This window comes from Acidobacteriota bacterium (assembly GCA_016700075.1).
GTDB lineage: Bacteria > Acidobacteriota > Blastocatellia > Pyrinomonadales > Pyrinomonadaceae > OLB17.
This window is the reverse complement of record CP065000.1, coordinates 2,649,851-3,111,223: the sequence shown is the minus strand read 5'-3', so window position 1 is coordinate 3,111,223 and position 461,373 is coordinate 2,649,851. Positions and strand designations below refer to the sequence as shown.

The following is a 461,373-nucleotide window of genomic DNA, read 5'->3' as shown; positions in this document are numbered from 1 at the left end:
AGCGAACCGAAATTCGCTCCTTATTATTGAGTGGATAGCCCCTTCGCAAAGATCATTAACCGGCGGCCTTCACAGCCTCTTCGGGTTCGACTCGCGGTGCGGCCAAACCGAGATCGTGTGAACGCCAGAGATTAGAAACGAGCAGTTCACGAATGAACGTCATTTCCTTCGGCAGACGGTCATAAAGCTGGAAAAAGAGTTCGTCGTGCATCGCTATCTCCTGGAGCCACATATCCCGATCGAGGTTCATCACCTTGTTAAATTGTTCCTCGGTGAAGTCCAGTCCGCGCCAGTCAATATCCTCATACCGCGGCATCCAGCCTAGCGGCGTTTCCTTGCCGATGGACTTGCCGCGGGCACGCTCCACGATCCATTTGAGTACGCGCATATTCTCGCCGTATCCGGGCCAAGCGAACTTGCCGTCTTCATCCTTGAGGAACCAATTGACCGAGAAGATACGCGGCGGTTCGGGTATCTGACGGCCGAAATTGAGCCAATGCGAGAAGTAATCACCCATGTGATAGCCGGCAAACGGCAGCATCGCGAACGGATCGCGGCGAACCTCGCCGATATTGCCGAAGGCTGCGGCGGTCATTTCAGAACCCATCGTCGCGGCCTGATAAACGCCGAACGCCCAATTGAACGACTGAAGTACAAGCGGGACGACGCTGTTGCGGCGGCCGCCGAAAATAAATGCCGAAACGGGCACGCCTTTGGGATCGTTGAAACTCTCATCCGCGACAGGGCACTGAGTGATCGGTGCGGTGAAACGGGCGTTCGGATGAGCGGCTTTGGCTTCCGATGCGGGGGTCCAATCGTTGCCCTGCCAGTCGATCGCGTGTGCCGGCGGTTCGCCGTCCATGCCTTCCCACCACACGTCACCGTCGTCAGTGAGAGCAACATTTGTGAAAATCGTGTTCTCGCGGATCGATTCCATCGCGTTCGAGTTGGTGGAATAATTCGTTCCCGGGGCGACGCCGAAGAAACCGTTTTCGGGGTTGATCGCACGCAGTTTGCCAGTTTCGTCGGGCTTGATCCAAGCAATATCGTCTCCGACCGTCGTGATCTTCCAGCCCTCTTCCTGGAAAGGCTTCGGCGGGATGAGCATCGCGAAATTCGTCTTGCCGCACGCCGATGGGAACGCTGCACACACGTAATCTTTCTGGCCGTCAGGCGATTCGACGCCGACGATCAGCATATGTTCCGCAAGCCAGCCCTGGGCACGGCCGAGCGTCGAAGCGATACGCAGAGCAAGACATTTCTTCCCAAGCAGAGCGTTGCCGCCGTAGCCGGATCCGTAGGAAACAATTGAGTTTTCTTCAGGAAAATGAACGATGTACTTATCTTTCGGATCGGGCGAGCACGGCCATGATACACCGGCCTGGCCTCCTTCGAGCGGCATTCCGACCGAATGCAGACATTTGGTGAATTCACCGTCACCCATCGCGTCGAGTGCCTGATTGCCCATGCGGGTCATTATGCGCATATTGACCGCAACATATGGCGAATCCGAGATCTCAACGCCGAACTGCGAGATCGGTGATCCGATCGGGCCCATGCAGAATGGGATAACGTACATCGTACGGCCTTTCATGGCTCCATCGAACTTCTTCTTCAAGATCAGCTTCATCTCGTGCGGAGCCATCCAATTGTTGGTCGGGCCGGCATCGCCTTTGGCACGCGAGCAAATATACGTGCGGTCCTCAACGCGGGCTACGTCAGACGGATGCGAACGGGCAAGGAACGAATTAGGCCGTTTTTCAGGGTTTAGCTTGATGAACGTGCCAGAATCAACCATCTCCTGGCAGAGGCGGTCGTATTCTTCCTGCGAGCCGTCGCACCAATAGACACTATCGGGCTTGCACAGCTCCACTGCTTCTGAAACGAATTTGATAAGTTCCTCGTTGGTGATGTTCGAAGGGATATTAAGGTCGGTCATAAAATTGGTCTCCTGCCAAAAAAGCAAAATTGTAAAACGCCGCCGGGCCGATCACTGAACAAACGAGTAATTAGCCTCCGTTTTCGGAGTTATTCGCATAGCTTATCACGGCGTTGCAAAATTGTTAATGCATACTATCGGCCGCCAAAAAAGTGCTCTTGCGGAGCAGTAAGCAAAATAGCACCAAAAATCGCCAAAAAGTGATGCGAAATTGCCAAAAACGTGCCCGAAAACGCCCCAAAACACCGCGGCGACACGCGGCGGCGGGTAAGAAGTGCCCGTCGCCATTTGCCGTTTGCACGTCAGGATCACGTAACAAGGTCAGATAATAGACGGGCCGCTGTGCAGAATGGCAGCAGGCGCGTGTTTTGAGGCGTGATACACACGCGGCGGCGCCGGACACAATGCCGTCGATAATGCCGCCCATTCTGCCATTGCTGCCTCCGCCGCTGCAGCCGTGTATTCCACTTCTTGCAGCCGTGCATTAGCAAATTCCAATCATGGATCGATCGCTAACGACCGCAGTTGTCGAATCATAATTTTTTTCATTTTTTCATATTTTTTTGACGGGTTCTACTGCGGTCTTCGGCGTTAGTAGATAGAGGGTTAGATTTCGGTTTGAATTCGCGGCCTGTGGTAGGCAGCAAGGCCGAAGGAAGAAGCCCGAGAAACGGAGGAAAATCGATGAGGAAAACACGGTATATATTCGGAACGGTAATGGTATTGTTGGCGGTGATGACGGCTGCCGGCATGATCTTTCTGGACGGCATCCTGCCGGCGGGAATTGCATCGGTTGAAAGTAGAGGTAGGATCGAGCAGCGTAGCTCTGTCGGAGTGTATTTCGAAGAGAACCGCGGCCAGCATCATCCGGAAGTCACATATTTTGTTCGGGGTTCGGCAGGAAACAGCATTTTCCTGACCCGGCTGGATGCTGTTTTTGTTGCAGTCGAGAACACCCGGCAAAAAGTATCTGATTCTGACGAGCCTAATCCGGATCTCGCCCCAGGGCGAAACGTCGAGCGGCCGAAATCGGCTGCCGCGGTCTATATGACGCTTTCGGGAGCCACGACGGCAGGCGAACAAGCGGGCGCAGGCAAGCTCGAACACCGCACGAATTACTTCATCGGTGAGGCCGCAAACCATCGCATCGATGTCGAAAACTTTCGAGAGGTTCGCTCATCGGGCATCTATCTCGGCGTCGACCTCACATGGCGTGGAAGGGCCGACGGCATCCTCGAGCCGGTGATAACCGCAGAATCTGAAGCAGCATTGGAGCAGGTCGAATGGACTTTCAGTGGAGCTGACAGCGTATCGCTAGCTGACGACGGCGGTGTGATTTTCGATACCGGTTCCGGAGCGATCAAGGTCGCAAATCCGGTTGTCGTAGTTCTGACCGAAGATGTCTCCGGCGAAAGGCGAATGAGTTTTGCGGTTGATGCTTCAGACCGGATCCGGCTTTCCGCCAACCCCATCAAGGAGAAGCAGGCAATTGCCGAAAACGAACCGGACGCTCCGGGCCTAAATTATTCGACATTTCTCGGAACGAACATGCGCGACGACGGACTTGGGATGACGATCGATGCGACCGGAAACGCATATATCACCGGTTCTACTTTCTCTGCCGCGTTCCCGACGACGCCCGGAACATTCGATCCATCGATCAACGGTTCGTGGGATATGTTCGTGACAAAGTTCAATACCACGGGATCAGCCCTAGTGTATTCCACATATTTGGGCGGAGCTTCGGATGATTATGGTGCAAGTGTCGTGGTCGATGCGGACGGCAATGCCTACGTTGGCGGGCAAGGCAGATCAGTGGACTATCCCACGACCGCCGGTGCATTTGATACGACCGCGAACGGCGACTATGACATTTTGTTCACAAAACTCAATTCCGTAGGAAACGCTCTCGTCTATTCAACCTACATTGGCGGATCTATGGTCGATTTTGTCCATCCAAATTCGATCTCAGTCAATGCAGCAGGAAATGCTTACCTGACCGGTGAAACATTTTCATCAAACTTTCCGACGACGCCCGGCGCTTTCGATACTACTATCAGCGGCAAAGACGCATTCGTCTTGAAGCTGAATACTTCCGGCAGTGCGCTCGATTATTCAACTTTCCTTGGCGGGACCTCTGACGATATCGGATACGGGATCACCGTTGACGCGGACGGCAATGCCCACGTCACCAGCATTGCCGGCGGTAGCTCATATCCGACAACAGCCGGGGCTTTTCAAACGACGTTTGGCGGATCGAACGACGCATTTGTCACAAAGCTCAATCCCACAGGGACTGCCCTTGTTTATTCAACATTCCTCGGCGGAGGTAATAATGAGGCAGGCGTTGACATAGTTTTGAGGCCGGCCGGTAATGCTGTCGTTACGGGTCGTGTCAACGCCGGATCTACCACGTTCCCGAGGACGACCGGCGCGTATCAAACCACGTTTAGTTTGAACAATCACGCTTTCATCACCGAGTTTGACCTGGCCGGAAGTGCCGTTGTTTATTCGACCGTTTTCGGAAGCACAGCCAACGACACCGGCGAAGCGATCGCGCTTCTCTCGGATGGCTCGGTCGTGATCGCCGGCAGTACCGGTTCTTCGACGCTGCCGACAACCACGGGTGCATATGACACCACCTATAACGGAAATGCGGATGTATTTATCGCACGTTTCAGACTTGACGGAAACGGAGCATCAGACCTCACCTACTCAACATTTCTCGGCGGCGTTAATAACGACGGTGTTCGAGGTTTGGCTGTTGATGCCGTGGGTGATGTCTATGTCAGCGGCACGACGCAATCAGGTTTCCCGACGACTGCCGGGGCATTTAGTACCGTTTACAACGGTGGCGACTGGGACGCATTCGCGTCCAAACTCGAACTGACCGCCGCCCCAACGCCAACACCGATGCCGACGCCGACGCCGACACCGACACCGACACCCAGCCCGACGCCCACTCCAATCCCTTGTCCAGGTGTTGGGAGCTGGGGGGAAGAATCCAACCTAGTTGCAGCCGACGGCGAGGCTAACGACAGGTTCGCATGGTCTGTTGATGTCAGCGGCGATACTGCGGTTATCGGAGCGCCGTTTCACGGCACATCGATGCCGTCAAGCGGAGCGGCATACATTTATAGACGGATCGGTGGCGTGTGGTCTCTGGAACAGAAGATCGTAGCCTCAGACGCTGAAGCGGGTGATCAGTTTGGCATCAGTGTCTCGATCAGCGGCGACACCATTGCAGTAGGTGCCCACCTCGCTAGAACTGCACCACTTTCTGAGAATGGTGCGGCGTATATATTTACACGTTCAGGGAGCGTTTGGACTCAACAAAGTAAATTGACCGCCTCGGACGCCGACAGTTTTGAGGCGTTTGGTTCCTCTGTTGCGGTTGATGGAAACAAGCTGGTAGTGGGTGCCGTGAATGATACGGTGTCTAATGTTGGCCAAGGTTCTGCGTATGTGTTCACACGAAGCGGCAGCATTTGGAGCGAGCAGCAAAAGCTCGTTACATTCGATGGAGCACCGTATGATTATTTCGGGTCGAGTGTCGATATCAGTGGAGATACCGTCGTTGTCGGGGCGCCATCTGATGACGAACCGCAACTAGATCGCGGCTCGGCGTATGTGTTTACGGAAAGCAGCGGAATCTGGACATTGCAGCAGAAATTGGTTGCATCCGTGGGAGCCGCAAATGACTACTTCGGCGTCAGCGTCGCGATCGACGGTGATGTGATAACGGTCGGTGCACCAGGTAGTGACACTCAATACACAGATCAGGGATCAGCTTTTGTATTCTCACGCTCCGGCATCAGCTGGAGCGAGGTTGATCGATTGTTAGCCAGCGACGGAGCACCTTCGGATAGGTTCGGAAACAGTGTGGCCATACAGGGCGGCACGATCGTAGTAGCGGCATCCGAAGAAAACGCTAATAGCGTCAATCAAGGCTCCGCTTATGTTTTCGACTTAATAGGAATAGATTGGACCGAACAACAGAAGCTCGTGGCCTCGGGTGGATCTGCCTCGGATCTATTTGGGAATGCCGTCGCTGTATTCGGCGATATCATCTTGATCGGATCTAATAGTGATGATTCACCGCTAACAGACAAGGGTTCCGCGTATATCTTTGAGAAGGACTGTCAAGGGTCACCCACGCCCGTGCCTTCGCCCACGCCGGGCCCGCTCGCCTATGAGCTGATCTACGGAATTACCTCCTTCGACCTTTTCAGCGATGAACGAGGCCTTCAGCTTGTTAGATTCACTACTGATCTTCCTGAATATATAGCGACTGTCGGTCAAATCACCGGTGTGATTGCAGGACACAGTATACGTAGTATTGACTTCCGGCCCTCAACGGGGCAACTCTACGGGATCAGTACTAATTTCTCCGGTTCTCAAGCCCAGATCTATACAATTGACATAAACACCGCGCTTTGTACGCCCGTCGGTCCAACATTTGGCCTCGGGTCAAATAATAGCGCCAGTGTCGATATGGACTTTGACCCGGTAGCAGACATGATCAGAGTAATTACTCGATCGTCATTCGCGTTCAATAAGAACTTTCGAATTAACCCAAACACCGGAGCTGTCCTGGCGACAGACTCAAATCTCGAATTTGACTCGGCCGATCCGCAAAACGGGATAACTAATTTCTCCATAGTCGGGATAGCTCATTCGAACAATATTGCGGGGTCGACCTCGACAACGCTATACGGCTGGGACTATCGCAACGACGGCCTTGTCACCATCGGAGGTTCGGGCGGAACGCCAAGTCCGACAACCGGAAAGATGTTTACGGTATCGATCCCACCTGCGACACTAACTATTAACAGCGGGATCGGCATCGATATCAGCGGTGCGACGGGCAAACTGTATGCCGCACATAACTCGTTTTTGTTTGGCAGCCAGGGCATCTTCGTTAGAGATCTGACGACGGGATCCGAAATCTTTGGCGGATATTTTGCCGATGATTTTTCGATTCCGGACATATCGGTGTTTATAGCACCGCCAGCTACGCCGACACCAACACCGACGCCAACGCCAACGCCGACACCGACGCCGACGCCGACACCGACGCCTACAACCGAGGTGCAGTTCGCGGCTTCGACGTTCATGGATGATGAGTCGCAGAGTGCGGTGATCACGGTGACGAGGACGGGCAGTTTGTCGGGCACGTCGAGCGTAGATGTGGTGCTGACAGACGGGACGGCGACAGGCGGTGCTGATTGCACGACTTCGGGTGTGGATTATGTTTACACGGGGCCGGTGACGCTGAACTTTGCGATAAATGACGATTCCGAATCTTTCAGCGTACCTCTGTGCGGTGATGTGATCAATGAAGGCGCCGAGACGGTCAACCTGTCTTTGACCAACAACGTCAATGCCGACATAGGATCGCCGAATACCGCCGTGCTGAACATAAACGACACCGCATCGCAGTTCCGCAATGCGACGGCGATAGATATGTTCTTGGGAACGGCAGGATCACCGAACCCTTCGACCATCAACGTTACGGGAGGACCGACGGTCATCGGGTCCATGAGAGTTACTCTGTATGACCTGTCGCACGATATCCCGGACAACATAGACATACTGCTCGTAGGGCCGAACGGTGCCAAGTATGTGCTGATGGGCGATACCGGCGGGCCTTTCACTATAGATGTGAATTCGCCTGTAACGCTGAGCTTTACTGACAGTGCTGCGGCGGTGCTGCCTGATTCGAATGTGCTGACGACAGGCACATACCTGCCCACGACCTGCGAGACGCCTGTGACGAACTTTGCGGGAGCTCCTGCAGGGCCGTACATCGAACCGGGCTGTGTCGTATCAAGGCCCGTCACGCAGACGATGTTCGGGGCATTCGGGCTGACAAGCCCTATGGGCAACTGGAACCTCTATGTCCGAGACGACAACGGCTCACCGCTCACAATGACGGCAATCGGAAGCATCGCAGGCGGTTGGGGACTGGAGTTCCTGCCTCCGACCGCAGCAGGTGTTGAAGTGTCAGGCCGCGTCCTCACGCCGGACGGGCGCGGATTGCGTAACGCCACGGTGACGATGACCGACGCGGCAGGTGTCACACGCGGTGCGGTCACATCTTCGTTCGGTTACTACCGTTTCGAGGGCGTGCCTGTGGGCGATTCGTTCGTGATGACGGTCAACTCACGCAGCTACCGCTTCGTTCCCCGTGTTGTAACAGTCACCGATACGCTGACCGATGTCGATTTCGTGGGACTGGAGTGACACGTCGGACCGCAGGCTGCCAGCATGCATCTTGTCAGAACCACCTGCGGTAGCGGGTGGTTGTTCGCCGGCCCGCAACCAAGCTGCCTGCGGTCCGACAGAATTGCCCCGCTCTTAACGAGCGGGGTATTTTGTTAAAGAACGAAGTTGCAGAGGCCCGCGCGTAAGCAAGGGCGATAGCGAACGACCAAAGCATACAAGATGATCACAGGCATCTTCCGGCAAAGCCGCTCCCGTATGATGACGCTCCGGATATCGCCCTTGCTTACGCGCGGGCTTCTGCAACCTCTGCAGGCTGGCAGCATGCGGTCCGAAATTTAACGTTTCCAGTAGTTGCGGATCTTTAGGTCGAGAAGCGGGAAAGCGCAGTATTCGACAGTGCGGCCGGTCTCGCGAAGTGTGGTGACCATGTCGATGGCGGCATCGGCGTTTCGAGTGTGGACGACGATGGTCGCGGCACGCTGTATCTCGGGATTATCGCGAAGGTATCGCGCGACCGCGAGGCCCGTATTTGCCCAGTCGTCGTGGTCGTTCGATTCGTAATGATGCGGCAGCAGATCGTGATCGAGAAAGATGGCGTCATAGGCACGCTCAGCCAGCAATTCGACCGCTTCCTGCACGTTCTCGGCAATGTCGAGGTCGTCACCAACAAAGCGTTTTCGAAACCATCGGTGGCGGCGTTCGTCGTCGTCGAGCAGCATTACGGCGATCGGCGTGCGGTCCACGCTGAGGTCGGCAAGGCCAAATCGGATCATCAAGCTGCGAAGCATTCCCATAAACTTTTATAATGTTACAACATCGGCCGCGGGCGTTTCACGTTCGTGTTGAAAACAAACGCCCCGATGATATAATCCATTCCCGATGCCGCGAGAAAAGGACAAACGCCCCGACCTGAAAGCCGTACCGCCGCCGCCGGCTATCGAAATGCCGGAACCTGCTGACAACGTCTATTACGCGTGTGAAAAGTGCTTTGATACGGGTATGGAGGTCGTTCCCGGCTCAGGTGCCCGCAAATGCGAATGCCGCATTCGCGAGGCCGCGAAGAACGGCTTTCGCAATGTACGCCTGCCGAAACGCTACGACGGCTTTCATTTTCACAGTTACAAACCGCAGACCGTCTCGCAACAGGCTGCGTTCAAACTAGCGACGTCTTTTGCGATGGAATATCCGGCTGTTGATCGCGGGCTGCTATTTATGGGCAGCGTCGGGGTCGGAAAGACTCACCTTGCCGTATCCATACTAAAGGGGCTGACCGAACGTGGCTTTAAGTGTCTATTCTACGACCTCGGTTCCCTGCTCAAGGAAATTCAGGATTCGTATAATCCGGACACGCATGCCTCAGAGATGAGCGTGCTGTCGCCGGTGCTGAATATCGACGTGCTGGTACTGGACGAACTGGGAGCGACCAAGCCGACCGACTGGGTACGCGACACTCTGTCGAACATCATCACCAGCCGCTACAACGACAAAAAGACGACCATCATAACAACGAATTATCTGGATCAACGCCGCAGCGAACGCGACGAAACTCTGGAGGACCGCATCGGCACGCGGCTACGTTCGAGGCTGTTTGAGATGTGTAAGACGGTTGCGATGGACGGCCGCGACTACCGAAGGACTTTTGATCAGCCGAAAACGGCCGCTCAGTAGGACGTAGCGACAGAGGTCGTTTCGATGCCGCTGGCTTCCTGTGCGATCTTTACGCCGACCGAGGCACCGATCCTTGTCGCACCTGCCTCGAACATCGCACGGGCATCCTCAATTCCCTTCACGCCGCCCGAAGCTTTTACTCCCAAAGCCTTGCCGACCGTTCGCCGCATCAGAGCGACGTCGTTCGCAGTGGCTCCGCCTTTTGCAAAGCCGGTAGATGTTTTGACGAAATCCGCACCGGCGTTCTTAGCGGCGACGCAAGCACGGACCTTTTCGTCGTCGGTCAGCAACGCGGTTTCGATGATGACCTTGCAGAGTATGTGATTCTCGTGTGCGGCTTCGACGACGGCACGAATGTCGTCCTCGACCGCACAGTCGTCATTTGATTTCAGAGCACCGATGTTGATGACCATATCGACCTCGCGAGCTCCGTTAAAGATCGCACGGCGTGCCTCGTATGCCTTCACGTCAGGCAGCGTTGCGCCAAGCGGAAAACCGATCACGGTGCAGACCGGCACGCCGGAGCCCTGCAGGAACTCAGACGCACGTTTGACCCACGTCGGATTTACGCACACCGATGCGAAGCCGAATTGGCGGGCCTCGTCGCAAAGTTTGCGTATGTCGGCCTCGGCGGCCTCCGGCTTCAATAATGTATGGTCGATCAGCGAAGCCCAGTCGTGCGCCGTCGCGGTCTCGCCAAGCACGATGCCGATGCGTTCCGCACCCGCGTCAACGATCCGCTCCACATCAGCACGGCAAAACGTCGGGCAATATTCCTCGCCCGACAGCTTAGCCATCACCATATCGGTGATCTGCTCGATCAGTTGGTCGTAGTTTCCGTTTTGCATTTTAGGAAATCTCTTGTGATCTAAGCTTTCTGATTCATTACGTAAAGATCAAGCAACCGCCGTATCATTTTTTGATACTGAGTTCGATTCTTTGCTGCCTGTTCCTTGAAAAAATCTACGCTTTCGCGACTGAGTGACAAAGTAACTTTTACATTGTCCTCGCGAAAAACCAGATCTTCGGGCGGCGGCAAAAAATCCTTTATCACACGTATCTTGCCGATCGGCTCATTCGTGTATCCGTTGTTCCTTTTCATAGACCTTTTTTCCTTTCCGCCAATACCCTGCACCAATGATCCGGATCGAATTCTTCCGGTAGGTGAACCTGACGGTCATTATTCGTCCGGCAACATTACCAAAGCAATAGAACCGCGCCTCTTCGACGCTATGCTCCAAATCTTCGGCAATCACACGAAACGGATCGGAAAATGCAAACTGTGCCAGTCGGATCGAGACGCCGTGCTTTTCAATATTCTCATGCTCTTTTAGATCGTCCCATTCGAATGTCATTATAACCCAACGGCCAGCCTGATGGCAATATTTTTATCAATATAATAATATTGCTGTCCCGAGCGTTTTAACGTCTATATTCCCTGTCAATGTTATCAATTTTCGCGACGCGTTTCTGATGGCGTTCCTCGCCGATGCCGGTCGAGAGGAACGCTTCGACGATGGCTTTCATCTCTTCGAGCGAATTCTGCCCCGCGCCGAGCGTGAGGACGTTGGCGCCGTTGTGTTCGCGGGAATTGCGTGCGAGGGCTGTGTTGTAACACGCGGCAGCACGCACGCCGGGAACCTTGTTCGCTGTCATCGCACTGCCTATTCCGGCTCCGTCGATGATGATGCCGACCTCAGCCTGTCGGCCCGAGACGCATTTCGCGACCGCGTGTGCGATGTCGGGATAATCGACGGCGTCCTCGCTGTCAGTGCCGAAATCGCGGACGTTCAGCCCCAGATCCGCAAGGAACGCTTTGATCGCCTCTTTCGACCTGAAGCCGCCGTGGTCGGCGCCGACGGCGACCGAACGCACCTTCACTTCCGACCTTCGGGCAGCTTTTCGGATCAGCTCGATGCCGCGTTCCGCAATGATGTCGCTGGCGAGCGGCGTGAATTTGACGTTCTCGGCGACACGCACACGCGAGCCCGGTTCCAGGCCGCGGAGGTCATCTTCCGTAAGCAGCGATTTCGCAGATTCGTCGCGATCCCATTCGCGTTCCATCTTGTCACGCAGCGAATTGACGATAACGTGTTCGGTCACGGCCGCGGGTGCGGGCGTTGCCGTCTGCTCAGCAGGAACAGCGTCGAGGACCTGCCGGACGAGTTCGCGAATGCGGGCGCGGGTTTCGGTAGAAATATCTGCCATCAAAATTTGAGCGGAGTGCCGGCCGACTGCCATGCCGCAACCTTGAATTCCCGCCGTTAATCGAATAGTATTGCGAAAATCTCGATTCATCAAATCCGGTAAATACAATGCAGGCTGAAACAACGAAAATGGTGTCAGAATTTGCCAATCCGAACCTCGAAGTTCTCTATTCCGAGGAAGAGATACGCGACCGCGTCCGCGAAATGGGACGGCAGATCACAGAGGAATATTCGGGCAAAGAGCTTGTTCTTGTGGGCGTTCTGAAAGGCTCGTGCATTTTCCTCGCCGACCTGATGCGCGAGATAGACCTGCCGCTGTCGATCGACTTTATGTCGGTTTCCAGCTACAAGGACGGCACCGTTTCGACCGGCGACGTCGAGATATTGAAAGATCTGAGCAATCCCATCCGCGACAAACACGTCATCATTGTCGAAGACATCATCGACACGGGGCTAACGCTTTCGCGGCTGCTCGAGATCCTCGGCTCTCGCGGTGCTGCGTCGATACGGCTCGCGAGCTTCCTGGATAAACCCGAACCGCGTATCAAGAAGGAACTCAAGATCGACTACACAGGTTTTGTGATACCGAACCGCTTCGTCGTGGGCTATGGCCTGGACGCCGCGGGCCGCTACCGCAATCTGCCATTCATCGGCGTGGTCATCGATCCTTCGAAAGCTTGATACTGCCGCGATCACTCATTTGTTCTGTATCATCCGATCTTTCGGATTGACTGCCTTCGGCAGAATACTTTATAATCTGAGGTTTTCGACTGCGTCCCGTTTTGACGCGAGTTGATAGGAGCTAAGAATGAGCTACACAATCATCAGGACCGGCGGCAAGCAGTTCCCCGTCACTTCGGGCGATACGCTTCGCGTTCCGTCGATAGACGCCGAGGTAGGCAAATCAGTTGACGTCGAGACGCTTGTAAGCGGAGACAGTTTGGAAGCCGGCACGGTCAAGGCGACCGTCGTTTCGCACGGACGCGGCGAAAAGATCATCGTGTTCAAGAAAAAACGCCGTAAGCAGTACAAGCGTAAGCAGGGACACAGGCAAGGATTTACTGAAATAAGGATCGACTAGAGAAATGGCACATAAGAAAGGTGTAGGATCATCACGAAACGGCCGCGATTCAGCGGCACAGCGATTGGGGTTGAAGAAATTCGGCGGCCAACACGTACTCGGCGGCAATATTCTCGCTCGTCAACGCGGAACGAAGTGGAAGCCCGGCAACAACGTCGGCCGCGGCAAGGACGATACGCTGTTCTCGCTGATCGAAGGCATCGTTAAGTTCGAGGACAAAGGCCGCAGAGGTAAATTCATCAGCGTTTATGCTGAAGGAGCTCCGGAGCTCGCACCAAAGGCTGCGGCGTAACGGAAATTTCTGTTATCAGTTTTCTAAAGGGGCTTCAGATGAAGCCTCTTTTCTTTTTTTGTGTCGATAATGGCATCGGTTTTTGGAAGAGCGAGGGGTATTTTCGGCAGGTCATAAAATTTTTTTCACAAATTTTTCGTGCGCAAATGAATGGATGTTTCAGAGCCTAAACTTGAGGCGAACGCGTAAATATATGTGACAAAAGGGTTAACAAATTCGCTCGAATTTTTATCCACAGATCGGCTCAAAGTTATCCACAGATTTTGCACAAAAGCCCGTAAATAAAGGGCAATAGTTAAAGTACTTTCTACTTGACATAGTATTTTGGGGGTGTATTATGGTTATACAGTCAAGAACGCTTACGGGCATCTTGACCGGCACCGAGAGGTGGAGCAGATGCGGTGACGCATTGCTCGAGGGCAGAAGGAGCGGAAAGCCGCTGTCTGGTACGCTCGGAGCTGAAGCCGAAAGGCTTGCTAAGGACACCCGTTAGGGTGACCGAGTCGGTCGGATAAAAACGATCGACGCCAACAGAAGCTGATCACTCTGTAGGTGCAAAAGTCGCTCTTTTCTTCGGAAATGAGCCTCGTTGCCGGGAACGTAACCGGCGGTGGAGGAAAAGCCACCAAAACAAAAACCTAACGGCACCACGGCGTGAGAACGCCCGCAGCATGAGTAATCAAGTTGGGTGCTGACCGGTGAAGGCTCCCCGCAGAGCATCGTCGGGATACAAAATTCGCGGCAGCAGCGTGTACATGATGTTGCCGCAACCCTTTCTAAAGGTGTTTCGGCACCTGACGAGAGAAAAATGAAAGCGTCGAGATGAGCAATCGTTTCGACGCTTTCGTTCTTTTGCCTTCTGCATTGCCTCACCATTTCCTTTACACTTAAAAACAGAGTCAGCGATGTTCATCGACCGCGTAAAGATCAAAGTAAAGGCCGGCGACGGCGGAAACGGCGTCACGGCGTTTCGCCGTGAAAAATTCGTCCCCCGCGGCGGACCTTCGGGCGGCGACGGCGGCGTGGGAGGCAGTGTATGGATCGAAGCCGACGAAGGCCTGAACACGCTCCTGCATCTTCGCTACAATCCCGAGCACAAAGCAGAACGCGGCCGCCACGGCGAAGGTTCCAACCGATACGGCAAGGACGGATCCGACGCAGTTGTGAAAGTGCCGGTCGGGACGCAGGTTTTCGATGCGGAAAGCGGCGAACTGATCTTTGATATGGTCGAGGCCGGCCAACGCGAACTCGCGGCGAAAGGCGGCAAAGGCGGTTGGGGCAACGCACATTTTGCCACATCGACGCGGCAGGCACCGAAATTTCATTACAACGGACGCCCCGGCGAGGAAAAGGAACTGCAGCTGGAGCTGAAGCTGCTTGCAGACGTCGGGCTGGTCGGCTTTCCGAATGCAGGAAAATCCACACTTATCTCGGTGATCTCTGCGGCAAAACCGAAGATCGCAGATTATCCTTTTACAACACTGGAACCGAATCTTGGCGTTGTGGATATGGGCGACTATAAAACGTTCGTCGTCGCCGACATTCCGGGCCTGATCGAAGGTGCGAGCGAAGGCAGCGGACTCGGGCATCGATTTTTGCGGCATATCGAACGAACGAAATTGATACTGCATCTGGTTGACGTGTCGTCGTTCTCGGGCCGCGATCCGGTGAAGGATTATCGGATAATTAACAGCGAGTTGAAAAAATACGATGCGGAGTTAGCTGCCCGGCCGCAGATCGTGGTCGCGACAAAGATCGATTCGCTTGACGATCCCGAAAGGCTCGAGAGTTTGAAAAAGGCGGCCGCAAATGAAAAGCGGAGGTTTTTTGCGATCTCGTCAGCGACAGGAGAAGGTGTGAAGGAGTTGGTCCGTGCTGTTGGAAATTTGCTTTCAGCAGAGGAAGAGTAGCAATAGAAGCATGAAAAAACGGGCATTTTTCGGCGGAACGTTCGATCCTGTTCACAACGGGCACATTGCGATAGCGCACACTCTTTTGGATCAGTTCGATCTGGACGAGTTCGTTTTCATCCCTGCTTTTCACGCACCGCACAAGTCGCGCCTAAAGCCCACATCGGCGTATGACCGGTATGCGATGCTTTGCCTCGCGACCGAAGATGACGAACGCATCAGGGTCTCACAATTGGAATATGAAACGCCCGATGAACCCTATTCCGTCCAGACGCTGCCAAAGCTGAACGCGATGTATCCGGACGACCGCATCTTTTTTATCATGGGGGCTGACTCGTGGATGGACATCCTGACATGGCGCGAGTGGGAGAAAGTGCTCTCGCTGACAGATCATATCGTGGTAACCCGGCCCGGCCGCGAGATCGCTGCGGATCATGTCACCGAAGAGATACGCTCTCGCATCGTTGACCTGACAGGACCAGGCGGAAAGCAGTTCGCAGACATCGGCAACCCTGCAAAACACATCTATCTAACCGACCGCGTGAATATCGACATCTCGGCGACGGACATTCGGCATCGTGCCCGAAACGGTGATGACTCCTGGAAGAACGACGTCCCGCCGGGAGTTGCAAAATTCATAGAAAAATATCAGATTTATAAATAATGGAAAAAACCCAGGAGCAATCACTCACCCGCGAGACCGTTTCCCTGCAGATATCGCAAAAGCCCGTACAATTTGACGAACTTGACGATGCTCTTAGGCTCGCCATTCGGTGTGCGGCCGACAAGAAGGCAACGGACGTCGTTGTCCTCGACCTTCGCGGTATTGCAAGCTTTACAGAGTTCTTTGTCATAGCGAGCGGAAATAATCAGCGGCAAGTGCAGGCCATCGCGGACGAAATAAACGAAAAACTCAAGAAAGAACTCCAGGTGAGGGTCATCCGCGTCGAAGGCTACAATTCTGCGGAATGGGTGCTGCTGGATTACGGCGATTTCATTGTCCACCTTTTCAACGGCGAATCACGCGAGCACTATGACCTGGCCCGATTGTGGCGCGACGCCGCACGGGTCGAGCTGTCGCCGGAACTCGCCGGCAACTCCTGATGAGATTCACCTTCGTCTGGGTCGGCAAGACCCGAAACAAACACCTGCTGGCACTTCAGGAAGATTACCTCGCCCGTTTATCCAAATTCGCTGATTGCTCGATAGGTGAGGTCCGTGAATTCGCGTCGGCGAAACTGCGCGAGGACGAGGGCAAGCGCATTCTGGAAAAGCTGAGGCCGGGAACTTTCGTCTGCGTTCTGGACGAAAAGGGCAAGCAAGAGACATCGAAAGAGCTTGCCGGCCGGATTCAAGGTTGGCAGGAACGCTCGGTCCGGGACATCGTCTTCGTGATCGGAGGGGCAGAAGGCGTATCTGCGGCAGTTGCCGAAAGGGCTGATCATAGGCTATCCTTATCGTTTCTGACTTTTACCCACGAGATGGCTCGTGTGTTCTTGTTGGAGCAGCTCTACAGAGCATTTACGATACTAAAGGGGTTTCCGTACCAAAAATGAGTAAATTGAACCTAAAAGACATTAAACAAAGGCTGATCGAAGAACGAGAACTCCTCATACAAAAGCTGAACGACAATGACCTGTCGATAGACGATTCAGAAACGCCGGATCCGGTGGACCTGGCGGTACGCAATTATTCCAAGAACGTCATGCTTGCGGTTTCCGAGAATGAGAGCCGCCAATTGGCGATGATCGATCAGGCTCTCCGAAGGATCGAGGACGATGAATACGGCCCTTGCCAAAACTGCGGTGAGGCGATCAATCCAAAGCGGCTTGCGGCGATACCTTGGGCCCGTTTTTGCCTAAACTGTCAGGAATTGCAGGAACGCGGAGAGCTCGACGAAGAATAGTCAGCCACTCGGATGCTCTCCTCCCTTACCGACCCGATCCTTTCCTTTATATACCCTGCCAATTGCCTTTCCTGCGGACTTCGTGTGGAAAGATATTCAGACACGCCCGCGTGCAGAACGTGTTGGCAGGAAACTCACATAATTTCCGGCAGCGACCTGCTCTGTGCTCGCTGCGGCGTTCATTATGGGCCGCGTGAAACTGCGGACGAGGTATATTGCCGTAAGTGCGATGATCATCACTACGACCGGGCGTTCGCTGTCGGGCTCTACGAAAAGGCCCTAGCGGTGTCGGTCGTGCATCTGAAGGAAATACCGAAAGTTTTCTCAACGCTAAGTAGAGAGATAGAGAATGCCTTGGGCCGCACACCGCTGAGAGACATTGACCTGATCGTTCCGGTGCCTTTATCGCAGAAGCGGCGGCACGAACGCGGTTTTAATCAGGCGGAGCTGATCGCCGGCGTTTGCTCGAAGTTTTTGAGGATGCCTGTTGACGCTGTGAGCTTGCAGCGGATCATAGATACTCCGATGCACCGTTCGGGAATGGACGCAAAAGCCCGAGCCGCGAGTGTGGAAGGAGCCTTCGGCGTTGCAAGGCCAAAGCTGATATCTGGTGCGAAGATACTGCTTGTTGATGATGTGCTTACCAGCGGAGCAACGGCGTCCGGCTGTGCGGAAGTATTAAAGAATAACGGCGCGTGCTCGGTGACGGTATTCACCTTGGCACGCGCCGTCTTGTCTGATTTATAAACTACGGCCTGTCGAGCATCGGCACGGGAATGTCGCCCGGCAATCCCCACGATGCAGAAAAGGCGGTCGAGTTTGAGCTTCGAATGACCCACCAACTTCCGTTCGAAGGACGGTAGATAGCGACATCGTCGCGGCCGTCGCCGTCATAGTCGCCGACGGTCGGGATATCTCCGGCTGTTCCCCAACCTGCGTATTGGATCGTCGAATTGGAGCTTCTGAAAATGTACCAAACGCCGTTCGAAGGCCTGAAGACCGCAAGGTCCGTCTTGCCGTCGCCGTCGAAATCGCCCGGAGCCGGCACGTCGCCATCGGTTCCCCAGCCGTTTATCACGACCTGGCCGTTGGAACTGTTGATGCGGTACCAGGCACCGTTGGACGGACGCCAGACAGAAATGTCGAACTTCCCGTCGCCGTCATAATCCGCCGCAACGGGCACGTCGGTTGAAAGGCCGAATGAAGCGATCTTAACATCGTTGGTCTTCGACTGGTATATGTACCAGACGCCGTTGGACGGCCTGAAAAGCGCCAGATCGTCAATGGCATCTCCGTCGTAATCGCCCGGAACCGGAATGTCTTCGGCAAGACCCCAAATGGAGATGCCGACCGTGCCGTCGCTGCTCTTTATGTAATACCAATAACCTGTGGACGGACGGTAAACCGCGATGTCCACGATATTGTCGCCGTCAAAGTCGCCCGGGATCGGTATGTCCCCGGCAAATCCGAACTGCTGTGTCTTGACCGTACTGTTCGAGCTGTTGGCGATATACCAAACCCCATTCGAGGGGCGATAGACCGCGAGGTCCGTCTTTAGGTCGCCGTCCATGTCGGCTGACGCGCGTGCCCGGACGAGTTTGTCCACGATTCCTGAGCCCGACGTGACATAGACCTCGCCGTCCTCGTCCTGGCCGAACGAAGTGACCGTTCGGGGCAGATCGTGCAGCAGGGTTGTCGTCCCGCCGGTGGACCTCATCCAGATCTCGCCTGTGCAGTAATCGCCGTACGAATAAGCTCCGTCCGGAAAACTTCCCTGAGATCCGCGGTAAACATAGCCGCCCGTGATCGAGCAGCGGCCGCCTGTGTGAGTGTAGTCAAAGAGCGGTGCGATATAGTTCGAAGCGACACAAGGATCAGGGCCCAAGTTCGTACAGATCGAGCCTTCATAAATACGCCAACCGTAGTTGCCGCCTGCCACGTCGATGACGTTCACCTCTTCGCGGGAACCCTGGCCGACATCTGCTACCCAAATGATCGGCTGCGAAGCACGCGAGGCCGAGTCAAACGACCAACGCCACGGATTACGCAGGCCGATCGAATAGATCTCCTGACAGGTGGTGCCCGCCGTCGTACTGCCGTTGTCGCAGCGTGCCGTGCCGGCGCCCTGAAACGGATTTGTCGGCGGGATCAGATACGCAGGCGACGTGCTGTTCACATCGATACGGAGCATCTTTCCAAGCAGGAGCGAGCGGTTCTGTGCTCGGTTTCCGGGATCATTCGCAGAACCGCCGTCACCCATTCCGATGTACAAATAACCGTCCGGACCGAATTCGACCATCCCGCCGTTGTGGTTCGAGAAAGGCTGCGGGATGGTCATCAGTATGCGTTCGCTGTTTATGTTCCCTGTGTTCGAATTACCGTTGCCTGTCGTCGTCGTATATTCGGCGATGACCGTGGTAGTAGTGCCGACCTGGTTGTAATTTACGTAGAACTTGCCGTTAGTGGCGAAATTCGGGTGAAAGGTGAGGCCGAGAAGCCCGCGTTCATCACCTGTCGAGCCCGGCTGCACGCACTTGGAGCTCAGATTGATGAAATCGGTCGGAGTACTCGCACCGGGCTGGTACACGCGGATAAGGCCCGCCTGTTGGACGACGAAAATGCGCTTTGAGCCGTCGCCAGCACCGCGGACAAGGATGGGACGGCTGAGGCCCGTGGCGAAATTCTGAATACGCGAGGTATACGGAGCGGGCACACCCTGCCCGAACGCGGTCGCGGCGAAAAGCGTCAGTGCCGCGATCATCAGGATCGAAAGTTTTTTCATTACACAAATACTCCTAACCGAAATGCCATTGTAGATGGCGGAGAAACAAACAGAAAACAACTCAACTTGCGGAGGGTTGAAAGCGTTTTAACCTACTCCGCAATTTTAACGGCGCGCATGAGGAAATTGCAAGAACTTTACACTCTGTAACGAACCTTTCCTGCCGGCCGGACATCGCCCGAATTCTGCAGCCTCATTGTGACGTCTGCAGCCATATCGAGTTTGCCCTGTTCGCCTCGGGAAAGGTGAAAATGTCCTGCAGCGGCGATCATCGCGGCGTTGTCTGTCGAAAGATGTTTAGAGGGCAGATAAACAGGACAGCCGAGTTTGTTGCCCAAAGCCGCCGCGGCATCGCGAAGAACCGTATTACACGCCACACCGCCGGCAACGATGATGGTCTTTGGAGAGACCAGTTCCGAAACCTGCTCTAGTCGGGCGATCAGTGCTCCGACGACCGCCTTTTGAAAGCCCGCAGCGACGTCCTTGATCTCCTGCGAAACACTTGCCGGATCATCGGCGGGCTCAATTCCCTGCTCACGCACATAACGGACAACTGCGGTTTTCAGCCCGCTGAAACTGAGGTCAAGCGAGCCGTCAGAGATCTTTGCACGCGGGAATCTCGCTTTTGCTGCGTCTCCTTCGCGTGCGAGTTTTTCGATCACAGGCCCGCCGGGATAGCCGAGCCCGAGCATCTTTGCGACCTTGTCGAAAGCCTCGCCCGCCGCGTCGTCGCGAGTGCGCGACATCAATATATATTCGCCTTCTTCAGGCAGATGAAAAATATTCGTGTGGCCGCCCGAGACGATCAGCGCGACAGCGGGATATTCCACGGGCGGATTTTCGAAGTTGACGGAATAGACGTGGCCTTCGATGTGGTTCACGCCGACGAACGGAATACCGCGCGCGAATGCGAGCGCTTTTGCATAACAAACGCCGACCATCAGCGAGCCGATCAGTCCGGGACCTTGCGTAACGGCGACGGCATCGATGTCGTCGAGTGTCACGCCTGCGGCATCGAGAGCTTCATTAACAATGGGATCGATCTTGTTGAGATGTTCGCGGGACGCAAGCTCGGGGACGACGCCGCCCCACGGTTTGTGGAGTTCTATCTGCGAGGAGATTATCGACGACAGCATTTCCCGCCCGTCGCGAACGACAGCGGCGGCGGTTTCATCGCAAGAACTTTCTATCCCGAGCACCAGCACACTTTAATTCTATCAAACTGTGCTCACGGTGCGTCGAATCGCACGACCGCGTCCCAGATCTCGCGTGTGGCGACGACGCCGTCGGGAAAGTGTTCGGCGAAATCGGTGCGGAGCCGCTCGGAGTCGTTCGCAAGATAGTTTTCGAGAGCTTCGCGATCGAAAGCCTCGTAGATCGTCCTGCGGCGTTCACCGTCGCTATAGAATGTCGCACCCGCGAAATAGCCCGTCGCGATCACCTCGGCGATATGCTTGTCGAGCATATACGCCTCAAAACGCTCCATCGCGTCGGCAGGAACCATCACTGAAACTTCGTAGCTCACCATATTCGCCTCCGGAAAATGCGAAATTCCCGCATCGGGCGTAGAATAACTCTGTTCGCTATGGAAACGCACGCCGTGACAGGTCTTTTGGTGGAATTGTCGAAGGGCAACCGCGACGTCCTGGACGAACTCCTGCCGCTCATCTACAACGAACTCAAACGCATCGCCGCCGGCTACTTACGCAACGAACGCTCCGGCCACACGCTGCAGCCGACGGCGTTGGTCAACGAAGCCTATCTGAAAATGATCGACATCACGCAGGTGTCGTGGCAGAACAAGGCACACTTCATCGGCGTCGCCGCGAATCAGATGCGGCGCATACTCGTCGATCACGCACGCCGCCACAACGCCGAAAAACGCGGCGGCGAATTCCACATCCTCACGCTCAACGAAGAGATCGACAAGGCCGACGAAGAAGCAGCGGAACTTGTCGAACTCGACGACGCCCTCAACGAACTCGCAAAGATGGATCCCGTCAAAGCCCAGATTGTCGAACTCCGCTATTTCGGCGGCCTGACGATGGAAGAAGCCGCCGAGGTCCTCGGCGTGTCCGTGATCACAGTAAAACGCCACTGGAAAATGACAAAAGCGTGGCTGTACGGACGACTTGTTAAACAGTAGCAGTAGCAGGAGCAGGAGCAGGGGCAGACGCAGGGGCAGACGCAGGGGCAGGAGCAGGGGCAGACGAAGGGGCAGGAGCAGGAGCAGGGGCAGGAGCAGGAGCAGGAGCAGGAGCAGGGGCAGACGCAGGGGCAGGGGCAGACGCAGGGGCAGGGGCAGGGGCAGGAGCAGAAATTGAATTATGGAGAATCAGGCAGGGCATCGAGGGTTAAAGGTATATCAGTTGTCGTATCAGCTTGCGATGGAGATCTTTTTCCTTTCGCGTTCGTTTCCTAAGGAAGAAACCTACTCTCTAACCGATCAGATCCGACGTTCGTCTCGCTCCGTCCCTGCAAATATTGCTGAGGCGTATCGAAAACGCCTTTACCCCAAACATTTTGTCAGCAAGCTCAGCGACGCTGACGGCGAAGGCTCCGAAACACAAGTTTGGCTCGAGACGTCTCGGGACTGCGGCTATATCACCAAAGAAAAATGCTCAGAACTGATAACCCGCTACGAAGAGGTCGGCAGAATGCTAGGAGGAATGATCGCCAACCCCGAGCGCTTTCTACCAAAATACTAACCTGCTTCTACTCCTACTCTCGCTCCTGCTCCTGCTCCTGCTACTGCCACTGCTCCTGCCACTGCCACTGCTCCTGCCACTGCCACTGCTCCTGCCACTGCCACTGCTCCTGCCACTGCCACTGCTCCTGCCACTGCCACTGCTCCTGCCACTGCCACTGCTCCTGCTACTGCCACTGCTACTGCCACTGCTCCTGCCACTGCCACTGCTCCTGCCACTGCCACTGCTCCTGCTACTGCCACTGCTCCTGCTACTGCCACTGCTCCTGCCACTGCTCCTGATACTTTTTCTGGTCGATTCTCGCCTTACGTGTGACGGACAGCTTGGTCCGCACTTCATACAAAAGGAGAGACCGTAATGATAAATCACATTTCAATAGGCGTTAACGAACCTGAAAAGGTCGCGAATATTTTGGCAGAACTTTGGGGCGGTGTTGCGATGCCGTTTCCGCCGAGCCCCGGCGGATGGCTGGCGTTCGCTGACGACGGCCGCGGGACGATGGTGGAGGTGATACCGAACGGAACTCAGCTTGTTCCGGGCGAAGGCCTGCCGGACGAAGCAACATTCAGCCGTGACACCATCACCGACGATCACGAAGCGATGTTCGTGCCGACCGAGGAATCCACGCTTTTCGGTTCGGTTCACCTGAACATCAATTCCCCGCTCGACGAGGCGTCCATCAAAGCCATCGCCGAACGCGAAGGCTGGCGATGTTTCACGGCGAATCGCGGCCGCGGGCTGTTTCAGCTGATCGAGCTTTGGATCGAGAACCGCTTCATGGTCGAGGTGAACACGCCCGAAATGACGCAGGTTTATGTCGAGACCGTCACACCGGAAAACTGGGCCGCGTTCCTGAATATGCCGCTGCCGCCGAAATATGCGGACAATTATGCAGGCGTGATCGGCTAAACGCACTTCACAATTCCTGTCGAGAGCACCCCAAATACAGCCGGAGCCGAGTCGATCTCGCTCCGGCTCTTCGATTTTGCAACTTCATAAGCTGGTCTCAAATGAATAATTTGATGATATTATCTAAGAAGGAGAATTTTGCTATGCAGGTCACAATTGATTTTGATCCGAGAACAATTTCGCTTATCAACAGAGCGAAAGAATTAGGCATTTCGGTCGACGAGGTCATTCAAAAAGCTCTCGATGAGACCACCTTGAAGAGCCTAACTCAACATCAACTTTCACCACAAGCATGGACAGAATCGCTCAGAAACTGGACCAAGCAGAGCAAAATTACGACCAGTTTGCCCGATGGATCGCTCCGCCGTGAGAATATTTACGAAGATCGAAATTGATGCGGGTCTTGGTTGATACAAACATTCTTGTCCGCATTCTCGAACCCTCCAACCGGCTTCACAGTGCCGCAGTTGAGTCGCTGGCTAAACTTCGTAACGATGGCGACCTCTTATATATTGTGCCCCAGAACTTGGTTGAGTTTTGGGCGATCGCGACCCGTCCGCTCGAGGCAAATGGGCTAGGCCTCGACACCTCTACTGCTAAGGTTCAAATTGACATGATCAAGCTGCACTTTCCCCTACTTAATGAGAACGAAACTCTTTATGATAAGTGGGAAGAGTTGGTTGTTGCTCATCAAGTGAAGGGAAAGGCCACTCACGATGCACGGATCGTGGCGGCAATGCTCGCGAATAGCCTCGATACCATCCTGACATTCAACGTAGCCGATTTTCATCGCTACGCATCAGCGATCACGATCATTTCACCATTGGATATGGTCGAACCAATCTGATCCTACGCCGCTGATACCAAGCTCACCACGTCGTTTCCCTTCCTCGTTGTCGGTCCATTGATACTTTTCTTGGCTTCTCATCGCCTTACAATGTGACGGCTTACGGCCGCGAGTTTATACGAAAGGAGAGTTCATAATGAAACGCAATATTATTTTGACGACTATGTTGATTTTGGTAGCGGCGAGCGTGGCGTTTGCTGACGTTAAGATCAAAACTAGGCAGACCATGAGAGGGCAAACGTCCGAAAGCACGGTCTATTTCAAAGGCAAACGCCAGCGGACGGAATCGTTCGGAGGCATCGTTTCGCTGACGATGTGCGATCTGGGCCGCGACGTGCAGATGAATCCGTCGGCAAAGACCTACACGATCTCGCATTACGAAAGCAGCGGCGTGCCGACGGCGAATGTTTCGGGCACCGCAGCTCCGGCGACGAAAGGCGGGACGATGTTCGTTACAACAACGACACGCGACACCGGCGAGCGGCAGGAAATGTTCGGCTATACGGCTCGGCATATCATTCAGACGATTGAAATGGAATCGTCCCCGGACGCCTGCAACCCGACGAAAACAAAAATGGAAATGGATATGTGGGTGATCGACGCCGAGTTCGGCATCGCGTGCACACAGGACGTGCAATATCGCAATTTCGCCCGCGGAAAGAACGGCGGCTGCACCGATAAGGTCGTTTCGAAGAGTAACGGAAGCGGCAAGACAGGCTATCCGCTGCTGCAGAAGATGACATTCTACGGCGACGACGGAAAACCCGGCAATACAATGACCAGCGAGGTCGTCGAGCTTTCACGAGGGACGCTGAACGCTTCGCTTTTTGAGGTGCCTTCGGACTATCGCGAGGTGAACGACGCATCGCAGCTTTACGCCGGCGTAGTTTCCGGTATGCCGTCCGTCGATCTAACGAAGCAGACGAAAACCTCGGCACCTGCTATGACCGTTTCCGATCCGCCGTCTGATAATTCCATCGGCGAAAAGAAACCCGGCACCGTCCGCATCGGGCTTGTCGTAAAGACCGGCTCGGTCGGCGAGAATATCACTTCCGCTGACCTCGCCGCGGCCGTAAAACACACATTCACGGGCATATTTGCCGGCACAAAGGTCGAAATTGTGCCGCTGCAGGCTCAGCTTGCCGCCGCCGTTTCCGGCGAAGCACGCGAGAAAGAGTGCGACCTCGTGCTGACAGCGACCGCCTCGCACAAGAAAGGCGGCGGAGGTTTCGGGTTTGGGAAAATGCTCGGCTCGGTCGTCAGCCAAACCGGCATCGGACATACCGGTTCAGTTGTCGGAAACATTGCGGGTCAGATGGCGACCGCGGCGATCGTTTCCGCGGCGTCGATGTCGGGAAATGTAAAAGCGAAGGACGAACTGACGATGGATGTTTCGCTGCTGACGCTGTCGGACGGCCGCACGGCTCTGGCAAAACAATTCAAGGCGAAAGCATCGTCAGACGGCCAGGACATCATCTCGGCGGTGATCGAACAGGCAGCCAACGCTATCCTTTCTGTCGTCGAAAAATAGAGTTTGAGCGGGCTAGCGTTCGATCGCGATAGCCCGCTCAATTACTTCCATCAGTTTGATCACGATCCTGTCAGAATCGCTGCGAAATTGTTCCTGCTTGTCAGCATAGGTCATGCTCATCATGCTCTTTCTGTCGGCGACACGGGTCACTTCTGTCCGCAGGACGAGCTCGTTCCCGTCGCGTGTCAGCGTCGTGCTGCAGACGAAAGACGCACCGAGGTCCTTGCCCTCCTGCACCAAAGATACGCTTTTGCCGTCGATGACCGCGGGGGCAACATTGGGAACCACCACGCCGTTCGCGGTGTGAGATAGCCGCTCGACGACCGCGGCCTGAACGATCCGCAGCACTTCGTCATTTGCCGCATCGCCGGTGAGGTTTGCGAAAGGCAGCACGGCGATCTTGCCGCTTTGTTCGGCAACAGGAACCATGCGGCGGTCAGAGAACGAAACAGAAAGGATGCCGCTGAAGTAAGCCGCCGCTATGAAAGCACTGAGCATAGTGGCAGCAACAGCGCGTTTGAACCAGCTCTTCCTGTGTATAGGAACGGGAACGCCGCCGGTGGCCGGATCTTCAGCCAGCAGAGTAACCGCGGCGTCGAAAGGGACGGACGTTCGAGCCGCCGAACCGCCTGTCGCGACGGAGTAGTCGATCGGCAGGCCCATTCTGTTTAGAAGATCGGTGTATCGAGGATCGTCGGCCAACCGCCGCAGCTTCGGCTCGGTCTGCCACCAGATCATCCACGGATCGTGCTCTTCGAAAGCCTTTTCGAAATTCGCAAATGCCTCGTCATACTCGCCCAATGCTGCGTGGGCGATGCCGAGAAAGTAGGGCTTTATATGGCCCACCTTTGCGGCCTCGTGCATTTTGTCCAGGACACCTCTCGATTCATCGCGATGTCCGGCCTCAGCGTAAACGACTGCCTGATTGAACCAGACAAGCGGAGAATCCGGCATCAGCTCGGCCGCACGGTCGATATTTGCGATGGCTTCTTCGGCTCGGCCGAATTCGCACAGCACGAACGCACGCTGAATGTGCCCCTGCGGATAATTCGGGTCGATACGTATGATCTCTTCGGCCTTTTCGAGCGCGCGATGAAAGTCATGTGCCTGATAGTGCAGCCACGTGCCGAGCGTTTTCGCACGCAGCGAAAGCGGATCAAGCTCCTCCGCACGGTCGCTCATCTCGATGCCTTCGCGCGTCCTGCCGACGCCGATCAGAACTGATCCGTACCATTCCCAACCTTGAGAGTAATGCGGCCGGAGTTCGAGCGAGCGTTTGAAGAGCTTTTCCGATGCGGCGAATTCGAAGCGGTTCTTTACGAGCAACGCCATGGTCGCATACGCTTCGCCGAGTTCGGGATCGATCTCGAGAGCACGGCGTGCCGCTGCCTCGGCAAGAACCTCAGCCTCCGCCGAAGGCACGATGCCGTAGATCGCCGCCCAAATATAGAAATCCGCAATGCCGACGTGAGCAAGGGCATAATTCGGATCGATCTCGATGGCCCGGTTGTAGGATTCAATGACCTTTTCAAACGACTGTGCCGTGAATTGATTCCAGTAGAAACGGCCTTTCAGATACGCCTCAAATGCACGCGGGTCGTCGGTGCCGCGTTTGGAAAAGGTTTTTCGCTCGGCACCTGTCAAATGCGGCAGGAGCGACGCGACGACCTGAGCCGAAATGGCATCCTCTAGGTCGAGAACGTCATTCATTTCCTCATCAAAATGCCCGGCCCAGATAGCGGTTCGCGTCTTGACGTCGAGAAGCTGCAGCGAGACACGCAGCCGTTCCGAAAAATGCCGTATGCGGCCATCGACCACGAAATCGACACCAAGTTCCTCGCCCGCACGCAGCGGGTTAACGGGCTCGTCGCCGTAACGCGTGATGGAACTTGTGGGCCTCACCGTGAGCTGCTTCATTCCGGCAAGCCGCGTAATGATAGCGTCGGCAAGTCCGATGGTCAGATACGCGTCATCGGTAGAACTGAGGTGTGACGGGCCGAGGAAACTGAGCGGCAAAACTGCGACGAGCTTGCCCCCGGCGGCGGAATTATCGACACGAGAGGCCGGCCGCACCTGAGCAGGAGCCCCAACCGAAACCTTCTCGCCGACCAAATACCTCTCAATATCGGCGCGTAATTCCGCGACCGACGTATAACGTTCGCTGGGAGCTTTTCCTAATGCCTTTGCGATGATGTTATCCGGATCGTCTGTGAGTTTTTGCGGCAACGACTGCTCGGTCTCACCTCGAACTGCTGCGATCTCCTCAGGTTTTGAAGCGGCTGCATTGGGCCGGCGCACAGCCGGAAAACCCGAGTTGGGCGAGACGGCCTCGCTGGCCAGCGGGATATGCTCGTCGCAGATCGCCTTTGCAATATCGTGCGGGTTTCGGCTCAGCGTTCGATAAGGCCGCCGGCCTGTCAGTAGTTCAAACAGCAGAACACCGAGGCTGTAAACGTCGGTCGCGTATGTCACTTTGTCGCCGCGAACCTGCTCGGGACTTGCGTAATCGACCGTCATCATACGCAACGCCGTCGCGGTCGGCTGCAGTGTATCTGACGCCATTTCGGGATCTAGGAGTTTTGCAATTCCGAAATCAAGAAGCCGCGGATTCCCGTCACCTGCGATGAGGATATTCGATGGCTTCAGGTCGCGATGGATGACCAGTTTGCTGTGGGCGTATTCGACCGTCTCGCAGATCTTTGCGAATAGCCGCAGACGGTCATCGATGGAGAGTTTTTCGGCGTCAGCGTATTCATGCAGCGGCTGGCCTTCGATGTATTCCATCACGAAATACGGCCTGCCGTCGTCTGTCGTACCGCCGTCGATGAGCCGCGTGATGAACGGATGATCGAGAGCGGCAAGGATCTGGCGTTCGTTGCGAAAACGCCGCAGGACGAAATCGGTATCGACGCCGCGTTTGACCACCTTGACTGCGACACGCTGACGATACTCGCCGTCGGCCCGCGACGCCTCATAGACCGCGCCCATGCCGCCGCGGCCGATCTCGCGTTCGATGCGGTAACGTCCAACGACCTTGCCGGTCAGCGGATCTTCGTCACTGTCGTCCATCAGCGACGCAAGTACGCTGCCGCGCGTGCTGCCCGCAAGCGGCTGCGAGATAAAGCTGTCGGATTCTTCGTATTGCCGCAGCAGCTTTTCAACTTCGGAACGCACGCCGTCGTCCGGGCACGCTCGGTCGAGATAACCGCGGCGAACCTCGCCCTCAAGCTCGGAAGCCTCGAGGAAGATAGCTTCGATCTGCTGCCAACGTTCGGGATCCATATGTCGCCTGCGGCAAAATCAGTGTTACGTCGTGCAATTCTATATTGTTCGCTCTGCTAAATCCAAGATAAATTCTGATGCACCTTGACAGAGGGCCAAAATGGTAATAAAACGGGGACATTCTCTTTTTCAGGCGGGACTTTCTTCTTTAGGAGGCAGACAATATGGGACGTAAGTTTCTTGCGGTCATCGTAGCTATGATCGTGGCTTGGGCGATCATCATGATCTCTCAAATGCTCAATGTGGTATTTGTTAAACCGCCAGGCACTGAGGTGATGGCCGACCCGGCAAAATTGAACGAATTCATCTCGGCAATGCCTGCGTCGGCCTTCGCGGTCGTGCTGATAGGCTATGCAGTGGCGGCATTCGCTGGCGGGTTCATCGCGACCAAGATGGCGCGGAATGTCGGCGGCGGATTTGTCGAATCCATCGTAGTAGCAGCCCTGCTGGAACTCGGCGCGATACTGAATTTCTTCGTGATGATGCCGGGACAGCCGATGTGGTTCGTCATCGCATCGCTCCTGTGCTTTTTCCCGCTGGCACTGTTGGGGCACAGGCTGGCGAGGTAGATTGGCAGCTACGGCTTCATTCCATCGTTCCAGGCCGGGCGGAAGTCGCTGTTTACGAGCCAGTTGATGGGCGCGACCATCGAATTTATCGACTTGGTCATATGAGCGAAATCAATGGTTTTGTTTTCGTCGGTCACCTTATGATAATCGGTGTGCAAGCCAAAGCTCGAGACCGTGTGGGCGACGATGCCCTGCCGAGCGAGCGTGAAATTGTCGGACCGCTGGAAGAAATTCTGGTCAGGATGTGGGTCAGCGACGAGTTTGGCACCGCGTTTTGCGAGTTCCGGGCCGAGATTTGACCTCTCATATCCAGTCAACCACAGCTCGTCGGGCTTCACTTTGGCGTCAGGCCGTCCGATCATCTCGAACTGCAGGTTCGCGATCAACTTATCTTTCGCGAACGGCAGGTTATCGACGAAATGCCGCGACCCGAAACCGCCCGCTTCCTCGCTGCCGTATGCGACGAAATAGACCGTGCGTTTCGGCCGTTTACCGACCGCCATCACACGTGCCAGCTCGATCACCGCAACCGTACCCGACGCGTCATCGTCCGCACCATTAAATATCTTGTCGTCGCCCGGCGTGTTCTCCCGCACGCCCAAATGATCGAGGTGCGAGCTCAAAACGACGACCTCCGAGGCAAGCCTGGCGTCCGTTCCGGTGATCTTCCCGATCGCGTTCCATGTGAATTGGTCGTTCGGCGGTGCAAGCTGGCCGCCAAACTCAACAGGCGTGCCGTCCGGCATCGCCGCGATCGCGTCCGCCGTCGCTTTGCTGACGACGATCATCACCGCAGGTTTGGCGTTTGACGCAGTGAACACAGGCATTCGCGAACCCATCGCCGCCCAATTTGCACGCCACTGCGGCGTCTCTTCGAGCAGAACGATCGCGACGCCCGAGCCCGTCAGGGTCATTGCACGCTGCATCATCGCCCGTTGGTCCTCGCCCTCTCGCGGCCGCATCAAATACGCCGAACCCGCGTTCGGCACGCCGTGATTGAGCGGTGCTCTCGCCGCCCCGACGTTCGTCCGCCAAACCAACATCTCACCGCCGTGCGTCAGCGTCGTATCACCGATCTTCACCGTCGGGCTCGCCGCAAACGACCGCCGTGCGATCGTGATCGTCTGCACAAAGCTCGGCTTGCCGCCCCAACCGTTGTCGCCAGCCGGTTCAAGCCCGAATTGCATGAATTGCGACCCGACATACTCCGCCGCGATGCGCTCAAACGCCGTCCCGCTGCCGCGTCCCTGCATCGCGTCACCCGCCAGAAACTCCATTCCGGCACGAACGTGACGCTCAAGCACGGAGTTGGTTTTCGCCGTCTGTCCAAAGGCCGAGAAGGTGAAAACTATGATTAGAACCGCCGCGACCAGCGGCTGCCGAAATTTATAATTCATATTGAGTTTGTAAACGTAGGCGAGGCGAAAAAGGTTCTCAGATCGCCGTTGCATTTTTGAATTGCCGTTGGCTTCAGCCAACGGTACAGTCATCGACAACATCTCGGGCTTTTGCCCAACAAACCGTCGGCCAAAGCCGGCGTCGATCTGGTCCATTCAACCGTTGCGTAAAGGCAACGGCAATAAGACACCCTCTAATCCACCTTGTAATACCGCCAGTTCGTCTTGAACTCGCGGCTGAGCGGCTGCTTTGTAAGGATCGCCCGCACCATCTCAACAGGTATCGAGCCTTCTTTCAAGATCGCGTCGTGGAACTGCTTGTCGGTCATCTTCTTAGTGCCAACGAGGTCTTTGTGCAGTTGATAGAACTGCAGTCCGCCCATCATGTACGCCATCTGATACAGCGGCCCGTAATCGCCGCTGAACGACCGCCGCACCTCAGCGAGAGCGTTGTCGCGTTCGTGGCCGACCTTGTTGACGAGTAGGTCCACGCACTCCTGCGGCGTCCATTTGCCGAGGTGAAAATTCAGCGAAAATATGATGCGAGCCGCACGGTGCGACCGCCAAAACATCGCCCCGATCTTGTCCTCCGGCGTTTTCACAAAGCCGCGGTCCCACAACAGAAACTCCCAATACAACGCCCAGCCTTCGCCCCAGAACGGCGTGCGAAACGGCGAACGATACGTCCTGTAACGGCGGTTCATGAACTGCTGCATATGATGCCCCGGAATTAGCTCGTGATGCGTGACCGCTCGTGCAAAATGTGGATTGTTGCCGCGGAGCGACATCATTTTCTGCTCGTGCGTCATCGTGTCGGTCGGATACGCGACAAGGATCGTCTCGCCGCCGAGGAAGAACGGCGCAACCAATTGCCGCTCGGGCGACATCATCTCCATCCGCCAGGTTTCTTCCATCTCACGCGGCACGGTCACGAGGTCGTTCTTTTTGACGTATTCGATCGCCTCGCGAGCCTGATCGCGGATCATCGCGGGCTGTTTGCCCGGCTCGACGTATTTCCGCTTGACGGCCTCGATGGCCTGCATATAGTCGTCGCCAAAGCCCATCTCACGCGACGCCTTTTTAAGTTCCGCAACGCACCATTCGAACTCGCGGTTCGCGATCTCGACGAGTTCCTCAGGCGAGTACGGGATCATCTCGAACTCAAGCTCGCGAATGAGCGCTTCCCTGCCGATCGGGTCGCCAATGATCGTCGTCTTGTCATCCGCCGCCACCCCAACGAGCCGCGTCGTGACGTAGTTCGTGTATTTCAGCAACGCGTCATCTGCCGCCTCGTAAGGCTTTTTGTTCCACCAAGAGAACTTCGGGTCGTAGCCGTTGTGAAAGTTGTACCAACCCCGCAACGTCGCCCGTAAGCCCTGCAGCGTCCGCACCGCACGATACGCGACCGTCTGTTTGGGCTTCTGATATCTGCCGTCCTCAAAAGCCCGCTGCGTGTCCTTGATCTTCTCCGCCAGAGCGTCAAGCGTCGCCGCCGTCTGCTCTGCATCGATCGTCTCCAGCCGCCGCCGAGCGTCCTCGAGGTCGCTGATGACCTGCGCAAATTGCACGATCTGCAGCATCTCCGTGAACTGCTCGAGGTTGCGGTCAAGCTCCGCCAGCTCACGTCTCAAATGATTCTGAAACAACAGATAGTCAACCTGTTCGTGGTGCTCAAGCCTTGCGAAATCCATCCGCTGCAATTCCGCCAAACGGTCGTTGTACAGCCGCCGAAACCGCTCTCGCCTCGCCCCGGACGTCTCCGCCGTGTACCAACGCCCAAACGCCCCGCGGTCCTGATCGTAATTCTCTATCACCTGCCGCAGCCGCGACGGCGTCTCGCCCGTTTGAGCAAACATCGATTGAACAACGAACGACGCGAAGACAAAAATGACGATGACTCTGTTAATGATTTTCATGATGTGGATCCGAAATTGAGTTGCCGATTTATTTGAGATTGTAAATTGTCAATTGATCGATTGTAAATTGGAGATACCGATCTCCGGTTCCCGCCAAAACATCTCGCGGCTATGCCGCAGCACTCGACTCGATGGAGTTGCCAAAGTTGAAATCGCCCATATTTTGATACATTCTTGAACGACGATGGCAAAGTCCATGCGGCTCTGCCGCTCTATTTGCGGAAAAGCTCTGCCTTTCCGATTGAGGGCTAAATCTCCCCCGCGGCTCTGCCGCTCTATTTTCGGAAAAGTTCTACTTTTCCGATTGATGTATAAATCTCCCACGCGGCTCTGCCGCTCTATTTGCGGAAAAGCTCTGCTTTTCCGATCGGAGCCCAACCTCACTAAGCGGCTATGCCGCCGATCTGTTTCAGATGAGCGAAAAATTTCAAATATCGAGGGACACTCCGGCTTATTATCTGACGTCTGTTACGCACAACAGGATCCCGATCTTCCAAACCAACAAGATAAAAGAGATCGTTGCAAAAGCATTCGACGAAGCACGAAGGTCGGCGGGAATACGGATCTTTGCATTTGTGGTAATGCCCGACCATACGCACGTGTTGACAGATAATGCTCGTGAAATTAAAGATGTGCTGCGTTATTTGAACGGGATCTCAGCGAAACGGATCATTGATCACCTAAAAGAGAACGGATTTGAAAGCTCTCTGCAAAAACTCCGCATCCAAGAACGAGAGAGCAAACATAAACATTCAGTTTATGAACACCACCCAAATGCCATCCGGATCACCGGCGAAGATGCCTTCTTGCAGAAAGTGAATTACATTCACCTGAATCCGGTCCGAGCGGGATTGGTCGAGCATCCTGACGACTATCTTTATTCAAGCTCAAGACAATGGCATCGACGCGAGATCGAGAACGAGCCGTTGCTAACCGATCATCGCGATATTTCGTGGCGATCAGCGGCATAGCCGCGAGAATTGGGGGCAAATATGACGGAAAAGCAGAGCTTTTCCGAGGTCTGCCCAAACTCGATCTAGCGGCTCTGCCGGCGATCCATGCGGCTATGCCAAAGTCCACGCGGCTCTGCCGATTTCCATGCGGCTCTGCCGCCCTATTTGCGGAAAAGTTCTACTTTTCCGAACCGTCATACCATAATATTGCGGCTCTGCCGCCGCATTCGGAGGCATAGCCTCGAATCCAATTAATGATCACGCCGGTGAAGTAGAACTTCACCGCAAATAGAGCGGCACAGCCGCACAAACACCATCACCAACTGACGATCACCGGCCGACACCCGCACCAACCGCCGCCTCCCACCTGCGTTTTACACCATGAATTGCCGCTAGCCTCAGCCACCGAACAACCCATCAAACCCCAACCGGGCCTTAGCCCCAGATCACCGTAGGCCGCCAAAAAGTATCTTGACAGCCACAAAAAAGCGCGTATTATCCATTTATCACCGGTTTTCCACGAAAATCACCAAAGTTTTAGAGGTTCGCCGGCTCTTTTTTTGGAGGTTCGTTGAGTTTTATGAATGTTATCGCTCTTCGTCATCACGGGGCCGGAATCACCGAGGCCACCACCACCCGAAACTCCACCACCCACGTCGAAGAACCACCCAAAAACCACACCAGGACCAAACTAAGGCTTATTTTCTGTGGTGAGTAAGTTTTGGTTTGGAACTCGAAGGCAAACAAGTTGCATTCCATCTGAAAACAGAATGCAAACTCGTCAGTGGTCATAATCCCTAAGAATCCTTATGCCCTTACCCAATTTCAGACAGGACGGTTGGTTGCCTGATGGTCACCACTCTGCAACGTGGCAAGAAATCGAAGAGACGTTTGCTGGCATTCCCGATTCCCCGAGGCGGCGGGTGTACGACCGCCTGATACTGTGGCGTGACAGTGCCCGTCAAGTTGGTTTGTCAGGGAAACTGGTACTAAACGGGAGTTTTATCTCAAATAAACCTGATCCTAGCGACTTTGACACGCTTTTTGTCTATGATGAAGAATGTGAAGATATTTTAGCGAATGATCCCGCAGCAAAGCATCTAATTGATCATGCAGCTTGTAAGGCGGCTGGTTATGATTTATTCGTGTTTGCTAAGCAAAATACAATTGTCTTTCCATCTTTTGCAAGTTTGGAGTTGTTTGATCGAGACAAGAAGACTGGAATAACGAAAGGTGTTTTGGAGGTAAACATATGATTACCAACTCAGTTCAACTTGATGCTTCTCAAAAACAGTTGGGGCTGCTCCGAGACATGCTCGACGCAATGCGCGAGCAAACCGCTAAGCGCAATCCAAGTCTTTTCCATTCAGTTTCTCAAGGATATTTGACAAAAATCAAAGAACTCGAGGACGACATTATTAGCTATCTTCGAGAACGCCCCGTTGACGCGCCCCTAAGAGTTAAAGTACAAGGTCCCGGAATCCGATATGGAATCATAAAAGCGAATCTAGCTTCAAAGCTTATTTCAGGATTTCAGTCCGCGGTTTATGCTCTTGGTGCAAGTGCCTTTAGGGAAAATCCTGACGGAGAGGAGATGGCACTTCCGAGAGGATTCAGGTCTGATCTTAGTTTGGATTTGGTTGCAACCGCTCCTGGTAGTTTCATTCTCGCTATGGATCTACGTTCAGAAAAGCGTCCTCTACTTCCTCGTCTTGACCCTGCAGGTATCGCTATTGAAAAGCTTATTAATCATGTAAATGAGATTCGTGATTCGCCAGATGCTTTTAGCGGTGATCGGGAAGCTTTGCGCGGTTTAAAAAAGATGTCTGAATTGATCCGACCAGGAATTGAATCGATAACTGTGGATTTTAATCTGGCAGACATACATGTGGAAACATCTTTTAATCCCACCGTAAGAGATCGAATCAATCTTCTATTGGGAGCCCCTAAAGAAGGTGAGAAGACGATAATCGGTCAACTAATTGCAATAGACATAGAAACCAAAGTTTGTGTTGTTCATCCAGAGAATCAGCCCCGGGTAGATTGCACCTATGAAGAGAACATTGAAAGCGACTTGATTGCAGCCCTTCGCAAACAAATTGAGATGGCAGGTCAGTTTGTTCCCCTTGAGTGGCCAAGGGGTCACTTTAAAATAACCGTTATCGAACGGTTTAGGGTAATTGAGAATGACGATGATTAATTGATCAAAACGTTTGGTGGGCCATGAGTTAGCGGTGCGCGATACAGGAATGATATTTTTCGGCCTGAATTCGAGCGAGAAATCTTGTTAGGAAAGCATCGGCGGTGTGGAATGGTGGGAGCAAGGACGGCGAGGGCATGGTGCTTGAGTAGAACGCGCCGAGGGTTGCCGATGCCATCAAGAAAATTCTGCTCTATAAGCTGAAAGATGCCCGCGATCTCCTGGCAAGGCTTCGGAACATTCATTAGCGGCCGATCGAATTTCCCTTGGCTTCACCAAGTAGATAAAAAGACAAACTAGAATATTTATCCGGCTCTGTGGTTGTATGTTCTGCGGGTCGGGTTTTATGTTTTTAGTAGATGGTGGTATGTTTCTTACAGTTAGTAGCACATAATGCACTGTTGATTGTATATTATTAACACTTTGTCGCATCTTATTAATATCTAGTGGTATATTGTTAACATCTAGTGGTATGTTATTGACTATTGGTTTTATATTACGGATGGTTGGTTATGCTAAAGGTTGATCTGGGGCGTATTTTTGGGGTTCGGGGCGTGAAGAATCCGTTCAAAGAGCTTCGTAAGTTGGGGATATCGCACAGTACGGCGTGGAATCTTTTGAATGGACGCGTGCGGTCGATCAGTTATCGGCATATGGAGTTGATATGTGAGCGGCTGAATTGCACGCCAAACGACCTGTATGCTTGGAAGCCCGACCGCGACGGCGTTGACGTCGAGCGGCATCCTCTCAAAGGGCTGATGCGTGACGAAAACGCCGCCGATATCGGCAATATTTTGCACGAGGTCCCGCTAGATAAGCTAAACGAGGCCCGCGAAATGCTTGCGAGCCTCAAAAATGGCGAGTAGATCGGTCTAAGCGAACAACGCGACGGGTACTGAACGCGGTGACGCGTATGTTGTTCGATCCTGTTTTATCTTTTCGATCTCTCGAAGCGTCGTGGCGGTGAGATAGCTTTCGCCACAATGAGGGCAGGACACGACAGGGACATTCTCGATCACCAATAGATCAACACCGGAACCATAGCTTCGAGCTACATGTATCACTCTCGCTCCCTGCTCTCCGCACATGTCACAATTTACTTGTTCAATTTCCATAGCTTTCCACCTTACGAAAGACCGTAACTATAATAAGTTTGCCTGTAATGCTGATCTTTGTCACGACAATTATTTCGTCGTCGTCGATCGTCCTGCCGGCGATCAAGTATTTTGATTCACGCGTTCCTTCTTCTCATTGGCGTTCGAAGACTTCTCCGTTCAACAAGGCATGTTCGACATCAAAGATCGAGAGATCGTCATTGCTCATCTCCTCCTCACCGTGGATCGTCATGACATAGTCTAACGACCGCACCAGGTTTCGGATCTTATCTCTAATGTCTTCAAACACTAGCTCACCTCATTCAAAAAACTCACACCGTCTTCTATTTTGAGGCCGAAGTTCTCTGCGATGGTCTGGCCGATGTCGGAAAGCGATTGACGCGTGCCTAAATTGACGCCGGCGCGTGCGTTTTTGCCGAAAACGAGCAGCGGGACGTATTCACGCGTGTGGTCAGAGCCGGGATAGGCGGGGTCATTGCCGTGATCGGCGGTCATTACGAGCAGGTCGTCGTCGTTTAGAGCGTCAATTATCTCCGTCAGGCGTCCGTCGAAATGCTCAAGGGCTTTCGCGTAGCCCTCAACGTCGCGTCGATGGCCGTAAAGCATATCAAAATCGACCAGATTGCTAAATATAAGTCCCGTCGTGTCAGCATTTAACGCATTTATCGTCTGATCGATCGTCTGATCGTTGTTCTTTGCGGTCAATTCCTCGGTCACGCCCATATTGTCGTAGATCGAGGCGATCTTTCCGATACAAACGACGTCCAAACCCGCGTCCTTCAACACCGGAAGCAAGTTCCCCGCCGGCGGAGGCACCGCATAATCGTGCCTATTTTCGGTCCGTTTGAACGTATCCGCCGTCTCGCCGACAAATGGCCTCGCGATCACGCGTGCGACCTCGTCCGGCCCGTGCAAAATGTTCCTCGCGATCTCGCACATCTCGTAAAGGCGTTCCAAAGGCACGACCTCTTCGTGTGCGGCGATCTGAAACACGCTGTCAGCCGATGTATAAACGATCGGTTTGCCGGTCGCGACGTGCTCTTCGCCGAGCTCTTTTATAATTTCGGTGCCGCTCGCGGGAATATTGCCGAGAATGCCCGGCACATTCGCCTCGCGGACGAATTCATCAATGATCCGCGGCGGAAAACCGTCGGGAAACTTGGGAAAACCTTGCTTCAGGATGATCCCGGCCATCTCCCAATGGCCCGTAGTCGTGTCTTTGCCGTCGGATTTGAGCGTGCATTTGCCATAACTGCCCGTCGGATCGGATGTAGGTTCGACATGCGCGAGAGGAGCGATGTTCCCCAGGCCCAAAGCCTGTAAATTTGGCACATTTACAACTCGCGACGCGAACACGCTGCCGAGCGTGTTCGACCCGGCGTCGCCCCACGCGGCCGCATCCGGCATCTCGCCGATCCCTGCGGAATCAAGTACAACCAAACAAATTCTTCGAAACCTGCTCATACTAAGATGTTAAAGGGAAAACGCGGAAAAGTGAAAAGTTAAGAAGGTGTGAAAGTGAACGATTGAAAAGGTGAAAAAGCGGCAACTCCCATTTTACGCGTCGACCGCTGTTTAATGTGCGTCATCGCCAATGCGACCAGACCGTTCATCGCGGATCCGCACTTTTCCACCTTTTCACTCTTTAACTTTTTCAGTTCCTCGGTGCGCTGTAGCCTTCGCGGGCCTTAATAGTAGCTCCGGCGGGCATGCCTTTCAGTTCGACGGTGATCTTTCGGAAAGTGCCGTCCTTTTTGTCGTTCGAAGGATAATACCCGAGTGAAAATGTCGTGCCGATTACGTCCGCCACCTTTTTGAAAGCCATACGCGCATCGGCAATATCAGCAAGCTCCATCACCATTCCGCCCGACGCCTTTGCGAGCTGATCCATTTCGCGGTCGGCAACCTCGTAAAGGCGCTTGCTGACGGCGAGGCGTTCAAAATCGCCAAGCTGGCAAAACGATGTCGCACGCTCGGTCCGCTGACTGTTTTGAATGGTGCGGTAGTAGCGGCGGATCTGGGCACCGGAAAATCTTGTCGCGGTCTGGCAATCGCCCAACAGATTCTCTTCAAAGAAATCACGCGTGTCGGCTTTGATAAAGAATACGGTAATTCCGTGTTCGAGCAGCTTTTCCTTTGCAAGCTCGAAATCAGTACCGCTGGCTGAATCAACGCCGTCGGTCAACGCAACAACCGCACGCCGTCCTCTGCGTTCTGTTCCGTCAGGGACGTTGAAAACCTCATCAGCGATCTGGATCAGCGAATCATAATACGGCGTCGAATTGCTGGTCGAAACCCTGTCGATCGCTGCACGAAGCCTCGCTCGATCAGAGGTCAGGCCCGACAGCACCACACTCGCCGAACGCACCTCCGAGATATCGCGAATGGAATTATATGCGATCAGTGCGACCTTGTCGCCGGGACGCAGCGAATCAATGAATGCATGAGCGGCACGCCGGATCAAAGGCAGTTCGCCGCGGGCCGAGCCGGAAGTGTCGAGCAGCAATGCGATCTCGAACGGCGTCTGTGCGGCAAAAAATTCAGCGATCTCCTGCTTTTTCCCGTCCTCGTAAAGGACGAAGTTCTCGCGCTTCAGGCCTGAGACAATCCCGCCGTTCCGGTCATAAACGGCGACCGGTACTTCGATCAGGTTGGTCTCGACGCGGATGGTTTCGCCGTCGTCGGGCGGCCTGACCTGTGAAAGGACAACGGCAGCAAATAGTGCCGTCATCAGTAAAAGGCCAAAACTTCTGAGCCCATAGATCATCACGCTTTTATATTGTTGAAATTGTAACAGATAATTGAGGCTTTCGCCGACAAAAAATCCGCGTACCGGCTAGCATTTTCAATTATTTATGCTATGATTCTGCCAAGTCTTAATTGAACCGCCAACTATATTTGCGGTTGCCGCCGGGAGATGCGGCGACAAACCGATAAGGCTATTTTCTTTGCACGGCTCGAGGAGTTTATATGAAAGCGAGATCTATATTCGGCAGTCTTTTTGCTGCTGCGGCAGTTTTTGCAGTATGCGCGGCAGTTCCTTCCATGGTTTCAGCACAGGAAGCGAAACGCGTGAAATTTGACATCACGAGGCCCGACGCGGCCATGGTCAGCACAACCATCACTATTAGCCAGGTATATGGCGGCGGCGGCGGTGCGACCGGCGTCTACAATAATGACTACGTCGAATTGCGGAACATCTCGGCAACGGCTCAGTCATTAAACGGCCTTTCGCTTTATTACGGTTCCGCGACCGGGCAATTTGCAAGCACTGCAACAAATGCGTTCGCATTGCCGAATGTTACGCTGCAGCCGGGACAATATTTTCTGGTGCAGACCGGAGGTGCAGGAGCAGGCGGCGTTCCGGTCCCGAATCCCGACGCGACCACGACGAATCTTTCAATGTCGGGAGCCAGCGGCAAGGTAGCTCTCGTAGTCGCGGCGAACTTCCCGATAAACACATGCGGAGCCACTGCGACGCCGTGTCCGCTTCCGGACCCGAACATCATTGATCTCATCTCCTACGGTGCCGCGAACAACGCTGAGGGCGGTGTAACAGCTAACAACGGTGTGGCTCTGGCAGCTACGCAAGGCGTGATCAGGAAACTCGGCGGCTGCCGCGACACGGACAATAACAACAACGACACGTATATCGTTACGGGCCCCATCCCCAAGAATACTGCTTCGGGCTACACACGCTGTGGACAGGCTCAGAAGCCAAATGTTGATTTCAACGCAGACGGACTTACCGACTTTGCTCTGGTAAGGCCGGGGCCCGGCGGACTCGGCGGACAGTTGACGTTCTACAATCGGACCAACGAGACATTCATCGATACCGTTCAGTCATGGGGTCTGAACAGCGATTTCGTTACACCGGGCGATTTTGACGGCGACGGCAAAGCTGATCACACGGTTTGGCGTCAGGCGGCGGGTCGCAACTCCGGTTTCTATATTCTAAGAAGCACGGATGCGACGGCTCAGTTCATCCCCTTCGGCCAGGCGGGCGACGATCCTTTCATCGTTCGCGACTATGACGGCGACGGCAAATCGGACCCTGCTATATATCGTCAAGGTTCAAGTCCTACCGACCCGAGCACGTTCTGGTATTTCTCGAGCCTGAATCAGGTGCAGACCGCAGTTTCGTGGGGCCTCGGCAGCGACAGTGCTGTTCCCGGAGACTATGACGGCGACGGAAAGGCTGATTTCGGCGTGATCCGCGACATCGGTGCCGGACAGATGGTATTTATCGCTCTGCTTTCCGGTTCCGGGACTGCCCAATATGTCTCTTGGGGATTAGCAACGGATAATTTCGTCCCCGGCGACTACGACGGTGACGGCATTACCGACCTGGCGGTAACACGCAACAATGGCGGCAACATCCTATGGATCATCCGGCCGAGTTCCGGTGAGCCGGTCATTTGGTCCAATTGGGGCGTCTTTGGAACTGATTACGAAGTTCAGGGCGATTATGACGGCGACGGACGTACGGATATCGGCATTTGGAGGCCGAGCACGACACCGAACGCTTCGGCGTTCTACTTCCTCAGATCGACGGGCGGCTTCGGCTTCAAGGATTGGGGTACATCCGAAGATATCCCGACCGGCTACGACGTACACTGATACGGCGTCAGAAACAAGAAAAGGCAGGGCCGATAAAGCCCTGCCTTTTTTATTTTCGCTGCTCCGCCTTATGCGTACTTTTCGACGAGCTTCGAGAGGCCGTCGAGGCTGACCATGCCAACAACTCGTTCCTGTTCCTGGCCGCCTTTGAACAGTATGAGCGTCGGGATCGCCCGAACGCCGAAATTGTTCGGCGTGACGGGATTCTCATCGACGTTCATTTTGTAAACGTCTGCCTTGCCCTGATACTTTTCGGCCAACTCCTCAAGGGTCGGGGCGATCATGCGGCAAGGACCGCACCATTCTGCCCAAAAATCCACCAGGACCGGCTTGTCCGAATTCAGGACATCTGCCTGAAAGTTATTCTCGTTTGCCTCTTTTGTAAAATGTGCCATTTTTTCTCCTAAAAATTTAACTGTCTTAATAAAATAAACGAAATCTCGCGCAAAATTTCAAATCACGGCGTCGCCGCTATCGCCGCAGCAGCTTGAACGCCTGGCTCCAACTTCCCTCTTTCAACGCGTAATTGACCCACAGCATCGCGAGTGCTTCTAAGTAGAAGGACTGCTCGATACCGCCTACGTCAACGACGTCCCAACCAAATTCCGATATCAGATCAGCCACTGCTGATTTCGCAGTTTCACTGTTCCCCGCTATGAAATGTGTGGCCGCCTGCCCGTCAAACATAGGATCTGTCATCACGGCAATGCCGATGGTATTGAATGCTTTGACGACATCAGAATCGGGCAATGCCCGCTGAATCCGCTCGCCCAGCGATCCGCCGACCTCGGCAGTGAACTTCGGCGGCATCCCTCCGGAAAAATCCATCGGATTCGTAAGATCAACAACGGTCTTACCCGATAAACTGCCGCCGCCCGCCATGCCGATCGCATCGAATACCACATCGTTGCGGACGGAGAGGAAAATGATCTCGCCGAAAGCCGCAGCCTCGGCGAAAGTGCCGACATGGGCATTCTTGCCTGCCTCTTCGGACCATGCCGCGAGTTTGCTGATGTCCCGCGAACTCAGCATTACCTCATGCCCACGCTCCGCATATGCTTTTCCAAGCACCTGCGAGACCGGCCCAGAACCTATAAATCCTAATTTCACTGCAGCCCTCCTTTGCTGTAGTCAATGACGATCTTTCCGAAATGGCTTCCCTGTTTCATATGGTTCAGTGCGGCCGCGACTTCGTCGATCGAAAACACCGAATCAACGATGGGATCCAACTGATTGACGGCGGCCGCCTGTACCATTTCTTCAAACATCCTTCGGTTGCCGACGTAAATTCCCTGAACCCGCACTGCTTTCATGAAAACCGATGTAGGGTTGAACGATGCGGCACCGGTCAACGCACCTATCATCGCGATATGTCCGCCAAAACGGGTCGCGTTGATCGACCGCGGCAGCGTGTTAGCACCGCCGACCTCAACAACGTGGTCAGCACCGCGGCCCGCTGTGAACTCAAGTACCGCTTTGTCCCAGTCCTCGCTTTCACGATAGTTTATTGTCTCGTCGGCCCCCACCGCACTTAGCCTTGCGAGCTTTTGATCGCTGCTTGACGTCGCGATAACCCTGGCTCCCGCCAATTTCGCAAACTGCAGAGCGAAGATCGAAACACCTCCGGTCCCGAGCGTAACTACAGTATCGCCGGGTTTGATGCCGCCGGAAACTACCAATGCATTCCACGCCGTCAATGCAGCACACGGAAGCGTTGCAGCCTTGCCGTAATCCAGAAATGATGGGATCGCTACAAGTCCGTTCTCGTTAAAAACCGCATATTCGCGCAGCGTACCGTCCCAAGGACTGCCGGCACCGAGCGACGACCTGCGTATTTCCGCATTTGGGTCGCCGTCCATCCAAAGCTGAGCGAAGATCGGCATCACGCGGTCGCCCGTCTGCCATTTGGACACTTTTTCCCCGACCGATACGACCTCGCCGGCACCGTCCGAAAACGGAATCGCGGGAAGTTTCATCCGAGGGTTATAAGTTCCCTCAACGACCATAAGGTCTCGAAAATTCAGCGACGTGGCGTGGAGCTTGACGACGACCTCGCCCGCACCGGGCACAGGATCGGGCTGCTCCGTCTTTCGGAGGCCGTCGATCCCGAATTTCTGTAATTCGTAAGCCCACATAGTTACTTACACCGACCAAGCGTCCTTAAAACTGTTGTGCTCGACCATTGTCAGAATATCAGCAAGCGAATATTCGCCGAGCCGCTCGACGACCGACCTGTCGATCGCAGACTGCAGTTCGGAAAGCACCGACTCAATATTTCGCCCGATGGGACAATCGGGATTCGGCGTTCGTGCGTGCAGGGCAAACACCTTTCCGTCGCAGACTGCCTTGTATATATCGCAAAGCTGCAGCTCCTGTGGAGGCCGCGAAAGCCGAGTACCGCCTGCAGCTCCTGTTTGCGACCGAACCAGACCTGCCTCACGAAGCTGTCCAAGCAAACGCCGTATGACAACGGCATTCGTATTGACGCTCGCCGCGATACAATCGGACTTGACGTTCTCGTCGCCCGTCATCGCAAGATACGCGAGAACATGCAAAGCCATAGAAAATTGACTGTTTGCGGCCATCTGTAACAAGTATAGTTACATTTCAATATTCCGTCAAATCAAACAAAAAGGCCGATGCAGAGGCATCGGCCAAAATTGCTCAATTATTCGCCTGATCATTTAGCAGGTATTTTGATCTCGCGTCCGGCCGGAAGCACGGAGTTGGGCAGCAGGCCGTTGAATTTCGCAAGCTCGGTCGCATCAACGCCGTTGCGTTCGGCAACCTTACGAACGGTGTCGCCCGCCCTTGCTTTGACGGTCCTAACGCCCGGTGCCGCAGCAGGAGCCGGGGCATTGGTGGGACGCGTGAAGCTGGTCGCTGCGACGTTATTTCCGCGGACCGGAACGAATACCTTGCCCTGCGGCGTCCTCATTCCGGGATTGGCTGCCATCAACTCGGCAACGGGAACACCCGTCTTGTTGGAAATGGTCTGCCAAGTTTCGCCTGAAGCGGCATTCGCAAGGTTATTGTTATTAATGTTCGTCGCCGGCATTCTGCGGAAAACCGCTACGACCTCGTTGCCTTTGTTCAGCGGCACATTGATCACATAGGGCTCAGGCGGCGTCTGATTGGTCCGCAGATGCGGATTCAGATATCGAAGATACTGAACGGTGGTGTCGGACGCCTGCGCAATGATCGCGAGGTTAGTAGAAGGCGGAACGCGAACGCGGTCATAAACAAGCGGAGCCGCGGGACGAATATGTCCAAAGCCGTACTGCTGCGGATTATTCGCGATCAGGATCGTGGCGAGGATATTCGGAACGTAGTTGCGGGTTTCCTGCGGCAGAAAAGGATATGCCGCCCAGAAGTTAGCTACGCCTGCCCGTCTGATCGCTCGGTCAACGTTTCCTTCGCCGCAGTTGTAACCTGCCATGGCGAGTTCCCAATTGCCGCCGTAGCGGTTCGCGAGAAATTTAAGATAACGTGCCGAAGCTCGAGTTGCCTCTTCAAAGCTGTTGCGTTCGTCAACATATGCGGTCCTGCGAAGACCGTAGCGAGCTCCGGTTCCGGGGATGAACTGCCACAGCCCCGAAGCCGCCATGTGCGACATCGCGCTCGGCTTCCAAGCACTTTCAACCTGTCCGAGCCATGCGACGTTCTCAGGAACACCCTCTTCGCGAAAGATCCTGCGTGCCATACGCATGAACATCCCCGAACGGTACAGCCCGACTTCCATCGTTTTGCGGCCCCGGCCCTGATAGTAGTTGATGTACTGCTGGATCATCGGGTGGACCTGAAAGGAGAAGCCGAGTGAACGGTTAGCAACGGCCTGCTGGATGTAAACATACTGCTGCTGGGCAACAGGGTTGTTAACGTCCAATTCTTCAGGCGTCAGCTGAAGTTTCGAGAGCTCATCCAAAGGCGAGGGTTCAAATTCCTGTGTGTTGAATCCGACCCGTGCCTGCAGATCGCGAGGAACGGCTGTGCCGTTAGCTGCAACCGCTGTATTCGGCGTCTTGGAAAGAGCCGAACGAACAAGGCTGACCAGACGGTCGGCCTTTTCATTGCTAATATTCCAACCGCATGTCGCAACAAGGTTGCGGATCTGAGGAAGTTTGGTTTCAGACGGAAATTCGATTAGGTAAACGGTCTCGATCAGTTGGTTGTAGCAGCCCTGCAGGCGAGCCTCTTTTTGAATATTTATTGTAGAGTAAAGGAATGTTTCAACCGACTTGTTGAACTTCGCACCTGCCTCTGCAAAGTTGCCGTCCTCATATGCGAGCATACCTTCGTTGAAGGAACGTCCCGCATCTTCCAAGAGCTTGCGGATGTTGCTTTCCGCATTTCGCACCTCATTTGTGCGGGTTTCGCCGGTCACCTGTGCGAAGAGCGAAACGCTCAAAATACAGTAAACGGAGAGAAATGTAAGACTTGTCTTAAAAAAGCTTTTTATCATTATTTGACGTCAATTGGGCCGACGCAACTATATGCCCGGCATCCCGATGAGTAAGTTGGATGCCGTTATATTTCAACGAGCATGCATTGTTTTTGTTGCAAAAAACGAACGCATGCCGCTCCTATATTTCTAAAAGTTAGCACTTTCTTCTATACCAAGTCAAAACTTGAACTCAACGCGAAATCCGTAACCCCTTATTTTTTGGACGCTTTTGCCCTTTCGGACGGTCTTTTGCTGCTTAACAAAGCCGTTTCAAAGACCCGGACCACGTTGTCCACAAAAATAAAGTTCAAATCGTCGCGAACTTCCTGCGGAAGGTCGTCCAGATCGCGTCTGTTAGGCTCGGGCAATATCACGGTTTTGATCTTTGCACGCCTCGCAGCAAGCAGCTTTTCCTTGATGCCGCCGACTGGCAGGACATTCCCTCGAAGTGTGATCTCGCCGGTCATCGCCACGTCCTTTCGAACAGGCTTTTGCGACAACACAGATACCAAAGCGGTCGCCATCGTGATACCGGCACTCGGCCCGTCTTTTGGAATAGCACCTTCGGGAAGGTGAATATGAATGTCCGTCGTCTCAAAAACCTCAGGGTCGATACCCAGCGATTCCGCACGTGCCTTCGCATATGAAAAGGCTGCCTGAGCTGATTCCTGCATCACCTCGCCAAGCTGGCCGGTCAGTGTAAGCTTGCCCTTACCTTTTGTGCGGATCGCTTCGATGAACAGTATGTCGCCGCCGACGGCGGTCCACGCGAGTCCCGTCGCGGTGCCGATCTCGTCCTTTTTCAAGGCCTCTTCGTTGAAGACCTTTGGCGTACGCAGGTATTTCTTGAGATTTTCAACGGATATTCTGACGGGTTTGAACTTTTCCTCAAGTTCTGCACGTTCGCGTGCGACCTTGCGGCAGACCTTGCCGATCTCGCGTTCCAAATGACGCAGTCCTGCCTCGCGTGTATATTCGCTGACGATACGGGCGATCGCCTTCTGGTCGAATCGGATATCACGCTTTCTGAGGCCGTTTTCCTCGATCTGCTTCGGTATCAGATGACGCCGGGCGATCTGGACCTTTTCTTCTTCCGTATATCCGGAAAGAGTGATGATCTCCATTCGGTCGCGAAGTGCGGGCTGAATGGTGTCTAGCATATTCGCGGTCGTCATGAACATCACATTCGACAGATCGAACGTCACGCCGAGGTAATTGTCGCGAAAGGCGAAATTCTGTTCGGGATCGAGCACTTCCAGCAGGGCGCTCGACGGGTCGCCTCGAAAATCCGCTCCGACCTTGTCGATCTCGTCGAGCATTATCAAGGGATTATTCGTACCTGCCTGCTGAACCGCCTGAATGATGCGTCCGGGCATCGCACCGACGTATGTACGCCGATGGCCGCGTATTTCGGCTTCATCATGCAGTCCGCCCAGGCTCAAACGGACAAACTTCCGGTCGAGTGCCCTCGCGACAGAACGCCCCAGCGACGTTTTGCCCACGCCCGGCGGGCCGACCAGACAAAGTATCGATCCTCGCGGCTTCTTTCTGAGTTTTCTGACCGCGAGTGCCTCGATAATACGTTCTTTGACCCTTTCCAACCCGTAATGGTCCTCGTCAAGGATCTCCTGTGCCTTCATGAGGTCGAGATTGTCCTCGCTTGCCTCATCCCAAGGCAGATCGGCCATGATGTCGAGCCAATTTCGTAAGGTCGCGGTCTCAGCAGTATCGGGATGCATACGCTCGAGTTTTTTGAGCTGACGCAGTGCTTCCTGCTCTGCCGATTCGGGCATTCGGGCCTTTGCGATCTTTTCGCGGTACTGATCGATCTCTTCGGAAAGCTCATTTCCTTCGCCGAGTTCGTTCTGTATGGCGCGAAGCTGCTGCCGGAGGAAATATTCACGCTGTGACCGGTCTATGTCTGCCCGAGCCTGAGTGTTGATCTCCTGCTGGACGGTCAAAACGTCGATCTCCTTGTTAAGCAGATCGTTCACCCTATGCAGCCGGGCGATCGGGTCTTCGATGTCCAGAACGCTCTGAGCACTTTCGACCTTCAATTCCAGATTTGACGCGGCCAGGTCCGCAACACGTCCCGCGTCATCCAGGTTAGCAATGATCGCGAGAACTTCCGGCGAGATATTCTTCCCGAGCGAAGCGGCACGATCCATTGCACCGCGGACGTTCCTTATAAGCGCCTCCACCTCAAGCGTGTTATCAGGTGCGAGCGGTTCCGAAATTGGTGTAACTTTGGCTCGGATGTGGTCGCCGCCGGTCGAGACAGAATCGATTCGGCAGCGTGAAAGCCCTTGAATGAGAATTCGGATACGTCCGTCGGGCAGCTTGAGCATCCGCATGATTATAGCTACCGTGCCCACCTCGTAAAGGTCCTTTTTCTCTGGCTCTTCCTTGTTTACGTCACGCTGCGATACGAGTAGTATCATCCGGTCCTGACCGAGAGCCTTTTCGACGGCACCGATCGACCTGTCCCGCGAAACGAACAGCGGCACGATCATAAATGGGTAGATAACGATATCGCGAAGAGGCAGAACGGGCAGTTCCTCAGGGATCTGCATCATCGGCTCGATCGCGTCATTGTCAGCGAGTGTTACGGAAAAATCGTCCATCTCGACCATAAACTTTTATGGTATGGGAAAGGGCGGGAAAGGGCAAAGAAGCGAAAATCTCGCCTGCTACTTTTTCTTCTTCTTTTTTTCGGCAGCGGCAGCGGTGCGGGCACCGACGAGGGCTTTGAGTTCGCTCATGAATTCGGATACGTCTGCAAACTCAAGGTAAACCGAGGCAAAACGAACATAAGCGACCTTGTCCAGCGTTTTGAGACGGCGCATTATGATCTTTCCGATGTCAGTGGTGGGCAATTCGCGGTCGAGTGAATCGACCACATTGCGTTCGACCTCGTCGCAGATCTTTTCGAGCTGGCCGGTCGAGATGGGGCGTTTTTCTGATGCACGGAGCAATCCGGCCAGCACTTTGTCGCGGTCAAAAGGCTCGCGCTTCCCGTCCTTTTTGATGACCATGAACGGTATCTCGTCGATGCGTTCGTACGATGTGAAGCGGCGTCCGCAGCCGAGGCATTCGCGGCGGCGGCGGATAGAACCGCCGTCCTTCGCCTCGCGCGAATCAACGACCTTGTCTTCGATATGTGAACAGAAAGGACAACGCATAAGCAGTGGTCGGCGGTCAGTAAGCCTAAGACCAAAGAACAAATATCAATACCCTAATTTTCCGGAACAAAATCCGGCGAATCCGTCTCTATTTCGCGTTCGGCGTTCTCGCTGGAAAGCAGACTGCGGAAACGTTCAACGCTGATATCCCCGTGGAAGAAATAATATAACCCAAAAACTATAGCCGGCGCGAAGTAGACAAGGTGCATTACCAGCGCGACCGCTGCCGCGGTTTCGGTCGGAATGTCATTCTTCAAAAACAAAAGACTCGCACCGGTCGCCGCATGAAACGCTCCGGCGGCTCCGCCCGGCGTCGGGACGACCGAGCTGACCGTAGCAAATCCCATAATGAACAGCGAATCGCTGAACGTGAACGGAAGATCGAAAGCGAGCAGCACCAGCCAAGTCGGTATCGATATAGCGAACCAAAGGGCAAGCGTCCAGAACGTGACCCAAAAGAACTCGCGCCAGTCGCGCAGAATTCCCAGTGCAGATGCGAGCTGGCGCAGCAGGCTCAGAAAGATCTTCCTAATTCTGCCGGGGACCCAACGCCTGTCCGAGACGCGCTCGAACCATGAAATGACGCGGCCTGATATGCGCTGAAATATGAAAAGTGCGACGAACCCGCCGACCACGCCGGCCAACATTACGGCTCCCGCGACCTCTACGTACAAAAATTCCTCTTCGCGGCCGGGTTGCGGAACGAACCAAAGCAGATTTATGGAGAACAAAAAGACAAGCGCGGCAAAATCGAATATCCGTTCAAGCCCCAGCGTGACCACCGCCGCACTTGGCCTAACGCGTCTGTCCCGCATCGGCAGCCACATCGGCCGCACGATCTCGCCCATTCGTCCGATCAAAAAGATCGCGGTGAAACCGACCGTCGTTGTTGCGAACAGCTCACGCAGGCTCGAATCGGTGATCGGCTGCAGCAGCACTTTCCATCGGATGGCGCGGAGCAAATAGCCGAGACAAATGATCGCCGTCGCCACTCCTATATAAAAAAGATCGGCACGGCGAAGGCTCTGGCGAACCTCGGCCCAATCGAGGCCGCGGCCGAAGAACCAAAACAGAAACGCTGTGAACAGCAGCAGGAGTGTGAATTTTACGTATTTGCGCAAACCTATTTCATTGCGTGCAGAACGAACCGCATCGCCTCACTTCACAGAGTAAAGACGATACAGCATTTCGCAAGCTTTTTCTAAACGCGTCTGCGTCCGAACTATACGCTCGCGGCAAATTGGCGCAGCTTTTCTGCTATCTCATCGCGAATGCGGCGAAATTTGGCGAGTATTTCTTCGTCAGTTCCTGTCGCCGCGGCGGGGTCGTCGAAACTCCAATGCGTGCGTTTTGCGGTTCCCGGAAACATCGGACACGTTTCATTCGCATTGTCGCAGACGGTGATGACGTGATCGAACGGTGTGTCAAGAAACTCGTCGAGGCATTTCGAACGATGCCCTGAAATATCGATCCCAATTTCCCGCATCGCTTCGATCGCTTGTGGCCGGACAAAACTGGCTACGGTGCCGGCACTTTCCACCTCAAACCTGTTGCCGGCGATGTACCGCAACAGCCCTTCTGCCATTTGACTGCGCGCCGAGTTTCCTGTGCAGAGGATCAGTACCTTTGTTTTATCGCCCATAAGCTCCAACCTGTGTAACCATTTCACGATGCGATGCCGCCCGCTGACGCAGGCGGTTCTGACTCGGCACCAAAGTATTTTCGCCGGAAATAAAGTGCAACGTTGACCAGCCCGATCAGCACCGGAACCTCGACGAGCGGGCCGATCACGGCGGCGAATGCGACCCCTGAATTAATGCCGAAAACTGCCACCGCCACAGCAATGGCGAGTTCGAAATTATTGCTCGCCGCGGTGAACGAAAGAGTCGTGGTTTTTGAGTAATCCGCACCGACCTTGTGCCCCATATAAAAGCTGATGAGGAACATCACCACGAAATAGATAAGCAACGGTATCGCAATACGTACGACGTCGAACGGCAGTTCGACGATCAGATTGCCCTTCAGGCTGAACATCACGACGATGGTGAACAGCAATGCGATCAGCGTGATGGGGCTGATGCGCGGAATGAACTCTCGTTCGTACCATTCGCGGCCTTTTGTCTTTAGGAAAACAAGCCGAGTTACCATTCCCGCAAAGAACGGAATGCCCAGATAGATCAGGACGCTCTCAGCGATCTGCCATATCGAAATATCGACCTCGACGCCCTTCATGCCGAAATACGGCGGCAATACCGTAATGAAAACCCACGCGTAAACGCTATAAAAGAGCACCTGAAAAATACTGTTGAAAGCAACCAGACCTGCTACGTATTCGCTGTCGCCTTTCGCCAGTTCGTTCCAGACTATGACCATCGCAATGCAGCGTGCCAATCCGATCATGATCAGCCCGACCATGTATTCCGGCTGGTCGCGCAGGAAAATGATCGCCAGGGCGAACATCAATATCGGGCCGATGACCCAATTCTGTACGAGCGACAGGCCAAGTATCTTTGTGTTTCGAAAAACCTTCCCAAGTTCTTCGTAACGCACCTTTGCGAGCGGAGGGTACATCATCAGTATCAGGCCGATCGCGATCGGGATGTTCGTTGTGCCGACGTTGAAACGATTGATGACGCCCTCGACGCCCGGATAAAAATACCCCGCCGCGACGCCCAACAGCATCGCAGCGAGGATCCAAAGCGTCAGAAAGCGGTCGAGGAAAGACAGCCTTCCGACGGGTTTGCATTCAGTTGCCTGCATAGTCTCTCAAGGCGGTCATGCCGCGGCCTCGTCACAGCAATAAACCTCGCTTCGGTATTTGCCGGTCTTCGGGTCGCGTCTGAACACAACGACGCCCCATTCCCTTTCGAACAAGTTCTCACCCTCGCGGATGCATTCCATCGCGGCGGAACAGGCCCGATCGATGAGCATTTCACCGAAGCTTCGGCCTGAGAGCATATCACTCATCTTCGCTCCTCCTATCAGCAGCATGCCGCCGCCGGCTGTCCGGACGCTGACGGTGTCGTGACGCAGCACGCCGAATCCTCACTTTTCGCGACGGCGAGGTTGTCTTCGAGCACCGCGAAAACTTCCCATTCGTTTCCGTCGGGATCGCGGACCCACGATTTATCCTGCAATGCATAGCAGCACGTCGTCTGCATTTCATCAACCGGCGTGAGGCCGCGTTCCTTCCAGGTCTCGCGCATCGCGATCACGTCCTCGGTCGTGGCGACCTGAATGCCCATGTGCGACAGGGCGCCTTTGCCGGCGACGCTCACCTGATTCAGCGTGAAGTTCAGCGGCGGCTGATGTACGTCGAACTTTGCGTAGCCTTCGCGGACCTTGCTCGGTTCGATGCCGAACATCTTCTTGTAGAATTCGATGCTTGCAGGGACGTCGCTGACGTTGATTCCGACATGTGCTTTTAAGGTATTTATTGCGGTCATTTTAGTGTCTCCTTTTTAGAACTCAATTACGCATATCCGTAATTGTAAGTCTGAGCATAATGCGGAATAACATTTATGTCAAGCCATAAATGATATTGTGGTATAATTTTTTTCGCAATGGCCGGAAAGAATGTTTTTAAACTGGATGAGATATTCGCCGCACTGGCGGACAGGACGCGGCTTCGGCTTCTGAATCTGATGCGCGACGGCGAGGTTTGCGTGTGTTTTTTTGCCGAGACGCTGGGGACGAACAATCCTAAGATCTCGCGGCATCTCGCCTACTTGAAGCGCGCGGGACTTGTAAATAGCCGCCGCGAAGGAAAATGGGTGCATTACAGCCTTCGTAAACCTGAAAATGAAGGAGCCGCTGCCATCGTTGAGACCGCCCTGAAGGCGTTCGAGGCAGATGCGGAAATGCTTTCGGACCGCGAGAAGCTGACCTCGGTCTGCTGTGAACTGATGCCGACGCCCGTCGCGATCAGCCGTGCGGGCCGAAAATGACTTGAAAATGCCGAAAAAACGGCGGAACTTTTGTAATTTGGCTCTCGTAACAAGCTATTGACAAGGCGAAGTTTCGTGCTTTGTTGCTTTTGCTGCAGGCAAAAAAACGTTTCGGGAGATCAACTGATTTGGAAGCCATAAGAGCTGTGACCGAAATAGAAGGTGCGGAACTCGTCAGGCGTGCACGGGCAGGTGACGGCGCGGCGTGGGAGGACATTGTCTCGTCGTTCTCGCGGCGAATATTCAACCTCGCTTACCGTTTCACCTCGAATGTCGAAGCTGCCGAAGACCTGACACAGGACGTCTTCATCCGCGTTTACAGGTCACTCGAACAGTACGATGCAAAACAGGGCGATCTGGCTAATTGGCTGATGCGGCTTGCACGCAATTTGATAATCGACGATTACCGCCACCGCCAGCGCAATCCGCAGAATTCAATGGCAGATGCCGTTGACGATCATGAGTATCACCTGCGATCCGCCGGAACGACAGCACATCGAGAGATCGAGCGGAGAGAATTGGCAAATCAGGTGCAGGAAGGCATCAACAAGCTGCCGGTCGATCTGAGAACGTGTGTGATACTCCGCGATATTGAGGAACTGAGTTATCAAGAGATCGTTGATGTACTGAAAATACCGGAAGGTACGGTGAAATCGCGTATCAATCGCGGACGTATCGAATTGGCGAAAATATTGAAAAGGATGAGGGTCGTTAGTTTATAGGCAAGGGGTTTTGTAATGATAAATGAGCAGGCAAACATTTTTAATTGCTCGCAGTTCGAGGAGCTTTTGACCGATTATCTCGACAGGACGCTTGACGCCGGAGTTAATGGTCAGATCGCGTCTCACGCTATGAGCTGTCCGCTTTGCCACTCTCTACTCAATGACGTAAAGGACGCAATGCAGGAATGCCGCAGCATGCCGGTGCCTGCGATGCCGATGACCCGCCTCGAAGCTCGCATCCTGTCGATGACAGTGCCTAAGACCGCAATGAGCTGCGATGATTTTGAGAGTCATCTGACGGATTATTTGGACGGATTTCTGCCGGCAGCAGCATTTCACCGCTGGGAACGCCACGCGGCATTGTGCTCGAATTGCGAGGATCTGCCGGGCACGGTGGTGCGTTCGATCGCTGCGTGTTACACGTTCAAGGCGGAGGAACTTGAGGTTCCTGCGGGGCTGCATTCCAGAATTTTAGAAGCGACGATCGGAACCGCAGAAGCGGCTGAGGTCGTGCCTTCGTGGGGATCGAGAGCTGCTGAATGGGTTCGCGGACTGCGTTTCCCCGTCAGCATTCCCCAGCTCGCTCCGGTAGCGATGTTGATGGCGATCGCATTCTTGGTTTTTAGCCAGACCGTCTCGGCTGACGGCTCTATCGCGGGCGTCTATCAAAAGAGTTTTCAATTGGCGGAACAGACCTTTACCCAAACAGCGGATGTCTGGGGCGGCAACACACAAGTTGCATCGCCGTCCGGCGAGCCGATCTCAGGGACGACAACTATCAGCAACGACGGCGACAAATAAATGAATTGCACCTACCACACAAGCAATCCCGCGACCGTCAGCTGCAATTGCTGCGGCACACCGCTTTGCCCTGCTTGCGATCATAGGATCCGCGGCTTTCCTTTTTGCCAGGACTGCATCGTGTCCGGAGTTGAACTGCTTCGTTCGCAGAGGCCTTCGGAAAGCACGCCGTTCGTCGCAAAGAAGACCTCGCCCGCGGCCGCGACGCTCCTTTCGATGCTTTGCCCCGGCCTCGGAGCGGCTTACAACGGGCAAACGGTCAAGGCCGTCGTCCACTTTGCTGTATTCGTAGGTCTCTTTCAGATGGCGGTTTTAACGAGCGGAACGCCGCTCTTTGTGTTGGGCTTTATCGGGATGTGGTTCTTTGCCGCCCTTGACGCCTGGCGAACCGCACAGATGATACGTTCGGGCCTGACGCCGGACGTCGCGGACGACATCCTTGTGAAAAGATTCTCCGGCAATCCGAAACTCTGGGGCGGTGCTTTGGTAGTTTTGGGCTCGGCGTTCCTGCTGCAGCGGGTGATCGACCTGTCGTTCCTGATCCGCGGGATCTTGCCGGTAGCGTTGATATTCCTAGGAGTTTACGTTTTGAAGGGGCTGATCTTCAAGCCTTCGGCAAAAAATGATCCTATCAATGTCGGCAACACCGGCGGACTCACTTACGGGGCGGCCCCATTCAATGAGCCGACTGTATCGCATGCAAGTTTTGCCGACCGCACGCGTTCCGGCAGTTGGAAAGATGTATAATATCGGAGTAGTAGTATGTTAAACGCAGCATCAGTCGGCGGCAGTATCTTGGTTCTGATCGCCCTTTTCATCGCCCTCCTAAAGGCTCTCATCTCGTTCGTCGGCCTCGTTTCGTTCGCTATCAAGGCGATCATCGTCCTCGCATTCCTTTTGCTTTTCATATTCGTAGCAATGCAGGTATGGAAAGGAATGAAGGAAAAGAGCGGGAAATCTAAATAGACATTTCTTTTGTGAAACATTCGCCGGTCTTTGCCGGTTTGCTAATAACTCCGTTTTATGGTGTTATTTAGTATCCGCTTCATTTTGCATTATCGAATGAACGGAAGCTGAAGGGGAACTTTCTTTTCTCTTAGGCGAGAGTTTTTTCTCACAAATTTATAACTCTTGTCTGTTGGTTTCGCGTTAGTCGCTAGCGGCTTATCCATACGTGATTCCCCTCATCACAGCGCTGGAACTGTGGTGTGAGATCATTGCTAGGAGCTTTAAAGCATAATGCAGAAGAACGACAAGGCATACGCTTTTCTTTTAACACGCAAAAATAAGAACAGAATATTTATTAAACGGGTCGAGGTGTCTAAGAGCCTCGTCCATTTTGGCACTTTTGGAATAATTTTATCGTTGGTATTCACCTCCGCTGCACTTGCTCTCGGTACGGCTGCGGCAATTCCTGTTTTCGCGAAGGTCGTGAACGAGGGCCCCGCGGCAATGCAAATAGCGTTGATGAACGGCAAGGAATCTACAGAGTCCGTCGGGGCCGCGATCGAGGTTGGCGAGCTTGCTATCAACAGCGGCGGGCCGTTTGACGAGAATACGAACGATAACGAGTCTGATATCGAGGCTGGCATTCGCGAGGCAACGGAAATGCTGGAAGAAGCTTTCCTTCCCAATGCCTGGCCTGCGAATGGAAAGGTGAACAACGAGTTCGGTTTCCGCAGGAATCCTTTTGGCGGGCGCTCGTATGAGTTTCACGCAGGGCTGGACGTTGACGGCGAACGAGGCGATCCGATCTTAGCTCCCGGCGGCGGAACTGTTGTAAAGGCAGGCTATAGCGGCGGCTACGGTAATGTCATCGACATCGACCACGGCAATGGCGTTGTCACGCGTTACGGGCATCTTTCCAAGATCGAGGTCGCCGTGGGCGACACCGTCACTCGCGGCCAACAGATCGGACAGATCGGCTCGACGGGACGTTCTACGGGACCGCATCTGCATTACGAACTCCGAATAAACGACCGACCGACCGATCCGCGACGGCTTCTGCCGCCCGAGACGACCATTGTTGCAAATTAATTTACCATCGAACCTTTTTCGCACACGAGCCTTCTATTGAACGGCTCGTTTTTTTCTTGAACCTCATTGCTGATATCATCGTGATTTGCACTTCCAAATAAAATTCCTTGTAGGTCTAACAAATATGCATAATCGATCTAATCGCCTTATCACAGCGTTCGCCGTTTTCGCGATCGCTTTAACATCAATTTCTTCCGTCTTCGCCCGGTTCGACGAAGGAATGTTCGCCCCGGGACAGATCGGCTCGCTGCCGCTCAAAGCCAAGGGTCTGAAGATCAAACCGACAGATATTTACAATCCCGCAGGCGGCGGCCTGACGGATGCAGTTATCCGTCTCAGCATCGGCTGCAGTGCTGAGTTCGTTTCGCCTCAAGGGCTGATACTGACAAATCACCACTGTGCTTTTGACGCTCTGGTTTCGGCATCCACGCCCGAGAACGACCTCGTCGAAAACGGCTTTCGCACGGACAGCCGTGCGGGCGAGATACCCGCGAAAGGCTATTCGATATTCATCACCGAACGCAGCGAGGACGTCACGGCAAAGATCAAGGCGGGCACCGCGAATCTGAGCGGCGAAGCTCTTGCCGCGGCACTCAAAAAGAACACCGACGACCTGCTTGCAGCCGAGCAGGCAAAGGCTCCCGCCGGCTCGAATGTCCGCATCCAAATGCTGAACAGCGGTTTCTTTTATTTCCTCTATCAGACAAAGCAGATCAAGGACATCCGCGTCGTTTACGCACCGCCCAGGAACATCGGCGTATTCGGCGGCGATCCTGACAATTTCGAATGGACGCGTCACACCGGCGATTTCACGTTCCTGCGTGCGTACACTGCACCGGACGGCACTTCCGCCGACTATTCGGTGAACAACGTCCCGTACAAGCCGAAAAAACACCTCACCACGAGCATCGCGGGCGTGAAGGACGGTGATTTCGTTTTCGTGCTCGGCTATCCCGGCTCGACGACTCGCTATCGCGAAAGCTGGTCGATGAAGTATGCCCGCGACGCCAACTTCCCTTTCCTCGAACGCTGGCTTGACGCTCTGGGCAACAGCCTTCGCAAGGTCGGCGAATCTGACGAAGAAAAGCGTATCGCTCTGCAGTCCGACATCGCGAGTTTTGACAATTCGCGTAAGGCGTTCGGCGGCGGCCACTTGAGGCTGAAGCGTTCGCGTGTCGTTGAGATGCGTGAAGCTGAGGAAGCAAAGCTTGCTGCGTGGATCGCGGCAAATCCCGCTCGCCAGCAGAAATATGGGACGCTGCTTTCTGAATTGAAAGCCCTTTCCGAAGAATCCAACGCCGCTCAGATGCGTGACGTTATTATCCGGCGATTTCCGGACCCGAACTCGATGACGGTTCTCGGACTTGTGTTTCAGGGTATTGCAGCCAATCAGGTGCTTGACAACGAGAAGCGTGCCGCAAAGCTTGAAGAGGTCAAAAAGGCTTTCGAAGGCCGTGAGGCCGCTCACGAGTTGGAGATGCTGAAGTTCTTCTTCCGCGAATTCGACAATCTGCCTGCGGGTCAGAAGTTCAAGGCCGCAGAGGACCTTTTCGGCACGCTCAAAGGCAAAGCCCGCCGCGATGCTGAGGCTGAATTCGCGAATTCGATCGCTAACGGCTATTACGCCAATCCGGAACGCATCGCCGGGCTTTACGGCCCGCAGACGATGGACTTCAATCCGGAACGCGAGAAGATCAAGGATTTTGTCCGAGGCATCATCGCCGAGAGAAATGCGGTAAATGCCCGTTCGCAGAAGTTCGCTTCGCAGATCGACCGTCTGCGACTGCTTTATATGCAGGCATTGACGGAGATGAAAGGCGTAGCCACGGTTTACCCGGACGCGAACTCGACGCTGCGTTTCACGTACGGCCATGTGAAAGGCTATCAGTCGCGTGAGGCGGAATTCCGCTCGCCGCTGACAACAATGAAGGGAATGTTCGAAAAGGAGACGGGCATCAATCCGTGGGACGTTCCTGAAAAACTGCGTCAGCTCCACAATGCCCGCGATTTCGGTGCATACGGAACCGGTGATTCGGTTGTCGTGAATTTCATCTCAACCACCGACATCATCGGCGGAAACAGCGGCAGTCCGATCCTGGACGCGAACGGCCATCTTGTCGGCGTCTGCTTTGACGGGAACTATGAAGGACTCGGCAACGATTTCTACTATGACCCCGAAAAGAACCGCACGATCTCTGTCGATATCCGCTATGTGCTTTTCGTTACTGAGAAATTCGGCAACGCGAAGTGGGTGGTTGATGAGATGACGATCGTCGGAGGCAAGAAGAAGTAGTAGTTCGCTTTTTCTGTCATCACATTAAAAAAGAGCGTCGCAAATGTTTCGCGACGCTCTTTTTCTTCTACTCCTCTACTCCCTTCCTCCTCTGTAGGCCTAAGTTCCTTTCTTATGGCACATGACGCACTGCATCGCGGTCGGTGCTTTAGACTGAGGATGTGTCTTTTTGTATTCGGTATGGCAGCCGGCACACGCTCGATGCATCGCCTGCTGATTGTTCAGAGATATCATCGCAGCGCTCGATTCATGCTTGATCTCGGGTATCTTTTCAAGCAGTTTCGGCTTTTCGCCCGCGGGAGCATGACAGTCGGCACATTTAGCAACGCCGGCTGCTGCGGGCTCTTTGGCGAAAAGGTCTGCCGTCAATGTGGTCGTCCGGTCGGCAGGCCAGGCTGTCTTTAGCGGAGGATGTTTGGCAATTTCAGAAGCCGGACGTGCCGCGTGATGACATTCCGTACAGCCGATCGGTCCCGTGCCCGAAATGCTGTAGGTGCCGCCGTTGTGGCTGACATGGTCAAAACGAACGCCGCCGAGCTTCGAGCCTTTACCAAGTATAACGACGCCCGGCATCTTAACGTCGTCCTGAACATCAGGCCAGACGTTCGAATTATGCCGGGTCACGTCAAAAAGGGACGTTGACAGGCCGACCGTTGCAACGCAGACCATTACTGCAAATAGGGCTATTACTTTCATTTATCGTTCTCTTCTAATTCAATTATGCACCACTTGTCAATACGCAAGTTTGACGGAATTCATATATTTCATCAGCACACGCTGCCGGCGGACGACACGTTTGCGGTTCTTTTGCGGGTTGAACACGTTCAACGGGCTAGGAACCATCGCGGCGAGGAACGCCGCTTCGTCGCGGGTCAGATTCGACGCGCTCTTGTTAAAATACGTCCGAGCAGCCGCCTCGGCACCATAAACGCCGTCGCCCCATTCGATGACGTTAAGGTACAGTTCTAAGATGCGCTTTTTCGAGAGATTTCGTTCCAAAAAGTAGGTGTAGACCGCTTCGCGGCCTTTTCGGAGGAAGTTGCGGTCTTCTGAAAGGAAGAGATTCTTCGCCAGCTGCTGTGTTATTGTCGAAGCCCCGCGTCTGAATGACGGCATTGTAGGTATCCAGCTGTTCGGGTCAAAGTCGCCCTCGGTCTTTGCCTCGCGTTCGCCTTCTTTCACTGCCTCGTCCCACGCCTTTTGTATCGCATCCCAGTCAAAACCGTTATGTTCGAAAAACCTCGCATCCTCGCCCGCGATCACGGCACGCTGCAGGTTCGGGCTGATCTGCTCCATCGGCATCCAGATCATGAACTTACGTGGTTCGCGGCCTTCGGCGGCGGCCTCTTGAAGGCGGTTTTCGATGAATGAGGTCGTCGTCGGATTGTCCGCCCGAAGAGAAGAGATCGATGGAAATGTGATCACCTCGAACAGCAGCCAGATCGCAATGCCGCCGACAAAGATCAATGAAAGAGTTCTGACGAATTTCCACATTCGGTTAGTAAATCGTGAATTGTAAGCCGCGATTAGTCAAGGCCTACCTGCTTTCCTTGACTATTCACTTGCCACTATTCACTATTCACTATTATGGGGCGATACGACAACGTTGTAACGGTGATATTGGGCGGCGGAGCCGGCTCACGTTTGTTTCCGCTGACGCGGGAAAGGTCAAAGCCGGCGGTTCCGCTTGGCGGGACGTATCGCCTGATCGACGTTCCTGTTTCGAACTGCATCAACTCCGATCTGACGCAGATATTCGTCCTCACACAGTTCAATTCGGCGTCGTTAAATCGTCATATTTCTAGAACTTACAGATTTTCGCGTTTTTCGACCGGTTTTGTTGAGGTGCTTGCGGCCGAGCAAACCAAGGAACATCCCGATTGGTTTCAGGGCACCGCCGACGCCGTCAGGCAGATGCTGCCGCACATTCAGGATCTGAAGGTCGATACACTCCTGATCCTCTCAGGCGACCACCTTTACAGGATGGACTATCGCAAATTCCTAAAGCGGCACACCGAATCCGGTGCGGACGTTACAATCTCGGTAGTTCCATGCCGTGAAGAAGAGGCGGAAGGCTTTGGTCTGCTGAAAACCAATGCTGATGGCGAGATCGTCGAGTTTCGCGAAAAGCCGACCGGCGATGCCCTTCGCGAGATGCGGGTTGACACAACAAATTTCGGCCTTTCAGCCGCCGAAGCCATCAACCGGCCATATCTGGCGTCGATGGGCATATATGTTTTTGACGTGAAGAAGCTCGTCGATCTGTTGAAAACCGACAACTCGTGGGTCGATTTCGGGCGGGAGATCATTCCCGCGGCAATAGACCAATACCGCGTTGTCGCGAATTTATTCAAGGACTATTGGGAAGACATCGGAACGATCAAGGCATTCTACGAGGCGAATCTCGATCTGGCGACGCCGCTGCCGCGATTCAACTTCTTTGACACTACCGCACCGATCTATACACGCAGCCGTTATCTACCGCCGTCAAAGCTTCACGACTGTGATATCGACGATTCGATGGTCTCAGAAGGCTGTATCCTGAACGGCGTAAAGGTTCGACGTTCGATCATTGGGCTTAGAAGCCGAATCGACAACGGCGTCGAAGTGGACAGCTCGATCGTCATGGGCTCTGATCTTTTTGAATCGCTGGGCGAGATCGAAACCAATATGCGGCTGAAACGTCCGCACATCGGCATTGGGACGAACTGCGTGATTCAAAAGGCGATACTCGACAAGAACGTCCGTATCGGCAGCAACGTTAAGCTGATAAATCGAGAGAATATTGAGAACTACGATGCACCTGACGGCTCTATCTATATTCGCGACGGCATCATCATAGTGCCTAAAAATGCCGTCATCGCTGACGGCACTGAGATCTGAGTTCGCTGCGATCCTATTTTGACGCGCTGTTTCCGTGACGTCCCACGATATAGCTGTTCTTTGCACGAACGCTCACGCCGGGACGCATAACACGAATGCGGATCTGCTTCCGTTCGCCGGGCTGGCCGACGTTCTCAGGATAATAGCCGATCGAATACTGGCGTCTGAGCTCCTCTGCAATGCCCGTGAACGCTGCGTCCACATTAATCAGTGAATCTGCCTCAAACTTTCTGCCGCCGCTGTTTTGAGAGATCGCTTCCAGGTATTCGCGGCCTTTTTCATATTCAGCACGCGTATTTCCGCGGCCGCCGCCTCCCGTACCGATATTAACGCCGCCGCCAAGGATGATAGATGCCAGAATATCGCCCATTGAGACCCTTCCGCTCGGGCGGCGGGTCGTTGGCGGTGGATATCCTCCGCCTCCTCCTCGGCCGGCCATATAGTCAGATGTGTCGTAACGAACGGTGTAAAAAAGAGCGTCGATCTCTTCGGTTGCTCGGATCGTGCTCTCGTAGGTCGCCCTTCGCGACGTAGTATCGACACCATCGCTGAATATGACCACAGCTTTTCGCCCCTCAACCTGGCTGAGGTGACGGTTGATGACCTGATCGACCGCTTCGTACAGACTGGTCCCGTCGCCGAACCTTGCCTGCCTGATCGCGTTCCTGAGAACGTTGCGGTCGTTCGTGAATGGTGTCAGAACCCTGACGTTCTGATCGAACGAGACCACCATGATGCGGTCGCCGGGGCGGAGTTTCTCTACGAATGTGATCGCTGAGCTCTGGATCTCTTCGATCCGGAATTGCGTCGAAGGCGACGTATCGATCATCAGGACAACCGAAAATGGCTGCTCTACCGACTGAAAATACTCGATCTTCTGTTCAACTCCGTTCTCGAAGATCTTAAAATCACGCTGCTGCAGCCCGCTGATAAAACGCCCGTCCTTATCCAGCACCGAGACAGGCATCGCGACCAGATTCGTTTCGACGCGGATCACGCCATCGTCATCATCTTCAACCGGCTCGACCGTAGGAGCAGGCGATGGATTTCCGCTGCGCCCGCCAAGCACGGGCGGAGCGGACGGCTGTCTGCTGTCATTGGTATCGTTCTGGAGAACCGGAGGCGGCGGCGTAATGACTACACGCGGACGCGTTGTGCGGTCGTTCTGAGCCATCAACGCCACTGCCGCGAACGCGAACAGGGCAATTCCTGTGAAATATCTCTTCATGTGTACACACTCACTACGCCTGAACTCAGATCTCGAGCGAAATCTGTCGTTAAGATGCCTGGTAGTAGCGCGAGTTGCCATTTTATTTAGCCTACAAAAAGATGTTTCAGCAGTCTGATCGCTCCGCCTGCGATCACGACGATAACAACATCGACCTTAAAAAAGAACAATGCAACAAAAGCAGCTACAGCGGCGGCGGCCGCAAAGAAGTTCAACTGATGATCCTGCCAGACCACGGCTGCACCAAAAACCACTGAAAGGTTCAGTATAACGCCGACAACCGCCGCCGTCACAAACCCGAGCGCACCGCTCAAACGTGAATTCCGGCTTATCTTTTCAAGATACGGCCCTGCACCGAATATAAAAAGGAACGACGGCAGAAAGGTAGCGAACGTAACCAGAAGAGCGCAGGCCACGGCAAAGAACGTTTGATCGAAATTGCCCGCGTTTTGCCAACCGGTCATAAACCCGACGAATTGCAGCACCATTATCAGCGGCCCGGGCGTTGTTTCTGCCAAGGCAAGTCCATCGACCGCCTGGACCGAGGTTATCCAACCGGCACCGACCGCTGCCTGATTAACATACGCCAAAACAGCATATGCTCCGCCAAACGTCACAAATGCAGCCTGTGTGAAGAACAAATACAGCTTCGTCGCGACGCTCTCGCGGCCAAATATAACTAGCGATGCCGCAAGCGGAATAAGCCAGCAGAGAAAGCAGGCGAGCGCGACCCTAATGAAGTGAAAGCGGCCTGTCGGCATTGCTGGTTCGCCCACAGTCTCGGCTACCTTGGCGGAATTCCGGCTTGCGAAAAGGCCGAATAGTAATGCCGCTAAGACAATAAGCGGGAACGGCACGTTCAAGAATTGAACGCCGACAAACGCAAAGATCGCGATGGCAAAATGCATCGCCGTTATCAGCGATCTATTGCCGATCTTTATGACGGCCTCAACGACAATGGCGACGACGACCGGTTTGAAACCGTCAAGCACTGCGGCGACCTCGCTGACTGTTCCATACCGTGCATACACGAATGAAAGGATCAGAAGCAGGAAGGCCGAGGGAACAACGAACATCGCACCCGCCGCGATCCCGCCCTTTATCTTGTGCAGCCGCCACCCGATATAGGTCGCAAGCTGTTGTGCCTCCGGTCCCGGAAGCAGCATGCAGAAATTCAGCGCGTTCAGAAAGCTCTTGTCGTCGATCCAGCCGCGGCGTTCGACCAGCTCTTTGTGCATTATCGCGATCTGGCCGGCCGGCCCGCCGAAAGAGATGAAGCCGAGTTTTATCCAGAACCTGAGAGCGTCCCTGAATGACACGTCGAGCTTGTGATCGCCAACTTCCATTTCGTCAGTTTTCGTTGTCGAGCAATTCTATCGCAATGTCGTGAAATGTGCGCCTGACGCCGTTAATGTTCTCGAACGGCAGCGGATGAGCGTGCGTGCGGTTCGTCAGCAGCACGAAAATGCGATCCTTGACCGGATCGATCCATAAGCTCGTGCCGGTAAACCCATTGTGTCCAAAGCTGTCCGGCGACATCTTAGTCCCGGCTGTCGAATCTCTTGTTGAGGCAAGCTGGAATGCGAACGCGCGGTCCTCGTTCATCCCATTAGTAAAATTGGTTCGGAAAAGTTCACAGGTTTCGGGCTTCAATAGCTGCGAGTATTTCGGTAAAAACTGCAACGCTATTTTGAGAACGTCTTCCGCGGTCGAAAAAAGCCCCGCGTGTCCTGCAACACCGCCCATGAAAAAGGCGTTTCCGTCGTGAACCTCGCCCCAGATCACCTGAGCCCGAAAACTGCGGCCGCCGACGCCTTCAGCCGTCGGAGGAAGGAATTCAGAATGAATACACATCAGGCGTTCGTACTCATTTCCCTTTTCGCTTGCAGCAATTCGGCCCCTCAGGTCGGCAGGCGGACGAAACAAAGTGTCCGCGAGGCCGAGCGGTTCGGCGATCATTCTGTGAAACAGCACATCGAGTTCCTCGTCATATATGCGTTCCAGTATCGCGGCCAGCGTTATGAAATTCAGATCGCTGTAAATGACGCCGCCGGTATTTTCAACCGGCAATGTCCTCGCGATCTCGTCGAGAACCTCGTCCGCGTGATCGACAAGAAGATAGAAAGGCTTCCATGCGGGCAGCCGCGAAGTGTGCATCGCAAGAAGATTTACGGTCACATCGGCGTGCACAGAAATGTGAAATTCGCTAAGAATGGTTCCGATGGGCTGATTTGGATCCAGATCACCGCGTTCGATCGCGATCGCAACCAATAGTCCCGTTGCGAGCACTTTTGTGAGGCTGGCAGCATCGTAGATTGTGTCGAAGCCGGCGGGAATGACTCGGGGTTCGACCACAGCATTTCCCAGAGCGTCCTGAAAGACGATCTCGCCGTGTTCCGCGATAAGATAAACCGCCGACGGAAAATCACCCTCCGCGATACGCTCAACAAGAAATTCGGAAATTCGTTCGTTTTTCATTGTGCGAACACACGCTTGGCATGCCGGTCGATCTTCTCAAGAACGCCGACTGCGAGTGCTAGAGCGCGCCGGCCGTCTTGGCCCGTAACGGCAGGTTCGGTGTCGTTGCGGATCGAATCCAGAAAAGCGGTGATCTCGGCACGCAGCGGCTCAATATCGTTGATCTCAAGCCTGTTGATCGAAATACCCAGCAGCGGATGCGACGCCGTCGGGTCCATCGAGGTCAGCGACGCGAATTTCGTGACGTAGTCCAGAACGACGTAGGCGTTCGTTTGGTAGAAACGCGTCTTGCGGATCTTCTCGGTGCCGATACGCGAGGCCGTGATGTTCGCGACGGCCCCGTTCTCAAATTCGATGCGGGCGTTGGCTGCGTCAACTTTATCGGAAATGACCGGAATTCCCACGGCTCTGATCTCGCTGACCTTAACGTCCTCGCCGACCATCCACTGGACCGCATCCAGGTCGTGGATCATCACATCGAGAACCACATCCACATCTAGCGAGCGGTTCGGAAAAGGCGAAACTCGGTGTATTTCGAAATAAAGCGGCTTGGTGACGTGCGGCCGCAATGCCACCATCGCGGGATTGAAACGCTCGAGTTGGCCGACCATCAGCTTCGCCCCCGACGACTCGGCGGCGGCGATCATCGCGTCCGCTTCGTCTAGCGTGATGGCGATCGGCTTTTCAACGAGAACGTGGATTCCCTTTTCCAGAAAAGCACACGCGATGTCGCGATGCGTTTCGGTCGGCGTGGCGATCGATACGGCATCAACACGGTCGAGAAGCTCCCGCCAATCGGTGAATTTCCCGCAAGAATGAGTACGCGAGATCTCGTCCGCGGTCGTGGAATCCGTATCGCAGACGCCGATAAATTCGACATCGCCCGCTGCGGCGAGTTCTGCATAATTTCGAGCATGATGGCGGCCGAGGCTCCCGACCCCGATGGCGGCAACTCGCAGCTTATCTTCAGAAGACATAATTTGATAACAAGTCCCTTTTCAGCAATACTTTACATTCTTATCGATGTCGGGCGAAACCGAAAATCAAAATAACTCAGCAGTGCCGGGCGTGCCGAATTTTGTTTGGTATGCGTTCGGTATCGCGGTCGTTATCTTTTATTTTTTCGGGCTCGGTGTGCCGCTGCTCGGGCCTGACGAACCGCGGTATGCACAGGTCGCCAGAGAGATGTGGCAAACCGGAGATTGGATAACGACCACGCTCGGCGGGTTTCATTGGTTCGAGAAGCCGGCACTTCTCTACTGGTCGCAGATCGCGGCATTCAGTATATTCGGCGTTTCAGAATGGGCGGCAAGGCTTGGGCCGGCATTGTTCGGACTCGGTACCATCGCAAGTATTTGGCTGATCGGCCGCACAGAGGAAACTGTAACCGGTAGAAAGCAGCTCGCATTCTTTGCGACGCTGATAGCCGCAACGACGCTTGGCATAGTGGTTTTCGCCCGCGGTGCGAGTTTCGACATAACGGTAACCTTCCCCATTACGGCGTCGCTTGCCTGCTTTTACGCCTATGACCGCGGCGGCAAAAAGTCGGGACTCGTCGGATTCTATTTCTTCATTGGCGTCGCGTTGCTCGCAAAAGGTCTGATCGGCATCGTCTTCCCTTTTGCGATAGTCGGAGCGTATTTCGTTCTCTCGTGGCGATGGCCATCGCGTGGGCTTTTGCTAAGTTTGTTTTGGGGCTCATTTCTCGCAGCTGCGGTTGCCGCGACATGGTATCTGCCAATGTACATGCTGCACGGCTGGGAATTCATCGACGAATTCTTCGTGCAGCATCATTTCGCGCGTTTTACGTCGAATAAATATCAGCACCCGCAGCCCTTTCATTTCTATTTTTGGGTGCTGCCGCTGATGACGATACCGTGGATGCCGGTGTTTTTCGCCGGTTTGTGGAAGGCACCTAAAGCGATCTTTCGCCGCCGAGACGCAGAGACTCAAGAAGCAAATTCCGGAAATTCGAATACTCCCGATCTCCTTGCCTCCTCTTCTCCTCTACTCCTCTTCTCGCTGTCTTGGCTAGCGGTTCCGCTCTTCTTTTTCTCATTTTCCGGCTCAAAGTTGCCGGGATACATTCTTCCCGCCGTCCCCGCAACGGTGCTGATGACATCGCTGTATACGTACGGGAAAGCTGCTGAAAGCCCGCAATGGCGAAATGCCATCTTAGGACTCGCCGGATCTACTCTCGTCGTTGTCTTTTTGATCGTGGCGTTCGCACTGCCGAAATTTGCCGATCATGATTCTGTGAGATCGCTGATAACTGCCGCCGCGGAGCGCGGTCATACGTCGGAGCTTGTGGTTGGGTTTGATACGCTGCAGCACAATGCGGAGTTTTATGCCGCGGGACGCCTGCTAAGGACTGAAGACGGACGGCAGCGGCGTTTTGACAAAGACACTGAGATCGCCCAATATCTGGAAGACAGTCAGACAGGACAAATACTTATCATCGCTCCGCTGAAGCGAACGGAGACGCTCATAAATTCTGAGGTAATAACGGGTGAACTTCTGGGCGACAACACCAGATACGGCATTTTCCTGGTCCGCAGACGCTGATCACCGCTCGGCAGCACGCCGCAGACGGTCCATCAACGCCTCGCCGATGCCTGCCGATCCGACGCTCTGGCAGTAGACCGTCGCGATGCCGCGTCGGTCGCATTCACGAAAGAATTCGAAAACTTCCCTTGCGTATTCTTCGATGTCTCGACAATAACGCGAGTGTCCCCAGCCGTCGTTCTTCGTTGATAGTCCGATAAATGCTGCATCAGAACGCGGTTCCGGAGGAGTTTTGACCAGTTCAACGACCGCACGCGGTGCGTAGTGTTTGTGCCGTATGCCGGGACTTCGGCGGAGTTCTTCGCTGCCCGCGGCCGCAGTGATGTCGGGCACTATGCGGCGCAGCATTTCCATTGTCACAGAACCGCGACGCAAAATGACAGGAATGTCATCGCTGCAGTCAACTACGGTCGATTCCAGTCCGATCTCAGTCGGATCGCCGCGGAGAATGCAGTCAATTCTGCCATCGAGATCTTCTCGGACAGCTTGCCAAGTTGTCGGACTCGGGCGGCCCGAAACGTTTGCGGACGGAGCCGCTACGGGCGTTTCGCATTTGAGCAGAAACTCATGCGCACGCGGAAACGACGGCATTCTGATACCGACTGTGTCGAGTCCGGCAGTGGCAAGTTTCGACACTCTCTCGCACTTTTTCACGACGACAGTCAGCGGCCCGGGAAAGAAGGCTTCGATTAGTTTACGGGCTTTGTCGGTGACATGTTCGGCAAGTTCTCCGATCTGCGAAATATCAGCGATGTGAATGATCAGCGGATTGTCCGGCGGCCGTTGTTTCGCTTCAAAGATGCGGCGAAGGGCCGATTCATTGAAAACGTCCGCGCCTAGCCCGTAAACGGTCTCGGTCGGGAACGCAACGAGCCCGCCGCGGCGAACTATCTCTGCGGCCTCGTCCGTAGAATCTGTGATCAGCGTCCGCACGAAAATGAGTTTATCGCAATTCGCGTCGAATGTGTGCCGCGGCGTGCGCAAAGGTTAGAATAGGTCTGTGACGATCGCCGAAAAGCTCAAAACACTCCCGACCGCTGCGGGCATCTACATTCACAAGAACGAAGCGGGGCGGATCATCTACATCGGCAAGGCGAAGAACCTGCGCAACCGCGTGCGGTCGTACTTTCAGGCGAGCCGCAATCTCGATCCAAAGACGCGGCAACTCGTAAAATACATTTCCGATTTTGAATTCATCGTCGTTGATAACGAGGTCGAAGCTCTCATTCTGGAATCGAATCTCATCAAGAAACATAAGCCGCGATTCAATATCTTTCTTAAAGACGATAAGTCGTATCCGCATTTGAAGCTGACCAACGAGGAGTTTCCGAAGGTGGTCATCACACGTCGTCTGGTAAAGGACGGCTCGACGTATTACGGGCCGTTCCTGCCGGCGACGCTCGCACGCAACACGCTGAATCTGATAAATCGTGCTTTTCAGCTTCGCACCTGCGACATCGAGATCGACGGCAAACTTCCCCGCCCGTGTCTGGAATATCATCTGAAACGCTGCCTCGGCCCGTGCGTGAAAGGGCTGTGCACGCCGCAAGAATACGCCGAGGCCGCCGCGGACGTCAGAACGCTGCTGGACGGCAAGAACAAGGAGCTTGCGAAGTCGCTTGAGCAGCGAATGTGGCAGTTTGCAGAGCAGGACAAATTTGAGCTTGCCGCACGCTACCGAGATCTGCACAAGACCGTGATCGCTCTCGGCGAAACGCAGAAAATGGCGACGACCGCCGACCGAGACGTCGATATCGTAGGGTTTTACCGCGAACGACAGCGAGTCGCTCTGCAGCTTTTTACGATGCGTGAAGGCCGCATCGTCGGACGCCGGGAGTTCTTTTGGGAGGACCTTCCAGAAGACAATACGTTCGATGCCGCCGAATTTTTGGGCGAGGTTTTGGCTCAATATTATTCGACGGATTACGTACCGCTGGAGATACACGTACCCATCGATTTTGCGGATCGTGATGTCCTGGAGCGAGCATTGACCGAACGACGCGGGCGTCGAGTGAAGATATTGGATCCGAAACGCGGGACAAAACGAGAGATGGTCGAACTTGTAGAAACCAACGCAAAGATCGCATTCGAGCAGCGTTTCCGCGTGCTCAAGCCCGATTCGCAGAAGGTGCTCGAGGAGCTTCAGGAACTGTTGGAGCTATCGTATTTTCCGGAACGCATCGAATCTTTCGACATCTCCAATATTTCCGGTGCTGAGAACGTGGCCGGCATCGTCGTTTTTGAGAACGGCAAGCCCGCACGCCGTGATTACAGGCGATTTATCATAAAGACGGTCGAAGGAGCGAATGATTTTGCTTCGATGCACGAGGCCGTCCTTCGGCGTTATCGGCGGCTAATTGACGAACAAAAACCGCTGCCGCAGCTTGTTTTTATTGACGGCGGCAAAGGGCAATTGTCGGCGGCCGCCGCGGCGATGCGTGAACTAGACCTTGAACAAATTAAACTTGTCGGCCTCGTCAAACCGCCGAAACGCCACAAAGACATCTCACATCTTCTCGTTCAGGGCAGCGAGGACCGTCCTATACCGTTTGACCGCAATTCGCTCGCGTTTCGCCTGATCTTGCAGATCCGCGAGGAGACACACAAGACGGCCGTCGAATTTCACCGCAAACGCCGTGAGAAACGGGATTTCTCATCTGAATTGTCCGAAATTCCCGGCGTCGGCGAAAAACGCAAGATGAAACTGCTCCGCAATTTCGGCTCGATTGAGAGAATAGCGAAGGCCCCAGTTGATGAACTGAAGCCCTTTGTCGGACAAAAGGCCGCCGCCGAAATAGCTGAACATTTCGAAAGGCAGAGGCAGACTACGGCAAAGTGATCACGGGCCGTCGCACCCGAGGTCGCGAACGCGAGTAAACAGTTTGCGGAATTCTTTTTCGGCGGTTCCGTCGCTCTCGACGCGAAAGACCGTCTCGTTGACGCAGTTCCACCATCCAAAACCCATCACCTCGACCAGAGCAAATTTCATTTTGTCGGGCGATGCCACCTGTTCTTCGAAATCTCGGCGAAGCCTTTCGGGCTCTGAATTGACCGAACGCGAACGCTCGTTCACCTCTCGCCATGTCCGCAAAAGTGCATCGCCGCCGGCTATCAGAGGCTCGGCATATTTTGCCTTGCATGCGTCTGCGCCACGGTAAGTACGAAGGACGGACGGCTCGCTGTGTGCTGCGATCGTAACGCGTGAAAGTTCATATACCTGACGCATCTCTTCGAGCTTCTTCTCCCGAAGGCGTTGAAAATACGGCACATTGACGATCTGGAGTGCATTGATAGCAGCCTGCTGTTCGCGGAAATCATCGTTGAGCTTATCGAGCGACAGCAGCGGCAGATCACGCGGATGAAAAACAGTGGCCCACACGGAAATGCTGTAACTGCCGGGCTCGATGAGCTTTACGGTATCCGACAACTGCTTTGCGGTGTATTTTTGCGAGTTATAGGTTCCTTGATAATCGCACATCATATCCGACCATCGGAACGTGCGTGTCTGCCCGGAAACTTCAGCGATCAGAACGAAACAGAATAGTGCAGAAAGTAAAACTAGAGATCTCATAATTTCCAATTATAACTTCAACAGTAGTTCAGTGCCGACCGAAGAACTACGGATTGAAGCCGCCGATATCTCCATCAGGCCGTATCATCTCGATCGCTTTTTCGATCTTGGCTGCGGAGCCGGATATCAGAAGTGTATCGCCTTCGCACAGAGTGTAGTTTGCTCCCGGACTGACATTTGTGTCGTCCTCGTGGACGACCGCAAGAACCGTTGCTCCTGTCTTCCCTCTCAGGTCCAGCACGCCAAGGCTCTTGCCGACAACAGGCGATCCAGCTTCGACCCGGACGGTCTCCGTTACGAGCTGCTGCAGCACCGTTTCAAGCGATGCCGCTGCCGGCTGCGGTATCGACGGGCTGCGGAGCATCTGATATTTTTGGCGCCTGACACGTGCGATCTGGTCTTCGATGGTCGGCCGGGGCATTCCGAACCGGTGGAGTACGCGCGCGAAGATCTCGATACTTGTCTCAAATTCTTCGGGTATTACCTCGTTCGCACCGAGGCCCGTCAGTTCAGTGATCTCCGAGGTGTAGCGTGTTCGGACGATTATGTGCACATTGGGATTGCACTGCCTTGCTTGAGTAACGGCACGGCGGGCCGCGGGCGGATCTGAAAGGGCAAGTACGAGTACCCATGCCGTGTCTATGCCTGCGTGGATAAGGACGTCGCGCCTCGTAGCATCGCCAAAATTGATCTTTTCACCATCTGCCTTAGCCTTTTTTACCACGTCAGCCTGCAGGTCTAAGATGGTGTAAGGCACGCCGACGGTGCGAAGAACGCGAGCCAAATTGCGACCGTTAAGGCCGTAGCCGACTATGATCACATGCTGCGTTAGGCCGCCGCTCGACGTCATGTGAATGTCGTCCTCGCAGTTCTCGATCTCGCCGCGGCTGCCGTCGCTGAGCACTTTTTGCATGGCAAAGCCGATATTCGGTGCCCACGCGATCAGGAACGGCGTTGCGAGCATCGATATTACTGATGCCGCCAGGAAGCTCTGATAATCGGCGTCGGGCAACAGGCCCGCACCTTGCCCGGCCTTTGCCAATACGAACGAAAACTCACCGATCTGTGCCAGACCGAGGGCAGCGACGACCGCGACACGCTGCGGATTGCCTAAAATTCGCACGACCATCCAGACGATCAGTGCTTTCATCATCATCAGTGTCACGACGAGGACAGCGACGAATCCGATGTTCTCAAACAACGTCGCCAACGACAGCAGCAGTCCGATCGAAACAAAGAAAATGCTGTTGAAGACGTCGCGAAACGGGAGCACTTCGGTTTCTGACTGATGGCTGTAATCAGAATTCGCGATCACAACACCCGCAATGAAAGCTCCAAGTGCGAGCGACATTCCGAAATGCGATGTCGCCCACGAAAAGGCCATCAGAAGAAATACGACGGTCAGCAAGAAAACTTCCGGGCTGCGGAGGCTGACTATCTTCGAGAGCAGCGGCTGTATCAGAAACCACGACGCGACAACGATAGCTGCCATTGCTACGACCGAGATAGCGAGCTGTTTCAATGCCTCGGCAAGCGTCATCTCGCCGGCGTTGCCTATCAGCGGTATCAGCAGCAGCATGACCAGAATACTGAGATCCTGAAAGATCAGGATGCCGATGCTGACGCGGCCATGAGGCGAATCGACCTCGTTGCGCTCAACGTACGATTTCAGGACTATCGCCGTGCTGGAAAGTGCGATCAGGAAACCGAAAAAGAGTGCCTGATTCCAAGCCCTGCCGAGCAAGAACGCGATAAGGGTCACTGCCGCGATGGTTATCGTCACCTGGAGCCCGCCGCCGATCAGGACGTTCCGCCGCATCTCCTTGAGCCGCGTTGGCGAGAACTCAAGCCCGATGGTGAACAGCAGCAGCATGACGCCGATCTCAGCCAAAACCTCAATAGCACTGGTATCTTTTATGAGGCCGAGGCCGTAGGGCCCTATTGCCATGCCGGCGACCATAAAGCCTGCGATGAGCGGCAGTTTCAACCGCACGCAGATAAACGCCACCGGTACAGAGGCCAGCAAAATGATCAGCAGGTCGGTAAAAAGCTGTGGCGTGTGCATCGCGAATTGAAATCAGATTATAGCGTAAAGCAGTGCTTCAGTTCCCTATTGAATATGCACATAAGCTTTTATCGCCGGTCCATTTTTGCAATTTACGTCGTTTGAAATCAGAATTGACGTTGATTCAGAAGTAGTAGGAGGAAAATATGTTCAGATCTTTTTGGCCTTTGGGCCTGTTGGTTCTTATATTGGCATTTTGCGGACTTGGCGATCGGCTCAAAGAAATGTCGGGCGGATCAAATGCGAGTTCCAACACCGCGACAGCACCCGCAAAAGATAAGAAGGACGATGTAGAGGTCGAAAAAGCGACACTTAGCGGCGCACAGCAAGCGATAAAGGACGGCGGAACCGAGGTAAAATGGGAAGATCAGAACATCTCCTTCACCATGCCGGGATCGTGGAAGAAAATGAACGTCAGCAAGCAGAGCTTCAATTACGGCTCGCCTGACAACGCTTTCCTGATCGCGACGATCTCAGACCTGCCATCGTCGGTACCGGCTGATGTCAGCCTGAAAGCGACCTACGAATCGGCTCTCGAGAATCTGAAACAGGGCAAGTACGAGAAGGTTCGCTGGGTCGAGATCGACGGCATCAAGGGTGTCGAATGGTGGGAATCCATGCCGCAGGACAAAGGCGACCCTCGGCGGCATCAGTGGATCGCGTTTCGCAATTATCAAGGCCAGAATCAGCAGCTTAATATAATGCTGTCAACAAAAGGCTCCAATTTCGACAAGCATCGCGACGATTTCCCGGCAGTGATGTACTCGATGAAGATCGCGAAATGATCGCGGTCAGATCATCGTCGGCGTATCAGCATGGGGCACGAAGCAGCGTCTGCAGCGTGCCTCATATTTGTCTGCGGCACCAACCTCGACCAGAGCGTCGGAATCCATCGTCCGCTGCGAATAGTTCGCCGTCGAGCCGCATTTGACGCAGATGGCATGAGTTTTCGTAATGAACTCGGCGATCGACAGAAGATGCGGCATCGGGTGAAACGGCTTTCCGGTGTAGTCCTGATCGAGCCCTGCAACTATGACGCGTCGGCCTGAAGCGGCAAGCTGATTTACGGCGTCAATGATCGCATCATCAAAGAACTGACCTTCGTCGATGCCGACGACCTCCGTCTCATCTTTCACTAATGCCAGCATTTCCGCGGTCGATGATACCGGTATCGACATGTGGGTCTGGCCGGAGTGCGACGCGATCTCTTCCACAGAATAACGGGCGTCGATCTTCGGCTTGAAGACCTGTACGGTCTGCCTTGCGATGCGGGCACGAGTAAGGCGGCGGATCAGCTCTTCAGATTTCCCCGAGAACATCGAGCCTGCGATAACCTCGACCCAGCCTGTTCCGTTCTGACGCACCTTTCTCCGCTCCTCCGAATTATCGAAAGCAAATTCTTCTATCATCATCGGTCAAAGGTTAAAGATTATCACCGGCGGACGCCGTTGTCATTCAGACTCCGCTATCACGGCACAACTGTGCGAACGCAGCATGAACATCATCGACCGTGATGCCACCGATCTCCGCATTGTTGACGACGGCGAGCTTGTCTGCCAGCGGAAGATATGTCGACGGGGCTCTCTCATCCAGCACAAGCACGATCGGGCATCCGGAACATGCCGCAAGATGCATCGGCCCCGTGTCATTGGTGACAAAAGCTCTTAGTTCTCGGGCCGCCGTGACCATTTCAGCGAGGGTAAGTCCGGGAACCGGCACTACCTCAGCCGGGAAATAGCGCAGTATCTCGCTGCTATTTGCCTCTTCTTCCGGACCCAGATAAACGCGGCATTCGTAACCGTCGCCGATCAAACGGCGGCTGAGTTCACCGAAATGCCCGTAAGGCCAGCAACGGCTCGGGTGGCCGGCTCCCGGAAACAGGCCGACGGCCATTTTACGTCCGTCCTTCTCTGCACCCGGAAAGCGGAATGAGGGCTTCTCAACCTCGATCCCAAGCGGCGTTAAAGCATCAAGATATCGGCGTGTCAGGTGGGCAGCAGGATCTTCTTTCGGCGGCGGCGGCCGGAAATTGCAGAGGTAATTCAGCGATCTGCCGCGGCGGTCCGCCAGAAGGCGATGCTTTGCACGAGAAACGAATGCAAGCAAGTTCGTCTCTGAAAGGCTGTGCAGATCGATCGCGAGGTCTACATCGAGCCGACGTATCTGCCGGACAAGTGAGAAGATCTTTGCAATAGAGCGAAGTTTCGGCCCGTCGCGGAGTTCCACACGGTCAACGGCGATAATGTCGTCTGCGACGCGTGCCATCTCGATCACCTGCGCAGGCGATCTGCCGCAGACGGCGGTAATTTGAGCGTTGGGAAAGCGTTCGCGGATGGCGGCAAGTGCAGGCAAACCGAGTATCACATCGCCAAGCTGGCCGAAATGCAGTACAAGAATGTTCTTTGGTTCCAACGGTGTGAATTGATCAGATCAAACGCAGATCCGAGCCTGTCATATCTATCGGTTTATCGATGCCGAGCATCGAGAGGATCGTCGGCGCTATATCGGCAAGCGTTCGCCCCTCGGCAAGCTGAGCGCCCGACGCGTCACCGGAAACCAAATGAAAAGGAACCGGATTCATTGTCGGTTTGTGTCTCTGTTCGTCCCTTTCCGCAGCCATTTCCTCACAAATGCCATAAGAAGACGTGACGAGCAGTGTTCCGCCGAGTTCCTCGGTCTTTTCCCAAATGCCGCCAAGACACGTATCGACGAACTGGATCGCCGCGACCGTCGTTCCTACATCGCCGGACTCGGCGGCAAGTCCTGCCGCCGGAAGATTTACGATATAGACCCCTTTCTTCTCCGTCTCGATCTCGCGTCGGAATCGATCGACGATCTTAAAGCTCTGCGATTCGGGGTATGTTTCGCGGCCTCCGTTCCCGAGGACGATCAGCTCCTGTTCAAGTCTGTCAGAAAAGTCATTGCGGCCGTCAAAAATGCCGGCGAGATGTTCCTGACGGGCCGGTTCGGTGATCTTTTTGATAGGAATATGCTCTTCTGTCAATATCTCGGAAAGTGAGCGTTTGAAAGGCTCCTGACGAAATGCTGAGGGCAGATTGAATGAACTTTCATAGTCGGTCAGGCAAACAGTCTCGACGATAGGCTTTGCAGTATTCGCACCGCCCGGCATACAGAGCGAACGGACGAGCTGCTTCATACCGTCGCCGCGGTGATTAAAGAAGATGACGAGATCGCCATTCTTGACCCGTGCCACAGGGATGTCGGGTGCCCTTTCCATGACTATCGGAGCGATGAATTCGTCAGAAATACCCCGAAGGAACGAGTTACGCACGGCAGCGACGGCATCTGTCGCACGTTCGCCCTCGCCGTGGACGAGCATCGTGAATGCACGAGCCGTTCGCTCCCAATTCTCGCCCGTGTCCATACCGAAAAACCGTCCGCACATCGACGCGATCTTTCCGACACCGATATCGGCGAGCTTGATCTCAAGAGCTTCGAGGTAGATGTCGGCGGTACGCGGAGCAACGTCGAGGCCGTCGAGGATGCAGTGAATGTTCACGTCATCGAGGCCGAATGACTTCGCCATCCGCAGCAATGCAAAGAGATTTTCAGGACTTGAATGCACTCCGCTGTCGCTCAGCAGGCCGATCAGATGAACCGAATTCCTGCCTTCTTTCGCCTTGGCGAACATGCGGGTCAGGACAGCGTTTTTCTCGAATTCTCCCGAAACGATGGCGTCGTGGATCATCGCGGCCTCGGTTCGTACTTCGCGTCCCGTGCCGATCTTCAAATGTCCAAGTTCCGGATCGCCTGCGGCAGAGTCGCCCGATTCGCCGTCAACGGCTGAAAGCGTTGTCATAGGAAAACGCCGGCATATCTCATCGTAATAAGGTGTGTGGGCTCCTGCGATGGCGTTGGCACCTGTTCGCGGGGCATAGCCCCAACCATCAAGGATGGCCAGAACTATCGGGCGTTTTTCGGCAGTTGTCATACTCCGCACCTACGAGATCTGATAAAAGGCCGCACGGCCGGGATAGCGTGCGTAGTCGCCGAGGTCTTCCTCGATACGCAGCAGTTGATTATATTTCGCAATGCGGTCACTGCGGCAAAGGCTGCCGGTCTTTATCTGGCCGGCGTTCGTCGCGACCGCAAGGTCTGCGATGAAAGAATCTTCCGTCTCGCCGCTTCGGTGCGAAATAACCGCGGTCATGTTGTTCGTTCTTGCAAGTTCAATGGCGTCAAGCGTTTCTGTGAGCGTCCCGATCTGATTTACCTTGATCAGGATCGAGTTCGCTGCACCTTCGTCGATCCCTTTTTGCAGGAACTTGACGTTGGTCACAAAAAGGTCGTCGCCGACGAGCTGCACCCTGTCGCCTACCAGCCGCGTAAGCTCTTTCCAGCCGTCCCAATCGTTCTCTGCCATGCCGTCCTCGATCGAGATTATCGGATACTTGTCGCACCAATCTGCCCAATATGCTGCCATTTCGGCCGACGAAAGCTCGCGGTTGTCGCTTTTGTGAAAGACGTATTTCCCGTCGCGGTAGAATTCACTTGACGCCGGATCGAGTGCGATCATTACGTCGTCGCCGGCGGTATATCCGGACTCTTCGATGGCCTCCAAGATCGTTTCGACGGCCTCGTCGTTCGATTTGAGGTTCGGTGCAAAACCGCCTTCGTCGCCGACGGCGGTCGAATAGCCGCGGCTTTTCAGCACTCCTTTCAGATTGTGAAAAATCTCGGCACCGCACCGCAGTGCCTCTCCGAAACTTTCCGCTCCGACCGGCATTACCATGAATTCCTGAAAATCCACGTTGTTGTCCGCGTGTGCTCCGCCGTTCAGGATGTTCATCATCGGCACCGGAAGCGTTTTCGCGTTCGCACCGCCGATGTAGCGATAGAGCGGCATTCCCTGATACGTCGCTGCGGCGCGTGCATTAGCGAGCGATACGGCGAGAATAGCATTCGCTCCAAGTTTCGACTTGTTTTCCGTGCCGTCAAGCTCGATCATTGTCCCGTCAACCTCGGTCTGATCGAGCGAATCGAGGCCTTCGAGTTCGCGGCCGATCACCTCGTTCACGTTGTTTACGGCGTTCAGCACGCCTTTGCCCAAATAGCGGGCTTTGTCGCCGTCGCGGAGCTCAACCGCCTCATTCTCGCCTGTCGAAGCACCGCTCGGCACCGCTGCGCGTCCCGACGTGCCGTCCTCAAGTATCACCTCGGCCTCGATGGTCGGATTGCCGCGGCTGTCCATTATCTCTCTTGCCCAAACCTGATCGATATAGCTCATTATTAAAATTGTTCCTTAATTTACTTGTTCTTTGCGATCCTGAAAATATCGTCGAGCGTAACGACGTAAATGTGCGTGGCCGACAGTGCGATCTCGCCGTTAGTATAACCCGTATCCATCTTAACGGGCTCACCGCCGGACATTGAAATGCGGAAAAGGCTGTAAAGCGCCATTCCCTCGTTTGCAAAATAATAGACGTTCGCGCCGTCCGCGGCGAACGGAAGGTTCGCTATGCTCTCAACCATCGTGACGGGTTCGCTACCCTCTTTACCGACGCTCCGCAGCTGCCAATTCGCGTTGTCGCCCGCACGATGGCTAAAATAAATGCGTCCTCCGCTGATGATTAGGTGGTCAAAACCCTCATTTTCAGCCGCTTTCAAAATTATCGTGATACCGCCGCCTTTGAGCGGCTTTCGCGCGATCCCGGACCTTGACGTCCAATAGAGGTATTCGCCGTCAGACGCCGCATTTGCGGCGAGCAGTTGTTTCGCGGCAAAGATCTCGGGCTTGCCGCCTTCGATGGGAGCGGAAAATATATCCGACGGGCGAACAGGTTCGTCGGGCGTATAGTAGCCGTGATTCACCCAATAAATTCGGTTGTTTGCCAACACCTTGTCAGCCCCAAGTCCGATATTTGACGTAACTATCTCGTCACGCACCGATCCATCGACCGCGTATCGCTGCATCGCACCGCCGGCGTTCCAATAGATGAATTTGTCATCGTGAATAAGCGCACCTGCATCGGTCTGCGGGAACTTTTCGCCGTCGTCGATCTTGGTTATTTCCCTTGTTCTAAGATCGATCCGCCGGACACCGTTAGTGCCGTCCATCTTGTCCGCGATCGTCCCGCCCATGGTCAGAAATATCGCGTCATCGAACAATGCAATGCCCGAAACACGCGAAAGCCCTTCGCTTTTGCCGGCCACCTTTTCAGAATTCGGCCAATTATCCTTTTCGATCTTCGGCTGTTCCGCCGGGCTGCCGCAGCCCGCCGCCCAAAGCATTACAACGCCAAGAATGGCCGATCTCAGCCCCGTAAATGAAAATTTGAACGCCCCCGCGATCTTTATCATTCTTTTGAAAATGCCGAAACGGCAACAGAAACCACACCAAAGATTATCATCAAACCGCCTAAGGGAGCGAGGAACACGCCCGGCCCCGGATCGCTGTCAGAGTGCCAGACGCCGCCCAACAGGAACCCGACCGGCATCAGTACAACGCCCAACCGAAGTGCGAGCATAGCGGCCTTCGGGAACTTCGGAGAATAGATCCGTATATAAAATGCAGCGGCAAGCAGGAGAAGATTGAGAACGCCGCCGTGCGAATGTGCGAGCCGGAACATCTCGCGACGGACCTCGTCCTGCAGGTATGCCGGCGAGCGAAACGCCAACAGCCCTTCGAGCAGCAGGCCGAGCGTCATCCATACAGCAATGCTGATCCACGCCTGTTTCAGGGCGGAGGTTTCATTGATCGGCGGGGCTTCTACTCTTTCTTTCGCCATTATTCCCCGACCTCCAGATCGACGTTTTTTCGTACCGCACGCAATGCCGCCGCAGCTTGTTCTGTCTCGCGAACTCGTTCTGCGCTAAAACGCCGCCGCCATTCCTCGACGACCGGCTTTCGGTCATCAGCAAATAGCAGGTAATCCGGCCGCGTCACCGCGGGAAACCAAGCCGAGAGCCCGTTCGCCGCGAAATAGCGGACTATCGGATAATTGTCGGTCGAGAACGACTCCAGCAGAAAAGGAGCCGCAATATCGCTGTTCCCATGACGCAGCAGTGCGTCTGCCATCATCGCCCTTGTCAGCGCATCGCCGGCAAAAAGGCCTCGGATCGTTTCGGGGCGGTCGAATTCTCCGTTTGACGATGGCTTCGCGTCTTTGAAATACTCCGGCCACATTTCCTTCGAGCTGTTGATCGCCCAGTTCAGCGACTTATCCACGTGGCATTGACTGCACGCGTTCGGGACGCCTTTCTCAGCGGTCATCTCGGGCCGCGGGACCGATATCTGATGCGTCGGGTGAAAAGTCTGGACACCGTAAACGACCTTTGGCATATGGCAGGCATAGCAGCTGCTGCCCGCGGAATCGGCTTCGTGTTTTGTATGTTTCGCGACCGCTTCCGGAGCCTTGTATTCGGTGTGGCACTGTGTGCATGCAAGATTCGTCCGCATCTCGTCCGTGATCTGGCCTTTCACGTCGCCGCCGTGCATCGTATGGCATGAGAGGCAATTGATGCGTGCACCGGCTTTTCCTTTTGTAAAGCAGGGCGATGCCTTCAGCCCCTGATATTCGTACGCTGTCAGCCGCGGCGAACCGTCCGGCCAAAAGCGGGTCTCAAAGGTCATTTCGCCCAATTTCGAATCTGCGTGAATTGGTTTGTAGTATTTCGAGAGGTCGTCGCCCGCGTCGAAAGGATCTCCTTTGGTCAAGATCTCGCGAATGCGAGTCTGCGGTTCGGGCATTCGCTGGCCGTGGCAATGCCCGCAGATCATCATCGATCGGTCGGTATCAATTCCGAGCGGATCGACGATCTTTTTCTCGTCGCCGCCGCCAAAACGCCATAGATTGCGCCGCAGCGGATTGGCGGCGAGTTCCGCATGTTCGGCACCCTGTGCATGACAAGCACCGCATGCGATGCCGAGTTCGGAAACCTCAGTTTTTGCCAGACGGGTCCGAAAATCGAAATTCGGCTGTGCTTTGACGTTGTGGCAAAAAACGCAGTTCACGTCCCATTGCGCGAGGTGCTGATCGAAATTGTCGCTGTCGGGATAAAAGAACGATCCGTTCAGGCTCATCCAGCGGCGGTTCATCAGGTCGTAGGCGATGGGAAAGCGATAATACTGTCCGTTGTTCTTTATCAGGTACTGTTCGATGCGGCGTGAGCCGACCGTGCGCTCGATCTTGTGTTTTTCACGGCTGCCGTCGGGATTCGTGAGTTCAAAATAGAATCCCTCCGCATCGCGTGTCATCTTTGCTTTGACGCCTAAATACTCCAAAGTATTCTCTCTTTCAAAATCGCCCTGCACCGTTTCGCCGCCGGCCTCCTGCGTCATGCGGCTGTGGTGCGTCCGGCGCCAGCTCGTATAGTGTTCCTCGTGACAGACGCGGCAATCCGTTGACTGCAGATAATTCTCGTCAGCCTTTCCTTCGCGAGTTCCGACGTATTTTCCCCGCATTCCGAAAACGGCGAACGCAACGACCAACACCGCGGCGGCCGTGATCGCGATCGAGCGTAATACGTCCGAATTCGTCATTTGAACGAGGATATCAGTTTTTCCGCAAACGGACCTTCTTGATGCGTCGTCTATCTACCGTCTCTATGTGAAATGTATGGCCGTTAAAAGGCACCGCCTCTCCCTCGTCCAAAATTCGCCCCGATTCGGACATCAGAAAGCCCGCGATGGTCGTATATGCCTCAGAGATCGGAATGCTCAGGCCCAACCGTTTGTTCAGGTCGCGAACGGCGAGCCCGCCGTCCAGAAGGTAACTTCCGTCCTTTTGTTCGTCGATCTGTTCGTTGACCTCTTCATCATGTTCATCGGAAATATCGCCGACGATCTCTTCCAGCAGATCCTCGAGAGTAATGATGCCCTCGACGCCGCCATGTTCGTCAACAACAAAACCGAAATGGAATTTTTCTTCCTGCATCTGCCGCAAAACGTCCTCAAGCCGGGCCGTGTCGACGACATAATGCGGCTTTTTCATCAGCTTTTCGATCTTGAATGACTTCGCGTTACGCAGGAACGCGACAACATCCTTGCTGTGAATGTATCCTGCGATGTCGTCGAGCGATCCGCGATATACCGGAAGCCTCGAATAGCCGCTCGCTGCGAACTTTTCAAGTATCTCGTCGAGAGTGCTTTTGACAGAGATCGCGACTATCTCTGTCCGAGGGATCATAGCTTCTTTTACGGTCGTATCGGAGAATTCGAAGATCTGGTCGATCAGCTTGTGCTCCTCTTTGTTGAGGTGGCCGCTCGCGAGCGACGCGGAAAGCAATTGCTTGATCTCCTCTTCTGTATAGCCGATCTGATCCGTGTTCATTTTGCCGAGCCCCAAAAGCCTTACGGTCTGTTTGCCGCTCCATTCCAGCAAACGGATCGGATAAATGAATATCCGATAAAATAACCGAAGTACAGGAGCCGTCAGATAGGCGATCTTCTCTGTTTTTTCAAGCGCTATCGTCTTGGGAGCAAGCTCGCCGAAAACAATGAGAAAGAACGTGACCAGCGAGAACGAGATGACCAGCGAGAATGTGTGCAGAACGACACCAGAGGCTATTACGGCGAGTCCGCTTTGTTCTGCCAGCCAGAGAAAGAGGGGCTGGATAAATGCGGCTACGGCCGGCTCGCCGAACCATCCGAGTGCTAGAGAGAACAGCGTGATGCCCAACTGTGTGGCGGATATGTAGCCGTTGATGTTGTTGAGCATCTCGAGCAGCTTTTGGGCTGCCGGATCACCCTCTGCCGCGGCGGCCTCGACCCGCGAACGCCTTACCGCCACAAGTGCGAATTCACTCGCCACAAAAAATCCGTTAGCGGCGACCAGGACCGCGACGAGTAAAAAGTTCCACGCGGTCGAAACAGCATCGAACGGAAGAGCCGAAGTCGTTTCAGTAACAAATAATAATAAACTGGCGGGGTCGTCCATCGTCGGTCAGGCGGGAAATGTGGAGATCGATCGGGTCATCTCTTAAGGGAGAAAGTATATCACAAACGAACTATTCGAATATAAACATCGTGTTTTCCCGGTCGATGATCTCTTGGATCAGCATACGGCACGAACCGCAGCCGCCGCCCGCACGGCATTCCGCCTGAACTTTCTCCAAGGTGTCCGCACCTTTTGCCGCTGCGGCCTCGATGGTGTCAATAGTAATGCTGAAACAGGTACAGGCAAGAGCTTTATCGCCGGAGGCCGCGATGGCCTTCTCACGATACTCGGCAAGTGCTTTTCGCAGGGCCGAAAGAGCGGCATCCGAACACGCCGGCCTGTCAGAGGCTGTGCCTTTGCCGTCTTCGGTCCGGACCGGAACAGCGTCCAAACCGTGAAGTTCCGATAGAGCACAGCCGTCAATACGCCGCGACAGCGTTTCGGCCGCAGCGATCATGAAACCGCATCCGTTGGAGGTGTATCCGATCGCGGAGATGTTGCCGTCCTCGATCCGCAGAGCGAACCGCAACCATGACCCGCAGCGGATGTTCGCATCGACACCAACGGCATCAAAACGGTCGGGCTCACCGCTGTGAATACACGACGCGATGATGTCTTCGATGTCCTGCGGATAGATACCCATTAACTTCGCGGCCGGATCGACCGCTCAGATGATTTTTACAAAAAAGCGGCCGCAAACTAAAATCTAACTATATGCGGAGTTTCCTGATATTTGTTTTCGCGATGTTCATACTGTCGGCTTGCAGGCCATCGGCCGCCCCGGTCGCTGTTTCGGACGCACCCAGCTCGATCAACGACAGGCCGACGACGAACCTTCCGGTCGTGCCGACCAAGCCGATTAGGGACATGTCCTGGACCGACCTCGATGAAAAGGTCCATAAGCTCGGCGATTTCCAGGGCAAAGCAGTGATCCTGGATTTTTGGGCAACCTACTGCGAACCTTGCAAACGTGCGATCCCGCATTTGAATTCCCTTGTAGAAAAGCACGGTGCCGACAACCTTTATATCGTCGGCCTGAACGTCGGCGGCGAGGAGGACAGCGGCAAGATACCGAAGTTCCTCGAAACGACGAAGATCGATTATTTGATAGCATTTCCGGAGGACGCCCTGACGCGATTCGTTTTCGCGGAACGCAGCGACATCCCGCAGACGATCGTATTCGACCGAAAAGGAAATCAGGTAACAAAGCTGATCGGCTTCAGCCCGCCGATCCAGAAGCAGCTCGACGAAGCAGTGGAAATGGCCGTCAATTCCCAACCGTAAGGGGCGAATATGAGGGATATTCCCGTCGGAAACGGCAGCCTGCTGATAAATTTCGACGATAAATATCAGATACGCGACGTGTATTTCCCGCACGTCGGGCAGGAAAATCATAGCGAAGGATTCCCTTTTCGCAGCGGCATTTGGATTGACGGCGAGTTCTCGTGGCTGCACGAGGACGGATGGGATCGAAGCCTGAATTATCGCCCAGATTCGCTCGTAACCGACGTCACTCTTGGGCATGCTGCCTTGGATATCCGCATTAACTGCTCGGATGCGGTTCATCCCTATAAGAACATCTTCGTGCGGAGGCTTTCGTTGACGAACCTCTCAGATCATATGCGGGAGGTCCGTTTTTTTCTTCACCATGACTTTCGCATCTATGAGAACAAGGTCGGCGATACCGCATTCTTTGACCCTGAGACCCATTCGCTGATCCACTACAAAAAGCATCGGTATTTCCTGATCGACACTGATCCGCATTTTGACGAGTTCGCGACCGGCCGCAAGGCTTTCCGCCATCAGGAAGGCACGTGGCGCGACGCGGAAGACGGCCGCCTGCACGGCGGGGCGATAACCGAAGGCTCGGTTGATTCTACGATAGCGATCCATTTTGAACTTGAACCATACGGGACACATCAGTTTTATTATTGGATCGCAGCGGCCGCTTCATACGCCGACGCCGCTGAGTTGAACGGATCCGTTCTGTCTCAAGGTCCCGAGTCGCTGCTTGCTTCGACCGAGAAGCACTGGATCGATTGGCTCAAGGATGGAAATTCAGTTTCCGATGATCTGTCGGGTGCTGTCCGAGATCTGTATTCAAGAAGCCTTTTGATCGTTCGCAGCCAGATCGATAACGGCGGAGCCATCATTGCCGCGAACGACCACGATGTGACCGACCGTGCGACGGACCATTACAGTTATCTGTGGCCTCGGGACGGTGCGTTCGTAGCAAATGCGGCCGACATTGCGGGATTTCCCGACATCGGCCGGAGATTTTTCGAACTGTGTGCGCGGATAGTTCACCCGCGAGGCTACTTTTTGCAGAAATACAATCCGGACGGTTCGGTTGGTTCCGGCTGGCATGCGTATTGGGATCCATACCGCAAGCGCGAACTGCTGCCGATACAGGAGGACGAAACGGCACTCGTGATCTGGGCTCTTGGCGAGCATCTTCGACTGTATCCGGACGCGTCGTTCGCCGGCGAAATGTACAGCAAACTGGTACTGCGGTGCGCAAGGTTCATGGCCGAATATCGCGATGCCGAAACAGGCCTGCCAAGGCCGAGTTGGAACCTTTGGGAAGATCGCCGCGGCGTGCACACGTTCACGTGTGCAGCGGTCGTCGCCGGATTGCGATCCGCAGCCGATATCGCGACAGGCCTCGGCAGAGCGGATGATTCCGGTGAATTTTCCGCCGCCGCAGACGAGATCGTCCGCGGAATGCGAGAACATTTGTATTCAGCAGAACACGGCCGTTTTTTGCGGTCGCTGCAGGCAAACGGTGACGATGAACTGACGCCTGACCCGACCGTAGATTCGTCGCTTTTCGGTGTGTTTTATTTTGATTGTTTCGACGCGGACGACGCGATGACAGCAGGGACCTTGGCAGCGGTAGAAAGCTCGCTGATCAATCGTGAGGCCTTTGGCGGCGTGGCTCGCTTCGAGGGCGATGGCTATATGCTTGAATCCGAAGGCATTACCGGGAATTCGTGGATCATCTGCACGCTGTGGCTGGCAGAATATTACATAGCAAACGCAAAGACGCCCGATGACCTCGCGCCTGCATTGGCGGCGCTCGAATGGGTCGCCGAGCGTGCACTTCCGTCCGGCGTGCTTCCCGAACAGATCGATCCTGTCACGGGAAAACACCTCTCCGTTTCTCCGCTGACATGGTCGCATTCTACGTTCGTCGCAACGGTTCACAGCTATTCGAAAAAGCTTGGCGTGTTGCGTTCATCTTAAGTTATCGCATCGACGTTGTTGGGCGAACAGCCTACTGAGCTAAAATCGAACCAATGAGAAAAGCAAAGATATTGGCGACCATCGGCCCCGCCTCGAATGAGCCCGCGGTGCTCGACGCAATGATCGCGGCGGGAATGAACGCGGTTCGCATAAACATGTCGCACGGAAGCCGCGAACAGCATCAGCAGACGCTTGAGAACGTCCGTGCAGCGGCTCTGCGGGCAGGCAAGCCCATCGCGGAGCTTATAGATCTTTCGGGGCCGAAGATAAGAACCCGCACGTTGACTGACGGCAAGCCGGTCCTGTTGACGACCGGCGAGCGTTTTGTGATTACCACGCGCGACATCGCCGGTGATGCTCATCAGATCTCTACGAATTTCGCCGGTTTGCCGCAGGCGGTTAACGCAGGGTCACGCATACTGCTTGACGACGGAGCGATAGAACTCTTGGTAGAAGAGGTCGCGGACAGCGATGTTATTTGCCGTGTAGTGACGGGCGGCATATTGAGCGAACGCAAAGGCATTAACCTGCCGAACACGGCATTGCCGATCCCATCATTGACCGAAAAGGATCGAGCGGACCTCGAATGGGCAGTCGAGCAGAATGTTGATTACATCGCATTGTCATTCGTCAGGACCGCGGAAGATTGCCGCGAGGTCAAAGATCTGATCAAAAAGCTGAACAAGCGGAAACTTGGCCGTGCCCTGCTCGTCGCAAAGATAGAAAAAAGCGAAGCGGTCGATAACTTGCTTGAGATCATCGATGCGACTGACGGGCTGATGGTCGCCCGCGGCGACCTCGGCGTCGAGACCAGCGTCGAACTCGTTCCCGTCTATCAGAAGCGCATCATCGAACTCGCCGTGGCGAATGATCGTTTTGTCATCACTGCTACGCAGATGCTCCAGTCGATGATCGAGAATCCGTTCCCGACACGTGCCGAGGCGTCCGATGTTGCAAATGCGGTGTGGGACGGCACCGACGCTGTGATGCTCTCTGCTGAGACCGCAAGCGGCAATTATCCCGTCGAGGCCATTGAAACAATGGCCCGCATTATCGACTCGGCAGAAACGATACGCCCGGAACAGCTGAAGAAACCCGTAAAATTCTCGCAGCCGCCATCGGCCCGGACGAGCCAGGCACTTTGCAAGGCCGCAGCCGCAGCCGCAAAGGAGATGCAGACCGACAAGATCGCGGTCTTCACGGAATCGGGACTGATGGCTCGGCGGCTGTCGTCATTCCGCTCGGGGCTCGCGACGTTCGCTCTGACAACGTCCGGCGATTCGTGCGGCCAGCTTGCATTGATCTGGGGCGTCACACCGTTGTTCGACGAGGGCCTTGTCGTCGCCGGGCAGGAAAACAAGATCGGCGAAGGCACTATGCTCGACCTGATGGCGTCGGGATCCGATGCGACGGTTGATATGCTGAAAACAGGCGAAAACACTCTCCTCGACGCAGGTGTCGTCGAGAACGGAGAAACAATAGTCATGCTCGCGGGAAGGCTGTCAGGTTTGGGTTTGTCCAGTTCGGTGAACGTCTGGACGATCGGCGAAGACGTTGCCCGCCGCTAGCCGACCGTTGTGCCGAATACGTAGCCGACGGCAGCGGTTGCAAGCATTGCGGCGGCACCCCAAAACATTACACGCCAAGCGCCTTTTAGAACGCTCGCACCGCCCATATTCGCCGCGACGCCGCCAAGCAACGCCAGGAATATCAGTGAACTGACCGCAACGGCTAAGATGAGCATCCCGCCCGCGAAAACTGCCGCGACCGCGAGCGGCAATGCAGCTCCGATGGCAAAACTGACCGCAGAATAGACCGCGGCCTGCAGTGGCCTGGCACTCATGACCGTCGAGATACCCAGTTCATCGCGTGCATGAGCCCCAAGCGCATCGTGCTTTGTAAGCTGTGCGGCGACCTCGCGGGCGAGTTCGGGCTCCAGCCCGCGGTCCTCGTAAATGCCGGCAAGTTCCGCCAGCTCGTGCTCGGGGCTCGTATCGAGCTCTTTCCGCTCACGTTCGAGGTCCGCCCGCTCCGTGTCCGCCTGAGAGAAGACCGACACATATTCGCCTGCGGCCATAGACATCGATCCCGCAACAAGGCCTGCCATGCCCGCGAGCATGATGGCCCCGAATTCCGCCTGGGCCGCAGCTACGCCGATTATCAGGCTGGCGGTAGAGACGATGCCGTCATTCGCGCCGAGCACTGCGGCTCGGAGCCATCCAATACGGTCAGTGCGATGATATTCGCGGTGCCTCATTTTGGATCGGCTATTTGAAGGTTATTTAGAATCGCGCCGAGCCTGATTACGCTTGTTGGTTGACGCAAGGTGCGAACGCTTCTGTGTTATCCCGCTGCGGGCTATCCGTGTCTGCTCGACCTTCGCTTTGGTCGAACGCGTCCTCGCAGCGGTCTGCGGTTTCTGAACCGTATCGACCGCAGGGTTCTTGGCAGCTTTCGAAGCTGTCGTCGCTTTAGCCGATCGGGCAGGCTTTGCGGCCGCTTTCGGAGCTTTGGACTTTGCAGCTGAAGCAAGAAGTTTTTTCGATGCTTCGCGTTCTTTCTCCTTCGCAACACGCTTTTCCAACGCTTCGAGCCTTGCGACAAATATATCGTGCACCTCAGCGAACATCTCCGCTTTTTCCCTGCTGCGGTCGGGGGCCGCCAGGCCGCGTGCTTTGGTCTTTTTCTGAGCTCCGCGAACCTGAGACTTCTTCACATCGCGCAGCTTGTCCCTCAATGTTCTGCTACGCTTTACAAGCCGCTTCAGATCCGCGACGGAATGTTTGGTCAGCCGCGGTGCACGAGCATCGTCGTAGAGTTCAAGTTCCTTTTCGCTTGTGAGTGCTTTTGCCTGTTTTCTGTCGAATTTCATATACCTTTAGGATACAGAACGGCTCTGAGCCGGGCAAAGGCAGGCGTTCGACTAACGCCAATCGGGCGGATGGCGGAACGAATGGTCAGGCTCGTTTTCGGATCTGTTAAAACCGGGATCGCTGTCTGTAAAGGAATAGGGCCCGGGCGGCGCCAACATTTCAGGCTGCCGGGAATAAACCTTTTTCCACTCTTCTCCTACGAAAAACCATAAAGAATAAACAGCTGCCGCGGTCCCGATCGGTGCATTCATCGCTGCGAGAGCGGCGGCAATTATGGCAGCGACCCTGGCCCATGACTTCTTGCCGCGTATCGCGTACCAAGCTATGAATGACGGAGCGGTCATGAGAGTGTGGATCAGCAAGACGAATGCGAAAACGACGGCCATCAGCGGCGCCGGAAAGTCAGGATCTTCCGCACCCATTAGAACGGCTAACAAGAATATTGCCCCGATGAAGAGAATTATGAATGACTGAAAAAGAGCGTAGCCCAAAAAGGTCCAAGAAACGTAGGTATTGTGCTGCTCTCCGCTCATTCGGCGTTAAGTATTTGCGAGACCGTTTCCTTCTTGATGCCGCCGCCGTTCCGTTTGTTGTATTCCGCGAGCGAAATTTGCGGGTCGCGCCACGCGTCGAGATGACCGACCTGATGAACGCACTGAATGGTGCAATTGGGGGCACACCATTTTTCTGTTATGTACTCACGCCGCATGTCTTCGTGAGTGTATTCCAGCAACGGAATTCCCGGCGTGCCTCGCTGCTGAGAGCACCAGCTAACGATCCCGGCCTCATCCACATAAAGATATCGGGCACCTGCACGGCAGCGCCATTCATATTCTCCGCCGTCAACAAGGGCATCCTGAAACCAATTCCAGCGTGCGTATGAACGAGCACCCTTTGCCTTGATCTCTTTGTAAACTTCCTTCTCACGCGGCGTCAGGCCCTTCAGCAATCCGTCACCGTCGTGGATCACGCCGACCGTTGACGAAAATCCAAGTTCTCTTGCGCGGTTTGCAATCTGGAGAGCCTCTTCCGGATTAGCGACGCCGCCGCCGACCACGGAATTGATGTTCACCTTGAATTTCGCGTGTTCGCTCAGGTTGACAAGTTTGGCATCGAGGACCTTTAGGCTCTTCTTTGAGACGTCATCAGGCGTAACGTTGTCGATAGATATCTGAAGATAGTCGAGCCCTGCCTCATTCAGTTTCTTGATCTTATCGACCTGAAAGTAGTAGCCGTTGGAGATGAGCCCCGCGATCATGCCGTGATGTCGAATGCGGGCAATGATGTCGTAAATTTCGGGATGCATCATCGGTTCGCCGCCCGAGATCGTTATCACCGACGTGCGAAACTCCGCGAGCTTGTCGATGCGCTCGAGCATCGTATCGATAGGCACCGGATCGCTCGTCTTGTCGTATTCATTGCAGTAAGTGCATGAAAGATTGCACCGCCGCATTGGCACTATATGCACCAAAACGGGATGCTTGGTCGAGGCAAAAGCCCGCACTGTATGGCGGACGCCTCGTGTGAATCTGCTCAACGCACTTGCCTGTGGCATCTAAACTCCAAACAACCGACAAATCCTAGATTATAGAATTCGCGAAATACTATTTCAAACCAAACAAAAAGCCTCGGCCGGCCGTTCATGCCGTCGAGGCCCGAATTTTTTATACCTACCGGACTACGCCTTGATCTTTTTCACGTTCGCCGGATACTTCAGCTTAAAGATGTCGCCTTTTAGAGTGAGGTTCTTTTGAATACCCGTCAAAAGCACCGTCGTCGAATCGTTGTTGTGTTCCACGATCTTTGCCTGACGAGGCATTCCGTCACCGTCAACCCAAAGTTCAGCCATTTTATAGCTGGTTTCCGTCTTGGGCGTCAGTTCCAGACGCCATGTCGGCGTGCCGCCGCGGATCTGCTCCTCACCGATGTAACGAACATCGTAGTTCGCACGCAGTTGGTCCCGCGTCATGCTCATGAACGCCAAGGCACCGCCGACCGAAGCGTTGTTCTTTGCCTTTTGGACCTTGCCGACGATCACCTGATTCAGACGCGGCCGATAAAGCTCATAATCGTCACCGATGACCGATATCTGCTCCTCGACCGGCTTTGTCCAGTCGATGCGGACGTACATTCCACGCTTGGCTGTTTTCGGCAAATAGCTCGTCGTTCCCGATGTGGTGTCCGAAACGTTCAACTGCGGATTATGTTTGACCATCGTCACTTCCGCACGCAGCGACTGCAGAGACTTGTTGTGCGTGTCCAGCCTTCGCAAAATCTCTCCCAAAATGCTTTGTCCGTTCGCTTCCGCCGCAAAAACCGCGGTGAAAATTACAAGTGACGCAATACTTGCGATCTTATGGCCATTAAGTAGCCTCATAAAAATACAATTCTATAAAAATGCCTGACATCAGGTGAACCGAAGCAGGGCAGGTCTTGAATAGGACGCTCGGAAGGCCGCATTGGTTTGCCGCAAGCGGCCTAGTTGAAACAGGCCTTCGGCGTTGCGAAGATGAAAATAAGGATCAGGATGCACAGAATATCCCAGGGCAAAGACCCGCGCTCGTAATTCCAATCGAGTATTCTCTTCATATCAATTCACCACGTGACCGTCGCGCATCTGAATGGTCCGGGAACATACGGCAGCGGCCTCAGGGTTATGCGTGATCATCACGATCGTCTGATCGAACCGCTCGTTCAGCTGACGGAACATATTCAGCACGATCTCGGAATTCTCGGTATCAAGATTTCCTGTAGGCTCATCCGCCAAAATAATGGCAGGGCCGTTGACGATCGCTCGGGCCAAAGCAACCCGCTGCTGTTCACCGCCCGACAACTCAAGCGGCTTATGGTGCATTTTGTCCTCAAGTTTCAACAGACGCAATATCTCGCGGCGTTTTTCCGCGTCCGGCGCCTTCTTGCCGAGATGTATCTTTTCAGCAAGCTTCAGGTTCCCTTCTGCCGACAGAGTCGGGAAAAGATTGAACCGCTGGAAAACGAAACCGATCTTTCGCCGGCGAATATCGGTGCGGCGTGCATCGGAAACCATTGCAAGGTCTTCGCCGTCGATTATTATATTGCCGCTCGTCGGGCTCAGCAGACCGCCGAGAAGATGCAGCAGCGTCGATTTGCCGCAACCGGAAGGCCCCATTATCGCGACGAATTCGCCGCGATCGACCTCAAGATCGATCCCGCGAAGTGCAGGCACCTCGATCTTTCCTATCTTGTAGGATTTACGCAGGTCTGTCGTTTTAAGGATATGGGTCTCCATCGGGATAACTATTGAGCACGCGGCGGCGGCGTCGCAAAAGCGGCAGGTTTAGTGTTGCCGCTCTTTTGGTCGGCAAGCCTCACGTCCAGGTCGACCTCTTCCAGCCGCCACGAATTCTGCAGTACGAAAGCCGTGACCGGGAACGAATTGCCGATCGTTACTGCCTCGGGGCTCTGATATGTCAGACGCATGGAATATTTCTCTTTCGGCCGCGTTACCTGGATCTCGAGCGGCAGATTTCGAAAATTGCCAGTATCGGTCAAATTGCCCTCACGGCCGTAAACAATGTCGGACTCGATCTCGCCTTTGGCGTCAAATATTTGCTGGCGTGCCAGCCTGATGCCGCCGACGCGGTCAAACCAAAAACGGCGAACGACCTTCAATGTGCCGTCATCAAGCCGCGTAAACTCATCAAGCAGATAATAACCGCGCATCACCTTTCGAAGCGGCGACTTCTGATCGACCTTTTCATCCTCTTCGAGCTGAAAGATCGTGCTCTGGGCATAGACGAACTCACCGTTGATCGGGCGTACCAGCATGGCATCCGTGAAATGCTGCGGCCGCAGATTGGCAAAGGCGTTCACCTTGCCCACGTCACCGTCGCCCGGTTCATTCTGCAGTTGACGCTGCAGCCCCGAATAGTCGGCAGCGTTCGTACCCTTCACAAATTTCTTGTACTTTCCGCTGCCGCCGTCCTGAAGTATAGCTACCCTGAAGGTTTCGCCGTCAGAGGTCATCTGTGCCACGTCACTCTTGATGATCGGTACCTGCACCTTCAACATGATCATCGCCGGCCGCTGAACCACGATCTCTCCATCGGCCTGACGATAGACCTCTTTGTTGCCGAATTCGGCAAAAGAATTATCCTCGAACTTCAGGTCCATCTTTGCCCGCAGCGAATTAACAGCGGCAAAGCGGTTCACCTCGTTTTTCAGTTCCGCCGCGGTCGCGTCCTCTACTTTCAGCAAACGGGCCGTTGGCCGCTCCTGCTTGACGCGGATACACGCCGAACCGGCCGCCGCAATTAGCAGCAGAATGCTGAGGCGATAAAGGTTCATGCTGCGAAACAATGACAACATTCGAGTCAGATGTTATGAATGAGCCTGCCGTTTACCGGCATGTTGCTCTTGCAGATGAGCAGAGCAGGCCAAAACTGAAATCATAGCATCCGCAATTTTGATTTCCTAGCCAATAAAATACGCGGCAACAGGAAGAAAACGACCCGTTCCGCGTATTTGTTCGAAAGATTATACGCTCTGTCAGTACGAAAAAACGCCCTGACCGCGCGTGAGGTAATCCTGCATCGTATATGCGAACATTATCGCCAGCCAAAAGAAGCTTGCGACAGCCGAAAGCCAAATGAGGCGGCCGCTCCAGCGTACATGCATGAAATAGAGCATGACGAACGCCATTTTCGTGAATGCGATGAGCAGTGCGACCAGCGTATTTGCTCCGGCGAATATGAAATCGAGGTCAAACGTTGCGACATAATACGTCAGTATCGTGCCGACGACCAAGATCGCAAAGACCCCCAAATACCCCGGAATTCCGATGTGTGCCCCTTCTGTGTGATCGTGTGACATATGCGAATACAGTTAGTGAATAAAGTGCCGTCCCAGCAGATAAAGCAGCGGGAACAGGAAGATCCAGACAATGTCGACAAAGTGCCAGTAGAGGCCCGACATCTCGACCGGAGCAAAATATTCCGCAGAGAAAGTGCCTATCCATGCCTTCCACAGCAACCATGCCATCAGACCGAGCCCGACGATCATGTGCAGAGCGTGAAGGGCGGTCATGACAAAATATATGAAATAGAACAATCGGATCTTGTCCCGATATTTGTCAGGATCAAACACGCCGTTTGAAAAATAGCCGACCTTTTCGGCGTCAGTAAGGAACTGCTTTCCTGTGGTCTTTTCCTTATTCAGGCCGTAATCGACCAATGCAGCTCCGTAATTCCACTGAAACTCGCCCTTGGGATTCGGCTTTTTAGCATGAGCCGGATCGGCTGCGGCCGCTTCGGTGCGGGTCTCGATTAACGGAATCGCGAACGCCTTTTCCTTTTTGCCCGCCTCGCCCTTAAGATCGGCCTCGGTGGTCTTTTTGTTCCAACCGGTCACAGGGACGAGGCCGCTGTTGTATTTGTCCGTGTATTCGATGACCTTGACGCCGAGAAAGACGGAGCCAAAGACCATCGTAAGCACGATCATGATCACCTGGAGGTTGCGGTTGCCTTTTTGAGCATAATAGACCGCCAGAGCCATCGTAAGGCTGCTGACGATAAGTACGAGCGTATTCAGGCCGCCCCAGAATGCGTCGAGGTGATTACTGCCTTCGGCGAACGCCAAAGGATATCGAGACCTGAAGACCAGATACGCGGTGAACAGGCCGCCGAAGAACATTATTTCCTGCACCAGGAACATCCACATCCCGATCGAGACGCTTTCTTCCTGCTGCTTCATGTCCTCGAACTGGTGCTGCAGCCCCGGAGCATGATGTTCGTGATCGTGTGTTGACATTGTTTCTCTAAAAGCCAATGGCTACAAAATTAAAGACGGCAAGTTGCTTACGCCTGAACGGGAACAGAGGGCCCGCTTGCCTTTCTCGCACTTTCTATATCGAGGCCGTTCTCCTCACCGAATTCGTATGCTTCCCATGTGACGACGGGCATTTCTTCAAAATTTTCCGTCGGCGGCGGGGATGCAGTTCTCCACTCGAGGCCCGGCAGCATCCAAGGATTGTCCCCGGCCCTCTTTCCGGCCACAAGCGAATGGGTCAGATATACAACAGGCATCATCAAGCCGATGCCGAGAACCGATGCTCCCGCTGTCGAGAAGATGTTCAACACCTGAAGCTCTTCGGGATATGCCGCGTAACGCCGAGGCATACCCTGATACCCGAGTATGAACTGCGGGAAGAACGTGAGGTTGAACCCGACGAAAACCAGCATCGCGGAGATCTTGCCCCAAAATTCCGAATACATGCGGCCCGTCATCTTCGGCCACCAATAGTGGATGCCGGCGAGATACGCGATGACCTGTCCGCCCACCATCACGTAATGGAAGTGAGCGACGACGAAATATGTATCCGTAAGGTGGACCGTCAGGCCGACCGAACCGAGGAACAGACCGGTGAGTCCGCCGACAAGGAACAGGCCCAGGAAGCCGATGGCATAAAGCATCGGCGTGTCGTATGAGATCGAGCCTTTGTACATCGTCGCGGTCCAGTTAAAGACCTTGATAGCGGACGGGACAGCAACGACCATCGTCAGGAACGAGAAAACAAGCCCTGCATAGATCGACTGGCCGCTGACGAACATGTGGTGTCCCCAAACGAGGAAACCGAAGACCGCGATGGCGATGGACGAGAACGCGATGAATTCGTATCCGAAGATCTTCTTTCGCGAGAAGTTAGAGATCACCTCGCTGATAACGCCCATGCCCGGCAGGATCATGATGTAAACCGCCGGATGCGAATAGAACCAGAAAAGGTGCTGGAAAAGAATGGGATCGCCGCCTATCGCCGGGTCGAAAATACCGACGCGGGTCACGCGTTCGATGGCGAGCAAAAGCACGGTGATCGCAACAACGGGCGTTCCGAGGATCATTACCAGGCTCGTCGCGTAATGTGCCCAAACGAACAGCGGCAGACGGAACCATGTCATTCCGGGAGCACGCATCGTGTGGATCGTGACGATAAAATTGAGGCCTGTCAAAATCGACGAAAATCCATTGATGAAGATGCCCAGCCCGACCGCCATCACGAACGAATTCGAGAACGTCGTACTGTACGGCGTGTAGAACGTCCAGCCGGTATCCACGCCGCCCTGCATTAATGCGTAAAGCGTCAAGATGCCGCCTACCCAATAAATATAAAGGCTCAGCAAATTGATGCGGGGCAGAGCGAGGTCTTTGGCGCCGATCATCAGCGGCAGCAGGAAATTCCCCAAGATCGCGGGTATGGCCGGGATCAGGAAGAAGAAGATCATCAGAATGCCGTGCTGCGTGAAGACCTTGTTGTACGTCGCCGTCTGGAGAAGGTCGCTTGCGGGCGTCAGGAGCTCCAGACGAATGAACGCGGCGTAAATACCGCCCATGAAAAAGAACACTGATACCGAGATCAAATACATGATCGCGATACGCTTGTGGTCTTTTGTCAGCAGCCACGATTTCAGAGTGGAACCGTTGGTCAAATAGCTCGGCTTATCACCGCCGTAACCTGCTGATATTGCATCTTGCGTTTGCATATTCTTACTTACTGCCTATCAGAAACTCAATCTGCCTTAATTTCCCATCGGAGCCGGTGCCGCCGGTGCCCCGGTTGTCGTCGCCGCATTCGGTGTCAGGGACTTGATGTACGCCACCAATGCATTCAGCTGTTCTTCGGTGACCTGTCCTTTGAACGTCGGCATGATCGGCTGAAACCCTTCTACTACCTGCGACGCGGGATTAAGAATAGAATTCCTCAAATAATCGTCGTTAACTATGGTCGATCCGCCGCCTACGAATTTGACCTCTTTACCAAAGATGCCTTCGAGCTTTGCACCGCGTTGGTTTGCTCCGCCCGCATGACACGAGGCACAACCCAGCTTGTTCTCAAACAGGTCCTTGCCCATCTCAACAGGTGTCTGAGATGAGGTATTTCCCGCAAGCCAGTTGTCGAAATCACGCTGCTCCATCACATTGATCCAGCCGACCATTCCCGAGTGGTTCAGGCCGCAATATTCGGCACAGTACAGGTGATAGCGTCCCGGTTTTGTCGCCTCGAACCAGAGGTAGGTATATCGGCCCGGAACTACGTCGGCCTTGGTCCTGAACGCGGGTATCGAGAAATCGTGGAGAACGTCCTCGGTGGTCATCGTCAGCTTTATCTTTCGTCCCACAGGAACGTGCAGTTCATTTATTTCCCGCTGGCCCGTGCCGTGCTGTGCCTTCCACATCCATTGCTTGCCGACGACATAGATCTCCATAGCGTCGTTCGGCATCGTATATTGATTGAAGTAGACGATGGCTCCGCCGATGAATATCGTCATCGAAATGATGAACGGGATAATGGACCACACCGTCTCAAGCACCATCGAACCGTGGATCTCTTCGGGCGTCGCAAATTTTTCGACCTCGCGGTATTTGACGATGAAGAAAAAGATTGCCGCAACGATCGGAATGGCAAACGCCACACTCACCGCGATGAGATAAAAATAGAGCAGATCCACCTGCCACGCGAAGGTCGAGGCCTGTTCAGGAAAAAATGGGATCCACGAAGAGTTTTGCATAAATCTATAAAGCTAAAGGGTCAGGCGAGGTTCGCTTCGCCCTCCTTTTTCTTTCCACGTCTCCAAAATACGAATAACATTGCGCCAAGACCCAACAATGTCGCGATGCCGCCGAGCCGCATCACGTTCATGACCGCCAGGCCGTATTTTCCGGTTGACGGATCGTAGTGATAGCAATAAAGCATCAGTTTCTCGGCCACGTTCCCTATCTTGCTGTCGGCGGATTCCATGATGCCGAATTTAAGGTCTTTGGGTGAATAGTCAATGCCGAATAGATAGCGTGACAGCTTGCCCTCGGGCGTGGCGACGATAATGGCCGCAGCGTGTGCGAACTGCTGGCTCTTTTCGTCCCATTTAAAACTGAAACCTGCCGCTGACGTGACGGCTTTTATCGATTCCTCGCTGCCGGTAAGGAAATGCCAGCCGGCCTCAGTTCCCGGCCTGCCGTAACGTTCCATGTAGGCGGCCTTTTTCGCCTTAGCAAGTTCCGGCTTGTCGAACTCGGCGGCGTCAAAGCTAATGGCGACAACGTCGAATTCCTTGCCTGCGTCGAACGACATGCCTTTCAAAGAGCCTGTCAGGCCGTTCAGGACCTGGCTGCAGAGCATCGGGCATTCGTAATAAACGAAAGCGATCAACACGGGGCGGCCTTTATTGAAATAGTCGCCTAGACGGACGATCTTACCGTCCTCATCCTTCATTTCTATATCAAGTGGAAGCTGTTCATTCAGCTTTTGCTCAATGCCGATCTCTTTCAAGGGGCCGGGCAACCCGGTCGTAGAATCGACATTCGGATCATAGACACGCGGCGAATATAGCGGCGAGTTGTAATGTTCGTTCTTTTGAGCGAGCGTCAGCGGCGCGGCGATCGAGATCGCCGTCATAACGGTCAGTACGAACGACAATGTCCTTGATCGCCTCATCCCTTACAACTACCTGACCGTGTGTGCCGCAACGCGGCCGGCACTTGCCTCCGTTATTACCTGCTGCGATGCCTTTAACAGCTGCTGAGCGGCATCGTCGCTTTTTGCCTTTACGCCCTGCTGAAGCATTTCCGCCTTAGCCTGTTCCATCGGCATCGCGATAACTGCCCCTGTTTTCGGGTCCTTCGCTCCCTCGGCGATCAACTTGTCCCACTGCCGCTTGAGTTCCCACCATTCGGCCTGCGGAGGGCCGAGTTCCATGTTCACCCAGCCTTTTTCGCCTTCGACACCAAAGCCCGGAGCACCCTGCAAACGCGGCTCGGGTGGCAGGCGTTCCTTGTCCTTCAATGCGAGCGGATTTGCCGGCGGCGCATTTTCCTCGGCAAAGACCTCAAGCTGCCTCTGAAATGCCCACATAAGAGCAAAAGTAATAACGATAAGCAGCAACAGGCCAACGCCGAAATACAATATTCCCTTTAGTTGAATATCGTTCTCTTCGTACGGCTTGTTCAGGTCAACGACCGTGTCCTTATGCTTTGTAGACATAACAAAAACTCAGATCAATGTCCGCGGCCGTGCTCGACCGCTCCTTCAAAATAAGGATCCTTCGCGGGCACCAGCGGCCGCTTCATCAATTCACCAAAGAACCACCACAGCCAGATGCCGCCAACTGCCAACGGGGCGACAAAGTCCATCCAGCTGATGTAGAAAACCCCGCTCTCGACTATCGATTCATCCACACGCGGATTCGGAGCGATGAGGTAGAACATATCGACGATACGCATCACCAGAATGAAAACCGCGAGAGTGGCGAGCCATTTTGCACGCCGTTTGAAGTCCTGCTGCAGAAGGATCAGGAACGGGAAAGCGAAATGGAACACGATCAGTACCATTCCAATAAAGCCCCACCCGCCTGCCATTCGAGTAATGTACCAGCCGGTCTCCTCGGGAATGTTGCCCGACCAAATGATCAGGAACTGCGAGAAATTGAAGTATGCCCACACCATCACCAAGGCAAGCATCAGCTTGCCCAGATCGTGGAAATGACGTTTTCCGAGTATGCCGTTCATCGGGGCACGGTCTGACAAATTTGCCATGATCGCCACCGTGAAGCACAGGCAGCTCAGCGCCCATCCGACAATGAACAGGAATCCCCAAATGGTCGAGAACCAATGCGGGTCGAGCGTCATCACCCAATCAACCGAAGCGAAGGTAACAACAAGGCTGTAAATAACCAGCGTCGGGCCTGAAAAACGCGATGCTTTTTCAAGTACGAGCCGCGATTCCTCGACGGTGCTCGTCTGGTCCTGTTTGACCGACCAGCCGTTCAGCAGCCGCATCATGATCAGGAACAGCACAAAATAGATGACCGACCTGGCGATCCATGACCAAGGAAGCAAATAGATCCAGCGGTCCTTAATGAAATGGTCGTCAGCCGGCAGATGCGTCCATTCGTAGATCGAATGAGTATAAACCCCGATCGCCAACGGAATGAACATCAGCGCTATCAGCGGTAATGTCCGAGTAGCGGCCTCCAACGTCCGGCGGATAACGACGCCCCATGCACCGCCCGTAAGATACTGCAGCATCAGCAGTCCGAGCGCCCCGATGCCGATACCGCTCCAAAAAACATATCCGAGCAGCCAGGAACGGAGAGCCTGCTCCGTATTCATGTACGCTCCAACCGCCCACGCAAGAAGGGCTATGCCGCCGACGCCTAGAGCGAGCGCCCGCCATTTGGCGATATCGGCAGGTGCCTTGTATTGGTCGAGGTTCTGCATTATTGCGTCTTACCTCCCTCGGTGGTCGCCGGCTTGTCTGCCGTCGGTTTTGGAGCTTCGGCTCCGGGAGTAGTATTCATTTTCAAAGCCCTATCGGGATTCTGGCTGACCTGCAAAGCCCTGATGTAGGCGACAATTGCCCAACGGTCAACAGGCTGGATCTTTGCAGCGTAACCGTTCATTCTGCCCCAGCCGTTAGAGATGACGTCGTAAAAATGGCCAACGGGAGCATTTCTGAGACGGTCGTCATGATATGTCGGCGGCTTGACAAATCCGCGGCGTACGATCATACCGTCTCCGGCACCGACCGGGCCGTGACAGACGATACAGTAAATGTTGTAGCGATCCTGTCCGCGGTCAATAAGTTCTTTCGAGACCGGTATCGGGAATTCATCGATCGCGTTCGGAAAACTCGAAACTAGTGTATTTCCGCTCGGGTCGGTCGTGGTCTGCACCACGGCGTTAGGATTCGGATTCTCGATCTGGCCGGTAAAGAATGCCTTGTTGTCCCGAAGCTGGCCGCGAGGCACCGTTCCTTCCGGGAAATCCCTCGAAGCCCGCTTGTCCGCAAAGAACTCCGACTTTTTGTAAGCCTTGTAACGCGGCTGGTCCTGCATATCAAAACGAACGCCGCACGCCGTCAACAAAAGACATACAGCGACCAGCAGGAAACCGGACCTGTTTCGTTTACTCAGGTACATCGAACACCTCCTGAGCTCCCAATGTTTCCATGAACTTCCTGGTCTCCGTGTGATCAAACTTTTCATCAGCAGCCTCAACGACCAAGAAGAACTTCTCGCGTGTTGCAAGGGCAAATCTCGGCACATTAAAAACAGGATGATACGGCGAAGGCAGCCCGTTAAGGAACAGCATCCCGAAAACAGCCACGAACGCCGAGAATAGGATCGTCAGCTCGTATGCCGGCGGGACAAAGGCCGGAAGGCTCAAATGCGGCCTGCCGCCGACAATGATCGGCCAGTCGATCACGTGGACGAAATACTGCAGGCCGAAACCTGCAAGCAGGCCCGTTATGCCGCCGGCGAAGATCAGGTAGGGCAATATGCTCCGCTTGATGCCCAATGCCTCATCGATCTCGTGCAGCGGAAAAGGCGAGAACGCGTCGGTCTTTCTGTAACCGGCGTCGCGCACCTTTCGAGCCGCATCGACCAACTGGGTCGCGGTATCGAATTCAGCTAATATGCCATAGATGTTTTTGGCCATATCGTCTTAAAAGCAAAGTCACCTGCCGGATCAGCTGTTCGGCGGATCCGTGCGGTCGTAAGTAGATTCAACCTCGAGAACACTCTCGTCAAAATCCTGCTGATGTCCGTGAACGTTTGCGTCAGGCAGCAGCGTCCTGACCTCGAATATCGAGATGATCGGCACAAATCTAACGAACAGATAGATCAGCGTAAAGAAGAAGCCGATGGTGCCGATGAACATCGTCCAGTCCCAGATCTGCGGGCTGTACATCGCCCATGAGGACGGGAGGAAATCCCTGTGCAGGCTGGTCACGATGATCACGAAACGTTCCAGCCACATACCGACGCTCACGACAACCGAGATCGTGAAAAGCCAGAATTCCGATTCGCGGAAACGTTTGAACCAAAGCAGCTGGATCGACATGCCGTTGCACAGGATCAGCAGCCAATATGACCACCAATACGGGCCTTCCCATATGCGGTTCTTCACCATGAAGACCTCATATTCCGCGACGCTGTACCAACCGAAAAACGCCTCCATCGCATAGCCGTAACAGACGATCAGCCCGGTCGCGAGCATGACCTTGCCCATATAAACAAGGTGCGTATGCGTTATGAAATCCTGCATACGATACCAATGCCTCAGCGGAATGCAAAGTATCAGCACCATTGCGAAACCGGCAAAGATAGCACCGGCGACGAAATAGGGCGGAAAGATGGTAGCGTGCCAGCCCGGGATCTGTGACACCGCGAAGTCGAATGAAACGATCGAGTGTACCGAAAGAACTAGCGGCGTAGAAAGCCCGGCTAGTATAAGATACGTGATCTCATAACGATGCCAGTGCCTGGCGCTCCCGCGCCAGCCCCAAGCGAGAATGGCGTAAACGAAGCGGTAATACTTGTTTTTTGCCCGATCGCGAAGCGTTGCGAAATCGGGGATCAGGCCCACATACCAGAACAGCAGCGAAACAGTCGCGTAGGTCGATACCGCAAAAACGTCCCAAATGAGCGGGCTGCGGAACTGCGGCCAAATGCCCATTGTGTTCGGATACGGGAAAAGCCAGTATGCCGCCAACCACGGGCGGCCGGTGTGCAGCAGCGGGAACATGGCCGCGCAGGCAACCGCGAACAGCGTCATCGCCTCAGCAAATCGGTTGATGGACGTGCGCCATTTCTGATTCAAAAGCAAAAGAATGGCGGAAATTAGAGTACCTGCGTGGCCGATACCGATCCACCAAACGAAGTTGATGATGTCGAACGCCCATCCCACCGGCTGGTTATTTCCCCAAACGCCGATACCGTTCGCAAGCAGCCAAACCACCGAAAAGAGCAGTAACTGAGCGACCAGGAACGAGATGCCGAAGCCGATGAACCAGTGGAAAGGCGTACGCTTCTTCAGCGTAACGTCGGAGATCTTGTCCGTAACGCTGGCGAATGTGTGTTCGCCTTCGACCATCGCGGGCCTTAATTTTTGCTGGAGTTCTTTATCAACCTGCATATTTTCGGTCTTAAAGCGTCGCCGGCGAACTCGACATCGTCGCATCCGCCTCGAGGTGCCCGATGAGGCTTAGTGAGCTTCGCCTCCTTTTTCAGCTTTCTTCTTGCCGATAACGTGGGGCTTTCGCTGTTCACGCTTAAGATAATCCGGCATTTCCTTGTTCGGATTCTTCAGAGCTGCCAAATATGTCGTCCGCGGCTGCGTGTTGAGCTCGTTAAGGAGCTTGTAGTCGCGGTGGTCCTTTTTGGCCTTGTAGATCTTGCTTTCTTTATCGTGCAGATCGCCAAAGGTGATCGCCTCGGCCGGACATGCCGACTGACATGCCGTGGTGACCTCGCCGTCGCGGATCTTGCGGCCGTCCTTCTCTGCTTCGATACGGGCCATCGAAATGCGCTGCGTACAGAATGTACATTTTTCCATCACACCGCGGCTGCGGATGCTAACCTCAGGGTTACGCATCAGCTTGTACTGCGGCGTATTCCAATCCTGATACAGCAGGAAGTTGAATCTGCGCACCTTGTAGGGACAGTTGTTCGAGCAGTAACGCGTTCCGACACAGCGGTTGTAAACCATATCGTTCAGGCCCTCGGCACTGTGAACCGTGGCATGGACCGGGCATACGACCTCGCAGGGTGCCTGTTCGCACTGCATGCACAGAACGGGCTGGAAATGCGGGCCGTCGGGGGCATTGATGTCGTCGCCGCCGTAATAGGTGTCGATACGAAGCCAGTGCATTTCACGGCTGCGCTCGACCTGCTCTTTGCCTACGACCGGAATATTGTTCTCGCTCTGACAGGCAACCACACAAGCGTTGCAGCCTACGCACGAATTCAGGTCGATCGACATCGCCCATTTGTAATTCTGTTCGTAGAGCTTTTGATGCTCTTCGTAGGGGTACATCGACTTAGGATATTCGTCATGCTGATGCCCCATATCGGGATTCGCTTTGTAATCCTCGATATTCCAGACACGCAGCAGGTCGCGGCCTTCCATATTGAAATGGATCTGCGTTGACGCGATGTTCGTCTGCTCGCCCGTCTTTGCAAGCTCGCCCATACCGTAGCTCATGGCGTCAGAGCGGCGAACGTCGAACGCATTGTAGCCGAGTCCGGTTCCGACCTTGCCCGCACGCGTACGGCCATAGCCCATGTAGATCGTGACCACGTCATCGGGCTGTCCCGGCGTGACCCACATGGGAACAGGCTTTTTGATCTCGGCTCCCTGATACTTAACTGTTACGAGATCAGAAAGAAGGTTACCGCCCTTTGTCGTCACGAAACTGATGCCTAGCCCGCCGCCGGCCATTTCACGCGGGTCATTGGCGGAGTTGATGCCGAGCTTTGCCGCGGTCTTCGGACTAATGAGGCCGACATTCTCCCAAGTGACCTTGTTGAGCGGATTCGGAAGCTCCTGCAGCCATCCGTTGTTGGCAAAACGGCCATCATAAACGCACGGATCGGGACAGATCTGTATCTCAAGTGCACCGCCGCCGGCAGGTTTCGTATCGGGTTGCGAAAGAAAACCGGTTGACGCAGTGACCGACTTAACGGGCGATGCCGTATTCGCGATCACGCCGTCGTGAACGGCCTTGCGCCAATTCGCCTCAAAGCCCGCGGGAGCTGTCGTCGCTGCTGCCGGAGCAGCCGCTGCAGGCGTAGCCGCAGGCGCGGGAGCGGATCCATTCGCCGGAGCCGTGCCGTTGGCCGGGGCCGGAGCGGATGCAGTATTCGCAGGGACAGCAGCAACGGCAGGCGTAGCGGCGGGCCGCGGAGCAGCACCGCTCAATCCCGTCTTTTGCCAATATTCTTTGACTATATCGAGATCTTTTTTCTCAAAATTTTCTTTGAACGCTAATTGGACGACCTCGTGGATGCTCTTTCCGCCGTAAAGCGGCTCGATGAGCGGCTGAACGATCGACGCGGTGCCGTCATACGCACGGGCATCGCTCCACATTTCCAAAAAGTGTTTTTCGGGAACATGCCATTGGCAAAACTCCGCGGTCTCGTCGGCATAGAGGCCTAGATGGACCCGCGTATTCACCTTCATCAGCTTCTCGCCATCGATCCGAAGATCAATGGGAGTGTTGTAAACCGGATTTCCCCCGAGAATGAACAAGAGCCGGACCTTGCCTGCCTCGATATCGCCGAAGAGTTCCTTCAGCTGATCCAGCTGAGACACTTCCGCGTTAGGTGACAGCGGCTCAATGAATGTTACCGATTTGCCGACCGCTCCGAGTTTGTCGTTGATCGCGTTCGCGATAGCGTGAACCATCGGCGGCTGATCTTTACCGGCGATGACCACACTCATTCCCGGATTGGCGACGAGGTCCTTGGCCATTGCGGCGATCCAATCTGCGTTCTCTGTATAGTCGGATTCTGCCCCGGCGACACCGACAGCCTTCGCGACCGCCTTTGCGAACGCCGTCATTTGGCTCGGCTTCACAGCGATCGCATGGTCCGCTTTTGCTCCGGTCAGCGTCGGAGTGGTCTCGACCGCGTACAGACGGTTCATTTCCGAACCTTCTTCGGAAACAGACCGGCCCTTAGCAAATTCCTTTATATTCGCAACGCTGAACGACGAGAAAATGTCAGCGCCGAGGGTCAAAATGCGTTTGGCTCCTGATAGGTTGTAAACGGGCTGTGCCGGCGAGCCGAATGCCATTTTCGCACCGGCCAGAACGTTATCGTTGTTGACCGGTTCGTATTGAACCAATTTTGCGTTCGGAAGTTCCGCTTTCAGCCGCGTGAATTGGTCAATTAAAGTCCGCGATGTGACCGTTTCGGCCAGAAATCTGACGCCGGCTCCACCGTCCGCCCGATTTTCTTCGATCGCGGTCCTGACTGCGGTCATAAAAGTTGCCCAGTTGCTGGGGCTTCCGCGGAAGGTGATCTGCTGCGAACGGTCGGGATCGTACATCCCTAGTATGGACGCTTGGGCGATAGCGTCGGTTCCGCCGCGGCTTCCGGGGTGTTCCGGGTTCCCTTCTACCTTAACGGGACGACCCTCGTATGATTTTGCCAAAAGCCCGACGCCTACCCCTCCAAGAGAGATCGTCGTCGCAAAATAGTTCGCCACGCCCGGCAAAAGGCCTTCCTGCGGCCTGACATATGGCACGATCTGCTCGGGCGGCTGAATAACGCAGCCGCTCAAGCCGGCGAGCGCAAGTGATGCTCCCATCACTTTCACGAAATTGCGGCGGCTGAGCGAATTGTCCCAGTCCTCGATAGCGTGCGGATATTCTTCCTTAACGGCCGCTTCGAACTCAGGAGCGTCAACAAATTCTTCGATGCTTCGCCAGTACTGCTTGCCATCTTGGGCGAGGACCTTGTCCCTCAATGCGGCGAAACTGTTATTGCTTACCTTATTGGGCATTGTATTCAACGGGTACTTGCGTTCTCGCTATCTGTGACAAACTGAACAGCTTGTCAGCATTTCCTTACTCCTGATCTTGTAATCGGCCTTCAGCTTGTCACGGTCGGCAGGCGAAAGATCCGAATCCTGCCACTGCATGTTGAAGATCTCAGATTTGGGACGAATGAACTTCTCCGGCTCGCGGTGACACGCCAGGCACCACTCCATCTGGAGCGTGTTCTCCTGATATACCGCAGGCATATTGTCGATGGCTCCATGGCACGAGGAACAGCCTATGCCTTTTGCCACGTGGATGCTGTGATTAAAATATGTATATTCCGGCAGGTCGTGAACACGCTCCCACTGTATGGGCTTGTTCTCGCGAAAACTCTTTTGAACGAGCTCAAGATAAGGGCTGTCCGCCCAGATCTGGCTGTGGCAGTTCATACACGTCTGAGTTGAAGGCATACCGGCAGAAGCCGTAGTCTCCACAGTGGTATGGCAATACCGGCAGTCGATGCCGTCATCACCTACGTGGTGCTTGTGGCTGAACTGCACGGGCTGCTGCTTCTCTACGTATCTTCCCGTCAGATATGACGACCGGGCGATCTGCGTGTAGGCGTAGAACGCCGTTCCTGCCAAGACCGCCACCATCACCATACTTATACGGGCGATGTTGTTCGCGCTTTTATTAAAGACTTGAGCCATTTAAGGTTTTTTGTTGTTCCGCTGAGGCTCTGTATTCAACTTCAGCCCAGCCTCTTTCCCTTATTTTGGGGCCGACCAGGGAAACAGGCCTCAGAACTATTTGACCGAATTACGTAAAACTCTCAAGGATTTTACTAAAAGTTGCAAAATCCGCAAATCGCACAATAACGAAAGTAACCAAAAGTAACGATTTAACCTATCCGCTTACTAATTAGTAACGTTAATAAGACGGATAATAAGCGTGCATCTCAACGCCGGCCGGATCATCTGTCTGCCCTGCAGAGCAACGCTGCACCAAGAGCCGACGCATTGTCCCCGAGTTCACCGACCGCAAAACGGGTGGTCTCGAACGCCGGCTCAAATGACAGTTCCCTAGCTCTTTCCTTCAAGGCTTCAAGCAATAGCCCGCCTGCCCGCATTGTGCTGCCCCCAACAATGATCGACTCAATATTCAGCAGATTGATCACACTGGCGGCCGCGACACCGACATAGGTGCCTGTCCGTTCGATCATCATGCGGGCAAATTCATCGCCTTGGTCAGCGGCGAGAATTATGTCGTCAAGTTCGATATTGTCCTCGCCTTTCTGAGCAAGCGAGGTGGTGTTGTCAGTATGTAGACGGCTGCGTGTCCTCCGGACAATATTAGCGGCAGATGCCATGTCCTCGAGCCTATTTCCGTCGGCGTCGATCGGTACATAACCGAACTCACCGGCGAATCCTGCCGTACCCCGCCAGATCTTGCCGCCGAAAATGAACGCGCCGCCTACGCCCTCGCCGAGAGTGATGTAGAAGATGTCGCTGCTGCCCCGGCCCGCACCCAATTGAAGTTCACCATAGGCGGCACAGTTGGCATCGTTCTCCAACAGCACTTCTTTCCCCGTTCGTTCGGAGATGGCCTTCGCTAATTCAAGGCCGGAATGCTCTGGGATCAACGCAGAGTGCGTAATTCGGCCTTTTGCGGTAACAAGTCCGGGGACGGCGATACCAAGACGATCGCAGCCCTCAAGAGCTTTCTGCCGTTTTGAGAGCGTTTCTTTTACGCGTTCGACAGGGTCCAGTGACTGGTCGAGATCTTCGACAAAAGAGTCGATCAGCGAACCGGAATCGCCAATGCAAACGCCCCGCAGCTTTTGTGACTCAATTGACAGACCACAATATTTCATCTCGACAAGACCCATTACTTAACCCCGCTTTTGCACAGATTCTAACACCATGAAGTTGACAGTCAACCACTCGGATACGTTGCACGCCTGCCATCATCAAAGGAGAGACTGGATGCCTGCTATGACTGTTCCTACCGGAACATCCTTGACGCAGGGCGTCGGTTCGTCAGCAGGGCGTTCAGAGTATATGCAGTTCCAACAGCAGCCAAAACACTCCATTTCGTGCAATGCAGAAAACTGCATGATGGTTCTGCCGTCCATTTCGTCGGGATACGGAAAAAACCGGCCGACATGGTTACCCGGCGTGATCACGACGACCGGTATATCCTCTGCTACCGCAATATGTGCCGCACTCGTATCATTTGTGATAACGATCCGTGCATCACCGATAAGCCGCGTCAGTTCAAGCAGGCCCGTTTTCCCTGTCAGGTCCAACGGCTTTGATCTGCACAATGCTCCGATAGCTGCGGCACGATCCGTATCATCGCTTCCGCCGGCGATCACACACCTTAATCCGTATACATCATTCAGGTGGTCTATAACTGACGCAAACTTTTCCGAAGGCCAACGCTTGTCAGCCAAATGAGCACCCGGGAATATGACCGCAAAACTCTTCGGTTCGAGTCCATGGCCGAAATGAGCCGGAATACCGATATTCGGCGGGCGGTGAACACCCGGTTCGGGCTTTTCCGAAGCGAACGCAAGAAATTTGTCGTTCGATATGCATTCGTGCTCGCCCGGTACCGGCTCGGGCGTAAGTATGTCGTACCAACGGTCAGATATCCTTTTCTGCACCGGCGTCATCCTGTTCGAGATGCCATGCGTACCGATACGCCTCGCTGCACCGCTGACCCTTATAACGGAATCGTTCCACAGAAATTCGCGTGAAAGCCTCGGATTCACCGCAACATCCGCACCGAATCCGCTGACCTGACGCATGACGGAAAATCGATACCGAGGGTTCGTGACAAATTTCTGCTGATCTACAAAAACGGCCTGTTCGAACATTTCAGGATCTACCAGATCCTTCATTGACCTGTTCGCGACAAGAATGCGTTCATATGCTGCGGCCGGATAGAGAGATCTGATCAGGTCGAAACTCGACGTCCAAATAACGTAGTCGCCTATGCCGTCGAACCTGACGAACAATACACGCTTTCTGCCGTCTGACGGCGTAGTTTTCGGAAAGGCCCGCGCGAGCACGTCCACCTGATTCAATACCGCGGCCCAGTAAAGGAACCGCGTACTGTTGCTGCGCGTAAAATGTGAGGCCCTATGAAATCTCGACATCGAAATACCGAAAATGAAGCCTAGATGATAACGCATCACGTCCACAACGGCACGAGCCATGGGTCGGGTCTTATCTTTGACTGCTAATCGATTGAAAGCTACTCTCTAGAGTTAAGGCACAGTGAACTTTACGAAGGCTTAGCCGCTGAATGGAACATCCGGTTTTCGAGATCATCGCTCAATACGGCATATATGCCGTATTTGTGCTTTGCACGGTCGAAGGCGACATCACGCTGCTCATCTCGGGTGTTCTAGCTCATTCGGGCTTTTTCGGCGATTACAGCCTGCTCAAGGTAATGATATTCGGCACGGCCGGCGGCGTGACAGGCGATTCGATCGGTTACCTGATCGGCCGGATATTTCACCAGAACGCAAAACATTACCGTTTCTATCAGGTCGCTCAACCACGTGTTGAGAAACTGATGTCGAAATTCGGCGGCTCTGCCATCATCATTTCCAAGTATATCTATGGGATACGGATGGCGGTTTGCCTTTCCTATGGTGTTGCGAGAATGCCTTTTATCCGCTTCCTGATGCTCAGCACCATAAGCTGTTTTCTCTGGGTGCTGCTGCTCGCCGGAACCGGATATTTCTTTAGCGGGGCCATCACGTCGATCATCGGTGATTTTCATCAGATCGGCATTGCCCTCTTCTTCATCGTCATCATAGGCATAGCTGCGTTCTATGTACTCGAGAGGTATTGGCTGTCTGAACGCGTCGAAGACGCCAATCCTGAGACGCTGCATAAGATCGAAGAGACCATCATCGCCGTAGAAGAGGCCGCACAGGAAAAATTCCACGACCTCAGCGAAAAGCTGCACCTTACCCGCGAGCCCAGTATAGATGAGACAGAGGAAACGCCGCTTCCGCAGCCGGCCGACCTAAAAAGCACCGAATCCAGATCTGCACAAAAATCTAACTAGGACCATTAAACCGAGATCCGTGATCATCAGAACTTCAGCACCCACACGCGTTGACCTTGCAGGCGGGACGATCGACATTCCGCCTTTGTTCCTTTTTCACGAAGGTGCCGCAACGGTCAATTTCGCCATCGGCCCGCGTGCATATTGCACCATCGAGACACGCGATGATGACCGGATCATCATCGAGAGCATCGACCAGAAGGACTCACTGGAGCTGACCGCGGGCGACATCGCCCGGCTTAAAGACGAACCGAGATTGCAGCTGCTTGCAAAGCTGGTTTACTTTTTTCGCCCTGCACGCGGTTTTCGCATGATCACGGAATCGAAGGCTCCCGCGGGCGCAGGCCTTGCGGGCTCATCGACGCTGAACATCGCCTGCATCGCAGCGTTGAACGAACTAGTGGGCGGCAGATATTCGCGTGACCGCTTTATTCCGATCGCTGCCGCCGTGGAATGTCAGGTCATAAAAGTGCCGACCGGTTACCAGGATTATTACTCGGCACAGTACGGCGGGCTGTCGTGCATACATTTCGGCCCGGCGGGAATGGAACGTGAGGGGTTGTCAGCGGACGTTTCACTGATCGAGGAGAGATTTGCGATCTGCTACACCGGCGAGCCGCGTAATTCCGGTACAAACAACTGGGAGCTGACAAAACGCCACATCGACGGCGACCGCGAACTATTTGAACTGTTCGACGGCATTCGCGACACAACGCTATCGGTCCGGTCCGCGATCATTGCAAACGACTGGGACGCGGTTGGCAGCATTTTGGCGGCGGCTCACCCGCAGCGGCAAAAGCTGTCTCCAAACATCACGACTCCTTATATGGATCATCTGATCGACACCGCTATGGCGAACGGAGCCATCGCCCCAAAGGTCTGCGGTGCCGGCGGCGGCGGCTGCATTGCGTTTTTCTGCGAGGAAGGCCGCAGAGGCGACGTAGAAGCCGCACTGGACGGTGAGGAAGGCTGCGAAGTGCTCGATTGGAGCTTTTCTGCGGCGGGGCTTGAGGTCGAGGTCGAGAACTGATCTTACAGCGACATTTTGCCGATCGTATTCGCGAGAGAGCGGAAGATATCGCGGCCATCGTTCGAACCGAGCAGCTCTTCACACGCCCGCTCAGGGTGCGGCATCATTCCCAATACATTCCTTTCACGATTGCAGATGCCGGCAATGTTCGAACGAGCACCGTTCGGATTCGCTTCATCAGTAACCTCGCCTTCGGGAGTGCAATATCGGAACACGATCTGGCCGTTCTCCTCTAGCTCGTTAAATGTTGCGTCGTCACAAGTGTAATTCCCTTCCGCATGAGCGACAGGGATCGACAGCACACGATCGCTGTCAACCAGGTTCGTAAAAGGCGTGTTCGAATTTTCGACACGCAGATCTACATGGCGGCAGATGAAATGCAGCCCGCTGTTTCGCATCAGAACGCCCGGCAGCAGCCCCGCCTCGCACAATATCTGAAAACCGTTGCAGATGCCGAAGACGAACTTCCCTGACGCGGCAAACTCCTTGACGGACCCCATCACGGGTGAGAACCTCGCAAGTGCTCCGGCACGCAGATAATCTCCGTAAGAAAAACCGCCGGGAATTATCACAGCGTCAAAGCCGCTCAGGTCGGTCTCTTTGTGCCAGATGAAATCGACAGGTTGGCCGACATGCTTTGATATCACATGATAAGCATCGTGATCGCAGTTCGATCCGGGAAAGACCACTACACCGAATTTCATTTCACGATCTCCACTCGGTAGTCTTCGATCACCGGATTTGACAATATCTCTGAAGCCAGCCGCGTTGCCTCTGCCTCGGCAGAAGCTGCATCTACGGCCGGATCGATCTCGATCTCAAAGTACTTCCCTTGACGAATGTCAGTTATTCCTTCGAAACCGAGGCTTTCGGCAGAATGGTGGATCGCCTTCCCTTGAGGGTCAAGCACGCCGGATTTGAGTGTTACGTATACTAAGGCTTTCATTTGCAGCAATAAAATAAATTGTAGATTCTGACGGACTTTCTTGTTTTTATCAAAGTCTTGTGCTAAATTTCCCGTGATTTCTAACGCAATTTTGGTTTCCACTCAAGAAAAAAGGAGAACTTTATAGTTATGCAATATAACCCTGGCAGCAAAACCGCTTTGGGATTGGACGCAAACATCGGTGCATTATTGTGCTACCTGCCAGTTTGCCTGATCAGCCTCATTTACAGCATCATCGTGATCGCTACGGACAAAGAGAACACCTTTGTTCGGTTCCACGCCTTTCAGTCCCTGCTTCTGACGGTCCTGTATATTGTGCTCGTCGTTGCGATATCACTGGTTGGCGGGGTCATTTCGGCGGCAGTTGATTCTACTATCGGCTCGCTTTTCAGCCTTTTGTCGCTCGTCGTGATCGTCGGCTTTTTGGGCGCGATGATCTTCGGGATGATCAAGGGCTTTCAGGGGCAGATAATGAAGCTTCCCGTGATCGGCGATATGGCCGAAAAATGGGCTAACAGCTAAATACTCTTTCAAACACTCTATCTACATTTCGCAGATAGTGTTTTAGGTCAAAGACGCGGGCGATCTCTTCAGCCGAAAGGTGACCAGAGATGTCCGCGTCTTTCATTACAAGTTCCTTGTAATCACCGCCTTCGTCCCAGACCTTCATTGCGTTTCGCTGAGTGTAAACATAGGCGTCTTCGCGAGTCACGCCTTTTTGCGTAAGTGCAAGCATCAACTGTCCGCTGAACACCAGCCCGCGCGTCAGGTTCAGATTCGCGAGCATATTCTCAGGATAAACGACCAGCGTATCCAGCAGGGACGTCGTTTTTGCAAGAAGATAATCGAGCGTCGCGCTTGAGTCCGGCAGCACAATTCGCTCTGCCGACGAATGCGAAATGTCGCGTTCGTGCCACAAAGCGACGTTCTCCAGCCCGACGATCGCGTTCGCACGAACGGTCCTCGCCATCCCGCAGATACGCTCCGACAGTATCGGATTTCGCTTGTGCGGCATCGCCGACGAGCCCTTCTGTCCCTTCTTGAACGCCTCTTGAGCTTCCCTCACTTCGGTCCGCTGCCAATGACGCACTTGTAGCGCGATCTTCTCCAGACTCGAAGCGATGATCGCGAGCGTGCACATATATTCGGCGTAACTCTCGCGTTGAATGACCTGCGTCGAAGCCTTCGCCGCCTCGATGCCTAGCTTTTCGCAAACACGTCGTTCAACGTCCGGCGACAAATGGGCGAACGCACCGACGGCGCCTGAGATCTTGCCTTTCGAGACCGCAGACCGTGCCGCGACGAGCCGCGAACGGTTCGCTTTCATGTCCTCGAACCACAACGCCCACGTTAGCCCGAACGACGTCGGCTCGGCGTGAATTCCATGCGTACGCCCGATCTGCGGCGTGTCCTTAAACTCGAACGCCCGCCGTTTCAACACTTCCATCAGCGCATCGACCTTCGCGAGCAGAATGTCGCACGATTCTTTCAGCAGCAGCGCATTTGCCGTGTCCACAACGTCGCTCGACGTCAGCCCGTAATGCACAAACCGCGATGCCGGCCCGATGTTCTCAGCCAGATTCGTCGTAAAAGCGATCACATCGTGGTCGGTCGTCTTCTCGATCTCGGCAATTCGCTCGACCGTGAACGCCGCCTTCGTCTTGATCTCCGCCAAAGCGTCCTGCGGTATCGTCCCGTCCTCAGCATGCACCTCGCACACCGCGGCCTCCACGTCCAGCCACTTCTGAAACTTATTCTCCAGCGACCAAACCGCACCCATCTCGGGCAATGTATATCTTTCGATCATAAGTTAATCAGCCTCGGCCGCGACCAACTCGGGCGTGTCGCCGAGAATGTCTTCGATATAGACCTTTTTCACCAGCACGACGATCATCGCGAGCAGCGGCGTTGCAAGTATCAATCCCAATCCGCCGGTCGAACCGCCCAGGACGATCTGGAAAACGACTGTCAGAGCGGGCGGCAGTTCGACGGTCTCGCGTTCTATCAGCGGCGTGACGATGTTCGATTCTACGACCTGAATTCCAACATATAATGCCAACACATACAACGCACTGATCGGTGAATCAATGAACGCCAAGAGAAATGCCGGTATCGCAGAAATTATCGGCCCAAAATTTGGAATGAAAGACAGCAAACCTGCGATCAAACCGAGCGTAAGAGCAAGCGGCACACTGAGTATCGATAGGCCGATCCACGTCAGTATCCCGATGAACAGCATCGACGCAAATTTGCCGATCAGCCACCATCGAAGAGTTTCATAGGTCGCGTGAACGACCTCAGCTGCCCGCTCGCGGCGACGGATCGGAAACAGTTTGACGATCCCGTCAGAGTAAAGCCGCGGCTCGCTTGCAAAATAGAGCCCCAACAGGGCGATGATCGCGATATTGCCGATCACACCGACAGTCGAAGAAAAATAGCCGCTTACGTTCGAGACGACGTCCGCAACAGACACATTTATCGAATTGAGCAGATCGTCCGGATGCAGAATATTGTCGATGATAGTCCGGCCCCAAGAATACTGCGACAGAAATTCGCTCGCTTTTTGGGCCGATTCCGGTATTTTCGTCCGCAGCAGCTTTCCCTGTTCAGCAACGCTTGGCGCTAGCATAGCAACGCCGGCTGCGATCGATCCCAAAAGCAGGGCCGTCAAGATCAATACCCGCCATCCATCAGCGACATTGATATACGGCTTAATCAGCTCAGCAAGGCCGCTTAAAAAGATCGCGACGAGCGCCGCTGCAAAGATCAGCAAGAGTACGTCCGAAACGAAGTAGATGAACGCAAGAAAAAGAAGCGTCGCAACAAATATTGCGACGCCTGTTGAAACTCGCCGCAAAAACAGTCTTTCATCTGGTGATTTCTCAGACATCGAGATCAGGTCATATGACGCCGCGGTCGATCAAAAGCTCGGCGTTCAAAATAGCCGAACCTGCCGCTCCGCGTACCGTATTGTGGCTGAGGGCTATGAACCGGTAATCAAAAACATTGTCCGGGAACACGCGGCCGACCGTGATCGTCATTCCCCTGCCCGCATCGCGGTCGAGGCGAGGCTGCGGACGTGTCGGTTCGTCGGTCACCTCCATGAAATTCGCCGGTGATGAATGCAGCCTCAATGACCTGAATTCCCTCATTGAAGCGACAACCTCCTCCAGCGTCCCCACATCGCGGAGCTTTACACGAACTGACGCCGTGTGGCCGTCGATCACGTTTACACGAAAACACTGCGCCGATATGGTAAAATCGGCTTTTTGGACGCCGATGCCTGTGAACGTGCCGATCAGTTTCTGTGCCTCGGTCTCGACCTTAGGCTCTTCACCGGCGATATATGGAAACACATTATCGGTTATATCAAGCGACGCGACGCCGGGATAGCCCGCACCGGAAATCGCCTGAAGCGTGGTGACGATAGCGGCTTCGACGCCGAAACGCCGGTGCAGAGCGGCAAGCGGCGGAGCAAAACTGGCGACCGCACAGTTCGGGTTCGTCACGATAAATCCTTTGCCGAATCCGCGTTTTTCCCGCTGAATGTCGATCAGGCCGAGATGATCGGCATTTATTTCCGGCATCAGCAGCGGAATATCCTCATCCATTCGATAGCTGGATGAATTTGAAATGACCGGATAGCCGGCACGTGCAAAGGCCTCTTCTGCCTCGCGGGCAGCCGACGAGGGCAAACTGGAAAATACGATGTCGCAGTCGAGCGGCGGTTCGATCGGCCGCACGATCAGATCCCGCACACTTTCAGACATCGCACCCGGCAGCTTCCACGCGCATGCCTCTGCGTAAGGCTTGCCCGCAGAGCGATCTGAAGCCGCCATCGCCGTTATCTCAAATTGCGGGTGGCCTTCCAGCAGCTGTACGAAGCGCTGTCCCACCGTGCCCGTGGCGCCCAAAATGCCGACCCTGTATCTTTTGCTCATAAAGATTCGATTTGAGTTTAACTTCTGTCGGGTCAAATTAAAAGAACACCGCAGGGCGATGACGAAAAAGCGGGCGGCGATTAGCACGCCGCCCGCAAGAGTTTGCACTCTAGGTGAAGGGTATCGTTATTCCAAACCGACCAGATCAAGGTCCGAAATTGAGTCAAACACTTGAACGACCCTCGGCTTGAAACGGAAAGAACGCGAATTTGCAGAGATGACCACGGACTCGCCCGCCTCTATGCCGTCAAATCGGTAATACCCGAACGTACTGCTGACTGCAGTTCGCGTCGAACCGTCCGGCCTCGTTATGGTAACCGTCGCGTTCCTGATGCCGCGGCCGTCGGACGTCAGAACGCGTCCCGATATCTCGACACCGGCAGACGTTGGCGGCAGGAACTCTAGTCCCCAGCCTCCGGCAATCACGCCGTTGACATTCATCATAATAGGTAGGCCCGCGTCATCTCGGACGAATAGCTGCCACGTGCCGTTCGGATTGGTCAGTCCGAAGGCACCGAACATCGACTGTTCGACAGGACGTGCTAACACACAGCCCGGCTCAACATACGGCCCCAGAGGAGCAGGAGCAGCAAAGTTGAGTACAGGCGTTTCACAACTTGTCGGCTTGAATGCGTCTGTGAAAAGCGTTGCTGAATCAGGCAGTGTCTGCGTTGCGATATCAGAGAATGTCAGCGTTACGGTCGGCGGATCGGTTATAGCGAAAGGCCCGCCCGTATCAGCCATCAGCACATATTTCGCACCTGTCGGGCCGACCAGCAGCACATCGATGTTGTCAGGGAAGACATGCGACACATCATACAGACTTACACGCATCGAACCGATCACCGTCGGACCGCCGACGACGTTTATCGCCGAAGGATTCGGTGCAGAGGGTGAACCGAGGAGGATGTCGATCGGAACCGTACTGCGAAACTGATTCGCGGTATCGTTGATAGTGAGTACCGCTGACGTTGGCGATCCGATACCCGCACCCGATATGTTTGTCAAAGACAGGTTGACCGTCTCGAAAGCATCCGTCAGCAGGTCGCCGCACAGTGGAACCGAGACGGTTTTTGCAGTTTCGCCAATGCCAAAGCTCAGCGGCGTAACGGGCGTGTTGATATAATCCACGCCCGAAGTACAAGCCGGCCCACCCGTCGCTGTACCGTCCGACATATTCAGATCAACCGACGCCGTTCCGGAAGAGTCGCCTGTTCGAACGACCCTTATAGTTGCTGACTGCGACTCGTCGTCGATATACGATGACGACGAGAATTGGATCTGGGGAGCAACGTTAATAGTGATCAACCCATCAACAGTCAGATCCTGAGGTATCTGCTCGTTAAATTGAAACGATACCCAAGTGATCGGCGACGAACTGCCAATAGGCCCCACCGCGTTGAACTTGAAGTTGAACAGCACGCCTGAACCGGTTAGCGGAGGTGCGGCTGTAAATGCAGATACCAATAGCTGGCCCGGGGCAATTGGATTAAAGAAAAGTGCCATGCCGCTGCTCAGTGTGCCGGCAAAACTGACGGGCGGGTTCTGCAAGGTGACGACAGTTGGATCATAGTTCATGACGAACTGATACGACAAGATATTAAGCCCGGTCGTATCCGATACCATTACTGGTGCGTCAAAACTCGTCGCAGGCGATGCGGTCATGATCGGTGCGGTCACAACCACGGGCACCTGCTGTGCGCTTACAGAACTCCTGTCAGCCGCGATCAAGGCCGCAGCAACGAGTAACACGGGAACGACGAAAGCCGCGATAGACGTCGCGGCCCCGCGATTTCGGGTCGGATATAGCTTTGTTGCCAGCCGGTAAAACAAGCCCGGCCGTCTCTGAGTACGGTTCATGAAACCTCCGTAAATTGGGAAAATTTGGGGGCGGATAAACTCCGCCCCCGTTTTTTTGCCGACTATTGTTCAGCGACAATGTCAAGGCCGATGGCCCTGTCACTGATGCTGATCGTGATCGGCAAGAATGTGTAACGGGTGTTAGCTACCGTCACGTTGTACGTCTGGCCGTATTCAACGTTCGGGATGGTGAACACACCCGACCTGTCCGTATAGACAACAATGCTGTTGCCGGAAAGGTCGGTTATCGTTACCGCTGCTTTTGCGATGCGCTCGCCCGTCGCGGTCATCACTCGGCCCGAAAGCTCCGTCTCGACCTCGTCGGCGTGCGGCGATTTGATCCGAGTGCTGCCGTCAACACCCGTCGCTCCGTTCATGTCCTCGTTCAGGAACACCTTGTCCCAACTGAGGTGTGTCGAGGAGCCCGGTGTGCCTACTGCACGGAAACGCACCTTGATGAGAACGCCGTCCTGATCGATAGGTGCCACACCGAACGCTGCCACGCGGAGAACTCCGCCCTCGGCGTTCGACACGACCGTGAGGCCGCCCGAGACGGTGTCATCCACGGTTACAGGGTTCTCCAGCGGACGAACGACATTCGGGTCGTAGGACAACTCGAAGTTGTAAGCAACCACGCCTCTGCCCACAGCACCTCGGATCGTCACCGGAACCTCGAACGTCGAGTCCGGATTCGCCGTGATCACGGGTGCCTTGACCATTGCTCGTCTGGCTTCGTCATTTCGTGCTCCCTGCGGGTCCCACAGGCCGCCCGGCTCTGACGCGAGTTGGTTCCAATTGCCTGAAACGTCACCCATGAGCAGCCCGACGTAGTCCTCGGTCAGGTTGGTATACACCGTGGACGGGCCGTAGCTTGTCGGTGAGAATATCCAGTTTCCGGTATTACCGAAATCAGGAAGCAGCACCGTATAACGAGCGATCAACGCGGCGTCGAACGACGTTATGCCGCCGGCTCCGCTGACGTCAGCTACGATCTGCTGATTTGCCGACAATGTGATCAGCATAACCACATGCTGTGCTATCAGCGATGAGTCATACGCACTGATCGAGCCTGACGGGATACCGCCGGTCTTCGATGCAGAACGCGTATAGCTGCCCGGGCCGAAGCCGCTCAGCGAGTAGTTGCCGTTCGTGTCCGTCGTGGTGAACACAGGCGGAGCACCGGCACCGCTGATGGTCACGTTATTGATATAACGCGGCGGTGCGGGACCGACGAGTGCGTTGCCGTATGTGACATTGCCCGTGATGGTACCGCCGATGACCGTTACGCTGCCGTTGGTGGTGGTGCTACACGGTGTGCCTTCGTTGTACATGAACGATGAGAAGTTCATCGGACTGACGTCGAACGGCAGGCCCGGAACATTGGTGAAGTTCAGATTGACCAAGGCTCCGTTGCCCGTAAATGGCTCCGGGCCGAATACTGAGATGATCAGCGTGCCAAGAAAAGGCTGATTGACCGTCAGTACGCGTCCGGCACCTACCGGCCCGAGGGTCACACCGAAGTCGGGCCCGCCGGGCAGCGTAAGCACCGCGGGATCATACGTGATCGTAAAGTCAGCCGAAATGGCGTCGCGTCCCGTCATTAGATCGGTTTCGATCGGAACGGTGATCGGTACGCCCGTTAACGTGGTATCGGTAGGCATTGATACCTGAGCACACGTTGCATTGTAGATCGGGATATTGACGGTCGTTGTCTGCCCATCGACGGTCGTCGATGCACTTCCAACGCCTTCGGTCATACCGGCAGTGAATACCGTCGAGGTAACGCCGCTCGACGTAGTGCTGCTTGTGGGAAGAACGGTTCCGAGCGTTGCACCGAACGATGCAGGCGTGCCGTCAGGAATGTTTCCGCCGCCCGAGGTGTCAACGTTGTTCGAATTGATCGTCAATGGTGACGTTACCGTCGCGTTTCCGCCAACTGTAACAAAACTCGGCGCCGCCGATGTTGTCAGCGTCAGCCACGGATCCGCATCAACAGCACCGGTCACACCGTTGGTCGTGCCTGAGCAGCCGGCTCCCGTCGCTCCCGGGCCGTAGTTACATCCCCACCAGTTGTTTTCGGCATCCATCGCATCCGGTAAGGTATTGTTAATTCCGGTGCCGTTTCCAACTATGCGGTTGTAATTTACTGTCGAGACACCGCTAAATACACCATTCGGCCTGCGCCACACCGCGATACCCGCGTTGTTTGTTATCCGATTTCCAATTACGGTTGTGCTGCTGCCGAATAGGTTTAGGGCCGCTCCACCGCCATCAATAACGTTGTTGCCGTCAAATGTATTTCCCTCAACCAAAGTGGTCATTACGGCATTTTGAAAATCGACTATTCCCGATCTCAAATTGTTCACGATCAGATTGCCTCGTACTATCGTCCCGTCGGCTCTGTCAACATAAACACCGTTTCGATTATTTGTAACCTCATTGTTCTCAATCAGGGTATTGGTAGTTGGATTGGTTGGAGGCCCGCCGATATTCATACCGTGACCAGAGGAATTTGTAAAATCTCTTACGAGATTACTTAGTACCTGATTACCGTCAGCAGGGTCCAGAGCAGATGTGCCTTGAATAGCGACCCCATAGGACGGTCCAGTTGCTGTTGCTGATGTATTAACAACAACGTTGTTTTGAGCGACGGAGTTGTCGCTGAAGATCCGTATTCCGTTTCGTGCGTTAGACAACACAGGCGGCGTGATCACCTCAACCCTGAAGCCGTCTATGGTCGTATTGTCGCCTCTGATCGTGAAAACACCGGCGAATGGCGAGCTAGAAACACCGTTGCCCTGTACGATCGACTCAGGCCCGCGAACGCCATTTCCTTGAATTCCCGCATTCGCACCAACTATATTCAGGTTGTTTTTGCCTGAGGGCACTGCGATCTGTTCGACATACGTTCCCTGGCAGACCTTGATCGTGTCGCCCGCAGAAGCCGCTGTAACGGCATCTTGGATCGATGAGTATGTTGGATCGGCAGCATCGCAGTCTGTAGAGCTCGCCATACCATCGTCATCTACCACAGTCGTGGCGTGGCCCATCTGGATATTGTCAAAAAAGAATCCGTTCCCGGAATGAGCCGGAGCTGCAGTGCCGCTGGAACGAAACAGCGTTGTTCTGACCGTTCTCGGGCTGTTTTCCGGTGATGACTCTGTGCAATAGCGGTAATAGTCTTCCCAACTCGTGCCTGTATGAGCAAGAACACCATTGACATAAACTCTAACGACATCATTTCGAGGGCCATCGACAAAATCGATCACTAACTTGATCGTGTGAGCGAGTGTCCTATTTAGTGTGGCAATATTCGAGCCAACAAAATTATCCCCGGTTCCACAGCCATTGGGATCGGGCGTACTCACGCCAAATGGAGCCACGTCCTGATAATCAAAAAAGATGACATGTATGCCGTCGGCCTGATCCTCGAATCTGAGAAAACTCATTCGCGAGCCGTCTCCTCGGTCCGGCGAAACCGTCATATTTAGCCCGGCTTGCTGAGATCCGGGTATAACTGACGCAATACTGAATTGAACCGAGAACCGGTTCTGTTTTACGCCGATCGGAAAAACACCATTTGTTGACGAGGTCTCCCCCGAACCGTTTGGTATCGCCGGTGCAAATGTCTGATCACCAAAACTTCCGGATGTAATAGCATTCGACATCCTAAGGCTCTGGGTCCCAAAACCAACTACAGACGACGGAGCGACAGCCGCGTCATATGGCCCTGTTTTCATCCAGCCATCTTGGCCGTTGATATTTCCCACCGAATATGTCGGCGGTTCAAAATTGATCACCTGAGCCGACGCGGTAAAAGCGGCACAAAACACAAAAACTGCCAGTACAAATAAACTAACAATTCTGTTAGAAATCGATGTCATCATTCTTCTCCTTTTCCAAGACAAATTTGCTCGCAACGAACTTGCTTCGGGAAAGGCCGAACCGAGCTTTGGTCATCGAACTCATGCATCCCGGCACAGACCTATCGAGGAGAGTGTCAGCCTCGTTTTCGAGGCATCGACGGGGATGCGAAATTCGCTTCAATAAATTGTTTCTCAAACTGATAAAGGTGATGTGAGACTGTCTAAAACCAAGACAAATCCCGTCATCGTTGTTCCTCCGTATCTTCAAAACATTGTCCCGTCGAATCGAAACGCAAGGACAATCCTTAAAGGGTGAAATCGGCAGGGGACACGTGGTCCCCTGCCTGGTTGCCGATGGTCGTCTACGGTTCGGCAACAATGTCAAGGCCGATGGCCCTGTCACTGATGCTGATCGTGATCGGCAAGAATGTGTAACGGGTGTTAGCTACCGTCACGTTGTACGTCTGGCCGTATTCAACGTTCGGGATGGTAAACACACCCGACCTGTCCGTATAGACAACAATGCTGTTGCCGGAAAGGTCGGTTATCGTTACCGCTGCTTTTGCTATGCGCTCGCCTGTCGCGGTCATCACTCGGCCCGAAAGCTCCGTCTCGACCTCGTCGGCGTGCGGCGATTTGATCCGAATGCTGCCGTCAACACCCGTTGCTCCGTTCATGTCCTCGTTCAGGAACACATTGTCCCAACTGAGGTGTGTCGAGGAGCCCGGTGTGCCTACTGCACGGAAACGCACCTTGATCAGAACACCGTCCTGATCGATAGGTGCCACACCGAACGCTGCCACGCGGAGAACTCCGCCCTCGGCGTTCGATACGACCGTCAGGCCGCCCGAGACCGTGTCATCCACAGTTACGGGATTCTCCAGCGGACGAACGACGTTCGGGTCGTAGGACAACTCGAAGTTGTAAGCAACTACGCCTCTGCCCACAGCACCGCGGATCGTCACCGGAACCTCGAACGTCGAGTCCGGATTCGCAGTGATGACGGGTGCCTTGACCATCGCAGGCCGTGCCTCATCCTGACGCGAGCCCGGTGCGGGCAGGCCGAACGAATACGGGCCCAACGGTCCCCAGTTTCCTGTGACGTCGCCCATTAGCAGGCCGACATAGTCCTCGTCCGTGATGTTCGAGTACACCGTGGACGGGCCGTAGCTGGTCGGCGTAAAGATCCAGTTGCCGGTGTTGCCGGTTCCCGGTAGCAGCGCAGAGTAGCGAGCGATCAGCGCAGCGTCGAACGACGTGATGCCGCCCGCTCCGCTGACGTCCGCGACCGTCTGCTGGTTGCCCGAGAGTGAGATCAGGCCAACGACGTATTGCGATACCGCTGCCGCGTCGAATGCACTGATGGCTCCTGCAACACCGCCGGTCTTCGATGCAGAACGCGTATATGATCCCGGTCCGAAGCCGCTGAGCGTATACTCGCCCGACGTGTCGGAGTTCGCGGTTACGATCGGCGAGCCTGAGCCCGTGATGACCGTATCCGGAATGTAACGCGGCGGTGTGGGGCCGACGAGAGCGTTACCGTATGTGACTTTGCCCGTAATGGTTCCGCCGATGACGGTTACAAGGCCGTTCGACGTCGAGATGCAAGGCGTGCCTTCGTTGAACTTAAAGCTCGTGAAAGCAACCGCACTTGACGATCCCGGCAGGCCGACCGCGTTGAACGTGATCGACGCCAGCGAACCGGCTCCTGACCACGGCGTTCCGCTGTAGATCGACACCACAAGGACGCCCGGTATTGACGAGTTCACGTAAGTGCCGCTGCCTGCGGTAACGGTGCCGAGGCTGAACGCATTGAACGTGATCACCGACGGATCGTAGTTCAGCGTGAAGTCCGTGGATATCAGGCCGTTGCCGGTCGTATCGTCCACATTCACATCTACCACGACAGTGTTGCCGGTCAGCACTTCATACGTCGTCGGTATCGAGACCGCGTTGCACAGGCTGACAGCCGTCAGTGTGATGTCATTGCCGGTCCCGCCGACGTAGCTGATCCTCAGCGGTGTCGGACCGACATAGAACACGGTTCCCTCAGGCATCTCAAAGAACGTGCCGCTGACAGGGTCCGCACCGTCGTTGTTGACGATGGTGAAGACGGTCCCGATGGTCGGCGTATAGCCTGTGGTCACGTTCAGGTTCACATTCGAAGCGATGCTGACGGTTCCCGTGACGTTGAGCTGGTCATACTGCGTTCCGACCGTCGGGCCGTTCAGCTCAATATTGACCGTTGTGTCAGAACCGAGCGAGAGGTTGCCGGTATTGATGATGCCCGGGCTTGTTCCTGGGCTCACCTGAACGCCTGCGGCGCTCGTGGTGAACGATCCCGTCACAGTGAACGTGCCCTTGATATGCAGGGCCTTGTTCACATTGACATTGCCGGCATAGGTTCCAGAACCGATATTCAGCGTGCCGCCCGACGAAACCGCGTCGATGCCTTCCTGAATATTGCTCGCGCCGCCCGGAGCTGCCTGCGGGCTGACCGCCGAGATATTCAGAGCACTAAAGCTGCCCTGGAAGCCGTATGCGGCACTCGTGTCAGTGTTCGAGTTGAGGAACGGGCTGAAATCGAGGTTCGCAGAGGCTTCGCCTGCCAGCGTCGGCTGCGGGGCAACGGGAGGAACTGCACTACCGCCGAATGCTAAGGGAATCTGTGCCGAGTAGCCCGGCTCTGTGCTGTTCACCGCAACTATCGTCGGTGTTGTAGTTCCGATCCAGTTGCCGCTGAAATTCTTCAGATTAGCTCCGGGTGCGGGCAGCGAGCCGCCCGTCTGACGATCAACGATCTGACCGTACCAGTTACCGCTTATGTTGTTGTTAGTAAACGTCGAATCCAGAGCGGTCTGAACAGGTACGTTCGTTCCGCCGCTTGCATCCAAGAACAGTACGCCAACCGTCCAGTTATTAGTGATCTCGTTCTCAGTGACCGTCAGATTGTCCGTCTGATTACGGAAAAACAAGCCGGTTCGGTTGTTCGTGATCACATTTCGGTGGAACGTATGTCCGCTCGTGTTGTTAAAATCGATACCGGTCCTGTTACCGGTAATGCGGTTGTCGTGAATGTTCGCTCCGGTAATAGCCGGACCTATGGCTGCGATTCCCGCGAAATTGAGGCCGGCGTTGTTCCAGTCGGTCGTATTGTTTCCCGCTCGGGTGATCGTGAAACCGGCAAGCTCAACATTGTTTGCAGAGATCCTTACTGTAGCACCGTCGCCACCGATCGGACCGGTGATGGTCGTAGATGCCTGTCCGGCTCCGAGAACCTTGACCGATTTGTTGATCAAAACATCTTCGTTGTATCCGCCGGCACCGACCTGGACCGTTCCGCCGATCAGTGTGCCCGGTATCGCAGCGTTGATGCTCTGATAGTTCTCCGCTGCACTGCCGTTGCCGCCCGGCCCTGCCGAACTACTTACATGAGCGATAGCACGGCCGTCCTCGCCGCCTCCATACTGCATGCAAAGAAACGCGTTGTTGTTTGCGGTGCTCAGAGCCAGATGAGGCTGATAAAACGCTGGATTGATCCAAACTGTGCCTAACACAGCGATATCACAACCCTGATTCTGAGGGGCTCCCCATGAGTTGCCGGAGAATGTAATGTTGCCGCCTTCAACGACCCATCCGCGGGTTCCTGATACGTCGTTGTTCGTGATCGACCCGATCGCGACGTCAAACGCTCCGCTGAAATAGCCAGGCTGTCTGAGGTGAGAGATCGTGTTGTTGTTGATGTTGAAGCCGGTAATGCCCGCCTGGCCAACAAAGGCTCGGCTCGTAATACCGTTGACGCTCCAAGGTGATCCCGGGTTCGGGCCGTAGATGTTGCTGTTTTGGATCGTGAAATTGTTCGCACCGATGTAAACAACTGTCTGATTCGGCAGGTCGGTCTTTTCTATCTCTAAATTGTCGATCGTGACGCCGTTCGCCGATATATTCAGGCCGTTCCCGATCGCGCTGGCTACTTGTACCTTTGGCTTGCCCGGACCAACGCCGAGGATGGTTACGCCGGGGACATTTATATTGAGTGTTGATGCCTGAGCATACGTTCCGGGGCAAACGCGGATCGTATCGCCCGGATTGGCTACAGATAGGGCACCGGCCAAAGTCGTGCTTGCCGGTGTCGGGGCGTCGCAATCGGTGATCGATCCTGCACCATCGTCGTCAACCACGATGTACTGGCTCGGCTCGAAATCCCATGTCGTTTCATTGCCGCTAATGCCCAGCGTGAACGAATCAACGTTGCCATCGAATCCACCCCAACCACTTCCGGCTTTGAAGCCAACCGCCCCAAAGGTCGGATGAATACCTGCGTTTGGATATGCTGTGAGAACCTGAGCCCATGTGCAAGGCGCAGCCATCGGACAAACTGCGTTGCCCGGGGCTTGCGAAAATACCCACTTTCCGGCCATTGGATTCCAGGTTTGCCAGGCTCCGGTCGTTACTGTTTCCGTGAAGTAAGGTTCATAGGTCAATCGTCCCTGCCAACCGGTATTTAAATCTGTCAAGTCAAAGTCGACATTAAAACTGAATGCTGCCGCATACGCGGGATCGGTACCGGATGTGCGATATGTGCTGTAAGAGATCGATGTGATCGCGGTCAACGGCGTGCCAAGAAAGCCTGCTCGACCTAGATATCGGCCGTCGGCGCCTGCGCTAAGTCCAAATTGTGCACTGCCAATCCCAAGCGGAGGCGTTCCGGGACCCGTTACGAGGCTGCCGGTCGGACTGCCACTCTCGGTGACATATGTCCAACCGTCTGGCGATTCCGGACGGACGACCACAGTCGTAGCCATCGCGGCGGGCGGTGCCGAGTTGAACAGACCGAATCCGCCGGTCAGTTTGCCGACCAATTCCGAAGTGAACCCGCCGGCGTTGGTGGTGCCTGCGACGACGAACGACGCGGCGACCGAAACGGCGAGAATGGCGGCGACCGCCATTACACGGCGGGCACCCGTGCGTGTTGCAGCACGTGTGTGCCCGGCAAAAAGCTTCCTATATGAACCAAATATCTTCTCCAATGACATACCTTTAGCTCCTCTTTCGTAGCAAGATCAGATCACCTTTTTTCACCATCTGCGCCGACCCGTAGGCCGCCAGTCCGGCGGTGATCCCGCTTCGAATTCACACATCCCGGCACTGACCTGTCGAGGAGAGTGTCAGCCTTTATGACGAGGCATCGACGGGGATGCGAATTCGCGTTAAATTGTTGTTGCTTTATGAAACGGTATGCCCTAAGGTTAGCTTTGTCGGAAGCACGCTTGGGACGGACCGTTTCGAGTCGTGAACCGCGGCCCGGCAGGTGCCTGATACCACCTGCCGGGTTTTTAGTTCCCGCTCAACTTTTCCCCCTGTCAAACTTTCCAATTCATCGGCAACCCCGCCGACGGCGATGCCGCAACGGGCGTTGAACCGCCCGAGCATCGCATTTTAACCTTTCGCCCCTTCACCGCTTGGTGGAGGCGGGCCGGCGTTCCCCCCTAATGTTCCGTTATCAAAATTGATAACGACGCCGGCCCGAGATCGTTCGGTTATATTGGTTGAACCGAGAAATTATTACATTAACAGCGTCTGCTGTCGTCACCCATATGGGGTATTTTTCAAACTTTTCTTTCGCCGTCGAACCTCAGCGACGCCGGTCCGAGCAAAACGAGCTTGGCAAGCTCACTCTGCCGCCGCGTATCTGTTTTTGAAAATATTCGCTTTAGGTGCGTTTTGACGGTACTTTCCGCAATGCACAATTCGTCGGATATATCAGCCATTGACATACCGTCCGCGATCATTCCCGCGATCCTTGCCTCGGACCTGGTCAGGCCGTAAAGCCGGCAAAGCACATCTGCCACCGATACGCGTTTCGATTCGGGGTCCGAGACAAATATGATCGCCTTTTCACCGGTACCGAATTGGTCGCAATCGCCCTTTGTGCATTTTGCTAACAGCAGTTCAAGCGGACGCTTGCCCGTTCCGCGGTTCAGCCTGATCGTTGCCGCCCAGCCGCTATTGATACCGGGTGACGTAAAAACACCGGCAAGTGCCGCCTTGAACCGTTTGTGGTCCGAGTTGTTTCGGACTGAAATGCCGCCGCGGCGATTTATATAGATGCCGTCGCCGTCCGTCAATATTGAGTTGCCGCTGGTGTTCGAATAGAGCACCTTTCTTGCCTCGTTAACGACAAAGACCCCGCGCGGCATTCTGTCGAGCACCTCTGCAAGTATCGACCGCTCCTGCTTTGCTTTGAGGAAATTGAAATGGATCCCGAATGCCCTGCCGAGATGCGGCATCAGCAGATCCATCAATTCCAGGTCTTTCTTTGCAAAATTCCCGCGTCCGCGCGGTCGGCTGAACTGGATCGCCGCATGCAGATCATCCGGGGCTGCGATCACACGATATTCGAAATGAAATATCCTGCCTTTTGAAAAGAATTCGTTGGTGATCTCCAGCTTTTCAAAATCTTCGTCAGCTATTGCTTCCGCCCGATTAAAGCGTCCCCCGCTTCTTAATCCGGCAATGCGGTCCTGAATTGGATTTCTATATTGGTAGTGCTCGACATATTGGGCTAAGAGCTCCGGGTCCATACGGCTCCCGACCACAGAGATCTCCTTTTGCACCGTATCGAGAACGGTAACACCGCCGTTCTCGGCATCTAGGAGGCCGTCGATCTTTTCGCACACTATCACCCACGAATCCGGCGTTTCATCGTACGCCGCATCGTATATCGCGCTGATCGTTTTTACGATCTCGTTTTCCATAAGATCCGCTGCTTATTTGCAGCCAACTGCCTCAAGATCGGGATAGGTCAACTATATCACTTTGATTGACGACAGAACGTATGCGTATTTCGCCCCTCGTATTAATAACGCAGGAGATCGAACCAATTTGTGTCAGATTTTTTTCATCTTCTTCATTTTTTTCACCTGTCGACATTTCCTGACTGTGAAAAGAATTTTCAATTCCGAATTTTCGCAGTTGGTGCTACACTCTTTTCTGCTGATATCGCTACTTGTTTTCCGATGGTGCAGGCTCGGGAAATATCGTGCTTTCAGCCTATACCAACGACGCGGATAGTCAATGAATTTAAAATGTATTTAATATGAATTTTATGTGACCTGCAGTTTTCCCTCTAATGGAGCCTCTCACCGATAAGCTCTACTCATTTGGACGGTTTGTTTTCGACGCCGACAGGCTGGTTCTGTATCACGACGGGGCGATCGTCAAAGAAGCCGAGAAGAGATCGCTGCAGGTTTTAGCGGTTCTCCTTTCCCGCGCCGGCGATCCGGTCAGTCACGAAGAAATAATTGATATCGTTTGGTCCGACAACCCGCACGGAGCGACATCGACACGTGTAAATCAGTATGTCAGCAGACTCAGGAAGACACTCGCTGCTTTCGACGCCGAAAATGCCTACATTGAAACTCTAAAGGGCCGCGGATATAGATTTGTCTATGAAGTAGTAACGGCTCCTGAAACAACAACCTTTGCACTCTCGTCGGGAATCGTCCCTGAAACTCCCCGTACAATTGACGACCATAGTCGGTTCTCAACCGCCAGTTCAAAGAAGAGATACGTGTGGACATATCTGGTGTTGGCGGTCATCGCAGTTGCTGCGGTAACCGCATCATTCTGGAATTTCAGCCGAACGGACGACGTTGAGGACGTAAAACGTGTGGTGAAAGATTCGCAGATGTTCGAATCGTTGGTGATGTATCGCGACCCCAGCGATTTTACCGAAGAGATGCTTGACCGATACTGGCTTTCCGAAAGCGAAGGCCAGGCAAATTTTGACCGCAGCCGGATCAGGCAAACCGTGAAAAAACTATTGGCGGAAGGCCGCTATTACGGTGAACAGACCGAGTGTTTGACGTTCGAATTTGACAAGGTCGAGTTAAACAACGGCCGTGATGCAGCAACAGTAAGAACCTTCGAAAAATGGTCGCTCGACGACATAACTAAGGACGGAAATATCTCAAGAAAGAAGACCGTAGGCCCGTACTTTGTTGATTATGTGCTAAGAAAGGTGAATGGCCGATGGCTGATCGAAAGATCGACCACCGCAAGAACGGTCCGGCCTGTCCCTCAATTGACATCCATTGAGATCGCACCGAACAAGAACGGCGGCTGGCTGGCTAGCGTCGTCGGCTCCGATTTTGAGCCGTTGACGATCTATTTTGATATATTCGGCCCTGATTGCACACTGACCCGGCCGTGTCGCGTCGAGAACTTCACACTCAGGGACAGGGCGTCGATGACCTCGGAAGCGATCTGGAATATCCCGATCGAACTAGCACCCGGCGAATACGAGATCACAGCAAAGAACGGTGATTCCTCACCCTCCAAGCCATTGACGTTCAAAATACCTTAGCTCACAAAAGAGCCTGCTTCATACGGGCGACGCCTTCGGTCATACGTTCTTGGGTGTTACAGAAAGAGATGCGCAGGAAGCCTTTCGCCTCATTACCGAATGCGACTCCCGGTACCGTGATGACGCGGTTTTGCAGGCACTTTTCGGCGACCTCCAGATCATCTCCTATGGGGCGAACGTCAAGCATCGTGTAAAACGCACCCTCAGGCGAAGTGGCGTGCAGCCCCAATTCCTTTTCAAACAGATCGACAAGAAAACGGCCGCGTTCGCGATAGACATCGCGGGCATGTTCCTTGGCCTGCTCCGCCTCGTCCGTCCACGCGATGAGTGACGCTTTTTGCGTGATCGTCGATGTGCAAACGGTCAAAAAACCGTGCAGCACCTGAATAGCGTTGATCAGGTCCGCGTCCTTGCACGCCGCCCAACCCAGCCGCCAGCCGGTCATCGAGAGCGATTTTGAGAGGCCGCTGACAATGATCGTGCGGTCGTAAAACTCGCTCGCCGAATGCGGCCGCTCGTTGAAATAAAGATCGCTGTAGATCTCATCAGAGATCAGCCAAATTCCCGTCCCTTCAAGAGCCTCTGCGATGTCGCGAAAATTCTGCTCGGTGAGTATCTTGCCTGTCGGATTTGACGGCGAAATGACGACCGCGGCCTTTGTTTTCGGCGTGATGCGGGCACGAAATTCGTCTAAATCGAAAGCGAAATCCTTTTCAGCGGGCATTCTGTAATAGATCGGCTCGCCCTGCGAGATCCGCACGCACGCATCATAGGCCGGAAAACTCGGATCGGGCAGCAGCACCTCGTCGCCGGCGTCAACAGTACACAGGAACGCCGCCGTCATCGCCTCTTGGGAGCCGCAAGTTACGACGACGCCGGTTCGCGGCAGGCTGAGATGCGGATATTGCTCGGCTATCTTGTCGCGAAGCTCCGGAATTCCCGGATGCGATGTGTAGCCGTTCTGTTCCTCGAGCGTAACGCGGGAGGCCTCTCTTCTTAGGAATTCAGGTGTCGGCAGGTCGGGCTCACCAAGCCCGAAATTTATGCTGCCGGGCAGTGCACGCTCGAAAAACTGACGAATCAGCGTCGGCTGAAGGCCGCGCATACGCTGAGGAAGTTCAAAGTCCATCTTTTCGCTCACCGCGCTCATTTATCAGCCTCTTCGTCTTCGTGTTCCATCTCGTCACGGATATCACCGACCTCGACGTTGAGTTCGCCCTCGGCGATCGTCAGCGGATCGCCCGTCAGGGCTCCGCCGATCTCTTCTATCTCACCGACGATCTTCTGACCTAGGCCACTGATCTTTTCCTTTATGCTGTGCTCGGGCTTGTTCTCAGGAGTCTCATTTTGTCCCATAATTTTAATTTTACCCCTCTCAGGCTCGGCGGCAAAGAGCGTCACTAACGAAGGTAATCTTCCAGCTTTGTTGCCGCATCGGTTCGCTCGTCGCGGTACTTGACGATGATCGGGCAATAGATAGACAGGCCGTTCTCGCGGCCGAAATCGTTGGTCACGGCACGCGAACCTTGCACGACGACGGCTCCCGCAGGTATCACCAGCGAACCGCCGTCTTCAGCTTTGATGACGCGGTTATTCGGCAGGTCGAATACAGGTGTTGAGCGCGTCAATATAACACCGCTTGCCAAAACTGCACCTTCTCGAACGATGGTTCCTTCGTAAACTCCGGTGTTCCCGCCGACAAGAACATCATCTTCAATGATCACCGGCGTTGCATTCACAGGCTCGAGCACGCCGCCTATCTGAGCCGCTGCAGAAAGGTGAACGCGTTTTCCGATCTGAGCGCACGAGCCGACAAGTGCGTGGCTGTCAACCATCGTCCCTTCGTCAACGTATGCTCCGACATTGATGTAGCACGGCGGCATAAGTACAACATTTTCAGCAACATACGAGCCATCACGGATCGTTGAGCCGCCCGGAACGATGCGGATCTTGTCTTCCAGCGAAGTTGGCCTGAGCGGAAATGTGTCTTTATCAAAAAATTGCAGCGTCTCGGTCGGCTTCGAGATCTCGACCATCTTGCCCATCCGAAACCCGAGCAGAATTCCCTGTTTTACCCATGAATTCGCTCGCCAAACTCCGTCGTCGCCTCTTTCCGCAGAACGTATATCGCCGATTCGCAACGCCGTCTTGAATTCTTCGAAGACCGCGCGGTCGTCCGAGGTGAATTCAGATCTGGAAAAAAGTTGTTCGATCTGGCTGCGTAATTGCATTCTTTTTATTCTCTTCCATTGTCTTGCTGCCGCCCGCTATGCGAGCTGATATTGTTAATGTTCCTCCCATCCCACACCGAAACGGTGTGGGCTACATGCTTGGCGGCCGTTACACGGCCTATGTGGCCGGCCTTATTGATTGGGCATGGCCCCGCGCAACGTCTTTCTGGCGGCCTCACTTACAGGAACGAGCGGAAGCCTTAGATTCTCTTCGAGCAGGCCCATTTCTTTCATCACGAATTTGCACGGGGCGGGCGAGGATTCGATGAAATTCGCCTCCATCAGCGGCAGCAGTTTGTAATGGATCTTGCGTGCGAAATGAAATGACCCGTTCAGAGCGTGCTCGACCATTTTCGTGGTCTCTTTAGGCATTTCGTTGGAAATCACCGAAACAAGGCCGTCGGCGCCAAGCGCTATCAGCGGTATCGTCGTCGCATCATCGCCGGAAAACACTTTGAAATTCCGGGGCCGTTTCGCCAATATTTCCATCACCTGGGAAAAATTCCCGGACGCCTCTTTTGTCGCGACGATGTTCTCGTGTGCATCGGCAAGCCGAAGTGTCGTTTCTGCAGAGATATTTGAAGACGTTCGCGAAGGCACGTTGTAGAGCATGATCGGAAAACCCTTTACGCTCTTTGCAATCTCCGAGAAATGGGCGAACATTCCCGCCTGCGTCGGCTTGTTGTAATACGGAGCGACGATCAACGCCGCATCGGCACCAGTTTCGCGAGCCTTGCGCGTGAATTCGATGGCCGCAGCAGTGTTGTTGCCGCCAGTGCCGGCGATGACCTTTGCTCCGCGTTTATGTGCGGTCGAAACCGTCAATTTGATGATCTGAATCCGTTCGGCTTCGCTCATCGTAACGCTTTCGCCCGTTGTTCCGCACGGCACGAGCAGCTTTACGCCGTTCTTTATCTGCCGCTCGACCAGCGAGACGAAGCACTCCTCGTCGATAGAACCGTCCTTTCTAAACGGCGTCACTAAAGCCGTCCCCACACCTCGTATCCAATCTCTTGGTAGCGTCATAATTTAGAATTTAACCACAGATGAACACAGATAAACACGGATACAAACATAAGAGAGGGCATTTCATCGTGCAATTCGTTTTATCTGTATCCTGGGTGTCGCAAAGTTGATAAGTAAACAGATCCTCAGTCCACTAGCCCGCAGATAGTTCATGCACTGTGCCCTGTGTACCTCATCAAGAGATCTCACGGCCTTCAATTCAACCAGCACTTTTCCCTCGACGACGATGTCAGCCTCATAGTATCCGACCTCAACATTGTCATAAAGCACGCGAAAGGACTGTTGCTGGGTCACTTTAAGTCCGCCTTTTCGCATTTCGTGGGCGAGTGCATTCTCATAAACTTTCTCAAGAAAGCCAGCCCCCAACCCGTTACTCACCGTATAAGCGCAGCCAATGATCTTTTCAGTTACCGGGTTCAGCTCTCCCAATGTCGCAACATGAGGATCCGCGTTTCCGGTCAAAACTAAGCTGTCTTCATCTGTGTCCATTTGTGTTTATCTGTGGTTATATTTTTGACGCAATGATCTCGTCGATGACCTCGTCAAAGTCAAAAACTCCTTTCTTACCAATGATCCACTCCGCGGCCATGACGGCGCCTAAAGCAAAGCCTTCGCGGCCGCGAGCGGTGTGGGTGAGAGTGATCTGATCGGCTTTGCCGTCGAATCCAAGCGTGTGAGTTCCCGGAATATTCCCCGCACGTGTCGCCGCTATGTCCCCAATTTCGACGTGTTTTGCAGCTAGCTCTTTGATCTTGAGGGCCGTGCCGCTCGGGCTGTCAAGTTTGCGGGAATGGTGTTGCTCTTCGATAAAAGCTTCGTATTCCGGAAATTTTGCGAACATCGCCGCCGCGTGTTCGACGATGCGGTAGAAGAGGTTAACGCCGATGGAAAAATTCGCCGCAAAAACAAAGGCACCGCGGCCATCCGCTACGAGCTTTTCGATGTCTTCCTTTTCGGTGTTCCAGCCGGTCGTGCCCTCGACAAGCGGCAGCCCCGCCAGCATGCAGGCCTCCACGTTCCGCCGAACGGCCGAAGCCGCAGAAAAATCGATGGCAACATCAGCGATCTTGAGAGTTTCTGCGAGCTGCTCCGGATCTAGGCCTCTGTGGCTTTCGTTCACGATGACGACCTTTTCATGGCCGCGTTCGATGGCGATCCGCTCGATGCATTTGCCCATCGCCCCATAACCGATAAGTGCAAGCTTCATACATGAAGTTTTACCACAGAGCCCACAGCGGGCACAGAGAGGCCTGTTTTTTATTGCTCTGTTTCGTCTGTGGGCTCTGTGGTGAGAAGTTGTCTGGCAAGAGAAATGTAAAGCCCGACCGCCGTTTCGAGGTCCTTCTTCAACACGAACTCATCCTTCGTGTGCGCGACGAGTATCGAGCCCGGGCCGAGGAGGAGCGGTTTGCCCCAGTTCGGCAAATGCGGGATGTCGGTCGTGAACCGCACGACCTTTTGCGTGAAACCCTCGACCGGCGTCAGCTTTACCGGCTCACTGCATGACAGCACTTCGATCTCGCCGCGTCCGCGGACGACAGATTCGAGAGCTTTTTCGATAGGCTCGCGGTCTGTCGTCAGGCGTATCAAAAGCCCCGCCTCAGCATGCGGCGGGATAACGTTCAGTGCCAAACCGCCGTCAATGGTGCCGATATTTACGGTCGTTTCGCCAAAGAAATCGTCGTGCGGAAAATGCGTATGCCGGATATCCTCAAGTATGTCAAGCAATGCCTCGATGGCGGATTCGCCTTCTTCGGGATAGGCCGAATGTGCGGCCTTGCCCTTGGTTTTGATCATAAGACGGAAAGAGCCTTTGGAACCGATGGCCAGATCGTTGTCTGTCGGTTCGCCGTTGATCATGTACTCACATGTCGCGGCAAGCGGGTGGGCATTCGCGACCTTTGCACCCGCAGACGAACGCTCTTCTTCGACCGTGTAGAGCAGGCCGATGTTCTCAATTCCCTCTTTTCGCAATTGCTCGGCGGCGGTAATTTGAGCTGCGATGATTCCCTTCGCATCGCAAGCCCCGCGGCCGTAGATCTTTTCGTCATCCTCGGTCGGCGGGATGAACGGCGGCACGGTGTCCATGTGCGTTGAGAACCACACACGCGGCGCGTCATTCAGATAAGCGATAACGTTATTTTGATTCTCAGAAACCGGCTGCAGATCGACTGTCCATCCCAACGACCCGAGATGATCGCGGAGCCATAGCCCGACCGCTTCCTCATCGCCGGAGACGGACGGGATCGACATCAGTTTTTTCGTTAGATTGAAAAGGTCCATTTTTTAAAAGAATTCGCCATGCAGCTTCTTGATAACGTCAGGGGCGACGTCCTCTTTAACAACGAACGTCAGATTAACGCTCGATGCACCGTGCGAAACGAGGGCTATGTTCACGTCTTTAATGGTCGAGAAAACTTTTGATGCAAGTCCCGTCGAGGCTCGCAGGCCTTCGCCGACGACGCAGATAACGGCGTAGCCGTGTTCGGCCTCGACATCGCCGAGCCGTGCGAGTTCTTCAGTTATCTTCTCGAGCGATGCCGTGTCATCGAGCGTCAAAGCTATCGAGACTTCGGAGGTCGAAATAACGTCGATAACGGTTCGATAACGGTCAAATATCTGAAAGACGGCGCTCATGAAACCGTAGCTGCCGAGCATCCGAGCAGACGTGACTCGAAGTATCGTAATGCCCTTTTTGTGGGCGATCGACTTGATCTTGTTCGGCGTTTCGCCTGATTCGGCGACGACCATCGTGCCGACGGCATCGGGCTCGAAAGTATTGCAGACTCGCACCGGAATTCCGTGATCAACCGCCGGCTTGATCGTTTTCGGATGCAGAACTTTGGCACCGAAATACGCAAGCTCTGCCGCTTCTTCGTACGACAGGACAGGTATCGTCCGAGCATCGCTGCAAATACGCGGGTCGCAGGTCATCACGCCTGTAACGTCGGTCCAGATCTGCAGCTCTTCGGCGTCAACCGCAGCTGCGACCAGTGCCGCTGTATAATCCGAACCGCCGCGTCCGAGCGTCGTCGTCTCGCCGGCACGATTTGCCGCGATAAAGCCGCCCATTATCGGCACTTCCTCAGCGTCGGTTCGCGATGCGAATTCGAGTTTCAACAGATCACGCGTTTCGTCCCAAAGAGCTTCCGCTGCGCCGAATTCGTCGTCAGTTACGATCAGCCGACGCGAATCAACGTGCCTTGCCGGAACGCCGTTGTTCCGCAAAACCTCAGTTAGAAGCCGTGATGAAAGTTGTTCGCCATAGCTGACTATGGCGTCCTTCAGCATCGAAAGCGGCAGGCTGCGGCGCGATGTTCGCAACAGAAGATCAGACAACTCACCGTGGGCGAGCTCAAGCTCCGTATCGAAAACGTCCGACCTGCCATCACTCAAAAAATCTCCCGCGACCACCACATGGCGTGCAAAATGCGGCTCGAGCGATGCCTTCGCATCGTCCAAATTGCCGTTTCGTGCCAGTTCGAACGCCGCGAGCAAAGCATCTGTTACCTTCGTCATCGCAGACACGACGACGATCGGCTTTCGGCCGGCCAGCGAACCGACGATGCCGCGAACGCGCTCGAAAGCCGCGACGTCGCCGACCGACGTGCCGCCGAATTTCATTACTATCGGCTTTTCCTGCGAACTCACTGACAAGGATTTTGCCACGAAACGCGATTCCCTGCCACGAATGCGGGAAATTTATTGCTGCGATTCATCGGGGCTGACGCGGCCGATGGTCTGGTAACCGAACAGCCGGACGTCGGGTGAGAGGTAGCCGTCTTTCACGAGCTCTTCGCGAACGAGATCGGTGCTGAGGTACTTCTTGTTGTCGTCACAGAGAACTGTGGCAACAACGGCGTCCGGGCCAAGCTTCTCGAGAGCTATCAACGCGCCGAGAAAGTTAGCACCTGATGAGATGCCGACCGCGAGCCCAAGGTCGCGGGCCAGTTTCTGCGCCATCAGGATCGAGTCGCCGTCCGAGACGCTGATCACCTCATCGAGCTTCGCAAGGTCGCATATCGCCGGGATGAATTCGTCCGAGATACCCTGGATACGGTGGCTGCCGACCTTGTGGCCGGTCGAAAGCGTGGGCGATTCGGCGGGTTCCAGCGGGTAGAACTTCATATCGGGGTTTCGCTCGCGAAAGTACGCCGCGCAGCCCATTATCGTTCCGCCGGTGCCAACGCCGGCCACGATGGCATCGGCCTCGAATCCGACCTTGGCAAGCTGTGCACGTATCTCAGGAGCGGTCGTCGTGCAATGTGCCTCCGCGTTAGCAAGATTTGAGAACTGATGCGGCAGAAAGACCCTGCCGTGTTCGTAGCGAAAGGCATCTGCCATCTCAATACTGCCCAGAAATCCGCCCTGCTCGTGGGAAACGAGAGTGATGTCCGCACCGTAGCTTTTCATCAGCGAGATGCGTTCTTTGCTCATCCAGTCGGGCATGAATATGTGGACCGGATTGCCGAACGCGTGGCCGATGGCGGCGAATGCGATCCCTGTGTTGCCGCTCGTCGCCTCGGCGATGATGTCACCTTTCCGGATCAGGCCGTCGCGATAGGCGCATTTTAGGATGTGAAACGCCATGCGGTCCTTGATGCTGCCCGAAAGGTTAAGATGCTCCGCTTTTGCAAAAACGGTCCGACGCTGGCCCTTGAAATGACAATGGATCGCGAGCAGCGGCGTATTGCCGATCAGATTTTCTACGTAGTTGGAACTGGTCGGCAGTGCTGCGAAATGGCTCTGGAAATCGGAAAGGCTGTTGGTGTTCATCGTCTTGTTGGAATTGCATTTCCGAACCTAGCACAATCGCCGACTCTGAAATGTGCGTTCGGTCACAAGTTGTGAACCTAGCCGCATAGCACCGCACCGCCGTTGGTATTCAATATCTCGCCCGTAATATGCTGCGCCCACGGTCCTGTCAGAACCGCCTGCGGTAGCGGGCGGTTGAAGTTTAGCCGCACAAAACGGCACCGCAGTTGATATTCAATATCTCGCCCGTAATATGCTGCGCCCACGGTCTTGTCAGAACCGCCTGCGGTAGCGGGCGGTTGAAGTTTAGCCGCACAAAACGGCACCGCCGTTGATATTCAATATCTCGCCCGTAATATGCTGCGCCCACGGTCTTGTCAGAACCGCCTGCGGTAGCGGGCGGTTGAAGTTTAGCCGCACAAAACGGCACCGCCGTTGATATTCAATATCTCGCCCGTAATATGCTGCGCCCACGGCGAGAGCAAAAAACATATCGAGAGCGCAACATCGTCGGTCGTCGCGATGCGTTTCAGCGGTATAGAATTTATGACGCTCGTCTCGTAGTCTTTGTCCTCGAACGCAGGCCGCACCATTGCGGTCTCTATCCAGCCGGGAGCGACGCAGTTTACGCGAATATTCGGTGCGAGCTCGGTCGCGAGGGCTTTTGTGAAAGATATCATCCCGCCCTTCGACGCCGCGTAGTTGGAATAATTGGCCTCGCCGCGTTGTCCGGCGGTTGACGAAACCAGAACAATCGCACCTGATTCGCGTTTTTTCATCGCCGGAACGCATGCCTTGGACATCGCCCAGGCAGATTTAAGATTGGTATTGAGCACGCGGTTCCAGGTCTCTTCGGACATCTCCTCGATCGGAGCGCCTTCCCAGATGCCGGCGTTCAATACCAGCAGATCTATTCCGCCGAACTCCTCGACCGTCTTTGCCGCGACACGCTTCGCCTGCAGTTGATCCGACGTGTCACCGTTAATGGGAAAGCTCTCAACACCGCGTTCCTGACAAAGCCGCGAAGTCTCGTAACCTTCGGTCATATTATTGAGATAGTTGACGACAACATTCGCACCGGCCTCGGCCAGCCGCAACGCTGTCGCCCGCCCGACGCCGCGTGAAGCACCGGTAACGATCGCGGTCTTTCCGGCGAAAAGTCCACTGGGCAAATTTAAGTGTGATGCGTTATCAGCCATTTTGGACATTTTGCCACGAATTGCACGATCGACACGAATGTAAGAGAATTTTTACACCGTATCTCGGCTTTTCATTCGCGTTTTTCGCGTAATTCGCGGGCAGAACCAAATATGAACGACCAAAACCTCCTCGAAGACCAACCCATCGCCTGGACGCCGACGCCCGACGTCATCGAACGCGCTCAGCTTACGAAATTTATGAAGCAGGTAGGCGTTTCGACGTGGGACGAGCTATACGAATTCTCGATCCGCGATGTGGAGAAGTTTACCGAGCAGGTCCTGAAGTTTCTCGACATCAGATTCGACTCGCCCTACGAAAAGCTGCTTGATACCTCAAACGGCGTCGAATTTCCGACCTGGCTGACCGCAAAGTCAGAACCGGGAGCGATAGCGACTGGGTTCCCCGCTCACGCCGGCCTCAACATCACCGAAATGTGCCTCGACCGCTGGCAAACGGATGAGATGAAAGACCAGCCTGCGGTGATTTGCGAGCGTGAGGACGGTAAAACGACGTACACGAGCTACGCAGTTCTTCTGCGTGAGGTCAAGTGCGCGGCTGATGGGTTGAGAAATCTTGGGTTTGTAAAGGGCGATGCGATTGGCATTCACCTGCCGATGATCGTTGAAACGATAATCGCATTGCTTGCTATCAATCGAATCGGCGGCATCGCAGTTCCCGTTTTCTCAGGCTACGGCGTTGACGCGATTGCCAGCAGACTAAATGCCGTTGGCGCTAAAGGTTTGTTTACATGCGATGGCTTCGCACGACGCGGAAAACTCTTCGATGCGTTCGACGTGGCAAAGGAAGCGATTAAGGCATGTCCCTCTATTCAAAGAGTGTTTGTTGCAAATGCTGGCGACTCAATAGACTATCTGCCGAGCAGAATTAACGACGACCGATTTATGGAGTTCGAAGATATCATCAGTTGGGGCGAAAATCCCATTGATGATGTGTCTCTTGAACCCACTTCCGCCGAAGACCCGCTCATCATCCTCTACACCTCGGGCACTACTGGCAAGCCGAAAGGCATCGCTCATACGCATGCGAGTTTTCCGATAAAGGCGGCGCAGGATATGGCGTTTGGCACGGACGTCGGGCGCGGCACGCGGATATGTTGGTACACGGACATCGGCTGGATGATGGGCCCGTGGCTGATCTACGGAGCGCTCATCAACGGAGCGACGATCTGCATTTACGACGGCGCACCCGATTATCCGGCGCCCGATCGAATGTGGGAATTCTGCGCAAAGCACAAGGTCGAGGTGCTGGGAATTTCGCCGACGCTTGTTCGTTCGCTTGCCACGCACGGCGACGATCTACCAAAGAAACACGATCTTTCGTCCTTAAGAGCGTTCGCGTCAACCGGCGAGCCGTGGAACCCGGCGCCGTGGTGGTGGCTGTTTGAAAAGGTCGGGAATTCAAAGCTGCCGATCATCAATTACAGCGGCGGGACTGAGATCGCCGGCGGAATCTTGATGGGAAACCCGCTGCTGCCGATAAAGCCATGTTCATTTCCCGCTCCTTGTCCCGGCATGGATGTCGATATTCTTGACGACGAAGGCAATCCTGTCGAAGCAGGAAAAGTCGGCGAGCTTGTCATAAAACAGCCGTGGATCGGCATGGCACGCGGATTTTGGAAGGAAAAGGAGCGATATCTCGACACATATTGGCGGCGTTTCAAAGACATCTGGGTCCACGGCGATTTTGCGATGCGTGACAGGGATAACCATTGGTTCATCCTCGGCCGCAGCGACGATACGCTAAAGGTCGCCGGCAAACGCGTCGGGCCCGCCGAGGTCGAATCGCTGCTCGTCGCACATCCGCTCGTCACGGAAGCCGCCGTTATCGGCGTTCCTGACGAAGTGAAAGGCACGGCGATGGTTGCTTTCGTAGTGACGAGTGACGAGGGACAAGGGCAAAGTGAAGAAACTTCTTCTGACTCATCGCTTATCACTCATTACTCATCACTGCAACAAGAGCTAAAAGCTCTTGTTGCTAAAGACATGGGCAAGCCGCTCGCCCCGTCAAATATCCACTTCGTCTCGGCATTGCCAAAAACCCGTAACGCGAAAGTGATGCGCCGAGTCATCCGCGCAGCATATTTGGGCGAAGATCCCGGCGATCTGTCGGCTCTTGAGGACCCGAAAGCCGTCGAAGCGATAGCCGCTGCTGCTAAAGAATGACGATATGGACCATCGGACACGGGCGGCATGAGTTCAAGTATTTTCTTGAGCTATTGCGGCTGTACGAGATCGAGTTCGTTATCGATGTGCGTTCGTTTGCCAAGTCCCGATGGCCGCAATACAACGGGCTCGTTCTGGCGGAATTGTTGCGGACGCACGGCATCGGCTACGAGCATCTGCCGGAAACGGGCGGCAAGACGCGGCCAAAGCCCGAAGACCTAGAATGGGGCATAAACAGGATCATCGAAATAGCCGCTGATGCCCGCGTTTGCCTGATGTGTTCGGAATCGCATCCTTTATCCGGCCACAAGATCCCGCGGGCAAACTGCCACCGCATCGGCCTGCTCGCACCATTACTGCGCAGCAAAGGCGTCGAGCGGATCGTTCATATCCTGCCTGACGGCGAGCCGCTTGAACTCGACGAATCCGCGGTTCAGTCGATCTGGCCATAGTAAATTGTGAATTGGCGAATTGTTAACTGGCAGGCCAAACCCGATATCAGCTCCCAATTTACGATCTCCCAATTTAAAATTAACAATTAAAAATGGAGCTGCTGAATGAGATCAATTTGCATTCCCGTGTAAGGGAATTATGCGGCAGGCACGAAGAATTCGAGCGGGTATTCGGGTCCTACGGCACGCCGCCCCTGTGGGATCGAGAGCCGGGCTTTGCAACGCTTATTCAGATCATTTTGGAACAGCAGGTCTCGCTTGCATCGGCAAAGGCGTGTTTCGACAAGCTTGCTTTGCATTTAAGCGAGGTTACGCCGAGCGGCCTGCTGTCGCTTGATGACGCTGAGCTGAAGCGGATCGGTTTTTCGCGGCAGAAAACAAGCTATGCGAGGCATTTGGCCGAGGCGGTCTTGGAGGAACGCATCGACCTCGACAGTCTGACCAGTATGCCCGATGCTGAGGTCAAAGCAGAACTGATAAAACTAAAAGGCATCGGCGAATGGACGAGCGATATTTATCTATTGATGGCGTTGTTGCGGCCCGATGTGATGCCAAAAGGCGATATTGCACTTCACACTGCGTGGCACCGACTGAGCGGCGAGCCGCGGCCGGAATCGGACGAATTTCTCATCATCGCCGAACGCTGGCGGCCGTTCCGCTCGGTCGCGGCGAGATTGCTGTGGCATTTCTACCTGAGCGAAAAGACACCAAAGCCCGCGCGTTAGCGAGGGCGAAATCTACAACCGAGTCGTCATCGGAGCGTGCATCGCTTGTTTTCTTCGTGTTGTGTGTATCGCCCTTGCTAATGCGCGGGCTTCTGCAACATGCGGGCATTTGCAATAATAGCGTCAATGAAAATTCTCGACGTCGGATGCGGTGTTAACAAGACCGAAGGTGCCATCGGCCTCGACAATAACCCGCGCACGGGTGCGGACGTGATCCACGATCTAGGCGAATTTCCCTATCCGTTCCCAGATGACGAATTTGACGTCGTCATTGCCAATCATGTTGTCGAGCACGTTCCGGATGTGATGGTTTTCGTCAGCGAACTGCATCGCATCACAAAACCGGGCGGCAAGATCAAGATGCTGACACCGCATTATACGAACCCCGACTGGGCGAACGACCCTACGCACCGCAATCACATAAACAGCTATACTTTCAACACTTTCCAGCCGGGAAAGCAGGTCTTTGATTTTTATACGGACGTTCAGCTTCGGGCCGTGAAGGTCTATGTTTCGCTGCTGAATCTGTGGCGTGCGTTCGGCATTGAGTTTTTCGTTAACCTGGACAACCGCTGGCCGTCGATGCGTTGGACGCGGAAGTTTTGGGAGCAATATTTGAGCTATATTTTCCGCGGAAAAGAACTCAAATTCGAGTTCGAGGTGGTCAAACCCCAAAGTTCGGTCGAATAATTATTGAAACGGCGAACCGCCGAACACCGTATCTGCATCAGAATAGGTTGCATAGCCTGTTATAATCTTTGCTCAGAGGTTTTCTAATGAAGTTTCGTTTTATTGCTCTTTTCTCGATCTTTGCGATCGCCATTACGTCCGTAGCGACTGTTTCTGCCGATGCTCGCAGAGCTGCGGCCAAAAAGCGTGCTGCGGTGAAGCTCGCGGCGATGCTGCCGGCGTCCGACGCGGTGGCCTATTTTGACGCAAAGCGTTTCTTTACGGATTCGATGCCGCGTATTTTGGCTTCCGATCCGAAGTCGCTAGCTTCGATCAACACCAAACTGACAGACATTGAGAACCGCACGGGCATCGACCTTCGCCGTTTTGACCAGATGACCGTCGGAGTGGCGTTCAAGAAAGTTTCAGCAACTGAAACCGATTATGAAACCGTTGCTGTCGCCAGCGGCGAAATCGACGCCGGAGCGATGGTCGCCGTCGCGAAGCTTGCCGCAAAAGGAAAGTACCGCGAGGAATCGGTGAACGGGAAGACCATCTATATCTTTAACTCGAAGGAATTGATCGAAGAAAATGCCCCGAAAGCCGCGAATTCGAAGGTCGCAGAGTTCATCGAGAAGGCACTGAATTCAATGACTAAGGATGTCGCGGTCGCAACTTCTGCCCCGAACACCATCGTGCTTGGCACGCCCAGCCGCGTACGCGAAGCCGTAGAAATGACGGCACCGTCAAAGATCGACCCGATGGGTTCAATGACGATAACGGATTCAACTGTGATGGCGTTCACGATCAAGAACGCGGGCATGTTGAGCAATTTGCTTCCGGCGGATAATGACGAACTCGGAAAGAATGTTTCGTCCATTCGGCAATTGAACGGCAATCTCGATATGGTCCTGATAGGAGCGAAACTGAACCTATCCGCGACGACCGCAAAAGCCGAACAGGCACTCGCACTTAAAGACATGCTCGCAGGACTGCAATTTGTTGGAAACGCCATCTTCGGCAATTCCAAACGCCAAGATCAGCAGGTTTACGGCCGCATTCTAAAGGGAGCGCAAATGTCGTCGAAAGGTAATGTCGTGAACGTTTCTGTTCCGGTTCAGCAGACCGACATTGATATTCTGCTCGGCGGCCTGAAGTAGCAGCACAAGATCATTTTTGGATCAGAAGGCGGTTTTCGGAAAGTCCCGAGACCGCCTTTTAGTATTTTTTTCGGCGGCGGAAACCATTTGAGGGCTTTTTTGAGAACTTGTCGATCCCGCGGTCAAATTTGCCGGTCTCGTCGAGCAGCGGGTAAAGGTTGAGTTCGGGAGAAAGGTACGCCGCACGCAGTTCGACAGGCCGAGGCCCTGCCGAAACAACGCGGACCTTTGATCCGCGGACCTCCGCGATCCACGCCGCGAATTCATCGGCGCCGCCGACGGTTGCAGACAACAGCAAAAGCCGTATTCGCGGCGGCGACAGCATGATCGCCTCTTCCCAAACGTGGCCGCGGCTCTCGTCGCCGAGGTAATGAGCTTCATCCAGAATTACGAAATCCGCCCGCACATCAAAGCCCTCCCGCAAAGCGTCGAAAAGCTGGTTTCTGTAGATCTCCGTCGTGCCGACGATCAGCGGGGCGTCTGAGTTCTCCTTGCGGTCGCCTGTCAGAATGCCGACGTTCTCAGCACCGAATTCGTCCGAGAATTCGGTATATTTCGAGTTCGTTAGGGCTTTTAAAGGCGTCGTGTACCAAGCGCGCCGGCCCGATTCGAGAATTCTGCGTATTTCCTCACGGGCGATCCAGGTCTTTCCGCTGCCGGTCGGCGCCGTAACGAGCACGTCCTCGTGTTCGATCGCCGCAAGAGCCTCTATTTGAAACGGATCGGGCTTAAAAGGCTGCGGTTCAGGAACACCGATCCCATCAAGTAGGCGTTCGACCGCCTGCATATGCTTCAAGGTGAAATTTTCGCTGCGTTCCTGCGGCGAACTTTCGCGTGCAATATTTCGTTTGTTTCTTCGTTCAATATCCGGACGCCGAGACGGGCGTTTCGGTCTGTTGTCGCGGGAACGTCGGCGGGGCATTAACGGAATGTTATTTGTTTGTGAACGGAAAGTCTAATCTTTCCAAATGGCTGTCTGAGGTGCTAGTATCAAAGTTTGCTTCGCAACGTTTTGCGGGGCATCTGCGTCTAACTTAGGTCAGCCGTTTTGTTTGGTTTTTTGCGGCAAAACCCGATCGGACGAAAGTTATGTTTGAGCAATCGATCTATGAGCCCGAACCGGTCGTCTCTCCTCAGGAAGAAGGCGACCTGTTCTATAAGTACGAAATCAGGAGCTGGGAATTTTCCCCGCGTATCGCGAAGATACTGGCGGCGTCCTTTGTCGTCAATGTACTGGCGATAGCCATCGCGGCGCAAACCTCGCTTCTCACGATGAAAGGCTGTGACAGCCCGTTGGTTGGCCGTGTTTGCCAGGCCCTGGACGTCGTGTACGTAAGCTCACTGCTCTTCGGCACCGAACGTGATTATGTGGATGTCGCCTATGAACGCACCAAGCTGGGCGATGACGTTGAAGTGACCTTTGTTGACGTTACGGGGGCAACACCGCCGATCTCGTACCCGGAAGGCTACTTCCAGATCTCAAATCCTGAGATGTTCGCAGAATCCGTCGATGATACTGAAGGAGGCAGCCTTGCCGGCAATTTTCCGAATTTCAGCAATACTCCGTATTTGCCGCCGCCTTCGGGCCGCAGCCTGATCGACACGCCGCCGACGCCTCCGCGATCAAATCCCAACGTAATTGAAGGCGATCTGCCGACATTCGGCAATTCAGGCAACACACCGCCGCCCGCTACGACGGGCCGCAAACGAACGCCCGGCGGACGGGTCACACGCCCACAGCCGCTGCCTTCGCCTGTTGAGAATGGCGAGGAAGACGAGAACGGCACCGTTGCCGTGAACCCGAGCCCGGATCCGACGCCGCTATCGACCGATGCTCTTACTTCGATCGAGATAAACCGAAAGCCGCTGACGGATTTTGCGGACGATATAGCGTCGAAATGGGCCGCGAAGGAGATCGACCTCAACGAGCCTTTTGTCGTTGTTTTGAACGGAGTGCTGACAAAGGACGGCAAACTTGACCGCGAAAAGTCAAAGTTTGACGTTACCAAACAGCAAGGCAACCCGGAAATGATAGACGTTGCCAAGTTGGCGATCGAAGCGGTCGGCGACAGCGGATTCTTGACGTATCTGAGAAGCCTCGACGTCGAAAAGCTCACGTTAACGCTGGTACAGAACGACGAACAGATCATCGCGAGGATCGTCGCCGAGCAGAAGACCGTTGAAAGGGCCCGCCTCGTTCAGAGCGGCCTCAACGGCTATATAATGTTCGGTAAGGGTGCAGTGAAGAATCCCAGCGACGAGAAGACGCTGCTCGACGGTGCGCAGGTCGTGGCCGAGGGCAAGAACTTTGTACTCAATTTCGCCTTGCCAAAACCCGTCGCACAAGAGATGATTAATCGCCGGCTTACAGAAGCCCAAGCGAAAAAGCTGCAGGAAAAGCAGCCGAGTTCGAACGTAGAGACACGCGAAGAATCGAACGACGCCCGCAAATAAGAGAAAACTTGCTCAGATAGGCTTTGACGAAACAGTCCTCGCAAAATTCAATTATTTTTCTCGCCGCACTCGGCGTGTACCTTGGACTGATCGTTTCGGGAGCTTCGCCCGGCGTCATTTCACAGCAGGCCGCTCTTACCCGTAGCTTCGACATCTCTGAGGAGATCGAGACCACCGACGACCTTGACAAAGATCCCGAGGTAACAGAATCTGTCGAGTCGCCTGGATCAGAGGACCGGTCTGTCCTTTTCACGTTCGACAGTTTTTTCAGCAGCCTTTATACCGCTGCAGCCAACTCCATACAGCTGCCGGATACCGTTGAGTTTGCGCTGAATGCGCCGAATCATACTTCGACGCGGCATACGGCAGCAGAATCGCTGACGGCAAAGATCACTGTCCTGAAACTCGCCCGAGCGGGCATCTAGCCCTTTCTTCCTTTACTGCACCATCAATGCGGCCCGGCCGATGCCCGCCGCGCAACTAAATCAAACATTTCACGCGGTTTCCCTTTGCGGAACGATCAGGCAAGTTAGGTCATCAAGCCTCATTTGCCTTGAACGAGCAGAGAGCGGCCGCACCATAGAGGAATCATGGCAGTTAACAGTTTTGCAGATAAGTTAGTTAAGAAGATCTTCGGAACGAGCAGTGACCTGTTCCTGAAGAACGTAAAACCCACGATCCAGGCGATAAACGATTGGGAAGCCCGCATTGAAAAGCTTTCAGACGCCGAGCTTGCGGCACAGACCGCGAAGTTCAAACAGATCGTCGCCGACGCCGTAGACGGCATCGACGACAAGACCGAACGCCGCAAGGCAGAGCAAGAAGCCCTGAACCGGATACTTCCCGAAGCATTCGCGACGGTCCGCGAAGGTTCGCGCCGATCCACCGGAATGCGGCATTTCGACGTGCAGATGATCGGCGGCGTCGCCCTGCATCAGGGCCGTATTTCGGAGATGCGAACGGGTGAAGGTAAAACGCTCGTCGCGACTCTTCCGTCGTATCTGAACGCACTCACGGGCCGCGGCGTCCACGTCATCACGGTCAACGACTACCTCGCCTCTCGCGACGCCGAGTGGATGGGCAAGATCCATCGATTTCTCGGGCTCAAGGTCGGCTGCATCCAGAACGACATGGATGATGTCGAACGCAAAGAGGCTTATGCGTGTGACATCACTTACGGTACGAACAACGAATTCGGATTCGATTATCTTCGCGACAATATGAAGTTCGACGTCGAGTCGCTCGTCCAACGCGATCATTACTTCGCGATCGTTGACGAGGTTGACTCGATCCTGATCGACGAGGCTCGTACGCCGCTCATCATTTCAGGTGCTTCGGACGAGGCAACGGACAAATACTACACCGCGAACGAGATCATTCCGCGGCTGGAAAAAGGCCATAAGGACGAAGAGACAAAGGTCACGACGGGCGACTACCTCGTTGATGAAAAGAATCACTCTGCAGTATTGACCGAACAGGGCGTTGCAAAGGCCGAGCGTCTGCTGGGCGTGTCCAATCTTTACGATCCGTCGAACATGGACCTGCTGCACTGCGTCGAGCAGGCTCTCAAAGCACACACGCTCTACAAACGCGACCATCATTACGTCGTGCAGGAAGGTGAGGTCATCATCGTTGACGATTTCACCGGCCGCCTGATGCAGGGCCGCCGCTGGTCCGACGGCCTCCATCAGGCAGTCGAGGCGAAAGAGGGCGTTAAGATCGAACGCGAAAATCAGACGCTCGCAACCATCACACTGCAGAATTATTTCCGCATGTACGAAAAGCTTGCGGGCATGACCGGTACAGCAGAGACCGAGGCAGAAGAATTTCAGACGGTTTACGGCCTCGATGTCGTGCAGATACCGACCAACATGCCGATGATCCGAAAGGACACATCGGACGTCATTTACCGCACGCTGCCGGAAAAATGGGATGCCGTGGTCGAAGAGATCAAAGAACTTCACGGACGTGGCCAGCCGGTGCTAGTCGGTACGGTTTCGGTCGAGAATTCCGAACTGGTCGCGGCAAAGCTCAAAGCCATAGGCGTACCGCACAACGTCCTCAACGCAAAGTATCACGAACGCGAGGCCGAGATCATCGCTCAGGCGGGCCGCAAAGGCTCCGTCACGATCGCGACGAACATGGCCGGCCGCGGTACGGACATCTTGCTCGGCGGCAACCCGGAATTCCTTGCCCGCGAATATCTGAAACGGATGGAGATCAATCCGGACGAGGCTTCGGAAGAACAGTTCGCGGAGCAGCTCCGCAAGGCGAAAGCCGTCGTCGCTGAAGAGGCGAAGGCGGTGCAGGCTGTCGGCGGGCTGCACATTTTGGGTACGGAACGCCACGAATCCCGCCGCATCGACAATCAGCTTCGCGGACGTGCGGGACGTCAAGGCGATCCGGGCTCGTCGCGGTTCGTACTTTCGCTGGAAGACGATCTGATGCGTATCTTTGCTGGGGACAAGGTCCGCTCGATGATGGAATGGCTGGGCATGGAAAAAGGCGTCGCCATCGAATCAAAGACCGTTTCGAAGCAGATCGAACGTGCCCAAAAAGCCGTCGAGGCACGCAACTTTGAAACGCGTAAGCACGTCCTCAAATATGACGATGTGATGAACAAACAGCGTGAGACCATTTACGGCCTCAGGCGGCAGCTGATGTTCGAGCCCGAGCACCGCGAATACCTGCTCGGCGACAACGGCGTAGCACGCGACCTGCTTCACGACCTGACGGATTCGATGCTGAGCCTGACCATTTCGCCGGATCAGTGGGACATCAATACCTACGCCGCTGAGATCGAGAGCATTTACGATATCGATCCGGCACGCGATGCGGGCGTCGATTTCAAGAGGATGAACCCGGACGAGATCCAGGAGCTTATCTGGGAGAAAGCGAAGAAGAAATACGAAGAGAAAGAAAAGCTGGCCGGTGCCGAAAGTCTGCGTGCGTATGAACGCTACATCATGCTCAACATTATCGACAGCCAGTGGAAAGACCACCTGCTGTCGATCGACCACGTAAAACAGGGTATCGGGCTCGTCGGTTACGGTCAAAAAGATCCGTTGGTCGAATACAAGAAGATGTCGTTCGATATGTTCCAGGACATGCTCGACCGCATCGACACGAACACGACAAAAGCACTGTTCAATCTGCAGGTCGTCTCGCAGGACGAACAGGAAGAACGCGAACGCCTCGCACGCCTCGAAATGCAGCGTGCACGCCGACAGGCCGCCGGAATGGCTTTCACCGGTGCGATGGGAACCGCCGAAGCCGCCGGTGCCGAGGCCGCACGCCACACACCGTTCGTCCGCGATACACCAAAGGTAAAACCGAACGAACCCTGCTACTGCGGCTCCGGCAAAAAATTCAAAAAATGCCACGGCGCCGGCGCCTAGGCCAGAACCGTCTGCGTAAGCGGGCGGCCGTCATCATAACTTAGGCAGGCATTACAAAAATGTCGAAACGAACTTAAAAAGGCGGCCATCGGGCCGCCTTTTCATTCAACCTTGGAGTTGGTTTATTTCTTGAACTTCACCAAACTGCCGTCGGCTGAGACTCGCGTGCCGCGGGCAAGTCGTTCGGCTTGTTCCATCGCGCGGAGCATATTACCGCCGAGAACCATCAGAATTTCCTTTTCAGTGTAGCCGCGGCGCAGCATCTCGTAGGTCACAAGCGGCAGGTCCTCGACGCCTTTCATCGGCGGATTGAGGTACGGCACGCCGTCGTAATCCGAGCCAAGCCCGACGTGTTCGATGCCCGCGACGCGTTTTATGTGGTCGATGTGATCGACGATGCGTTTATAGTCGGCGATGTAGATCGGATTTTCCGCGTACAGCTTGTCACGGGCGGCGAAAAACGCCGCGTCGTCATTCTTGTATTGTTCGCGCAATGCAGCGAGCTGATCGCGCAGACGTGCCGAGCGTTCGCTCTGCTCCTTTGCCGTGCGTTCGTCTAGGAAAGCGGGATAGAAAACCACCATGATCACGCCGCCGTTCTTCGGAAGGCGTTTAAGAACGTCGTCCGGGACATTTCGCGTATGATTCGCAACGCCGCGAGCCCCCGAATGCGACGCGATCAGCGGTGCTTTGGAAACGTCGAGCACATCATGCATCACCTTTTCGGAAACGTGCGAGATATCGACGAGAATTCCGAGCCGGTTCATCTCACGAACGACCTCCTTTCCGAAATCGGACAGACCGTTATTTCGTTTTTCGTCGTTGTGAGCGTCCGCCCAATCATGCGTGACGTTGTGAGTCAGCGTCATATAGCGGATGCCGAGGCGGTAGAAATTGCGGAGAGCATACAGCGAGTTTTCGATCGCATAACCGCCCTCAATGCCCATCAGCAGACAGATCTTGTTCTGCTTTTTTGCCTGACGGATCTCGGCGGCGGTCGTACATTTGACCAGATCGCCGTGACGCTCGATCTCACGGTTGGTTACGTCGATCAGCTCCATTGCACGCCGCATCGATCCACCCGTACGAAGCGTGTTGCCGGAAACATAGATCGACATGAACTGCCCGGTCATGCCGCCTCTTTTCCAGCGTGCGATATCGGTATGCATCGGATCGCCGCCGGACTGCAGCCGCCCGGTCGAATCATCGGCAAGGTTGAAGTCCATATCCATCATCGGGCCGGTGATGTCGTTGTGGCCGTCAATGATTATGGCTTTTTTGTGGATCTTCAGCGCCTGAGCCCACAGTTTCGAGTCTCCGTCCGGCGGCATCGTCTGAGCCCCGACTGAAATGGAGTAGCAAAGACAGATAAATAGTGCGATCGTTCTTTTCATTCGTATTTCCTATTTGGTGTCACGCGGCTTCGCGTTCTTAACGTATTTGTCGAACCAATTCAGCATCTCGTAAAGCGTGTGTTCTGTTGATTCGCGTGCGACATAGCCGTGCGATTCGAGCGGTAGCATCACTAGGCGTGCCGTGCCGCCGTTGCCGGCGATCGCCGCGTACATACGTTCAGACTGCATCGGGAATGTGCCCGTGTTGTTGTCCGCATCGCCATGGATGAACAGTATGGGATCCTTTATCTTGTTGGCATAAAAGAACGGCGAAAGCTTCGAATAAACCTCCGGAGCTTCCCAGAAAGTTCGGCGTTCGGATTGGAATCCGAAAGGCGTGAGAGTCCTGTTGTAGGCACCGCTGCGAGCGAGGCCGGCACGGAAAATACGGCTGTGTGCCATCAGGTTTGCGGTCATGAACGCACCATAGCTGTGTCCGCCGACGCCGACACGGTCGGGATCGACCACGCCGAGTTCAACGCCTTTATCGACGGCTGCCTGTGCCGAATCGACGATCTGTTTCACGAAAGTGTCGTTAACCGTCAGCGGGTCGCCGACGATCGGCATAGTTGCATTGTCGAGTACGGCATAACCCTGCAAAAGGAAAAACAGATGGGACGTGCCGCCAAACTGCGTAAAACGATTTGTCGATCCGGAAACCTGCCCTGCGGTCGAGCCGTCTGTAAATTCGAGCGGATATGCCCAAACGAGCGTCGGCAGCCGAGTTCCCTCTTTGTAACCCGGCGGCAGATACAACGTGAACGAAAGATCGACGCCGTCAGCCCGTTTGTATGTGACGAGCCGTTTTGTGATGCCGCGAAGCTGCGGTGAAGGGTCTTTGAACTCTGTGATCTGGCGATATGCCAACGCGGTACAGGTCTTTCCAGGCGGGCAGACCTGGCGAAGGTAAAGATTCGACGGTTCGGTCAGCGACTCCTTTCGAGTAAAGAACTGAAAGCCCTCGTCATCGATCATTCCGGCAAAGGACTCGTATTCTTCCGTTCCCGAACGCCAGATCTCCGTGACTTCCCTGGTCTTCAGGTTCATTTTGCGAAAGAACGGCCGGTCGCCCTGCGGAGAGGCACCGATACCGCTCCAAAAGATCTCATCGCCGTTCTGACGAACAACGGTCGTTCCGTCAATTCGGGTCTTCGTAACGGGCTGTCCGGGATCATTGTAGCGGTCGTTTACGTTAAGGTCGGACAGCATCGTGATGTTCGCCGGGTCGCGATAGTCAGTCATGAACATACGGCGGCGACGCGTATCGCGGTCAAAATCGTAAAAGAACATCGTTCCCTGCTTTTCGCCGAACGCTCGGCCCTGAAGCCGTTTTTCGACCTTCAGCATCTCCGCCGGCGAACCCGAAAACGGCGAAGCGTGCTTCATCAGCTTGTCGCGGTGTGCGGCTTTGGTATTCGGGTCGCCCCCATCCAATGCCTCGGCCCAAACAAGCGTTGCCGGCTCGGTCGGGATCCAGTTGACCTGACGCGGGCCGGTCGGAACGCCTTGTGCAGGCAGATTGTCCTGAAGCGGGATGTTTGCCACACGGCTGACCACACGGCCTTCAAGGTCCCAGACCTCGACCACTTTTGGAAATCGCGAGAACGGGAACTGATACGAAAAAGGACGCTGGATACGCGAAACAAGGATATATTTGGCGTCAGGCGACATTCCCATACTGTCATAAAGCCCGACCGGCCCAACCTCTTTGACCTTTCCGTTAGCCTCGATCAGAGCGATCTGCGACGAGCAGTAATATTCGAACAAACGCTCGTCATTCGGGCTCTTGAGCAGGTCTTGAAACGTCTGGATAACGCCGGTCCGCCCGGAAGTCTCCTGAATGTTCGGCTCGGTCGGTGTAATGTCGCGGTAAGGCGGGGCAGGCCCGCGTTTCTTCGGGACCAAATTTGCGGAAAGCGTGTTTGCGTCTTCCCAGCTAAAGCCGCCGAATGCGGTGTTTATGAAAACGTCCTTGACCTTGTTGGCTCTAGCGGTCGCAGTGTCGATGATCCAAAGTTCGACGCCGGCAGGCGTAATGTTTCCCGCAGCAATGTACTTGCCGTCAGGCGACCACGCCGGCGATACGATCTGTGCTCCCGCCGGCAATGCGACAGGCGTTTCCTTGCCGTCTGCGACGTTCTTGAGCGTCACCTTAACAGAATACGGCTGCCTGTGCTGTGCGTTTGTGAGCGGATTGATCCTCAAACCCGCGATACGCAGCATCGGCTGGGCCAATTCAGATATCGGCGGATAACGCAGCGGTTCAAGCAGAACGATCCTGTCCCTCGCCGGCGAAATGCTGGAAGCCGGTATTGCCGGAGCATTCAGAAGATCCAGCACCTCTTTGGGAGGCTTTTGATAACTGCCTTGGGCAGTCACCAGGAAAGGCAATAGGAGAACCCACGAAACGACAAGAGCCTTAGTTTTCATACTGTATTGATACGGAGATCCAGTGAATTTGTTTTGATGATAGCTTTTGGGGCCGCTTCGCCGCAAGCCTGCCGGAGAATGAACACAAACCATCATTTAATAGCGTAAAAAACGATGGCAATCAGAGCACAACTATGTTAATCTTTTATTGCGTTCGTATATCGAGCGCCCATTTCCTAAGCCGTTCGATGATGTAAATCGCTCAACATTTCGCGGCGTATCCCTACGATCATAGTCATTCAAGTCCCGTAAAATAGGGCGTTTGGTTCAAAGCATATTCCCTTCCGACAGTCGGCCTATGTCCTTTTCCGATCAGATCAAGATCCCGGCAAACGGAGTTCCGGTAACTCCGTCGGATCCGCTTTTTCGCATTTTCGTCGAAAATCTGCCCGTGATGTTCTATGCGATCAAGCCGACACCGCCGCACAAGCCGCTGTACATAAGCCCGTCATTCGAAAGATTCGGGTATCCGATCGAAGAGTGGCTGACCGATGCTAACATCTGGGACCGCGTGATCCACGAGGACGACAAAGAGAGGGTCCTGACCGCTACCCGAAGCGCGATGCGCGAGGGCAGGAGCATCGATTTCGAATACCGCGTTCACTGCAAGAATGGATCCGTGATGTGGGTCCGCGACCGCAGCTGTCTTATCGCGAACAGGGATGGCTCCCCACTCTGCTGGCAGGGCGTCATTCTGGACATCACCGAAAGAAAGAAGGCGGAACACGAACTTGCAATACGTGAAAAGCTCTACCGCACTCTCGCACGTTCAATCCCAAAGACGGCGGTACTTCTGTTTGATCGTGAGCACAGATACACTCTCGCCGAAGGAGAACAGCTTGCCAAGCACGATTGGAAGACCGCGATGTTCGAAGACAGAACACTTGAGGATGTTTTTCCGGAAGAGATCGTTGCTGAATGGAGTGGATACTACGACCGTGCCTTGGCCGGAGAGGATATTACCTTTGAGACCGAAGACGACGGCAATTACTATCTGATCAATATCCGTCCTGTCCGCGACGAGAAGGGCGAGATCTTTGCCGGCATGGTGATGTGGAAAGACATCTCCGAACGCCGACGAGCTGAACTTGCTGTCGCCGAAAGCGAGGCAAGATTCAGAGAACTGTTCGACAACGCCAACGACATCATTTACGTTCACGACCTGGAAGGAAATTACATATCGATAAACAAAGCAGGCGAACGCATATTCGGCTATACGAGTGAAGAGGCCCTGGCCCTCAATATGTCGGAGGTAGTGGCTCCGGAACATTTGAATCGTGTTCGCAAATATCTGCGGGACAAGATCGATGGCAAGAAGACGCAAACGACCTATGAGGTCGAATGTATCAAGAAAGACGGCTCGCGTGCGGTATTGGAGATCAACAGCAGCGTCATCAGAAGCGACGGCAAGCCTATCGCAGTTCAGGGGATCGCCCGCGACATTACCGATCGCAAGCTCGCCGAGGACGCCATCAGCAAGAGCGAAGAACGCTATCGAGACCTTTTCGAGAATGCGAACGACCTGATCTACACGCATGATATGAGCGGCAATTTTACGTCGCTGAACCGCGCAGGCGAGATAATTACGGGCTATTCCCGCGAGGAAGCTCTAAAGATGAACATCGGTCAGGTCGTGGCACCGGAATTCCTCGAACTCGCACAAACGATGACCGCCCGAAAGGTCGAGGAGGAGCTTCCTACGACCTATGAGCTTGAGATCATTGCCAGATCCGGCAAACGCGTGACATTGGAACTCAGCACTCGGCTGATCGTGTCGCCCGGCGGATCGCCGATAGGCGTCCAAGGCATCGCACGCGACATAACCGACCGGCGACGGACCGAGATAGATCTGCATAACACGATTTCGCTCTTTGCATCGACCTTTGAATCCACGGCTGACGGCATTGTCGTGATGAGCCTTGACCGCGAGATAGTTACCTGCAACCGAAAATTCCGTGAGATGTGGGACGTCCATCCTCAGATAATCGAGAAGAAGGACGGCGCGAAATTGGTTGACCTTGTACTGAGCAAGATCAAGAATCCGGAAGAATTTAATCGCAGTTTGGACCGCGTCTATGCAGATCCGCTGGCAACGGCATCGGACATCATCGAGCTGACCGACGGACGGGTTTTCGAGCGGTATTCGCAGCCGCAGATGATGGAAGGCCGGCCGGTCGGCCGGGTCGCCTGCTTTCGCGACATAACCGAACGGACGCGGGCCGAAGAAAAGATCCGCTACTACGCCGTTCACGACACGCTGACAAACCTGCCGAATCGTGTTGAATTCATGAACCAGCTCCGCCAAGCCGTGAAGCGTGGCGAGGGCAATGAATTCGCAAAATTTGCAGTTCTTTTCCTCGATCTCGACAGGTTCAAAGTCATAAACGACAGCCTCGGCCATGCTGTCGGCGATAAATTGCTCATTGCGATCGCCGAGCGGCTGACCGAATGCGTTCGTCCGGGCGACATCGTCGCGAGGCTGGGCGGCGATGAGTTCACTATTCTCCTAAATCGCAGCGGCGACGCCCACGATGTTGCGCGTGTCGCTGAGCGTTTGCAGGCAAAGATCTCCGAGCCCTTCAAGATCGACAACTACGAGGTCTTTACGACGGCGAGCATCGGCATAGTGATCGCAAGTCCCATGAAGCGAAGCGCCGAGGACTTTTTACGCGATGCGGATGCCGCGATGTATCGAGCCAAAGAGGCCGGCAAGGCACGTTACGAGATCTTTGACCAGGAAATGCATGTTCGAAATATGAACTTGCTTCAGGTCGAGAACGATCTGCGGCGGGCGGTCGAGCGGCATGAATTCGAGGTGCTTTATCAGCCGATAGTTGAGTTGGCGACAGGCCGCGTGTGCGAATTCGAAGCTCTGATAAGGTGGCGGCATCCTGTACACGGCCTGGTCGCGCCGAACGAATTTGTCCACGTTGCCGAGGAAACAGGATTGATAATCCCGATCGGCCGATGGATCCTAGAGGAATCGTGCCGGCAGATCGGCGATTGGCAGAGGCGATTCAAGGTCCCGCTTGCCGTGAGCGTGAACCTTTCGGCAAAACAGTTGATGCATCCTAACCTGACGACACAGGTTCAGCTCATTCTCGAAGACTCAGCGATCAAGGCCGAGCAGTTGAAGTTGGAAGTGACTGAAAGCACCGTCATGGAACACAGCGAAAAGTCGCTAAAGGTCCTGCAGGAACTCGACAGGCTCGGCGTCGCACTTTCCACTGATGACTTTGGGACCGGCTACTCAAGCCTCAGTTATCTGCAGAAATTCCCGTTTGAACGCCTGAAGATCGACCGTTCATTCATACATCTGATGGACAAGGATGAGAAGAGCGGTGCCATCGTCAAGACGATCCTGATGCTAGGGGAAAATCTGGGTATTGAAGTCGTGGCTGAGGGTGTCGAAACTGCGTCGCAACTTGAAAAACTTCGTTCGCTCGGATGCAAGGCCGGCCAAGGGTACCTTTTCTCTCGCCCGGTCGACCGTGAAACAGCAGAACAGTTCCTTTTGTCCGGGGCAAACGCCTACAAGGACAATCCGGCACTCACATTTCGCCCCGAAAATTCAGTTATCGAAGTTGCAGACGTTCAATAGCTGCTATTTTTTGAGTTCCTGAAATATTCTCCAAGCTATCGCGGGAACGAGTTCCCGATCTTTGGCAACACCTTCCGTGAATATCGCGATGGCATATTGCCGGCCGTTCTCTGTTCGCAGGAATGCGGCATCATGTCTGGCACGGCTCGTCCAGCCTGCCTTGGACCAAATGCTCAAATCGTGCAGGTGGTTGTCCGCAAGCATTTTACCTATGAATCCGTGATCCTGACTGTCCGGATCTTTGACAGCTGAGAATGGGTCCCGCTGCAGCAGTTTCATCATTCGTGTAGTGCGTTCGGGCGTGTTGAGGCGTCCAAGAACTATCTCGGCAATGGCTCGTGCCGTGGCATTGGTCGTGAGCATGTTGCGGTTCTGGCCGGCGTAATTGCGCGATTGCTGCTCGATCCCGTAGGCATCTTCGCAATAGATCTTTTGATTGATATTGATATTCTTATAACCCATCGCGGCAAAATAGCGGTTCATCCTATTTCGCTTGTATTGCCATTTCTCGAACTCCTTCTGCGGCAGTTCCGAACCACTCGCCGTGTCGGTCAGGACATCGACGATATATTGTGTGGCGTCATTCGATGAATCGACGATCATGTCCTTCATTCCGCGATCCAGTTCTTTCGTCAAAGCGACCTTGCCGTCCTCAAGCTGCCGCTCGACCGCGGCCATGTAGAACATCTTCGGAACGGATGCAGGATAATATTTCTCTTCGCCCCGAAATGCACCCCATTTCCAGCTATTAGCGTCAGTAACGTCGATCACCGTCGCCGAGACCTGCTCCTGCTTTACCTCGCCCTTTCGCGCATCGAGTTCGGCCATTACTGCCGCACGCACGATCTCATTCATCGAAGTCACCTCGCTCATGACAGGCGGCTTGTATCCTTTTTGAGGTAAGATCTCGCCGCCTTTGGACTTTTGAGCCGCTAGCGGCATTGTGAATAAAACTGCGATCAGGAACTTTGCGGCAAGTTTGTGAGTTAAGTTCATAGCATTCAATGTGATATCGTTTTAGCGAATTATATCCGATTCGACCATTTAAGAAATAATGAGTGAAGAAAAACTCGTTCGAGGCATCGGCCGTTGGGACCTGGCAGCGATCTTTATCAATACCGTCATCGGCGCGGGTATCTTTGGCCTGCCCGCCAAAGTTCACGGGTTGATCGGCACGTGGAGCCTTGTCGCGTTTGCTGCATGTGCGGTCGTTGTCGGCTTTATAGTGCTTTGCTACGCAGAGGTGGCAAGCCGTTTCACAGGTACAGGCGGGCCGTACCTTTACGCACGTGAAGCGTTCGGGCCTGTCGTCGGGTTCGAGGTCGGCTGGCTGTACTGGATCGTTCGTGTCACGTCGTTTGCAGCAAACTGCAATCTGTTGATCACTTATTTCGGGTTTTTCGTTCCTGATGCGGGTGAGGGCAGTTTTCGGATAATGGTGATCAGCCTGATCATTCTTACGATATTTGCAGTAAATCTGGTCGGTGTAAAACAGACGACGATCCTGACAAATATATTCACCGCGGGCAAACTGATCCCTCTGATCATCTTTGTCGCGGTCGGAATATTTTTCATACAGCCCGGAAATTTCACTATCGATGCGGTGCCCGAATACGGAGCGTTCTCAAGCGCGGTTCTGCTGCTGATATATGCTTTCGTAGGCTTCGAGGTCGGCGTGATCATGGGCGGAGAAACGAAGGACCCGCAGCGAAATATACCAATTGCGCTTTTCGTTGCTCTTTCGGTCATAGCTGTTCTTTACATTCTGATACAGGTAGTCAGCATCGGGACGCTGCCCGGACTCGCGGCCTCCGAACGTCCGCTCGCTGACGCCGGTGCAGTATTCCTGGGAACATACGGCGCCGCGTTCATCACGGTCGGAGCGCTTGTTTCGATACTCGGCAATTTAAACGTCGGCTTTCTCGGCAGCACGCGGCTGCTTTTTGCGATGTCCGACAACGGCGAGCTGCCCGCAAAGCTGTCCGAAACGCACGACAAATTCAAAACACCGTGGCTTTCGATCACGCTGACCGCTTTAGTGATATTTGTCTTGACCGTTTATTCAACGTTCCTGACCGCTCTCGCTATCGCAACGATCACACGTCTCTTGGTTTACGCGACAACCTGCCTGGCACTTCCCGTCTTTCGCCGCAGAGGCGACGCCCCTGAGGCGAAATTCAGTGCTCCGCTCGGCGTGGTCGCGGCGGTTCTGTCGCTGATCCTGATCGGCTGGCTGCTGACGCGTGTAGATCTGGTAAAGGAAGGCTTGCCTATACTGATCGCCGCCGGAGTTGGGCTGGTGATACTCGGACTGAATCGAGCTCTAAGCAAGCGGAATGAAGTTTCTACCTAAAAACGCCGCCGCCCAACATATTCTCGCGAATATAGCTGATGGTGTCGTTAAGCGTTTCCTGCGGATCGCGCGGCGAGAAACCCAGCTCTTCTTCGGCTTTAGCTGACGAGAAATACCAGAAATGCTCTGCCTGCTCGACCTCACTGGTTGCTACGGGCGAAGTGCGTCCCCAATTTTTGAATACCGATTCGACCATCGCCGAGCCGGCCATAGCGAGCTTTTTCGGGACCTTCAACGCCGGTGCCCGCACACCCGAGAGCCTTTCGAGACGCCCGAAAAACTCCTCGAATGTCAGGTTCACTGCACCAAGCAGATACTTTTCCTGATGCCGCCCTTTTTCCACAGAATTGATGAATGCGGCAGCGACGTCGCGAGTATCGACGATATTCAGGCCGCCCGAAGGGCAATACGGGACCTTGCGTCCGAGGAAATCAAGTACGACCTTTGTCGAGCTCAGGCGTTCGTCGCCGGGGCCGAGAAGCAGCGTCGGGTTGAGTATCACAAGCTTGCGGCCTTTGCCGTCGAATTCGGCGAGAGCGGTGCGTTCCTGAAAATATTTCGACGCGTAATACGCCCATTGCGAAATTATCTCGACCGGCGGCGGATAGGTCTCGTCGAGAACTTCCTCATCTCTACTGACAGCGATCGTACCGCTGGACGAAGCAAGGATCATGGTCGAAACGCCGGCGACTGCGGCGGCCTGTGACAATATTCGCGTGCCCTCTACGTGGACCCTGTTCATCGACGCAGCGTCATCATTGTCACGCGACACCTTCCCCGCGAGATGAAATACCGCCGAGACGCCTTTCAGGGCCTTGGCGACCGCAGCGGTGTCGGTCACGGAACCGATGAACGGCTCCACGCCGGAGTCGGTCATCCACGCAGGAACGCTCGACGCCATTACACGGAGGTTCTTTTCGCCTGCATCAATGAACTGCCGTACGATCTCAGCACCGAGGAAGCCGGTCCCTCCGGTGATGAGTATCTTCTTTTCGACCTTTGCTAACGCTTTCTTCTTTGCCATAACAGGGCCTGATCGCAACAATCGCTAGTTCTTTGGGTTCAGCAAGATCGGATCACCAAAGCCGAGATCCTTGAGACGCGGCATCTGCGTGGCGGCATCGCCCACGACCAGCCAGTACATGCGCCCGCTGTTCAGGTATTTGCCTGAAAGCTCGCGGATGCGGTCGACCGTCATCGCCTTCACGATCTGCTCGCGTTGTCGCACATAATCCGGACGCCAGCCGTAAGTGCTGATGTTGCTCAGCATATTCAGCTTTGCTCCGGATGTTTCGAACGCGCGTGCGTTGCTCTTGATCAAAAAGCTCTTTGTCGTCGCCAGGTCGTCGTTGGTGAACGTCCTGCCGTAATCATCGACAATACTCTTGATAAGCTGAAGCGATTCGAGCGTTACGTTCGCGCGCACACCGCTGAAAATGCCGAATTGCCCCGACGTGCGCGTACCGGAAAATGACGAGTTTATGCCGTAGGTGTAGCCCTTGGTCTCGCGAAGCTCCTGCGTCAGCCTCGACGCAAAACCGCCTCCGCCGAGAATGTAGTTCATCACGACAGCCGGATATTGGTCGGGGTCGTTCATTCCCATGGCCGGATAGCCGACGCGAACGACCGATTGAACGGCATTGGGCACGTTGTAGAAATAAACCTGCGACCGTTCAGGCTTTGCCGGGGCGCGTAGAACAGGAAGCTGGACCGGTTTTGCCTTCCACTTTGAATTGAGGCTCTTTAAAGTATCCATCGTCGTCTTCTTGTCGATGCTGCCGACGATGTGCATTCGGGCGACAGAAGGCGATAAGTTCTTTGCGTAGTATGCTTTGAGGTCGTCCATCGTGATGGCATTGACCGATTCGATGGTGCCGAGCGGGTTCTTTGATCGGATGTCGTTGTCGCCGTAGATGAGTTTGTTGAACTCGTTCTGAGCGATCGAATTCGGCAGAGCCTCCTGCTGTCGTATAGACGCGACAGTTCGCTGCTTGATCAGTTCGAATTCTTTGGCGTCCCACCTAGGTTCGAGCAGCATTTCCTCGACAAGTGCGACGGTCGGGGCAAAGTTCCTTGCGAGCGTGTTGACCGAAACGATGAACCGGTCGCTTGCGGAGCCGATCCTGATAGAGGCACCAAGCTGTTGGATCGCCTCCTCGAGCTCAGCCGGCGTCCGCTTGGCGGTTCCCTGCGTCATCATCTGCCCTAGAAAATTGGCGACCCCGACCTTGTTGATGTCATCAAGCAGCTGCCCGCCGTCCATAACGATCTCAAAATCGACGAGCGGCACTTCATCATGACGGATGCCGTAAACTTGAATGCCGTTCTTTAGCCTGTCCTGCCAAACTGCCGGTATCTTTACCATCGGCTCAGGGCCGTAGGGCGGTTCGACCGAGCGGTCAAAGCTGGACGGCGTACGTTCATATTTCGCTTCGATGTTCGGATCTACGTCATCCTCGGCACCTTGAACGATCGGTTCTTCGACCACCTCCGCTTTCTTTGATCCTGACAAAGCGAGTTCCGCTTTGCCCTTCGGCACGAATGATGTCGCGACGAAATTTTTGCCTTTCAGATATTTCTCATATACCCGAACTACGTCAGCGGTGGTCACAGCCTGAATTCCTTCGATCTCCTTCGAGACGAATCCCGGATCGCCGGCAAAGATATTGCCTTGAGCGAGTTCGACGCCCTTGCCCAAAACGCTCGACAGCGAATTGTAGAACGATGTCTCCTGGCCCGCCTTGATACGGTTCAGGTCGCGTTCAGAAATGCCATCCTTTTCAAACTTTGCAAACGCTTCGGTGATGGCCGCTGCGACGTCGTCCAGCTTTTTGTCAGCAAATGCACGAACCGAAAGCTGCATCTGCCCTGCAACTTCGGACTGATAATTGAACATCCTCAGATTCGCCGCAAGTTTCTTGTCCTCAACAATTACCGTATAAAGCGGAGCCTTTTTTCCGGACGCAAGATAAGAAGTCAGTACATCGAGCGCGTACGAATCCGGATGGTACTGCTCAACGGTCGGCCATGCCATTGTAAGTTCGGGCAGGCGTGCAAAATTATCTTCGTGGAAGAGTTTGACGGTCTCCCTGACAACGCCGGGACGTTTGGGAAGACGCTCTACATTTTCTCCGCGTTTTATCTCGGCAAAATATCTTTCAACCCACTTTTTCGCCTGAACCGGATCAAAATCACCTGCGACGACAAGCGTCACATTGTTCGGTACATACCAACGGCGGAAGAAGTCTTTCACATCGTCGAGCGTCGCCGACTGCAGATCTTCTAGTGAGCCGATCACCTGCCAGTTATACGGATGATCCGCGGGATAGAGAGCTTTGTCGATCACGTACTGCGTGTGTCCATAAGGATTGTTGTCAACGCTCTGCCGCTTCTCATTCTTTACGACCTGCTTTTCCTTTTCGAGAACCTGCTCGGTAACGGTGTTGATGAACCAGCCGAGTTTGTCGGCCTCTGCCCAGAGCATTTTCTCAAGAGCATCGTTCGGAACCGTCTGCAAATAATTTGTACGGTCGCGGCTGGTCGAACCGTTCGCTCCCGATCCGCCGATGCGGGCGCTGAGCTTATCGAGCCCGCCTTTTCCCAGGTTTTCCGATTCCAGAAAAAGAAGATGCTCGAACATATGAGCAAAGCCCGTACGTCCCGGCTTTTCACGAGCAGAACCCACATGTGCCGTCAGCGACACGGCCACGACCGGATCTGACCGGTCGATATGAAAGATCACGTCAAGCCCATTCGGCAGCGTGAATTTTTCGTACGAGATCGTGAACTTCTGCTGCGAACCGGCACGCTGTGCTGCCATCGGCAGGAAAAGCGCAAAAACAAGTGATGTTACGGCAATTGCTCTAAATAATTTCATAGATATTTTTACGGTCAGGCCGCCCCTACGGTTTCGTTAATCGTCGATCACAGGCTCCTGTTTTCGGGTCTTTCGACGCTCGGCTTTCCACTGTTTTCGTACTGCGGCGACATCGAACGCATCTCGCTTGCCGTCGCGCATATTCTCTACCTCGTGCTGCACACGGGCCGCGATAAGCCTGTATGCTTCGGTATTCGGAACGCCCGCGGTCATGTCGCGAAGCTCTTCATACGAAAGGAATCTGCCGATCTTTGCTCCGATCTTTGCCCCGATGCTGTCGCGTTTCGGGATGGTCATTCCCTTCGGATATGCCTCGAAGGTGCCCCACAAACATATCGGCAAAATTCCGACCTTTTGGTTCAGCGCAAGATAGCCGATTACGGGCTTGAACTCGGCGATCTCCCCTGTCAGCGAACGCGTGCCTTCAGGGAAGATCAAGGCGTTGTAGCCCTCGTTTAAGATGCGTGTGACGTGGCGTAGCGATTGCCGCAAACTGCCCGTCCGCTCGATCGGAACGAGCGTCGTAAAGTTGTTCATATACGCCCGCTTGTATTTCGTATCGAACCAGTAATCCGCGGCTGCGACGGCAACGGTCTGTTCGGCAACATCTTTGCCAAGTGCCTGTTTTACGAGGCCGGTGTCTATATGAGAGGCGTGATTCGGCGCGACGATAAAATTGACGTGCATCGGAACATTCGACTGGCCCTCGATGGTCGTTTTCAAAACCTTTGAATAAAGCGTTTCCTGGGCAAGGTCGACCGCGGCATTGCCGATCCGCCTGACCAGAGACGGTATGAAGATGTCCTCGTCGTCCTTCTTTTCCTCGGCCTTAGGCTCGTCAACGAGACGTTTCGATCTATCGACACGCTGTACGGCGGTCAGCAGCTCGCGAACGGTCTGAACCTCATTAAGAGTGTCCGGCGACAATACGCGTCCTCCGGCGTCCTCGACAGCCGCCTGCAGTTCGACGAACATCAGCGAATCAAACCCGAGATCGGCAAGCTTGTCCTCCACGGCGACGTCCGACAACGGCCTGTTCGAAACACTCGCGACGACCTTTCGGATCCAGAGCATGTTGTCGTCGCCTTTTGATTCCACAATGGTACGCGTCTTGGTTTTAGCACGGTCTTCCAGGTCGCGAAGCAATTCGACGACCTCAGGCCGCTTGACCTTCCGCGTAGCGGTACGCGGCAATTCGAATGGCGTTACGTGCATCAGTTTGACGCGTTTGAAGAACGGCAGCCCCGCCGAAACCTCTCGAAAATGCTCCTCGATCTTCCTGTTCACGTCCGAACGCGAGAGTGCGATGTCATATTCGTAATCGGGAACAACGAGGGCAGCGATCTTTTCGCCGCCATCGTCGTCGGGCAATCCGACCACACTTAACTCTTTGATAAAAGACGACTTGCTGTAATGGTCCTCGATCTCGTCCGGATAGATATTTTTGCCGTTCGAATCGATGATGACGTCCTTTGAACGCCCGACGATATAGAGATTGCCGTCATCGTCTATTCGGCCGAGGTCACCCGTGCGCAGCCAGCGGTCGTGCATTACAGCTTCGGTGGCTTCCTCGTTGTTATAGTAGCCGAGCATCACGTTCTGGCCGCGCGCAAGCACCTCGCCGACGCCGTTCTCATCAGGCGATTCGATCTTGACCTCGACGCCCGGCAGCGGCTTGCCGACGCTTCCCTTTAGCAGCTTGTTGCCGGGCCGCGCGACCGTGAGAACGGGCGACGATTCGGTAAGGCCGTAGCCTTCGAGCACGGTGAAGCCGAGCCCGTGAAGGTCTTTTTGCACTTTTTCTGACAACGCCGAACCGCCTGAAATGAGATATCGCATCTTGCCGCCCATTCCCTGATGTATCGGGAAAAAGACGATCGGACCCAGGTTGAAAGGCGTATTGTCGCGGAGCCATGCATTAAATTCGATCATGCTCTCGGCCGCATCCGCGATCCAATCACCGCGTTCGCGCAAGCGGGTCTTGATACGGCGATGCAGCATCTCCCACAATGCCGGCACGCCGACCATGCCCGTAACATGGCCCTTTTCGATAGCACGAGCGAGCTCTTCGGAGTTCAACTCGTCGAGATAGGTGATCTGCGTTCCGTTCGAGAAAGGTGTCAGGAATCCGGCGGAAAATTCGAACGTATGATGCATGGGCAGCACTGAAAGAACGCCATCCGTCAGGTCCATCTCGAGCACAGAAGTGAGCATCGAGATCATGTTCGTAAAATTCTTGTGCGAGAGCATTACTGCCTTTGGAATGCCGGTCGTGCCTGAGGTGAAGATAAGAGAAGCAACGGCATTGCCGAGGACTTTCGGCGGCAGCAGAGCGAGCCGCTTTGCCTCTTCCACCTCATCGGGCATTTCAAAGACCTCATCGAATGTCCATACCGTGGGCACACGCAACTCATTCTCAGTCTTAGATCTAGTCGATCGCTTTCCTTTCTTGGGCGGGCCGAAAGCCTCTTTCAAGCGCTCTCTCAGTCCGGGATTTTCGGCGTCGAGTTTCGGCGAGATCATTATCCCTGAGACCTCGGCGGCTTTCGCAAAATTGACGATCTCGTCGATCGAACTAGCGGGGTCGATCGGCACGGCGGTCGCTCCGGCTTTGAGAATGCCGAAATACGATATGCCCCATTCGGGCATGTTGTTCGAGAACAGAATGACGCGGTCAGACGGCTGAATGCCTTTGTGTGCCAAAAAGCCCGCGGCACGCAGCGTCAGTTCGCGAACGTCGTCATAGGTGTACTGCTCACGGCGGCCGGTGCGTTCGATACGCATAGCGACGCGTGTCGGGAAACGCTTTGTCGCCGTATCGAACAGATCCAAAAGGTCTTTGTACGTGTGCGAACGGCGTTCCTGCAGCTTTAATTCTTCCTCGAGCGTCGGGAGCACCCATTTCCTCATGCCGGGGAAATGGACGTTCAGCCAGTAGTCATACCAATCCAGCCTTTCCGGATACCAAGGCAGCAGATGTTTTTCCTTGTCTTTGATCTCTGCCATCAATGCACGCACGTTGTCCGACCGATAGAGATATTCGTTATCGATCATGAACGGCTTGAACATGGCGAACGCGTGCATCGTTTCGCTGGTGGTGCGTTTGAATTCCTCGGTAGATTTCTTGAGGTCGGAAATGATGTTGCCAATGCGGCCGCCGCCCCAACGCGGAGTGGCACGGTCCATTAGATCGTCCGCACGCTTGGCGAGCTTATTCAGCATCGGTGCCGAGGTGAGTTCATAGGTACGCTGTTTTACGGGCGTTGCCTCGATCATGCCGGCGAACTTGTTGACCAGCTTGTTGCCGGTCTCTTTTTCGTCAAAATGCTGCCGCTTGTACAAACCGACCAGCCCGACGATGCGTTTCATGTCGTTCGGGTTAGAATCGCCCGATGACGCCTGAAACACGAGCGGCGGGTTGTCATCGACCAGCACTTTCATAGCTGCGCCGAGGATGACGCCCGCTACCATATCTACGGGAATGATATCGAGGATCAGCTTCTCGTTCACCGGTATTATCGGCTGACCTTTAAGCGCGATCAGGATCAGCGGGGCAGTCGTCGTGAATCCTTCGTTCCAGCCCGGGAAAGGATACGACTGCGATGATTCTACGATCGATGGGCGAACGAGTATTTTCACGATGTCGTCCTGCGAAGCGATGATCTGTTCCGCAAGCGATTTCGAGTACGTATAGATATTTGTCCAGCCCCAATACTCCGCACGCTCCGCACCGAGCTCGGTCGTGCGTTCGCGGATCCACATCTTACGCTCGCGAAAGATGGCGGATTTCAGCTCGGATTCGTCATCCGGGTCACGGCCTTCTTCGATAAAACGGTTTCGTGCCTGCTCGCGAAACTTCGCTGCCTGAACGGCGTCGTCGGCTTCCTGGCGTGCCTGTTCGCTGAGACGCGCACAATCTTCGACCTCACGGTTCACATCGAAGGTCGTGCCGATAAGTTCGTTCTTTCGCGGGAAATACCCAACGACCGGTTCGTTCTCCCAGATCGCACCGCTCCGCTTGCCCGCGACAAAACACGTAGAAACATGAACGACGCGCGGTTTTTTCATCATCCGTGCGAGCTTGATGATGTTGTTCGAACCGACGACGTTCGTCCGCAGTGCCGATTCCAGCGGCGGATTGAAGGTAACATTCCCTGCACCGTTGATAATGATATCGGTATCCTTCATTATCTTGGCCGCCTGCTCTTCGCTCATTCCGAGGTATTCGTTCCCGACGTCACCATTGACAGGCACGACCTTCTCGCGGATGAAATCCTCGAACTTGTCGCCGTATTTCTCGCGCAGCGGATCGAACGTCGGGCTCGTAACGATGCTCGTCCAAAACCGCGTCCTCGACTCATTCTCATCCCGCGCCCGCACCGTCGCATACACCTTTCCGACATCCGGAAAATTATGCAGCAGCATCGACAACGTAACCTTACCCACAAAGCCCGTTCCGCCGATAAAGAAGATCCTCTTTCCCTTGAAAATTTCTGTTGGTGATAATTTCATTCCACTTGATCAAACACTTACTGATTAGGGCTTGGTGCAGGCTCTTCGCCTTCCGTGACGGGCACAGTCTCGACGACACTTATCGTCCGATCGCCGAGAAGCACGCGCGCTCTTTCACGTATCCGATTGATCAACCCCGGCCTCGCCGGTTTTTCGAGCTCTGGACGAAACGTGACCTCCAAAGTCGTTGGTGCAGCCGGCACCTCGCCCTCAGCTTCGGGGGCTTTCCAATCGATGCTCACAAGGTCGGGAAATAACTGTTTCGTGTCCTCCAGGAACCGCCTTCGCGGGTCCGAGATCATGCTCATCGAATGGAGATCGCCTAGGAGTTCGGTAATGGTCGCATCCTGATCATCCACGCGTGCCTGCAAGAGCTTCATACTTTCCGCAAGGTTCGTCTCGACGTCCAGATTCAAACGTTTGAACTCGTCCGGCGAGACATTCAATTGGACCGGTCGGAACGTCAGGTCACCGGGTGGATAGGTATTGAGCACCTGCTGCAGCCGTTGCCGTTCGGAATCTTCAACCTTCCGCCCAACGATATAAACCTTCAGGAATTTCGATCCATCCGTCTCGTCCAGAGCCCATTGAAGCACTTGCCTCTCATCGGTGCGGCACTCGGTATCGATGAACCTTTCGACGGATTTTCGGATCCTGACGTCCTGGATCACCTTTGCGAAAATGAAAGCGCTTGGGATCATCGTCAAAACTACAAAGCCCACGACGAAACGTTTTACCTGGGCATCGGTCTGCCCATCCGGGGTCTCGACCCGTGGAAATCGAAGGAGCATCGAAACCAGATAAGTCGCAAGCGAGATGAAAACAGCGTTGATGAAGAACAGATAAAACGCCCCGAAAAATACGGGCGAGTTCAGGTTGGCAATTCCAAATCCAGTTGTACAAAGCGGCGGCATCAACGCGGTCGCGATCGCAACGCCCGGGATCGCATTCGTCTTGTTTCGCCTCGAACCCGCGACGATACCGGCAACCCCGCCGAAAAACGCGACACCGACATCGAGAAGAGTCGGCATTGTCCTCGCATTCAGTTCAGGCGTCAGCTGGCTGAAGGGTGAGATCCAAAAGTAGATAGCACTGGTCGCAAGCCCCAATAAGACCGCGATCGAGAGATTCTTCAGCGAATTTCGAAGCAGCCGCCGGTCAAAGATCGCTATGGAAAGGCCGACCCCGAGAATAGGTGACATCAGGGGCGAAATAAGCATCGCCCCGATGATGACTGCAACTGAATTCACATCGAGCCCGATCGAGGCCAGGATCGCCGAGCAGACGAGCATCCAGACGTTCGCCCCGCGAAGCCGAACCCCCTCTTTGATCTCGTCGATCGTCCCTTCAACGTCGGTCCCACGCCAGAGGCCGAACAAACGTATCAACGACCTATTTGTGCTCGAAATTGAACTCATTGATCGCTCATCAACTCCGTCCTGAAAAGACCAATGTTCCCGTTTCTGACCGTCTCGCCGATAAAGAATATCTTCTTGCCCTTAAATAATTCTGTTGGTGAAAGTTTCATTGAACTAAAAACTGGTCAACTTCTTCAATCAATGGCGGCTCTTGGGCGGCAACGTCGATGATGAAATCGAGCCCGGCGATTTGATAATGGGTGTACTTCATATCGGGTTGTTCCTGATACCAGTCAATGATCAAATGAGAGTCGATATGGTCGAGGAATCTTGACTTGGCAAAAGTTCTATACAGTCCGCCGTCGAATACCTCGGCATCGTCCCAGGCGATACAACTCTCCTCCACTACTTGATAAATCAGGAACCGCTTAAATGTAGCCCGGTATTTTTGGCACGTTTCATCGGTGACGATCGGGTTCAGACCAGTTAGAGCTACTTCGTGTTCCGTTCCCTCATTAAATTTCATTTCCTCAGTCTTATCTTTATCCACGCGCGCCTCGCTGAAAAAGACGACTAACTCCTGGTCGCCAACCTGAGCTATGTGGCTGACATACAGTCCGTAATGCTGATTAATTCGATCTATTACGCTCATCCTGCTCGTTTCTAGTCCGTCACGTTACATAACCCGATCACCGGTTGATGAAGCATCGTTATCTCGGCGTTTCGGCCCATATACGAGCGGGCCATTGCGATCGCTTCGGTCAAATTATCCGCGCGTTCCCAGCCGAGCATTTCCGGCACGTGGGCGTTTTCGGCTCCGGCGACTATCACCTTGCCGACGTGCTGGCGGCCGTTTTCGCCCCAGTACCACATAAAGAAAGGATGAGCACCATGGTAAGCATTGCCGCGGCGATACATCTCGACGTATGCCGGATTGGTCGCAAATTCGCGTTCGTATTTCTCGCGAAGGTAAAACGCGTCGCGCGATTCGGGCAGCAGCCGATGGAAAAACTCGATATACGACGGGTGGAAATTGTGGTCAAATTCGTCAAAGCACGGATGCGTTATCACCATCACGCCGCCTTTTCTCAGCAGCGGCTTGTTGCGGTACATATTGAAGTGATAGCCAAGCGCCATCACCTGCACAAGCAGCGGATTGAGTGCCGAATAGACGTTATAGGGCGAGATGTCCGGGATGCCCGTGATCATGATGTCGCACTGGCCCTTTACCGGTATTTCATATTGCCGATAGTTGAGTTCGAGTATCTTGTCGTGCACCGGTTCGGTCCGCCCCGCGTAGCAGCCGATCAGCTCATACGCCGCCGGTATCGCGTGGAGCATTTTTCGCCGAGCCGATCGCGGCAGCGGCGAAAATGTCCGGGCCATCGCCTCCCATTTCATCCGGTCCATGAACGAGAACTCATCTTCGTTCCGCGTCAGGATGTCGTAGCCTTCGGGGAACATCCGATTGTTGAGCGCGGTTTCGATGTGAAACACCTTGCAGTTTTCATCCACCAATTTGCCGAGCCTTACAACCTTGTGGTTCAGCTCCGAGGCCGGCGGGTCCATATAAGAATGTGAATCGCGGATGGTCTGCGGTTCGTGATGAGCTCGAAGCGATTTATAATCGCAAAGGCCGACCGCCACCGACTTATGCCCGCCGTCCATCGGCACCAGATTGATGTTTAGATAGATCAATACATCGCTCTCGATAGCGCGTTTGTTCACCCGCAGCGGTTCGTTGTGCCGCGTGTGGCCGATAGTGACGAGATTGTCGTCATCCTCTGCGTCGTGGTTGTAGTAGCGGTCAGGATAAAATTCATCGTGTATCTTCTGTCCTACCATCCGCTTCATTTCCCACTCGGTCATCTTTCGGTGGAGCGAATTCGCGATGATCAGATGCACGTCATCGACGCCGTTCGCACCGCACATATCGAGTACGACCTCGAGCATCGTCTGCCGCAGGTCGGGCGTCGCCATCGGCGGCAGCGGCAGCGAAATGTCGTCCATCGCTATCGTTACCCGCATTCCCGGCTCGAGCAGCGCGTAAAGCGGCTCCATATCGATCGGGTGGTTCACCGCGTAACGGATCGCCGCCTCGCGGTTCGGCAAGCCCTTGATCGGCGGATTCGGATAAATGACCCGCGTCCCGACCGGTATGTCCTCAAGGATAAAATCCTCGCCAAACGGCATGATCCGCGGCGCCGAGTCCTTGTCAATGTACACGATGGATTCGTGCGTTTTGCGTCGTAATTGCAATGCCATAGCTATTTAAGGTCCAATACCGCCCAATCGTGCTGTCTCGCTGTCTGCTTCAATCTAAAGTCGGGGCAGACGGCGACCGGATGCCCGACGATCGATAACATCGGCAGGTCGGAAATGCTGTCCGAATAGGCGTATGATTCGCTCAGGTTGATGTTGTTCTTCTCGGCATATTCGCGTATCCATTTTGCCTTTGTGGCGGACGCCATAACGGGCGGCAGGACGCGGCCGGTCGCGTAGCCGTTGACGAATTCGAGCCGATTCGCGACGTAATCATCGATGCCGAGATGCTGCATCAATTTGTCGATGGTGAAATCGAGAGCTCCCGTCAGCACGACCTGTCGCTGGCCGATCTTTTTGCCTTGAGCAATGAGGTCATACGTACCCGGAAACACAGCAGGCTTAAGCACATCCTCAAAAAGCTCCTCCGAGAAATAACGCAGCCGGTCCTGCGACCAGCCTTCGTAACTGCGGAAAAACACTTCGTTAAAGACGTTTCGCGAATAAAGGTCGGTCACGCCGAAGAACGGCAGCTTTGCCAGCGTGCTGACGCTCGCTTTCGCCGTCTGCCAAAGCCCCTGCTGCCGCGTCGAATAAAACGCCAGCGTGTGGACGAGGTTCGTGCTGACCAGCGTACCCTCGAGATCGTAAAATGCCGCGGCTTGTCCGTTTTTGTTCATATCACGCGTGTGCTATGCTTTTCTCGCCGAAATTCATCGTCGTATTTTTCGCACGATGGACAAGATTCTAGCACCGAAAGCGATCTAATTACAGCCGAAAAGCAAGCAGCTGGCAAACTTTTCGCAAATTGTAATTACATTGTATCTACACAATATGCGTCGCGCGATATTCCCAGGCTCATTTGACCCGCTGACGAACGGACATTTGGACATCATCCGCCGTTCGGCACCGCTTTTTGATGAGATGATCGTCGCCGTGCTGAATAATCCGGAAAAGAAGCCGATGTTCACCGTCGAAGAGCGATGCGAAATGATCCGCGAAGTGCTGCCGACGGTAAATACAGCGGGCTGCACGATGTTGGTCGAAAGTTTTTCAGGACTGACCGCGGAATTTGCAAAGAGCAGAAATGCGACGGCGATAGTACGCGGTATTCGTGCCGTTGCCGACTACGAATACGAACTCCGAATGGCCCTGATGAACCGCCGTTTGGAACCGACCATCGAAACGGTCTTCCTTATGGCCGGCGAAGAATTCAGCTACGTCTCATCGACGCTGATGAAGCAGGTATTCGAACTCGGCGGCCGCGTCGACGGACTGATCCCGGAACTCGTTGAATCCAGAATGAGATCGAAATCAAACGGACGATGAAAACCTGAAGATCCGTAACTTCTTTCAGTTTGCGGGATCTCGTCTCTGTGCTCTCTGGGCTCTCTGTGCTCTCTGTGGCAAAATCTTCCTATGACCTTCCCGGTTTCCAAACACGTCGCCGCAATGAAGGGCTCGTCCACGCTTATCGCCGCACAGATGGCGGCTGAGATGCGTGCAAGTGGTGTTGACGTTATCGATCTGTCGGTCGGCGAACCGGACTTTGATACGCCGGATTTTATAAAGGCCTATGCATCTGAGGGCCTTGCAAAAGGATTAACGAAATACACCGCGACCGCGGGGCTTGCTGAGTTCAGGAATGCGATCGTTGATTTCTATACGGCAAGATTCGGCTCGCAATTGAGCCAAACCGAGATCGCCGCGGCGTGCGGAGGCAAACAGGCTCTTTTCAACGCGGCGTGCACGCTGCTCGATCCGGGCGACGAGGTTCTGATCCCGAAACCATATTGGGTCACTTTTCCTGAGATCACCGCATTCTGCGAAGCAAAAAGCGTTTTTATTGAAACAGAGGAAACCGGATTTGTTCTGACCGCCGAACAGGTACGGAATTCTATCTCCGCACGGACCAAGCTGCTGATCATCAACTCGCCGAATAACCCTTCGGGCCGCGTCATACCGCCGGGCGAAATGAAAAAGATCCTCGAGGTCTGCGCCGAAAGCGGCGTTTATGTGCTGACGGATGAATGTTATCTATTCTTCGCGTATCCGCCGGCGGAACCATTCTCGCTCGCATGCCTTCCGCCGGAATTGCGAAATTTCGTCTGCGTCGCAGGGAGTTTTTCAAAAACGTACGCGATGACCGGTTGGCGCATCGGCTACACCATCGCCAATGAAGAATGGACGAAAGCGATGGTCAAATTGCAGAGCCACTCTGCAACGCACCCGACGTCGTTCGTCCAATACGCATGTGCCAAAGCTCTGCAGAACTCAGACGCGACCATCGCCGCCGTCAACGCTATGACGAGCGAATATGAAAGCCGCCGCAACTGGTTCGTTCCCGCACTTAACGGCGTTCGCGGCTTCAAATGCCCGATGCCTGAAGGCGCGTTCTATGCTTTCGTAGATGTCCGTGAATTGCTCAGTGATAGATTTGCAGATTCCTCGGCAGTCGCCGAAGCATTGCTGAAAGAGGCTCATATCGTCGTTACCGACGGAGCAGGTTTCGGAGCGGACGGCTGGCTGCGGTTCTCGTATGCTACGTCGATGGAGAATCTCCACCGTGCTGTCGCAGCGATGAAGAGCATCTTCGGCGAAAACTAACCGCCGGTCATCATCAGGCCGATCTCTTCGGCGGATGTTACTTTCGGGTCGACCTCACCGACGATCTCGCCTTCGCGGATAACGAGCAGCCGGTCGGCGAGGGCAGTCACCTCTTCCAACTCAGCAGATACAAGCAAAACAGCCGCACCGCTGTCGCGAAGTTCAATGAGCTTTCGATGTATGAATTCGATAGCGCCGATATCGACGCCGCGTGTCGGCTGGGAAACAAGAAGGAGTTTTGGGTTTAGTTCAAATTCCCTACCGATGATCAGCTTTTGCTGATTGCCGCCTGAGAGCGATCTCGCAGCAAGTGTTGGATCCGGCGGACGAACGTCAAAATTATCAATTATCCCGCCGACGCGTTTTTCAACCGCTGCAGTATTTATAACGCCGGCTGCCGACGCCATCGGCGGGCGGTAATGAACGCCTAGAATGGCATTTTCTGCCAGATCGGAATTGAGCAGCAGGCCGCGGCGATGCCGGTCCTCAGGAATATGGGCGACGCCGAGTTCTTTCAGTTCGCGTGCGGATGCTCGTGTTACGTCCTTGCCGTTCAGCGAGATCGTGCCCGACGCGGGACGCGTCAAACCCGCAAGGGCCTCGACGAGTTCCGTTTGGCCGTTGCCTTCGATCCCGGCAACGCCGACGATCTCTCCGGCACGAACCGAGAACGACACATTCTTGACCGCAAGGCCAAACTTCCCTCTCACATCCAGCCCGCTCACCGTTAATACATCAGCCGCCGGAACTGCATCGGTTTTCTCGACGCGAAGCAGGACATCACGCCCGACGATCATTCGTGCGAGTTCTTTGGCGTTCGTCTCGCTCGTCTTCACATTGCCTACCGTTTTTCCATCGCGCATCACGGTTACTTCGTCCGATATAGCCAATACTTCGTCCAGCTTGTGCGTGATGATGACGATGGTCTTGCCCTGATCTTTCATTCGGCGAAGTATGCCGAAAAACTCTTCGACCTCCTGCGGTGAAAGTACAGCCGTAGGCTCGTCAAGAATGAGCAGGTCAGCATTGCGGTAGAGAGCTTTCAGCAATTCAACACGCTGCTGCTGGCCGACCGAAAGGTCCTCGATCACAGCTCGAGGATCGATCTCGAGCTTCAGTTCGTCGGAGAGCTTCTTGATATCTACGTTGGCTTTTTCAAGATCGAGACTTGCGGTGGTGCCGGTCTCGGCGCCGAGAATGATGTTCTCAGCGACCGTCATAGTATCGACGAGCATAAAATGCTGATGCACCATGCCGATACCTAGAGCGATGGCGTCGTGCGGATTGCGGATGATCACTCGCTGCCCGTCCAAAAATATCTCGCCCGAATCCGCCGTGTAAAAACCATACACGATCTTCATCGCGGTAGATTTGCCGGCACCGTTCTCGCCCACAATGGCGTGGATAGTGCCTTTGTGCACCGTTATCGACACATTGTCATTAGCAACCGTGTCGCCGAAAGTCTTTCTGATATTCTTGATTTCCAGCATGCTTAATTCGCCATTGCGTCGGTCACCTTGATCTCGCCGGCGATGATCTTGGTTCGGGCAGCCTCTGTTTTCTCAATTACGTCTGCCGGGATCAGGCCGTCATTGTGTTCATCCATCGCATAGGCGACGCCGTCCTTGTCGAGGCCGAAGACGTGAAAACCGCCCTGAAAACGCCCTTCGAGCACCTCTTTGACGACGTCGTAAACTGCATTATCGACGCGCTTGACCATTGAGGTCAGCACGAATCCGGGTTTTACAGCATTCTGATTTGAGTCAACGCCGATAACGAATTTATTCGCCTCGCCCTGAGCGTTTCGGCCGTATTGCTCGACCGCATCAAATGCCCCCAGGCCCGAATTCCCCGCCGCGGTGAAGATAATATCGGCTCCTTTTTCGATCTGTGCTAGGGAAAGTTCTTTGCCCTTGCCGGGATTGTTCCAAGCATGATCCGTTACGCCGACGTAGTTGATTATCACCTTCGCGTTCGGATTTACGGACTTCGCCCCTTCTTCGTAGCCTTTTGCAAAACGGTGGATCAATGGAATATCCATGCCGCCGATAAAGCCGAGCGTCCCGGTCTTTGACTTGGAGGCTGCGATCATTCCGACCAGATAAGAGCCTTCGTGCTCGTGGAAAACAAGCGATGCGACGTTCTGCAGCGGCGTTTTGCCGTCTTTATCGAAAATTACGCCGTCAACGATGGCGAATCTGATGTTCGGATAATCGACGGCCACCTTTTGCATGATCGGGCCTTGGGCAAAGCCGACGCCGATGATGAGATCAAAATTCTTTTCGGCAAATGCACGCATCGCCGGCTCGATGGACGTCGGATTGCCGGGCTCAACGTCATAAAGGCAGATCGGCAGATCGCGTTCAGCACGCTGCACGCCTTCCCACGCCGCGGCGTTGAAAGAACGGTCGTTCTTTCCGCCGATGTCAAAGACGATGCCAACGCGAATACTGCAGCCGTCGCGGCGGGCGTCGGTCCTTTCAGCACACGAAGAAAGCAGCAATGACGCGGCCGCGGCAAAGATCAAAATTATCGAAGCACGAAATTTCATAGGACCTTAGACCCGCGCTCTGATGAGCTTCGGAATTCGAGGAGGCGTTTTCGATATCTTATACGCATTTCTGAGTTTTTCGCTAATCAGATCGGCCTGCTCTTTTGTGCGACAGTAGATAACGCCTATCTCGCCGCCGCGTTTGACGGCGTCGCCGATCTTCAGTTCTGATTCGAAACCGACCGCGTGATCGACGCCGTCCTCTGCCTTGACTCGTCCGCCGCCAATGTCGCAGACAGCTCTGCCAACTGAGAACGTATCGACCTCGGCAAGATAACCGGATTCTCTTGCAGTAACCTGGATCTTTTTCAACTTTGCGTTTATCAGGCCTTCAGGACGGTCGCATATCCGCGGATCGCCGTCCTGCAATTCAATGTTTCGGCGGAACAGATCTAGAGCTCTGCCTGAATTCAGTGTTTCCTGCAGCATCCTTTCTGCATCTCGCCGTTTTGCCGCAATGCCGCACTGTACCAGCATATTCGCCGACAATTGCATCGAGAGATCTAACGTCGGATGCATTGCTTCATCCGCCTCGCCTCGCAGGATCTTCACACATTCGTAAACCTCAAGAGCATTACCCACAAACCGGCCGAGCGGCTGGCCCATGTCCGTGATGATGGCCTCTGTGTTCACGCCGAATGAACGGCCTGTCTCGCAGAGAGCGGCCGCAAGTTTCACCGAATCTTTATATTCGCGAATGAACGCCCCGGAGCCGGTCTTTACGTCAAGCACCAAAGCGTCGAGTCCCTCGGCAAGCTTTTTCGACATGATCGAGGCCACTATCAGCGGAATGTAAGGCACTGTCGCAGTCGCGTCGCGAAGAGCATAGAGTTTTTTGTCCGCGGGAGCGATCTGCTTTGTCTGACCAATAAGGCCGAAACCGCAATCCTTCATCACGCGTTTGAGCCGCGAAAAAGAGAGATTGACGTTATAACCGGGAATTGATTCGAGTTTGTCCAGCGTCCCGCCTGTATGGCCGAGCCCGCGTCCCGAGACCATGGGCACCGCTGCGCCGCACGCCGCAACAAGCGGTGCGATGACGAGCGATGTCTTGTCGCCGACGCCGCCCGTTGAGTGTTTGTCGGCCTTCGGTTTCTCGATCTCGGATAGGTCCATGACCTCACCGGAATACAGCATCGCACGCGTGATAGAGTTCTGTTCCGACACACTCAGCCCACGCGTGAACATCGCCATAACAAGCGCAGTGATCTGATAGTCCGCCCACGCACCTGTGGTTACGCCGGCGATGAAGCTCTCGATCTGGGCGTCGTTCAACTCGCTGCCGTCGCGTTTTACTGCAATTATCTCTTGTGGACGCATTTGGTTGACTTCAGTAAATAGTGATAAGTGAAAAATCGACTGTTCACTTGTCACTTGTCACCTAATTCCCTGTTACAAGCACTACTGCCTGTGCTCTTATCGCTCGCCGTTCACCGACTGCATCAACCTTTTCGCCGGTCTTTGCTTTGATGCTGACGCCGTCGATATCAATATCGAGAGCCGCCGCGATATTTCCGCGCATCTGTTCGATGTGCGGGCGAAGCTTTGGCGATTCGAGGTCGATGACGCAGTCGAGATTTACGACCAAGTATCCATTTTCACTTATCAATTTGTTCGCGTGCCGCAAAAAGGTCAGGCTGTCTGCTCCTTTCCATCTTTCGTCGCTATCAGGAAAATGCTGCCCGATGTCGCCGAGAGCGAGCGAGCCGAGAACCGCGTCAGTTATCGCGTGAAGCAGCACATCGGCATCAGAATGCCCCACCGCCCCAACATCTGACTGTATCTCGACGCCGCCGATGATCAGCGGCCGGCCGGCTTCGAGCCTGTGAATGTCCGTTCCGAATCCGATCCTGATCATATTGTGCCTGAAGTGAGGACAGCCTCGGCAAAGAGAATGTCCTCAGGATGCGTGACCTTGATATTCCGCGAACTGCCTTCGACTATCGTGATCGGATGGCCGAGCTTTTCGACCAGATAGCATTCGTCGGTAACACGATCATCGAGTTCGATGTTCTCAAACGCTTTTCGCAATACCTCAACGTGAAAAGCCTGCGGCGTAAGCGCCCTACGAAGCTGCGTCCTGTTCAAAGTCGCTGTTATCTCGTTGCCGCGGATCGATTTTATCGTATCGGACACGGCCGCGACGAGGCATGCTGCCCCGGTTCGCTCTGCGGCCCTTACCGTTTTTGCGATCTCGTCAACCGTTACCAAAGGGCGTGCTCCGTCGTGAACTGCAACGACCCGAGATGCCGCGTCGACGGCGTCCAGGCCATTTCGAACTGATCGAGCACGGGTTTCGCCGCCGTGGACGATCTTTAAGCCCGGAAGATCCAACGGCATTTCGGCAAAAACCCGTTCGCCGTCTTCCGAAAGCACAAGCACGATCTCATCGATCGCATCACATTCTGTGAAACGCTCTAACGTGCGCGCTATCAATGGTTTTCCGAGGATCGGGACGAACTGTTTTGGTATTTCTGAGCCGAATCTTTGGCCTGAGCCTGCGGCGACGATGATCGCAGAATTCATTACATTCAGCAGTTGTTGTTGCTAATCGATCTCTTCGATGATCGTTGCCTGCCGGAGTTCCCGCGTCGCCCGCCGAAAGCCGACAGAGCGGGAATCATGAATGGAAAATGTGGATTCGGTATTGCCGTTCGCTTCCTCTTTGTCTTCCCACAGCTTGCCGAAGATCATCTTGCCCGCGGTCGTCTGGAGCACGCTGGTTACGGCGATATCGGCAGTTTTTCCGATCAAACGGCGAGCGTCGTCAACCACGACCATCGTTCCGTCGTCCAGATAAGCCACGCCTTGGTTGAATTCCTTTCCCTCTTTCAAGATATAGACCCGCATCGCCTCGCCGGGCAGAACGACCGGTTTCAATGCATTGGCGAGTTCGTTGATATTGAGAACATCGACACCGCGAAGCTGGGCTACCTTGTTCAGATTGAAATCATTGGTAACAATAACGGCGTCAAGCTGCTGACCGAGTTCGATAAGCTTTAGATCGACCTCTTTAACCGCCGGAAAGTCTGTCTCAACGATCTGAATATCGAGTTTGGTGTTATTCCGGAGCCGCTGCAGCATATCGAGACCGCGTCGGCCGCGTTGGCGTTTTGAGGAATCGGCAGAATCAGCGACCTGCTGAAGTTCAGTCAGGATGAAATTCGGGATTATTATCGAACCGCCCAAAAATCCTGTTTCCGCGACATCGGCTATGCGGCCGTCGATAATGACCGAGGTATCAAGCAGCTTGTAGTCGCGTTTTAGATTCTTGTCACTGAAAACACCGCCGAGAGCCGAAAGGTCGATATAGTCGCCTTTTGCGGCACCGACCATCAGCCCGACGTAGCCCATGAAAAAAGCCAGAGCGATGGTCAAGAACGTCTGCATCTCAGCAGAAACGGCAGCTTCCTTTTGAATTGAGATCAAAACGCCGATCAAAAACGCCCCGACGATACCGAGAATGGAGCCGACCGCGGCTCCGATCAGCGTCTTGAGGCTCGCACGGCGAACACGCATCTCAAAGCCTATGATCAGCATTCCGACGACGAAACCGAGTATTGCAGAAAGGATCCTCCGCGTCTCATCGTTCGTGATCGCCTCCATCCCGAAACGATGCGTCCGCTCGAACGGATTGAGCAAATAGCCGAGCAGAACCAGCAGCCCGACAAATGCTATCCGAAGTATGAGAACATCAACCTTCATGCCTCGCAAATTCTAGCATGAAAACGGATTTTCGGGTTAATGCTCTTTAAAGAGCGCCGGCAGTGCAGAAAACCGCGGCAGTGTTGTATGCTTTTTGCTGTCAATGGCAAAACAGCCCTCAACTATTTTTGCGTGTCAAAACTGCGGCGCACAGTCACGGAAATGGCTCGGTCAATGTACCGAATGCGGCGAGTGGAATACGCTCGTCGAAGAGACGTACCGGCCGCCGTCCAAACTGGCTTTGCCGCCGGGAATCGCCCCGTTTGCGGCGTCTCCCGTGTCATATTCTGACGTCGAACCGCAGGACGACAGCCGCGTATCATCGGGGATCGACGAATTTGACCGCGTTCTCGGCGGCGGCATCGTCGCAGGCTCGCTCGTGCTGATAGGCGGTGCTCCGGGAATCGGAAAATCCACTATCGTAATGCAAATGGCGGACAAACTTGGCCGCAACGGCACACGAGTTCTTTACGTTACAGGCGAAGAAAGCGAAAAACAGGTGAAAATGCGAGGCGAAAGGCTCGGTGTCGAGGCGTCGAACCTGTTCTTGCTTCCGGAAACAAACCTGAATGCGATCCTTGCCGAGACCGACAAACTTAAGCCGGATTTCCTCATAATTGACTCGATCCAAACGGTTTACAGCGACCAGATCGAATCGTCGCCCGGCAGCGTATCTCAGGTTCGCGATGCCGCGGCAAAGATGATGATGTTCGCCAAACGCACCGCGACGCCGGTCTTTTTGACAGGCCACGTCACGAAAGAAGGCTCGATCGCCGGGCCGAAAACACTCGAGCATATAGTCGATACGGTGCTTTATTTCGAAGGCGACCGCCATCACAATCACCGCGTGATCCGCGCCGCGAAGAACCGCTTTGGCGCAGCGAATGAGATAGGCGTTTTTGAGATGACGGGAACAGGACTGAAACCGGTTGCCAATCCGTCAGAGATGTTCCTGCAGGAGCGGCCGGAAAATGCCACGGGCTCGGTCGTAACTGCCTGTATGGAGGGCACGCGTCCGCTTCTCGTTGAGGTTCAGGCACTCGTAAGCAGTACGAAATTCGGCTCGGGGCGACGCATGGCGCAGGGGTTTGATCAGAACCGCACATCGCTCCTGATCGCGGTTCTTGAGAAAAAGCTCGGATTGCACCTTTCCGGCGAGGATGTTTTCATCAACGTCGCGGGCGGAATTGAGATAGACGAGCCCGCAGCAGACCTTGGAGTGGCGGCGGCGATAATGTCGAGCTTTCGCAATCAGCCTGTTCCCGCTGACACCGTGGTTTTTGGCGAGATCGGGCTGACCGGTGAGGTTCGCGGCGTCCTTCAGGCAGAAGCACGCGCCCGCGAAGCTCAGGCCCTTGGGTTCAAGAAGCTAATTCTTCCCGAATCAAACAAAAAAGGCCTGGAGAAACTCCTCGGCCTGCGCGTAATCGGCGTTCGTAGTCTTGATGACGCCGTCTCCGAGTTATTCTAGTGGTCAATCAGCCGACATTATCCTTTCGAGTATCAGGTCACGTTTGCGGCGGATCTCTGTAATACGGGGCGTTGGATCGTCTCCGACGAATGTCGGCGGCACGGTGAAAGGATCGATCTGTAGCGGAACGCCTTCTGCGTCGAGCTTTGATTCGATGATCTTTGATATCAATTCTTGCTCGAAACGCGTCACGTCGAGGAATTTGACCCCGATGCCTGCGTGTTCGAATCGATAAAGTGCCTTGCACCACAGCGGCAGAAAATTCTTGTTTGGCAGTTCGATCTCTATGCGGAACTCGTCGCCGACATAGATATTCTCTTCCCAGCCTGTAAAGCAGCCGCCGATGCTGATCTGTTCCAGGCGCGTCGGCTGGCGAACACCCGACTGAAACTGAATGACAGCCGGAATGTCGAGCGAGAACCTGATATGGCGACGCTGATTTATTGACATTGATCTAAACTGCGCAAGAATGCGGCCGAAGGCTTTTCCGATTCTAACGGCAAAAGGCCTTCGACCGCAATAGAATTATTCTCAATATCGGTTAGTTCGCCGCTGCGTCCGCGTTCGAACAATGCTCATTGAAAGCCGCAACGAGCGATTCTGCGACCGTTGCGGGCATACGGCCTTCGAGGTCGCGGCGTTCAAACATCTTGACAAGCTGGCCGTCCTTCAACAATGCGATCGCCGGCGAAGACGGAGCATAGCCCGTGAAATATTCGCGAGCTTTTTCGGTGGCGTCGATATCGGCGCCCGCGAATACCGTTACGCATCGGCTCGGCTTAGCATTTGCCTGCTGCAGGGCCATCGCGATGCCGGGGCGAACACCGCCCGCGGCGCAGCCGCAGACCGAATTTACCACGACCATCAGCGTGCCATCGGTGTTCTTCACCGCTTCATCTACTTGTTCCGGTGTGCGAGTCTCCTCAACTCCGAGCTGAACAAGCTCCTGTCGCATCCCGTGTATCATCATTTCCGGATAAGGCATATTTTATTTCCCCTGTTTGTTAAAAAATGTAAGTGCAAAAGGCCGTGTTGAAACCTGACCTTTTTTTCAAGTATTAAATATTGGAAAAGTTTAGTCAATTTCGGCGAGTCGTCCGACATTGTGTTTGCCCTATCCGATGTCTTTAATTAGAATCTCAGTTGGATAACCGAAAAAGCATTAAATGGCGGTCGAAATAGAAAAAAAATATCGTATCGACAAGCGAAAACTTGTCGAGCTGACCGCGAAACTCGAGGAACTCGGAGCAGAGTTCGACTACGAGAATTTTGAGGAAAATTATCTGCACCGCGGCGGCGTACTGGATGAACGCGGTGCAGTTCTACGCCTGAGAAAGACCAACCGCCGCACGACTCTCACTTATAAGGAGAAGCTCGGCTTCGAAAAGGATTTCAAACATCAGATCGAATTCGAGACCGATATTACGGACGTTGATGCTACCGAGAGCATAATTCAAAAGCTGGGCTACAAACTTGCCATCGTTTACGAAAAGCACCGAAAGGCATGGCGTTTGGGACAGGTTGAGGTCGTTCTGGACGAACTTCCTTTCGGCTATTACATGGAGATCGAAGGCGAAATGGACGAGATCACAAAAGCTGAAAAATTGCTCGATGCCGAAGATCTGCAGACCGAAGCCCGCGGTTATCCGCGGTTGACGGCAAAATACGGAAAAGAAAAGAACGGTGTGTTCGAATCGCGTTTCGTAAAGAAGAACGTAACGTCAGGATAGATCATCATCGCCTACAAAAAATATCTGCGAATTCGGTTTTCTCGAAGTGCGTGCCGCGACCTTTGTGTAGCTCCCGTCTGAATGCAGCAAGCTGCAGTTGACGGCGTCTTTCAGATACGCATCAAGGAACTTATCACGAATATAGGCCTTGATGTCGGCGTCGAGCACCGGTGCCATCACTTCCACTCGTCGGTCGTAGCTGCGGTTCATCATGTCGGCACTGGAGATATAAACCTCATCATTCGCTCCGCCCCCGTTCGCAAAATAGAAAACGCGGCTGTGTTCCAGAAACCTGCCAACGATCGACCTCACGCGTATATTTTCTGATAGACCCGCGATGCCCGGCCGCAGCGAACAGATGCCGCGAATTATCATATCGATCTCGACGCCTGCCTTTGACGCTTCATATAATTCGTTGATCACTTCGACGTCGGTGATCGCGTTCGCTTTGATTATGATGCGGGCTTCCTTCTTTGCAAGCTTGTTTTTCTTTTCGCGACGGATCAGTGCGATCAGCCGTTCGCGGAGATTCAGAGGCGCCACAACTAGACGTTTATAGTTGTTCTGCTGCGAATAGCCGGTGAGGAAATTGAACAGACTTGTCGCATCTTCGCCGATCTCATCCTCAGAGGTAAGCAATCCCAGATCGGTATAGAGCTTCGCGGTGGTCGGATTGTAGTTGCCCGTCGCGACGTGAACGTATCGCACAAGACGGTCCTTCTCTTTTCGGACGACAAGGAGTACTTTCGAATGCGTTTTTAGGGTGCTGATACCGTAAACGACGTGGACGCCCTCCTTTTCGAGACGGCGTGCCCACTCAATATTGTTCTCTTCGTCAAAGCGGGCCTTCAATTCGACCAATGCCGTTACCTGTTTTCCTCGTCGGCTTGCGTCCATCAGCGAGGCGACGATCGGCGAATCCTTGCCCGTACGGTAAAGACAGATCTTGATGGCTTGGACATCCGGATCTTCGGCTGCTTCCGAAATAAAATCAGTGACCGTTGAGAACGACGTATAAGGATGATGCAGCAGGACGTCCTGTTTTCGAACGACGTCGAAAATACTTTCGCTCTTTTGGAACGGGGCCGGAATGACGGGATGTATCGGCCTGTCCTTCAGCCGCGGCCTTCGAAGCGAATAAAGCTGCATCAGGTCGGGAATATCCACAAACCCTTCGACCTTTTCCACGTCTGCATTTGCCAATCCTATGCCCGAAGTCAATAGCCGCACCATTTTGTCCGGCATCTTCGCCTCGACCTCAAGCCTTACAGGAAAACGGTCGCGACGTCGCTGCAGTTCGCGTTCGAGCGTTCGCAACAGATCGCCTGCCTCGTCTTCTCGAAGCTCAATATCAGCATCACGCGTTACACGGAAAAGGAACGCGTCGCTGACCTTCATATTCGGGAAAAGCTCTTTTGCGTTTGCGGCTATGACCTCATCGATCAATGCATAACGACCCCGCTTTTCGTTGATCGGTATCAGACGGGGTGCTGACGGCGGCAGCTTGATGCGAGTAAAGCGACGCTGTCGGAAAAGATGGCGGAGATTTGCCTGAGTCGATGCGCGGTCGGGCTCAACGTAAAGTCCGATATTGAGGCTCAAATTTGAGATGTAAGGGAACGGATGACTCGAATCGACCGATTGCGGCGTCAGTATCGGGAAAAGATTGTTGTGAAAATACTTATCGAGGAGCTTCTTTTCCTTTACAGGCAGCGAAGCATACGACTCGATGGTTATGCCTTCATCGGCAAGCTGAGGTAGTATCTCGTCGTTCAGCAAAGCCGTTTGGCGCTTACGCATCGGCCGCAGCTTTTTGTAGATCTGATCCAACTGCTCCGACGCCGTCAGCCCGTCGGGCGACAGATCGTCAACACCTTCGGCGATCTGCTCCTTCAAGCCCGAAACACGTATCATGAAGAATTCGTCAAGATTCGTTGAAAAGATAGAGAGGAATTTCAGACGTTCAAGCAGCGGATTACTCTTGTCCGCAGCCTCGTCCAAAACGCGGCGGTTGAATTCCAACCAGCTAAGCTCACGGTTGAAGTAAAGCGGCCCGGGATCGGCCGGAACCGGCCTGGCGGCTATTTCAGCCGTAGCCGCGGTCTTGCCATTTCGTGAACCGGAAAGCGTCATATCGAACTTTCAAGTATAGAAAATGGCAAATTCGCGGCAAAGTTTTTCGATGTTAACTTTTTTCCGTGCGTATGGTGACGGTGCGCGGATCGTCTCCATCGCCGGAGATAGAGATATCAAGAACCTGACGTCTCGGGCTGAATGAACCGAGCTTTTCCGCCCACTCGATGATGACGACGGCATCTTCATTCTCTAATATTTCCTCGAGCCCGACCACATCTGCGGCGCCGTTTTCGAGCCGCCACAGATCTATGTGGTAAACAGCGAACCGATCAGTCTCGTAGAGATTTACCAGCGTGAAACTTGGACTCGAAACCTCATCAACGTCGTAGCCGAGTCCGCTCAGAATTCCCTTCGTCAGCAGCGTCTTGCCGGCGCCGAGTCCGCCATGCAGATAGATGACCTCGCCGCCGCTCAGCGCATTGCCCAGTTCCTCGCCGAATGAAAACGTTTCCTCCGGCGTTCGGCATATTTTTTCCGTATTCGTTTTTTCTTCGGCCGCCGTCATTCGAATTGTGCAAATACATCAACAAGGCATTCGCGAACGTCGGACGCTGTCATCACGCGTTTGCCGAATTTCTTTTCCGCGACGTCACCGGCCATTCCTGCGATGTAAACCGCCGCGATTATCGTTTCGAATATATCTATTTTCATTCTCACCGCCTGAGCAACAAATCCGGCCACTATTCCTGCAAGCGTATCGCCGTTCCCCGCCTTTCCAAGGCCTGAATTCCCTGTCGGATTGACTACGACTCGTCCATCCGGCGAGCCGATCAGAACACGCTCGCCTTTCAAAACGAGTATCACACCGTTTTTGCTCGCAAAGTCGCGCACCGCTGACACCCGATCCCTTATCTCGTCTCTATCATCTGTCCCGAGCAGCCGTAGGAACTCACCCTCATGCGGCGTCAGGATCAGGTCAGGACCGCCTGCGTCAGCGGGCGGCAATTTTGCCGACGCGGGCGACAACATAGTCAGCGCACTCGCATCAACTATCGTCGGCTTTGTCCTATTTTCGATCAACCCGCAGATGATCTCACCGACCGCCGCATCTTCAGTGTCCAAACCGCAGCCGACCGCGACCGCATCCGAACGCTCGATATGCGCCGCAAATTCGTCCGGGTCGACCGTCGTCAATATCACCTCCGGCAGCAGCCGCGATGCGATCTCAGCCTTGGCATCCGCGGGAGACGCGAGTGTTACCATTCCGGCTCCCGACCGCATCGCCGCATTCGCCGCCAAAACAGCCGCACCCGAATAATCCGGCGACCCCGCAACGATCAGCGAATGTCCGCGTTTGTTCTTGTATGAATCCGCGGAGAACTCCGTCCGCTTGAGCCAATTCGCCGCGTCGCTTTGTTCCGCCAAATAAAGCTGCGATGGCTGCTCATCAATTAGTTCTTGCGGGGAACCGATATTTTCAACAAAAAGCTCACCATTTAGGCGGAACGCCGTCGGCAGGATATTCGCAGGTTTTGGAGCAGTGAACGAGACGGTCACATCGGCGGCAAAGCTTTCGCCGATCGGTTCAGACGAATCAGAATCCAAGCCGCTTGGAATGTCGATGGAAACAAACAGCGGACGATCTTCATCGGTCAAGAGGTTCTTGTATTGTTTCGCGAGCACCGCCAGCTCGCCTTCCAGCGGCCGCGTTAATCCGGTGCCGAAGACCGCATCGACGACCACGTCCGGGCCAAGAAAAGGATCTAGCCTGTCAAAGAATGCGCGATGGGTTCCGACCTCTGCAAAGCAGACGGTCGGGACGAACGGCTCGGATCGGTTTTCGTGCAGCCTTCGTAGCAAGCGCAGATTCTCCGCTGCATCACCGCGAACCTCGTCATCCGGAAACATCATGCAGACCGTAACGTTTGCCCCTTGATTCCAAAGGATCCTCGAAAGTGCAAAGCCATCGCCGCCGTTGTTGCCTTTGCCGCAGAGCACAAGGATCGATCTCCCTTCCACCGAGCCGCAGAGCTTGTCGGTGATTACGCGTGCGACGGCGTGGGCGGCGTTTTCCATCAGGATGATGGACGGGATGCCGTAGCGTTCGGTCGTCAGCCGATCGGCCTCGCGCATCTCTGCCGCTGTCAGCACTTTCTGCATCTCTTCAATTTATCACAAGAATTTGCCGGCCAAATACACAGAAGCCGGGGCTTTCACCCCGGCTAAATGTTTGCCACTGTGCTCTATCGCGCTTTTCTTCCGTTCATTATAGGAAACGGCAATTGCAGCCCTGCTTCCACAAATAAGATGGTGATCCCGGCTGGATTCTAACCAGCGACCTTCCGCTTAGGAGGCGGACGCTCTATACAGCTGAGCTACGGGACCATTCGAATTCGGATTTTGAGTTTCAGATCGCGGATTGTCAAGGCCTAGCTGTCGTAATGGAGCAGCGATCTGATATCGTAGCCTTCGAATTTATTGCGTCCGTTCAAGAAGTCGAGTTCGACCGCAAAACGCAATCCTGCGACAGTACCGCCTACGCTTTCTACCAGGTCGCAAACCGCACGTGCGGTACCGCCTGTCGCCAGCAGATCATCAACGATCAGCACACGATGGCCTTCGCCGACGGCATCCTTGTGCATCTCGAGCGTGTCCTGGCCGTATTCGAGATCGTACGAGACCGAGACCTTTTCTGCCGGCAATTTCTTCGGCTTGCGGACCGGAATGAAACCCAAACCCATCTTATACGCAAGCGGCACGCCGAAGATAAATCCACGCGATTCGATACCGATGATGGTGTCGATACCAAGGCCCTCGCAGCTTTCGTGCAAGGCGTCGATCGCCTGACGCAGCCCGTCCGGGTCGAGGAGCAGCGTCGTAATGTCGTAGAAATTAATGCCCGGCTTCGGAAAATCGGGAACTTCCCTGATGAGTGCTTTCAAATTGTCCATATCTATCGTTCGATCCTAAATGTTGAAAATAAACCGGTTGGCTCGACCACAACCTCTTCGATGCCGTCCACCCGCGAATGGGACGGTCCCGCTGCGAGGTCCATTTTGAACTTTTCGACAAGTTCTGCGGGACCTTCGGCAAGAGCTTCGACGCGTCCGTCAGCGAGGTTTCTGACGTAGCCTTTGACCTGATAACGTGCCGATGCCCGCTGGGCGAAATACCGAAAACCGACTCCCTGTACAAGTCCGCTGATCAGGAAACGGCGGGCGGTGATCTTCGGTTCGAAAATTGCAGGCAGCATTTTGTTACTCACAAGATTTTGCAGTCTCAGCCGCGATTCTGCAAATCTGACCCGCTTTTCGATTTACAAACTCACGGACTAGTGCCAATATTACTGTGATGTCGAGACTGGTTTTGATCGTCGGGCTTCTGTTGAGCGTTGCCGTTTCGGCGAGTTCGCAGCAGCGTCCGCTTTTAACAGACGATATCGACATCACACCGCCTGGTTCATTGGAAATATCTGCCGGCGTCGACTTCTTTCAAAGGTCCAAATTTCCCCTTTCCGGCATCAACGGCGATCTGACACGTGTGGGCGACATCCGCGTGAAAACAGGTCTCGCACCTAACGTCGAGATACAGATCGAGGGCACGCTGCAGAATTTCGTGTCGATCAATTCCATGGGGCCGTCGGCGATACCGCTCACCGTGACCGGAAACTCAACGAACGACTGGGATGATTTTGTCATCTCCGCAAAGGTCAAACTTCGCAATGAGACGCGTTACGTTCCCGCTATCGGCATGAAATTCGGCTATCAAATGCCAAACACCGACCAGGCAAAGGGCATCGGTACCAATCAGATCAACATCTTCTCCAAGATCATTCTGCAAAAGCGTTTCGCCCGACGCGCGAACTATTCGCGTTTTACCTTGTTCGGCAACGTGGGCCTCGGCATCATGACCGCACCGCTCGAACGGTTTACGCAGAACGACGTGTTTTTGTACGGCGTCGCCGGAAACTATCGCGTCAACGACCGCGTCAGTATCGTCGGTGAGGTCAACGGCCGGGCAAATATGCGAAGCGGAGGGGCACCTTTAGGCACGGAAAGCCTCAGCCAATTGCGTATCGGCACTCAGATACGGGCGTCGGGATTGCGGTTTGATACGGCGGGAATTATCGGCTTGACCAAGCAAAGTCCGCAGTCGGGTTTCACATTCGGTGTGACCTATGTAACGCCCGTCATCCTGAAGCCCGCTAACTAGATCAAATTCCGATCGGTGAATGTCCATGCCCCAGCATCGGGGCATCTTTTATTGCGTTCGTAACGAACTCTTTCGCGGTCCTGACGGCATCTTCGACAGAATGCCCCAACGCCAAATTCGCCGTGATGGCGGCAGAAAGCACACAACCCGTTCCGTGAGTTGCAGTGGTTTCGATGAATTCAGCATCGAAGGCCTGTGTTCCGGCTTGTGAGAATAAATGATCACGTGCAACGCCGCTGTCGACATCCCTTTTGATGCGATGGCCGCCTTTGATCAGCACGTATGGAACGCCCGTTTCCAGCAACGCGGCAGCTGCACGATCAAGGTCGGATGCGGTCTCGATGCTCATTCCAGTGATGCGTTCCGCCTCTGCAAGATTCGGCGTAGCAATTAGCGCCAAAGGGAATAGCTCAGCTACAAGTGCCCGCAACGCCTCGTCGCCGATCAGATCGAAGCCTGAGGTCGAGCGGACGACAGGATCGATCACGAAATTCTTAACATTTCTCCGTCTGACCAGATCCGCGACCGTGTTGATGATCTCAGCCGTCGGCAGCATACCGGTCTTCATAGCGGCAATTTCGTAATCGTCAAAAACCGCATCGGCCTGTTGCCGAACGCTTTCAGCGGACAGGTTTTCTGCACCAAAAACGCCGGTTGTGTTCTGAAACGTCACTGACGTGATGACCATCGACGGAAAACAGCCGAACCGCGAGAATGCACGCACATCAGCTACGACGCCCGCACCCCCTGACGGATCGAGTCCCGCAATGGTCATGCAAACCGGAGGTTTTCCAACTATCTGGCTCATTACCTTAATACTTCAACGACGCGTGCTATGTTCTCTGCTGTCGAAAAACATCTGATCCCGGCAACGCCTGCAGCGCCGGCTTCGGTCGCATCTTTTGCGTTCGATATATCGATCCCGCCCAGAGCGATGACCGGAAAGCCCGACGCTTTTTCGCACGCTTCCTTCAATTTTTCGATGCCTGCTGTCGTCTTCCCCGGCGTATCAAAAACAGGGCCGAATACAACAAGGTCAGCTCCCTGCTCGTCGGCTCGCAGCACCTCATCGATACTATGCGTCGAAACCGCGATCAGCAGTTCGCCGCCGAAAGCTTCGCGAACATCGGCCGCGGAGAATGATCGCGACGTCAAATGCACGCCGTCCGCACCCGCGGCGACAGCAATGTCAGCACGCTCATTGACCAGGACCTTTAGGCCGGAGCCTGCGACAACCCGGACGGCATCCCTTACGAGTTCAAGGAGCCTCGCTGCGGACAATTGCTTCTCGCGGATCTGAAAGTGCGTGGCACCGTTCGACGCTGCTGCTGCGGCATGTTCGAGTATTCGATGTCGGTGAGGTCCAAACTCGGCATCGCAAGCTGTACCGTCAGTAATAACGTAGATGTATCGGTTCGAAGACATCAATTACCGCGTTCGAGCATTTCCACGCTTTCACGGAACTTGATTATCTCGCGGACGGCTATGAACACGTTGAAGATACCGAGCCCCGTTACTCCGCCGCGGAACCATGTTGAGGTCACGGCACGCTGCACCTCGGGAACCCCGATCAGATCGGTAAGAAATATCAAAATGTAGTTATTCGCCCAACTGCCGAAAAGTATGTCCCACGGTGCAAGGATCAGAAACGACCCCAACAGCAGACAAAGGATAATAAAAAAAATGACGGTCAGGCGTTCAACCATACCGTCAGAGTATAGAACTTTACTTTTACCGCAAACAACTGCGGATCAATGAGTCACCAACAACTTCTTGACCCTTTCTCCAACATCGCGGAAATCAACATTCTCGGCATAGATCATGTCGAAGTACTTGGCAGCGTTCTCGATATCATCACACGCCTCGTACGCGGTCCCCAGTTCGTACCAAAGACCGTGGTATTCGTCGGCGGTTATCTCAGGCGTCTCAAGCGCACGGGTAAGCCATTTGATCGCATGACGCGGCATCTCGGTGGAAACGAAACAATGTCCCAAGAGCGTCGCACAGGAATAGAATCGCTTCGTGCCGTCATCGGGCTTTACCAGAGCTATCGCATCCTGGTATTCGCGTATGGAATCCTCAAAGAGGCCCATCTCCTGATATGCGACGGCCATTTGATAATGCGTCTCAAAATCACCGCCGTCCGGCTCTTCCGCGTCATCGATGCCAAGTTCGGAGCGCATCTCGTTTATTCCGATCGCACTTGCTTCGACGTGCGGCTCAACGATGACGGAGGCCGGCACCTCTTCCTCATGCAGCTCTGACGGGTATCCGATCTTTAACCGCAGCTCCTCGATCTCAGGCCGTTTTCCGAATTCGGCTTCGAGTTCGCCAATAGATTTCTTCGCGAGATCGTAATAATCGTTGTCGATGTAGAACGCAACGCTTTCAAGCTCCTTTTCGAGCCTTTCGGCAGCTGCTAACGAAAGAGGCGATGCATCAATGTGCGGCATCAATGCCTGGACGGAAACGGCATCGGCTGCAAGCTCGCCGTAGGCTTCATGCCCATTTGTTTCATGGCCGTTACGCTCTATCCGTATCTCGAAGGAAGCGGTAGCTGTTGACCCGACGCCGGATGCATGCCCCTCCGTTGCCTCTTCTGAGGTTTCGTCGTCATCACCATATTCTAGGCGAATCTCGTTGAGACGATCGCGATACCGCGTTTCATGGGGCTTGATGTGAACTAGCTGCGAAAGAGCGAACCGCTCATCGTCAACCGCACCTTCACTGGAGGCTGCCGAATAGAGGCGTTCCAATGCCAGACGCTTTCCATTCTCGTCGTTGAGCCAGGAATTGTAGCGTACCAGCAGCCGTAGCCCGGCAAGCTGAAGCGGCTCGCGTTCAAGGATCTCGCTTATCCACTTTCCGCATTCGTCAGCCTGGCCGCCTGCCAGCAGATATTCCGCAGACATCGTAAGGATCCGTGCTGCAGAGCCCGGATCGTTCAAATTCAAATAAATGCGGATAAGATCGAGGAATTTCGGATAGTTAGCGGGCTCTATCTCGACGAGCTTTACAACGGCATTCTCGGCACCTGCCGCATTCTGCGATTCAAGACAGCATTCGATCAGGAGATACAGCACATCGCGGTTATAAGGGTCGCTTTCGATGATCTCTTCCAGGAGCGAGATGGCCTTAGCTGCCCGCCCAAGAGCTGTCTGTGCCTTGACCAATCCGTCGAGCACTCTGAGATCGGCGGCATTAAGGTCGTAGCCTTTCATCAAAGCACGGATGGCCTCTTCGTGCCGGTTCTGGCGGCTGAGCCTTATACCTGCTTCGGCAAACGCTTCAATAGCCTCTTCGCGTTGGCCTTCGCTCAAGTACGATTCAGCGAGCCGCAGGCATACTTCTGTATTGTTAGGGTCCAACAGGGCGATCTGCTTGTACATCGCCAATGCCTCGAGGCGGCGGCCGTTCTTTTTATAGTGTTCCGCCAAAGACAGATAATGTGATCGAGCCTCCGAAAGCGAACCCTTCGACCGATGGAGTTCAGCCAGCTTTGCCGTCACGTCCGGCGAATCGGGCTGTATCTTTGTGACCTTGTTATAAACGGCGATTGCCTTTTGTGCGAAACCCTGAGTGCTGTAATATTCCGCAACCTGCATATAGCAGTTCACTGCGTCACGCTTATCGCCGTTCTTTGCATACAGGTCGCCCAGCATGTTCAGCGTGGACACGTCGCGATGATCGTTGTCGACGACCGAACGGTATTCCGAGATGGCCGCACGAAGTTTGCCTTGAGCAACGAAACGCTCAGCATTTCGCATGGCTTTTGCTTTATCGAAACTCATTTATTACAGGCCTAATATTGACGCCGAAAATAACAACTAAACGGACCGCAGGGCAAAATTCCGGAAGGATAACACAGGAGGGACTTGGGTCGCACCTGTTTTACAAATCTATCATTTAGAATGATTAACTGTCAACATGATTTAATGTTCATAAACATTTTTTGTCACTTTTGGGTCCTAAATGCGGTGAAATTTCTGCAACAGGATCGATTGCGTTAGAATCAAGACCGTATGCAGGCACTCATTCTTGCAGGCGGCAGAGGAACGCGGCTTCGGCCGTTGACCGTATATACGCCCAAGCCGATAGTCCCTATGCTGAATCGCCCCTTCGTTCTGTATCAGATCGAAATGCTGCGTGAGGCAGGCATCTACGACATCACACTTTCCCTCAGCTATCAGCCTGACAAGATCGAACTTTTGCTCGGCAACGGTGCCGAACACGGTGTCAGTTTGCGGTATATCACCGAACCTATGCCTATGGGCACCGGCGGCGCCTACAAGTTCGCTGCGGGCGGTTTTCGTGAGACGACCATAGTCCTGAACGGCGACATTTTGACCGACCTCGATCTAAAGAAAATGGTACGCTCACACGCTGGAAAAAAGGCGGATGCAACGATCGCCGTCCACAAGGTCGAGGATCCCACGCGATACGGGCTAGTAAAGACAGATGAGGACGGAAAGGTCGTTGGATTCATTGAGAAACCCGACACCGATATAGGCATAAACACCATAAATGCAGGCATTTACATACTTGAGCCTACTATTCTGGATCTGATCGCAAAGGACGAGAATCTTTCGTTCGAATACGATGTGTTTCCGGAAATTTTAAAAAAGCGACTGGCCTTTTACGCATTCTTCTTTAAGAAGGAATATTGGAAGGATATCGGCACGCCGGAAAGTTATTGGCGTGCACATATGGATATGCTTGAGGGCAAGCTGGCGAGGCTTCGCGAAGACGACGCCGGCCCTGACGCACCTGACGTTGCAACGCACGCCTCGGTCGATAAGGCATCAGTTATCGGAAAGAACTGCACCGTTAAGCCGGGAGCGGTCGTCGTCAACTCTGTTCTCGGCGAGGGAGTCCTTGTCGAAGAACGGGCTGTCGTCGAAAACGCAGTTATCTGGCCGTATACGCGGATCTCTGTCGCGGCTGAAATCCGTGACTCGGTCATCGGGAAAAGTTGTCACGTAGGCCGCAATGCCTCTGTCAGCTCCGGGTCCGTGATCGGCGATAAGTCAACGCTCACAGACTACACAAGAGTTTAGAAACACACTCATATCGGAGGTATTATGAAACCCGGAAAATTGGCCGCAGCCTTTTCGGCATTGGCCATATTGTTTTTACTGCAGATCGACGTTTTGGCGTGTGCCTGCTGTGTTGACCGCGGATTTCGCTTTGAAGGAACCCAACGGACCGACAATTTTTTCCGCGACCTGCTCGGGGAGGTCAAATTTGCGGACAAAGCGGACCTCTATGTGGATGCGGCGGGTTTTGACATGCTCCGCGGCCTGAACGACCTGAAGGCGGAATTCAGCGGGGCCGAGGTTCCACGGCTTACCTCCGAAACATTGCTTGGCAACAACCGCTGGACGTTCGATCTAAGATCGCCGGCCGGAAAAACAGGCACTTTGACGTTTGCCGTGCCTGCAACGGTCGGGCGATTCATGGTGGACACCTTCGATTCGCCGCCTGAGTCTGTTGAACTCTATAAGGAAATGCGTTTCAGCGGCCCGGTATCACGCGGCACCGGCGTTTTCCGAAACGCTGCGGCAAAAGGCACGCGGTTCTCGCTGGTTTTAGCGGGAAAAGGCAACGGTTGCGACGACGCATCGCAATTTGCGAATTGGCGGCTCAATATCAAAGGCCCGAAAGCGGAATTCTCGCTTTTCGGAAAGCTCGGCGACCGTTAGGTGCTTGACACTTTCGGGGCAAAGTTCCATTATCTTTTGTAACAACGTGGTGAGTTAAAGCGACTTGCGGCCACGGAAAATAAACCGCTAAACAGCTGCCCGAAAGATCGAATTTCTCGAACAAAGGCTTCGCTGTTTTGCGAGGCCATTTTTTATGAAAGATTTTAGGGAATTGCTCTCCTCCGAAGGCATCTTCGTTTTCGACGGTGCCATGGGCACTCGGCTCTACGACAAAGGCATCTACATCAACCGCAGCTACGACGAGCTGAACATTACCAATCCGGAGCTTGTATTAGAAGTTCACGAGGAATACGTCGCTGCGGGCGCCGACATTATAGAGACGAATACGTTCGGTGCGACGCGGCCCAAATTGCAGCCCTACGGCCTTGAGAACAAGCTTCGCGAGATCAATATCGCCGCCGTCAATCTTGCACGTCAGGCAGCCGCGGGAAAGGCATGTGTCGCAGGCTCGGTCGGCCCGCTCGGGCTACGGATCGAGCCTTTCGGCCCGACATCATTTGAAGAAGCAAGAGAGCTTTACCGCGAACAGGCAGAGGCACTTTTCGAAGGCGGCGTAGATCTTTTCCTGCTCGAGACATTTTCCGATCTTTCGGTCATCGAGCAGGCGATACTGGCGATCCGAGACGTCACCGATCTGCCGATCGTGGCACAAATGACCATTCAGGCGGATCTGAAAACCACATTTGGAACGCCTGCCGAAGTTTTTGTCCCTTGCCTGGAAGAGCTGGGTGCCGACGTGATCGGATTGAATTGCGGCATGGGCCCGACACACGTGCTGAGCGCTTTGGAGCTGATGCGTGAGCTTACCGACAGGCCGCTTTCTGCACAGCCGAACGCAGGCCTGCCGCGTGACGTTCAGGGGCGGCAGTTCTACATGGGCTCGCCCGAATATATGGCGACGTTCGCCAAGCGTTTTGTGCAGGCGGGAGCGAAATTCGTCGGCGGCTGCTGCGGGACGACACCGACACATATCAAACTCATCGCAGACGCCATTCGGTCCATCAGCCCGCGTCAGGCCATCAGCGAGGCCAGAAAACACGCGGTCAACGTCCGCGAACTAAAGCCCGTGGATGTCGAGGTCGTGCCTCAGGCAGAACGCAGCAAATGGTCGCGCAAGATCGCGACGGGCGCATTTGTGACGTCGGTTGAGGTTCTGCCTCCAAAAGGCTGCGATGCGGCGGCGACGCTCGATTCGATACGCTTGCTGAAAGATGCAGGCGTTGACGGCGTGAACATTCCAGACGGACCGCGTGCGCAGACCCGCATGTCCGCTCAGGCCACCGCCGTTCTGGTCGAACGCGAGATCGGGATCGAAGCCGTTTTGCACTATTGCTGCCGCGACCGCAATTTGCTCGGCATGATGAGCGACCTGCTCGGAGCAGCTGCTCTCGGACTTCACAATCTGCTCATCATCACAGGTGATCCACCAAAAATGGGGCCGTATCCTGACGCCACCGCGGTTTTTGACATCGACGCCATCGGCCTGACGAACATGGCTAACAAGCTGAATCACGGCCTCGACCTCGGCAATAACCCCATCGGCAAGCCGACCGCGTTTTCGATCGGCGTCGGCGTGAATCCGGGGGCTGTGAATCTGGAAGAAGAGATACGCCGTTTTGAATGGAAGGTCGAGGCAGGAGCGGAGTACGCCATCACGCAGCCGGTTTTCGACACCGAACAGCTCCGCACATTTCTCGATCGCATCGAGCACGTTCGAATTCCGATCGTTGCGGGTATTTGGCCGTTGGTCAGCTATCGAAACGCCGAATTTATGCACAACGAAGTTCCGGGCGTGAACGTAACACCCGAAATTCTTGAACGCATGCGCATCGCCTCGGACAAGAGCAAGGAACACGCACGCGAGGAAGGCATCGCCATCGCCCGCGAATCGCTGCTGGAGGTCCGCGATGTCATCGCCGGCGTCCAGGTCTCGGCACCTTTCGGCAACGTGAAGTATGCTCTGCAGGTCTTCGACGTGCTCTCATGAGTGAAGAAGAATCAAGAAGATGTCTCAGGCGGCTTCCGGCCGGCTATGGTGATCGCGATCCCGCCTAGGATGAGCAAGCCTGCCGTCAGCAGATGCAGCGTCGGTTTTTCGTCCAATATCACCACGGCGAGGGCAGCCGCGATGACCGGCACCGAAAGCTGAAACACGGCAGCACGCGTGGAGGTAAGGCCTTTCAATGCCGCGTACCAAACGGCATAGCCAACGCCGGACGCCGCGGCGCCGGAGATCACTGCAAGCAGCACTCCGAACGCTGATATCTGCAGTTGGGGCAGATAGATCAACAGAGCGATCGCGGCAAAAGGCAGCGACCGCACAAAATTTCCGGTGGTATCGCTGAGCGGGTCACCCTCGCCTTTTCCGCGAAGCGTATAGCCGCCCCAAGCGGCTCCTGCGGCGGCCATCAGCAGTGAACTCGTGAGCGGCGGCGATTCAAGTCCCGGCAGAACAAGATAGACCAGTCCGCAGACCGCGACCGCCAATCCTAACCATTCCGTCAGGCTCGGCCGATCTCCTCTGGCGAGCGAGACCGCGATCATCGTCAGTTGTACCGACCCAAATAATATCAACGCCCCGGTCGCCGCAGTCAGGCCCAGATACGCCAGCGAAAAACATATCGCGTAGGCAAACAGTAAAAAGGCCGACAGCCAATGTCCGCTTTTCGCCGCGGCTTTCGTCTTACCAAATACGGAGGCGATCAGAACGAGTGCCGCGGCTCCGGAAGCGAGCCTGACAGCGGTAAAGCCGGCCGCATCGGCCTCGCCGCCCGCAAGAGCGAGGCGGCACAATATTGAATTGAACGCGAAGGCCAGGAGGGCAAGAGCAGTAAAAAGGACGATCTTCAAACCTGTTGGACTTCCTCTGTGCTTTCGGTTTCCTCTGTGGTGAACTGCTTTTCCGGACGCATATGCGGGAAGAGTATCACGTCTCGGATCGAGTGCCTGTTCGTCAACAGCATTGTCAGGCGGTCGATGCCGATGCCGATGCCTGCGGCGGGCGGCATTCCGTAAGACAAGGCACGGACGTAATCTTCGTCAAGTACCATCGCCTCTTCGTCGCCTTTCTCACGCTGGGCCATCTGATCGACAAAGCGGTCGTATTGCTCTTTCGGATCGTTCAGTTCCGAAAATCCATTCGCGACCTCCATGCCGTTGATGAACAGCTCAAAACGTTCCGCGATCTGCGGATTGTCAGGCGAAGCCTTGGAAAGCGGTGAGATCGATTTCGGAAAGTCGATGATGAATGTTGGTTGGATTAGGTTTGCCTCAGCATACCGTTCAAACAACGTTGCAATGGTAAGTGCAATATTCGATTCAGAAAGCATCTCGTCCCCCAGCGCAAATCGGAACACACTGGAGGTACCCTGACCGAATCCATTTGCTATTAGTTGGTTTTCGCTGGGAAATGTAACTTCAAATAACCTCGTCTTCTCCCAAATCTCACCTTTTACCGATTCATCGAGCTTGTAGTAGGGATTCGCTTGCCCCTCTGCGATGTTCAGTTGGTACATGTTTCCAAGCTCCAGCTGAACTGTTTGAAAAACCTTCATTCGGCGCAAGAATCGCCAGTCAATTAGGTGCTTAACTGTAAGGGACGAAACATCTGCTCCTGGAAAGTGTCGTACGATTGCCTCGCGCATTGATATCCGCTCAAACTCGCTGAAATCTATCTGCTTCCCTTTGTAATCCACCGTTAAACCGCCTGTCGCCTTCAGGACGGACTGCCGGAGCAGTTCCTCGCAGAAGTCCATCATGCCGTTGACGTCCATATAGGCACAGTAGAATTCGAGCATCGTGAATTCGGGATTGTGCTTATACGAGATGCCTTCGTTGCGGAAGTTGCGGTTGAGTTCGTAAACCTTTTCGAAACCGCCGACGACGAGACGCTTTAGATAGAGCTCCGGCGCTATGCGTGCGTAAAGGTCGATGTCGAGTGCATTGTGATGCGTTTTGAAAGGCTTCGCCGCGGCACCGGTCGCCTTTGGCGTGAGCATAGGAGTTTCGACCTCGATGTAGCCGTGGTCCTCGAGGTAATGCCGAATCGACGAGATCAGCTTTGCACGGCGTTCAAAGACCTCACGCGTCGTAAGACCGTCGTGTTCGACAGCCAGCGATGAGCCGATCAGATCGATGTAACGCCGACGCTGCTTTATCTCGGGGTCTTCGATGCCGTGCATTTTGTCCGGCATCGGGAGCATTGCCTTCGCCAGGAACTGCAGCTTTTCGATGTGAACGGAAACCTCGCCGGTATTTGTGACGAACAGATATCCTTCGACGCCGATGAAGTCGCCGTGATCCAGCAGTTGCCACGCGGTCCAGCCGTTTTCTTCGTCGAGCGTGCCTTCGCCGTCGTTCTTTATTACAGCGAGCGGGCCTTTTTTGTTGGCATAGACCTGCAGCTTTGAGATGCCGTCCGTCAAATGAACGAAATTCCCACGCGGCGGCGTCGTCAATCGCCCGGCGATGCGGACCGTGCCGACGGCCTTCAGGCTCTCGTTGAACTCATCCTTTTTCTCGGCGGGCGGGCGTTCGCCTTCTTTCAATTCGGCCTTGATCGCGGCCATCTGTGCTTCGATCTCGACCACCGGCCCGAACGCTTTGATCGCCGAAATGGTGTCTTCGCCGCCGCTCAGCCGCGAGCGCTCGAACTTGTTCGGATAGACATTGCCTACAAGTTCACGCAGCCTGTCGAGGTGCTCGGCACGGGCCGCCGTCTGGTCGTTCTGCTCAATGATCTGTTCAAAGTCAGGAATGCTCATAAGGAACTCGCTATGAAATAATGATTAGAACAGACTAGCGCCGCCTCGCGCAAAACAGCATACCGCCGGGCCATTCCTGACAAGGCCTCATGATGTCGATCTACTAGGAAAAGAATGGAATTGGGAAAATCCGCATCAAAGCGATAAACTTGTCTCATTCGATGCAAACCTTTCGCGAAGATTATCTCAACCCTGTCTTTGAGGTGCTCAATTACAACCTCTTCAATTTGGGCAACGCGAAGATCTCTCCGTTGATCATTCTATATTTCATTCTGGTCTCGGCAGTTCTTCTTTACCTGTCGCGAAGGCTGCGGCGCCTATTGATCGATCAACTCGCAAAGAGGACAAAACTCGACATCGGTGCCCAGCAGGCGGTCGGCACTGTCACTCGCTATATCTTTCTTTTCGTCGGTTTTCTGATCATTATCCAAACGGCCGGGATCGACCTGACAACGCTTAACGTCCTGGCCGGTGCGGTGGGCATCGGTATCGGTTTCGGTCTCCAGAACATCGCGAACAACTTTATAAGCGGTCTGATAATACTTTTTGAGCGGCCGATCAAGGTTGGCGACCGTATTGAGGTTGGCGGCGTTCACGGACGGGTCGTGAATATCGCCGCCCGAAGCACGAGCATTCGCACCAATGACAACATTACGATCATCGTTCCAAACAGCAAGTTCATATCTGAGAACGTGGTCAACTGGAGTTTTGGCGACGAAAAGATCCGCTTCAAGGTCCCCGTCGGGGTCGGCTACGACTCCGATGTTGACCTCGTCGAAAAGCTGCTTCTTGAGGCTGCGAACGAGAATGATGACGTCTTGAAAGAACCGCCGCCCTCGGTTCGCTTTATCGAATTCGGCGACCACGCTCTCAACTTTGAACTCCGTGCATGGAGCCATGCACGGCTTCATCGCCCCGGGCTGTTCAAGAGCAATCTGAACTTTGCGATCATCCGCAAATTTCGAGACCACGGCATCGAGATACCTAATCAGCAGCACGACATTCATCTCCGCACCGGCCGCCTAAAAGGCGCCGAAACATGGGAAATTGACAACCCCGCGTTCCCGTGGGCAGTCAAAAAGTCCGACTAACTTTCCTGCCGGGCTTTGTCTGTGCAACAATCACTTTCAGCAAGCGGAGAACAGTGTCCTACGACGGCGTTCCCTGCGTGGAAGTGTGTTTGTGAGCAGACAAATTGAACAAATTTCCAATTTATTAGGTCGCGGGGAACGCATCGTCAGCGTCAGCGGGCTGACTTCCTCGTCGGCAAAAGCGTTTGTTCTGGCAAGACTTTTTTCTGTTGCAAAGCGTAAATTTGCGGTCATCGTCGATTCAAATGCTGAGCTTGACCGGTTGGCCGCTGATATCGATGTTTGGCTGACCGACCCGGCCGATGCGGCGACCGGTCCCAAAGGTCCGAGGTTAGTAACACTGCCGTCGTTTGATACAGATCCTTACTCGGGTGTATCGCCGCACGCCGAGACGCAGGAGCGCCGTGCACTTGCTCTGTGGCAGATCGCAAACGGTGACGCGGATATTGTGATATTGACCGCACGCTCCTTGGTTCAAAAGATCCCGTCAAAAAAGAGCATTTTGGAGCTTGGTGTAAAAGTAGTTCGAGACGAGGACTACCCGATCGAAAAGGTTTCCGAAAAGCTCTTCGCAGCAGGCTACATTCGCGAAGAACCCATCTATGGACCCGGCCAATTCTCTGTTCGCGGCGGTATCATGGATGTTTGGCCGCCCGATCTCGCGGATCCCGTCCGCATTGAGTTTTTTGGCGACACAGTTGATTCGATCCGCACTTTCGATCCCGACACGCAGCTTTCGGTCGAACAACTCCGCGAGGCGGACATCGCTCCGATGCGCGAATTTGCAGCGACGCCTCAGGATCTGCGCGACTGGGCGTTCTTTGCGGAGCAAGAGTTCGCAGACGAGAACTTCTCGCGGAATTTGCGTGACCGCACTGAGATCGCTGCCGAAGGCGCAACATTCTCGGGCTGGGAATTTCTGATACCGCTTGTGAAACCGCTCGACGGCAGTGTTTTCGATCATCTGTCCGACTTCACACTCATCGCTGACGAACCGGCATTTCTTGAGGATCTGCTGTCCTCATTCTATGAAACTCAGCTGCTTCATCATTCTCAAACCGTTGAATCGGGCGATATCGGCCTCGAACCGTCCCGGCTATTCGTTGAACAGAAGGATCTTCAGAAATGGATCGAGAAACTGCCGCGAATAGAGCTGCGGTCGCTGGGCCGAGCGGCGGCCGGGACAGACGAAGAGTTCCAGCAGGATTCCTCGCCGCTTTTTCTGTTCCCCTCAGTCGATAAAGCCGAAGAAATAGAGATACTCTCTCGGGCCACACGAAGGTTTCGCGGTGATGTACCTGCGTTCGTAGGCGAATTTGACCCGCGGGGACAGATCGTCGTCAGCACGCCCGGAATGGCGGATCGTCTGACTGAGATATTGCGGGAGTACGACATTTACCTGCCTGTCGACTCTATTAAGGTCGGCGGACTGTCGAGCGGATTTGAGCTTCCGTCCGAGGATGTTCTGTTCTACACAGAGAGCGACATCTTTGGTGAAACCGAAGAGATCCAAAGGCCTAACGCCGGTAACCGCCGGCCGAAATCCCGTCTTGGTGCCTTTATCTCGGATTTTCGCGACCTAAAGCCGGGTGACTATGTAGTTCACGTCGACCACGGTATCGGACGATTTGATGGGTTGCAGACCATCGCTTCTCAGGGCTCCGAGCGCGAGTTCATGCTGCTCATTTACGCCGACAATGCAAAGCTTTTCGTGCCGGTGGAGCGTATGGATCTCGTCTCTCGATATTCAAGCGGCGAAAGCACGCAGCCCTCGCTCGACCGTCTCGGCGGCATAGGCTGGCAAAAGACCAAGGCGAAGGCCAAACGTGCGATGCGCGATATGGCGGACGAGCTCTTGAAGCTCTACGCCGAACGCAAGCTCGTCCGCGGTCACGCATTTCCGCCGGACGCTCCGTGGCAGCATGAATTTGAGGACGCTTTTCCGTACAAACTAACCGTTGACCAGGCATCAGCGATAGAGGACGTCAAGAGCGATATGGAAGCGCCTGTCCCGATGGACCGGCTGATCATCGGCGACGTGGGCTACGGAAAAACCGAGGTCGCGATGCGTGCCGCATTTAAGGCCGTGATGGACGGAAAGCAGGCAGTGGTGCTGACGCCGACGACGGTCCTCGCATATCAGCATTACGAGACGTTCAAAAAACGATTCGCTGCCTTTCCGGTAAGCATTGAGCTTATGTCGCGTTTCCGCACGACAAAAGAGCAAAAGTCGGTCGCGGAAACAGCCGCGAAAGGCGAGGTTGACGTTTTGATCGGCACCCATCGAGTCCTTTCGAACGACATAAAGCTGCCGAAGTTAGGCTTGGTGATAGTCGACGAAGAGCAGCGATTCGGCGTCGGCCACAAGGAAAAGCTGAAGCATCTGAAGAAGAAAGTTGATGTTCTGACGCTGTCGGCTACGCCTATCCCGCGAACGCTCAACATGTCGCTCCTTGGCATGCGCGATATGTCGGTCATCGAAACTCCGCCGCGCGACCGCCTTGCGATCAATACGCAGGTCGTGCAGTTTTCCGAAGGCGTCATTCGTTCGGCTATAGAGTTGGAGATGTCTCGCAACGGCCAGGTGTTTTTCATTCACAACCGCGTCGAGTCGATACAGGCCATCGCGGCCCTGATCCAAAAGATAGTCCCCGATGCGCGCGTCGCCATCGGCCACGGACAAATGAATGAGAAGGAAATGGAGCAGGTGATGCTCGATTTCATCGACTACAAATACGATATACTTGTTGCAACGACGATAATCGAGAACGGCATCGACATCCCGCGTGCAAACACCATCATCATCAACCGCGCCGACAACTACGGCCTCTCGCAGCTTTATCAACTCCGCGGCCGCGTTGGGCGGTCGAACCGTCGGGCGTACGCGTACCTATTGATCCCGAGCGAGTTAGAGCTGACGCCGATCGCACGTCGGCGGTTGAGTGCAATACGCGAATTTTCAGATCTCGGTGCGGGATTCCGCCTTGCGGCGCTCGATCTGGAACTTCGAGGGGCAGGAAACATACTCGGCGGACAACAATCTGGCCACCTCGATGCGCTGGGCTTTGACCTGTACACAAAAATGCTGGAGCGTACCATAGCCGAGATCCGCGGTGACGCGATCGCGGACGAGATCAGCGTTTCGATAAATCTCGGTGTGGATGTCTCGATCCCGAAAGACTACATCGTAGAAGCGGCCCAGCGGCTGCGAACCTACAAACGGATTGCGTCAGCCGAAACCGATGCAGAGCTGGCGGCGATACACGACGAGATCGCCGACCGCTACGGCCGCATTCCGCATTCCGTCGAACGGCTTTTCGATTACGGACGCCTGCGGAAGCTCGCCGAAAAGATCGGGATCGTTTCCGTTGACAAAACCGCGGACGGCGTCGCGATCAAGCTCGGTGAATCGGCCCGCGTATCGCCCGACAAACTTATGTCGCTGCTCGGCGAGGTAACCGGAGCGGCATTTTCGCCGGGCGGCATACTTCGCCTTCCCGTGCTGACCGCTGATCCTATTAAGACCGCTTTCGACGCTCTGCGGGCGATCGCTGAGGATCATTCTGTGCAGTCGTAATATTCTTTGCCGTGACAGTTAAAAAGATGCGGAGCGTATTCTCTCGTCTGCGAACGCACGTTCATCCATACGGGCGATGCAAAATAGTCTCGGCGTGTCCACCCCAGCTGCTCGCGGTTCAGCCAAACGTATTCATATGCCTCTGCTTCGTTCATTCCCAAAAGATGGCGAGCTTCGTGTAGGAGTATTGCTGCACGCTCGATGTCGTCCTTAGGGTAGGCAAAAAAGTCGGGATACAGCGTCATTATCTGAAACGGAAAATTTGTCGCCGCAAAGGCATTCTCTTTCGGGACCGATGCGTTGAGCCAATGGTCGTCCGAGCGGAAAGACGTGAAACGCTCCAGCATCGATACTTCGCGTGTAAAGCCCTTTTCTCGCAGAACGTTAATGGCACGCCGGACTATATGTTTTTCCTCGATCGACAGCGAATTTGACGAGGCCAGCAGCGAAACGTAGAACGAAAGTACGGCCGCAACGCACACGACCGCACAAATAGCGGATCGGATCACAACGCGCCGAAGAGGACGTTCAGGCTTTGCGGTCAATGGAAATTCGCTCCTGCAGCGAACGCAAACGCTCGCCGCAGATGGGCTGTTGAGACCGCATTTTTCGCACCTTTTGAGCATCGCGTTTGGTGAATCGGGCGCAGAAACCTGCTAACATAAGAAAATTGCGAATCCGCGCACTTTCCCGCTTTCTCTGAGGCCGGGACGCCGCGACAAACTCACGGGGCCGCAAACGCATCAAAGCTTCGACGCTTTTTTTGATCTTTACGGCTTTGGCGGATCTTTTTGTATGAAACTTTTTAGGCATCATTTTACGGTTCTGACGTGCTCTCTGGTTCTATTGTTCGGCGCTGCCCTTTCGACATCGGCTCAGGAAACTGAGGTCCGGGTCATTGATGAGGTGATCGCGCAGGTCAACGACGGCGTAATTACCCTTTCGCGCGTCAAACGCGAACTTAGAATGATCGTTGACAGCTACGTCGCCGAGGGCAAAACACGTGAGGAAGCACAACGCTTGGTCGATGAAAAGCAGGGTGAATTGATCGCCAATCTGATAAACGAAGAACTTTTGATCCAACGCTCGAAAGAACTTGGTATCGAGAACGAGATCGAGGCAAACCTGAACCAGCGGTTTCTCGAGATCATGAAGCAATATGGCCTAAGGACCGTCGAGGCACTCTACGCGGAGATGGAAAAGAGCAATATTGATCCGAAAGACCTCCGTGAAACGTGGCGAAAGCAGGCGACCAGGGACCGCGTTATCCAGCGTGAGGTGACCATGAAACTCTACTGGCAGCCAAGCGCAAAGGATATCCGCGATTATTTCGAAAAGAACAAATCCCGCTTCACTAAGCCTGAAATGGTATCTGTCAGTGAACTGTTCCTCGGCTATGCGGGACGAAACGAAGCTGATGTCAAGACCAAGGCTCGTCAGATAATGGAGCAGTTGAAGAACGGCGGAGATTTCGACAAGATCGCAAAAGAGTCAGGCGATCCCGGCCTTTTGACGCAAGGCAGCGGAAAGGCAGAGCGTTTGCCAGTGAGCGAGTTGATGGAAGTTGTGGCAACGCCGTTAAAGGGCGTAAAGATCGGGAGCTACACTGAACCTTTCGAGGTCGATAAGATGGGGCTCGTCATTCTCCGCGTTGACGGCCGCGAGGAAGCCAGCAGCGAGTCGTTTTTCGATGAGAACGCCGTACGCATGGCGATGATGAACGAAAAGGCCCCGGAAGAGCAGAAGAAGTTCATGGCAAAACTCCGCGAAGACGCCTACATCAAGATCAGCGACACATATCGTCCTACAGTTTCGCCGATACTTTTCGCTGACGAACGAAAAACAAAAGAAGGAAACTGAAATCTTTGGAAATTGCTTTTGTAAAGCCGCTCTCGCCGGGCGGCTTTTTTATTTGAGTATTTCCTTGACGGCGGCATCGAAAGCATCAAGGCGTCGCTTTGCTCGTTTTACTTCGGGGTGCTCTGCGGCATAGGCACGCGACAAGCGGGCAAGGTCCGCTTCCAATGCCGCTTGCTTGAGGATCAGTTTTCCCAGAGCTTGAGTGAGTCTTGCGGTATCTGCCGGCGGCACCGCGAAAACACGGAGTAGTAGCCGATCGATGGCGGCAAGTTCATTTCGCAGGTCGAGTATTCGCGGATTCGTGTCCGTGTAATCGGGCGCAACCGCAGCGATCTCAGACATCAGTTCAGTCTTGCGAAGCAGTATCTCGGCGTAGGCGGGCGAAGATTTGATCGGTCCGGGCTCGCCGGTTTGAGCATCGGCTTCCAGGGCTGCAAATGCGAAAATAGCTAACACCACCGCCGTTGAAAAAATAAACCTCATATTACTTCAAACAGATGCCGTTTCGATCAGTTCGGGTGCCTCACAGGATGTGAACTCGAGATCTGCATCTGCCTCTACAACGCCGTCCCCGAATGTCGAGCGTTGATCCAGCGTATCGAAATAGGTTTGAATATTGTCGAGTATTTCTTCGGCAGAATGTGAATGGTAAAGAGTTTGGCGAAACTGCGCACCGCCAACGAGCCCTTTCGTGAACTGCCCCGCGAGCTGCTTCATTTTGCCCAAAGCTACGATCTCCGGCATTTCCTCGCGGCACATTGAGAAAAACTCAAGTAGAACGTCCTTCTTTTCGATAACATCGGGCTGATACGGTTCGCGGCCCGCTAACACGTCCTCGAACTGGCGAAATATCCACGGATTCTGCATCGCACCGCGGCCGATCAAGATGCCGTCAACACCCGATTCACGCCATTTCTGCATGCCGTATTCGATGGTCGTAATGTCACCATTTCCCGACACCGGAATACTCACTGCTTCTTTGACCTGCCGTATAACATCCCAATTGGCGAGCCCCTTATAGCCCTGTTCGCGCGTTCGCCCGTGAACCTGTATGTGTTCGACGCCGCACTGCTCTGCCATTTTCGCAACATCGACAACGTTGATGGTCGATTCCGTATAGCCGGTCCGCAGCTTGAGCGTCAGCGGTATAGTGATGGACCTTTTGATCTCTTTGAGTATCGTCTCGAGAAGCTGCGGCTCGCGCAGCAGGCCTGAACCGCCGCCGTTCTTGACCACCTTTGGAGCCGGGCAGCCGCAGTTGACGTCCAAAATATCGGCACCGACCTCCTGCGCCATTTCGGCGCCCATCGCCATTCGCTCGGGCCGTCCGCCGAAGATCTGAACCGCAAAAGGCCGTTCTTCTTCGTCGAAACGCATCTGGCGTTTCGATTTCGGATTGTTGCGTGTAAGGCCCTCAACGGAGATGAATTCGGACACGACAAGACCGACACCGCCTCGACGCTTGATCAACCGGCGAAAGGTATAGTCGGTCACGCCGGCCATCGGTGAAAGGATCAGAGGCGGGTCGATTTGAATATCTCGGATGAAGAATGATCTCATCAGAAAATGCGGCGTCTAGGCCCGAACGTCTAATATAGCGAAATCACAGCGGCTTTTCATCACCGGGATGATTTGCACAAACTGAAAAGGCCGGTGCTGTGCATCCGGCCCCTTTCAAAGGTCGATCTCAACAGCTTACTCAAAAACCGTTCTATCTCGAGCGGACGAGATCATGTTGTGCCATTCCGCGCTGATGTTGTTTCGGTATAACCGTATCTCAAATACCTGAGAAATGCGCTCGCTGCCGCCGATATCATTTATACGTTCGCGATAGACGGCAGTCACGTTGAACGACACGGAATTTACGGTATGCCAAACAAATTTGGGTTCTTCGGAGAGCCCGATCGACTCGACCTCACCAATAACACGGCTATGGTAGGCATTGCCCATGAACTTTGGGAGGCCGAATTTCTCGATCAGGGAATTAACATCGTCAGAAGTTGGGTTTGGTATCCCCTCGAATTCATTTGAGGAAATGAACGTTCGCCAAAACTGGTAACGGCCGCCAACTATGTCGTACGCAGCAGACCCCCTAATGATGATATTCACCTTTGGATCATCTGTTCGCTCCTTAGCAGTAAAGCTTCGCGACCAAATATACTTCTTGTAAGTTGTACTCCATTCCCTTTTGCCCGGTCCGCCCAGCGTTACAGAGACCGTCTTCGGCCCTGATAGCTCACGTTTAATTTGCGCATCCGTAGGTTGGGCATTTGCGGTTCCCGCTGCGGCCGAGCCCACGATGAACAGAATTGAAAGTCTGACTAACGTTCTGGTAATGATCACTAAATCCTCCTTTTTGTGTTTTTCTACTATTTAGTTTTTCTTGTTGCGTTGGATGATGAGAACGATCACTGCGACGATCACCATCAACCCCGAAAACATTAAAACCAACAGGCCCGGAACTATCCCGAGGGCTGCCTCCTCCCAACTCACGCGTCCGCTGGTGAGTTCCGGGAGCAATGCGGACACGGCAGTGACCGCTATGCCAAGCAAGACGCCGAGTATGCCGATAACAATGGCTGCTTTGACCAACATGGTGGTGTTCCTCTATATCGAAGTGTGGAAAAGGATTAACGCAAATGGGAGAAGCAAATTTCTGCTAATTTACCATACATTGCACAGCCACCTCCAATTGATGCCGTGCACGAGAAAAAAGGCCGGCACACATAATGAGGCCGGACCTTTCCTTGAATTTAAAATGAAACTACTTCGATTTCGTCAACACGACGCCAGTGGCGTCAAATTTGACCTCGGTCACCGAGCCGTCTGCGTTGATCTTTTCAAACTTTGCACCGTCGTCGTTCATCAGGTGATCGACCTTGTCTTTAGGCAGCACGTTCGTTTTGAAAACGCCCTGTGCACGTACCTTCAAGCCGGCAGCATTGAGCGGAATGAAGAATGCGTGATCACCAAAAGTAACACGTACAGACTTGCCGCCTTCTTTGTCTGCCATTTCCATCCAGCAGCCTTCGGTCTTGCACGAACGAACGATCACGCCGCTGACCTCGACGGTCTTGCCCTCGAACTTTGACGGATCAGCCAGGGCCTTTTCAACCGAAGCCTTCTTCACACCGTTGGCAAGTGCCGCACCGCGGGTGATCTTTTCTCCCGATCTCAGGTCAACCGGAGCGTTTTGACTGCTCTTGTGAACCGGCTCACCTTTGCTGTTGAGTTCAGGCTTTACTGAATCGGCGGACTGTGCGAACGATGCCGAGAATCCGGCCAAAAGAAATATTGCAACGAACAAGAATGATGTTTTTTTCATAAGCATTAAAATATGGCGCCAATTTCTAAATTATAGCAGAAAACCTTAAGGCCGCACGGCTCTGCAACAACTTCCTATCTGGACTGAAATACGACCCTTCCGTTGACGACCGTTAACACGATCCGCACGTCGCGTATCCGGCCGCGGTCAATGGTAAAAATATCCTCGGAAAGCATAACGAGATCAGCAAGTCTGCCCTCGGCAAGCGTCCCTTTTGCGTTCTCGGCAAATTCTGCGTACGAGCTGCCCACAGTATATGCTCTCACGGCCTCTTCCACAGAAATGGAACGTCCTCCGCTGTTTACAGCCGCGTGTATCCCGAGCATCGGATTCAGATCGATCATCGACGCGTCGGAGCCAAATGCAAAACGAACACCCGCGGCTGACATCGCGGAATAGTCATCGCCATATTCCGGACCGCCGTAAAATAAGAAGGGCTGCATCGACGCGATGAAATTACCGCGTGCGAACCGCGGAATATCGGCATTTCGAAAGCGTGCGGCATGCTCCACGCGAAAACGCCGGTCACGCGGGCCGTTCGCCTTTGCGGCATTCTCGAATATCGTCAGTGCTCCGGCGACGGATCTGCCGCCGATAGCGTGAAGTGCGACCTGAATGCCAGCCTTATCGGCCGCGATGACGATCGGCGTCAGTTCATCAATATCGTCCGTATCGCCCTCCGTCATTCCTTTTATGCAGCCTCCGCGAACCATCGAATTTCCGTCCCCGGCCTTCATCCCTCGGTCAATTGCATCGCGATATTTCTCAATACCGATACAGTCGTAGATCCGCGTTTTAAGTTTGCCCTGCCGATCAAGAGCGTTCATCAGTTCGGCCAGGTCGTCGGAATGCACATCCTGAACCGTAGTCACGCCGAGCGTTGCAGCAAGATTCGAAGCGGTCTCGGCAATTTCTGCCCAGTTCGTCGCGTGATCGCGTGGAGCTGCATTGCGGACCCACGTCATTTCATCGTCTGCGACGACTGCTTTTTCATTGTTGAGTCGAGCGGCCTTCAGTGCCAAGGCATTGACCGCCGCACGCTTCGGGATGGAGTAGTAAAGCAGAACAGGGTTGTCGGGCGATGCCGCGTCCAGGAGGCCTGTATCTTCGAATTGAATATTTTCGGTAATGCCTGCACCGATGATCCACCGTCCGCGAGGCAAAATGGCGACGTATTCTCTGACGCGTTCAAGTATTTGTTCGCGTGATCTAGTTTGCCGAAGGTCGAGGTGCGAGAACTGATTCCCAACGGCCGTGAAATGCACGTGAGAATCATTGAATCCCGGCAAGACAAGGCGACCCTTTGCGTCTATGACCTCGGTGTCAGCACCTGCCAGCTTCCTAACCTCATCGCCGGTTCCGACCGCAATTATTCGCCCGCCGGAAACCGCTAACGCCTCAGCCCGAGGCTGTTTGGCGTCAAGAGTTCTTATATTTGCGTTGACGATGATAAGGCTTGCAGGTTTTTGACGAGCTAAAGCGTCTGAAGGCAAAAACACAAAAAGGGCCGCAGCCGATGCGGCCCCTAAAATGATGCAGGCTGTAAGTACTTTACTTTTTCTCGTAAACCACACGTCCGTCAACTATCGTATAAAGCACCTGTGTGTCCCAGATCTTAACCGGATCAATGGTAAAAATATCGTCAGAAAGGATCACTACATCGCCGACCTTTCCTACCTCAATGGTGCCTTTAATGTTGTCCTGATATTCAGCAAACGCAGAGCCCCACGTGAACGCCCGAACTGTCTCGTCAACGCTGAGTTTCTGCTCCGCTACCCAACCGTTGGGGTTCTTGTGGTCGAGCGTGCGACGCGTGACCGAAGCGTAAACGCCCCAAAGCGGGTTCAGCGGTGCGACCGGCGAATCTGATCCAAATGCCAAAACCGCACCCGCGTCGAGCAGAGAACGAAAGGCATATGTACCCTTCAGACGCTTTTCATCGAGCCGTTTCCATGCCCAGCGGCCGTCGTCAATGATATGGAAAGGCTGCATCGACGCTACTACCTTTTGTTTGCTGAAGCGTGGTATCTCGTCCATTCGCAAATGCTGGGCGTGTTCGATGGTGAAGCGTCTGTCGCGGACGCCATTCGCACGCTCGGCCGATTCAAAATGATCCAAGATCACCGAATTTCCACGGTCGCCTATAGCGTGGATGCGAACCTGCAGGCCCGCGTTGTCGGCGTCCTTCACGTTGTCACGCATTGTCGTCAACACATCCGCCATCGGCAGTCCGACCGAATTCGGGGCGTCAAGATACGGCTCAAAGAACCACGCCGTCGTAGAACCGAGGCTGCCGTCCGCATAGCCTTTCAAACAGCCGACCCGCAGCATCGCATCGCCAAATGCGAAACGAACGCCCGCCTGTTCCCAGCGTTTATAACCGCCGAGCGGTGAACAGCCATAAACGCGGGTCTTCAATTTTCCCTGCCTATACAATTCCTGCAGAACACCGACATCGGTACCTGTGGACATATCCTGTACGCTCGTTATGCCGAGGCTGGCGGCGTGTTCGGTAGCGGCGAGTGCAGCTTCCAGCCTTTCCTCAAAACTCGGCTCCGGTATCACGCGATTGAAATATGCCATCGCCTCGTCCTTAAAAACGCCGGTCGGATTGCCGGCCGGATCACGGACGATCTCGCCGCCGTCAACGTCCTTTGTGTCCTTGTTGACGCCCGCCTTCTGCATCGCGAGTGAATTCGCGAGTGCCATGTGGCCGTCGAGTCGGTCGATAAAAACCGGATTGTTGGGCGTAACGGCATCGATCATAGCCGCGGTCGGCAGGTTGTTAGGCTTCCAATTCTCGTGGTCCCATTTTCCGCCGAGTATCCAACGTCCTTTCGGCAGTTTTGCGGCAAATTCTTTGATACGCCGGACGAATTCTTCCGGTGTTGCAGCATCACGCAGATCGACCGACGACAATTGAGCTCCCGTCTCAAGAAAATGAACGTGGGCATCATTAAAGCCCGGCAAAACCGTCTTGCCTTTCGCGTCGATGACCTTTGTTCGTGAACCGATCAATGGCTTTGTGTCAGCGTCGGTGCCAATGGCGACGATGCGGCTGTTAAGAAATGCTATCGAACGCGCGAGCGTACGTTTCGCATCCATCGTTCGGACATTCGCGTTAGTGATAACGAGGTCGGCGGCCGGCATTTGGCCTTGGACCGCGATCACGAAGCCGGAGATCAGAAGAACCTGACAGAAAAGAATTGCCTTTTTCATATTGTTCGGAACTTGTATCCTTGAGTTAGCCGATTATACCAATGAGCGACAGGATTATCCATTATTTCACCATCGCCATCGCGGCCGTCGGCCTCGCGATCATCGTGTTCATTTATGCATCGGCACCGAGAGGCCTGTGGGAGGTGGTTACGCGGTCTCAGGTCGCCTTAGGCGTCTATTCGGTCGACAAAGAGCTTTTCGATCGCGGCGTTGCACAATTTCGTGCCGAAGAATTCCCGGCCGCCAGGAATTCGTTCGAGCGAGCCGACCCCGAAAAACGTGATGCAGCGACGCAGTTCTATGTCGCTTACACCTATTACCGCGAAGGGTGGGGACGTGTTTCGAATGACGACGCCCTGTTTGCAAAAGGCCTGGAAGCCGCAGATCGGGCGTTGGAATTGAACCCCGACCTGGCGATCAATGATGAAGACCTAAAGCTTAGAACGCCGTTCGCATTGCGTGCCGAGCTTGAGAGCGGCCTAAAGATGACCATCGAAGACCTGAATCCGCTGAAGCTGTTCCGGGAGAGAAAATGAAGCGAAACGAGATCGAAATTGCTGATGTCGAGATCGTAACTGCCGATCATCCGAAAGATCGGCCGTCTGAGCAAAGGGCTGACCGGACCGCATACCTTGTTGTTCCGTTCCTATTCTTGATAGTTACACTGCTCGGCGGCATGCGGCTGGCACAGTCAGACAATTCGTTCGTCTTCCTGCCACCGGAATTGATAACGCTTGTGCTCGCAGGGCTCACATTAGTGCTTGTTTTCCGGGCAGAAGTTCTTTCGTTTTTCGGCTGGTTCCGCGATGCCGATCCGATGTTGAAAAAGGCCGCAAATGTAGCCATCTTGCTGACGCTATTTGCCGCAACATCACAAATATACAACAGCCTCCTTCCTGAGAAAGGCCTGCTTCACTGGTTGTTCGTCTTTTGTTTTTTCTGGGCGATCGCGACGAATCTTTTGGCAGAAATGCCCGCACGTAAGGTCATTGCGAGCTTCGGCACGCTTTTCGGCATCGCATTCATCGCAAAATATATAGTACTCGCAAGCCTTGCGTCCCCGGCCGATATCTCGTGGCTGCAGCGTATCTGGGAAAATCCGGGCCGCGAGGCGATAGCGTTGGTTATCGGAAAGCCAGAATTCTCACCGTCGAGCGGCTACATCCATTTTGTTGCCATCGCTCTATATTTGGCGGGTCTTTATTTACTGCCCAAGCGAATTTAGGTCATTTCGGCAAGATGTTGAGGCGGATAGACCTACCTTCACGATTTACCTGCAGTGACGAACCGCTAAAGCTGCCTTTCAGCTCCGTCACGTGTGTTAGGTCTTTGCCGTCGATGGCCTCGATCACGTCGCCTGCCTGAACTCCGCTTTTTTGAGCAACTGATCCCTCACGAACCATTCTAGCTTTCCAGCCGGCCGCTGTTCGTTCGGCATCGATCCCTAGAACAGACAGTACGTCGGAGATCATAACGGCCGTTGGAGCGGGCGGCACATCAGCATCCGGACGCGGCTCATCTATCGACTCCAGGCCTCTCGGCAAAATGCGGCTGCCGGCCCGGCCTGCCTCTTCAAACGCACCGCCCTCTTCAGGATTGTCAGGAGCCGCTATGGCTGGACGGCGGACTGCCGGAACCGGCGATGGACGTTCGCGCCGAGTATCGCGGGAAGCAACAGTAGGTGCGGCCGGCTCCGCGGCTTCGTTTTCTTTTAATTCCTTTTCTTGCGGCAACTGCGTTGCCGTCAGTTCGGTCGGATCGTCCGTCGGTTTATTCAGCGGCTGAGTTTCAACGGCAGGAATGGCTACCTGAGCCCCTTCGGGAGCATTCTCGCGGGATAGCCCGCCGAAAAACACCGCCGCAAGGGCAACAGCAGCAAGGACCGGAACAGCCAGCTTTGCCCACAAAAGCGATCCGGCTGCCCTTTGCGGCATACTTTCCGCAGCGATGCGTGACCGAACGCGGACATCAAAATCTCCCGGCGGTTCTATCTGCGGCAATGCAGAAAGCAACGCCTGCACCTTTTCGTCCGGTGTCGTTCCGATAGTGCCCTTATCAGTTCTCATCAAAATAATCCTGCAGCTTTTCCCGCAAAAGTCCTCTTCCGCGGCTGATCCGCGATTTGGTCGTTCCTAAACCGAGATTCATTATCGACGCTACTTCTTCGTACGATCGCTGCTCTACGTCGCGAAGCACGATCGGTAAACGGTATTTCTCAGGCAGCGACGCAATTGCTTTCGCTATAACTCTGTCGCGTTCGCTTTCGACCAGCAACTGATCCGGCAAGGCCGCCCTATCCTCCGGCTGATATTCGGCTTCCTGATCCTCGCCCTGAAACAACCCGGTCAGAGACATCAATCGCCGCCGCTTGCGCTTTCGCAACTCGCTGATCGCAAGGTTCGACGCAATTCGGTAAATATACGTCGAGAACGCGAAATCCGTGTGATAGCGGTCAAGAGCGAAATACACCCGAACGAAAGTTTCTTGTGCCAGGTCCACCGCCTCTTCGTAGTCATTCAAAAATCTGTAAAGAAAATTAGTTATCTGATTGCGGTAACGCGAGACGATCTCCGCAAATGCCTCCTCGTCACCCGCACGTACTGCGATGATCAGATCGTTGTCAGATAACCTTTCTTCAGGCATATAGGCCGATGAAGCCTCAATGCCCTGAAAGGCAGAGGCCTTTGAGATGTATGCCGCCCGTTGGTTCGATCCGCCTTGGGCGGCGGCAAAACAAAAGCCGCCCTTCCGTTCTCAGACACGAATGGCGGCTAAAAAAGTTGCGAAAAGCGCATTGACCGATGCTGCATCAACTCGATCGGAACAACTCCTCGTCCACCTTTTGACCGAAAGTAATAGTGCCGATCTGAAATTCTTCTACAGGTTTGTTGTTTGCCAGCAGCACGGTTCGATAAGGGACAAGCGTGTTCTGTGCATACTTGTAGTCATAGAAACGGCGCGTATATTTGACGCCGCCGAATTCGTATGTCAACAGCATCACACGATAGGTTTTTGCGCTGATATAAAAACGCGTTGTTCGCTCTTTCGTATCCTTTATGTCTACCACGTAGTAATCCACGCCCATCAACTTCTCACGCGGCTGCAATTCTATCGTCGAACCGTTTTCCTTGTACCGGAGCATCGCCTCGATGCCATGGAACAGGCTGTGCTCAAAAGCCCTTGCCACATCTTCTCTGGCCGCGAAGACCGTGTTGTTGAAGATCAGGAAAATGTTCCCTTCGTTATAAACGAGCGAGTACCTGGCTGACGGCATGTCTTGGTCGAGCCGAACGCGTTCTTTATCCAGCGTCTCTCCACGCATGGCCCATCGAACATAACTCGAACGCTCGGTCTTGCCGTCTGCAGCCGTCGTGGTCAAAGTTCCGCGTTCCTGAGTCGTCTTGCGGATCTGTTCAAGCCTCTCACGTCCGCCAAGCCCGCCGTAAAAAATTATCGCTGCCTCTACGACCTGCTCAGCGGTCTGCAGCTGTCCTTTCGCTGCAGGCAACGCCGCCGCGGTCGGCGTCGGTGACGGAGCAGCCTCGGTCTGAGCGGAAACAACCGCGGCCAAGGCAAAAATGGCGGCAATTGCGGACAAAGTTCTATTCTGGAACGATTTTCGGATCATCAACACGGTATTCAGATAAAAGCGGATTGTAACATAAACCGCGTTACGCGGCATCGATACAGATCTTCGACTCGAAATATTGATGAGATCAGCCCCGTTAAAGATGCACTCATAACCGTCGAATGCCGATAATTGCACGTCGGCTGAACTGTGGTTCTCCGGCATTTTCTATTTCTGGTTTTTGAAAATCGCCCAAGATATCTAGACTTTCTTATAGATGCTCCACGTCGCTCTCTATGAACCTGAGATACCGCCAAACACCGGCAACATCGCCCGTTTGTGTGCGGCGACAAATACGAAGCTCCACATTGTCGGGGTCACGGGTTTCAGAATGGATGACCGCACATTGAGGCGGTCAGGGCTGGACTATTGGGATCATGTTCAATTGGTGCGGCATATTGATATCGACGCATTGTATGCCTGTCTTCCCGGATCACGGTTCTTTTATTTGACCACCAAAGCACGGCGGAACTATACGGAAACGACGTTCGAAGACGAGGATTGCCTAGTTTTTGGGCCTGAGACACGAGGACTGCCGCAGGAGATTCTGAATTCTGCTCCCGACAACTGTCTAAAGATCCCGATGTCGAATCCCAACGTACGCAGCCTGAATCTCGCGACGAGTGTGGGCATCGTTTTGTATGAGGCATTGCGTCAAATATCAGTACCGTAGGCCGCGCGGCTGCAGAATACAAATCTTTACAATTAATTCTTCTTTTTTGGACAAACCTCTTTTGGGCCCATACGTCTAATCATCGGTAGATTGACCGACCTTAAATAAGGAGGTTTATGGCATTATGAGGTTTACTAAATCATTCGCATTGATCTTTGTTCTGCTTCTCGGGATGACAGTGGTTCCCGCGATCGCTCAAAATTCCGGAAGGACGGTTGAGCAGGAGGTGGCACGCCAGCTACGGCTGCTGTCCAACTACAACGTTTTTGACTACATCGACTATAGGGTCGAGAACGGAGTCGTGACGCTTAGCGGATGGACGAACTCGCTTGGCACGAAATATTACATTGAGCGTGCGTTGAAACGTCAGGACGGGATCACAGCCGTCGTCAACAATATTGAAGAGCTTCCGCCGTCGAGAATTGACGATCGGATCCGCATCGCGACTCTTCGCACGTTTGCCGAAAGGGGTCCGGCACGCTATTTCAGCGGGCTTCATCCGGATGTACGCATAACGGTCAAGAACGGCAACATCATCCTGAACGGTGTGGTGTCAAACGTCAGCGACCGTGACGTCCTGAACATCCTGGCAAATTCGGTCCCGGGCGTTTTCAGCGTGACAAACAACATCAAGGTCGGAAAAACTATTTCCTGACCGCGGTTATCGAATAACGACTTGGCCGGGCCGGTTTGGCTCGGCCTTTTTGTTTCTACATTTCCCGTCGGATTGCGTTTCGATTGCCAATCCATCATCATACCTGTTTGCCTTTTGGCACCGGAGACCGACTATGATCACCGCAGACAAGATAAGAAATATTGCGATCATCGCCCACGTTGACCACGGAAAGACCACGCTCGTTGATGCGATGCTCCAGCAATCAGGGACGTATCGCGACAACGAAGCGGTCGTTGAACGCGTGATGGACAATATGGACCTGGAAAAGGAACGCGGTATCACCATCATGGCGAAAAACACTTCGGTTCGGTTCGGCGACTACAAAGTAAACATCGTCGATACGCCGGGCCACGCCGATTTCGGCGGCGAGGTTGAACGAGTGCTGAAAATGGTCGATGGCATTGTATTGCTTGTTGACGCCGCGGAAGGTTGTCTGCCGCAAACTCGATTTGTATTGAGAAAAGCGCTCGAACTTAAACTTCCGTCTATTGCCCTCGTTAACAAGATCGACCGTCAGGACGCACGGCCCGAAGAGGTCGTCAACGAGATCTACGACCTTTTCATCGACCTCGGAGCGAACGATGAGCAGATCGAATTCCCCATTCTGTACTCGATCTCGCGCGATGGCATCGCGAAAAAGGACCTTGCAGACGAAGGTAAAAGCCTAAAGCCGCTATTCGATCAGATCATCGAAACCATACCTGCGCCCGAACCCATCCGCGATGACAGCCTGCAGCTTTTGGTGGCGAATATTGACTACAACCAGTTTGTCGGCCGATTGGCCATTGGACGTATCTTTTCGGGCGAGATCGCAAAGAATCAGGAGGTAGCCGTTTCAAAGCGCGATGGCTCGACGGTGAAGACTCGTGTTAAAGAGCTCTTCGTTTTCGAAGGCCTGGAACGCGTAACTGTTGATAACGCAGGAGTTGGCGAGATCGTCGCGCTTGCAGGGTTTGACGATGTCGAAATAGGCGAAACCATAACATCCGCCGACAACCCCAAACCGCTTCCTGTGATCGCCGTCGATGAACCTACGATCTCAATGATCTTCGGCGTGAACACATCGCCATTCGCCGGTACCGAAGGAAAGTTCGTCACCTCACGTCAGATCAAGGAACGCCTTGACCGTGAACTGCTCGGCAACGTTGCACTTCGTGTCGCCGAAACCGAGGCGGCGGAGCAATTCAAGGTATCGGGCCGCGGCGAATTACAACTCGCAATTCTCATTGAGATGATGCGCCGCGAAGGCTACGAACTGCAGGTCTCAAAGCCTGAGGTAATTACAAAGAAAGACGAAACGACGGGAGAAACGCTCGAACCGATCGAGCTTGTCGTTATCGACGTTCCCGAAGAATTCATCGGCGTTGTCACTGAAGCTCTCGGCCGCCGCAAGGGCCAGATGACCAAGATGATCAACAACGGCTCAGGACGCGTTCGTTTGGAATTCGAAGTACCGTCACGCGGTCTGATCGGATTCCGCGGCGAGTTCCTGACCGAAACAAAAGGCACGGGGCTTCTAAATACTATCTTCCTGAAATTCGACAAATGGCAGGGCGCAATGCGTTCGCGGCAGACCGGCTCGCTGGTCGCCGACCGTATGGGCGAAACGAACACCTACGCTCTTTGCAACCTTCAGGAACGCGGCACTCTCTTCGTCCGGCCGCAGACAAAGGTTTACGAAGGAATGATCATCGGCGAAAACGCCCGTGCGGTCGATCTGGATGTGAACGCCATCAAAGAGAAAAAGCTTACCAATATGCGTACGACGTCGGCCGACGATGCGATGCGTCTGGTACCGGTTCGCGAAATGTCGCTCGAGCGGGCGCTTGAATTCATCGCGGACGACGAACTGATCGAGGTTACGCCGAAATCGATACGACTCCGCAAACGCGTCCTAAAAGCAAATATGCGGCCTAAGAAGTAGGCTTTTCCATCACCTCATCGTCCTCAGCCTCTTCTTGCGGGTCAAAATCCTCATAGCCGTGCGCGTCGTCGTAATAGTATGAACGCGGCTCGCATGGCTCTTGTTCATTCGGTTCGATCTCACCCTTCTTGGCTGGTTTCCGTTCTCGGGGCATAATTGATATTCGATCACAAATATCGCATATCTTATGACGAGACGAAACCATGTTCTTGCTGCCTTCGCCGCAGCTCTATTCTTTTGCTCATCCGCGGCTCAAGGCCAGCAGCCGGCGGCGACCAGCCTGCCCATAGCGGATAACGAGTTTCAGGTCGGTGCGACGCTCTGGATGCAAAAGGCGGCGGAATTTCGCGCTCTGGCATATCAGGCGTTCAATTTTGCCCGCTGCCGGCTCGATTCCGACCTTACAATGAAACTGCCAAAAGCCGAGCGAAAACGCCCGCGTGCGATCATCGTCGATATCGACGAGACCGTGCTCGACAATTCGCCGGCACAGGCCGCCGGGATACGCGACAGGCGGTCATTCAATATGAAGGATTGGTACGCGTGGAGCGAGATGCGCAAGGCGAAAGCCATTCCCGGTGCGGTCGAATTTCTAAATTATGCCGTGTCGAAAGGCGTCAAAGTTTTCTATATTTCGAACCGCGATGAAGTGCAGAAACAGGCGACTATCGATAATCTTCGGAGTGTAGGCTTCCGAGATGTAAGTGAGTACAACGTACTTTTGCGGCAGAAGGATGAACGCGGCAATAACATATCGACCAAGACGCCGCGCCGCGACTTCGTCGCGGACAAGTATCGTGTCGTATTGGTAATGGGCGATAACCTGGACGACTTTTCTGACGTATTTGAACGCCGGCCGGTGGCCGAACGTTTTGCCGAGACAGACCGTTTGAAAGAAGAATGGGGAAAACGTTGGATCGTCCTTCCTAACGCGATGTATGGCACGTGGGAAAATGCCATTTACGAATACAAAGCCGCCGAAATGACCGAGGCACAGAAAGCGGAAAAACGTGCGAAGACACTGGAAATGCCTTAACTTTACAGCGGCGTTAGTAACAGCAACGGAGTCCGAATGAAAAACAGATCGCTAATTCTTTCAATCATCCTATCTGCAGCCTTGGCGGTTGTCGTGACAGGCCAGACCCTTACCGTCCGCCAGATCATGGCGGAGCCTTCGATCGCGGGACAGCGCGTTTCGGGTGAGAAATTGTCACCCGATGGAAAATGGGTGATCTACCAATGGAACGCCGAAGGCAAGCCGCGTCGCGACCTTTATCTCGTCTCTGCAAGCGGCGGCACTCCGGAGATCATTCTGCGCTCAAGCGATCTGCCGGCGACGCCGCGTCCGCCTGAGCGTTCAAATCCATTGAATTATGGGCTGGAGATGCGAGACCAATTCGTACGCGACCGCGAGAATCAGCTGGGCAATTTCGAATGGTCGCCGGATTCATCCAAGCTCATTTTCACGCACGGCGGTGACGTTTATGTGATGACCCTGGCGGACCGCTCAATGAAGCGCTACACGCGGACGCAGGCGCCTGAGTTCGGAGCAAGATTTTTAGATAGCACGCGCATCTTGTTCTCACAGGGCGGCAACGCGTTCGTTTTGGACACTGCCACTGCCCAATTGACACAGATCACACGCGAGGCAAATCAGCAACAGTTCATTTCCGTCGGAAATGTGGTCGCAAGCACAGACGGAAAAATGGCAGCGTATGTCGTGTCTGACAGTTCAAAGCAGCGGCAGCTCGTTGTCCCGAACTTTCTGCCTGAATTCGTCACCGGCGGTGGGCCGCGTCGAGGATGGACGGAACAGAAGTTGTTTTTCATGCCGACCGACGGCAGCCGCAACGCACCGCATGAGATAAAACTGCCCGCGACGGAAGGCGTTTCGAGTTTTCGCAGAATGGTATGGGCAGCAGACAACCGATCTCTCATCGTTGACCGCCTTGATAAGGACACAAAACGCCGCCAACTCTATTACGTCCATAACGTCGGCGGCAAGGACGAGAAGGTCATACTCGTTACTGAAGAAACCGACGAAAAATGGCAGGCACCGCTTTCGGCCATTTTCGAGCCGAATCCGAAAAATCCCGCACAACTCTTCTTTGGCTCCGAGCGCGACGGCTACAATCACCTTTACCTCGCGACGCTCCAATTTCCGCAGCCTGAAGCAGCATCAGGCGAGACGCGGCCTTCCGGCAGCATTCCGTCCCCAAATGTAGATATTAGGCAGATCACCAAAGGCACGTGGCAGGTCGAATGGGCGAAGTGGGCCGCTGACGGCGAGCAGATCGTCTATATGTCCACGGAAGAGGGCTACACGGAGCGTCGCTTTTTCGCCCTGTTCCCTGCGAACGGCGACAAAGCCGTCATTCCCGCAAACGACAAAGGGATGGCGAGCACCCCGCAACTCGACGATCGGAACGAACAGCCGACGCTGCTCTATGGTTTCTCGCAGTGGAATCGCCCCGAAGACCTTTTCACGCAGAAGGTCTGCCCTAAGTGCCGCGGCCTGAACTTCCCTGTTCAACTGACACGCACGACGCCGGACAGTTTTAACAAGATCGCATGGACCGTGCCGCGATTTATTGAGATACCTTCTCGCGACGGCAAACGCATACCCGCAAAGATCTATCTCCCCACCGGCCACGACCCGAAAAAGAAGTATCCGATGGCGATCTTCGTTCACGGTGCCGGCTATTTGCAGAACGTCATCAACGGATGGAACAACTACTATCGCGAATTCATGTTCAACGACATTTTGGCCAAGAAGGGCTACGTCGTGCTGGATATCGACTATCGCGGATCGGCCGGGTACGGACGCGACTGGCGGACGGACGTTTACGATTTCCTCGGCGGCAAAGATTTTGACGACCACATCGATTCGATCGATCACATGGTCAAAAACTACGGCGTCGATCAGAAACGCATCGGCGTTTACGGCGGCAGCTACGGCGGCTTCATGGCCGGTATGCTCGTAATGCGTGCCCCGGAGCGGATCGCCGCGGCGGCCGCCCTCCGGTCGGTATTTGACTGGAAGAATTATTTCGCCGCAAATCCCTTTTACACTGCACAGCGGCTCGGTTTTCCCGACAAGAACCCGGAGGCATACAAACGCTCGTCGCCGATTACCTACGCCGACAAGCTCGAACGCCCGCTCCTGATCCTGCACGGCATGGCCGACGACAATGTTCACGTCCAGGACAGCGTCCAACTTGTCGAAAAGCTCATTCGGCTAGAGAAAACTCAGCATTTCGAAATGATGTTTTATCCTTCAGAGAATCATGGCTTCGTTCGCCCCGAATCTTGGGCCGACGAATACGAACGGATCCTGTGGTTCTTTGAAAAACACCTAACCGTAAAATAAAAAAGAGGCTGCCTCTTTGGGCAGCCTCAAAACACTAATGATGAGCAAGCTTACTCGCTGTGCGAGTCGGCATGTACCTGTCTGGTGGTGCTCAGCGTAAAGATCGACGGGAAGCCCGTCGGCAGTTCGTCGTGGCCGAGGTCGAAACCGCAGATCTGGTGCCCAAGGCCGAGCGAACGGAACGTAGCCTCATCGTTCAACGCCATCAAGTCATACTGCGACAGCATCTCCGCAACGGCGGTCGTTGCCGTGCCTTTTCTCGGCAGCTTTTCGTCCATCATCGCGGTCATATAGGCAAAGGTCGCCATGATGACGGCGGATCGCTTGAGGTCTTCCTCGATGGTGCGATCCGCGACGTCCTGCGTCGTGTGCCAGGTGCGTCCGAAATACTCGATCGGATCCTGTATGAACTGGAAGCCCGGCAGTCCAATGGCGTCAAACGCCAGGTGGTCAGTTCCGCTGACCGACTGAATGCTCACGGTCGATGCTCCGAGGTCGGCGAACGGAGCCAATATATTGCGGAAAATGGGACGGAGTGCCTCATTCCCCTGCATATTGATGCCGCGGATCTGGCCTGTCCCGTTGTCCAGGTTGTAATATGCCGAAAACTTGTCATAGCCCGGCTTTTTGTTCAGCGGAAGCTGTCCGCCGCCGCCCGACAACGCCGCGAACGCCGCAGCGTCAGAGCCGTCGCCGCGCGTCGCAAGGTGTTTTGATACCCAACCGCGTGAGCCTAAAAGGCCCTGCTCTTCGCCGGTCCAAAGGCCGATCTTTATCGTACGGCGGGGCTTCAGCCCGGATGCAGCGAGAATTCGCATCGCCTCCATCGCAACCGTAACGCCGGCCCCGTTATCGGTAGAGCCGTTCGCCGCATGCCAGGAATCGAGGTGACCGCCGACCATTACCATCTCATCCTTCAGATCGGTGCCCGGAATTTCTGCGATGGTGTTATAGCCCTGCAGGTCGTCATCGTAGAACTGAACAGCGAGGTCAACGTTCATTTTGACGGAGACATTCTGCTTCACAAGACGGACAAGGCGGTTGTACTGCTCGGTTTCTGCGACGAGCTGCGGGATCGTTGCGGGTGCGTTCTTCGAATAGACACGCATACCGCCGAACGGATTACCGCCGCCCGGCGCTCCCTGACCGCCTGCCGGCGGTGCCTGCGGCGGAAGGCTTGCTCCCATCACACGGATGGTACCCGAATCTGTTCCCATGCTCGGCTCGACGAGAATTGCCGCGCCTTCTTCAAAATAGAAGCGGTTCTTCCGTTGGTTGAACTGCATCGCGCCGGGGTTGCCACCTCCGCCCTGACGGCCGCGGTTCTGGGCGACGTTGTCTGCAGGCTTTGCTGCATCGAGCGTGGCGAGTTCCTCGTTCGAAACCCTCGTAGCGATGGGCTTAAAGCCGGGTTCTACCGCACGCACGTCGGACGTGAGTACGATCGCACCCTTCAGTTTGCCTTTGTATTTTTCCAGCCCGGCTTCGTCCGTCGCGTCCACAAAAACGACATCGCCGGTTATCGCACCATTCGTAGACGGCGACCAGGCTTTCGGATAGGCGCGAAAAGCGATGAACTCATCGCCTGCGATCACCGAAGCATTGAAACGCTTCACTTTCCATCCGCGTCCGAATTCGCCCCACGGCTCGACGATGGAGTTCTTCATTCCCCATTTTTCAAGCTGGTCGCGGGTCCATTTGTTCGCACGACGCTGGCCCGGCGAATTGGTCAGACGGGCGCCTATCACATCGCTAAGGTATTTCATCGTCGCCATTGCCTGCGAACGGTTCATTCCCTCATCGCGAATGATGTCGGCGGGCGATCTTTCGACCGCAGGAACTGTTGAAGCCAGCGAAGCCGCCGGCGCAGCAAAACTTGCGCAGATCACAAGTGCCGCAGCTTTTTTCTTGAACATCAAAATATATCCTCTCCTAAGGTGGTATGTAAGACGTAGTATGCCTGAAATTGGATGCCGAAATAAACCCGAGACAGCCAATAATGAGCGCCTGAAAGCTATTGTTACGCGCAGATGTGAAGGAAGGTTTCAGATGACACGTCAACTGCGGCCATTTGCTTCAATTGATAATGGAACGGCAATATCGGATAATTTCGCTGTATTCTGCTGCGGCTTTCGATACAAGGGTTTATCCGATGAGAATTCTGGTAACCGGCGGTGCCGGGTTCATAGGTTCGCACCTCTGCGAACGTCTTCTGAACGAAGGGAATGAGGTGATTTGCCTCGACAATTTCTTCACGGGCAGAAAGGCCAACATTGCTCATCTTCTCAACAATTCTCATTTTGAGCTTGTTCGGCACGATGTGACCGAGCCCGCTTTGTTCGAAGTGGATCAGATATACAATTTTGCATGTCCTGCCTCGCCGGTCCACTACCAATACAATCCCGTGAAGACCGTCAAAACGAGTGTCATGGGTGCAGTGAATATGCTGGGCCTGGCGAAACGCGTACGTGCCCGCATCCTGCAGGCTTCGACCAGTGAAGTTTATGGGGACCCGTTAGAGCATCCGCAGACGGAGTCATATTGGGGAAATGTGAATCCCATCGGCCTTAGGGCCTGTTATGACGAAGGCAAGCGTGTCGCAGAAACGCTGATGATGGACTATCACCGGCAAAACGGGGTTGACACGCGTATCGTTCGAATTTTTAACACTTACGGGGAACGAATGCTCGAGAATGACGGCCGCGTGGTGTCCAATTTCGTCGTTCAGGCCCTAAAAGGCGACGAACTGACCATTTACGGCGACGGCACGCAAACCCGTTCGTTCTGCTACGTCAGCGACCTTGTTGAAGGCATCATAAGGCTTATGAATGCAGAGGGCGACGACATTCATTTGCCTGTAAATCTCGGCAATCCGGGCGAGTTTACGATGAATGAACTTGCCGAAGAGGTCGGCAAAGCGACAGGCAAGGACATTCGACGTCAAATATCTGCCGCTGCCGCAGGACGACCCGAAACAGCGTCGTCCGGACATTACGAGAGCGAAAAAGCTGCTCGGCTGGGAACCCAAGATCCCGTTGGCGGAAGGTCTGAAGAAAACGGCCGTGTATTTTGAAGGCGTGGTCGGGTCATCAATAAAAGCAACATCATGAAGGTCCTAATTACAGGCGGAGCCGGATTTGTCGGCAGTCATTTGGCCGACCGTTTGATCGGCGAAGGCCATGACATCACGGTCATCGACGACCTTTCTACCGGCCGATATTCCAATGTCGAGCATCTGGAAGGCAACAAGAACTTCCGGCTTATCATCGACACGGTCCTAAATCAGACGCTGATGGAGGAACTCATCCGCGAAGCCGATCGCGTTTACCACATGGCATCAGCTGTGGGCGTCAGGTTGATCATGGAACAGCCGGTAAAGACAATCGAGACGATCTTTCACGGAACTGACGTTGTCCTGAGCCGTTGTGCCCGATACCGCAAAAGAGTGCTCATTCCCAGCACATCGGAGGTTTACGGCAAAGGCTATTCAGTGCCTTTTCGCGAGGAGGACGACCTGTTGACCGGTGCGACCGACAAGCATCGCTGGGCGTATGCCTGTGCGAAAACGCTGGATGAATTTCTCGCTTTGGCTCATTACAAAGAGACGCGGCTGCCTGTCGTCGTCGCAAGGCTCTTTAACACCGTCGGCCCGCGGCAGACAGGGCAATACGGAATGGTCGTACCGCGTTTTGTGCAGGCCGCGATGAAGAACGAGCCGATCGAGGTCCACGGCGACGGAACGCAGTCACGATGTTTTGGCCACGTCGCGGATGTTGTTGAAGGGCTAACAAGAACACTGGAAACGCCTGCGTGCTTCGGTCAGGTCATCAATTTCGGCAGCGATGCGGAGGTATCGATAAACAACCTCGCAAAACGCGCGATCGAGCTGACGGGAAGCTCCAGCGAGATCAAATATATCTCATACGATGAGGCATACGGCGAGGGCTTCGAAGATATGCAGCGGCGCGTCCCGAGCCTCGAAAAAGCCGGACGACTGCTGGGATACAAGCCAACCCGAACCCTCGACGACATCATCAATGATGTTGCGGATGAATTTAGGGCCGAGGCTCCCGCATCGAAACATGCACAGAATTAGTAGGTTAGTAGGTCTCAGGCCTTTTTCACTTTTTGCAGGCGCATTATTGGTGCTTTGGTCATTAGTGGGCGTCAATGCCCAGTCGACCGGCGGCGTAAAGGGCAAGGTCAAGAACATGAACGGCGACGGCATCGCCGGAGCGGAAATAACCGCACGCCAGGACGGCAAGGACGTTCGTTCGACGACCGCCGACCGCAAGGGCAGCTTCCGTCTGGATGGCCTGCCCGAAGGAACTTACAACATCATATTTGAGGCTCCGGGCTACAGTTCCGGAGCGAAATTCGGCGTCGAGATCCAAAGCGGCAAGGTCCGGGACCTTGGCGAGAGACTTATCCTGACGGTCGATCGGGGAACATTGGTCCTCGTACAAGGCAGCGTTTTCTACAAGGATGGAACGAGTGTCGCGGGAGCAAAGGTGCAGATCGAGGAAATACGCTCCGACGGCTCAAAACGCTCACTCGGAACCGCCGCAACATCACTCAGCGGCGAATTCACATTCCGGCGAAAAGAAGGCCCCGCACGCCTTCGCATCACCGCATCGCATAAGGGAACATCAACGGTAAAAGAGGTCGAGGTCGACTCCGCCGCAATTTACCGTGTCGCTCTGACGCTAGACTCTACGCGGGAAAACTAATTGACCGTTTCCGAAATTTGATCGACGGGGCGCATCGACTCAGCACCGGCCTGGTCGGTGACGACAAGCGGCAATTCGTCGAGCACTACCGCGTTTGCGACAGTTTGCACCCAATACGTTCCCGCGGTTTGAAAAACGATATTCACAAAAAAGCTGATGTTGTCCGTTTGGCCGCCCTCGGCGAGATTGATGCGCGTCGGCTGTGACGAAACCACAAGCGTTTGGCGGTCGGGAGCCATAATGCGGACCTCCGTATCATGTTCGCCTGCTCCTTCCCAATGATTGATGACGGCAAATTTAATGAGCGACACGGGAAGCTGCTCGACCATCATATTTTGAAAAATACCCATAAATGACAGCTTGTTGCCCATCTCGACCCGGACGTCGTCGCACAAGAGTGTGTATTTGAGTTTTAGATTCGGTATGTTCATGTTCTTCTTTTTGCCTCAAAGGCCTCTTGAATCAAGTTTTACTTCCCTGCGGGGCAAGGTCAACTGTATAATCTGAAAACCCGTCATCGACGAACTAAAAGCAGCTATGATGATGTACGCGCTTATTTGTATCTCGCTGATCCTGCTCGGGGTCGCAGGACTCCAGTTCACCTATCTTTTCTATGTGGACCGATTGTACCGAGAAAGGCGAAAATACCTGCAGGATCTTGAATACCGTTATGCACGTCTGACCGCACGGCTCGAGTATGCCGAACGCAGAATAACAGAACAGCAGGATATTATTGCGACGTTAACAGGTGAGGAGTTCGTAGAGGAAGATTGGGAAGACATCATCGAAGAGCATTAGTCCTCGAATTCGACAATAGTTGCACCCCAACTGCCTGAAAATTCCGGCGCGGTCTTGAATTTGCGAACGAGATCCGATTCTGACAGCACCTTTCTGACTATCTCCCGCTGCACGCCGACGCCTTTCCCATGAATGATCCGGACGACGCGAAAACCCTTTTTGTATGCCTCGGCCAGATACGCTTCGGTCACAGCCCGAATATCTTTAGGACTGAACGAATGAAGATCGAGCGAATCTGTTATCTCGATCTCAAACGGCTCATCGAATGGCTGTTCTTCCCCAAGGTTCATCTTCTGCGCGAGGGTGTTGCGATCTTCGTCTCATATTGAGCGATGTCCTCAGGCGGCGTCAGACGAATTCGATTCCGATCCTTATAGACCGTAAAGCTCTTTTCCTGCAATTCGCCCGACGGGCCTCTCAGCGACACCGTGAACACCTTATTGTCAGCCTTTCCGTCCATCTTCAGCGGCAGGCGGCCCCATAGCTCAGCGTTCGGCGTAGTTCGATAAACCGTGTAGTACGACTGATCGTACTTATCGAACGCCAATACCAAAATGCTGTCAAAGTCGGGTTCGACGCCGTCTATCGGTTTCGAGAAGTTGCTGCGTGCCAAAATGACCCAATTTCCCGGTGCCAGCTGCCTTCCATCTGCCGGCTTGCTTGCTGCATCTGTATCGAGCCGCTGCCAAGTTACGAACTTTCGGTTGTTGTGCTGAAACGTGATGATGTCGTTCGGCACCTGAAGTTCGACCTGGCGGCCGAAAAGCCAGCCGGCGGGAGCAGGCGATACCGATGGGTCGATCCGAACGAGATACCAGACGTCATATTTCTCGTCCATCTTTTCAGGCTCGCCCACCTCTTTCGCTGCCTCTATCTCTTCGTTCTGTTCACGGCGGCCGGTCTTTCGCTGCCCCTTAGGAGCATCGTCGACGTCCGGGACTTCCTGTTTCGGTACAAATCGCCACGCCATGATCTCGAATGTCGAGCCGGTGGCAAGCCTGAAAAGGACATTTTCGGGGGTCATGTCAGGTGCGGCGCGAAGATTTGAAGCCGCACGCAATAGGCCCGCGGCCTGCGGCGTCTGATCCTTGAATTCCTCTGCGATCTCGCGCGAACGCTCCAAGGTCTCACTGGTGATGACGTTCTGGGCCTCGATCCAGCCCTCGGTCAGAGCATCATCACGGGCTCGAACACGATACCAGAGCACCTTTTCAAATTCGACCTGATCTAGAACATCGAGCCTGTCGCCGCGTTTCACCTCAAGAAGGTCCGCGGCCACGACCGCATAGGAAGTGCGGATCTGTGCGGTCTTAGCGATGACCGTCGCCGTATCGCTGGCACCAAAGATATTGACGTCCAAAATTTCGCACCCGCTAACGGCCAGGGCTGCGGCGAACAGGAAAATACTGATGAAAACTCGCAGGATCATTGCACTTTACCGAATCAACTTACGCCAAGCATTATATCCTAAATCGTCGAGCAGTGCCTTTTGCTTTCCACTCAAACGGGCGCTTACGGTCAGTCTGCTGTTAGCATCGACAAGCCCTGCTTTGGCGATCGCTTGTCGCCAGTCAACTCTTTGATCGCCGGAGATCGTCGACGAAACAAGCGGCTTTAGCTCCGGATAACTGCCAAAGACCGACAATATCGATTCGGTTGCAGGTGATGAGCGCTCATTTGGGCGATGTTTCAAATATATTTCGCGCAAAAGTGTCTCAAATGACCGTTTTCCGCCGGATGCCGCCAGCATTTCGATGTCGATCATGAACGCAGTGATCATCCCGCGGGCGTACATACGTGAGTCGTTCCCAGACCAACTGCGGCCCGACATCGCGACCAATGAAAGCGGTTCGGACGCCAACATTTCTATACGATAAGCCCTCGAAAGCGTGTCGAGCATATCGTCAAACCGGATCCTGTTCATCGCAACAGCAGCCCTGAGCGATGCATAAACAGCGGCTCCTTCGTAAAACCAAGCATAGTTTCCGTCAAAGTTCACACCATTCGGCAGCCACAGGTGAAAAAGTTCATGCCGCAATATCTCGTGCAGCCGCTGTTTTGACTGCGTTGCGAACGCTGTGTCGGACATAAAAATGTTCACCGTTCGCCCGCGAGTGTCTGCTTCCCATGAACCAAAGCCGTTTTGGGGCGGCATAAGCGAGACAGCCACAAGTATTTCACCCGTTGGTGCTCCGCCGAACATTTTCGAGTAGTATTCAACGATCTCGGCGGCAAAACTCGAAAGATCATTGTCTGAAAAATGCCACTTTCCTCTGATCGCTACGGTCGGTGTATTCTTGGTTCCCTGCTTCACGAGCCATTCGCTGCCGATCAGAAGAACGGCTTTTTCGACATTTGCGAAGTCAAATTGCCCATCCGCGGTTCGCGTTTCCACGGTTAAAGCTTGCCGGTCCCGCGGGATATCCAACCGCACCAACGCCGATCGCTTTCCGCCTGTTATAGGCAAAAGGTCATCCAACATCAACACTGCGTTGGTGCCGTCGGACGCTGATACGAATGCAAGGCCGCTACGCCGGCCGCGATCTGAAATATCGACACTATAGCTCCAGGAATCGATCTCTTTCTCCGCGAGAAACGCCCCCGCCGTGATCTTGCGAAAGCCTACATTTTCATCGCCTGCGAAGAGCCGAACTTCGCTCACCCTTTCCGAAAGTCCCGGAATGCCGGCGGCCTCATCCGTCAAAAAGAAAGCCTTTCTATCCGTGCGTTTTGCCGACTGGAGGAATCGGCCTTTTATTACGACAATACTGCTCTCGCGGCCGTTTATTGCAACGGTCGCGGACATATCTTGTCCGAATGCAAACGCCGCCGCCAGAATCGAAATGATCAATAAAGCAACAGGTTTCCCGATCCTCTTTGACACGGCAAGTATAAGGCGAATATTATGTTGTTTTGCTCTCAAGGTGGTCAGATTCTCAGAATAGAGGATTTTATGAGCCTAATCAAAGTTGTCATTTACGTACTCGCCTTTGTGCTCAGCCTGCTGTTTTTGGGGCGATTCTTCTTCTAAGGCATAGTGCAAACTGCCGCTGGTAAGATGAGATCTCACGACATTTGGCAGTCATTAAATTTAAGAATAGTTGTGTTTCAGGGCGGCCGATGTGCCGCCTTTTTCGGTTTTTATGAGCGAATTAAGAAAGATCAAGCGTGCTCTTTTGAGCGTTTCGGATAAGGAAGGCCTCGCGGAATTCGCGGCCGCATTGAACGAATTTGGAGTCGAGATGATCTCGACCGGCGGCACGGCAAAGGCTCTTCGCGATAAGGGTTTTTCCGTAACTGACGTTTCTGAAGTAACGGGCTTTCCTGAAATGATGGACGGCCGCGTCAAGACGCTGCACCCGAAAATGCACGGAGCTTTTTTGGCTCTACGCGACAACACAGAGCACGTCGCCGCGATGAATGAACACGGCATCGAGCCGATCGATCTCGTGGTCGTCAATCTTTACCCGTTCGAACAGACCATCGCGAGAGACGGCGTCCCGCTGGAGGAAGCGGTCGAGAATATCGACATCGGCGGCCCGTCGATGATCCGCTCCGCGTCCAAGAATTGGCGCGACGTTGCGGTCGTTACCGACAGCCGTCTTTATGCTGAGATCATCGACGAAATGCGGGCGAATGACGGATCGCTCTCGCTGGAAACGCGTTCACGGCTTGCGGCACTCGCATATACGCGCACGGCGGCGTACGACCTGGCGATCTCGTCATATCTTGCATCGCAGCTCCCGAACGACGACATCGCACGTCTCGAACCGCTCAATCCGCTTGGGCATCTTTCTTTTTTTGAGATCGCCGACGAAACAGACAGTGACGATGACAATGAATTTTCTGAATATGTGAACATCGAGCTCGCCAAGGCCGCTGACCTCCGATACGGCGAGAATCCGCACCAACGCGCCGCAATTTACAGAACTGCAGGCGGCGGAATTGCCGACGCCGAACAGCTCCACGGCAAGGAGATGTCGTTCAACAACTATGTTGACGCCGACGCCGCTTGGGCATTGGTCAACGATCTCGACGAAACCGCGGTCGCGATCATCAAACATACAAATCCGTCGGGCGTCGGCACGGGCGATACGAATCTCGACGCCTACAAACGTGCCCTCGCGACCGATCCGGTTTCTGCATTCGGCGGCATCGTGGCATTCAACAGAAAAGTTGACGCCGCAGCGGCAAGCGCGGTCATCGAGGTATTTTCCGAGGTGATCGTCGCTCCCGGTTTCGACGACGACGCGATCGAAATATTCAAAGCCAAAAAGAATCTCCGTGTTCTTCGTGTCAGCAGCCCGAACGAACGTGAGGGCTCGACGGAACCCGAATACAAGCAGATATCCGGCGGCTTCCTGGTCCAGGACGCTGACACGCATCGCTTGATCGCCGCCGACCTTAACATCGTCACAGAACGCCGTCCGACCGAAGACGAGATTCGTTCTATGCTTTTCGCGTGGACGGTCTGCAAGCACGTCAAATCGAACGCCATCGTTTTCGCACGAGACGGCCAGACGCTCGGTGTCGGTGCCGGCCAGATGAACCGCGTCGATTCCGTGCGTATTGCGGCGATGCGGGCTGAGCGTTTTGAACTCGAACTGAAAGGCTCTGCACTCGCGTCCGACGCGTTCTTTCCGTTTCGCGACAATGTTGACGAAGCGGCAAAATTCGGCATTACGGCGATCATTCAGCCCGGCGGTTCGGTGAAGGACGACGAATCGATCGCCGCGGCGAATGAGCACGGCATCGCGATGGCGTTCACCGGCATTCGGCATTTCAAGCACTAAGCCCGTCAGAAAAGGCTTGACAATATCTAGTGGCAGTGTTTAAACTTAACGCAATTAGGACGACTGAGGAACGCTCGAGGGGTTTTCGGGATTCGAAGACCGTCGGGCATTTTTTTTTGAAACTTCCCACACCAAAAGGAGAAGACCAATGAGAAAATTATTTGCAGCAATGATGGCGGGCGCTCTCGCCATCTCGTTCACGGCGTGCGAACAGGCCGCCAACAAACCCGCGAATACTACCAACACCAATGCGAATGCCGCCAAGCCGGCCGCTGCGGCACCGACCGCAGCTTCTTTGCTTGAACAGGAAAAGAAAGCTCACGCCGCATGGTTGTCCGGTGACACCGCGTGGTTCACTGAGAATCTCTCGGACAAGTTCGTCTCCTATCACAACGGCCAGCGGTTCGCGAAATTGGACGAGGTCAAGATGGTCGCCGACGCGAAATGCGAGGGCAAGGACACCAAACTTGACGAAGAGCAGCTCGTAAAGATCAATGACGACACCTATGCGATCGTCTACCGCAGCTCCACCGATGCTGAATGCACGGTGGGCGGGCAGAAAATGAAGGTGCCTAGTCCGACGCGTGCTGCGACCATCTGGGTCCGCGAAGGCGACAAGTGGAAAGGAGCTTTCCACAGCGAAACTCCGATCATCGACCCGAAGAATCCGCCCGCAGCACCGGCAAAGACCGAAGCTAAGAAAGAAGAGCCTAAGAAGGACGAACCCGCAAAGGATGCCGAACTCGCAAAGAAAGAAGAGATGAACAAACCGCAGCCGAGCGCCAACACCGATGCCCTGACCAAAGCCCACAATGGCGGCTGGGAAGCCTGGCGAACAAAAGATGCGAAATGGTTCAACGATACACTGACGGCAAGCGCGGCTTACGTTGACGCTTTCGGCGTACTCCATTCCGGCAAAGACGCTCTCGTAAAACTGTGGATCGAGACCGACGCGGCGAATTGCGAAGGTATAACCAAAACTTCGTTCAGCGAATCAATGGCTTCGGCCTGGTCACCGACCGTCGAGGTCCTCACCGGTAAAGGTTCCGCGGACGGCAAATGCGGCGGACAGCCGAACGGCCCGCTTTACCAGACCGCGGTCTATGTAAAAGAAGGCGACGCCTGGAAACTCGCGTTCATGATGTCGCAGAGGCCGATGTAATTTCGCACCTCGGACATCACACTCAGAAAGGCTGCCCCGTGCAGCCTTTTCTTTTTCTCCCTTATTCCCTTGTCTCCCCATCTCCCTGTCTCCTTGTCTCCCGTCTCCTATCTTAAACTCTCCACCCACACTTCCCTGCCGTCGGTGCGGAAAGTGATCATGCCGCGACCCTGTGTCGATAGAACTTGGGCGCCGGCGGTTCGCCAGCGTTCGACGACGTCCGGGTGCGGATGGCCAAACTGCGAACGCCGCCCTGCCGAGACGACGGCGTAGCGGGCGTTCACCGCGTCTATGAACTCACTTGTCGAAGACGTGCGGCTGCCGTGGTGCGGCACCTTTACGACATCGACGTTGCTCAGGCCGTTCGCGGTCAACGCGGATTCGCCGCCGCGTTCGATATCACCGGTCAGCAGAATGCCGCGGCCGCCGAACGTCAGACGCAGGACGAGCGAATTGTCGTTATTGCGGGCGGCGGCGTCCACGGCGGGGTGGAGCACTTCGACGGCGGCACCTGCGGCGGCGAAACGCATGCCGCGATGCATAATGACGGCGGGAACACCGCGTTTTGCGGCGAGTTCTGTCAGAGCGGCTATTTCAGGTTCATATTCGACGCCGGGCCCGATCCACAACGCACCGACGGCAAAGTTCTTCAGAACGTCGCCCAGTCCCTGCGTATGATCCGCATCGGCATGCGTCGCCGCGACCGCATCGATCCTCCGCAGACCGCGATGCCGCAGGACGTTCGAGACGACGGCCTCGCCGATGCCCATACGATCCGGCACGAACTCCGCCGCCTCATCTTCCTGCCGCCGCATCGAACGAATGTCCAACTGACCGCCGCCATCGACGAGCAGCGTGCTGCCGTCAGGGAAAGTAACAAGCGTCGCGTCGCCCTGCCCGACGTCTATAAAATCCACACGCAGCGTCCCGTCGTGCGTCGGAAACGGCCCGATGATCGAAACAACGCCGAAAAATGCCGCCGCCGCTGAGGCTGCGAGCAGATATTTTCCGGTCGGTGCCTTCTTGATGTCGAAAGGCCTGAGCTTGCTGATCAGCCAAGCGATCGCGACGAACGCGGCAAAATATGCCGCATAAATGATCGTGCTTTTTCCGCTGAACGCCGGCAGCCGAAAGCTCGCCCACGAATTCTCCGTCACAAATCGCGGCAGTGACAGCATCACGGCCGACGCAAGTTCTGTAAGCAGACAGAACGGCATCGCGAGCAGGTCGCTGAACTGAGCTATCGCCGCACCAACAAATGCAGTAACGCCTGCCGCCGCAGCGAGCGGAGCGACCCATAGATTCAACAACACACCGGCGACCGACACACGGTTGAAATAAACTATCATCAGCGGCAGCATCGCCGCCTGAACCGTTGCTGATATCACCGCCGCCTCGAAGGCGTATCGAGCGAACTTCTGCAGCAACTCGCTCCCGAAAAGACCTGCTTTCTCAGGCTTTAATATCTTCGCCTTCCAGGTCTGTTTCGACTGCGAGATCTGCCAAGCTGCCGGATTCCAATACAAAGCCTCGCAGAAACGCACGATCCGCCGCGGAACATTTGGCGGAAAGGGCCGATTCATTGTCGGCATCCACTCGCCGATCTCGCGGCACATTTTCACGAGCGGCCAACCGATGCCTGCGATCGCCGCGATGCTGACGAACGTCAATTGAAACGAGGCGTTGAAAATATCCGAAGGCCTCCACGCCGCGATCAGCAGAGCACAAAAACCAAGCGTGTTCAGCATCGAACCTGTTCGATAGATCGCATAGCCGAACAAGATCACGGTGAACATCAACGCCGCTCGCACGACCGGCGGATCAGAGCCGACCGCAACCGCATAGATACAAAGTCCCGAAGAAACAGCGAAGAAATGAAACCAGCGGTTTCGCGACAATCGACGTACTATCAACATCAACAGCCCGCCGATGAAAGTGATATGAAGCCCGGAAATGACGAGAATGTGGAACGTCCCGCCCTCGCGAAAAACGTCGGCGGTGCGTTTGTCGAGCAGATACTTGTCGCCGAGCGTCATCGCGGACATGATCCCCGCTGCCTCCGGGCTCAGGCTGCGGCGGTATTCGTCGATCATCGCCGTCCTCGCGGCATAGCCCCATGCCAACGGCAGAAACACGCTCTCGTCAGCCAGATGCTCTATCAGCAGAGCGCTTTTTACGGAGCCGACGGCGTCAATTCCCTGCGAATCCAATATCTCACGACGCGGCGTAATGCCCGGATTCAAGTAACCGTCGTCGCGTATCAGCGTAAGCGCAACGCGGATCCGCGAGCCGTAAATAAGCGGACGTTCGAGCTGCTCGGGCGGATCTTTGCCGGGCAAAGGTTCTGTTGTCAGGAACAAGCGAACAACGCCGGCGGCGGGCATTTCTACGCCTTTGTAGATCAGCTTTTCAACACGAACGGGAAATTCGATACCGTCACAACGCGGCTCAGGCCCTGCGTTCAGAACGCCTTCGATCTCCACTGGTTCGCCTGATTCGATACGGCCGATGTCATAGATATAGCGGATCCGTTCAGGAGTGACGGAGCTGAGTTCCCAACTATAAGCCGCACCACCTGCTGCGGCGAACACCGCCAAAAAGATCATTCCAAATGCACGCGTCTTCCTTAATGCAAAGGCGGCAAGAGCTAATATCACCGCCGCGACAAGCCATATTGTCAGGTCGTGAAAGGCGAATTTTGCCGACGTTATTCCAAATACGAATGCCGCGAATGACCACATCGCGGCGTTTTTTGTTTGCGGAGCGGCGGACATATCTGCATTAACGGGCGGCCGGGGCGAGCGTCGCACGATAGCGCCGTTCGCTGATGCCGGGAACCAGCAGCAGGTGTTCGCGGCGGCGGAAAGCACCGTATTCCGTGCGATGCGAAATGATCGCCGCGGCGGTCTTGGGGCCGATGCCGGGTAGGCGTTCGAGATCGGCCGCGGCGGCGGTGTTTACGTCGATCACGGCCTCGGCCGGAGACACGCCGGTGTATTCGACACGCGTCGTGCAGGAGGCCGTAAACAGTATGACTGCCAGAATTATCGCCAGTTGCGGCATTGGTGTTTCGGCGGGAATTTTAACGCAAAGCGGGAAAGGTGAAAAGGCGAAAGAGTGAAAAAGTGGTGCTCAGTTGTCAGTTGTCGGTGGTCGGTGGTCGGTTGGAGTGCTTAGCGTGATGCGTTTCCCGCAAAGTCGCAGAGACGCAAAGACCGCAAAGGGGAAAGCAGGAGCAGCGGCAGGAGCGGGAGCAGTGGCAGAACTATTCCTCGTCGCCGAGGGCGCCTTCGGCGATGTCCTGCAGGTCTTCGTAGGCTTTGGGCAGGACGGGGCGGGCACGCGTGGAGCCGTCCATCTCGCCGATGTAGCCTTCGCGGACCATCGCGTCGAGAATGGCGGCCGCTCGTCCGTAGCCGATACGCAGATGCCGCTGCAGCAGGCTGGTCGAACCGCGTTTTGCCTGGACGACGCACTTGAGCGCGTCCATGAACAGCGGGTCGCGGCGACCGGGCAGATCGCCGTCGGCCTCTTCTTCATCGGGCGGTTTCGTGATGGTCTGGTCATATTCGGGACGGCCCTGTGCCTTGATGAATTCGACGACCTTTTTGATCTCTTCTTCGTCGGCAAATGCGCCATGCACGCGGACGACATTCGACTGGCCCGGCGGCAGGAACAGCATGTCGCCCTGGCCGAGCAGGCTCTCGGCACCGTTGGCGTCGATGATGGTGCGGCTGTCCACCTTTGACGACACGCGGAACGAGATGCGCGATGGGAAATTCGCCTTGATCAGGCCGGTGATTACGTCAACGGACGGCCGCTGCGTCGCTAATACGAGGTGTATCCCGACCGCACGCGCCATCTGCGCCAGCCGCGTAATGGATTCTTCGACCTCTTTGCCCGCGACCATCATCAGATCGGCGAGCTCGTCGATGATGATGACGATGTAGGGCAGCAGTTTGTGCGGCTCGCCGTTGTCGTCCCACTGTTCGAGCTCGTTGCGGCGTTTCGCCTCGACGTTGTAGCCGGCGATATTTCGGACGCTGTAACCCGCGAGATCCTTGTAACGCCGCTCCATCTCGGTGACCGCCCAGCGGAGCGCGTTGGCGGCGCGTTTGGGGTCGGTGATGATCGGCACGGACAGATGCGGGATGTCCGCGTAGAGGCCGAGCTCGAGCCGCTTCGGATCGACCATGATGAACTTCACCTCGTCGGGACGCGCCTTGTAGAGTATCGACATCACCAGCGTGTTCACGCCGACGGATTTGCCCGCACCGGTGGCACCCGCGATCAGCAGATGCGGCATCTTCGTCAGGTCGGCCACGTAATTCATGCCGTCGATGGTCTTGCCCAAAGCGAGCGTCAGCAGGCCGTCGGACGAGCGGAATTTTTCGGATTCGATGACCTCGCGAAGGTGAATGATCTCGCGGTTGACGTTCGGCACCTCGATGCCGACGTAGGCCTTGCCCGGAATGCGGTCGATGCGGATCGACGGGGCTTTCAGCGCAAGGCAAAGATCGTCCACGAGGCCCGTGACGCGGTTGTATTTCACGCCGGGATCGGGCTTGAATTCGTATGTCGTCACCACCGGCCCGGGCAGAATGTTCACGACCTTGCCCGCGACGTTCAGCTCGCCGGATTTGCGCTCGATCTCCTGACTTAGCTCGATCAGCGCCTCGCGTTTCGCCTCGATGCGTGCCGAAGGCGGCGTGAGCATATCGGGCGTCGGCAGGCGGTAATTCGCAAAATCCTGGCCTTCCGCAGGCGGCGTGTCGGCAACGGCTTCTTCGTCTTCTTCGGCAGCTTCCGCGGGCTCTTCGAATACCAGTTCCGGCTGACGCATCGCTATCGGCGGTTCATCGACCAGTGTCGGTACGGGCTGTGCGTCTTCGGCAGCAATGACGGTCGGCAGCGAAGGCGGCGGCTCGTCGCCGATTATGGTCGGCGGAACGGCGTCGTCGGGGTCTTGGCGCTTTTTACGCCGCCGTTCGGCACGCTGCACCGCGGCCTCCGTCTCGCCCATATGCGATGAACGCCGCCGTGCACGCCATTCCGAAAACCGCAGACGCAGATTGCTCCACGCGAGTTCAAAATGCCCCATGAAACCCGCGACGGTGAAATTCGTCAGCAGAACGACGGAACTAATAAACACCGCGGCCAGCAAAATTATCGCCCCGATGCGGCCGATAAAATACGCCGTCCAGCCCGCCGAGGCCTCGCCGACGATCGCCCCGTAACCGCCGAAAAGCGCAATCAGCCCCGACAGAGCGACGACGAAAAACACGAAACCCGCGATCCGCAGCGGCTTTGGCACCAGCGTATCCGCCTGATGAACGCGCAATGCCGCCAGAGCGATAAGCATCGGAAAAAGGAACGACGTCCAGCCGAAAAGATTGATGAGGATGGACGCGATATTAGCACCAAGCGGCCCGATCCAGTTTTTCGTTACGCCCGTTCCGTTGCCTGTCGAGAACACCGCACGGTCGTTCGGGTCGTTCGTGATGAGTGAAAGAAAAACAAGCACCGCCAATGCCGCCAACACGATCGCCGCCACATCGTTCCAACGCGAATGCTCGGCCGCCTTGCCTTTTTTGGCGATCAGCGTCGTCCCGTCCGCCAGACAATAATTGATATCGTCATCTCGGTATACGGCCTTGCATGTCGGGCATGTTTTCACAGTGAACAACTATAAACGAAAAATGATCAGCTCTTTGTCGCCGTTGGCGACGAAAATCAATCCTGCTTAATGTGACGAGCCCTTCTTGAACAACAAAAATTCCTGAATGAACTCGTCGATGGCTCCGTCCAGAACCGCGTCAACATCGCTGGTCTCGTGTTTCGTTCTCGTGTCTTTTACCAAACGATAAGGATGCAAGACGTAGTTGCGTATCTGGGAGCCGAACGATATGTCCATCTTGCCGGCCTCGAGTTCAGCGGCTCCTTCGCGGCGTTTTTCGAGCTCGATCTCGTAAAGTTTCGAGCGCAGCACCTGCATCGCAACGGCGCGATTCTGTATCTGCGACCGCTGATTTTGACAAGTTACCACAATATTCGTCGGTAAATGCGTAATTCTTACCGCAGAATCCGTCACGTTCACGTGCTGGCCGCCCGCACCGCTCGAACGATAAGTATCGATGCGAAGGTCTTTGTCTTCGATCTTTACGTCTATATTCTCGTCGATCTCGGGCGAGACAAACATCGACGCGAACGAGGTTTCACGGCTGCCGCCGGAATTGAAAGGCGAGATCCGAACTAAGCGATGCACGCCGGCCTCGGCAGCGAGCAGTCCGTATGCATAATCACCCTCGACGCGGAACGTCGCAGATTTCAGGCCCGCTTCCGCTCCGGGCTGCTCATCCAATATCTCGACCGAAAAGCCTTTCCGCTCGGCCCAGCGGAGATACATCCTAAGCAGCATCTGGCAGAAATCCTGCGCGTCCGTGCCGCCCGCACCGGCCTGAAGCGAGCAGATGGCATTGTTTGCGTCCGTCTCGCCCGAAAGCAGCGACTGTACCTCGGCGGCAGCGACCTCGGCATCGAGCCTTTTGATCAGTTGTTCGAGTTCTTTTGCCGAATCATCGTCGGTTTCTGCAAATTCGAAAAGAACTTCGGCGTCCGAAACGCCCGTTTCGAATCCTTTCTGCAGTTCAAGCTGCTTTTCGATCAGCGAACGCTGCCGGACGACCTTTTGAGCCGTCGTCTGATCGTCCCAAAATCCCGCGGCGGATATCTGCTGTTCCAGTTCGTCTAGTTGAGTTTGTTTGCCAGGCGCGTCAAAGAAACCTCCCAAGTTGGGCAACTTTGTCTTTGATCGCGTCGAATTTTTCTCGTAGGTCGGTGAGTTCCATAACGTCGGAACCACCTGCGGTAGCGGGTGGTTTAAGATATTTTCTACTGATTACTTTGACAGAAAGCTCTGTCTCGTTCAACCACCCGCTACCGCAGGTGGTTCTGACCTTTTCGATGCTGCAGAAGCCCGCGCGTGAGCAAGGGCGTGAGAGAAGATACATAATATCGGTCAACCTCCCGTCGCCAACGGCGACTTTCGACCGGTTGCGATGCCGAATATCAACAACCCCAACGTAACGATCGTACACAACCACGCGAACCAATCCCCATACCTCACATAAAAGGTCTGCGAGCCATCGGATCTCGACACGGTCCAGACGCGTGTGTCTTCTTGATACACCGGAGCGGGGTCTAGTACTTCGCCGCGTTCGGTTATGTAGGCGGTTATGCCGACGTTTGTGACGCGGAGGACGGGGCGATTGGTCTCGACGGCGCGGAAAACTGCGTTTGCGAGATGTTGCCGCAAGATGGGCGTCGGGCCGAGATAGCCGTCGTTCGTCATCTCGATCAGCACGTCGGCACCGCGGCTGACGTATTCGCGGGAGAGCTGGCCGAAGTGCGATTCAAAGCAGATCATTATGCCGCCGGCCGCATCGCCGAAAGGCAGCAGGTCGTATTCGCGGCCGTATGAAAAATTCCCGACAAAGGCAGGCATGACGCTCTCAAAAGGCACCGGCACAGCCTCGCCGAAAGGCAGCAGATAGATCTTGTCGTACTGAGCGGCCATCTTGCCGTCAGCCCCGATCATTACTGCGGAATTGAAATATTTGCCGTTTGTCGGGTCGGGCTCGGCAGAATTGAACAGCAGGCTGACATTATTCCGCGTCGTAAAATCCCGCACGTACTGCTGAAACTCCCGATCGTCGTTGTACATAAAGTTCATCGGCGATTCGGGGAGAATGACGGTGGTTGGTAGTCGGTGGTCAGTGGTCAGTTTGTTGATCTCGGACTCTGCGACGTCAAACTGCCGCTGCCTAAGCTGCTGCCATTTGTCGAAATTGAGCCCCGACATCGGGACGTTTGGTTGGAGAGCTATGATCCTCGACACTGGGCCGTCCTTCGGAGGTCTCGTTTGCTCATAATGCAAAACGGGCAGAGACATTGATCCGGCTATTGCGAGCAACACTAACGCTGTTGCCAAACGAAACTCCCTTTCGATCTTGACCAACATCTGATATCTAAGAAGGAAGATCAGGTATGAATTGGCCATCGCCACAATGCCGGTAACGTAAAGAACTCCTCCGATAGCCGCCCCCAAGCCGGCCCTAGTTTCGAATTGCGAATACCCAACAGCATTCCAATTATTCCCCGTCAGCCAGTACCGTAGAAATTCCGTTAATACCCAAACGAACGGTGCGGCGAGAAATGCCCAGTACCCGAAACGTCGAAGCAGGTGCGACAATATTCCCGCAAATATACCCGGAAAAACACCTGCACCGATGCAGGCGATCAATATAAGTAAGTACGCAACGGGCCACGGCATCGCGGCGTAGTGTATCGGTGCGTAGGTGAGCCACCAGCACGTGCCGAAAAAGAACGCGGTGCCGAACAGCCAGCCGAGCAAAAACGAACGCCCGACACTGCCTTCGCGCTCGACCGCCCACATAAGAGGCACGAGTGCGAACCACGCCATCCACCACCATTCGAAATCAGGGAACGCAAGCGTCAGCAATCCCGCAGCAAGCAGCGAGAGCAATGCATTCTTCCAGGACGGCAAGAACTTCACGCAGATAGATTAGCAAATGCAGAAGCCCTCGCGTGAGCAACGGCGATGGCGAAACGTCAATCTGACCGATGAACGGTCAGGATGCGACAATTTTTGTCACCTATGAATGACGCGTTATGTCAGAATTCACCCACCCGGAAACAAGAATCCCGTCATAATGACCCAAAACGATCATCGAGGATCAAAACGGCGTTCACACAATGAATCAAAATGAACGAATATCCCGCATCTAAGCCAAATATCGATAAATGCAGTATATAAAGAAGGCGAGCCCGACCTTTTGGGTCGGGCTCGAATGGTAGGACAACTGAAGGAACGCTCGGAAGGTTCAAGAGCACAGTGGCAAACCGCGCTCGGTGTAGTGATGGCGGCGGGGTCTTGATATTTGATATCAAGCTGGCCGCTGTTTACTAAAGCACGTAGCGTGCCACAACTTCCGAGTTTCGCGGAAATTATCTTTGGAAAAATATGTATAGGAAAGAAAAGCCCGTAAAGACAGGCTCTTACACGTGTCGGATTATTGGAATTTACCTAACTTTACAACTAGCGGTCCCAAAAACCGCGGGAGTCACAATACGACTACACTATTTGGAACATCTTTCGGTCAAACGCTTCAGTCCGAGTGCGTCAGCGTCTTCAGGATCGATCTCGAGAGCCGATGCGGAGTAGTTCTTCGCTTCGAGGCAGTTGCCGCGTTCAACGAAGATCTTGCCCAGCAGGACGTGGCTTTCGATCAGGCGACTGTCCCAAAATATCGCTGTCTTTAACGAACTGATCGCTTGGTCAAGGTCGCGTCGGCGTATATGTATCTTGCCGAGCAGCAGATAGCTTTCCGCACTCATTGGCTCACTCGCCAAAACGCTTCGGAGCGCGGTCATCGCTTCATCATCTTTGCCATCCTTAACGAGCGTTCTCGCACGTACGAGCAATGCCTCAGTTTCGCTTATACGCGTAGTTATCGGCGTCGCAGCACGGCGGCTCATGACGACGGTCAGAAAATCCTTTCTCGCCGGCTGATCGACACGCAAATTGATTCCGGTGCCATTTTTTGCCTTGGCCCACTCGCGTTCGAGCAGAGCATAGCGGTTGTTCTCAGTCAGATTTCGCCGTGCCTGATCGTCAACGTCTTTCGCGGTCGGGTCATTGAGCGCTTCAAGTGCCTTAGCAAGCATGTAATACGACTCGCCGTCCCGCGGATTCAATGCGAGAGCCGCACGAAACTGGGTTGCAGCCTCAGAAAAATTGCCGTTCAGAAACAATGCGAACGCATAATTGAACCGCACAGCTGAATTGTCGTCGGCCGCCTCACTCGCCTGTTTCAGGAATTCGATACCTTCGTTGAGCATCTTGGCAGCATTTCCGGGGTTTCGCTTTTCAGCTCGGGCAGCTTGAACCGAGATCGACCCTAAGGCGTTAAAAACAGTAGTGAGCTTTAATTCCTCGGTCAGCGGCCGCATCGCCGCGAGTGCAGATTCGAAATTTCCCTGCTGCCAATAGATCACACCGATGTAAAAGGACGCTTCGGCGAATGCTTCGTCGTTGCAGTTCGACGGACGCTTTTCGGCACGAGCCGCTTCCCTGCATCCTTGCAACGCAGTTACAGTGCGTTCAAAAGCCGCAATAGCATCGGCAAGCTTTCGCTGGCCGAGATAATGATGGCCGAGTTCAAGAGCCGCCTCGGCGTAAATCCCGCCGGAAGTGCCGTCAGCGAAGAGCCTGCCCGCGTTAATGAGAAAAACCTCGCGAGCCTGCGAGTCGTTCGTGATAAGTCCCTTTATGTATGCTTCGAACGCTCGAGCGGGGATCTTGTTAGCAGATTCGATCAGTTGATTTTGCGAGAACGGCAGAGATTTATCGCGTTGATACAAGACCTGATACGCAACCTGGCCTTGGATCGTCTGGAGATTCGCAAGTGCATCCGTGAGGTTGATATCGCGGGTGATCTGGCGTCCATCGATAAGCTCGGTCATGAGGCGGCCCTCGTTAACACGTATAATTCGGGCGTTGATGTTGATCGTCGCCGCCACGTCTTTGTCAGCGGGAATTATGTTATAGCGGCCGGAAACGAGAAGATTCGCGTTAGAGTCGCGGGCCATCTTCAAAGACGCAGCAAGGCTCGGCAATGCGCTCAAAGGAATCCGCAGACGCTGCTGAACTATCTTTCGCTCATCGTTCGAGACGACATCGAGTCCGGGAACTTTCAGTAATTCCGAAAGCGAACCGGCGAATGATTCACCCACCCAGTTGAACTCAGGCTTTCCCGAGGTATTCTCGAACGGCAATATGATAACCCGGTCCGTTACCGCAGATTGTGCGGAAGCCGAAAGTGCCGCAAACCCGGCAACCACGGCGGCAACTAATAATCTCTTTGCAAAATTTCTCATCAAAAACACAAAAGATTCGCCCGAAGCGGAGCGAATCTCTGTCAATTACGATGCACGATCTATCAAAAAAGTGGTATCCGGTACGGGATTCGAACCCGTGTTGCCGCCGTGAAAGGGCGGTGTCCTAACCCCTAGACGAACCGGACACAAAATGCTCCGCCTTCCATCAGGCGAACAGTTAGGCTATCGAAAATGAACTTTCCTGTCAATCAGATCGGACGTCGTTTGTCCAATTTCCGTCCGTGTTGGCGCAATTACAGTGAATGGTTTAATGTAATCAGGAAATGAAGCGAGTTTTTCTGATCGATTCGATGTCGCATATTTTTCGTGCGTTTTTCGCTCCGATGGGTATGCGACAGGAGCCGATGCGAAACAGCAAAGGCCAGGTGACGCAGGCGGTTTTCGTATTTACGAATATGCTGCGCAAGCTTCTGAATGACGAGCGTCCGGAGTATATCGCCGCTGTTTTTGACACGGCTGCTCCTACATTTCGACACGACTCATTTGAGGCGTACAAAGCGAACCGCGAGGAGATGCCGGACGAACTTGCACAACAGCTTCCCTATATCGTGCGGGTTTGCGAGGCGTTCAATATTCCCATCTTAAAAATGGACGGCTACGAGGCCGACGATATAATCGGCACACTCGCCAAAGAATGTGAAAAGCGCAAAATGCAGGCCGTGATCGTCTCGAACGATAAGGACCTGTGCCAGCTTGTCCGCGACCCGTACGTGATCGCAATGCGGCAAAATTCGCAAAACCTGAAACGTAAGGTTCCCGTCCCGCCGATCGAATGGTGTGACGAGGCGTGGGTTGTAAATAAATTCGGCGTTCCGCCCGACAAGATAATCGACCTACTCGGCCTGATGGGCGATTCGGTCGATAACATTCCCGGAGCGCCAGGCATCGGCGAAAAAGGCGCGTTGAAGCTCGTCCTCGAGTATGGCTCGGCTATCGGTGCGATGGAGAATGCCGAAAAGATCTCGCACAAGACCTATCGCGAAAGCCTGCAGAACAATCGCGACATTATTTTGCAATCTCTTGAGCTTGCAACCGTGCATTGCGAAGTGCCGATCGATCTCGACATCGAAAATCTGAAAGCTCGAATGCCCGACCGCGCAAAGGCTTACGAGCTGTTTCGGGAGCTGGAATTCAAGTCGCTAACGAACGAATTTGCCGACGGAGCGGACACCCCGACGGGCGAAAGCGGCGGACTTTTCGATTCCGTAACCAACCGAAATGTCGAAACTCGGTATTCAGTGATCTCGACCCGTCCGGAACTCGATAGTCTGGTTCGACGACTATTTGAAATCACGGATTTTTCCGTTCACGTAAACGATGCAAATTCCAATGAAAGAACGAGCGTTTACGACAAATTGCGGCCCCTCGGCGTTGCTTTTGCGATAGGTAATGGCGAGTCGTTTTACGTCGATCTTGAGAATTTTGACGGCGATGCGATCACGCCGATACGCAATATTCTGATGAATCCGTACTTTTCGATTTCGGCCCACGACGCAAAGCGAAACACAGGTGCCCTACTCAAACTCGGCATACGGCCGACGAGTATCAGGAACGACATACTGATCGCCGCCTACCTGCTTGAATCGACGCGGTCGAGCTATCCGGTCGATTTCCTTGCTCAGATCTACGGCGATATCGACGCGGCTCGTGCAATTTCTGAAAAATGGGACGAAACGGCATTCCGCACCGCGGAAAGCGCTGATCTGATCGCACGCACCTTGCCGACAATTTTGGCGAAACTTCGCGAAAACAAGCTCGAAAGCGTCTATCGGGATATCGAGATGCCTACGATAGATGTGTTGGTCGATATAGAGCTTGTCGGTATGAAGGTGGACGGAGAGCGGCTTATCGCTTTCTCGGAAACGATCTCAAATGACCTAGACGAGATCAGCAAAAAGATATACGCCATTGCCGGGCGTGAGTTCAACATCGGCTCACCGAAGCAGGTGGGCGAGGTTTTTGGCGAACTTAATATAGAGACCGGCAAAAAGACCGCGACCGGCCAAATTTCTACCAGCCACGACGTCCTCGTTGAGCTCGCCCAAACGTATGAGATCGCGCAGTTGATCATCGATTATCGCGAGATGGACAAGCTGAAGGCGACCTACGCCGACGCTCTGCCAAAGATGATCCGCGGCGACGGCCGCGTTCACGGCTGCTTGAATCAAACGGTCGCCGCAACTGGCCGTCTCTCATCGACCGAGCCGAATCTGCAGAACATCCCTGTCCGCACCGAACTCGGTCAGCAGATCCGCCGAGCGTTCATTCCGGAAAAAGGCAACAAGCTGATCTCAGCGGATTATTCTCAACTTGAACTGCGCATTCTCGCTCACATCACGAAGGACGAGCGAATGCTCGAAGCGTATAAGAACAACGAGGATATCCACGCACAGACCGCTCGCCTTGTTTTTGGAGCGACCGACGAGAAAGACCTAAAAGAAAAACGTCGCCTGGCGAAGATCGTCAATTTCGGCATCGCCTACGCCGTCGAAGCATACGGACTATCGACGCGCGTCGGGATCTCAAAGCAAGAAGCCCGCAAGGTCATCGACGACTATTTCGCGACATACAAAGGCATACGCGAATATATGGACCGCATTCCCGAAGAGGCGCGAAAACAAGGCTATATCACGTCTCTATTCGGCCGCCGACGATACTTCCCGTCAATCACTGACCGAAACTTCGCCGTCCGGTCGCGTGCTGAACGCGAAGCGATAAACATGCCGATCCAGGGCACCGCAAGCGACATCGTAAAGATCGCGATGATCCGTGTGGAAAAAGCACTGCTCGATGCAGGGCTCGAAACAAGGATGATCATGCAGGTCCACGATGAGCTGCTTTTCGAGGCCCCGGAAAGCGAGGTCAAGACGGCATCCGAGATCATAGTTCGCGAAATGGAGAACGCAGCTACTCTAGACGTCCCGCTCGTTGTCGAGATAGGAGTGGGCAACAATTGGATGGATGCGAAATAGCTCCGCCAGTATTCCGGCATTTGCGTGGGCCATCCTCGCGGTCTCGACTTTCGCATTGCTGGTCAGCAACGGATTGTCGATCAGCGGCCTGCCGCCTTTTTACAAACCGATCAGAGAAGAGTTTGTCGCAGCCGGCATCGTAAACACGTCCGTCGCCGAAACTTTTATCGCGAACGGCGCAAACATCACGTTTCTGATGTCCGGGCTTTTCTCTCTGATCGGCGGCTGGCTTGTCACCCGATTTCGCCTGCGGCCGATGATGATGCTCGGCTGCGTGATGCTCGGCGGCGGGACGATCTTGCTGAGTATTTCAGATACCATACCGATATTTTATCTGTCGCGTTTCTTGATGGGCGCGTCGCTGGGATTCATCGGCGTCGCTCCATGTATCGTTCTGGTGTCGCGCTGGTTTTCGGCTCGTCGCGGGCTTGCTCTCGGTATTCTGCTGACAGGGACAAGCCTAGGCGGTGCCGTCGTTCCGCTGCTGGCTCAACCATTGATCGCAGAATACGGCTGGCGAACGGCTCTAGTGATCTTGAGCCTGTTGGTGTGGGCGGTATTGCTGCCATTGGTCGTATTCCTTGTTCGGGAAACGGCGCCGGTTGGAAAAGAAGCGACTGAGGCGGCAGAAGAGGTGTCAGGAGCAACGCTTGGCCAGGCTTTAAGAACACCGCTGTTCTGGGCTATTGCCGCTTGCGGCGCACTTGTTTTTTATCCGATCTTTGCTACGACCCAGCAATTCATTCTTTACCTGCAGACGCCACGGATCGGCATCTCTGCTGAGACCGCTGCTCTTGCTCAGTCGCTGCTTTTCACGGTGGGCATCGGCGGACGTTTTCTCGCGGGATACTTAAGTGACAGACTCGGAACTATTGCCGTTATTATCTTCTGCGCGGGACTTATGTTCGCTGCATCGCTTGTGCTTTTGAACCTTACCGCATCGAACGCATTCCTCTTTTTGCTGCCGTTCGCCGTTGGTTATGGCGGAACATTTGTTCTGCTGCAGCGGCTGACGGTCGATTCGTTCGGCCAACGAGAACCTGCGAAGATACTCGGTGCTCTAACGATGATCGAGGTCATAGGCGCCGCTATCGGTGGGCGTGTTACAGGCTATCTCGCTGACGCGAACGGCGGTGATTACACTACGGCTTTCTATGTTGTGACCGCTGTGTGCGCTGCGGCGTTCATTTCAACCATCGTCATTTTCCTGCTGGGAAAAAGAGAAAGCCCGCTCGCGGCGGGCCTTTAAGAACTGGTGGAGATGAGGGGGATCGAACCCCTGACCTCAGCATTGCGAACGCTGCGCTCTCCCAGCTGAGCTACATCCCCAAAAACAGTTAAGAGTTTAGAGGTTAGAGTGACGAGTTTCAAGAATGATCGCCCCTCTTAGATTCCGCCTCTCTACTGAACACCCGCAGGCAGGAGCGAGCCTTTTGGGTCAGACGCAAAAGCGTAGCCGTCCTCGATCTTTCCGACAATGCCGTGAAAATTGATCTCGCCGTCGTTCGTTACGACCACAACGACATCGCCCGGGCTATACTTCTTCTCGTCGATCGGGAATTTGATGATGGTCGCGTTTCCGTTCTCTTGCGAGACTACGTCGTATTCAAAGGTATCCGCGTTAAAACTAATGGTCTGACAAAATGAAACTTCCATAAGAATAGTCTAAGGTCCAAAGCCGAAACTCCAAAGTCGAAACCACAGGCTAGGGGTCCTTGAACTTCACCTCAACTGTTATTGGATCGTGATCAGACAACGGCTCGCCGAGTCCGCTGACAAGGCCGCCGACGGTTTGCGGCGACGTCTCGGGTGCAAGCTCGAGTCCCTTGGCCGCGAACCAATCGAGCCGTGTTGAGACCTTGCCTCCAACGCGGCCGGCCGCCCAAAATATGAACGGGAAACACCATTCAGGCACCCAATCGCGAAGATTGGTGTTCTTTTCGATGCTGGCGACATCGTAATGCAAAGTCCCGACGCCTAAGTTGTTCAGCTCACGATAAGTGAACCCACGGTTCTCCAGATCAGTAAAAAGAGGCTTTTCAAAAAATCGTTCGGGGTGCGGCAAATGGTTAAGAGCGACGTTCTTAGGGCCCATAAAGACACGCCGCCAATACCCAAGGATCGCTCGGGTCGAATTCTGCGAATTGAAACCCGTCGTATTCCAGTCGCCCCCAATCAGCGTAGGCATTTGGGGCAGCGTGTCGAGATGATCGAGAATGATCCGCATCTGCAGCCGGCGATGAGCACGGGAACAATGCGCATCAAGATGAACGGTGACCGCACGGAATACGCCGCTCGGATGTTCGACGTCAGCGATCAACGCACGCAGACGGCCAAGGCGTTTTTCCTTGCCCCACATTTTGTCCTTACCGTTCGGGATCGGGATCGCGTGAACATTTCGCATCGGCCACCGCGAGAACATCGCGACGCCATGCAGCGAAACGGTATTCTCGCCATCCATCTCGGCCTCTACACCGCTTCCCTTTTGCAGCGGAACGTAAACCGGAGCGAAAGCGTAATTCAGCCCAAGTTCGCGGGCGATCTCCTGAGCGACAAAACGATTCCCGCTTCTCGCCATTCCGTGGTCGAGTTCGGAAAACAGTAAAATATCGCGGCCCCGCAGCCTTTCGTCTATTTTCAAAGCGTCAATAATGCTGTCGAGCTGAATGCCGCGTTCAAGATTCCACGCGATCGCCCGGATCGCATTTACCGAATGATCGTCCGATCGTCCGTCAGCAAGTTCCTCGCCGACGACCAAATTGAGCAGTCGTTCAGCCTCGCCGCCAACTTGTTTCCAGATCTCGGATGCTTCGAGTTCTTCGACAGATTCGAATTTGAGCAGTTCGGGAAAATGTCGATTCAGGTCGTGATCGAAATATTCGGGCGGATGCGTTGGCATTTAATAACGGCAGGCAGCAATAGCACGGTCAATCATCGTAACGTTCCTTTACGGGTGCGACGGCGAGGAAATCTTTGGTGATCCGTTCGGAGTACATCGAAAGAAGTTCATCGATGCGTTCTCGGTCTTTTGAGCGGAATATCAGCCCGACGTGCTTGGATTTTTTCACGCGATATACGATCTCCTCTTCGGTATAATTCGACGTGTCCGGCTCATCAGTGTTGGCAAGTGCAAGAGCGATGCCGGCATATTCTTTGTGCAGTTTCGGCAACTTGTAAGGATTCTCCTTGTCGGCGATCTCAAGTTTCGCCCACTCGCGCCATAGATTGAAGCCGCACGCATATTCCAGAACGTTCGCTATGTACGCACCGCCGACGCGGCACGCAACCTCGAGCATATAGAATTCACCCGATTCGGCACACTGCAGAAATTCCGCGTGCGTAACACCCTTTTCCAGTTCGAATGCTTTCAAGAGCTGCTTGTTGAGCTTTTCCAACGTCTTTCGCTCGGGCGCGTCATACGGCACGATCGAGGACGTGAACACACCGCCATAATGCGACACCTTGAATGGCGTCGTGCCATACTGACTGACGCCTGCCGCACGCACTTTCTTGTCTTCGACGACAGAATCGACGTGAAAGACCTTGCCCTCAATGAACCGTTCAATGACGAATTGCGAGGGATGGTCGCGCCAGTTATTTCGGTTGTCGAGGTCTGTCAAAACATCCCAAACCTGCTGCTTCGTCTCACATTTTCTGATACCGAATGCAGATACCTCGTGTCGCGGTTTGACGATCCAAGGAGCCGGGACGCGGTCGAGGAACTCATCGATCTCCGACATGTTGAACGCTCCCACGAACTCCGGACACGGAATGTCCTTTGAAGACGCCAGGTTGCGCATCGTGAGCTTGTCGCGAAATCGACGAAGGTAAGAGCTGGTAACTCCCGGCAGCTGCAGGTGCTCGCGGGCGAGCGCTCCCGTGATCACATCAAATTCATCGAGCCCGACGACATGATCGATCTTCGCAGACCCTACAACGTTCGTGATCGCACGCACATAATCGACGGGTTGGGCACTGTCTTCGACAGTCCTGACATCGCCTATGTTTGCCCAAACCCAAGGGCTGTCAAGCAGGCTTTTCCGCGTTACGAGTGTAACTTGCCAGCCGGCCTCATGGGCTGCTTCGATGAATTCGTTACCCTTGTGTTCGCTTGCGATGCAGACGATGTGTTTCGACATACTCGTTAGTCACGGTTTGCAAAAAACCGTTATTCCATCATTTCGACTACGTTTTATTTTGCACTAAAAGAATGCAACAATCTAGGCATCGGTGTTGACGATTTATGGGTGAGATCGATATTGCCAACCTGATCAGCCATCTGGTCATTTTTCTAGTCGTCCTGCTTCTTGCGATCTCTGCGCACGAGGCCGGACATGCATGGACATCGTGGAAATACGGCGACGATACCGCATACATGCTCGGCCGTGTGACGCTTAATCCGGTAGCACACACTGACCCCATCGGCACGCTCCTGATCCCGATCGCGGCGTTCATATTCGGCTCGGTCGGCGGTGCATTGGCTTCGATCCCTTTGATCGGATGGGGCAAACCTACGCCGGTAAACCCGAACAAATGGACGAAATATAAAGAAGCGAACGTAATGGTATCGATCGCGGGTATTGTTGCGAATATCATCATCGCAACCATCGGCTTCTTTATCTTTAAGTTCATGATCGAATTCGGCGTGATAAACGCCGGCAATATTGATTCCGGACTGATCAAGCCGATCGTCATATTTTTGAATTATCTTGTGATGCTGAACGTTTCGCTGGCAGTATTCAATCTGCTGCCGTTTCCGCCGCTGGACGGCAGCAAGGTTCTCTCGACGTTTCTGCCGCCGAGTTTTCAGCCCGTTTTCGAGATGCTTGAGCAATACGGCTTTCTGATACTTATGCTCTTGGTCTATTTCGGCATCATCGGGCTTATAATCAGGCCGTTCTATCAATTGGTCCAATACCTTCTGCTGACGCCGTGGTTTTGATTCGACGATGAGTAAGAGAATTTTCAGCGGGGCACAGCCTACCGGGCAGCTTCACATCGGCAATTATTTAGGCGCACTTAAGAATTGGGTCGCGTTGCAGGACGATTATGAGTGTTTCTACTGCATCGTGAACATGCACGCCATAACGCTGCCGCAAGAGCCGGCCTCACTGCGAAAGGCGACGCTCGACCTCGCACGCATCTATTTGGCCGCCGGCGTCGATCCTGAACGCTCCACCATTTTCATTCAATCCGACGTACCGCAACACGCCGAGCTTGCGTGGGTCCTTTCCTGCATCGCTCGCATGGGCGAGTTGGAACGGATGACGCAGTTCAAGGATAAGGGCAAAGGCAACACAGAACGCGCGGGCGTCGGACTATTTACCTATCCGATACTAATGGCGGCCGATATTTTGCTGTATCAGACCGATCTCGTGCCGGTCGGACAGGATCAGAAACAGCATCTGGAACTGAGCCGCGACCTGGCCGAACGTTTTAATCGCGACTACGGAGATACGTTCAAGGTGCCGGAGCCTTATATTCCCAAGGCCGGTGCGAGCATCAAATCACTGCAGGATCCTGAAAAGAAAATGTCGAAATCCGACGAGAACGCCAACGGCTCGCTTTTTCTGCTCGATGATCCCGACACGATCACCAAGAAGATCAAACGCGCCGTCACTGACAGTGGAACGACCATCGAATTCGACGAAACTCGCCCGGCGATCAACAATCTGCTGACCATTTATCAGCTCGTAACAGACAAAACCGCCCAAGAATGCGTCGCCCATTTCGAAGGCAAGATGTATGGTCAGTTCAAGACTGAACTCGCAGAAGCCGTCGTCGAATTCCTGCGGCCATTTCAAGAACGCATCGCTCATTACGATGACGCTACTCTTCGCGGGATACTCGACCGCGGAGCGGAAAAAGCACGCTCAGAGGCCGCGCGTACGCTAAACAACGTGTATTCGAGAATGGGAATAAATTGATTTGTCACTTGAATCGAACCGCTGAAAGAAATTCAGCGACAGGTGTTAAGTGTGACGTCGATAGTCAATATGAAGATCACAGTTTATGAAAAGCCTACTTGTACGACCTGTCGAAAGCTGAACAGGCTATTTGAAGAGAATGGTATCAACTGGAAAAAGGTGAATTATTTCGTCGAACCTTTTACCGAGAAAAAACTGGCCGGTTTGTTGAAAAAGACGGGCCTGCGGCCATTCGAGGTTCTGCGGCGGAATGAACCCGACTTCAAACTCGCCGGCATTGATAAGGAATCATCGAACAAGGAAGTGATCGCGGCGATGGTAAAATACCCGTCGATCATTCAGCGTCCCATTGTTGAGGCCGGCGACAGGGCCGTATTGGCGAGACCGATAGAATTGGCGTTGGAGATCTTGAGATAATGCGATTCGCGTTCACGATCGTTCTTCTTTCAGTGCTTGCATTCGCTTCGTGCGACCTTCGCAATGAGACGGCTAAACGCAGCATGGAACGGTTTACGTCCAGTCCGACACCGAAATTTTCGCCCGCGCCGACGGAATCGCCCGTCGATGCCGCAGATGTTGCGAAGGCTGATACTTCTGTCGAAGGCGAGCCGATCTATGTTGACGGGCCCGATCTGAAGAGAACGGTCAACTGTGCGAAATTCAACAGCGTGAAGATAAACGGAAATTCGAATAACGTTACGATCACCGGAGTCTGCAAACAAGTGATGATAAATGGTGACCGCAACCGGATCACTGCAGATGCCGCGAATGAGTATGTTTTTAACGGCAGCGAAAATGTGTTGAGATATTCGCGATTCGTTAACGGCAAGCGCCCGTCGATCACGCAGAACCGTGAGGGCAACTCTATCGAGAGGATACCAACGGAAAAAAAGAAATAACGGAATGTATACAAACGGAAACGGAAACGGTCACTACCCCAAACCAAAAAACGTTCTCGGCGGCGAATTGGAACTTTGCTGCTCCGATCCGATGACGGGTTTCTATCGCGACGGTTTTTGCCGCACCGGCGTCGATGACACCGGCAGGCACACCGTGTGCATCAGGGCGACTGATGAATTCCTTGCGTTCTCAAAAGCAATGGGCAACGACCTTTCGACGCCAATGCCGCAATACGCGTTTCCGGGTTTGAAAGAAGGCGACAAATGGTGTCTTTGCATGCTTCGCTGGCGCGAGGCTTTTGAGAACGGCATGGCGCCGCAGGTTTATCTGCGAGCGACCCACGAACATGCACTTACGGTTATCGACCTTGAAGACCTGAAGCGATACGCCATAGACTACGAATAAATTGACAAAGGAACCTGAACAATACAGCTTCGATTTTCATCGCGAGACGGCAGAGATCGTCCGCGATTCTGAGGAGTTGAAGGTAAAGATCGGCGATTTCGCGGGCCCGCTCGACCTGCTTCTTTTTCTCATCCGGCAGGAAAAGGCGAATATTTTCGACATACCGATCGCCAAGATCACCGACGAATACCTTAACTACATCCGCCTCATGAAGCGGCTCGACATCTCGGTCGCTGCAGATTTTCTCGTAATGGCGGCACAGCTGATCGAGATCAAGACCAAGATGCTGCTGCCTCGCGATCCGACCATCGAAAGCGACGAAGAGGCAGAAGACCCACGGCAGGAACTTGTAGATCGGCTTCTCGAGCACGAGAAATTCAAAACGGCGGCAGGAATGCTGTATGAGCGTTCCACGCTGGAGCAGGCGGTTTTCACCCGCGGCCCGATAGAAACGGACGAAGCGAACGCTGAAATTGACGCGACCGTTTTTGACCTTTTGGGCGTTTTTCAGAAGATCCTCGCCCGCCATGCCGAAGAAGTGAAAATGGAGATCGAGCGGGAAGAAATATCGCTCGGAGATATGATCCGCACTCTCAAAGACCGCATCGCGGCCCAGGGCGAGGTCAGTTTGCTAGCATTCTTTGAAGAGATGCAGAACCGCCGCGAACTGGTCACCGCATTCATTGCGGTTCTTGAAATTGTGAAAAACGGCGGCGTTTCGCTCAGACAGAAAGGAACCTTTGGCGATATAATCTTGAAAGGCATTTGATCTATGGACGAAGCAGTTCAGACAAAACTCACGCGGACGCCGGCCGATTTGGTCGCGCTCGCTGAGGCACTCATTTTTGTTGCAGACGAGCCTATTACGACGCGGCTGATCGCTGATGTCCTCGGTGAAGAAAAAGGTGCGATCGAGGCGGCCATCGAAGAACTTCGACGTGAATACGCCGAACGCGGCAGCGGGCTGCAGATACGAGAGATCGCCGGCGGTTGGCAATTGGCAACACGAACTGATTTTCACGAAGAGATACGTACCTTCCTTAAGACGCGTCCATCAGCAAAACTCTCGATCGCCGCACTGGAAACGCTCGCCGTCATTGCATACAAACAGCCGGTCACAGTTCCGGAGATCCTCGAAATTCGCGGTGTGCAGTCTGCGTCGGCTATAAAAACCTTGCTCGACAAACGCCTCATCGTCGCCAAAGGCCGCAAAGAGACGGTCGGCCGCCCGATGATGTACGGTACATCGAAAGAATTCCTGATCCAATTCGGGCTCAAAGACCTGTCCGAACTGCCGAGCATCGAGGATTTCGAGGACCTGGTCCAGTAGCCACAGATTCCACGGCTGCCATTGAATGGGTCCGTCGCCTTGCCTCTGTGTTCTCTGTGGACTCTGTGGCAATTTCTTATGCAGGAAAGACTTCAAAAACTTATCGCCCAGGCCGGTATAGCTTCGCGGCGTGCGGCGGAGCAGTTGATACTTAACGGCGATGTCTCGGTCAACGGCGATATCGTAACTGAACTTGGGACAAAAGCCGATCCCGAAAAGGACCACATCAAGGTCCGCGGCAAGCTCATCAACGCCAAGCTGCAAAGCCGTTCGAATGTTTACGTTCTTTTGAACAAACCGAAAGGCTATCTTTCCAGCGCCGCGGATCCCGAGGGACGTAAGCTGGTCACGGATCTTGTAAAAGGCAAAGGCAAGCTCCATCCCGTTGGCCGCCTCGATTACAACACCGAAGGGCTTATCATCCTGACCAACGACGGCGAATTCACGAACCATGTCGCGTCGTCACGCAAGATACCTAAGGTTTATGAAGTAAAGGTGAAAGGCCTGCCTAATCGGAATGCGATAAACAAACTTCGCCGCGGCATCATGCTCGACGACGGTTTCAAGACGGCACCGGCGGACATTCGCGAACTTAAAACTACCGGAAACAATGCCTGGTTCGAGGTGACGCTGCACGAAGGCCACAATCAGCAGATACGCAAAATGTTCGATGCGGTCGGTAATTCTGTTGTAAAACTCCGACGAATTCGCATTGGAAATGTCAGCGCACCGGAACTCCGCACAGGCCGCTGGCGTGACCTTACAAAAGAAGAGTTACGCACTCTTAAACCTTGAGTTTTATTATTTTAGTAGAGCCCGATGCTCGACCATCAGGCAAAGGTCCTGCACTACTTTGATGCCGGCATCGGCGAGCCTCTCTGCAACGTCGTCATTTCTAATACCCAACTGAAACCACACTGCTTTCGGCTTTTTGGCGAGGATCTCGAAAGTATGTTTTGAGATGTCGCGCCCGCGGCGGAAAACGTTCAGGAGGTCGATCTCGCCGGGAACCTGTATCAGGTCGCGATGAACCGGCTGACCCAAGATCTGTGTCACGTCGGGGTAATAAACGGGAACAGGAACTATCTCGTAACCGTTCTCCTGCATATATTTCGGAACGTAATGAGCAGGCTGGGCAGCATGGTCATCCGGCTTGATACCCAAGACCGCAATGCGTTTCACAGAGGAAAGCAGCTCCCTGATCTGGTCGTCCGTTGTGAGATAGTTCGGGTGATCCATAGGTCGATTTTAGGCTGAACGCAAAAAATTGACAATCGCCGTCTTTCCGATTCCCTGCCGCATCCGCCCGCGAAATTGCCACGAAACCTATCGATATGACAAGATAAACGCTTGTTTCCGCCGAATGCATTATGAATTTTGAACTTTCCGAAGAGCAGCTACAGATCAAGTACAGCATCCGCGAATTTGCCGAGAGCGAGATTCTTCCCAACGTAATGGAATGGGACGAAACGCAGCATTTCCCGGAGGAATTACGGCCAAAACTTGCCGAACTCGGTCTGATGGGAATCATTTTCCCTGAGAATTATGGCGGCGCGGCGATGGGCTATGTCGAATACGCGACCATCATCGAGGAACTCGGCCGCGTCTGCGGTTCGGTCGGTTTGTCAGTGGCTGCGCATAATTCGCTCTGTTCGAATCACATCTACATGTTCGGGTCGGAAGAACAGAAACAGAAATACCTTTTGCCACTCACGCAGGGCGAATCTTTCGGCGCATGGGGACTGACGGAATCACAGGCCGGCTCCGACGCGTCGGGCACACGAACGAACGCGGTCCGCTCGAATGGCGGATGGAAGGTCAACGGTTCGAAAAACTTCATCACACACGCCATCGCTTGCAACACCTTGGTCGCGGTAGCCGTAACTGACAAAGAAAAAGGAAACCGCGGTATCTCGGCCTTCATTTTCGACAAGTCGATGGAAGGTTTCCGATCGGACAAGAAAGAGAACAAACTAGGAATGCGGGCATCTGAGACCGCATCGGTGGTTTTTGAGGACTGTTACGTTCCTCAGGAGAATCTGCTCGGCAACGAAGGCGAAGGCTTTTTGCAGGCAATGCAGGTGTTGGACGGCGGGCGTATATCTATTGCCGCTTTGTCGGTAGGCATCGCTCAGGGAGCCTACGAAGCTGCGGTGAAGTACGCGAAAGAACGTCAGCAATTCGGAAAGCCGATCGCCGAGTTTCAGGCGATTCAGTTCAAACTTGCCGACATGGCGACGCAGATAGAATGTGCCCGCCTTCTCACGCTGCAAGCCGCAGCTACCAAAGACGCAGGTAAGCCCGTGACACAGATGTCCGCGATGGCTAAACTCTACGCTTCCGAAACGGCAGTTCGTGTATCGGAAGAATCCGTTCAGATCCACGGCGGTTATGGCTATACCAAAGACTATCCGGCTGAGAAATACTGGCGCGATTCAAAACTCTGCACCATCGGCGAAGGCACCAGCGAGATACAGCGGCTCGTTATCGCAAAGAATCTCCTGAAATCATTGTAAACTTTCAAACATTTTACCTTTCCTCGGCGTAAACAAGCTGAGGATCTTCTTTCCATTGACAGCTGTTGCATTTATGCAACAGTATGTTATGATTGCACCCTAGTTTTTATTTACAACATAAGGAGAAACACTATGAGCGAAGGTACAGCAATGGCAGCCGGCCGCCTGGCGTCGGCATTTTTGGCGGAATTGGAGAACGAGGCAAAGGTGGCGCGGCAGTGCCTTGAACGTGTCCCGGCGGACAAGTTCGACTGGACGCCGCATGAAAAGTCGATGACATTCGGGCGTCTCGCGGTTCATGTCGCAGAGATGTTCGGTTGGACGAAAATGACGTTGACAAGCGATGTTCTCGATTTCGCAGAAGCCGATTGGAAGGCGTTCGAGCCCGCGACGACCGAGGAATTGATCGCATTTTTTGACGAACAGGTCGCATCAGCAAAGGAAGTGCTTGCCAACACGTCGGACGAAATATTCATGACCGATTGGACGATGCGAAACGGCGAGCAGGTCTATTTCACGATGCCGAAGGTAGCCGTGATGCGTACGTTTGTGATGAACCACATAATTCACCATCGCGGCCAACTGTCGGTTTATCTGCGATTGAACGACATTCCGGTGCCGTCCATTTACGGGCCTTCGGCGGATGAAGGACAGATGTAGGTCTAAAATATATGTATGGCCGATCAATAGGCGGGCTTCGGCTCGCCTTTTTTGTTGGACCAAAGAATGAGAAACTATCATTTTGACGATGGCATCAGAATTGATCCAAAAGTTACTCGCCGGTGACGCGCGGTCCGTAGCTCGGGCGATTTCGATCGTTGAGCACGGAGGCTCGGCTGCGGCAGAATTGATGCAGGCGGTGTTTCCAAACACAGGCAAAGCCACAGTGATCGGCATCACCGGTGCGCCTGGAGCGGGCAAGTCATCACTCGTTGATAAGCTCGCCCTTCTCTACAAGGATAGGGGCGAAAAGGTCGGTATTGTCTGTATCGATCCTTCGTCACCGTTCTCTGGCGGCGCCATCCTGGGCGACCGTATACGGATGTCCACGCTTGGGCTGGACAAGAACATCTTTATCCGGTCGATGGCGACACGAGGCAATCTCGGCGGCCTGTCGCGAGCGACGGTCGATGCCGTTGCAATATTGGACGCCGCCGGTTACGACAAGGTCATCGTGGAAACGGTAGGTGTTGGCCAGGACGAGGTCGAGATCGTTAAAACCGCGGACGTTTCGGTGGTCGTGCTAGTTCCCGGCATGGGCGACGATATTCAGGCGATAAAGGCCGGCATTATGGAGATCGGCGATGTATTTGTAATAAATAAAGCTGATCGAGAAGGCGTCCTGAGAACTCAAAAGGAGCTTGAAGCACTGCTTTCACTTGCTCACCGGCCCGATATGTGGCATCCGCCGATCGTTCCGACCGTGGCTACAGAAAATAAAGGCCTTGAAGATCTGGCTGCCGCCATCGAAAAGTATGTTGGCTATACGTCGATGGCATACGGCGAAGAGATCGCTGACCGTAAGACTTCGATAGCGAAATGGCGGCTCTTGGAGTTGCTGCGCGAGCGTCTGCTGGCCGAACTGCTCAGCAGAAACGGTACCGAGAAGAACCTTGAGCAGCTTGCGGCGGACGTTGCGGCGAAACGTATCGATCCGTACTCAGCGATCGAGGAGATCTTGTCAGAACCTCGCGCATAGTCGGGAGTCAATAACATAAACCTATGAAGATCAACCATTTAGGAATCGCAACAAAAGGTATTGACGAGGCTTTGAAGTTCTGGGAGAACGCACTCGGTTTGGAAAACGTTCACACCGAAACCGTCGAGGACCAGAAGGTCCGGGTCGCAATGCTGCCGATGGGCGAAAGCCGAGTCGAACTGCTGGAACCAACGTCCGATGACTCACCTATCTCAAAATTTTTGGAAAAACGCGGCGGCGGTATTCACCACATCGCTGTCGAGGTCGAGGATATTGAAGCATCGCTTACACGCCTGAAAGAGAATGGAGCCCGTCTGATCGACGAATCTCCCCGCATCGGTGCCGAAGGCTGCTTGGTCGCATTTGTACACCCGTCGTCGACGAACGGCGTTCTGCTCGAGTTGGTTCAGGTCAAATAGCCACGTTTTCTGTTGGTAAAGCCCCGCGCGTTTGTTATCATTCTCGTTTGGCATTTTTGCGGACTTTTCGCTAGAGAGGAATATCAGTTTTGAGCAACTTAACTAAAGGAATCATTTTGATCGTGGCGATCGTCGCCATCGGTTTCGGCTTGGTCATCTGGAAGAAAGAGGTCGGAGGACAAGCTTCGGAATCATTCAATCAGATCTCGCGTTCCGAGATCGAACTGCTGCTTGCAGACCTTGCAAAGACGAATCCCATGGCGGTCAAACGTCTCGCTGAGGATGAAGAACTCAAGAAGCAGCAGATGAAGAATCTGAAGCAGCTTCTTGCCTTTGCCAGCCAGGCAAAAAAGGAAGGAATGGCCGACGAGCCGTCAAACCGGCAGGAGTTGGACAGCATTCGTGCTGAGGTCATCGCTGTCTCCTACGATCGTGAATTGAACCAGGACAAAGGCCCGATGCCTCCTTTCGGCTTCATCAGCGAAGAGCAGATCAACGAGTTTTGGGCCCAGTCCACTCCTCCGGCAGGCCAGCAGAGTTGGTTCGCCAATCTGATGGGCACGCTCGGATTGGGTAAACCTGCGAGTTTCAGGCTCCCTGAAGATGAGTTCAATGATTTCCTCAACGCGAAGATAGCAATAATGAAGGCCTCGAACCCGGAAATGGCGGACCGTGAGATCAGCGAGGAAGAACGAACGCAGGCACGCGAGATGTTCGCGAAATCGCGTGTGTATCGCAACGAATTCGACCGTAAAGCAGCCGCCGGTGAACTGAACGCGGAATTCGTCGCAAAAACCAATCTTCAGGTTCGCCTTCAGCAGGCTCAGTTCCTTGCCCGGCTCTACTCGCAGACACTTACAGACAAGATGAAGGTGACCGACGAAGAGGTCAATGCCTACATCGCGGCGAACCCGCAGTTTGACCCGGCAGAAAAGCGAAATAAGGCGAACGAGATCCTTCAGCGTGCAAAAGCAGGCGAGGATTTCGCAGCACTTGCCAATGAGTTCACCACCGATCCGGGCAACAAAGGCCCTGACGGCAAGGACAATGGCGGTCTTTACGCCGACGTGCCGAAAGGTAGAATGGTCGCTCCCTTCGAAGAGGCCGCTCTCAGCCTCGAAGCAGGACAGGTCGCACCTGAACTTGTTGAAACAGATTTCGGCTTCCATATCGTCAAGCTCGAACGCAAGCTCAGTAAAAAAGACGGAGCCGAGCAGGAAACCTACGATGTCCGCCACATTCTGATCTCGACCGGCTACAAGGATCCCGACAATCCGATGGCACGCGAGATGCCGGTCAAGGATTTTGTCCGTAACAAGCTTGAGACGGAAAAGGAGGAAAAACTGATCGAGGAGATCGTTGCTGCGAATGGCGTTATGGTTCCGGAAGATTATACCGTTCCGGAAGTCACGGACGAGCAGATCCAGGAAATGCAGCAGAAGCAGCGTCCTCCGATGCCGATGCCGCAGCCCGAGAACGGAGAGAACGGTGCTCCGCCGAAGCCTGCGGACACAAAGCCCGAGGCACCTAAGAAAAAGTAGTGGGCGGCAACAACCTTTGTCCCGTTAGGACAGAACATCTTGGGGCGATCTTACCGGTCGCCCTTTCTTATACAGAATACCTTGAACATGGAAAACATTCAGATCGGAATAATCGGCGGCAGCGGTTTGTACCAAATGCCGGAATTGGAGAACGTCCGCGAGATCAACGTAGATACCCCTTTCGGCTCGCCTTCAGATGCTTTTATTGTCGGCGAGTTGAACAGCGTTACGGTGGCGTTTTTGCCACGGCACGCACGCGGACACAAGTTCACGCCGACGGAGGTTCCGTATAAGGCGAACATCTACGCAATGAAGATGCTCGGCGTGGAATACATCCTTTCGGTTTCTGCTGTCGGTTCGCTGCAGGAACAATACGAGCCGACGGATATGGTCATACCAGACCAGTTCTTTGACAGAACGCGTGCACGGGCACAAGAATCGACGTTCTTCGGCGAAGGGATCGTCGGCCACGTTACTTTCGCCCACCCGGTTTGTGATGAACTCGGAGACATTCTCGAAGCGTCGTGCAAAGAGGTCGGCGTAAAGTTCCATCGCGGCGGCACTTACCTTTGTATGGAAGGGCCGGCCTTTTCGACCAAGACCGAATCCAACGTCTATCGCCAATGGGGAATGGACATCATCGGCATGACGAATCTGCAAGAGGCGAAACTCGCCCGCGAGGCCGAGATCGCATACGCCACGCTCGCCCTCGTCACCGATTACGACTGCTGGCACGAAGGCCACGGCGATGTGACCATCGACATGATCGTCGAATACCTGAACAAGAATGTACGCAACGCACAGTTGATATTGAAAGACGCCGTAAAACGCGTCGCTTCGAAAGAGTCACCGAATCAATATCGTGATGCCATCAAGAACGCCATTTTCACGGCTCCCGACCATTGGCCTGCGGAAACTGCGGCGAAACTTGAGGCAATTATCGGCAAGTACAGGCAGAGGTAAACTATTTCCGCCCGCCGGGCATCTTTAGTTAGGTATGAAACGCTCTTTTTTGGCGGTTTTTGCGGTTTTGCTCTTGTTCGGTATTCCTGCTGCGGCTCAAAGGAACGTCACGCCGGCGATCGACCGCGATCCGCTGCTCGAAACGGACGCGAAACACAACCTCGACGTAGCGTGGCAGGCCTTCGGTCCCGCCCGAAAGGCATACAAACAGGTGCTTTCGCGGTTCGAAGAGACGTTCGCCGCCTATCCGACCTTTTCCAAGATCGACGAATTTCTGTACCTCGCTGGAATGTCGAGCTGGTATCTTTCTGAAAACAAAGGGAAACAGCGCGTCGATCTCCGTTTGGAACGCGAACGCGAAAAATACGCCCCCGAGAAGCTCCGCGACGACGCAAAGATGTATCTGACGCTGCTCGTTGAGAAATTCCCCGATAGCAAATACCGCAGCGAAGCGGAAAAGGCACTCGCCATCCTCAACAAAGAACCGTCCAAATAGCGTAAACAAGCTGCGAAGTGTAAAATAGGCAATGTTCAGTGGCAAGTGGTCAGGTGTCAGACTTTTGAACTTTCTGACCACCGGCCACCGATAGCTGACCACTTATCCTATGTCACTTGCAGTTGTTGGTTCGGTCGCGTTCGATGCGTTGGAAACGCCTTTTGGTAAACGCGACAAGGTTTTGGGCGGTGCGGCGACGCACTTTGGTTTGTCGGCGAGCTTTTTTACGGAAGTGAACGCGGTCGGCGTGGTCGGCGGTGATTTTACCGATGCGGAATGGGACGTTTTCCGCCGTCACGATATCAATACGGATGATGTCGAGGTCGTCGCGGACGGCAAGACATTCTTCTGGCAGGGCCGCTACGATTACGATATGAATACGGCCCACACTCTGGACACGCAGCTTAACGTTTTCGAGACGTTCGACCCGAAATTGTCCGAGCGGTCCCGAGGTTCTAAACTGCTTTTTCTCGCAAACATTTTGCCGATGCTGCAGAAGCAGGTCCGCGAACAGTGTCCGGACGCGAAATTTGTCGCTATGGACACGATGAACTTCTGGATCTCGTCGATGAAGGACGCAGTGATCGACACGATAAAGGTCGTGGACTGCATCATCATTAACGACGCCGAAGCGAGGCAGCTGACGGACGAACCCAGCATCTACAAGGCCGCACAGTCTATAATGGGCCTCGGCCTGAAGGCAGTCGTCATCAAACGCGGCGAATACGGTGCAACGCTGTTCACTCGAGACGGTTATTTCGCCGTGCCCGCGTATCCGCTGGAAAGCGTGTTTGACCCGACGGGTGCGGGCGATACGTTCGCGGGCGGTTTTATGGGCTATTTGGCCGCACAGAATCAGATCAACGACGATACGATGCGGCGGGCCATGGTTTACGGCTCTGTAATGGCATCGTTCAACGTTGAAAAATTCGGAACCGAACGTGTGGATGCGCTCGACTATCCTGAAATTAACCAGCGTTTTCGTGATTTCAAGCGGATGACGCATTTCGACGATATTCCGTTCGAACGTGTGGCCGCCGCGTAAGATCCTATCGACCTTTTTGTTTCAATGGCAAATGCCAACCCGATACCGCTTTCCCGCCTGAAACGCCCGCCGCAGAGCTGGGCGCTTTTCGGCTCGGTCGCTCTTCTTATCGCGATCGCGGTCATCGGACTTATCGTGTCGATCTCGTACGGCCAGATCGCAACGGCGATTATTTTTGCGGCCGTCATCGCGAGCGTCGGACTCATTGTATTTGCGGCGAACGCGGAAAAGAAGAGGCTTGCATCGCTCGACGAGCGAAAATTTATCGATTGGGACGCGGCAATGCCAGAGGTTCAGCGGCAGAGCGTGAACATCGAGGTACGCGAGCTTTCCAAACTTCTAGGTGTCGGGGACGATGGCCTTTCCGACCTGCTGTCTGCCTATGTTGTTGCCGAAGATCTGGCTCTGAGGCAGATTCAGCAGGAAGAGCAGCTTCCGCTGATGCGCCATGTCAGCATCGGCCGCGTACCGTTTGACGGGATCCTGATCGATAATGATCTTATCACATGCATCGAAGTCGCATTTCTTGTTGTTCCGGACATTCGGCAGGACAAGGTCGAATCTGTGATCAAGAAAGTTGCCCAAGCGAGTAGGAACCTCGCTGACATGAAGAGCAAGCTGCGTTTGCGGCTAATGCTTGTTCTTGTAACTCAGCTGACGTTAGAGGAAGAGGAAGAACTCCGCGGCGTTTTGACTGCGAGGCGATTTTCCGACACGCCTGTAGATATCGACATCAGAATGCTTGATTTTGAAATGCTGCAGCGGGTTTATGTGAGTGAATAGCGGATCGAAACTGCCTGCGGGAGCTGCTGGTTCGAGACCGAGAGTTCTCAGGTTGGAAAGAAGTACGAAATATTTTCATTCAACCACCGGCTACCACAGGTGGTAATGACAGGGTCATATGCTGGAAAACAAAGTTGGAATGATATTCGGCGTTGCGAACAAGCGTTCGATCGCGTGGGCGTGTGCCGCGGCCTGCGGTGAGCAGGGCGCAAAGCAGGCTTTTACCTATCAGAGCGACCGTCTGCGTGAGAATGTCGAGGAACTCGCAGCCACGCTCCCTGATTCGCTCGTCGTGCCTTGCGATGTAATGGATCAGGTCACCGTTGACCGAGCGTTCGAGGCGGTCGCAAGAAAGTATGGCAAAATTGATTTCCTCATACATTCAATTGCTTTCGCTCCAAAAGAGGCCCTCGAAGGCGAGTTTTTGACGACAACCCGCGACGCCTTCCGCACAGCACTCGAGGTTAGTGCATTTTCGCTGACGCAGGTCGCTCTGGCTGCATCACCTCTGATGACAGATGGCGGCTCGATCGTCACGATGTCGTATTACGGCGCCGAGAAAGTAGTTTCGAACTATAACGTCATGGGCGTAGCTAAGGCAGCTCTTGAGGCTTCTACACGCTACCTCGCCGCTGACCTCGGAAAGAATAATATCCGCGTAAACGCGATCTCTGCGGGGCCGATCAATACGCTTTCTGCACGCGGCGTCAAGAATATGGGCTCGCTGCTCGGCTACGTCGCGGAAAAGTCGCCGCTAAAACGCAATGTCACCGCCGACGAGGTCGGCAAAACGGCAATGTTCCTTGTCAGCGACCTTTCGTCAGGCATTACCGGTGAGACGATCTATGTCGATTGCGGATACAACATAATGGGGATCTAAATGGCAAAAACTCCGCTATCAAAGCGTCCAAAACGAACCAAGACGGCAAATGCTAAGACAGTAGCCGAGGTCAAGAAACGCGAAGAAGAACCCGGATATTGGCATTTGACCGATGACGAAGTGCTCTTGCGGTCCCCGGAACCGGAGGACGAATACCGCACATCTGACAGTTGGCGTGTATTCAGAATATTGAGTGAATTGGTCAGCGGCTTTGACTCGCTTGCGACCATCACGCGTGGCGTTTCTGTTTTCGGTTCGGCCCGCACCCGCGAAGATGACCCGCTTTACAAGGCCGCCCAGGAAACCGGATATCTCTTAGGAACCGCAGGATTCGAGATCATTACGGGCGGCGGACCCGGAATTATGGAAGCCGCGAACCGTGGGGCATTCGATGCCGGTGCCCGCTCGGTAGGCTGCAATATCGAACTTCCCTTCGAGCAGGCAGCAAATCCCTATCAGAACAAATCGCTTTCGTTCAAGTATTTCTTCGTAAGAAAGACGATGTTCATCAAATATAGCAATGCCTATCTGATATTTCCCGGCGGCTTCGGGACGATGGATGAGCTTTTCGAGGCATTGACCCTTATTCAGACTCGAAAGATCCGTAATTTTCCAGTAGTGCTGTTCGGATCGCAATACTGGCGCGGGCTGTTGACTTGGCTTACCTCCACAATGCTCAACGAGAAGATGATCAGCCCGGAAGACCTCTCGCTGATACATCTCACAGATTCACCGCGTGATGCGGTCGATTTCATCATCAAGACCTGCTATGCGGGCAACATCGAGGAAAAGTCATCGGCAGAATGATCTCTATGCAAAATCTTCTTTGCTAAGAGATCGTTTTGAAGTATACTTTTTTGAAAATCCCTCGATTAACCTTGATCCACGGAAGTTACAAAATATGAAGATAAATATGCGTTTGGCATCTGTTGCAGGTGTTTTGGTTTTGGCGTTGGTGTTTTTGGCACTTTTTGGAAAAAGTGAGAAGGCGGCAGCCGCGACCGCGGCCGGCCTGAGCGTTATCGTTGTTAACGGCGAGTCCGTTCTTATGGCTGAGGGCTTGGGCGAGATCTACCGTTCCTCCGAAACCATCAGCGATGCTCAGGTGATCACTTTCGCAAAATCGCCTGCTAAGGTTTTCACATGGAATGCGGGCCTAGAGCCGTTCTACGCCGTCAGCACAGACGGCAAGAGCGTCAAACGCATAAATTCGGCCGATCATCGCATGATGCTGCGTTACGGCACTTTTGACCCCATAAGCGAAATGCCTCCTATCGCTGAAAGCCTAACGGCAACTGCAAAATACAAAGGCTCCGAGCGTGCGTATATTGTTCAGTTCGTAACACAGCCGATAGAAGAATATCGTCAGCAGATCACCGATGCGGGAGCAAAGGTCCGTATCTATCTTCCTAACCATGCTTACCTGGTCTCGATGACAGAAGAAGTGCGTGGGGCTGTTTCCGCGTTGCCCTATGTTCGCTGGGTGGGCCGATATGAGCCGGCATACAAACTTGAAGAGGTTCTTATCGAGAGTTTGTCCGATGGCCTGTCAAAAATGGAGCCTGCTCGGTATAACATTATGGCACTTGAACGCGGTGCGGCAGCTCAGTATGACATCAGTGCTACCGTGAGCCGAACCGGCGGTGTTGTTGAGAACATCATCCCCGAAGGCTTTCGTATGGAAGCCACGCTCACGGGCGAGCAGCTGCTTGCGATCGCACAACACGAAAAGGTGCTCTTCATTGACCGCTGGAGCCCGCCGGAGAACGACATGGATATCGTCCGCAATGTGGGCGGTGCCAATTATGTCGAATCCGTCGCCGGTTATCGCGGACAGGGCGTCCGTGCTGAGGTGATGGACAACGGCCTGCGTCAAACACACACTGATTTTCAACCGGGCGGACCGCCTCTTATTCATAATTCGCCGAACACGGCGGAGCCCTCGAATCATGGAACCTCGACCTTTGGCATCAACTTCGGCCGTGGCGTTTCGAATCCTTCCGGCCGCGGAATGATGCCGGAAGCCACATCGATCTTTGCTGACTACGATTTTCTGTCTAACCGCTACACGCATACGGCAGAATTGAAACAGGATCCTTATAAGGCGGTCTATCAGTCGAACAGCTGGGGTAACGCGACAACCACTGCCTACACAACGATCTCAGCGGAAATGGACGACATCACTTTCATTAATGATTTTGTGATCCTTAACTCGCAGAGCAACACGGGCAACCAGCTTTCCCGGCCGCAAGCATGGTCTAAGAATGTGGTATCGATCGGCGGCATCAGACATTACAACACTGCGTCACTGTCCGACGATCGTTGGGCGAGTGGGGCCAGTGTCGGGCCGGCTGCAGATGGGCGCTTGAAGCCGGATCTTGCCCATTTCTACGACTCTGTATTTACTACGAGCAATTCAAGCGATGCGGGCTATACAACAGGCTTTGGCGGAACAAGCGCTGCAACTCCGATCACTGCGGGACACTTCGGCCTCTTTTTTCAGATGTGGCATAACGGCATTTTCGGAAACCCGACCGGACCGACCGTTTTTGACAGCCGTCCGAGAATGGCAACTGCAAAAGCAGTGATGATCAACACCGCAGTTCAATGGGACATGAATATCGCCGGAACCGACACGACCCGCGTCCGCCAAGGCTGGGGACGCGTCGATCTGCAGAACCTCTATAATCTTCGGACGAGGCTTTTTGTTGTAAATGAGGAAGTGAACCTGACAAATCTGCAGAGTCAACGCTACCGCGTACGCGTGGTGCCAAGCCAAAGAGAGCCGATGAAGATCACGCTCGTGTATACGGACCCGATGGGAAGCCCTAGTGCTTCGAGGGCGCGTGTCAACGATCTGACCCTGCGGGTGACAGCACCGGACGGAACCGTCTACTGGGGCAACAACGGACTCGGTGTCGGCGGCGGCATGTGGTCAACGCCCGGAGGCACCGGCAACATTGTCGATACCGTGGAGAACGTGTTCATTTCGAACCCGATGCTCGGGACGTGGTTTGTTGATATTTTTGCGAATGAAGTGGTGACCGACGCGGTTCCGAGTACGCCCGAAATTGACGCGACCTTCTCACTGGTTGCCAGCGGTCCGATCTCATTGGTCTGATCGCCGGTCAGCCGGCAAGTTCGGCTCGAAGCCAATCCGCATATTCAACTGATACTGCGGCGGCATCGAGGACAACGATCTCGGGAACCGAATAGCTGTGGTTCTCGACAATAAACAACCTTAGATCGTCCCAGCGAGAGGACAAGGTTTTTATCAGGAGGAGATGTTCGGTCTCCTCCTGAATTTTTTCATCCCAACGATACACGGATGTCATTGGCGGCAATATTTGAACGCACGCTGCCAATCGTCTTTCAACAATTCCGCGAGCGAGTGCCGCCCCCTCGTCCTTTCCGTTGACGGTGGTTAGAACAATGACAAGTTTGTCTTCCATTAGAAATTTTGGCTTGGCTCGAACGTGTAGAGGATCTTTGCCAGTTCGCCTTTTGTCCCGACGTCATCTGCTCCCCTTACCTCGTCCGAAAAAGATGTGGCAAGCATAGTGATCTCAAAGCCGGCACGAACACCCGGACGGGCGGCGGGAATGAAAAGACGCCTTCCCCAGACCGTAATATTTTCCCCCGACGGCGAACGGCCGCCCGCCTGGAATTTCAATTCGTAAGCTCGCCAATTGCCGTTGACCTGAGTTTCACCCTCCGATATCTGCTGATACCCGGGAAGAAGTTTCTTCAGCGTTTCGTTGGCCTCCTTTGCCAATTGCGGGAATTTATCGACGTCCTCTTTGAATGTTCCGCGACTGGGGTAGTAACTGATCAGCATCTGCTCCTTCATCATCCCTTCAGGTGTTTCACGCGAGATATCAAGAAACTTACCCCGGCTGTTCACATTTTCACGGACCTGCGGGCCGTTCACTTTCCAGTCTTTAGGGTAATAGACGGTAAAACCGACGAAATTGAGAAGCAGATCCCCTTTGAGATTCTGTTTGGTGTTTTGATAAAAACTTGTATTCGGCGGCTGGGGTATCGTACGCGGAAGCGGCGGAACCTCGATGTCAGAATTAACATTCGGGACCGTCGTATCGAAACCGGCAGAACCGGGTTCGCCCGTCAGCGAATTGAGCGACGGGTCAACCGGAGTCTTGACCAAAAAATACCAGCCAACTCCGAGCAAAATAAGAAGTACGGGGATGCCGACCGCTGCGATGATCTTCACCAGATGGCTTCCCTCTGACGGAGGTTCAGGCGAACGGCGGGTCCACGCGGGGTCGCTTTCTGCGGGAACCGCCTTTGCAAGAGGCTTAAGAATGACCTCCTTCCTCTCACCGTGTTCAGCGACAGTCTCGGAGGAAGCCGGTGTTGGTATAACATCTGCAAGGCTGTCCCGCCTCACCTTAGGAACTTCCGGTGCGCAATCAACAAGCGCATGGTGCAGAGCATCTCCATACTCCCTGGCTTTCGCAAATCGAGTCGCCGGATTAGGAGACATTGCCCGCATCAGCACGCTTTCGACGAGCGGAGAAATGTTCTTGGCAACGTCGGCCGGGATCGCAGGTCGCGAATTCCGTTGTGCGGAAATTAGTTCTTTAGGCGTGTTGCCTGAAAAAGGCAGTTGTCCGGTCAGCATTTCAAACGCTGTCGCACCCAAAGCAAAAATATCGCTTGCAACAGTGGGTATCCTGCCTTCGAGCACTTCAGGAGCCCGGTAAAAAGCCGTATATTCGTCCGGATCGCCCTTTGAGAGCCCCATTCCGATCAATATCGCCCGCTCACTACCGTCATCACGCCTTTCGATCGCAATGTTTGACGGTTCTATATCCCGATGAAGCAATCCCTCCTGATGAGCATTGCTCAACCCGTAAGCGACCTGTTTGATTATCGATGCCGTACGGTCAGACGAGAGCCTGCCGTGAATGGCCATGATGTCCGATACTGACAAATGATCGTGGTGTTCGACGACCACGTACCGGCGCTGGTCAACGAACTCGCCCGAGTCGATCATGCGGGCGATATTCGGGTGAGAGAAATGAAGCAGCGAGATCCTCTCTTCAGCTAAAATGCTGCTCATGATCTCGTCGTCCTCGTCATGGAATATTTGTATAACGACAGGCCGTTCGTCGTGAAGATCGTCCTGCCCAACATACAAATGCCCTACACCGCTGTCCCCCAAATACTCGGTTGCGAGAAAGCGTCCTTTCACGCTCCTCCCAACAAATGACTCAGGTGCCTTTTCGTCGAACGATGCCCCAAGTCCTCGGGTGCGCCCACTGTTCTCAATGTCCGCGTGTCCGGGCGGTATGTCCTCGGCCCTTATGAATCGGACGTTTTCGCCGCGAGCAGGCTCATCGATCTCGTCATCCTGTGGACCTTTGATCGCTGGGTGCGTATCAGCCGATGAGTCGTCCCTCAATTCAAAGACGATGTCCTCGTCAAGATCAATATCTAGCTCTGAAAGGTCCAGGACCTCCTGATGCGAGGATGCGGGCAGCTCGTTTGCAGCCTCAATATCGTTGACGGCATCGCTACCGGCGTCGAATTTAGGCATTAGATTCGAAAATATGCCCGGGCGCGTTCCCTGCGGAGCGGTTTCGCCCGAGACAAGGCGCGCCCCGTCGACCGGGCAGAATCGCCTGGACCTTTCTTCAAAAACCTCTCCACACTTAGGACAATGCATTTCGAAACGTAAAGCACCTCAATCGCTTGAGGATAGCATATTCAACTTATGAATTCTCTTGGGCCTAGTTTACCTTACCGGGCTGGCCGATCTTTGCCGCCGCACTCGTCCGCTGACGATCAAGCGTCAATGCCTGCCTGTAACACCTTTCCGCTTCTGCCGTCTTTCCCGACCTATCATACGCATCTCCGACAGCCTCGAATTGCTCAGCGAGGATCGCTTTCTCATTCGAAGGCACGTCTCGTAAGGCCTGGAGCAAAGCATTCTCTGCCAATGGGATATTTCCCTTACGGAGGTTAAGGGAAGCGAGTAGCATATGGGTGCGGAAACCGTTGGCACCTTTTTCCAAACTCTTTCTCAGCAGTGTCTCCGACTCCGAATATCGCTCGAGTGTCAATAGTGCCCTGCTCAACAGCAGCAAGGCAGAATGATTGTAGGGATCGCGCTCTATCGCCTGCCGCAGCAGCCCTTCAGATTCACGAAAACGCTGCTCGGATTGCAGCACCTCAGCGACCAATATCATCGTTGAGGTCTGCGTCGCTTTACTGATGGCGGTGCTGTAAAAGCTCTGGGCCTTCGCGGCCATGCCCCGTCGATGCATCAGGCGCCCGAGATGTGCATAGGCAGGAGCAAAACTTGGGTCAAGTTCTACTGCACGCAGGTACGCATTTTCAGTTTCGGCGCCGATCAAACCCCTTAGTTCCATCGCCACGCCGAGCCGGTCAAAAGCAAGAGCATTCTTCGGAGCCAATTCCGTCGCGCGACGAGCGAGACGCTCAGCCTCGGCATATCGGCCTGCCAGGTCATCGGCGACAATAGGCTGTGACAGAACATAACTAAGTGCAATATGAACCCACGGATCGTCAGGGCTGAGACGCAATGCTGTTCGGTATTGCTGCTCAGCCTGATCCCAAAGCTGCCGGTCGGAAAAGATGCTCCCAAGTCCGATCGCTGCTCGAGCATCTTGAGGAAGTAGAACGCGGGCATTTTCATATGCTGCCTGTGCAGCCGCATAGGAACGTGCATCTCGAGCGGCATTTCCTTCTGCCAGAAACATTTCGAACTTCTGCAGAACGGCTGCGGTCGGCTTGTTATCTGCCTCGCTTGCCGAACCTGCAGGTTTCGAACCCGACACAACCTGGGACGCAGATCGTTGATTAGCTGTTCTGGCCTTCTTGACAGAAACGGGACGTTTCGGGCTGCTTTTTGACGTCGCGGGCCTTTTAGGAGCTTTTGCTGCTGATTCCTTCTTAGGGCCCCCGAACAATTTATTCGCGCTTCCGAGATCTTGGGAATAAACTGCCGCCGGGAAGAGGAATGCGGCAAATGCGACAACTGAGAATACTGCTCTCATGATAGTGCCTTGCCCGACTATTTTGGTTTGCTCTGTGTTACCAGTCGAAATCCCAACTCTTTGTCCCGCTTGCTCGCTTCTACGTCGGCTCGGAAGGTGGAAGTCACTGCGAATTCGCCTGAGGACTTGTTCAATGCGGCCCCGCCGCGGATCATGAAACGAGGTTCTTTCGTCTCGCGGATCGTCCCTTTGTTGCCCGGATAGAGTGCTGCCTTTGATCCCGTCCACTCGTAAACATTGCCGATCAGATCCACAACACCCCATTCGTTCGGGCAGGACGCTGTCCCAACCGCTTCGGGTTCTGTGTTGTCCTTGTCGGTAACGGCACATTTCGGGTCAAAATCGTTCCCCCAAGGGAACATAAAATTCTTCACTCCGCTTCGTGCGGCATATTCCCACTCTGCTTCGGTCGGCAATCTGTAAATGGTTCCATCCCGCTTCGACCGCCAGTCTGCAAATGCCTTTATGTCGTCCTGATTAACAAATCTGACCGGCATTTTTTCCTGTTCGGGAACAGGGCGATCATTCACCCAATGGGCCGGAACCGGGCGGTAACCCGTTTCGCGAATGAATTGGTAATATTCGCGGTTCGTGACCTCGGTCCTATCCATTTCAAACGCCTCGACCGTCACCTGATGAGCAGGCCTTTCCGGTTCGCGGCCGTCGTCGCGGCCCATCATGAACGTCCCGCCCGGGATAGATACCAGATCCGCAACGATGGACTCCTCAGGTGTCGGCGATGCAGCCGGAGCAACCTTTACGTTCGAACTCCCGCCTATGGCACCCGAAAAATAAGCGATGGCGACACCCAACGCTCCGACCAATAAGAGTGCGAATATAGCTCCGATTCCCAAAAGCAGCCCTGACGTTTTCTTCTTAGGAACAAAGACCGTGCCGTCCGGCGTTATGATGGTCCCGGGCGACCAATTCTGCTGGACGGTCTGTGCCATTTGGTCAGAAACACCCTTTCTGTTAACAACTGTGGCAAATTCCCCCGCATCACCGCCGGGGATCGAAACGTCCGGCTTCGGGATGGCAGTCTTAGAATCCTCGCCCGGCTTCCGCAACTCCGCGACAACCTCTTTCGGTGTCCCATCGCAGACTATGTCGCCGAGCCAATCCTGAAACCCGTCATGACTGACGCGCAGATGGTGGTTGCCGCTCTGCATTCCCTCCAGGAGCAGAATGCCGTTCTCTCTTGTTTCGCCTACTGAAACATTGTCTACAAACACGCTGGCCTTTGGCGGCTTGGAAAGGATCTTGACAGACGATACCGGCAACGCTTGCGTCACCTTCCCGATGGACCCCGTACCACGGGGGCGGATAGCGCTGGTCAATTCGTTGACAAACGCCTCGACTGTCGGAGTGCGTTTTTTGTGATCCTTTTGGAGTGCGTGAGCGATCGCAGCCTCGAGATCCGGCGACGCAGGCACCCCACCCGCTGCAAGCGTTGGAGCGGGATCGGAGATGTGCTTCTTCATTATCGCCGGGATCGACGAACCCTTGAACGGAACATCGCCGGCCAACATCTGATAGAGCATCACGCCCAGCGAATAAATGTCTGCACGCGAATCCGGCTCCTCGTCAGCCCACTGCTCAGGCGCCATATAATACGGCGAACCCATCAGACCGGTCGTCTGAGCCTGAATGAATGAACCAAGAAGTTCGCCGGATTTGATCTTGGCCAGGCCAAAATCGAGTATCTTGACCGCCTGCGACATATTAGGCTTGTCGCTGCAGATCATTATATTGAGCGGTTTAAGATCGCGATGAACGATCCCTTGGTGATGGGCGGCCCCAACACCTGCGCAGACAGCGGAAATGAGGTCGAGTGCCTCGTCAGGCTGAAGTTTGCCGACCCGCGCCAAAAGGTCATGCAGAGATTCGCCCTCGACGTATTCCATGACCAAGAACGGCACGGTCCCGTCAATAACGCCGTAATCTGTCACGCTGACCACGTTCTGATGACGGATCGCCGCGGCCGCAAGTGCCTCCTGCCGAAAGCGCGTGACAAGCTGAGGGTCGTTGCCGACGAGGTCGGGCAGAATTACTTTTATAGCTAATTGGGTCTTAAGATAAGCATGTCGGGCTTTGTAAACTATTCCCATGCCTCCCTGACCAAGGCGGTACTCGATCTGATATTTGCCCTCAAGTACAGGTTCGCCGGGGAGCGTCTGCGTGGTCGCGCTCCCGTCCTTCGGACACGATGCAACATCGTCCGAATAGCATGATTTACAAACCTGACACTCTTTCATTCGAGAACCCGAGAAAACCGCGGGACGCTGCGGCAGTTCGAACTTTCCAGCCGAAGTTACTGCCGTTTGGGCGCACCGCCACCCGCCCTAATATTATGCTTTTTTTCAAATCGCTGGCAAGCAACAGCTCTGTTTAGCCGCCGTGCCATTAACCTTTTACGACGATGTTTACGAGCCGGTTCGGAACAACAATGATCTTCACAATGTCCTTGCCCGAAGTGTATTCCTGCACTTTGATGTCTGTTTGTGCCATGGACCGAAGGTCATCGTCGTCCGATCCGGGCGGGGCAAAGATCTTTGAACGCAGCTTGCCGTTGACCTGAACCGCGATCTCGATCTCATCAGCCTTCGCCAGGTCTGCGTCGAATTCGGGGAACTTCACACCTCCTTGGACGAATCCCGTGTCGCTGCCGGTGATCTCTTGATAGAGTTCCTCAGCGATATGGGGAGCGAAAGGCGTCAACATAACTGTCAACGCAAGCAGTGCCTCACGAACAGCAAATATGACATCGTCTGCCGCATCGACAGGCTCACCGGCAACATCGCCAATAGCATTTGAAAGCTCCATCAAAGCCGCGACCGGCGTGTTGAACTGCAGCGAATCGAGACTGTCAGAAACACGTTTGATCGTCTGATGTGTTTTGCGCCGCAACTTTCGGGACTCGTCCGAAAACTCAAGTTCCGCATTCAGATCAACTTTTTGAATAGCTTCATGCCACTTAAATGTCTGACGCCAAACACGTTGCAGGAATCGCACCGCTCCCTCGATACCCGCTTCGTGCCATACGAGTTCGTTTTCGACGGGTGCTGCGAAAAGCACAAAAAGACGTGCAGCATCGGCCCCGTAGGCTTCGACCATTTCGTCCGGATCGACACCGTTGCCTTTTGATTTCGACATTCGCTCAATTGCGAATTTCAGCGGTGTCCCGTCGGTCGATACCGCCGATGTGATCTTTCCCTTTCCGTCTCGTTCGACCATTACATCCGCCGGCGGATAATAAATACGTTTGCCTGTCGAATCGTCAAAGAATGTCTCGCCGACAACCATTCCCTGCGTCAGTAGACTTTTCACTGGTTCGTTGAACTTCACGAGCCCGAGGTCACGCATCACCTTTGTCCAAAATCGTGTGTAGATCAGGTGCATCACGGCGTGATCGTCGCCGCCGATGTATTGATCGACGGGCGTCCAGAAAGCCGCAGTTTCCGGGTCGAAAGGCAAAATTTCATTTTTCGGATCGGTATAGCGGAAGAAATACCACGACGAATCGACGAAAGTGTCCATCGTATCCGTCTCGCGGCTGGCAGCATTGCCGCATTTCGGACACGAAGTATTAACAAACTCCGGCACCTTCGCGAGCGGCGATTCGCCCGTTCCGGTGATCAAGATATCGTCGGGCAGACGGACGGGTAAGTTCTCATACTTTTCCGGAACGATGCCGCAGCCGTCGCAATAGACGATCGGTATCGGCGAACCCCAAAAACGCTGCCGCGAAATGCCCCAATCACGCAGCCGGTAGGTTACGGCACCTTCGCCAAAACCGTGTTTTTCGGCCCAATCGGTCATTTCCTCGATAGCCTGTTCGCTGGTTTTACCGTTCCAATAATCCGAATGGACCAGCACACCGTACGCAGGCATCGCTTGTTCGAGTGCAAGAGCATGCATTGAATGGTGTTCATGCGCCAAGTGCGGCTCCGAGGTCACCTGACGGATCGGCAGCCCAAATTTCTGTGAGAATTCAAAATCACGCTCGTCGTGCGCCGGGACGCTCATCAGAGCTCCCGTGCCGTATTCCATCATCACGTAGTTCGCGACCCAGATCGGCATCACATCACCGCTGAAAGGGTTTATCGCCTCCAGACCGGTGTCGATACCGTCCTTTTCCACCTCGACCTCATGGTCCTTGGGCTTGGCATTTTCTGAGCGAATGAACGCGATCTTTTCGGCAACGTCCCCGGCGAAATTCTGCATATTCGCCTGAATGACAGGATGTTCAGCGGCTAACACGAGAGCATTTACACCATAGATCGTGTCGATCCGCGTCGTAAAAACGCGTATCCTGCCGTTTCCTGCGTTCGAGATGCTGGTCAGGCCGTCAACGATCGGGCACGCGAAAAGTTTGTCGCTCGATGCTTTCACCTCAAAATCGACATATGCCCCTTTTGACCTGCCGATCCAGTCGCGTTGGCGTTTCAACACATTCTGCGGCCAGCCGGCTTCGACCTCGGCCATATTGTCGATCAAAGCGTCTGAATAGGCCGTGGTCTTGAGGAACCACTGTTCCAGTTCCTTCTTGATGACCGGATTTCCGCAACGCCAACATAGACCGCCGCTCGCCTGTTCGTTTGAGAGCGTAGCCTGGTCGTTCGAACACCAGTTGACCTGTGTGACCTTCTTATAAGCGAGGCCTTTCTCGTACATCTCAAGGAAGAACCATTGGTCGAATTTGTAGTATTCAGGCCGATGTGCCGCGATCTCTCGCGACCAGTCATAACTGATGCCAAGGCGTTCAAGCTGGCCTCGCATCACGTTAATGTTCTCCTCGGTCCAATCGCGAGGGTTCACCCCGCGCTTTATTGCGGCGTCCTCAGCAGGCTGTCCGAACGAATCCCAGCCGATAGGGTGCAGCACGTTAAAGCCTCGCAGCCGCTTGTACCAGGCCAGAGCATCGCCCGCAGAATAATTCCGGACATGCCCCATGTGCAGATTGCCCGAAGGATACGGCAGCATCTCAAGAGCGTAGAATTTCGGCCTGTCGCCACCGATCTCTGCCCTGAACGCACCGATTTCAGCCCATTTTTTCTGCCATTTTTGCTCTATCTTCTTGGCAAAATACTTTTCGTCCATAGGTGACCCGCGTAAACCTTAAGTTTACAGAATAAACGAATCGACACCAATCTCTGCGAGCCAAACTGAAATCTCTTTGCCCAAACAGCGGAGCGTGCTAAAATCAGGTCTAGTCCTTTAGCGGGAGTTTTGCGTACGAAGAAACTAATGCTCACATACGAACACTTGCGATCGGCCTTCGGCAATTGACGCGATTCGGCCGGTCGCCTCTGAAAGGAGGTCGATATGGCCAACAGACAGCTAAACGGCGGGACTAGCCCCGCCGACAACAAAACAAGAAATCTCTCCACCGCAACCGGCAGACATTCCTCAAACACCAAAGCGTCATTTGACGAGATACTCGCATTTCTTTCGAGTTCCGTCGAAAACAGGCGCGCACGGCAAGTATGGGAATGGGAAAGGATGCGGCGGCAGACAGCACGCTCAGAATAAAAGATGGCTCAGACAGTAACGGCCGCTGAAACAAGACATCTGCTTGACCGATATCGCAACGTCCGATCGCGGACCGTAGAGCTTTGCGAGCCGCTCGAGATCGAGGATTACATTCCGCAGCCTATCGTAGATGTCTCGCCGCCGAAGTGGAACATTGCCCACACAACATGGTTCTTTGAGGAAATGATCCTCAAGAAATACTCGTCGGGCTACAAACCTTTCGACCCGCTATTCGGCTTTCTTTTCAACAGTTACTACAACACTGTCGGCGAACGCACCGCACGTGACCAACGCGGCAATATGAGCCGTCCGACCGTAAAACGGGTCTTCGAATATCGCGAGTACGTCGACGCCGTGATGGCGAAACTGCTGGCATCAACGAACGGCGTGACGCCGCTTGAAGGTCTGGTTGAACTCGGGCTGAATCACGAAGAGCAGCATCAAGAGCTATTCCTGACGGATCTGAAATATACATTCAGTCTAAATCCTGCGTTTCCCGCTTATCGCCCAGGCTTCGCTCCCGAAGAGATCACAGAAGACACAACCCGCGAATTGCTCACCGTCGGCGAAGGAATTTACGAGATCGGCCACAACAGGATCGGATTCTGTTTTGACAATGAACTCGGCCGTCACAAAGTTTACCTGCAAGCATTTGAGATAGCCGACACTCTCATTACGAATCGCGAATATCTCGAATTCATTTCCGAAGACGGATATAGGGATCATCGCCTTTGGCACGCAGAGGGCTGGGATTGGCTTGCACGTGAGAACGTAAATGCTCCGTTGTACTGGAGAGAGATCGACGGCGAATGGCATCAATTCACGCTCGGAGGACTTAGAGAATTGCCGCTCGACGCTCCTGTCTGCCACGTTTCTTTCTACGAAGCGGCTGCATTCGCCGAATGGAAAGGAATGCGGCTGCCAACAGAATTCGAATGGGAAATAGCGTCGGATCAATTCTCGTGGGGGAAACGCTGGGAATGGACGAATTCAGCATATCTACCGTATCCGGGATTCAGCCGATCGGAAGGCGCGGTCGGCGAATACAACGGGAAATTCATGGTCAATCAGATGGTGCTTCGCGGAGCGTCAATCGCCACGCCGCCCGGGCACAGCCGGCCGACCTACCGCAATTTCTTCCATCCGCATCTACGCTGGCAGTTCACAGGAATTAGGTTGGCAAAGTAATGCAGGGATCACAGACATCGGAATTGAGTCAGTTTGCCGAGGACGTTCTTCGCGGCCTTTCCTCGACGCCGAAACAGCTTTCCTCGCGGTATTTCTACGACGACGAAGGCTCGCGGCTGTTTCAGCAAATAATGCAACTGCCGGAGTACTACCCTACACGTGCCGAATTCACTATTTTTCACGAACAAAAGGACGGAATATGCGACGCGTTTTTGGCTGGACGCAGCGGCGTTGACGTAATAGAGCTCGGTGCCGGCGACGGAGCGAAAACCTCAGTTTTGATCGAGCATTTTCTCCGCATCGGCTCTGATATAACGTATCTGCCGATCGACATATCGCAGGAAGCGAACGACGCACTCGAAGAGCGGTTTCATCGAAATTTTCCGACATTGCGAATTTCACCGCATACAGGCGATTACTTCAAGGTACTTGAAATGCTCAAGACAGACAGTTCGCGTAGAAAGGTCATCTTGTTTCTCGGCTCGAATATCGGGAATTTTCAACAGGATAGAGCAGTCGATTTCTTCCGGCGTCTGCGCGGAGTGATGAACCTCGAAGACAGGCTTTTCATCGGGTTTGATATGCAAAAGGACCCGCGTGTGATCGTTGCCGCTTACGATGATCCGCAGGGAATAACCGCAGCTTTCAACCTAAATCTATTGACCCGAATCAACCGCGAGCTCGGCGGCGATTTTGACATCACGAAATTCTCGCATTACGCCCAATACCGGCCGGTCGAATGTGCCGCACGATCGTTCCTCATCAACCGTGAAAAGCAGACTGTGCACATTTCGGCGCTCGGCCGCAGCTTCGCCTTTGAGCAGTGGGAGGCCATTTTCATGGAGATATCGCAGAAATACACCCACCCCATGATCGAAGAACTTGCCGAAAAGAGCGGTTTTGCCATAGAAACAGAGTTCGTCAACGAGGATGATTTCTACATCGACTCGCTTTGGCGGCCTGTGTAGTTTCCTGAAATGAACATCACTCAGATAAATTACGACGTGACAGACTCTACAAATTCTGAGGCGGTCCGTCAGGCAAAGCTTGGTGCCGCTGAGGGCGTCTGTATTGTCGCTCGCGGGCAAACTGCGGGGCGTGGGCGACAAGGCCGCAGTTGGATCAGCGAAAAGGATTCGGGGCTCTATTTCAGCATTATTCTTCGGCCAAAGCTCGACCCTCAGTTTTTACCGCTTATCACATTGATGGCCGGCGTCGCGGTGCATGACGCACTTGTCGAAATTGGCCTGAAGCCTGATGTCAAATGGGTCAACGACGTGCATAACAAAGGTAAAAAGATATCCGGAATTCTTGCCGAAACCACCGACACGCCGACCGGAACAGCCGTTATCGTAGGCATCGGCATCAACGTCCGCAGCGGCAATTTCCCGCCCGAGCTCGAGGACATTGCTACATCGATCGAAGATGAAGGCTTTGTCACAACGCCCGGAGAAGTTGCAGCCGTTTTGACCAAGTATCTCAGCTACTTTTATGAGATACTTGTTTCCCATGATGGTCCAGCCGCCATACGCGATGAATGGAGCAAACGGTCGAGCTATCACTCAGGGAAAATGGTGCGGGCCGTGTCTAACGGTGACACCATCGAAGGAACCACGGACGGCATTGAAGCGAACGGAGCGTTGCGCGTAATTGATGAGAACGGAGCACTTCACGTGATTCAGGCGGGTGACGTTGAGTTATTGCGGACTACATGAGACGGCGGATTTCAGAGATACATCCTTTTATTTACAATACACGCATTTGGCAGAAGCGGCTTGCTCGCCGCGTTTCGGACAAAAAACGTAGAATTCGTTTCGCTGCAGAACAAAGTACGAATGATCTTCCGTTCAGTTGTAAAAAACATCAGTCGCTGCTGCGACGAAAACTCGGCGATTCGGACCCGCAGCTGCAGGAAAACAAAATAATCAACCTCAGCATCGCCGCACCGAAGGTCGACAGTATCCTGATCCGGCCGGGCGAGACGTTCTCTTTTTGGCAATGTATAGGCGAAACGACCGCGGAAAGAGGCTACGTCGAAGGAATGCAGCTGTCTAGAGGTGAAGTAGTTCAGGGCGTCGGCGGCGGGCTTTGCCAACTGGCGAATTTGCTCTACTGGATGGCCCTGCATACCGATCTAAAGGTGGTCGAACGCCATCATCATAGTTTCGATCCGTTTCCTGATGAGAACCGCGTGCTTCCGTTCGGCTCAGGCTCCGGCGTCTTCTATAATTACATCGACCTGCGGTTTTTCAATCCGACCCAAAACACTTTTCAGGTAAAGGTTTGGCTGACCGAAAACCACCTGAAAGGATCGATCTTGGCCCAAAATGAGCCCGAACTCGCTTATCACGTAGTCGAAAAAGAACATAAATTCGTCAAAAAGGCAGGTCGCAACTATCGCCAAAACGAAATATGGCGTGAGGTGATCGACCGTAATACGGGCAATAAGATCAGGGAGGAACTGACAGCCCGCAACTTCGCTGAGGTCAAGTACGAATTGAATTTTGCCGCTGTAGGTTGTAACTTCTAAAACACAGGGAATCTTGTTATGAAAGATGATCTACAAGAAATGCCGCCCGAAGAACCGTACGAGCCGACGATAGAAGAGATCGAAGATTCGCAGTATCTTGGTTCCGACCGCGAGATCGAAGAATTCGGCGATCCTGACGAATTTTACGACGAAGGTCTCGGGCTCGACGACGATGACGAATTCGAAGAATTCGGCGATGACTACGACGACGAGGCGGAGGACGGCCTCAACGAACCGTATTTCCTTAACAGCCTAAGCGGCGAAGATATCGAGATGCGAACGGCCGTGATGTTGAAAAGCGGCATGGTCGCCCTTCTGTGCATACGATCCGCTCCGCAAGGTGCCGCTATCTGCCGTGTAGATCCCAGGGAACCTATTCCTGCGGTGCAGCTTTATGATGACCCTGACGCCGCTACGAATTGGTACGCCCGCAGCCTCGAATCAAGCAAAAGGAACGGTTGGCGTATAGCCTATTACGGCTTGCCGCTCAGAGGGTGAGGGTTGAAAAGTGAAAAGATGCAAAAGTGAAAAAGTATAAGCCTTCTTCGCCTTCGCGCTTTTTCACCTTTTAGTAGCATTTCCACTTTTCAACATTCCTATGCTTCTCGCCGTTGACATTGGTAATACGAACATCAAATTCGGCGTTTTCGATGGACTAACGCTCATCGACAGGTTCTCAACGCCTACCATCAAAACCTCGAATGCGGTGGGTCTGAAGGAAAGGGTGCAGGGCCGAATGCCTCTATCGCTGTCATCAGCGATCATCGGCAACGTAGTACCTGAACTTAACGTCCCGTTCACCGAATTTCTGCGATCCGGCTACGGGATCGCTCCGCATTTCATGTCGAATGAGATCGATCTCGATCTCAATATCAAATACGAACCGATCGCCGATGCAGGGGCAGACCGCCTGATCAATTCGTTTGCAGCCGCTGAGAAGTACGGCCCGCCGTGTATTGTCTGCAGTTTTGGAACGGCTTTTACAATTGATTATGTTGACAGCGCACGTACACTCGTCGGCGGGCTGATCGCTCCGGGCATGGGCACGCTGTCGACCGCGCTTAGGCTCGCGGCTTCGAGGCTGCCGGAGGTCGAGGTAGTTCCGACCGACTCTCTGCTGCAAACAACTACCATCGGATCTCTGCGTTCAGGGATTTTCCACGGATATGGTGCGATGGCAGAAGGCCTGATCCACGCAGTGAAGCTAGAACTCGGCAACGATCCGAAAGTGGTCGCGACGGGGGGCCTAGCCGAAACCGTCGCCAAGAAAACGTCTGAAATAGATATTGTCGATCTCGACCTCACCATCGAAGGCCTCGCTCGGATCTACTATCGTCATTACACTGTATAGGTCGACAGCAAGCGCGGTTTTCGCCGTGCCGCGGTCGCCTGTTCGAACGAGTACGCGAGCGAGATGAGCTTTCCATCGCTCCACGCACTGCCGAAAAATGAAATGCCGATCGGCAGTTCCTTGATAAACCCTGCCGGCACGGTGATGTTGGGATAACCGGCGACCGCAGGCATCGAAGAACTCGACACATAACCGCTCGTACAGTCGCCGGCAACGGTGTCGATCATCCAAGTCGGGCCATTCGACGGGCCGGCGATGGCGTCAAGCCGATTTTCGCTCATGACCTTGTCGATGCCCTCTTCTGCAGCATATTTTCTGCACGTTGCAACTGCTTCGAGATACTCTTTCGATGTCAGATCGCCTTTTTTCGCGGATGTCTCAAAAATGCTTTGTCCAAAATACGGCATTTCACTTTTGGAGTTCTCAGTATTGAATCTGATGAGCGAGTCGAGAGTCAGATGCTTGCCGCCGCGGCTTCTTAAATACTTCTCGAGTCCGTCCTTGAATTCATACTGCAAAACTTCAAATTCTGCCGCGCCAAAACGACGCAAGTTGGGAAAACGGACGTCGACCAACTCGGCCCCCTCGCGTTTCATTACCTCGAGAGCAGCGTCCATTACCTTGTCAACGGCGGCGTTCCTGCCCCAATAGTCCTTCGCCACGCCAATGCGCGCACCGCGAAGCGAACCTTTGACCAAGTATTTGGAAAAGCCATTCTCAAACATCCCGACGCTGCCGGGCACTGCATCTTCCGGATCGACGGCGGCGATCGCACCTAATAAAGCCGCAGCATCAGCCACAGTTCGTGCCATCGGCCCGGCCGTATCTTGGGAGGCAGCAATTGGTATGATCCCGCTTCGTGAGACCACTCCGATCGTCGGTTTAATACCAACAATGCCATTCACCGACGACGGACACACTATGGAACCGTCGGTCTCGGTACCAATTCCGACCGCGGCTAGGTTTGCCGATATCGCTGCTCCCGTACCGGACGAAGATCCACAAGGGTTTCGGTCCAGAATATATGGGTTGCGTGTCTGTCCGCCGCGGCCCGACCATCCGCTGATAGAGTCGTTATCGCGAAAATTCGCCCATTCGCTGAGGTTGGTCTTCCCTAAAATGACCGCGCCGGCGGCCCTCAGCCTCGAAACGATGAATGCGTCCTTTTTAGGCGTTGGAGCATCGACGAGAGCAAGACTGCCGGCCGTCGTTTTCATCTTGTCCGCCGTGTCAATGTTGTCTTTCAAGACAACCGGAATTCCGTGGAGCGGCCCGCGGACACGTCCGGCACGGCGCTCACGATCCATTTCTACCGCGATCGGAATCGCGTCCGGATTGAGTTCGATAATTGAATTGATCCGCTTATCGATATTTGAGATCCGCAGCAGATAGCCGCGGGTGATCGAGGCTGAAGAGCTTCGGCCCGATGCCATGGCTTCCTGCAATCTCGCCAAAGTGGCCTCCTCCAGATCCAAAGCCTTGCCGTATGAAAATCCTTTTTTCGATCCGATCAACACCGCAGCTCCCGCAAGGGCGGCATTACTGATAAAGTCTCGACGTTTCATTTCTCTCCTTTCACTCCGATAAATAGTGACGAACCGATAATGTCATATCCGTACGAATTTGGCTATACTCTTGGCAATGGATCCGCGAAGGGCAGAAATTCCACCCGCAAAGTTGATCTCAGCGTTGCGTCGGTACGATCTGCTGCCGGCTATTGTCTTTCTGCCGACCCGACGACGCTGCGACGAATCGGCAACGGCAGCAGCAACAGACAGGTCGCAGCCCTTTAATGATCAAAAAGAAAGGGCCCGGCTGGAGATCTTTAAAGTGTTCTCGGAATTACATCCCGAGATAATCGGTCACAAACACACGAAAACTTTACTGCGTGCAGGAGTTGCAGCTCACCATGCCGGACATATTCCCGCTTGGAAGCTGCTGATCGAGAAGATGATGTCCGCGGGACTGCTCGACGCCATTTTTGCTACATCAACCGTAGCGGCAGGAGTTGATTTCCCTGCTCGCTCCGTCGTCATTTCGAACGCGGACACTCGCGGCAATGAAGGCTGGCGGCCGCTGACGGCGAATGAACTGCAGCAAATGACAGGCCGGGCAGGGCGACGCGGCCGCGATAACGTCGGATTCGTTATACTCGCTCCAGGGCAATTTCAACACCCGCGTAAGATCGCCGACTTGCTGCGTTCGCCGCCAGACCGTCTTGAGAGCCGTTTTCGTGCCACCTATACCTCGCTGCTGAATTTGCTGGACGCATTCGGCAATTTTGCTCAAGTTCGTGACATCACTGACAAGAGTTTTGCATTTCGCTCGACACGCCCCGGCGGCAAGCGGCTGCGATCGGATGAGGTCTGGCAGCAGTTCGAAGACCGCTCGCTCGTTCTGGATCATCTGGGCTATTTGAACCGCAAGGCCGAAAAAGTGACCGATGAAGGAAAGTGGCTGGCCGACCTCAGAATTGACCGTCCTCTCCTAGTCGGCGAGGCATTGCGGAGCGGTATCTTCAGCGAATTGCAGCCAAAAGAAATGGCTGCTCTGATCGCGTCTGTAGCCGCTGATTCGGACCGTAATTACGGCGAGATGCACACTTCGCGAAATGTAGAAGACCTTCTCTCATACTTCGACGGGATAATCATTTCAGTTGCCAAAGTGGAATGGCGATTCGGCGTGGAACCCGACGAGACGGTCAATTATTCTGCAGCGGCCGCGGCCGAACGATGGGCTCAAGGCATGGACTGGGACGAACTTGTCGACCGTACGCGAGCAGAAGAAGGCGACCTCGTGCGCCTCCTTTCCAGAACAGGAGAAGCTCTCCGTCAGATCGCGGGTTTGCGGTCCTCCAATGCTCCTGCCGCTGCGATCGCAGCCGCGGCCGCTGAGGCCATGCTTCGCGAGCCTGTCAGATAGAATATTTTCTTTAGCTCAACCCATTTGATAGACTGAATCTTGGCGTCGCGGCGGAGCGAATAACTTTTTATGAAGGTTTTATTGGCAGACGAATACGGTTTTTGTTTCGGTGTAGAACGTGCGGTCGATATGGTGGAAGACGCCGTAGCAGCTGGCGAAACTGTGCGTTCCCTTGGGCCTCTTATCCACAATAAGCAGGAAATGCAGCGGCTCGCTCACGAAGGCGTCACCGCCATCGAATCGCCGGTTCAGATCACCCGCAACGAAACCGCCGTTATCCGAGCCCATGGCGTAACGCCCGAAGTGCAAAAAGAACTGGAAGAGAAGGCCGCAAAGGTCGTGGACGCGACCTGTCCTTTCGTAACACGCGTTCAACGGCTCGCCGCACGCGCCGCCGCAGCCGATCGACATGTAGTCATCGTCGGAGCACCGGATCATCCTGAGATGATCGGCGTAAAGGGTTACGCTCCGGACCATTCGTTCATCATCAGGGACGAAACCGAGGTTGAGTCGCTGCCAAGGCTTCGCAAACCGATGGTCGTCTCGCAAACCACGATCAAAGCTAAGACCTTTTTCGACACCGCAGAAGCGATCAAAACAAAGACCGACGATGAGGTCGAGATAATTAACACTATCTGCTCAGCCACCCGCGACCGCCAAGAAGCTGCACGTGCACTCTCGGGCATGGTCGATGCGTTTTACATTATCGGCGGGCGGCATTCATCGAACAGCGTCAAACTGCTCGCTGTCTGCAAAGAGAACTGCGAAAAAAGTTTTCTCGTAGAGACCGAGGAAGAGATCAACCCCGATGATCTGATCGGTGTCGAGACAGTCGGCGTTACGGCTGGAGCGTCAACACCCGAATGGTTAATACAGCGTGTCGTCAAACATTTGGAAGAGATCGGAAAGAAGCAAAGTTTAGAGCTGAAGCCATAAACTATTTTTTCATCAATAAAAAAGACACGAAAGAGTGTTTAGCTCTATCGTGTCTTTCACTTTGAGCCTCTTGGGCTATTTCTTAAGCCAACCGAAAAGAGCATTTACCGTGATATCACGGTTCGTCTCGTAGATGGCTTTTGTAAGAGGAAGGTTCATCGGGCAGACCTGAACGCAGTTCTGAGCATTGCCGCAGTTGCCGATGCCGTCGTCGCCCAGCAGGCCGTTCAAGCGGTCTTCGATTTCCATCTCGCCGACAGGATGCATATTGAAAAGCCTAGCTTGAGCGATGGCCTGCGGTCCAATGTACTGGTCATCGCCGTATTGGGGACAAGCCTCCAAACAGCATCCGCAGGTCATACAGCGGGATAGCGCGTAGCGTTCCTGCGCGACCTCATTCGATAGGTGCGGTCCGGGACCAAGGTTGTGCGTACCGTCAAGCTCGATCCATGCATGCACCTGCTTGAGATGCTCGAACATCTGCGAACGGTCTACCCGCAGATCGCGGATATTCGGGAATTTCGACATCGGAGCAAGACTGATCGTATCCGAGCCCGAAGCCAGCAATAGATCGTCAACGAGTGCCGAACACGATTGTCTGACGCGGCCGTCGATCACCATAGTGCAGATGCCGCAGACCTGTTCAAGGCACGACATATCCCAGACTGGCGGAGTGGTGGATCTGCCATCAACAGTGACGGGATTTTTGCGTATCTCCATCAATGCGGAAATGACATTCAGGTTTCGCCGATATTGAAGCTCAAACGTCTCCCAATAGGCCTTTTCGCCTTCCCTTTCCCGCCGCTGAACCTTGAACTTCACCGTCTTCGGCGGGTTTTCAAGGCGTTTCTTTTCGATATGTCCGTTCGTTGACATAGGTCAGTTCGATTTCGCTTTTCCTTTCGAATAATCTCTCTTACGCGGCTCGACCAGCGAGACGTCGATCGGCTCGTAGCTGAAAACCGGAGCCTCCGCGGAGTATTCTGCGATGGTCGTCTTCATCCATTCCTCGTCGCTGCGGTCCGGGAATTCAGGCTTGTAATGAGCTCCGCGCGATTCATTGCGGTTCAAAGCCCCAAGCGTTATCACGCGTGCGAGCTCTAGCATATTGCCTAGCTGCCGTGCGTGCGGGATCGCCTGCGTCGCCCACAAATTATTGTCGTTGATCGAGATCTTCTTCAGCCTGTCCTGCAGCTCGAGCAGCTTGTCGTCCGTCGATTTCAGCTTGTCGTTGTAGCGGACCACGGTAACATTGTCCGTCATCCACTTGCCCATCTCGTCATGCAGCCTGTACTGATTTTCCGGGCCTTCACTCTTAATGATCGAATCGTTGATCTCCTGTTGGCGCCTGACCTCGGCATCGAAAATGCCGTTGGTCTCGGTTTCACCGCGTTCGACATTTGCCGCGTACTCCATCGCCGAGGGAGCTGCCACAAAACCGCCGTAAACGCACGATACAAGCGAATTCGCTCCCAAACGGTTCGCTCCGTGGATCGAATAATCGCATTCGCCTGCCGCGAACAATCCGGGAATATTGGTCCGCTGTTCAAAATCAACCCACAGCCCGCCCATTGAATAATGCACGCCCGGGAAAATTCGCATCGGCACGTGCCGCGGATCGTCGCCAACGAACATCTCGTAGATCTCGAGGATCGCCCCGAGCTTACGGGTCAGAGTTTCCGCCGGGATATGCGACAGGTCGAGATAGACCTGATTCTCGCCTTTGACGCCGTGGCCCTCGATGCAAACCTGGAATATCTCGCGCGTGGCGATGTCGCGCGGAACAAGGTTTCCGTAGGCAGGGTATTTTTCTTCCAAGAAATACCAACGCTCGCTTTCGGGAATGTCTTTCGGATCGCGTTCGTCGCCGTCCTGCCGCGGAACCCAAACTCGCCCGCCTTCGCCGCGAGCCGATTCGCTCATCAGACGCAGCTTGTCCTCACCAGGAATCGAGGTCGGATGCACCTGTATGAATTCGCCGTTCGCGTATTTCGCTCCCTGCTGATAGCAAGCCGAAACGGCACTGCCCGTGCAGGTCATCGAATTCGTCGATTTACCGAATATCAGCCCGGGGCCGCCCGTCGCCATGATGACCGCATCGGCTGCGAACGCCTTGAGTTCAAGCGACTGCAGGTTCATCGCGACCACGCCGCGGCATACCTGATGGCTGTCCATCACCAGCGAAAGCATTTCCCAGCCTTCGTATTTTGTGACCTTGCCGGCAACCTCGTATTTCCTGACCTGCTCATCAAGCGCATACAGTAGCTGCTGCCCCGTCGATGCCCCTGCGAAGGCCGTCCTGTGATGCAGCGTTCCGCCGAATCGACGGAAATCCAAAAGCCCTTCTTTGGTACGCGAAAACGGCACGCCCATTCGGTCAAATAGGTAAATGATCTCGGGCGCCATGTGGCACATACGCTGGACCGGCGGTTGATTTGCGAGAAAGTCGCCGCCGTAAACCGTATCGTCGAGATGTTTTGCGGGTGAATCGCCTTCGCCTTTAGTGTTGACGGCGCCGTTGATGCCGCCCTGAGCGCAAACGGAATGCGAGCGTTTTACGGGCACTACCGAAATGATATCGACCTCGTGCCCCGCCTCTGCGATCTTCATCGCGGCTGCAAGGCCGGCAAGCCCGCCGCCGATTATCACAAACTTTTGAGAGCTGTTACTCATATATCAGGATTTCGTTGGAGGAGCCGGAGTAGATGTTTTCTTCGGGCTTTCGCACATGAATTGCGGCATCAGACCACACGGACGAATGAACGCGAACGCTGCGTTCACGCCGACGGCCGACAACAAAATCGCGAGCCCCGCACTTGCCGCAAGCGTTGCTCGCTGTGCTTTTTCGCCGATCACGATGCCCCAATCGACCGCAAATAAAAAGAACCCATATGCCAGATGCCACGCGGTCGCCAACACACCAAGAATGTAAACCACTAGCACCCACGTTATCTGAAAATCACCGGCGACGATATTGAATGACGAGCCGGCATTCCCCGCAACCGCGGTTTGCGTCAATCCCGGAACGAGGCCAAAGCGGAAATGCAGCAAATGGAACAGAATGAACACGAACAGGAAGATCCCCGTCGCTCTCTGAAAGAAATAGAACCAATTGCGGGCGTATCCGTAGCCGATCACGTTCGTCTTCGATTCCGACGAAATGATCACGCCGTAGACCGAATGAAACAGCAGCGGCAGGAATATACCGAATATCTCGATCAGCAGCAGAAAAGGAATATCGTGGATGTCCTTCACCGCTTTAACAAAACTCGCCTCGCCGTTCATGGCTTTAGCGTTCGTGAACATATGCACGAAAAAGAATAGCCCGAGCGGAACGATGCCCGTTATCTGGTGCAGCTTTCTCAGTAGGAACGTGGTTGAAAATTTGATCGCCATCAGCGTCGGATCGGAAAACCGTAGATTTACGAAAATTCTTTCAAATTCTAATGGTTGCCGATCAATTCGGCAATTCTGTCGAACAGCTTTTTATAGTAATGAATGGCACGTATAAGGTAAAATGAAAAATATTTGGGAGATTAAACAGTTTCCCTAATACCACCCCGCCGGACGGTTATGCACATAGAAACACTGAAAATATTCTGCGACCTGGTCGATCTCGAGAGTTTCTCTCTCGCTGCGGAGCGCAATTTCATAACACAATCTGCGGTCAGTCAGCAGATCCGAGCACTTGAGGAAAAATACAAACGCCGTCTGCTCGAACGCCTTCGCGGACGCCGCGAGGTGAAGCTGACACCCGCGGGCGAGGTCTTTTACCGGGAATCAAAGAACGTTCTCGACGCCTATTCGCAGCTTGAAGAAAGCCTCCGCGGCGTGGTCGGCAAGATCGGCGGCACGGTAAAGGTTGCAACAGTTTACAGCGTCGGGCTTCACGAACTTCCGTCAAAGGTGCGTGAGTTCATGACCAAATTTCCGGCGGCAAAGATCGACCTGGAATACTCTCGCACTACACGCGTCGTCCGCGACGTTCTGAACGGCACGGTCGAACTCGGCATTCTCGCATTTCCCGAACCGAAACGAGGCCTGACCCTCGTACCTATGCCGGACAATCGTCTGGTGCTGATAACACCGCCGGATCATAAATTCTCAAGCCGCAAAAAGGTAAAGGTCACTGATCTGGACGGTGAGGAATTCGTCCTGTTCGAACGCGACGTGCCCACACGAAAGGCGATGGACCGTATCTTTCGTGCCAACGGCATCGAGGTAAAAAAGGTCGCCGAGTTCGACAATATCGAGACCATTAAACGCGCCGTCGAGGTCGGATTTGGGATGGCGATCGTCCCGGAACCGGCAGTCGCAGAAGCGAAAAAGGCAGGCACGCTCGCCGTCATCGACCTGGCAGAAAAATACTGGGTCCGGAGCGTAGGCGTCATACACCGGAGCGACAGACAACTGTCACTGGCAGCGAAGAAATTTGTTCAGCTCTTGGCAGAATCTGATGTTCAGTGAATCTGCGGCTCGCCGATGCCGGCGGCGGCAACGTATGTCATAGGCGTTGTCGGTGCGAGTTCGTTGAGTGTAAGACGCACCTTTTCGGCGAGGCCTTCGGCTTCCATATATTCGCGGCCGAGCAGTCGGCGGAAACGCTTGTTGCGGTCGCCGCCGTTAAGCTCTTTCAGCATTCCGCCGAGGAACGCCGTCACGATCTCGGGTGCGAACTGCTTGCCGGAATTGTGTTTGAGATCCTCGACCACATCCTTGGCAGGGCGTCTAGCTCGGTACGGACGGTCGGTCGTCATCGCGTCAAATGAATCAGCGAGGCTGACGATCTTTGCAATGTAGGGTATCTCGCGGTCGAAGAGACCGTCGGGATAGCCGCGGCCGTCAAGGCGTTCGTGATGATATTTTGCAGCGAGAGGCACATCGGCATACGGATGCCTGATCGGCTGCAATATCTCGAAACCGACGCCGGGATGCTTATTAAGCTCAGCGGATTCTTTGGCGTTGATGCGGTACGGAGCGTTGATGATCTTGCGTTCGACGGTCAGTTTACCGACGTCGTGCAGATAGCCCGCAACAGCTGCACCCTCCATTTCGTCCTGTCCCCAGCCGAGTTCTGAAGCGATGATCTCTGAGAATTTGCCGACGCGGACCGAATGTCCTTCGGTGTATTTGTCCTTGCAGTCAATGGCGGCTGCGAATGCCTTAACGGTGTCGTGATATGTCGAGCGCATATCGTCAAACAGCTGCCGGTTCTCCTCAGCACGGCGTTCGATCTCCGCCATCAGATTGCGCTGCGCGATGGCGACCCCGATGTGCTGCCCCATCGCGCAGATTATATCCTTGTCGTAACTTGTGTATTGTTCACCCGAGGCTTTCTCGCCTAAAAAGATCGATCCGACGATCTCGTCGCGGACGACCAGCGGCACAAAAAGCTCAAGCCCGCGGCTTTCAAAACTCACGTCATACACCTGAAAGAACGGCAGCACCTTTGCCTGCGAGACCTCGATCGCATTAAGCCCGTTCGCCAAGAATTGCCGCTCATCTTCACCGGTCAACGTCAGGCTCAACGGAAAATCATCGCCAAGCTGGCGTACCGCGATCATGTTAAGCTCGTGAGCGAATCTCGAATACCGAGCCACGGCACCGCGCATTATCCCGATCGCCCCGGACAGCAGATGAAGCGACGTGCGTATCGTTTCCTGGAAATTGCTGCGGTTCGTGATCTCCTGCCCGAGCATCGCCAGGGCACCGAAAGCGTGTATGAGTTTGTTGTCTTGTTCAGGCATGGGCTTCTATTACGCTATTGTTACGTGTTTCGTGAGGCCGAGCATATCAAAAAGTTCGACCTTGTCATTGGCGACATCGGTGAAAACGACGCGGGCATTATTTCGGGCGGCGATATCAATAATGCCAAGCAGGATCGAGATCCCGATGCTGTTCACCATCTCGGTGTGCGAGAAATTTACTTCAATTTCCTCGCAGCCTTGATCAAGCAAACGGCGGCATTCGTATTCGAGCTTTTCGCCGCTCAGTTTGTTCAAATAATCCCCCGCAAAGATCATCTGCCGGGCATTTTCAGCCTCAGCCGACGTGGATTGAGCGCTTGCTGTATTCACGTAAATAATCGTCCTTGTTTAGTTTAGCTTGAGCGTTTGGAGAAACTACTTGAGGATATGTTTAACACAATGCTAATTCGATTACAACCATTTTTGCTTAAAATCGTGTGAAATTCGACATGCCTCAAGACACTATGGCACCAGATGCATAATAGCTGCACCTGCTTTTAGCCGAAAACCACAATATCTTGTGGTTTAAGCATTTGTTGCGGCGTATTCGAAAGGCTTTCGCCCAAATTCTTGAAGTAATGGCTGGAGTCTGTCGATAATGATCTGGTGCGCAGTCCCGTTGGTTGCGACGATGCCGTTTCGATTCTGCAGATCGCGGCGAAGGTAATCTAATTCAGATCCAAATATATCGGTAATTCGGCCGCCGGCCTCTTCGAGAATTACCTGCGGGGCACATGTGTCCCAAAGTTTCGTCCGCGGGCTCGGATGTATGTAAACGTCGCATTTGCATGCGGCGATCAAGCCGGTTTTTAAACCGACCGAGCCGCGGCGCAGAACGTCTTTGAAGCCGAAATACTCGATGGTGCGGACTATGCGTTCTGTAAGATGATTGCGGGTCACGGCAGCAGTCATTGTTGCCGGATCGGTTATATCCGATGTAGAAAGGCACGTTTGCCCATCTGGTCCAGCAAGATACGCACCGTCGCCGCGGACCGCCCAATACATCTGCTCATGAAACGGCAAATGGACAACGCCGAGCACCGGACGCCCGCCTATCGCCAGGCCTATCTGAACAGCAAAATCGCCGTCTTTCTTTACAAAACCTGCAGTTCCGTCGAGCGGGTCGATGATCCATAAGCGTGCCGCAGAAAGACGTCTTTCAACGTCGTCGGGCTCTTCCTCTGAAAGTATCGCGTCTTCTAGAAACGCGGCCGCAATGCCGTCAACAATAAGCCGGCTCGCTTCGACATCTGCGATCGTAACAGGTTCAAGATGGTCGTCGGCACCAAGTTTTTCTTGTGCTTCAAAACCATTTTGATAATGCCCCAAAATGACGCGGCCTGCATCAAAGGCCAGTTTTTTCGCGGTTTCTAACTCCCGTTCCAGCATCAATAAAACTCTATCATCGACGATGACGGCAAACGAAATGGTGCGTCAATTTAGTTGAGTTCGATCAGCTCCGTGATGCCGCAACTAGGGCACGTTAACGACCGTCTTGCCGGATCGGCCCATTTTGCGATAAATGAATCTGAGACCGGCTCGTCGGTCGACTGCTGATCTGAGTTACATGGGTGTTCGAGGTGCGGGGCACAGAAGACCGTCTCGCATTGAATGCAGACCCAGCCGAGTTCGGTTTGATGAAAACTGTGCGGCATAAAAAAACGGCGGACTCACGCCCGCCGTTTCAATTAGTTACTGAACCCGACGCGAGCCGCCTGATTGCGGATTCGGCAGCAGCCTGACCGGCACCACCTGCGTCTTACCGTCACGGAATACTTCCACATTCACCGTCTCGCCGAAATTCTTTCTGTCGAGAAGCCGGAACAGATCATCGAGATCGTTCATCTTCTGCCCGTCAACGGAAATAATGATGTCGCCGATGGCACCGGTCGGGCTGACCCCGCGCAGACCGGCGCGTTCTGCAGAACCGTTCGGGACCGTTTGATAAACAAGCAGTCCTTCGTCGACCGGAAGCCGGTAGCCGCGTTGGGCGAGTTCCTTTACGCTAGGGAGTGATGCACCCAGTTTCGGGCGGCGGACCTCACCAAATTGAATCAGCTGGGGTATCACCCGCTTCGCCGTGTTCACAGGAACCGCGAAACCCACGCCGACAGAACCTCCTGCAGGCGAGAGAATTTGCGAGTTAATGCCGATCATTCTCCCGAATTTATCAAGCAGCGGACCGCCTGAATTTCCGGGGTTGATCGAGGCATCTGTTTGAATGGCCGCGTCGATAGGCCGTCCGTTTCTTGCACGTATCGGCCGCTGAAGGCCGGAGATGACGCCCGTTGTCAGAGTTCTATCCAATCCGAAGGGATTACCGATGGCCAGCACCTTCTGGCCGACGACAAGCTGATCTGAATCACCGAGCGGCACAACCGTCATTCCTGCCGGCGGGTCGATCTTGATAACGGCAAGATCCGTATCGGGGTCACCGCCGACAACGCGGGCGGGATAGACCTTATCATTGCCAAAGGTCACAGTTACTCGCTGTGCACCTTCGATCACATGGTAGTTGGTAAGAATATGACCATTTTGATCAATTACAGAGCCCGAACCGTTTCCTCGGCCCTCCTGAACATCGCCCCACCAGCCCTGCGTGTATGACGTCGTATTTATGAATGCAACACCCGGAGCAAGCGTTCGATAGACCTCAATATTGTTCTGTTCGTCACTGACTGCGGCCGGATCTGAAATGCCGCCCGGAACCGGACTGCTTTCGGCGAAGGTGATCGGAGTGCCAGTCCCTGATGTCCAGATGCTCGAATAGTTGTAGATCAGAGCCGTGACACCGATCGCGACGATCGCCGACGCGAAGGCGAGGCCAAAGATCTGTTTTGCTGAAAGATGATATACAGGCTGTCTGTTCATACTTGATTATCCCTGTTCACGATTATGTATAAATCCGAGTTTTAGATGCAAAAACCCGCATCACCAGTTGGAAATGTACTATACGAAATTGAAAAGAGCGGTGTTCCCGATGAAACACCGCTCACAAAAACTGGCCCTTATCAATTCCTATCCGGCGATCGACATTATGCTATCGGTTAGAGATGCCAGATCTGTTATGTGAGCATTTGAAACGTAGCCTGCCGCTGCGAGTCCGGTAAACAAATGTATGAACATAAGGCCGATATACACCGCGAGCGAGATGACCAGACCATATCGTGCAAGCCGGCGGTCGCTCCATTTGTACAGCACCACAGCAGCTGCCAGGCCGACAGCTATCTTCACACCTAGGAACGTTCCGTCGCCGATGTCCAATAGCGCAGCCATGAGTTGATTTCCTTCGGTGGCAACACCGCTGCGGACCCAAACGATGGTCAACAGCGCGTCGAGAAGATTCAGACCAAAAAGCAAAACGGCGGGTGCGATAAACTGCATATCACTCTCAGCTCCTCAAGCAAAAAACTTGTTTAAACTCTTCCTGAAACTACTTGACCCCCGGTTTTAGGCCGAGGGTCACGCAACTTTTGGAGATCGTAGATTGTCTAACGCCTAAACTATATTTCTAATGATGCCCTGTTTCAAAAAAATTTTCCAATCTTCTCAAAATTCCCCCGAAAATATGCGCGGCGTGTTGTATTCTTGAGACGTATTTATTTTGCAAACAAATTGATTTTTTAGCATCAAATACGCCGGCTGCTCGATCGGCATCATCTGTCACGCGGCTCGGTTGAAACTCGGAGGATACAACAATGAAACGACTTTCATATTTTGGTTCAATTGCCCTGTTAATTGGATTTTTTGTCATGACGGGCAGCGTCGAAACACTTGCCCAAAAGCCCGCGTTGAAACGAAAGCCCGCCGTTAAGAGGCCTGCCGCCACGAAGCCGGCTGAACCGCTCTACGCGGTCGAATCGGGAACGATCTTTCGCGTCAGAATGAATAAGACCATCTCGTCGAAAACCGCAAAAGTCGGGGAAACCTTTACCGTCACCTTCACGGAGCCGGTTTATTCAACAAATGGAGTTGTCGTAGTGCCCACAGGTAGCACTCTTCTTGCGAAGATCGAATCCGTCAAACCTGCCGCTAAGGGCGGCAAGGTCGGAGAGATAGATGCCAGATTTGTCGAGCTTCGTCTGCCGAACGGACGTAAGCGTGCGATCAACGCGTCGCTGACCGACCTCGATGCCGGTAAAACAAGCAGCGACGATGAGGGCGGTGCAACGGGGGACAAAATGAAGAACCGCAAGGTGATCTTCATCGGCGGCGGAGCGGCCGGCGGTGCTATTTTGGGTGCAATTGTCGGCGGCGGCAAAGCGACCGCAATCGGGGCGATCGCAGGTGCAGGCGCCGGTATCTTGGGCGAACGTCTAATGAAAGGCGCAGAGGCCGAAGTAAAATCAGGAACTGAGTTCGGCGTGTATTTGAACCAAAGCATCTCGCTTCCGCGGTTTGCAGAGGCAACAACTCCGTAGATTTTTTGCCAATATTGATTCGGGCCGCTCGGTTGCGGCCCTTTTTCATTTGACCTGAACCAGAAACTCCGGGGTGATCACCGTCGGAGAAAAGAATCCTGCCGATTCATTGAAGACACGCAGCCGTGCCTGTTTCTTCACGTTGGCGATATGGCCGAAGTCCCAAGTGACCAAATAATCGATCGAGTGAAACGCAGCCAGAGCAGCATGAAAAGCATGTGACATGTATTTACGTTGAAAGATACCGCGGTCGATATAGGCATCAGCGAGTATCGCGGCTTCGTCCGGCATACCTAGTTCGTCCAACGGCCGAATAAGATTCAGACAGCCGGCACGATGCGGCTCGAGCATACGCTCGATCTCGCGCCGGACCAACATCGATGTGAATATCTGGTAATCTCCGAGCTCGTGTTCCCACCAACGGATCGTCAGATCTCTGCGAAAAGGCTCGTCATTGTCCAAATAGGCGCAGACGACCGAGGTTTCAAGGTATAGGCTTGTCTTCATCGGCGGGTCAGTCGTTCTCCTGACGAGCGGGGGCAAATGTCAGGCGTGAGTTGCGAAAATCGAAGGTTAGCCGATAGTTATTGAGGAAATTGCCGCCCAGAATCCCTGATTGTTCGAATCCTGAAGCCTCGTTGATCAAATCCAGATCAAGAGAGATCGCTGTAACATCTCGCCGCGTGTGCTGTCCGAATGTGATCTTGGGCAGCGAAAATGCCGGCACATTCTCGGTCACGCCCGCCGAACCAATGACCCGCATTCGTTTGCCGTTCACAAACTTGCTGATCGAATCGAGCTTCGCAACGCGGTCCGATATCACGGAGACGCTGGCTCCTGTATCTACAATGAAGTTCAGGGGCCCGTCAAAACCTTCCAATTCTACTTCCCCGCTGAGAAATCCGCTCGATGTCAATCGAAGCGGCAGCGTGATCCCTTCAGGAGCAGGCTCCGCGGCTTCGCCGGAATCTCTTCTTCTGAGGGCGAATGTCTGATCACCATAGTCGATGGTGGTCAGAAATTTTGAGATCATTCCGAGACCGATATAACCGTCTATCTTGTGAGCATCATTGTGAAAATCACGAATGTAAACCGGAACATTTCGCAGCCGCACATCACCAAGCGACATCTCGTTCAAGAACCCGTAAATGATCTCGAACTTCCCGTCACCGCCGATACCGCGTGCATGACCGCCTCTTGTAACCGGCTTTATCTTCAATCGTCGGGCTGTCTCGGCCGAGAGAACCGTTATTCCGGAGCCTGTATCGAGAACAAATCGCAGATCATCCTGACCCCTGTTTATGCGCACCTGCAACACAGGCCGATTCCCGATAAGCTCAAAATCAACGGTTGTTTGTTCTTTGCCGATCGACTGATAGAGCCTTCCGCTTTGCCCCAAAAATGCAAGAAAGTCGATAAGCCCCTTGATGCGGGCACGCCTGTCCTTGTCCGTGGTATCCGAAACGCGTAGGAACTCACGATAAGCATCGGCGGCCTCCCGGTAACGTTCAGCACGGGCAGTCACCTGGGCTAACGAGAATAAGTAATCGGGCTCTGACGGACCCCGGTGTACGGCTTCGCGCAGATTGGCTATGCTTTCAGACAGGTTGTTCTCGTAGAAATCCAACTGCCCGAACCCGGCCCATGCGAGATGCTCGCGCCTGTCAAGGACGATCGCGTTGTAAAGTATCAGCCGAGCCTCCTGAAATCTCCCCGCTACAAGCAGTATCGTTCCAAGAACAGAAAAAGCACGGGCATTCTTGGGCTCGCTTTCGGCGATCGGGAAGACAATGTCGTAGGCCTCTCGCAGCTTTCTCTGCCGGGCAAGAGCGAGGCCGAGTTCGATCTTGACGTCAGTTCGGGACGGTTCGGCCGCAATGGCTTGCCGCAGGTGCTCTTCCGCTGTGGTGTATTCTGCTCCACGATTTGATTTTGCGGCACGCTTTAGGAGGTCATTTACCGATGGGCTTCTTTTCTCCTGTGACCAAGCAGCCGGAACTGCAATAACGAAGATGATCAGGAGGGCAAACGCACCTGTGACGATCTTTGGCAGGGGAAAGCCGAAACTACGAAGACCGCGATACCGCATAGAGCAAGCTCCGTAACCGATCGATGGGGGCTATTTCAGTATAGCATTTGTTTTCATTGACCAAAGCACAAGATCCAATTCGTCAAATCCTACCTCAGACTCCGCTGCGAGCTCCCTTACGATATTCTCGACGGCGATATAGCGCGATCGTGTCGCGGGTGGTTTGGGGTCATCGATCAGCTTCAATTCAGCTAGGCAATTAAGGACGTGCTTATCGAGGATCGCATAACCGGTAAATCCCACATTTCGCAGAAAGTGGCTAGCCTCTTTATAACCAAGGCCTTTGATTCCTCTGGTCTTTGCCAGCCAATCCCGCCTTTCCAGCCCGCAATCAAAATCCATAAGCGTCTTGCGGATCTTCATCTTATGGTTTGCTGTGAGAAACTCTCTCGACTCCACCACGTACCGTGCCCGGGCGTTCGGATAGCGATGAACTCCGCTTAGCGCCGCAGCGATCTCTTCCTGTGTTCCTGACGCCAACAGCGGCCTCACAGCCTCGATCGATCTCAATCCCATCGCGGCTGAACAGCCGCCTGTAAAGAAACAAAAGACCATTTCCTCCCAAAACCGTTCTTCCGTGCCGCTGCGATGTATCTGCCGGAACTCGGACAAGCGGGCCGATATCTCCTTTCGCCGCTCATTATGGATGCGACGAATGTTATCTACCGTTATGGGAAGTTGAGTTTTCACAGAACTGCCTGATTTTATCACCCCGTGTATTCTCGATGTCAACTTAAATTTTTGGCCCTGACAGGAGTCGGCGCCATACTTGATTTAATCCAACCAAAAGACAACAATTTGTATCAAAGATTACAGTCCGGTTAGGGGTCTACAATTATGAGATTTGAAGGGATTTTGCGGTCTTTTTTGTCGGTTCTCGCGTGCGTGATCGCTGTATTTGCGTTCGGCTCCGATGTGTTTTCCCAGTCGCGGCCGCAAAAGAGCGGCACCCAAAAGACCGACCAAAAGAAGAATCAGCGTCCCGAGCCATTGACCGAGGAAGAAAAGAAGCGGCTTGAAGAAGAGAAGAATGCGATAGCTGACGACGAGGTCGAACGGATCGAGACCAATGTGGTCAACATTGACGCTGTCGTCTTCAATAAGAAATCAGGCCAGATCATTACCGGGCTCAAGAAGGAGAATTTCGCGATCTTCGAAAATGGGAAACGCGTCGATATTTCAAACTTCACCACGCCTGAAGCGCCGATAACGATCTCATTGGTAGTTGAATTCAGCAAATGGACAGAGCTTTTCGGCTCTGCGGCCGGCGGGCGGTTCGAACCGGGAACCTATGAGGTCATACGCCCGGTCGCTCAATTTTTAACGCGTTTTATCCAGCCTCCGGACGATTACGCATCGGTGATCGCCTTTGACCTAAGACCGACGCCGATCACTGATTTTACCAATGACCCGCGACGCATTAGCGACACCATCAATCTCCTGCTTCGCAGCATGCCCGCGTTTCGCGAGAATAACCTTTGGGATGCTCTCTCTTTCGCGCTCGTCGGCGGCAAAGGCGATTCGGTGATTCTCGAGAACAACAAAGAGCGTTACTCAGACTACGCCGGAATGGCGTCGGTGCGATCGAAACGCAAAGCTATCATTCTTGTTGCATCCGGCATTGATACTTTCAGCCGTATCAACTACGACCAGGCTCGCCGCATAGTCCAAGAAGCCGGCGTCCCCATTTACATCATCAGCACCGGAAATCTGTTCTACAAGCGCTATGAACATCTGCTGGGCCCGACGGACCGGCTGGACGGTCTTCCGGGGCGTCTGACTTTCCTGCAGGCACAGAACGCGATGAACACCATTGCAAAGGAATCCGGTGGCATGCATTTTTCGATGACCTTCGAATCCGAGATTCCCGGCTATCTCAATTCGATCAATGGGTTGCTGAGAAATCAATATTCACTTGCCTATGACCTCGGCGAAAAACGCGAGCCGGGCAAACGCTACAAACTGGAAGTAAAGGTGGATGTTGACGGGGACGGAAATTTTGATGATAAGACCCATACGGTCCAACACCGTCCTTTCTATTCGACCCCGAAGCCGGACTCGAAGAAGAAGTGATCCAAGGTCGGTTTTGCTCAACCTGATCGCCCGACATCATATGGTCACGCCGTGCAGCCTCTGCTATCCTAGTTCATTGTTTTAGAATGAGCCGAAAGATCGCAGACAGCTATCGCAACAAACTCGCCGCGGAGGAAGGTTACATATACCCGGCCGGCAGCGGTCTGCGTATCGCTCTTTGCTATCCGAACACTCACGCTATCGGGATGGCGAATCTTGGGCTCCATACGATGTATGAGCTCTTCAATTCGATCCCCGGCGTTGAATGCGAGCGAGCATTTTATCCAGACAGTTCTGAACTCGCTGAATACGAACGCACCGGAACACCGCTGATGTCGCTGGAGTCCCAAACTCGGCTGCGGGATTTCGACGTAATAGCTTTTTCCATCTCATTTGAGACCGATTACCTGAATATGGCGAGGATGCTGCAGCTCGCGGGTATTCCGGTTTGGTCGCGCGAACGCAGCGAGAACCATCCGCTCGTGGTGATGGGCGGTGCCGCGTCGTTTCTCAACCCTGAACCGATCGCCGATTTCACTGACGTCATTGCGGTCGGCGAAGGCGAAATACTCGCCTGGCAGCTTGTGGACGCTATTGAAGAGAACGATCGCCGCGAAGACATCCTTCTTCAACTTGCAAGGATCGGACGGGGCTTTTACGTACCGTCATTTTATGACGTCATCTACAACGACGACGGCACCGTTTTCGACTACAAGCCTAATCAAGAATCTGTACCAAAACGGGTCGGACGAGCATTGGCGGCTGTTAACCCAAAAGAAGGCACCCTTCGCCGTGCTCTGAAACGCGGTGAGACCGAACTCGCCGAATTCCTAACCACTCAAGATGTCTTTTGTCCTTCTACCTCGGTTTGGTCGCCGGAGGCCGAAATGGGTGATCGTTTGTTGGTTGAGATCTCACGCGGATGTTCGCAAGGATGCCGTTTCTGCTGGGCAGGTTACAACTACTACCCGCCGCGCGTCGTTCCGGCAAAGGATATTTTGGCGAAAGCGAAAGAGTGGCGTTCGAAGACCGACAAGATCGGGCTCGTATCGACCGCTGTTTGCGATCATCCTGAAATATCCACGATCCTCCGCGAGCTTCGTGCAATGGACTACCGCATTTCCGTCTCATCGCTTCGGCTGGATCAGATATCAGACGAATTGCTCGACGCACTGGTCGAATCACGGGATCAGCAGATAGCAGTTGCGCCCGAGACCGGTTCCGACAGACTGCGGCGAGTTATTAACAAAAACCTCACAAACGACGAGATCGTTGATATCTGCGGTGCGGTCTTTGATCGCGGGATGCTGACCATCAAGCTTTATATGATGGTAGGCCTGCCGACAGAAACACCGGAAGACCTGGACGAAATGTTCGTGCTTGTGGAACGAATCAAGGATCGGATGCTCGAGGCAGGCAAGCGTTTCGGACGGGCCGGCACTATCATTCCTTCGCTCAACGGTTTCGTGCCGAAGCCGAACACGCCGCTTCAGTGGGAAGGCATTTGTGATGAGAAGGAACTGAAGAAACGCATCAAATATGTCTGCAAGGGCCTGAGCAAGATCCCCAACGTAAGTGTTCGTTTCATGTCCGCCCGAATCGCCCACGAGCAGGCGCTGTTCTCGTCCGGCGATCGGACCATTGCTGCCGTAATTAATGAGGCGGCTCGAAACGGCGGCGACATCCAGAGGGCTCTCCGCGAAACAGACACCAATGCCGCATTCCACATTTCCCGCGATCGCGGCTACGGTGAATTCCTTCCGTGGTCGATAGTAGATTCTGGCCTATCCTTCGAATTTCTGAAGACCGAACACGAAAAAGCACGTGAAGCTCGTTCCAGCCTCCCGTGCCCTGCCGTCGAAAAATGTACTACGTGCGGTGTTTGTCCCAACACTTGGCTGGCGGACGCCCCGCAGAGTCTTATCCAGATCCAGCCAAAACGCGTTCTCGAAGCGATGAACGCCGCTGTCTAATTCATACTGTCAACCAGAAAACCCGTCGGCGTCGCAGTGTGGTCAAAATTGTATTTGTGCTTGTAGAGGCCAAAAGGCAAGATGTTCACTTCCTTTGTGAACGACACGCGGGCTGAGATGACATTTCCCTTTTGCTTAACGTCAATAAGCGTGTCAGGAGGCGCTCCGTTCTTTTGGGTTGAAGCGTGTATTCGATTACGAACGTTCTCCACAGGGTCGATCTTGCCGGGAAGAGCAAGCCCCTGAACAACAGCCTGCTGCATATCTGTCTTTAGGCTTTCAGCGTTGTAAGCGACCGGCACGTAATTATACCCTGCATGCGCCAACAGGCCGAGTATTACGAGAAAAACAGCAAACTTTACGCCGGCGCTTCCACGCTCGGAGCTCTTAAATCTATTTTGCGTACTCATTGCTTTCTGATGCTGCGGCGGGAAATTCACAGCTGTTTCCTGAAGAAATGTTTGAGAGTGTTTTCAACTACACGGCGTTCGGTCCTCCCGATCTGAACTACGATCGGTTTTCCGATGCCTCGCAGAAGTACCATCTGAAGATATCCGCCGATATTTTTCTTATCAAGGCCGAACGCGCGAATGACGTTCTCAAACTCGACGCCGGCAAGTGACGGCAGCGGGCCGACACGATGCACAACATCGTTCAACAATTCTACATCTTCTTTAGCGCAATTTGCAAGTTTTTTTGAAAGTTCTGCAGCAAACAAAATGCCGTATCCAACCGCCTCGCCGTGCAGAATTCCTCTGTAATCTGTTGCTTTTTCAATGGCGTGGGCGAGAGTGTGTCCGAAATTGAGTGTCTTTCTCGAGCGCGGGCCCGCTTTCGTGATCGCTTCGTTGGGATCGCCCATTACGATCGAAGCCTTGAATGCGATGTTCTCAGAGATCAGATCTGAGATCTCAGATGGATCATCAAGGCTCAGCAGGCCGTGATGCCGTTTGGACAATAGCTCGATCAATCTGGAGTTTCGGCCGAGCAGCTTCTTTCCCGAGAGAGCACCATGTTTAACGGCCTCATAGAGGCCCGACCGAATATGCCGCTGCGGAAGTGTTGCCAGTGCCGAAACGTCGACCAAGACCGCGGCGGGTTGACGGATCGTACCTATTAGGTTCTTCCCATATTTTGAGTTAACGCCTGTTTTCCCTCCAACCGAGGCGTCGAGCATCGCCAACAAAGTTGTCGGAATATTAATAAAGGGAATGCCGCGAAGATGCAGCGACGCGGCCAACCCCGCCAGATCGCCGACAACGCCGCCGCCGAGTGCAGCAACGGCATCGGTCCGCGTAATGCCGGATCTGGAAAAATGCTCGAGCGTCTTTTCCAGCGTCCTGAAGTTCTTGAATCGCTCGCCGTCGCCGATCAGGTGAACAACCGCCTCGATCCCGGCGGCTCTCAGCGAAGCGACCAGTCGATCGCCGTAAAATGAGAATACGGTCTTGTTCGAAACAACTGCAGCCCTTCTCACGCCATTGCCGGGAAGCCCGGCAATCAACGACCCGGCATTATCGAGTGCTCCGCCTCCGATCACAACATCATAAACATCGGACGAGACAGGTGTGCATACTTTTACGATCGTGCCGGTCATATCTTCAGGTAGTCTGCAACGACCTCGAGCGTGATCTCCGGAAATGCTTCAAGGATCGCAGCATTCATCTGCGATCGCAGATCTGCCGGAATGCCGTCGTTAGCGGCTGCGTCGCGTGATGACTCATCGGGCCATTTGGCATAGGCATAGTACCGTCCGTCGCCGCCTCGGTGCAGACGTGAACCGAGACTTCCGTGATGTTCCAAATAATGCCGTGTAACGGCAGACCAACTTTCTGTAAATTGCTCCTCGAGCGAGGGATCTATCCTCCAACTGTACAAAACTACGAACATTAGCCAAGTTCCCTGCCTATCACCGCGATCAATTCGTCGGCCATTTGATCGATCTCCGCTTGGTCTTTGCCTTCGATCATTACGCGTGCCAAGGGCTCAGTGCCCGAATAACGCAATACAAGCCGGCCGCTCTCTCCCAGTCTTTCTTCGATCGCCTTTCTTAGTTCCGAAACCGCATACACACTATCCAACGGGATCTTCTCCTTGACGCGAACACCCTTCAGTACCTGTGGATATTGCCTAAATCCGTGGCTCAGCTCCGACGCAGTGCAGTCTTCCTCCAACATCGCCTCAAACAGCAGGATCGACGTCATAATGCCGTCACCGATCAGGCTGCGCTTTGGCAGGATGATGTGGCCGGATTGCTCACCTCCGAGTTCCGACCCGGTCTCGAGCAGGCGTTCGAGCACGTATTTATCGCCGACAGCGGTTCTCACTAAACTGATATTCTCCACCGCAAAGGCCTCATTCAGCCCCAGATTGCTCATCACCGTCGCAATGACCGTCGCGTTTTTCAGACCTCCATTCTTGCGAAGTTGTCTGGCGAGGATCAGCAGAGTGGCGTCGCCGTCTATAAGATCCCCTTTCTCATCAACGAAAAGTGCTCGGTCGGCATCACCGTCATACGCTATGCCGAGGTCGGCTGAATATTCGAGAACCGCCGACTGAAGGCCTTCAATATGTGTCGAGCCACAGCCCAGATTTATGTTACGGCCGTCCGGCGAGTCGTTGATCACAACAGCATCAGCCCCTGAGCCGAGAAAGATCTGCGGGGCAATGGCAGATGCGGCCCCGTTTGCACAGTCGATCACGATGCGGCGGCCTTCGCCCGACAACTTCAGGCTGGCTCTCAAATAATCAGAATAGGCCGCGACAAACTCTTGCTCTCTGGTCAGATCTAGAATTGAGTCGGCCAATTCTCCGGCGCTCTCAGATATCGCCGCTTCGATGCTTGCTTCTCCGGACGCATCCAGTTTCTGCCCGCTCGGCAAGAATATCTTGATTCCGTTGTCATGATACGGATTGTGTGATGCGCTGATCACAACGGCCGAATCAAAGCCGAACTTACCGCATAAATAAGCCGCACCCGGCGTCGTCATTACGCCGGCCGAGACACAAGTACCACCCGCCGAAACGGCTCCGGATGTTATTGCCGTCTCGATACGTTCGCCGGATTCCCGCGTATCTCGGGCAGTAAGCAGGCGAACATCTCTCCCCGTCCTCGATCTCAGCTCGTCGGCTAAACCGCGGCCGATTTGTTTCAGCGTCGCATCATCGAAAGGAAATTTATCTGCCTCTCCGCGAATGCCGTCGGTCCCAAAAAGTTTCATACACTATAAGCTATCTTTGTAGCATCAATAAATTTTTCTTAAAAGACTTGACAACACCATCGCCTATGTCGGAATCTTATACGTGCTGATCGACAGCAATTGACCCTTAGGCTATCGCCTTCCGATCTCCTCTACAAAATTATGAGATATTTGGCCGCTCTTGGCATCTGCGTCGCTGCTTTTACTGTGTCTTTCGGACAAGGCCCGTCTTCGGGACGAATGGAACCGGCGAACCCTCGAGTTGTTGTTACCAGCAATATTCCATCGCCTGAACCGGTTAAAATGCCGGCTGCTTCGCCTTCACCATTCACAGCGCCTGCAGTTTCGGCAGTTCCCGCACCGCCGCGGCCCGCCCCGGCACCGATCCCTGCCGTTCCGAACACCTATCTTTCTTTCGGACAGATCAAGGGCAAGATCGCAGAGGCGAAGCGTTCATTACAGACAAGGCCGATGACCACTGCGATGGCCGAAGGATCAGTCCTAAACGAGGTCGTCCAAATAGCCTACTACGACGTAAAGACGAAAGAGGTCGCGTTCGTTTCGATCGGGAAAGAAGCCTTCTTGACACGTGGAGTTCCCTTCTCGGTTATTTCCTCGAACGGCCGCCAGATGACGTCGCGTACCGTTAGGGCGAACGGCGTCAACACACCTGTTGTCCTGATCGACGACGCCGGCACACCGCATCAGCCTTTGATGGTGCAATACCCGGTCGTCCGAAACGGCGTATTCATCGAGACGGCATATTACATGTCCACGCATCCCGGCATTGCCACTCCTGAGGTGGTGTCAGCGGGACAACTGTATGTAAGGAATACCATCGACATCGCGCGTTCAACGCTGCGTGAAAAGGGTTTCAAGATCGACCCGATCGTCGCTGATATGGCAGAACGGCTTGCGACGGTAGAGCACGTCGATCACCTGCGTTTCCGCACCGAACCGCACATAAACATTTACAGTGACGTGTTTACGCTCTATGCGCTCAACGAAGGGCAAACATACCGTTACGCCGTCAGTTCCGCGGGGGCGGGCGGAATGATCCAGATGATCCCGTCAACGTATCGCATAATGCGTGCTCGGTATCCTAGCGTCAATCTGATGCCTGATTTTGTCGAAGGCATGCGCAACCACGCAAACGCCGCACAGGCGATGCTGCTTTATATTCAGATGACGTGGGATGACCTAGTTTCGCGTCCGTCGGTCAGCAATGCTCTTGCGACCGGCATCGCAACGCCTTCGCAATTAATGGCTGCGGGATATAATTCGAATCCCGCTCGCCTGCCCGGCTATATAACACGCGGCGGAGCCGGCTGGACGAACCTGATCCCGCGTGAAACGAAGATCTATCTTCAGATCTACGATTCACTCGAGCGGAACGTGCCGATGAGGCCGAGAGTTCAGTAAAGGCTCCCAGTTTGAGCAATTATTGGACTGATTGCCCTAAAATGCGGGCGACCTCGGTCTGAACGTCAACGAATTTCTTGCCGACCAGGTTCGCTCCGGTGAAGAACGTATCGTTCGTCACCTCGATGACAACAAAGGGCGGACGTAGGAATTTCTCCATCGCCTCTTCATCGTGAAAAAAAGCTCGTGCCGTCGTTAGTCCCCGCAGATCGCCGAGATAAACATCGAACGTGAACTCCACGCGGTCGAACTCGTGAAAATACCGATTCTTTCTGATCTCGCGGCCTTCAAAACGCTCAAAAACGGCATATTCTGCCTCGTTCAGGTGCATCTCGGCGATGCGTGTCGCGGCCTCTTGTCCGGGCGGCGGCGTTAGTTTCTGCTGCAGAATGCGGGTCCATTCTTTCGTGTAAGGATCGCGTATCTGACGAATGCGCAAGCGTGTATTTTCTATGTAGTTATCAAACAGCTGCAAGTGGCTGCTGGCGGGCGTTAAAGGCTCGGGAAGCCCTTCGGTAAGGAACAGTCTTTGAAAGTCGAAATGTGCGTTCTTGTCCATTTTTGCTAAAGTAATTATACTCACGTTTTTGCTTTTGCGAGGAGAATTACCGAATTATGCGTATCACATTATTATTTTTGCTATCCGGCATTTTTATGCTCGCCGGTTGTTCCGGGTCGAGTGATAAACCGGCCAACGCGACCAATACAGCGGCCGCAAACAGCGCCGCAAACGCAGTCGCAACGGAAAAGAAAGAGTCCGACGCGACGACCAACAACGCCCCGACGCTTGAATCGGTCGTGAAGGCCTATTGCGAGGCTTGGGAAAAGAACGACGAAGCGGCTCTGAGAAAGCTGTTCTCAAAGGACACGCTCAAATCTTTTGACGAAGGCATGAAGGCGGACAAGGAAAAGAGCCTGCTGAAATACCTCGAGGACGACCGCATAACGGGCAAGCCGTGCGAGGTCCGAAACGAAGATATAAAGGGCGATGAGGCCGTCGCTGAGTTCAAGGCGAGCAAGTACCCGAACGGCATCAAGATCGTATTTGTAAAAGAGGACGGAGAGTGGAAATGGACCACGCGTTCTCCGTCCGTCGATTCGGTCTCAAAAACTGCATCGAACACCGCGGCAAATACCGCGAAATGATCAACCCGCAGTACCGCGGGCATCCGCGGGTGCATAGGGCGGCAGCGTAACGCGTGCCGCCTTTTCCTTTTTCAGCCCAAGCGCCCAGTCGGCCTGCATTAGTGTGTGAATGTCGCGTGTGCCTTCGTAAATGACAGCGGCCTTGCAGTTACGCAGATAACGTTCGACGGGATAGTCGTTCGTATAGCCGTTGGCTCCGTGGATCTCGATGGCCATCGACGCAGCCTTTTCGCTGCGGATCGTCGCCTGCCATTTCGCCAATGATGCGGCCTTTGCTGACGGCTTGCCTTGGTTCTTGAGGTATCCGCATTTCAGCCACAGCAGATGAGCCATTTGATAATCGGCTTCCATCTCGGCGATCTTTTGTTTGACGAGCTGAAAATTGGCGATGGTCTGTCCTTGCACTTCGCGAGTGTTCGCGTAGGCGATAGATGCGTCACGCGACGCCATTATCACGCCCGTCGCACCGCTCGCGACCGTATAGCGGCCGTTCTCGAGCGAGAACATCGCGATCTTGAATCCTTCGCCTTCCTGACCGAGCATATTGGCCGCGGGCACGCGGACGTCCTGCAGTGAGAAATAGCCGGTGTTGCCCGCCTTGATGCCGAGTTTGCCGTGTATGGTTCCGCTCGTAAAGCCGGGCATCGTACGCTCGATAATAAAGCACGAGATGCCTGTGTGGTCGCGAACCTTCATCTTCTCGAGGTCGGTCCAGCAAAAGAAAAGGAAATGATCCGCCACGTCTGCAAGCGATATCCACATCTTCTCGCCGTTCAGGATCCAGTCGTCGCCGTCGCGCTTTGCATAGCTTTTCATACCGACGACGTCTGAACCGGCGTTCGGCTCGGTCAAGCCGAATGTTGCGAGCTTTTCACCTTTCGCCTGCGGGACGAGGTATTTCTGCTTTTGCTCCTCGGTTCCCCAGGTCAGCAGGCTCATACTGTTCAGCCCGACGTGCACCGACATCGCCACACGCAAAAACGTATCGCATGCCTCAAGCTCCTCGCACACCAGCCCCAGCGAGATGTAATCAAACCCCGCACCGCCATATTGCTCAGGGATACAGACGCCCAGCAAGCCCAATTCGGCCATTTTATCGAAAACACTTCGCTCAAAATGTGCCTTCTCGTCCCATTCCTTGATGTACGGAGCGACCTCGCCCGCACAAAACTCGCGGACCGTATTCCGCAACGCAATTTGTTCTTCTGTTAGTTCAAGATCGATCACAAATATGTTCCCCAAATTTGACAAAATAGTCGACGCTATCAAAGATTATCGTAACATTCGCCTAGGTCATATTCCATACGACCAAGGAAAAAAGGGGCCGTTAAAAACGAAATTGCCGGCACGCCTTAGAAAACGAAGGGGAGGTTTACATACCTACATCTAATCTTGGCTCGACACTTCCCACTTATGTATATTAGATTACCGGTGACCATGAAATATCACGACTACTAAAAATATTCGAATTTGCAACGACTCTTCGCTCAAAACCATCATCGAGTGACAAAATAAACACATCAAATGTTTTCCCCTTGCATGTTGAATAGGCTACACTTTGCCCGTCGGGGGAGATTATCATTTTGCGAATTCGGCTGTTCGTCGGAATAAGCGCTCTTTCGCTTCCATCGGAATTCATGACAAAATACTGCTTCTTGAAATTGTCCTGCGATACACCAAAGACCATTTTTTTGCCATTCGGTGTCCAGTGCGGACAAGTTGCGTTGGATCCCAACATTTTGAACTCCCGTAGATTTTCTCCGTTCGGGCCCATAACAAAGAGTTTGCCCCAGTCGTCATCCAAACTCCTTTCGAACACAAGCTCATTTGAGGGTGTCCATACAACATCTGTATTTTCTCCACTTAGCGTGAGCTTTTTCTTTGATCTGTTATTTACATTTACGACAAAGATATCCTCCAAATGTTTTCCGTTAACATACTCGTGGAAGGAATACGCCAGGCGACAAGAATCAGGAGACCACGTTAGGCTAGAAATGCTTGCCCCTGCACCTTCATGAATCGTTAGGCGATTACGCTCATCTCCGTTCTCATCCATTATGAGAATGCTTGACTTATCTTCGTGAATATTTGAATAAGAGAATGCGATCCATTTCCCATCAGGCGCCCATGCCGGACAGGAGGCATGCTGACTGGAATAGATTTGTTTACAGTCGGTGCCATCGGAATTAATTGTGTAAATCCCGTCTTCCCTGCAAGGACCTTCCTCTTTCACTCGATCAAAAACCAAGCGTGAGCATGGTTGAGAATCAGATCGAAAACCAAACAATGAACCTAGAAGTTGCTTTAACATTTAGATTATCCTTTGCTTTTTAAGCATAACTTAGTTGATGCGTTGCAACTTGATGCTTTGAAGCAGCATTAAGCTTCACGCCGTACGGCCAAGGCAATATTTGGCCCAACTAGGGTGTAGCACCCAACAAGTCTCGGCAGCTACCACATCTATCATGGCCGCAATAACTACAGTGAGTTGGATCATTATAATTCTCAACACGACACTTACAACATTTCCAAGACTTCTCTGCAGATACTGGTGGTAACGACGGTTGTTTTTGCGTATTATCCATTTGAACTCTCCCTTGCGATTAATCGAATTAGTTACTTAATTGTGCCTCTTACATCTTCGGCTTAACCCCGGTTGACTAGTCGCTATTGTCAATTCTTTTGAACACTGTCAGACTGGAGTCAATAAGCCCAAGGCAGTTGGCTAGGTCAGAAAAAAAAAGATCCAAAACTGTTTGAATTTCTACGTCCGACCACGCGTTTAAGGCAATAATAGACCGATTGAGTGACACAACATTTGAATCACCCCACTCGCGGATTGCGAGATAATACCCCGATGCATTGAACCCTCCGGTATTTTTCTTGAAAGCACAGAAAAGTTGAGAACACCAATCGTCGCCATCAAGTTCCATGTCTAAGAAGGCCCAGATATGTTCAATTTGGACGAGCGTAAAATGTTCGGCGGGATCCAGTTTAATAAACGTGCGATGCCCGTCCATCCAAGGGCAACTAAGATCCACTTCAAATAGATTGGCGTCCGGTTCTGAGATTCCCGCCACCTTGTAGAGTAAGGTGTCCATCTGCGAAATTTTCTCAAGTATATTTACGAAGCGATTGGTTATCATAATCATTCATGATTCGACTGACAAGCTGTCGTCTCATTGCACCTTCTCTTTGCTTTCCCTCATTTGGTCAAGAATTAGTGGAAGAGCAAAATACACAACGGCGGCAAGTATTAACGGAAAGCAGCATCCGCCTCCGATCACGGCCTCCGGCGAACTGGCTTTCGAAAAAGCTGTGATTGCAAAGACAAGGAAACCTGCACCGATAGCAGCGAACTTCGCAAGAAGCTTACCTTTACGTTCTTTCGTTAGTACGAATAGCGTCCGATCGACCGAGTTTCTTGTGGAGCACCTCTCGCAAGCCCAGCTTGAAACCCCCTCACCACACTGCATGCAAAAGACACCTGCGAGGCCAGTACGGAAGTGTCGATAGTTACAGTTGTCGCATTCGTCAATTTGATACTTCGCTTTACATCGAAGGCATTGCAGTAAAAACCCATCGTTAAGATCGGGACGATAGAAAACACCGCCGGATTGAGTTCTGACCTCTTCAATGTTCGCCGGCGACCACGTCCCAGTGAACTTTGGGTCAGCACTACTTTGTCTTTCTATCTCAAGATCTGATTTGTGAAGCATATTCTCTCCCGCATTGACAAATTTTGGGCTTGTTCAAATGTAAATAATGATCCGACCCGCAAGTTTGCCCCGATACTCGGTTCTACCGTCGACAAAAACTTGGCCAGTTCCATTTTCGTTATTAAAGTGGGCCTCGCCGTTGCTGTCTGTGTACTCTGACGATGAGTTGCCCCCAGAGAAAACACCGTCAAACCCCAACACCACTCTTTTTCCACTCGCGGGATTGCCCGAGCTTTGATTGATTACTTTTACCGTTATCATATCGTCTCTAAGATCTCCTATATTATTTTTTTTCGTCTACGCCGAAACAGTAAAGGAGTTTCCCTCCAGCCGTTGTCAAGACATATTCTCCCGGCTCCAACTCGACGCTGGGCGTCGCCGAAAAAGATTTTTCTCCATATTTCGAAGCCGAGAAAGGAATCAGACTGGCCTCGACTGTCGCATTTTTTGCTCTACCGATACTAGTACTAACGCCCTGTCGTTGGAACAGCCGCATCCCCGGCTCATCTATGAACCGAAAGAATTTAATTAGAATTTGAGGGTCTTGTTCCCTAGATTGAACTCGGACGACAAACCGAACCATAGTCCCAGTTTCAAATCGGACAGGAGAGCGTTGTTCTGCAACAAAGTACGATGCCGACACCGCAGAGGAAAATAGTCCTGGTTTTGATTTAGCCGCGTATTTGAGTTGCTGTCTTTCCAGGGGAACTAGATCCGTCCTACCATCTACTATCGCGTAAAAAATATCGACATACTCTGGCTCCGAAACCTTAACCACAGACTGAGCCTGGATGGAAAGGCCGCTTTCGGCTACGCTCAAGATGACCAAGACCACTGTAAACATGGATAATCTTAGTTTTTGTCTACACATACTATTTTTTATTCCAATTCTTGCTAACACCACGAAACCCGATCAGTTAGTTTTAACAGGGGGTCAAGTCCTTGGCTACACAATCCTTACCCGTGATTATGATTCAAAACGTCAAAACCTAATTAATCGATGCCTTTCGAAATTCCTTTATAAACTTCTCTGCCAACTTAATCTCATTCGGTTTCGTCTGGAATCCAATACCGCCGGAAAGGAATTTCATTTGCTTCGCGGTATCAGACCAGGTGATCGTCCGGCCAGCAGAGTTCTCGATATACGCGGTCAACTGTGAACGCGTGGTAGTGTCTTCATTTCCCTTTTCGGAGGTCACGTCCCGGCTTAGCGTGCGATACTCAAGCACAAAGTCGGCTTTATTCGGGTCACCGGTCAACTCAAAAAGTTTTGCTTTCGACAAGACCTTTTCTATATTCTCCCGAGCTTTGCCCACCTCTGCAGAGACATAGACCCGCTTAAGGCCTTTTATTTCTTCAATCTTCCCGTAGTTCGGAAGACTGGAGTCCCGATCGGATGGCCTTCTGACTGACTGACGACCGGCAAATCTCTGCATAACCGCAATCACGGCATCACTTACACCAGCAGATTTTAGGCTAAGTATTCCATTGACAGAAAGATCAAATTTGTTCTCGTTAGCCTGAATAGCGCCTATGACAACCGAATCGCTCACGCCAGATTTGACCATCCTGATAATGTCCGCATTAGTAAGAGTCTCGTTGCTATGCGGTGAGAGACTGCGCCCACAATTGCGGGTTCCTTGGACACAATCGGCATTATTCAAGGCCAACCAGTCAGACGATAGAGCAACCGCGTTAAGGTTAAATAACAACAAAAATGCTACGCAGTATAGGTATTGCATTTTCCGAATTCGCAAAAGGTGAACTAACCGCAATTTGCGATTAATTATAATGTGTACGACCATAAGCAAACTTCTCACTTGCTGACGTTTTGCCTCAAATCACTGCGGCTCTTCAAACAACGCACCGTTCGTGCAGAAAATGTGTCACAATTCTTATTTTTTTTGTCTTGCCTCACCACATGGCTCTCCATACAGAATCTGGCGCCGTTATGGAACTTGAATCGTACAAGTAATCGATAATGATCGTTCTGCGGCTTCAACCTGGGTCCCGAAAAGCCTGTAGCTAAGGCAAATAGTGTGTTCTGGGTCCACCAAATCAGCAGCCCAACTCTTGCAAAAATACTACTTAGGATTTAACATCTCGGAACACGGCGAATCATTAGGTCAAGAAGTTTCAAACCGGAAGCCCTCTTGGGAGTTTAATAAGTAACGCACTCTTTCTGATTTTAGCGTGTCATCAACCGGCGACTTCAGATGCCCGAACGCGAGCACAATTTGGACGAGTCGATACCGCAGAGTTATGCCGATCTGCGGCGGCTGGCGGCGTATTATTTGCGCGGTGAGAGGGCGAATCATACGTTATCGCCGACGGACCTTGTTCACGAGACGTATCTGCGGCTGCAGTCGCAGCATTCCCTCGATTTCGATGATCGCGTACGTTTTTTGAGTGTTGCGACGACGATGATGCGGCGGATATTGGTCAATCACGCTCGTGATAAAAAACGCGCCAAACGCGGTGATGGTGCCGTTCACATCGCACTCGATGATGCCGCTATCTATTCAACGGTCGAGTTCGAGCGAAAACGCGTCGATTATATCGCTCTCGATGATGCCCTCGACAAACTGGCGGCGTTAGACGGGCGGCAGCTGACCATCGTTGAACTGCATTTTTTCGGCGGCATAGCGTTTGACGAGATCGCTGATCTATTGGGCATCTCCCTGAGCACCGTAATGCGGGACTGGCGAATGGCACGCAATTGGTTGTATAAACAGCTTAACCCACAATAGAACCGAGAAGTATGGCCGGCAGCGACGACAAAAAACGATGGGAACGCCTGAAAGCGGTCTTCAACGAGGTCGTCGATCTGCCTGACGACGAACGCGCCGCTGCCCTGTCGCGACTAAGAATAGACCAGCAGACCATTTACGAAGAGCTTTCCGACCTTCTAGCGGTCGATAATGCCGCCGCCGGATTCCTGGACGAACCGAACGCTCCGGACAATGGCCATTCCATCATTGGTGAAACGATCGGCAATTACCGCGTCACACGCGAGCTTGGCCGCGGCGGCATGGGAGCCGTTTTCGAAGCTGAACGCGAGGACGGCGATTTTGACAAACGCGTCGCCATCAAACTGACCGGCCACAACGTCTTTTCCGAGGAACTGGCACGCCGTTTTCGCAACGAAAAACAGATCCTTGCCAAACTCGAACACCCGAATATCGTCCGCCTCTTTGACGGGGGCATCACCGCGGACCGCATCCCCTACTACGTGATGGAATACGTCGAGGGCACGCCGATCACCGCATACTGCCGCGAAAAGGCGTTGACGACACGCGAGCGGTTGCGGCTTTTTGTGCAGGTCCTAGATGCCGTGTCGTACGCACACCGCCGGCTGGTCGTTCACCGCGACCTCAAACCGTCGAACATCCTCGTCACTGACGACGGCACGGTAAAGCTGCTCGATTTCGGCATCGCAAAGGCACTCGACATCGAAGGCGGGACGCAGACCTCGGCACCGATGACGCCCGAATACGCCGCACCCGAACAGATCGCCCGCGCGCCCGTCTCGACCGCGACCGACATTTACAGCCTCGGCATTTTGCTTTTCGAAATGCTCACAGGCTTGCCGCCGACGGCCGTTTACCGTGCGAAAGGCCTCGATGTTTACCGCGCAGTGATCGAGACGGAACCATCGACGCCATCCGCCGCAGTTACGCGGTCGGAACGAGAAGGTTCCGATAAAGATTTCGCACACATCGACCGAATACGCCTTGCAAATGAGCTTCGCGGCGACCTCGACAACATCGTCCTCAAATGCCTAGGCAAAGAGCCCGAAACGCGTTACGCATCGGCGGATCAGCTGCTCGCGGACATCGAGGCATACCTCGCCGGCCGGCCTGTTTCCGTGCATCCGCAATCGCGGTCGTATCGCTTTAAGAAATTCGTCGGCAGGAATCGCCTACCCGTCGCCGCCGCCTCGGCTGCCGTTTTGCTCATACTCAGCGGCCTCGGCATGGCTCTGTATCAATGGTCGGTCGCCCGGCACAATCAGCTCATCGCCGAACAGCGTTTCGAACAGGTCCGCAAGGTCGCCAATTCACTCATATTCGATTACCACGACGAGATCGCCAAACTCGAAGGCTCCACTGCACTTCGCGAACGCCTCGTCACCGACGCCGTCGCCTACCTCGACGCCATCTCGCAAGGCGAAATAACCGACCCCGAACTCCTCAAAGAACTCGGCATCGCATACCGCAAGATCGGTGAGGTTCAGGGAGCGTCGTACCTTCAAAATCTGGGAAAGCTCGATTCCGCCATCGTTAACTATCAGCGGGCATCCGAACTTCAGCAAAAACTTCTTTCAATGTCGCCGGACGACATTGTTCTAAAACGGGAGCTTGCGGAGACGCTGCATTTACTGGGAAACGGATATGCGCGAAGCGGGAATGGCGACAAGGGACTTGAGTCGATCAATGCAGGGATAGATCTTCTCGAAAAGGACGAGGATACTCTCGATATTGATGGGCTTCTTGCATTGAGTGAGCTTCGGCGACAGAGACCCGCATATTTCACAAACAATGTCCGCCGTTATGAGGAATACCTTAACTCCATTGAACTGTTGAAACGGATCATCGCAAAACATCCGGACGATAGGCGATTGCTAGATCAAATGTTAAGGCTACAGAGTTTTGCGGGGAATTCGGCGAAATTCGCAGGGTATGACTTCATTGATGAAGGAAAGCCGGAGCAGGCTCGGCTCTATTTCGAGGCTGCTCTAAAACATTATCTTGATTTCGCATCAAAAGTTGAGCAGACAGTACCTCACATGGACAACAAAACCCTTGGGATAAGGCGGCGGTACGGAGCGGCGATCGCCCTCGGTGACATCTACATTCGACTGGGACAAATGGCAAAGGGGCTAGTTCATATATCCGAAGCTAAGGAATATAACCGACAACTGAGGCTAGACCCTAGCAACCGGGAAGCTCGAATGGACCTGTTGAGAATTGCTCACACTGATCAAGACTACTTCATTAAGACCAGCAAATTGCGGGAAGCCCTAAGTAACATTGAAGAAGCAATTTCGCTTGCACAAGAGCTTTCTGAACTCGACCGATCAAACATCGAACTCACTTACTACCTGCTTCATTTCCACCAAAAGGCAGGCAAGGTGTTAACCAAGCTCAACCAGAAAAAAGCAATACGGGCCCATATGGAAAAGGAAAGTCACTATCGTGCGATCCTACAGGAAAAAGTAGGGCACTATTTTACGGGGAAGGCTTACTTCTGATCACTGCCGTTAAGGGTAAGGTTCCCCGGAAAACATAGAATATATGATCACTATTCCACAAGCCCTCAAGATCGTCGCTCGCGAGGTCACGCCGCTCCGCAGCGAGCGTATCGACATCGCCGATGCGGTCGGGCGTGTGCTGGCGGAGGACATGGTTGCGGATATCGATCTGCCGCCTTTTGACCGTTCGCAGATGGACGGTTATGCGGTTAGGGCGGCGGATACTGCGAATGTTCCGGTCGATCTTGTGATCGTTGGCGAATCGGCGGCTGGCCGCGGTTGGGACGGTAAGCTGAAAAAGGGCGAGGCCGTGAGGATCATGACCGGCGCACGCGTGCCGGTCGGCGCCGATGCGGTTCAGAAGGTGGAAGTGACGAAAGAGTTGGGCGGCGTAGTGACCATATTTGAGACGGTAAAGCGCGGAATGTCGGTCGTGAAACGAGGCTCCGAGGTAAAAAAAGGCCGCCGCCTTTTGCGTGCTGGCGATCTGATCACAACGCACAATATCGCGACACTCGCCTCGTTCGGCTATGCAAAAGTGCGCGTCGCGAAAATGCCGCGTGTCGCCATCCTCTCGACCGGCAGCGAGATCGTCGATATAAATAAAAGACCGAGAAAGGACCAGATCCGCAACTCGAACTCAGTGATGCTCGCCTCGATGACTGCCTCTGCCGGCGGTTTACCAACGATCTTCCCGCACGTCGGCGATACGCTCACGGAGATCACAACCGCCATCCGCCAAGCCGCGAAAAGCACCGACGTTCTCGTTATAACCGGCGGCGTTTCTGTTGGAAAATACGACCTGACCAAAGACGCATTAGCGAGCCTCGGAGCCGAACCATTCTTCGATAAGGTCGCCCTTAAACCCGGCAAGCCGACCGTGTTCGGCCGACTTGGAAAGACGCTGATCTTTGGCCTGCCGGGCAATCCTGTTTCGGCTGCGGTCACATTTCACCTATTTGTGCGGCGTGTGATCCTGGCAATGCAGGGAGCCTGCGAAAAGAGTTGTCCTACGGGCTACGCAATTGCAAAACGGGACGTCCGCGGCACTCGCGACCGCGACGCGTACCTTCCCGCAACGCTCTCCACTGATAAACACGGCCGCCTGATCGTTGACGCCGTAAAAGGCACCGGTTCTTCAGATCTGGTAAGCCTAGGTCAGGCACAGGTGCTTGTATTGATCCCACGCGGCACGGCCCTCAAAGAAGGCGAGCCGGTCAAGATACTGTATCTGTAATCGGCTCATTTGCGAGTATTCCATTTTGAGCAGCTCGAAATATTGCGGCGGCCAAAAGCATCGTCCCGAGCGGCAAAGCTCCCGCCGCGAACATCGCATCCGAGACCGTTTCGCCCAACAGCTCCTGTAATCCAAGCCCCGCGATCGCCGCCGAAGCCGCAACCAAGCCGCGAAACCACTTGTCCCGATTGCCAACAAAATGCCAGACGTAAACCGAAAACACATACGCGGGAAGCAGAACGACGAAATAGTGTTTCTGTGCCGTCGGAGCGAAAAGCGGGATCATCGTGAATGCAAATGCGGCTCCGCCCCATCGGGAATAGAGGTCGTCACTCTTTCGAAACCTGAAAGCGTAATAACCAAGTGTGGCAAGAACCAGCAGTTGGGACGCTTTTGAAAGAAAAGACAATGCCGCAGGCGACAGGTTGACCAGCGTGAAATATATCGGCATGCCGTTCAAGTTCATCGCCGGCTCGTTGCCGAACAATCTGTTCAAAACAGCTGTGACCGATGTGTTTATCGAGCCAGGAACATGCGAAGCCGTTAGAGAATCGCTCAGGACGATGTTGTTCAGCCAATACGCAACGTAGTCCAAATTCACGCCGAAGCCGACAACGAGGCTCGGGATCAAGACTGCCCCCAAAAGGACCCCCGCAAAGAGACCCGCTTTTGTCTTTAGGCCTTCTTTGATGAACAGCCAGAACATGAATGGCACCGCCGTGACCTTGACGATACCCGCAAGCCCTGCCCATATTCCCTGTAATATCCCATGTTCCCGGCGGCCGTATTTGAGCGCCAAGACCAGCATCGCGAGGATGAGTATGTTGACCTGTCCGTATGAAAGGTTGTGAAGCAGATAGCGGAGCGTTAACAGAATGGGGATGCCCATCATCACCCATCGCTCAACAGTTGTCAGGTCAAAGAACCGGTGTCCGGTCATCGCCTCGTAAAATGTCTTTACGGACCAAAAGACCAGCAGAACATTGATAAGCGTCCACAAGACAATGGAGATATTTATCGGCAGAAACGTGAACGGAACGAACAGTATCGCAAGCAGCGGAAGGTACAGATAATACGATCCGCCCTGCTCAGCAGGTATCTGCGTGGTAGCGTAGATGTTTCCGCCATTCAATATGACCTCGGCGGCGTGCAGGTAAACCGATGTGTCGCCTTTCGCCAGCGGGCTTCGGATCATCTTGCTGCTCGAACTGACGACCACGATCAGCGTCGCCGCGACCGCAAGTACCCGAAAGATCGTGATGTATTTAAGGAAAAACTTCTTCAAATCCGTCCTTTGCTAAATAGGCCTCACCAAAATAAAGCGGTTGCTGTTCGAAACATCTGCGTCTTGGCTATAGTATGTTAGGTATCGCATTTGTCTGAAATTGAGCGCACGGCGCTTTATTGGGAGAATGATCATCATATGTCCGAACTTTCGCATTTTGATGAGGCCGGAAAGATAAAGATGGTGGACGTATCGGCCAAAGAATGGACCGTTCGCCGAGCCGTTGCCTCCGGCAGAGTGCTCCTTTCGCAGGAAACCATCGCTAAGCTGCGGGATAGATCGAACCCAAAAGGCGAGCCGATAGAAATTGCTCGAATAGCCGGCATCATGGCAGCGAAGAGGACCTCTGACCTGATACCGCTTTGCCATCAGATCGCTCTTTCCAAGGTCAATATCGACGCCGAATTCACGGATCGAGGCATCGAACTCCGCGGCGAAGCCATCACAAATGCACAGACCGGCGTCGAAATGGAAGCCTTGACCGCAGTTTCGGTCGCCGCTTTGACCATCTACGATATGTGCAAGGCTGTGCAGAAAGATATTGTCATCACGGACATTCGGCTTGAGTCAAAGACCGGCGGAAAAGAGGACTATGAACGAACTTTGCGTTAAACTGGTTCGTAGATCATAGGCAGGAAAAAAGGGGGGAATTTATGCTGACAAAATATCAGGTCGCCCGCGACGCAGAGCCTCAGGTCTCATTGCTTTTGTTCGCCATCGCAGCGAGCATCGGTCTTTGGATACTGTCTATGTTCCTGCCTTTCGTGAACTACTTTCTGTATCCGCTTCAGCTGTTTGCGACATTCGTTCATGAGGGCGGACACGTTTTGGCGACGCTCGTAACCGGCAACTCGGTGCAAAGCATGACAGTAGCTCCGGACGCTAGCGGAGCTGTCTTTTCGCAGGCGACGGGCTGGGTTGCACCTCTTTTCATATCGAGTGCGGGATATCTCGGCACCACGATCTTCGGCGCCGGGCTACTCGCTTGGTTGCGTTACGGCTTCAACTCGCGGATAGCTCTTTACGGTTCTGCCGGATTCGTCGCGGTCCTGACAGTGCTTTTCGGTTTGTTCGCCCCGATCTTCAGCTTTTTTGCGACCGTCACCGTCGGCGGCGTGTTTTTTACGCTTATTTCCGGAGCCTTTTTGGCCGCAGCACTGTTTTTGATCGCGAAATTCGCTGCGCCGAAATGGGCAAATTTCGCTCTTGCGTTCCTTGCTGTGCAGTGTCTTTTGAACGCTATGTTCAGCATCGTGGATCTGTTCTTTATCGCGTCATTCACGGATACTCATTCCGACGCGGCAAATATGGCAGCAGCGACGGGCATTCCGGCAGTGGTATGGGCGGTTCTTTGGTTCGGCATTTCGGCGGCGATCATTTTTGTCGGTATCCGCATCTATGCGGTCAAGAAAGGAAAATCACCCGACCTGCTGTTCAACGATTGACATGAGAGTTTTTGCAACTTCGTTTCTTTTTCTGCTGCTTTCTGCAACGGTCTTCGGCCAGACCAAATCTCCGACGCCGTCGCCCGTCAAGGTCCCGTTCCCGGAAGCTCGGCAGGCTGTCGTCGTAACCTCGAAAAAGTGGGACTCCACATCAGGCACGGCAGCTCTTTTCGAACGTGCAAGTGCAAAAGCAGGCTGGAAACGTGTCGGCGATAAATTCCCTGTCCTTTTGGGACGCAGCGGAATGGCGTGGGCACAGGACTCGGCTCCGGAAAAAGTTTCCGAGTTCAAAAAAGAGGGTGATGGCAGATCACCCGCAGGACTTTTCCCGGTTACGTTTGCCTTTGGAACCGCATCGAAGCCGGAGCAATTAGCCTTTCCCTATATCAAGGTCGTTCGCGACACTGAATGTGTTGACGACCCGCGTTCAAGCCACTACAACAAGATCGTAGAAAGAATGAAGGTCGGCAATTGCGATTGGAAGTCGTCGGAAAAGATGCTCGAATACGTTGAGGAATATGGGCTTGGGGCTTTTGTTGCGTACAACACGTATCCCGTAGTTGCAGGCAATGGTTCTTGCATCTTTCTGCACGTATGGAAAGATGCCGCAACGCCTACCAGCGGATGCACCTCGATGGAGCGCCGAAATGTCGAACGGGTCGTTTCGTGGCTCGACAATGAAAAGAATCCCTATTTGGTTCAGTTACCGGAATCCGAATTTAAGCGTTACAGAAAGGCGTGGAACCTGCCGAAACTTTAAGACTAAGCGATCTGCCGCTCGGGGGGCGCCTTCTCGTTCGAGCGAAGACCGAGTGGCGGAATGCCGCGATCTCACGAATCGGCGATGAGCGTGTTTCGATCAGCGTAGAAAGCCGACGAGGCAGGACATACAAAATATTTCGCCACCCCGATACCGAGGTGGCGAAAACGCGAACCCTTTTTTATTTGATCTGCGGTGAGCTGCCCGATTGGCGCACTAATTTCCTTACGCCTGATCCGCGTTGGTGACTTCCCTTTATGGCAGACACGCACCGCCGCCCGGCTTACATTCGTTGATACCGCCGCCCACGTTTTTGCAGCAGTTGCTGCAGCACTGCGAGCTTGCAGTACAAGTCCCGTTATTAGCGATACAGGACTGAGCACTGGCCGCGGGCGGAGCCACAAGGGAGGCAACCATAGGCAATGCCACCGCCGATGCCAAGCCGACCCTGCGAATCGCCTCGCGACGAGACACGGATGTAAGTGCCGCCGGAATCTGACCAGCGGAATCAACAAGCTCTGCTTTTTCAAGCTGATCCAATGCAAGCCAAACCATTTCGTCCGGCACTTCAGACCTCAATCTTTCGGTCAATATTCTTGCAATTGCCTCAGTATCATTTTGGCCATTGCAATTTCGCCAGACGATCGACGAGACCGTATTCAAACAGTAGGCCCGGTGTGACCCGATATCATAGATCAAGGTCTCATCATTGATCTCTTGAACCACCTTATTCTCATTAATTGCCCTTGGGGCTTTTCTGCGCATAAGTACACAACTCCCTTTTAAATCAACAGGATAAAATAAACAACAGGATTTAGTATTGGATATCGCGGCCGATCGGGGATGCCGACGGGGAGGGCAGCTCTATCTAGAAGCTAGCATTTGCAAGCGAAATGACCACAAAAGCCGATTCAGGCCAATGTCAGTAACTAAATTATTGATTTTCTTATGACTTAGGTCAAGCATACCAAGTAGAAATGCGGGATATTTTAACCATCAGCACCGTCGTGTTATCATTTGGGTTTCTCCGTGTGAGGAAGCAGATCACTATGCGGCCTGCAAAGAAACTTGCATCAATGAAGGTTCGCGGTGCCCGCGTTCACAATCTCAAGAACATCAGCGTTTCCATTCCTTTCAACAGCTTAACGGTTGTTACTGGCGTTTCCGGCTCGGGAAAATCCAGCCTTGCCTTTGACACCGTCTATGCCGAAGGCCAACGCCGATACGTCGAATCTCTGTCAGCCTATGCACGCCAGTTTCTGGAACGGATGGATAAGCCGGATGTGGACGAGATAACCGGCCTCGCACCGGCGATCGCAATACGGCAAAAGAACTCCACGCGTAATCCGCGTTCGACGGTTGCCACGCAGACGGAGATCTACGATTACCTACGTCTGCTTTATTCGCGTGCCGGCACGACGATCTGTTATCAGTGCGGTCAGGAAGTGAAGAAGGATTCACCTGAATCAGCCGGAGAAGACACGCTTACGAAGCTCGAAGACGGCACGCGTTTTTATGTGCTCTTTTCGGTCCACACCATTGAGCACTCGGCAAAACCGCGATCAAAGAAAAGTACGACAGGCCTCAGCGTTAAGGCCGCTCTCATCTCGCTATTGCAGCAGGGGTTTTCGCGGCTTTACCGCAATGGCGAGACGATCGAGCTTACGAAACCTGAGGATTACGCGTTCAATGATCTCAACGAAACGTACGTCCTGGTCGACCGGCTAAAGTCATCGCCGGACATTCGTCAAAGTCTTGTCGATTCTCTCGAGATGTGCTTTCGCGAAGGCCATGAGGCAGTGATCATCACGGCAGACGGCGGCAGTCGGTTGCGCTTCTCCGACCGTTTTCTGTGTAAGAACGACGGGACACAATACGATGAGCCCGATCCGCAGTTATTCAGTTTCAATTCGCCTTATGGTGCGTGTCCGACGTGTCAGGGATTCGGCAACACCATCGGCGTTGATTATGGCCTCGTCATTCCCGATCGGCTCAAATCGATCAATGAAGGTGCCATTGAGCCATTTACTCGTCCGCAACACAGTTGGGCACAGAAAGAACTTCTGAAATATGCAGCATCCGTCGGCATCGACACGAAAGCTGCGTTCGCGGATCTGCCGGAATTTCATCAGCGTTGGATAATCGACGGCGAAGACGGCTGGCGCGGTGTGAAAGGGTTCTTTGAATGGCTGGAGACCAAGAAATACAAACTCCACGTTCGCGTATTTCTTGCAAAATATCGCGGCTATACAAAATGCCCCGACTGCGGCGGATCGCGCCTTCGTCGCGAAGCACGTGATGTCAAGGTCGGCGGCCGTTCCCTATCCGATATTTTGGATATGTCGATCACCGATGCGGCGGCATTCTTTGACAGCCTGGAGTTTGATGCGGAAAGGGCAAAGATCGCCGAAAAGCTGCTTCTCGAAATACGCCGCCGCTTGAAATTCCTGGTAGATGTCGGACTCGACTATCTTACGCTAAGCCGTTTGGCATCAACGCTTTCCGGCGGTGAAGCACAGAGAATTCAACTTGCAACGAACCTCGGCTCATTGCTTGTCGGGACGCTATACGTTCTCGACGAGCCGAGCATCGGTCTTCACCCGCGTGATAATACGAGGTTGATCCGCATTTTGGAAGGCCTGCGCGACATCGGAAATACCCTGCTAGTAGTCGAACACGACATCGATACGATGAACGCCGCGGACCACCTAATCGACATCGGCCCGTTGGCGGGTGAAATCGGCGGCACAGTGGTTTTCGAAGGCAGCAAAGCGGAATTATTGAAATCGCCTGATTCTTTGACCGGCAAATACCTCCGAGGCGAGATGAGCGTCAAAGTACCCCAATCGCGGCGAAAGCCCGGCAAAGATAAGATCCGCATAACCGGCGCCCGAGAGCATAACCTGAAAGGCGTCGATGTCGATATTCCGCTCGGGCTTTTGACATGCATTACCGGAGTTTCGGGCTCCGGCAAATCGACCCTTGTCCACGACATTTTGTATGCCGGGCTGAAAAAACAGCGCGGCGATTGGACCGGCCATGTGGGGCTTTTCAAAGAGATAACGGGCGGCGACCCCATCGACGATATCGTGCTAGTCGATCAATCGCCTATCGGCAGGACGCCGCGCTCAAATCCCGTAACTTACGTGAAAGCCTATGATGTGATCCGCGAGATCTTTTCAGGCACACAGGGAGCAAAGGCAAAAGGTTTTACGGCGTCGCACTTTTCTTTCAATGTACCCGGCGGACGCTGTGAAGTGTGTCAGGGCAGCGGCACAGTGACGGTCGAAATGCAGTTCCTTGCCGACGTCGAGCTAACGTGCGATGACTGCCGCGGCACACGTTTTCGCGAAGACATCCTTAACGTAAGATTCAAAGGAAAGAACATTGCGGAAGCTCTGGATCTGACGGTCCGTGAAGCCATCGTCTTTTTTAAGGATTCGAAAAAACTGCAGTCGCGTCTGAAATTGCTCGATGCGGTCGGACTTGGCTACCTGCGTCTCGGCCAGTCGGCGACCACGCTCTCGGGCGGCGAGGCACAGCGTGTGAAACTCGCGTCGCATATGGCGCAGACCGGAAAGGCGAATACGCTTTTCATCTTTGATGAGCCGACGACAGGACTGCACTTCGACGATATCAACAAGCTGCTTTCGGCGTTTCGAGCATTGCTCGATAACGGGGCAAGTCTCATCGTCATCGAGCACAATTTGGACGTAATAAAGACGGCCGATTGGGTCATCGACCTTGGCCCGGAAGGCGGTGTAGGCGGCGGTGAGCTCGTAGCTATCGGGCCGCCGGAAAAGATCGCAAGAGAGCCCGCGTCTCATACGGGACGCTTTCTCAAAGAAGTTCTAAATTGATTAGCGAAAATTAGCTTTCGAGCAAAGCCGTTTTCCATGCGGACATTCGCCGACCTGTACCCATTCGTAAAATCCCTCAGTGTCTCCTTCGACAGCATAGACAACTTTACGGATCGACGGAAACTGCTTCAATGTCTTCTCGATACTCGTGAAAAAGCCGCTGCCGCAACTGGTGGTCGCATTGCCGAGCTTTTCGTAAACGACATCGTCAAAGTTCACGAACGCGACGCGGTTCTTGATGTTCAGCCCCTTCAAAATGCCTGAAGTGCTTTCCGGTTCGAACGAAACGAATCCTTTCGCTTTTTCGTCGGCATTTACGCCTTTGAAAAGTTCGAGCAGTGCCGCACGGGCAATGCCGGCAGTCTTAGGAATTTCCCTGACCGTTGGCTTGACCGCCGTGCAGTCCTCGATATTCGGATCGTCTTTCTCATTCAGAAAAAACACCTTTATCTTTGTCGTGCCAGCTGATTGCCCAAAAGCCGAAACTGTAAGAGCGAGAAAAAGCAAAGTGGTCAGTATTCTCATAAATGGTTTGTCTCCTCAATCATCGCCAAACTTTCTTCGCCAAACAGGGGCGATCTGTTCCATTACCTTGCAGTCGCAATAACCTCCATTGTTGTTCAGCCAACTTGTTACTTTACCGAAATCGAGCCCGTTGTCCATCATGAACCGCATCGAATACTGCAGGCTGTGATTGCACTCGTTCTCGTACAGTTCATCTTCCACGAAATCGAGTAAGTAACCTATCGTCGCCTGACCTGCGGGAAGGCTTTCGAGAAACGTCCGCAGTTCCTCCGTGGTCATCTGTTCGAGATTCTCGATCTCGCGTTTTTTCAGTATCGGCATTGGTTCCCATTGTATTTCGTCCACGCAAATTCGTGAAATCCCGCGAACGCGCCAAGAGCATCAAGGCATATCGATTATCGGAAAAGGCTTTGAATTTGGTATCTTCTTTGGAGTAACTGAAAAACTTAGGCAATTCCACCGAATACGTGCTTGCGATAATTTATCTGATATTGTTCATCGTCCTCGGCGACCTCATTTGCCGCCGACTGCTTCCTTTTGTATCGATACCGCAGCGTCTCGCAACGGCGGTCCTGAGCGGAATGCTGATAGCTGCGTGGGGCACCTATATTTCAGCATGGCTCTTCTCTTCCACAAATTCGCCGATGCTTTGGGGCAATCTACTCTTTGCGGGCATTGCCTTGGCCGGGATTGCTTTTTTGCTGAATCACGAATACAACGCTCCCAAAGTCTCAGAAGAGAACATTTCCCTTCACGACGATAAATGGGACTGGGTAATATTAGGCGTTTTTCTGATCGTCGTTACCTGGCTCGTTTTCATTACGTTCAGCTTTGGTGAAGGAAAGCTGAAGATCGCTCATCACCAATGGAGCGATTTCGGTTCAAATATCTCGATAATGCAGGGTTTTGCCCTAGGGCATAATTTCCCGACCGAATATCCGCATTTCTCGGGTGACCGCATACGTTATCACTTCCTGTTCTATTTCCTTGCCGGCAATTTGGAATACCTTGGCCTCAATCCGGCACTATCGAACAATATTCTGAGCATTTTGTCTTGGGTTTCGATGCTTGCGTTAATAATGGCGTTCGGCAGCATCGTCTTCTCATCAAAGGCCGTCGGCAGGATCGCCGCGGGATTGTTTTTCTTTCATGGTTCGTGGTCTATCATCACGTTCTTGACCTCAAAAGAAACTTTTTGGGATGCTCTGTCCGCAATACCGGCGATGCGTGATTTCCTTAATTCAGGCTTTCCTTACCGTGGCGAGGCTTGGGGTGTTTGGTCACAGGTCGTTTATGTGAATCAACGGCATCTGACGAGTTCGATCGGTTTGCTGCTTATCGTTTTGTGTTTTCTCGCGATCCGCTACAAGGATAGTTTGAAAAAGCCGGTATTAACTGACGCAGAAGCAGATAATGTACAAAATGGCGACGGCGCTCTGACCGACGGATCTATTGAAACTGCCCCATCAGAAATTGCCGACGACCTGAACCCGGAGCGAGAGCCTGTTGATACAGCCGAAAAAGACGAAACAGGCCTTAACAAATTCTTTGTCGAATTATCCAATGACCAAGACGAAAATGCTCCCGAATATCTTTCCAAGGAAGGTGCCGATCCCGGCGACAAAGATCCGATAGCCGACGAAGAGTCTGCTTCAGACACCAAGGATATGCCACCGGTTCAACAGACACCGTTCGATTGGCGGGCCCTTGCCATCACACTGCCGCCGTACATATTTTGCGGGTTGATATTGGGCCTTAGCCCTATGTGGAATTCGGCTGTGTTCGTATCGGCTTTCGTCATCTTGGCGGTCTGTTTTTTTGTATTTTCGCACCGGCTTCAATTGCTGGTCATGGCGGTTGTCACAGGCATTTTTTCACTGCCGCAAGTGCTTTTCCTCAAAGGCGGTGACCTGCCTGACACCGGCGTCAGGCTGTTCAATTTCGGCTACACCTTGGTGCCGCCGACATATTGGGCCGCGGTCGAATACATGGCGTACACGTTCGCCCTCAAATGGCCGTTGATAATTCTTGGCTTGATAGTTGCGACGTGGTTCCAGAGAAAGATCTTTTTAGCCGTATTGCCGCTTGTCTTCATAACGTTCTTTCTGCAGTTCAGCGCCGAGGCACTCACCAACCACAAATTCCTTAATGTTTGGCTGATCTTCGCAAATATGTTCGCGGCTTCCGGCATCGTGTTTTTATGGCGCTTGAGGAACAAGGCTGCCGCCGTGGCCGGACGAGCCTTCGCTCTGATACTTTGTACGGTAATTGTTTTTGGCGGCGTTGCCGATGCTTTCCCGATAAAGAACAGCTTTTGGATGTTCCTTCCCTACAAGGACGATCCACTGGTCGAATGGGTCAAGGAAAATACAGATCCGCGTTCCAGATTTTTGAGCTTCCGATACGTCAATCACGGAATTCTCGTCGCCGGGCGACGATTGTTCCATGGCCATCCGTACTATTCATGGGGTGCGGGCTATCCGGTCGGTGAACGCGACACGGTTTACAAGAAGATGTTTAGCGAACGCGATCCGCGTACTTTGTACCAACTGCTTCGCGACCATCAGATCGATTATGTCGCAATTGATGACCAGCTTCGCCGCAGCGATTTCACTCCTAATTTGAATGAGGCGACCTTTACGATAATGTTCAAGGCCGTATATAACGACGTCGAGAACAAGTATGGCAAACTGACCATTTTCGAGGTTCCTAAAGATGCATCACAGGTCAATTTCAGCTTGGCTGCCAGCTCTGCAAACCCGAAAGGATCAGAGCCAATGCCTCCGGCCGCAAATGCCTTTGCCGGCGGTGAAGGCCGCGGCGGCGGGCAATTCATTCGGCCGCGCGGTATGACCGTTGACGCTGCCGGGAATATTTATGTGGCCGATACCGGAAATTCACGAATTCAGAAATTCGACGCTAAAGGCAATTTCCTGCTAGACCTTGGCGATGCGGGCGACGAACCGGGACGCCTGCGCGAACCGAACGGTGTCGCCGTCGACGCAAAAGGCAATATCTTCACCGCTGACGCCGCACGCAATAAGCTGCTGAGGTTCAACGCAAAGGGGGAATTTGAAAAAGAATGGAGCGGGCCGCCCGAGATGGATTTTTATGGTCCGCGAGATATCGCAATAGCGGCAAACGGCAGCCTGTATATTGTCGATCAAGGCAGAACTCGAATCGTTCGATTTGATCCTGAGAAGGAGACCTTTTCCCAATGGGGCACCCGCGGCGACGGTGAAGGACAGTTCGTGGAGTCCACAGGTATAGCGGTCGGAGCCGGCAATATATTCGTCGCGGACAACGGCAATGGAAGGATCCAGGTATTTGACCTCGATGGAAAGTTCATCCGCCAATGGGAAGTGCCGGCATGGGAAAAATTCGTGTGGAACTTCCCCGACATTGCTGTTGATGAAAAGAGAAAACTGCTCTATGTTTCAAACGGTTGGAAGGATCAAGTATTCATTTATGACTTTGATGGGAATCTGGCCGCGGGAGCGGTGTCTGTCGCATCAGGGGGACAGTTAAAGAATCCGACATCGCTGGCATTCCTGCCGGAAAAAGTGGGCGGCAATCTGATAGTACTGAATACCGGCGGAGCAAACTTGTCCGTAGTTGCGGCGGCGGCATCACCGCAAAGGTAGTTAGCTCTTATACTCCCGGCATCTGACGAGATCCGGATGGCGGCATTCGAAGTATTGATAGATCGACAATCCCGCAGCGATCCCGAACACCTTTCGCTTTACATCAGAAAAGAAATAGCGGAGCACCTCTTCGATCTCGGCAGCAGTGTTCACGTGTTCGTGCCGCATCAGCACCTCGTAATCTAGTCCGTAACGCTTTTTGAATTCAGCTCCCGTGGTCAGCGTATAACCCAGTTTCCACAATATAGTTCCTTCGCTCGGTATCGCGACACGCAGCGAACCGCCACCGTCAAGCAGCAGGCCACACCGGGCAACCACGGACGGCAGTTCCGCGATGTGTTCAAAGGTCGCTATCGAAACGATTCGGCCGTATTTCGTTTCCTCCGGGATCTCGCCAATATCGTTGTAAAACTTTCGAACTCGTGACCGCAACGGTGACGACTCATATAAATGACGAAACGGCTCAACTACGTCGTAAATGTCGGTGTTCGGTTCATGTTCCAGGTGGTTGAGCGTTCCGGCGCCGACCTCAAGGGTCGCGGGCACAGGCTCTGCCTTTGTGTCTGCGGAAACGCATCGGTGCATCCACCGCTCTAGTTTCTGTGCAAGGCCGGCGGCATTCGATCTGCCTTCGCGATTCTCTTTGTAATGTGCGTCGTAGATCTCCTGATATTCCGGAGGCAGAGGTGGACGTTTCTTGGGGAAATTCTCAAACATTCTTGTCTTCTATTGTCCTATCTATCGATCTCGCGATCACATATCGCGGCCGGTGTTTGATTTCGTCGTAGATCCGGGCGAGATAAATACCTATTATCCCGAGGCTGATCATCAGTAGGCTGCCGATCACCAGCAGTAAAAGAATTACTGTCGCAAAGCCGCTCACGGAACGGCCGGTCACCTGCAGCACGATGGTGTAAACGGCAAAGATGATGGAAAACGCCAGAAAAACAAGGCCGGCGAAGGTTACCAACTGAAGCGGCAAAGACGAGAATCCTGATATACCGTCAACAGCAAGCCTCACTCTTCGGAGCACCGACCAGCTCGAGGCTCCTGCTTTTCTCTCACCCACCTCAAACGGAACTTGAGCCCGCTCGAAACCGAGCCATGCCGTCATCCCGCGAAAAAAGACAGCCCGTTCATCCATCGCCAGATAGGCATCGACCGCCTTGCGGCTGAGTAGTTTGAAATCGGACGCGCCCCGCATCTCAAACCCCGAAAGTTTGTTCCAAAGCCGATAGAAAAGACCTGCGGAAATACGGCTGAACAGCGATTCCTTTCCGCGGTCCACCTTCGTCGCCTCTACGATGTCGACTCCGCCCTCGCGGAACACACGCAGCATCTCAGCAATCAATTCGGGCGGATGCTGGCCGTCTCCGTCCATCACGATCACGATATCGCCTTGAGCAGCTTCAAGACCGGCTGTTAACGCAAGCTCCTTGCCGAAATTTCTGCTTAGACGAAATGCCCTCAGCTCGGCGATCTCATTGCCGCATTCGGTCAGTACCTTCCACGTTTCGTCGGGCGAGCCGTCATCGATCACAATGATCTCACAATCGTCGGCCGCTGAGACTAAAGCATTCCGGACCTTTTTCAATACGTCCGCAATGTTCCCGGCTTCGCGGTAGCACGGCATAACGACGGATACTTTGGCGTCATTTGGCATTAATAGGGTCAATAAGGTTCAGGCAGCAAATATCTTCAGCTTGAACTCATCGTTAGCAATATAAACTTCTGGACGTCGGCCTGAGAAACGGCTGGATTGTCTCAGGATCATCGGGATACCGCCCTGCGGTGCATGGATGCCGTATTCCCGGCGTTTGAAGATCGCGGTCATCTGCGGATTTATTCTGCGACTGATGCCGTATCTGACCGCACGGCCTTCGGGAAGCGTAAAGCCGCTAGTCCGCCGCGGATTAATGAACTCTATGGAATTATCATAAATGTTCACCCGCGTTCTGATCTCTCGTAAGGCAAGGTCGCGATGTGTCAACGCATTGATCACACCCTCAGAAACTGAATAGTAATGGTACGTTCCGCGCGGCTTCGCGACGGGATCTGACACAAGCGAGAGCTTACGTTTCGGCTTTTCTTTCGCCAGATCGGCGTATCGGCCGACGAAATTCATTATCGCTTCGTACTGTGAAAGGAGATTTCCCTTTATTTCAAACGCTTCAATCAACTGGGCTGTGCCGTTGTCGCCGGAAAACCTCGCCACCGTAACATTTGACCGCGGCAGCAATTCGGTAACCCGCTCGTTTTTTACGAAAAGCATTACTGCAGCAACAGTCGGGAAAAATTCGTCGGTTCCGCCGATGGCGAGCATCAGATCCTTTCTTAGAAAATCACTGGTCTGATACAGGTTGATATTAGGCGCGGATTCGTCATATGCCGAAGCAAAGCTCCACAACAAGGAATCGTCGAAATCGGCCTCAGTCACGGTTTGCAGCGGGATGTCCTCAAACGAAAGCGGTCGGACCTCATCGAGCCATGCAGAAAGTTCATCGCGTGCCACCTCACGTTTTTCGGCACCGAAACGCATATAGAACCGCCCGTCACGCGTACGGTAAGGCCGGCGTTTGCCTATAACATCAAGCGCCACGATCCTTTTTCCGCTGTCGAAAGCTATTGTCTCGATCACCGGAACAAGCGGCGGCACGATATCTTCGCGGCAAATGCGTGCGAGTTCCTGCTGCACCCACTCGGGATTTCCAACACCCTCAATACGGAGCTGATCGCTCACACCGAAGATTATGGTGCCGCCGTCAGTATTGGCAAGAGCGACGATCCCCTGCGCAATACGCTCGCTATTGGAAAGCTTTACTTTGAGCTCAAGATGGGTATCTTCGCCGCCTCGGATCAAACGCAGTAGCTCTGTTCGGGTTGTCTGCTGAGCAGGCTGATCGAGAAGATATTCCGAAAACGAATGACCTTGAGGAGAATCGGGACGCTGACTGTATCGGAATTTTTTTCTTGCCATGGCCGTCCGAAAATAGGTTGGATCTCAACTCGAACCGCCGGGCATATTGTAAGCAATGGTTGAATTTCGGAAGATGGCCGTGCGGTCATCTACATTGAAGCACGCCGCGATAAAAAACACAAAACTTAACGGGGCTACTGTTATTCGGCCGTGAGCGCCTTGAAATTTCCGGTAACTATGCGTAAATTTATGCAATCTGACCGTCAGCACGGTACGACACCTCATTCAGCGTGAATCTCTTCGGCACAAGCAGTGAAACCGTTTTCATCGGACTCGGGTCGAACCTCGGCGACCGGGCGGGTAATCTGCTCCTTGCCGTTCGGGGACTGATCGAGGCCAGCTTCGAAATTCGGCAGATTTCCGCCGTGTATGAAACGGAGCCGGTTGGTATGGAATCGGACAAGCCTTTTCTGAATATGGTCGCCGAGTGTATGGTAAGCGGCGTCTCCCCGACGCAGGCGATGGCACGGCTTCTGCGGATCGAATATATGCTCGGAAGGACCTATAAGGGTGAGAAAAAGCCCCGAACGGTTGACCTGGATATATTGTTCTTTGGCGATGTCAAAATGGAGACCGAATTTCTGACGCTGCCGCATCCGAGGCTGCATCTGCGGAGATTTGTGCTTGAACCTCTTGTTGAGTTGGCCCCGACGCTTGTTCATCCGGTCCTTGGCACTGAGATCGCAGACATCCTAAGGGAATTGAACGACAAGAGCAGCGTCATTCGCTGGGAACCGGGGCGTTCGGTGTCCGCGGAACAGGCGGCGAATGGCTAGACTTGGCTTTGCCAAAGGAATAGACTCAAAGGCAGTTTATGGCCTATCTTCAGCCCGATAAAGAAGGAAAAGTTTATCTGCCTGCGATCCGCGCGGCAAAAGATATCGGTGAAAAGCTTGTCTGCCTGACAGCATACGATTATCCGACGGCGAGGATCGTTGATGAGGCCGGAGTGGACATGATCCTTGTCGGCGACAGCATCGGCAATGTCATTCATGGATACGGTAATACTATCCCCGTTTCGCTGGATGAGATCACCTCCGCCTGTATCGCTGTAAAACGCGGTACCGAGCGGGCAATGGTCATCGCCGATATGCCGTTTGGTACCTATCACGTCAGCGAGAACGAAAGTGTAAAGAACGCACTTCGCCTCATGAAGTACGGGGGAGCCGAGGCTGTAAAGCTCGAAGGCGGCCGCAATCGTGTCGATCTGGTCAGGCGACTGGTTGATGAAGAAATTCCGGTCGTCGCTCACATCGGCCTGACACCTCAATCTGTTTATAAGATGGGCGGCTATCGTGTTCAGGGCCGAACCGCGGATCAGGCGAAACGCCTTCTCGATGACGCAAAACTGTTGGAAGAGGCGGGGGCCTTCGCGATCGTTCTCGAACTTGTTCCGCGGGAGCTCGCAGCGATGATCACAAGAGAGCTGGAGATATCGACCATAGGCATCGGAGCAGGTGCTGATTGCGATATACAGGTTCTCGTCCTTCACGACCTGATGGGAATGACCTTCGGCCGTCAGCCCCGGTTTGTGCGCAAATACGCCGACCTTCGCCAGGTCATGACCGACGCGATCCATGCTTGGACCGGCGATGTCCGTTCGGGTGCATATCCTAACGAGGACGAATCTTACGGTCTTACCGCAGAGACCTTGGCAGAATTGGAAAATTCCTGATAACACGTGGAGATCATCAATCGCCGACAGCGAATGTTCTCGATATCACGCAAACTGCGGCGTGAGGAGAAAGTTGTCGGCCTAGTCCCTACTATGGGAGCTCTTCACGCGGGCCATTTAAAGCTCGTCGAAGAAGCTCGCCAAAGCTGCGATGTCGTCATAGTGTCCATCTTTGTCAATCCGACCCAATTCAACGACAAAGGCGACCTAGAACGATACCCTCGGAACCTCACATCTGATGCTGCGATGCTGGCGGATTATGACGTTGACTACGTCTTCGCTCCCGATGTTGAGGAAATATATCCTGAAGGCTCGTCCACCTACGTTACTGTAGAAGGTATCTCCGAGGGCCTCGAAGGAGCGTCGAGGCCCGGGCATTTCCGCGGCGTAGCGACGGTTGTCACGATACTGTTCAATACCGTTCGCCCCGACAAAGCGTTTTTCGGGCAGAAAGACGCTCAACAGGTCGCAGTGATAAAGCGGTTAACCTCTGACCTCGGCTTTGAGACCGAGATCGTAGTCGTCCCTACGATCCGCGAAGCATCGGGCCTGGCGATGTCATCGCGAAATGCTCTTCTGACCGATGCGCAGCGTGAAAAGGCCGTTGCTCTAATCGAAGGGCTGCGCGAGGCAAAGATCGCGTTCAAAAAGGGTGAACGAAATGCGCTGCATTTAGCTGAAATGGTTCAAAAACGAATTGAAGGCGAGCCTCTTGCGCGGCTTGACCACGTAGCTGTCGTTGACCGCGAGACGATGCAACCTATTGACAAGATTGGAGATAACGAAGCATTGATCGTGGCTGCGGCATTTTTCGGGGAGGTTCGCCTGATCGATAACGTCATTTTGAATCGCAAGCATTAGATTGGCACCCGTTTTGCATCTAAATTAGCGGAAGGCCGTGGTTCGGCCAAAGGAGGAGCTATGAAAAGAGCGGTCCAATTCACGATCTTCGCGGTTTTTGCCGCAGTTTCGGCTATTGCCGTTTCGGGTCAGACGGTACTTTCGACCACTGACAACAGGCGAATCGACCTTGAGGATCATCGCGGAAAGGTGGTGGTCGTTGCTGTCGGGGCGGCTTGGCTTCCGCTATCGACCAAGCAGGCCGAATTCACGAATGCCCTCGCCAAGAAATATTCCGGTCGCGATGTTGTTTTCTATTTCGTCGTTACGGACTCGATGAATTCCCGCTCGCGCAATTTCGCTGATAATGCCGCGATCGACAGATTTACAGCCGACAAAAAGTTGACGATGCCTGTACTTCGCGATTCGGACGGGGCTGCGACAATGAGACGCTTTAAGGTCGATCAAATACCTTCGTTCGTGATCTTGGACAAGGAAGGCCGGCCTGCGGTCGAGCCTTTCGGCGGACTTGATCCGAAATTCGACCTCACAGGCCCGATCTCGAGGACCATCGATCGGCTGCTTTAGACCGCCGAGGTCTGCTGGACTTCTTGGAGCTGCCAAAAAAGACGATAAACGAGTCCGATAGGAAGCCCTACTACATTCCAGTAATCACCCTCAATTCCGGTAATGAAAAGAGCGGCCTGTGCCTGAACGGCATAGGCCCCTGCTTTGTCCAATGGTTCGCCCTTCTCGGCCAGAAAATCGATCTCAGCATCGTTCAAGCTGGAAAAGATCACGCCAGTCCTCTCAATACCGGAAGCAACGCTCTCACCTGAAACCAACGCTACACCTGTTAAGACCTCGTGTCTGCGGCCGGAGAGCAACTTCAGCATTCGCCGGGCATCGTCCAGATCCGTAGGCTTTCCAATGATCTCACCATCGATCACTACCGTCGTATCAGCCCCAAGCACTATGCGGCCCGGCATTTCGGACGCAACAGCGGCCGCCTTTTCAATTGCAAGTCGCACGACGTAGTCCTCGGGCGATTCGCCGATGACCGGCGATTCGTCAACGTCCGCAACACGCTTTTCGAATTCCCAACCGACGGCCGCCATGATCTCAGATCTTCGAGGGCTGCCGGAGGCAAGTACTATTTTGGGAAGGGTTATCATTTCGGTCGTGATTTAATCTTTTCGGATTTCTAACTTATGATGATAGTAGCCGTCCGGATAAACGCAAATGGAGCACATCGGCAAAGCTATCGCAAAAGCACTGAGGTCACTGGAGCCGAATCCGGTGCTGGAAAAGATCCTTGTAATTTCCGCTTGGGAAACTTGTGCCGGCCCGTTGCTTGCGAAACAGACCAAAGCTATCGGATTTTCTGGTGAGCGATTAACCGTTGCCGTAAAGGACGAAACTTGGCAAAAGCACCTCGTTGACCTGACCCCACAGCTCTTGGCAAAACTTAACCGGGCCCTTGGTGAGGGAGCGGTTACATTCATTGAGATCGAGGTCGATCCACAGCAATTCGGATCGGAAGAAATTTCCGGGAACAGGAACTGCGTTGACGGCCGGACAGCAGCCATTCCTGACAGGGTTCTCTCGGCTTCTGCATCGATCGAAAGTGAATCACTGAGAGAGGCATTTTTGGATCTCACGGACCGCATGAGGCACCTGGAAGAAAAGAGAGTAAAAAGCTGAATGGACGTCAAAAAAATAGCAAAACTCGCCCATCTCGAGATCACTGATGCCGAGGTTGAGGTGTACACGCCTCAAATGCAGGAGATCGTCGCATATATCGAGCAGCTGAATGAGCTTGAGACTGAGAATGTCGAGCCGATGCTTGGCGGGCTGACGGCCGAAGGTATGGCAACATCGACGTCCCGTGAAGATACGCCGGGAGACTCGTTTTCTCAGCACGAGGCTCTTTCCGAGTCGCCCTCTGCGGTAGTAGGTCATTTTCAGGTACCGAAAGTGCTATGAAATTCGAGTTCTGTCCGGATCGCGAAAAGAGGCCGCAGCTGCGTGTAATTCGGGGGATCTTTGTCTGGGTTCTCGCGACAGTATTGGGCGCGTGCGGTGTTCCGAATCTGGAATCACAGGAGTGTACAGAAGCAAGGATCTCGCTGCGGGTATTCTATTCTTTTCACTTCGACCTTGGTGTAACAGAGGATCCAGTTGAGGATCTTGGTGCCAGGCGGCGGTTTCTGACGCGGGAATTCGGACAGACGATCGGTGATCTTACTGCTTCAACAAAGGATCCGTTCACGTTGTCGGATTCGCTGCCGACCACATTCAAACTTGGTGAGTGTTCGAGCAGCGGGAATAACGCGGTGTTTCGGGTCCAGGTTTATTGGCGGGACGATCACAGCACAGTTCAAAAGGATCTTTATACGGCAATGAAAAAGGTCGACAGCGGATGGCTGTTGAATGAAATTTCGGCAACGCCGCTCTCACTGCAGCGGTGACCTCATCCGTCGCAATGACCGCACAGAAACAAGATGTCACTCGTAAATGAAATTCAAAGAACGCTGGATACGGCAGAAACGCTTAATACGAAGTTGAACGCCTTCATCTCGATCGAACGCGGTCACGCTGAGGCCCAAGCTCAAGAGTTGGATCGGCAGACCGAACGCGGACCGTTGAACGGGATGGCGATCGCCGTAAAGGACAATATCTGCACCAAAGGGATGCCGACGACTTGCGGTTCCCGTATTTTGGGCAATTATCACGCTCAGTATGACGCAACAGCGGTCGCACGGCTGCAGGATGCTGGCGGCATAGTCGTCGGAAAGACGAACATGGACGAGTTCGCTATGGGCTCGTCAAATGAATCATCCGCATTCGGCCCTGCCAAAAATCCTTGGGACATTGAACGCGTGCCGGGCGGCAGCTCCGGCGGCTCAGCTGCCGCTGTGGCGGCAGGCATGGTCCCCGCAGCTTTAGGCTCCGAAACCGGCGGTTCGGTGCGGCAGCCCGCTTCACTTTGCGGAATAATTGGACTCAAGCCTACATATGGCCGTATTTCGCGTTTCGGACTTGTAGCTTTCGCGTCATCATTGGATAACATTGGCATCTTCGGCCGAGATGTGAAGGATGTCGCCGGCGTATTGAAAAGCATCGCAGGGCGTGACCCAAAGGACTCGACCTCTGCCGATGTTCCCGTTCCTGACTACCCGGAAGATCTGGAGAAAAGTCTTGAAGGAAAGATCATCGGAATACCGCGCAGCCTTCTTGGTGAAGGGCTGGACGACGAGATCCGATCATCAGTTTTGGCGGCAGCGGAGCGATTCGCGTCGATGGGAGCAAGGCTGATCGACATCGATCTGCCGCACGTTCGCTACGGCATCGCCGTTTACTACATCATTGCAACGGCCGAAGCTTCTTCTAATCTGGCGCGTTACGACGGTGTGAGGTACGGTTTCCGAGCCGAAGAAGCGTACGAACTGCGTCAAATGTACATGAAAACGCGCGAAAAAGGATTTGGCCCCGAGGTAAAACGCCGAATTATGCTGGGCACTTATGTCCTTTCTAGCGGCTACTACGACGCCTATTACGCTAAGGCACAAAAGGTCAGAGCCTTGATCAAACAAGATCACATAAATGCATTTGAACGGTGTGACGCGATCCTGACGCCAACCTCGCCGTCAACCGCATTCAGGTTGGGCGAGCGCAGCGACGATCCGCTTGCGATGTATCTGAGCGACATCTATACGGTATCGGCAAACCTTGCGGGCGTTCCTGCGATCAGTGTCCCTTGCGGACTATCCTCGGACGGCCTGCCTATTGGTGTTCAACTTACGTGCGACTTTTGGAAGGAATCAACGATGCTCAATCTTGCCCATAAATACCAAACCGAGTTTCCGCTCGAAGCGAAACCCTCGGTATTTGCAGGTGATCTCGGGTGATCAGGCGATACGAAGAATGTTTTGATCTCTCGGTGTGCCGACGGATGCCGGCACAGGTTCGGCCGGGCTCGCGGGCAGAATGTTCTGCCAGCGGCGGTTGTCCGTGATCAGACGTTCGATCTCAGCGACGGGCAGCGGCTTCGAGAACAGATATCCTTGGCCATATTCGCAGCCGAGGATACGAAGCTGGTGAAACTGGTGTATGCTTTCGATTCCCTCTGCAACTACTTTCAGGTTCAATGCCTTCGCGAGGGCGATGACAGTTCTGACGATCTCTCCGTTCTCGGTATTTTCCTCCATCGCACTAACGAATGAACGGTCAACTTTGAGCTGATCGATAGGAAACCGGTGCAGATAGCTAAGGCTAGAATATCCAGTACCAAAATCATCGATGCTGATCTGCACGCCGGTTTCTTTTATCTGCTTTAGCATCAGGATAGCAGTTTCGGCGTTTTCCATGACCGCGCTTTCTGTTAGTTCAAGCTTCAACTGGCGTGGGTCGATACCTGTTTCGGTAATGACAGTGTTGATCTGCTCGACCAACGCCGGGTGTGCGAAGTGTTTGCCCGAGAGATTGACCGCAATGCTTAGCGGTGTTCCCTGCTGGAGCTGCTTTTGCCATTTCACCGTCTGTGTACATGCCGAGTGAAGGATCTGGACCGTCATCGGAATGATCAAGCCGGTCGTCTCGCTGATCGGAATGAACTCATTCGGCGGGACAAGTCCACGCTGCGGGTGATTCCATCGAACAAGGGCCTCAAAGCCGACGAGCGTAGCCGTCTCCAAAGCAATGATCGGCTGGTAAAAGAGTTCAAATTCGTTCCGTTCTATTGCGAAACGCAGATCTGTTTCGAGCTGCAGCCGGGTAACAGCTCGGATGTGCATCTTTTGGTCAAAGATGACGTAATTGTCCTTTTGGTTATCCTTCGCATAGTACATCGCGATATCGGCATCGCGAAGGATGTCTTCGGCCTCAGGATATTTTGAGTTGCCATATGCAATACCGATCTTGGCACTGGTAAACACCTGCCGGCCGTCAAGCGTGTACGGCTCTGCGATACGTTTCGCCAAACGGTCGGCAAAGGCGGTTGCCTCATCGCGGCTGAGAAGGTCTTTCAAGATAATTCCGAATTTATCTCCGCCGAACCGCCCTACCATATCATCTTCTCTAATGAGGCCGGACAAGCGTTTTGCAACATTCTTGATGAGCCGGTCGCCTAATGAATGGCCGAGACTGTCATTAATGGTCTTGAAACTTCGGAGGTCAAGAAAAAGTACTGCGAAATTGCACTCTGCGTGCTCCCTGCTCTGGACCAAGAGTTCCTTTAAGGCCTCAATGAAGAAGTTTCTGTTTGGAAGTCCGGTCAAGGCATCATGAAAGGCCGCGTGGCGGAAATTTTCATGGCTTTCCTGCAGAGCCGCTCCGCTGCGTTCCAGTTCCTCGACGTAGTGCTGTAGCTCCTGCACATGCGATTCCGCCTGTTCTGCTCGTTCGCGTTCGGCCTCGCGGGCGATCTCGACGGTCTTTTTCAGGTCCTCTACAAATCGCCGGAACGTCAGATAGATGATGCCGAATACTGCGACGACGGCCGCGAACAAATATATGTTCATGTGCTCGAGAGCCTTGACTATGATACCGGCGACAAGTGCACCGGTAACATACATCAGTACCGCATCAAAGCAGTTTTCCGTCCAGACTTTCCAAAATCTCTGTTCTTTTTTCAGCGCGGTATAGACCGCAACCAAGAAGGAGTTGACCGCGAACAGCACCAAGGCCATTACGCCGAGCAGCCATACGAAACTAGTGAACTCACCACGCTGCATGATAAGTTCCGTCGAACCGAAAACATATGTTACAGCCTGGGAAGCGGCAAAGACCGCGATAGCAGCAAAATATACATTCACCAAAATGGTGCGGGGTCTTATCGCAACGCCATTACGCTTCAAATTAACGGAAGCGAAAAGCGTTTCGATCATCGCAAGAAATACAGTAACGCCGCCGCCATAAAGCAGCAGAGATAGGATGATCAACCCGTCAGAGATCGTTAAATGAATATTGACCCGAGGAAGCTGGATCCTGAGGTAAATGCTGCAGAAGATGGTCAACGCTGTCAGCGTGATTACACCACTGTCGATATCCGCGGGGGTGATGCTTAGGATCGAGTAGATCACCGCCGCCAATGCAAAAGGCGTCGCGGCGGCGATAAATATGTTTACTGCTTTGTCGTTCGTCAGCATCAGCCGATTTTCTTCTAGGACGGGCCCCGCTGTTGGGAGGATTCTATTTGGTTAGGCTAAAGAAGATGAGAGCCGATAAATGATCGGCAACTGTCATTATAGTTAAAACTTTTTGTTTTTCCAACAAAAATCTTTTCTTTTTTAAAAATTTCTATTTGGCAATAAAAATGGGCGGCCTTGGGCCGCCCCTGTGATATTCAAATGATCGCTTCTGCTATTTCTCAAACCCGACCTGAGTCAATGCATAGGCATACTCAAATGCGATCTCTTTCAGGCGATCGTAGCGTCCCGACGAACCGCCGTGGCCCGCGCCCATATTTGTGCGCAGCAGAACGACGCTGTCATTGGTCTTATACTCGCGGATCTTTGCAGCATATTTCGCACCTTCCCAATACGGCACCTGGCTGTCATTCAGCGAGATATCAACCAGCATATTCGGATATGCCATCTTCTTTATCTGATCATAAGGCGAATAGCTGAACATATAGTCCCACGCCTTTTTATCGTCCCGAGGATTGCCCCATTCGACCCACTCTTCCGTGGTGAGCGGCAGCGTATCGTCTATCATTGTGTTCATGACATCAACGAAAGGAACCTGCACGATCGCGGCCTTGTAGAGCTCCGGTGCCTGATTCATTACGGCACCCATCAGCAGGCCGCCGGCCGATCCGCCTTGGATGACAAGCCTGTCTGCGGAGGTATATTTGTTCTTGATGAGCCACTTTGAACAATCAACGAAATCATTGAACGTGTTCATCTTCTTGAACATACGACCGTCCTGACGCCATTGCTCGCCGAGCTCGCTGCCGCCGCGTATATGTGCGATAGCGTAGATCATTCCCCGATCGACAAGTGACAGCCTGTTCGTTGAGAAGTTCGGCGTCATCGAATATCCGTAAGAACCGTATGCGTACAACAGCATCGGCGACTTACCGTCGAGCTTAGTTCCCTTTTTCATCATTACGGAAACCGGCACCTTCACGCCGTCCCGCGCATCGGCCCAAACGCGAACCGTCTCATATTTTGAACGGTCGTAGCCGCTCGGTATTTCCTGCTGCTTGATCAGCTTCGACTTGCGGGATGCGAAATCAAATTCATAGGTCGAATTAGGCGTGATCATCGAAGAATAGCCGTAACGCACGACGAGCGTATCGTATTCGGGATTGTACCCAAGCCCCATCGTGTAAACGCTCTCGTCGGTCGGTATTCGCATTGGAGCCCTACGCGTTCGTCTGTCCATCACGCGGAGGTATTCAAGTCCGTTCTCAAGCTCAGAAACAACTGCGTAGTCTTTGAAGAAGTCGATCCCATCGATCTTCACCCTCGGGTTGTAAGGAATGAAGGCCTTCCAATACCTCTCGTTCGGATCTTTCTGCGAAACACTCATGACCTTGAAATTCTCGGCATCCTTGTTCGTGCGGATGTAGAACTCGCCGCGGTCAAAATCAGCGTAATACTCGTGGCCTTCGCGGCGGGGAGCCAGCACGCTGAACTTTCCGTTCTTCACGGCATTAGCCGGCAAATAACGATATTCAGTGGAGGTCTTCGCATACGATGCAATGAAATACATCTGCCCGTCGCGTGAGCGTCCGACGCCTGAATTAAAATAAACGTCCTTCTCCTCAAAAATAAGCTCTGTGTTCTTGGTGCCGAGTTCGTGCCGCCAGATCTTGTCAGAACGCTTGGAGACCTCATCTTCCTGTCCCACAAAAAGGTATTTCCCGTCGGGCGACCATTCGGCCGACGTTACGCGCTCTATCGTGTCCGAAAGTATCTCACCGGTTCGCAGGTCCTTCACCTGCAGCAAATACTGCCTGTAGCCGGTGGTATCGGTTGCAAACGCAAGCAGATTGCCGTCGTCGCTTGGTTCAAAGATCGAGATAGCAAAATACTGAAAGCCTTCGGCCATTTTGTTCTGGTCAAGCAGGATCTCCGGGTTTGCACCGTCCGATGTCCGGCTTCGAAGATATGTCGGATATTGCTTTCCTTCCTCGACCTTAGTGAAATACCAATAGTTCCCTTTCTTGTAGGGAACGCTCAGGTCGGTCTGCTTGATGCGGCCGAGCATTTCTTTGTACAACGAGTCGACGAAACCTTTGTGTTTGCCCATATGGTGTTCGGTATAGGCATTCTCGTCCTCGAGATATTTGATTATCTCGGGATCTTTCTTGTCGTTTCGATCTCGCATCCAGGCGTAGTTATCCACGATCTCATAACCATGGATCTTCAGAACGCTGGGAACTTTTTTAGGTACCGGTGGCTTCATATCTTGCTGTGCGGAAATAGAAATGGCCGCGGCAAATACGGCGGCCAAAAAAGTGATCATGAATTTTTTCATTGCGGCGAAACTCCTCGACATTTTAGATGGTCAGTATTGCTGATACGCCGTACCCGCAATATTGGTTTCCGAAAAGCCCGGGATCAACCGACGAACTCAACATCCACCTTGTGCGGGATGATGCCTGCCTTGTGGCCTTCGTCGAGAAGCAGTTTCACGGCTTCCCTCCCGCGGTCGCCGTAGTCCAAGGTAAGGTCGTTGACCCACATCGCGACAAATCGGTCGGCAAGTTCCGGCTGCATATCGCGAGCGAACTGCATAGCGTAGGAGAGTGCATCTTCGCGGTTCTCCATCGAATATACGATCGAACGGTGTAGGTGCTTGGACACCTGTTCCATCAACTCCGGTCCGAGGTCGCGGCGGATCACATTTCCGCCCATCGGCAGCGGCAATCCTGTTTTCTCGAACCACCATTCGCCGAGGTCTATCACCTTGTGAAGTCCTTTCTGATGATAGAAAAGCTGTCCCTCGTGGATCAGCAGCCCTGCATCGGCAAGGCCGTGCTGTACGGCATCGATGATCTCATCGAACGGTACAACGATATGCTCAAAATCCCTATTGAAGATCCTCAGAGCCAGATACGCACTCGTCATTTCGCCGGGAACAGCGATCTTCAACGAACCGATCTCATCTGCGGATTTCGGTTCGCGTGCAACCACGATCGGACCGTACTTATCACCGATGCTTGCACCGTGCGGCAATAATGCATACTTATCTGCAACATATGAGTAGGCATGGAACGAGATAGCAGTTACATCAAACACGCCGTTCTTTGCATCTTCGTTTAATGATTGGATGTCTTTGAGAGTGTGCTCAAATTTGAGTCCTTCGGTCTCGAGCTTGTTGGTCGCCAGCCCGTAGAACATGAAAGCGTCGTCAGAATCGGGTGAATGGGCCAGAGTGATGGTACGCAATTCGGGAGTGTCGTTATCGTTTGAAGACATAAATCATAGCCGCGAAATATAAACGCGGGTGTCGTAGAAAATCTCAATTCTATCGTTTTCGGCGTGTTTGGCAAACAACGCCTGCAGGCTATCGATCAATTCGCCATAAACCGGTGAATCAGCGGCCGGCATATATGATGACGACCTGACCCTGCCGATGACGCCTTCCAGATCGAGCGATTGAATGTTCTTGAATTCGAACAGCTCAAAAGGCGCGTCGAAAAATTTGCCCACGGCGTCGGGGCCAAACTTGTCGTGCCGGATCTCGCTGTAATCGGTAGCATATCTCAGAAGCAGTCCTTCGTATTCCCGCAAAAACTCGGTCGCATCGAGCAGCCGCTCGTTCCACATCAGCACAATGCTTCCGCCGGGACGCAGGATCCGGCGAAATTCCTTAAGCGTTTTCGCCTGATCGAACCAATGGAACGCCTGTGCTGCGATGACAGCATCAACGGAATCATTACTTAGTCCGGTTTTCTCGGCTGCCGCCGCCGTAGTCGAAAAATTGTCAAAGCCCGCCAAATATTCCTTCGCTGCAGCACGCATTGCGTCATTGGGTTCGATGCCGATGACACGGATGCCGCGTTCGAGGAAAGGCCGCGATGAGATGCCCGTGCCGCATCCGATGTCCGCGATCGTCGAAACCGCAGACAGGCCGGCTTCGCGAATGATCGCCTCTATCGCGCCTACCGGATACGAAGGGCGGTATTTTACATAGTCATCTACACGGTCCGAAAACCTTTGTGTCGGGTCCAAAATCACACCTAATCGCCCGCAATAAAAAAGATCATTCGCCACGCACCGCGTTTTTTCTCAAATCCGGCACGCAGGTCTATCGGGCTGCGTATGTAATCGGCACTGACGAAGCCTTTCTTCCCGCCGAGCGTTTCGACGTAATACCAAGCAAATCTACCGCTCTTCTTGGTGATCGACCTCTGTCCGTCAACTTTGACCATGTTGTACGAAAGTTTGTCGATGACCCGTGAATCTGTGGTCGGTCGTTCACGAAGATTAACGTCGAAGCCAAATATCGCTTGATATTCGAACGCGTCCACTTCATCCGGCCATGCTGAGAATGTATATGGAGCAGCGAATTGTTTTGGAGCATTCGGCTGATTTATGAACTTGCCGCCGTTCTTGATAACTAGCCCGAATTCTTTCCAGAACTCACTGTTCGCGCTCTCCAATTTCCATGTCCGCTTGAATGTTGCCAAGCCCGCATCACCGCCGAAGCTGAGCTGAATTCGAGGATCGACTATCGAATAGATATACCTGGCGTCCTTCTTATCGACCGCCGTGATCAGCCTGTTGCGAAACGCAAGGAACGACGCATCTTTCGACGCTTCGTCTACAGGCCGCACAAATCGCTCTTGTGCGAGAAGCGTAAGACCGCAAACGCTGAACAATACTAAAAGACCGGCAACTCTTAACGCTTTCATACCGTTTCTCTACCTTTTTCTCTCCACTCGTCACTCGTCACTCGTCACTTACCTCTTCACCCGTCCATTGTGTTTTCCGTGAGTGCGATATCCCGAACTGGTCGAGAATTCGATAGCAAAGATGATCGACAAGTTCTTCGATACTTTTCGGCCGATGGTAAAATCCGGGACTCGCGGGCAATATACTGGCACCCGCGTGCGACAGCCTCAGCATATTTTCCAAATGGATCGCGTTATAAGGCGTTTCGCGCGGGACGATGATAAGTTTGCGGCCTTCTTTCAAACAAACGTCCGCAGCACGATGGATCAGATTCGTCCCTGCACCGCTCGCTATCGCGCCAAGCGTGCCCATCGAACACGGCACAATGATCATGCCGTCCTGCTTGTGAGAACCGGACGACGGCTTTGCCGCGAGGTTATCGAGCCGCCAGAAGCGTATCAGCTTGGAACCGGCATCGAGCCCTAACCACTCATTGAATTTCTCCGCCGTCGGCTCCTTCAAATTTACGCTAAGCTCAACCTGTGCCACTATCGCCGCAGTGCCTGACATGATCAGATTGATCTGCTCGACCTCGCCGCTTTCAGCAAGAAGCTGCAGCGTTCGTTTCGCATATATCGTGCCGGAAGCACCCGTAATGGCGACGGTCAATTCCATATTCACCAACTCTATAACTTTCGCGTTTCCGTTGCTAACAGTTTCGTCGAAAAAAGGCTGCCGATGCCGACAGCCTTGTTCGCAAAGTAAGTTTTCGCACTAATTCTTGAACGGTGCTCCGTATGCCATCGACGTCAAACCGGGTGCATCGGGCTTTTCATTGAAGGAATACGAAATGATCGGATCGACACTCGTTACCTTAACATTGCCCTTCAGGCGTTTCGCTCCATCGGGACGAATTATGGTGATGATCGCAAGCGTCTTGTCTTTCGGTGCCTTGTCCGCTGCATCTTCGTCCTCGGTCGCAACGTAATCGCCGGGCTCCAATTTCTTACCCGCTGCCGACGCAAGAGTGATGAACAGTGTATGCTCACCTTCTTCCAGCTTCTGCTCAAGCGGATTCTTGAATCGCTCTTCCCAGTTGAAATTGAGATTTTCAGGAGTTCGCTTCAAATAAAGATGGATCGTGTTCACGAACTCCCGCTTCTGTTCCGCCAGCTTTTTGTCATCGGGCATGCGCTCGCCCTTCATTGCAAATATCGACTTGATGCGATCTTCCTCAGCGGGCTTTGCCGCATTTGCGGATGTTTTCGCATTGGCCGCCGGCTTGTTTGCACCGTTATTTGAGGTATTTCCGGTATCGCCTCCGCATGCGGCTGCAAATATTGCCGCAGATAAAGCGATCACCATTGTGAATAACTTGTTCATATGATTTTCTCCCATTTTCAATTGTTAAATTACGATCATGGATTCAGCAGAACGTATAACCTGTCCGCCCATTCGGAACTCGAGTTTTTCAGAATGTCGTACTGGGCCAGCGCCATTTCACGATTTCCGGTCTTAAGATAGGCACGGCCAAGATTAAATCGCGCCTGATCAAAGTTGGAGAAATATCCGAGAGCCGCGTTGAAAGCATCAATGCTCTCGTCGAAACGATTCAGCTCAAAATAACATTCGCCTATCGAATTGTAGGTGCGGGCATCCGGCTTGTAGGCCCTCAACTCCTCGTAAACAGCCGCAGCCTCAGCAAACCGTCTCTTTTGAAACAGCGCCGAGCCCAGCTTTTCCAACGCCGCGGCGTGATCCGGTTTTAGGGCGATGGCACGTCTGTATGAGAGTATCTCCTCATCCGCGCGATTTAGCTTTCCAAATGTAAGCCCAAGCGAAAAATGTATCTCGTAATTATCCTCGTCATAACGCAAGGCCTGACGATAGGCGTCCGCCGCTTCGCGAAACTGCCCGAGTGCAAAGCTCGATGCGCCGATATTCACATACGCCGCGGCCCAATCGGGACGCAATCGAGCAGCCTGTTTTGAAGCCCTCAGCGAATCCGCATGACGCCCCAAAATGCCGTAGCAAAACCCGGCCTGATACCACGCCTCAGCATAGTTCGGGTCGATCTCGGCAGCCTTTTCAAAGAACGGCAATGCCCTCGCGTAATCGTCGCGCGATAGCTGTGCGAGTCCTTGGGAATATGACCGCTCTGCCGCCGACCGCTTGTTCCGCTGCGTTTCTGCGGCCAGCGATGCGAACGACTGCACCTCGCCGACACGCATTTGAAAAATTCGTTCGGACGGCACGGCGAAATTCAGACTCTGTCCCTCGGCAGCCTGCAGTGTTGCCACGCCGATGACCTGCCCCATCATATTTACGACCGGCGAGCCCGAAGAACCGGGGCTGATCGGCGCCGTGATCTGAATGATGCGGCCATATCCTGCAATTTCACGAACTGCGGAAACGATGCCGTTCGAGACGCTGCCTTCCAAACCGAGCGGATTTCCAACCACGACGATCGACTGCCCTTCCTGCGGAACCGACATTATGATCGGCAGCGGTATCGCCATATCCCGCGGCACTTCGACACGCAGCAGAGCTAGGTCGCCCTCACCGTCAACTGCCAAAACGCCGCGAACCGGGAACTTTCTACCGTTCTGCAGATGCACCTCGGCCCTTGCCGCACGGTCGATGACATGACGATTCGTTATTACACGGTCGGGCGCGACAAAAAATCCGCTGCCGCGTGACAGCGACGTATCGCGGCTGTCGTAAGTCTCGATCGCAACAGCTGAAGGCTTGATACGCCTCACAAGCTCAGGCAGATATTCCTGCGGGAACACGCTGCCGGACGCCGTCAGGAGCACCAGAAGCGTCAACAGTAAGACTTTGCGACCACTATCCATTGATAGTGAGATTATATTCCCGCCTCTAAGCTCAGACCAAACCGCTTTTTCCGAAACGAAAGCCGCCTTTTGTCTGGGACTGATACTCGCGTAAAATTATGTTTATGAAAGTTGCGATCGCCGCCGACCATGCCGGCTACGAGGAGAAGGAGAACATCAAGAATGTTCTCGATGAGCTGGGTGTCGAGTACATGGATATGGGAACGAATTCGCCCGATTCCGTTGACTATCCTGATTTTGCACGAAAGGTCGCCGAATCGGTCGCACGCGGCGATTTCGATGAGGGAATCCTCGTCTGCGGTTCCGGTACGGGTATGGCGATCTCTGCGAACAAGGTCCGAGGAATTCGCGCGGCCGTAGCGTGGAATGAAGAAACCGCGCAATTGGCACGTCTGCACAACGATGCAAACATACTCGCGATCGGTGCCAGAACAACGCCTAAGGGCACGATCCCCGATATCGTAAAGGCGTGGTTCACGACCGATTTTGAAGGCGGCCGCCACGCGAATCGAGTGAAGAAAATATCGGAGATCGAGATAGACCATCGTTGATGCCGCTCGATCGGGATTCTTGCGTTTTTAAGAAGGTAAATAAGGAAATTATGAAATTTAGCTTATCGTTGGTTTTTGCTCTCTTACTGTCTACTTTTGCATTTGGCCAAGGCCAGCAGGCACCAAGCCTGAAAGTTCCGGTTCTGAGCCCACTGGCTGAGATCAGTCAGGAAGTGGCTCTAACACAAGTGAAACTCAGCTACGCACGTCCGAGTGCCAAGGGACGCAAGGTCTTTGGCGAACTCGTGCCGTTCGGCGAGATCTGGCGGACGGGAGCGAACGCATCGACCAAACTGACGTTCACCGAGGAAGTCAAGATCGCAGGAAATCCTCTGAAGGCAGGAACCTACGCTCTTTACTCCATCCCCGGCGAGACAGAGTGGACAATGATAATTCACTCCAACCTGCGTCACCGCTCATTGGCAGGCGATGTTTACAAGCAGGAAGAGGATGTTTTTCGATTCAAGGTAAAACCGGCTAAAACCGCTGGATTTGTAGAAACCTTTACCATTGCGTTCACGGACATAACGACAAATTCAGCAAACTTGGCTCTTTCTTGGGAGAATACCGAGGTCAAATTCAAGATCGAATTTGATGTCGATTCGCGTATAAGCCAGCAGATCGCTGAGCTCGAGAAAGCCGAAGGCGGGATGAGCGCGATGAACTACTTCCTCGCCGCCGAGTACAATTTTCATAATGACAAAGACCTCGATCGGGCCCACCGCTGGATCATGAGCTCCCTCGAAAAGAGCCCGAAAAATTCGCGATTCGGACTGCTGCGTGCACGCATCCTGCACAAAGCGGGCAAGAAAGACGAAGCATTGAAGGTGATAGCTGAAGCAAACGCCTGGGCAAAGGAGGCCAACAACGCCAACTACGTCGAACAGACACAGCAGTTCTGGGATTCGATCAAAAAGTGATAGACCTTCGCAGCGATACTGTTACAAAGCCGACCGAGGCGATGCGGCGGGCGATGGCCGCGGCTGAGGTCGGCGATGACGTTTACGGTGAGGATCCGACCGTTAACCGTTTGCAGGAACGCGCCGCTGAAGTTTTTGAAAAGGAAGCCGCGTTGTTCGTCCCGACGGGTTCTATGGGCAATCAGATCGCTGTAAAGCTTCACACAAAACCCGGCGACGAGGTCATAATCGAGGAACGCGGCCACATATTCAACTACGAGATGGGCACGCCCGCGGTGATTTCGGGCGTGATGCTGCGAACGGTGCGCAGCGGTAACGGCAGCGGGCATCTGACGTGGGACGAGATCGCGACGGCTCTCCACGTTGGCCAACCGTATTATTCGTGCCCGACTGGTCTTATTTGCCTCGAGAACACGCACAATTTCGCAGGCGGAAGCGTGATGACTTCGGAACATTGCGCCGAAATTTGCGGCCGGGCACACGATATCAAAATTCCTGTCCACATGGACGGAGCACGGATATTCAACGCATCGATCGCACTGAACGACTCGGTCGTTAACCTTACACGCGGCTGCGACAGCGTTCAGTTCTGCCTGTCAAAAGGCCTCGGCGCTCCGTCGGGATCGATCCTGCTGGGCTCGAAAGAATTTATCACCGAAGCAAGAACCTGGCGAAAGCGTCTTGGCGGCGGTATGCGGCAGGTCGGTATTTTGGCGGCAGCCGGACTCATTGCGCTGGAAGAGTCGCCAAAGCGTTTGCATGCGGATCACGAAAACGCAAGACGGCTTGCTCTCGGGCTTGCAGAGATTCCCGGAATTGATATTGACGTCGAAAGTGTGGTAACAAACATCGTTATTTTCGATGTCGCGGGGACCGGAAAGCCGGCGGAGTCGATATGCGGTGCGCTGCGAAATGATGATATTTTGGCAATTCCGTTCGGCCGCAGGATCAGAATGGTCACCCATTGCGATGTTTCGGGAACAGATATCGACAAAACATTGAATTCAATGAAAAAGGCGGCGGTATAACAGCCGTCGGGAATATAAAATGAAGATACTATCGGCGCTCTTGCTTTTTTCGCTCCTAGGCTTTCCTGTCGCAGAAAATGCATCCGCAGAGACCCAGCGCAAGGTTTCGATCGAGGGTCACCGCGGTGCTCGCGGCCATCTGCCTGAGAATACGATACCGTCGTTCCTACTCGCACTCGATCAGGGTGCGGACACATTGGAAATGGACGTTGTGATCTCGAGCGACAAAAAGGTCGTTGTTTCGCACGAGCCATGGTTTTCAAGTGCCATCTCACTCGACCCGACGGGCCAGAGGATACCGAAAGAAATAGAGCGCGAGCATATCATCTATCAGATGAAGTATTCGCAGGTCGTGCGGTACGACGTCGGCAGCATAGGCAACGCTGAGTTTCCGCAGCAACGCAAGGAAAAGGCTGTAAAACCGCTACTGGAGGATGTGATCAAAAAAGCGGAATCACACGCTAAGAGCAAGAAGTTGCCGCCCGTGAGCTACAGCATCGAGATCAAATCTGATCCAAAGGGTGATCGTCTTTTCCATCCCGAACCGGCAGAATTTGCAAAACTCGTGGTTGATGTCATCACGAAACAAAAGATAGACGGACGCTCGATAATTCAATCGTTTGACGTTCGCGCATTACAGGCGGTCAAGGAGATCGCTCCTAACATGCCGCTCGCACTGCTCGTTTCCGCCGCCGGGCCGCCGCAGGCGAATCTCGACAAATTGGGATTCACGCCGAATACATACAGTCCCAATTTTTCGCTCGTAAATGAAGAGTTGATCCGTTTCTGCCGTGAAAAAGGCATGCGTATCGTTCCTTGGACGGTCAACGAGATCGCCGATCTTGAAAAAATGGCAAAATTCGACATCGACGGCATAATTTCGGATTATCCGGACCGAGCTGTTCAGGTTTTTAGAAAATGATAATCGCCATTGACGGCCCCAGCGGAGCGGGCAAATCCACACTCGGCAAAATGCTCGCTAAACGGTTGGGGCTCTTGTATCTGGATACCGGTGCGATGTATCGTGCGGCAGCATTGGCAGCGGCCAAAGCCGGAGTATCATTAGATGCTCAGGATCGCGTTGTCGCTGTGGTAAGTGAAGCCCACATCGAACTTGAGGGTGAACCTGACAGTTTACGCGTTTCACTGAACGGCGAAGACGTCTCAGCAGCGATCCGAACTCCCGAGGCGGCACAAGCGGCTTCCGTTGTTTCAACGATCTCCGGCGTCCGCCAACGCATGGTCGAACTCCAGCGTTCGATCGGCGAATCTGCTCCGAACGGCTGCGTACTCGAAGGCCGCGACATCGGCAGCGTGGTATTTCCGAATGCGGACGTTAAATTTTTCCTGACGGCGAAAACAGAAGCACGCGCACGACGCCGTTTTGAAGAAGACAACGCCAAAGGCCGCGAGACGACATACGAGAAGACACTGGCAGAGATCAGCGAACGCGACCGTCGCGACAGCACGCGAAAAGATTCGCCGCTCGTCAGAGCCGATGGTGCGATCGAGATAGACACCAGCGATCTCGGCCTCGACGAGGTCTTTGGTCTAATGCTCCGGCTCATTGAAGGGGCGTGAATGGGCTTTTTCGGATTCACGTTTCGGCGAGAGGCAGCTTGGATGCTGTTGTTGAACTCGTGGCCGCTTGCTCTCGGCCTTATCGCGGCGATCGCGATCTACTTTGCGAAAATGTTTGACTAATCCGCCCTCAGTCGATAACATGAAAAGTTGCTTTTTGTTGTGCTCCCGTAGCTCAGCTGGATAGAGCAACAGCCTTCTAAGCTGTGGGTCGCAGGTTCGAGTCCTGCCGGGGGCGAGGATCGAACCGAGGCCAAACCTCGATTGATAATGTGGCGGCTATAGTTCAGCGGTTAGAGCGCCTGATTGTGGTTCAGGATGTCGAGGGTTCGAATCCCTCTAGCCGCCCCACTTAATTTTCATAACTTCCCCTCTAATTTGCCCCACCGTTTATTTATGCCGGGCAGACTTTCAAGTTCTTTCGCCCTCTTTATCGTAATCACCGCTCTCTTATTTGGGGCGCCGGATTCCCGTTCACAAACTCTGATTCGGCCTGCTTTTGCATCTGACGAGATACTGGTCAAGCTCGCGGATCTGTCGATAAACGATGCCGTCAAACAGTTGAACAGGCGGCACGGAGCTTCCGTTGCGGAAACCTTCAGCGACCTTGGCTGGATGCGGTTGAAACTGGCACCAGGCACATCGATCGAGGACGCCGTAAAGACATATGCCCGTTCAGTTCACGTCATCGCCGCACAGCCGAATTTCTACTATTATCCGCAGCTCATCCCAAACGATCCGCAATTCAGCCATTCCGGCCTATACGGGCTTACAAAGATCGCCGCTCCTGCTGCTTGGGATCTGACGACCGGCAGTTCTACGGTCGTGGTAGCGAATATCGACACCGGCATGCGTCTAACGCACGAGGACCTTGCAGCAAACATCTGGGTGAATCCCGGCGAGATCCCCGGGAACGGAGTTGATGATGACGGCAACGGATTCGTTGATGATGTGAACGGCTGGGATTTCTTTTTTGACGACAACGACCCTTCCGACGAGAACAGCCACGGGACGCACGTCGGCGGTACCATCGGTGCGGTCGGCAACAACGCGATCGGCATAGTGGGCGTCAACTGGAACGTAAAGATAATGCCGATCAAGATCTACAATTCGACCGGCAGCGGAACTACGTCGGCGATGCTGATCAACGCCTACAACTATGTGCGGATGATGAAACTTCGCGGCGTGAACATACGCGTGACGAACAATTCATACGGCGGCTGCGACGAGGCGTGCGGCTACGACCAAGCGACCAAAGATGCTATCGATGCTATGGGAGACGCAGACATCCTTAATGTATTTGCTGCCGGGAACAGCGGGACGAACAACGACGGAATACCTTTTTTCCCCGCGAGCTATGACAGTCCGAGCATTCTGGCCGTCGGCGGCTCCGACCAGGACGATAATCGAAGGTACAATTTCGGTGCGAATTCGGTCGACCTCGCAGCTCCGGGCTCGCTGATATACAGCACTGTTCACACATCAAACAGCAGTTACGGCACAAAAAGCGGTACTTCAATGTCAACGCCTCATGCTGCGGGAGCAGCGGCATTACTTGCAGCATTCGATCCGTCTCTTTCTGCACTATCTCTCAAAGCCACATTAATGAAGACGGTCGATCAGTTGCCGGCTTTCACGGGTTTCAACCGATCCGGAGGACGTTTGAATGTCAGCCGCGCCCTGAATGAACCGGTCGTTTGCACTTTTCAACCGAACAGCGCCGAGATCGTCGTTCCGACCAAAGGTGGTTGGTACGAGATGAGCGTCACCGCGCCGCAGTTTTGTGATTATTCCGTCAGATCCGGAACGAAGTGGGTGCATATTACCTCTGAAAGTACGGAATCGGGGAGTTCAACCATAAAATTTCGTGTGGGCGTCAATCCGACCATAAATCGATCGGCTGTGATAAAGATAGGCAGTGGAACCTTCACGGTTTCTCAAAAACGTAGTAAATAGGTGCAGGGAATAGACTTTTTTGCTCAAAAAACCGTCTAATCTGTTACTGAAGACGAGCTCGGCGACACTGTTAAACATGGAAATGCTTGAACGGTAGGTGCAGGGTTCAATTTTGTTGCAAACCGTAGAGAAAGAATGCTAACATTCGATATCGTCTTTTATCGCTTGGCTGCTGCCTTCTCGATCGGCGAACGATTAATCTAGGAAGTAAGAAATGAAAGCAAATTTGATTCGTTTTGGTAGGTACTCTGTTATAGCGCTTGTAGCTCTATTTATGGCAGTGCCGGTATTATCGCAGCTTAGCCTACGCAAAGCTCTGGATTACGATGGTGACGGCAGGGCCGATTTTGTGATCTTCAGACCGAGCAACAATGCTTGGTATTCACTACGTAGCGGCGGCAGTGTAGCGATAGATGGCTGGGGTCTTGCTGCTGAGGATTTTATGGTCCCCGGCGACTATGACGGCGATGGCAGAGGTGATTTAGCTGTTTGGCGAGATACCAATGGCCTCTTCTTTATCATTAACAGTTCGAACGGTACGGTCAGCATCGCGTCATGGGGAATTTCCGGTGATGAACCTGTGGCCCGCGACTACGATGGTGACGGCAGGACCGATTACGCTGTTGTACGCCGTACAGGCGGCTCGATGGTTTGGTATATCCTCCGAAGTTCGGACAGCCAGGTTCAGGTCGCATCTTGGGGACTTTCGACAGACTTCACGGCACCTGGCGACTACGATGGCGACGGGAAATTCGACTTTTGCGTGCAGCGGCCGGGCCCGACACCGACCAGTCCCGCAGTATTCTATGTACTGACCAACGGCACTTTCAATGTAAGCGTCGTTTCGTGGGGATGGGGCAACGACCTTGTCGTACCCGGCGACTATGACGGCGACGGCAAGACCGATTTCGCTGTTGTACGCGAAGGCTCTACAACAAATTCGCCGCTCATCTGGTACATAATTCGCAGTTCGGACAACGTTCCGATCGGGGTCTCTTTTGGCGACACCGGCACTGACCTTAACGCTCAGGCTGACTATGACGGTGACGGTAAGACAGATATAGCGATCTGGCGTGACACTACAGGTCAGTTCTGGTACCGAAGCAGCATTAACAATGCTTTCAATGTGGTCGCTTGGGGATCGCCGAACGACTATCCCGTTGCAAGTTACGACACACATTGATTTTTTGCTGACGCTTTTGTTGAAATGGTTGGGGCATAAAAAGCCCCAACCGTTTTTTCATTCAAATGTCGAAAGACCTCGAAAATTTCATCAACAGATTCTCAAAACTCCGAGTCGCCATCGTAGGCGACGCCGTAGCTGATCAGTTCCTCACGGGCCGCATCGCCCGTGTTTCCCGCGAAGCTCCGGTTTTTATAATGAACCATGAGCTGACCGTGACCGTTCCCGGAGGGGCCGGAAATGTTGCGGCAAATGTCGCGTCACTCGGCGGGCACGCATCAATGCTGTGTTTGATAGGGACAGATGAAAACGGGCGCAGCCTTACTTCAGCATTGTCGTCCGCGGGCGTTTCAACTGAAGGCATCGTTGCAAACGAAGGCGAAACGACGGTAACAAAAGTACGGGTGATCGCCGGACATCAGTACGCTTCGCGGCAACAGGTCATCCGTATCGATTATCTTAACAATGGGCCGCGTTCCGAGCTCGGCCACAAGCTGCTGTCTACCAGGACCGTCAATGCCTTAAGCGAAGCGGACGCCGTGATAGTGTCAGATTATGGCTATGGCACCGTCAGCGCGGAGCTTTTTTCCGAGATCCGCGACCTTGCGGGCGAACGCTCGATACCGTTGACCGTGGATTCCCGGCACAACCTGACCGCATTTTCGGGAGCCCTGTCAGCAACTCCGAATCGTGAAGAGGTCGCCGAGATCCTCGGCGATGATTTCACATCTGAAGATTGTCAGGAACTTCGCGAACGTCTCGGGCTTCAGGCACTGCTCCTGACGAACGGCAACCGAGGCATGTCGCTGTATCAGACCGGCGGTGAGCCCATCACGATATCTGCCTTCGGGCCAACTGAACCTGTCGACGTGACCGGTGCAGGTGACACCGTGATAGCTGCCTATACGCTCGCCCTCGCGTCAGGGGCATCTTTCGAAGAGGCCGCTAGATTGGCCAATATTTGCGGCGGGCTCGCTGTCATGAAACGCGGGACCGCGGCGGTTCCCGCCGGCGAGCTTTATGATGCTGTTCAAGGCAGATCGGGTCCAATTATCGATGCCGCCTAAGTGTATGCCGAACTATTCAGCCCCGATAGTCAACATTGACGATGCTGTCGCGATCGCTCAGCGAGCCCGTAGTGATGGCAGGTCTGTGGTTCTCGCAAATGGCTGCTTTGACCTTTTTCACGTTGGACACATCCGATATCTCCAAGGTGCGAAAGATAAAGGCGACCTGTTGATAGTCGGGATCAACTCAGACCGCCAAACTGCGCTGCTGAAAGGTGAGGGCAGGCCGATCATGCCCGAAAATGAACGTGCCGAAATGGTTGCGGCATTGAAATGCGTCGATGCGGTAACGATATTCGACGAACCTACGGTCGAGAAGCTGCTGAGGGCGATTCGACCGGATATGCATGCAAAAGGAACCGACTATACGGCTGAATCCGTTCCTGAAGCAGAGATAGTTGCTGAGATAGGAGGAAGAGTAGTGATAGTAGGCGACCCGAAGGACCACTCAACGACCGAACTTCTCTCAAAGATCAATGCGGCACGTGACTGATCAGGATTCAATTCAAAATTGGAACGCCCGGACAAAAGATGAACTTATCATCGAGGTTTGGGAATATTTGGACTGCGAGAGCGTCGGAGCCAAGGAGATACTTCAGATCGAATCGGTCTTGAAAGAGATATTCGGCGAATTTGCGGTCGATTCACCTATGATCACGGCCCGCAAACTAGCCGACGAAGGAGCCGAACTTCGGCATCCTGAGATAATGTCGCTTTACGTCAAGCGTTTCACGCAACAGCCCCAAGCCGCAGAAGAGCGCGGTGTCGGCAAATTTGAGACGCTTAGAGGCTCGCTTTCATCAATTCGAAATCTGGAGAATATGCGGCGGCGCTACAAGCAGATCGGCGATAAGAACGGCCTGCGTCACTCTCGGCAGATCGCACTCGATGCCAAGAAACGTTCGTTGGAACTTTCAGAGGACGAAGCTCTGGCGGACGTTGAGCGGCACTCCTATAATGAGATCGCACGTTGGCTGACCGTATGGCTGCAAACGCCTGACGCCTTCGAGGATTGGGTGTTGCTGCGGCTAGGATCGGCAGAGTTTCGCGAACTTTTCGGAAGGCTCGGCGAAGCCGAATAGGAATATGCGACGTTTTTACGCATCGCCCGATTCGTTTGAGGGCAACATGGTCCATCTAGACGAGCACGAGAGTCATCACCTCTTCAGCGTACTGCGTTTGAAAGTGGACGATGAGGTTGATCTGTTCGACGGCGAAGGCAGGGAATTTCGTTGCCGCGTGGCATCCGCGGCAAAAAGAATAGCAGCCCTAGAGATGCTTCAGCGAGCCGAACCTTCGGCTCCTGAATCGCCACTGACAATTTCGCTCGCCGCCGCGTTGATGAAAGGCGACAAGACCGATCTTTGTATTCAAAAGGCTGTCGAACTCGGCGTCGCAGCCTTCGTCCCCCTGATAACCTCGCGTACTGAGAAGCTTCCCAAAAACCTCGAGAAACAAATGTCCCGTTGGCATCGCATCGCTTTGGACGCAACAAAACAGTGCGGCAGGGCAAAACTGATGTCGGTCAGTGAACCCATCGAATTTTCGGAGTTTATTTCGAGAGTTGAGGGAAAATGCCTTTTCTTTTCAGAACGCGGCGGCGGAAATATGCCGGCCACAATTACTGACAGTATTACTGTCATTGTCGGTCCCGAAGGCGGATGGGAAGATGAGGAAATCGAAACAGCGAGACGGGATCAAAGCATTGAATTGGTCACGCTCGGCGGCAGGATCATGCGTGCCGAAACAGCCGCAATAGCGTTAACAGCGATCGTCCAGCATCGTTTCGGCGACCTAAAATAAGCCTACTTGGAATTTCTCGCACGGTAATACGAATCGCCCCGCTGGGTCAATCCGGCCTTGCCGGCGAGCGTCTGCATCAGCGAATCAAGCACTTCTTTCTTGTCTATCTTGAAGCTTGCCGTGCCGTTCACGGCGACGTCCGGATCGCTGAACTGAACTACCATGAACCGCCGCTTTTCTTTTATGAGGCCCGCCAGTCCCGCACCCGGCAATGGAATATGCCTGACAACATTGCCGGTAGTTGACGTTACGGACTGCGAGTTCGGATAAAGGACAAGGAGAGATGCATATGGAAGCCCGAAAAGCTCTTTCTTTTCTTTGTTCAGGAAGATGACCCTCTCATTCTCATCATCCATACGCAGATAGCCGCTCTCCTTCTTGCTGTAGCCGAACATCCCGCCCTCATAACGAGCCTCGACGGTTTGCGGAGAAGTCTGTACCTGCTTAGAATTCTCAGCAGGACGCGGCTGTGCTGACGCGGAAACTGACAAGAAAAGAAAAATGAACGCAGCAAACACCAATGACTTCATACAATTCGATCTCCCTGACAATCAATAGACGCTCGGCGAAACAGAATAGTTGTTATTTTACTGCTGCTCTTTTTGGCTCTTCCACGTAATGAGCGATGCGACTTTCTGCTATATCAACATATTCCGACGATATCTCAGAGCCGATCCATCGCCGCCCAAGCAGATGCGAGGCTTTTGCGGTGGTACCGCTGCCCATGAACGGGTCGTAAACTATGTCTCCCTCATTCGTCCAGGTGGAGATCTGATCTTCGGCAAGCTTTTCGGGGAATATCGCAGGATGCTGAAATGCCACCTTATCCCGAGAACTGGAGGTTCCGACGTTGTAAAAGAAAATGTTGTTCAGCTTACGCTCCTTTGGAGCGACGTGGTCGTGGGCAAGGTCGTTTCGGCCGACACTGGTTATGCGAAACGATTTGAACGCCTTTTCCTGCTTTATCGGCATGGTTAACGGGTTGAAAGTTTTCGGCTGCCCCTTAGAGAAGCAGAACATATATTCGAAACACTGACGGTAACGCTTTCCGCAGTCGCTCGGTATCGGATTGTTCTTGGCATATATCATCGTATCGTGAACCTTGAAACCCGCCTCGCGAAACGCGAACGCGTGCTTAAAGCTCGTCAGCGTCTCGTCGCCGTTCACCGTCCTGTCTCCGACGACCCAAATCACAACCCCGCCATCAGCAATCACGCGATACAATTCGACGGTTATATCCTCGATCGGAAAATGGTATCCGTTGTAGTCACGCAGGTCGTCGTATGGCGGGCTGGTGAGCGTCATGTCTACAAAACCGTCCTGCATACGCCGCATGGTTTCGAGGCAGTTTTCGTTGTAAATCTCGCCGAGTTCGATATTCATAAAAATTACTGTTTTCGAAATTCGCAAAAGAATTCGTCCGATTCACCGTCCATCAGCGGCTCGCACGAGTATCCGAATAAGCTGAGCCTTTCAATACAATCGCGTTTGAGTTCAGGTGAGTGTGTTGAGAGGAATATCTTGGGCCTGGCTGTTCGAAGCGTCCCTTCGCCGCCTTTCAGGACCGCCATTTCGGCTCCCTCAACGTCGATCTTCATTACGGTCGGCTCACGTCCGATCCGCGATGCCACCTCGTCCAAAGTTATGGTCTCGACTTCGAATTCGCGTCCGCCTTTGACCGTTAGGCCACCCATTGCAGGGTCGCTTCCCTCAAAGAACTTCGCGGTTCCCGACGCGTCAGATATCGCAAACGGAAATATCTGCATATTCTCCGCCGCATTAAGTTCTTTGTGTTTTTCAAGGAATGAACGGTTCCGGTCGAGCGGCTCGAATGACACAACAAGACCGCCCTCTCCGGCAATGCGCGATGCCAGTATCGAGTAATATCCTACGTTCGCACCAACGTCGAAAAAGACGTCACCCGATGAGATCTCGGAGGCCATGCGCTCGGTCTGTTCAGGCTCCATATCCCCAAAATAAACGCTTGCACCGCCGCCCTCGCCCGACAATGAACCGAGAATGAAACGGGCTCCTATTAACGGCCCGCGGATAACCCGATAAGGCCGCCGCGGCAGCAATTTGCCAAAGATGAATCTGCCAACGCTGCGAGCCAAACCCATAGATGTTATTCAGGCCACTTAGAGAGAAACTCCGCAAGAAATGCTTTTTCCGGTTTTTCTGTCTCGGCTTCCAGAAAAGCTCTGAACGCCTCGTGCTCTGCAAAATATGACTCTTCAGTGAACAGACCGGAGAAATATGCCATTCGCAGCCAAACGAAATATGTGTTAAGCGTGTCGATCATGTTGTACTCAACGATCTTTGTGAAGTCACCTGCGAGCCACAGGTCGGTTACCTGGTCGCCTTTGACATCGATCTTGCCGGGATAGCCGCAGAGCTTCGCAAATTCGTCCAATTTCGGCGACATCGCGCCACCCGAAAGCCTTTTCAGGATATCCAGATGGCCTTCACTGTTTCGGGCGTCGAAATAATCCTTGCCTTCCCAGGGCTTCGCCGGCCGTTCGCTGAATTTCGGTGCTGTGACCTCGTTGATCATTCCTCGCTGTATCAACACCTGAATATCTGAATCGCCTGAATTAAATCCGACAAGCTGCGGTTTTCGCTCTCCGATCATGTATAAAAATCGCCCGATCATCTCAGCTTCGTTAAGATCGCTGTCCTGGATCGGCAGTTTCGGGAGTGAATTGAGTGCAAACTCGGGTTGTTTTTCGTTGTCGCGAATGATCGTCTTTCGTGAAAGGAACGCGATCGAAACGACCCGCGAGAACATATACTTCAAGAAAGGCCGCGGCATTTTTTCCGCGTCATAGCTCGGCATGTGCTGCCACAGAGCCTGCATCGCTTCCAACTCCGGAGTGTCCTCAGGCAGATCGAACAACCGCCGTGCTCCGGCAGCGTCGGGCGCCCATTCCAGATCAAAAAAGAGCGCTAGTTCGGGAATTCCCTCTTTCAGCATAGTTTTCTTTGGACGGAGAAATTGGCCGAAAAGCCAATAGCAAGAATCTTAGCACAAGTGGCGCGCAATGTTTAACAAATCTCAGCGCTTTTCGCCGATGAGATAAACAACCGGTTCGTTCCCTGGTACACGGGCTCTGTGTTTCGTGCCCGCAGGGATGATGTCGCGGTCACCTGCTTCAAGAACGAATGTGCCGTACCCCTCGACGGTCAGTTCCAGCTTACCGCTCAGTATCCAATGCGATTGATCGCTTGAATGGTGGTGATCGGAATAGAACGCCCCCGGTTCATCGGACCAGCGAAAAGTGGAATATCCTTCGCTGTTCAAAACCCGGCGGCAGTAAGATTCATCCGGTGGATCGCCGTCGTTCTTTATTCTCTGATAGTGCTTCATTTGATTGCGTTTAAGAAACAGTTGTCCCGAAGAGTGATACGGCATTTCAGACGATTTCGCTTATCCGTAGACGATATCGTTAAGCACCGGCTCAATTCATGATCGACTATCAACTTTAAGTCCTTTTATATCAACATTTCTAATTCATGGCACGCACTTTGCCCTAATGAGCAGCGAAGCGGCCCATGAATGCCGCAATTCATAGCAAGAGGAGTAGTAAAATGAAAAGGACAATTTCCGCAATCATGACATCGGCAGTATTCGCTATCGGCCTGGTCGCTTTCGGAACCGTAGAAACGAATGCACAGGGTAAATATTGCAACGACAACAATAACAAGGGACGCTACGAAAGGAGAAGCGGGAATGCACGATATAACCAGGCCCGTTATCAAAACCGCCGCAACTACGGCAATGAGGGGTACTACGGTAATAACGGCTATTACGAGGTCAAGCAGCCGAACGTTTATGATCGCCATCGAAAAGCGATCAATCTGTCGGTCGGAACCGCGGCCGGTGCAGCGATCGGTGCAGCAGTCGGCGGCAAGAAGGGAGCACTGATCGGTGCAGGCGTCGGACTCGCGACGGGAGCCATCGTGACCGCAAAACAAAAGCCGCGCAACTATCCGCGATACTGATCTGCGTTCAGTATGTTAGGAAAGCCCCGCCAATGATGGGGCTTTCTTTGTATTTAACCTCTATCGTTTTGTAGTTATTTTGGCGGTAAAGCCGCCCTTCACATTATGCTGGCCCTCGGAAACATTGATCTCGCCGGAGATCGTGTCGTCCGTAACAGAGGTTATTTTGACCTCTCCCTCAGCTTTCGACATCGTGAACGAGATCTTTTCTTCCTTACCGCCTGTGAAGCGCGAGATCTGCAGATAGTCAACGCAATTATATTTCTCGCATTTCGCGGTGTAAGTTCCCGGCTTGACCGCAGCCTTCTCGTCAGTACCTTCGTCACCGACGATCTGAAAGACCACGCGAACGTTTCCGTCTTCCGTCAATGCCTTGCCCATCGTCACAGGGCCTTTGGTTTCCATTTCAAAGTTGGAAAGAGCGACATAGTGATTGACCGCCTTTGTCATCGTCGTTTCGCCGTCCTTTGTCATCGAAAAAGTCTTAGTTGACGGGTAGACCCCTGACGACTTCACATCTAACGGCACCGAAGTGCCGTTGAAAGAAATGGTGATCTTCGAACTACCCGCACCACCGCCGCATGCCAGTAACGCTGTCGCAACAGCCGTTAAGATCATCGTTCTTAGTTTCATTTAGATCTCCAACTATTTGAGTTTTATATATCCAAGCGTCGTATTCGCATCGGTGCCGGTCTTGAATGCCGCGAACGAACCGTTCGCTACGACATCGGTGGCCTGAAGGAACGCCGGCTTCACCGTCGGATCAGGGAAAAGCCTGACAGTCTTACCGTCATACATCTGCAGGCGCTCGGTTCGGCCTATCGAGTCCTTTCCCGAAATAAAGACACGTTTCCCGTCCGGCGTCACCGCAACAGTATTGCCGAAACCATGCAGGCCGCTATTTCGAGTACTGCCGTCAACGAGCTTATCTGTTGGCACCATGACCGCCGGCTGGCCTCCGCGTTTCATGACGGCAAGGCGTGCCTCGGTCGCATTGCGGTCCTTCGCGTCGCGGTGTGCGAAATAGGCAACTGTCCCGCCCGCCGCCATCACCGCAGAGGTCGCCGGGTTAACGGAGAGCTTTTTCACGGAGCCATCGACGAGGTTGATCTCCATCAGATTCTTTTGCCCGCTCTCAGCGCTGAAATAATATGCTTTGTCGCTGCTGACGGCAATCGCTTCAGTATTCGCACCGCCGTGTTCCTTCACATTGAACGCGACGGGCTCTGTGTCGCCTGATTTAAATAGAACCTTTGCGATCTGGTCGCCGCTGCTGACCACAAGATTGCCGCTCGCAGCGTCGATCGCAACCTGATCGATGCGTATCGCGCCGGGCCACGGTTCCTGATCAACAACCACCGAAGGCGCTGCTCCGCTGAGATCGATGACCGAGAATTTATTACGGTTTTTCGCCTCGTCCATCGTCACCGCAGCCACAAAATTGCCGCTGGAACGCAGCGGGCTGTTCCCTCGGTTCTTCAATCCAGGAACGTCGGTCATTTTTCCCGTTTTCGTGTCGAAAACGTGATAGGTGAATTGCCGTGTGTCTATCAGCACTATCTTGTCGCCCGCGATGGCAAAATTCGTCGCCGAAAAGCGTTCGCTGCCCGGGATGCCGCGGCCCTTTGTGTCGCCGGCTTTTATGTAATCGACGCCGGTGTTTACAGCGGTCCCGTAAGCGATGATCGTATCGCCGACCGCGATCTTTCCGCGATAATGAACCGGAATTCCGCTCTTAACAACGCTCAGTGCCTGCGCAGCCGACGCCCCAACCCCAATACCAACTATCGAAAACACTATCAGCGCATTTCTAATGATTCTCATACTGCACTCCCTACTTTCGTCGCCGCAGCACTGGATCTGACGGCGAAACGTCGAAGACCGGATGTTTAGCTCCAAACCGCTTCACAAAAGCCCTATGAATTTCAGGCGTCATTATCCAGACATCACAGCTACGGCCAAGAGGGCTCGCCTCTGGCGTTAAGGTGGCCATCCGAGCTTCGTCGATGAAATGATTCGCCCAATTCTTCCACGTACTGGGATTTGGCCGATACGAATTGCGAAGTTCTGACGGCCCGCACCCGCGAAGGTCGATCTTGCTTATCGTTTCCGAACTTGCAAGCTCCATTGTTCCGACCGCGACGTGCTGTCCGGCCTCAGGTTTGAATAAGAGTTCTAAGTCGTCACCGACGATCTTATAAACAGCAAAACCGGCATTGTCGCGCTGGAGGTTCTTTTCCACCTCGGCATTTCTTACGACAAGCACGACCACATCGCACGTTCCGACATCGATCACACGCCCTTTTTGCCCGCCAACCGTTGGCACAACCTTTTTGAAGGCATTCTTGTTTGACGGGTTCGCATTATCGCCGAAGATGCAGGCGACCAGGTCCTTTGCTTTCAACACTTTGTCGGTTGCCTTTGCTTCCGTGGTGAAAAAGAAATGTTTCGGATATTCATCGCCGCCGGTATTTGCCGTAACCGTAGCTGCGGCCGGCGATGGCGACTCGGTACGCTGTCCCGCAGGACTCGGCGAAGGCGACGGTGTGGCCGCCGGTCGTACCGAGGGCAGACGCGGGATCTGAGCATTTATATCGGCTGTTCCCCACAATATAGTTCCTGCGAATACAGAAAACAACAAGAAATATTTCACTACTTACTCCTATTATTTATTTAGATTGGCCCATTTGAATTGAGATCGACACACCTCCGCCGAGCAAATATGCATCAGCTTTTGGGCGTTAGGTCGTCCATTTGACCACCTCTCTTAAAGCAAAGGGCAGTTAATTCCTAGGTTATTTTTCGCTTTCCGATAATATCAGAAAAATTTGGTCTTGAAAACCCCTACCGATCTTGACGCCGACGGGTAATGATCGTCTTTGGCATATTACGCAGTTGGGTGGATCCTGTCGGGTGCGCCGGTGGACAATGAAAGCGTGTCTGTTTTAGAATCTCTCTTTCTAAATTGCTGACATTTCATAGTGAGGATATTCAATTGGCATGAGCACACCTATCACGAAAAACTCCGTCCAAGCCGCTGCGGCACTTGGACTATTGATTTTGATGACGCTGGGCTGCGGCGGCTTGGCCGAGAGGTTTAATGACGCGGCAAATTCCGTCGCCTCAAAAGAGAATGTTGACCGTCCTGCGACGCTCCCCGACGGGCCAAGCTCGCCCGGCGACAAAGCAGCAGACGCGCGCGTTTATGAAAGTCCTGAGAACATAACTGATTTTGTCCGTCAGCTGACCGAAGCTGTCGGTACCGACAATCCAAATATCCTAAAGATAGCGATCTACGATGCTCACGCATCGGCACAAGTTCAGGATCCGTCGAAACCTGAGAATATCGATAGTTACACGTATCGTAACGGCAAGCTCTCTGAGCCAACTCCTGTAAAGATATACGGCGGAGGGAAGATCAGCGATAACGTGTTCCCGCTAAAGGAGGTCAATCTGGATGGAGTACCGGCCCTGAACCAGGAGATGGTGACAAAGCTCGCTGAGGTCGAGGGTGGTAAGATGATCGGATACACGGTTGAACGCGGCCTGCCTTTCTCAAAAGACATTCGCATTACGCCATTGTCGGATTCGACGCGAAAGCAGATCATTGCACAGGCGGACAAGAACGCGAAACTCACGAAATTTGAGGTTCAATAGCCTCATTTGCAGTGCAAAACGCAGACGAGCCCCGGACGCGATGCCGGGGCTCGATCTGTTTACACTCCAATAGATACTAGAAAGTATAGGTATTCGCGGCGATCATCGTATCGGCGATACGCTGACGTGCCGCGATGGTGTTGACAGGCGAATTGTTCTTTGTAAACCGCTTCAGAGCGACAAGCAGCGTGCGGCCTTCGTCGCCCTCGGCGATAGCGGCGATGGTGTTTTTCGCTTTTGCTTCAATACGCTGAATAGCATCGTTGCAAAATACCGCCGCCATATCGACGTAACGTCCGGCTGGCTCTTCACCGTTCTTTTCGGCATATTTCTGAGCGCGCAAGATCGCAGATTCCATTTGATAGGCGTCCATGATGATATCGGCGCAGTTGATCAAGACCTCTTGTTGTTCTGCCAATGCCATCATGTATTTTTGAGCGGCGGTGCCCAATACCATCAATGCGATCTTCTTCGCGTTCTGTGCCAATTTCGTCTCAGCTGACAGCAGCCCAGTGTCCTCGTCAAACGACATCTGCGGATTCAGGATCTCATCCTGCAGAGCCTGAGCCGCCTGCAGCAGACCAAGCTTGCCTTTGATCGCTCGCTTCATCAACTGGCCCGGAATGAGCATTCGGTTGATCTCGTTCGTGCCCTCAAAGATGCGGTTGATACGTGAATCGCGATACGCTTTCTCCGCCGGATAATCCGCCGAGTAGCCGTAGCCGCCGTATATTTGCACCATCTCATCGACGACGTAGTCGAGCGCCTCGCTGCATGCGACCTTGTTTATCGACGACTCTACGGCATATTCCTCGATCGACTGCAGCTTCTTCGCGCTATCGGCACCGTCGCCGATCAATGCGTCGATCATGCCGACCGTGCGGTATGTGATCGATTCCGCGACCCAAGTGCGGATCGCCATTTCCGCGAGTTTGTGCTTGATCGCGCCAAATGACGAGATGGGCTTGTTGAACTGATGCCGTTCGTTCGCATAACGCACGGCTTCGTGAATTGCGAGTTTCGCTCCGCCCGTGACCGAGGCACCCAGTTTGAAGCGGCCGACGTTGAGCACGTTGAAAGCGATCTTTGCACCGTCACCAACCTCGCCGATCAAGTTGCCCTTGGGTATTTTTGCATCGGAGAGAATCACCGCCGTAGTCGATGACGACTTGATGCCCAGCTTGTGCTCTTCGGCTCCCGGACGGCAGTTTTCAGAACGTGGAACGAGGAAGCACGAGAATTTGTCCTTCTCGCCATCAACCTTTGCAAAAACAAGATACACATCGGCAAAACCGCCGTTCGTGATCCACATCTTCTCGCCGTTCAGGATCCAGTGTTCGCCGTCCTCAGTGAGTTTGGCGACGCATTTCGCACCGAGAGCGTCGGAACCGGAGCTCGATTCGGTCAGGCAATATGCCGACACGACCTCGCCGGAAATGATGCCCGGGATCCACTCTTTCTTGAGTTCTTCGCTGCCCCAATAAAGTATCGGGAGCAATCCGATCGACGTCTGCGCACCGTAGGTCGAGCCAAAACCGCTGCCGCGGCCGACCATCTCGGCAATGATGCAGCCTGAGATCTGATCGAGAGCCATGCCGCCAAGATCTTCCGGAATATTGGCACCGAGCAGCCCTAGCTCACCTGCCTTTTTGAGCAGTCCGCGGGCGATATCCCAATTGTGCTTTTCGAGTTCCGGCAAATTCGGCACGACCTCATTGTCGATGTATTCGCGGCAGGTATCGCCGATCATGCGGTGCTCGTCCGAAAAATCCTCCGGCGTGAACGTCGCCGCAGTCGTCGTATCAGCGATCAAAAACTCGCCGCCCTTTATGTAATCTTTTTCCATTTTCGCTTCCATAGTTTTTTTTCACCACAGAGAGCACAGAGGGCACTGAGATAAAATTCAGTTTTGTATCAATGCTATCAATGCAATTCTGCGGGTTCTCCTTTCTAATTCTCTCTGTGACCTCTGTGTACTCTGTGGTTAAATTCTTTCAAAGATACCTGCTGCTCCCATGCCGCCGCCGACGCACATAGTGACCATTCCGTAACGGGCGTTGCGACGCTTGAGTTCCTGCAAAACGGTCGCCGTCAGCTTTGCACCGGTGCATCCCAAAGGATGGCCGAGAGCGACCGCGCCACCGTTGACGTTTACCTTTGACGGGTCCATTTCGAGCACCTTCATAACCGAGAGGCCCTGTGCCGCGAACGCCTCGTTCAGCTCTATTACGTCAATCTGATCGAGCGTCAGGCCGGCCATTTTCAGAGCCTTCGGGATCGCATACACCGGGCCGATGCCCATTTCTTCGGGCAGGCAGCCGGCAGTCGCGTACGACACAAATCGAGCTATCGGCGTCATGCCGAGTTCCCTCGCTTTGTCCGCCGACATCACGACCGCGGCCGCAGCACCGTCGGACATCTGCGACGAATTACCGGCCGTAACAGTTCCCGCGGCGTGAAACACAGGCCGAAGTTTCGCCAAGCCCTCCGGCGACGTATCAGCACGCGGGCCCTCGTCCTGAGCAAAAACGATCTCTTTGCGGCGGACGCGGCCCTTTTCGGCGAACTCATCGACAAAGACGTTCATCGGCACGATCTCGTCCGAGAATTTACCGTCTTTGATCGCCGCGAGTGCCTTCATGTGCGAGTTGTAAGAAAACTCGTCGGCCTGTTCGCGCGTGATCTCATATTTCTTTGCGAGGTTCTCAGCCGTCAGACCCATGTTGAGGTAGTAATCGGGATATGTTTCCGCAAGCCGCGGATTTGGGCGAAACGTGTTGCCGCCCATCGGTATCGCGGTCATCGATTCCAGCCCGCCCGCAACGATCACCTCTGCTCCGCCCATCATGATACGTTCGGCCGCCAACGCAATGGTCTGCAGTCCGCTCGAACAATATCGATTCACTGTCATCGCCGAAGCCTCGACCGGAATGCCGGCAAGGATCGCCGCCGTCCGCGCAACGTTCATCCCCTGCTCAGCTTCTGGAAACGCACAGCCCATGACAACGTCCTCGACCAACGACGCGTCAACGCCTGCTCGAGCAACCGCCTCTTTGATCGCCGCCGATCCCATCTCATCGGAACGCGTATTACGCAGCGTTCCCTTCGGCGCCTTTCCCACAGCCGTCCGCACGGCCGATACAATTACCGCTTCTTTCATATCTGTTCCTTTTTCAGACCCTCGAGCTTCTTCAGCATTCTGTTCACGTCCAGCATTCTCGCCGTTCCTTCGCCGCCGCTTGTTGCGTACGATGCAAACTGCTGCCAGTTCGTCAAAGCCTCTTCATATTTGGCGATCTGCACATCGCCCTCCAACCGGTCGCCCCAATTCTCGTAAAAACTCGCCCGAACCTCGTTCAGCGGGAAAAAGCCTTCGCCGCGGTCGGTCTCAGCCAACATCGCCGCTTCTGCCTCGGCATAATTCCCCGCCTCAACCAATTCAAGCCAATTCATTAGATCCCAACCTCAACCTCAGCGACATCAAGCATCCGCAATGTATCCGGATCGATCTCAACCAAAAAACCTCGCTTGCCGCCATTGATATAGATACGTTCGATCTCAAAGATCGTCCGCTCCGCATATACCGGCATCTTCGTTCTTATACCGAAAGGCGACGTTCCGCCGACCAGGTATCCTGTCAATTTCGTTGCCTTTTCCGGCGTTGCCGGTTCGACGGCTTTCACGCTGATATGGCGTGCAAGAATCTTCGTCGAAACCTCGCGATCGCCGTGCATCAGCACGATCAGCGGCTTTTTCTCATTCGTTTCAAACACCAACGTCTTTACGACCGCGTGAACATCCACGCCCAACTGCCTCGCCGATTCCTTCGCCCCGCCTTTTTCGACATAATCATAAAGCCGCGGCACGAACTCGGCCTTTTTCTCTCTCAAATATCTAACCGCCGGCGTGATAGGATAATCCATTTTTCTGTCCGGGCTCATTGCCGCCCACTAACGCAGGCGGTTCTGACAGTCCTTATACCTAAAACACGTCTGCACATGGTCGTTCACCAGACCGCACGCCTGCATGAATGCGTACATTATCGTCGAACCGACAAAGTTGAACCCGCGCTTTTTCAGGTCCTTCGACATCGCGTCAGAGATCTCTGTTTTCGCCGGAACGTCCGCGTACGTCTTCCGTTTTCCGTCGATAGACTTGCCGACGACGAATGACCAAATATAGCTATCAAACGAACCAAACTCTTTCTGGACCGCGAGGAACGCTTTCGCATTCCGCACGGCTGATACTATCTTCAAACGATTGCGGATTATGCCTTCGTTTTGCATCAGTTTCGCGCATTTCGCGTCGGTGTATTTCGCGACCTTTGCGGGGTTGAAATCATCGAACGCCTCGCGATAGTTCTCGCGTTTCGCCAGAACAGTGTCCCAACTCAGTCCTGCCTGCGCACCCTCTAGTATTAAAAACTCAAAGAGCACTCTGTCATCATGCTGCGGCACGCCCCATTCCTCGTCGTGATAGCGTATCACCAATTCATTTTTCGCCCAGCCGCAGCGTTTCATCTCGGAAAATTTTCAGCCGCAGCCACCCTTTTCGCTTGATCATAATGGCGGCGGCAATGCATCGGAATGAAGGTCAACGCATCTGCAAGGCTGTAGGTCACAAATCCCATCAAGGGCGACGTAACGATCTGCTTTTTCGGGTCCGTCTTTTCCACAGCCCGCTCGATGTGTTCTCCGAGTTCGTCCTGATGCAACACAAATCGTTCGATAATGTCCGCGGCGATGGCACTCTGCGAAGGCACTGCCTTTGCAGTCGTTTTCATCTTTTTCGTATTTTTCGGATCGAGCGACCTTATCAGGAATTTGCCAAAAAACCCGCTGAACGGAGAATTCCGCTCCCAAAAGGACATTTTCGTATCTCCGCGGGCAAGGCGATCCAGATCATCAAAATATAGACCATGCGTCGTGATTAGATGATCGAAACACTGTGCAATACTCCAGCCTTTGGCGTCCGGCTTCCAATTGAGCTCCTCCGCGGTCATTGACCCGAACTCGGCCGCGGCCTCCGCCGCGACCTGCCTCAGATCCTTAATAATGTTCGAAATTTCACTCTGCATTATCCGTAATCCATTACGGGTTATCAGTTTCTCAACGGCTTACCCGTTTTCAGCATCGCTGCTATGCGTTCCTGCGTTTTACGCTCACCGCAAAGCGAAACGAACGCCTCGCGTTCGAGATCGAGCAGATAACGTTCCGAAACTTCCGTTTTGTGATTGATCGTGCCGCCGGCCATGATATGTGCCAGCTTGCGGCCGATCAGTTCGTCGTGGTCTGAGATAAAGCCGCCGCGTTTCATCATGTGCAGAGCGAGTTTCATCGCGGATTCGACCGCCTCGCCAAAGACCGGAATATCTTCACGCTCTACCGGCTGTACGTAGCCAGCCGCCGAAAGGTTCAGAACCTCTTGTTTAGCGTCCTGTATGAGTCGGTCGCCGTTCATCGAGATCGCATCGCTGTCGCGAAGATATCCGAAAGCTTTCGCCTCCTGCGCGGATGTAGCGACCTTGCCCATACCGATGGTCTCGAACGTCTTTTTCAGAAACGTCAGCGGATCGGAATCGGGAGCTTTCGCCCAGGCGTCCATCGCACGCATTGTCATTTCCTTAGTCCCGCAGCCTGCGGGAATGACGCCCACGCCGACCTCAACCAAACCGATATAAGTTTCGCCCGCTGCACGCACCTTATTGCCGTGCATCGAGATCTCGCAACCGCCGCCGAGCGTCAAACCGTAAGGTGCCGTGACGACAGGCTTTGCCGAATACCGCAGCCGCATCACGGCGTTCTGCAACGCACGCACCATCATATTGATGTCGTCCCACTCTTCTTCCTGAGCAGCGAGCAGGAGCATCATGATGTTGGCACCGGCAGAGAAATTGCCGCCCTGATTGCCGACGACGAGCCCTTCGAAATTTTTCTCGACCTCATCGATCGCAAAGTTCATCATCGCGACGGTGTCGCCGCCGATGGAGTTCATCTTTGAGTGAAATTCCAAACACGCGACGCCGTCGCCTAGGTCTATCAGCGATGCTCCGGGATTCGTCTTGACGACGCCGGTGCGGTCCTTGACGTCTTTCAGAATTAGAACGCCCGGGCGTGCCGGAACAGGTTTGTAACCGCCATTTACAAGGTCGTAAAAGAAATGCTCGCCGTTCTCATGTTTGTAGAAAGTGGCCGCACCCGAAGCGAGCATTTTCTCGACATTCTCGGGGATCGCCTGACCTTCTTTCCGCATACGCTCGACCGATTCCGCGACGCCTATGGCATCCCAAGCCTCGAAAACGCCGATCTCCCAACCAAAACCCCACTTGATCGCGTTGTCGATCTCGACGATGGTATCGGCGATCTCAGGAATGCGATTCGCAGCATAACGTGACACCCGCGAATGCGTTTTCCATAAGAATTCGCCCACACGGTCCTCGCCCCAAACGAGCTGTTTGACGCGTTTCGCAGTGTCATCGATCTGCTTTGCTCCATCGATCGACGGGAATTTTGTCTTTTCCTGCGGCTTGTATTCAAACGTATTGAGGTCAAGTTCCAGAATGATGCGATTGCCGTCGGCATCCTTGCCTTTCTTGAAAAATCCGCCCTGCGTTTTGTCGCCGAGCAGCTTTTTGTCGAGCAGCGTCTGTATGAGTTCGGGCAGTTTGAAAACTTCGCGGTCCTCGTCATCAGGAACCGCGGGATAGAGGTTGTTCGTTACGTGAGCCGTTACGTCAAGCCCAACGAGGTCCGAAGTGCGAAACGTCGCAGATTTCGCATGGCCGATGGCCTTGCCCGTCATCTGATCGACCTCCGTCGGCGTAAAGCCCATCGCGATCATCTCGTGAATGGTCGCCATCATGCCGAAAACGCCAATGCGGTTCGCGATAAAATTCGGCCGGTCTTTCGCCGGAACGACGCCTTTGCCGAGCCGCTGATCGAGGAAACCTGAAACTTTGCAAGCGATCTCGCCGTTGGTTTTCGAGCCCGGAATGACCTCGACGAGCTTCATATACCGAGGCGGATTGAAAAAGTGTATGCCGACGAAATGCTGTTTAAAGTCATCGGAGAAAGGCTCGGCGATCGAGTCAATAGGTATGCCGCTCGTATTTGTCGCGATGACCGCTCCCGGTTTGCGGTACTTTTCAACCTCGGCAAATAGCTTGTGCTTGATCTCGAGGTTTTCGACGACTGCCTCGATGACGAAGTCGCAGTCTTTCAGCTTTTCAAGGTCGTCCATGAAGTTGCCGAGCGAGATCAGCTTAGCGTTTTCCGCAAGCATGAAGGGCGCAGGCTTCAGCTTTTTCGCCGCTTCAAACAAGGACTTTACTATTCGGTTCTTGTCGGTTGCATCGCCATCCTGCGGTGCTATGTCGAGAAGTAAGGTCGGAATTCCCGCATTCGCCAAATGAGCGGCAATTCCCGCTCCCATCGTGCCCGCACCCAAAACTGCCGCTTTCTTGATGATCATAATATTGGTATCGACTAACTCACAATTCTAACTGAATGAACGTTCATTCAGCAAGCCGTCAAGTTTTCTCTAAGTGTATTCTTGACAGAAGCCTGAACAAGCTAGATACTTTTCGAAAACAGAAAACAGCGGGAATCTCGTTAGCAATTTTTACACCGGCGGGCTTCCCCAACGAAATATCAGATAACCCCAAAGGAGTGTGCTTATGAAAAAGGTTCTTCCGTTGTTCGTATTCGCAATGTTGGCCTTCGCCGGCCCGGTTTTTGCACAGGATCCAGGTGGATCCGATACCTCGTCGAAAACATCTGCCGAAAAACCGAAAAGAGGTCCTGTTTTCAGCCCGACAAAGGCTCAGATAAAGCAGGTTCAGGAAATTTTAAAGGGCAAAGGTCTTTATTACGGCGAAGCGACGGGCAAGTACAACCCCGAAACGCGTACCGCGATAAAGGTCGTACAGAACCAGGAAAGCATCCGCGAAACCGGCACGCTCAACCGCATAACTCTCGAGCGAATGGGCGTCGCTCTGACAGACAAACAGAAAACCATTCCTGTCACCGAAAGTTCGATGACGCCCGTCGAAGCAAGACCTAAAAAGGAAAAGGCGAAGACCGAGCGGATCGGCGACAACACCGACAAGCCGAAACGCGGAGCGGTTTTCAAGGCGAACAAAGAGCAGATCTCAGCGGCTCAACGCATACTCAAAAGTGGTGCGATGTACGACGGCCCCGAAACCGGAAAACTCGATAAACCTACCCGTGATGGTCTGAAAAAATATCAGGAAGCCAACGGCCTGAAGGTCACCGGCACATTGAACAAGGACACTCTGGTGAAAATGGGCGTCGAGCTTACCGATAAGCAGAAAGAAATGTAATCTGCTGCTCGCATTGAGAGCTCAGTCAATATTGACCGTCCGACCCTCGCGGTCGGACAAACGGGCCGCATCGATCACCTTCTGAACACGAACGCCGTCGGCAAATGTCGCGGCGTTCGGTATTTTCTCATCACCTCTGCGGACGGCATCCAAAATAACGGGAGCGAACGTAGCGAATGCACGCGCAAAGCCCGTATCGGGAACTCCCGGGAAACTCTCGCCAAGATCGACCTCTATCGGCTGCCAATCTGTGTCGTTTTCTGCAGCAACAAATATCTCGCCGCGATGCTCGACACGCAGAGACCCTTTCGTCCCGAAAAACTCCATTCGATTGACATAGTCCGGCGACTGCGTCATCGATACGGCGACGAGAGCCGTCGTGTCTTTCGTCACTGCACCATCGCGCAAGCTTAGGAGCGCATTGCATTCATCATCGCTCGTCACGGATCGCGGTATGCCGTCCTCGTCCTTGCGTTCTTTGATATGCGCGTGCAGACGGCAAGTAATATCAGCGACGTCCGTTTCGAGGAACCAATGCAGCGAATCGAAAATATGCGACGCGATCGCCCCAAGTGCTCCACCGCCCTGTGCCTCGTCATACCACCAATTCCAGGGCAGTTCTGCATCGCCCCGATGCGGAGCCTGAAAAACGGAACGCACATGTCGGATCTCGCCAAAGTGCCCGGCCTGTATCATCTTTTTTGCAAGAAGACGCCCGGGCTGAAACCGAAGCTCATGATCTATCAGCGATAAAACCTGCGTCGAATCTGCAGCTGATGCCATCCCCTCCGCCTCTCTAAGATCCATTGCCATCGGCTTTTCGCAAAGGACGTGTTTACCGCGTTCCAGCGAATAAAGCGTCATTTCCTTGTGAAATATTGGCGGCGTAGTTATGCAGACCAGATCGACGCCTTCGCGGTCCGCCGCCTGCCGCCAATCGTCCGTATAAAGATCGGCCCCGCATTCGTCGGCGGTTGCTTTTGCGTTTTCGATCGACGCGCTCGCGACCGAAACGATACGCCCGCCCGCCTTAACGAACGCCGGGATCTGCACGCGCCGTGCAAAACCCGTCCCCAAAATAGCTATCCCTACATTACTGCTCATACCTTTGAAGTTTAATCGTCCCACTGTAAAACAAAAAGGCCGCCGCATCGGACAGCCTTTCAAAAAAGTTGTTTCTAGCACCTACTTCACGTCAGCATTAAGCGTGATAGCGGACGCAGTCCCGTTCAGACGTCCGCCTTTGCGAAGAAATGTCGTATAAGCTTCTCGATCAGCATCGCTGCAGCTCAAAATGTGCACGCCGACGAGGAATCGTTCATCGTTGACATCAGACCCGATCTTTTCGTAACGCTTCCCAATAGCACCGAATTGTACCTTTCCGGTCGGCAACGAGATCTCGACCGTCAACTTGCGTTCTTGTCCAACAAGATATTTTTCCTTTAGTCGGATGACCGGAGTAGATATCGCTAATCCTGTTCGGCTCAGATCGATCGTTTCCCCCGATATGAAAGACAAACGTGCCTTTTCGCGTTCACTTTCGGTATTGATCTCGGGCTGAAACCACACCTTTACAGGAGCACGGAATCGCCGTCGGTTTGGGACGGTGCTTTCTGTCAGCTTTCTGCTGAAGCGATTGATTAGTTTCCTGATCATTTGGACGACCCGCAAACTACAGGGAAAACAATGTATAAACTAACCTGTGGAAAAAATCAACATTAGCTGTGGAAAAGTTTCCCAAATTCCTTATTTCTCCAGAGGTTTTCCTCCATTATCGCGGCTGGTCATACGGGCAAGTCCCGTGCTGTCCGGAACCACGCGGAATGACAGCCTTCCGGTCTTACCGTAAACTGCCGGGACCGCGTCGGCTGAGTATCCTTTCCTGCTTTCAGACAATGTAACGGAGTAAATGTAGCCGGTCGATTCACTCGACAGAACATCCTGCGGCAACAGTCCTACACCGACCAACTGACGCAGATCGCCCAAAATGCCACTGTTTTGAGTCGAATAGGCGTATTGGGCCTTCGCGATACGGTCAAGCATGGATCGAGCCTCGTCCTCTTTGACGGTAATGCGAAGATTGTAAAGGAATTTCGTGCCTTCCTTTCGCATTTGTTCTTCGGACGCCTCATCGACGGCGAGCATGATCCAAACGCCGTTTGACCGCCGTAAACGGACAGTATCCGTATCAGCATTTCCTTCCGGATCAGGCAATTTGAGCGTGACCGTTGCCGAATCGCCCGTTATGATCTCACCAGTGATCTCGATCTTTTCAGGCACTTGCCCTGCGATCGCCGAAAGGTCGCCCGAAAGGTCCGCCAGCTCCGCATCAGTTAGACCTTCAACCGCCGGCCGCAGATTTGTGAGGAAGATCGCTTCTCTGTATTTCTTTTCTCGAAGCTTTGTATAAAAAGCCCGCACCGTTTCCGAGGGCGAGCCTTGAATTATCGTAATTCCCGATGATTGCTTTTCGCCGTCGACCGGCCTTATAACTGCGTTCTTTGATGCGACATTCGAGCAGGCAATTGAAAATATCAATACGGCAAGCACCGGCACGAAACTCTTAAGGACAAAATGCGGCATTTTGGTCATTGCGGCAGAAAAGAAGGGCGGGAGAAAGCCCGCCCTTCTATTGTAGCGTTTATCGACACGAAGTAAAACAATTTTAATCGCTCGATCTGCCGATTCCAAAAATGCGTTCCCGACCAACAAAATAAAGGAAAACTGCGAGTGCAATGAAAGGCACTGTTCCGAGCAGATCTGCGTAGGGACCCTCGAAAAATGGGTTATTCGCCTCTGACCATTTGCCGAAGGTCTCGACAATGCCACTGAAATAAACTGCCGAGAGAGCTATCATTATGCCCGCCAACGCACCGCCCGCAATGTATCCCGAAGCCAGCAATACGCCCGTGCTCTTGTCCGTTTCCGCAATGAACTCCTCTTCTGTCAGATCTTTCTCGGCAAACTTCCTCTTAAGATATTTGTCCACACCCCAGCGGACGAGCCCGCCAAAGAATATCGGCGTCGATGCCGAGATCGGCAGATACAGCCCGACCGCAAATGCAAGCGACGAAATGCCGCATAGTTCCAGCGTTATTGCGATCATCACTCCGAAAAGAACAAGCGCCCAAGGCAATTTCTGGCTCAAGATCCCCTGAATGATGTAACTCATCAATGTCGCTTTTGGAGCACGGTATTTTTCGACCGACTGCGTAACAGGGTTTCCGTTTGAATCGACACCGATCTGCGCCTCCTTTATGACGCCGTTTATCCCGGGATCGACCAAATACGCGGGCCTGCCTTGCGGATTGACAAGGAACTTGCCCGCGGGTCCGCGGGTGGTGTCGGTATTGTGCCAGACTCGATAATTCGCCGAATCTTGTCCGCCGAGGTATCCGCCTACGTTCTCCGAACGGAATTTGTCGCCCTCGCGAACGAGTTCCTGCTCCGGCACCTGAAAGCCTGTTGCAAATGCGGCCGGCTCGACACGCTGATATACCGACGATGATTCATTCAGTTGGATCAGTATCGGACCGAGAAGCAATGCCGATGACAATGCCCCGATCAATATTGCTGTCTGTTGTTTCCACGGCGTGCCGCCGACCCAGAATCCTGTTTTCAGGTCCTGCGACGTTGTTCCGCCGTTCGACGCCGCGATGCAGACAATGCCGCCAACGCTCAAAGCCGTTACGAAATATGGATCAGGCGCTGTCCAGCCCAGCAACAGGAATGCCAACGATGTGAACAACAAAGTTGCTACCGTCATTCCCGAAATGGGATTTGACGACGAGCCGATCTCGCCCGTCAGCCGTGACGAGACCGTTACGAAAAGAAAGCCCAGAATGATGATCAGCACCGCACCGAGCAAATTCATTTTCAGCGATGGCATCAGCGTGATCACGATGATCAACGCCAAAATGCCGATGACGACCCATTTCAGCGAAATGTCCTGTTCGGTTCGCGGCAAAACGGCCGCATCGCCGTTTTTATTATTCGCCCGCTTCGCCTGAAAATCCGCGATGCCGCCGCGAATGCCGTTCCATATGGTCGGCAGCGAGCGTATCAGCGAAATAATGCCGCCTGCGGTTACCGCACCCGCACCGATGTAGAGGATGTATTCGCTCTGTATGCTTGCTGGTCCCTCGATCGCCATGTCCTTGATCAGCGTCGTTGTTGACGGAGCGAGCGGCTCGGTCAATCCCTCGCCGAAATAACGGATAAGCGGTATCAGCACCAAATAAGAAAGCACGCCGCCGGCGCACATGATTCCTGCGATCTTCGGCCCGATGATGTAGCCGACACCGAGCAGTGCGGGGTTGTTCTCGAGCGAGACAGAGCCGCTCTTAAAAGGCTCTTCAAATTCTTTCGTCGGGTATTCGCGCCAGCCGCTGAATACCTTCATCACGATGTTGTACAAAAAGCCTATGCCAAAGCCCGCCGCGATGATAAAGCCGCCCTTTTCCGCCGTCGCTTCGCCTTTTTGTGCGATCTCGGAATGCTGCTTAGATTCCTCGGATGCGCTTGCTATCAGCACCTGAGCGCACGCTGTCCCTTCGGGATATTTCAGGAGCCCATGCTGATCGCGGATCAATGCCCGCCGCAGCGGTATCATCATCAGGATGCCGAGCAGCCCGCCCAGAACCGCGACCATCGTTACCCGCCAAACCTCGAGATCAAAGCCTAATATCAGTATCGCCGGCATCGTTACACCGATACCGAAAGCTATGGATTCGCCTGCTGAGCCCGTAGTCTGAACGATATTGTGTTCAAGTATCGTCGCATCGCGTGCACCGAGTTTTGACAATATACGGAAGAGCGTCACAGAAATGACCGCCACCGGTATCGACGCTGACACCGTCAGCCCAACCTTCAGAACCAAATACAGCGATGACGCTCCAAAAATGACGCCCAACAGAGTTCCGACGATGAGCGGACCCGGCGTCAGCTCTCGCAGGTTTGTTACCGAATCAGGAATGTATGGGCGAAACTTTTCGAGGAATGGGTTTTTCATAACGTGACCGCTGAAATGTACGCCCATTCGGCTGATATTGCAAGCCTATTTTTCGAGGGCTTCAAATTGAGCAATTTTCCGGCAATTTATACTAAACTATCGATATATGTTCACAAGTCTTTTCTCAGTGGCTCTGCGTCTCTGCGGTTTAATTTTTCTTTTTGCGGTCGTTGCCTCGGCGCAGATTCCGTCGCCGAAGGACGTGCTCGGATTCACGCCCGGTGATGACCGAAAATTGGCAAGCTGGGCGCAGACCGTCGATTATTTCAAGCGCCTCGACGCTGCGAGCGATCGGATGAAATTTGAAGAGATCGGTAAATCGACGATGGGTGCGCCGTTCGTTTACGCGACCATCTCCTCCGCGGCGAACCTGCGGGCACTCGAATATTACCGGGGCATAAACGACAAACTCGCTGATCCGCGAAAATTACGCGGTATGCGTTCCGGCATGGATAACGCCGCCCGCAGCCTGATCGGCACCGGCAAGACCATCGTCCTGATCACTTTTGGCATACACTCGACCGAGGTCGGCAGCTATCTGTCGTCGATGTTGATCGCACACGAACTCGTGACCAGCAACGACGCACGCATCAAGAACATTCTCGACAACACGATAATCCTCCTCGTGCCGTCGCTGAACCCGGACGGCGTTGATATCGTGAAGAATTGGTACGACAAAACGCTCGGCACGCCGTATGAGGGCACAAATCCGCCTGAGCTTTATCACAAATACGTCGGCCACGATAACAACCGTGATTGGTACGCCTTTACGCAGGTCGAGACGCAGTTGACGGTCGACAAGATCCACAACGTCTGGCATCCGCAGATCGTGCTCGATGTGCACCAGCAGGGCGCGAACGGTGCCCGCCAATTTCTGCCGCCGTACATGGCTCCGGTCGAACCGAACGTGCCGAAACAGATCGTCGAGGGCTTTACCGAACTGGGCACCTACATGGCGAACGACCTCCGCAAAAAAGGCTTGCAAGGCATCACCACCGGCACGACCTACGATGCCTGGACGCCCGCACGAGCCTATTCGCACTATCACGGCGGAGTGAGAATACTGAGCGAGACCGCATCCGCCCGCCTCGCGACGCCGGTCGAGGTCAAATTCGAACAACTCGGCACAGCACCCGGCGGCCTCGACGCAAAAGTAGAATCACCACACTTCGGCCCCGTCTGGAAGGGCGGCGTATGGAAGCTCCGCAACATAACCGACTACATGACCGCCACCGCCTTCAGCCTCCTGGACCACGCCGCCGATAATCGCGAGAAATGGCTGTCAAGGTTTTATGAGATCGGGAAGGAAGCGGTGAGACCGAGGAAGGCGGATGAACCGTTTGCTTTCGTTTTCCGACCTAAACCGACAGTCGAACCGATCAAGGAAGTGGGAGATTCAGGAACTGGCAGGCATTTGGACGAGAAATCGAGACAAGACGAACTCTTGCTGATTCTAGATAGAGGGGGCGTCGAGATTGACGAACCCTTGCCCTTCCGCATTGATGGTGTAGTTCAACCGAAGGGAACGCGCGTAATCAGATTGGATCAGCCCTACGGTCAATTCGCTAAAACACTCCTTGAGAGACAGATTTATCCGGATTTAAAGGATCAGTCCGGCAACCCGATTGCTCCCTACGACGTTACTGCCCACACGCTCTCGCTCTTGATGAATGTGAATTTCTCAACGGTCACCAAACCGTTTTCGTATCGGCTGCCAAATAGTGGCTCGGGTTCGGGGGGGGGCTCCAGTTTTGGCGTTAGTCATCCACCGAGAGTCGCTACCTACAAGTCGTACGTAGCGAGTATGGATGAAGGCTGGACTCGGTGGCTGCTTCAAGAGAGTATTTTCAAGCCGGATGTCCCGCGATTTGATACGGTTCTCGATGCCGAAATTAGAACGGAAAAACTCCATGACAAGTTTTGGGGGCCGGACGCAATTATCTTCCCCGATCAATCGCCGAACGCCATTCTAAACGGCCATCGCAAGGGCTCGATGCCGGATGAGTATGTGGGCGGCGTCGGAAAGGAAGGCGTTGAAAATTTGAAAAAGTTTGTTGAGGCGGGCGGGACGCTTGTGTTTCTGAACCGCTCTTCGCTGTTTGCAATAGAGCAGTTCAACTTGCCCGTAAAGAACATCACCGCCGGGCTCGACCGCAAGGACTTCTTCATCCCCGGCTCGATCCTCCGCACCGAACTCGACCTCTCACACCCGATCGCCAAAGGAATGCCGAAGCAATCGATCGCCTGGTTCGAGAACTCGCCGGCGTTTGAACTGTCAGAACCACCTGCGGTAGCGGGTGGTTTAACTCGACCGGTGAACGACGACGGATCGACCACTGAATTTCAACCACCCGCTACCGCAGGTGGTACAGACAAGAACGTCCGCATCATCGCCCGCTACCCGTCCGATCCGAAGAACATCCTGCTCTCGGGTTGGGCTCTCGGCCAGGAAAAGATCGCCGGCAAAGCCGCCCTCGTCGAGGTACGTATCGGCAAAGGCAAGATCATCCTCTTCGGCTTCCGCCCGCAATACCGCGGCCAAAGCCTGGCGACATTCCCGCTGCTGTTCAATGCTATAAGCCAATAAAGGGGTTTAGCCACGAATCACACGAATTATGGATGACAGAATTCTGCATCGCGAACTTTCTTACCGGATCGTCGGACTTGCAATGCAGGTTCATACTGAACTCGGCTGTGGGTTTCTCGAGTAAATATACGAGGACGCTCTTGTAGTACTTTTTGAGGAAAACGGGATCATTTATCAACAGCAAGTGCCGATAAACGTAAAGTTTCACGGCCGCATTTTGGGAGAGTATGTGGCTGACATTGTGGTAGAAGATTCGATCATCCTCGAATTGAAGGCCGCGGAAAGACTAATGAACGCTCATCGGTCGCAAACACTGAACCACCTGAAGGCAACGGGCTTTCGGCTAGCCTACCTGCTAAACTTCGGAAAGCAAGAATTGGAATATGAATGCTTCATCCTCTAAACCGCACATTCGTGTAATTCGTGTTATCAGTGGCTAATTCAAAGGTAAACATACAAGAGTCGCGTCTAGAAAATGGCATCGTCGTGCTGACGGACCGAATGGCCGGAGTGCGGTCGGCGACGCTGGGCTTCTTCTACCGCGTCGGCTCACGGCACGAGCCCGTGGAGCTGAACGGCATCACGCACTTTATCGAACACTGCGTTTTCAAAGGCACGCCGCGGCGTACCGCGAAACAGATCGCCATCGAACAGGACCGCCTTGGCGGCAATCTCGACGCATTTACGACGCATGATGAGACGGGCTTTGTCATCAAAGTAACGGACGACCGCATCAACGACGCGTTCGATCTGATCGCGGATATGCTGACCGCACCGAGTCTTGACGAAGCGGACCTCGAGAACGAACAGCGTGTGATCATCGAAGAGATGAAAATGCACGAGGACGCTCCCGAAGAGCTGATAAACGACATCTTCTACCGCGAATTCTTTCCGGGAGATCCGCTCGGCCTTCCGATCACGGGAACGGCCGAAACCGTTCGCTCTTTCGGCAGCGACCGCACGCGCGACTACCACCGACAGGTCTTTACGCCGCAGAACCTTGTCATCGCCGCTGCCGGCAATGTCGAACATGATCGCTTGGTCGATATGGTCGGATCTGCCGAACACTTTAACTCCGCAGATATTGAGAATCCGCGATCCGCATTCCGCGATCCGCAATCCGCCGCTCCAATCTTCATCGAAAAACGCAGCGACCTGGAACAAGGGCACATGATCCTCGCCACGCCTTTTACGACGGCGTGCGACGAACGCCGCTACGCCGCGGACATGCTGGCGAACATAATCGGCGGTGGCACTTCGAGCCGACTATGGCAGAGCGTCCGCGAAGAACGCGGCCTCGCATACAGCGTCGGCACCTCAACGGCGATGTATCGCGACACGGGCTTTTTCGCTGTCTCCGCCGGCACATCGCCCGATCAGGTCGAGGAAGTTTTGGACATCGTGATGGACGAGATGCGTTGGGTCGTCCGCAACGGCGTCAGCGACGACGAGATAAGCCTGATAAAAGACCAAGCTCGTGCGTCGATATTGCTCGGGCTCGAAGATTCCGCAGGCCGTGCCGGTTCGCTCGCACATTGCGAACTGACGCACGGTCGCCAGATCGCCGTTGAAGAAACTCTCGCCAAGATCGATGCGGTTACGCGTGAAGACATCGCCGCGATCGCCCGTGAGTATTTCACAACAGAGAACGTCGCGTTCGTCGCTCTCGGCGACCTCGAAGGCCTCGTTGTTGACCGCGACCGCCTCGCGATATAGTATTCCGCTGAACTTTTCGCTTGCAATAGCGTTCGAAAGGAGTAGATTTGCGGTTGGAGGCCGCGATATGAACCTGCGACGCTTTTTCCTCTATCTGCTGATCGGCTCTGTGACGGTCAGCGCTGTCATCGGCATCGCCGTCATTCTGATCGGCAATTTCGGCGAGTTCGAAACCAAGATCCTTTTGACCACGACGACCATCACCGTGACAAGCATCCTTGGCCTTGCATGCGGGGCGTTCTTAGAAACGGGACGCGGCCGCGTGATGCCGCTTGCAGGCATTGGACTTGCCGTTTTTTCGGCAGTGATGTGGATGGTAGTGATCTGGTCGTGGCAGGAAACGAACGACACTTTCGTGAAAGCACTTATGTCTTTCACGTTGCTCGCAACGTCATGCTCGCACCTTTCACTGCTGTCGCTCGCACGGCTCGATAATCGATTTGCGTGGTCGTTGATCGCGGCTCACGCCGCCGTTTGGTCGCTATCGGCGACCATTCTTTACCTAGTTTGGCTGACGCCGCCGGAACCAAGCGAACTGATCGCCCGGATCCTCGGCGTGCTTGGCATCATCATCGCCAGCCTAACGGTCGTAACGCCCGTCTTTCACAAACTCAGCACCCATGAACCCGGCATAGCCGCGCTCGATTCTGAAATAGCGGAGTTGAGAAAGCGTCTGGGAGAACTCGAGGCAAAACGTGCGGATGCCGCGGCCGAAGAGTATCACGCAGAATAAGCTATCAGATCTCTTACACCCGCTTGCTCAAAACCTCGCAAACGCAGTGCGCAGGAATCACATGTGCCGCAAGCCAGTGTTTCGCTGCGATAACACGACCACGTCAGGTGCAGCGGTGCCCCGAGTTCGATGCCTTTTTTGACGATCTCTGCTTTTGTTAAATGAATGATCGGCGTGCGTATCTCGATGTGTGTATCGGGCTTTGTACCGGTGTCTATAGTCTGCTGAAACGCCGCGTAAAACTCCGGCCGGCAATCGGGATAACCGCTCGAATCCTCTGCCACAGCACCGATATAGATCGCCGTTGCACCGATGACCTCAGCCCAGCTCGTCGCTATGCTCAGCATATTTGCATTACGAAACGGAACGTAGCTCGTCGGAATTTTCGTTGACTGGAGGTCAGCCTCTGTCACTGCAATACTGCTGTCGGTCAACGATGAGCCGCCGATCTTCGCGAGATACTCGATCGATACGTCGAGCCGTTTTTCGATGCCGTAATGATCGGCGATGTCATTAAAAGCCCGGCGTTCGCGTGCCTCGGTCCTCTGCCCGTATGAAATATGGAGCAACGCTATATCGTCATATTCCGCCATCGCGATAGCGGTCGTGACGCAGGAATCCATCCCGCCTGAGCAAAGGACGATCGCGGTCATCGAGCTAATCCCTCCTGCAGAATCTGCGACAGCCGCCATATGAGCAGGCTGCCGATGTCGTCGGTGTTGTAATGGACGACCGGCATGTCATCGACGGTGATCGCCATCGCGATCCGGCCGCGGCGGGTGTAAACGATGCCGACGTCCGAGCGAAGCCGGTCGAGCGAGCCCGATTTTGAAACGACGGGTACCGTGTCTAAGACATTGCGTCCGATGCCGTCTTTATACTGCTGGCGTTTTAAGATAGCGATCATCTCCGCGGATGCTTCTTTCGAGACGACCTCGCCTTTTTCCAGCATTTCGAGCAGCCGAACCATATCCTTAGGCGACGAACGCCCCAGCCCGAATAACTGATTGACCGGATCGGCGTTCGCTTTTGCATCCGCTCCGCCCCATACCTTTCGAAGACTTAGCGTATCTTTTAAGCCGAGCTCACTCATGTATGCGTTGACGGCGTCAGCCGTTACGCGCTCGATCACGAGGTTTGTCGCAGTGTTGTCTGAGATGACGATCATCAGATTGACCGCCGTTCTGAGGTCGATCTTTGTGCCGTCGGTAAACTCATTTAGGATTCCGGAACCGCCGACCTTGTTCTGTTTTGACAGTGTAAATTCATCGGTCCACCCAACCTTGCCCGCTGCGATCTGCCGAAATGCCTCCGCCATGATCGGCAGTTTGATCGTGCTCGCCGTGCGAACCTGTTCGTCGGCCCGAAGACCGTATTCTTTGCCGGTGTCGAGATTTTTCGCGTAGATCCAGACCTTACCCTTAAAGTCTGCGGTCTCCGCACGGATCTTTTCGTCCAACGTATTGGCAGGTTTGGGCGTATTTTGGGCGTTTCCGGCAGCCGTAATGCTTACGATGAACAGAATCGCAGCTATCAGCTTTGTCATAAGAACCTCGCGATGGAACGGTAAAAGGATTGTAAATTGTAACCTGGAAAATTGTAAATAGGCAGACCGTATCGGCCTCCCAATGCGTCATTGAACCAATTTACAATTGACAATTACACGCCGTGAACGTCCGGGCCCCAGATGTACTTGTGAAACTGCAGATTGAACCGCACCCGCATTCCGCTGTTTGCAACTGCCTCAGCGAGCGGCCGCATGTCGATGCCGTGGACGGGCGATATTAGGATCTCTTTGCAACGCGTTTCGAGATCGTATTTCGCAATGATCTCTTTGGCAAATTCCCAATCGGCGAGGTCTGCAACGACAAACTTCACTTCGTCTTTGTCAGGCCGCAGGCGTTCGAGGTTAAGCCAATGATTTCGTTCGGATTCGCCCGAAGCGGGGCATTTGACGTCCAGGATGATCGACGCCCGCGGGTCGACGCCTTCGGTCGTGACGAAACCGCCCGTTTCGATCAGAACTTCGTAACCTCGACTCGCAAGCTCGGACACGAAAGGCAACACGTTCTTTTGGGCAAGCGGTTCGCCGCCCGTAACCTCGACGAGGTTACAAGCGAACTCGTCGAGTTTCGCAAAGATATAGTCAAACGACATCCGCTCGCCGCCGGTAAATGTATATTCGCTGTCGCACCAGACGCACCGCATCGGGCACCCCGTCAATCGCACGAACGAGCACGGCCGCCCTGCATGCGACGATTCGCCCTGAATCGAGAGAAATAATTCTGTTATCCGCAGCGAGCGGCCATCATCCTGCATTTAGGTCGTGCCGCATTGAATTGGCGATGCGGGTCACTATCGGGTCAAACCGCTTTTTCTCGCGAAGCGGATACTCGATCAGAAAATTGATATAGACATCGTCTGATTCTCGATAGAGCGTCTTTTGGTAGATTACGCGTCCGTTCTTTACGCAGGAAAAAGCGAATAACATCGCCCCGACGCGCTCGTAGCTTGTTTTGCCGCATTGCCTTTTCGCCTCGGTAAACTGTACTTCGATCGAGCGAAACAGTGCGTTATTCTCGCCCCACGCACGCATCTCGACCTTCTTGTCTTTCGACATAAACGTCCGCCCGTCACCATTTGCGGGCGGCGCCTGAGGCGAAAGCAAAGACGAAGGATACTCGACCAGGAATTCAAATCGGTCGTTTACGTAAGACGTATATTTGACCTGTGCGGAAATGCTGAGAGCCAGAAATGAAAAAAGTAAGAAAAAATAAGAATACTTCATACCAAAAGATCAAAAGCTTAGAACGCCTGAAATATGGATCAGCTCGCCAAGCCCGAATGATGCCAGATTCGCGACGATCACTGCAATAAAACATCTGGCCAAATCTGACGTCTCTAGAATACCCTTTGTGCGAAATGCCAGCCAAAAGAGCAAACACTCTGCCGCCGGAGCGAACGTTTCGGCAACCGCCAAATAGATCCAGCGTTCCGCTCCCTGGAATATCGCGGGCAGAACCAAGACAACAATCGGATAGGTGCACGCCGTCAGCCAAACGCCGCACAGTAAGCGTTGTTTCACCGAAAGCCTTTTTGCGAGGCCGAGGAACAGTATCGGCGTCTCTATGAGGATCGTCAGCAAATAGCCGAGCGGCATAAATCGCCACAGATCGCCTAACGGCAGATTCTGAGTCTGAACAAAATCGACCTCATTGAACAGGAACATACAATTACAGCATCTTTACGAGGAAAGGAAACTCGGCCATTACATGGGCGATCGCAAAGGCGAAATAGACGTCGCGAGTGGTCGTATAATCAAGCGAAAACCCTGCCCAAAGAGCCAGAACGAGCATTAGGCTTACCGCAAAAAATGCTCCGGCAAGTTTTGGAAGGCCCTGCTTGCTCGACATCAGCGGAATGTCTTTCAGACGCCACGGTATTGCCCGCCTGTCAACGAGCGGTATCAGCAGCAGCCACACAAAATAATGTATCGACTCAAGAAATACGTGCGTCGCAACAAGAAAGTGACTAGAAATGCCCGGAACGATCCCGCTGCCTGCGTGCTGTGCGATACGCCAAAACAGAGTTGTTTCTTCCGAAAGGTTTGGACGCGAAGCGAACGCCGCCCAAAGTGCGATCACAAAAAACGGTATCGTTGCAAGACACGCGTGATACGCACGCAGCCATTCGGGCTTCGTGCGCCGTATCTGCCGATCGAGGAACCACATCGCAACGAACGGGTGAATATAGACGAGCGCGAGGCTCCAGTATTGCGGGACGATCCACGCGGCGGCAGCCAACAGAAACACCAAAGGAAACGCCCACGACCAGTCGCTTTTCGGCCGCTGCTTCCCACGCAGATAGAAGAGAACTCCGACCCACAGGATGAATAGCGTATTCCAGACCGCGGCAAAAACTGCCCAGCCCGCTTCGCTCCAAAGCCAATTGCCGCTCGCAAAATACAGGCTCAAATATCCCGCGGTCAGAATGACAACGCCGCCGATGCCGACCGAGTAAAACGCTCTTGAACGCCCCCAACGCACCGGCATACGTGCGGCAAAATACCGGAACTCCATCAGATTATGAGCTCCGGCAAACAGGAAGATCGTAATTATCGACGCCTCCAGCGGAAAGCTACCGATCGCGGCCGCTCCGATCGCGCAAGAGGCAGCGAAACCGACGAACAGCAATGTGCCGCTCGACGGCCTAACGGCCAAGCCGATATTGGAACGACCTATTTCATACATAACGTCAGCTTATTTACGATTGCCAGTCTCGACACCCTCATCGGGAACGATAAGTTCAAATGTGTCAGTGTTGCCGACCTCGACCCTGATCTTTCCGGAGATATAACCAAACGGACGGATCACATTCGTGTCGAAAATCTTTGAGGTGATCTTTCGAGCGGACGGCGGCGGCCCGACATTTGCGTAAACGAGCGAAACCGCTGCTCCCGTCGTCAGCATTACTGCGATGATTCCGGCGGCGCCAGCCCCTTTACCGTTGCGCTTTGCGATCCAGAACCCTCCAAATACAAACGCAAGGCTCAGAAAGACTCCGCCGACAATTGTTTGAATGCGCTGTATTGAAGTACCGGCATCCGCCGTATTGTCCTCGTCGTCCTGATCAAGTGCATCGAGTTCGGCTCTGAGCTTCTTCAGGTGTGTCTTAGGAACTACGAGTTTTGCCTCCGATGCCCCCGAGTCAATTCGTATTACCATGTCCGCCTCGGGACCTTTCGGCTTGGATACGGGCTTCGGCTTTAAATCGGGCCGGGCGATGTCCGCAAATGCAGCAGCAGAAAGGGCAAGGGCAAAGATCGCCGCGATCATTATCTTTTTCATAATTTCAATTTGTCTCCGGAAATTGGTGTAAATAACGTCGAGGATTATAGCAACATTCGACAAATTTAGAACGCGGATGGAAACCGCAACGTGCACTTTTTTTGCGTTTTGTTTCGTTTGCATTACGGGCAGGCGAATTTTGCGATAAAATCAGGACGTTATGCGAAAACAATTGAAACGCTTCATCGACCAGCTTGACGAAAATTCTGTCGCTATAATTCCCGCAGCCCACGAGAAAACGCGTAGCTACGACTCGGAATATAAGTTCCGCCAGGATTCCGATTTTTGGTATCTGACCGGCTTTCCCGAACCCGATGCGATCGCCGTCATTACGCCCGGCGCAAAGGACGACTATGTCCTTTACGTGCGGCCGCGCGACCCGTTGATGGAAACTTGGTATGGGCGTCGCGAAGGCGTTGCCGGTGCGGTTAAGAACTATGGTGCGAAAAAGGCGTTCCCAGTTGAAAAGTTCGCCGCAAACATAGGCAAGCATCTCGACGGAAAGGATGTTCTTTACTATCGTTTTTCATCTGACAAGGATCTCGACGAGCAGATGCTCGATTATTTCAGCGAACAGCGTGTGCGCCGCCTGAAAACCGCATATCCGCCGCACACCATCAAAGATCCGACGCTGATCACCGGCGAAATGCGCCTGCACAAGACGGCCGAAGAGGTCGAACTGATGCAGATCTCTTCGAACATTGCCGCAGAGGCTCACGTCCTAGCGATGAAGAAGGTCAAACCCGGCATGACCGAAGGCCAAGTCGAGGCTCTGATGGAAGCCTATATGAAGGACAAGGGTGCAAGCGGCGTTGCATACAATTCCATTGTAGGCGGCGGAGCGAACGCGACCATTCTGCACTATGTCGAGAACAACATGCCGCTTAAGGACGGCGACCTGCTGTTGATCGACGCCGGCGCAGAGTTCCGAGGTTATGCCAGCGACATCACACGCACTTTTCCCGTCAATGGCAAATTCACGCCCGCACAGCGTGAGGTTTACGACGTCGTCTTAGACGTTCAGAAAAAGTGCATTGATTTCACTGTGGTCGGCAATACGCACCTGCAGCGACAGCAATTCTCGATCGAACTGCTGACAGAAGGAATGGTCAAGCTTGGACTGCTCAAGGGTAAGACCGCGGATCTGATCAAGAAAAAGGCTTACCTGAAATATTACATGCACGGCGTCGGCCATTGGCTCGGCCTTGACGTACACGATGCCGGACGCTATTTCGTCGATCAGCAAGCGAAGCAGTCAAAACCTTATGCTCCGGGAATGGTGCTGACCGTAGAGCCCGGTATTTACGTTCCGCCCGATGACAAGACGGCTCCCGCAAAATACCGCGGCATCGGCATCCGCATTGAGGACGACGTCCTCGTAACCGAAAGCGGCAACATCAATCTCACTTCAAAGGTCACCAAAGAGGTCGACGAGATCGAGGCTCTGATGGCCAAGCGGCGTTAAGTCAGAGCCGCCTGCCTCAGCGGGCTGCACGAGTTTTGATATATGAATCTCGACGAAATTCTTAAAAATCTTCCCGCGCTTTTCGCGGCTTTGTTCACCGCGATACTTTTCCTGCAGTCGGGACTCGATAAGGTGTTCGACTGGAAAGGCAATATCGAATGGCTGACCGGGCATTTTTCCAAGACTTTTCTTGGGCCGTTCACAACCATCATGGTCTTAAAGATCACGGTGCTCGAACTCCTGACGGGTCTTACCGCTGCCGCTGGGTTAGTCTATTTCTTCATCGCCGGTTCGACGATCGTTATCCTCTATGCCGCCATTTTGGGTGCGGCGACAATAACCGGCCTTTTCTTTGGCCAGCGGATCGCGAAAGACTATGCCGGCGCCGCCGTTCTCGCGCCGTATTTCCTGCTGATGCTCACGATGATGTTTTTCGCCCGTCCTGCTAGCTAAGATCAAGCGAATATCCTAATTATCTCTATTTCGGCTGAGCCGTTCTGTCTCTTCTACGATCCCTCGAAATGAACTGAGCGGGTCGGAATCTACATAGCCGCGGCGGCAGATCGCCAACGGTTCATCGATAACATCCCATTTTTCCTGCTTAGCCAGAGCATGTGCAAGCATGCAGGTGTTAGCAATGATCGCGTAATTTTCCTCTTTGTAATGTAATCGAAAAAGGATCAATGCCTCGCGTAGATACCTTTCGCCGACCTGAAAATTATTCTCATCGGTCGCCGGTGTGACGGCGGCAACAAACGGCTGATGAAACCTCTCCAGTTCCGGATTCACAAGACGTGCCGCATAGCCTTCTAGCATATAGGGCAGATTGAGATTCTTCGGGTTCGTCGCCCTCATCATCCGAATAGCCCGGTCGAGTTTTTGCCCCATTTCAAACTCCGTCACTGACGTGATTGCATAGCTGTAGAAAATGTCCTTGGCGACAAGCTCATGCCAATCGCCATAATACTGTTTCCTTAGTTCGAGAGCTCTGATCGCATGAAAGCGATATTTTTTCATCAGCCTCTCGGGATCGGTCAGTGTCAGCGGAGATTTTGCCGCCATCGCGAAAACCTCGGCAAACTTATGATGGAGCTCCGCCTGAATATCAGTTTGGCCTGCGAATTCGACATCTATCTTATCGCTGAGGTCATATAAAGCGTCGATGACCCGCGCATCACCCCCGAAACGATGCCCTTCGCCATACCACGCCGGATTGCCGTAGGAGATGATCTTGGCCATAAAGCCGCTGATCTTCTCAGCTTTTTCCTGCTCGGTTCTCGCCTTTTCGCTTTCGGTCTCCGCGGCCGCCGCATGTGCCTGCGCTACATCAGCCTGCCACAATGCGAGGCCGGTTCCCGTGATCAGACTGAGCAGGACGATAATAGCGGCCGCGGCCGATATCCGATGCCGCTGCACGAATCTTATTGTTCTGTACAAGAGCGTTGCGGGCCTCGCGGAAACCGGCTCGCCGTCAATGTATCGCCAAATGTCATCCTCAAACTGCTGAACGGTCTCGTACCTTTCCTGCGGATCGTCCCGAATGGCCTTTGCAACGATATTGTCAAGGTCACCCGCGACCTGGCTCGGCTGAATAGGATGAGCGAAAGGAAATTTCGCCAAACTTGGCGGTCTTAATTCTACCCCGCTAGTGTCTTTGTTCCCGCCGTCATTTTTACGATCCGGCAATGTTCCGGCCAGAAGCTTGTATAGGACAACCCCGAGGCTGTAAATATCGGCCGCTGTTGTCACGGGTTCGTTGCGAGCCTGTTCGGGGCTGGCATATTCGGGGGTCAGAGCCCCAATGAATGTGGTCTCGCCAGGTTTTGGATCAACACCCGCGATCATCTTGGAGATGCCGAAATCCAAGAGAACTGGCTCGCCCGAGCCGTTGACCAAAATGTTTGTCGGTTTGATATCGCGATGAACGATCAAATTCTTGTGGGCAAACGCGACCGTCGAACAGGCCTTATTGAACAGCTTCAGCCGCTGAATGAGTCCAAGCCCATTTTCACGGCAGTATCTGTCGATCGGGATCCCGTCAACGTATTCCATGACGATATAGGGAATACCGTCATCGGTCGTGCCGATATCGATCAGCCTCGCGATGTTCGGATGATTCAATTGAGAGAGTATCTCGACCTCGCGGCGGAACATCTCGCGGGTCTTTTTCGTGTTCAGTTCACGTTTCAGCAGTTTGAGAGCTACCTGCTGTTCGAACTTGCCGTCGCTTCGTTCGGCGAGGTAGACGGCTCCCATACCGCCGAGGCCCAACTCGCCCACGATCGTGTACGGGCCGACCGCCTGCCCGGTCGATCGGTCTGCGAAATGGGTGCTTTCCGCGAGCACCTTGGTCGTCAATTCAAACGCCGAAGAATCGATGACCGCCAAGCCTCGGCCATCGAATGCAAGCAGCTCTTCAACTTCTCGACGGATGTCGGGTTCGAGACCTAATCCATCGAGGTGTGACGCTCTGGAACCCGGTTCAACATCAAGAAGGTCACTGACCAGTTCTTTTACAATGCTCCAATTGCTCGCGTTCATTTATGGCGAAGTATCCCTATTATGAAGATGCGAAGAGCGAGGAAAAATCATGACACATCATTCTCAGGATCACCCCAGCTCGCGTTTCAGCCATAAGCGAGCCGATCCCCACTCGCGGGCGACGGTTCTTTCGCTGATGCCGAGCGTTTCAGCGATCTCGGGGATTGAAAGTCCGCCGAAAAACCGCATTTCCACGATCATTGCCTGCCGTTCATCTATAGCCTCAAGCTTTTCCAAAGCACCGTCGACCTCAACGACGGTCTTAATGCTCTCGTCTTCTGCGATCTCTATTTCGTCCGTCGAAACGTGCTGATTCGAGTTCCCTCGCTTGATGGCGACGTGGGCGCGGGCGTGATCGACCAGGACCTGTCGCATTATCCGCGTAAAGATGCCGAAGAAATGTCCGCGGTCGTCCCATTTCAAACCTTCCGCCTCCCCTAGGCGCATTATCGCCTCGTGCACAAGTGCCGTCGGCTGAAGAGTGTGATCTGCTCTCTCTTTTGACATTAAGTGCCGCGCCCGATTTCTGAGATCTTCATAGACGATCCCCATCAGACGCTCTTTCGCCGCATCGTCGCCCCCGCTCCAATCCTTTAGAAACCGCGTAATGCCGTCAGAGACCTCGCGGTCCTGTTCCGCTTTAAGATTGCCGCCAACATTTGCCATTAGTTTTCCAATTTTACCGTTTTTCAATACGAACCGAAAAAAAGTTGGCATGAAACTTCTGCAGCCGACGCAGATATTTGTAGAGCCCAATTCTATTCAGCCATCGATCGGAAAAAATATGACCAAGAAAACCAAAGGTGTACGTGTGTTTTTTGCTGTTCTGGTGTCGTGCATCGTCGCAGCCGGAATGTTGTTCAATTCGTACCGCGTTTCGGGAACATCTGCTCACTCGGGATCGATCTCGGACGACCCTAAAGACGTCCCGTCGATCTCGGCACGCGAACGCGGCAATCCGTATATGAATTTCGACGACGGCCGCACGATCACGCTTCCTGAAGGTGCAGCAGCGGGATCTCCGGCGCGTTCTATGGCAAAAGGAGATGTCAATTCTGACGGCACACCCGATCTGATCGTCGCGGATTCGGGCGGTGCGATCCATGTCTATCGAGGCAATCCTGACTCCATATTTCCTAATTCGGCGGCCGCACAACAACGACGCGAATCGAATACTTTCACCGAAGATCCGTTCATCTACTCACATATGGCGGCGGTCATTCCGACCGCACCCGACGTTCTGGAGTCGGGTGATTTCAATGCCGATGGTCATATCGACGTGATCGCCGCACGTTTTGGCGAGTCATCGATCTTTTTCGCGGCCGGCGACGGCAAAGGCAATTTCGCACCTGCAATGCGAATAGACGTCGGCGGTGCGGTCACGGCTCTCTTCGCCGGAGAGATCGGCCGCCCCGACGGACAGACAGACCTTGCCGTCGCGGTCGCGGCCCCAGACGGGCCACGTCTTTTAGTGTTCGAACATCCTGAAGGCGCGTTCAAGAATCCGGCAGAAATGTACGTCTTGCCCGCACAGGCGACAACGATGACAGCGGGAAATCTGGACAGCGATTCGTACCGAGATCTCGCAATCGGAAGCGGGAACATTCTGACGATCATCCGCGGCCGCGGACACACTTATCCGTGGGACAAACTGAAGGAAGTTCAGCTTGAACGCCCTCGTCCGCTCGTCGATTCAAAGCAAATGCCGTTCGAGATCGCAAGTATGGTCGTCGGGCGTTTCGGCCACGACAATTCCGAGGTGTTGGCTTTCGTCACAACAAGCGGAGCGATAGAAACGCTATCGCGTCCGACAAAGAGAGCCGAGGTCAAGAAGCTTGCAAGGCCGGCCAAGGCTTTGGAACAATTCATTCCTGTCGGTGCGCGGGCTATGCGTTTGGCGACGATGGAATACGCCGTCGATCAGGAAAATATGATCCGCAGGTCGGACATAAAACGCGGAGCGGCGTTGGTATCCAACATTAATGACCATTCGGCATCAGAAGAATTCACGCCGAACAAGAGAGAAAATGATGCCGCTGCCTCGTTCGCAACTCAGCGTGCCCGCGACGGATTCATCATGTCGATTTCGCCCTCTGCTGAAGAGCCGCTTTCACGTTGGCAGACGCGAGAGGTCTTTCGCGATGCCAGATTTGCTCAGGCGGCCGTTTACGGCGGCTCGGCAATGCGGGCTGTAAGGGTACATATTTCGGATTCCGGACGGGACGAACTCGCCGTTCTCGACCGTGTCGGCAGTCAGATACATCTTTTCAGGCGCGGAGCCTCTTATGCAAATGGAACGCGATCGACCGACGAGGTGGTGACCTTTGACTCGAACGCCGTTCCCGTCGATCTGCTTCCGATGCGGCTCAACCGCGACGCCCTTTCTGACCTTGTCATTTTGCACGAAGGTTCTGCAGTGCCGTCCGTGGCGATGACCGCACCGATGGCAACGTATGTTGTCACCACAAATGACGACGTTAGCGGCTGCGGTGAAGGAATATGCAGCCTTCGCGGAGCGATCTTTGCAGCCAGCAATAATCCAGGTCCTGACCTGATCGCGTTCAGCATCGGCGGCGGGCCGCCGACAATCGATCTGAATACTCAACTGCCGAGTCTCACTTCCGGAACGACGCTCGACGCGACGACCCAGCCGGGCTACTCCGGTTCGCCTTTGATCACGATCCCCGGACACAATCTTGGAAACCGAAGCGACGGGCTGCAGATATCCGGCAGCAACTGCGTGATACGCGGCTTTGTCGTCAACCGCTTCAAGGGTGAATATGATGCGTCGATGGGCGGCATTGTTGGCGGAAATGGGATCGCCGTTCTTACGACGCTCGGAAGCAGCACATCCTTAAACAATTTCGTCGAGGGCAACTACAGCGGAACCAACATCGCGGGCACGTCTGACCTCGGCAACGACACCACCGGCGTGAACATCTTTGCTGCTGACGAAACGACCGTCGGCGGGACTATCGACGAAGCTCGCAACGTGCTTTCCGGCAGCGGTTCCGACAATGACCCGACCATCACTCCCCGCAAGTTCGGCGCGGGAGCTGCGATATTCGGTGGACAATACAATGTTTTCAAGGGAAATTACATCGGCACGAATGCACTTGGCACCGCCAAGATCAATAACACACAAGGGATCCGCATGGCCGGCGGAAACACACTGGTAGGCGGCAACGAAGCGGGTGCAGGAAATGTCATTTCAGGCAACGGCGACAGATTCACGGTTTACAATCCCGATGGCTGCATTGGCCCGGGGATCGAGGAGGAGACCGTTTACGACCCCAACACGCTCGAATTCCTCAGCCTCTTTAACGACTATCGCGGAAACAAGATCGGCACGAACGCTGCCGGAACAGCAGCCGTCGGCAACTGCTCAACGGGGCTTCGTACAAAACCCAGCCACATGTCGTCGATCGGCTCGATCACATCCTCAGGTAGAAACGTCATCTCCGGCAATCTCGAGAATGCTCTTTATTGTTCGCCAATGCCGCGTGGTTTCGGCATTGCCCAGGGCCCCGAACCGCCTGCCGGATACTGCTCGATCGCCGGCAACAACATCGGCACGGATATCACCGGCAGCTTCGCGATACCGAATCGCGACTATAACAATTACGACTTTTTCATCCTCTTTTTTGGTGCGGTCGCCGTATTCAATTCCGACACCCTATCGAACGTCGGCGGTCCGGGCGGGACGTCCCCCGGTCAGTGTCAGGGTCATTGCAACCTCATCTCCGGCAACGAGAATGAGGCAGTTTTTCGCGGCAGTGCACTTGGCGAGGTCGGCATTTTCAACAACTTCCTCGGCACCACGAGATCAGGCAATTCTGCCATAGGGAATGACACCGGCTTTAGCTCTTTCGAGAACGGCATCACGTATGTCGGCGGTGTCGGCATCGACAACGCCCACGGCGGCGGCGGCCTGATCCCGTTGGGAAACCTGATCTCGGGCAATCTCTACAACGGCATCACGATGGATTCGACGCCGCCGCGCAGCTTTCTGCCGAAATATATTCAGAACAACAGAATAGGGACCGACGCAAGCGGCACGAACGCTATTCCAAATTCGACCGAATCAGGTTTCGGCATGCTCATTGTAAATGAGGTCGCCCTGATTGGCGGCAGCGATCCGATGCATCGCAACATCATTTCCGGCAATGCCTATGACGGTATTCTAATGTCCGGCTCGATCGGCAACCCAATTATCGCCAATAACTACATCGGTGTCGGCTCTACCGGACAGCCGCTCGGAAACGGCCAGGACGGAATCAGGGTAAATGCAAGCGGAGTTACGGTCGGCTACGATGCGGACACGGGAAACGTCATCGCAAACAATGGCCGCGTAGGCGTTTTTGTTCCCGCTCGTACAAACCAGCCCAGTCTGAGCAATCGGTACAATCCCATTCGATTCAACTCCATTTACAACAACGGGGCACTCGGCATCGATCTTAGCGTCGGCACGGGCTTTGTCGTTCCCCCCGATGGCGTGACGCCGAACGACTGTTTTGATACCGATATCTTCGCGAACGACCGGCAGAACTATCCCGACCTTTCCGCACCTGTTTTCAATGGCAACGGCACCGTTTCGGTCGAGGGTGTGCTGCGCAGCGAACAGGAACGGACATACGTGATCGATTTCTATGCAAGCAGCACAGCGGACCCGTCGAATTACGGCGAAGGCCAAACCTATATCGGTTCGACAACCGTGACAACTGACTTTTTCTTTGGCGCCGCGACATTCTTGTTCACATCGACCGTGCCGGTCGCACCGGGCTCGAAGATCACCGCAACCGCAACTGACCCTGACGGCAATACGTCGGAGTTCTCTTGTGTCGCCGGCGAGTGTTCGGCGACCGACTGCCTCGTTCCGATAGTCGTGAACGTAACGAACGACCTCCCTGACAACAGTCCTGCAAACGGCATCTGCGACGTGGACCTCAGCGCACCGGGCCTGCAGTGTTCGCTTCGCGGCGCGATCCAGACCGCTCAGGCGATGACCGGCCCCAAGGTCATACATTTCGAGATCCCGGGCGGCGGCCCGCATACGATCACACTCGGCAGCGAGCTGCCGACGATCACAAAGCCGATACAGTTCGCGGGCAATACTCAGCCCGGATTTACAGGAACACCGCTCATTCACGTCACCGGCAACGGCGTCCGCAACAACTGTCTCAACCTCGGTGCCGGCAGCGACGCATCTGAGGTCAAGGGCCTCTCGCTGACCGGCTGTCAGGTCGGATTGAATATTCAATCGAGCAACACCAAGGTCGAAAGTTCGTATTTTGGCATAACGCCCGCGGGTGTAGCCGATGGTGCGCTCGGCGAGCAAACAAAAGGAATACGCGTTTTGGGCACCAACAACCGTATTGGCTCGACCGAGGGGAAGGGCAACGTCCTTGGAAACAACGGCATTGCGATCTCGTTCGAAAGCGGCAGCGGCAACGCCGTCCTCGGAAACTGGATCGGCGTGCCCGAAAGCTCAGGCCCCGCAACTCCGAATAACATCGGCGTCAAGATCCAGAATTCGACCGGCAACAAGATCGGGGATGCAGGTGGGGGCAATACTATCGCCGGAAATGTCGGAGACGGAATTAGACTTGAACAAGCCGATTCGACAAAGATCCTCGCGAATATTATCGGTGCTTACATCAGCGAAGGTGGGGATTTCGTCCCGCTTGGAAATCTTGAGAACGGCATACATGTAACAGGTTCCAGTAACGTCGAAGTCGGAGATATTACGCCTGAGATGGCAAACCGTATCGTTTCTAATGAAAAACACGCGATACTGCTTGATAATCTCACACAAGTTGTCAAAGTAAAGGGCAACCTTATCGGCACTGCAATTCGAAATATTAGGAACTTTGGCGACTCCGGGCACACCGCCGGACAGGGTCAGACGTTTGGGAACGGCCTGGGCGGAATACGAATCGCAAACGGTTCGAACAATAATGTGATCGGCGGACCTGAGTCGGATTCGGGGAACATCATCGTTGACAATGGCGGCAATGGGATCGAAGTAGTGGGCTCCATTGGCAACAAGATCGGCGATGCGGGTGCAGGCAATACGATCGCCGGAAATAGCGGTGACGGAATTAAACTGGTAGAGGCCGCAACTACAACAATCGAGGCGAATCTGCTTGGCCTATACAAACAGAAACAGGAGTATCACAAGCTAGCCAATACCGAGAATGGAATCAACGTTATCAATTCGAGCAACATCGAGATCGGAAACATCGATGAAATACGGGCCAACATTATTGCAGGCAATGAAAAGCTGGGAATCTTTATCGACCAACAAGCTCAATTTATCAGGATGAGAGGCAACCTTATCGGCACTGCAATTCGAAATATTAGGAACTTTGGCGACTCCGGGCACACCGCCGGACAGGGTCAGACGTTTGGGAACGGCCTGGGCGGAATACGGATCGCAAACGGTTCGAACAATAACGTGATCGGCGGACCTGGGTCGGATTCGGGGAACATCATCGTTGACAATGGCGGCAATGGGATCGAAGTAGTGGGCTCCATTGGCAACAAGATCGGCGATGCGGGTGCAGGCAATACGATCGCCGGAAATAGCGGTGACGGAATTAAACTGGTAGAGGCCGCAACTACAACGGTCGAAGCGAATTTGGTCGGCGTATACAAGCAGAATCAGGAGTATCAGAAACTCGCAAATACTGCGAACGGGATCAGCGTGTTGAATTCGATCAACATCGAGCTCGGAAACATCGAGTTACAAAGGGCCAACATCATTGCAGGCAATCAACAACTGGGAATCTTGATCGACCAACAAGCTCAATTTATTAGGATGAGAGGCAACCTTATCGGCACTGTAAGTCGAAATATTTCGAACTTTGGCGACTCCGGGCACACCGCCGGACAGGGTCAGACGTTTGGGAACGGCCTGGGCGGAATACGGATCGCAAACGGTTCAAACAATAACGTGATCGGCGGACCTGAGTCGGATTCGGGGAACATCATCGCATTTAACAGCGGTGACGGGATCGAGATAAATGCGTCTCCCGGAAACACGATTGGCGGCATAGGCGTAGGTAATGAGATCACCGCAAACGCTGGCAACGGAATATCGATCAGGGGCGCAAATTCGATCAATAACACGTTGATCGGGAACTTGATCGGGACCACCGCAAGCGCGCCTCTTCTCGAGCGAAAACGTCTTCGCGGAAGTACGCTTGGTAACGGCGGAAACGGTATTTTGATCGTTGACGCGCCGAACACTCAGGTCGGCAGTACGACCCCCGGAACCGGGAACCGCATTTTTGACAACGACCTGTCGGGTATCAAGATCACGGCATCTACAGGACAATTTCCGGCCGGGGCACAGGTATTTGCAATAGGCAACGAGATATCTTTCAACGCACAGGATGGCATTTCTAACCTCAGTCAGCACGAGGCTCTTCACGTTGTCCAAAACAACCGAATCGAGGCAAACAACGGCAAGGGAATCGATCTGGACGAATCAAATAACAACTCTGTAACTCAGAATTTTGTCGCTATGAATGGCGAAGAAGGCGTCGTGCTCGCCGGCAACGCCACACGCCTGAACAACGTTCGCGGGAATATCATCGCTGAGAATGTGAGTCACGGCGTGAATATCGACAACGGTGCAAATACCAACAACATCGGCGGGCCAAATTCCGGACAAGGCAACACAATCCGCAACAACGGCGGAGCAGGCATCAATCTGTCGCCGACCGCAGGCTCAGGCAACAATCTCGATCCGAACAGTATTTTCGGCAACGTGGGGCTAGGCATCGACCTCGGCGGCGATGGGTTCACGATAAACGACCCGCTCGATGCCGACGAAGGCCCGAACCGCCTGCAGAACTATCCGACGATCATGTCATCGCAGATCTCGAACAATGAGCTGGTCGTCAGTTATTTCATGGATTCTCTGCCGGGAAATTCCAACTACGGCACCGAAGGCATCTACATTGAGTTTTTCAAGGCCGACATAAACGGCGAGGGCGAGATCTTCCTCGGTAGTACCTATTACACCGAGGCGGACTACAACGGACTGGCACCGACGGTCAAAAGCGTGAATCTCGGCGATATCGATGTATTGGGTTACACGCCGACAGACCGCGTTACATCTACCGCGACAGACGCTGACGGCAACACATCAGAGTTCTCTCCGACGCTCGGGCCGACGTCGGCGGGCGTGTCAGTTTCGGGCCGCGTTCTGACCGCAGCCGGTGTTGCGATACGCGGGACGACCGTCACGATCACCGATGACAACGGCGTCGTCAGAACGGCGGTTACTAGTTCGCTCGGATACTATGCGTTCGAAGGCGTGCAGGCCGGCCGCACTTACGTTGTAACTGCGGTCTCGCGAAGATACCGCTTCACACCGCGCATCGTGAACGTCGCTGACCCGATCTCGGACCTCGATCTGGTTGCGTTGGAATGATCTGAAAAAGTTACTTCTTGGCCGCCTTGACCGAGATAAGTGCTTTAGGCATATCGCTACTTGGATTTGACGTGTCGGGATACGGCGTCAGGTCTTTGAGGCTCAGATCATAGCCGAAAACGGAAACGGTCGTCGGCTCGACGCCGCTGTTCAGCTCGACCTCTTGTGATCGTTTCCTGCCTTTGGAAACAAGGAGCTTGACCTTCGCGTTGCCTTCCCAGATGCAATTCACATCACGCGGGCAACGGGAATCTTCAACGACCTCGACGAACTTTATCGTCAGCCTAGCACCTTTTACGTAAGCCGACGTCCCTGCTGCGATGTTGTGTTCAGACATCAGCTGCGCCGGCACGATGACCGCCGCTGCCAAAAGCAATATTGTTAATGCGAGAATTCTCATCACGCTTCCTCCGTAATTAGAACGGAAAAGCACACCGCGAGTTGCAGTCGATTCACGCTGCGGCCGAACGTTCGGCGACGATCTTTTCCTCGATCGCTCGTGCGAATTCGTTGGTTTTCGCCGTTCCACCCAGGTCTCGCGTGATGTGTTCGCCGTCCGCAAATACCGCCAGCAACGCACGGTCGAGCCGTTCGGCAGCATCACGTTCGCCGATGTGCAGCAGCATTTGTATCGCCGACAATATTAGTGCTGTCGGATTCGCGATTCCCTGCCCGGCAATGTCTGGCGCCGAACCGTGAACCGCTTCAAACACCGCGCCAAGTTCACCGATGTTCGCTCCGGGAGCGAGTCCGAGCCCGCCGATCAGCCCCGCGCAAAGATCCGAAACGATATCGCCGTAGAGATTTTCCAGCACCAGCACGTCAAACTGTTCAGGCCGCATTACTAGCTGCATACAGCAATTGTCGATGATCTTGTCGTCGGCCTCGATCTCGGAAAAATCCTTCGCGACATTATAAAAACAATCGAGAAAAAGCCCGTCCGAGAGTTTCATTATGTTGGCTTTATGAACGGCCGTCACTTTTTTGCGGCCGTTGTCGCGAGCGTATTCAAACGCATATTTCGCGATACGCGTCGATGCTTTTTCCGTAATGATCTTTAGCGATTCGACCACGCCGGGCACGACCACATGCTCTAAACCGGCGTAAAGGTCTTCGGTATTCTCGCGGACGATCACGAGGTCGAGCTCAGGATACCGGCATTTCACATTTGGCATCGCCTTGATGGGGCGGACGTTCGCATAAAGGTCGAGAGCTTTTCTGAGTCCCACGTTCACCGACGTGAAACCTTTGCCGACGGGCGTCATTTGCGGTCCTTTCAGCGCGACCTTGTTCTTGCGGATCGATTCTATCGTCACTTCAGGCAGTGTCGTCCCGGCCTGCTCAAATGCCTGTGCTCCCAGTATTTGCGTCTCCCATTCGATGTCGACGCCGGTTGCCTCAACAACGCGGACCGTCGCCGCCACTATCTCCGGTCCAATGCCGTCGCCGGGAATCAGGGTTATGGTGTGTTTCATAAGGTTATCCTATAATTGAATTTACAACGCCGGTCGCGGGCATAACAACCTGAACGGAGTATGCGAACTGAAATTCTGATAATCGGCGGCGGCGTGATAGGCCTCTGCATCGCCTATAAACTGCGGCTGGCAGGTACGCGGCGTATCGCCATTGTCGAACGCGGTACTTTCGGCAGCGAAGCGTCGTGGGCGGCGGGCGGCATGCTCGGCGTACAGGCAGAAACAGATTCGCCGGGTAATTTCCTCGATCTATGCCGAGCATCGCTTTCGCTTTATCCCGAATTCATCGAAAACCTGACTGCCGCGACCGACATCGACGCGGAGCTCGACCGCACCGGCACGCTGAAACTTGTATTCAACGAAATAGAAGCCGCCAAACTGCAAGAGCGGGCCGAATGGCAGCGACGGGCCGGACTTGCTGTTGAGCAATTGACCGCTACGGAAATTAGAAAAGCGGAGCCTTTTATCTCGCCGAACGTCGCCGCAGGGCTATTCTTTCCCGACGATTGGCAAGTGGACAACCGTAAGTTGCTCGCTGCTCTTCGCCGATTCGCAGAAACAAGCGACATCGATATTCTCGAGAACACTGAAGCGGGATCAATAATTGTGGAGAATGGCCGTGCAGTTGGTGTACAGACCCAGACGGGCGAGATACATGCCGATCACATCGTCCTAGCAACGGGAGCCTGGACGTCGCTCATCAAACTTGGCGATGAGCCAATGCCGCTCAACGTGAAGCCGATCCGCGGTCAGATGCTGGAATTTCACACTGCGAAACGCCTTTTCCGCCATGTCCTGATCGGCCCCGAAGGCTATCTCGTTCCGCGTGCCGACGGCCGTCTGATCGCCGGCTCTACGACTGAGGACGTCGGTTTTGACAGTTCGAATACGCCGCAGGGCGAAGCCGCTGTACTTAGCATGGCAGTCGAGCTTTCGCCGAGCATCGCCGGGTTGAATGTGAATAACAAGTGGGCAGGTTTGCGGCCAATGGCGGCCGATGGAATGCCTGTGATCGGGACGATCCCCGGTGTGGACGATATGACCGTCGCCACCGCACATTACCGAAACGGCATATTGTTGGCTCCTATAACCGCTGAGATCGCAGCCGGCCAGATCCTGAACGAAGAAGCATCGCCGTGGATGACGATCTTTGGCACGGAAAGATTGCGGTTCTCCCAGCAGGTGTCGACAACGAGAGCGTTCTGATGCACAAATTTCTCACAATTCTGCTTCTGACGGTGTTTGCTTTCGCAGCCTACGGCCAGTCTGGCCGACCTGCAAACACACCCTCGCCCAATGGCGATGCTGAAGAAAAACCGGCGGTCAAGACGCTTTTCGAGGAAGCTAACTCATACACCAAGAACAAGATAGCGGAATTTGAAGAAAAGAAGGTCCCTTTTTCCGACCGCCTACTCGAACGCACGCGACTGGAACAGCGTCAGCTCGCGGCTCGCTACGCGGCCGAATCCGGCACGCGTGACGACCTCAAAGGCGAGGATCGCTATTACATCGGCATGCTGCATTGGATCGCCGAAAATCTTGATGGCTCCGTGGCCGCATTTTCGCAGTTCCTGACGGGCGAAGACGCAGACCCCGGGAAGCGGCAGACCGCTCGTTCGATCCTCGTCGTATCGCTTGCCAAGCAGAAAAAGACCGCTGATGCCGAAACGGTGCTTGCAGATTACCTAAAAGCAGAGCCGCAAAAATTGAACGAGCTTTCGCGCATGCGAGGCGAGATGGCGAAAGTGTATCAGATGCAGAAGGATTTCGCCCGAATGACGCCGCACGCTCTTGCCGCGTATGAAAGCGCCAAGTCGCTGCTGCCGTCCGCACAGTCACGGGCACGCGGACTCGACGAAATACTCGATGCCGGAATGCTCGTTTTCGAATCATACCGCGACCGCGGAATGACAGCAGAAGCGGACACATCGCTCGACGAGATGCGAAAGACCGCCGCGGCCGCACAGTCCGTCAGCATCTACTATTTTGCCGTCGATGAAAAGGTAAAATACATGATCGAGACGGGCCGCAAACCGGCTGCTCTTGCGTTTTTCCGCACTGCAATCGACAACATCGCCAAAGAGGTTCCGCAGCGTCAGCTCGCCCTTGATATCACCAACCGCTTAAACCGCCGCGAGAAGAATTACCGTCTGCTCGGCGAGGACGCGATGGAACTTTCAGCAAATTCCGTCTGGTTTCCGGGCGATGCACGAACTCTCGCAAGCATGAAAGGCAAGGTCGTTCTGCTGGATTTTTGGGCGACATGGTGCGGCCCTTGTTTTGACGCATTCCCAAAACTCATCGATTGGCACAACACGCTCAGCGACAAGGGCCTCGTCATCTTGGGCATCACACGCATATACGGTGAATCTTATGGATTGCCCCCGGATCCGGCCGAACAACTCGCATTCCTGAAGAATTTTCGCGAAAAAGAACGCCTGCCCTATGACTTTGTGGTGATGCGCGACATTTCGGCACATGCAATGTACGGTGCGACGGCACTGCCGCACGCCGTTTTGGTCGACAGAAAAGGCAAGATACGCTACATTGAAACCGGCACGAGCCCTTTACGAATGAGCCAGATGCAGGCGGCGGTCGAAAAACTGATCGCGGAATAGCAAAGATGCCGAGGAACGGACGCGAGACCAAAACGAAAACCCAAGGACTCTACGACCGCATCGCCGATGTCCAAAATCTGGCGATGAAGCTGAACGGCTATCGCGATTCCGTAGCTAAATACCTACGCTCGCTTGACCTGAACATCAATTCTGATTCGCTCGTTCTCGACGCAGGCAGCGGCACCGGCATAGTAACGCACGCATTCCAGGATGCGGGTTTTAGGCCGAAAAACGTCGTCGCTCTCGATATCTCGCACAAGTCCCTGGAGGTTCTCCGCAGCGAAACGCGCAAACGCAAAAAGAACGTTGTCCGGACGGATTGCGTTCAGGCGAACGTACTCGCAATGCCGTTCGCAGACGAAACATTTGACCTGCTGCTGATATGCGGAGTGCTGGAATATACGCCGCTGGACGACGGTCTCCGCGAAGCCGCACGTGTGCTGAAAAAAGGGGCTCCGCTTGTTTTTCTGCCGGTCAAACCGTCTATCGTCGGCTCAGTTCTCGAATTGCTATACAAGTTCAAAACGCATCCGCTTTCGAAGGTTCGTGAAACGGCATCTGAATATTTCAATATCGCGGGCAATTATGAATTCCCGATCACCGAACCCATTTCGTGGTCAAAGACCATCTTCCTGCTTGAAAAGAAATGAACGCCTTGCCCCGCATAATCGCGCACCGCGGCGACAGTTCGCACGCGCCGGAGAACACGCTCGCAGCGATAAAGTTGGCTCTTGACGCGCGGGCCGAAGGCGTCGAGTTCGACGTTCGGCTGTCAAAGGACGGTGTGCCCGTAGTAATTCACGACGAAACATTAAGACGTACAGTGGGAATTGAAAAACGCGTCTCGGATCTGACAGCAGCCGAGCTTGCTCAAATAGACGTGGGTTCTTGGTTCAACAAGAAATTTCCGAAAAAGGCGAATGAGCAATTCAGCAAAGAATGTATTCCCTCGCTGCAGAATGTCCTCGATCTTCTAAGCGGCTTCGAAGGCCGAATTAATGTCGAGATGAAATGCACGCCCGCTGATATCGTGGCATTGCCAACCGCTGTTTGCGCGACTTTAGAAACCCAAAAAGAGCAGGAACGTTTTGTCGTAAAGAGCTTTAATCTGGGCTCGCTGCCGGTAGTGCGTTCGCTGCTGCCTGACGTTAATGTCGCCGCACTTTTCGACGTCAGCATTGAAACGCTTCTACGCCGCAAGAGCTCGATTCCCTTCCTCGCTCTCGAGTTCTGCGCGAACGAGGTCTCGCTGCATCACTCGCTCGCGACGCCGAAACTCTGCCGCATTCTGAATGACGTTGGCCTGCCGATCACCGTTTGGACCGTCGAAAAGAAAAACTGGATCGACAAGGCACGCAAACTGGGCATCTCCGCGTTGATCACCAACGACCCCGCGACGATGCTCACCGCACTAAAAGGCTAATCCTTCCAGCCCCACGGTGCCGGCGGCGCGGGTACTTCTTTCGTAATGTCGAATTTCACTGAGAACAATCTGCCGCGGCCGAGGCGTCGGAGATTATAGGAATAGTGTTTGCCCGAAACGAGTTCGATCCACCAGATATTCGCCGCTGCCGAAGGTGCGTCGTCTTTGGGTTTTTCGACCACGGTCGTCGTATGCTGATCCGCCGGGAAAAATTGTCTGATCGCCTCGCCTTCGTTCGATGACCAGCCGCCGTACATCGTCACGGCGTCGGGCTTGCCGTCTTCGTGCCGGTGATCGTGTTTGAGTTGAATTCGATCACCCTTCTTGGTCAGAACCCAGGTCCGTGACCTGTCATCTCCCACAAAGAATGGTATCCGAATGCGGTTCTTTTCACACGAACGAACGTGCATAACGAGCCGCTTGCCCGCGAAATCAGGGTTGTTCGCGGTGTCTTCCGCAATTGCGCCCTCAAAAGCCTTGCCGCAAAGCTTCTTGAGTTCAGCCCAGAACTGATCGGTAGGTGAGGGTTGTTTCGCTTTTTGAGCTTCCGCCGAGACCGTAAGAACCGCGATCGCAGCAACGATGATAAATAGTTTCATTTTTCAATGATACCGCAGTTTTCAATATGGGATCACTTCGATCCGTTGCAAAGCCCCTTTCTTGAAATGCAGCACCCAAAACACGCCGTATTCGCTCTCAAGCAACTCGCGAAAGATCAGCTTCCCCGCGAACAGGTTTGCAAGATTCGGGATCGTATTGCTGTGGCCGACGACCAGATTGTGATCGGTATCGCTCGCCATGATCTTCTTGACCAAATCTGCCTGTTCGGCGACGGTGTATAACTGGATCTCCTTTTTTCGCTGGGAGGCTATCGGCTCGGCGGTCTGCCGCGTCCGCTTGAAATCCGTCGAGAATATCTCATGCGGCTTATAACGTTTCGCTATCTCCTTTAAACGCAATGCCCTCTGCCGGCCTTCCGCCGAAAGGTCTGGATCTCGTTTATCCGCCTCGGGCGACGTGTCCTTTTCACTGTGCCGCACCAGAACAATTGTCTTGTTCACGGACTGAGCATTCACGCCACCGCCAAAATACCCCGACGCTATAACCGCAGCCATTACAAACAATGCTGCCTTCAGGTTCCATTTCATACCGGCAAACTTTCGTATATCTAGGTTACGCTGTCAAGCATCGTCGGATGTGTGGGCTGATTTGATGATCCCGTAACTAGTCGTCCGTTTTCGAAACACACCTTTATGTTTCGGGTGAAAACGCGGGCTGAACTAGATCACCTCATCCAGCCGTTCATCCCATTCGACCGGCTTTGGATCACCGAGCTTGCCGATCGAATTTGCAACGATCATCGAAACGGTAGCATCGCCGGTGACGTTTATCGTAGTTCGGCACATATCTAGCGGCCGGTCGATGGCAAAGATGAGGGCTAGGCCGACCTCAGGAATGCCCGCCTGGGCGAGAACGATCACCAGCATCACCATGCCTGCTCCGGGAACTGCCGCAGATCCAATAGATGCTAGCGTCGCGGTCAAGATGATGCCGAGCTGCACGCCAAGACTCAGATCCATCCCGAACGTCTGTGCGATAAACACGGCCGCGACAGCCTGATAAAGGCTTGTGCCGTCCATATTTACGGTCGCTCCGATCGGCAGTACAAAGCTCGCGACCTCCTCGTCCACACCAAGGTGCTCGGTTACCCGCTCCATGGTCACCGGTAATGTCGCGGCACTGGAACTTGTTGAAAATGCAAGGAGTTGCGCAGGAATGATCCCTTTCAAAAAGAATGACGGGGAACGCTTTGTGAACACCCAAACGAGGGTCAAATACATGCAATAGAGCAACGCCAACCCCAAGACAACGGAGACGGCATACCAAAGCAAAGCTATAAACAGATCAGTGCCCGGAGCCTCAGCAACGATGGCAGCCAAAAGGGCGAAAACACCAAACGGAGCCGCCAGCATTATCAGGTCGATCATCTTGAGTACGACGTCGTTCAGCCCGGAGAAAAACCCCTTTACCGGTGCGGCGCTCTCTTTGGGGATCAGAATCAGCCCGATGCCGAAAAATATGGCAAATACAATGACCTGCAGCATGTTGCCGTTAGAGCTGGCAGCGGCGACTATGTTCTCAGGAACGAGATCCTCGAGCGGCTTTAGCGGGCCTGCCTGCTTCTGTTTTTCGGCCGCCGTGATCCGGTCGCCGGCCTGCTTTTCGTAACTCGCCATCAGTTGGGCACGAGTGTCTTCAGTGACGGCACTGCCCGGCTTTATGAGATTCACGATAACCAGCCCCAGACTGACCGCGAGCACGGTGGTCATTATGTAGAAACCAAGAGTCCGGAATCCGATCTTGGAAAGCTGCGTAATGTTGTTAAGATCAGAGATGCCTTTGACAAGCGATGCGAGGATCAGCGGTATCGCTATCAGTTTCAGGACGTTGATAAATATTGTCCCAAAGGGCTTTATCCAATCGACAATAAAGCCTTTGCCCCAACTGAATTGGATCAATATCGCGGCGAAAATAACGCCCGCGGCCATTCCCAGCAGTATGCGCCAATGAAGAGCTAGTTTTCCCATGCTCGGAAGTTTCGCCTTTTTTTCGAGCTAAATCAAACTCCGATTTTTTCGGAAGCGACCTTTGTGAAGCTTTTCATGTAAGCATACCGGAAGGCTTTCTTATTGTTGACCGGCAAGTTTTGGCTTGCCGTAGAGGCAACTTTTGTTGATAATCTCGTGCGGCCTTTTTCGCGGCAACAGGCTGCAGTAAGAACGAACAGCGACGTGATCATATAGTCTATGATCGAATAATTTTGCCCGGTCCCCGGTGACCAATGCCAAACAACCCTAACGAATACGAATACGAACTTACGACCGACCTAGATGACGACACGCCCGACAGTCCCTCAGGGATACCTCTCCATACAAAGATCTTTATCGGCTTAGCGGTGGGCGTAGTTGGCGGACTGGCGGTAAATTGGACACTCGGCGGCAAAGACCCTTGGGTCGAGTGGGCAGTAGAGAATTTCACGCGGCCGATCGGCCAGCTTTTTTTGAATCTGCTGCTGATGATCGTGATCCCGCTGGTATTTTCATCGCTGATCGTTGGTGTATCCGGGATCGGCGACATCAGAAAATTAGGGCGGATCGGCGCGAAATCATTTGCGTATACACTGGTGATCTCTGCAATATCCGTCGTGATAGGACTGACATTAGCAAATACTATCAGGCCGGGCGAGAGGATCAGCCCCGAAACTGCTGCTGAATTAAAAGCGGAATTTAGCAGCGGTGCATCAGCCGCAACTGAGGCCCAGCGTAAAGCTGCCGAGGCGTCCAAAGCGGATACTGCGTTGATGCAGGTGGTCAAAACGATAGTTCCAAGCAATATTTTCAATTCGATCTCCGGTGCTAGCCCCAACATGCTGCACATCATGTTCTTCGCCCTACTGATCGGCATTTCCATTACATTGCTTCCAACTGCGGTCTCTTCCCCTTTCGTGGGCGTCATGGAGTCATTGTTTGCGATATCGGCGAAGATAATCGACATCGTAATGAAATTTGCGCCGTATGCCGTAGCCTGCCTGCTGTTCAACAATATCTCACAGTTCGGAACAGACCTCCTGTTATCGCTCGGATGGTTTGTCGCGACAGTACTTTTGGGCCTGTCGATCCACTTCTTCGGTGTTTACTCGATCTCTGTTTGGTTCTTGTCGAGAATAAGCCCTCTCGAATTTTTCAAGCGAATACAAACAGTGATCCTGACCGCATTTTCGACGTCTTCATCAAATGCTACCTTGCCGACCGCGCTTCGCGTCACCCATGAAAACCTGCATGTACCCAAGGAAATAAACAGCTTTGTGCTTACGGTAGGGGCGACAGCAAACCAGAACGGAACCGCACTTTATGAAGGCGTAACAGTACTCTTTCTTGCTCAACTCGCCGGAGTCGACCTTACAATATCGCTGCAGTTGATGGTCGTTTACCTTGCGATCCTAGGCGGCATTGGGACTGCCGGTGTTCCTTCCGGCTCTATTCCATTCATAATAGGGATCCTATTCATGATCGGCATCGATCCTGCTCTTATCGCCATAATCCTCGGCGTTGATCGGCTTTTGGATATGTGCAGGACGACGTTGAACGTGGTCGGCGATATAACAGCCGCGACATTCGTCGCACGAAGCGAAGGACATCAGCTACTCGGGCCTTCAGCAGATGTTGGCGGCTAGTGCCGCATCAGATAGAATAATGATTGAACCGCTGGACAGAATTGACCCGCACGAAATGCATTGCCATGCATCAAATCTGTTCCAAATGCACGTTCAGAGGCTAACAAATGTTCCCCATCGGCGATGACAATACCGGCAACCATCGGACGCCCTACGTTAACTATGTGTTCATCGGGATAAATCTGGTGGTCTTTCTTCTGCTTCAGCAGATCGGCGGCAACGATGCATTCACATACGCGTTCTCGCTTGTTCCCAAGGAGATACTTTCAGGAACGGACATAAACGGAGCCGTCACCATTAAGGACGAGTTCGGCAAGATCCTTGGTGAGATCACTCACTATGAAACGCCGCTGCCGGTCTATTTCAACTTTCTGAGCTCGATGTTCATGCACGGCAGTATCATGCATATCGCCGGAAACATGATGTTCCTCTGGGTATTTGGGGATAATTTGGAGAACTTGCTGGGGCATTTTCGCTTTGCGGTTTTCTATCTTTTCTGCGGTTTTGCCGCGGCGATCGCTCAGATCGCTATCGAGCCTTGGTCTGTGATACCTATGCTTGGAGCATCGGGCGCCATCTCGGGCGTGCTCGGCGGATATCTGCTGATGTTCCCGCGAAATCCGGTCAGGGCGATCATACTAAACATGGTTACAACTGTTCCGGCGTTTGTCGCACTGGGGCTTTGGATCGCTTACCAATTGGTCGTTGGATATTTAGCACCGTCCGGGGTCGGCGGTGTCGCCTATGCGGCCCACATCGGCGGGTTCTTTGCCGGACTTTTCGCAGTAAGGATATTTGCAATCGGCAAGATGTGACAGTCCTGTGATCCGCCCAAGCCTATATTCTTTGCAACGCGTCCTCGGACCTCAAATTATGGCAACAACTCCGTCGACATGAGCATCAAAGACTCGAAGTCTGACCAAAATTCATCTAAAATTCGGATTTGGTCGGATCTGAGTAAAAGCATCGAAAACTATGCGTGTATCAACAATTATTTTGTCTGCGGCTTTCCTGCTTTGTGCGGTGAATTGGGCTAATGCGCAAGAGACCGCGTTCAGCGACCCCAGCGTCGAATACACGTTTTCGCTGCCCGACCCAAAATGGAAACTCACGCTCCGTCCCACAGCCGCCAATCCCAACGTCGAATTCGTTCACGAAGACCGTCTGGACTGCCATTTGCAAGTTCGGCGTCTAACGGTAACAAAAGAGGCGATGCTCGCCGACTTGATGGAGGATGAAGAACAGCGGCTTCAGATACGGCCGGGTTTCGTCGCAGGAAGAGAGGAGAATTTCGCCGGGCGTCTTAGGGGGTCAGTCTTCAATTTTGAATATTTGGCATCAGGCCGCAGTATGGCGGGGAGATTCTATTTTCTAAGAAGCGGCGACAATGTCGTATACACTCTCCGTTTCACCGGTCAAAAGGATATCGTGAGGTCACTTCGAAATCAGCTTGATTCGATTGCTCGAAGTTTTGGGCCAAAATAAACCAGTAACCAGAATATTGTTCATTAGAAAGGGAGGCATTTCGCCTCCCTTTCGCTTTCTCGAAAGCGGTTATCCGATCGAATCGACGCGTTGGAAATTAGCCCAATTTGCTCTCAAAGAAATTCCGGCAATTTTACACTTTGTTCACATCAAGTTCTGTGCTAATCTTCCGTAAAATTCAAGTTGAAACTTGGTATCATTGCCCGTTTCAACAGGAATTCCCCAACTAAACACAGACAACATTTCGGAGGGTAAATGAAAAAGAGATTGCTTGATAGAGGATTGGCAGCGTTCGCCTTGATAGTGTTCACCTCAGTTGTGGCTTTTGGACAAGGCACCACATCCCGTATTACGGGCAGTGTTACTGATAGTACAGGAGCTGCCGTTGCAGGAGCAGCAGTCACCCTGACAAACGAGGCGACCAATTTAAGGCTGACCACTACTACCAGTGGAAGCGGGACTTACGTTTTCGACCTGATACAGCCGGGGTTCTACAAAGTCTCGGTCTAGAAGGACGGATTTAAGAGATTCGAATCCTCGCGAAATCAGGTGCTGGTCAACATTCCGTCCACTATCAACATTTCTCTCGAGGTCGGCGATGTTTCTGCCACTGTTTCCGTTGAATCCTCAGCGGAACAAGTTACGACCGCGACATCGGGCAACGTAGGATCGACGCTTGATACCCGTCAGATCGAACTTCTGCCGATCGTCGGAGCTCGAGGTCGAAACCCGTTTGACCTATTGAACTATCAGCCCGGCGTCGTTTCGGGTGCCAATACAGGTGGCGGCGTCCACGTTCATGGTTCCCGCGACCGGGCATTCAACTTTACTCTCGATGGTATCGACATCAATGAATCTACGGCAGGTGGATCGAATTTCACACCTCTTCGTACCAATCCTGATTCAATTCGCGAGGTCCAGATCGTGACCAGCAACTTCACCGCTGAACTCGGACGTTCTTCGGGAGCGCAGGTCAGTCTCACGACCCGATCGGGCGGAAATCAGTTCTCCGGCAATCTCTTTGAGTATTATCAAACGCCGCGTTTTATTGCTAATGAATGGGAGTTCAACAAGCAGAACATCGCGCGGCGGCAGTTCGTCCAACATATTTATGGCGGCAGCTTCGGCGGCCCGTTGTTCAATCCCGGCTTTGGTGAGGGCACAGATTTCGGCTTTCTCCGTGACAAGGCGTTTTTCTTTGTAAACCTTCAGATGCTGCGGGCCAGCGAAACAAGGCTTCAGACGCTGGCGGTCTATACGCCGCAGGCACGGGCCGGACTTTTCAGGTTCGTCCAAGGCGGCCGAAATGCACCTTTCGGTACGGCCACATCTGCGACGTTCCCGACAGGCGCTGCGGTCACTGCTTCCGGCGCTCCGGTCTATCCGGCTTGCGGTCCGGGTGTGCCTAACCCTTGTATCCAAACCTACGATATCGCTACAGGCAGGCCGGTTACGCTTGACCCGTTCATTATCAACCTTTTGAATTCTCAACAGGCTCCCAACGACTTTACTGGCGGCGACGGCCTGAATACCGCTCTGCTTAGATTCGTTGCGCCTCAGACCGAGAAACAGTACGACTTCACCGTAAGATTCGATTTCAAACTGTCCTCAAAGAGCCAAATGTATATCCGCTACGCTCAAGGCGAACAGAACACATTTGGAGATATCGCTAACGCGGGACTTCAGAGAATTCAGGGCGGAAAGAACTGGATCGATACGTTTCGAAACCCCAAGAATCTTGCCATCAACTATCGATGGGCTCCGACTTCGAACTTCGTCAACGAGTTCATTTTTGGCATGAACCGATTCGGCTTCAAGTTCGAGTATCCGGGAGCGAACGGCGCAGTTCCGTTTGTGCTCAATACGGTAACGGATTTTGACAGGAACTTTGCGTACAACGCCCGTAGTTCGCGAACGTGGCAGTTTGTCGATAACATGACGCTCATCCGATCGAAGCACACGCTTAAATTCGGCCTGAACTTCCGCCTCGGAAATCAGATCGACGATCGTTCGAGCGCCGGCGGACAGATAGAGCCGCAGATCGGTTTTGGGACCGCGGCAAGTGATTTTGTGCCTTGGGATGTGCCCGTTGCGGGTGCTTCGAGCATAAATGCTAACGACCGCACGCTCCTTCTGAATACTATAAACAACCTGATCGGCCGCATCGGCAGTTTCTCGCAAGGCTTTGTGGTCAGCCCGGGCAATCCGAATGCTTTCGCACCGGCCGGGACAAGGTGGATCTTCAATGCGACCTATCCCGAGTACGATTTCTACTTCCAAGACACATGGCGCCCGAGGCAAAATTTGACATTTGACCTTGGTGTGCGTTGGGAAGTTAAGTTGAGCCCCGGATCAAAAGATCTCCCGATCTTGACGCCGTCGCAGCCGTTTGCGGTCGGCGCCGCACCTTCAAGCGCTCTTCGTTGGGAAGAAGGCAAGCTGTTCAAGAATGACTACGACAACTTCTCACCGTCGGTCGGGTTTGCTTGGGATCCTTTCAGCAATGGAAAGACCTCCATCAGGGCAAACTATAGGCTTTCGCAAGATCGCTTCCCATCGCAGGTTTTTGCTAACTTCGTTTACCAGAGTGCGCCGGGCAACACCTTCAGCTATTCCGCAGCAGGAATCGGCTCACAAAACCTGCTGATAAGGAACGGCATCCCGACAATTCCGCCGATCTCAACACCGCAGCAGTTGAGAACGCCGCCGGCATTTTCAACGGGCCGCATCACTGCGGTCGACCCTGACATCAAGTTTCCTGAAAGCCATGCGTGGTTTGCAGGCGTACAGAGAGAGATCTGGGGCGGTAATGTGCTTGAGGTAAATTATATCGGTCGTCGAGGGGTTCACCTTTTCGGAGCATATGACCGGAACCAAGTGAACATTTTCGCCCGCGACCCACGCTGCCCGGAGAATTTTCTTGAGGCTTTCAACACGCTTCGAGGAAATGCCGCGGCAACGTCTTGCCTGATCAATGTGATGTTCACGGGCAATCCCGCAAACAATGCGGGGACGACCACCTTTAGGGCGATTCCCTCGGTTGCTACAACGCTTGCCGCAGGAACGACGGGCGGTAGTGTAGCCAACGCTGCATTAGCAGCTTCGCAGAGGACATGTACCGCAACTGATGTCACAAACGGCATCTGCACAGCTTCGGGGCTTCAGCTGCTCTCACAGGCATTCGGAAACGCTTTCTTCCTGCAGTCATACCCGCAATTTACGGGTGCGCTGAATGTGTTGGAAACTAACGACACATCGCGATACAACGGGCTCGAGATCATTCTCAAACGCAGGCTGATGCAGGGTTTCAGCTATCAGCTGGCCTACACGTATTCCGTATCAAAGGACACTCGATCATTTGACCCGACTTTCGCAACGGCAAATCGCGGTAGTGCACAGTCGGCATCGAACACGCCTTACGATATAAACAACCGATCGCTGAATTATGCTTGGTCGGATTTCGACAGACGGCATGTTTGGCAGTCTTACTACACTTACGAGATACCGATCGGACGTGAGCGCAAATTCGGACGAGGCATGGGCCGGGCTCTTGATGCGATCATTGGTGGATGGCAGGTAGCAGGTCTTTTCAACTTGGCCAGCGGAAGGCCTTACACCTTCTACTCGGGTCTCAACACTCTGAGCCAGGTCGTACAAACACCTGTCAACTGCAACGGCTGCCCTCGTAATCTCGGCAGCCTGACCGAGGTCAACGGCATTCCTGTTTGGTTCACTGCAAAGCAGCTCGCGCAGCTTTCGCAGCCGCTTCCGGGCCAGATGGGAAATACCGGCAGGAACTACTTCATTGGACCGCGGCAGTTCAATACGGACGCTTCGCTCTCGAAGCGGTTCAGCTTCAATGAGCGATGGAAGTTCGACCTGCGTGTTGATGCAAGGAACCTTACGAATACTCCGACATTCGGACTTTCGGATGCGGCGATGTTGTTCACCAGTGCTAGCGTCGGACAGATAAACAATACTGTTCTCAGCTTCTCTCGAAGGATCCAGTTTTCAGGAAAACTTAGCTTCTAAGGCTCGCTTCCTTATCTGCCTTCATCCCGCCCGATCAGTTCGGGCGGGATTTTTCTTTTATGTTGACGGATGCGGCACGTGGAACAATATAGCCTGTCCTACCACCGGTTCCTACAAGTTGTTCAAGTGCAGAAAACTCGATCTTTTCGAACCCAAATGATCGAACAGAATCCTCATCAAAATTGCTGACGATCAAAATATTGAACCGCTCGGACTTCTCTCTAATGCTCCAAGCCGTTTGGCCATTCACCTGATATTTTTGGCAGAGCCGCACAGCAAGATCCCGACTGTCAGCGGCATCAAACCACTTCCCCATATCATCTCGTCCGAGCCCCTCTTGGCACTCAGCCAGCAAAACGATCGTTCCCCCATCTACGCAAGCCTTCGAGGCATTTTCCAGGGTCTTGTGAGCCTGAATCAGATTTATGTCGTATGGCGATCCGCCGCACGAAGCTATCACCAGATCACGTTTCTCTTTGATGGTCACCGAATGGTTCTTGGCGTAGGCCGTACAAGCGGCCTCATGTGATGCTGACAGGTCGCCACAAAAAATGTCTACACATTCTCCGGCCTCATTAACGAGCGTAGTGATCAGAAATGGACGCGGGACAAACGCTGCGGCTTGCAGGAATGCCTCATGAACCGGATTGCCCTTTAGCATCCCTGTCCCAACGCCCTTTCGGCGTGAAAGCGTTTCGCAATCGAAAGCCAGCTTGTGAGTCTCGGATATAGTGCGAGACGACGCCAATCCCGGACAAATGAGCTTTCGCCCTCCCGTAAACCCGGCAAAGTAATGAAACGAAACGCTTCCGATCAAGAAAACGTGGTCATGCTCGAACAACGCTCGATTTAATTCCACAGGAACTCCCGTCGCAGTTTCACCCACCCTAATAAGACCCATGAGGTCCTTGGGCTCGTGGTCCAGAGTCTTTATTCGTTGGTAAATAAAAGGCGTGAGGATGTCAGCCTTCTCGGCGTCCGTTGTCTTTCTGTGAATACCGGTCGCGATGATCGCTCTAATATCAAAGGGTTGGATCCCTGATGCAATTAGACGCCGCACAAGGAGGTTGACGATCTGTCCGGACGCGGACGATCGAGTAGCATCAGGGACGACCAACAAAACAGAGCCACCCTTTTCGACGTATTCCTCGATGTTGCTATGGCCAATGGGAGAATCCAACTTGCGTCCGACCTCAGAATCAGAAAGAGGAGTTGTCGGTTCTGACGCTTCGATGATGTCAAAAAGATCTGGGTCAAATTTGAGGCTTAGCTCCTGGCTGCCATATTTAAGAGATATAACGGCCATATAGGAATTATTCGAGCTATATCAGTATCGCCTGAGAACCGTTCCAGTCCGCAACGAAATGACAAATCCCGTGCGATTGCCGCGGTCATCGCTTATCTCAACGGATGTCTCGATCGACGGAGTTGAAATCTGAAGCTTGAACGCTCCGTCCGGGCCGGACAGCGTTTCCCGGCCCTGCGACCTCACAAACATACCCGGGCTGGTGCGTCCGTTGATGAGATATACATTACCGCCGACCCTTTCGACCTTCCAATCCGACGCATCTATGCTCACACTTCTAACCGAACGAACCACGATAAATTTCCATGCTTCATTCCAGTTGGTGAGCTGGCCTGACCTTGCAGTAGCACGAACCCGCCAATAATACGTTCCCGGAGGAACACTGGCAAGCCGAAATTCCCGTGCGGCCATATTATTGCGGTCAACCAACAGTGCATCGCTGGCGAATGTAGGAGACCTCGAGACCTGCAGGTGATAATTTGACGCTGATGCCCCTTCAGCATCGGCCCATGAAAACGATACGCCTATACCGCCGCCCTGATCTACCAATTGAGCCGAGTTGTTTGGTGCCAGTGGCCTCGGCGGAGCCATAAGCCTTTCGCGTTGGGACAGCTTGCCGCTTTTGATCGATGCGAATTCATTTTCACCAATTATCTGTTTTTCCCCGCCGATAGTTGTCTCGACACCACCGCGGCTGATCCGAATCTCACCGGAGTTCGCCTGAGGGTCTGCATTAAAGCTAGCGTCGGTCTTTGGCAATAGTTGATTTTCTGTGTCGGCGACCTCGACGATGTTTCTTGCGTCCTGTGGCTGCTCATCGGTACGAACGTTCAGTTGGCCGTCGTCCAGTGCTACACGTACATTTTTCCCGCCAAAAAGGGACGTCGTGTCCTTGACCACTATCGTGCTGTTTGGCCGCACCGAATAGACCGAGCCGTCGATCATTTGTATGATCGCTCGGCCATCCGCCTGAGTCTGCACCGTGTCGCCTGCACCGACATACGTCTCTCGGGTTACCAGGATCGTCTCTCGAGTTGCGGCGCGGGTGATACGGACCTCTCCCTCAAAAGACACAATGCGGGCCGCATCTTTTGGAATCGCCAGATCTTGCTCGGCAACGAACCAATTATTTCTTGACGCCCAGATTCCGCCGCCGACAAGCGAACCGATGAGAACCGCCCCGGCAACAAGAGCCCAGACGGTACTCTTCCGAATATTCCACCATTCGACATAGAATTTTCGATACTTGTTCTCCATCAGACGAGCCGATGACAGACCTAAAGTTTGTCAGGTCTGTGTTTGGGCGGCATCAAAAGCGAAAGTGCAATTGAGAAGACTATGGAAAAGGCGACCACGCCAAGTGAGATGTTGATCACCTCTTGTTCAAATTCATGTGCGACGAAACGCCTGAGAAGATCGACAAAACCGGATTCGCTTTCAGACCCGACTAATATTATCAGTCCTTCTGCCAAGAGTGGCAAGAGCATCTTTAATCCGATGAACGTGAGAATAAATGCAAGCCCGTACTTGAGGTAATGAAATCTGTCGGCGAGATCTGCCAAGAGAAAGAAAAACGTACGAAGGCCGAGGATCGCGAATATGTTCGATGTGTAAATGATGAAACGATCCGTCGTTATACCAAATATTGCGGGTATTGAATCAACAGCGAACACTAGATCGGTGAGTTCTACAGTTATCAAAACCAGAAGCAAAAGGGTCCCGGTCCTGACACCGTCCTTGACCGTGATGAACTTCTCCCCATCGTATTCCTTAGAAATTCGAACGTATCGAGTGACGAGTTTGATAAAAAAGCTCTCGTGCGGCTCAAAATCATCATCCGAGCCTTTGAACATCTTGAGGCCGGTGTAGACCAGAAAAGCCCCAAATATGTAGATGATCCAGTGGAACCGCTCAACCAGTTCGGCACCGGCGAAGATCATGATCATCCGCATGACAAGCGCGCCCATAATGCCCCAAAACAGAACGCGATGTTGGAACTCTTTCGGAACCTTGAAAAATGTGAAGATGAGCAGGAAAACGAATAAATTATCAACCGACAGCGACAGTTCAATGAGATACCCTGTCAGAAACAGCTTTGCGTGATTGATGCCGAATTGATAAAAAATGAATATCCCGAAACTGAGTGCCAGAGAAACCCAGACGGTTGCCCAGATAAATGTCTCCCGCCTTGTCGGCGCATGTGCTTTTCGATTAACGATGAGGAGATCGACGGCAAGTGCCGTTAAGACGATCGAGAAAAAAAGTATCCAAACCCAGTACGGATAGTCGATTGGTGTCATGTCTTTGATCAAGTTCTAAAGTCCCGAAGACCGAACGAGAATATTACAGATCGTTTCAAGATTCGAGGTATCATTTTCCGAAAAGTCATCCAAGCGGTCGCTATCAATGTCTAAGACCCCGATGACCGATCCATCAGAAGCAAAAATAGGAACCACGATCTCGGATCTTGCGGACGAAGAACAAGCGATATGGCCGGGGAATTCATCAACATTTGGGACGATGACTGTTTCTCTGCGTTGCCATGAAGTACCACAGACCCCATTTCCGAATCCGATACGAGAGCACGCAATCGGCCCCTGGAATGGTCCCAACACAAGCTCATCGCCCTTTACCAAATAGAATCCGACCCAAAGAAATCCAAATGCTTCCATCAGGGCAGCTGCTGCGTTGGCAAGATTTGCCACCGGGTCGGTCTCGCCTGCGAGCAATGCCTCGAGTTGTGGGATCAACTCTTCATAGATCGAAGCTCTGCTGCTGAGATTTGTAAAAATAAGGCTTTCAGCCATAAACTCTGAGTGTAGCTTTGACGCTTATAAATTAGCAATCAAGGATGCAGTAGCGAAACTATGGAATTAGCGATCCGATTGTGCTTCATAGGTATTGGGGGAGCATTCGGTGCTATTGCCCGCCATTTAATCAACATCTCGCCGCTTGCCGGCCATTTCGAGAAATTCCCGTTGCCGACCTTTATTATAAACATCACCGGCTCAATGCTTCTGGGATTTCTGATGATCGTGCTTTCAGACAAGATCGTTGTCAGCGAGAACCTCAGAATGGCGATCATTGTTGGCTTTTTGGGCGCGTTTACGACCTTTTCGACATTTGAAGCCGAGATATTTGGCCTTCTTCGTGAACGGCTCTGGAGCCTAACGCTGCTCTACATGTCTGCAAGTGTAGTTGTCGGATTTTTTGGTTTATTGGTCGGGGTTTGGCTGGGACGCAAGATCTGATTCACGCCTTTTCTCTAAGCCTTTGTCGGGCCATGCGAACGGCTTCCGCCGCCGCCTGTGGAGTTTTATCAGTAGCCGTCAAATGCCCCATTTTCCGACCAGCTCTTGGCTCTGATTTCCCGTACAAATGTAGAGAAACATTTGCTGCTCTCATTGCCGAAGCCCAGTTTGGCTCTCCGCTCGCCCAAATATCACCAAGAAGATTTGCAATTGCCGCGGGTCGATAGAACGCGGTCGAGCCCAACGGAAGCCCGCAAACTGCCCGGACCTGCTGTTCGAACTGCGACGTAACGCACGGCCCGAAGGTAAGATGCCCTGAATTATGCGGCCGTGGAGCTATCTCATTGACCAGCAGCCGATCATCTTGCGTCAAAAAGAATTCGACGCACATCGTGCCGACATATTCGAACGCCTCAGCAATACTTCGAGAGATATCGATAGCCTCGGCTGCAGCGGTTTCAGATACATTTCCCGGAGCGAACGATAGATCGAGGATATGATCCTTATGCTCGTTCTCGATCACTCCGTAATGAACGAATTCGCCATCGACTCCACGAGTGCAAACGACAGAAACCTCTTTTTGAAACTCAATAAACTCCTCTAAAACGGCTTCACTGCCGTTTATTGCGGCGAAGGCCGGTTCAATATCGCCGGGGCCGGTCAGCTTTTTCTGACCTTTGCCGTCATAGCCGAACCCGGCAGTCTTTAGCACGCATGGAAAACCGATCTCCGCGGCTGCATCATACAAATCATCTATGAGTCTAATATGACGAAAAGGTGCAACCGGAAAGCCGTTATTTGATAGAAAGGTCTTTTCCCGAAGCCGATTCTGGGTATTGTGGAGAATCGACCCCCTCGGGCGCACATCGACAAACTCGGCAGCAGTTTCGATGGTTGCAGCAGGAATGTTCTCAAACTCGAACGTTATGACATCAACATCTCGCGCAAATCCTCGGACCAGATCAAGGTCATCATAGGATGCTGTGGTCTCAATATCCGAGATGTGACCTGTCGGCGTGTCTGAATCGGGTGAGAAAGTATGCACGCGATAACCCATTTTGCGAGCCTCGATCGCAAACATGCGGCCAAGCTGGCCGCTGCCGAAAACGCCGATGGTCGAATTTGGAGCTATCACCCTATACATTTCTTCTTACCAGACGTTCGCGGACGGATTCGCTACGCAGTTCACGCAATGCATCCGCGGCGATCCAGCGTCCCGGTTTTGTGCCGGTAGCACTTATCCGCTCCGCAGACGCGATCGCCAATTTGTTCAGATCGAGATCGCGTTTGCCGATCTGTCGCAGAGCCCAGTTTACAGCCTTTTTGACGAAATTGCGTTCGTCATTTGAGTGTTCTTCGATCAGCGGAAGAAATGCTGCAAATTTCTCGTACGTAGCGTTTTTTTCATGAACAGCGAGAAAGGCCATCAACGAAAAGGCCGCACGCTTTTCAAATTCCGGTTCTCGCTCCGTCCACTCCACCGCTTTTTCATATGCTAACGCTGTCCTGCAAAAAAGGTGTCCGCAAGTTCCGTCAACTGTTGCCCAATTATCGAAATCAGATGCCCACGCGTCCATTTGCTCGGACGTAACTCTATTGGGGTCATCGATCAGATACGCGACCGAGCGCGCCTCGTGAATGCCGCTTGCCCAAAGATCGGCAGCAAGCGAATGGTTATCGACACCGAGCTTTTTCACTTCGCGAGCAAACGCCTTGAGTTCGGGAGTTGAGATGCCGAACGATCTGGATGTGGGGATCGCAAACCGCTTCATCGCATCCAGCCGCGACGGGTCGCCCAATTCGCTCAACTCGGCGATGATCTCGTCCGCCCTCATTTTAGCTTTGATCTGAGTACGGTCTTTGTTTGTTTCGAACGAAAATCGTGGAGCTTTTTCCTTAAGTCAGGCCGCGAGTTTGCGAGAATAGAAACTGCTAACAATGCGGCATTCTTAGCTCCGGCTTCGCCAACAGCGAGCGTCCCGACGGGGACGCCTGCCGGCATTTGAGCAATTGATAATAGCGAGTCAAGTCCTTTGAGGGAACGGCTTTCGACCGGGACGCCAAGAACGGGCAATATGGTCTGCGAAGCGCACATTCCCGGAAGATGAGCCGCACCGCCGGCGCCTGCTATTATCACCTCGATACCGCGTTCTTGAGCGGACTTTGCAAATTCGAAAAGAAGATCAGGAGTGCGATGGGCGGATACGATCCTCTTTTCGTACGGAACGCTGAAATCCTCAAGCACCTTAGCAGCGTGTTCCATCGTCGGCCAGTCGCTTTTGCTGCCCATTATTACCGAAACTATCGGCTGGTTTGTTATCCCGACTTTCTTCGGCATCTCGCTGAATCTCCATAGGAAAGAGGGTCAGGTGAGAGCCTGACCCTCGCCGATCGATATAAGCTCTTACTGGCCTTGGCCGAGCGAATAACCAGGCTCGCCGTCGAAATTATACAGATGCTCAGTCTTGATAAAATCAAGTCCTACACCCGCAACACGGCCAAGCAGATCTATCACTTGCTGATGCGTAACGGTCTCTCCTTGGTTCTCGGCCATAAAGCGGCACCGCCAATGGTCAACACAGAATGTGTCCGGCTGCCCTTTAGGATAAACCTTGGTACCGCGGTTCGAGATCATTACCAGTTTTAACCCATCGCCGTTTGCCTGTTCAACGATAGGGCCAAGTTCGTCCGCAGCACCGTAGAAATCACCGTTCCACCAGCTAACAAACACGTCGACGCCAACAAGATCTTTCTTTTGCGGTTCACGTATCGAGTAGATGGGTTTCCTCTCTTCAGTAGGCCCGTCGTCTTTCTTGTATTCTACCGCTTTGAGCGTCTCCGGCTTCTGTCCAAGCCGTTTGACGACCTCTTCGCCGAACTCTCTCGTCCCAACCGTCTGCTTGGTCGTGCCTTCTCGAGCGATGTCGTAGGTATGAACGCCGTCTTCGATGGTCTTGAGCCACGCGTTGTGGGTCAATTCCGCAATGTCCGGCTGACCGATGTGAACAAGCATCATTACAGAGCCGAGGAACAAGCCTGAAGGATTGGCGACATTCTGGCCCGCACGACGTGGTGCACTGCCGTGAATTGCCTCGAACATCGAAATGTTCTCGCCAATATTAGCCGAACCCGCGAGCCCCACCGAACCTGTCATCTGTGCCGTTACATCCGAGAGGATGTCGCCGTAGAGATTGGGCATGACGATGACATCAAAATCCTGAGGAGACGTTGCGAGCTTAGCTGCGCCGATATCGACGATCCAATCTCCTTTTTCGATATCAGGATACTCAGCACCGATCTCATCAAAAACACGATGAAACAGTCCATCGGTCTGCTTCATGATGTTATCTTTCACAAAAACCGTTACTGTTTTGCGGTTGTTCTTTCGAGCATACTCGAACGCATATCGGACAATTTTCTCGCAGCCGGGCCTGGTGATGAGCTTCAGACACTGTTCGACCATATCTGATTGGCGATATTCGATGCCGGCGTATGTGTCTTCTTCGTTCTCCCGAACTATGACGACGTCCATGACTGGATGCTTCGTTTCGATGAACGGATGATATGAAACGCACGGGCGAATATTCGCGTACATGCCTAGCGTCTTGCGGACGGTCACATTCAAAGACTTAAAACCGCCGCCTTGCGGAGTGGTGATCGGGGCTTTAAGGAACACCTTGGTTCGACGCAGAGAATCCCATGATTCGGGGGCTATGCCGGCAGTGTTGCCGCTCAGGTAAACCTTTTCTCCGATCTCGATCTCTTCAATATCGATACGGGCGCCTGCTTCTTTGAGAATATGCAGCGTCGCCGCCATGATCTCAGGGCCGATCCCGTCGCCGTGAGCTACTGTGATAGGTACATTTGACATAGTATTTTTTGGATATTTTTAAAGTATTTTCAAAACTTAGATCGCATTTATTCCTGCGGCCAGAGCAATATCAACATCCGTCACACCGCCGCGGTCGTGTGTGGTCAACGCGATTTCTGCATATCCCCAACCAAACGTTATGTCCGGATGATGATCCGCTTCTTCTGCTAGAGAGCCAACCTTGTTGACAAAATCCAGCGCTGCCGAGAAGTCCGCGAATTCAAAACGCCTTTGAATACGGTTGTCGACGGCTTTCCAGCTTTCCAAGTCGGCGAGCGATCCGCGCAACTCAGCTTCAGAAAGAATTTTGCGTTGCATAAGTTCTATGCTTCCTCAAAACTACAGTATAATCAAGTTTTTGAGCTTAGCGAAAATGAGAGCCTGCTATTTAAATAAATTCTTCGTCTGCGGGTTGATCTGCTTACTTTTTGCCGCGTGCGGCTCCCGAGAGCCGGCGACGCCGGTCGAGACATTCAAGACCTACGTGAAGGCGTTAAAAGCTAAGGACCCAAAGGCAATAAAGACGCTGCTGTCAGAGGCAACCTTGAAGATGCATGAAGAGCAGGCGAAAGCACAGAACACCACGATCGACGATGTCTTACAGCGAGAGACATTAGTCGGGCCAAACCAGACAACAGTTGAGTTTCGAAACGAAAAGATCGACGGGGAAAAAGCGACTATCGAAGTAAAGAACTCGTTTGGGACCTGGGAAACGGTTCCATTTGTATTTGAAAAAGGGCAGTGGCGAATTGATAAGCAAGGATTTGCGCAACAGATGCTTGATGCGATGGACGAAAGCAATCGCAGGCTGAATGAAATAATTAACGGCAACACCCAGCCGGCATATTAGATAATTGGAGACCAATCTTTTGTGGCAAGAATAGAGCCGTTTCGTGCGCTCCGCCCAAAACCGGAGATAGCAAAGTCGGTGTCGTGCGTTCCTTACGATGTCGTTTACGAATCTGAAGTACGGGAACACATTACCGGCAACCCAAATAGTTTCTTGCGGGTCACTCGGGCCGAAGCTGAATTCCCCGCCGGGTCAGGGCCGGACCTCGACGACGTTTTTGCAAAGGCCAGAGAAAATCTTGAGGCATTCATACACGAGGGCATCTTAATTCACGACGAGGAGCCTGCATTCTTCGTTTATCAGCTTGCTGCAGCCAGCCACACCCAAACCGGCCTAGTTGCTTGTTGCTCATTGGACGAGTATGAAGAAGGAAACATAAAAAAGCATGAAAAGACACGTCCCGATAAAGTGGATGACAGGACCCGGCATCTGCTTGCGGTCAACGCCCAGACGGGCCTGATATTTCTAGCTTTTCGAGGAACTCGGGTAATTCATGAGTTGTTACTGCGCGCAACGGAAACCGAGCCGATTTACGAATTCGAATGCCCTACAGGCATTCGACAGCGAGTTTGGCGTGTATCGAATATCTCGTCGTGGAAGACGGCGTTTGCCGAAGTCCCGGCTCTTTATATAGCCGATGGCCACCACAGGGCCGAGAGCGCTGAAACGGCACGGCAAGAATTGCGTTCGGCCAACCCCACACATAACGGTACTGAGCCCTACAATTTTGTTATCGCAGGTCTATTTCCAGCTGAGGATCTTCGTATCCTTCCGTACAATAGGGTCATAAAAGACCTTAACGGCCTTTCCGAAGAGGAATTTCTTGAGCAGATCGCAACAAGCTTTTTGATAGAGGACGCGTTAGAGAAGGTGCCGCGCCATCATGGGGAGATCTGTATGTATATGGGCGGTAAATGGCGGAAACTTAGATTTAATGTACAGTACTTTCGCGAACCCGACCCGATCGAAAGGCTGGACGTCAGTATTTTGCACAACTTTCTCCTTGCTCCGATCCTCGGCATCGGCGATGAACGAACAGATAAGAGAATCGGATTTGTCGGCGGAATTCGCGGAACCGCAGAACTCGAGAGATTGGTCGATGAAGGAACCGCAAAACTAGCCTTTTCGATGTTTCCGACGACCATGGATGACCTCCTCGCAGTTGCAGATATGGGAGAGATAATGCCCCCGAAATCTACGTGGTTTGAACCTAAGCTAAAGGACGGATTACTGATCCATCAGCTTTGATATGGACTCGACCGAACTCGCAGGCATACGAAAAGAGTATTCGCGCGAGGAGCTTTCCATCTCCAGCGTCGATCCCGATCCGTTCGTCCAATTTAACGCGTGGATGAACGAGGCTCTTTCGTCCGATCTGCCGGAACCGACCGCGATGACGCTTTCAACCGCAAGCCGTGATGGGCGGCCGTCATCACGTCTGGTCCTGTTGAAAGGGTTTGATGCAAAGGGATTAATCTTTTTTACGAATTATGAAAGCCAAAAGGGCCGTGAACTGATCGAGAATCCTTTTGCAGCATTGAATTTCTTTTGGCCGGAGTTAGAACGTCAGATCAGGATCAACGGTAAGGCTTCGAAGGTGTCTTCAGCAGAATCGGACGAGTATTTCGCGTCGAGGCCATTTACTAGCAGGATCGGAGCCTGGGCCTCAGAACAAAGCCGGCCGTTAACTTCCAAATCCGTTCTAATTGCCAAAGTTGCCGCATTGTCGGCAAAATATGCCATTGGAGGCGTCCCGCGGCCGCCGCATTGGGGCGGGTTTCGTATCGAGCCTGATCATTTCGAATTCTGGCAGGGCCGCCCGAGCCGCCTGCACGACCGCATTTGCTATACTCTCAAAAACGGCGAATGGTCGATCGAACGCCTGTCGCCCTGATCAAACCTCGTGATAGAGACCGAACGACTATTTCATCGCCGATTTACCCGCGACGATCTGCCGTGGCTGATAGAGAACCGTTCTCCGGCAGCAGTCAACCGCTATCTGGGCGGCCCGAAGATGCAAAGCCCTGAAGCTCTATCGAAACGGCTCGATTTCTATATAAATTGCTACCAAACGGCCGGCGTCGGGATGTGTGCTATGGGGTTGAAACAGACCGGCGAGCTGATCGGTTCGAGCGGCCTGCAACCGCTCGAAGACACCGGCGAGATCGAGGTCGGTTATAACCTAGCGGAAAAATTCTGGCGGCAAGGATACGGCTACGAAGCGGCAATGGGATGGCTCGGTTACGGATTTGACGTGATGGGTCTCGAACGCATAGTCGCCGTCTGTCATCCCGACAACACCGGTTCGTATAAGATAATGGAAAAGTGCGGAATGCGTTACGAAAAGACCGAGTGGCATTACGGCCAGGACTGTCTTTATTACGCGGTCGAGCGTGCTGAATTTCGTCGATGAGCCCTAATTATCCAAAACTCGTTTTTGCGATACTGTTGTCGATCTACTTTTTGTGGATCGCGTACGATCCGATGCAGGGCAGCTTTTTGGACAACGTCGATCTGCCGATACACGAGTTCGGGCATTTGCTTTTTAATCCGTTCGGGCAATTCATGATGGTCGCCGGCGGCTCGCTGTTTCAGATAATTTTCCCGCTCGTTTTCGTCGGATATTTCATTTGGCAACGCAGCTTTTACTCCGCCGCGATCGTGATGCTGTGGGTCGGTCAGAGCATCCTCAATGTTTGGGTCTACGCCTCTGACGCGGTCGTGATGCAGCTTGTACTTCTCGGCGGACTTACGGGCAGCGAAGGCAGTTTTCATGACTGGAATTACATGCTGACAGAGCTCGGGCTGCTGGATTCGACCAAGGGCGTCGCTTCGGTTATACGCCTGATCGGCACGCTGACGATCATAGGTGCGGCGGTCGCGGCGGTCTATTTGTCGTTTGTGCCGACGGCTGAATTCGAAGAGATATGAACGTCGCACTCATAACAGGGGCATCTAGCGGCATCGGCGAAGGGTTTGCCCGTCGGCTGGCGGCCGACGGCCGAGACCTCGTGCTCGTCGCACGCCGCGAAAAACAGCTGCACGAGCTGTGTGACGAACTGATGCTCAAACACAAGATCACAGCACATTACGTCGTGCTCGATCTGACGGAGCCGGACGCGGGCGAGCGGCTGTTTGCCGAAACGACACGCCACGGAATGACGGTCGATCTGCTGATAAACAATGCGGGTTTCGGCTCGTCAGGCGATTTCGCTTTGCTCGACCGTGATTTGGAACTGCAGATGATCGATCTGAACATCCGTTCGCTCGTCGATCTGACGCATCGATATTTGGTTGGGATGCGCGAACGAAATGGCGGCACGATCGTAAACGTGTCGTCGGCAGCGGGATTTCAGCCGATCCCATTCATGGCGACCTACGCCGCGACAAAGGCGTTCGTGTCGTCATTCTCAGAGGCGATCGCTGAGGAGAACCGACCATTCGGTATACAGGTTTTGGCGTTGTGCCCCGGCTCTACCGACACCAATTTTTTTGCCGCTTCGGGAATTGAGCGGCCAATCGAATTCAAAGGTCAGCAGACCATCGAGGACGTCGTAGAAACTGGAATGCGTGCGATTGCGAGCGGCCGGACAAAGGTCGTCTCAGGCCTAGTAAATAAGATGGGCGCGATGGCGGGCAAATTCGTGCCGAACGCGATCTCGCGACGAGCTATGGCGAAAATCCTGGCACCGAGGTATAGAAAAAGCTGATGCGATTTACAGTTCTAGGCAGCGGCTCGACAGGTAACGCGGTGCTGGTTTCGACCGAGCGGACCAACGTCCTCGTCGATGCCGGTATGAGCGCCCGCGAGATCCTGCGTCGCCTTGCGCTGGTCGGTGTCTCGCCCGATGACCTGGACGCCGTGCTGATCACGCACGAACACGGCGACCATGCGGGCGGCCTACGCGTGCTGATGGCGTCACTGAAATGCCCGGTTTTCATTTCGCCTGCGACCGAGGATGCCTATTACGACACGCGTTCGGGCCGCGAGAACGGCAGTGAGTCCGCAAAACGACGTGCTATCCTTAATGGCCGGACCGTCGCGATCGAAACAGGACGTGATTTTCGAATCGGCGACATGGATTTTGAGCCATTCTCGGTACCGCACGACGCGGCGGATAATTTTGGGTTTGTCGCTATAAACTGCGGCGTCCGCATCGCGACCTTGATGGATTTCGGTCACTTTACAGATTTGATCCGCGAGAAACTTCGCGGCAGTGATGCTGTCGTCGTTGAATCCAATCACAGCCGTGATATGTTGAGAATGTGTCCGGTTTATTCTTGGGAATTAAAACAGCGCATAAGCTCTAACACGGGGCATTTATCAAACGAGGACCTTGCGGAATGGCTTCAATTTGATTTTGACGGCTCTGCCCGCAACATTGTTCTAGCTCATCTTTCACAGCGTGCAAATGAGCCGAACTTGGCACGCCTAACCGCCGAATCCGCACTGAGAGAGCGTTCCCCTCTATATCGTGCGGAAACAAGGATTTCGATCTCGCATCCCAAGGAACCATCAGAATGGATCACCTTCTGACGGCGTTACCGGCGGCAAAACCCCTCTGAATGAGAGCCTGTGGAGGGGGCAAGGGCCGTGTTCCCGAATTGCCGCAAAGTGTTTCTCAGATCCGTAGCCTTTGTGTCCCGCAAAGCCGTACTTCGGAAATTCCGCGTCATATTGCGTCATCAATTCATCTCGGTAGGTTTTTGCAATGACTGAAGCGGCAGCTATGGAGTACGAGATCGAATCACCTTTTATGATCGACTTTTGAGGTATCGTTAATGCTTGAAGCTTGATCGCGTCGATCAGCACGTAATCAGCATTCGGCTGAAGCGAATTGACCGCAAGAAGCATCGCTCTCTTAGTGGCTTCGAGAATGTTGATCCTGTCGATCTCATCGGCAGAAATCTCGGCAACTGAATAAGCGATCGCGGTCTCACGAAGAGCGGATGCGATCTCCTCTCGGCGTTTCTCGGAGAGTTTCTTGGAATCATTAAGGCCGGCCGGCACCGGCAATTTGGGGTCCAAAATACATGCGGCAGCTACGACGGGCCCGGCCAAACATCCGCGGCCGACCTCGTCAACACCTGCTATCAAATGAAAACCCTCACTCCGCGCCTGCTCCTCAAAATCAAAGCCGATCGTCCATTCAAAACGATCGGCTTGAAGTTTGAAATCACTCACGAGTGAATTCTAACACGATTTGGTGGTCAAGCTGCCGTCGCCGGAAACCCGCTTCGCCAATAACTGCAGTCGAGCGACGGGTAGATATCCAAAGACGCAGCTACTTCGACAACTATTTGGCGGATTGGACCTTGTTCCGTGTATCACGCTCTTTGATGCGAGCCGCTTTACCACGCAAATTACGCAGATAGTAAAGCTTGGCACGCCGAACCTTACCACGGCGAATAACATCAATGTGGTCGATCACTGTCGCGTGTAGCGGGAAGATCCTTTCGACGCCAACGCCGAAACTCACTTTTCTAACGGTGACCGTTTCTCTCACACCGCCGTGCTTGCGGGCAATGCAGATCCCTTCAAATGCCTGAATACGTTCCTTGTTGCCCTCTTTGATGCGTACGTGCACACGGAGCGTATCGCCGGGCTGAAATGCAGGAATATTGTCCCGCAACTGGGTTTGTTCAACTGAATCAAGTTTGTTCATATCGCTTTTTGGCCAGAGGTCAGCTGCTCAATTGAGAACAGCTCACATTTCACCATTTTCTCCTGTCAAAAGGTCTTCACGGATAGCCCGTGTCTTTTCAAGCGCCTTTTCGTGACGCCATTTTTCAATTTCGGCATGATTGCCGTTCAATAAAACATCGGGAACCTTCATTCCTCGAAACTCTGCCGGCCGGGTGTAATGCGGGCAATCGAGCAAGCCTTTTGAGAACGAATCGTTCTCGGCCGATGTCTCGCTGCCCAAAGCGTCCGGAAGAAGCCTTACGATGCTGTCAACCAACACGACCGCTGCCGGCTCGCCGCCCGAGAGCACGTAGTCGCCGATCGATATCTCGTCGGTGACAAGTGCTTCATTCACCCGCTCGTCAACACCTTCATAACGCCCACATATCGTAACGACGTGCTGAGCGTCGTCTGCAAACTCGCGAACGGCCCGCTGTTTCAGCGGCTTTCCCTGCGGAGAAAGCAGTACCACACGCGTTTTCGCCGGATAACGATCACGGTCGGACACACCTATCAAATTTTCAATCGCCGCAAAGATCGGCTGCGGCTTTAGAACCATTCCGTCGCCGCCGCCAAATGGCCGGTCATCGACCATTTTGTGCTTATCGGTCGCAAAACCGCGAAGATCATGCACCGAAATATCAACTATCCCTGCGAGCTTTGCCCGCCGAATGATCCCGAAATCGAAAACTCGATCGAAAAACTCGGGGAATATTGTAAGGACGTCGATCTTCATATTCCTGGGCGTCCTTCCTCAATGTCAAAACTCCAGAAGTCCTTCAGGCGGATCGATGATGATTCTTTTTTCTCCGATGTCCACCTCGACGCATATGGCCTCGACGAATGGGATCAGATGTTCCTTGATGCCATCACGGACGACGAGGAGTTCCGGTCCGCCCGTCCGCATCAGAGTCTCAACCGTCCCGATCGCCTTACCTGTGACATCCTCGACGAAACACCCTTCGAGTTCCCACTCAAAGAACTCGTCAGGTTCGAGTTCCACTACCTCGCTTTCACCCACACAGATCTCAGCATTTCTTAGATCTTCCGCATCATCCATTGAGTCGACGCCGGAAAACTTAAGAACAACCCGATTCCCCTGAAACCAGTGGCCTTCAATTGTCAATCCATGCCTTTCACCCGACTGAAAGACGGCTGTCACGTTCTTTAAACCATCGAACCGCTCGGGAAAATCGGTCAGGAGATCGGCGCTAACCTCGCCCTTGATCCCCCGAGGTTTTGCGACCCTTGCTATAGCGACAAGATCGTCCATAGCAGAGAAACACTAATCTTCAACGAGGTCGAGAAAGTACCGGCAACCGCGTTTTTGTCCGGCAGCATAGAAGACGTTTCTGATCGCCTTGACGGTGCGGCCCTCGCGACCGATCACACGTCCCATGTCACCCTCTCCGACACGAACTTCAAACCTGACGTTCTTGCCGTCGGCATATTCCTCTATCGCCACCGCATCCGGATCGCCGACAAGAGCTCGAATAAGTTTTTCGACAGCTTCCTGCATCAATTTGCACTATTCAGCCGGCTCTTCTGCCTTTTCATCGTCAGCGGGAGTTTCCTGAGCCGCATTCTCGGCCGGGTTCTCTTCCGCAGGAGATTCGTCTGCAGATGGACTTTCTGAAGCAGATTCCTCGACGGCGGCCTCGCTGGACGGATCGTCTGACTCAACGGCTTGCTCGGCATCAGCCGCAGCGGCTGCTTCAGCTTTTGCCTTCTCGGCAGCCTCTTTTTCCGCGGCTTCAGCTTCGGCGGCCAAACGAGCGTTTTCAGCCCTTACAGCTTCTAAACGAGCCGCTTCAGCTACAGCCTTTTTCTCGGCACGCTCTTTGAGCATCGCCTCGCGTTCCTCGGCGCTCATCTCAGGATTGTGCTTGATCAGGCTGGCGACCGTCTCGGTCGGCTGAGCTCCGACGCCTATCCAATAACGGATACGGTCGTGGTTGAGCGTGACCTCAGCTGGATCTTGGAGAGGGTCGTATGTGCCCAGATTCTCAAGGTACTTACCGTCGCGCTTTGAACGCTTCTCCTTTACAACGACGCGGTAGAAAGGCCGTTTCTTCGCGCCCATTCGCATTAAGCTTATTGCTAACATAATTTTCAGTTTTCGAGAGGTTAAGTGCCTGAAACAGAGCATTTAACGTCGCTTCTTGTGTCTTTTCTTCCTTTTCAAACTGCTTCGAACGGAGCCGTTAGGTTCATCGTCCGAGTGATCTATCGCCGAGCCGCTGCCCAGCATTCCGAGCGGATTTCCGCCGCCCAACATCCCGCCTAATCCTGACGCCGCACCGCCTGCCATCTTTCTGGCGAGGCCGCCGAAAAGCCCGCCTTTATTGATCTGCGACATCATTTTTCGCATTTGATCATACTGGCGGAGCAACTGATTTACCTCAGCTATGGTCGAGCCCGAACCGCCCGCAATACGCGTTTTTCGGCTCGCGTCGATCACGCGGTGATCGTTGCGTTCCTGCCGTGTCATAGAGCCGATTATGGCCTCAGTACGCTTTAACTGATGATCGACGACCTCAGATTGCTCGTCGGTCATCTGAAAGCCGCCGGTCAGTTGATCCGGCAGCATTTTCATCAATTTCGACATCGAGCCGAGTTTCTTGAACTGCCCAAGCTGGTTGCGGAAATCTTCGAGCGTGAACTGATTGCTCGTCATCTTCCGCAGTTGTTCCTGGGCTTCTTTCTCGTCGATCTTGCCCTGAACTTCCTCGATCAGCGTCAGGACGTCGCCCATGCCAAGAATGCGTTGGGCGATGCGGTCGGGATAAAAAGGCTCGATGGCGTCGTATTTTTCGCCGACGCCGACAAATTTCACGGGCTGGCCCGTAACCTGGCGTATCGACAAGGCCGCACCACCGCGAGCGTCACCGTCCATTTTTGTAAGGACGACGCCCGTAATGCCGATGCGTTCGTGGAAAACCTGCGCTGAATTTACGGCGTCCTGGCCGGTCATCGCGTCCGCGACGAAAAGTATCTCAACGGGCTCGGTCTCGGCCTTGATCTGCTCGAGCTCGTCCATCAACTCATCGTCGATGTGTAGCCGGCCGGCCGTGTCAATTAATAGCGTATCGTGGCCCAATTCCGCCGCGTATTTCATCGCACCGCGAACGAGCGTGAGCGGGTCCGAAGTGTCTTTCGCCTCGTAAACAGGGATGTTCACGGCATCGCCGACGACCTTTAGCTGTTCACGTGCGGCGGGGCGATAAACGTCCACGGAAACGAGAAGCGGCGTGCGTTCCTGATTGTCGCGGAGCCAACGCGAGATCTTGCCGGTCGATGTCGTTTTACCCGAGCCCTGCAGCCCGACGATCATGACGACGTTCGGCGAACGCTTTGTAAATACAAGGCGTGACGACGTTCCGCCCATCAGATTGACAAGCTCGTCATAGACGATCTTGACGACCTGTTCGTGCGGTTTTAGGCCGTTCCAGACCTCTTGGCCCTCGGCCTGCGAGCGGACGGTCTCGACAAAATCCTTGGCGACCTTGTAGTTCACATCGGCCTCGAGCAAGGCCATGCGAATTTCGCGAAGAGCTGTGTCAACGTGCTCAGGAGTCAGCTTGCCCTGCCCGCGCAGATTGCGGAGGCTATTTTTGAGCTTGTCTGACAGCGACTCGAACATAAAGACACACTTCGGCTACAAGAGTCGAAACTAAAAATATTACATTTCTGGGCCAAAAATGACAAGTTCCGCGCACAAAAACACGCCAAAACGACCCGGCTATACCGAGGTTCCACGCGGCACGAACAACATTCAGGCCAAACCACACTGCAGAATGCCCGTCAGGTATAAAAAAGATGGCCACACCTTCGCCGTCCGCACCTGCCTGATCGCCGTCCGCCGCGGCCGCTAAACTGATCCCGCGGCCGCCCATCCGCCCACGCATGTCGACGTTCTAATCGCCGCGAACCTCGCCACAGAACTCGCCGCATTGGTCGCCGATCACCGCGTTAGATTTAGAAAATTAGTGTCTTTGGTTGACCTCCCGATCCAACGGAATATCGCGATCTGTGGCAACAAATTTCCTAAAAGACAGTTAACCATCACAAATCAACTTGGACATTCATACCAATCAGATTGATAATGTCGAATTATGAAAATCGTTTCCTTCTTTGCCGGGGCGGGTGGCCTTGATCTGGGTTTTGGGAAAGCGGGTTCGATATCATTTGGGCAAATGAATACGACAAGTCCATCTGGGAAACCTACGAGACGAACCACAAAAACACGATCCTAGATCGCAGAAGCATCGTTGAAATCAAATCCAGCGAAGTTCCCGATTGCGACGGAATAATTGGTGGGCCGCCATGTCAAAGCTGGAGCCTAGATTTTTCACTTATGCAAATCGATTCCATTGAATTCAAAGGACGATCTTACCGAATTAGAACTCTCGATCTCGGTAAGGAGTTTGGCATCAATAATGTCGCGTCCGAACATTTGAACGACTTGCTAATCGACTCGACCGGGCGGTACGAATCAAGGGAGGCAGAATCGATTGACGAACAAATCTTCTATTTTGTCCCGCCAGCATCGTTCAGACTTTCCGATGAAAGGCTAAGAAGAAAGATACTTGCTGAAATTTGATGATAAGATTTCAATTCTTTCCACGGTCGCAAGGAATAAATAAAACAATTCAAGATATTCTTGATTGCTTTGTTATTTCTGATAGCGACATCACCTCATCTGTGCACGAGTTAAATAGTAACGATGTTCTGGCGGTTCTTCGACCTCACCTCGAAAAACATGGTTACAGAGTTGAAGCCGGGAAATCGGCGGATCAAAAGATCAGTGTTCCCGTTCTTTTCGGTTTGAACGATCAAATCGACAAATCATTCAATGCCGACGCGGTTAGCAGTGATGGAAAGATTGTCATTGAGGTAGAGGCAGGGCGTGCAGTAGTTAATAACCAATTCCTTAAAGACATCTTTCAGGCGTGTATGATGTACGAAGTCGAATATCTCGTAATCGCAGTGCGGAATCTTTATAGAGGCAGCGACGATTTCTCAAAGATTTATGCATTCCTCGAAACGCTCTATATCTCAAATCGCCTCCGGCTGCCGTTGAAAGGAATACTGCTTATCGGATACTAGAGGGCTTCACACGGGTCAGAACCGGGAGCGATAGCGACTGGGTTCTTCATCAGATAGAATATCGACAATGTGGAACGACACTGACATCCCGCTAGCGGTTTTCTTCACCTTTCGTTGTTACGGAACATGGCTCCACGGCGATGAACGCGGCAGCGTTGATCGCAATAATAACATCTACAGATCCCCAAGAATCCAAGCAAACAGTAACTGGCGGAAACACAGCGAAGAATTGATGCTTCATCCTCCGGTGACACTGAATGCGGCGAGTCGAAAATCCGTCGAGAAGGCAATTCGAGACCTTTGTACCAAAAGAAATTGGGCGCTTCTCGCTATAAATGTTCGGACGAACCATATTCATGTGGTTGTCTGCATCGGATCAAAAAAGCCTAAGGATGCGCTGATCGCGCTAAAAGCCAACGCAACACGCCAGCTTCGCGAAGACAAATTATGGCTCCACGAACATTCTCCTTGGGCTGACAAAGGCAGCAAACGAAACCTCTGGAACGAAAAGAGCATTTGGGAAGTCTGCAATTATGTAAATAACGAACAAGGTGACAAATTACCTGACTTTGACTGGTGGTGAAAGAACCCAGTCGCTATCGCTCCCGGTTCTGACCCGCTCCGCCAGCCTTTGTTAGAGATGTCATCAGTTAACGATAAGCTGTTCGCGGGTCCAGTTGTTCGGCATATAGGGATATATTTAGCACAGATCGTTCAGAGTTACGCCTTCAGGCGTGATAATAGTTTAGAGTTACGCCTTTAGGCGTGATAATAGTTTAGAGTTACGCCTTTAGGCGTGAAAACTATGACGCGTGAACGCGTGACTCTAGACGTCACGCCTAAAGGCGTAACTCTGAACGCGCAACTCTGAAAAATATGTACAACTGGCGGAAGATGACGGAGGCTCAGCGGGCGGAGGCGTTGAGGGAACGCAAAGGCCGCAAGGTGCCTTGGCACGCCCCGCCGCACTGGCAATATGAGGGAAAGGTAAGGTTCATCATCACCGCGGCGTGTTACGAACATCAGCCGGTCATCGGAAGCACCATTTCCAGAATGGAAGAGTTCGAGGACGGCCTGTTGACAGCGTGCAATGATGCCGGAGTTCACCTATACGCCTGGTGCGTGCTGCCAAATCACTATCATATTCTGGTCCAGACCGATGACATCGAAGGCTTTAGAGATCGACTCGGCAAACTCCACGGATCGACCTCATTTCGCTGGAACGGCGAGGACGATATGCGAGGGCGAAAAGTGTGGTATCGATGTTTCGAACGCCCGATGAAATCGGATCGGCATTTCTGGGCGAGCGTCAATTATATTCACAACAATCCGGTCCGGCATGGCTACTGCAAGAAGTGGCAGGAATGGGACTTTTCGAGCGCGGCGGATTTTATAGAGCGGTTCGGACGTGAGAAAACCATCGCTATATGGAACGAGTATCCGATCTTGGATTATGGAAAGGGTTGGGATGATTAGAGTTTAGAGTTACGCGTTTACGCGTGACGTTCTTTTTCACGCCTGAAGGCGTAACTCTGAACGCATCACGCGTAAACGCGTAACTCTGAACAAAAGCGTAACTCTGAACATACCTTGACACGAATGTTGCATCTGTGATACAGATAGTTATCTATGAAAGCAACGGAAAGTGACGAAGTAAGAAGGCGGTGGGTCGAGGTGCGGCGAGGGGAATGCGGCGGGGCGTATGCTTCGATAAAGCCGACGGGCGAGATATCGATCGGAGGCAATACTCACCGAAAAATGGGCTCGCCGACGCACTATGTATTGATGTTTGATAACAAAACGCGGGCGTTGGGGCTGCGGGCCGCGATGCGCGGTGAGGAACGGCAGGCGTTCAAGGCGTTGCGGCGTAATTCGAAAGGTGCTTATCGAGGAATAAGGGCGGCGGCGTTCCTGAGATCGGCGAGGCTGCTGCCGAAAGAAACAATTGTTTTCAATGATTGCCCGATCGAACGCGGCGTGTTGGTGCTGGAGATAGGAGCGAGGCGATGAGTTACACCCAGGATGTTAACGTAAGGCGGCGGTGGGAAGTTTGCGAGAGGGAGAATGTCGAGAGCCGCTGGACGTCGATGTACGTTTCGCTGAACAGGCTGGGCGATATCGTGCTGAACCGCGTGGCTTACGAGCAGCTTGGCGAGCCGCCGGCGGTCGAGCTGCTTTATGACCGCGAACGCGAGACCATCGGCGTCAAACCGCTGAACACGGAGACGGTGGAGAATGCCTTCCCTGTTCGGCCGCGAGGAAACCGCGGCGGCTATCGCATACGCGGCAACCGTTTGCTGCGCGATTTCGGTATCGACATCGGGCGGACGCGGATATTTCCCGGCTGCCAGATAGACCGCTACGGCGTGCTCTGCCTCGATGTCAGGTACTCGAAACCGCTCGGCGGCGGCCCAAATTATTAAAGTATCAGGGCCGCGATGTTGAAATAAAAAACTATGGTCAAGATGTCGGTAACGGCAAGCGTGACGGGGCCGGCGGCGATCTTTGTGTCCTCGTGGATGGCGTGGAGCAGCGTCGGGATGCTCATGCCGATCAGCCCGGCCGCGAAAACCGACACCAGCACACTCAGCCCAATTACAAGCGCAGCGGCCGGTTCACCGCGCCACAGAAACGCGATCGTCCCGACCGTCGCTCCGCATGCGATGCCGAGCAGAGCCGTGGCTGAGCCTTCGCGACGCAGCCATTCGAGATAGCTTTTCATGCTCGGGCGGCCCAGATGCAGATTTTGCAGAGCGACGGTCATCGACTGTATACTGACGCTCTCGCCGAGTGCGAGCACGAGCGTCATGAAGAACGCTAGGACGAGCGCTTCGGCAAGCGTCGCCTCGTAAAAGCCCGTCAGCATCGCGCAGATCGTGCCGCTAATCATCGTGGCGATCAGCCAAGGAAATCGAAAGCGAAAAATGCCGAAAGCCGAGCGGCCCTTTACGTGCTGCAAGCCGAAACCTATCAATTGAAAGACATCGTCAACGTGCTTTCGCTCGGCGAAATTCATCGTCTCTTCGGTAAACAGCCCCGCGTCAACCACACCGAGAATTCGCCCGTCAGCGTCAACGACGGGAAATGCGAGAAGTTTGTGCTGCAGGAACATCTCGCAGGCGTCGAGCACGGTTGCGGAGTCCGGTATTGAGACGATGTTCGTTGACATCAGCTCGCTCAGCCGTGTCGAGGGCTTTGCGGTCAGCAGTGCGCGTGTCGCGAGTATGCCGGTCAACTTCCCCGTCTCGTCGATGACGTAAAAATAAATGACGCGTTCGCCGATACCTTTCAGGCGAATGATCCGAAGCGCGCCCTCGACGGTGAGCGTCTCGCTGAAACGCGGAAAATCGCGGCGAATGTACTTTACGATCGGCTCGAAAAGATGATCCGGATCGTTGGGGTTTATTGTGTTGTGTATGTCTTCGGAGACGTAATTTCCCATGCGTTTGATGCCATTTTAGCATCTGACAGCGATGGGTGCAGAAACGGCTCATTCTGAGGCAAAAGAGGCGGTCGGTGGCGGTTTACGGATCTTGCTTTGCGGGGCTTTGCGGTCTTCGCGGCTTTGCGTGATAAAATGCATTTCTAAACGCAAAGACGCCAAGCACGCCAAGGAATTCAAACTTAACTAGGACATTAGCCGCTCAATGGCGGCGGCGACATCGGCAAAAGCGACGCTCTTGATGCATTTCGGGTCGGCGAAAACTTCGCAGGTGTAGCCCGGACACGGCTGGCAATCGAACTCCGAAAAGACGATCTCGTTCGGTGCATCGGTCCACGGATACCAGTGGTCACGGTTTGACGAGCCGAAAATAACAACGCTCGGCGTCCCAACCGCGGCGGCGATGTGGGCGATGCCGCTGTCGTTGCCGACGAAGACGCGCGCCTTGGCGGCAAGGGCGGTAACTTCCGGAAGCGAGAGATCGTCGAATGTCGTGACCGGCGCATTCGAAGCTCCTTTAAGTTCATCGAGGACCGCTTTTTCGCTTCTTGAAGCGATCGCGACGGAGGCGATGCCATTCTCAGCAAGGTGCTCGGCGATGCGGGCGAAGTTTTCGACGGGCCACTGTTTTGTGGCGAAAGCTGCGGCCGGATGAAGCAAGGCAAGTGACGAGTGACGAGTGACGGGTGACGAGAGCCGCCGATCGATATTTTCGCGAGCGGTGTCGATGACGGCGAGTCGGCTTTTGGGTCGGTCGGCGACAGGGACGCCGACATATCCTAAAAGAGCGAGCTGCTGTTCGGCGGAATGCGTCTTTTCGCGGCCCCAGAAATCGGTGGACGACGACAGTAAATGGTTGTAAAGAAAAGAGTATTGGTAATTCGCGTAACCGACGCGATGCCGTGCACCGCTCGCCCGCACGAACATCGTCGCCGTTGTGCCGCCATGAAGATTGAACGCCAGATCGTAGTCGCAGCGGTGTAATTTCAAAGCGGTTTTCAGGCGTTCGCCGCCCGAGCGGCCGACGGCGATGACATTGACGCCTTCGAAACCGTCGAGCACGGGTGCAACCCAGTCCTCGAGCAAAATGTCTATTTCGGCCTGCGGAAAATGCCGCCGAAGTGCGATCAGCGAAGGTGTCGCAAGCACCGTGTCGCCGATCGAGCGCAGGCGGACGACGAGGATTCGTTTTACACTCGCAGGATCTATAGGAGACTTGGAGACAAGGAGACCGGGAGACGGGGAGATATCGCGGCTGGGCGAGACATCCGACTCGCGGCGTCGCTCGGTCTCGCCCTCACCGCGTCGCGTCATTTCCGCGTGGTCGCTTCTTCGATGATCATCACCGGGATCTCGTCGCGGATGGGATAGACGAGGCCGCATTCGTCGTTAAGGCAAGCAAGGCTGGTCTCAGCATCGTCGATCTGCAGTTCGGACTTGCATTTCGGACAGCGGAGAATGTTGAGAAGTTCGGGGCTGATGGGCATACGGTCAAATTCTAAAGTAAAAAGGCAAAAGTCAAAAGCGGGAGTGAAACGATGAGGGTCGCGACATTCTCATTTACTTTTGCCTTTCGCCTATTGCCTTTCAACCTATTCTGCTTCGGTCTTTGTTCCGCATTCGGGGCAGAATTTTGCACCCGGAGCGAGTTCATAACCGCAGTCGGCGTTGGAGCATTTCTGTTTTTCCTGCGACGAACCGCATTCGGAGCAGAATTTGGCGCCTTCGCGCAAGCTTGCACCGCATTTCACGCAGGGCACCTTGACGACCTCCATCTTGCCGCCGCATTCTGCACAGAATTTGGCCGAGGGCTGATTGGGCTTGCCGCATGAAGGGCACGCGGCGGTCGCGGTTTGTCCTGCGGGGCCGCCGCCTGCGGCCTGCTGGCCGAAAGCACTCGCCATCTGTCCGCCGACCGCAAAACCAGCGCCGAGTCCGGCACCGAGCCCCGCACCGCCGCCTTCATTTTGTGCGGCATCGCGAAGTGCGTCAGCGGCCTGGAACTGCATATAGCGGCTTGCGTCGCCGAGGGCGCCCATCTGAGCACGTTTATCGAGAGCCGCCTCGACCTCAGGCGGCAGGCTGATGTTCTCGATAAAGAATTTCGTGACCTCGAGGCCCCACGCGTTGAAATCGACGTTGATCGCACCGCGGATCTGCTCGCCGAGCTCTTTGTATTGCGATGCGAGGTCGAGCGCCGGGATCTTCATCTCGCCAAGTGCGTCGGAAAATTCGGTGACGATGGCACGTTTGAGTTGGCTTTCAATGTCGTCAGCCTGAAAATGGGCGTTCGTGCCGGCGATCTCGCGGATAAAGCCCGCGGGGTCCGCCACGCGGAGGCTGTAAGCACCGAAAGCACGCAGGCGGACGATGTCAAAATCGGCATCGCGGAGCATGATCGGGTTCGAAGTGCCCCATTTCATATCGGTGAACTGCTTGGTATTTACGAAGTAAACCTCTGATTTGAACGGCGAGTTGAAGCCGTATTTCCAAGCGCCGAGCTTGGTTAGAATTGGCGTGTTGCCGCCGTCGATCTCGTACTTGCCGGGCGCGAAAACGTCGGCGACCTGGCCTTCGTGGACGAACACGGCGGCCTGCGATTCGCGGACGATGAGCTGCGCACCGTTCTTGATCTCTTGCCCGTGCACGGGAAAGCGGTACAGCAGCGTGTCCTTGCTGTCATCGAGCCACTCGATGACCTCAATAAATTGGTTCAAAGCCTCTGTTTTGATCTTGTCAATAATGCTCATTAAATGTTCTCCCCGGAAATTAAAATGCTGAAGTACTTAACGATAGAATATGACACAAAGTTGCCTGAATTGAAAGCAAATTGCAGTTTTGGGCGGGTGAATGGTGAGTGCCGCGAAATTGTGTTCGCGACCCGCACGTGTCAGTAGCCCGCAAAGGGATCACGTTGCACAAGCCCACGCGTGAGCAAGGGCGAATAGCGAACGACGGACACAAACGAAGAAACCACACGCATCTTCTACCCGCGTTCTTTTCGTATGACCACGTTCCGGATATCGCCCTTGCTTACGCGCGGGCTTCTGCAGCTGCTCTCTGCGTTGTCTCCGTACTCCCGGCAAAAAAGTATTGCGGCGAGCCCTCACTGACGTGCAGGCTACTGACACAGACGAATGCAATTTAGGCGGTCAACCACCCGCTACCGCAGGTGGTACTGACAGGAAGTGTCGCCGCTAAGCGGAGTTATTGCCCCGGCGATAGCGGGTCCAGAGCCAAACGGCGAGGACGGCGGTGGTGCCGCCGGCGGTGTCCAGGAGGACGTCCTGATAGGTTCCCGTGCGTGCGGATGAAAAGCTTTGGTTGATCTCGTCGATGGACGCGATCGCGATGACGAAGAGTATCGGTATCACGAATTTGTATCGCCGCAGCACATCAAAATGCGAGGTCCACATCGCTCGAAGCACGAGCAGGGCGAGGACGGCGTATTCGACGACGTGTGCGGATTTACGAACGAGGCCGTGGATGATCTGCAGCGACGCCTCGCTGATATCGGGGAAGAAAAACAGTACAAACGGGCGTAAGAACCGCGAGGTCTCGTTCATCGAGCCGCTGTCGCTGGACAGGTAAAAGATGACCGCGACCCACAAAAATACCGGCGCGTAAGCTGAGAGCCGCCCGCGCCGGCCTTTGTTGGAAACTTCAGACGCCATTAATTAGGCATATTGAACCCGGACGAGAATGCAAGCCCGCCGCCGACCACGAGTGCGATCCAGCCGGCGATCACAAGAATGAGGGGAACCATTCCCTGTTTTCTCATGATGAAGAAAACAATGCCTCCGAGCGGCTGACAAAAGAAATTGACAAGGCCTCAAATGACCTTTTCCTGTGTGTTCGAACCGGTCTGAATGGCCGTGACGACCAACCAAATGGTACCGACGAGAAGAAGAATGTAACCGAGAATCGCTATCATAGATGTTCCTCCAAGGGGGTTTGTTTTTTAGCCAGGAAACTTATATTTCGGGAAATACTACCTCAGGACCTCGTTGATCGAGGTCGTAAAACCGTATCCGTAAAGCACGACGCCGATGATGCCGAGCACCATCGGAACCAAGCCCTGTTTTTTCACCGCATAGAAAATGATGCCTGCCAAAGGCTGGAAAAGCAGATTGACGATGACCCAAATGGCCTTTTCGCCGGTTGAGGCGCCCGATCGAACGCTGAGAACCACGAACCAAACGATACAGATCAACATCAAAAGCCCGCCGATGCCAATGAACATAGCTATTCCTCCTAAGTGTGAAATTGAAAAACGAAAATGCAGGCAAAGCATAAACGAATTCTCGCCGGAATTCAAATAGCTTGCCTGCTATATGTTGAAGTGAATACGCTTAAGCGGCGGCGGCGCCGGAAACGACCTCGATGATCTCTTTTGTAATTGCTGCCTGACGGATGCGGTTCATGTTGAGCGTCAGCGTGTCGATCAGCTCGCCTGCGTTCTTTGATGCGGAATCCATCGCCGTCATACGCGAACCCTGTTCGCTGGCGACCGATTCGAGCATGCCGCGATAGATCTGCGTTTCGACCTGTTTGGGCAGCAGGCGGCCGAAGATCTCAGACGCGGGCTGTTCGTAGATATATTCAGCCGAAGGGCCGGCGTCGCCGTCATCCTGAGCCGTTTTCGGGATCGGCAGAAGCTGCTGAATGACCGGCTTTTGCGACAGAACGGTCTTGAATTCGGTGAAGACGACGAATACTTTATCGATACTTTCGTCCTCGGTGAATTGTGCAATGAGCTTGTTCGCGATCTCGACAGCGTCGGCGTGATCGACCTGTCCGCTGCCGGTCAGGCCGATGTACTCATCGACGATCGCAACATCGCGGCGTTTGAAAAAGTCGCGGCCCTTGCGGCCGACGGTGATCAGCTCGGCCTGCTTCGCTTCATTTTCGCGAAGGAAAGCCTGTGTCGCTTTGATGACGTTCGCGTTGAAGGCACCGGCGAGGCCTTTGTCGGCGCTGATGAGGACGATGAGATATTTTTCATCGCCGCGTTCATCGAGCAGCGGGTGCGAAAATTCGCCCGCGACCTTTGAACTCAGATCGCCGAGCACATCGCTCATCTTGCCTGCATACGGACGCGACGCCGTCACGCGGTCCTGTGCTCGTTTCAGCTTTGCCGCGGCGACCATCTTCATCGCCTTGGTGATCTGCTGTGTGTTCTTGACCGACTTGATGCGTCGGCGCATGTCCAAAAGACTTGGCATAAAAATAGTTACGAGTGATAAGTGACAGGTTACAAGTAAAACCTATCACCTGTTAACGTTCACTGTTTACGCTGCGGCGACCAGTTTCTTCAATTGAGCGTCGCTTATGTCGCCTTGGTCACTCTTGTCGTACACGGTCAGCAGATTGACTATGGTCTGCTGGACCTTTCTCTTTTCGACCGTCTCCTCGATCTCGACAAGGGTGATGACGCGGGCACCACCGCTTTTGCCTTTACTCTTACTCGCGATCTTTAGGCGGACCTTAAAAACATTTCCGCCTAGCGAAGTGCCCGATCTCGGGTCGACTTTCAGTTCTGCCTCCAGTCTCAAAAGATCGTCGAGAAATGACCGATGTCTTCGTATCAACGGTCGCGAGGCTCGCTTAAAACTCTCAGTGACCCTAATTTCGACTTTCATTCACGAAATCCGATAGCGACTGGAGCTTCTTGCCCCCGGCGGCGGCCTCACGCACCTCACTCATACCGTCGCGGATACCTGAGAATACCTTTAGCTTCGCCTCAAGCCTCTTAACTTTGTTGTTGAGGCGTGTCCATTCGTCATAAGGCATCAATATCGAACTTTTTTCGCCGTTCTCGTCGACGTATATCTGTATTCGAGTCTGCATACCTTCTACCATAACAACTGCATCGCTAAGGACGCAAAAATTAAGCTCCGACCGCAGCGGCCGATTCCCAGCGTGTTGCCTTGAAATCGTCGATGGCCTCGGTCATCGCTGCCTTGACATCGTCGTCGATGCTCTTCTTTTCGCGAAGCGAATTCAGCACGCCGGGATGCGAACTCTTGACGAAGGTCATCAGGTCGTCTTCGAAGCGGCGGATGTCGTCCACTGAAACATCGTCGGCGAAACCGTTGGTCAACGCCCAGATGATGAACACCTGATCTTCGACCTCCATCGGCACGTACTGCGGCTGCTTGAGCACTTCGGTCAGGCGTTTACCGCGTTCGAGCTGCGATTGGGTCGATTTGTCGAGGTCCGAACCGAACTGAGCGAATGCCGCCAGCTCGCGAAACTGTGCCAGGTCGATACGCAGCGTACCGGCGACCTGCTTCATCGCCTTGATCTGTGCCGAACCGCCCACGCGGGAAACCGAGTTACCCACGTTGATAGCGGGACGCACGCCCGAGTTGAACAGATCGCTCTCGAGGAAGATCTGTCCGTCGGTGATCGAGATGACGTTCGTCGGAATGTATGCGGAGATGTCGCCTGCCTGCGTTTCGATGATCGGCAGCGAGGTCAAGCTTCCGCCGCCGCGTGCATCCGCCATTTTTGCGGCGCGTTCGAGCAAGCGGCTGTGAAGATAGAAAACGTCTCCGGGATATGCTTCGCGGCCCGGCGGACGACGGAGCAGCAGCGAGATCTCGCGATATGCGGCTGCCTGCTTTGAAAGATCGTCGTAAATGGTCAGTGCGTGGCGGCCGTTGTCGCGGAAATATTCGCCCATCGCGCAGCCTGCATACGGGGCCAGGAACTGCATCGCCGCAGGATCCGAAGCGGTCGCCGAAACGATGATGGTGTAATCCATCGCACCGTATTCTTCGAGTTTCTGACGCACCTGAGCAACCGTCGACTGCTTTTGGCCGATAGCGACGTAGATACAGATAACGTCCTTGCCCTTCTGATTGATGATGGTGTCGATCGCGACGGCGGTCTTGCCGGTCTGGCGGTCGCCGATGATCAGCTCACGCTGGCCGCGGCCGATGGGCACCATCGAGTCAATAGCCTTGAGGCCGGTCTGAAGCGGCTCTTTAACGGGCTGGCGGTCGATGATGCCGGGAGCGATACGCTCGACCGGAAAATACGTGTCCGTGACGATGTCGCCCTTCTGATCGATGGGATTGCCGAGAGCGTCAACGACGCGGCCGATCAGAGCGTCGCCCACGGGCACGCTCATGATGCGCTTCGTTCGTTTGGCTTCGTCGCCCTCTTTGATCTTTTGAAAATCGCCGAACAGCACGCATCCAACCTTGTCTTCTTCAAGGTTGAGCGCGAGGCCGCGTACGCCGTGCGGGAATTCGAGCAGCTCGCCGGCCATGACCTTGTCCAGGCCATAGATCTCGGCGATACCGTCGCCGACCTTGATCACGGTGCCTACCTCGGCGACCGTCATCGACGCGTCAAAATTCTCGATCTGTGCTTTAATGATCTCGTTGATCTCGTTAGCTTTTATCGCTTCCATGTTTTTAAGTGACGGGTGATAAGTGACAAGTGACAGGTTCCGATCCTCTCGTTCCCTGCTGCCTGTTACGATTCACTATCCGCTGATAAGTTGTTCTCTTAAATTCTCCAGTTTCGTTTTGACCGAGCCGTCATAAACGGTCGATCCGATACGCGTGACGACACCGCCGATCAGGCCGCTGTCCACCGCAAAATCTATCTTCACTTTCTTGCCGGTGAGCTCTTCGAGCGAGCGTTCGAATTCAGCACGCTCGTCCGCCGGCAGTTCCGCCGCCGAGATGACCTCGGCCGGGACGACGCCGCCGCGAAATTCAAGCTCCTCTTCAAATTTTTCCCTGATAACGGCGATGCCCGTCAGCCGCGAATTGCGAAGCAGGACACGCAAAAAGTTCGCTGTGATCTGCGAAGGCTTCGTCCTGGAAAGGATCTCTTCGAGCACCTTTTCCTTCGAAGCATGCGGGATCGACGGGTTGGCGAAAACGTTTGACAGGTCGGCGTTTTCGGCAAGCATTGCCGTAAAACCGGCGATCTCGTTTCGCACGGTGTCTGCGGTGTCATGCCCTGCGACGACGTCGGCGAGGGCTGTCGAATAACGGCGGGCTACAACTTCGATGCTCATTAATTCAGCCCTCCGATCTCGTTGATGCTCGCTTTGACGAGGCGTGCGTTCGTCGCCGGGTCGATCTGCGTTTTCAGTTTTTCAGTAGCAAGACGAATACTCTCTTCGGCCGAGAAGCGGCGAAGTTCCGCACGCGACTGCGTTGCAAGCCGTGCGACCTCTGCCTCGGCCTGCTGCGTGAGGCGTTTTGCCTCGGCTTCGGCCGCGTCTGCAACGCGTTTGGCCTCAAATTCAGCTTCGGCTTTAGCTTTTTCGAGTATCGACGCCTTTTCAGCGGCGGTCGCCGCCTCTTTTTCCGAGGCGAGGGCGAGGCGTGCTTCAGCGGCCTTTTTCTCTTCTTCGGCCCGTATCAGGTCGGCACGTATCTCTTCGCGTTTTGCTTTGAAAGCCTCAGAAAGCGGCTTTTTCAGGACCTTGTACAGGATAGTGACGAAGATGGCGAGGTTCAGAAAGCGCCAGAGCTCGAAGCCCGGAATGTTGAAATATTTATCGTAAAATCCGCCGCCGCCGGCAGCGAACATCATTAGCAGGAATGTGACGGTTGCCAACATATATAATTACGCTTTCAGCATCTCCCCTGCGATCTTGTCTGCCATCTTTTCGGCCTCGGCGGCGATGGCGTCGCGTGCTTCGGCGGTCTGTTTGGAAATGTCTGCCTTTTCCTTCTCAACGCGTGCCGCTGTTTCGCTTCGCAGAGCGGCGAGCTTTGCCTGACGGGCGGCCTCGGCCTCTTGCTGCTGCTTTTCGATAAGCGAATAGCCTTCGCTGCGGGCTTCGAGCATCGCGGCAGTGTAAGCGGATTCTTTCTCGGCTGCCTTTGCGATGATCTCGTCGGCCTCGCTGGAATGTCCGCCGCTGTATTTTTCGCGCTCAGTGATGGCCTTATTAATAGGCCTGTAAAACGTGCGGTTGAGGATATAGATCATCAGCAGGACGAGCCCGATGTGTATGAACAGCGTGCCGTCCGGGAAAAGCTGAATTGATCCGGCAAATGCCAAAAGCTGCATAACCTTTTTAATACCGTGTTAACGGTCAGAACCGGTGAAAATACCGTCCGATTCTCAAAAGATACGAGGTTACCACGCGCGCTGATTTAGGGTCAAGGCAAGGCAGGCTTTGTGAGCTTAGAAATGGGCTGAACGCAGAGACCGCGGAGACCGACAAGGGAGAGCCACTTCGATAAGGAAGTGGCTAATGCACTCTGGCAGCCTGCGGTCCGGCGGAATTGCCACTCGCTCACGCGAGTGGTTCTTCGTTTGGGCGGTGTGTGGTAAAAGTATGTTAATGAAGATCGCAACTTGGAATGTGAATTCGATCAACGTTCGTGTGCCGCATCTGGTCGAGTGGGCGAGGCGTGAGCAGCCGGACGTGATCTGCCTGCAGGAGACAAAATGCGTTGACGAGAACTTCCCTCTTCCGATCGTGAACGAGCTCGGTTACGAGGCGGAGTTTTTCGGGCAGAAATCGTATAATGGCGTCGCGATATTGTCGAAACACGCGATGTCGGACGTGCAGAAAGGCTTTGCGGACGACGACGAAGATGCTCCCAAACGCCTGATCGCCGCGACGGTGAAAGGCGTCCGCATGGTCAATACGTACATACCTAACGGCACGGAGCTCGGCACGGACAAATTCGCTTTCAAGCTGGACTGGCTGCAGCGGCTGCGGCATTTTTTTGACGCCGGCTGCGACACGGCGGGCGACGTTCTGCTGTGCGGTGATTTTAACGTGGCGATGACGGACGAGGACGTCTGGAGCGTGCCGCATTGGCAGGGCAAACTGCATTTTACGCTGCCCGAACGCGCGGCGATGCACTACGTGAAACAGTGGGGGTTTGACGACGCTTTCCGCGTGAAGAACGGCGATGTGAAGCAGTTTTCGTGGTGGAATTACCGCGAGGGAGCCTGGCAGAAGAATCAGGGCCTGCGCATCGACTACATCTGGACGTCGCCGAGCCTAACGGCAAAATGCACGTCGTGCGTGATCGACACCTCGACACGCGGCCTGGAAAAACCGAGCGACCACGCACCGGTGATCGCGGAATTCGCGGTCTAGCCTTATCTAATGAGCCTAATTTCGCAGATCGGCAGGGCGTTTCGCGAGCCCGGAAAAGCGTGGCGATACGCAAAGATCGCGATCCGCACGATCCCTTTTCGCACTCGGCTCGTTCGGCTACTGCCGCGATCCTTTTCGCTGTCGCACGCACCGGAGCGATACGTTACGCATCTGCCGAAATACCGCGAACGCGGCGGGCTTTTCGATCCTGCGGACACGGGCAAATGGCTGAGCGGCAATCCGAACAACGCCGGCGACATGCCGCGATACCATTTTCTGAATCTCACCTGCGACCAGATATTGAAAGAAGGCATCACGGGCGACGTCGCCGAATTGGGCGTTTTTCGCGGGAATTCGGCGTTCCTGTTGGCGAAATTGGCGCGAAAGCTCGGCACGACGGCATATCTTTTCGACACATACGAAGGCTTTGACCAACGCGACCTGGCGGGCGTGGACGCCAAAGCCCCGGCAGCCTTTTCAAATACGTCGCTGGAGCGCGTAAAACGGCTCGTCGGCGAAGAGAACGCTGTTTATGTCGCGGGCTTTTTTCCGGATTCACTCGGACAGGTCGAGGGCGACCCGCGTTTTTGCCTTGTACACCTTGACTGCGATCTCTACGCGCCGATGAAGGCCGCACTTGAATATTTTTATCCGCGGCTGGTGCCCGGCGGCTGGCTGATAGTGCACGATTATGCAAGCCTCGTGTGGGACGGCGCGGAAAAGGCGGTCGATGAGTTCTTTGCAGACAAACCCGAGAATCTGATACTCATTCCCGACAAAGCGGGAACTGCCGTCATCCGCCGCACTTCATAGCCGAAGGCCTTGAAACGCAGAGACCGCTGAGATCGCAAAGAAATAGAATAGACACAATTGAATGAGCGAAGCGGGTGTAAGCGGAGGAGCGTACAAACTTCCCTTTGCTCAGCGGTCTTTGCGGTCTCTGCGTTAACTGTCCTTTTCTAAACCGATCTGTGGACGCTCTTATTGACAAAACTTTACAGAAATAACCCGCGTATAAGCCCTATTTTCGTTGCAATGCGGGAATTCGGGTGTTATAAAAACCGTAGATTCAGTAAGGCCCTCCAATTTTCGCGAGCTGTATGACAGACGCTTAGAAACGGAATTTTTGCCGACTGGAGATAACCGCTATTCACAGACACAACCGGAGGAAATCAAATGTTTAAGACCGCAGGACGCGTGTTGTTGTATACGTTCGTCTTTTCGATGTTTGTTGGTATCCTGCCCGCACAGGATCCGACACCGGCGCCCGCACCGACAGGTACACCCGCAGGCGGCCCGCCGGCAGGCGTTAGGCCCGGAATGCCGGGCGGAGCAGGAGCTGCTTCCTCGCAGGACCCGCAGCCGTATGACAAGGTGATCACTGCCGATGCAAAATCAAAGAAAGGCATCTTCACCGTTCATCAGGTAAAGGATAAGTATTATTACGAGATCCCGAAATCCGAGATGGGCAAGGAATTCCTGTGGGTGACGCAGATCGCCAGAACAACGCTCGGCGTCGGCTACGGCGGACAGGCACTCGGCCGCCGCGTGGTGCGATGGGAACTGGCCGACAATAAGGTGATGCTCCGCAACGTGAATTACGGCATCGTTGCCGACCCGACCCTGCCCATCGCAGAGGCGGTCGCGGCTGCGAATAACGAGACAATTTTGATGTCGTTTCCTGTCGCCGCCTTTGGCCCGAACAACGACACTGCGGTGATCGAGGTCGGTAGACTGTTTACGACCGATGTCTTCGAATTCAGCGCACGTCAGCGATTGAACGCGACGACGATGGACACGACACGAACTTTCATCGACCGCGTCTCGGCTTTCCCGACGAACATCGAAGCACGCGCGACGCATACCTATGTGCGGCAGCCCTCGCCGGCGGGAGCTTTTCAACAGCAGCAGGGCGGTCCCGGCGGTTCGGGAATGTCGCCCGGAAGTGCGAGCGTAGTGCTGCATTACAGTATGGTCAAACTGCCCGAAAACCCGATGATGCCGCGTCTGTTTGATGAACGCGTCGGATATTTCTCAGTGACGCAGACGGACTATGGACGCCCGGAACACCGCGCTCAGCAGCGGCGCTACATCACGCGCTGGCGTCTGGAAAAGAAAGACCCGAACGCGGCCCTTTCCGAGCCGGTGAAGCCCATTGTTTACTACGTCGATCGTGCGACACCGAAATGGCTGGTTCCTTTCACGATCCGCGGCGTAGAGAAATGGCAGAAAGCGTTCGAGGCGGCAGGGTTCAAGAACGCAATCATCGCAAAGATGCAGCCCTCAAAAGCGGAAGATCCGGAGTTCGATCCGGAAGACGCACGTTATTCAGTGATCCGCTGGCTGCCCTCGACCATCGAGAACGCTTCGGGCCCGCATATCAACGACCCGCGAACCGGCGAGATCCTGGAATCCGACATTCAGATGTATCACAACATCATGAACCTGCAGCGTTCGTGGTATTTCACGCAGGTCGGCCCGCTCGACCCGCGCGTTCACAAGCTGCCGATGCCGGATGATCTGATGGGCACGCTGGTCGAATACGTCGTCGCACACGAGGTCGGCCACACGCTCGGTTTCCAGCACAACATGAAGGCGAGCTCGTTGTATCCGCAGGACAAGGTCCGCGACCGCGAGTGGGTCAAGAAGATGGGCCACGTTGCCACGCTGATGGACTATTCGCGTTTCAACTATGTCGCACAGCCTGAAGACAAGATCGCTGTCGAAGACCTCGTTCCGGGCATCGGCCCGTATGACGTATGGGCGACGATGTGGGGATACAAACCCATTCCGACCGCCAAATCGTCCGACGCCGAATTGCCGACGCTCGACAGTTGGGCACGCCAGCAGGACGAGACGCCGTGGCTGCGGTTTTCGACACAGGGCTCAGCCGGCAGCGACCCTGGCGAACTGACCGAGGCCGTCGGCGACGCCGACGCGATCGCGTCAACAACGCTGGGTATCGCGAATCTGCGCCGCGTTGCCAAATTGCTCGTTCCTGCAACGACCACACAGGCGGGCCAGCCTTACAACGACCTGTCTGAACTCTACGGCCGCATGCTCGGCCAATGGGTGCTCGAATTGAACCACGTCGCCGCGATCGTCGGCGGATTTGATTCGCAGCAGAGGCACATCGGCCAAACAGGTGTGCGGTTCACGATGATCCCGCGTGCACGGCAGGCACAGGCGGTCAAGTTCCTCAATGACAACGCCTTTGCACGGCCCGACTGGGCGATCGATAAGGACATTTTGCGGCGAATAGAGCCGATCGGTGCCTTGAACCGCGTACGCAACGCACAGAACAGCGTACTGAACAACCTGCTTTCGAGCCCGCGTTTCGCCCGCATGATCGAACAGAACGCACTCGACGGCCCGTCGGCATATCATCCGGCGGATTTCCTGGGCGATGTTCGCAACGGCGTCTGGTCCGAGCTTAAGACCGATGCTCCTGTGATCGACGCTTACAGGCGCAATCTGCAGCGGTCTTATCTTGATATCGCAAATAACAAGATAACCGGCCCGCCGCCGACAGCACCGGCGAACGTGCCCGCAGGTTTCCAGGCGATGTTCATATCGAGCGGCGACGAGCGTGCGTTCTATCGCGCCGAACTTCGTGAACTGGTGAGCGAGATCAACGCCGCTCTGCCGAAGACGACCGACCGCACGACGAAGATCCATTTGGAAGCGACGCTCGATCAGATCGGCAAGATACTCGATCCGAACGCACCGTCGTTCTCAAATCCTGCGGCAAACCGTTTTGCGATGGAATTTCTCGAACTCTATCTTAATCCGACCTCGTGCTGGCCGGATTACGTGATCGAACCGTAAACAACTTTACGGTCGAACAGTTATGCGCGTGAGGCCTGATGCCTCACGCGCATTTTTTTGCTCTGAATGACCCTTTTTATTCTGTTTTATCGTTTGATTTTATAGATATACAAACGTCTTCCCGCAGAAACTCAAAAACAGGAGAAAACCGGATCATGACCTACGCAACCTCACAAAGCGGCGACCGCGAAGCGATCGTTCAAGCACTTACCACCTATATTTCCGGCGGCGTCTCAGGAAAGAGCAGCGATATGAGGCCCGCTTTCCACGACAGAGCCACCATTCACGGCTATTTGGGACCCGACCTGATCGCAGGGCCGATCGAAGGGCTCTTCGACTGGATCGACGAGAACGGGCCCGCATCCGAACTGACGGCCGACATATCCGCGGTCGATATCTGCGAGACCATCGCCACCGCACGCGTCGAATGCCATAACTGGGGCGGACACCGCTTTACCGATATGTTCACTCTGCTCAAAACCGACGGCGAAT

The 461,373-nt window shown here is 53.8% G+C and carries 427 protein-coding genes, 5 tRNA genes and 3 pseudogenes (1 of these 435 running past the window's edge); 182 read left to right on the top strand and 253 right to left on the bottom strand.

All coding sequences use genetic code 11. From position 1 onward, the window contains the following. Nucleotides 1-55: 55 nt before the first annotated feature. Complete coding sequence (locus tag IPM50_14110; protein QQS32769.1) at nt 56-1,939, bottom strand: phosphoenolpyruvate carboxykinase (GTP); 1,884 nt, start codon at nt 1,937-1,939, stop codon at nt 56-58. A 124-nt stretch (nt 1,940-2,063) separates the two neighbouring features. Next, a complete protein-coding gene (locus IPM50_14105; protein ID QQS32768.1) occupies nt 2,064-2,366 on the bottom strand; it encodes a hypothetical protein in 303 nt (100 codons plus the stop codon). A 257-nt stretch (nt 2,367-2,623) separates the two neighbouring features. Between IPM50_14105 and IPM50_14100 the strand changes: the two genes are divergently transcribed. Then, nucleotides 2,624-8,185 carry a DUF4394 domain-containing protein gene (locus IPM50_14100; protein ID QQS32767.1) on the top strand — a complete coding sequence of 1,854 codons (5,562 nt, stop codon included), beginning with the start codon at nt 2,624-2,626 and terminating at the stop codon, nt 8,183-8,185. Between the two features lie 317 nt (nt 8,186-8,502). On the opposite strand, the gene IPM50_14095 is transcribed toward IPM50_14100, so the two are convergent. Further along, nucleotides 8,503-8,961: a hypothetical protein gene (locus IPM50_14095; protein QQS32766.1), complete on the bottom strand. Its 459-nt coding sequence runs from the start codon at nt 8,959-8,961 to the stop codon at nt 8,503-8,505. Nucleotides 8,962-9,109: 148 nt separating this feature from the next. Here IPM50_14095 and IPM50_14090 point away from each other — a divergent pair, with 148 nt between their 5' ends. Next, on the top strand, nt 9,110-9,835 hold the full coding sequence (locus IPM50_14090) for an ATP-binding protein (GenBank protein QQS34538.1): 726 nt from the start codon (nt 9,110-9,112) through the stop codon (nt 9,833-9,835). Here the strand turns inward: IPM50_14090 and deoC are convergent. The 4 genes from deoC to IPM50_14070 all read right to left on the bottom strand — a co-directional run bounded on the left by deoC (nt 9,829) and on the right by IPM50_14070 (nt 11,899). Next, entirely contained in the window at nt 9,829-10,632 is an 804-nt protein-coding gene (gene deoC, locus IPM50_14085; GenBank protein ID QQS34537.1) for a deoxyribose-phosphate aldolase, read from the bottom strand. The genes IPM50_14090 and deoC overlap by 7 nt on opposite strands. Nucleotides 10,633-10,703: 71 nt before the next feature. Then, nucleotides 10,704-10,937, bottom strand: coding sequence for a CopG family transcriptional regulator (locus IPM50_14080; GenBank protein QQS32765.1), 234 nt, complete (start codon nt 10,935-10,937; stop codon nt 10,704-10,706). Continuing rightward, nucleotides 10,909-11,190: a BrnT family toxin gene (locus tag IPM50_14075; GenBank protein QQS32764.1), complete on the bottom strand. Its 282-nt coding sequence runs from the start codon at nt 11,188-11,190 to the stop codon at nt 10,909-10,911. The genes IPM50_14080 and IPM50_14075 overlap by 29 nt, the downstream gene beginning before the upstream one ends. Nucleotides 11,191-11,257: 67 nt before the next feature. Beyond that, nucleotides 11,258-11,899, bottom strand: a complete 642-nt coding sequence (locus tag IPM50_14070; GenBank protein QQS34536.1) for an RpiB/LacA/LacB family sugar-phosphate isomerase — start codon at nt 11,897-11,899, stop codon at nt 11,258-11,260. A gap of 272 nt (nt 11,900-12,171) precedes the next feature. Here IPM50_14070 and hpt point away from each other — a divergent pair, with 272 nt between their 5' ends. The 10 genes from hpt to IPM50_14020 all read left to right on the top strand — a co-directional run bounded on the left by hpt (nt 12,172) and on the right by IPM50_14020 (nt 17,978). Then, nucleotides 12,172-12,723, top strand: a complete 552-nt coding sequence (hpt, locus tag IPM50_14065) for a hypoxanthine phosphoribosyltransferase (GenBank protein ID QQS34535.1) — start codon at nt 12,172-12,174, stop codon at nt 12,721-12,723. 127 nt (nt 12,724-12,850) lie between these two features. Then, entirely contained in the window at nt 12,851-13,123 is a 273-nt protein-coding gene (gene rplU, locus IPM50_14060; protein ID QQS32763.1) for a 50S ribosomal protein L21, read from the top strand. 4 nt (nt 13,124-13,127) lie between these two features. Then, on the top strand, nt 13,128-13,415 hold the full coding sequence (gene rpmA / locus IPM50_14055) for a 50S ribosomal protein L27 (GenBank protein QQS32762.1): 288 nt from the start codon (nt 13,128-13,130) through the stop codon (nt 13,413-13,415). Nucleotides 13,416-13,752: 337 nt separating this feature from the next. Next, entirely contained in the window at nt 13,753-13,908 is a 156-nt protein-coding gene (locus IPM50_14050; GenBank protein ID QQS32761.1) for a hypothetical protein, read from the top strand. 412 nt (nt 13,909-14,320) lie between these two features. Then, on the top strand, nt 14,321-15,325 hold the full coding sequence (gene obgE, locus IPM50_14045) for a GTPase ObgE (protein QQS32760.1): 1,005 nt from the start codon (nt 14,321-14,323) through the stop codon (nt 15,323-15,325). 10 nt (nt 15,326-15,335) lie between these two features. Beyond that, nucleotides 15,336-15,989, top strand: coding sequence for a nicotinate (nicotinamide) nucleotide adenylyltransferase (gene nadD, locus IPM50_14040; GenBank protein QQS32759.1), 654 nt, complete (start codon nt 15,336-15,338; stop codon nt 15,987-15,989). Further along, entirely contained in the window at nt 15,989-16,429 is a 441-nt protein-coding gene (rsfS, locus tag IPM50_14035) for a ribosome silencing factor (protein QQS32758.1), read from the top strand. The genes nadD and rsfS overlap by 1 nt, the downstream gene beginning before the upstream one ends. Next, entirely contained in the window at nt 16,429-16,881 is a 453-nt protein-coding gene (locus tag IPM50_14030; protein QQS32757.1) for a 23S rRNA (pseudouridine(1915)-N(3))-methyltransferase RlmH, read from the top strand. The genes rsfS and IPM50_14030 overlap by 1 nt, the downstream gene beginning before the upstream one ends. Next, entirely contained in the window at nt 16,878-17,231 is a 354-nt protein-coding gene (locus tag IPM50_14025) for a TraR/DksA family transcriptional regulator (GenBank protein ID QQS32756.1), read from the top strand. The genes IPM50_14030 and IPM50_14025 overlap by 4 nt, the downstream gene beginning before the upstream one ends. Nucleotides 17,232-17,315: 84 nt before the next feature. Continuing rightward, nucleotides 17,316-17,978, top strand: coding sequence for a ComF family protein (locus IPM50_14020; GenBank protein QQS32755.1), 663 nt, complete (start codon nt 17,316-17,318; stop codon nt 17,976-17,978). 1 nt (nt 17,979) lies between these two features. On the opposite strand, the gene IPM50_14015 is transcribed toward IPM50_14020, so the two are convergent. From IPM50_14015 to IPM50_14005, 3 genes are all read right to left on the bottom strand, one after another. Further along, nucleotides 17,980-20,013 (bottom strand): PQQ-dependent sugar dehydrogenase, encoded by a 2,034-nt coding sequence (locus IPM50_14015; protein ID QQS32754.1) that lies wholly within the window; start codon nt 20,011-20,013, stop codon nt 17,980-17,982. A 137-nt stretch (nt 20,014-20,150) separates the two neighbouring features. Then, entirely contained in the window at nt 20,151-21,218 is a 1,068-nt protein-coding gene (gene tsaD / locus IPM50_14010; protein ID QQS32753.1) for a tRNA (adenosine(37)-N6)-threonylcarbamoyltransferase complex transferase subunit TsaD, read from the bottom strand. Nucleotides 21,219-21,241: 23 nt separating this feature from the next. Continuing rightward, a complete protein-coding gene (locus tag IPM50_14005; protein ID QQS32752.1) occupies nt 21,242-21,541 on the bottom strand; it encodes a DUF4286 family protein in 300 nt (99 codons plus the stop codon). A gap of 57 nt (nt 21,542-21,598) precedes the next feature. Between IPM50_14005 and IPM50_14000 the strand changes: the two genes are divergently transcribed. Together IPM50_14000 and IPM50_13995 are read left to right on the top strand one after the other, a co-directional pair. Continuing rightward, nucleotides 21,599-22,159, top strand: coding sequence for a sigma-70 family RNA polymerase sigma factor (locus tag IPM50_14000; protein QQS32751.1), 561 nt, complete (start codon nt 21,599-21,601; stop codon nt 22,157-22,159). Between the two features lie 181 nt (nt 22,160-22,340). Beyond that, a complete protein-coding gene (locus IPM50_13995) occupies nt 22,341-22,721 on the top strand; it encodes a four helix bundle protein (protein ID QQS32750.1) in 381 nt (126 codons plus the stop codon). On the opposite strand, the gene IPM50_13990 is transcribed toward IPM50_13995, so the two are convergent. Continuing rightward, nucleotides 22,718-22,981: a hypothetical protein gene (locus IPM50_13990; protein ID QQS32749.1), complete on the bottom strand. Its 264-nt coding sequence runs from the start codon at nt 22,979-22,981 to the stop codon at nt 22,718-22,720. The genes IPM50_13995 and IPM50_13990 overlap by 4 nt on opposite strands. 97 nt (nt 22,982-23,078) lie before the next feature. Here IPM50_13990 and IPM50_13985 point away from each other — a divergent pair, with 97 nt between their 5' ends. The 4 genes from IPM50_13985 (at nt 23,079) to IPM50_13970 (ending at nt 26,008) form a co-directional block, all read left to right on the top strand. Then, complete coding sequence (locus IPM50_13985; protein QQS32748.1) at nt 23,079-23,630, top strand: hypothetical protein; 552 nt, start codon at nt 23,079-23,081, stop codon at nt 23,628-23,630. A gap of 143 nt (nt 23,631-23,773) precedes the next feature. Next, entirely contained in the window at nt 23,774-24,025 is a 252-nt protein-coding gene (locus IPM50_13980; GenBank protein ID QQS32747.1) for a hypothetical protein, read from the top strand. Beyond that, a complete protein-coding gene (locus tag IPM50_13975) occupies nt 24,025-24,477 on the top strand; it encodes a type II toxin-antitoxin system VapC family toxin (protein ID QQS32746.1) in 453 nt (150 codons plus the stop codon). The genes IPM50_13980 and IPM50_13975 overlap by 1 nt, the downstream gene beginning before the upstream one ends. Nucleotides 24,478-24,640: 163 nt before the next feature. Further along, nucleotides 24,641-26,008: a DUF4412 domain-containing protein gene (locus IPM50_13970; protein ID QQS32745.1), complete on the top strand. Its 1,368-nt coding sequence runs from the start codon at nt 24,641-24,643 to the stop codon at nt 26,006-26,008. 12 nt (nt 26,009-26,020) lie between these two features. On the opposite strand, the gene IPM50_13965 is transcribed toward IPM50_13970, so the two are convergent. Next, a complete protein-coding gene (locus IPM50_13965; protein QQS32744.1) occupies nt 26,021-29,290 on the bottom strand; it encodes a protein kinase in 3,270 nt (1,089 codons plus the stop codon). A 164-nt stretch (nt 29,291-29,454) separates the two neighbouring features. Between IPM50_13965 and IPM50_13960 the strand changes: the two genes are divergently transcribed. Next, nucleotides 29,455-29,859, top strand: coding sequence for a hypothetical protein (locus IPM50_13960; GenBank protein QQS32743.1), 405 nt, complete (start codon nt 29,455-29,457; stop codon nt 29,857-29,859). 8 nt (nt 29,860-29,867) lie between these two features. Here the strand turns inward: IPM50_13960 and IPM50_13955 are convergent, their stop codons facing one another. Continuing rightward, nucleotides 29,868-30,698 (bottom strand): M20/M25/M40 family metallo-hydrolase, encoded by an 831-nt coding sequence (locus tag IPM50_13955; protein QQS34534.1) that lies wholly within the window; start codon nt 30,696-30,698, stop codon nt 29,868-29,870. A 752-nt stretch (nt 30,699-31,450) separates the two neighbouring features. Then, the gene (locus IPM50_13950; GenBank protein ID QQS32742.1) at nt 31,451-33,172 is read right to left on the bottom strand and encodes a DUF885 family protein; all 1,722 of its coding nucleotides are present in this window, start codon (nt 33,170-33,172) and stop codon (nt 31,451-31,453) included. 413 nt (nt 33,173-33,585) lie between these two features. Between IPM50_13950 and IPM50_13945 the strand changes: the two genes are divergently transcribed. From IPM50_13945 to IPM50_13930, 4 genes are all read left to right on the top strand, one after another. Next, nucleotides 33,586-34,143 carry a transposase gene (locus IPM50_13945; protein QQS32741.1) on the top strand — a complete coding sequence of 186 codons (558 nt, stop codon included), beginning with the start codon at nt 33,586-33,588 and terminating at the stop codon, nt 34,141-34,143. A 791-nt stretch (nt 34,144-34,934) separates the two neighbouring features. Next, a complete protein-coding gene (locus tag IPM50_13940; GenBank protein ID QQS32740.1) occupies nt 34,935-35,381 on the top strand; it encodes a hypothetical protein in 447 nt (148 codons plus the stop codon). Further along, nucleotides 35,378-36,325 (top strand): hypothetical protein, encoded by a 948-nt coding sequence (locus IPM50_13935; protein ID QQS32739.1) that lies wholly within the window; start codon nt 35,378-35,380, stop codon nt 36,323-36,325. Before IPM50_13940 ends, IPM50_13935 begins: the two co-directional genes overlap by 4 nt. Before the next feature lie 512 nt (nt 36,326-36,837). Then, nucleotides 36,838-37,191 carry a helix-turn-helix transcriptional regulator gene (locus IPM50_13930; GenBank protein ID QQS32738.1) on the top strand — a complete coding sequence of 118 codons (354 nt, stop codon included), beginning with the start codon at nt 36,838-36,840 and terminating at the stop codon, nt 37,189-37,191. Between the two features lie 6 nt (nt 37,192-37,197). Here IPM50_13930 and IPM50_13925 read toward each other — a convergent pair whose 3' ends face one another. Continuing rightward, complete coding sequence (locus IPM50_13925) at nt 37,198-37,440, bottom strand: type II toxin-antitoxin system MqsA family antitoxin (protein QQS32737.1); 243 nt, start codon at nt 37,438-37,440, stop codon at nt 37,198-37,200. A gap of 47 nt (nt 37,441-37,487) precedes the next feature. Here IPM50_13925 and IPM50_13920 point away from each other — a divergent pair, with 47 nt between their 5' ends. After that, complete coding sequence (locus tag IPM50_13920; GenBank protein QQS32736.1) at nt 37,488-37,679, top strand: hypothetical protein; 192 nt, start codon at nt 37,488-37,490, stop codon at nt 37,677-37,679. 49 nt (nt 37,680-37,728) lie between these two features. Here the strand turns inward: IPM50_13920 and IPM50_13915 are convergent, their stop codons facing one another. Then, nucleotides 37,729-38,904, bottom strand: a complete 1,176-nt coding sequence (locus tag IPM50_13915; GenBank protein ID QQS32735.1) for a phosphopentomutase — start codon at nt 38,902-38,904, stop codon at nt 37,729-37,731. Nucleotides 38,905-39,094: 190 nt separating this feature from the next. Beyond that, nucleotides 39,095-40,171: a VWA domain-containing protein gene (locus IPM50_13910; GenBank protein ID QQS32734.1), complete on the bottom strand. Its 1,077-nt coding sequence runs from the start codon at nt 40,169-40,171 to the stop codon at nt 39,095-39,097. A gap of 239 nt (nt 40,172-40,410) precedes the next feature. Here IPM50_13910 and IPM50_13905 point away from each other — a divergent pair, with 239 nt between their 5' ends. Then, nucleotides 40,411-42,060 carry a lamin tail domain-containing protein gene (locus IPM50_13905; GenBank protein QQS32733.1) on the top strand — a complete coding sequence of 550 codons (1,650 nt, stop codon included), beginning with the start codon at nt 40,411-40,413 and terminating at the stop codon, nt 42,058-42,060. A 68-nt stretch (nt 42,061-42,128) separates the two neighbouring features. Here the strand turns inward: IPM50_13905 and trxA are convergent, their stop codons facing one another. The 12 genes from trxA to IPM50_13845 form a co-directional block, all read right to left on the bottom strand. Next, on the bottom strand, nt 42,129-42,455 hold the full coding sequence (gene trxA, locus IPM50_13900; protein ID QQS32732.1) for a thioredoxin: 327 nt from the start codon (nt 42,453-42,455) through the stop codon (nt 42,129-42,131). A 76-nt stretch (nt 42,456-42,531) separates the two neighbouring features. Then, nucleotides 42,532-43,170 carry an NAD(P)-binding domain-containing protein gene (locus tag IPM50_13895; GenBank protein ID QQS32731.1) on the bottom strand — a complete coding sequence of 213 codons (639 nt, stop codon included), beginning with the start codon at nt 43,168-43,170 and terminating at the stop codon, nt 42,532-42,534. After that, nucleotides 43,167-44,195: an NAD(P)-dependent alcohol dehydrogenase gene (locus IPM50_13890; GenBank protein ID QQS32730.1), complete on the bottom strand. Its 1,029-nt coding sequence runs from the start codon at nt 44,193-44,195 to the stop codon at nt 43,167-43,169. Before IPM50_13890 ends, IPM50_13895 begins: the two co-directional genes overlap by 4 nt. A gap of 6 nt (nt 44,196-44,201) precedes the next feature. Beyond that, nucleotides 44,202-44,621: an Rrf2 family transcriptional regulator gene (locus IPM50_13885; protein QQS32729.1), complete on the bottom strand. Its 420-nt coding sequence runs from the start codon at nt 44,619-44,621 to the stop codon at nt 44,202-44,204. 119 nt (nt 44,622-44,740) lie between these two features. Continuing rightward, the gene (locus IPM50_13880; protein ID QQS32728.1) at nt 44,741-46,522 is read right to left on the bottom strand and encodes a transglycosylase SLT domain-containing protein; all 1,782 of its coding nucleotides are present in this window, start codon (nt 46,520-46,522) and stop codon (nt 44,741-44,743) included. Nucleotides 46,523-46,716: 194 nt separating this feature from the next. After that, entirely contained in the window at nt 46,717-49,080 is a 2,364-nt protein-coding gene (lon, locus tag IPM50_13875) for an endopeptidase La (GenBank protein QQS34533.1), read from the bottom strand. A 114-nt stretch (nt 49,081-49,194) separates the two neighbouring features. Further along, on the bottom strand, nt 49,195-49,686 hold the full coding sequence (gene nrdR, locus IPM50_13870) for a transcriptional repressor NrdR (protein QQS32727.1): 492 nt from the start codon (nt 49,684-49,686) through the stop codon (nt 49,195-49,197). Nucleotides 49,687-49,739: 53 nt separating this feature from the next. Beyond that, nucleotides 49,740-50,807: a flippase-like domain-containing protein gene (locus IPM50_13865; GenBank protein QQS32726.1), complete on the bottom strand. Its 1,068-nt coding sequence runs from the start codon at nt 50,805-50,807 to the stop codon at nt 49,740-49,742. Between the two features lie 101 nt (nt 50,808-50,908). After that, nucleotides 50,909-51,328, bottom strand: coding sequence for an arsenate reductase ArsC (locus IPM50_13860; GenBank protein ID QQS32725.1), 420 nt, complete (start codon nt 51,326-51,328; stop codon nt 50,909-50,911). A 23-nt stretch (nt 51,329-51,351) separates the two neighbouring features. After that, the gene (gene arsB, locus IPM50_13855; protein ID QQS32724.1) at nt 51,352-52,446 is read right to left on the bottom strand and encodes an ACR3 family arsenite efflux transporter; all 1,095 of its coding nucleotides are present in this window, start codon (nt 52,444-52,446) and stop codon (nt 51,352-51,354) included. 15 nt (nt 52,447-52,461) lie between these two features. Further along, nucleotides 52,462-52,653: a hypothetical protein gene (locus tag IPM50_13850; GenBank protein ID QQS32723.1), complete on the bottom strand. Its 192-nt coding sequence runs from the start codon at nt 52,651-52,653 to the stop codon at nt 52,462-52,464. 14 nt (nt 52,654-52,667) lie between these two features. After that, nucleotides 52,668-53,132: a VOC family protein gene (locus IPM50_13845; GenBank protein ID QQS32722.1), complete on the bottom strand. Its 465-nt coding sequence runs from the start codon at nt 53,130-53,132 to the stop codon at nt 52,668-52,670. A gap of 117 nt (nt 53,133-53,249) precedes the next feature. On the opposite strand from IPM50_13845, the gene IPM50_13840 reads away from it, so the two are divergent. The 7 genes from IPM50_13840 (at nt 53,250) to IPM50_13810 (ending at nt 59,486) form a co-directional block, all read left to right on the top strand. Further along, complete coding sequence (locus IPM50_13840; GenBank protein ID QQS32721.1) at nt 53,250-53,633, top strand: metalloregulator ArsR/SmtB family transcription factor; 384 nt, start codon at nt 53,250-53,252, stop codon at nt 53,631-53,633. A 128-nt stretch (nt 53,634-53,761) separates the two neighbouring features. Beyond that, entirely contained in the window at nt 53,762-54,355 is a 594-nt protein-coding gene (locus IPM50_13835; GenBank protein QQS32720.1) for a sigma-70 family RNA polymerase sigma factor, read from the top strand. Between the two features lie 15 nt (nt 54,356-54,370). Next, the gene (locus IPM50_13830; GenBank protein ID QQS32719.1) at nt 54,371-55,156 is read left to right on the top strand and encodes a zf-HC2 domain-containing protein; all 786 of its coding nucleotides are present in this window, start codon (nt 54,371-54,373) and stop codon (nt 55,154-55,156) included. 120 nt (nt 55,157-55,276) lie between these two features. Continuing rightward, the gene (locus IPM50_13825) at nt 55,277-55,903 is read left to right on the top strand and encodes a hypothetical protein (GenBank protein ID QQS32718.1); all 627 of its coding nucleotides are present in this window, start codon (nt 55,277-55,279) and stop codon (nt 55,901-55,903) included. A gap of 15 nt (nt 55,904-55,918) precedes the next feature. Next, nucleotides 55,919-56,122 carry a hypothetical protein gene (locus IPM50_13820; GenBank protein ID QQS32717.1) on the top strand — a complete coding sequence of 68 codons (204 nt, stop codon included), beginning with the start codon at nt 55,919-55,921 and terminating at the stop codon, nt 56,120-56,122. 273 nt (nt 56,123-56,395) lie between these two features. Continuing rightward, nucleotides 56,396-57,193 (top strand): M23 family metallopeptidase, encoded by a 798-nt coding sequence (locus tag IPM50_13815; GenBank protein QQS32716.1) that lies wholly within the window; start codon nt 56,396-56,398, stop codon nt 57,191-57,193. 124 nt (nt 57,194-57,317) lie between these two features. Next, nucleotides 57,318-59,486: a S46 family peptidase gene (locus IPM50_13810; GenBank protein QQS32715.1), complete on the top strand. Its 2,169-nt coding sequence runs from the start codon at nt 57,318-57,320 to the stop codon at nt 59,484-59,486. Between the two features lie 99 nt (nt 59,487-59,585). Here the strand turns inward: IPM50_13810 and IPM50_13805 are convergent, their stop codons facing one another. Next, on the bottom strand, nt 59,586-60,182 hold the full coding sequence (locus IPM50_13805) for a cytochrome c3 family protein (protein ID QQS32714.1): 597 nt from the start codon (nt 60,180-60,182) through the stop codon (nt 59,586-59,588). A gap of 36 nt (nt 60,183-60,218) precedes the next feature. Further along, nucleotides 60,219-60,980, bottom strand: coding sequence for a transglycosylase domain-containing protein (locus IPM50_13800; GenBank protein QQS32713.1), 762 nt, complete (start codon nt 60,978-60,980; stop codon nt 60,219-60,221). 93 nt (nt 60,981-61,073) lie between these two features. On the opposite strand from IPM50_13800, the gene IPM50_13795 reads away from it, so the two are divergent. Continuing rightward, complete coding sequence (locus tag IPM50_13795) at nt 61,074-62,369, top strand: glucose-1-phosphate adenylyltransferase (GenBank protein QQS32712.1); 1,296 nt, start codon at nt 61,074-61,076, stop codon at nt 62,367-62,369. Between the two features lie 13 nt (nt 62,370-62,382). Here IPM50_13795 and IPM50_13790 read toward each other — a convergent pair whose 3' ends face one another. The 4 genes from IPM50_13790 to IPM50_13775 form a co-directional block, all read right to left on the bottom strand. Then, a complete protein-coding gene (locus tag IPM50_13790; GenBank protein QQS32711.1) occupies nt 62,383-63,597 on the bottom strand; it encodes a VWA domain-containing protein in 1,215 nt (404 codons plus the stop codon). 86 nt (nt 63,598-63,683) lie between these two features. Beyond that, complete coding sequence (chrA, locus tag IPM50_13785) at nt 63,684-64,943, bottom strand: chromate efflux transporter (GenBank protein ID QQS32710.1); 1,260 nt, start codon at nt 64,941-64,943, stop codon at nt 63,684-63,686. 4 nt (nt 64,944-64,947) lie between these two features. Further along, nucleotides 64,948-66,075 (bottom strand): serine hydrolase, encoded by a 1,128-nt coding sequence (locus tag IPM50_13780; GenBank protein QQS32709.1) that lies wholly within the window; start codon nt 66,073-66,075, stop codon nt 64,948-64,950. Next, nucleotides 66,072-67,052, bottom strand: a complete 981-nt coding sequence (locus IPM50_13775) for a Gfo/Idh/MocA family oxidoreductase (protein QQS32708.1) — start codon at nt 67,050-67,052, stop codon at nt 66,072-66,074. Before IPM50_13775 ends, IPM50_13780 begins: the two co-directional genes overlap by 4 nt. A gap of 46 nt (nt 67,053-67,098) precedes the next feature. Between IPM50_13775 and IPM50_13770 the strand changes: the two genes are divergently transcribed. Next, nucleotides 67,099-68,640, top strand: coding sequence for a glycosyltransferase family 39 protein (locus IPM50_13770; protein QQS32707.1), 1,542 nt, complete (start codon nt 67,099-67,101; stop codon nt 68,638-68,640). Here the strand turns inward: IPM50_13770 and IPM50_13765 are convergent, their stop codons facing one another. After that, complete coding sequence (locus IPM50_13765; GenBank protein QQS32706.1) at nt 68,641-69,573, bottom strand: threonylcarbamoyl-AMP synthase; 933 nt, start codon at nt 69,571-69,573, stop codon at nt 68,641-68,643. 67 nt (nt 69,574-69,640) lie between these two features. Between IPM50_13765 and uvrC the strand changes: the two genes are divergently transcribed. Next, a complete protein-coding gene (gene uvrC / locus IPM50_13760) occupies nt 69,641-71,479 on the top strand; it encodes an excinuclease ABC subunit UvrC (GenBank protein ID QQS32705.1) in 1,839 nt (612 codons plus the stop codon). Here the strand turns inward: uvrC and IPM50_13755 are convergent, their stop codons facing one another. Both IPM50_13755 and IPM50_13750 read right to left on the bottom strand, forming a co-directional pair. Beyond that, nucleotides 71,480-72,211, bottom strand: coding sequence for a hypothetical protein (locus tag IPM50_13755; protein ID QQS32704.1), 732 nt, complete (start codon nt 72,209-72,211; stop codon nt 71,480-71,482). 46 nt (nt 72,212-72,257) lie between these two features. Further along, complete coding sequence (locus IPM50_13750) at nt 72,258-74,276, bottom strand: cation:proton antiporter (GenBank protein ID QQS32703.1); 2,019 nt, start codon at nt 74,274-74,276, stop codon at nt 72,258-72,260. A 146-nt stretch (nt 74,277-74,422) separates the two neighbouring features. Between IPM50_13750 and IPM50_13745 the strand changes: the two genes are divergently transcribed. Beyond that, nucleotides 74,423-75,061, top strand: coding sequence for a hypothetical protein (locus IPM50_13745; protein ID QQS32702.1), 639 nt, complete (start codon nt 74,423-74,425; stop codon nt 75,059-75,061). A gap of 6 nt (nt 75,062-75,067) precedes the next feature. Here IPM50_13745 and IPM50_13740 read toward each other — a convergent pair whose 3' ends face one another. The 9 genes from IPM50_13740 to IPM50_13700 form a co-directional block, all read right to left on the bottom strand. Beyond that, nucleotides 75,068-75,685, bottom strand: a complete 618-nt coding sequence (locus tag IPM50_13740) for a thymidine kinase (GenBank protein ID QQS34532.1) — start codon at nt 75,683-75,685, stop codon at nt 75,068-75,070. Nucleotides 75,686-75,731: 46 nt separating this feature from the next. Continuing rightward, nucleotides 75,732-76,688, bottom strand: coding sequence for a glycosyltransferase family 9 protein (locus IPM50_13735; protein ID QQS32701.1), 957 nt, complete (start codon nt 76,686-76,688; stop codon nt 75,732-75,734). A gap of 13 nt (nt 76,689-76,701) precedes the next feature. Continuing rightward, nucleotides 76,702-78,228, bottom strand: coding sequence for a phosphoglycerate mutase (2,3-diphosphoglycerate-independent) (gene gpmI, locus IPM50_13730; protein ID QQS32700.1), 1,527 nt, complete (start codon nt 78,226-78,228; stop codon nt 76,702-76,704). 9 nt (nt 78,229-78,237) lie between these two features. Then, a complete protein-coding gene (eno, locus tag IPM50_13725; protein QQS32699.1) occupies nt 78,238-79,524 on the bottom strand; it encodes a phosphopyruvate hydratase in 1,287 nt (428 codons plus the stop codon). Nucleotides 79,525-79,544: 20 nt separating this feature from the next. Next, nucleotides 79,545-80,597 (bottom strand): hypothetical protein, encoded by a 1,053-nt coding sequence (locus IPM50_13720; GenBank protein ID QQS32698.1) that lies wholly within the window; start codon nt 80,595-80,597, stop codon nt 79,545-79,547. Beyond that, the gene (locus IPM50_13715) at nt 80,594-81,025 is read right to left on the bottom strand and encodes a hypothetical protein (GenBank protein ID QQS32697.1); all 432 of its coding nucleotides are present in this window, start codon (nt 81,023-81,025) and stop codon (nt 80,594-80,596) included. Before IPM50_13715 ends, IPM50_13720 begins: the two co-directional genes overlap by 4 nt. Next, nucleotides 81,025-82,779, bottom strand: a complete 1,755-nt coding sequence (locus IPM50_13710; protein QQS32696.1) for a hypothetical protein — start codon at nt 82,777-82,779, stop codon at nt 81,025-81,027. Before IPM50_13710 ends, IPM50_13715 begins: the two co-directional genes overlap by 1 nt. 13 nt (nt 82,780-82,792) lie before the next feature. Further along, on the bottom strand, nt 82,793-84,175 hold the full coding sequence (locus IPM50_13705) for an HlyC/CorC family transporter (protein QQS32695.1): 1,383 nt from the start codon (nt 84,173-84,175) through the stop codon (nt 82,793-82,795). 70 nt (nt 84,176-84,245) lie between these two features. Then, complete coding sequence (locus IPM50_13700; GenBank protein QQS32694.1) at nt 84,246-84,818, bottom strand: (2Fe-2S)-binding protein; 573 nt, start codon at nt 84,816-84,818, stop codon at nt 84,246-84,248. A 71-nt stretch (nt 84,819-84,889) separates the two neighbouring features. Between IPM50_13700 and IPM50_13695 the strand changes: the two genes are divergently transcribed. From IPM50_13695 to pyk, 3 genes are read left to right on the top strand one after another with little or no spacing between them, the layout of a single operon-like run. Next, nucleotides 84,890-85,459 carry a TlpA family protein disulfide reductase gene (locus tag IPM50_13695; protein QQS32693.1) on the top strand — a complete coding sequence of 190 codons (570 nt, stop codon included), beginning with the start codon at nt 84,890-84,892 and terminating at the stop codon, nt 85,457-85,459. Nucleotides 85,460-85,468: 9 nt separating this feature from the next. Further along, entirely contained in the window at nt 85,469-87,421 is a 1,953-nt protein-coding gene (locus tag IPM50_13690; protein ID QQS32692.1) for a glycoside hydrolase family 15 protein, read from the top strand. A gap of 53 nt (nt 87,422-87,474) precedes the next feature. Next, nucleotides 87,475-88,989 carry a pyruvate kinase gene (pyk, locus tag IPM50_13685; protein QQS32691.1) on the top strand — a complete coding sequence of 505 codons (1,515 nt, stop codon included), beginning with the start codon at nt 87,475-87,477 and terminating at the stop codon, nt 88,987-88,989. On the opposite strand, the gene IPM50_13680 is transcribed toward pyk, so the two are convergent. The 21 genes from IPM50_13680 to IPM50_13580 all read right to left on the bottom strand — a co-directional run bounded on the left by IPM50_13680 (nt 88,986) and on the right by IPM50_13580 (nt 110,810). Next, nucleotides 88,986-89,678, bottom strand: a complete 693-nt coding sequence (locus IPM50_13680) for a VIT family protein (GenBank protein ID QQS32690.1) — start codon at nt 89,676-89,678, stop codon at nt 88,986-88,988. The genes pyk and IPM50_13680 overlap by 4 nt on opposite strands. 21 nt (nt 89,679-89,699) lie before the next feature. After that, nucleotides 89,700-90,293: a hypothetical protein gene (locus tag IPM50_13675; GenBank protein QQS32689.1), complete on the bottom strand. Its 594-nt coding sequence runs from the start codon at nt 90,291-90,293 to the stop codon at nt 89,700-89,702. 51 nt (nt 90,294-90,344) lie between these two features. Continuing rightward, nucleotides 90,345-90,827, bottom strand: a complete 483-nt coding sequence (locus IPM50_13670) for a hypothetical protein (GenBank protein ID QQS32688.1) — start codon at nt 90,825-90,827, stop codon at nt 90,345-90,347. Further along, nucleotides 90,824-91,849 (bottom strand): radical SAM protein, encoded by a 1,026-nt coding sequence (locus IPM50_13665; GenBank protein QQS32687.1) that lies wholly within the window; start codon nt 91,847-91,849, stop codon nt 90,824-90,826. Before IPM50_13665 ends, IPM50_13670 begins: the two co-directional genes overlap by 4 nt. Before the next feature lie 123 nt (nt 91,850-91,972). After that, nucleotides 91,973-92,671 carry an outer membrane lipoprotein carrier protein LolA gene (locus tag IPM50_13660; protein ID QQS32686.1) on the bottom strand — a complete coding sequence of 233 codons (699 nt, stop codon included), beginning with the start codon at nt 92,669-92,671 and terminating at the stop codon, nt 91,973-91,975. A 213-nt stretch (nt 92,672-92,884) separates the two neighbouring features. Next, nucleotides 92,885-93,562, bottom strand: a complete 678-nt coding sequence (locus IPM50_13655) for an ABC transporter ATP-binding protein (protein ID QQS32685.1) — start codon at nt 93,560-93,562, stop codon at nt 92,885-92,887. Between the two features lie 8 nt (nt 93,563-93,570). Beyond that, entirely contained in the window at nt 93,571-94,641 is a 1,071-nt protein-coding gene (locus IPM50_13650; GenBank protein ID QQS32684.1) for a hypothetical protein, read from the bottom strand. A 180-nt stretch (nt 94,642-94,821) separates the two neighbouring features. Next, on the bottom strand, nt 94,822-95,145 hold the full coding sequence (locus IPM50_13645) for a cytochrome C oxidase subunit IV family protein (protein ID QQS32683.1): 324 nt from the start codon (nt 95,143-95,145) through the stop codon (nt 94,822-94,824). 12 nt (nt 95,146-95,157) lie between these two features. Further along, the gene (locus IPM50_13640) at nt 95,158-95,826 is read right to left on the bottom strand and encodes a cytochrome c oxidase subunit 3 (GenBank protein QQS34531.1); all 669 of its coding nucleotides are present in this window, start codon (nt 95,824-95,826) and stop codon (nt 95,158-95,160) included. A gap of 302 nt (nt 95,827-96,128) precedes the next feature. Then, a complete protein-coding gene (gene ctaD, locus IPM50_13635; protein QQS32682.1) occupies nt 96,129-97,808 on the bottom strand; it encodes a cytochrome c oxidase subunit I in 1,680 nt (559 codons plus the stop codon). A gap of 36 nt (nt 97,809-97,844) precedes the next feature. Then, nucleotides 97,845-98,834 (bottom strand): cytochrome c oxidase subunit II, encoded by a 990-nt coding sequence (gene coxB / locus IPM50_13630; protein ID QQS32681.1) that lies wholly within the window; start codon nt 98,832-98,834, stop codon nt 97,845-97,847. A gap of 20 nt (nt 98,835-98,854) precedes the next feature. After that, nucleotides 98,855-99,757 carry an SCO family protein gene (locus tag IPM50_13625; GenBank protein ID QQS32680.1) on the bottom strand — a complete coding sequence of 301 codons (903 nt, stop codon included), beginning with the start codon at nt 99,755-99,757 and terminating at the stop codon, nt 98,855-98,857. Nucleotides 99,758-99,766: 9 nt separating this feature from the next. Continuing rightward, on the bottom strand, nt 99,767-100,303 hold the full coding sequence (locus IPM50_13620; protein QQS32679.1) for a hypothetical protein: 537 nt from the start codon (nt 100,301-100,303) through the stop codon (nt 99,767-99,769). Nucleotides 100,304-100,317: 14 nt separating this feature from the next. Beyond that, nucleotides 100,318-101,538, bottom strand: coding sequence for a hypothetical protein (locus IPM50_13615; GenBank protein QQS32678.1), 1,221 nt, complete (start codon nt 101,536-101,538; stop codon nt 100,318-100,320). Further along, on the bottom strand, nt 101,538-102,239 hold the full coding sequence (locus tag IPM50_13610) for a cytochrome c (protein QQS32677.1): 702 nt from the start codon (nt 102,237-102,239) through the stop codon (nt 101,538-101,540). Before IPM50_13610 ends, IPM50_13615 begins: the two co-directional genes overlap by 1 nt. After that, nucleotides 102,226-102,759 carry a DUF3341 domain-containing protein gene (locus tag IPM50_13605; GenBank protein ID QQS32676.1) on the bottom strand — a complete coding sequence of 178 codons (534 nt, stop codon included), beginning with the start codon at nt 102,757-102,759 and terminating at the stop codon, nt 102,226-102,228. The genes IPM50_13610 and IPM50_13605 overlap by 14 nt, the downstream gene beginning before the upstream one ends. 30 nt (nt 102,760-102,789) lie before the next feature. Then, the gene (gene nrfD, locus IPM50_13600; protein ID QQS32675.1) at nt 102,790-104,238 is read right to left on the bottom strand and encodes a polysulfide reductase NrfD; all 1,449 of its coding nucleotides are present in this window, start codon (nt 104,236-104,238) and stop codon (nt 102,790-102,792) included. A 69-nt stretch (nt 104,239-104,307) separates the two neighbouring features. After that, complete coding sequence (locus IPM50_13595) at nt 104,308-107,610, bottom strand: TAT-variant-translocated molybdopterin oxidoreductase (GenBank protein QQS32674.1); 3,303 nt, start codon at nt 107,608-107,610, stop codon at nt 104,308-104,310. A gap of 27 nt (nt 107,611-107,637) precedes the next feature. After that, nucleotides 107,638-108,297 (bottom strand): cytochrome c3 family protein, encoded by a 660-nt coding sequence (locus tag IPM50_13590; protein QQS32673.1) that lies wholly within the window; start codon nt 108,295-108,297, stop codon nt 107,638-107,640. A 263-nt stretch (nt 108,298-108,560) separates the two neighbouring features. After that, a complete protein-coding gene (locus tag IPM50_13585) occupies nt 108,561-109,460 on the bottom strand; it encodes an ROK family protein (GenBank protein ID QQS32672.1) in 900 nt (299 codons plus the stop codon). A 96-nt stretch (nt 109,461-109,556) separates the two neighbouring features. After that, nucleotides 109,557-110,810 carry a glycosyltransferase family 9 protein gene (locus tag IPM50_13580; protein QQS32671.1) on the bottom strand — a complete coding sequence of 418 codons (1,254 nt, stop codon included), beginning with the start codon at nt 110,808-110,810 and terminating at the stop codon, nt 109,557-109,559. Nucleotides 110,811-110,899: 89 nt separating this feature from the next. Between IPM50_13580 and IPM50_13575 the strand changes: the two genes are divergently transcribed. Together IPM50_13575 and IPM50_13570 are read left to right on the top strand one after the other, a co-directional pair. Further along, nucleotides 110,900-111,673: a DedA family protein gene (locus IPM50_13575; GenBank protein QQS32670.1), complete on the top strand. Its 774-nt coding sequence runs from the start codon at nt 110,900-110,902 to the stop codon at nt 111,671-111,673. Nucleotides 111,674-111,692: 19 nt separating this feature from the next. After that, nucleotides 111,693-112,703, top strand: coding sequence for a hypothetical protein (locus IPM50_13570; protein ID QQS32669.1), 1,011 nt, complete (start codon nt 111,693-111,695; stop codon nt 112,701-112,703). A 2-nt stretch (nt 112,704-112,705) separates the two neighbouring features. On the opposite strand, the gene purQ is transcribed toward IPM50_13570, so the two are convergent. Next, a complete protein-coding gene (gene purQ / locus IPM50_13565; GenBank protein ID QQS32668.1) occupies nt 112,706-113,407 on the bottom strand; it encodes a phosphoribosylformylglycinamidine synthase subunit PurQ in 702 nt (233 codons plus the stop codon). Continuing rightward, nucleotides 113,404-113,649, bottom strand: a complete 246-nt coding sequence (gene purS / locus IPM50_13560) for a phosphoribosylformylglycinamidine synthase subunit PurS (protein QQS32667.1) — start codon at nt 113,647-113,649, stop codon at nt 113,404-113,406. Before purS ends, purQ begins: the two co-directional genes overlap by 4 nt. A 129-nt stretch (nt 113,650-113,778) precedes the next feature. Between purS and IPM50_13555 the strand changes: the two genes are divergently transcribed. Then, entirely contained in the window at nt 113,779-114,171 is a 393-nt protein-coding gene (locus IPM50_13555) for a hypothetical protein (protein ID QQS32666.1), read from the top strand. On the opposite strand, the gene IPM50_13550 is transcribed toward IPM50_13555, so the two are convergent. From IPM50_13550 to IPM50_13520, 7 genes are all read right to left on the bottom strand, one after another. After that, nucleotides 114,161-115,456 carry an adenylosuccinate lyase gene (locus IPM50_13550; protein ID QQS32665.1) on the bottom strand — a complete coding sequence of 432 codons (1,296 nt, stop codon included), beginning with the start codon at nt 115,454-115,456 and terminating at the stop codon, nt 114,161-114,163. The two genes, IPM50_13555 and IPM50_13550, sit on opposite strands and share 11 nt — an antisense overlap. 3 nt (nt 115,457-115,459) lie before the next feature. Next, nucleotides 115,460-116,539, bottom strand: a complete 1,080-nt coding sequence (locus IPM50_13545) for an AI-2E family transporter (protein ID QQS32664.1) — start codon at nt 116,537-116,539, stop codon at nt 115,460-115,462. Between the two features lie 10 nt (nt 116,540-116,549). Next, nucleotides 116,550-117,590 carry an aspartate-semialdehyde dehydrogenase gene (gene asd, locus IPM50_13540; protein QQS32663.1) on the bottom strand — a complete coding sequence of 347 codons (1,041 nt, stop codon included), beginning with the start codon at nt 117,588-117,590 and terminating at the stop codon, nt 116,550-116,552. 126 nt (nt 117,591-117,716) lie between these two features. Beyond that, nucleotides 117,717-119,450 (bottom strand): carboxypeptidase regulatory-like domain-containing protein, encoded by a 1,734-nt coding sequence (locus IPM50_13535; protein ID QQS32662.1) that lies wholly within the window; start codon nt 119,448-119,450, stop codon nt 117,717-117,719. Between the two features lie 62 nt (nt 119,451-119,512). Further along, entirely contained in the window at nt 119,513-123,334 is a 3,822-nt protein-coding gene (locus IPM50_13530) for a right-handed parallel beta-helix repeat-containing protein (GenBank protein QQS32661.1), read from the bottom strand. A 344-nt stretch (nt 123,335-123,678) separates the two neighbouring features. Beyond that, nucleotides 123,679-128,352, bottom strand: a complete 4,674-nt coding sequence (locus tag IPM50_13525; GenBank protein QQS32660.1) for a right-handed parallel beta-helix repeat-containing protein — start codon at nt 128,350-128,352, stop codon at nt 123,679-123,681. A 573-nt stretch (nt 128,353-128,925) separates the two neighbouring features. Then, nucleotides 128,926-130,074, bottom strand: coding sequence for a helix-turn-helix transcriptional regulator (locus IPM50_13520; GenBank protein ID QQS32659.1), 1,149 nt, complete (start codon nt 130,072-130,074; stop codon nt 128,926-128,928). Between the two features lie 374 nt (nt 130,075-130,448). Between IPM50_13520 and IPM50_13515 the strand changes: the two genes are divergently transcribed. After that, a complete protein-coding gene (locus IPM50_13515; protein ID QQS32658.1) occupies nt 130,449-131,684 on the top strand; it encodes a winged helix-turn-helix domain-containing protein in 1,236 nt (411 codons plus the stop codon). Nucleotide 131,685: 1 nt separating this feature from the next. Here IPM50_13515 and IPM50_13510 read toward each other — a convergent pair whose 3' ends face one another. The 11 genes from IPM50_13510 to IPM50_13460 all read right to left on the bottom strand — a co-directional run bounded on the left by IPM50_13510 (nt 131,686) and on the right by IPM50_13460 (nt 140,895). Then, nucleotides 131,686-132,834, bottom strand: coding sequence for a pyridoxal phosphate-dependent aminotransferase (locus IPM50_13510; GenBank protein ID QQS32657.1), 1,149 nt, complete (start codon nt 132,832-132,834; stop codon nt 131,686-131,688). After that, nucleotides 132,831-133,040 (bottom strand): hypothetical protein, encoded by a 210-nt coding sequence (locus tag IPM50_13505; protein QQS32656.1) that lies wholly within the window; start codon nt 133,038-133,040, stop codon nt 132,831-132,833. The genes IPM50_13510 and IPM50_13505 overlap by 4 nt, the downstream gene beginning before the upstream one ends. Nucleotides 133,041-133,084: 44 nt before the next feature. Continuing rightward, nucleotides 133,085-133,915 (bottom strand): 2,3,4,5-tetrahydropyridine-2,6-dicarboxylate N-succinyltransferase, encoded by an 831-nt coding sequence (locus tag IPM50_13500; GenBank protein ID QQS32655.1) that lies wholly within the window; start codon nt 133,913-133,915, stop codon nt 133,085-133,087. A gap of 132 nt (nt 133,916-134,047) precedes the next feature. Continuing rightward, the gene (locus IPM50_13495; protein ID QQS32654.1) at nt 134,048-134,941 is read right to left on the bottom strand and encodes a 4-hydroxy-tetrahydrodipicolinate synthase; all 894 of its coding nucleotides are present in this window, start codon (nt 134,939-134,941) and stop codon (nt 134,048-134,050) included. Nucleotides 134,942-135,004: 63 nt separating this feature from the next. Next, nucleotides 135,005-135,430 (bottom strand): GxxExxY protein, encoded by a 426-nt coding sequence (locus tag IPM50_13490; protein QQS32653.1) that lies wholly within the window; start codon nt 135,428-135,430, stop codon nt 135,005-135,007. A gap of 16 nt (nt 135,431-135,446) precedes the next feature. After that, nucleotides 135,447-136,148 carry a 4-hydroxy-tetrahydrodipicolinate reductase gene (locus tag IPM50_13485; GenBank protein QQS32652.1) on the bottom strand — a complete coding sequence of 234 codons (702 nt, stop codon included), beginning with the start codon at nt 136,146-136,148 and terminating at the stop codon, nt 135,447-135,449. A 50-nt stretch (nt 136,149-136,198) separates the two neighbouring features. Next, the gene (locus tag IPM50_13480) at nt 136,199-137,224 is read right to left on the bottom strand and encodes a M20/M25/M40 family metallo-hydrolase (protein QQS32651.1); all 1,026 of its coding nucleotides are present in this window, start codon (nt 137,222-137,224) and stop codon (nt 136,199-136,201) included. A 3-nt stretch (nt 137,225-137,227) separates the two neighbouring features. Continuing rightward, nucleotides 137,228-138,610 carry a lysine-sensitive aspartokinase 3 gene (gene lysC, locus IPM50_13475; protein QQS32650.1) on the bottom strand — a complete coding sequence of 461 codons (1,383 nt, stop codon included), beginning with the start codon at nt 138,608-138,610 and terminating at the stop codon, nt 137,228-137,230. A gap of 33 nt (nt 138,611-138,643) precedes the next feature. Then, the gene (locus tag IPM50_13470; GenBank protein QQS32649.1) at nt 138,644-139,717 is read right to left on the bottom strand and encodes a PLP-dependent cysteine synthase family protein; all 1,074 of its coding nucleotides are present in this window, start codon (nt 139,715-139,717) and stop codon (nt 138,644-138,646) included. A 77-nt stretch (nt 139,718-139,794) separates the two neighbouring features. Continuing rightward, nucleotides 139,795-139,962 (bottom strand): hypothetical protein, encoded by a 168-nt coding sequence (locus tag IPM50_13465; GenBank protein QQS32648.1) that lies wholly within the window; start codon nt 139,960-139,962, stop codon nt 139,795-139,797. A 144-nt stretch (nt 139,963-140,106) separates the two neighbouring features. Then, entirely contained in the window at nt 140,107-140,895 is a 789-nt protein-coding gene (locus tag IPM50_13460; GenBank protein QQS32647.1) for a 3-oxoacyl-ACP reductase FabG, read from the bottom strand. A 111-nt stretch (nt 140,896-141,006) separates the two neighbouring features. On the opposite strand from IPM50_13460, the gene IPM50_13455 reads away from it, so the two are divergent. From IPM50_13455 to IPM50_13435, 5 genes are all read left to right on the top strand, one after another. Further along, a complete protein-coding gene (locus IPM50_13455; protein QQS32646.1) occupies nt 141,007-143,079 on the top strand; it encodes an AMP-binding protein in 2,073 nt (690 codons plus the stop codon). Then, entirely contained in the window at nt 143,076-143,531 is a 456-nt protein-coding gene (locus IPM50_13450) for a DUF488 domain-containing protein (GenBank protein ID QQS32645.1), read from the top strand. The genes IPM50_13455 and IPM50_13450 overlap by 4 nt, the downstream gene beginning before the upstream one ends. Before the next feature lie 92 nt (nt 143,532-143,623). Further along, nucleotides 143,624-144,256: a DNA-3-methyladenine glycosylase 2 family protein gene (locus IPM50_13445; GenBank protein ID QQS32644.1), complete on the top strand. Its 633-nt coding sequence runs from the start codon at nt 143,624-143,626 to the stop codon at nt 144,254-144,256. Nucleotides 144,257-144,382: 126 nt separating this feature from the next. Beyond that, nucleotides 144,383-144,946, top strand: a complete 564-nt coding sequence (locus tag IPM50_13440; protein QQS32643.1) for a methyltransferase domain-containing protein — start codon at nt 144,383-144,385, stop codon at nt 144,944-144,946. Between the two features lie 86 nt (nt 144,947-145,032). After that, entirely contained in the window at nt 145,033-146,085 is a 1,053-nt protein-coding gene (locus tag IPM50_13435; protein ID QQS32642.1) for a hypothetical protein, read from the top strand. 58 nt (nt 146,086-146,143) lie between these two features. Here the strand turns inward: IPM50_13435 and IPM50_13430 are convergent, their stop codons facing one another. Next, nucleotides 146,144-147,007 (bottom strand): DEAD/DEAH box helicase, encoded by an 864-nt coding sequence (locus IPM50_13430; GenBank protein QQS32641.1) that lies wholly within the window; start codon nt 147,005-147,007, stop codon nt 146,144-146,146. Nucleotides 147,008-147,174: 167 nt separating this feature from the next. Between IPM50_13430 and IPM50_13425 the strand changes: the two genes are divergently transcribed. From IPM50_13425 to secA, 3 genes are all read left to right on the top strand, one after another. After that, nucleotides 147,175-148,539, top strand: coding sequence for a hypothetical protein (locus IPM50_13425; GenBank protein ID QQS32640.1), 1,365 nt, complete (start codon nt 147,175-147,177; stop codon nt 148,537-148,539). A 23-nt stretch (nt 148,540-148,562) separates the two neighbouring features. Then, complete coding sequence (locus IPM50_13420; protein ID QQS32639.1) at nt 148,563-148,964, top strand: hypothetical protein; 402 nt, start codon at nt 148,563-148,565, stop codon at nt 148,962-148,964. A 165-nt stretch (nt 148,965-149,129) separates the two neighbouring features. Beyond that, nucleotides 149,130-151,937 carry a preprotein translocase subunit SecA gene (gene secA, locus IPM50_13415; GenBank protein QQS32638.1) on the top strand — a complete coding sequence of 936 codons (2,808 nt, stop codon included), beginning with the start codon at nt 149,130-149,132 and terminating at the stop codon, nt 151,935-151,937. Nucleotides 151,938-152,059: 122 nt separating this feature from the next. Here secA and IPM50_13410 read toward each other — a convergent pair whose 3' ends face one another. Then, nucleotides 152,060-153,331 carry a dipeptidase gene (locus IPM50_13410; GenBank protein QQS32637.1) on the bottom strand — a complete coding sequence of 424 codons (1,272 nt, stop codon included), beginning with the start codon at nt 153,329-153,331 and terminating at the stop codon, nt 152,060-152,062. Nucleotides 153,332-153,340: 9 nt separating this feature from the next. Beyond that, nucleotides 153,341-155,761: a S9 family peptidase gene (locus tag IPM50_13405; protein QQS32636.1), complete on the bottom strand. Its 2,421-nt coding sequence runs from the start codon at nt 155,759-155,761 to the stop codon at nt 153,341-153,343. 298 nt (nt 155,762-156,059) lie between these two features. On the opposite strand from IPM50_13405, the gene IPM50_13400 reads away from it, so the two are divergent. Next, on the top strand, nt 156,060-159,362 hold the full coding sequence (locus IPM50_13400; GenBank protein QQS32635.1) for a PAS domain S-box protein: 3,303 nt from the start codon (nt 156,060-156,062) through the stop codon (nt 159,360-159,362). Nucleotides 159,363-159,365: 3 nt separating this feature from the next. Here the strand turns inward: IPM50_13400 and IPM50_13395 are convergent, their stop codons facing one another. Beyond that, on the bottom strand, nt 159,366-160,358 hold the full coding sequence (locus tag IPM50_13395) for a serine hydrolase (GenBank protein ID QQS32634.1): 993 nt from the start codon (nt 160,356-160,358) through the stop codon (nt 159,366-159,368). 58 nt (nt 160,359-160,416) lie between these two features. Here IPM50_13395 and IPM50_13390 point away from each other — a divergent pair, with 58 nt between their 5' ends. Next, nucleotides 160,417-161,715, top strand: coding sequence for an amino acid permease (locus IPM50_13390; protein QQS32633.1), 1,299 nt, complete (start codon nt 160,417-160,419; stop codon nt 161,713-161,715). Here the strand turns inward: IPM50_13390 and IPM50_13385 are convergent. The 7 genes from IPM50_13385 to IPM50_13355 form a co-directional block, all read right to left on the bottom strand. Then, nucleotides 161,708-162,739, bottom strand: coding sequence for an NAD-dependent epimerase/dehydratase family protein (locus tag IPM50_13385; protein ID QQS32632.1), 1,032 nt, complete (start codon nt 162,737-162,739; stop codon nt 161,708-161,710). The two genes, IPM50_13390 and IPM50_13385, sit on opposite strands and share 8 nt — an antisense overlap. Before the next feature lie 24 nt (nt 162,740-162,763). Beyond that, on the bottom strand, nt 162,764-165,592 hold the full coding sequence (locus tag IPM50_13380) for an insulinase family protein (protein QQS32631.1): 2,829 nt from the start codon (nt 165,590-165,592) through the stop codon (nt 162,764-162,766). 36 nt (nt 165,593-165,628) lie between these two features. Continuing rightward, nucleotides 165,629-170,104 carry an AMP-binding protein gene (locus IPM50_13375; GenBank protein ID QQS32630.1) on the bottom strand — a complete coding sequence of 1,492 codons (4,476 nt, stop codon included), beginning with the start codon at nt 170,102-170,104 and terminating at the stop codon, nt 165,629-165,631. 17 nt (nt 170,105-170,121) lie between these two features. Further along, the gene (locus IPM50_13370) at nt 170,122-171,522 is read right to left on the bottom strand and encodes a DUF389 domain-containing protein (protein QQS32629.1); all 1,401 of its coding nucleotides are present in this window, start codon (nt 171,520-171,522) and stop codon (nt 170,122-170,124) included. 106 nt (nt 171,523-171,628) lie between these two features. Then, nucleotides 171,629-172,114 carry a hypothetical protein gene (locus IPM50_13365; protein QQS32628.1) on the bottom strand — a complete coding sequence of 162 codons (486 nt, stop codon included), beginning with the start codon at nt 172,112-172,114 and terminating at the stop codon, nt 171,629-171,631. Nucleotides 172,115-172,125: 11 nt separating this feature from the next. Further along, nucleotides 172,126-173,727, bottom strand: a complete 1,602-nt coding sequence (locus IPM50_13360; GenBank protein QQS32627.1) for a DUF2088 domain-containing protein — start codon at nt 173,725-173,727, stop codon at nt 172,126-172,128. Between the two features lie 2 nt (nt 173,728-173,729). Further along, complete coding sequence (locus IPM50_13355) at nt 173,730-174,404, bottom strand: HAD-IB family hydrolase (protein QQS32626.1); 675 nt, start codon at nt 174,402-174,404, stop codon at nt 173,730-173,732. Between the two features lie 154 nt (nt 174,405-174,558). On the opposite strand from IPM50_13355, the gene coaD reads away from it, so the two are divergent. Together coaD and IPM50_13345 are read left to right on the top strand one after the other, a co-directional pair. Next, complete coding sequence (coaD, locus tag IPM50_13350) at nt 174,559-175,053, top strand: pantetheine-phosphate adenylyltransferase (protein ID QQS32625.1); 495 nt, start codon at nt 174,559-174,561, stop codon at nt 175,051-175,053. 90 nt (nt 175,054-175,143) lie between these two features. Next, nucleotides 175,144-176,331, top strand: coding sequence for a pyridoxal phosphate-dependent aminotransferase (locus IPM50_13345; protein ID QQS32624.1), 1,188 nt, complete (start codon nt 175,144-175,146; stop codon nt 176,329-176,331). Here IPM50_13345 and IPM50_13340 read toward each other — a convergent pair. The 6 genes from IPM50_13340 to IPM50_13315 form a co-directional block, all read right to left on the bottom strand. Beyond that, nucleotides 176,328-177,821 carry an ABC transporter ATP-binding protein gene (locus IPM50_13340; GenBank protein ID QQS32623.1) on the bottom strand — a complete coding sequence of 498 codons (1,494 nt, stop codon included), beginning with the start codon at nt 177,819-177,821 and terminating at the stop codon, nt 176,328-176,330. The two genes, IPM50_13345 and IPM50_13340, sit on opposite strands and share 4 nt — an antisense overlap. Before the next feature lie 2 nt (nt 177,822-177,823). After that, nucleotides 177,824-178,882, bottom strand: a complete 1,059-nt coding sequence (locus tag IPM50_13335) for a BMP family ABC transporter substrate-binding protein (GenBank protein ID QQS32622.1) — start codon at nt 178,880-178,882, stop codon at nt 177,824-177,826. Nucleotides 178,883-178,888: 6 nt separating this feature from the next. Continuing rightward, the gene (locus IPM50_13330; protein ID QQS32621.1) at nt 178,889-180,202 is read right to left on the bottom strand and encodes a thymidine phosphorylase; all 1,314 of its coding nucleotides are present in this window, start codon (nt 180,200-180,202) and stop codon (nt 178,889-178,891) included. A 61-nt stretch (nt 180,203-180,263) separates the two neighbouring features. Continuing rightward, entirely contained in the window at nt 180,264-180,740 is a 477-nt protein-coding gene (locus IPM50_13325) for a 2-C-methyl-D-erythritol 2,4-cyclodiphosphate synthase (protein ID QQS32620.1), read from the bottom strand. Next, nucleotides 180,737-181,408: a 2-C-methyl-D-erythritol 4-phosphate cytidylyltransferase gene (ispD, locus tag IPM50_13320; GenBank protein ID QQS32619.1), complete on the bottom strand. Its 672-nt coding sequence runs from the start codon at nt 181,406-181,408 to the stop codon at nt 180,737-180,739. The genes IPM50_13325 and ispD overlap by 4 nt, the downstream gene beginning before the upstream one ends. 21 nt (nt 181,409-181,429) lie before the next feature. Further along, on the bottom strand, nt 181,430-182,587 hold the full coding sequence (locus IPM50_13315) for a TRAM domain-containing protein (GenBank protein QQS32618.1): 1,158 nt from the start codon (nt 182,585-182,587) through the stop codon (nt 181,430-181,432). 103 nt (nt 182,588-182,690) lie between these two features. Between IPM50_13315 and radA the strand changes: the two genes are divergently transcribed. After that, nucleotides 182,691-184,058, top strand: coding sequence for a DNA repair protein RadA (radA, locus tag IPM50_13310; protein QQS32617.1), 1,368 nt, complete (start codon nt 182,691-182,693; stop codon nt 184,056-184,058). A gap of 3 nt (nt 184,059-184,061) precedes the next feature. On the opposite strand, the gene IPM50_13305 is transcribed toward radA, so the two are convergent. Together IPM50_13305 and IPM50_13300 are read right to left on the bottom strand one after the other, a co-directional pair. Beyond that, entirely contained in the window at nt 184,062-184,508 is a 447-nt protein-coding gene (locus tag IPM50_13305) for a PilZ domain-containing protein (protein ID QQS32616.1), read from the bottom strand. A gap of 91 nt (nt 184,509-184,599) precedes the next feature. Then, entirely contained in the window at nt 184,600-185,043 is a 444-nt protein-coding gene (locus IPM50_13300) for a BrxA/BrxB family bacilliredoxin (GenBank protein ID QQS32615.1), read from the bottom strand. Nucleotides 185,044-185,224: 181 nt separating this feature from the next. Here IPM50_13300 and IPM50_13295 point away from each other — a divergent pair, with 181 nt between their 5' ends. Next, on the top strand, nt 185,225-185,788 hold the full coding sequence (locus IPM50_13295; GenBank protein ID QQS32614.1) for a class IV adenylate cyclase: 564 nt from the start codon (nt 185,225-185,227) through the stop codon (nt 185,786-185,788). Here the strand turns inward: IPM50_13295 and ppk1 are convergent. From ppk1 to IPM50_13265, 6 genes are all read right to left on the bottom strand, one after another. Beyond that, a complete protein-coding gene (gene ppk1, locus IPM50_13290) occupies nt 185,780-187,921 on the bottom strand; it encodes a polyphosphate kinase 1 (GenBank protein ID QQS32613.1) in 2,142 nt (713 codons plus the stop codon). The two genes, IPM50_13295 and ppk1, sit on opposite strands and share 9 nt — an antisense overlap. Nucleotides 187,922-187,973: 52 nt before the next feature. Further along, nucleotides 187,974-188,429 (bottom strand): tRNA (adenosine(37)-N6)-threonylcarbamoyltransferase complex ATPase subunit type 1 TsaE, encoded by a 456-nt coding sequence (gene tsaE, locus IPM50_13285; protein QQS32612.1) that lies wholly within the window; start codon nt 188,427-188,429, stop codon nt 187,974-187,976. Next, entirely contained in the window at nt 188,426-190,024 is a 1,599-nt protein-coding gene (locus tag IPM50_13280) for an NAD(P)H-hydrate dehydratase (protein ID QQS32611.1), read from the bottom strand. The genes tsaE and IPM50_13280 overlap by 4 nt, the downstream gene beginning before the upstream one ends. A 148-nt stretch (nt 190,025-190,172) precedes the next feature. Further along, nucleotides 190,173-190,249: transfer RNA gene (locus IPM50_13275), tRNA-Arg, on the bottom strand. A gap of 44 nt (nt 190,250-190,293) precedes the next feature. Beyond that, nucleotides 190,294-190,815, bottom strand: coding sequence for an adenine phosphoribosyltransferase (locus tag IPM50_13270; GenBank protein ID QQS32610.1), 522 nt, complete (start codon nt 190,813-190,815; stop codon nt 190,294-190,296). A 2-nt stretch (nt 190,816-190,817) separates the two neighbouring features. After that, nucleotides 190,818-191,117, bottom strand: coding sequence for an acylphosphatase (locus IPM50_13265; GenBank protein QQS32609.1), 300 nt, complete (start codon nt 191,115-191,117; stop codon nt 190,818-190,820). Between the two features lie 98 nt (nt 191,118-191,215). Between IPM50_13265 and IPM50_13260 the strand changes: the two genes are divergently transcribed. Then, nucleotides 191,216-192,076, top strand: coding sequence for a hypothetical protein (locus tag IPM50_13260; protein ID QQS32608.1), 861 nt, complete (start codon nt 191,216-191,218; stop codon nt 192,074-192,076). A 1-nt stretch (nt 192,077) separates the two neighbouring features. On the opposite strand, the gene thiD is transcribed toward IPM50_13260, so the two are convergent. The 4 genes from thiD to IPM50_13240 are packed head-to-tail and all read right to left on the bottom strand — an operon-like array spanning nt 192,078 to nt 195,867. Next, the gene (gene thiD / locus IPM50_13255) at nt 192,078-192,884 is read right to left on the bottom strand and encodes a bifunctional hydroxymethylpyrimidine kinase/phosphomethylpyrimidine kinase (GenBank protein QQS32607.1); all 807 of its coding nucleotides are present in this window, start codon (nt 192,882-192,884) and stop codon (nt 192,078-192,080) included. After that, the gene (locus IPM50_13250) at nt 192,884-193,501 is read right to left on the bottom strand and encodes a thiamine phosphate synthase (GenBank protein QQS32606.1); all 618 of its coding nucleotides are present in this window, start codon (nt 193,499-193,501) and stop codon (nt 192,884-192,886) included. The genes thiD and IPM50_13250 overlap by 1 nt, the downstream gene beginning before the upstream one ends. Further along, complete coding sequence (locus IPM50_13245) at nt 193,501-193,782, bottom strand: hypothetical protein (GenBank protein QQS32605.1); 282 nt, start codon at nt 193,780-193,782, stop codon at nt 193,501-193,503. The genes IPM50_13250 and IPM50_13245 overlap by 1 nt, the downstream gene beginning before the upstream one ends. Before the next feature lie 45 nt (nt 193,783-193,827). Further along, nucleotides 193,828-195,867 (bottom strand): tetratricopeptide repeat protein, encoded by a 2,040-nt coding sequence (locus tag IPM50_13240; protein QQS32604.1) that lies wholly within the window; start codon nt 195,865-195,867, stop codon nt 193,828-193,830. A 231-nt stretch (nt 195,868-196,098) separates the two neighbouring features. Between IPM50_13240 and IPM50_13235 the strand changes: the two genes are divergently transcribed. The 3 genes from IPM50_13235 (at nt 196,099) to IPM50_13225 (ending at nt 199,786) form a co-directional block, all read left to right on the top strand. Then, complete coding sequence (locus IPM50_13235) at nt 196,099-197,133, top strand: NDP-sugar synthase (GenBank protein QQS32603.1); 1,035 nt, start codon at nt 196,099-196,101, stop codon at nt 197,131-197,133. A 24-nt stretch (nt 197,134-197,157) separates the two neighbouring features. Then, nucleotides 197,158-197,778, top strand: coding sequence for a hypothetical protein (locus tag IPM50_13230; GenBank protein ID QQS32602.1), 621 nt, complete (start codon nt 197,158-197,160; stop codon nt 197,776-197,778). A gap of 154 nt (nt 197,779-197,932) precedes the next feature. After that, nucleotides 197,933-199,786 (top strand): bifunctional homocysteine S-methyltransferase/methylenetetrahydrofolate reductase, encoded by a 1,854-nt coding sequence (locus IPM50_13225; GenBank protein ID QQS32601.1) that lies wholly within the window; start codon nt 197,933-197,935, stop codon nt 199,784-199,786. A gap of 11 nt (nt 199,787-199,797) precedes the next feature. Here the strand turns inward: IPM50_13225 and IPM50_13220 are convergent, their stop codons facing one another. Further along, the gene (locus IPM50_13220) at nt 199,798-200,649 is read right to left on the bottom strand and encodes a DMT family transporter (protein QQS32600.1); all 852 of its coding nucleotides are present in this window, start codon (nt 200,647-200,649) and stop codon (nt 199,798-199,800) included. Further along, complete coding sequence (locus IPM50_13215; GenBank protein ID QQS32599.1) at nt 200,646-202,562, bottom strand: lysine--tRNA ligase; 1,917 nt, start codon at nt 202,560-202,562, stop codon at nt 200,646-200,648. The genes IPM50_13220 and IPM50_13215 overlap by 4 nt, the downstream gene beginning before the upstream one ends. 161 nt (nt 202,563-202,723) lie before the next feature. On the opposite strand from IPM50_13215, the gene IPM50_13210 reads away from it, so the two are divergent. Beyond that, nucleotides 202,724-203,653, top strand: coding sequence for a mechanosensitive ion channel (locus IPM50_13210; protein QQS32598.1), 930 nt, complete (start codon nt 202,724-202,726; stop codon nt 203,651-203,653). A gap of 91 nt (nt 203,654-203,744) precedes the next feature. After that, nucleotides 203,745-207,230: a transcription-repair coupling factor gene (mfd, locus tag IPM50_13205; protein QQS32597.1), complete on the top strand. Its 3,486-nt coding sequence runs from the start codon at nt 203,745-203,747 to the stop codon at nt 207,228-207,230. Here mfd and IPM50_13200 read toward each other — a convergent pair. Then, complete coding sequence (locus IPM50_13200) at nt 207,212-207,775, bottom strand: hypothetical protein (GenBank protein QQS32596.1); 564 nt, start codon at nt 207,773-207,775, stop codon at nt 207,212-207,214. The two genes, mfd and IPM50_13200, sit on opposite strands and share 19 nt — an antisense overlap. Before the next feature lie 250 nt (nt 207,776-208,025). Here IPM50_13200 and IPM50_13195 point away from each other — a divergent pair, with 250 nt between their 5' ends. Next, on the top strand, nt 208,026-209,090 hold the full coding sequence (locus tag IPM50_13195) for a peptidyl-prolyl cis-trans isomerase (GenBank protein QQS32595.1): 1,065 nt from the start codon (nt 208,026-208,028) through the stop codon (nt 209,088-209,090). A 48-nt stretch (nt 209,091-209,138) separates the two neighbouring features. On the opposite strand, the gene IPM50_13190 is transcribed toward IPM50_13195, so the two are convergent. The 7 genes from IPM50_13190 to IPM50_13160 all read right to left on the bottom strand — a co-directional run bounded on the left by IPM50_13190 (nt 209,139) and on the right by IPM50_13160 (nt 215,634). After that, a complete protein-coding gene (locus IPM50_13190; GenBank protein QQS32594.1) occupies nt 209,139-209,573 on the bottom strand; it encodes a hypothetical protein in 435 nt (144 codons plus the stop codon). Between the two features lie 6 nt (nt 209,574-209,579). Continuing rightward, nucleotides 209,580-210,650 (bottom strand): tRNA dihydrouridine synthase DusB, encoded by a 1,071-nt coding sequence (gene dusB / locus IPM50_13185; protein QQS32593.1) that lies wholly within the window; start codon nt 210,648-210,650, stop codon nt 209,580-209,582. A gap of 135 nt (nt 210,651-210,785) precedes the next feature. Continuing rightward, nucleotides 210,786-211,433, bottom strand: coding sequence for a hypothetical protein (locus tag IPM50_13180; protein QQS32592.1), 648 nt, complete (start codon nt 211,431-211,433; stop codon nt 210,786-210,788). A 30-nt stretch (nt 211,434-211,463) separates the two neighbouring features. Further along, nucleotides 211,464-211,685, bottom strand: a complete 222-nt coding sequence (locus tag IPM50_13175) for a hypothetical protein (protein QQS32591.1) — start codon at nt 211,683-211,685, stop codon at nt 211,464-211,466. 169 nt (nt 211,686-211,854) lie between these two features. After that, nucleotides 211,855-212,415, bottom strand: a complete 561-nt coding sequence (locus IPM50_13170; protein ID QQS32590.1) for a DUF4920 domain-containing protein — start codon at nt 212,413-212,415, stop codon at nt 211,855-211,857. A 74-nt stretch (nt 212,416-212,489) separates the two neighbouring features. After that, on the bottom strand, nt 212,490-213,914 hold the full coding sequence (locus tag IPM50_13165; protein QQS32589.1) for an amidohydrolase: 1,425 nt from the start codon (nt 213,912-213,914) through the stop codon (nt 212,490-212,492). Nucleotides 213,915-213,966: 52 nt separating this feature from the next. After that, nucleotides 213,967-215,634 (bottom strand): amidohydrolase, encoded by a 1,668-nt coding sequence (locus IPM50_13160; protein QQS32588.1) that lies wholly within the window; start codon nt 215,632-215,634, stop codon nt 213,967-213,969. Between the two features lie 41 nt (nt 215,635-215,675). Between IPM50_13160 and IPM50_13155 the strand changes: the two genes are divergently transcribed. Together IPM50_13155 and IPM50_13150 are read left to right on the top strand one after the other, a co-directional pair. Continuing rightward, on the top strand, nt 215,676-216,170 hold the full coding sequence (locus tag IPM50_13155) for a hypothetical protein (GenBank protein QQS32587.1): 495 nt from the start codon (nt 215,676-215,678) through the stop codon (nt 216,168-216,170). Next, nucleotides 216,167-216,859 carry a hypothetical protein gene (locus IPM50_13150; protein QQS32586.1) on the top strand — a complete coding sequence of 231 codons (693 nt, stop codon included), beginning with the start codon at nt 216,167-216,169 and terminating at the stop codon, nt 216,857-216,859. Before IPM50_13155 ends, IPM50_13150 begins: the two co-directional genes overlap by 4 nt. Before the next feature lies 1 nt (nt 216,860). Here the strand turns inward: IPM50_13150 and IPM50_13145 are convergent, their stop codons facing one another. The 3 genes from IPM50_13145 to IPM50_13135 all read right to left on the bottom strand — a co-directional run bounded on the left by IPM50_13145 (nt 216,861) and on the right by IPM50_13135 (nt 219,232). Continuing rightward, nucleotides 216,861-217,700, bottom strand: a complete 840-nt coding sequence (locus IPM50_13145) for a hypothetical protein (protein QQS32585.1) — start codon at nt 217,698-217,700, stop codon at nt 216,861-216,863. Further along, a complete protein-coding gene (locus IPM50_13140) occupies nt 217,690-218,277 on the bottom strand; it encodes a sigma-70 family RNA polymerase sigma factor (protein QQS32584.1) in 588 nt (195 codons plus the stop codon). Before IPM50_13140 ends, IPM50_13145 begins: the two co-directional genes overlap by 11 nt. 166 nt (nt 218,278-218,443) lie before the next feature. Then, nucleotides 218,444-219,232: a hypothetical protein gene (locus tag IPM50_13135; GenBank protein ID QQS32583.1), complete on the bottom strand. Its 789-nt coding sequence runs from the start codon at nt 219,230-219,232 to the stop codon at nt 218,444-218,446. A 247-nt stretch (nt 219,233-219,479) separates the two neighbouring features. Here IPM50_13135 and IPM50_13130 point away from each other — a divergent pair, with 247 nt between their 5' ends. The 3 genes from IPM50_13130 to typA all read left to right on the top strand — a co-directional run bounded on the left by IPM50_13130 (nt 219,480) and on the right by typA (nt 222,535). Further along, nucleotides 219,480-219,935 carry a tRNA (cytidine(34)-2'-O)-methyltransferase gene (locus IPM50_13130; protein QQS32582.1) on the top strand — a complete coding sequence of 152 codons (456 nt, stop codon included), beginning with the start codon at nt 219,480-219,482 and terminating at the stop codon, nt 219,933-219,935. A 124-nt stretch (nt 219,936-220,059) separates the two neighbouring features. Continuing rightward, complete coding sequence (locus IPM50_13125; GenBank protein QQS32581.1) at nt 220,060-220,590, top strand: BON domain-containing protein; 531 nt, start codon at nt 220,060-220,062, stop codon at nt 220,588-220,590. A 133-nt stretch (nt 220,591-220,723) separates the two neighbouring features. After that, the gene (typA, locus tag IPM50_13120; protein ID QQS32580.1) at nt 220,724-222,535 is read left to right on the top strand and encodes a translational GTPase TypA; all 1,812 of its coding nucleotides are present in this window, start codon (nt 220,724-220,726) and stop codon (nt 222,533-222,535) included. Here the strand turns inward: typA and IPM50_13115 are convergent. Further along, entirely contained in the window at nt 222,525-222,689 is a 165-nt protein-coding gene (locus tag IPM50_13115; GenBank protein QQS32579.1) for a hypothetical protein, read from the bottom strand. The genes typA and IPM50_13115 overlap by 11 nt on opposite strands. Before the next feature lie 33 nt (nt 222,690-222,722). Between IPM50_13115 and IPM50_13110 the strand changes: the two genes are divergently transcribed. Next, a complete protein-coding gene (locus IPM50_13110) occupies nt 222,723-223,571 on the top strand; it encodes a 5'-nucleotidase, lipoprotein e(P4) family (GenBank protein QQS32578.1) in 849 nt (282 codons plus the stop codon). Between the two features lie 36 nt (nt 223,572-223,607). After that, nucleotides 223,608-225,905: a S9 family peptidase gene (locus IPM50_13105; GenBank protein QQS32577.1), complete on the top strand. Its 2,298-nt coding sequence runs from the start codon at nt 223,608-223,610 to the stop codon at nt 225,903-225,905. A gap of 50 nt (nt 225,906-225,955) precedes the next feature. Here the strand turns inward: IPM50_13105 and IPM50_13100 are convergent, their stop codons facing one another. Beyond that, nucleotides 225,956-227,821 carry a M20/M25/M40 family metallo-hydrolase gene (locus tag IPM50_13100; GenBank protein ID QQS32576.1) on the bottom strand — a complete coding sequence of 622 codons (1,866 nt, stop codon included), beginning with the start codon at nt 227,819-227,821 and terminating at the stop codon, nt 225,956-225,958. A gap of 236 nt (nt 227,822-228,057) precedes the next feature. On the opposite strand from IPM50_13100, the pseudogene IPM50_13095 reads away from it, so the two are divergent. The 3 genes and pseudogenes from IPM50_13095 (at nt 228,058) to IPM50_13085 (ending at nt 230,635) form a co-directional block, all read left to right on the top strand. Beyond that, a pseudogene (locus tag IPM50_13095) lies at nt 228,058-229,015 on the top strand (SDR family oxidoreductase). Beyond that, nucleotides 229,012-230,001, top strand: coding sequence for a GDP-mannose 4,6-dehydratase (locus tag IPM50_13090; GenBank protein ID QQS32575.1), 990 nt, complete (start codon nt 229,012-229,014; stop codon nt 229,999-230,001). Before IPM50_13095 ends, IPM50_13090 begins: the two are co-directional and overlap by 4 nt. A 49-nt stretch (nt 230,002-230,050) precedes the next feature. Further along, the gene (locus tag IPM50_13085; GenBank protein QQS32574.1) at nt 230,051-230,635 is read left to right on the top strand and encodes a carboxypeptidase regulatory-like domain-containing protein; all 585 of its coding nucleotides are present in this window, start codon (nt 230,051-230,053) and stop codon (nt 230,633-230,635) included. Here IPM50_13085 and IPM50_13080 read toward each other — a convergent pair. Beyond that, on the bottom strand, nt 230,632-231,066 hold the full coding sequence (locus IPM50_13080) for a hypothetical protein (GenBank protein QQS32573.1): 435 nt from the start codon (nt 231,064-231,066) through the stop codon (nt 230,632-230,634). The two genes, IPM50_13085 and IPM50_13080, sit on opposite strands and share 4 nt — an antisense overlap. 106 nt (nt 231,067-231,172) lie before the next feature. On the opposite strand from IPM50_13080, the gene IPM50_13075 reads away from it, so the two are divergent. Beyond that, entirely contained in the window at nt 231,173-231,433 is a 261-nt protein-coding gene (locus IPM50_13075) for a hypothetical protein (GenBank protein QQS32572.1), read from the top strand. Here IPM50_13075 and IPM50_13070 read toward each other — a convergent pair. Genes IPM50_13070 through IPM50_13060 form a run of 3 tightly spaced genes read right to left on the bottom strand, consistent with a single transcriptional unit; the run spans nt 231,430 to nt 234,239 of the window. Then, nucleotides 231,430-231,723, bottom strand: coding sequence for a Smr/MutS family protein (locus IPM50_13070; protein QQS32571.1), 294 nt, complete (start codon nt 231,721-231,723; stop codon nt 231,430-231,432). The genes IPM50_13075 and IPM50_13070 overlap by 4 nt on opposite strands. Next, nucleotides 231,720-232,862 carry a hypothetical protein gene (locus tag IPM50_13065; protein ID QQS32570.1) on the bottom strand — a complete coding sequence of 381 codons (1,143 nt, stop codon included), beginning with the start codon at nt 232,860-232,862 and terminating at the stop codon, nt 231,720-231,722. The genes IPM50_13070 and IPM50_13065 overlap by 4 nt, the downstream gene beginning before the upstream one ends. 6 nt (nt 232,863-232,868) lie before the next feature. After that, a complete protein-coding gene (locus IPM50_13060; GenBank protein QQS32569.1) occupies nt 232,869-234,239 on the bottom strand; it encodes a hypothetical protein in 1,371 nt (456 codons plus the stop codon). Nucleotides 234,240-234,576: 337 nt separating this feature from the next. Between IPM50_13060 and purH the strand changes: the two genes are divergently transcribed. After that, on the top strand, nt 234,577-236,226 hold the full coding sequence (gene purH, locus IPM50_13055; protein QQS32568.1) for a bifunctional phosphoribosylaminoimidazolecarboxamide formyltransferase/IMP cyclohydrolase: 1,650 nt from the start codon (nt 234,577-234,579) through the stop codon (nt 236,224-236,226). Between the two features lie 148 nt (nt 236,227-236,374). After that, nucleotides 236,375-237,388, top strand: a complete 1,014-nt coding sequence (locus tag IPM50_13050; protein ID QQS32567.1) for a nuclear transport factor 2 family protein — start codon at nt 236,375-236,377, stop codon at nt 237,386-237,388. Nucleotides 237,389-237,495: 107 nt separating this feature from the next. On the opposite strand, the gene IPM50_13045 is transcribed toward IPM50_13050, so the two are convergent. From IPM50_13045 to IPM50_13015, 7 genes are all read right to left on the bottom strand, one after another. Further along, nucleotides 237,496-240,162: a ComEC/Rec2 family competence protein gene (locus tag IPM50_13045; protein QQS32566.1), complete on the bottom strand. Its 2,667-nt coding sequence runs from the start codon at nt 240,160-240,162 to the stop codon at nt 237,496-237,498. Nucleotides 240,163-240,169: 7 nt separating this feature from the next. Then, on the bottom strand, nt 240,170-240,451 hold the full coding sequence (locus tag IPM50_13040; protein ID QQS32565.1) for a helix-hairpin-helix domain-containing protein: 282 nt from the start codon (nt 240,449-240,451) through the stop codon (nt 240,170-240,172). A gap of 202 nt (nt 240,452-240,653) precedes the next feature. Continuing rightward, nucleotides 240,654-243,065 carry a DNA translocase FtsK 4TM domain-containing protein gene (locus tag IPM50_13035; protein QQS32564.1) on the bottom strand — a complete coding sequence of 804 codons (2,412 nt, stop codon included), beginning with the start codon at nt 243,063-243,065 and terminating at the stop codon, nt 240,654-240,656. 66 nt (nt 243,066-243,131) lie between these two features. Then, nucleotides 243,132-244,250 carry a peptide chain release factor 2 gene (prfB, locus tag IPM50_13030; GenBank protein QQS32563.1) on the bottom strand — a complete coding sequence of 373 codons (1,119 nt, stop codon included), beginning with the start codon at nt 244,248-244,250 and terminating at the stop codon, nt 243,132-243,134. 156 nt (nt 244,251-244,406) lie between these two features. Beyond that, complete coding sequence (lnt, locus tag IPM50_13025) at nt 244,407-245,963, bottom strand: apolipoprotein N-acyltransferase (GenBank protein ID QQS32562.1); 1,557 nt, start codon at nt 245,961-245,963, stop codon at nt 244,407-244,409. Between the two features lie 584 nt (nt 245,964-246,547). Beyond that, on the bottom strand, nt 246,548-248,347 hold the full coding sequence (locus tag IPM50_13020; protein QQS32561.1) for a tetratricopeptide repeat protein: 1,800 nt from the start codon (nt 248,345-248,347) through the stop codon (nt 246,548-246,550). Between the two features lie 71 nt (nt 248,348-248,418). Continuing rightward, a tRNA-Glu gene (locus IPM50_13015) sits at nt 248,419-248,493 on the bottom strand. Between the two features lie 138 nt (nt 248,494-248,631). On the opposite strand from IPM50_13015, the gene polA reads away from it, so the two are divergent. Then, nucleotides 248,632-251,340 carry a DNA polymerase I gene (polA, locus tag IPM50_13010; GenBank protein ID QQS32560.1) on the top strand — a complete coding sequence of 903 codons (2,709 nt, stop codon included), beginning with the start codon at nt 248,632-248,634 and terminating at the stop codon, nt 251,338-251,340. Continuing rightward, nucleotides 251,330-252,589: an MFS transporter gene (locus tag IPM50_13005; GenBank protein ID QQS32559.1), complete on the top strand. Its 1,260-nt coding sequence runs from the start codon at nt 251,330-251,332 to the stop codon at nt 252,587-252,589. The genes polA and IPM50_13005 overlap by 11 nt, the downstream gene beginning before the upstream one ends. A 4-nt stretch (nt 252,590-252,593) precedes the next feature. Here IPM50_13005 and IPM50_13000 read toward each other — a convergent pair. From IPM50_13000 to IPM50_12985, 4 genes are all read right to left on the bottom strand, one after another. After that, nucleotides 252,594-252,669: transfer RNA gene (locus IPM50_13000), tRNA-Ala, on the bottom strand. Between the two features lie 72 nt (nt 252,670-252,741). Further along, complete coding sequence (locus IPM50_12995; protein QQS32558.1) at nt 252,742-252,996, bottom strand: hypothetical protein; 255 nt, start codon at nt 252,994-252,996, stop codon at nt 252,742-252,744. 49 nt (nt 252,997-253,045) lie between these two features. Then, the gene (locus IPM50_12990; protein QQS32557.1) at nt 253,046-254,239 is read right to left on the bottom strand and encodes an endonuclease/exonuclease/phosphatase family protein; all 1,194 of its coding nucleotides are present in this window, start codon (nt 254,237-254,239) and stop codon (nt 253,046-253,048) included. A gap of 28 nt (nt 254,240-254,267) precedes the next feature. After that, nucleotides 254,268-255,479 carry an ATP-grasp domain-containing protein gene (locus IPM50_12985; GenBank protein QQS32556.1) on the bottom strand — a complete coding sequence of 404 codons (1,212 nt, stop codon included), beginning with the start codon at nt 255,477-255,479 and terminating at the stop codon, nt 254,268-254,270. Between the two features lie 104 nt (nt 255,480-255,583). Here IPM50_12985 and IPM50_12980 point away from each other — a divergent pair, with 104 nt between their 5' ends. The 8 genes from IPM50_12980 (at nt 255,584) to IPM50_12945 (ending at nt 260,697) form a co-directional block, all read left to right on the top strand. After that, complete coding sequence (locus IPM50_12980; protein QQS32555.1) at nt 255,584-256,282, top strand: site-2 protease family protein; 699 nt, start codon at nt 255,584-255,586, stop codon at nt 256,280-256,282. A gap of 7 nt (nt 256,283-256,289) precedes the next feature. Next, nucleotides 256,290-257,267, top strand: a complete 978-nt coding sequence (gene trpS, locus IPM50_12975) for a tryptophan--tRNA ligase (protein ID QQS32554.1) — start codon at nt 256,290-256,292, stop codon at nt 257,265-257,267. Nucleotides 257,268-257,336: 69 nt separating this feature from the next. Next, on the top strand, nt 257,337-257,684 hold the full coding sequence (locus IPM50_12970; GenBank protein QQS32553.1) for an arsenate reductase: 348 nt from the start codon (nt 257,337-257,339) through the stop codon (nt 257,682-257,684). After that, nucleotides 257,684-258,166 (top strand): DUF3060 domain-containing protein, encoded by a 483-nt coding sequence (locus IPM50_12965; GenBank protein QQS32552.1) that lies wholly within the window; start codon nt 257,684-257,686, stop codon nt 258,164-258,166. The genes IPM50_12970 and IPM50_12965 overlap by 1 nt, the downstream gene beginning before the upstream one ends. Nucleotides 258,167-258,170: 4 nt before the next feature. After that, nucleotides 258,171-258,572 carry a DUF2237 domain-containing protein gene (locus tag IPM50_12960; protein ID QQS32551.1) on the top strand — a complete coding sequence of 134 codons (402 nt, stop codon included), beginning with the start codon at nt 258,171-258,173 and terminating at the stop codon, nt 258,570-258,572. 1 nt (nt 258,573) lies between these two features. Beyond that, nucleotides 258,574-259,341: a segregation/condensation protein A gene (locus tag IPM50_12955; protein ID QQS32550.1), complete on the top strand. Its 768-nt coding sequence runs from the start codon at nt 258,574-258,576 to the stop codon at nt 259,339-259,341. A 3-nt stretch (nt 259,342-259,344) separates the two neighbouring features. After that, on the top strand, nt 259,345-259,902 hold the full coding sequence (gene scpB, locus IPM50_12950) for an SMC-Scp complex subunit ScpB (GenBank protein QQS32549.1): 558 nt from the start codon (nt 259,345-259,347) through the stop codon (nt 259,900-259,902). 78 nt (nt 259,903-259,980) lie between these two features. Beyond that, entirely contained in the window at nt 259,981-260,697 is a 717-nt protein-coding gene (locus IPM50_12945; protein QQS32548.1) for an rRNA pseudouridine synthase, read from the top strand. 6 nt (nt 260,698-260,703) lie between these two features. Here IPM50_12945 and IPM50_12940 read toward each other — a convergent pair whose 3' ends face one another. Then, nucleotides 260,704-261,141, bottom strand: a complete 438-nt coding sequence (locus IPM50_12940) for a CoA-binding protein (protein ID QQS32547.1) — start codon at nt 261,139-261,141, stop codon at nt 260,704-260,706. A gap of 131 nt (nt 261,142-261,272) precedes the next feature. Between IPM50_12940 and IPM50_12935 the strand changes: the two genes are divergently transcribed. From IPM50_12935 to IPM50_12880, 12 genes are all read left to right on the top strand, one after another. Further along, on the top strand, nt 261,273-262,418 hold the full coding sequence (locus tag IPM50_12935) for an acyl-CoA dehydrogenase family protein (protein QQS32546.1): 1,146 nt from the start codon (nt 261,273-261,275) through the stop codon (nt 262,416-262,418). Between the two features lie 189 nt (nt 262,419-262,607). Further along, nucleotides 262,608-263,078 carry a DUF664 domain-containing protein gene (locus IPM50_12930; GenBank protein QQS34530.1) on the top strand — a complete coding sequence of 157 codons (471 nt, stop codon included), beginning with the start codon at nt 262,608-262,610 and terminating at the stop codon, nt 263,076-263,078. An 88-nt stretch (nt 263,079-263,166) separates the two neighbouring features. After that, entirely contained in the window at nt 263,167-264,117 is a 951-nt protein-coding gene (gene meaB, locus IPM50_12925) for a methylmalonyl Co-A mutase-associated GTPase MeaB (protein ID QQS32545.1), read from the top strand. A gap of 23 nt (nt 264,118-264,140) precedes the next feature. After that, nucleotides 264,141-264,536 (top strand): methylmalonyl-CoA epimerase, encoded by a 396-nt coding sequence (gene mce, locus IPM50_12920; protein ID QQS32544.1) that lies wholly within the window; start codon nt 264,141-264,143, stop codon nt 264,534-264,536. An 89-nt stretch (nt 264,537-264,625) separates the two neighbouring features. After that, nucleotides 264,626-266,077, top strand: a complete 1,452-nt coding sequence (locus IPM50_12915) for a peptidylprolyl isomerase (GenBank protein ID QQS32543.1) — start codon at nt 264,626-264,628, stop codon at nt 266,075-266,077. Between the two features lie 87 nt (nt 266,078-266,164). Then, nucleotides 266,165-267,040: an S-methyl-5'-thioadenosine phosphorylase gene (locus IPM50_12910; protein ID QQS32542.1), complete on the top strand. Its 876-nt coding sequence runs from the start codon at nt 266,165-266,167 to the stop codon at nt 267,038-267,040. 34 nt (nt 267,041-267,074) lie between these two features. Then, the gene (gene bamD / locus IPM50_12905; GenBank protein QQS32541.1) at nt 267,075-267,536 is read left to right on the top strand and encodes an outer membrane protein assembly factor BamD; all 462 of its coding nucleotides are present in this window, start codon (nt 267,075-267,077) and stop codon (nt 267,534-267,536) included. A 109-nt stretch (nt 267,537-267,645) separates the two neighbouring features. Next, complete coding sequence (locus tag IPM50_12900; GenBank protein QQS32540.1) at nt 267,646-268,581, top strand: sugar kinase; 936 nt, start codon at nt 267,646-267,648, stop codon at nt 268,579-268,581. Between the two features lie 24 nt (nt 268,582-268,605). Then, on the top strand, nt 268,606-269,364 hold the full coding sequence (locus tag IPM50_12895) for a hypothetical protein (protein ID QQS32539.1): 759 nt from the start codon (nt 268,606-268,608) through the stop codon (nt 269,362-269,364). Nucleotides 269,365-269,482: 118 nt separating this feature from the next. Further along, nucleotides 269,483-270,244: an enoyl-ACP reductase gene (locus tag IPM50_12890; protein QQS32538.1), complete on the top strand. Its 762-nt coding sequence runs from the start codon at nt 269,483-269,485 to the stop codon at nt 270,242-270,244. Beyond that, the gene (locus IPM50_12885; GenBank protein QQS32537.1) at nt 270,245-271,051 is read left to right on the top strand and encodes a TIGR00730 family Rossman fold protein; all 807 of its coding nucleotides are present in this window, start codon (nt 270,245-270,247) and stop codon (nt 271,049-271,051) included. A gap of 94 nt (nt 271,052-271,145) precedes the next feature. Beyond that, on the top strand, nt 271,146-273,365 hold the full coding sequence (locus IPM50_12880; protein ID QQS32536.1) for a S8 family serine peptidase: 2,220 nt from the start codon (nt 271,146-271,148) through the stop codon (nt 273,363-273,365). Nucleotides 273,366-273,372: 7 nt separating this feature from the next. On the opposite strand, the gene IPM50_12875 is transcribed toward IPM50_12880, so the two are convergent. From IPM50_12875 to IPM50_12855, 5 genes are all read right to left on the bottom strand, one after another. Continuing rightward, nucleotides 273,373-273,696: a divalent-cation tolerance protein CutA gene (locus IPM50_12875; GenBank protein QQS32535.1), complete on the bottom strand. Its 324-nt coding sequence runs from the start codon at nt 273,694-273,696 to the stop codon at nt 273,373-273,375. Continuing rightward, the gene (locus IPM50_12870; protein QQS32534.1) at nt 273,696-275,804 is read right to left on the bottom strand and encodes a serine/threonine protein kinase; all 2,109 of its coding nucleotides are present in this window, start codon (nt 275,802-275,804) and stop codon (nt 273,696-273,698) included. Before IPM50_12870 ends, IPM50_12875 begins: the two co-directional genes overlap by 1 nt. Before the next feature lie 193 nt (nt 275,805-275,997). After that, nucleotides 275,998-277,287: a tetratricopeptide repeat protein gene (locus IPM50_12865; GenBank protein ID QQS32533.1), complete on the bottom strand. Its 1,290-nt coding sequence runs from the start codon at nt 277,285-277,287 to the stop codon at nt 275,998-276,000. Nucleotides 277,288-277,304: 17 nt separating this feature from the next. Next, nucleotides 277,305-279,542 (bottom strand): SUMF1/EgtB/PvdO family nonheme iron enzyme, encoded by a 2,238-nt coding sequence (locus IPM50_12860; GenBank protein ID QQS32532.1) that lies wholly within the window; start codon nt 279,540-279,542, stop codon nt 277,305-277,307. A 148-nt stretch (nt 279,543-279,690) separates the two neighbouring features. Beyond that, nucleotides 279,691-282,387 carry a leucine--tRNA ligase gene (locus tag IPM50_12855; protein ID QQS32531.1) on the bottom strand — a complete coding sequence of 899 codons (2,697 nt, stop codon included), beginning with the start codon at nt 282,385-282,387 and terminating at the stop codon, nt 279,691-279,693. A gap of 225 nt (nt 282,388-282,612) precedes the next feature. Here IPM50_12855 and IPM50_12850 point away from each other — a divergent pair, with 225 nt between their 5' ends. The 7 genes from IPM50_12850 (at nt 282,613) to IPM50_12820 (ending at nt 287,888) form a co-directional block, all read left to right on the top strand. Further along, nucleotides 282,613-282,819 (top strand): hypothetical protein, encoded by a 207-nt coding sequence (locus IPM50_12850; protein QQS32530.1) that lies wholly within the window; start codon nt 282,613-282,615, stop codon nt 282,817-282,819. Between the two features lie 3 nt (nt 282,820-282,822). Then, nucleotides 282,823-284,007, top strand: coding sequence for an ergothioneine biosynthesis protein EgtB (locus IPM50_12845; protein ID QQS32529.1), 1,185 nt, complete (start codon nt 282,823-282,825; stop codon nt 284,005-284,007). Next, the gene (gene egtD, locus IPM50_12840; GenBank protein ID QQS32528.1) at nt 284,007-284,975 is read left to right on the top strand and encodes an L-histidine N(alpha)-methyltransferase; all 969 of its coding nucleotides are present in this window, start codon (nt 284,007-284,009) and stop codon (nt 284,973-284,975) included. The genes IPM50_12845 and egtD overlap by 1 nt, the downstream gene beginning before the upstream one ends. Nucleotides 284,976-284,984: 9 nt before the next feature. Continuing rightward, complete coding sequence (locus IPM50_12835; protein ID QQS32527.1) at nt 284,985-285,722, top strand: biotin--[acetyl-CoA-carboxylase] ligase; 738 nt, start codon at nt 284,985-284,987, stop codon at nt 285,720-285,722. Beyond that, entirely contained in the window at nt 285,719-286,537 is an 819-nt protein-coding gene (locus IPM50_12830; protein QQS32526.1) for a VanW family protein, read from the top strand. Before IPM50_12835 ends, IPM50_12830 begins: the two co-directional genes overlap by 4 nt. An 18-nt stretch (nt 286,538-286,555) precedes the next feature. Further along, nucleotides 286,556-287,035, top strand: coding sequence for a hypothetical protein (locus IPM50_12825; GenBank protein ID QQS32525.1), 480 nt, complete (start codon nt 286,556-286,558; stop codon nt 287,033-287,035). Between the two features lie 100 nt (nt 287,036-287,135). Then, nucleotides 287,136-287,888, top strand: a complete 753-nt coding sequence (locus tag IPM50_12820; GenBank protein ID QQS32524.1) for a type III pantothenate kinase — start codon at nt 287,136-287,138, stop codon at nt 287,886-287,888. On the opposite strand, the gene IPM50_12815 is transcribed toward IPM50_12820, so the two are convergent. Continuing rightward, nucleotides 287,876-289,453, bottom strand: coding sequence for an amidase (locus tag IPM50_12815; GenBank protein ID QQS32523.1), 1,578 nt, complete (start codon nt 289,451-289,453; stop codon nt 287,876-287,878). The genes IPM50_12820 and IPM50_12815 overlap by 13 nt on opposite strands. Nucleotides 289,454-289,529: 76 nt before the next feature. Between IPM50_12815 and IPM50_12810 the strand changes: the two genes are divergently transcribed. Together IPM50_12810 and ispH are read left to right on the top strand one after the other, a co-directional pair. Next, entirely contained in the window at nt 289,530-290,810 is a 1,281-nt protein-coding gene (locus IPM50_12810; protein ID QQS32522.1) for a hypothetical protein, read from the top strand. 69 nt (nt 290,811-290,879) lie between these two features. Then, the gene (gene ispH / locus IPM50_12805; GenBank protein ID QQS32521.1) at nt 290,880-291,746 is read left to right on the top strand and encodes a 4-hydroxy-3-methylbut-2-enyl diphosphate reductase; all 867 of its coding nucleotides are present in this window, start codon (nt 290,880-290,882) and stop codon (nt 291,744-291,746) included. Nucleotides 291,747-291,821: 75 nt separating this feature from the next. Here the strand turns inward: ispH and sdhB are convergent, their stop codons facing one another. Genes sdhB through IPM50_12790 form a run of 3 tightly spaced genes read right to left on the bottom strand, consistent with a single transcriptional unit; the run spans nt 291,822 to nt 295,142 of the window. Then, the gene (sdhB, locus tag IPM50_12800) at nt 291,822-292,622 is read right to left on the bottom strand and encodes a succinate dehydrogenase iron-sulfur subunit (GenBank protein ID QQS32520.1); all 801 of its coding nucleotides are present in this window, start codon (nt 292,620-292,622) and stop codon (nt 291,822-291,824) included. 3 nt (nt 292,623-292,625) lie between these two features. After that, complete coding sequence (gene sdhA / locus IPM50_12795; GenBank protein QQS32519.1) at nt 292,626-294,419, bottom strand: succinate dehydrogenase flavoprotein subunit; 1,794 nt, start codon at nt 294,417-294,419, stop codon at nt 292,626-292,628. 3 nt (nt 294,420-294,422) lie between these two features. Continuing rightward, on the bottom strand, nt 294,423-295,142 hold the full coding sequence (locus IPM50_12790; protein ID QQS32518.1) for a succinate dehydrogenase: 720 nt from the start codon (nt 295,140-295,142) through the stop codon (nt 294,423-294,425). A gap of 177 nt (nt 295,143-295,319) precedes the next feature. Between IPM50_12790 and IPM50_12785 the strand changes: the two genes are divergently transcribed. Beyond that, nucleotides 295,320-296,213 (top strand): LysR family transcriptional regulator, encoded by an 894-nt coding sequence (locus IPM50_12785; GenBank protein ID QQS32517.1) that lies wholly within the window; start codon nt 295,320-295,322, stop codon nt 296,211-296,213. Here the strand turns inward: IPM50_12785 and IPM50_12780 are convergent. From IPM50_12780 to IPM50_12760, 5 genes are all read right to left on the bottom strand, one after another. After that, nucleotides 296,207-297,493, bottom strand: coding sequence for an HD domain-containing protein (locus tag IPM50_12780; protein QQS32516.1), 1,287 nt, complete (start codon nt 297,491-297,493; stop codon nt 296,207-296,209). The genes IPM50_12785 and IPM50_12780 overlap by 7 nt on opposite strands. A 9-nt stretch (nt 297,494-297,502) precedes the next feature. Further along, a complete protein-coding gene (locus tag IPM50_12775; GenBank protein QQS32515.1) occupies nt 297,503-297,823 on the bottom strand; it encodes a hypothetical protein in 321 nt (106 codons plus the stop codon). 195 nt (nt 297,824-298,018) lie between these two features. Continuing rightward, nucleotides 298,019-298,882, bottom strand: coding sequence for a 3'(2'),5'-bisphosphate nucleotidase CysQ (locus IPM50_12770; protein QQS32514.1), 864 nt, complete (start codon nt 298,880-298,882; stop codon nt 298,019-298,021). Nucleotides 298,883-299,185: 303 nt separating this feature from the next. Further along, entirely contained in the window at nt 299,186-300,364 is a 1,179-nt protein-coding gene (locus tag IPM50_12765) for a trypsin-like peptidase domain-containing protein (protein ID QQS32513.1), read from the bottom strand. Nucleotides 300,365-300,511: 147 nt separating this feature from the next. Further along, nucleotides 300,512-300,877 (bottom strand): hypothetical protein, encoded by a 366-nt coding sequence (locus IPM50_12760; GenBank protein QQS32512.1) that lies wholly within the window; start codon nt 300,875-300,877, stop codon nt 300,512-300,514. Between the two features lie 314 nt (nt 300,878-301,191). Here IPM50_12760 and IPM50_12755 point away from each other — a divergent pair, with 314 nt between their 5' ends. Beyond that, nucleotides 301,192-301,914 carry a hypothetical protein gene (locus tag IPM50_12755; protein ID QQS32511.1) on the top strand — a complete coding sequence of 241 codons (723 nt, stop codon included), beginning with the start codon at nt 301,192-301,194 and terminating at the stop codon, nt 301,912-301,914. Between the two features lie 45 nt (nt 301,915-301,959). Here IPM50_12755 and IPM50_12750 read toward each other — a convergent pair whose 3' ends face one another. The 3 genes from IPM50_12750 to IPM50_12740 are packed head-to-tail and all read right to left on the bottom strand — an operon-like array spanning nt 301,960 to nt 304,693. After that, on the bottom strand, nt 301,960-302,421 hold the full coding sequence (locus tag IPM50_12750) for a hypothetical protein (GenBank protein QQS32510.1): 462 nt from the start codon (nt 302,419-302,421) through the stop codon (nt 301,960-301,962). A 7-nt stretch (nt 302,422-302,428) separates the two neighbouring features. Next, nucleotides 302,429-304,003, bottom strand: coding sequence for an aspartyl protease family protein (locus tag IPM50_12745; protein ID QQS32509.1), 1,575 nt, complete (start codon nt 304,001-304,003; stop codon nt 302,429-302,431). 30 nt (nt 304,004-304,033) lie between these two features. Then, nucleotides 304,034-304,693 carry an N-glycosylase/DNA lyase gene (locus IPM50_12740; protein QQS32508.1) on the bottom strand — a complete coding sequence of 220 codons (660 nt, stop codon included), beginning with the start codon at nt 304,691-304,693 and terminating at the stop codon, nt 304,034-304,036. A 147-nt stretch (nt 304,694-304,840) separates the two neighbouring features. Here IPM50_12740 and IPM50_12735 point away from each other — a divergent pair, with 147 nt between their 5' ends. Continuing rightward, a complete protein-coding gene (locus tag IPM50_12735; protein ID QQS32507.1) occupies nt 304,841-306,076 on the top strand; it encodes a VWA domain-containing protein in 1,236 nt (411 codons plus the stop codon). Nucleotides 306,077-306,162: 86 nt separating this feature from the next. After that, entirely contained in the window at nt 306,163-308,049 is a 1,887-nt protein-coding gene (locus IPM50_12730) for a radical SAM protein (protein ID QQS32506.1), read from the top strand. On the opposite strand, the gene IPM50_12725 is transcribed toward IPM50_12730, so the two are convergent. Genes IPM50_12725 through glmM form a run of 4 tightly spaced genes read right to left on the bottom strand, consistent with a single transcriptional unit; the run spans nt 308,046 to nt 311,270 of the window. Beyond that, on the bottom strand, nt 308,046-308,459 hold the full coding sequence (locus IPM50_12725; protein ID QQS32505.1) for a hypothetical protein: 414 nt from the start codon (nt 308,457-308,459) through the stop codon (nt 308,046-308,048). The genes IPM50_12730 and IPM50_12725 overlap by 4 nt on opposite strands. Before the next feature lie 26 nt (nt 308,460-308,485). Further along, nucleotides 308,486-309,646, bottom strand: a complete 1,161-nt coding sequence (gene aroB / locus IPM50_12720; GenBank protein QQS32504.1) for a 3-dehydroquinate synthase — start codon at nt 309,644-309,646, stop codon at nt 308,486-308,488. Further along, a complete protein-coding gene (locus tag IPM50_12715; protein QQS32503.1) occupies nt 309,643-309,939 on the bottom strand; it encodes an antibiotic biosynthesis monooxygenase in 297 nt (98 codons plus the stop codon). Before IPM50_12715 ends, aroB begins: the two co-directional genes overlap by 4 nt. Further along, nucleotides 309,939-311,270 (bottom strand): phosphoglucosamine mutase, encoded by a 1,332-nt coding sequence (gene glmM, locus IPM50_12710; GenBank protein ID QQS32502.1) that lies wholly within the window; start codon nt 311,268-311,270, stop codon nt 309,939-309,941. The genes IPM50_12715 and glmM overlap by 1 nt, the downstream gene beginning before the upstream one ends. Before the next feature lie 141 nt (nt 311,271-311,411). Here glmM and IPM50_12705 point away from each other — a divergent pair, with 141 nt between their 5' ends. Continuing rightward, entirely contained in the window at nt 311,412-312,671 is a 1,260-nt protein-coding gene (locus IPM50_12705) for a hypothetical protein (protein QQS32501.1), read from the top strand. 19 nt (nt 312,672-312,690) lie between these two features. On the opposite strand, the gene IPM50_12700 is transcribed toward IPM50_12705, so the two are convergent. Continuing rightward, nucleotides 312,691-313,230 (bottom strand): hypothetical protein, encoded by a 540-nt coding sequence (locus tag IPM50_12700; GenBank protein QQS32500.1) that lies wholly within the window; start codon nt 313,228-313,230, stop codon nt 312,691-312,693. Nucleotides 313,231-313,286: 56 nt separating this feature from the next. Here IPM50_12700 and IPM50_12695 point away from each other — a divergent pair, with 56 nt between their 5' ends. Then, nucleotides 313,287-313,817, top strand: a complete 531-nt coding sequence (locus IPM50_12695) for a DUF4878 domain-containing protein (protein ID QQS32499.1) — start codon at nt 313,287-313,289, stop codon at nt 313,815-313,817. Here the strand turns inward: IPM50_12695 and IPM50_12690 are convergent, their stop codons facing one another. The 5 genes from IPM50_12690 to IPM50_12670 all read right to left on the bottom strand — a co-directional run bounded on the left by IPM50_12690 (nt 313,818) and on the right by IPM50_12670 (nt 319,104). After that, the gene (locus IPM50_12690) at nt 313,818-315,044 is read right to left on the bottom strand and encodes an acyl-CoA dehydrogenase family protein (GenBank protein ID QQS32498.1); all 1,227 of its coding nucleotides are present in this window, start codon (nt 315,042-315,044) and stop codon (nt 313,818-313,820) included. It abuts the gene before it with no gap. Between the two features lie 193 nt (nt 315,045-315,237). Continuing rightward, nucleotides 315,238-316,128 (bottom strand): PD40 domain-containing protein, encoded by an 891-nt coding sequence (locus IPM50_12685; GenBank protein QQS32497.1) that lies wholly within the window; start codon nt 316,126-316,128, stop codon nt 315,238-315,240. A 349-nt stretch (nt 316,129-316,477) separates the two neighbouring features. Then, nucleotides 316,478-316,918 (bottom strand): hypothetical protein, encoded by a 441-nt coding sequence (locus IPM50_12680; protein QQS32496.1) that lies wholly within the window; start codon nt 316,916-316,918, stop codon nt 316,478-316,480. A 901-nt stretch (nt 316,919-317,819) separates the two neighbouring features. Next, nucleotides 317,820-318,380 carry a hypothetical protein gene (locus tag IPM50_12675; protein ID QQS32495.1) on the bottom strand — a complete coding sequence of 187 codons (561 nt, stop codon included), beginning with the start codon at nt 318,378-318,380 and terminating at the stop codon, nt 317,820-317,822. A 145-nt stretch (nt 318,381-318,525) separates the two neighbouring features. Next, on the bottom strand, nt 318,526-319,104 hold the full coding sequence (locus IPM50_12670; protein ID QQS32494.1) for a hypothetical protein: 579 nt from the start codon (nt 319,102-319,104) through the stop codon (nt 318,526-318,528). A 669-nt stretch (nt 319,105-319,773) separates the two neighbouring features. On the opposite strand from IPM50_12670, the gene IPM50_12665 reads away from it, so the two are divergent. From IPM50_12665 to IPM50_12655, 3 genes are read left to right on the top strand one after another with little or no spacing between them, the layout of a single operon-like run. Continuing rightward, the gene (locus IPM50_12665; GenBank protein QQS34529.1) at nt 319,774-320,286 is read left to right on the top strand and encodes a sigma-70 family RNA polymerase sigma factor; all 513 of its coding nucleotides are present in this window, start codon (nt 319,774-319,776) and stop codon (nt 320,284-320,286) included. 11 nt (nt 320,287-320,297) lie between these two features. Beyond that, on the top strand, nt 320,298-322,790 hold the full coding sequence (locus IPM50_12660; protein QQS32493.1) for a protein kinase: 2,493 nt from the start codon (nt 320,298-320,300) through the stop codon (nt 322,788-322,790). Between the two features lie 43 nt (nt 322,791-322,833). Continuing rightward, the gene (locus tag IPM50_12655) at nt 322,834-324,027 is read left to right on the top strand and encodes a molybdopterin molybdotransferase MoeA (protein QQS32492.1); all 1,194 of its coding nucleotides are present in this window, start codon (nt 322,834-322,836) and stop codon (nt 324,025-324,027) included. On the opposite strand, the gene IPM50_12650 is transcribed toward IPM50_12655, so the two are convergent. Continuing rightward, a complete protein-coding gene (locus IPM50_12650; GenBank protein QQS32491.1) occupies nt 324,008-325,312 on the bottom strand; it encodes a DUF2029 domain-containing protein in 1,305 nt (434 codons plus the stop codon). The genes IPM50_12655 and IPM50_12650 overlap by 20 nt on opposite strands. A gap of 138 nt (nt 325,313-325,450) precedes the next feature. Between IPM50_12650 and moaC the strand changes: the two genes are divergently transcribed. The 4 genes from moaC to IPM50_12630 are packed head-to-tail and all read left to right on the top strand — an operon-like array spanning nt 325,451 to nt 327,765. After that, entirely contained in the window at nt 325,451-325,924 is a 474-nt protein-coding gene (gene moaC, locus IPM50_12645) for a cyclic pyranopterin monophosphate synthase MoaC (protein ID QQS32490.1), read from the top strand. A gap of 41 nt (nt 325,925-325,965) precedes the next feature. Next, the gene (locus IPM50_12640; GenBank protein QQS32489.1) at nt 325,966-326,757 is read left to right on the top strand and encodes a M50 family metallopeptidase; all 792 of its coding nucleotides are present in this window, start codon (nt 325,966-325,968) and stop codon (nt 326,755-326,757) included. A 1-nt stretch (nt 326,758) separates the two neighbouring features. Beyond that, nucleotides 326,759-327,517 (top strand): L,D-transpeptidase family protein, encoded by a 759-nt coding sequence (locus IPM50_12635; protein ID QQS32488.1) that lies wholly within the window; start codon nt 326,759-326,761, stop codon nt 327,515-327,517. Beyond that, nucleotides 327,496-327,765 (top strand): hypothetical protein, encoded by a 270-nt coding sequence (locus IPM50_12630; protein ID QQS32487.1) that lies wholly within the window; start codon nt 327,496-327,498, stop codon nt 327,763-327,765. Before IPM50_12635 ends, IPM50_12630 begins: the two co-directional genes overlap by 22 nt. A gap of 7 nt (nt 327,766-327,772) precedes the next feature. Here the strand turns inward: IPM50_12630 and IPM50_12625 are convergent, their stop codons facing one another. Beyond that, nucleotides 327,773-328,282, bottom strand: coding sequence for a PqqD family protein (locus IPM50_12625; GenBank protein ID QQS32486.1), 510 nt, complete (start codon nt 328,280-328,282; stop codon nt 327,773-327,775). Nucleotides 328,283-328,566: 284 nt separating this feature from the next. Between IPM50_12625 and uvrA the strand changes: the two genes are divergently transcribed. Continuing rightward, on the top strand, nt 328,567-331,377 hold the full coding sequence (gene uvrA / locus IPM50_12620; protein QQS34528.1) for an excinuclease ABC subunit UvrA: 2,811 nt from the start codon (nt 328,567-328,569) through the stop codon (nt 331,375-331,377). On the opposite strand, the gene IPM50_12615 is transcribed toward uvrA, so the two are convergent. Then, complete coding sequence (locus IPM50_12615) at nt 331,378-331,902, bottom strand: GerMN domain-containing protein (GenBank protein ID QQS32485.1); 525 nt, start codon at nt 331,900-331,902, stop codon at nt 331,378-331,380. 15 nt (nt 331,903-331,917) lie between these two features. Next, complete coding sequence (locus tag IPM50_12610; GenBank protein QQS32484.1) at nt 331,918-332,223, bottom strand: DUF2695 domain-containing protein; 306 nt, start codon at nt 332,221-332,223, stop codon at nt 331,918-331,920. A 146-nt stretch (nt 332,224-332,369) separates the two neighbouring features. Between IPM50_12610 and IPM50_12605 the strand changes: the two genes are divergently transcribed. Further along, the gene (locus IPM50_12605; protein ID QQS32483.1) at nt 332,370-335,546 is read left to right on the top strand and encodes an NHL repeat-containing protein; all 3,177 of its coding nucleotides are present in this window, start codon (nt 332,370-332,372) and stop codon (nt 335,544-335,546) included. Here the strand turns inward: IPM50_12605 and IPM50_12600 are convergent, their stop codons facing one another. From IPM50_12600 to IPM50_12590, 3 genes are read right to left on the bottom strand one after another with little or no spacing between them, the layout of a single operon-like run. Further along, the gene (locus IPM50_12600) at nt 335,547-336,263 is read right to left on the bottom strand and encodes a class I SAM-dependent methyltransferase (protein QQS32482.1); all 717 of its coding nucleotides are present in this window, start codon (nt 336,261-336,263) and stop codon (nt 335,547-335,549) included. Further along, nucleotides 336,256-337,209 carry a glycosyltransferase family 2 protein gene (locus tag IPM50_12595; protein ID QQS32481.1) on the bottom strand — a complete coding sequence of 318 codons (954 nt, stop codon included), beginning with the start codon at nt 337,207-337,209 and terminating at the stop codon, nt 336,256-336,258. Before IPM50_12595 ends, IPM50_12600 begins: the two co-directional genes overlap by 8 nt. 18 nt (nt 337,210-337,227) lie before the next feature. Further along, nucleotides 337,228-338,523 carry a putative DNA binding domain-containing protein gene (locus tag IPM50_12590; GenBank protein ID QQS32480.1) on the bottom strand — a complete coding sequence of 432 codons (1,296 nt, stop codon included), beginning with the start codon at nt 338,521-338,523 and terminating at the stop codon, nt 337,228-337,230. 230 nt (nt 338,524-338,753) lie between these two features. Between IPM50_12590 and folK the strand changes: the two genes are divergently transcribed. The 4 genes from folK to IPM50_12570 are packed head-to-tail and all read left to right on the top strand — an operon-like array spanning nt 338,754 to nt 341,626. Next, on the top strand, nt 338,754-339,299 hold the full coding sequence (gene folK, locus IPM50_12585; protein QQS32479.1) for a 2-amino-4-hydroxy-6-hydroxymethyldihydropteridine diphosphokinase: 546 nt from the start codon (nt 338,754-338,756) through the stop codon (nt 339,297-339,299). A 38-nt stretch (nt 339,300-339,337) separates the two neighbouring features. Further along, nucleotides 339,338-340,198 carry a 3-methyl-2-oxobutanoate hydroxymethyltransferase gene (gene panB, locus IPM50_12580; GenBank protein ID QQS32478.1) on the top strand — a complete coding sequence of 287 codons (861 nt, stop codon included), beginning with the start codon at nt 339,338-339,340 and terminating at the stop codon, nt 340,196-340,198. Nucleotides 340,199-340,204: 6 nt separating this feature from the next. Beyond that, a complete protein-coding gene (locus tag IPM50_12575) occupies nt 340,205-341,059 on the top strand; it encodes a pantoate--beta-alanine ligase (protein ID QQS32477.1) in 855 nt (284 codons plus the stop codon). 60 nt (nt 341,060-341,119) lie between these two features. Continuing rightward, on the top strand, nt 341,120-341,626 hold the full coding sequence (locus IPM50_12570) for a TlpA family protein disulfide reductase (GenBank protein QQS32476.1): 507 nt from the start codon (nt 341,120-341,122) through the stop codon (nt 341,624-341,626). On the opposite strand, the gene maf is transcribed toward IPM50_12570, so the two are convergent. Further along, nucleotides 341,623-342,213 carry a septum formation protein Maf gene (maf, locus tag IPM50_12565; GenBank protein QQS32475.1) on the bottom strand — a complete coding sequence of 197 codons (591 nt, stop codon included), beginning with the start codon at nt 342,211-342,213 and terminating at the stop codon, nt 341,623-341,625. The two genes, IPM50_12570 and maf, sit on opposite strands and share 4 nt — an antisense overlap. A 67-nt stretch (nt 342,214-342,280) precedes the next feature. On the opposite strand from maf, the gene IPM50_12560 reads away from it, so the two are divergent. Genes IPM50_12560 through gatA form a run of 4 tightly spaced genes read left to right on the top strand, consistent with a single transcriptional unit; the run spans nt 342,281 to nt 344,949 of the window. After that, nucleotides 342,281-342,742: a DUF721 domain-containing protein gene (locus IPM50_12560; GenBank protein QQS32474.1), complete on the top strand. Its 462-nt coding sequence runs from the start codon at nt 342,281-342,283 to the stop codon at nt 342,740-342,742. Then, nucleotides 342,743-343,024: an Asp-tRNA(Asn)/Glu-tRNA(Gln) amidotransferase subunit GatC gene (gene gatC, locus IPM50_12555; GenBank protein ID QQS32473.1), complete on the top strand. Its 282-nt coding sequence runs from the start codon at nt 342,743-342,745 to the stop codon at nt 343,022-343,024. Then, the gene (locus IPM50_12550; GenBank protein ID QQS32472.1) at nt 343,021-343,509 is read left to right on the top strand and encodes a hypothetical protein; all 489 of its coding nucleotides are present in this window, start codon (nt 343,021-343,023) and stop codon (nt 343,507-343,509) included. The genes gatC and IPM50_12550 overlap by 4 nt, the downstream gene beginning before the upstream one ends. 33 nt (nt 343,510-343,542) lie before the next feature. Then, nucleotides 343,543-344,949, top strand: coding sequence for an Asp-tRNA(Asn)/Glu-tRNA(Gln) amidotransferase subunit GatA (gene gatA / locus IPM50_12545; GenBank protein ID QQS32471.1), 1,407 nt, complete (start codon nt 343,543-343,545; stop codon nt 344,947-344,949). Here gatA and IPM50_12540 read toward each other — a convergent pair whose 3' ends face one another. From IPM50_12540 to IPM50_12505, 8 genes are all read right to left on the bottom strand, one after another. Continuing rightward, nucleotides 344,950-347,187 carry an EAL domain-containing protein gene (locus IPM50_12540; protein QQS32470.1) on the bottom strand — a complete coding sequence of 746 codons (2,238 nt, stop codon included), beginning with the start codon at nt 347,185-347,187 and terminating at the stop codon, nt 344,950-344,952. It abuts the gene before it with no gap. A 214-nt stretch (nt 347,188-347,401) separates the two neighbouring features. Beyond that, nucleotides 347,402-349,525, bottom strand: a complete 2,124-nt coding sequence (locus tag IPM50_12535) for a S9 family peptidase (GenBank protein QQS32469.1) — start codon at nt 349,523-349,525, stop codon at nt 347,402-347,404. Nucleotides 349,526-349,608: 83 nt separating this feature from the next. Further along, nucleotides 349,609-350,469 carry an ABC transporter substrate-binding protein gene (locus tag IPM50_12530; protein ID QQS32468.1) on the bottom strand — a complete coding sequence of 287 codons (861 nt, stop codon included), beginning with the start codon at nt 350,467-350,469 and terminating at the stop codon, nt 349,609-349,611. A 3-nt stretch (nt 350,470-350,472) separates the two neighbouring features. Next, a complete protein-coding gene (locus IPM50_12525; protein ID QQS34527.1) occupies nt 350,473-351,228 on the bottom strand; it encodes a class I SAM-dependent methyltransferase in 756 nt (251 codons plus the stop codon). 5 nt (nt 351,229-351,233) lie between these two features. Beyond that, entirely contained in the window at nt 351,234-351,908 is a 675-nt protein-coding gene (locus IPM50_12520) for an SH3 domain-containing protein (GenBank protein ID QQS32467.1), read from the bottom strand. Between the two features lie 37 nt (nt 351,909-351,945). Continuing rightward, on the bottom strand, nt 351,946-352,563 hold the full coding sequence (locus tag IPM50_12515; GenBank protein ID QQS32466.1) for a UbiX family flavin prenyltransferase: 618 nt from the start codon (nt 352,561-352,563) through the stop codon (nt 351,946-351,948). A gap of 99 nt (nt 352,564-352,662) precedes the next feature. Continuing rightward, nucleotides 352,663-353,271 carry a hypothetical protein gene (locus IPM50_12510; GenBank protein ID QQS32465.1) on the bottom strand — a complete coding sequence of 203 codons (609 nt, stop codon included), beginning with the start codon at nt 353,269-353,271 and terminating at the stop codon, nt 352,663-352,665. A gap of 35 nt (nt 353,272-353,306) precedes the next feature. Continuing rightward, nucleotides 353,307-354,743, bottom strand: a complete 1,437-nt coding sequence (locus tag IPM50_12505) for a trypsin-like peptidase domain-containing protein (GenBank protein ID QQS32464.1) — start codon at nt 354,741-354,743, stop codon at nt 353,307-353,309. Nucleotides 354,744-354,847: 104 nt separating this feature from the next. Between IPM50_12505 and rpiB the strand changes: the two genes are divergently transcribed. From rpiB to IPM50_12440, 13 genes are all read left to right on the top strand, one after another. Further along, nucleotides 354,848-355,294, top strand: coding sequence for a ribose 5-phosphate isomerase B (rpiB, locus tag IPM50_12500; protein ID QQS34526.1), 447 nt, complete (start codon nt 354,848-354,850; stop codon nt 355,292-355,294). A 50-nt stretch (nt 355,295-355,344) separates the two neighbouring features. Next, a complete protein-coding gene (locus tag IPM50_12495; protein QQS32463.1) occupies nt 355,345-356,214 on the top strand; it encodes a DUF2911 domain-containing protein in 870 nt (289 codons plus the stop codon). Further along, nucleotides 356,211-357,242 (top strand): low specificity L-threonine aldolase, encoded by a 1,032-nt coding sequence (locus IPM50_12490; GenBank protein ID QQS32462.1) that lies wholly within the window; start codon nt 356,211-356,213, stop codon nt 357,240-357,242. Before IPM50_12495 ends, IPM50_12490 begins: the two co-directional genes overlap by 4 nt. 19 nt (nt 357,243-357,261) lie before the next feature. After that, the gene (locus IPM50_12485) at nt 357,262-358,164 is read left to right on the top strand and encodes a glycerophosphodiester phosphodiesterase (protein ID QQS32461.1); all 903 of its coding nucleotides are present in this window, start codon (nt 357,262-357,264) and stop codon (nt 358,162-358,164) included. Further along, entirely contained in the window at nt 358,161-358,823 is a 663-nt protein-coding gene (locus IPM50_12480) for a (d)CMP kinase (protein QQS32460.1), read from the top strand. The genes IPM50_12485 and IPM50_12480 overlap by 4 nt, the downstream gene beginning before the upstream one ends. A 164-nt stretch (nt 358,824-358,987) precedes the next feature. Next, nucleotides 358,988-359,061: transfer RNA gene (locus IPM50_12475), tRNA-Arg, on the top strand. Nucleotides 359,062-359,098: 37 nt separating this feature from the next. Next, nucleotides 359,099-359,174, top strand: a tRNA-His gene (locus tag IPM50_12470). Between the two features lie 45 nt (nt 359,175-359,219). Further along, a complete protein-coding gene (locus tag IPM50_12465) occupies nt 359,220-360,779 on the top strand; it encodes a S8 family serine peptidase (protein QQS32459.1) in 1,560 nt (519 codons plus the stop codon). Nucleotides 360,780-360,993: 214 nt separating this feature from the next. Further along, nucleotides 360,994-361,962 (top strand): VCBS repeat-containing protein, encoded by a 969-nt coding sequence (locus tag IPM50_12460; protein ID QQS32458.1) that lies wholly within the window; start codon nt 360,994-360,996, stop codon nt 361,960-361,962. Nucleotides 361,963-362,027: 65 nt separating this feature from the next. Continuing rightward, nucleotides 362,028-363,029, top strand: a complete 1,002-nt coding sequence (locus IPM50_12455) for a hypothetical protein (GenBank protein ID QQS32457.1) — start codon at nt 362,028-362,030, stop codon at nt 363,027-363,029. Nucleotides 363,030-363,033: 4 nt separating this feature from the next. Further along, on the top strand, nt 363,034-363,522 hold the full coding sequence (locus IPM50_12450; protein QQS32456.1) for an adenylyltransferase/cytidyltransferase family protein: 489 nt from the start codon (nt 363,034-363,036) through the stop codon (nt 363,520-363,522). Then, nucleotides 363,506-364,111, top strand: a complete 606-nt coding sequence (locus IPM50_12445) for a hypothetical protein (protein ID QQS32455.1) — start codon at nt 363,506-363,508, stop codon at nt 364,109-364,111. The genes IPM50_12450 and IPM50_12445 overlap by 17 nt, the downstream gene beginning before the upstream one ends. A gap of 4 nt (nt 364,112-364,115) precedes the next feature. Then, a complete protein-coding gene (locus IPM50_12440; GenBank protein QQS32454.1) occupies nt 364,116-364,832 on the top strand; it encodes a 16S rRNA (uracil(1498)-N(3))-methyltransferase in 717 nt (238 codons plus the stop codon). A gap of 2 nt (nt 364,833-364,834) precedes the next feature. On the opposite strand, the gene IPM50_12435 is transcribed toward IPM50_12440, so the two are convergent. The 5 genes from IPM50_12435 to IPM50_12415 all read right to left on the bottom strand — a co-directional run bounded on the left by IPM50_12435 (nt 364,835) and on the right by IPM50_12415 (nt 368,199). Beyond that, nucleotides 364,835-365,362, bottom strand: a complete 528-nt coding sequence (locus IPM50_12435; protein ID QQS32453.1) for a hypothetical protein — start codon at nt 365,360-365,362, stop codon at nt 364,835-364,837. Nucleotides 365,363-365,414: 52 nt separating this feature from the next. After that, entirely contained in the window at nt 365,415-366,215 is an 801-nt protein-coding gene (locus IPM50_12430; protein QQS32452.1) for a site-specific DNA-methyltransferase, read from the bottom strand. Nucleotides 366,216-366,220: 5 nt separating this feature from the next. Further along, nucleotides 366,221-366,952, bottom strand: coding sequence for an FkbM family methyltransferase (locus IPM50_12425; protein QQS32451.1), 732 nt, complete (start codon nt 366,950-366,952; stop codon nt 366,221-366,223). Nucleotides 366,953-366,957: 5 nt separating this feature from the next. Beyond that, complete coding sequence (locus IPM50_12420) at nt 366,958-367,806, bottom strand: 3'-5' exonuclease (GenBank protein ID QQS32450.1); 849 nt, start codon at nt 367,804-367,806, stop codon at nt 366,958-366,960. Nucleotides 367,807-367,887: 81 nt separating this feature from the next. Further along, on the bottom strand, nt 367,888-368,199 hold the full coding sequence (locus IPM50_12415; protein ID QQS32449.1) for a cupin domain-containing protein: 312 nt from the start codon (nt 368,197-368,199) through the stop codon (nt 367,888-367,890). 245 nt (nt 368,200-368,444) lie between these two features. Here IPM50_12415 and IPM50_12410 point away from each other — a divergent pair, with 245 nt between their 5' ends. Then, nucleotides 368,445-368,834, top strand: a complete 390-nt coding sequence (locus IPM50_12410; GenBank protein ID QQS34525.1) for a hypothetical protein — start codon at nt 368,445-368,447, stop codon at nt 368,832-368,834. Between the two features lie 60 nt (nt 368,835-368,894). Here IPM50_12410 and IPM50_12405 read toward each other — a convergent pair whose 3' ends face one another. Genes IPM50_12405 through IPM50_12395 form a run of 3 tightly spaced genes read right to left on the bottom strand, consistent with a single transcriptional unit; the run spans nt 368,895 to nt 371,487 of the window. After that, entirely contained in the window at nt 368,895-369,467 is a 573-nt protein-coding gene (locus IPM50_12405; GenBank protein ID QQS32448.1) for a hypothetical protein, read from the bottom strand. 12 nt (nt 369,468-369,479) lie between these two features. Further along, a complete protein-coding gene (locus IPM50_12400) occupies nt 369,480-370,658 on the bottom strand; it encodes a hypothetical protein (GenBank protein QQS32447.1) in 1,179 nt (392 codons plus the stop codon). Nucleotides 370,659-370,668: 10 nt separating this feature from the next. After that, nucleotides 370,669-371,487: a hypothetical protein gene (locus tag IPM50_12395; GenBank protein ID QQS32446.1), complete on the bottom strand. Its 819-nt coding sequence runs from the start codon at nt 371,485-371,487 to the stop codon at nt 370,669-370,671. Between the two features lie 347 nt (nt 371,488-371,834). Between IPM50_12395 and IPM50_12390 the strand changes: the two genes are divergently transcribed. Then, nucleotides 371,835-372,491, top strand: a complete 657-nt coding sequence (locus IPM50_12390) for a hypothetical protein (protein QQS32445.1) — start codon at nt 371,835-371,837, stop codon at nt 372,489-372,491. A gap of 76 nt (nt 372,492-372,567) precedes the next feature. Here IPM50_12390 and IPM50_12385 read toward each other — a convergent pair whose 3' ends face one another. The 7 genes from IPM50_12385 to IPM50_12355 all read right to left on the bottom strand — a co-directional run bounded on the left by IPM50_12385 (nt 372,568) and on the right by IPM50_12355 (nt 379,964). Next, nucleotides 372,568-374,337, bottom strand: a complete 1,770-nt coding sequence (locus IPM50_12385; GenBank protein QQS34524.1) for an acyl-CoA dehydrogenase family protein — start codon at nt 374,335-374,337, stop codon at nt 372,568-372,570. A 138-nt stretch (nt 374,338-374,475) separates the two neighbouring features. Further along, entirely contained in the window at nt 374,476-375,651 is a 1,176-nt protein-coding gene (locus IPM50_12380) for an acetyl-CoA C-acyltransferase (GenBank protein ID QQS32444.1), read from the bottom strand. Next, nucleotides 375,648-375,944, bottom strand: coding sequence for a hypothetical protein (locus IPM50_12375; protein ID QQS32443.1), 297 nt, complete (start codon nt 375,942-375,944; stop codon nt 375,648-375,650). Before IPM50_12375 ends, IPM50_12380 begins: the two co-directional genes overlap by 4 nt. Further along, nucleotides 375,944-376,432: an aminoacyl-tRNA deacylase gene (locus IPM50_12370; GenBank protein ID QQS32442.1), complete on the bottom strand. Its 489-nt coding sequence runs from the start codon at nt 376,430-376,432 to the stop codon at nt 375,944-375,946. The genes IPM50_12375 and IPM50_12370 overlap by 1 nt, the downstream gene beginning before the upstream one ends. Before the next feature lie 9 nt (nt 376,433-376,441). Beyond that, nucleotides 376,442-377,011: a DNA-3-methyladenine glycosylase I gene (locus IPM50_12365; GenBank protein QQS32441.1), complete on the bottom strand. Its 570-nt coding sequence runs from the start codon at nt 377,009-377,011 to the stop codon at nt 376,442-376,444. Further along, the gene (locus tag IPM50_12360) at nt 377,008-377,568 is read right to left on the bottom strand and encodes a DinB family protein (protein ID QQS32440.1); all 561 of its coding nucleotides are present in this window, start codon (nt 377,566-377,568) and stop codon (nt 377,008-377,010) included. Before IPM50_12360 ends, IPM50_12365 begins: the two co-directional genes overlap by 4 nt. Nucleotides 377,569-377,591: 23 nt before the next feature. Then, complete coding sequence (locus IPM50_12355; protein QQS34523.1) at nt 377,592-379,964, bottom strand: 3-hydroxyacyl-CoA dehydrogenase/enoyl-CoA hydratase family protein; 2,373 nt, start codon at nt 379,962-379,964, stop codon at nt 377,592-377,594. Nucleotides 379,965-380,166: 202 nt separating this feature from the next. Here IPM50_12355 and IPM50_12350 point away from each other — a divergent pair, with 202 nt between their 5' ends. Continuing rightward, the gene (locus IPM50_12350) at nt 380,167-380,832 is read left to right on the top strand and encodes a peptidoglycan-binding protein (GenBank protein ID QQS32439.1); all 666 of its coding nucleotides are present in this window, start codon (nt 380,167-380,169) and stop codon (nt 380,830-380,832) included. Between the two features lie 21 nt (nt 380,833-380,853). Here the strand turns inward: IPM50_12350 and IPM50_12345 are convergent, their stop codons facing one another. The 4 genes from IPM50_12345 to IPM50_12330 form a co-directional block, all read right to left on the bottom strand. Beyond that, nucleotides 380,854-381,936, bottom strand: coding sequence for a Gfo/Idh/MocA family oxidoreductase (locus IPM50_12345; GenBank protein QQS32438.1), 1,083 nt, complete (start codon nt 381,934-381,936; stop codon nt 380,854-380,856). An 81-nt stretch (nt 381,937-382,017) separates the two neighbouring features. Next, nucleotides 382,018-382,488 carry a PilZ domain-containing protein gene (locus IPM50_12340; GenBank protein ID QQS32437.1) on the bottom strand — a complete coding sequence of 157 codons (471 nt, stop codon included), beginning with the start codon at nt 382,486-382,488 and terminating at the stop codon, nt 382,018-382,020. 90 nt (nt 382,489-382,578) lie between these two features. Beyond that, nucleotides 382,579-383,424: a hypothetical protein gene (locus IPM50_12335; GenBank protein ID QQS32436.1), complete on the bottom strand. Its 846-nt coding sequence runs from the start codon at nt 383,422-383,424 to the stop codon at nt 382,579-382,581. 73 nt (nt 383,425-383,497) lie between these two features. Continuing rightward, nucleotides 383,498-385,843, bottom strand: coding sequence for an oligopeptide transporter, OPT family (locus IPM50_12330; GenBank protein ID QQS32435.1), 2,346 nt, complete (start codon nt 385,841-385,843; stop codon nt 383,498-383,500). 106 nt (nt 385,844-385,949) lie between these two features. On the opposite strand from IPM50_12330, the gene IPM50_12325 reads away from it, so the two are divergent. From IPM50_12325 to IPM50_12310, 4 genes and pseudogenes are all read left to right on the top strand, one after another. Continuing rightward, nucleotides 385,950-388,430, top strand: coding sequence for a hypothetical protein (locus IPM50_12325; protein QQS32434.1), 2,481 nt, complete (start codon nt 385,950-385,952; stop codon nt 388,428-388,430). Between the two features lie 28 nt (nt 388,431-388,458). Further along, a pseudogene (locus IPM50_12320) lies at nt 388,459-388,833 on the top strand (GxxExxY protein). Nucleotides 388,834-388,862: 29 nt separating this feature from the next. Continuing rightward, nucleotides 388,863-390,146 carry an insulinase family protein gene (locus IPM50_12315; GenBank protein ID QQS32433.1) on the top strand — a complete coding sequence of 428 codons (1,284 nt, stop codon included), beginning with the start codon at nt 388,863-388,865 and terminating at the stop codon, nt 390,144-390,146. Nucleotides 390,147-390,213: 67 nt separating this feature from the next. Continuing rightward, the gene (locus tag IPM50_12310) at nt 390,214-390,879 is read left to right on the top strand and encodes a hypothetical protein (GenBank protein QQS32432.1); all 666 of its coding nucleotides are present in this window, start codon (nt 390,214-390,216) and stop codon (nt 390,877-390,879) included. Here IPM50_12310 and queC read toward each other — a convergent pair. The 7 genes from queC to IPM50_12275 form a co-directional block, all read right to left on the bottom strand. After that, complete coding sequence (gene queC, locus IPM50_12305; protein ID QQS32431.1) at nt 390,867-391,532, bottom strand: 7-cyano-7-deazaguanine synthase QueC; 666 nt, start codon at nt 391,530-391,532, stop codon at nt 390,867-390,869. The two genes, IPM50_12310 and queC, sit on opposite strands and share 13 nt — an antisense overlap. After that, entirely contained in the window at nt 391,529-392,425 is an 897-nt protein-coding gene (locus tag IPM50_12300; protein ID QQS32430.1) for a serine hydrolase, read from the bottom strand. The genes queC and IPM50_12300 overlap by 4 nt, the downstream gene beginning before the upstream one ends. A gap of 113 nt (nt 392,426-392,538) precedes the next feature. Then, nucleotides 392,539-393,198, bottom strand: a complete 660-nt coding sequence (locus tag IPM50_12295) for a radical SAM protein (protein QQS32429.1) — start codon at nt 393,196-393,198, stop codon at nt 392,539-392,541. Continuing rightward, nucleotides 393,188-393,667, bottom strand: coding sequence for a hypothetical protein (locus IPM50_12290; protein ID QQS32428.1), 480 nt, complete (start codon nt 393,665-393,667; stop codon nt 393,188-393,190). Before IPM50_12290 ends, IPM50_12295 begins: the two co-directional genes overlap by 11 nt. Before the next feature lie 9 nt (nt 393,668-393,676). Continuing rightward, nucleotides 393,677-394,039, bottom strand: coding sequence for a hypothetical protein (locus IPM50_12285; protein ID QQS34522.1), 363 nt, complete (start codon nt 394,037-394,039; stop codon nt 393,677-393,679). 73 nt (nt 394,040-394,112) lie between these two features. Continuing rightward, a complete protein-coding gene (locus IPM50_12280) occupies nt 394,113-395,129 on the bottom strand; it encodes a hypothetical protein (protein ID QQS32427.1) in 1,017 nt (338 codons plus the stop codon). A 9-nt stretch (nt 395,130-395,138) separates the two neighbouring features. After that, a complete protein-coding gene (locus IPM50_12275) occupies nt 395,139-395,726 on the bottom strand; it encodes a hypothetical protein (GenBank protein ID QQS32426.1) in 588 nt (195 codons plus the stop codon). 160 nt (nt 395,727-395,886) lie between these two features. Here IPM50_12275 and IPM50_12270 point away from each other — a divergent pair, with 160 nt between their 5' ends. Together IPM50_12270 and IPM50_12265 are read left to right on the top strand one after the other, a co-directional pair. Then, nucleotides 395,887-397,191, top strand: coding sequence for an aminopeptidase P N-terminal domain-containing protein (locus IPM50_12270; GenBank protein QQS32425.1), 1,305 nt, complete (start codon nt 395,887-395,889; stop codon nt 397,189-397,191). A 42-nt stretch (nt 397,192-397,233) separates the two neighbouring features. Beyond that, nucleotides 397,234-397,644, top strand: coding sequence for a DoxX family membrane protein (locus IPM50_12265; GenBank protein ID QQS32424.1), 411 nt, complete (start codon nt 397,234-397,236; stop codon nt 397,642-397,644). Nucleotides 397,645-397,659: 15 nt separating this feature from the next. Here the strand turns inward: IPM50_12265 and IPM50_12260 are convergent, their stop codons facing one another. Next, nucleotides 397,660-399,732 carry a serine/threonine protein kinase gene (locus IPM50_12260; protein ID QQS32423.1) on the bottom strand — a complete coding sequence of 691 codons (2,073 nt, stop codon included), beginning with the start codon at nt 399,730-399,732 and terminating at the stop codon, nt 397,660-397,662. A 69-nt stretch (nt 399,733-399,801) separates the two neighbouring features. Continuing rightward, entirely contained in the window at nt 399,802-400,398 is a 597-nt protein-coding gene (locus tag IPM50_12255) for a sigma-70 family RNA polymerase sigma factor (protein ID QQS32422.1), read from the bottom strand. A gap of 118 nt (nt 400,399-400,516) precedes the next feature. Between IPM50_12255 and IPM50_12250 the strand changes: the two genes are divergently transcribed. After that, the gene (locus IPM50_12250) at nt 400,517-408,175 is read left to right on the top strand and encodes a right-handed parallel beta-helix repeat-containing protein (protein ID QQS32421.1); all 7,659 of its coding nucleotides are present in this window, start codon (nt 400,517-400,519) and stop codon (nt 408,173-408,175) included. A 10-nt stretch (nt 408,176-408,185) separates the two neighbouring features. On the opposite strand, the gene IPM50_12245 is transcribed toward IPM50_12250, so the two are convergent. Next, on the bottom strand, nt 408,186-408,575 hold the full coding sequence (locus IPM50_12245; GenBank protein ID QQS32420.1) for a hypothetical protein: 390 nt from the start codon (nt 408,573-408,575) through the stop codon (nt 408,186-408,188). Between the two features lie 52 nt (nt 408,576-408,627). Beyond that, entirely contained in the window at nt 408,628-409,650 is a 1,023-nt protein-coding gene (locus IPM50_12240; protein QQS32419.1) for an isocitrate dehydrogenase (NAD(+)), read from the bottom strand. A 60-nt stretch (nt 409,651-409,710) separates the two neighbouring features. Between IPM50_12240 and thiO the strand changes: the two genes are divergently transcribed. Genes thiO through IPM50_12220 form a run of 4 tightly spaced genes read left to right on the top strand, consistent with a single transcriptional unit; the run spans nt 409,711 to nt 413,691 of the window. After that, nucleotides 409,711-410,856: a glycine oxidase ThiO gene (gene thiO / locus IPM50_12235; GenBank protein ID QQS32418.1), complete on the top strand. Its 1,146-nt coding sequence runs from the start codon at nt 409,711-409,713 to the stop codon at nt 410,854-410,856. Next, on the top strand, nt 410,856-412,268 hold the full coding sequence (locus IPM50_12230) for a TlpA family protein disulfide reductase (GenBank protein QQS32417.1): 1,413 nt from the start codon (nt 410,856-410,858) through the stop codon (nt 412,266-412,268). Before thiO ends, IPM50_12230 begins: the two co-directional genes overlap by 1 nt. Before the next feature lie 5 nt (nt 412,269-412,273). Further along, complete coding sequence (locus IPM50_12225) at nt 412,274-412,918, top strand: class I SAM-dependent methyltransferase (GenBank protein QQS32416.1); 645 nt, start codon at nt 412,274-412,276, stop codon at nt 412,916-412,918. Then, a complete protein-coding gene (locus IPM50_12220; protein QQS32415.1) occupies nt 412,915-413,691 on the top strand; it encodes a hypothetical protein in 777 nt (258 codons plus the stop codon). Before IPM50_12225 ends, IPM50_12220 begins: the two co-directional genes overlap by 4 nt. Here IPM50_12220 and IPM50_12215 read toward each other — a convergent pair. From IPM50_12215 to IPM50_12205, 3 genes are all read right to left on the bottom strand, one after another. Beyond that, complete coding sequence (locus IPM50_12215; protein ID QQS32414.1) at nt 413,688-414,290, bottom strand: hypothetical protein; 603 nt, start codon at nt 414,288-414,290, stop codon at nt 413,688-413,690. The genes IPM50_12220 and IPM50_12215 overlap by 4 nt on opposite strands. A 21-nt stretch (nt 414,291-414,311) precedes the next feature. Further along, nucleotides 414,312-414,839, bottom strand: a complete 528-nt coding sequence (locus tag IPM50_12210; protein ID QQS32413.1) for a histidine phosphatase family protein — start codon at nt 414,837-414,839, stop codon at nt 414,312-414,314. Between the two features lie 132 nt (nt 414,840-414,971). Further along, on the bottom strand, nt 414,972-416,279 hold the full coding sequence (locus tag IPM50_12205) for a dicarboxylate/amino acid:cation symporter (GenBank protein QQS32412.1): 1,308 nt from the start codon (nt 416,277-416,279) through the stop codon (nt 414,972-414,974). 254 nt (nt 416,280-416,533) lie between these two features. Between IPM50_12205 and IPM50_12200 the strand changes: the two genes are divergently transcribed. From IPM50_12200 to IPM50_12180, 5 genes are all read left to right on the top strand, one after another. Next, nucleotides 416,534-417,925: a dicarboxylate/amino acid:cation symporter gene (locus tag IPM50_12200; GenBank protein QQS32411.1), complete on the top strand. Its 1,392-nt coding sequence runs from the start codon at nt 416,534-416,536 to the stop codon at nt 417,923-417,925. A gap of 107 nt (nt 417,926-418,032) precedes the next feature. Next, nucleotides 418,033-418,740, top strand: coding sequence for a rhomboid family intramembrane serine protease (locus IPM50_12195; GenBank protein QQS32410.1), 708 nt, complete (start codon nt 418,033-418,035; stop codon nt 418,738-418,740). A gap of 160 nt (nt 418,741-418,900) precedes the next feature. Beyond that, complete coding sequence (locus IPM50_12190; GenBank protein ID QQS32409.1) at nt 418,901-419,410, top strand: hypothetical protein; 510 nt, start codon at nt 418,901-418,903, stop codon at nt 419,408-419,410. 303 nt (nt 419,411-419,713) lie between these two features. Continuing rightward, nucleotides 419,714-419,920 carry a carboxypeptidase regulatory-like domain-containing protein gene (locus IPM50_12185; protein QQS32408.1) on the top strand — a complete coding sequence of 69 codons (207 nt, stop codon included), beginning with the start codon at nt 419,714-419,716 and terminating at the stop codon, nt 419,918-419,920. A 39-nt stretch (nt 419,921-419,959) separates the two neighbouring features. Beyond that, the gene (locus IPM50_12180) at nt 419,960-423,442 is read left to right on the top strand and encodes a TonB-dependent receptor (protein ID QQS32407.1); all 3,483 of its coding nucleotides are present in this window, start codon (nt 419,960-419,962) and stop codon (nt 423,440-423,442) included. Between the two features lie 34 nt (nt 423,443-423,476). On the opposite strand, the gene larA is transcribed toward IPM50_12180, so the two are convergent. From larA to IPM50_12160, 4 genes are read right to left on the bottom strand one after another with little or no spacing between them, the layout of a single operon-like run. Continuing rightward, nucleotides 423,477-424,748, bottom strand: a complete 1,272-nt coding sequence (gene larA / locus IPM50_12175; GenBank protein QQS32406.1) for a nickel-dependent lactate racemase — start codon at nt 424,746-424,748, stop codon at nt 423,477-423,479. A gap of 21 nt (nt 424,749-424,769) precedes the next feature. Then, nucleotides 424,770-426,005, bottom strand: coding sequence for a FecR domain-containing protein (locus IPM50_12170; GenBank protein QQS32405.1), 1,236 nt, complete (start codon nt 426,003-426,005; stop codon nt 424,770-424,772). Nucleotides 426,006-426,025: 20 nt separating this feature from the next. Continuing rightward, the gene (locus tag IPM50_12165) at nt 426,026-427,048 is read right to left on the bottom strand and encodes a TerC family protein (protein QQS34521.1); all 1,023 of its coding nucleotides are present in this window, start codon (nt 427,046-427,048) and stop codon (nt 426,026-426,028) included. 15 nt (nt 427,049-427,063) lie between these two features. Then, nucleotides 427,064-427,555, bottom strand: coding sequence for a GAF domain-containing protein (locus tag IPM50_12160; GenBank protein ID QQS32404.1), 492 nt, complete (start codon nt 427,553-427,555; stop codon nt 427,064-427,066). Nucleotides 427,556-427,615: 60 nt separating this feature from the next. Here IPM50_12160 and crcB point away from each other — a divergent pair, with 60 nt between their 5' ends. After that, complete coding sequence (gene crcB / locus IPM50_12155) at nt 427,616-427,999, top strand: fluoride efflux transporter CrcB (GenBank protein ID QQS32403.1); 384 nt, start codon at nt 427,616-427,618, stop codon at nt 427,997-427,999. Nucleotide 428,000: 1 nt separating this feature from the next. On the opposite strand, the gene IPM50_12150 is transcribed toward crcB, so the two are convergent. From IPM50_12150 to IPM50_12130, 5 genes are all read right to left on the bottom strand, one after another. Beyond that, complete coding sequence (locus IPM50_12150) at nt 428,001-429,143, bottom strand: 5-(carboxyamino)imidazole ribonucleotide synthase (protein QQS32402.1); 1,143 nt, start codon at nt 429,141-429,143, stop codon at nt 428,001-428,003. Continuing rightward, nucleotides 429,136-429,834 carry a DNA alkylation repair protein gene (locus IPM50_12145; GenBank protein QQS32401.1) on the bottom strand — a complete coding sequence of 233 codons (699 nt, stop codon included), beginning with the start codon at nt 429,832-429,834 and terminating at the stop codon, nt 429,136-429,138. The genes IPM50_12150 and IPM50_12145 overlap by 8 nt, the downstream gene beginning before the upstream one ends. Beyond that, on the bottom strand, nt 429,831-430,337 hold the full coding sequence (gene purE, locus IPM50_12140) for a 5-(carboxyamino)imidazole ribonucleotide mutase (protein ID QQS32400.1): 507 nt from the start codon (nt 430,335-430,337) through the stop codon (nt 429,831-429,833). Before purE ends, IPM50_12145 begins: the two co-directional genes overlap by 4 nt. Nucleotides 430,338-430,403: 66 nt before the next feature. Further along, a complete protein-coding gene (locus IPM50_12135) occupies nt 430,404-431,870 on the bottom strand; it encodes an NADP-dependent isocitrate dehydrogenase (protein QQS32399.1) in 1,467 nt (488 codons plus the stop codon). Between the two features lie 36 nt (nt 431,871-431,906). Next, nucleotides 431,907-432,188 carry a 4a-hydroxytetrahydrobiopterin dehydratase gene (locus tag IPM50_12130; protein ID QQS32398.1) on the bottom strand — a complete coding sequence of 94 codons (282 nt, stop codon included), beginning with the start codon at nt 432,186-432,188 and terminating at the stop codon, nt 431,907-431,909. Between the two features lie 55 nt (nt 432,189-432,243). Here IPM50_12130 and IPM50_12125 point away from each other — a divergent pair, with 55 nt between their 5' ends. The 7 genes from IPM50_12125 to IPM50_12095 are packed head-to-tail and all read left to right on the top strand — an operon-like array spanning nt 432,244 to nt 437,257. After that, nucleotides 432,244-432,720, top strand: coding sequence for a DUF4878 domain-containing protein (locus IPM50_12125; protein ID QQS32397.1), 477 nt, complete (start codon nt 432,244-432,246; stop codon nt 432,718-432,720). Between the two features lie 21 nt (nt 432,721-432,741). Beyond that, the gene (locus tag IPM50_12120; GenBank protein QQS32396.1) at nt 432,742-433,968 is read left to right on the top strand and encodes a DUF1015 domain-containing protein; all 1,227 of its coding nucleotides are present in this window, start codon (nt 432,742-432,744) and stop codon (nt 433,966-433,968) included. 1 nt (nt 433,969) lies between these two features. After that, a complete protein-coding gene (gene pdxH / locus IPM50_12115) occupies nt 433,970-434,614 on the top strand; it encodes a pyridoxamine 5'-phosphate oxidase (protein ID QQS32395.1) in 645 nt (214 codons plus the stop codon). A gap of 9 nt (nt 434,615-434,623) precedes the next feature. Then, complete coding sequence (locus tag IPM50_12110) at nt 434,624-435,133, top strand: GNAT family N-acetyltransferase (GenBank protein ID QQS32394.1); 510 nt, start codon at nt 434,624-434,626, stop codon at nt 435,131-435,133. Further along, nucleotides 435,130-435,651 carry a hypothetical protein gene (locus IPM50_12105; protein QQS32393.1) on the top strand — a complete coding sequence of 174 codons (522 nt, stop codon included), beginning with the start codon at nt 435,130-435,132 and terminating at the stop codon, nt 435,649-435,651. Before IPM50_12110 ends, IPM50_12105 begins: the two co-directional genes overlap by 4 nt. Further along, nucleotides 435,648-436,430 carry an SDR family oxidoreductase gene (locus IPM50_12100; protein ID QQS32392.1) on the top strand — a complete coding sequence of 261 codons (783 nt, stop codon included), beginning with the start codon at nt 435,648-435,650 and terminating at the stop codon, nt 436,428-436,430. Before IPM50_12105 ends, IPM50_12100 begins: the two co-directional genes overlap by 4 nt. Beyond that, on the top strand, nt 436,430-437,257 hold the full coding sequence (locus IPM50_12095; protein ID QQS32391.1) for an MBL fold metallo-hydrolase: 828 nt from the start codon (nt 436,430-436,432) through the stop codon (nt 437,255-437,257). Before IPM50_12100 ends, IPM50_12095 begins: the two co-directional genes overlap by 1 nt. Here IPM50_12095 and IPM50_12090 read toward each other — a convergent pair. The 7 genes from IPM50_12090 to ffh form a co-directional block, all read right to left on the bottom strand. After that, the gene (locus tag IPM50_12090; GenBank protein QQS34520.1) at nt 437,237-437,863 is read right to left on the bottom strand and encodes a ribonuclease HII; all 627 of its coding nucleotides are present in this window, start codon (nt 437,861-437,863) and stop codon (nt 437,237-437,239) included. The genes IPM50_12095 and IPM50_12090 overlap by 21 nt on opposite strands. Before the next feature lie 154 nt (nt 437,864-438,017). After that, nucleotides 438,018-438,386, bottom strand: a complete 369-nt coding sequence (gene rplS, locus IPM50_12085) for a 50S ribosomal protein L19 (protein ID QQS32390.1) — start codon at nt 438,384-438,386, stop codon at nt 438,018-438,020. Between the two features lie 42 nt (nt 438,387-438,428). Then, nucleotides 438,429-439,142 (bottom strand): tRNA (guanosine(37)-N1)-methyltransferase TrmD, encoded by a 714-nt coding sequence (gene trmD, locus IPM50_12080; protein ID QQS32389.1) that lies wholly within the window; start codon nt 439,140-439,142, stop codon nt 438,429-438,431. A gap of 24 nt (nt 439,143-439,166) precedes the next feature. Then, nucleotides 439,167-439,679: a 16S rRNA processing protein RimM gene (gene rimM, locus IPM50_12075; protein ID QQS32388.1), complete on the bottom strand. Its 513-nt coding sequence runs from the start codon at nt 439,677-439,679 to the stop codon at nt 439,167-439,169. 12 nt (nt 439,680-439,691) lie between these two features. Continuing rightward, nucleotides 439,692-439,925: a KH domain-containing protein gene (locus tag IPM50_12070; GenBank protein ID QQS32387.1), complete on the bottom strand. Its 234-nt coding sequence runs from the start codon at nt 439,923-439,925 to the stop codon at nt 439,692-439,694. Nucleotides 439,926-439,934: 9 nt separating this feature from the next. After that, nucleotides 439,935-440,516, bottom strand: a complete 582-nt coding sequence (rpsP, locus tag IPM50_12065) for a 30S ribosomal protein S16 (GenBank protein ID QQS34519.1) — start codon at nt 440,514-440,516, stop codon at nt 439,935-439,937. Nucleotides 440,517-440,555: 39 nt separating this feature from the next. Continuing rightward, nucleotides 440,556-442,049, bottom strand: coding sequence for a signal recognition particle protein (ffh, locus tag IPM50_12060; GenBank protein QQS32386.1), 1,494 nt, complete (start codon nt 442,047-442,049; stop codon nt 440,556-440,558). Between the two features lie 472 nt (nt 442,050-442,521). On the opposite strand from ffh, the pseudogene IPM50_12055 reads away from it, so the two are divergent. From IPM50_12055 to IPM50_12030, 6 genes and pseudogenes are all read left to right on the top strand, one after another. After that, nucleotides 442,522-442,748: pseudogene (locus tag IPM50_12055) on the top strand (DNA cytosine methyltransferase). Nucleotides 442,749-443,008: 260 nt separating this feature from the next. Then, complete coding sequence (locus tag IPM50_12050; GenBank protein ID QQS32385.1) at nt 443,009-443,515, top strand: hypothetical protein; 507 nt, start codon at nt 443,009-443,011, stop codon at nt 443,513-443,515. A gap of 67 nt (nt 443,516-443,582) precedes the next feature. After that, nucleotides 443,583-444,098 carry a transposase gene (locus IPM50_12045; protein QQS32384.1) on the top strand — a complete coding sequence of 172 codons (516 nt, stop codon included), beginning with the start codon at nt 443,583-443,585 and terminating at the stop codon, nt 444,096-444,098. A 413-nt stretch (nt 444,099-444,511) separates the two neighbouring features. Then, on the top strand, nt 444,512-444,991 hold the full coding sequence (locus tag IPM50_12040; protein ID QQS34518.1) for a transposase: 480 nt from the start codon (nt 444,512-444,514) through the stop codon (nt 444,989-444,991). A gap of 153 nt (nt 444,992-445,144) precedes the next feature. After that, the gene (locus IPM50_12035; GenBank protein QQS32383.1) at nt 445,145-445,525 is read left to right on the top strand and encodes a hypothetical protein; all 381 of its coding nucleotides are present in this window, start codon (nt 445,145-445,147) and stop codon (nt 445,523-445,525) included. After that, nucleotides 445,522-445,938, top strand: coding sequence for a hypothetical protein (locus IPM50_12030; GenBank protein ID QQS32382.1), 417 nt, complete (start codon nt 445,522-445,524; stop codon nt 445,936-445,938). Before IPM50_12035 ends, IPM50_12030 begins: the two co-directional genes overlap by 4 nt. On the opposite strand, the gene IPM50_12025 is transcribed toward IPM50_12030, so the two are convergent. Continuing rightward, a complete protein-coding gene (locus IPM50_12025) occupies nt 445,935-446,957 on the bottom strand; it encodes a magnesium transporter (GenBank protein ID QQS32381.1) in 1,023 nt (340 codons plus the stop codon). The two genes, IPM50_12030 and IPM50_12025, sit on opposite strands and share 4 nt — an antisense overlap. A gap of 31 nt (nt 446,958-446,988) precedes the next feature. On the opposite strand from IPM50_12025, the gene IPM50_12020 reads away from it, so the two are divergent. Next, nucleotides 446,989-447,147 carry a hypothetical protein gene (locus IPM50_12020; GenBank protein QQS32380.1) on the top strand — a complete coding sequence of 53 codons (159 nt, stop codon included), beginning with the start codon at nt 446,989-446,991 and terminating at the stop codon, nt 447,145-447,147. On the opposite strand, the gene IPM50_12015 is transcribed toward IPM50_12020, so the two are convergent. From IPM50_12015 to IPM50_11960, 12 genes are all read right to left on the bottom strand, one after another. Then, nucleotides 447,144-448,271, bottom strand: coding sequence for a glycosyltransferase family 9 protein (locus IPM50_12015; GenBank protein QQS32379.1), 1,128 nt, complete (start codon nt 448,269-448,271; stop codon nt 447,144-447,146). The genes IPM50_12020 and IPM50_12015 overlap by 4 nt on opposite strands. Continuing rightward, a complete protein-coding gene (locus IPM50_12010; GenBank protein ID QQS32378.1) occupies nt 448,268-448,444 on the bottom strand; it encodes a Trm112 family protein in 177 nt (58 codons plus the stop codon). The genes IPM50_12015 and IPM50_12010 overlap by 4 nt, the downstream gene beginning before the upstream one ends. 105 nt (nt 448,445-448,549) lie before the next feature. Beyond that, on the bottom strand, nt 448,550-449,707 hold the full coding sequence (locus IPM50_12005) for an SPFH domain-containing protein (GenBank protein ID QQS32377.1): 1,158 nt from the start codon (nt 449,705-449,707) through the stop codon (nt 448,550-448,552). Between the two features lie 447 nt (nt 449,708-450,154). After that, nucleotides 450,155-450,631, bottom strand: a complete 477-nt coding sequence (locus IPM50_12000; protein QQS32376.1) for a VanZ family protein — start codon at nt 450,629-450,631, stop codon at nt 450,155-450,157. Nucleotides 450,632-450,948: 317 nt separating this feature from the next. Next, nucleotides 450,949-451,200: a hypothetical protein gene (locus IPM50_11995; GenBank protein QQS32375.1), complete on the bottom strand. Its 252-nt coding sequence runs from the start codon at nt 451,198-451,200 to the stop codon at nt 450,949-450,951. A 109-nt stretch (nt 451,201-451,309) separates the two neighbouring features. After that, entirely contained in the window at nt 451,310-452,182 is an 873-nt protein-coding gene (atpG, locus tag IPM50_11990; protein QQS32374.1) for an ATP synthase F1 subunit gamma, read from the bottom strand. Nucleotides 452,183-452,248: 66 nt separating this feature from the next. Then, nucleotides 452,249-452,599, bottom strand: coding sequence for a hypothetical protein (locus IPM50_11985; protein ID QQS32373.1), 351 nt, complete (start codon nt 452,597-452,599; stop codon nt 452,249-452,251). After that, the gene (locus tag IPM50_11980; protein QQS32372.1) at nt 452,583-452,807 is read right to left on the bottom strand and encodes a hypothetical protein; all 225 of its coding nucleotides are present in this window, start codon (nt 452,805-452,807) and stop codon (nt 452,583-452,585) included. The genes IPM50_11985 and IPM50_11980 overlap by 17 nt, the downstream gene beginning before the upstream one ends. Nucleotides 452,808-452,847: 40 nt before the next feature. Continuing rightward, nucleotides 452,848-454,380, bottom strand: a complete 1,533-nt coding sequence (locus IPM50_11975) for a F0F1 ATP synthase subunit alpha (protein QQS32371.1) — start codon at nt 454,378-454,380, stop codon at nt 452,848-452,850. Nucleotides 454,381-454,455: 75 nt separating this feature from the next. Next, nucleotides 454,456-454,998, bottom strand: coding sequence for an ATP synthase F1 subunit delta (gene atpH, locus IPM50_11970; protein ID QQS32370.1), 543 nt, complete (start codon nt 454,996-454,998; stop codon nt 454,456-454,458). Beyond that, nucleotides 454,998-455,549: a hypothetical protein gene (locus IPM50_11965; GenBank protein ID QQS32369.1), complete on the bottom strand. Its 552-nt coding sequence runs from the start codon at nt 455,547-455,549 to the stop codon at nt 454,998-455,000. Before IPM50_11965 ends, atpH begins: the two co-directional genes overlap by 1 nt. 6 nt (nt 455,550-455,555) lie before the next feature. Then, on the bottom strand, nt 455,556-456,005 hold the full coding sequence (locus IPM50_11960) for a hypothetical protein (GenBank protein ID QQS32368.1): 450 nt from the start codon (nt 456,003-456,005) through the stop codon (nt 455,556-455,558). A gap of 277 nt (nt 456,006-456,282) precedes the next feature. On the opposite strand from IPM50_11960, the gene xth reads away from it, so the two are divergent. The 4 genes from xth to IPM50_11940 form a co-directional block, all read left to right on the top strand. Then, the gene (xth, locus tag IPM50_11955; protein QQS32367.1) at nt 456,283-457,053 is read left to right on the top strand and encodes an exodeoxyribonuclease III; all 771 of its coding nucleotides are present in this window, start codon (nt 456,283-456,285) and stop codon (nt 457,051-457,053) included. Between the two features lie 258 nt (nt 457,054-457,311). Then, on the top strand, nt 457,312-457,866 hold the full coding sequence (locus IPM50_11950) for a class I SAM-dependent methyltransferase (protein ID QQS34517.1): 555 nt from the start codon (nt 457,312-457,314) through the stop codon (nt 457,864-457,866). 363 nt (nt 457,867-458,229) lie between these two features. Next, nucleotides 458,230-460,881 (top strand): zinc-dependent metalloprotease, encoded by a 2,652-nt coding sequence (locus tag IPM50_11945; protein ID QQS32366.1) that lies wholly within the window; start codon nt 458,230-458,232, stop codon nt 460,879-460,881. A 155-nt stretch (nt 460,882-461,036) separates the two neighbouring features. Next, on the top strand, nt 461,037-461,373 hold the 5' portion of the coding sequence (locus tag IPM50_11940; protein ID QQS32365.1) for a nuclear transport factor 2 family protein. Its footprint extends 44 nt past the window's final position; only the first 337 of its 381 coding nucleotides appear in the window; it begins with the start codon at nt 461,037-461,039; its stop codon lies beyond the right edge, outside the window.

What these genes read in the sequence shown, in the direction of transcription:
- IPM50_14110 (QQS32769.1), bottom strand. Translation starts at nt 1,939, where the DNA reads ATGACCGACCTTAATATCCCTTCGAACATCACCAACGAGGAACTTATC.
- IPM50_14105 (QQS32768.1), bottom strand. Translation starts at nt 2,366, where the DNA reads ATGGGCGGCATTATCGACGGCATTGTGTCCGGCGCCGCCGCGTGTGTA.
- IPM50_14100 (QQS32767.1), top strand. Translation starts at nt 2,624, where the DNA reads ATGAGGAAAACACGGTATATATTCGGAACGGTAATGGTATTGTTGGCG.
- IPM50_14095 (QQS32766.1), bottom strand. Translation starts at nt 8,961, where the DNA reads ATGGGAATGCTTCGCAGCTTGATGATCCGATTTGGCCTTGCCGACCTC.
- IPM50_14090 (QQS34538.1), top strand. Translation starts at nt 9,110, where the DNA reads ATGCCGGAACCTGCTGACAACGTCTATTACGCGTGTGAAAAGTGCTTT.
- deoC (QQS34537.1), bottom strand. Translation starts at nt 10,632, where the DNA reads ATGGCTAAGCTGTCGGGCGAGGAATATTGCCCGACGTTTTGCCGTGCT.
- IPM50_14080 (QQS32765.1), bottom strand. Translation starts at nt 10,937, where the DNA reads ATGAAAAGGAACAACGGATACACGAATGAGCCGATCGGCAAGATACGT.
- IPM50_14075 (QQS32764.1), bottom strand. Translation starts at nt 11,190, where the DNA reads ATGACATTCGAATGGGACGATCTAAAAGAGCATGAGAATATTGAAAAG.
- IPM50_14070 (QQS34536.1), bottom strand. Translation starts at nt 11,899, where the DNA reads ATGGAACGCGAATGGGATCGCGACGAATCTGCGAAATCGCTGCTTACG.
- hpt (QQS34535.1), top strand. Translation starts at nt 12,172, where the DNA reads ATGGTGTCAGAATTTGCCAATCCGAACCTCGAAGTTCTCTATTCCGAG.
- rplU (QQS32763.1), top strand. Translation starts at nt 12,851, where the DNA reads ATGAGCTACACAATCATCAGGACCGGCGGCAAGCAGTTCCCCGTCACT.
- rpmA (QQS32762.1), top strand. Translation starts at nt 13,128, where the DNA reads ATGGCACATAAGAAAGGTGTAGGATCATCACGAAACGGCCGCGATTCA.
- IPM50_14050 (QQS32761.1), top strand. Translation starts at nt 13,753, where the DNA reads ATGGTTATACAGTCAAGAACGCTTACGGGCATCTTGACCGGCACCGAG.
- obgE (QQS32760.1), top strand. Translation starts at nt 14,321, where the DNA reads ATGTTCATCGACCGCGTAAAGATCAAAGTAAAGGCCGGCGACGGCGGA.
- nadD (QQS32759.1), top strand. Translation starts at nt 15,336, where the DNA reads ATGAAAAAACGGGCATTTTTCGGCGGAACGTTCGATCCTGTTCACAAC.
- rsfS (QQS32758.1), top strand. Translation starts at nt 15,989, where the DNA reads ATGGAAAAAACCCAGGAGCAATCACTCACCCGCGAGACCGTTTCCCTG.
- IPM50_14030 (QQS32757.1), top strand. Translation starts at nt 16,429, where the DNA reads ATGAGATTCACCTTCGTCTGGGTCGGCAAGACCCGAAACAAACACCTG.
- IPM50_14025 (QQS32756.1), top strand. Translation starts at nt 16,878, where the DNA reads ATGAGTAAATTGAACCTAAAAGACATTAAACAAAGGCTGATCGAAGAA.
- IPM50_14015 (QQS32754.1), bottom strand. Translation starts at nt 20,013, where the DNA reads ATGAAAAAACTTTCGATCCTGATGATCGCGGCACTGACGCTTTTCGCC.
- IPM50_14005 (QQS32752.1), bottom strand. Translation starts at nt 21,541, where the DNA reads ATGGTGAGCTACGAAGTTTCAGTGATGGTTCCTGCCGACGCGATGGAG.
- IPM50_14000 (QQS32751.1), top strand. Translation starts at nt 21,599, where the DNA reads ATGGAAACGCACGCCGTGACAGGTCTTTTGGTGGAATTGTCGAAGGGC.
- IPM50_13995 (QQS32750.1), top strand. Translation starts at nt 22,341, where the DNA reads ATGGAGAATCAGGCAGGGCATCGAGGGTTAAAGGTATATCAGTTGTCG.
- IPM50_13985 (QQS32748.1), top strand. Translation starts at nt 23,079, where the DNA reads ATGATAAATCACATTTCAATAGGCGTTAACGAACCTGAAAAGGTCGCG.
- IPM50_13980 (QQS32747.1), top strand. Translation starts at nt 23,774, where the DNA reads ATGCAGGTCACAATTGATTTTGATCCGAGAACAATTTCGCTTATCAAC.
- IPM50_13975 (QQS32746.1), top strand. Translation starts at nt 24,025, where the DNA reads ATGCGGGTCTTGGTTGATACAAACATTCTTGTCCGCATTCTCGAACCC.
- IPM50_13970 (QQS32745.1), top strand. Translation starts at nt 24,641, where the DNA reads ATGTTGATTTTGGTAGCGGCGAGCGTGGCGTTTGCTGACGTTAAGATC.
- IPM50_13965 (QQS32744.1), bottom strand. Translation starts at nt 29,290, where the DNA reads ATGGATCCCGAACGTTGGCAGCAGATCGAAGCTATCTTCCTCGAGGCT.
- IPM50_13960 (QQS32743.1), top strand. Translation starts at nt 29,455, where the DNA reads ATGGGACGTAAGTTTCTTGCGGTCATCGTAGCTATGATCGTGGCTTGG.
- IPM50_13955 (QQS34534.1), bottom strand. Translation starts at nt 30,698, where the DNA reads ATGGGTTCGCGAATGCCTGTGTTCACTGCGTCAAACGCCAAACCTGCG.
- IPM50_13950 (QQS32742.1), bottom strand. Translation starts at nt 33,172, where the DNA reads ATGAAAATCATTAACAGAGTCATCGTCATTTTTGTCTTCGCGTCGTTC.
- IPM50_13945 (QQS32741.1), top strand. Translation starts at nt 33,586, where the DNA reads ATGAGCGAAAAATTTCAAATATCGAGGGACACTCCGGCTTATTATCTG.
- IPM50_13940 (QQS32740.1), top strand. Translation starts at nt 34,935, where the DNA reads ATGCCCTTACCCAATTTCAGACAGGACGGTTGGTTGCCTGATGGTCAC.
- IPM50_13935 (QQS32739.1), top strand. Translation starts at nt 35,378, where the DNA reads ATGATTACCAACTCAGTTCAACTTGATGCTTCTCAAAAACAGTTGGGG.
- IPM50_13930 (QQS32738.1), top strand. Translation starts at nt 36,838, where the DNA reads ATGCTAAAGGTTGATCTGGGGCGTATTTTTGGGGTTCGGGGCGTGAAG.
- IPM50_13925 (QQS32737.1), bottom strand. Translation starts at nt 37,440, where the DNA reads ATGGAAATTGAACAAGTAAATTGTGACATGTGCGGAGAGCAGGGAGCG.
- IPM50_13920 (QQS32736.1), top strand. Translation starts at nt 37,488, where the DNA reads ATGCTGATCTTTGTCACGACAATTATTTCGTCGTCGTCGATCGTCCTG.
- IPM50_13915 (QQS32735.1), bottom strand. Translation starts at nt 38,904, where the DNA reads ATGAGCAGGTTTCGAAGAATTTGTTTGGTTGTACTTGATTCCGCAGGG.
- IPM50_13910 (QQS32734.1), bottom strand. Translation starts at nt 40,171, where the DNA reads ATGACGGCACTATTTGCTGCCGTTGTCCTTTCACAGGTCAGGCCGCCC.
- IPM50_13905 (QQS32733.1), top strand. Translation starts at nt 40,411, where the DNA reads ATGAAAGCGAGATCTATATTCGGCAGTCTTTTTGCTGCTGCGGCAGTT.
- trxA (QQS32732.1), bottom strand. Translation starts at nt 42,455, where the DNA reads ATGGCACATTTTACAAAAGAGGCAAACGAGAATAACTTTCAGGCAGAT.
- IPM50_13890 (QQS32730.1), bottom strand. Translation starts at nt 44,195, where the DNA reads ATGTGGGCTTACGAATTACAGAAATTCGGGATCGACGGCCTCCGAAAG.
- IPM50_13885 (QQS32729.1), bottom strand. Translation starts at nt 44,621, where the DNA reads ATGGCTTTGCATGTTCTCGCGTATCTTGCGATGACGGGCGACGAGAAC.
- IPM50_13880 (QQS32728.1), bottom strand. Translation starts at nt 46,522, where the DNA reads ATGATAAAAAGCTTTTTTAAGACAAGTCTTACATTTCTCTCCGTTTAC.
- lon (QQS34533.1), bottom strand. Translation starts at nt 49,080, where the DNA reads ATGATGCAGATCCCTGAGGAACTGCCCGTTCTGCCTCTTCGCGATATC.
- nrdR (QQS32727.1), bottom strand. Translation starts at nt 49,686, where the DNA reads ATGCGTTGTCCTTTCTGTTCACATATCGAAGACAAGGTCGTTGATTCG.
- IPM50_13860 (QQS32725.1), bottom strand. Translation starts at nt 51,328, where the DNA reads ATGGGCGATAAAACAAAGGTACTGATCCTCTGCACAGGAAACTCGGCG.
- arsB (QQS32724.1), bottom strand. Translation starts at nt 52,446, where the DNA reads ATGCAGGCAACTGAATGCAAACCCGTCGGAAGGCTGTCTTTCCTCGAC.
- IPM50_13850 (QQS32723.1), bottom strand. Translation starts at nt 52,653, where the DNA reads ATGAGTGATATGCTCTCAGGCCGAAGCTTCGGTGAAATGCTCATCGAT.
- IPM50_13845 (QQS32722.1), bottom strand. Translation starts at nt 53,132, where the DNA reads ATGACCGCAATAAATACCTTAAAAGCACATGTCGGAATCAACGTCAGC.
- IPM50_13840 (QQS32721.1), top strand. Translation starts at nt 53,250, where the DNA reads ATGGCCGGAAAGAATGTTTTTAAACTGGATGAGATATTCGCCGCACTG.
- IPM50_13830 (QQS32719.1), top strand. Translation starts at nt 54,371, where the DNA reads ATGATAAATGAGCAGGCAAACATTTTTAATTGCTCGCAGTTCGAGGAG.
- IPM50_13820 (QQS32717.1), top strand. Translation starts at nt 55,919, where the DNA reads ATGTTAAACGCAGCATCAGTCGGCGGCAGTATCTTGGTTCTGATCGCC.
- IPM50_13815 (QQS32716.1), top strand. Translation starts at nt 56,396, where the DNA reads ATGCAGAAGAACGACAAGGCATACGCTTTTCTTTTAACACGCAAAAAT.
- IPM50_13810 (QQS32715.1), top strand. Translation starts at nt 57,318, where the DNA reads ATGCATAATCGATCTAATCGCCTTATCACAGCGTTCGCCGTTTTCGCG.
- IPM50_13805 (QQS32714.1), bottom strand. Translation starts at nt 60,182, where the DNA reads ATGAAAGTAATAGCCCTATTTGCAGTAATGGTCTGCGTTGCAACGGTC.
- IPM50_13800 (QQS32713.1), bottom strand. Translation starts at nt 60,980, where the DNA reads ATGTGGAAATTCGTCAGAACTCTTTCATTGATCTTTGTCGGCGGCATT.
- IPM50_13795 (QQS32712.1), top strand. Translation starts at nt 61,074, where the DNA reads ATGGGGCGATACGACAACGTTGTAACGGTGATATTGGGCGGCGGAGCC.
- IPM50_13790 (QQS32711.1), bottom strand. Translation starts at nt 63,597, where the DNA reads ATGAAGAGATATTTCACAGGAATTGCCCTGTTCGCGTTCGCGGCAGTG.
- chrA (QQS32710.1), bottom strand. Translation starts at nt 64,943, where the DNA reads ATGGAAGTTGGCGATCACAAGCTCGACGTGTCATTCAGGGACGCTCTC.
- IPM50_13780 (QQS32709.1), bottom strand. Translation starts at nt 66,075, where the DNA reads ATGAAAAACGAACGAATTTCCGAATTTCTTGTTGAGCGTATCGCGGAG.
- IPM50_13775 (QQS32708.1), bottom strand. Translation starts at nt 67,052, where the DNA reads ATGTCTTCTGAAGATAAGCTGCGAGTTGCCGCCATCGGGGTCGGGAGC.
- IPM50_13770 (QQS32707.1), top strand. Translation starts at nt 67,099, where the DNA reads ATGTCGGGCGAAACCGAAAATCAAAATAACTCAGCAGTGCCGGGCGTG.
- IPM50_13755 (QQS32704.1), bottom strand. Translation starts at nt 72,211, where the DNA reads ATGAGATCTCTAGTTTTACTTTCTGCACTATTCTGTTTCGTTCTGATC.
- IPM50_13750 (QQS32703.1), bottom strand. Translation starts at nt 74,276, where the DNA reads ATGCACACGCCACAGCTTTTTACCGACCTGCTGATCATTTTGCTGGCC.
- IPM50_13745 (QQS32702.1), top strand. Translation starts at nt 74,423, where the DNA reads ATGTTCAGATCTTTTTGGCCTTTGGGCCTGTTGGTTCTTATATTGGCA.
- IPM50_13740 (QQS34532.1), bottom strand. Translation starts at nt 75,685, where the DNA reads ATGATAGAAGAATTTGCTTTCGATAATTCGGAGGAGCGGAGAAAGGTG.
- gpmI (QQS32700.1), bottom strand. Translation starts at nt 78,228, where the DNA reads ATGACAACTGCCGAAAAACGCCCGATAGTTCTGGCCATCCTTGATGGT.
- eno (QQS32699.1), bottom strand. Translation starts at nt 79,524, where the DNA reads ATGAGCTATATCGATCAGGTTTGGGCAAGAGAGATAATGGACAGCCGC.
- IPM50_13720 (QQS32698.1), bottom strand. Translation starts at nt 80,597, where the DNA reads ATGATAAAGATCGCGGGGGCGTTCAAATTTTCATTTACGGGGCTGAGA.
- IPM50_13715 (QQS32697.1), bottom strand. Translation starts at nt 81,025, where the DNA reads ATGGCGAAAGAAAGAGTAGAAGCCCCGCCGATCAATGAAACCTCCGCC.
- IPM50_13710 (QQS32696.1), bottom strand. Translation starts at nt 82,779, where the DNA reads ATGACGAATTCGGACGTATTACGCTCGATCGCGATCACGGCCGCCGCG.
- IPM50_13705 (QQS32695.1), bottom strand. Translation starts at nt 84,175, where the DNA reads ATGGACGACCCCGCCAGTTTATTATTATTTGTTACTGAAACGACTTCG.
- IPM50_13700 (QQS32694.1), bottom strand. Translation starts at nt 84,818, where the DNA reads ATGGGTATCTATCCGCAGGACATCGAAGACATCATCGCGTCGTGTATT.
- IPM50_13695 (QQS32693.1), top strand. Translation starts at nt 84,890, where the DNA reads ATGCGGAGTTTCCTGATATTTGTTTTCGCGATGTTCATACTGTCGGCT.
- IPM50_13690 (QQS32692.1), top strand. Translation starts at nt 85,469, where the DNA reads ATGAGGGATATTCCCGTCGGAAACGGCAGCCTGCTGATAAATTTCGAC.
- pyk (QQS32691.1), top strand. Translation starts at nt 87,475, where the DNA reads ATGAGAAAAGCAAAGATATTGGCGACCATCGGCCCCGCCTCGAATGAG.
- IPM50_13680 (QQS32690.1), bottom strand. Translation starts at nt 89,678, where the DNA reads ATGAGGCACCGCGAATATCATCGCACTGACCGTATTGGATGGCTCCGA.
- IPM50_13675 (QQS32689.1), bottom strand. Translation starts at nt 90,293, where the DNA reads ATGAAATTCGACAGAAAACAGGCAAAAGCACTCACAAGCGAAAAGGAA.
- IPM50_13670 (QQS32688.1), bottom strand. Translation starts at nt 90,827, where the DNA reads ATGAGCGGAGAGCAGCACAATACCTACGTTTCTTGGACCTTTTTGGGC.
- IPM50_13665 (QQS32687.1), bottom strand. Translation starts at nt 91,849, where the DNA reads ATGCCACAGGCAAGTGCGTTGAGCAGATTCACACGAGGCGTCCGCCAT.
- IPM50_13660 (QQS32686.1), bottom strand. Translation starts at nt 92,671, where the DNA reads ATGAGGCTACTTAATGGCCATAAGATCGCAAGTATTGCGTCACTTGTA.
- IPM50_13655 (QQS32685.1), bottom strand. Translation starts at nt 93,562, where the DNA reads ATGGAGACCCATATCCTTAAAACGACAGACCTGCGTAAATCCTACAAG.
- IPM50_13650 (QQS32684.1), bottom strand. Translation starts at nt 94,641, where the DNA reads ATGTTGTCATTGTTTCGCAGCATGAACCTTTATCGCCTCAGCATTCTG.
- IPM50_13645 (QQS32683.1), bottom strand. Translation starts at nt 95,145, where the DNA reads ATGTCACACGATCACACAGAAGGGGCACACATCGGAATTCCGGGGTAT.
- IPM50_13640 (QQS34531.1), bottom strand. Translation starts at nt 95,826, where the DNA reads ATGGCTCTGGCGGTCTATTATGCTCAAAAAGGCAACCGCAACCTCCAG.
- ctaD (QQS32682.1), bottom strand. Translation starts at nt 97,808, where the DNA reads ATGCAAACGCAAGATGCAATATCAGCAGGTTACGGCGGTGATAAGCCG.
- coxB (QQS32681.1), bottom strand. Translation starts at nt 98,834, where the DNA reads ATGCAAAACTCTTCGTGGATCCCATTTTTTCCTGAACAGGCCTCGACC.
- IPM50_13625 (QQS32680.1), bottom strand. Translation starts at nt 99,757, where the DNA reads ATGAGGCGATCAAGGACATTGTCGTTCGTACTGACCGTTATGACGGCG.
- IPM50_13620 (QQS32679.1), bottom strand. Translation starts at nt 100,303, where the DNA reads ATGTCTACAAAGCATAAGGACACGGTCGTTGACCTGAACAAGCCGTAC.
- IPM50_13615 (QQS32678.1), bottom strand. Translation starts at nt 101,538, where the DNA reads ATGCAGAACCTCGACCAATACAAGGCACCTGCCGATATCGCCAAATGG.
- IPM50_13610 (QQS32677.1), bottom strand. Translation starts at nt 102,239, where the DNA reads ATGTACCTGAGTAAACGAAACAGGTCCGGTTTCCTGCTGGTCGCTGTA.
- IPM50_13605 (QQS32676.1), bottom strand. Translation starts at nt 102,759, where the DNA reads ATGGCCAAAAACATCTATGGCATATTAGCTGAATTCGATACCGCGACC.
- nrfD (QQS32675.1), bottom strand. Translation starts at nt 104,238, where the DNA reads ATGCAGGTTGATAAAGAACTCCAGCAAAAATTAAGGCCCGCGATGGTC.
- IPM50_13595 (QQS32674.1), bottom strand. Translation starts at nt 107,610, where the DNA reads ATGCCCAATAAGGTAAGCAATAACAGTTTCGCCGCATTGAGGGACAAG.
- IPM50_13590 (QQS32673.1), bottom strand. Translation starts at nt 108,297, where the DNA reads ATGGCTCAAGTCTTTAATAAAAGCGCGAACAACATCGCCCGTATAAGT.
- IPM50_13585 (QQS32672.1), bottom strand. Translation starts at nt 109,460, where the DNA reads ATGAAATATTGTGGTCTGTCAATTGAGTCACAAAAGCTGCGGGGCGTT.
- IPM50_13580 (QQS32671.1), bottom strand. Translation starts at nt 110,810, where the DNA reads ATGGCTCGTGCCGTTGTGGACGTGATGCGTTATCATCTAGGCTTCATT.
- IPM50_13575 (QQS32670.1), top strand. Translation starts at nt 110,900, where the DNA reads ATGGAACATCCGGTTTTCGAGATCATCGCTCAATACGGCATATATGCC.
- purQ (QQS32668.1), bottom strand. Translation starts at nt 113,407, where the DNA reads ATGAAATTCGGTGTAGTGGTCTTTCCCGGATCGAACTGCGATCACGAT.
- purS (QQS32667.1), bottom strand. Translation starts at nt 113,649, where the DNA reads ATGAAAGCCTTAGTATACGTAACACTCAAATCCGGCGTGCTTGACCCT.
- IPM50_13555 (QQS32666.1), top strand. Translation starts at nt 113,779, where the DNA reads ATGCAATATAACCCTGGCAGCAAAACCGCTTTGGGATTGGACGCAAAC.
- IPM50_13550 (QQS32665.1), bottom strand. Translation starts at nt 115,456, where the DNA reads ATGATCGAAAGATATACATTGCCCGAGATGGGTGCGGTTTGGTCGCTG.
- IPM50_13545 (QQS32664.1), bottom strand. Translation starts at nt 116,539, where the DNA reads ATGTCTGAGAAATCACCAGATGAAAGACTGTTTTTGCGGCGAGTTTCA.
- asd (QQS32663.1), bottom strand. Translation starts at nt 117,590, where the DNA reads ATGAGCAAAAGATACAGGGTCGGCATTTTGGGCGCCACGGGCACGGTG.
- IPM50_13535 (QQS32662.1), bottom strand. Translation starts at nt 119,450, where the DNA reads ATGAACCGTACTCAGAGACGGCCGGGCTTGTTTTACCGGCTGGCAACA.
- IPM50_13530 (QQS32661.1), bottom strand. Translation starts at nt 123,334, where the DNA reads ATGACATCGATTTCTAACAGAATTGTTAGTTTATTTGTACTGGCAGTT.
- IPM50_13525 (QQS32660.1), bottom strand. Translation starts at nt 128,352, where the DNA reads ATGTCATTGGAGAAGATATTTGGTTCATATAGGAAGCTTTTTGCCGGG.
- IPM50_13520 (QQS32659.1), bottom strand. Translation starts at nt 130,074, where the DNA reads ATGGAAAACGAGATCGTAAAAACGATCAGCGCGATATACGATGCGGCG.
- IPM50_13515 (QQS32658.1), top strand. Translation starts at nt 130,449, where the DNA reads ATGGAGCCTCTCACCGATAAGCTCTACTCATTTGGACGGTTTGTTTTC.
- IPM50_13510 (QQS32657.1), bottom strand. Translation starts at nt 132,834, where the DNA reads ATGAGCGCGGTGAGCGAAAAGATGGACTTTGAACTTCCTCAGCGTATG.
- IPM50_13505 (QQS32656.1), bottom strand. Translation starts at nt 133,040, where the DNA reads ATGGGACAAAATGAGACTCCTGAGAACAAGCCCGAGCACAGCATAAAG.
- IPM50_13500 (QQS32655.1), bottom strand. Translation starts at nt 133,915, where the DNA reads ATGCAATTACGCAGCCAGATCGAACAACTTTTTTCCAGATCTGAATTC.
- IPM50_13495 (QQS32654.1), bottom strand. Translation starts at nt 134,941, where the DNA reads ATGACGCTACCAAGAGATTGGATACGAGGTGTGGGGACGGCTTTAGTG.
- IPM50_13490 (QQS32653.1), bottom strand. Translation starts at nt 135,430, where the DNA reads ATGGACACAGATGAAGACAGCTTAGTTTTGACCGGAAACGCGGATCCT.
- IPM50_13485 (QQS32652.1), bottom strand. Translation starts at nt 136,148, where the DNA reads ATGAAGCTTGCACTTATCGGTTATGGGGCGATGGGCAAATGCATCGAG.
- IPM50_13480 (QQS32651.1), bottom strand. Translation starts at nt 137,224, where the DNA reads ATGGACCTTTTCAATCTAACGAAAAAACTGATGTCGATCCCGTCCGTC.
- IPM50_13470 (QQS32649.1), bottom strand. Translation starts at nt 139,717, where the DNA reads ATGAACACCAACAGCCTTTCCGATTTCCAGAGCCATTTCGCAGCACTG.
- IPM50_13460 (QQS32647.1), bottom strand. Translation starts at nt 140,895, where the DNA reads ATGGCTGATAACGCATCACACTTAAATTTGCCCAGTGGACTTTTCGCC.
- IPM50_13455 (QQS32646.1), top strand. Translation starts at nt 141,007, where the DNA reads ATGAACGACCAAAACCTCCTCGAAGACCAACCCATCGCCTGGACGCCG.
- IPM50_13450 (QQS32645.1), top strand. Translation starts at nt 143,076, where the DNA reads ATGACGATATGGACCATCGGACACGGGCGGCATGAGTTCAAGTATTTT.
- IPM50_13445 (QQS32644.1), top strand. Translation starts at nt 143,624, where the DNA reads ATGGAGCTGCTGAATGAGATCAATTTGCATTCCCGTGTAAGGGAATTA.
- IPM50_13440 (QQS32643.1), top strand. Translation starts at nt 144,383, where the DNA reads ATGAAAATTCTCGACGTCGGATGCGGTGTTAACAAGACCGAAGGTGCC.
- IPM50_13435 (QQS32642.1), top strand. Translation starts at nt 145,033, where the DNA reads ATGAAGTTTCGTTTTATTGCTCTTTTCTCGATCTTTGCGATCGCCATT.
- IPM50_13430 (QQS32641.1), bottom strand. Translation starts at nt 147,007, where the DNA reads ATGCCCCGCCGACGTTCCCGCGACAACAGACCGAAACGCCCGTCTCGG.
- IPM50_13425 (QQS32640.1), top strand. Translation starts at nt 147,175, where the DNA reads ATGTTTGAGCAATCGATCTATGAGCCCGAACCGGTCGTCTCTCCTCAG.
- secA (QQS32638.1), top strand. Translation starts at nt 149,130, where the DNA reads ATGGCAGTTAACAGTTTTGCAGATAAGTTAGTTAAGAAGATCTTCGGA.
- IPM50_13410 (QQS32637.1), bottom strand. Translation starts at nt 153,331, where the DNA reads ATGAAAAGAACGATCGCACTATTTATCTGTCTTTGCTACTCCATTTCA.
- IPM50_13405 (QQS32636.1), bottom strand. Translation starts at nt 155,761, where the DNA reads ATGAAAACTAAGGCTCTTGTCGTTTCGTGGGTTCTCCTATTGCCTTTC.
- IPM50_13400 (QQS32635.1), top strand. Translation starts at nt 156,060, where the DNA reads ATGTCCTTTTCCGATCAGATCAAGATCCCGGCAAACGGAGTTCCGGTA.
- IPM50_13395 (QQS32634.1), bottom strand. Translation starts at nt 160,358, where the DNA reads ATGAACTTAACTCACAAACTTGCCGCAAAGTTCCTGATCGCAGTTTTA.
- IPM50_13390 (QQS32633.1), top strand. Translation starts at nt 160,417, where the DNA reads ATGAGTGAAGAAAAACTCGTTCGAGGCATCGGCCGTTGGGACCTGGCA.
- IPM50_13385 (QQS32632.1), bottom strand. Translation starts at nt 162,739, where the DNA reads ATGGCAAAGAAGAAAGCGTTAGCAAAGGTCGAAAAGAAGATACTCATC.
- IPM50_13380 (QQS32631.1), bottom strand. Translation starts at nt 165,592, where the DNA reads ATGAAATTATTTAGAGCAATTGCCGTAACATCACTTGTTTTTGCGCTT.
- IPM50_13375 (QQS32630.1), bottom strand. Translation starts at nt 170,104, where the DNA reads ATGAAATTATCACCAACAGAAATTTTCAAGGGAAAGAGGATCTTCTTT.
- IPM50_13370 (QQS32629.1), bottom strand. Translation starts at nt 171,522, where the DNA reads ATGAGTTCAATTTCGAGCACAAATAGGTCGTTGATACGTTTGTTCGGC.
- IPM50_13365 (QQS32628.1), bottom strand. Translation starts at nt 172,114, where the DNA reads ATGAGCGTAATAGATCGAATTAATCAGCATTACGGACTGTATGTCAGC.
- IPM50_13360 (QQS32627.1), bottom strand. Translation starts at nt 173,727, where the DNA reads ATGGCATTGCAATTACGACGCAAAACGCACGAATCCATCGTGTACATT.
- IPM50_13355 (QQS32626.1), bottom strand. Translation starts at nt 174,404, where the DNA reads ATGAACAAAAACGGACAAGCCGCGGCATTTTACGATCTCGAGGGTACG.
- coaD (QQS32625.1), top strand. Translation starts at nt 174,559, where the DNA reads ATGCGTCGCGCGATATTCCCAGGCTCATTTGACCCGCTGACGAACGGA.
- IPM50_13345 (QQS32624.1), top strand. Translation starts at nt 175,144, where the DNA reads ATGACCTTCCCGGTTTCCAAACACGTCGCCGCAATGAAGGGCTCGTCC.
- IPM50_13340 (QQS32623.1), bottom strand. Translation starts at nt 177,821, where the DNA reads ATGCTGGAAATCAAGAATATCAGAAAGACTTTCGGCGACACGGTTGCT.
- IPM50_13335 (QQS32622.1), bottom strand. Translation starts at nt 178,882, where the DNA reads ATGAAATTTCGTGCTTCGATAATTTTGATCTTTGCCGCGGCCGCGTCA.
- IPM50_13330 (QQS32621.1), bottom strand. Translation starts at nt 180,202, where the DNA reads ATGCGTCCACAAGAGATAATTGCAGTAAAACGCGACGGCAGCGAGTTG.
- IPM50_13325 (QQS32620.1), bottom strand. Translation starts at nt 180,740, where the DNA reads ATGATCAGGATCGGATTCGGAACGGACATTCACAGGCTCGAAGCCGGC.
- ispD (QQS32619.1), bottom strand. Translation starts at nt 181,408, where the DNA reads ATGAATTCTGCGATCATCGTCGCCGCAGGCTCAGGCCAAAGATTCGGC.
- IPM50_13315 (QQS32618.1), bottom strand. Translation starts at nt 182,587, where the DNA reads ATGAAGGTTGATGTTCTCATACTTCGGATAGCATTTGTCGGGCTGCTG.
- radA (QQS32617.1), top strand. Translation starts at nt 182,691, where the DNA reads ATGGCAAAACAGCCCTCAACTATTTTTGCGTGTCAAAACTGCGGCGCA.
- IPM50_13305 (QQS32616.1), bottom strand. Translation starts at nt 184,508, where the DNA reads ATGTCAATAAATCAGCGTCGCCATATCAGGTTCTCGCTCGACATTCCG.
- IPM50_13300 (QQS32615.1), bottom strand. Translation starts at nt 185,043, where the DNA reads ATGCCTTATCCGGAAATGATGATACACGGGATGCGACAGGAGCTTGTT.
- IPM50_13295 (QQS32614.1), top strand. Translation starts at nt 185,225, where the DNA reads ATGGCGGTCGAAATAGAAAAAAAATATCGTATCGACAAGCGAAAACTT.
- ppk1 (QQS32613.1), bottom strand. Translation starts at nt 187,921, where the DNA reads ATGACGCTTTCCGGTTCACGAAATGGCAAGACCGCGGCTACGGCTGAA.
- tsaE (QQS32612.1), bottom strand. Translation starts at nt 188,429, where the DNA reads ATGACGGCGGCCGAAGAAAAAACGAATACGGAAAAAATATGCCGAACG.
- IPM50_13280 (QQS32611.1), bottom strand. Translation starts at nt 190,024, where the DNA reads ATGCAGAAAGTGCTGACAGCGGCAGAGATGCGCGAGGCCGATCGGCTG.
- IPM50_13270 (QQS32610.1), bottom strand. Translation starts at nt 190,815, where the DNA reads ATGGACAATTTGAAAGCACTCATCAGGGAAGTTCCCGATTTTCCGAAG.
- IPM50_13265 (QQS32609.1), bottom strand. Translation starts at nt 191,117, where the DNA reads ATGCTGCCTGCAATTTTCGAACCGAAGATCACCGCCCGCCGTTTCCTG.
- IPM50_13260 (QQS32608.1), top strand. Translation starts at nt 191,216, where the DNA reads ATGTCGAGACTGGTTTTGATCGTCGGGCTTCTGTTGAGCGTTGCCGTT.
- thiD (QQS32607.1), bottom strand. Translation starts at nt 192,884, where the DNA reads ATGAGCCAGATAGTTGGAAAACCTCCGGTTTGCATGACCATTGCGGGA.
- IPM50_13250 (QQS32606.1), bottom strand. Translation starts at nt 193,501, where the DNA reads ATGTCTTCGAACCGATACATCTACGTTATTACTGACGGTACAGCTTGC.
- IPM50_13245 (QQS32605.1), bottom strand. Translation starts at nt 193,782, where the DNA reads ATGGTTGAACGCCTGACCGTCATTTTTTTTATTATCCTTTGTCTGCTG.
- IPM50_13240 (QQS32604.1), bottom strand. Translation starts at nt 195,867, where the DNA reads ATGAGTTTCGATAAAGCAAAAGCCATGCGAAATGCTGAGCGTTTCGTT.
- IPM50_13235 (QQS32603.1), top strand. Translation starts at nt 196,099, where the DNA reads ATGCAGGCACTCATTCTTGCAGGCGGCAGAGGAACGCGGCTTCGGCCG.
- IPM50_13230 (QQS32602.1), top strand. Translation starts at nt 197,158, where the DNA reads ATGAAACCCGGAAAATTGGCCGCAGCCTTTTCGGCATTGGCCATATTG.
- IPM50_13225 (QQS32601.1), top strand. Translation starts at nt 197,933, where the DNA reads ATGAAAGATTTTAGGGAATTGCTCTCCTCCGAAGGCATCTTCGTTTTC.
- IPM50_13215 (QQS32599.1), bottom strand. Translation starts at nt 202,562, where the DNA reads ATGAGCATTCCTGACTTTGAACAGATCATTGAGCAGAACGACCAGACG.
- IPM50_13210 (QQS32598.1), top strand. Translation starts at nt 202,724, where the DNA reads ATGCAAACCTTTCGCGAAGATTATCTCAACCCTGTCTTTGAGGTGCTC.
- IPM50_13195 (QQS32595.1), top strand. Translation starts at nt 208,026, where the DNA reads ATGAAACTTTTTAGGCATCATTTTACGGTTCTGACGTGCTCTCTGGTT.
- IPM50_13190 (QQS32594.1), bottom strand. Translation starts at nt 209,573, where the DNA reads ATGAGGTTTATTTTTTCAACGGCGGTGGTGTTAGCTATTTTCGCATTT.
- dusB (QQS32593.1), bottom strand. Translation starts at nt 210,650, where the DNA reads ATGAGATCATTCTTCATCCGAGATATTCAAATCGACCCGCCTCTGATC.
- IPM50_13175 (QQS32591.1), bottom strand. Translation starts at nt 211,685, where the DNA reads ATGTTGGTCAAAGCAGCCATTGTTATCGGCATACTCGGCGTCTTGCTT.
- IPM50_13170 (QQS32590.1), bottom strand. Translation starts at nt 212,415, where the DNA reads ATGAAAAAAACATCATTCTTGTTCGTTGCAATATTTCTTTTGGCCGGA.
- IPM50_13160 (QQS32588.1), bottom strand. Translation starts at nt 215,634, where the DNA reads ATGAAAAAGGCAATTCTTTTCTGTCAGGTTCTTCTGATCTCCGGCTTC.
- IPM50_13155 (QQS32587.1), top strand. Translation starts at nt 215,676, where the DNA reads ATGAGCGACAGGATTATCCATTATTTCACCATCGCCATCGCGGCCGTC.
- IPM50_13150 (QQS32586.1), top strand. Translation starts at nt 216,167, where the DNA reads ATGAAGCGAAACGAGATCGAAATTGCTGATGTCGAGATCGTAACTGCC.
- IPM50_13145 (QQS32585.1), bottom strand. Translation starts at nt 217,700, where the DNA reads ATGAGAACTGATAAGGGCACTATCGGAACGACACCGGACGAAAAGGTG.
- IPM50_13140 (QQS32584.1), bottom strand. Translation starts at nt 218,277, where the DNA reads ATGCCTGAAGAAAGGTTATCTGACAACGATCTGATCATCGCAGTACGT.
- IPM50_13130 (QQS32582.1), top strand. Translation starts at nt 219,480, where the DNA reads ATGCTCCACGTCGCTCTCTATGAACCTGAGATACCGCCAAACACCGGC.
- IPM50_13125 (QQS32581.1), top strand. Translation starts at nt 220,060, where the DNA reads ATGAGGTTTACTAAATCATTCGCATTGATCTTTGTTCTGCTTCTCGGG.
- typA (QQS32580.1), top strand. Translation starts at nt 220,724, where the DNA reads ATGATCACCGCAGACAAGATAAGAAATATTGCGATCATCGCCCACGTT.
- IPM50_13115 (QQS32579.1), bottom strand. Translation starts at nt 222,689, where the DNA reads ATGCCCCGAGAACGGAAACCAGCCAAGAAGGGTGAGATCGAACCGAAT.
- IPM50_13110 (QQS32578.1), top strand. Translation starts at nt 222,723, where the DNA reads ATGACGAGACGAAACCATGTTCTTGCTGCCTTCGCCGCAGCTCTATTC.
- IPM50_13105 (QQS32577.1), top strand. Translation starts at nt 223,608, where the DNA reads ATGAAAAACAGATCGCTAATTCTTTCAATCATCCTATCTGCAGCCTTG.
- IPM50_13100 (QQS32576.1), bottom strand. Translation starts at nt 227,821, where the DNA reads ATGTTCAAGAAAAAAGCTGCGGCACTTGTGATCTGCGCAAGTTTTGCT.
- IPM50_13090 (QQS32575.1), top strand. Translation starts at nt 229,012, where the DNA reads ATGAAGGTCCTAATTACAGGCGGAGCCGGATTTGTCGGCAGTCATTTG.
- IPM50_13080 (QQS32573.1), bottom strand. Translation starts at nt 231,066, where the DNA reads ATGAACATACCGAATCTAAAACTCAAATACACACTCTTGTGCGACGAC.
- IPM50_13075 (QQS32572.1), top strand. Translation starts at nt 231,173, where the DNA reads ATGATGATGTACGCGCTTATTTGTATCTCGCTGATCCTGCTCGGGGTC.
- IPM50_13070 (QQS32571.1), bottom strand. Translation starts at nt 231,723, where the DNA reads ATGAACCTTGGGGAAGAACAGCCATTCGATGAGCCGTTTGAGATCGAG.
- IPM50_13065 (QQS32570.1), bottom strand. Translation starts at nt 232,862, where the DNA reads ATGATCCTGCGAGTTTTCATCAGTATTTTCCTGTTCGCCGCAGCCCTG.
- IPM50_13060 (QQS32569.1), bottom strand. Translation starts at nt 234,239, where the DNA reads ATGTCCGCGACCGTTGCAATAAACGGCCGCGAGAGCAGTATTGTCGTA.
- purH (QQS32568.1), top strand. Translation starts at nt 234,577, where the DNA reads ATGAGCGAATTAAGAAAGATCAAGCGTGCTCTTTTGAGCGTTTCGGAT.
- IPM50_13050 (QQS32567.1), top strand. Translation starts at nt 236,375, where the DNA reads ATGAGAAAATTATTTGCAGCAATGATGGCGGGCGCTCTCGCCATCTCG.
- IPM50_13045 (QQS32566.1), bottom strand. Translation starts at nt 240,162, where the DNA reads ATGTCCGCCGCTCCGCAAACAAAAAACGCCGCGATGTGGTCATTCGCG.
- IPM50_13040 (QQS32565.1), bottom strand. Translation starts at nt 240,451, where the DNA reads ATGCCGCAACTGGCGATAATTCTGGCAGTCATACTGTTTACGGCCTCC.
- IPM50_13020 (QQS32561.1), bottom strand. Translation starts at nt 248,347, where the DNA reads ATGAGAAATTTTGCAAAGAGATTATTAGTTGCCGCCGTGGTTGCCGGG.
- polA (QQS32560.1), top strand. Translation starts at nt 248,632, where the DNA reads ATGAAGCGAGTTTTTCTGATCGATTCGATGTCGCATATTTTTCGTGCG.
- IPM50_13005 (QQS32559.1), top strand. Translation starts at nt 251,330, where the DNA reads ATGCGAAATAGCTCCGCCAGTATTCCGGCATTTGCGTGGGCCATCCTC.
- IPM50_12995 (QQS32558.1), bottom strand. Translation starts at nt 252,996, where the DNA reads ATGGAAGTTTCATTTTGTCAGACCATTAGTTTTAACGCGGATACCTTT.
- IPM50_12990 (QQS32557.1), bottom strand. Translation starts at nt 254,239, where the DNA reads ATGCCAACGCATCCGCCCGAATATTTCGATCACGACCTGAATCGACAT.
- IPM50_12985 (QQS32556.1), bottom strand. Translation starts at nt 255,479, where the DNA reads ATGTCGAAACACATCGTCTGCATCGCAAGCGAACACAAGGGTAACGAA.
- IPM50_12980 (QQS32555.1), top strand. Translation starts at nt 255,584, where the DNA reads ATGGGTGAGATCGATATTGCCAACCTGATCAGCCATCTGGTCATTTTT.
- trpS (QQS32554.1), top strand. Translation starts at nt 256,290, where the DNA reads ATGAGTAAGAGAATTTTCAGCGGGGCACAGCCTACCGGGCAGCTTCAC.
- IPM50_12970 (QQS32553.1), top strand. Translation starts at nt 257,337, where the DNA reads ATGAAGATCACAGTTTATGAAAAGCCTACTTGTACGACCTGTCGAAAG.
- IPM50_12965 (QQS32552.1), top strand. Translation starts at nt 257,684, where the DNA reads ATGCGATTCGCGTTCACGATCGTTCTTCTTTCAGTGCTTGCATTCGCT.
- IPM50_12960 (QQS32551.1), top strand. Translation starts at nt 258,171, where the DNA reads ATGTATACAAACGGAAACGGAAACGGTCACTACCCCAAACCAAAAAAC.
- scpB (QQS32549.1), top strand. Translation starts at nt 259,345, where the DNA reads ATGGACGAAGCAGTTCAGACAAAACTCACGCGGACGCCGGCCGATTTG.
- IPM50_12945 (QQS32548.1), top strand. Translation starts at nt 259,981, where the DNA reads ATGCAGGAAAGACTTCAAAAACTTATCGCCCAGGCCGGTATAGCTTCG.
- IPM50_12940 (QQS32547.1), bottom strand. Translation starts at nt 261,141, where the DNA reads ATGGATCACCCGAACTATCTCACAACGGACGACCAGATCAGGGAGCTG.
- IPM50_12935 (QQS32546.1), top strand. Translation starts at nt 261,273, where the DNA reads ATGAATTTTGAACTTTCCGAAGAGCAGCTACAGATCAAGTACAGCATC.
- meaB (QQS32545.1), top strand. Translation starts at nt 263,167, where the DNA reads ATGGCATCAGAATTGATCCAAAAGTTACTCGCCGGTGACGCGCGGTCC.
- mce (QQS32544.1), top strand. Translation starts at nt 264,141, where the DNA reads ATGAAGATCAACCATTTAGGAATCGCAACAAAAGGTATTGACGAGGCT.
- IPM50_12910 (QQS32542.1), top strand. Translation starts at nt 266,165, where the DNA reads ATGGAAAACATTCAGATCGGAATAATCGGCGGCAGCGGTTTGTACCAA.
- bamD (QQS32541.1), top strand. Translation starts at nt 267,075, where the DNA reads ATGAAACGCTCTTTTTTGGCGGTTTTTGCGGTTTTGCTCTTGTTCGGT.
- IPM50_12900 (QQS32540.1), top strand. Translation starts at nt 267,646, where the DNA reads ATGTCACTTGCAGTTGTTGGTTCGGTCGCGTTCGATGCGTTGGAAACG.
- IPM50_12895 (QQS32539.1), top strand. Translation starts at nt 268,606, where the DNA reads ATGGCAAATGCCAACCCGATACCGCTTTCCCGCCTGAAACGCCCGCCG.
- IPM50_12890 (QQS32538.1), top strand. Translation starts at nt 269,483, where the DNA reads ATGCTGGAAAACAAAGTTGGAATGATATTCGGCGTTGCGAACAAGCGT.
- IPM50_12885 (QQS32537.1), top strand. Translation starts at nt 270,245, where the DNA reads ATGGCAAAAACTCCGCTATCAAAGCGTCCAAAACGAACCAAGACGGCA.
- IPM50_12880 (QQS32536.1), top strand. Translation starts at nt 271,146, where the DNA reads ATGAAGATAAATATGCGTTTGGCATCTGTTGCAGGTGTTTTGGTTTTG.
- IPM50_12875 (QQS32535.1), bottom strand. Translation starts at nt 273,696, where the DNA reads ATGGAAGACAAACTTGTCATTGTTCTAACCACCGTCAACGGAAAGGAC.
- IPM50_12870 (QQS32534.1), bottom strand. Translation starts at nt 275,804, where the DNA reads ATGCCTAAATTCGACGCCGGTAGCGATGCCGTCAACGATATTGAGGCT.
- IPM50_12865 (QQS32533.1), bottom strand. Translation starts at nt 277,287, where the DNA reads ATGAGAGCAGTATTCTCAGTTGTCGCATTTGCCGCATTCCTCTTCCCG.
- IPM50_12860 (QQS32532.1), bottom strand. Translation starts at nt 279,542, where the DNA reads ATGAAAGAGTGTCAGGTTTGTAAATCATGCTATTCGGACGATGTTGCA.
- IPM50_12855 (QQS32531.1), bottom strand. Translation starts at nt 282,387, where the DNA reads ATGGACGAAAAGTATTTTGCCAAGAAGATAGAGCAAAAATGGCAGAAA.
- IPM50_12850 (QQS32530.1), top strand. Translation starts at nt 282,613, where the DNA reads ATGGCCAACAGACAGCTAAACGGCGGGACTAGCCCCGCCGACAACAAA.
- IPM50_12845 (QQS32529.1), top strand. Translation starts at nt 282,823, where the DNA reads ATGGCTCAGACAGTAACGGCCGCTGAAACAAGACATCTGCTTGACCGA.
- egtD (QQS32528.1), top strand. Translation starts at nt 284,007, where the DNA reads ATGCAGGGATCACAGACATCGGAATTGAGTCAGTTTGCCGAGGACGTT.
- IPM50_12835 (QQS32527.1), top strand. Translation starts at nt 284,985, where the DNA reads ATGAACATCACTCAGATAAATTACGACGTGACAGACTCTACAAATTCT.
- IPM50_12830 (QQS32526.1), top strand. Translation starts at nt 285,719, where the DNA reads ATGAGACGGCGGATTTCAGAGATACATCCTTTTATTTACAATACACGC.
- IPM50_12825 (QQS32525.1), top strand. Translation starts at nt 286,556, where the DNA reads ATGAAAGATGATCTACAAGAAATGCCGCCCGAAGAACCGTACGAGCCG.
- IPM50_12820 (QQS32524.1), top strand. Translation starts at nt 287,136, where the DNA reads ATGCTTCTCGCCGTTGACATTGGTAATACGAACATCAAATTCGGCGTT.
- IPM50_12815 (QQS32523.1), bottom strand. Translation starts at nt 289,453, where the DNA reads ATGAAACGTCGAGACTTTATCAGTAATGCCGCCCTTGCGGGAGCTGCG.
- IPM50_12810 (QQS32522.1), top strand. Translation starts at nt 289,530, where the DNA reads ATGGATCCGCGAAGGGCAGAAATTCCACCCGCAAAGTTGATCTCAGCG.
- ispH (QQS32521.1), top strand. Translation starts at nt 290,880, where the DNA reads ATGAAGGTTTTATTGGCAGACGAATACGGTTTTTGTTTCGGTGTAGAA.
- sdhB (QQS32520.1), bottom strand. Translation starts at nt 292,622, where the DNA reads ATGTCAACGAACGGACATATCGAAAAGAAACGCCTTGAAAACCCGCCG.
- sdhA (QQS32519.1), bottom strand. Translation starts at nt 294,419, where the DNA reads ATGAGTAACAGCTCTCAAAAGTTTGTGATAATCGGCGGCGGGCTTGCC.
- IPM50_12790 (QQS32518.1), bottom strand. Translation starts at nt 295,142, where the DNA reads ATGGCGATCAAATTTTCAACCACGTTCCTACTGAGAAAGCTGCACCAG.
- IPM50_12785 (QQS32517.1), top strand. Translation starts at nt 295,320, where the DNA reads ATGCACATAGAAACACTGAAAATATTCTGCGACCTGGTCGATCTCGAG.
- IPM50_12780 (QQS32516.1), bottom strand. Translation starts at nt 297,493, where the DNA reads ATGCCTGAACAAGACAACAAACTCATACACGCTTTCGGTGCCCTGGCG.
- IPM50_12770 (QQS32514.1), bottom strand. Translation starts at nt 298,882, where the DNA reads ATGCTGGAACGGGAGTTAGAAACCGCGAAAAAACTGGCCTTTGATGCA.
- IPM50_12765 (QQS32513.1), bottom strand. Translation starts at nt 300,364, where the DNA reads ATGAACAGACAGCCTGTATATCATCTTTCAGCAAAACAGATCTTTGGC.
- IPM50_12760 (QQS32512.1), bottom strand. Translation starts at nt 300,877, where the DNA reads ATGCAGTTTATCGCACCCGCCGTTTTGCTTTTTGGTCTGAATCTTCTC.
- IPM50_12755 (QQS32511.1), top strand. Translation starts at nt 301,192, where the DNA reads ATGAAACGACTTTCATATTTTGGTTCAATTGCCCTGTTAATTGGATTT.
- IPM50_12750 (QQS32510.1), bottom strand. Translation starts at nt 302,421, where the DNA reads ATGAAGACAAGCCTATACCTTGAAACCTCGGTCGTCTGCGCCTATTTG.
- IPM50_12745 (QQS32509.1), bottom strand. Translation starts at nt 304,003, where the DNA reads ATGCGGTATCGCGGTCTTCGTAGTTTCGGCTTTCCCCTGCCAAAGATC.
- IPM50_12735 (QQS32507.1), top strand. Translation starts at nt 304,841, where the DNA reads ATGAGATTTGAAGGGATTTTGCGGTCTTTTTTGTCGGTTCTCGCGTGC.
- IPM50_12730 (QQS32506.1), top strand. Translation starts at nt 306,163, where the DNA reads ATGAGCCGAAAGATCGCAGACAGCTATCGCAACAAACTCGCCGCGGAG.
- IPM50_12725 (QQS32505.1), bottom strand. Translation starts at nt 308,459, where the DNA reads ATGAGTACGCAAAATAGATTTAAGAGCTCCGAGCGTGGAAGCGCCGGC.
- aroB (QQS32504.1), bottom strand. Translation starts at nt 309,646, where the DNA reads ATGACCGGCACGATCGTAAAAGTATGCACACCTGTCTCGTCCGATGTT.
- IPM50_12715 (QQS32503.1), bottom strand. Translation starts at nt 309,939, where the DNA reads ATGTTCGTAGTTTTGTACAGTTGGAGGATAGATCCCTCGCTCGAGGAG.
- glmM (QQS32502.1), bottom strand. Translation starts at nt 311,270, where the DNA reads ATGAAACTTTTTGGGACCGACGGCATTCGCGGAGAGGCAGATAAATTT.
- IPM50_12705 (QQS32501.1), top strand. Translation starts at nt 311,412, where the DNA reads ATGAGATATTTGGCCGCTCTTGGCATCTGCGTCGCTGCTTTTACTGTG.
- IPM50_12700 (QQS32500.1), bottom strand. Translation starts at nt 313,230, where the DNA reads ATGGACAAGAACGCACATTTCGACTTTCAAAGACTGTTCCTTACCGAA.
- IPM50_12695 (QQS32499.1), top strand. Translation starts at nt 313,287, where the DNA reads ATGCGTATCACATTATTATTTTTGCTATCCGGCATTTTTATGCTCGCC.
- IPM50_12685 (QQS32497.1), bottom strand. Translation starts at nt 316,128, where the DNA reads ATGTTAAAGCAACTTCTAGGTTCATTGTTTGGTTTTCGATCTGATTCT.
- IPM50_12680 (QQS32496.1), bottom strand. Translation starts at nt 316,918, where the DNA reads ATGGACACCTTACTCTACAAGGTGGCGGGAATCTCAGAACCGGACGCC.
- IPM50_12675 (QQS32495.1), bottom strand. Translation starts at nt 318,380, where the DNA reads ATGTTTACAGTGGTCTTGGTCATCTTGAGCGTAGCCGAAAGCGGCCTT.
- IPM50_12670 (QQS32494.1), bottom strand. Translation starts at nt 319,104, where the DNA reads ATGGTCAAATCTGGCGTGAGCGATTCGGTTGTCATAGGCGCTATTCAG.
- IPM50_12660 (QQS32493.1), top strand. Translation starts at nt 320,298, where the DNA reads ATGGCCGGCAGCGACGACAAAAAACGATGGGAACGCCTGAAAGCGGTC.
- IPM50_12655 (QQS32492.1), top strand. Translation starts at nt 322,834, where the DNA reads ATGATCACTATTCCACAAGCCCTCAAGATCGTCGCTCGCGAGGTCACG.
- moaC (QQS32490.1), top strand. Translation starts at nt 325,451, where the DNA reads ATGTCCGAACTTTCGCATTTTGATGAGGCCGGAAAGATAAAGATGGTG.
- IPM50_12640 (QQS32489.1), top strand. Translation starts at nt 325,966, where the DNA reads ATGCTGACAAAATATCAGGTCGCCCGCGACGCAGAGCCTCAGGTCTCA.
- IPM50_12635 (QQS32488.1), top strand. Translation starts at nt 326,759, where the DNA reads ATGAGAGTTTTTGCAACTTCGTTTCTTTTTCTGCTGCTTTCTGCAACG.
- IPM50_12625 (QQS32486.1), bottom strand. Translation starts at nt 328,282, where the DNA reads ATGCGCAGAAAAGCCCCAAGGGCAATTAATGAGAATAAGGTGGTTCAA.
- uvrA (QQS34528.1), top strand. Translation starts at nt 328,567, where the DNA reads ATGCGGCCTGCAAAGAAACTTGCATCAATGAAGGTTCGCGGTGCCCGC.
- IPM50_12615 (QQS32485.1), bottom strand. Translation starts at nt 331,902, where the DNA reads ATGAGAATACTGACCACTTTGCTTTTTCTCGCTCTTACAGTTTCGGCT.
- IPM50_12610 (QQS32484.1), bottom strand. Translation starts at nt 332,223, where the DNA reads ATGCCGATACTGAAAAAACGCGAGATCGAGAATCTCGAACAGATGACC.
- IPM50_12600 (QQS32482.1), bottom strand. Translation starts at nt 336,263, where the DNA reads ATGTTTGAGAATTTCCCCAAGAAACGTCCACCTCTGCCTCCGGAATAT.
- IPM50_12595 (QQS32481.1), bottom strand. Translation starts at nt 337,209, where the DNA reads ATGCCAAATGACGCCAAAGTATCCGTCGTTATGCCGTGCTACCGCGAA.
- IPM50_12590 (QQS32480.1), bottom strand. Translation starts at nt 338,523, where the DNA reads ATGGCAAGAAAAAAATTCCGATACAGTCAGCGTCCCGATTCTCCTCAA.
- panB (QQS32478.1), top strand. Translation starts at nt 339,338, where the DNA reads ATGGCCTATCTTCAGCCCGATAAAGAAGGAAAAGTTTATCTGCCTGCG.
- IPM50_12570 (QQS32476.1), top strand. Translation starts at nt 341,120, where the DNA reads ATGAAAAGAGCGGTCCAATTCACGATCTTCGCGGTTTTTGCCGCAGTT.
- maf (QQS32475.1), bottom strand. Translation starts at nt 342,213, where the DNA reads ATGATAACCCTTCCCAAAATAGTACTTGCCTCCGGCAGCCCTCGAAGA.
- IPM50_12560 (QQS32474.1), top strand. Translation starts at nt 342,281, where the DNA reads ATGGAGCACATCGGCAAAGCTATCGCAAAAGCACTGAGGTCACTGGAG.
- gatC (QQS32473.1), top strand. Translation starts at nt 342,743, where the DNA reads ATGGACGTCAAAAAAATAGCAAAACTCGCCCATCTCGAGATCACTGAT.
- IPM50_12550 (QQS32472.1), top strand. Translation starts at nt 343,021, where the DNA reads ATGAAATTCGAGTTCTGTCCGGATCGCGAAAAGAGGCCGCAGCTGCGT.
- gatA (QQS32471.1), top strand. Translation starts at nt 343,543, where the DNA reads ATGTCACTCGTAAATGAAATTCAAAGAACGCTGGATACGGCAGAAACG.
- IPM50_12540 (QQS32470.1), bottom strand. Translation starts at nt 347,187, where the DNA reads ATGCTGACGAACGACAAAGCAGTAAACATATTTATCGCCGCCGCGACG.
- IPM50_12535 (QQS32469.1), bottom strand. Translation starts at nt 349,525, where the DNA reads ATGAAAAAATTCATGATCACTTTTTTGGCCGCCGTATTTGCCGCGGCC.
- IPM50_12530 (QQS32468.1), bottom strand. Translation starts at nt 350,469, where the DNA reads ATGTCTTCAAACGATAACGACACTCCCGAATTGCGTACCATCACTCTG.
- IPM50_12520 (QQS32467.1), bottom strand. Translation starts at nt 351,908, where the DNA reads ATGAAAGCGTTAAGAGTTGCCGGTCTTTTAGTATTGTTCAGCGTTTGC.
- IPM50_12515 (QQS32466.1), bottom strand. Translation starts at nt 352,563, where the DNA reads ATGGAATTGACCGTCGCCATTACGGGTGCTTCCGGCACGATATATGCG.
- IPM50_12510 (QQS32465.1), bottom strand. Translation starts at nt 353,271, where the DNA reads ATGAACAAGTTATTCACAATGGTGATCGCTTTATCTGCGGCAATATTT.
- IPM50_12505 (QQS32464.1), bottom strand. Translation starts at nt 354,743, where the DNA reads ATGGATAGTGGTCGCAAAGTCTTACTGTTGACGCTTCTGGTGCTCCTG.
- rpiB (QQS34526.1), top strand. Translation starts at nt 354,848, where the DNA reads ATGAAAGTTGCGATCGCCGCCGACCATGCCGGCTACGAGGAGAAGGAG.
- IPM50_12495 (QQS32463.1), top strand. Translation starts at nt 355,345, where the DNA reads ATGAAATTTAGCTTATCGTTGGTTTTTGCTCTCTTACTGTCTACTTTT.
- IPM50_12485 (QQS32461.1), top strand. Translation starts at nt 357,262, where the DNA reads ATGAAGATACTATCGGCGCTCTTGCTTTTTTCGCTCCTAGGCTTTCCT.
- IPM50_12480 (QQS32460.1), top strand. Translation starts at nt 358,161, where the DNA reads ATGATAATCGCCATTGACGGCCCCAGCGGAGCGGGCAAATCCACACTC.
- IPM50_12465 (QQS32459.1), top strand. Translation starts at nt 359,220, where the DNA reads ATGCCGGGCAGACTTTCAAGTTCTTTCGCCCTCTTTATCGTAATCACC.
- IPM50_12460 (QQS32458.1), top strand. Translation starts at nt 360,994, where the DNA reads ATGAAAGCAAATTTGATTCGTTTTGGTAGGTACTCTGTTATAGCGCTT.
- IPM50_12455 (QQS32457.1), top strand. Translation starts at nt 362,028, where the DNA reads ATGTCGAAAGACCTCGAAAATTTCATCAACAGATTCTCAAAACTCCGA.
- IPM50_12450 (QQS32456.1), top strand. Translation starts at nt 363,034, where the DNA reads ATGCCGAACTATTCAGCCCCGATAGTCAACATTGACGATGCTGTCGCG.
- IPM50_12445 (QQS32455.1), top strand. Translation starts at nt 363,506, where the DNA reads ATGCGGCACGTGACTGATCAGGATTCAATTCAAAATTGGAACGCCCGG.
- IPM50_12440 (QQS32454.1), top strand. Translation starts at nt 364,116, where the DNA reads ATGCGACGTTTTTACGCATCGCCCGATTCGTTTGAGGGCAACATGGTC.
- IPM50_12435 (QQS32453.1), bottom strand. Translation starts at nt 365,362, where the DNA reads ATGAAGTCATTGGTGTTTGCTGCGTTCATTTTTCTTTTCTTGTCAGTT.
- IPM50_12430 (QQS32452.1), bottom strand. Translation starts at nt 366,215, where the DNA reads ATGAATATCGAACTCGGCGAGATTTACAACGAAAACTGCCTCGAAACC.
- IPM50_12425 (QQS32451.1), bottom strand. Translation starts at nt 366,952, where the DNA reads ATGGGTTTGGCTCGCAGCGTTGGCAGATTCATCTTTGGCAAATTGCTG.
- IPM50_12420 (QQS32450.1), bottom strand. Translation starts at nt 367,806, where the DNA reads ATGCTGAAAGAGGGAATTCCCGAACTAGCGCTCTTTTTTGATCTGGAA.
- IPM50_12415 (QQS32449.1), bottom strand. Translation starts at nt 368,199, where the DNA reads ATGAAGCACTATCAGAGAATAAAGAACGACGGCGATCCACCGGATGAA.
- IPM50_12410 (QQS34525.1), top strand. Translation starts at nt 368,445, where the DNA reads ATGACATCGGCAGTATTCGCTATCGGCCTGGTCGCTTTCGGAACCGTA.
- IPM50_12405 (QQS32448.1), bottom strand. Translation starts at nt 369,467, where the DNA reads ATGAAACTAAGAACGATGATCTTAACGGCTGTTGCGACAGCGTTACTG.
- IPM50_12400 (QQS32447.1), bottom strand. Translation starts at nt 370,658, where the DNA reads ATGAGAATCATTAGAAATGCGCTGATAGTGTTTTCGATAGTTGGTATT.
- IPM50_12390 (QQS32445.1), top strand. Translation starts at nt 371,835, where the DNA reads ATGAGCACACCTATCACGAAAAACTCCGTCCAAGCCGCTGCGGCACTT.
- IPM50_12385 (QQS34524.1), bottom strand. Translation starts at nt 374,337, where the DNA reads ATGGAAAAAGATTACATAAAGGGCGGCGAGTTTTTGATCGCTGATACG.
- IPM50_12380 (QQS32444.1), bottom strand. Translation starts at nt 375,651, where the DNA reads ATGAAAGAAGCGGTAATTGTATCGGCCGTGCGGACGGCTGTGGGAAAG.
- IPM50_12375 (QQS32443.1), bottom strand. Translation starts at nt 375,944, where the DNA reads ATGAATTGGCTTGAATTGGTTGAGGCGGGGAATTATGCCGAGGCAGAA.
- IPM50_12370 (QQS32442.1), bottom strand. Translation starts at nt 376,432, where the DNA reads ATGAGCCCGGACAGAAAAATGGATTATCCTATCACGCCGGCGGTTAGA.
- IPM50_12365 (QQS32441.1), bottom strand. Translation starts at nt 377,011, where the DNA reads ATGAAACGCTGCGGCTGGGCGAAAAATGAATTGGTGATACGCTATCAC.
- IPM50_12360 (QQS32440.1), bottom strand. Translation starts at nt 377,568, where the DNA reads ATGCAGAGTGAAATTTCGAACATTATTAAGGATCTGAGGCAGGTCGCG.
- IPM50_12350 (QQS32439.1), top strand. Translation starts at nt 380,167, where the DNA reads ATGAAAAAGGTTCTTCCGTTGTTCGTATTCGCAATGTTGGCCTTCGCC.
- IPM50_12345 (QQS32438.1), bottom strand. Translation starts at nt 381,936, where the DNA reads ATGAGCAGTAATGTAGGGATAGCTATTTTGGGGACGGGTTTTGCACGG.
- IPM50_12340 (QQS32437.1), bottom strand. Translation starts at nt 382,488, where the DNA reads ATGATCAGGAAACTAATCAATCGCTTCAGCAGAAAGCTGACAGAAAGC.
- IPM50_12335 (QQS32436.1), bottom strand. Translation starts at nt 383,424, where the DNA reads ATGACCAAAATGCCGCATTTTGTCCTTAAGAGTTTCGTGCCGGTGCTT.
- IPM50_12330 (QQS32435.1), bottom strand. Translation starts at nt 385,843, where the DNA reads ATGAAAAACCCATTCCTCGAAAAGTTTCGCCCATACATTCCTGATTCG.
- IPM50_12325 (QQS32434.1), top strand. Translation starts at nt 385,950, where the DNA reads ATGTTCACAAGTCTTTTCTCAGTGGCTCTGCGTCTCTGCGGTTTAATT.
- IPM50_12310 (QQS32432.1), top strand. Translation starts at nt 390,214, where the DNA reads ATGAACCTGCGACGCTTTTTCCTCTATCTGCTGATCGGCTCTGTGACG.
- queC (QQS32431.1), bottom strand. Translation starts at nt 391,532, where the DNA reads ATGACCGCGATCGTCCTTTGCTCAGGCGGGATGGATTCCTGCGTCACG.
- IPM50_12300 (QQS32430.1), bottom strand. Translation starts at nt 392,425, where the DNA reads ATGACAAAGCTGATAGCTGCGATTCTGTTCATCGTAAGCATTACGGCT.
- IPM50_12295 (QQS32429.1), bottom strand. Translation starts at nt 393,198, where the DNA reads ATGCAGGATGATGGCCGCTCGCTGCGGATAACAGAATTATTTCTCTCG.
- IPM50_12290 (QQS32428.1), bottom strand. Translation starts at nt 393,667, where the DNA reads ATGAAGTATTCTTATTTTTTCTTACTTTTTTCATTTCTGGCTCTCAGC.
- IPM50_12285 (QQS34522.1), bottom strand. Translation starts at nt 394,039, where the DNA reads ATGCCGCTCGGCTATTTGCTGACGATCCTCATAGAGACGCCGATACTG.
- IPM50_12280 (QQS32427.1), bottom strand. Translation starts at nt 395,129, where the DNA reads ATGTATGAAATAGGTCGTTCCAATATCGGCTTGGCCGTTAGGCCGTCG.
- IPM50_12275 (QQS32426.1), bottom strand. Translation starts at nt 395,726, where the DNA reads ATGAAAAAGATAATGATCGCGGCGATCTTTGCCCTTGCCCTTTCTGCT.
- IPM50_12270 (QQS32425.1), top strand. Translation starts at nt 395,887, where the DNA reads ATGCGAAAACAATTGAAACGCTTCATCGACCAGCTTGACGAAAATTCT.
- IPM50_12265 (QQS32424.1), top strand. Translation starts at nt 397,234, where the DNA reads ATGAATCTCGACGAAATTCTTAAAAATCTTCCCGCGCTTTTCGCGGCT.
- IPM50_12260 (QQS32423.1), bottom strand. Translation starts at nt 399,732, where the DNA reads ATGAACGCGAGCAATTGGAGCATTGTAAAAGAACTGGTCAGTGACCTT.
- IPM50_12255 (QQS32422.1), bottom strand. Translation starts at nt 400,398, where the DNA reads ATGGCAAATGTTGGCGGCAATCTTAAAGCGGAACAGGACCGCGAGGTC.
- IPM50_12250 (QQS32421.1), top strand. Translation starts at nt 400,517, where the DNA reads ATGACCAAGAAAACCAAAGGTGTACGTGTGTTTTTTGCTGTTCTGGTG.
- IPM50_12245 (QQS32420.1), bottom strand. Translation starts at nt 408,575, where the DNA reads ATGAGAATTCTCGCATTAACAATATTGCTTTTGGCAGCGGCGGTCATC.
- IPM50_12240 (QQS32419.1), bottom strand. Translation starts at nt 409,650, where the DNA reads ATGAAACACACCATAACCCTGATTCCCGGCGACGGCATTGGACCGGAG.
- thiO (QQS32418.1), top strand. Translation starts at nt 409,711, where the DNA reads ATGCGAACTGAAATTCTGATAATCGGCGGCGGCGTGATAGGCCTCTGC.
- IPM50_12230 (QQS32417.1), top strand. Translation starts at nt 410,856, where the DNA reads ATGCACAAATTTCTCACAATTCTGCTTCTGACGGTGTTTGCTTTCGCA.
- IPM50_12225 (QQS32416.1), top strand. Translation starts at nt 412,274, where the DNA reads ATGCCGAGGAACGGACGCGAGACCAAAACGAAAACCCAAGGACTCTAC.
- IPM50_12220 (QQS32415.1), top strand. Translation starts at nt 412,915, where the DNA reads ATGAACGCCTTGCCCCGCATAATCGCGCACCGCGGCGACAGTTCGCAC.
- IPM50_12215 (QQS32414.1), bottom strand. Translation starts at nt 414,290, where the DNA reads ATGAAACTATTTATCATCGTTGCTGCGATCGCGGTTCTTACGGTCTCG.
- IPM50_12210 (QQS32413.1), bottom strand. Translation starts at nt 414,839, where the DNA reads ATGAAATGGAACCTGAAGGCAGCATTGTTTGTAATGGCTGCGGTTATA.
- IPM50_12205 (QQS32412.1), bottom strand. Translation starts at nt 416,279, where the DNA reads ATGGGAAAACTAGCTCTTCATTGGCGCATACTGCTGGGAATGGCCGCG.
- IPM50_12200 (QQS32411.1), top strand. Translation starts at nt 416,534, where the DNA reads ATGCCAAACAACCCTAACGAATACGAATACGAACTTACGACCGACCTA.
- IPM50_12195 (QQS32410.1), top strand. Translation starts at nt 418,033, where the DNA reads ATGTTCCCCATCGGCGATGACAATACCGGCAACCATCGGACGCCCTAC.
- IPM50_12190 (QQS32409.1), top strand. Translation starts at nt 418,901, where the DNA reads ATGCGTGTATCAACAATTATTTTGTCTGCGGCTTTCCTGCTTTGTGCG.
- larA (QQS32406.1), bottom strand. Translation starts at nt 424,748, where the DNA reads ATGGCCGTTATATCTCTTAAATATGGCAGCCAGGAGCTAAGCCTCAAA.
- IPM50_12170 (QQS32405.1), bottom strand. Translation starts at nt 426,005, where the DNA reads ATGGAGAACAAGTATCGAAAATTCTATGTCGAATGGTGGAATATTCGG.
- IPM50_12165 (QQS34521.1), bottom strand. Translation starts at nt 427,048, where the DNA reads ATGACACCAATCGACTATCCGTACTGGGTTTGGATACTTTTTTTCTCG.
- IPM50_12160 (QQS32404.1), bottom strand. Translation starts at nt 427,555, where the DNA reads ATGGCTGAAAGCCTTATTTTTACAAATCTCAGCAGCAGAGCTTCGATC.
- crcB (QQS32403.1), top strand. Translation starts at nt 427,616, where the DNA reads ATGGAATTAGCGATCCGATTGTGCTTCATAGGTATTGGGGGAGCATTC.
- IPM50_12150 (QQS32402.1), bottom strand. Translation starts at nt 429,143, where the DNA reads ATGTATAGGGTGATAGCTCCAAATTCGACCATCGGCGTTTTCGGCAGC.
- IPM50_12145 (QQS32401.1), bottom strand. Translation starts at nt 429,834, where the DNA reads ATGAGGGCGGACGAGATCATCGCCGAGTTGAGCGAATTGGGCGACCCG.
- purE (QQS32400.1), bottom strand. Translation starts at nt 430,337, where the DNA reads ATGCCGAAGAAAGTCGGGATAACAAACCAGCCGATAGTTTCGGTAATA.
- IPM50_12135 (QQS32399.1), bottom strand. Translation starts at nt 431,870, where the DNA reads ATGTCAAATGTACCTATCACAGTAGCTCACGGCGACGGGATCGGCCCT.
- IPM50_12130 (QQS32398.1), bottom strand. Translation starts at nt 432,188, where the DNA reads ATGCAACGCAAAATTCTTTCTGAAGCTGAGTTGCGCGGATCGCTCGCC.
- IPM50_12125 (QQS32397.1), top strand. Translation starts at nt 432,244, where the DNA reads ATGAGAGCCTGCTATTTAAATAAATTCTTCGTCTGCGGGTTGATCTGC.
- pdxH (QQS32395.1), top strand. Translation starts at nt 433,970, where the DNA reads ATGGACTCGACCGAACTCGCAGGCATACGAAAAGAGTATTCGCGCGAG.
- IPM50_12105 (QQS32393.1), top strand. Translation starts at nt 435,130, where the DNA reads ATGAGCCCTAATTATCCAAAACTCGTTTTTGCGATACTGTTGTCGATC.
- IPM50_12100 (QQS32392.1), top strand. Translation starts at nt 435,648, where the DNA reads ATGAACGTCGCACTCATAACAGGGGCATCTAGCGGCATCGGCGAAGGG.
- IPM50_12095 (QQS32391.1), top strand. Translation starts at nt 436,430, where the DNA reads ATGCGATTTACAGTTCTAGGCAGCGGCTCGACAGGTAACGCGGTGCTG.
- rplS (QQS32390.1), bottom strand. Translation starts at nt 438,386, where the DNA reads ATGAACAAACTTGATTCAGTTGAACAAACCCAGTTGCGGGACAATATT.
- trmD (QQS32389.1), bottom strand. Translation starts at nt 439,142, where the DNA reads ATGAAGATCGACGTCCTTACAATATTCCCCGAGTTTTTCGATCGAGTT.
- rimM (QQS32388.1), bottom strand. Translation starts at nt 439,679, where the DNA reads ATGGACGATCTTGTCGCTATAGCAAGGGTCGCAAAACCTCGGGGGATC.
- IPM50_12070 (QQS32387.1), bottom strand. Translation starts at nt 439,925, where the DNA reads ATGCAGGAAGCTGTCGAAAAACTTATTCGAGCTCTTGTCGGCGATCCG.
- ffh (QQS32386.1), bottom strand. Translation starts at nt 442,049, where the DNA reads ATGTTCGAGTCGCTGTCAGACAAGCTCAAAAATAGCCTCCGCAATCTG.
- IPM50_12050 (QQS32385.1), top strand. Translation starts at nt 443,009, where the DNA reads ATGATAAGATTTCAATTCTTTCCACGGTCGCAAGGAATAAATAAAACA.
- IPM50_12045 (QQS32384.1), top strand. Translation starts at nt 443,583, where the DNA reads ATGTGGAACGACACTGACATCCCGCTAGCGGTTTTCTTCACCTTTCGT.
- IPM50_12035 (QQS32383.1), top strand. Translation starts at nt 445,145, where the DNA reads ATGAAAGCAACGGAAAGTGACGAAGTAAGAAGGCGGTGGGTCGAGGTG.
- IPM50_12030 (QQS32382.1), top strand. Translation starts at nt 445,522, where the DNA reads ATGAGTTACACCCAGGATGTTAACGTAAGGCGGCGGTGGGAAGTTTGC.
- IPM50_12025 (QQS32381.1), bottom strand. Translation starts at nt 446,957, where the DNA reads ATGGGAAATTACGTCTCCGAAGACATACACAACACAATAAACCCCAAC.
- IPM50_12020 (QQS32380.1), top strand. Translation starts at nt 446,989, where the DNA reads ATGGGTGCAGAAACGGCTCATTCTGAGGCAAAAGAGGCGGTCGGTGGC.
- IPM50_12015 (QQS32379.1), bottom strand. Translation starts at nt 448,271, where the DNA reads ATGACGCGACGCGGTGAGGGCGAGACCGAGCGACGCCGCGAGTCGGAT.
- IPM50_12010 (QQS32378.1), bottom strand. Translation starts at nt 448,444, where the DNA reads ATGCCCATCAGCCCCGAACTTCTCAACATTCTCCGCTGTCCGAAATGC.
- IPM50_12005 (QQS32377.1), bottom strand. Translation starts at nt 449,707, where the DNA reads ATGAGCATTATTGACAAGATCAAAACAGAGGCTTTGAACCAATTTATT.
- IPM50_12000 (QQS32376.1), bottom strand. Translation starts at nt 450,631, where the DNA reads ATGGCGTCTGAAGTTTCCAACAAAGGCCGGCGCGGGCGGCTCTCAGCT.
- IPM50_11995 (QQS32375.1), bottom strand. Translation starts at nt 451,200, where the DNA reads ATGTTCATTGGCATCGGCGGGCTTTTGATGTTGATCTGTATCGTTTGG.
- atpG (QQS32374.1), bottom strand. Translation starts at nt 452,182, where the DNA reads ATGCCAAGTCTTTTGGACATGCGCCGACGCATCAAGTCGGTCAAGAAC.
- IPM50_11985 (QQS32373.1), bottom strand. Translation starts at nt 452,599, where the DNA reads ATGAAAGTCGAAATTAGGGTCACTGAGAGTTTTAAGCGAGCCTCGCGA.
- IPM50_11980 (QQS32372.1), bottom strand. Translation starts at nt 452,807, where the DNA reads ATGCAGACTCGAATACAGATATACGTCGACGAGAACGGCGAAAAAAGT.
- IPM50_11975 (QQS32371.1), bottom strand. Translation starts at nt 454,380, where the DNA reads ATGGAAGCGATAAAAGCTAACGAGATCAACGAGATCATTAAAGCACAG.
- atpH (QQS32370.1), bottom strand. Translation starts at nt 454,998, where the DNA reads ATGAGCATCGAAGTTGTAGCCCGCCGTTATTCGACAGCCCTCGCCGAC.
- IPM50_11965 (QQS32369.1), bottom strand. Translation starts at nt 455,549, where the DNA reads ATGTTGGCAACCGTCACATTCCTGCTAATGATGTTCGCTGCCGGCGGC.
- IPM50_11960 (QQS32368.1), bottom strand. Translation starts at nt 456,005, where the DNA reads ATGCAGCTTTTGGCATTTGCCGGATCAATTCAGCTTTTCCCGGACGGC.
- xth (QQS32367.1), top strand. Translation starts at nt 456,283, where the DNA reads ATGAAGATCGCAACTTGGAATGTGAATTCGATCAACGTTCGTGTGCCG.
- IPM50_11950 (QQS34517.1), top strand. Translation starts at nt 457,312, where the DNA reads ATGCCGCGATACCATTTTCTGAATCTCACCTGCGACCAGATATTGAAA.
- IPM50_11945 (QQS32366.1), top strand. Translation starts at nt 458,230, where the DNA reads ATGTTTAAGACCGCAGGACGCGTGTTGTTGTATACGTTCGTCTTTTCG.